The sequence below is a fragment of the Pseudonocardia oceani genome, from assembly GCF_019263585.2.
Lineage (GTDB): Bacteria > Actinomycetota > Actinomycetes > Mycobacteriales > Pseudonocardiaceae > Pseudonocardia > Pseudonocardia oceani.
The window spans coordinates 4637996-5093922 of sequence record NZ_JADQDF010000001.1; the positions used below are offsets into that span (position 1 = coordinate 4637996).

Genomic DNA, 455927 nt, shown 5'->3' on the forward strand with positions numbered 1-455927 from the left:
CACCGACCCCGAGGGCCACGACATGGCGGTGATGCTGCACGGGGTGAAGCTCGCGCGGCGCATCGCCGAGCAGCCCGCGCTCAAGGAGTGGATCACCCGCGAGCTGACGCCCGGGCCCGACGCCGTCACCGACGACGATCTGGTCGACTACGTCACCAAGACCCACAACACCGTCTACCACCCGGCGTGCACGGCGAAGATGGGTCCGGAGTCCGACCCGATGGCCGTGGTCGACCCGCAGCTGCGGGTGCGGGGCGTCGAGGGGCTGCGGGTCGCCGACGCGTCGATCCTGCCGTTCCTGCCGGCGATCAACCCCAACATCACCTGCATGATGGTGGGGGAGAAGGCCGCAGACCTGCTCCGTGGCCGCTGATCCGCGGGGGCGCGACCCCTGGGCCCGCCAGGACGCGCTCGCCCGCTCCACCACCGCGTGGGGCGCGGCGAGCGTCGTCGCCGGACTCGGCCTCGCCGCCGCCCGGCGGGGCCCGTTCGCCACGGCGTTCGGCACGCAGAACGCCGGGTGGGGCGCGGTCGACCTGGTGATCGTCGTGGTGGCCGGGCGGCTGAAGCGTCGCCGGATGGCGCGGCTGCCCGACCCGTACGCCGACGACGCCCTGGCCGCCGAGTCGCGGACGCTGCGCCGCGTGCTGTGGGCCAACGTCGTCCTCGACGCCGGGTACGTCGCCGGTGGGGCGGCGCTGTGGCGGTGGCGCCGCGACCGGCCGGGCGCGGCCGGGGCGAGCGCCGGCATCGTCGTGCAGGGCGCGTTCCTGCTGCTGCACGACGCCCACCACGCGTACTGGTCCGGCCGCCGGTGACGCGTCCCGGTGCTCAGAGCAGCTCTGCGCACCCCGACGCACCGGCGGCGGCCGCGCAGTTCCTCGGCGCCCACCCGCCCTTCGACGCCCTCGACGCCGGCGAGCTGGCCGCCCTCGCCGCCCTCGCCGAGGTCGAGGAGCACGCCGCGGGGGCGACCGTGCTCGCGGAGGGTGCGGCGCCGCCCGCGCACCTGCGGGTGGTCCGGACCGGCGCGGTCGAGATCGTCCACGACGGGCGGGTGCTCGACCTGCTCGGCCCGGGTGAGCTGCTCGGGCACGCCCCGATGCTGGCCGGGCTGCCGCTCGGTTTCACCGCCGTGGCCCGAGGCGCGACGACCTGCCTGCGGCTGCCCGGCCCCGCGGTCCGCGACCTGCTCGGGCGCCCCGCCGGGCTCCGCTACGTCACGCGCTCGCTGCTCGCCCCGCCGCGCGCCGACCTCGGCGCCCCGGACCCGGCGCAGCGCCCGGTCGGGGAGCTGCTGCGCGCGCCGCTGTGCACCGCGGAGGAGTCGACGAGCCTGCGGGAGGCGGTGCGGCGGATGACCGCGTGCGGGGCGTCGGCGGTGGTCGTGCCGATCGGTCACGGGCGCGTCGGCATCCTCACCGACCGCGACCTGCGGACCGTCGTCGCCGACGGGGTCGATGCCTCGGCCACCGCGCTGCGCGAGGCGATGACCGCGCCCGCGTGGACGGCGGCGGCCGACCGCCTCGGCGGTGAGGTCCTGCTCGACATGCTCGACCGCGGCGTGCGGCACGTCCCCGTCCTGGGCGCGGCCGGGGAGCTGCTCGGCGTGCTGGAGGACGTCGACGTCGTCGCGGCGACGACCCGCAGCAGCTTCGGGCTGCGGACGCGGATCGCGCGGGCCCGGGACGTCGACGAGGTCGTCGCCGCGGCGCGGGAGCTCACCCCGACCATCGTCGCGCTGCACGACGCCCGCGTGGCGCCCGCCGACATCGCCGGCATCACCGCGGTCGTCGCCGACGCCGTGACGCGCCGGCTCATCGAGCTCTCGACGCCCGACGCGCCGCCGCGCCCGCTGACCTGGCTGGCGCTGGGCAGCCTGGCGCGCCGCGAGGCGGTGCCGAGCTCCGACGTCGACAGCGCCCTGGTGTGGGTCGGCCCGGAGGACGACCCGGTGGCCGCCGGGCACGCCCGCGACCTCGCCGCGCGGGTGATGGCCGGTCTCGCCGCGGCCGGGTTCCGCGCCGACGCGAACGGCGCCGTCGCCACCAACCCGCTGTTCGCCCGCTCCTACGAGGCGTGGGCGGCGGCCGCGCGGAGCTGGCTGCACGACCCGACGCAGGAGAAGGCGCCGATCCTCGTCTCGCTCGTCGTCGACGCGCGGCCGGTGTGGGGGGCGCGTCAGGGGTGGGCGGGAAAGGGCTCCGTGCCCGACGTCTTCCGCGACGCTCGCCGCCACCCCGACCTGCTGCGCCTGCTCGGCCGCTACGCCCTCGCGCACCGCCCGCCGACGGGCTTCCTGCGCGACTTCGTCGTCGAGCACAGCGGGCGGCGCCGCGGGCGGCTCGACCTCAAGCGCGGCGGGCTCGTGCCGATCGTCGACCTCGCGCGCTGGGCGGGCATGGCGGCCGGGGTGACCGGGGCGTCGACGCCGGCCCGCCTGCGCGCCGCGGCCGCCGCGGGGACGCTGCCGCCGGCCGCCGCGGCCACGCTGGAGGAGGCGTTCCACCTGGTGCTGGGCCTGCGGCTGGCGCACCAGGTCGAGCAGCTGCGCGCCGGCGTCGAGCCCGACGACCTCGTGCGGCCCGCCGACCTCAGCGCGGTGACGCGGGCGTCGCTGCGCGAGGCCTTCCGGGCTGTGGCGTCGGTGCAACGGCGGATCTCCGCGGAGCTCGACCTCGGGATGCGCTGACCGCCGCCGCATCCTGCGCCTGCATCTCCTGCGCCACCTGGCACGGGTCGACCGGCGCCGCCCCGCGCGCGATGCGGGCCAGCATCTCGCGCAGGCTGGCGCGCTCCTCCTCGGCCAGCGGAGCGAGCACGGTCTCCTCGGCGCGGCGCAGCTCGCGCTCCAGCGCGCAGAGGCGGGCGCCGCCCTCGGGGGTGAGCCCGACGCGGCGGGCGCGGCGGTCGGCCGGGTCGGGCCGGCGCTCGACGAGCCCGGCGGACTCCAGGTCGTCGAGCAGGTAGGTCATGACGGTCCGGTCGACGCCGAGGTGCTGCGCCAGCGCGAGCTGGCTGGCCGCCTCGCCGCGGCCCGCGGCGGCCAGCACCTGGTAGCCGCGGGGCCCGCCCGGCACGCCGGCGACGACCTCGTCGATGCCGCGGAGGTACGTGCGCATCACGGTGCCGAGCGCCCAGCCGAGGTCCGACTCGGGGCGTTCGGGTGTGGTCACCATCCCAGTCTAGCCGGGACGCACCGCCGCAGATTGTCTGTTGTAGCGATCGTCTGCTAAACAGAACATCACACGTACCGCGCATCACAGGAGAGTCCCATGAGCATGTTCCGCCTCGACAGCAGCATCCGCACCGAGGGCTCCGTGAGCCGCGGGGTCGCCGACACCCTCGAGGGCGCCTACCTCGAGCAGCACCCGAACGCGACGGTCGAGCGCCGCGACCTCGTGGCCGACCCGCTGCCCGACGTCTGGCCGGTCGCCGCGTTCGCCGGGTTCACCCCCGAGGACCAGCGCTCCGACGAGCAGCGCGCCGCGCTCGACCTCACCCGCCGTCTGGCCGACGAGGTGCTCGGCGCCGACGTCGTGGTCATCGCCACGCCGCTCTACAACTTCGGCGTGCCGGCCCACCTCAAGGCGTGGATCGACCTGCTGATCACCGACCCCCGCTTCGGCCCGGGCACGTCCCCGCTGGCCGGGCGGCCGGTCACGCTGGTGATCGCCCGCGGCGGCGGCTACGGCGCCGGCACCCCGCGCGAGGGCTGGGACCACGCCACCCCGTACCTCGTCCGCATCCTCGCCGACGTGTGGGGTGCCGACCTCACCCTCGTCGAGGCCGAGCTGACCCTCGCCCCGGTCACCCCCGCGATGGCCGAGCTCGTGCCGCTGGCCGAGGCCTCGCAGGCGCAGGCCCACGAGCGCGCGTCCGAGGTCGGCAAGGCGCTGGCGGCGCGTACCGCCGCCTGAGGTCCTACTCCGGGTCGGTGAACACCGGCTCGCGCTCCTCGAACCGGGCCGTCACGGCCTCGGCCTGGTTCGGGCTGCCGATCAGGGCGCCGATCTCGTCCTGCTCGGCGGCGAAGCCGGTCTCCAGGTCGACGCGGCCCGCGGCGTCGAGCAGGCGCTTGGCCGCCCGCACGGCGTGCGGGCTGAGGGCGGCGATCGCCCGGGCCATGGCCAGGGCGGCGGCCAGCGGGTCGTCCTCGACGCGGGTGGCGAGCCCGAGCGCGACGGCCTCGGTGCCGCTCACCCGGCGCCCCGTCAGCGTCAGCTCCTTGGCGACGTCGCGGCCGACGAGCTCGGGCAGCACCTGCGTGCCGGTCATGTCCGGGACCAACCCCCACCGGATCTCGAGCACCGACAGCACGGCGTCGGGGTGGACCAGGCGGATGTCGGCGCCGAGCGCGATCTGCAGGCCGCCGCCCAGCGCGTTGCCCCGCACCGCGGCGATCACCGGCACCGGGATGCGCGCCCACGCGTGCGCCGCCCGCTGCCCGGTGGCCCGCGCCGGACCCTCGGCCGGGGGGAGGTCGACCGACGCCGACAGCCGCTCCCCGGAGCGCATCGCGCGGAACGCGCCGAAGTCCAGGCCGGCGCAGAAGTCCGGGCCCTCGCCCGACAGTACGACCGCCCGCACGCCGGGCGCGGTGCGCAGGGCCTCGCCGGTACGCACGATCGCGGAGAACATCGCGGGGTCCAGCGCGTTGCGCTTCTCCGGGCGGGCGAGCCGCACGTCGGCGACGCCGCCGGTGAGGGTGGTCGTGACCCGGGTGGGGTCGACGTCGGGGAAGGCCGTGCCGCTCATCGCGCTCCGTCCGTCGGGGTGGTGGCGCCCGCTGCAGGCTAACCCCGCGATACCCCGGCGACGCCCGGCCCGGGCTGAGCGATGATCGGGGCATGCATCCGCTCGACGACCCGGTGCGCTCCGCGCTCACCGGCACGCACGCCCCGTTCGCCCAGCGCCACGGCTGCGCCCTGCGCTACCCGCCGGAGATGTCGGTGTGGGGCGTGTTCCCCGACGACGCCGACGGCTGGCGCGACGCCGAGGAGTTCGGCGTCCTCTCCACCGCGGGCGACCCGCTCACGCCCCCGGCGGGCTGGGAGCGCACGATGCTGATCCCCGGCGTCCAGTACGACGGGTCCGCGATGGTCGTGACGCCCGACCCGGAGGCGGTCGTGCTCGGCCCGGACGACGTGCCCGAGATGCTCGACCTCGTCGAGCGCACCCGGCCCGGGCCGTTCGCCAAGCGCACCGTCGAGATGGGCGCCTATCTCGGCGTCCGGCACGAGGGCGTGCTGGTCGCGATGGCGGGGGAGCGGATGCGGCCGGCGGGCTGGTCGGAGATCAGTGGGGTCTGCACGGCGCCCGAGGCGCGCGGGCGGGGTCTGGGCTCGCGGCTGGTGCGGGCGGTCGGGGCGGTGATCCGCGGGCGCGGCGACGTCCCGTTCCTGCACGCCTCCGCGTCCAACACCACGGCCCTGCGCCTCTACGAGCACCTCGGCTTCACGCTGCGGCGCACCATCGAGTTCGCCGCCTACGAGCACGTCGCCGGGAGGGCTGTTTCACACCGCTGACGCCGCCCGCGCGACGTAGGGTCGATAGCGATGACAACGACTCTCGCCGCCCCCGTCGGCCACGAACGCGGAACGCCCGGCTACCGCCGCCTCGGGGCGGCGCTGTGGTGCGGTGGACTGGCGACGTTCGTGCTGGTCTACAGCGTGCAGGGCCTCCTGCCGACGCTGGCCGCGGAGTTCGGCGTGTCGTCGTCGACGTCGAGCCTGGTCCTCTCGGCCACCACCGGCACGCTGGCCCTGGCGATCGTGCCGCTGGCCGCCGTCGCCGAGTCGTGGGGCCGGGCGCGGGTGATGACGTGGGCGCTCGCCGCGGCGGCGGTGCTGGCGCTCCTCGCGCCGCTGTCGCCGACCTTCGCGGTCCTCGTCGGGATCCGGGCGCTGCAGGGCGTCGCGCTCGCCGCCCTCCCGGCCCTGCTCATGGCCCACGTGACGCGCGAGGTGGCGCCGCGCTGGCTCGGCGGCGCGGTCGGCCTGCTCATCGCGGGCAACACCATCGGCGGGCTGTCCGGGCGGCTGATCGCCGGGACCGTCGCGGAGTTCGGCGGGTGGCGCGCCGGGCTCGCGGCCGTCGGGCTCGTGTCGCTGGCGTGCACCGTCGCGTTCCGGCTGCTGCTGCCGCCGACCGTCGGCGGTCAGGCGCCGCGGGTCCGGCTGCGCGATCTGGGCGGCTCGGTGCGGCTGCACCTGCGCGACCCCGGCCTGCGCTGCCTGTTCGGCATCTCGTTCGCGCTGATGAGCACGTTCGTCACCGTCTACAACTTCCTGTCCTTCCGGCTGCTCGCCGCGCCGTTCGCGCTGCCGGGGGCGCTGGTCGGGCTGGTGTTCCTCGGCTACCTCGTCGGCACCGGCGCGTCGACGACGGCCGGGCGCCTGGGCGACCGCTTCGGCCGCCGCAAGGTGCTCTGGGGCACGGTGCTCGTCGCGCTGATCGGGGCGTGGGTGACGCTGCCCGACGTCCTGCCGCTGGTGCTGGCGGGCGTGCTGCTGGTGACGATCGGCTTCTTCGGCGCGCACTCCGTGGCCAGCAGCTGGGTGGGCCGCCGCTCGGTCCTGCTGCCCGGCGGCGACCCCGGCCAGGCCTCGTCGCTCTACCTGTTCGCCTACTACGCCGGGTCGAGCGTCGGCGGCCTGCTCGGCGGGGTCGCGTTCGACCTCGCCGGCTGGCCCGGGCTCGTCGGCTACATCAGCGCGCTGCTGGGCGCGGCGCTGGTGCTGGCGGTGCACCTGCGCCACGTCCCGGCACCCTGACGGCTCCTACATGTTGCGCCGGTACTGCCCGCCCACCTCGAAGAACGCCTCGGTGAGCTGACCCAGCGAGCAGACCCGGGCGGCGCGCATGAGCTCGTCGAACACGTTGCCGTCGCCGGTGGCCACGTCCTGGAGGCGGCGGATCGCCTCCTGGGCCTCGGTGCTGTGGCGCCCCTGGAAGTCGGCGAGCCGCTCGAGCTGGCTCTCCTTCTCCGCCTCCGTGGCCCGCATGAGCTCGATCTCGACAGGGCCGGCGTCCGGGTCGTCGGGCTTGAGGAACGTGTTGACGCCGATCAGCGGCAGCGTGCCGTCGTGCTTGCGGTGCTCGTAGAGCATCGACTCGTCCTGGATGCGGCCGCGCTGGTAGCCCGTCTCCATCGCGCCGAGCACGCCGCCGCGCTCGGAGATGCGGTCGAACTCGGCGAGCACGGCCTCCTCGACGAGGTCGGTGAGCTCGTCGACGATGGCGGAACCCTGGAGCGGGTTCTCGTTCATCGACAGGCCCCACTCGCGGTTGATGATCAGCTGGATGGCCATCGCGCGGCGCACCGACTCCTCGGTCGGCGTCGTCACGGCCTCGTCGTAGGCGTTGGTGTGCAGCGAGTTGGCGTTGTCGTAGAGCGCGCACAGCGCCTGCAGCGTGGTGCGGATGTCGTTGAAGTTCATCTCCTGCGCGTGCAGCGAGCGCCCGGAGGTCTGCACGTGGTACTTGAGCTTCTGGCTGCGCTCGTTGGCCCCGTACTTCTCCCGCATCGCCACGGCCCAGATCCGCCGCGCGACCCGGCCGATCACCGTGTACTCCGCGTCCATCCCGTTGGAGAAGAAGAACGAGAGGTTGGGGGCGAAGTCGTCGATCGACATACCTCGGGCGAGGTAGCTCTCGACGAAGGTGAAGCCGTTGGAGAGCGTGAACGCGAGCTGGCTGATGGGGTTCGCCCCGGCCTCGGCGATGTGGTAGCCCGAGATCGAGACCGAGTAGAAGTTGCGGACCTTGTGCTCGATGAACCAGGCCTGGATGTCGGCCATCATCCGCAGCGAGAACTCCGTGGAGAAGATGCAGGTGTTCTGGCCCTGGTCCTCCTTGAGGATGTCGGCCTGCACCGTGCCGCGGACGTTCGCGAGCGTGAAAGCGGTGAGCTCCTCGCGCTCGGCCTCGTCGGGCTCGCGGCCCTCCTCGTCGCGGAAGCGCGCCAGCGTCTGGTCGATCGCGGTGTTGAGGTAGAAGGCGAGGATCGACGGCGCCGGGCCGTTGATCGTCATCGACACCGACGTGGTGGGCGAGGTGAGGTCGAAGCCGCCGTAGAGGACCTTCATGTCCTCGAGCGTGGCGATCGAGACGCCCGACGTGCCGACCTTGCCGTAGACGTCGGGACGGGTGTCGGGGTCGCGGCCGTAGAGCGTGACCGAGTCGAACGCCGTGGACAGGCGCTTGGCGTCGGAGTCGGCGGAGAGGATCTTGAAGCGTCGGTTGGTGCGGAACGGGTCGCCCTCGCCGGCGAACATGCGCGCCGGGTCCTCGCCCTCGCGCTTGAACGGGAAGACGCCCGCGGTGAACGGGAAGCGGCCGGGCAGGTTCTCGCGGCGCAGGAAGCGCAGCAGGTCGGCGTCCTCGGTGAGGGTCGGCAGCGCGACGCGGCGGACCTTCGTTCCCGACAGCGTCTCGCGCGTGAGCTGCGTGCGGAGCTCCTTGTCGCGGATCTTCACGACCATCTCGTCGCCCGAGTAGTCCTCGACGACCTGCGGCCAGGTGTCGAGCAGCTCCGCGGCGTCGGCGGGCAGCGCCTTCTCGGCCTTGGCCAGCTCCTCGTCTATCTCGACCCGGGCGGCCTCGCCGACCAGCTCCCGCGCCGTGCGCAGGTGCTGGCGGACGCGGGCGGCCTCGACGGCCTTCTCGGTGTCGGCGTGGTAGCCGCGCACCGTCTCGGCGATCTCGGAGAGGTAGCGGGTGCGCTGCGGCGGGATCACCGCGGCGTGCTCGGCGGAGGTCTTGCGGTCGGTGCGCGGCAGCCGGCCCTGGACCTCCTCGCCCAGGAGCAGGTCGCGCAGGTGCTGGTAGAGCGCGGTGACGCCGTCGTCGTTGAACGTGGCCGCGGACGTGCCGTAGACCGGCATGTCCTCCCACGTCTTGCCGAACTCCTCGCGGTTGCGCACGAGCTGGCGGCCCACGTCGCGGCGGGCGTCCTCGGCGCCGCGGCGCTCGAACTTGTTGATCGCGACGACGTCGGCGAAGTCGAGCATGTCGATCTTCTCCAGCTGCGACGCGGCGCCGAACTCCGGCGTCATCACGTACAGGGAGCGGTCGACGAGCCCGGCGATCCCGGCGTCTCCCTGGCCGATGCCGGGGGTCTCGACGATGACCAGGTCGAACTCGGCCGCGCGGAGCACGGCGATGGCGTCGGTGAGGTTCTCGGGCAGGCTCGCGTCGGCACCGCGGGTGGCCATCGAGCGGAAGAAGACCTGCTCGCCGAGGCTGTTCATCCGGATGCGGTCGCCGAGCAGCGCGCCGCCGCCCTTGCGCCGCGTCGGGTCGACGGCGAGCACGGCGATGCGGAGCTTGTCCTCCTGGTCGAGGCGGAAGCGGCGCACGATCTCGTCGGTCAGGCTCGACTTGCCCGAGCCGCCGGTGCCGGTGATGCCCAGGACCGGGACGGGGCGGCGCGGCTCCAGGTCGAGGTCGGCGGGGAGCTTCCCGGCCTCGGCGAGGGTGAGGACGCGGGCGAGCGCGGTGTGGTCGCCGGTGCGGAGGCCGTCGAACGAGGCGGGGGGCGAGGCCGTGAGGTCGACGTCGCACTCGCGGATCATCATGTTGATCATTCCGGGCAGGCCGAGCTTCTGGCCGTCCTCGGGTGAGAAGATGCGGGCGACGCCGCGGCTGTGCAGCAGCTCGATCTCCGCGGGGACGATGACGCCGCCGCCCCCGCCGTAGACCTTCACGTGCCCGGCGCCGCGCTCGCGCAGCAGCTCGACGAGGTAGGTGAAGTACTCGACGTGCCCGCCCTGGTACGAGCTGATGGCGACGCCCTGGGCGTCCTCCTGGATGGCCGCGGCGACCACCTCGTCGACCGAGCGGTTGTGCCCGAGGTGCACGACCTCGGCCCCCTGGCGCTGCAGGATCCGGCGCATGATGTTGATCGCGGCGTCGTGGCCGTCGAACAGGCTGGCGGCGGTCACGAAGCGGACCGGGTTCACGGGCACGTGCAGGTCGGCCATCAGGGTTCCTCTCGGCGGGGCGCGTCGTGGCATTCGTACCGACGGCGCCGACGGATTTAGTCTGACATCCGACTATCGGACGTACAAGCGCCGCGGGAGTGACCCCGCCTGCACTCAAGCGGCCGGTTCGAGCTCCGATCGGTCGGAGGTGACCATCCCACCCTCGGAGGCGGCGCGCGTCAGACGCCCGGCCAGCAGACCCACCACCATCAGGGCCAACCCGGCGACCACGATCGACCCGACCGCGGCCTGGGGTGCGACGAGCACCAGCACGAAGGAGACGCCGGGCCACCAGAGCAGCGCGCGGAGAGGGGCGGGAACCGTCCAGTCGGGTGAATCAGGAGCCACGTCAGGTCTCTACCCCGTCGCCTCCGGATCCATGCGCACCCCGCGTTAGCGTCTCCTCATGAACCACTCCGCCGCACTCCTCGAGCAGAACGCGCAGCTCGCGTCGCAGGTCGCGGACGCCGACCCCGCCACGCCCGTGCCCGCCTGTCCGGGCTGGACGCTGCAGCAGCTCGTGCGCCACGTCGGCCGCGGTGACCGCTGGGCGGCCGCGATCGTCCGCACCGGCGAGTTCACCGACCCGCGCGAGGTGGCGGGCGGCAAGCCGGGCGACGATGTCGACGGCTGGCTGCGCGAGAGCCCGCGCACCCTCCTCGATGCGGTGGCCGAGGTCGGCCCGGACGTTCCCGTCTGGACGTTCCTCGGCCCGCGCCCGGCGTCGTGGTGGATCCGGCGGCGGCTGCACGAGTCGACCGTGCACGGCGCGGACGCGGCGCTGGCCCGCGGTGCCGGGGTCGCGCTGCCGCCCGAGGTGGCGGCCGACGGGGTGACGGAGTGGATCGAGCTGCTGGCCGCCCGGCCCGCGGGCGAGGACCCCGGCCCGCTCGACGCCGGAACGACGATGCACCTGCACGCCACCGACGACGAGCTGGGGGCGGCGGGGGAGTGGATGGTGGCGACCGACGACGGCCGCTCGCTCCGGTGGGAGCACGGGCACGGCAAGGGCTCGGTCGCGGTGCGGGGGGCGGCGGCCGACCTGCTGCTGGCGATCACCCGCCGGATCCCGGCCGACGACCCGCGGCTCGCGGTGCACGGTGATGCGGCGGTGCTGGGCACGTGGTTGGCGCGGACGCCGTTCTGAGGGGGTGGCAGGGGCCGCGCACGTGGCCCACCGGATGCAGGAAAGCCACGTTCCCGCCATCTGACGGCAGGAACGTGGCTTTCCTGAACCGGGCGGAGCATGCCAAGGTGAGCCTCACCTGACCTGAGGAGCGCCATGTCCGTGTGCCTGCCCGTCGACGACGCCACCCGCCGCGACTTCGTGTTCGGATCACTCGGGCTCGCCGCCCTGCTGGCCGGCTGCGGTGCTGCCCCCGCGACCTCCGCCGACGCCCCCGGCGCCTACCCCCGCACGGTCACCGACGCCACCGGCACCGACGTCGTCCTCGACGCCCGGCCGCGCCGGATCGCGTGCGCCCAGAACGTGTGGGACCTCGACGCCGTCCTGGCGCTGGGCGAGGTGCCGGTGCAGTTCGGCCTGCGCGACTTCGCCGAGTACACCGGCAGCACGACCACGTCCTGCCGTGGCACGAGCGAGCGCTCGACGGGGAGCGGCCCGAGCGGGTGGCCGTCGGCGAGGAGCTGAGCGTCGAGGCGATCGCGGCGGCCGCACCCGACCTCATCGTCGGGGACTCCGCGGTCGCCGACGTGCGCGACCGGCTCGGGTCGCTCGCGCCCGTCGTGCAGATCGCGAGCTTCGACTGGCGGCGGAACCTGCGGATCCTCGGCGAGGCCCTCGACCTGTCCGACGACGCCGAGGCGCTCGTCGCGCAGACCGACCAGCGCCTGGCCACCTCGCTCGACGGCTACGACCTCGCCGGGGCCCGGGTCGCGGTCCTGGGCGTCTACGACGCCACGGCCTTCTACCTCTTCGGGAACGACGCGATCCCGGTCGTCGACCTCCTGCGCCGGGCCGGCTTCGGCTTCCTCGACGAGCTCACCGCCGACGCGACGCCCGACGCGCCGCGCGTCGAGTACTCGGCCGAGCAGTTCGGCCTGCTCGACCCGGCCGACCTGGTGGTGGTGTTCAACTACGGAGACTCCGGCGTGCCCAGCCCGGTGGCCGCCGACCCGCTGTTCGCGCGGCTGCCGGCCGTGCAGGCCGGGCGGGTCGTCGTGGTCGAGCAGGGGGAGCGGGCGCAGGGGCTGAGCGTGTTCGGCCCGCTGAACCTGCAGCTCGGGCTGGACTTCGTGCGGGAGTGCGCGGAGCTGGTGACCTGAGGGCCGGCCCGGTCAGGCGAGGTCGTCGGGCAGCAGGTCCATCAGCAGCCCGTCGTGCCAGCTGCCGTCGAGGCGCCGCTCGTAGCTGCGCATGATCCCGATCGAGCGGAAGCCGACGCGGGTGTAGCTGCGGATGGCGCGCTCGTTGTGGGCGGCCGGGTCGATGACGATGCGGTGGTGGCCGCGGACGTCGAACAGGAAGCGCGCCATCGTGCGCATCGCGTCGGCGCCCAGGCCCTGGCCGTGGGCGTCGGGGTGCAGGGCGAGGTCGATGCCGGCGTGGCGGTGGTCGGCGTCGTCCTCCTCGTAGTAGATGATCAGTCCGACGACCTCGCCGTGCTGCTCCACGGCGTAGCCCTGCGGGCCGAGCAGCTCCCGGCGCACGCGCTCGAGGTCGTAGCCGCCCCACCACTTCGCGACCTCGGGGTGCGAGAGCACCTCCAGGAAGCGGGGGACGTGCGCGGCCGTGGTGGGCCGCAGCACGACCGTCTGGCCGGCGATGGCCGCGGGCGTCGTCACGGCGCGACCTCCACGGCGACGGGTGCGGTGAGCTCCAGGCGCGCGCGCTCGGCCAGCGCGGACGCCGACGTCGGCTGCTCGAAGAACACCTCGGCGTGGCGGCCGGAGATGTCGAGCGTGGCGATCGTGTTGCCGAACAGCGGCCCGGCCAGGCGCTCCCAGTCGACGGTCTTCGCGGGCGCGCCCGCCCGCTCCGACCAGCGCTCGGTGAGCCGGCGCGTGAACCGCGACCAGCCCAGCCGGAACCCCGGTTTCACGAACCACTCGACGTGGTTGTGCACCGGCGAGCAGGTGAGCTGGTGCACCGCTGCGGGCGGCTCCGCCTCGAGGTCGGCGCGGGCGGCGTAGCTGTGGTGGACGTCGCCGGAGAGCACGTTCACCGACGCCACCCCGCTACCCGCGGCGCGCTCGATCATCGCGGTGAGCCGGTCGAACGACTCGCGGAACGCGGCCCAGTGCTCCAGGTCGGCGCCCTGCCGGATCGCCTCCCCGACCTTGCCCCGCCACCCCGGCCTCGACGCCGCGATCTCGTTGACCGTCTGCAGCTCGCCGATCGCGTGCGGCAGCAGCCATGGCAGCGACGTGCCCAGCACGAGGTGGTCGACCGCGCCGGGCGCGTGCACCGCGCCCTCGATCCAGTCGAACTCGGAGTCGCCCAGCATGAGGTGCTGGCCGTCCTCGAGGATCCGGCCGTTGCGCGAGTCGATCATGACGAAGCGGCTGCGGCCCAGGTCCCAGCGGAAGCTGAAGCGCACGCCCTTGGCGCCGTCGGTCTCGGCGTCGGCGCGGTCGGCGAGCTCGACGAGCAGCGGCCACGCGTCGCCCTCGGCCGCGCGGATGCGCGCCCAGTCGCGGTCGGCCGCCAGCTCGTCGGGCGCCAGGTTGCCCAGGTGCTGGAACACCCAGTAGGACGCCAGGCCGCCGCGGATGCGGTCGCGCCACCACGACGTCGCGCGCATCTCGTCGCGCCAGGGCTTCGAGGTGTTCCAGTCGTCGCGGATGTCGTGGTCGTCGAAGATCATCGCCGTGGGCACGGTGGAGAGCAGCCAGCGGATCTCGGGGTCCGACCACGAGTCGCGGTAGAGGCCCACGTACTCGCCGAAGTCGACGATCTCGTCGTCGGGCCAGTCGGGGTGGCGGTCGCGGCGGCCGGCGATGCGGCGGCGGTTCATCGGCGTCAGCTCGTCGGCGTAGACCTGGTCGCCGAGCAGCAGCAGGGCGTCGGGCCACTCGCCGGGGTCGCGGCCCACCATGCGGGCGGCGTAGGCGTCGAGGGCGTCGATGCCGAGCTTCGCCGAGAGCTTCGGGTCGGCCACCTTCGCGTAGCGGCACGATCCGAAGATGATCCGGTTGGTGCCGTCGCACTCCGCCCCGCGCGTGCGGATGAGGCTGGCCGGGAACGGCGTGTTGGGCAGCGGCCAGACCTGCTCCCCGTCGACGTGCACCTCGTAGGGGGTGCGGCTGTCGGGTGACAGCCCGGTGACGCCGACGAGCGCGAAGTGGTGGCCCTGCACCTCGAAGGTGCGGGCCTCGCAGCCGAGGACGCGCACCGTCGCCGGGCCTTCGGTCTGCACCCAGATCTGTGCGGTGGTCTCGCCGACGTGGCGCAGTACGGGTCCCAGGACGAGCATGTGACCTAGCCTACGGGGATCCGGGCGTCCTCGAGGGCGAGCAGCGCGGCGCCGACCATCCCGGCGTCGCCGCCGAACACCGCCGGCAGGATCGGCGTGGCCTCGCGGGCCTGCGGGGCGTAGGCGAACTCGCGGGCGGCGCGGCGCGCGGGCTCCAGCAGCAGGTCGCCCGTGCTCACCAGACCGCCGCCGACGACCACCGCCTCCACCTCGAAGATGTTGGCGAGCGAGGCGATGCCGACGCCCAGCCAGCGCCCGAGCCGGCCGAACAGGTCGCGGGCCGTCGGGTCGCCCTGCAGGGCCGCCGCCGTGACGATCTTGCCGGTGACCTCGCCCTCCTGGGCCCCCAGCCGCGCGATGACGCCGTCGGGGTCGTCCTCCGCGGCATCCCGGCCCATCCGCGTGAGCGCGGTGCCCGATGCGTACGCCTCGAAGCAGCCGTGGTTGCCGCAGCCGCACTCGGGCCCGTCGGGGTCGAGGACGATGTGGCCCAGCTCGGCGCCGCGGCCGGTGGGGCCGCGGTAGATCTGTCCGCCCAGCACCAGCCCGCCGCCGATCCCGGTGCCGACGGTCACGAGCACCATCTCGCGGTAGGGGCGCTCGCCCAGGCGGGCCTCGGCCAGCGCGGCCACGTTGGCGTCGTTGTCGATGACGGCGGGCAGCCCCGTGGCCGCCTCGAGCTGCTCGCGCACCGGCCAGTCGCGGTAGGCGTTGTTCGGGGCCCAGATCATGCGGCCCTCCGGCCACTGCACGATGCCGGCCGCGCCGACGCCGACGGCCACGACGTCCGGGTGCTCGGCGCGCAGCCGCGCCACCAGGTCGAGCAGCACGGCGGACACCGCCTCCGCGTCGGAGTCCTCCGGCGTCGGCTCCACCAGCTCCGTCAACAGGCGGCCGTGCTCGTCCACCACCCCGCCCGCGATCTTCGTGCCGCCGACGTCCAACCCGATCGCAAGTCGTGTTCCCACACCGGAATGATGGCACCCCGGTGTTTCGCCCGACCCGAGATGGGGAACTGCTCGACATGCTGCTTCGACGAGTTGCTCGACCCATGCTCGCCGCCCTGTTCATCCAGGGCGGCATCAACGCGCTCAAGGCGCCCCAGGGGCACGTCCAGGTGGCCAAGCCGGTCCTCGACGCGGTCTCCCCGGCGGTCGACAAGGCCGTCGAGGTGGCACCGATCGACCAGCGCCCCGACGACGAGATGCTCATCAAGATCGACGCCGGCGTGAAGATCGTCGCCGGTTCCATGCTCGCGCTGGGCAAGTTCCCACGCCTGGCCTCCACCGCGCTCGCCGCGTCGCTCATCCCGACCACGCTGGCCGCGCACCGGTTCTGGGAGGAGGAGGACGAGCAGACCAAGGCCCAGCAGCAGATCCACTTCCTCAAGAACGTCGGCCTGCTGGGCGGGCTGCTCATCGCCGCCGCCGACACGGAGGGCAAGCCGTCGGTGGCCTGGCGCGGCAAGCGCGCCGCCCGGCGCGCCCAGGCCGCGGTCGCCGGCCTCACCGAGACCTCCGGCCCGGGCATCGGCGAGCGCGTCAGCGCCGTCGCGCACGACGCCTCGGGCGCGGTCGGTGGCGTCGCCGCCGGCCTCGTCGGCATGGCCCCGGGTGCGGGTGCCGCCGTCTCCTCGTTCGCGCAGAAGGCCGGCACGCAGCTCTCCGCCGCGGGCACCGAGGCCTCCGCCCGCGCGTCGGACCTGTCGCAGGACCTCTCCGTGCGCGCCGCCCGTGCCGCGAAGAAGGCCGAGAAGCGCGGTGCGGCGCTGCAGGTCATCGCCGAGAAGCGCGGCGCCGAGCTGCAGAAGGCCGGCGAGAAGCGCCGCGCCGAGCTGCTCAAGCGCACCGCCAAGCAGCGCAAGCAGCTGGCCAAGCAGGCGGCGAAGAAGCGCAAGGAGCTGGAGAAGCGTGGTCCCGTCGTGCTCGACCAGGTCGCCGCGCAGGCCAGCACGCTGGGCCACGACCTCGCCGCCCGCGCGTCCGCCGTCGGCGCCGAGATCGCCCACCAGGCCGAGGGTGCCGCGAAGGACGCGCGCAAGCGCGTGCACGCCCTGTCCGCCTGATCTGATCCACCGCGAGAGCCGGGCATCCCGACGGGTGCCCGGCTCTCGCGCGTCCGGGTCAGTCCACCCTCACAGTCAGTCCAGGCAGAACTCGTTGCCCTCGGGGTCGGCCATCACGATGAACCCCGCGCTCATCGGCGGCTCGGGCTCGTCGCGCCGGAGGCGGGTGGCGCCGAGCGCGACCAGCCGCTCGCACTCCGCCTCCAGCGCCGCCATCCGCTCGTCGCCGCGCAGCCCGGGCGCCGCGCGGACGTCGAGGTGCAGCCGGTTCTTCACCGTCTTGCCCTCGGGCACCTGCTGGAAGAAGATCCGCGGGCCGTGGCCGTCGGGGTCCTCGATGGCCGACTTCGCGCCGCGCTCGGCCTCCGGCACGCCGAGGCGGGCCAGGAAGTCGTCCCACGCGGCCAGCGGGTCGGCGCCCTCGGGCAGGTCGACGCCGGGCGGGCCGGGGTGGACGTAGCCCAGGACGTCGCGCCAGAACGTCGACAGGCCGCGGGGGTCGTGGGCGTCGAACGTGACCTGGACGTGGCGGCTCATCGGGCGGCTCCGGCGGTGGCGGTGCGGTGGGTGTGCAGGTGCAGGTCGCGCAGCAGGCAGACCTCGGACAGGTGGTGGATCAGCTCGCGGTGGATGTGCAGGACGAGGTCGCCCATCGGCAGCTCGGGGTAGGGCTCATTGTCCCCGACCGGCACCAGCAGTCCGTCCTCGCCGAGGGCGCGCACCCCCGCCGTCCAGGTGGCGAGCTGCGCGTGGAGCTGGTCGAGCGCCGTGGCGGCGTCGCCCGCGTACTCCCAGCCCTCGTACGACGCCGGCGGCGCGCCGAAGTGCGTGGCGTTGCGCATCGCGAGCACCCCGACGACGACGTGGCCCAGCCGCCACGCGATCGTCGTGAAGGGGGCGGGTTCCGGTGTGGGGTACGCGAAGTCGATGAGGAAGTCGCCCGCGCCGAACTGCGAGGGCGAGGCGCCGCGGGGGCGCACGCTCCAGGCGTCGGGCACGGGGGACCAGAGGTACTCGTCGTCGGTGAGGCCGGCGAGGCGGTCGCGCAGCTGGTGCTCCCAGTGGAACTCCCACTGGTCGCGCACCATCCGGTTCCAGTTCGGTTCGGCGTCCATGAGCACACCCTGGCACCCCGCGAGGACAGGATCGGTCCGCTATCGGGGGCAGGATGGCGCCGTGAACGTGGAACGGGGGACGACCGAGCGAGTGCTGACGCTGCTCGGGCTGCTGCAGCAGCGCGCGGTGTGGACCGGGCCGGAGCTGGCAGAGCGGCTCGGCGTCACGCCGCGGACGGTGCGCCGCGACGTCGGGCGGCTGCGGACGCTCGGCTACCCGGTGCACGCGGGGCAGGGCGTCGGCGGCGGTTACCGGCTCGGCGCGGGCCGCGACCTCCCACCCCTGCTGCTCGACGACGAGGAGGCGATCGCCACCGCGGTCTCGCTGCTGGCCGGGGCGGGCGGCGCCGTCGCCGGGGCGGGCGACGCGGCGCTGCGCGCGCTCACCAAGCTCGACCGCGTGCTGCCCACCCGGCTGCGCCACGAGGTGCGGGCGCTGGCGGGGTCGGTGGAGTCGTTCGACGGCGGACGCACGCCGGTCGATCCCGACGTGCTGATGACGCTCGCCCGCGCCTGCCGCGACCACGTCGAGACCGGCTTCGACTACCCCTCCGCCGACGGGCCGCACCGCCGGCGCACCGAGCCGCACCGGCTCGTCGCGTCGGACCGGCGCTGGTACCTCCTGGCCTTCGACCTCGACCGCGACGACTGGCGCAGCTTCCGCGTCGACCGCATGAGCGGAGTGGCCGCCCGGACCTGGCACTTCCGCCCCCGGGACGCCCCGGACGCGGCGGCCTACGTGCAGGAGGGCGTGGCCAGCCGCGTCTACGCCCGGCAGGCGCGGATCCTCGTCCACGCGTCGGCCGCGACGGTCCGGGCGCAGGTGCCCGCGTCGGCGGGCGTGGTGGTGGAGCGGGGGAGCGGGCGGTGCGAGCTGCGCACCGGTGCCGCCACGCTCGACCACGTGCTGGCGCACGTGGTGCTGCTCGGGCACGACTTCGAGGTGCTCGACCCGCCCGAGCTCACCGACCGCTGCCGGGAGTGGGCGCGGCGGCTGGGTGCGGCGAGCCACCCGTGAGCGGCAACCGCGGCCAGGGCCACGGTTGCCGCTCACGAGGGGGTCACCAGATGCGGACGCGCCGGCCCGGCGGCGTGAACAGCGCGTCGGTCTCCTGCACGTCGAACGCCTCGTGGAACGCGTCGAGGTTGGTGACGACGGCGTTGCACCGCAGGTCGGGCGGGGAGTGCGGGTCGAGCGCGAGGCGGCGGATCGCCTCTGCGTCGCGCGTGACGGCCCGCCACACCTGGGCCCACCCGAACAGCACGCGCTGCACGCCGGTGAGGCCGTCGATGACCGGCGGCTCCCGGTCGGCGGTGGCGATCGCGTAGGCCTTGAGCGCGATCGTCAGCCCGCCCAGGTCTCCGATGTTCTCCCCGACGGTGAGCGCGCCGTTGACCTTGTGGTCGGGTAGCCCGATCGGCGACAGCGCGTCGTACTGGGCGATCAGCGCCGACGAGCGGCGGTCGAACTCCGCGCGGTCCTCGGGGGTCCACCAGTCGACCATGTTGCCGTCGCCGTCGTACTTGCTGCCCTGGTCGTCGAACCCGTGCCCGATCTCGTGCCCGATGACCGCGCCGATGCCGCCGTAGTTGGCGGCGTCGTCGGCCTCGGGGTCGAAGAACGGCGGCTGCAGGATCGCGGCCGGGAACACGATCTCGTTCATGCGGGGGTGGTAGTAGGCGTTCACCGTCTGCGGCGTCATGAACCACTCGTCGTGGTCGACCGGCTGCCCGATCTTGGCGAGCTGGAAGTCGGTCGTCCACTCGCCGGCGCGGGCGACGTTGCCGAGCAGGTCGTCGGCGCGCACGACGAGGGAGGAGTAGTCCTTCCACGTGTCCGGGTAGCCGATCTTGGGCGTGAACCGCTCCAGCTTCTCGAGCGCGCGCTGCCGCGTCTCGGGGCTCATCCAGTCGAGCGTGGAGATCGACTGCCGGTAGGCCTCGACGAGGTTCGCGACGAGCTCGACCATCCGCTCCTTCGACGACGCCGGGAAGTGCCGCTCGACGTAGAGCTTGCCGAGGTCCTCACCCAGCGCGTCCTCCACCAGCGAGACGCCGCGCTTCCACCGCTCCCGCAGCGTCGGCGTGCCCGACAGCGTGCGGCCGTGGAAGGCGAAGCTCTCCTGCACCACGTCCTCGTTCAGGTAGCCCGCGCAGGCCGACGCGGTGTGCACCGCGAGCCAGGCCCGCCACTGCTCCAGCGGGCGCTCGGCCCACAGCCGGGCGGCGGCGGTGACGAAGCTCGGCTGGCGCACCACGACCTCGTCGAACGCGCCGTCGGGCGCCCCGAGCGCGGCCAGGAAGGGCTCCCAGTCGAACTCGGGCGCGGACGTGCGCAGCTCGCCCAACGTCATCAGGGTGTAGGTCTTCTCGGCGTCGCGGTTGGTGACGCGGTCCCACGACTCCGCGGCCAGCGCCGTCTCCAGCTCCATGACGGTGTCGGCGTGGTCGGGGAGCCCGACGAGCGCGCACAGCCGCCGCAGGTGGGCGACGTACTCCTGGCGGATCCCCGCCGAGGACTCCTCGCGGTAGTACGACTCGTCGGGCAGCCCGAGGCCGGACTGCGACAGGTGCACCAGGTAGCGCGTGGAGTCCTTCGCGTCGGTGGAGACGAACGCGCCGAACAGCGCCGCCCGCCCCTCCCGCTGCCGGCGGCCCAGCACCGCGGCCAGCGCGGTGCGGTCGGCGGCGCCGGCCGCCTCGTCGAGCAGGGGGGTGAGCGGGGCGACGCCCGCCGCCTCGATCCGCTCGACGTCCATGAACGACGCGTACAGGTCGGCGACGGGGCCGGGCCCCGCCTCCTCGACGATCGCGCGGACGTCGGCCTCCGCGTTGTCGCGCAGGACGCGGAAGGCGCCGTCCTGCGCGCGGTCGTCGGGGATCTCGTGCGTGGTGATCCAGCGGCCGTTGACGTGCGAGAACAGGTCGTCCTGCGGACGGGTGCCCGCGTCGACCCACTGCAGTTCCAGACCGCTGCGGGTCGACGAGGTCGTGGGGCTCGAAGTCATGCACCCATCGTGCCAGGAAGAACGGTGCTCCCGGCCTAGTGCTCGTGCGCCTGGTCGTAGCCGAAATCGCCGCCGTCGAGGTCGAGCTCGCGGCCCGCCATCCGACCGGAGACGGGGGCGCGCCGGCGGCTCGTCGGCAGGTTGAGGATCGCCTTCATCTCGTGGGCGAGGTCGTACCCGTAGTCACCGCTGGCATCATCGTTGACCGGCATGGTCGTCTCCTTGAACGTCGTGGCGTACTGACGCTCCGTGACCGATGTACTTCGGACGGTGCCCAGAAATGATCGCCCGATGCGGTACCCGGTGGCAAGAGCGTTCCACCGGTTGGAGTCGATCTGGACACCGATGCCCGAACGGGGCCGGAGGTCGCTGACGGTCGGGAGCGGCGTGGGCCGGTCGGTGGCGGCGTTCGGGACCGGCACTGGTGCGGAAGGGACCGCGGACGATCGGCTAGATTCGCGCCCCGAGGGGCGGTAGCTCAGCTGGTCAGAGCAGCGGACTCATAATCCGTCAGGTCGTGGGTTCGAGCCCCACCCGCCCCACAGCCTCTACCAGTACATACAGGGTTCGAGGCGAGTGAGCCGGGCGACCTTCTTGCGGTTCCAGGTCCGGCCGTGCTGGTCACGGTCGCGGATCTCGGCAGTCAACCGGCGGGCACCGTAGGTGCGGCGATGCTGCGACCACGCGTCGTGCAGCTTGTTCGCGGCGTGGGCGTCGTCGAGGTCGGTGTCGAAGACAGCGGGGCTGCCCCGACCGATCCAGTCGTAGAACGCTGAGGCGCTGACCTGCAGGACCCGGCACAGGAGACGGACGGGGTAGGTGGTCTTCTCCGCGGCGATGAACCCGTAGATCGCTTCTCGGGTCACCGGTCTGTCTCCCGGGCGAAGAAGACCGCGGCTTTTCGCAGGACCTCCTTCTCCAGCTCCAGCTCCGCGACCCGGCGGCGCAGCCGGGCCAGTTCGGCGCGTTCCTCGCCGCTGACCGCGGCCGGCCCGTCGCGGCGTTCCCGGCGCAACGCCTCGACCCAGTTCCGCAGGGTCTCGTGGTTCACCCCGAGCTCGCGGGCGACCTCTCGGATCGAGCGGCCACCGTCGAGTGCGAGCTTCGCGGCGTTGCGCCGGAACTCCTCGGCACCTCTCTGGTCAAGTTGATCTTCCAGGAGCGATAAGCTCGTCGGTGACGGGCCCGGGAAGTGACTTGTCCGAAGAGCCGGCGGTATGGGTTGAACCGGCCGCGCTGGACTTCGTAGTCGCCCCCGTATGTCCTCCCGGGCTCGTCGCGCTCCTGCGCCGGGCGTCGGCGAGGAGTTGGCGGTAGACCAGGTCCGACAACCGCCTCTTCAGGCAGCGCAGGGCCTCCTTGTGACCCTTGCCCTCAGCGCGTTTGCGCAGGTAGTAGCGGCGTCCCTCGCAATCGCGGCGGAGCTGGGTGATGGCCATGATGTGCAGGCAGCAGTTGAGCTGGCGGTCCCCGGCCCGGGAGAGTCGGTGCCGGACCGTGCTCCCGGAGGACACCTCGAGTGGCGCTGTACCGTTGAACGTGGCGAACGCCGCGGCCGAGCGGAAGCGGTGAACGTCGCCGACCCGGGACAGGATCTTGGCGGCCAGCTGCGTGCCGATGCCACGCAGCTCGGACAGCGTGCAGCCGGCCTCATCGACCGCTGAGGTGATGTCGTTGTCCCGGGCTGCGATGCGCCGGTCCAGATGACGGATCTCCGCGACCAGGTCGACCGCCAGTCGGCGCAGGGTCCGAGCGCCAGTGGCTCGGGGACGCACGCCGCGCAGCAACGTGGCTGCGGCATCGGCGGTGAGCCGCCCGGTCGCTCCGCCGGGCAGGAGCCGCGCGAGCAGAACGTGCAACCGGTTGATCATCTGGGTGCGGTTGCGCACGATGTCATCGCGATGCTCGATCAACGCCCGCAGCGCCACGATGGCGTCGTCGACCGCGGCGCTGCGCAGCCCGGACGCGGTCAGCGCAGCGACCCCGACCGAGATCGCGTCGGCGTTGTCGTTCTTGCGGCCGTGCCCGGTGGACAGCATCCGAACCCGGGCTGCGAGCTTGGCCGGCACGTCCACCGCCTCGATCCCGTCGCTGGCCAGCCGAGTGACCAACGGCCCGCCCGGTCCGCTGGCACCCTCGATCGCCCACATCACCGTGGACCAGCGGTCGGCGAACCGGCGCAGTTGCCGGTAGCCATGCGGACCGACCTGCACGGTGATCGTGGCCAGCGGGGCCAGCGCCGAACTCACTGCGGCAGCGGTCCACGAGGCCTTGTGTGGATCGACGCGATGACCACCACCAGCTCATCCAGCACGATCGTGCTCGACATGCACATCCTCCTCAACACCGAATCCAGTCCGTGGTTCGGCAAGGAGGGCAGTCCAACCTCGGGCAGCGCAGACCTCTCTTGAGCCACTCCCGCGGGCAGTCCCCACCATGAAGGTCGGCTTCCGCCTCGACGACGCGGACGCGTGAAACCGGCAGCCCAACGGCGGGAGGACGATCGGCCGCTGGAACACGTGTGCCGATGGCGATATCCCCGGATGGCCCGCCCTCCGGCGCCGCGCTGCCGTGGCCGATACTTCCCTCCCGCTGATCCGGAAGGGTCCGTATCCGGCGAGAACATCGGCGGTAGCAACCGACGGTGCCCGACGTGCGCCAAGAAGCAGGTCCTGGTCGGCCCGACCAGGACCACGATACCGTGGGCTGCGTCGCCCGTCCCGAGGTTGTCATCGTGACCCATTCCGGCGTCGCCGAGCCGTGGGGGGTACGCGTGCCCTCCGGGCTCGACTGGCAGATCACCATCGCGGATCGGTTCGTCGCAGGCGGCGTGGACGTCGCCGCCTTCGTGCCGGACTCGCGGATCGAGGGCGTTCTGGTCGGGCTCGCCGGACGCGGTGTCCTGCTGCGGTCGCTGGCTCGCGAGGAGGAGTGCGTTGCCTACGCGGCCGGGCAGCGGATCGCCGGGCGGTATCCGATGGTGCTGATGCAGAGTTCCGGCGTCGGCAACGCGCTGAACGCGCTGGGCTCGCTCGCCGTGCCCTACCGCCTCGGACTGCCGCTGGTCGTTTCCATGCGTGGGACGCTCGCGGAGGCTAACCCGGCGCAGGTGCCGATCGGCAGGGCGACCAGGTCGTTGCTCGGTGCGCTGGGGGTCCAGTGCTTCCCGCTGCACCGGGCCGAGGACGCCGCCACAGTGAGCGACGGTGTGCTCGAGCTCGCCTTCGGTGCCCAGGAGTGCGCGGCGATGCTCCTCGAGCCGGAGCTCGGTGGTGGCCGTGAACGTCGTTGAGGCGACGCGGACGGTCGCCGAGGTCTTCCCTGATGCGATCATCGTCCCGTCCCTGGGCACGGCCACGTCAGCCACCAGACTGGTCACCGAGGACGGCCCGCACTTCTACTTCGGTGCAGCCATGGGCTCCGCCCTGGCCGCTGCGCTCGGCCTGGCCGAGGCCGTCCCGGAGCGGCAGGTCGTCGCCCTCCTCGGCGACGGCGAGTGCCTGATGGGGGCCAGCACGCTCTGGTCGGTAGCGGCCTGCCGACCACCGAACCTGGTCGTCGTGGTGCTCGCCGACGGCGCGTACACGATCACCGGCGGTCAGCCGGTCGCGCCCGCGCTGCGGCTGGCCGAGGTCGGCGACGCACTCGACGGGCTGGCGGGCGCCTCGGCAGGCTCCGTCGAGGACTTGCGCACCGTGCTCAGTTCGATCACGCAGCCCGGGGTCGTGGAGGTGCGCATCACGGAGCGGGTCTGGCCGGGGCCGTCGCCGTTCGTCGACCCGACCGAGGTCGTCCGTCGTGTTCGGCAGAACGTCGGCGCGCCGTCGGGAGGCCTCGATTCGCGGGTCGCGCCGCCGAGCGCAGGTGTTGTCCGCCAGGCGCACGGACGGGCACCTGCTCCGCCAGACGCCACGTGAGCAGTGATCGACCTTTCGTCGAATCCCAGTCCGGCACCGGTTCCCCGGTCAGCATCATGGAGAACCGGGAGCTGGGGAGTGTGTCGAAGTGGCCAGCACGTCTCTCTTGACGCCCGCGCCCGCGCAGCTCTCCGAGGCCGCTGAACGGGTACACGTGGAGGTGCGCGAGTTCCTGGCTGCCGAGCTCGCCGCTGGAAGCTTCACGACCCGCGTCGACACATGGCGCTCCGGCTTGGACCCGGTGTTTTGCAGGATGCTCGGCGACCGCGGCTGACTGGGCATGACGTGCCCCGAGCAGTACGTGCCGGTTCACGCGGCCCACTGGGTCGCGGACCGGCAATCCGGTCCGAATCTGCTGCGATGTGGCACCGAGGAGCAACGCACGTCGATCCTGCCGCGCACCGCCTCGGGGGGAGTGCTTCTTCGTGATCGGGACGAGTGAGTCCGACTGCGGCTCCGATCCTGCCTCGATCCGTACCAGGGCCACCCGCAACGCCTCCGGTGACTGGGTGGTCGACGGGGCCGAGGTGTGGACGTCGAACGCACACATCAGCCACTACTCGATCACGCTGGTGCGTACCGACCCGCCGGGCGAGGTCTCGCGCGGCAGGCATCAGCGATTGACCCAGCTGCTTCTCGGTCTGTCGACACGAGGCATCACGATCAACCCGATCCGGATACTCGACGGCGGGCACAACGTCAACGAGGTGGTCTTCGACGACGTCGTCGTCCCCGGCGACGTGCTGCTCGATCCGGCACCGCATCGCGTGCGATTTCACGCACTCCACGAAAGGCCCGATTTTGGATCTCACAACCGGGGTCGCGGCGTCATCGGTCGGAGTGGGGACTGTCCGACGAACGGTGTAACTGGTCCGACACGCCGAGCGCAGCTCGGGGAAAGGACCAGCAATGACCGAGACGATCGGGGCTGTGCCGGATCGGATTGATCAGCAGCAGCTCGCCCAGCAGTTGGTGGAAGCGGCCCGGGCCGAGGGGGTGGAGCTCGTCGGCCCGGGCGGTCTGCTGACCGGGTTGACCAAGACGGTGCTCGAGACCGCCTTGGAGGCGGAGATGACCGAGCACCTGGGCTATGACCGCCACGACCCGACCGGTCGCGACAGCGGCAACTCCCGCAACGGGGCCCGGATCAAGACGGTGCTCACCGAGATCGGGCCGGTGCAGATCGAGGTTCCCCGGGATCGGGACGCCAGCTTCGACCCGGTCATCGTGCGCAAGCGCCAACGCCGCCTGGACGGCATCGACGAGATCGTGCTGTCGCTGACCGCGCGGGGGCTCACGACCGGCGAGGTGGCGGCGCATTTCGACGAGGTCTACGGCGCCAAGGTCTCCAAGGACACGATCTCGCGGATCACCGACAAGGTTCTCGACGAGATGGGCGAATGGGCGCAGCGCCCGCTGGACGCGGTCTACCCGGTGTTGTTCGTGGACGCTATCCACATCAAGGTCCGGGATGGTCAGGTCACCAACCGCCCGTTCTACGTGGTCATCGGGGTGACCGTGGACGGGCACCGTGACATCCTCGGGATCTGGGCCGGCGACGGCGGGGAAGGTGCGAAGTACTGGCTCCACGTCCTGACCGAGATCAAGAATCGCGGCGTGACCGACGCGTGCATCGTGGTCTGCGACGGGTTGAAAGGCCTCCCCGAGTCGATCACCACCGTGTGGCCCCAAGCCGTGGTCCAGGCCTGTGTGCTGCACCTGATCCGCAACACCTTCCGCTACGCCTCTCGCCGCTACTGGGAGCAGCTGGCGAAGGATCTGCGCCCGGTCTACACCGCGCCGACTGAACAGGCCGCCGAGGCGCGCTTCGCCGAGTTCGCGGCGACATGGGGTGGGCAGTATCCGGCGATCGTGGCGTTGTGGCGCTCAGCGTGGTCGGAGTTCGTGCCGTTCCTGGACTACGACGTCGAGATCCGGAAGGTCATCTGCTCCACGAATGCGATCGAGTCGCTCAACGCCCGCTACCGGCGCGCGGTCAAGGCCCGCGGGCACTTCCCGACCGAACAGGCGGCGCTCAAGTGCCTCTACTTGGTTACCCGCTCGCTCGACCCGACCGGGAAGGGTCGGGCACGGTGGGCGATGCGGTGGAAGCCGGCGCTGAACGCCTTCGCGATCACCTTCGCCGGACGTATCGTTCCCAGCAACGGAAGCTAGCCATCACGACCGGTTACACCGTTCTTCTGACACTCCCTCGGAGTGCGGTGCGCGGCCAGGTTGACGGGCTCTTCGATCTCGACGGGGCATCCTGGAGTTGGGTCGGTGCGGCGCGCCTGGGTCCCGGTCGTCATTGATTGATGGGAAGTCGATTCTTGTCGATCCCGAGCAGGCGCATCTTGCGGTACAGGGTCGAACGGGCGATGCCCAGCCGCTCTGCGGCGGCTTGCTTGTTGCCCCGTGCCTCGGCGAGTGCCTCGATCACGATGTCGCGTTCCGCTCTCTGCAACGACGTGCAACCGGAGCGGCTGCGGGGCGAACGGTACTCGGGCGGCAGGTGCTCGTGGGCGATGTCCGAGCCCAGTGAGCGGACCGCGGCCGTGGTGAGGACGGCCCTGAGCTCGCGCACGTTGCCCGGCCAGTCGAGCGATGTGAGCGTGCGTAGCGTGCCCGGCTGCAACCGCGGGGTGGGTCGGCCTGGGGCGTCGGGGGCGAGGAGCGCGGGGACGAGGTCGGCGATGTCCTCTGCGCGGTAGCGCAACGGCGCAACGGTGATCGAGATGGGGAAGTGGTCCAGCACCCGGCTCGCCTCGTCGTGCCCGCCCCGTGCGCGCCCCGTGGCGAGCAGACGAGTCGGGGCTGCTTGCTCGACAACCCCTGCCACGCGCGCGGCCAGACGGGGGACGAGTTCGTCGAGGTGCCGCAGGACGACCGTGGCGCCGCTGGTGACGCTGCTGGTGAGCCGCCCCATCCACGCGACGGGATCGTCGTGGGAGGCCCGGGCGTCGAGCACCGTGAGGGGTTCGCCATCGGCCCGTCGCCGATACAGGTGGGTGGCGACGAACAGCTTCCCGGTGCCCACCTCGCCGCAGACCAGCAACGGCCCGCCGGCCGCGATCGCGGCGTCGACGTCCTCGCGCAGGCGTGCGGTCGCGATGCTGCGCCCGGCGAGTTGCCCGTGCGCGTTGTCGCCCGGGTCGCGCCGGGTGCGCGGTCCCACAGCTGCAGGCGGGCTGGGGGCCCGGGGCCGGGGCCGCATCTCGACGACGACGCCGGCCGTGGCACCGGGTTCGCCGACCCGGGTCGCTCGTGCCAGGACGACGACGTCGTGCGCGAGTCGGACCTCACCGTTGCACTCGTCGCGATTGCCGAGGAGCCGGCAGGCCCACTCCCAGAGCATGGCCTGGTCGGACAGGTCAAGCAGACCGGACGCGGCGGTGTTCGCGATGACCACGTCCTCGTTGAGGGTCACCACCGCCGTGCTCGACCGGCGGCCGGCGCGCAGGAAGTGGTCGAGCAGCATCTGCTCGCGACGCGACGCGTCGGCGTAGATCCGGGACTCGATCTCCCGGACGGCGGCGAGCACCAGCGGCTTCAACAGCTCCTGGGTCTCGTCGACCCGACAGGTGACGTCGAGGACGCCTTCGGTCGACCCGGTGATGGGGTGCCGCAACGGGGAACCGATGCAGGTGAACTGCTGCAGGTTGTCCCGGAAGTGCTCCGGTCCGGACACGACGAAAGGTCGGCGCTCCTCCAGGGCGCTGCCAACCCCGTTGGTGCCGGTGTACTCCTCGGCGTAGTGAAATCCCGGTGCGACCATGGCCCTGTCCAGCGCCTGAGCAAGCTTCGGGCTGCCCGGGCGCCGGTCGATGATCTGGGCGTCGGAGTCGGCGAGCAGGATCGAGACCGGGCTGCCCAGGAGTTGTTCGGCCAGCCTGTCGATCACTGGACCCGCGGCCCGGAGCAGCCGGTTTGGCCGTTCGAAGTTCGGCTGGTAGGGGACGTCCTCTCCGGCGTGGGCGACGCCGACGAGCTTGCACCGGCGCCACGAGGAGACGATCTCGTCTCGGAACGACGCCGGACGGCCGTCCTCGCTCGTGAGGGGCCCGTCGAGCATGCGCTCGCGTTCGGCACACAGGTCGCGGTTCACAGAACCTCCTCACCGTTGACGAGGGCGACGACGTCGAGCGCTGACCGCGAAGTCAAGCAGGGCAAGTGTCTCGGCACTGTCCGACTTCGCTACACCGCCGCAAACCGTGTCAACGCGCTGTAGCGAATTCGGACATTGCCCACGGTCACGGTTCCGCAGACTCCACCCGTGTCCATTTCGAGGAAAGGGCGTCGACCGTGACCGACCGAAAACTCACCCCCGTCGTCGACGGGTACACCTACCTGGAAGGGCCGCGCTGGCACGACGGCCGGCTGTGGATGTCAGACTTCTACTCCCACCAGGTCGTCGCGGTCAGCCCGGACGGCAAGACCGAGCTCATCGCGACCGTGCCCCAGCAACCGTCCGGGCTCGGCTGGCTGCCGGACGGCACGCTGCTCGTGGTCTCCATGCGCGATCGCAAGCTCATGCGCCTGGAGAACGGCAACCTGGTCGAGCACGCCGACCTGTCCGCCACGACCGGCGGTCACATCAACGACATGGTCGTCGACTCCCAGGGACGCGCCTACGTGGGTGACTTCGGGTTCGACCTGATGGGCGGAGCACCGTTCCGGACCACGAACATCACCCGCGTCGACCCGGACGGCACCGTCACCGTCGCCGCCGAGGACCTGATGTTCCCCAACGGCACGGTCATCACGCCGGACGGCAGGACCATGATCGTCGATGAGACGTTCGGCAACCGGGTCTCGGCCTTCGACATCCACGACGACGGCACGCTCGGCCCACGCCGGGACTGGGCGAACTTCGGCCCGATGCCTGACACCGACAACGTCAACGACCTGGTGGCGGCCTCGTCCGTCGGCCCGGACGGCAACTGCCTCGACGCCGAGGGCGCGATCTGGATAGCCGACGCCATCTACCAGCGGTGCGTGCGGGTCGCTGAGGGCGGAGAGATCCTCGACGAGATCAGCACCGGCGACGAGGGCGTCTTCGCCTGCATGCTCGGCGGCGATGACGGCCGCGACCTCTACCTGTGCGTCGCGCCGAACTTCGACGAGACCGAACGCACGAGCACGCGGCTGGGACGCCTGGTCAAGACGACCGTGGACGTCCCACACGCCGGCACGCCCTGAACGGCCGATGCACCCATCTCAACGCATCTCCGGACCGTCCTCCGCCCACCATTGCGCCGCGTTCCGGTGAGTTCACGGCCACCTCGATGCAAGGGAGCACCTGCACCATGACCACCACAGCCGACACCGCCGTCGAGGAACTGGACGTTCTCGTGATCGGAGCCGGATTCGCCGGCATCTACCAGCTCGACCGACTGCGCGACCTCGGATACTCCGTGAAGATCTATGAGGCCGGCCAGGAGATGGGCGGCATCTGGTACTGGAACTGCTACCCCGGTGCCCGGGTGGACACCGAGGGACCGATCTACCAGCTTGCCTACAAGGATCTGTGGAAGGAGTGGGAGTACAACTCGCTGTACCCGGGTTGGAGCGAGGTCCGGGAGTACTTCCAGTACCTGGATCGCAAGCTCGGCCTCAGCAAGGACATCCGCTTCGACACCCGCGTCACCGGCGCGGACTTCGACACCGAGCGCAACCAGTGGGTCGTGCGCACCGCCGACGGCTCGACGACCCGCTGCAAATACCTCGTGCCCTGCCTGGGATTCGCCTCCAAGCCCTACATTCCTTCGCTGCCGGGCCTCGACTCGTTCCGCGGCATCTGCCACCACACCGCCCTGTGGCCGCAGGACGGCGTCGACTTCACCGGCAAGCGGGTCGCGGTGATCGGCACCGGCGCCAGCGGTGTGCAAGTCATCCAGGAGGCCGCCAGGGAATCGGTCGACCTGACCGTGTTCCAGCGGACACCGAACCTGGCGCTGCCGATGGGCCAGCGCCGGCTGGCACCGGACGACCAAGCGGAAATCAAGAGGGGCCTGCCGGACCGCTTCGACACCCGAGGCGACACCTTCGCCGGCTTCGACTACGACTTCATCCCGCAGAACGCCGTCGAGATCTCCGAAGAGGAGCGCAACGCGGGCTACGAGGAGCTCTGGCGAAAAGGCGGCTTCCGCTTCTGGCTCGCCACCTACCAGGACACGCTGTTCGTGCAAGAGTCGAACGACTACGCCTACGCGTTCTGGCGGGACAAGGTGCGTGCCCGGATCAACGACCCCGGACTGGCCGAGAAGCTCGCGCCGACCCAGCAGCTGCACCCGTTCGGGGTCAAGCGGCCGTCGCTGGAACAGAACTACTACGAGGCCTACAACCAGGACAACGTCCACCTCATCGAGATCAGCGCGAACCCGATCGATGCCATCACCGAGAAGGGCATCAAGACCCGCGACGGTGTCGAGCACGAGTTCGACATCATCGTGCTCGCGACGGGCTTCGACTCCGTCTCGGGCGGACTGACCCAGCTCGACCTCCGAGGCACCGACGGATCCCTGCTGCGCGACCAGTGGAGCAACGGTGTGGATGCCCACCTCGGAATCGCCACCGCGAACTTCCCGAACCTGCTGTTCATCTACGGCCCGCAGAGCCCGTCCGGTTTCTGCAACGGCCCGACCTGCGCCGAGATCCAGGGCGAGATGATCGTCGAAACACTCCACCACCTGCTCTCCGGCGGTGGCAAGCGGATCGAGTCGACGCCCGAGGCCGACAGGCAGTGGAGCGAGCACGTCTCCGGGCTGGTCGAGCCGACCCTGTTCCCCAAGGCCAAGTCCTGGTACATGGGGGCGAACATCCCAGGCAAGCCGCTGCAGAGTCTGAACTACCCGGGGGGCCTGCCGCAGTACCGGCAGAAGTTCGCCGAGTCGAAGGAGAACGACTTCGCCGGCTTCACCATCTCCTGACCGTGGCGGCTCCGGCCCGGGACCGGCTCCGGCCGGCCCGGGCCGACCGTGTGGGCGGACGACGACGTCAGCTCCTCGGCGACGGCCGCGATGACCTCGTTGTCCGCGGGTCCCACGCAGTTCGAGACCGCCGACACGCAGTACATGGGCGCCGACATCCTCGGCGAGCCGCGGGTGTGCATGCCCAACCTGAGCTTCACCTTCGACGCGAGCAGGCAGGAAGCGACAGCATGATCGACAACCCGTTCTACACCTCCGAGTTCCACGGCGACTACGACATCGTCAGCATCGGGCGGCTGGACCTCGAGGACGGCGGCTCGATCCCCGACTGTCGGCTGGCGGTCACCACCTGGGGCGAGCTGAACGAAGCCAAGGACAACGCAATCCTGATCACCACGTGGTACTCCGGCACGCACCAGATCTGGCGCGACGTCTACGTCGGGTCGAATCATGCGCTGAACCCGGAGCGGTACTTCATCGTGGCGATCAACCAGATCGGTAACGGCCTGTCGGTCGCGCCGCACAATGCCGACGGTCGGAACGCCGAGCTGGCGATGTCGAACTTCCCGAAGGTGCACATCGGCGACGATGTCGTGGCGCAGGAGCGGCTGCTGCGCGAGCACTTCGGAATCGAACTGCTGCAGCTCGTCGTCGGCGGGTCGATGGGCGCGCAGCAGACCTACGAGTGGGCGGTGCGGTTCCCCGACAAGGTGCTGCGCGCTGCGCCGATCGCCGGAACTGCGCAGAACACCCCGCACGATTTCCTCTACACGGAGGCGCTCAGCGAGCAGATCCGGTCCGATCCCGGCTGGGCGGGCGGCGAGTACGAGTCCAACGCCGACGTCGTCGACGGGCTCACTCGGCACGCGCACATCTGGGCGGTCATGGGCTTCTCCACGGAGTTCTGGAAGCAGGAGGTGTGGCGGGCGCTCGACTTCGACTCGAAGGAGGCATTCCTGCAGGGATTCCTCGAGCCGTACTTCACCGTGATGGACCCCAACGACCTGCTCTCCATGGCCTGGAAGTGGCAGCACGGCGACGTCAGCCGTCACACCGGCGGCGACCTGCCTGCCGCACTGCGCCGAATCACCGCCAGGACGTTCGTGATGCCGATCGACGAGGACATGTTCTTTCCGGTGCGCGACTGCAGAGCCGAGCAGGAGCAGATCGCGGGCAGCGAACTGCGCGTCATCGAGGACGTGCTGGGCCACCTCGGCCTCTTCGGGGTCGCACCGACCTACATGCCGCAGATCGATCGCAACCTCGGTGAACTGCTCGCCACCGAAGTCTGAGCCCGGAGCTACGCGCAGGTCAGGAGGGCCGGCTTTCGAGCAGCACTCGCGAACACGCGCTGCTCGCACGGTTCATGTCTGCCGAGACGGTGACGGCCATCCTCGGTGCTGCCGTGACCCGCGGTTGGCGCTGCAGTACGACGGTCACCTGCAGCGCCTCCGGAGGAGACCGTGCTGCCCGATCTCGAGACCGAGCAGGTCCGGCTGCTGCCGGGGTGCGGGGGGTTGCGCCGAGGTCGTGCAGCTGCTGATGCGGATGTCGTGATCCGGCAAGGTGCGCGAGCTCCGATCGGTCCTCCTGCGAAGGCCCGCCGCTGCGCCGAAGGGTACGACGCCAGGGATGGCGCAGGTGCGCCGGGCCGGCGCTCACCCTGTTCCGGTTCGAACGGGCCGAGGTGCACGCCATTCTCGACGCCCTCGCCGAGATCGCGGGCGACGAGAAGTATGCGGCCGCCCTGCTCGGCATCTCGCGCTCGACCCTGTACCGCGAGTTGCAGGCTGCCGGGATCGATCTGGGGACACGGTCTTCTGAGCGGGCGATAGGTGTCCGGAACTCGGACACTTGCGGCTCACACCGGCTCCTACCATCGAACGATGAGATATGACGAGGGTCTCGCCACCGGCCCCGACCGGTCGGCACAGGCGGTCGAGGCAGCTCTGGCGGAGCTGCGGCGCGGCCGGATGATCCTGGTCGTCGACGACGAGGACCGGGAGAACGAGGGCGACCTCATCATGGCGGCTGAGCTGGCCACGCCCGAGGCGATGGCCTTCATGATCCGGCACACCAGCGGGCTGTTGTGCGTGGGGATCACCGAGAAGCGCGCCGAACAGTTGCGGCTGCCGCTCATGGTGACCAACAGCGACGATCCTCGCGGCACCGCGTTCACGGTGTCGGTCGACTTGAGGGTGGGCACCAGCACCGGTGTCTCGGCCGCCGACCGGGCAGCGACCGTGCAGGCGCTGGCCGGGGACCGCACGCAGCCCGAGGACCTGACCCGGCCCGGGCACGTCTTCCCGCTGATCGCCCGTGAGGGTGGGGTGCTGCGCCGCGCGGGGCACACCGAGAGCGCCGTGGACCTCTGCCGGCTGGCCGGGCTCGATCCGGCCGGGGTGCTCGCGGAGGTCACCAACGACGACGGGACCATGGCCCGACGTCCCCAGTTGGCGCGGTTTGCCGCCGAGCACGGGCTGGTCACGATCGCGGTGGCCGACATCGTCCGCTACCGCCGCCGGACCGAGTCCCTGGTCCGCCGCGACGCCTCGGGGCGGGTGCCGAGCGAGCACGGTCCGTTCACCGCCATCACCTACCGATCGCCGGCCGACGACTGCGAGCACGTCGCGCTCGTGCTCGGCGAGGTGAACCAGGCCGGTGCCGAACCGGGCAGTGCGGAGTCCGCTCCGGTCCTGGTCAGGGTGCACTCCGAATGCCTGACCGGTGATGTGTTCGCCTCCCGGCGCTGCGATTGCGGCGAACAGCTCGCGGTGGCCATGACGAGGATCGGCGAGGCCGGCCGCGGCGTGGTCGTGTACCTGCGCGGGCACGAGGGCCGCGGGATCGGGCTGTCTCACAAGCTGCGCGCCTACAACCTGCAGGACGCGGGCCTGGACACCGTCGACGCAAACCTCGCCCAGGGACTGCCCGTGGACAGCCGCGAGTACGGCATCGGGGCCCAGATCCTGCGGGACCTCGGCGTTCGGGAGATCCGGCTGATGACCAACAACCCGGCCAAGTACCGCGGCCTGGCCGGGCACGGGGTGCGCGTCGCCACCCGCGAGTCCATCGTGATCACGCCGAACCCGGACAACATCTCCTACCTGACCGCCAAACGCATCCGGATGGACCACCAGCTCGGCGGGGCCCTCCAGCCCCCCGCGGGCGGGAGCGAGGTGTCGTGACCGCCGACGTGCATCTCCCCGCGGAGTCGGCGTCGTGACTGATCAGGCGCAGGCCTCCGACCAGGCCCAGCTGTTCCGCGACGCGATGGCCTCCTTCCCCAGCGGGGTCACCATCGTCACCACCACCGACGAGGACGGCCGCTGGTGGGGGTTCACGGCCACCTCGTTCTGCTCGGTGTCGATGGACCCGCCGCTGGTGCTGGTCTGCCTGGCCGGTGGTGCGGAGTGCCACCCCGTCTTCGGCCGCGCCCAGCGCTGGATCGTGCACGTCATCCATCCGGAGCACGCCGAACTCGCCCTCCGGTTCGCCACCCGCGGCGCCGACAAATTCGCCGACGCGGGCTTCGTCGCCGATGAGCGCGGTCTGCCGGTGCTGCCGCGCGCCTGCGTCACCCTCGACTGCACCACGTACGCCCGCCATCCCGGCGGCGACCACACCATCCTGCTCGGCAGGGTGGAGAACACCCGCGTCGGCGAGGAATTGCCGGCCGTGTACTTCCGTCGCCGGTTCCATCTGCTGGACAGCGCCCGGTAAACGGGTGCCACGCGAATGTCGACATCTACTCTTTATGTGCCAAACTGGCATTCTAGTAGGCCAGGAGAGTCTCGTGACCGTACGCACGAGTCGGGCGCGGTCCGCCCACGGTTCGGCTCGCTGCAGACGCTGCGGGTGCTGCTGGCCCAGCAGTACCCGAAGCTGGTGGAGGTGCTGCAGACCCTGGGTGCGGGCGGCCTGCTGATGATGCCGTCGGCGGCCGACTTCGGCGGTCCGATCGGCGCGGACGTGGCCAAGTACTGCCGCGGCGCGGACGGGCCCCGGTGGGTCCGGCGACCCGGCCCAGGCCTGACGGAGAGAAGGACGAGACATGTCCCTTGCTGTGGTGACCGCGTCGCACTCCCCGTTGATGGATCGTGCGAAGCCTGCGCAGGACGTGCTGGACCGGGTCGGCGATGCCCTGGACTCGGCTCGGGCGTTCGTCGGATCGCTCGACCCGGAGCTGGTGATCATCTTCGGGCCGGATCACTACAACGGCTTCTTCTACGACATGATGCCGCCGTTCTGCATCGGCGCTGCCGCCACCTCGGTGGGGGACTACGGGCTGCCAGCCGGTCCGCTCCTGGTGGATCGTGAGGCCGCTCGTGAGCTGGCCCGTGCCGTCCTCGGCGCCGGGCTGGACGTCGCCGTCTCCGAGCGGATGCACGTCGACCACGGCTTCTGCCAGCCGCTGCAACTGCTCTTCGGTGCAATCGACACCGTCCCGGTGGTGCCGGTGTTCGTCAACTGCGTCGCCGAGCCGCTCGGTCCGGCGAGCCGCGCCCGACTGCTGGGCGACGCGATCGGCCGGGCCGCCGCGACGTGGGACCGCAGGTCCTGCTCGTCGGCTCGGGCGGGCTGTCCCACGACCCTCCCGTCCCGCGGCTGGACGGGGCACCGCCCGAGGTCGCGGCCGGGCTCATCGCCGGGCGCAACCCCACCCGGAGGCCCGGTCGGCCCGCGAGTCCCGCGTGATCGCAGCCGCCGGCGCCTTCGTCGAGGGCACGTCCGGCCTGCGGCCGCTCAACCCTGACTGGGACGCCGAGTTCCTGCACATCATCAGCTCCGGCGAGCTCGAGCGGGTCGACGCGTGGACCAACGAGTGGTGCGTCGAGCAGGCCGGACACTCCTCGCATGAGGTGCGCACCTGGATCGCCGCGTACGCCGCACTCGCGGCGCAGGGCCTACACCGTCGAGTCCACCTTCTACGAGGCGATCCCCGAGTGGATTGCCGGTTTCGGCATCACGACTGCGCGAATGGAGACGAAATGAGTATCTGGCTGGACATGTCCGGGACCGAGTACTCGGTGCGCAACGTCGTGGTGGGGGACTGGCGCACCCGCGTGTTGGAGGCCGGTCGGGGCGAGCCGCTGGTGCTCATGGCCGGAACCAGCGGGCACCTGGAGGCCTACGCCCGCAACATCGCGGCGTTCGCCCAGCACTTTCGCGTGATCGCCTACGACTACCCGGGTCACGGCTGGACCACCTTGGCCGACGCCGACCTGGAGCTGCCCGACTACGTCGCACACCTGCGGGGGCTTCTCGACGCCCTCGGCGTCGAACGGGCGCACCTCTCGGGCGAGTCCCTGGGGGGTTGGGTCGCGGCGAAGTTCGCCGCCGAGTTCCCCGAGCGGACGGGCCGGGTCGTGTTGAACACGCCCGGCGGCACGATGGCGACCCCCGAGGTGATGGAGCGCATCCGCACCCTGAGCCAGACCGCCGCGGACGACCCGAGTCCGGAGCGGATCCGGACCAAGCTGGAGTGGTTGATGGCCGACCCCGCGTCGGTCACTGACGAGCTCGTCGACATCCGCCGCGCGATCTATGCCCAGCCCGGGTTCGCCACCTCGATGCGCGCCCTGCTGTGCCTGCAGGACCCCGAGATCCGCAGGCGCAACCTTCTCACCGACGCCGAGCTCGCGGCAGTCACCGGTCCGGTGCTCGTGATCTGGACCAGCGACGACCCGTCCGGTCCGGCCGCCGCCGGGCTGGCGATGGCCGAGCGGATGCCCGCAGCCCGTTTCGAGGTCATCAAGGACGCGGGCCACTGGCCGTAGTGGGAGCAGGCCGACACGTTCAACTCGATGGTGCTCGAGTTCCTCACCGAGGCACGCTGAGGGGTTGCCGCCGTGCTGCGGCGGCGCCACACCGGCGAGTGGAGTCTTGGGATCCGCGGGGGCCACGGGTGCGGGTACCGCGGATCAGTGCCGACCGGGGCCGGCGCTCCGGCGCAGCCACCCGTGCGCTTTGGCTCAGTCGCGGTCAGTGAGTAGTCGCTTCACCTGATGGTGTGCCGGCCGCTGCCCCCGACCACGACGATCGTGGGGGTGCGCGGGCTCGCTGCCACCCCTTGGGGCCGTGCCCCCTGGAGTCAGGATTCGGACCTCTGCTGCTCGAAATGGATCACCGAACCGACGATCTCGACGATGTGCTGCTCCATCTCGCGGCGCGCGGCCTGCTGGTCGCCGGCGTGCAGCGCGGCGCGGATGCGCTCGTGGTCGTCGTGCCGCTGCTCGAGCGCGCTGCTGAGCGGCTGCTGGCGGCCGGTGGTGTTGATCAGGAAGTCGCTCAGGTCCCACATCCGGGCACTGGTCTCGGCCATCACGCGCGAGTGCGCCATCGCGTGGATGGTGGTGTGGAAGCGTCGGTTGAGCACCCGGTAGCCGTGCGAGCGCTCCACCGGGTCGATCGCTTCGCACAGCCGGCCGATCTTCTCGGACGACCGGTCCAGCTCAGCGAGCTGGGCGTCGGTGCGGCGCAGCGCGGCGATGCCCGAGATGGTGCCCTCGAAGCCGCCGAACATCACGAAGAAGTCCTCGACCTCGCGCGGGCTGTAGGTCGTCACCTGGCAGCCGACTTGCGGGATGATGTCGACGAGGCCATCGCCTGACAGCCGTCGCAGCGCCTCCATCACCGGCTGCTTGCTGATGCCCCACTCCTTGCGGAGCGCCTCGACGGACAGCCGCTCGCCCCCGCTGTACCGGCCCTCGAGCAGCCGCTCCTTGATCTGGTCGTGCACCACCGAGCTGAGCCGGGACGACCCGCGCAGCGACAGCAGCGCAGGTGGAACGGTGCTCGGATGTGAAGTGCTCACGGCAAAAGGGTAGCGGCGACCCCCGCCGCAGGCCCGTCTTCTCTGCATCGCTGCAGCAGGTCGGGCGCCATGTCGCCCGCTCTGCGCGGCCGACAGCGGTGACTCAGACCCACCCCTGGACGTTCCGGGCCCTGGGTCAGAGGTGGATCACGATCCTCTCGCCGTCCGTAGTCACGGGGTAGCTGCGCACTCGCGTGCGGTCCGGGTCGACCCATGAGCGGCCGGTGCGCACCTCGAACTCCCACTGGTGCCACGGGCAGCGCAGGATCTCACCGCGTCGCTCGTAGGAGTACTGGCCCGGTGCAGGGGAGTCGACCGCACCGGAGAGCGTCCCCTCGCACAGCGGTGCGCCCTGGTGCGGGCAGGTGTTGCGAAGGGCGACGTAGCCGTCGTCGAGGTGGAACACCCCGATCGAGCGCTTCATCGACCTCGACGATCTTCCGGCCGCCCACTGGGATCTCACCGACCGTCGCGACCGCGACTCGCCGTCCGCGCTGTGCCGATGGTTCGCTCACGGCCCGAACCGGTACTGGGCGCTGGCGTTGTCGTGCATGATCCGCCGGTGCAGGTCCGCCGGAACCCGGGCGCGGAACGCACGGTGCGGGTCGTCGAAGTCGCAGTGCGGATAGTCGGTGGAGAACATGAGCACGTCGGCCCCGATGTCGCGAATGAGCGGGACGAGGTCGCCCGGTCGCTCAGGCTCCTCCATCGGCTGGGTGGTGATGCGGATCCGGTGCCGCAGGTAGTGCGAGGGCGGGTGCTGCAGATCGGGGACCTCTTCGCGCAACCGGTGGTGCAGCGCGTCGAGGCGGTGCATGAGCGCCGGCACCCAGGCGAACCCGCCCTCCATCAGCACGATCTGCAAGGCTGGGAAGCGGTCGAGGACGCCCTCGAAGATCAGGCTGATGATCTGCGCCTGGAAAGCGACGGACAGCGAGGTGTGGTCCTCGATGTAGTACGACGGCCAGCCCGCCGCCGTGATCGGCCCCGGGGTGGTGGACGCTGCATGGATCCCCACCGGCAGCCCGGCCCGCGCGGCCGTCTCGTGGGTCGCGCTCCAGCCAGTGCTCGACCTGCCAATCATTCACCGCGGCGGCCAGCGCCGCGCCGTAGGCGTCGTAGCGCTGCTCGGAGGCCCGGTACAGGCAGTTGAGCACTGCGACGTCGACGCCGTATGCATCCAGCAGCTGCGCGCGCATGAACTCCAGGTCCGACCCGGTGGTCCGCCCGAGGGCGGCCAGGCGTCGTGCCTGCTCGCGAACCTCGCGGCCTTCGGGTAGGCGTAGCCTTTCGCGAACGGCGAGTAGGTCCGCGACCCCACCAGCTCGAGGTGCCGGCGCCAGCGCGCCGGCAGGTAGGGCAGCAGCGCGGCGTCGGACGGCACCGCGTTGTGGACGTCGCAGTCGATCAGGCCGTGGGTGCGCACGGTGCCTCCTCGTCGAGCCCGTAGAGATCGGTCGCGTTACCGCTCAGCACCTGCGTGCGCTCGGCGGGGGACAGCTGCCCCAACAGGGCGGCAGGTCCATCGCCGTGGTGCCATTGCGGGTAGTCGCTGGCGTGCAGGAGCATCCCGGCGCCGCCCATCTGGGCCAGGAACCGCTCCGTCCACTCCAGGGTGGCCTCCGGTGGGGCGTCGAAGGGGGCGACGGTGAGCAGCCCATGCTCCCGGATGATCCGCGAGGGCGCCCGGTCCACCCACGGCACCTCCCCGGCGAAGCGCTTTCCAGTTCTTGTCGAGCCGCCATATGAGCGACGGCAGCCAGGTGACGCCGCTCTCGAGCAGCACCACCCGCAGCCCAGGGTGCGCGGCGAGGACGCCCTCGCACACGACGCTCGTCAGCTGCGACTGCAGGGTCAGTGCCGCGCCCGCGTAGTCCTCGACGTAGTGCGACGACCAGCCCACCGGTGAGAGCGGGTTGGCCCCGGCGACCCCGGGGTGGATCGCCACCGGCAGCCCGGCCGCCTCGGCGGCGGCGTAGATGGGCCAGTGCAACCGCTGACCGAGCGGCGCCTGGGACGAGCCGAGGAGCAGGACCTGGACGAACCCGGAGGTTGCGGCGCACCGCTCGACCTCGTCGGCTGCCGCGTGCGGATCGTGTGGGGACACCACGACCGAGGCCCGGAAGCGCCGGTCGGCGGCCAGCCAGCACGCTGCCTGCCAGTCGTTGAGCGCACCGGCCAGTGCGGTCGACCAGTCGGCGTTGTGCAGCGCCTGCACCGCGTAGAGACAGTTCAGGATCGCGTGACCAGCACCGGGCCCGTCGAGTACATGGGCGCGCACCGTGTCCGGGTCGGATCCGGGCGGGCCACTGCCGCCCCGGGCCTCTGGCCGGGCCGACAGCGGTATACCCACTGGATAGAACGCGGGATCGAAACCGTCGACGCCGCTCTCCACGCAGTAGTCCACCCAGCGGTCGGCCAGGAACGGGAACAGCGCCGAGAGATCCGGGACGGCGTGGTGCACGTCGCAGTCCACAGGTCGGATCATTACGCCTCCTTGGGTCGCTCTCGCCTCGGTGGCTGTCCTCAGGTGGTGGGGGTACTCGCCCGCCTGCGGAACGACCACATCTGTGGCCCGCGCTCGACCTCCAGTCCCACGTCCCACGACGTCGCGGGCGGGCCGGCCTCGCGGCGGAAGGATGCCGTCATCCGCCGGGACAGCGCCGGGTCCGCGCCGAGCCGGGCGGCGGTCCGGAGTGCCGTCGCCTCGACGTCGGTGTCGTCGACAGCCTGCCATGCCAGGCCGAGGGCGGCGGCCCGCTCGCCGTCGATCTCCTGTCCGAACAGCCCGACCCCCGCGGCGGCGTCCCTTCCGGCGGCCCGGCTCAGCAGCGTGAAGTGCCCGCCGCCGGGGTGCACGCCGATGCGTCCGAAACCTGAGATCAGCCGGGCGTCTCGCGCGACGATGCGCAGGTCGGTGGCCAACACCAGGTTGAGGCCTGCGCCGACGGCGGGCCCGCGCACCGCGGCGATCGACGCCGCCCGGCAACGGCCGACGCGCAGGAACGATCCGTAGAGGGCGTCGATGTGTCGCTGCGCGTCGTCGTCCAACGGGTCCTGGGCGGCGCCGGACAGCACCCCGAGGTCCGCCCCGGCGCAGAACGAGCCGCCCGAACCACGCAGCACCACCGCGCCGACGTCCTGCCTGGCATCGATCTCGTCGAAAACGGCCTCCAGCTCGGTGGCCATCTCCACCGTCAGCGCATTGCGGCGCTGCGGCGCGGCGAGGGTGACGACGGCGACGCCGGCACTGACCTCGCAAAGCACCTCGACCTGACGGCGCCCGTCGACCTCACCGCGCCCGTCGACCTCACCATGGACCTCTTTCACGTCTCCTCCTCGATGACGGCGCCCGCCGCGACGAGTCCGTCGATATCCTCCGGGCCGTACCCGAGCTCGGCGAGCACCTCGGCACCGTGCTCACCCAGCCGCGGGGCGGGGCGCGGCCGGTCGGGATGGGACCCGCCGAACGAGACAGGGAACCGGGCCAGCCGCAGGGGCCCCTCGCTGGGGTGCTCGACCCGCTCGAACAGTCCGGCGGCGACGAGGTGGTCGTCGGTGAAGAGATCGGGTACCGAGTGGATCGGCGCGGCCGGGATCTCCGCCCTGCTCAGCGCCGCGAGCCACTCGGCACTCGGCCGGGCCAGCAGCTCCTTCTCGACGAGCTGGTAGAGCTCGTCGATGTGCTGGGTGCGCTCGGTGATCGTGCGGTACCGGGGGTCGGCGGCCATGTCGGGGCGCCCGACCAGCGCGAAGAACGTTCGCCACTGGGTGTCGGTGTAGACCATGACGCTGAGGTAACCGTCGGCCGTGCGGTAGGGCTTGCGGAAGGGCGAGGCCGTGCGGGCGTAACCGGCGGCGCCGCGCGGCGGATCGAAGACGTATCCGCCCTGCTGGTCCAGAAGCGTGAAGGTCACCATCGACTCGAGCATCGGCACCTCAATCTCCTGACCACGGCCGGTGCGTTCCCTCGCGAAGAGCGCGGCGTTGATCGCGCTCAGTGCCAGCAGCCCGACCGCCTTGTCGGCCACCGGCGTGCGCACGTAGGCGGGTTCGTCGGCGGCGCCCTGGACCGAGGCCAGCCCGCAGCTCGCCTGGATCACGTCGTCGTAGGCAGCCCGGTCCCGGTACGGGCCCTCACGGCCGTAGCCGCGCAGCGCGCAGTAGACCGTGGCCGCGTTCACCGCGGCGACCTCGGCGTAGCCGATGCCCAGCCGGCGCGCCGCCTCGGGCCGGACGTTGTGCACGAAGACGTCGGCGGTGGTCACGAGCCGCTGCAGCACCCCGCGGCCCGCGGGGGTCTTGAGGTCCAGCGCGACGCTGCGCTTTCCCCGGTTGGCGTTGAGGAACACCGGGCCCATGCCCACGCCGCGGTCGTCGCCGATGTAGCGGACCACGTCCCCGGTCGGTGGCTCGACCTTGATCACCTCGGCGCCCATCTGGGCGAGCAGCAGGGTGCAGTACGGACCCATGAACGTGGATGTGAGGTCCACGACCCTGATCCCGGCGAGGGGACCTGCATGGTGCGTCGTCACGGTCCCCACGGTTCCCTCCCGGCCACCAGGTCGGCCAGCACCTGCTCGGTGTGTGCGCCCAGTTCGGGCGCCGTGCTGCGCACGGTGCCGTCGCGCAGCACGGGGAACACGACGTGCCGCCCTCGGTCGCTGTCCGCGACGATGCCGCGTGCCTGCACGTGTGCGGAGCGGCGCGCCTCACCGACGGACAGCACCTGGTGCGCGGGCACGTCGGCCGCCGCGAACGCGGCGAGCCAGTCTGCGGCGGGTCGAGTGCGCACCGCGCGCCGCAGCAGCGCGACGAGGTCGTCGCCGTGCGTGCGCCGCCCGTCCGCCGACCCGAAACGGGGATCGCCGAGCGCCGGGACCTCCTCGGCGAGCAGGGCGGCGAGCCGCTGCCAGAAGTGTTCCTCGACGGCGCCGATCGCGATCCGTACCCCGTCCGCGGCCTCGAACAGGTCGTTCGACGGGTGCAGGTGCTGGGTCGCCGTGGCGCGATCGTCCAGGCACCGGTCGGCCCTGGTGCTGGCGAAGGAGAGGGCCGCGTCGGTGATCGCCAGGTCCAAGTGGGCCCCGCCGCCGGTGTCCCGGCGCTGGTGCAGCGCGGCGAGGATGGCGATGGCCGCGTAGGTGGATGCCGCCAGGTCGCTGACCGGCACCCCGGGCCGGTGCGGTGGCGGGTCGTCCCAACCGCCCGCGACGGACAGCATGCCGCTGGCCGCGAGGTAGGTGACGTCATGACCGGGTGCCGCCCGCAGCGGGCCGGTCTGCCCGAACCCGGACACCGAGCAGTAGACGATCGACGGGTTGACCGCGCGCAACGCGGGGTAGGACATGCCGAGCCGGTCGACCACCCCGGGGCGGAACCCTTCGACCAACACGTCGGCCCCAGCGGCGAGGGCGCGACCCAGCACCTGCCCCTCGTCGGTCTTCAGATCGAGCACGACGCTGCGCTTGTTGCGGTTCGCTGCCTCGTGGAGGGCGCCGGGCAGTTGCCGCGCGGCATCTCCTCGCGGTCCCTCGACCTTGATGACCGTGGCGCCGAGGTCGGCCAGGATCTGGGTACAGAAGGGGCCGGGCAGGAAGGAGCTCAGGTCGAGCACCCGCACCCCGGTCAGGCACCCCGACAGCATCGGCGTACTTGTCACCGGCGGGCCTCTGCGGGGGGCGGAGTGGTCAGCAGGTTCCACAGCCCGCCCGGGCCGGCGTTCGCGACCCGCGCGCCCAGCTCCGCGGACCACTCGGACTCGTCGCCGTACTCGTCCCGCCACGACATCAGCCTGCGCGTGTGCAGGTGCAGCTCGTGTTCGGTGGTGAAGCCGATCGCACCGTGCACCTGGTGCCCGACGGTGATCGCGACCGAGGCGGCCTGCGCCGCACAGATCTTCGCCGCCATCACGGCCTCGCTGCCGGCGTCGCCTCTGTCGAGGACCGCCACGGCCAGCCCGGCCATGGCCGCCGCCTGCTCGACGGCGCCCGCGAGCGCGGCGATCTGCTGCTGGACGGCCTGGAACCGGTTGATCGGCCGGCCGAACTGCTCGCGCTCCCGCGCGTGGCGGACGGTGAGGTCGAGCACTCGCCGCAGCGAACCGACAATGAGCAGCGCCCGGCCCAGCGCCCCCCGCAGCGTGAGCGCGAACGGGTCCGGACCGCCGGCGGGCAGCCGCGCGCAGGCGACTCCGCCGGCGGGTAGCACGAGGGTGTCGCGTGGTTCACCGGCAAGGTTCGCGCCGTGCTCGACGACGCAGTCGCGCGGGTCGATCACTGCGAGCACGACCCCGTTCGGCTCTCCTGGTAGGGCAATGAGGAGCACGACATGCCGGGTAGCCCTGGCCCAGGGGACCGCGCACAGCTGGCCGTGGACGCGCAGGCCGGTCCCGTCGGGCACCAGCGCGGCGGTTGCGGTCGCGGTGGGCGGCGCGACGGTCAGCGGACCGACCGGCACCGTGAGCCCGGCCGCCGCCAATGCCCACCCGGCGAGCATCGTGGTCTCCACCAGCGGGACCGAGGCAGCGTGGTAGCCGCAGGTCTGCGCGAGCGCAGCGAAATCGCCCAGTTCGCCCCCGGATCCGCCCGCGGACTCCGGAACGGAGACGAGGGTCATCCCCGACTCCTCCAGCAGCGCCCACAGGTCCGCGGTCGATCCCGCCCGCTCCTCCGGGGCGTGGGCGGTGTGCCGGGTCAGCAGCGCCGCCATGGTCGTTCGGAGCAGCTCGCGCTCCTCACCGCCAGAGGTTCCGGACAATTCGGCGGTTGCGGACATCCTCAGGCCTCCAGTCCGCGCGCGATCAGCCCGCGCAGGATCTCGTTGGTCCCGCCGCGCAGGGTGAACGACGGCGCGGCGAGCTGAGCCGCGCCCAGCAGCTCGGACAGCGCGGCGCCACCAGTCCGGCCCGGCCTGCGGTGGGCCGCTCGTCGCGTGATGTCGATGATGTCGCCTTCCAGGCGTGTGCCGAGGTCCTTCACCAGCGCTGCCGCGGTGTCCGTCGGCTGGCCCCGTTCAAGGAGGTCCTGCACCTGCAGTGACAACGAGCGAAGAGCCCAGAGCCGCGCGGTCGCCGAGCCGACATCGGCCAGTGAGGTCTCGCCGTCGGTCGCGCCGCCGGACACCAGCTCGGTCAGCAGTGGGAACGTGCTGAGGTAGCGCTCGGGGCCGCTGCGCTCGTGCGCCAGCTCCGACACCACCCCGCGCCATCCGTCCCCGGCCCGGCCGACCACCTGCTCGGCCGGCACGTCGACGTCGTCGAGGGTGACCTCGGTGAAGTGGGACTCGCCGGTCATCGCCCCGATCGTCCGCACCGTCACGCCGGGGGAGTCGAGCCCGATCAGCAGCTGGCTGAGCCCGGCATGCCGGTCGTCGTCCCGCGCCTCGGTGCGGACGAGCGCGAGCAGGAAATGGCTCCGATGCGCGTGGCTGGTCCAGACCTTGCGCCCGTTGACCCGCCAGCCCGTCGCGGTCGGGACGGCGCGGGTCCGGACCGACGCGAGATCCGAACCGCTGTCCGGCTCGCTCATACCGGCGGCGATGAACAACCGTCCCTGCGCGATGAGGGGCAGGAACCGCTGTTTCTGCTGCTCGGTGCCCGAGCGCAGCAGCAGCGGCCCGGTCTGACGGTCCGCGATCCAGTGCGCGGCCACCGGCGCGCCCGCGGCGAGCAGCTCCTCGATCACCGTGAACCGCTCGAGCGCCGAACGCCCGCCGCCGCCGTAGCGCCGCGGCCAGGTCATCCCGAGCCAGCCCCGTTGGCCGAGCCTGCGGCTGAACTCCGCGGAGTGACCCTGGATCCAGGCGTCGCAGGACGGCCGGAACGACCCCGCGGCGAGTTCGTCGGCGAGGAACCGGCGCACCTCGCTACGGACCTCGGCGACGGTCGCCTGCGTTGTCGTCATCGTGCGGTCCCTCGCCTCGTGCTGCCGTCAGTGGAGCTCCTATAGCTGCTGATCATGCGCATCATATGGGCGGTGCTCGGGCCGCTGTCAAGGGTCGCCGACGACGCTGCGACGTCGGCGGGCGGCGTTCGTTCCGGTGTGGAGAACAGGCCTTGACAGGCGTTCTACCCGTCCTCCACATTGCTGTTCATCCCATCACTGACATGCAAGCATGCAGCTAGCTGATATGGGGGCACCTGCTGTCAAGTGCCCATGCGGGATCGGCCCTGACTGTTGCGGTTCGGGCTGGTCAGGGCGGTGGGAAGGCCGGCGAGAGCGGTGGCGGAGAGGCTGTCGTGGTCGACGCGCGGTCAGGCTGATATGCGCGGGTTGGTTACCGCATGACCGGATGTTCGTCGGGAGCGTTCCGCGTCTCTAGGGTCGAGCGTCGCCGCACCCGATGATCAGTTGCGGTCATCGAGCCCAGCTGCTCATAGCTGTGCCGCGGGTCGCTCCTCGCACTCGCCTGTCGACACAGCCCTCGCCGGCGGGGTCAGGGTGGTTCAGTCCATGACGGCGCTGTCCATGACCGCGCTGTCCATGACGGCGAGGCTCCAGGTCCAGCCGGCGAGCTCGCGGGCGACGGCGACGGCGCTGATCGTGGAGCGCTTCCCGCGGGCGTCCAGGCGTGTCCAGCGCCGGTGCAGCCGTCGGTTGCCGCGCTCGGCCCGGTCACGGACCGCGGCCGACTGGCCGGCGCGGCGGCGCAGCAGGTCGCGGCTGGGCCGGTAGGGCTTGCGGTGGTGCCAGGCCGCTTCGACCAGCAGCCGTCGGGCGTGGCTGTTGCCGGTCTTGGTGATCGAGCCCTGGGCGCGCCGGGCTCCGCTGGAGGATTCCGAGGGCACCAAGCCGAGGTAGGACCCGATCGTCGATCCGGTGAACCGGTGCCAGTCCCCGATCTCCACGGCCAGCCCGAACCCGGTCAACACCCCGATCCCACGCAGGCAACAGAGCCGGTCCACGATCGGGGCGAACGAGCTGGTGGCGGCCATCTCGGTGATCGCGGCGTCGAGCCGGTCCCGGCGGGCGTGCACCGACAGCACCGCGTCGAAGGCCTCGTCGAAGGCCAGCTGCACCCCGACCCGGTCGAACCGCTGCGACCGAAGCCACGCCTCGTGCGCGCCGGTCCAGGCCGACTGCTCCCAGACCAGGCCGTGACGCAGCAGCAGTTTCGACAACCGGTGCCGGGCCCGCATCAGATCCCCGCGGGCGTCCTCACGGGCCCGGACCAGGTCCCGCGCGGCCTCTTCGGCCTCGGTCGGCACCCGCACCGAGGGCAGCTCCCCGATCCGCAACAACCGGGCCAGCCGCTCCGCGTCGCGGCGGTCGGTCTTGACCCGGTCCCCGGGCGGGCGTTCCAGCTTCGCCGGCGCCACCACCTCACACCGCACCCCCACCGCGAGCAGCGCCCGGGCCAGCCCGAACCCCGTCGGACCCGCCTCATAGGCCACCGCGGCCGGTTCCGGCAGCGACCGGACCCAGTCCACGATCGCCTCGGTCCGCGGCGACAATCGCAACGTGGCGATCTCCCCGGCCTCGTTGTCGATCATGCATCCCACGACTGATCGGGCGTGAACATCCAGGCCCACGCACGTACGCTCTGCCAGCACCGGCGCCTCCCGTAAATGCGGCACCGCCACCCGCCGTGACGGTGACCCGCGCCAACTTACGAGCGAGGCGCCGGCCCCTCATACGGTCTAGCAGCGAGAGAGGGCGCGGGCGAGAGGGCAGCGCCCGGCTTGCGGCAATGCCGGCGCGCACCCCTCACATCGAGGTGACCGATCGTGACCCTTGCCTTCCAACCCGGTCCAGACCTGCGCGAACCGCCCGACCCTGGCCTGCCCCGACCCGAGATCGCGCGGTCCTGGGAGCGGTCGGTGCGCAGCGGGGTGGAGCGCGTCGGAGTCGAGATCCCGGGTGGCCCCGGCATCGATCGCCCGGTTCGCCTCCTGAGGTCGGCCGAGCCCGTGATCGAGAGGCTCGGGCGGCGGCTCGAAGGGCAGCCGCTGGTGATCATCCTGGCCGACGCGGAAGCGCGGGTCGTCGCCCTCAGGGCCTGCCGGGCGGACGTGCGCGACTGGTGCGACTGCCTGCACATCGTCCCCGGCTGCAGGCTGGCCGAGGAGACCATCGGGACCAACGCGATCGGGTGCGCCGTGGAGGAGCGGCGCCCGTTCGTGGTGGTCGGTCCCGAGCACTACCGGGTCAACCTCCAGGGGTTCAGCGCACGGGCGGTGCCGGTCAGGCATCCGGTGACCGGCGTACTCAAGGGGGTGCTCGCCCTGGCCTGCCGGACCGAGGACGACAGCGTCCTGATGCTGCCCCTCGTCGAGGACGCCGCGGCGCGGATCGAGACCGACCTCGGCGACGACGTCACCCGGCTGGAGCGGCGGTTGCTGGACCGTTTCCTGCAGATCACGCGCCGCTCCACAGCAGCGGTGGTCTGCCTGAACCGTGACCTGCTCATCAGCAGCACCCTTGCCGGGCCGCTGGTGAGCCCGGTGGACCAGCCGTTCCTCTGGGACTGGGCGTCGCGCAAGCTCGCCGACCGTGACGAGTACTGCGGCGAGCTGCGGCTGTCCGGCAGCGTCGTCGTGCAGGCCCGGTGCACCACCGTCCGGGAGGACGACCAGGAGGCCGGCATCTCATCGAGATGCGGCCGGGTCCGGCCCCCCTGACCGCCGTCGGCGCGCGGCGCCCCGTCACGAGCGGCACGACCGGCGAGGGCCCGGTGTCCGGGCGCAGTGCCGCGGCCGAGCGCGTCCGCCGCGAACTCACGGCCGTGGCACGGTCCCAGGGACCGATCCTGATCACCGGGGAGCCGGGCACGGGCAAGGCCTTTCTGGCCCGCCACCTCCACGACCGCACGGGCGTGCCCGGCACCGTGACTGTGCTCGAGACGGGGCAATGCATCGACGACCCGCTTGCGTGGTTCGAGCGGCTTCGGGCGGCTCTCGCCATCCCGGGCACACTGGTGCTGCGGCAGATCGACGAGTTGCCCGTCGAGTTCGCTCCGCGCGGTCGGCCTGGTCGAACGAGCCGACGGGCACCCGATCCAGGTCATTGCTACCGCCCGGCTGACCAACGGCGAGGACGCCATGACGCGGCTGCGCGACTGCTTCCCGGCGCGGCTGCAACTGCCCCCGCTGCGCAAGCGGGCCGAGGACGTCGCCGACATCGCGAGGGTGCTCGTTCGCGATCTCACCCGACGCTCGCCTGTGCCCCGGCTGGAGCCGGCCACGGTCCAGAACCTGATGGGCCAGGTTTGGCCGGGCAACATCCGCGAGCTTCGCGCGGTGCTGAGCAGCGCGCTGCTCCGGTCGGTCCGCCGCGACATCGCGATCGAGCACCTCCCGCCGGAGTACCGCTCGGCGCCGATCAGGCACCGGCTGACCTCACTCCAGCGGGTCGAGCGAGAGGCGCTGCTCAACGCGCTCGAGGACAGCGGCGGCAACAAGCAGGCTGCGGCCGAACTGCTCGGCATCGCCCGCTCCACGCTGTACCGCAAGATCAGGACCCTGGGGATCGACGGGCGATGCCTGAGTGGTTGAACACCGGAGGAAGCGACATGCTGTTCGAGCTGAGGGAGTACACGGTCGTGCCGGGCAGGCTGCCGACCCTGATCGCCCGGTTCAACGACCACACGCTGGGGCTGTTTGACAAGCACGGCTTCGACGTGAGGTTCCCCCGCTAGCTCGGAGACCGACGATCATGGCCGTAGGCCGTGAAGGGAGTCTCCGATGGCAGCACCGAAGAAGTACCCCGATGAGCTGCGTGAGCGCGCGGTCCGGCTCTACTTCGAGTCCGACCCACGCCCGGTGATCCGCCGGCTGGCCGAGCAGCTGGGCGTTCACCACGAGGCGTTGCGGACCTGGATCCGCCAGGCCCAGGCCGACCGCGGCCAGCGCAGCGACCTACCGACCAGCGCGGAGGTCGAGGAGCTGCGCCGGCTCCGGAAGGAAAACACCGAGCTGCGCCGGGCCAATGAGATCTTGAAGGCGGCGAGTGCTTTTTTCGCCCAGGAGATGGACCCGACAAAGAGGCGATATTGAAAGCCGTCGGCCATCTCCGTGACCGGTTCGGGGTCGACCCGGTCCTGCGGGTACTCGACGTCGCACCCTCGACGTTCTACGGCTGGCTCACCCAACAACGGCACCCGTCGACGCGACGCCGAACCGACGAGCAGTTGCTCGCCGAGATCGTCGAGATCCACGACCGCTCCGGTGGCACCTACGGTTCTCCGCGGATCCACGCCACCCTGCACCGCCGCGGCGTGCACATCTCCCGCAAACGGGTCGAGCGGCTGATGCGCGAGCACGGCCTGCAAGGCGCGTTCCTGCGCAAGAAGTGGCGCACCACCTCGACCAGGCAGAACCCAAACGCCGACCCGGCGCCGGACCTGGTCAACCGCGACTTCACCGCCCCCGCACCGAACCGGCTCTGGGTCGCTGACGCGACCCGCGTCCCGTGCGGACAGGGCGTGTTCTGGCTCGCCGCGGTCCGTGACGCGTTCTCCAACCGGATCGTCGGCTGGCGCTGCTCGGACCGCTGCGACACCGACCTCATCCTCGGTGCGCTCGAGTACGCGGCCTGGTCACGCGGTATCCGCAACGGCCAGGTGGTCCACCATTCCGACCGCGGCTCGAATTACACGTCGCTGCGATTCGGGCAGCGACTCGACGACCACGGCATTCTCGCGTCGATGGGTTCGGTTGGGGATTCCTACGATAATGCGCTGATGGAGAACTTCTTCTCCACCCTGAAAACCGAACTGGTCTACCGGAGGTCGTGGCGGACACGGGACGAGGCCGAGAACGCGCTGTTCGCCTACATCGACGGCTGGTACAACACCCAACGCATCCAAGCCCGGCTCGGGTGGCGCTCACCAGACGAGTACGAAGCGGCCTGGCATGCTCACACCGACGATCACCCAGCGGCTGCGGCCGCCGAACCCGACCCGGCCACCGCCAGGTAGCCGACACTCCGGGCTACCGGGGGAACCTCAACGTCGCGTTCATGTCACACACCGAGTTCGGCGAGAACAGCCTCGGCGAGGTCGTATACGCCGTGCGCTGGGAGTCCTACCAGCAGATGCAGGACGGCTGGTCGAAGTTCCTCGCCGACCCCGAGTGGCAGCGGGTCAAGGCCGACAGCGAGCGGGACGGGCCGCTGAACGGGGCCGTGCGCCGCAGGCTGCTCAACACCGCGCCGTTCGACGCCGGCCGGGAGGCGTAGGCGTCACCGGGCGGTTCAACGCCGCCACAGCACCGGGCGTGACACCAGGTCCCTGTGCTTCTTGTGCCAGTAGCCGTCGGCCTCGTCCAGGTGGTTGCGCATCAACTGCTCGGCGCAGTCCGCGTCGTTGGCCCGGAGGGCCTCGATGATGCGAGTGTGTGCGTGGGCCGCCGCGACGTAGCGCCGCGGCGAGTAGGTGACACCGCCCGCGATACCGTCGGCGACGCTGCCGAGACTCTCGACGAACACCTGAAGCACGACACTGCACGCGGCTCGCGACAGCGTCGAATGAAAGATCCGGTTCTGCTCCTGGAACACCTCGGGATCGGGGCTCTCCAGGACCACGCGGACGGTCCGCTCCATGAGGTCCAGGTCCGCTTCGGTGATCCGGGTGGCCGCCAGCCGGGCGATCGTGGGCTCGAGCGCGCGCCGCGCCTGCATCACGTCGTCGAGCGAGGCGTCCTCGAACTGCAGGATGAGGCTGAGGGCCTCGCTCAGGTCCTCCGGGCGGGGGCGGCGCACCACCGGCCCTCCGCCGGGCCCCGGACGCAGCGTGATGACGTTCCGGGTCTCCAGCAGTCGCAGCGCCTCCCGGATGGTGGAGCGTCCGACGTCAAAGCTCTCGATCATCTCCTTCTCGGTGGGCAGGACGCTGCCAGCCGGGAGCTTGGCGTCCACGATGTGGCTCGCCAGTTCGCGGGCGATGACCTCGGACATCTTCGGGCTCCGCCGGCCGCCGGTGTACGCGTCCGTCCCCATCTCGACACCCTCTCGCTCATGGCACCTCGGGCCGTTCCCGAATAGCTGCGCATGATGATGATAGGCAGCGCTGGCCCGCGGCGGGGACGCCCCTCGTGCCCTTCGAGCCTGCCGGTCCGGTATTCGCTGCTCACGGCCCTCGCCGTCGCCATCTTCGAGCGCGTCGGTACCCCTGATCGTGCCGCTCACAGGTCCGCTGTGTCGCAGATTCGGACAGGTACCAGCCGGATCGCGCGGCTAGCGTTCGCCCCGGCTCAAGCTTCGATCGGTCTTGCACGAAGACCGTCGCGGCCGCAGGGACACGGAGCGATCGGTAGTCCGGGGTCTGCTCCAAGGATGCCCTCACCGAACCCGATGGAGGAGTGAACACGTGAAGTTCATCTATTTCATGCTCCCGGCACTTCCGGCGACGGAGAGCGAACGGGAGGCACTGCGCCCGATCGGCCACCGGACCGAGAAGTGGCAGCAGATGCTCACCGAGGTGCGCGAGCTCGCCAAGATGGCCGACGACTACGGCTTCGAGGCGATCTGCTTCCCTGAGCACCACCTGCACACCGAGGGCATGGAGATGGGTGGGCCCAGCTCGCTCTACCTCGATGTCGCGCACCACACCAAGAACATCAAGGTCGGCCCGGTCGGTTACGTGCTGCCCAGCCACAACCCGGTCAAGCTGGCCATCGACACAGCGTGGCTGGACCAGATGACGCAGGGCCGGACCGTCGTCGGCATGGCGCGCGGCTATCAGGAGCGCTGGTTCAACGCCATGACGCAGCTGCTACCGGTTCAGACCGCGACCAGCGACGCGAGCGAGCGCGACAAGCTCAACCGCGAGCTGTTCGAGGAGGTCTACCGGATCCTCAAGCTGGCCTGGAAGGACGAGCCGTTCAACTACGACGGGAAGTTCTACAAGTTCCCGTTCCCGTACCCGGCCTCCCCCTGGAAGGCGGGCGACTACACCCGCCGGTTCGGTGCAGACGGCGAGATGGGTGAGGACGGCCTGCTGCACAACATCTCCGTCGTGCCCAAGCCGTACCAGAAGCCGCACCCCAAGCTGTTCCAGGCGTTCTCGATGAGCGAGAACACGATCCGTTGGACAGCCCGTGAGGGGATCAGCCCGGTCATCCTCACCTCGATCCCCGAGGACTACCGCAAGATGGTCGAGGCCTACCAGGACGAGGCGGGTCAGCACGGCCGTGACCTCGCACTCGGTGAGGACACCGGAGTACTGCGGTCCGTCCACTTCGGACGCAACAAGGACGAGGCGATGCGCCAGGCGCAGCGCGGGGTGTCGGGTACCGGCTGGCGAGAGTTCTGGGGCCACCACGGCTTCTACGAGGTCTTCCGGCGCGCCGGCGAGACTGGTGACGTCCCCCAGACGATCGAGCGCATGGAGGAGTCGCACTACCTCTACGCAGGCGAGCCGAACGCGGTGGCCGACAAGATCCACGAGCTGGCCGACAACGGCAACCCGGAGTACTTCGTCTGGTGGTCCGACCAGGGCATGTTGCCCTTCAACGAGGTCCGGCGGAACCTGCAGCTCTTCGGCGAGAAGATCATGCCCCAGTTCCCCGGCTGATCGCCGGCTGACCACGGCCCATGCTCCGTGATCGTCGCAAAATAGTCTCGGTCGACGCGGTGCCGCCGTCGTCAGCGTCGACGCTGTGCGACGGCCCAGGGCCGGGTCGGGGACGACTGGCCGCAGAGGCTCACGGCGATGCTCGCCTACGCGGGCACCAAGGGCCGGCTCACCGACGACGGTGGCGGAATTCCGGGCCCACACCGAGTGGGACTGATCAACCTATTGCAAGGAGACCGACATGGCGTTCTTCACCGTGGTGTGGCGCTACACCGACGACATCGCGCTGATCGACGAGGCGCGCGGCCCGCACGGGGCCTATCTCAAGGATCTGATCGCATCGGGTTCGTTGCGCATCGCCGGCCCGTTCGAGGACGGCACCGGAGGCATCCTCGTGTTCGAGGTCGCCGACCACGCGGAGTTGAAGCCGCTGCTCGACAACGATCCCTACGTCGCGCGGGGCGTGGTCGTCGACACGCAGATCTATCCGTTCAAGCCGGTCCTAGGCGCATTGGCGGCTTGAGGACGATGTCCGCGCGACATGCACCCGTGGGGTCCATCGAGGTCGGGGGCGGTGCCTCGGTCTCGGCGACCGCGATGTTCCCGGCGTCCAGCGAGGCGTTCCGGGTGGTGGTCGACGTCGGCTTCGGGGACATGACCATCAGGCACCGCTGGTGAACCGGATCGACGCGGTGCCGACGGTGCGCTCATCGCCGCCGGCGTCGACGTCCTCGTCCGCTAGCGATCCGCCCACTCACAACAGGAGGAGAGATCATGGCGTTCGACGCCAAGGTGGTCGTCACCGACCGGACCGGCGACGGCAGGTCGGTGTTCGCCAAGGAGGCTCGACTCGAGCCGTCGTCCGTGATGGTCATGCCCGGGTCGGAGCTCTACAACATCTGGGGCACGGGTGACGGCACCCCGATCGTCGGCGCGGGTGACAACCCCGCGACGGTGCCGTTCCCGTTCTTCCCCGGGCCGGGCGGCACGCGGTTCATCATCGTGCGGTTCGCGCCCGACTCGACTCCGCCCACCGATGCCGGGATGGACGAGGTCGTAGCGGAGGCCGAGCAGAAGCAGCCCGGCCTGATCGGGGTGTTCGAGCCGGATGCCCCGGGGATGCACACCACGGACAGCATCGACTACGGGATCTGCGTGGACGGTGAGATCTGGCTCGAGCTCGACGACGGCGCCGAGGTGCACGTCACGCCGGGCACCTGCGTCGTGCAGCAGGGGACCCGGCACGGGTGGCGCAACCGCAGCGACCGGCACTGCACGATGGTCTACGTACTGGTTGGAGCCGAGCGCAAATCCGGCTGAACCCCTGACGGCGACACCCGCCCGATTCACTGGGTCGGGCGGGTGTGGTCATGTCCGGGGATCTAGTCCCTGAGGTGGTCGAGCACCAGCGGCACGACCGTGTCGAGCTGCTCCCACTGCGGGACGTGTCCGGAACCCGGCACGATCTCGACGCGGGAGCCCGCGATGGCGACCTGGAAGTCGTGCGCGTAGGTCGACGAGATCAGCTTGTCGTCCTCGCCCCACAGGATCAGTGTTCGCGCGGTGATGCGGTGCAGCCGCTTCTTCAGGCCTTTGTCGGGTATGGGCCAGACGAACTTCCCGGTGGCCCCCAGCGCCCAGATGGAGTCGGCCATGGCGACGGCGATGTCCTTCGGGTCACTGGGCAGGGTGAGGAAATCCTGGACGGGCGCCGCGTCGAGGTTGCTGAACAGCGTCGCGACCAGGTCGGCCTGCGACATCATCATGTAGGGCGCGACCGGTTCGTCGTCGCGCCAGAGCCCGATGGGGTCGATGAGGACGAGGTCGCTGACCCGGTCTGGCCGCAGCGCGGCGAGCTCGCAGGCCATCATCCCGCCGAACGAGCTGCCGATGACCGGCACCGAGTCCAGCCCGAGCCCGTCGAGGAGTTCGTCGTAGATCAGGATGAGGTCCCACAGCGTGTCGACGTCGTGGATGGACTCCCGGCGGGTGTCGCCGGTACCGGGGTGGTCGGGCGCGTAGACGGTGTGATGCTCGGCGATCGCGTCCAGGAAGGCGTCCCAGCGTGGGCCGCCCGCGGTGTGCAGGTAGACGACGGGGCTACCGCTCCCCGCCACCTTCACGCTCGCCTCGAAGCTGCAGTGGCGCAGCGGGACGGTCTCGGTCGTCGGTGCGGTCATGGTGTGTGTCTCCGATCCGGGACGGTCAGGCCTGGGCCTGGACGGCGGGCTTCTTGGCGCACTTCTCGGGCCACCACGGGTTCTCCCAGCCCTCGGCCTGCCAGAGGTTCTGGAGGTGGGGCAGAACCCGGCGACCGAACAGCTCGATGTTCTGCATGGCCATGTCGTGGGGCATGGACCCGAACTGCAGCACCGTCATCAGATGTCCGACGTTGAGCGTCCGGCACATGTCCTCGAGCCGCTCCCGGACCGTGCTCGGGCTGCCCACGACCGCGAACCCCTTTTCGATCATGTCCTTGGCGGTGAGCGGCTTGAGGTCGACGGTGTAGTCGAGGTACTCGGGCATCCCGGAGCTGAAGAGGTTGACCATGCTCTTGTAGTCCGAGTAGCCCGGGGTCGCGATGTAGTGCGGGGGCAGGTGCAGGCCCTTGTGGTAAAAGTGCTCAAGGTGGGCGGCGAACTGCTCCTCGGCCTGGGTGCTGGAAGCAGGTCAGGGCGAGCCGCTGGTCCTCATGGCCGGCACCAGCGGGCACCTGGAGGCATACGCCCGCAACATCGCCGCGTTCGCCGAGCACTTCCGCGTCATCGCCTACGACTACCCCGGCCACGGCTACACCACGCCGGCCACCGCCGACCTCGAGCTGCCCGACTACGTCGCGCACCTGCGCGGGCTGCTCGACGTCCTCGGGGTGGACCGGGCGCACCTGTCGGGCGAGTCCCTGGGCGGCTGGGTCGCGGCGAAGTTCGCCGCCGAGTTCCCCGGGCGGGTCGGCCGGATCGTGCTGAACACGCCGGGCGGCACCATGGCCACCCCCGAGGTGATGGAGCGCATCCGCACCCTGAGCCAGGCCGCCGCGGACGACCCGAGCCCCGAGCGGATCCGGGCCCGGCTGGAGTGGCTGATGGCCGACCCGGCGTCGGTCACCGACGAGCTCGTCGACATCCGGCGCACGATCTACGCCCAGCCCGGTTTCGCCACCTCGATGCGGCACCTGCTGTGCCTGCAGGACCCGGAGATCCGCCGGCGCAACCTGCTCACCGGCGCCGAGCTCGCGGCGATCACCGGGCCGGCGCTGGTGATCTGGACCAGCGACGACCCGTCCGGTCCCGCCGCGGCCGGACAGGCGATGGCCGAGAGGATGCCCGACGCCCGCTTCGAGGTGATCAAGGACGCCGGGCACTGGCCGCAATGGGAACAGGCGCAGACGTTTAACGCCTTGGCGCTCGAGTTCCTCACCGGGACCCGGTGATGGCGCTGTTCGCGGTCGTGTGGCGCTACGCCGAGGACGTCGCGCTGGTCGACGAGACACCCGCAGCGCCCCCCGACGCGCCCGCCGCTCAGTCGAGGGTGAGGCTCTTCAACGCCGGAATGACCTCCTTGTCGTACAGCTCGTAGGACCGCAGCGTCTGTTCGCGGGTGAGCGTGCCGAACGACCCCCAGAAGATGATGTTCCCGCAGTGCATCGTCCTGGCCTGCTCCACGAGCTGGTCGCGCACCGTCTCCGGGGAACCGACGCAGATGATCCCGGCGTCGATGAGGTCCTGCCAGCTGATCGGCCCCGACACGAACGGCCGGAAGAACGACGAGTAGTACTCGTATCCGGCCGGCACGTTGTCCAGGTCGTCGAAGATGGCGTGTTCCTTGAACAGCGAGAACAGATGGCTCAAGGCGGGCTCGGCGATCTCCCTGGCCTCTTCGTCGGTGTCGGCGATCAAGACATTGCGCATCACCGCCACCTGGTCGGCGCTGGTGGAGTTCCCGGCCTCGGCGGCCGCGGCGCGGTAGCGGTCGAGCATGTCCTTGGTGTCCGCTGTCGGCAGGAAGGTGTTGCCCATCTTGTAGCCCTTGCGGCCCGCCCACTCGACGGTCGCCGGACTCAGTGCGGTGATCCACACCGGCGGGTTGGGCTGCTGCAGCGGACGTGGCCAGATCGTCACGTCGTCGTAGTTCCAGAACCGGCCGTGGTGGCTGAACACCGGGTTGTGCCAGGCGGTGTGGATGAGTTCCATGCCCTCTTCGAACCGCGGGCGGGTGTCCTCCATCGGAATGCCCTGGCGTAGGAACTCCTGCTCGTCGACGCCGCGACCCAACCCGACCTCGAGGCGCCCACCGGTGAGGTAGTCGAGCATGGCGGCTTCCTCGGCGAGCCGGCGCGGGTCGTGGAACGGGACGATGTTGGCCATGACGCCCAGGCGGATCCGTTTCGTCAGCCTGGCCACCGTCGCCACCAGGAGGTTGGGGGACGGGCTCACGTTGTAGGCGGTGAAGTGGTGCTCGCTGAAGAAGATGCCGTCGAACGCCTGCTCGTCGGCGCGCAGCCACGACTCGAGGTGCCAGTCGTACAACTCTGCGCACTTCGCCGGGTCGAACATCTCGGGCCGTGGGTCGTGCGGGTAGTTGAAGATGTCGAAGATCCACGTCTTGACCATTCGTGTCCTCCAGGGCGCGCCGGGTGGGCCGCCTGGCGGCCGACCCGAGGGTGGGGAGCGTCGATCAGGCGTGGACCGCGGCGGCGAAGGCCTCGAGCTCGTGCGGGATGTCCGGGCCTGCCGGCTGGTAGGCGATCTCGGTGCATCCGCCCGCCTCCAGCTTGGCGAGCTTGTCCCGCCACTGGGACGCCGACAGCGCCAGCCCGCCCTTGACCATCAGGTCGCCGGTGACGAACGGTCGGTCGCGCTCGTTCACCGCGACCAGGTGCCGGTCGTGCAGGGCCAGGTGGCGCTTCTCGGCAGGCACGTCGTCGTAGGCCGCAGCCCACTCGCGGCCCCGCTCCGGCATCAGCTCGTCGATCGCGCCGTGCTCGACCGCCCAGTGCAGTACGACGCTCAGGCCGTGGCCCGCGGCGTCGACCACCCGCTGCGACCCGGGGTCCTCGCCGTCGTCGAGCACCGTCCCGAAGTCGAGGATGACGCTCGAGGCGAAGTCCGGGTTCGGCACCAGGATGGTGAGCACCTCGGCGCCGAGATCGCGGGTGACCCCGTAGCCCTTCGGCCCATTGGCGGCGATCACCCAGGAGACCTCGATCGGCCGGGCCGGGGCGTAGCGGTCGTTCGGCGCCAGCATCGTCATGATGCCGCCGTCCCACTCCACCTCCTCACCGCGCAGCAGAGCCTGCACGATGAGCACGTACTCCTTGACCTTCGCCCAGGGGATGGGCCGCTTGCCCATGGAGAGCCGCCCGGTGAACCCGGAGCCGACGCCGACCATCGTCCGGTCCGGACCGGCCACCGAGGCCAGGGTCCCGATCGCCGAGGCCGTCACCATCGGGTGCCGCAGGCTCGGGATCAGCACGCCCGGCCCGAGCACGATCCGCTCCGTGCGATCCGCGGCCCGACAGAGCTGGACCCAGACGTCCGGATAGAGCGCGGGCGAGTCGTAGAAGAATGCCCGCTCGTAGCCCAACGTTTCTGCGATTCGGGCGTGCTCGTGGCTGTCCAGCGAGGTCGCGAACGCGCATGAGATCTTCACGCAGAGCCTCCAGATCGGCATCTCGGGTCATTCGGAGGACGAGGTCGAGCGCTCCGGAACCGGCACGGCCACGTGCCGCGGAGCGAGCTCGAAGTCCTTCGTGACGCTAACTCGATCCGACCCGAACGAGTGTCCGATCGCCGGACATCGGCGATCAGACGTGCACGACGACGAACTCGCCGTCCCTGGTCACCGGGTAGGTCTCGGCCGAGTACGGGCCCCGCCCCCGGCCGGCCGGTTCGGCGCCGCAGGCCAGTAGATCCGCGCCGGGCTCGACGCCCACCTGGTAGCTGCGCACGCGGGCCCGCACCGGGTCCACCCACGACCGCCCGGTGCGGATGTCGAACTCCCACTGGTGCCAGGGGCACCGGAGGAACTCGCCGCGCCGCTCGTAGGTGTACCGGCCCGGCGCGGGCGAGCTGACGAAGCCGGAGAGCACGCCCTCGCACAGCGGACCGCCGGCATGCGGGCAGGCGTTGCGCAGGGCGAAGTAGCTGCCGCCGACGTTGAACACCCCGACCGACCGGCCGGCGACGTCGACGATCTTGCGGCCGCCCGGTGGGATCTCCGTCGCGGTCGCCACCACGTACGCCCTGGCCGTCACGGGGTGAACCGGTACTGGGCGCTGGCGTTGTCGAACATGATCCGTTGGTGCAGGTCGGCCGGCACCCTGGTCTGGAACGCGCGGTGCGGGTTGTCGAAGTCCCAGTGCGGATAGTCGGTGGAGAACATCAGGACGTCCTGGCCGATGTCGCGGATCAGCGGGACGAGGTCGGCGGGACGCTCGGGCTCCTCCATCGGCTGGGTGGTGATCCGGATCCGATCGCGCAGGTAGTGCGAGGGCGGGTGTTCGAGGTCGGGCACCTCGTCGCGCAGCCGGTGGTGCAGCGCGTCGAGCCGGTGGCCCAGGGCCGGCACCCAGGCGAAGCCGCCCTCCATGAGTACGACGCGCAGGTCGGGGAACCGGTCGAAGACCCCCTCCATGATCAGGCTGATCACCTGGGCCTGGAACGCGACGGCCAGCGAGGTGTGGTCCTCGATGTAGTAGGACGGCCAGCCCGCCGCGGTGACGGGGCCAGGGGTGGTGGACGCCGCGTGGATCCCCACCGGCAACCCGGCCCGCGTGGCCGCCTCGTAGATCGGCCAGTAGTGCCGCTTGCCCAGCGGCTGCTGAGTGCGCGGGAACAGCAGCACCTGAACGAATCCGGGGTGCGTGGCGGCCCGGTCGATCTCCGCGGCGGCGAGGCCGGGGGACTCGAACGGCACCGTGATCGAGGCCCGCAGGCGGGCGTCGCGCTCCAGCCAGTGCTCGACCTGCCAGTCGTTGACCGCCGCGGCCAGCGCGGCCCCGTAGGCGTCGTAGCGCTGCTCGGACGCCCGGTAGAGGCAGTTCAATACCGCGTAGTCCACGCCGTAGGCGTCCAGCAGCTGCGCACGCATGAAGTCCAGGTCCGAGCCGGGCAGGCCGCCCGACGGTGGCCAGGCGTCGTGCCGGCTGGCGAACCGCGCGGCCTTGGGATAGGCGTAGCCCTTGGCGAACGGCGAGAACGTGCGCGATCCGACCAGCTCGAGGTGCCGGTGCCAGCGGGCCGGGAGGTAGGGGAGCAGCGCGGCGTCCGAGGACACCGCGTTGTGCACGTCGCAGTCGATCAACCCGTTGGTGCGCATGAGGTGGCCTCCTCGGGCAGCCCGTAGAGGCGGGCCGCGTTGCCGTGCAGCACCTGCGCCCGCTCGGCGGGGGACAGGTGCCCCAGCAGCGTGCCCGGCCCGTCGCCGTGATGCCAGTGCGGATAGTCGCTCGCGTGCAGGAGCATCTCGGCGGACCCGATCTGCGTCAGGAACCGGTCGATCCACTCCGGGGTCGGGTCGGGCGGGCCGTCGAAGGGAGCCACGGTGAGCAGCACGTGCTCCCGGATGAGCTGCGACGGCGGCCGGTCCACCCACGGCACCTCCCGGCGCAGCGCCTTCCAGTTCTTGTCGAAGCGCCACATCAGCGAGGGCAGCCACGTCACCCCGCTCTCGAGCAGCACCACCCGCAGCCCCTGGTGCGCCGCGAAGACGCCCTCGGACACCAGGCTGGTCAGCTGCGACTGCAGGGTCAGCGCCGCGCCGGCGTAGTCCTCGATGTAGTGCGAGGACCAGCCGACCGGCGAGAGCGCGTTCGCCCCGGCCACCCCAGGGTGGATCGCGACGGCCATCCCCGCCGCCTCGGCGGCGGCGTAGATCGGCCAGTGCGCCCGCTGACCGAGCGGTACCTGGGTCGAGGCGAGCAGCAGGACCTGGACGAAACCGGGGTTGTCCGCCCTCCGGCGGACCTCCTCCGCCGCCGTACGCGGATCGTGCGGCGAGACCACGACGGAGGCCCGGAAGCGCGGGTCGGCGGCCAGCCAGGTCGCGGCCTGCCAGTCGTTGAGGGCGCCGGCCAGCGCCGTCGACCAGTCGGCGTTGTGCAGGGCCTGCACCGCGTAGAGGCAGTTGAGGATCGCGTGCCCGGCACCGGGGCCGTCGAGGACGTGGGCGCGCACCGTGTCCGGATCGGACCCCGGCAGGCCGGCGCCACGCCGCGCCTCGGGCCGGGCCGACAGCGGCATCCCCGCCGGGTAGAACGCGGGATCGAAACCGTCGACGCCGCTCTCCACGCAGTAGTCCACCCAGCGGTCGGCGAGGAAGGGGAACAGCGCCGACAGGTCGGGGACCGCGTTGTGCACGTCGCAGTCCACGAATCCGGTCATGGTGCACCTCCGTGTCAGGTCGCGGACGCCTTCGCCCGCCTGCGGAACGACCACATCTGCGGGCCGCGCTCGATCTCGAGCCCCACGTCCCACGACGTCGCGGGCGGCCCGGCCTCGCGACGGAAGGAGGCGGTCATCCGCCGGGCCAGCGCCGGATCCTTGCCGAGGCGGGCGGCGACCTGCAGCGCCGTCGCCTCGACATCGGCGTCGTCGACCGCCTGCCACGCGAGCCCGAGGGCGGCCGCCCGCTCGCCGTCGATCTCGTGGCCGAACAGCCCGACCGCCGCGGCGGCGTCCCGTCCCGCCGCCCGGCTGAGCAGCGTGAAGTGCCCGCCGCCGGGATGCACCCCGATGCGCAGGAAGCCCGAGATCAGGCGCGCATCGCGGGCGACGATGCGCAGGTCGGTGGCCAGGGCGAGGTTGAGCCCCGCGCCGACCGCGGCCCCGCGCACCGCGGCGATCGTCGCCGTCCGGCACCGGCCGACGCGCAGGAACGAGCCGTAGAGGGCGTCGATGTCGCGTTGCGCCTCGTCGTCCAGCGGGTCGTGGGCGGCCTCGCCCAGCACCCCGAGGTGCGCGCCGGCGCAGAACGACCCACCGGAACCGCGCACCACGGCCGCACCGACGTCGTCACGGGCGTCGATCTCGTCGAAGGCCGCCTCCAGTTCGCCAGCCATCTCCACGGTCAGCGCGTTGCGGCGCTCCGGTGCGGCGAGGGTGACGACGGCGATCCCGTCGCTGATTCCCCAGCGGACCTCGGTCATGACCTGTTCTCCTTCTCGACGACGACGACGACGCCCGCCTCGGCGAGCGCGGCGATCTCCTCCGGGCCGTACCCGAGCTCGGCGAGCACCTCGCCGCCGTGCTGGCCCAGCCGTGGCGCCGGGCGCGGCCGGTCCGGATGCGACCCGTCGAACGAGATCGGGAACCGGGCCAGCCGCAGCCGGCCCTCGGAGGGATGCTCGACCTGCTCGAAGAGCCCGGCCGCAGCCAGGTGCTCGTCGGTGAAGAGGTCGGGCACCGAGTGCACCGGCGCCGCCGGGATCTCCGCCCCGCTCAGCACGGCGAGCCACTCGGCGCTCGGCCGGGCCAGCAGCTCCTTCTCGACCAGCTGGTAGAGCTCGTCGATGTTGCGGGTCCGCTCGGTGATCGTCCGGTACCGCGGTTCGGTCGCCAGGTCGGGCCGTCCGATCAACGCGAAGAACGTGCGCCACTGCGCGTCGGTGTAGACCATGACGCTCAGGTAGCCGTCGGCGGTCCGGTACGGCTTGCGGTACGGCGAGGCCGTCCGGGCGTACCCGGCCGCGCCGCGGGGCGGATCGAAGACGTAGCCGCCCTGCTGGTCCAGCAGCGTGAAGGTGACCATCGACTCGAGCATCGGGACTTCGATCTCCTGGCCACGGCCGGTGCGTCCCCTGGCGAAGAGCGCCGCGCTGATCGCGCTGACCGCGAGCAACCCCACCGCCTTGTCGGCCACCGGCGAACGCACGTACGCGGGCTCGTCCGCCGTGCCCTGCACTGCGGCCAGCCCGCAGCTCGCCTGGATCACGTCGTCGTAGGCGGCCCGGTCCCGGTACGGGCCCTCCTTGCCGTAGCCGCGCAGCGCGCAGTAGATCGCCGCGGGGTTCACCGCGGCGATCTCGTCGTAGCCGATGCCCAGCCGGCGTGCTGCCTCCGGGCGCACGTTGTGCACGACGACGTCGGCGGTGGCCACGAGGCGCAGCAGCACCTCACGGCCGGCCGGCGCCTTCAGGTCCAGCGCGACGCTGCGCTTGCCCTGGTTCGCGTTGAGGAACACCGGGCCCATCCCGGCGCCGCGATCGTCGCCGATGTAACGGACCACGTCCCCGGCGGGCGTCTCGACCTTGACCACCTCGGCACCCATCTGGGCCAGCAGCAACGTGCAGTACGGGCCCATGAACGTCGAGGTGAGGTCGACGACCGTGATCCCGTCGAGGGGACCTGCGTGCGGCGCCGTCACAGGATCCACGGTTCCTTCCCGGCTGCAACGTCGGCCAGCACCTGCTCGGTGTGAGCGCCCAGCGCGGGCGCCGGGCTGCGCATGGTGCCCATGACGGCGCCGTCGCGCAGCACGGGGAACAGGACGTGGCGCCCGCGGTCGCTGTCCGCGACGACCCCGCGCGCCCGCACGTGCGCGGAGCGGCTGGCCTCACCCACGGACAGCACCCGGTGTGCCGGGACGTCGGCCGCGGCGAACGCGGCCAGCCAGTCGGCGGCCGGGCGGGCGCGCACCGCGCGGCGCAGCAGCGCGACGAGGTCGTCGCCGTGCGCGCGCCGCCCCTCCGCGGAGCCGAAGCGGGGATCGGTGAGCGCCGGGACCTCCTCGGCGAGCAGCGCGGCGAGCCGCTCCCAGAAGTGCTCCTCGACGGCGCCGATCGCGATCCGCACGCCGTCGGCGGCTTCGAACAGGTCGTTCGACGGGTGCAGGTGCGTGCTGCTCGGGCCGCGGTCGTCCAGGCGCTGGTCGGCCCTGGTACTGGCGAAGGACAGGGCCGCGTCGGCGATCGCCAGGTCGAGGTGGGTACCTTCGCCCGTGCCCCGGCGCCGGTACAGCGCGGCCAGGATCGCGATGGCCGCGTAGGTGGACGCCGCCAGGTCGCTCACCGGTACCCCCGGCCGGGGCGGTGCGCTGTCACCCCAGCCGCCGGGGAAGGACAGCAGCCCGCTGGCCGCAAGGTAGGTGACGTCGTGGCCGGGGACATCGCGCAGCGGACCGGTCTGCCCGAACCCGGAGACCGAGCAGTAGACGATCGACGGGTTCACCGCGCGCAGCGCCGAGTAGGACATGCCGAGCCGGTCCGCCACGCCGGGGCGGAAGCCTTCCACCAGCACGTCGGCCCCGGCGGCGAGCCCGCGCCCCAGCGCCTGCCCCCGGTCGGTCTTCAGGTCGAGGACGACGCTGCGCTTGTTGCGGTTCGCCGCCTCGTGCAGGGCACCGGGCAGCTGCCGCCCCGCGTCCCCGCCCGGTCCCTCGATCTTGATCACCGTAGCGCCGAGGTCGGCCAGGATCTGGGTGCAGAAGGGACCGGGCAGGTACGCGCTCAGGTCGAGCACCCGCACCCCGGTCAGGAAGCCGGGAGGCGCGGGCGGCGGAACGGCCGTCATCGGGCGGCCACCGCGGCCGACCGGCCGGTCAGCAGGTCCCACAGCCCGTCGGGGCCGGCGCTCGTGACCCGCGCGCCCAGCTCGGCCGCCCATTCGGACTCGGCGCCGTACTCGTCGCGCCACGCCATGAGCCTGCGCGTGTGCAGGTGAAGCTCGTGCTCGGTGGTGAAGCCGAACGCGCCGTGTACCTGGTGCCCGACGGCGATCGCGACGGACGCGGCCTGCCCCGCACAGATCTTCGCCGCCATCACGGCCTCGGCTGCGCAGCCGCCATCGTCGAGGACGGCCACGGCCAGGTCGGTCATGGCCTGCGCCTGCTCGACGGCGCCCGCGAGCGCGGCGATCTGCTGCTGGACGGCCTGGAACCGGCCGATCGGACGGCCGAACTGCTCGCGCTCACGCGCGTACCCCACGGTCAGGTCGAGCACCCGGCGCAGCGACCCGACCATCAGCAGGGCCCGGCCCAGCGCCCCCCGCAGCACCGCCGCGGACGGGTCCGGGCCGTCGGCGGGCAGCGGCGTGCACGCGACGCCGCCGGCGGGCAGCACGAGGGTGTCGCGCGGCTCGGCGGCGAGGTTCGTGCCGGGTTCGACGGCACAGTCGCGCGGGTCGACCGCCGCGAGCACGACCCGGCCCGGATCCCCCGGCGCCGCGGTGAGGAGGAGGACCTGCCGGGCGGCCCGCGCCCACGGGACGCCGCAGAGCCGGCCGTGGACGCGGAGGCCGGGACCGTCGGGCGCCAGCGTGGCGGATGCGGCGGCGGCGGACGGCACGACGGTGAGCGGGCCGGGCGGCACCGCGAGCCCGGCCGCCGCGAGCGCCCAACCAGCCAGCAGCGCGGTCTCCACCAGCGGCACCGGGGCCGCCTGGTAGCCGCAGGCCTGGGCCACGACGGCGAGGTCGCTCACGTCGCCCCCGGAGCCGCCCGCCGATTCCGGAACGGAGACGAGGGTGAGCCCGGCCTCCTCCAGGAGCGCCCACAGGCCGGGGCTCCACCCCTGCCGGGCCGCATCGGCGCGGGCGGAGGGCGCCCGGTCGGTCAGCAGCCTCGCCACGGTCGCCCGGAGCAGATCCCGCTCGTCCCCCTCGACGGTTCCCGGCATCTCAGGCATCTCGGGCCCCCAGTCCGCGCGCGACCAGTCCGCGGAGGATCTCGTTCGTCCCGCCGCGCAGCGTGAACGACGGCGCGGCGAGCTGGGCCGCGCGCAACAGTCCGGGCAGCGCGCCATGGTCGGCGCGGCCCGGTCCGCGCTGGGACGCCGCCGGGTGATGTTGATGATGTCGCCCTCCAGGCGGGTGCCGAGGTCCTTCACCAGCGCGGCCGCGGTGTCGGTCGGGCTGCCCCGCTCGAGGAGATCCTGCACGCGCAGCGACAGGCTGCGCAGGGCCCAGAGCCGGGCGGTCGCCGAGCCGATGTCGGCCAGCTCGGTCTCGCCGTCCACCGTCCCGCCGGACACCAGCTCGGCGAGCAGCGGAAACGTGCTGAGGTAGCGCTCCGGGCCGCTGCGCTCATGCGCCAGCTCCGACATCACGCCACGCCACCCGTCCCCGACCCTGCCGACGACCATCTCGTTCGGCACGTCGACGTCGTCGAGGGTGACCTCGGTGAAATGCGACTCGCCGGTCATCACCTCGATCGGCCGCACCGCCACACCGGGGGAGTCGAGCTTGATCAGCATCTGGCTGAGCCTGGCGTGGCGGTCGCCGTCCGGTGCCGCGGTGCGGACGAGCGCGAGCAGGTAGTGGCTCCGGTGGGCGTGGCTGGTCCACACCTTGCGCCCGCTCACGCGCCAGCCGGACGCGGTGGGGACGGCGCGGGTCCGGACCGAGGCGAGGTCCGAACCGCTGTCGGGCTCGCTCATACCGGCGGCGATGAACAGCCTGCCCCGCGCGATGGCCGGCAGGAACGTCCGCTTCTGCTGCTCGGTGCCTGCGCGCAGCAGCAGCGGCCCGGTCTGGCGGTCGGCGATCCATTGCGCGGCGACCGGCGCTCCCGCGGCGAGCAGCTCCTCGATCACGGTGAACCGCTCGCGCGCCGAGTGCCCCCCGCCCCCGTAGCGCTGCGACCAGGTCATCCCGAGCCAGCCGCGGTCACCCAGCTTCCGGCTGAACGCCACCGATTGGCCCTGGATCCAGGAGTCGCACGTCGGTCGGAAGGAGGCCGCAGCCAGCTCCTCGGCCAGGAACCGTCGGACGTCCGTGCGAACCTCGGCGATCGTCGCCTCCGGTGTCGTCATCTGGAGCCCCTCATGTCGAGAGCCGATGGTCAGGCGAGAGGTATAACTGCTGATCATGCGCATCATATGAGTGGTGCTCGGACTGCTGTCAAGGTTCGCCGGGGAGATGCCGGGGTGGGAAGGGGTGACCGGAGGCGGATTTCGGCCAGGGTTCTGAACTGCGGGAACGTCGACTTCGCCGGCGTTTCGGGCGGCTCGCGGGCGGCGAACGGAGCACCCCGAGGCGGCGCGTTCCGGTAACGGGAACGCTTCTTGACAGACTTCGTCACACCCTGAGAGATTGCTGTTCATCAACCGCAGACATGCAAGCATGCAACGGGGAAGTACGGCCGTTTCCGGCTCCTGACCGGGCCGGAGCGGCGGCAGTGCGACAGGGCGCGGGCGGACGGCGCCCGGAAGGACACGGCCCGAGTCTCGACGACATCGGAACGGATTCCATCACAGCGAGGTGGCTGAACGTGAACCTTGCCCTCCAGCCCGGCCCGGATCTGCACGAGCCGCTCCACCCCGACCTGGTCGGTGCTCAGCGGCCCACCGGGCTCCGACCCGAGATCGCCTTGTCCTGGGAGCGGTCGGCCCGCAACGGGGTCGAGCGCGACGGTGTCGACGTTGCCCGTGGGCCCGGTAGCGATCGTCCCAGTCGGCTCCTGCGGGCGGCCGAGCCGGTGATCCAGCGGTTGGCGCAGCGGCTCGAGGGGGAGCCGTTGGTGATCATCCTGGCCGACGCCGAAGCGCGGGTCGTCGTGCGCCGGGCCGGCCGGGAGGACGTTCGGGACTGGTGCGACAGGCTGCTCATCGTCCCCGGTTCCCGGCTGGCGGAGGAGGTCATCGGCACGAACGCGGTCGGGTGCGCGGTCGAGGAGCGGCGCCCGTTCGTGGTGGCCGGCGGCGAGCACTACCGGGAGAACCTGCGGCTGTTCAGTGCACGCGCGGTCCCGGTGCGGCACCCGGTGAGCGGCGTGATCAAGGGCGCCCTCGCCCTCGCGTGCCGGACCGAGGACGGCAGCGTGTTGATGCTGCCCCTGGTCGAGGAGGCCGCGGCGCGGATCGAGGCCCGCCTCGGCGACGACACCACACGGCAGGAGCGGCTGCTGCTGGACCGATTCCTGCAGACCACCCGCCGCTCCGCGGCAGCCGTGGTCTGCCTCAATCGCGACCTGCTCATCAGCAACACCCTCGCCGGGCCGCTCGTCAGCCCGGCCGACCAGCCGTTCCTGTGGGACTGGGCCTCGCGGGTGCTCGCTGCCCGCGACGAGTACTGCGGCGAGCTGCGGCTGGCCGGTGACGTCGTCGTGCAGGCGCGGTGCACGACCGTGCGGGAGGAGGAGGTCGTGGCCGGGATCCTGATCGAGATGCGGCCGCACTCGGCCACCCTGCGCTGCGCCGGTCGTACCGTGCGGCCGCACCGCCCGGCCGGGCCGAGCGACGACAGCCCGGTCCCCGGCCGCAGCGCCGCGGCCGAGCGGGTCCGGCGCGAGCTCGCGGCCGTGGCGCAGGCCCGGCGGCCGATCCTGATCTCCGGCGAACCGGGCACCGGCAAGGCCTTCCTGGCCCGCCACCTGCACGAGCGGGACGGGGCGACCGGCTCCGTCACGGTTCTCGAGACCGGGCAGTGCCGGGACGATCCACGGGCCTGGTTCGAACGCCTGCGGGCGGGCCTGGCCGTCCAGGGGACGCTGGTGCTGCGCCAGATCGACGAGCTGCCCGTCGAGCTGGCCTCGCGCGCGGTCGGCCTGGTCGAGCGCGTCGACGGGCGGATGGTGCGGGTGATCGCCACTGCTCGCCTGGCGGACAGCGACGACGGGATGACCCGGTTGCGGGACTGCTTCCCGGCGCGGCTGCAGCTGCCGCCGTTGCGTCAGCGGGCCGAGGACGTCGCCGACATCGCGCGGGTGCTCGTCCGCGATCTCGCGGACCGCTCGCCGCCCCCCCGGCTGGAACCGGCCACGCTGCAGAACTTCATGGGCCAGGTGTGGCCGGGCAACGTGCGGGAGCTGCGCGCGGTGCTCAGCAGCGCGCTGCTGCGTTCGGCCCGGCGGGACATCGCGATCGAGCACCTGCCACCGGAGTACCGCGCCGCGCCGATCAAGCACCGGTTGACGTCGCTGCAGCGGGTCGAGCGGGAGGCGCTGCTCAACGCGCTCGACGACAGCGGCGGCAACAAGCAGGCCGCGGCCGAGCTGCTCGGCATCGCTCGCTCCACGCTCTACCGCAAGATCAGGATTTTGGGCATCGACGGCCGTTGTCTGAGCGGCTGACACCAGAGGGAGCCACGTGCTGTACGAGCTGAGGGAGTACACGGTCGTTCCGGGCAGGCTGCAGGCCCTGATCGCCCGGTTCACCGACCACACGCTGGGGCTGTTCGAGAAGCACGGCTTCGACATCGCGTTCATCTCGCACACCGAGTTCGGCGAGAACAGCATCGGTGAGGTCGTGTACGCCGTGCGCTGGGAGTCCTACCAGCAGATGCAGGACGGCTGGGCGGGCTTCATGGGCGATCCCGAGTGGCAACGGGTCAAGGCCGACAGCGAGCGGGAGGGCCCGCTCAACAGCGCCGTGCGCCGCAGGCTGCTCAACACCGCGCCGTTCGACGGCCGGTAGGGGCGGGCGATGGGTGAGTTCGAGTTCCTGCGCTGGTCCGCCGACGGGCACGTGGGGACGGTCTGGCTGGACCGGCCTCCGGTGAACGCGGTGAACCAGCAGATGTACGCCGAGATCCGCGAGTTCTTCGCGCACCTCGACGTGCACCTGCCCGCCGCCAGGGTCCTCGTCCTGACCGGGCAGGGCCGGCACTTCTGCGGGGGCAACGACCTCGAGGAGTTCCAGACCATGGACCCCGGCAACGCCCCCGACCGGATGCGGCTGGTCCGGGAGGCGTTCTGGGCCATCTACGACGCACCGCTGCCGGTGATCGCCGCGGTGCACGGCGTCGCGGTCGGCACCGGGCTCGCGCTCGCCGCGTCCTGCGACCTGATCGTCGCCGCCGAGGGTGCGAAGCTCGGCACCCCCGAGATCAACGTCGGGGTGATGGGCGGCGCCAAGCACCTGTCCCGGCTGCTCCCGCAGCCGCTGGTGCGGCTGCTGCACTTCACCGGCGAGCCGCTGGCCGCCGAGGAGTTCGTGCGGTACGGAGGCGTGCTCACGGTGGTGCCGCGGGAGCGGCTGCTCGACGAGGCCTACGCGCTGGCCGCCCGGATGACCCGGCACAGCCCGATCGCGCTGCGCTACGCCAAGCAGAGCCTCAACGCCATCGAGTACGCCGACCTCAAGGGCGGCTACGAGTACGAGCAGGGCCTGACCGGGGAGCTGTCCGCCCACGCCGACGCGAAGGAGGCCGTCAACGCCTTCTTCGAGCGCCGCCCACCGCAGTACACGGGGTCGTGAGGGTGGCCGTCGAGGAGGTCGCGGCGTTCCGGGAGAGGGCCAGAGCCTGGCTGGCCGAGGCGGAGGTCCCCGGCACCCCGCTGGCCCTCGACGAGCGGTTCGCGGTGCACCGTCGCTGGCAGCGCACCCTCTACGACGCGGGCTTCATGGGCATCGCCTGGCCGCGGCGGTTCGGCGGGCAGGGGCTCACCGCACAGCACCAGTTCGCCTTCGTCGACGAGCTGGTCCGCGCGCACGCCCCGGCCCCGATCGGGCTGATCGGCCTCGACGTGGTCGGCCCCTCGATCCACGCCTTCGGCACCGACGTGCAGCGCGAGCGGTTCCTGCCACGGCTGCTCTCCGGCGCGGACATCTGGTGCCAGGGCTTCTCCGAGCCGGGCGCGGGCTCGGACCTGGCGTCGCTCAGCACCAGGGCCGAGCCCGATGGGGACGAGTTCGTGGTGACGGGTGCGAAGGTGTGGACCAGCTGGGCGCACGAGGCGGCCTGGTGCGCTCTGCTGTGCCGCACGAACCCGACCGCGCGCAAGCACGAGGGGATCTCCTACCTGCTGGTCGACATGGCCTCGCCCGGCATCACAGTGCGGCCGATCACCCAGATGACCGGCGACGCGGAGTTCAACGAGGTCTTCCTCGACCACGTCCGGGTGCCGCGGGCGAACGTGCTCGGCGAGGTCGACGGCGGCTGGCGGATCGCGCTCGACACGCTCGGCCGGGAGCGCGGCAGCTACACGATGCGCCGCCGGGTGGAGCTCGAGGCCGGGCTGGCCGACGCCGTCGCGCAGCTGCGGACCGCGCCGCCGGCGCGGCGCTCCCATCCCCGCGTGCTGGAGGAGATCGGGCGGGCGCACGTCGCATTGCGCGTGCTGGAGGCGCAGACCCGCCGCACGCTGACCCGGATGCTCGACGAGTCCGGCGCCGGCCCGCTCGACTCGGTGGACAAGCTCGTGCTCAACGACGCCGAGCAGGTGGTCTGCCGCGCGATCGCCGAGCTGCTGGGTCCGTTCCGGGTGGTGCCGCAGTCCCGCCCGCTCGGTCTCGACGCGGGCCGCTGGGTGCACGACCACTACTACTCACGGGCCGCCTCCATCTACGGCGGCACCTCGCAGATCCAGCGCAACATCGTCGCCGAGCGACTGCTGGGGCTGCCCCGTGGCTGAGCGGCAGGGCGGGGACGACCTGGTGTCGTCGGTCGCCGCGTTCCTGGACAGGGCGCTGCCTCCCGAGCGGCACCGCGCGATCCTGGCCGCGGGCGGTTGGGACGAGGGCCTGCACGCCGAGCTGGCCGCGCTGGGCTGGGCCGAGCTGACCGCCGACCCCGACGACGGCGGCCTGGGCGTGTCGCCGGCGGAGCTGGGAGGTCTGGCCGGCCTGGTCGGGGAACGGCTGGTACCGGGGCCACTGGTCGAGCAGCTCGTGCTGCCCGCGCTGCTGCCGGGGGCGCTGGCCGGCGCGCGGCTGCCCGCGCTCGCCGACCCGGCTGTCACCGTCGACTGGGCCGCCGACGTGGGTGGCCTGCAGCTGTGCGGGGGCACCCTGTCCGGCGTGGTCGAGCTGGTCCGGTTCGGGGCGCAGGCCGACGTGATCGTCCTGGCCGCCGACGCCGGGCCCGGCGAGCCTGCGGTCGTGGTGCTCCCCGCCGGGGATCCGGAGCTGCGGGTCGACGAGCGGGCCGGCGCCGACCCCTGCGCCCGGTACGCGCGGGTCGCCGTGGCCGAGCGGCCGGTGGCCGCCGGCGAGGTCATGGCCACCGGACCGGCCGCGTTCGAGCTGCTGGCCGGGGTCCGGGCCTGGCTCCGGATCCTCACCGCCTGCGAGCTGGCCGGGATCGCCCGCCGGGTGCTGGCCGACTCCGTGGCCTACGCCGGACAGCGCGAACAGTTCGGCCGTCCGGTCGGCAGCTTCCAGGCGCTCAAGCACATCCTGGCCACGATGGCGCAGCTCTCGCTGTCCTTGGACGCGCTGTGCGAGGCGGCGACGGCCGATGCCGCCGGGCAGGATGCGGCGGCGCTCGAGCTCACCGGTCTCACGGTCAAGGCGTGCGCCGCGCAGAGCGCGCGGCAGGTCTGCGAGGACGGGCTCCAGGTGCACGGCGGCATCGGATTCACCACCGAGTACGACCTGCACTGGTACCTGCGCCGGGCGCTGGCCCTGCGCAGCTGGTACGGCGACGAGCGTGAGCTCGCCGGCCTGATCGGCGCCCGGCGCCTGGGGGTCGAGACCGCATGATCACCCCGGCCCGGCTCATCCCGGAGCTCGTCGCGCACTTCACCGACCGCGGGCTGTGGCGGGACACGCTCACCGACTCCCACCTCGCCGCGCACGCCCGCGCCGACGGCGCGCGCCTGGCGGTCGTCGATCGCGATCGCAGCGTCAGCTACGCCGAGCTGGACGCGCTGGTGAACCGGACCGCGTCCGCGCTGCGGGCCAGGGGCATCGACCGCGGCGACGTCGTGGCCTGGCAGCTGCCGAACTGGGTCGAGGCGTTCGCCGTGCACCACGGCGCGATCCGGATCGGCGCGGTCAGCAACCCGATCATCCCGATCTACCGGCACCGCGAGATGGAGTTCATCCTGCGCCAGTCGGGAGCGAAGATCGTCATCGGGCCGGGCGTGTTCCGCGGGTTCGACCACGCGGCGATGCTGGTCCAGCTCCGCGACGAGCTGCCCGCGCTGCGCGACGTCGTCGTGGTCGGCGGGCAGGCACCGGCGGGCGCGCTCCCGTTCGCGGAGCTGCTCGCCGCCGGGAGCGACGGACCACCCGCCGCCGAGCGCGGCGCCAACGACGTGACGGTGCTGCTCTACACCTCCGGGACGACGGCGGACCCGAAGGGCGCACTGCACACGCACAACACCCTGGACTACGAGAACCGCAGCATCATCGAGCTGTTCGGCCTCGGCGGCCACGACGTGGTGTTCATGCCGTCACCGGTCGCACACATCACCGGGGTGCTCTACGCGCTGCAGTTGCCGTTCATGCTCGGCACGCACGTCGTGCTGCAGGACGTCTGGGAGCCAGGGCGGGCGCTGGAGCTGCTGGAGCGGCACCGGTGCAGCTTCACGGTCGCCGCGACCCCGTTCCTGCACGGCATCCTGCACCACCCGGATCGCCCCCGATTCGACCTCGGCTCCTTCACCACGTTCGCGTGCGGCGGGGCGGACGTGCCCCCCGAGCTGATCCGGCACGCCACCAGGGAACTGGGGTGCATGGCCGCGCGCGCCTACGGGTCGACCGAGTTCCCCACGCTGTCCGCCGGCAACGCCGCCGACCCGGTGGAGAAGCGCGCCACCACGGACGGCAGGCGGATCGGGGCGGCCGAGGCGAAGGTGCTCGGCCTCGACGGGCGCCCGGTCGCCCCCGGTGTCGCCGGCGAACTGTTCGTCCGCGGGCCGGAGCTGTTCGTCGGGTACCTCGACGCGGGGCTCGACGAGGAGGCCTTCGACGCGGAGGGCTGGTTCGCCACGGGTGACCTGGCCGTGCTCGATGCGGAGGGCTACGTGCAGATCACCGGCCGCCGCAAGGACATCATCATCCGGGGCGGGGAGAACATCTCGGCGAAGGAGGTCGAGGACCTGCTCTTCGAGCATCCTGCGGTGCGCGAGGTCGCGGTCGTCGGAATGCCCGACCCGGTGCTCGTGGAGCGGATCTGCGCATACGTCGTCCCCGTGGACGACGCCGCCGTCGAACTGGCCGACCTGGTGGCGTTCCTGCGCGGGCGGCGCATCGCCAACCAGAAGCTGCCCGAGCGGCTGGAGGTCGTCACCGAGATGCCCCGGACGGCCAGCGGCAAGATCCAGAAGTTCCGGCTGCGGGAGGACGTCCGGCGACGGCTCACCGAGGGCGTCGCGTCCTGACCGGGCGGCTGCTCAGCGCCGCCACACCACCGGTCGCGACACCAGGTCCTTGTGCTTCTTGTGCCAGTAGTCGTCGGCCTCGTCGAGGTGGTCGCGCATCAACTGCTCGGCGCGGTCGGCGTCGTGGGCGCGCAGGGCCTCGATGATGCGGGCGTGGGCCTGCGCCGCCGCGATGTAGCGGCGCGACGAGTAGGTGACGCCGCCCGCGACGCCGTCGGCGACGCTGCCGAGGCTCTCGACGAACACCTGCAGCACGACGCTGCGCGCGGCCCTGGACAGCGTGGCGTGGAAGATCCGGTTCTGCTCCTGGAAGACCTCGGGGTTCGGGTTGTCGAGGATCAGGCAGACCGTCCGGTCCATGGCGTCCAGGTCCGCGTCGGAGATCCGGCTCGCGGCCAGCCGGGCGATCGTGGGCTCGAGCGCGCGCCGCGCCTCCATCACGTCGTCGAGCGAGGCGTCCTCGAACTGCAGGATGAGGGTGAGGGCCTCGCCCAGGTCCTCGGGACGAGGACGGCGCACGACCGGCCCCCCGCCCGGTCCGGGGCGCAGCGTGATGACGTTGCGGGTCTCCAGCAGCCGCAGTGCCTCACGAATGGTGGAGCGGCCGACGTCGAAGCTCTCGATCATCTCCCGTTCGGTGGGCAGGACGCTGCCGGCCGAGAGCTTGGCGTTCACGATATGACTGGCCAGTTCGCGGGCGATGACCTCGGACATCTTCGGACTCCGGCGATTGCTGCCCTGCGCACCGGTCCTCATTCCGCCACACCTCTCGCTCCGGGGCGCCGCGGGCCGGGCCTCGGCAATAGTTGCACATCATGATGATAGCCAGCGGCTGCCGCCGGGACCCTCCAGCCTCGTGGGCGGCACCGATCGGAACGGCATCGACGCTGTTCAGGGCCGTGTCGGGCGCGCTGCTGCCGCCTTCGTCGGCGCGTCATCCGCGGCTGCCGGACCGTCCGGAGTGTTGCACTTTCGGACAGGTTCGCGCCTGGTCGCCCGGCTAGGTTCGTGCCAGCGTGATCCACCCGAACGTCCTGAACCAACTCCGCCGCGCAACGGCCGGTGGCGGAGTGATCGGCAATTCGAGGCCCCGCTCGGACGGGCCCTCATCGACCCGTGGAGGAGTGAGCACGTGAAGTTCGTCTTTTCATGCTCCCGGCACTTCCGGCTTCTGAGCGCGAGCGGGAGGCGTTGCGTCCGATCGTCCACAAGACCGAGAAGTGGCAGCAGATGCTCACCGAGGTGCGTGAGCTGGCCAAGATGGCCGACGACTACGGCTTCGAGGCGATCTGCTTCCCCGAGCACCACCTGCACGCCGAGGGCATGGAGCAGGGTGGGCCGCACTCCCTCTACTTGGACGTCCCGCACCACACCAAGAACATCAAGGTCGGCCCGGTCGGGTACGTGCTGCCCAGCCACAACCCGGTCAAGCTTGCCATCGAGACGGCGTGGCTGGACCAGATGACGAAGGGCCGCACGGTCGTCGGGTTCGCCCGCGGCTACCAGGAGCGCTGGTTCAACGCCATGACGCAGCTGCTCCCGGTCCAGACCGCCACCAGTGACGCGAGCGAGCGCGACAAGCTCAACCGCGAGCTGTTCGAGGAGGTCTACCGGATCCTCAAGCTCGCCTGGAAGGAGGAGTCGTTCTCTTACGAAGGCAAGTTCTACTCGTTCCCGTACCCGCCGGGCGGGACGAACTGGCCGGCGGCCGACTACATCCGGCGGTTCGGCGCCGACGGTGAGATCGGCGACGACGGCCTGCTGCACAAGATCTCCGTTGTGCCGAAGCCGTACCAGAAGCCGCACCCGAAGCTGTTCCAGGCGTTCTCGATGAGCGAGAACACGATCCGCTGGACGGCCCGCGAGGGCATCACCCCGATCATCCTGACCTCGATCCCCGAGGACTACCACAAGATGGTCGAGGCCTACCAGGACGAGGCGAAGCAGCACCTCGGCCTCGATCTGGCACTCGGCAAGAACACCGGGGTGCTGCGGTCGGTCCACTTCGGACGTAACAAGGACGAGGCGATGCGCCAGGCGCAGCGCGGCGTGTCGGGCATGGGCTGGGAGAACTTCTGGGGCCACCACGGCTTCTACGAGGTCTTCCGCAAGGCCGGCGAGACCGGCCCCGTCCCGCAGACGGTCGAGCGGATGGAGGAGTCGCACTACCTCTACGCCGGCGACGTCGGGCACGTGACCGAGAAGATGCACGAGCTGTGGGAGAACGGCAGCCCGGAGTACTTCGTCTGGTGGTCCGACCAGGGCTCCTGCCCTTCAACGAGGTCCGGCGCAACCTTCAGCTGTTCGGCGAGAAGATCATGCCGCAGTTCCCCGGCTGATCCCGACACGCTCGGAATGGGTGGGTGGTCCCGCGCGAACGGGACCACCCACCTCCCCGTGCCGACCGAACGGGTCGTCGACGACCCGTCCCCCATGACGAAGGGATCTCCCGATGGCGTTGGATCCACAGACCCAGGGCCTGCTCGAGGCGATGCAGGACCAGGGCATGAAGTCGTTCGAGCAGATGAGCGTGTCCGAGGCGCGCGACGCGGCCATGGCGTTCCGCGGCCTGCAGGCCGAGCCGGCCGCCGTCGCGGCCGTGCACGACCGGACCATCCCCGGCGCGGACGGTGAGCTGCCGATCCGCATCTTCGTCCCCGGCGGCGAGGGGCCACTGCCGGTTCTGACCTACTTCCACGGCGGCGGCTGGGTGATCGGCAACCTCGAGGTCGCCGACAAGCCGTGCCGTGCCCTGGCCGCCGCGTCCGGCGCCATCGTGGTGGCCACCCAGTACCGGATGGCCCCGGAGACGAAGTTCCCCGGCGCGGTGGACGACTGCTACGCCGCGCTGCAGTGGGTGGCCGCGAACGCGGCCGAGTTCGGCGGTGACCCGAGCCGGCTGGGTGTGATCGGGGACAGCGCGGGCGCCAACCTCGCGGCGGTCGTGGCACTCAAGGCGCGCGACGAGGGCGGCCCGCGGATCCGGGCGCAGGTGCTGACCTACCCGGTCACCGACGCGACCTCCGACCTGCCCTCGCGCCGGGAGAACGCCGAGGGCTACCTGCTCACCGCGGGGTCGATGGACTGGTTCTGGCGGCACTACCTGCGCGAGCCCGGTGACGGCAAGAACCCCTACGCCTCGCCGCTGCTGGCCGCCGACCACTCGGGGCTGCCCCCCGCCTTGGTCCTCACCATGGAGTTCGACCCCTTGCGCGACGAGGGCGAGGCCTACGCCGAGAAGCTGAAGGCGGCCGGCGTCCCGGTGACCCTGCAGCGGTACGACGGGCTGATCCACGGGACCTACTGGATGACCGCCGCGATCGAGCGCTCCGGCGAGCTGTACAGAGCGATCGCGGAGTTCGTCCGGTCCGAGCTCGCCGTGCAGTGATCGTCTCGGTCGACACCACGGCGCGGCCAACGGTGGCCGCGCCGTCCGACCCCGGGCAGTGACCGATTCATCCAGAGGGAGTGGGCATGGCGTTCTTCACCGTGGTGTGGAAGTACACCGACGACACCGAGCTGATCGACAAGGCGCGCGGCCCGCACGGGGCCTACCTGAGAGAGCTGATCGGAGCCGGGTCCCTGCGCATCGCCGGCCCGTTCGAGGACGGCACCGGCGGAATCCTCGTGTTCGAGGTCGCCGGCCAGGAGGAGCTGAAGCCCCTGCTCGACGAGGACCCCTACGTCGCGCAGGGCGTGGTCGTCGACACGCAGATCTACCCGTTCAAGCCGGTGCTCGGAGCGTTGGCGGGCTGATCGCCCGCCGAGAGAGGACTACCTATGTCCGCACGGCACGCCCCTGTCGAGTCGATCGACGTCGGCGACATCAGGGTGACCTACCTGCCCGACGGCGACGCGTCGCTCTCGGCCAGCGCCATCTTCCCCGCGGCCAACGACGCGCTCTGGGAGGCGCACCGCGAGCTGTTCGACGACGACGGCAAGTTGCTCATGTCCCTCGGCGGCTTCCTCGTCGAGAGCGGCGGCAAGAAAATCATCGTCGACCTCGGCTTCGGGGACATGACCGTCCCGTTCCCTCCGGTGGACGGGGAGTTCCGCGGCGGCAAGCTGCTCACCAGCCTGCGCCAGGCCGGCGTCGAACCCGGCGACGTGGACGTCGTGTTCTACACCCACATGCACCTCGACCACGTGGGGTGGACCGCACAGAACGGTGAGCTGACCTTCCCCAACGCCCGCCACGTCGTGGGCGACGGCGAGTTCGACTTCTGGCAGGGGGTGACCGACGAGGGGCTCGCGGCGGTCGGGCCGCATCCCGAGGCGGTTCAGGCTCCGCTGGTGAACCGCATCGAGTCGGTGGCCGACGGTGCGCTCATCGCCACCGGGGTGAACGTGCTCGCGAGCCCAGGGCACACGCCGGGCCACTGCTCGGCGGTGATCTCCTCGGGGCAGGAGCGGGCGATCATCCTGGGCGACGTCGTGCACTGCCCGCTGCAGCTCGCCGACGGCGACCTGCGGATCATCTTCGACGTGGACCCGGACGTGGCGGCCCGGACCCGCGACCGGATCGCCGCCGAGCTCGAAGGCGACCCCACCACGATCGGAGCAGACGGCCACTTCAGCGGCTCCGCGTTCGGCCGGATCGTGCCGGCCTCCGGTCGTCGCTGGGTGGACCTGGCCGAGACCTCCGCCCGGTAGCGATCCGCGCAGTTCCCCGACAGAAGGAGAGATCGTGGCGTTCGACGTCAAGAAGGTCGTGACCGACCGCACCAGCGACGGCACGTCGGTGTTCGTGGACGAGACGCGGGTCGAGCCGTCGTCGGTGATGGCGATGCCGGGCTCGGAGCTGTTCAACATCTGGGGCACCGAGGACGGCACGCCGTTCGTGGGCGCAGGCGACAATCCCGCGACCGTTCCGTTCCCGTTCTTCCCCGGGCCGGGCGGCACTCGGTTCGTCATCGTGCGGTTCGCTCCCGAGTCGACCCCGCCCGCCGACGCCGGCCCGGAGGAGGTCGTGGCGGAGGCCGAGGAGAAGCAGCCCGGCCTGGTCCACGTGTTCGAGCCCGACACACCTGGCATGCACACCACGGACAGCATCGACTACGGGATCTGCGTGGACGGCGAGATCTGGCTCGAGCTCGACGACGGCGCCGAGGTGCACGTCACCCCTGGCACCTGCGTCGTGCAGCAGGGCACCCGGCACGCCTGGCACAACCGCAGTGATCGGCACTGCACGATGGTCTACGTGCTGGTCGGAGCCGAGCGCAAGTCCGGCTGAGACCGCGAACGGCCCGGTCCGGGGAGACCCGGACCGGGCCGTTCGCGCGTCCGCGGTTACTCCTTGAGGTAGTCGAGCACCAACGGTGCGACGATGTCGAGCTGCTCCCACTGCGGGACGTGGCCGGCGCCCTTCACGATCTCGATGCGGGAGTCGGCGATGGCGGCGGCGAAGTCGTCGGCGTAGACCGGTGAGATCAGCTTGTCCTCCGCGCCCCAGATGATGAGGGTGGGCGCGGTGACCCGGTGCAGCCGCTTCTTCAGACCCTTGTCCGGGATGGGCCAGACGAACTTCCCGGTGGTGCCCAGCGCCCACACGGAGTCGGCCATCGCAATGGCCATCTCCATCGGGTCGGTGGGCAGCGTGAGGAACTCCTGCACGGGCTTGGCGGCGAGGTTGCTGAACAGCGTCGCGACGAGGTCGGCCTGGGAGAGCATCATGTACGGCGCGACCGGGATGTCCTCACGCCACAGCCCGATCGGGTCGATGAGCACCATCTTGCTGACCCGCTCCGGGCGCAGCGCGGCCAGCTCGCAGGCCATCATCCCGCCGAAGGAGCTGCCGACGACGGGCACCGATGCCAGGCCGAGCCCGTCGAGGATCTCGTCGTAGATCAGGGAGAGGTCCCACAGCGAGTCGACCTGGTAGATGGAGTCCCTGGCGGTGGCGCCGGTTCCGGGGTGGTCGGGGGCGTAGACGGTGTGGTGTTCGGCCAGCGCGTCGAGGAAGGCGTCCCATCGGGGTCCGCCGGCGGTGTGCAGGTAGACGACGGGGCTTCCGCTCCCTGCCACCTTCACCTTCGCCTCGAAGTCGCAATGCCGCAGCTGAAGGGTCTCGGTCGTCGGTGCAGCCATTACCGTGTCCTCCGGTCCCGGATCAGGCCTGGGCCTGCAGAGCGGGCGTCTTGTTGCACTTCTTGGGCCACCACGCGTTCTCCCAGCCCTCGGACTGCCAGATCTTCTGGAGGTGGGGCAGGACCTCCCGCCCGAACAGCTCGATGTTCTGCATCGCCATGTCGTGGGGCATCGACCCGAACTGCAGGACGGTCATTAGATGGCCCACGTTGAGCTCGCGAACCATCGCCTCGAGCTTCTCGCGGACGGTACTCGGACTGCCGACGACGGCGAAGCCCTTCTCGATCATGTCCCGGCCGCTGAGCGGTTTGAGGTCCACGGTGTAGTCCATGTACTCGAGCATTCCGGAGCTGAACAGGTTGACCATGCTCTTGTAGTCGGACTGCCCCGGTGTGGCGAGGTAGTGCAGCGGCAGGTGCAGGGCCTTGTGGTAGAAGTGCTCGAGGTGCTCGGCGAACTGCTCCTCGGCCTGCGCGTCGGTCTCCGCGACGCCCACCAACTGGAGCATGGCGGCCCGGTAGGGATTGGCGTCCTTGTCCTTCGCGGCGGCGCGGTCCCAGAACCGGTTCATCACATTCTGCGCCGACTTGCCACCGAAGTAGCTCAGGTAGGCGTACGGCAGATCCCGGTCGTGGCAGTAGTCCCAGGTCGACGAACTGGCGGCGCCGGGAATGAGCAGCGGCGGGTGCGGGGTCTGCACCGGCCGCGGCCACAGGTTGACCTTCGGCAGCTGGAAGTACTTGCCGTTCCAGGCGAAGAACTCCTGCGCCGTCCAGGCCTTGACCATCAAGTCGATGGCCTCGCGCCAGCGCTCGCGCTGCTCCATCGGGGGAATGCCGTAGCTGATGTTCGCGTCGCAGCCCAGACCCAGCGGCAGACCGGCGACGAGCCGGCCACCGCTGATGCAGTCGATCACCGCATACTCCTCGGCGATCCTGATCGGGGGCGCGGTCGACGAGACGGTGGCGCCGAGCTGGACCAGTGCGACGTCGTCGATGCCGGCGTCCTTCGTCATCTTCGCGAGCGTCGCCCCGAACAGGTTCGGGTTGCACATGAACCCGTAGACGTTCTGGTGGTGCTCGTTGGTGCCGAGACCATCGAACCCCATCCTGGCCGCGTGCATCAGCTCGTCGATGGACTGGTTGTAGTACTCACCGACCTTTTCCGCGTCGCCGAGCTCCCACCACGGCGCGTCCACCCACGCGGAGGTGTACCGCTTGTCGAAGTCGTCGGGCAGGTCCCGGTAGGGCATGAAATGGAATGACGTGACCTTCACGGTTGTCCTCTCGTGATCATCCGGGATCGGGGCGCGACGGAACGACCCGCGTGATATCGGCACCGGAGACCCACCCCCGCCGTGCGCTTGATCGCCCGGAGTCGGACGGCGCCTGCGGTGCGATGGGAGCCACGACGGAGTGTCCCCGAATCGGGGACGGCCGGATCGAAACTGGCTCAAGATCGGACAGTGGGCGTTCGACGAGCAGGAGCCGCCGCGGAATCACACGAACGGTCGCCGGATGGAGTAAGAAGTCACCGGGCCTCGTCGAGGCGCCCCACCACGAACCAGGCGACGAACACGCTGGACAGCTCGCGCAGCACGAACAGCAGGTAGGACCGGCGGTGCACCCACCAGAACCGGGAGATCCGCGGCCGGTACGGCGCGCCCCGCGCCGGGGTCGCAGGCCGCACCGACGGTTCGCCCGCACGCTGGGTCACCGCGCCCCCCGTGGCAGCAGGAAGGACCGCAGCGTCCGCGTCGCCGCGGTGAGCTTGTAGCGCTGGATGGCACCGGCCGGGTCCACACCCTTGGGACAGGCGCTGGTGCACTCCCCGACGTAGGTGCAGGCCCACACCCCCTCGGCGGTGGCGAGAACGTCCAGCCGCTGGTGTGCCCCTCGTCTCAGGAGTCGAGGTTGTAGCGCTGGGCGAGCGCGATGGCCGCCGGGCCCAGGAAGTCCGGCTCTATGGCGTACACCGGACACGCCGCGTAGCAGAGCATGAGTTGATGCACATGCTGTACTGCCTGTACTCGTCCAGCTCGGCCGGCGTCTGTAGGAACTCGGCGTCGGCGACCCCCGGCTCGTCCTCCCGCACCAGCCACGGCTTCACCCGTGGCAGCTTGCGCATGAAGTCGTCGATCCCCACGACGAGGTCGCGGACGACGGGGAAGTTCGCCAGTGGCTCGACCCGGACGGGTCCCGGCGCGTAGTCGGACAGGAACCGGGCGCAGGTCAGCGCGGGTCGCCGTTGACCGTCATGCCGCAGCTGCCGCAGATGCCCATCCGGCACGACCAGCGGAACGACAGCGTCCCGTCGAGCTGGTCCTTGATGTAGTTCAAACCGTCCAGGACCGCCCACTCCTCGCGCAGCGGCACCACGTACTCCTGCATCGACGGAGCGCTGTCGCGGCCCGGCCGGTAGCGGGTGACCTGCATCCTGATCGTGTCGGGCATGCCGCCTACCTCCCGTAGACCCGCTCGCCGGGTGGCCAGCGGGTGATCGTCACCGGTAGGTACCCGACGCGCGGCGAACCGGTCGGGTCGCGGGAGACCAGTGAGTGCGCCAGGAACCGGGCGTCGTCCCGCTTCGGGAAGTCCGTGCGCTGGTGCGCGCCCCGCGACTCCTCGCGCCGCGCGCGCAGGCCACCATGGTCTCGGCCACGTCCAGCATGAACCCCAGCTCGAGGGCCGCGACCAGCTCGGTGTTGAAGGTCCGGCTGCCGTCCTCGATCGTCGCCTTGTCGAACCGTTCCCGCAGCTCGCGGAGCTTGTCCGCGCCCGCGGCCAGTGAGTCGGCGTCCCGGTAGATGCCGGCGCTGCCCTCCATCGTGTGCTGCATGTCGGTGCGGACGTCGGCGATCCGCTCCCGGCCGTCCCGACGGGCCAGCAGGTCGCGCTCCAGGCGCCGCCGCTCGTCGTCGGCCTGCGCCCGCACCGCAGGACCGGGGCCCGCACCGTCCGCGGCGGCGAACTCGGCGGCCGCGAGCCCCGCCCGGCGGCCGAACACCAGCAGCTCCGGGAGGGAGTTGGAGCCCAGCCGGTTGGCACCGTTGATGCTCACGCAGGCCACCTCGCCGGCCGCGTACAGGCCCTGCAGCCCGGTGGCGCCGTCGATGTCGGTGTGGACGCCGCCCATCATGTAGTGCTGCACCGGCCGCACCGGGATCAGCTCGTGCACCAGGTCGATGCGCTCGTACTGCCGGCACAGCTCGCGCACGAACGGCAGCTTGTCGTCGATCACCTGTGCCCCGAGGTGGCGCAGGTCGAGATACACGACCGGGCCGCACGGGGTGTCGACCGTGCGACCCTTCTCCTGCTCGTGGACGAACGCCTGCGACACCCGGTCGCGGGGACCGAGTTCCATGCTGCGCATGACCGGCGTGGGTGACGGCGTGCCCAGGTCGTAGTCCTGCAGGTATCGGTAGCCGTCCTTGTTCAGCAGCCAGCCGCCCTCCGCACGGGCCGCCTCGGTGATCAGGATGCCGGTGAAAGGCAGGCCGGTCGGGTGGTACTGGATGAACTCCATGTCCTTGAGCGGGGCGCCCGCCCGGTAGGCCAGCGCCATCCCGTCACCGGTCTTGATGTTGCCGTTGGTGGTGAACGGGAACACCCGGCCGCACCCGCCCGTGCACAGGACGACGGCCCGGCCGGTGATGGCCTCGATCCGACCGGTGGCCAGCTCGATGCCGACCACGCCGTGCACGCGGTTCCCGTCGACCAGCAGCGTGGTCACGTACCACTCGTCGTAGCGGGTGATCTGCTCGTACCGGAGCGAGGTCTGGAACAGCGTGTGCAACAGGTGGAAACCGGTCTTGTCCGCGGCGAACCAGGTGCGCATCTTCTTCATGCCGCCGAACGCGCGGACCGCGACCTGAACGTCGGGCATGCGGCTCCAGGGGCAGCCCCAGTGCTCCAGCTGCCAGAGCTCGCCCGGCGCCTCCGCGACGAACGCCTCGACCGCGTCCTGGTCGCACAACCAGTCGCTGCCCGACACCGTGTCGTACGCGTGCTCGCTCAGCGAGTCGTCCGGTGCGACGACCGCCGCGCGCCACCTTCCGCCGAGACCGTGTGGCTGCGCATCGGGTAAACCTTCGACACGATCGCCACGCTCAGCCGGGGGTGGGCCACCGCGATCGCGACGGCCGCGCGCAGCCCGGCCCCGCCGCCGCCCACCACCACCACGTCGTGGTCCGCCATGTCAGGGGCCCGTCCCGGCTCATTCGGCGTGTTCGGCGGACAGCTCGTTCAACAGCACCTTGCCGTCGTGCCGGATGATCCTGGTGCGGCAGTTGCCGTCGTGGAACTGGTGCACGAGCTCGCGGCAGCCGCAGGCGTAGTGGACGTCGTCGCACACCATCCCCGAGCCGTCGGCCTCGTGGTAGCGGCTGCCCACCACGCGCCTTCCGCACGGCGCCCGCTCTTTCGTGAAGCTCGTACTCGTGCCGACCACGACCCTCCTCCCGCGGTGGTGCCGATCGGCTCCATACGCGGCGCGAGGGTCGTGGTGGAGTGGACCGGCCTTGAGTGATGCGTGCCCCTCATGGCACAACGTCCGGGCGCCCGCGTCAATCACGAGTCTGGAGCAACCCGACTCCGCCGCCGGGGAGTGCCGGGACCGACGACCCCGTCCGGCCGGGGTGACCCCGCGCGGCGTGCGTGGGTCACCCCGGCTCGGACAGCCTCAGGCCCGGTTCAGGATCGACGAGCCGATGTCCGCGATGTCGCGCTCGGCGGTGAACGGGTTGGACAGGAAGACGCTCATCATGTCGACGCCGGCCTCGAGCATCCCCTGGGTCTTCTCCCAGATCTCGTCGGGGGAGCCGTAGAGGCACCAGTAGTCGCACAGCTGCTTGGTGATCAGCGGCCGGTGCGAGTCGTCGAGCCCCTTCTGGTACTTCGACCAGGTGTCGAGGTAGTGCGGTTGCTCGGCGGCGTTCGGGTCGCCCAGGTAGGCGGTGGCTGCGGCTGCGCTGGCCTCGACGATCGAGGGGTCGAGCTCGGCGGCGTGCTCGCGCATGAAGCCGATGTTGGTCAGGCACGAGCTGATCGGGCCGGAGGCGAAGCCGTGGTCGACGCCGTCCTCCCAGGTCTCGCCGTCGCGCAGCTGGTAGAACCAGCTCACCGCGACGAGCTTGACCGAACCGGGCGGACGGCCCGCGTCCGCGACGGCCTTGTCCAGCTCGCGGCGCACGAGCCGGATCATCTCGGGGTCCGGCCCGAGGCAGTAGGCCACGTAGTCGGCGTAGCGGGCGGCCACCTTGATGCCGCGCGGGCCCCCCGCCGCCATCCACACCGGGATCCGGTCCTCGAGGTTGTACCAGGTACCGCCCTTGTCGAGGAACTCCAGCTCGCGTTCCTTGCCCCGCCACGTCTCGGTGACCCGCTCGCCGTTCAGCAGCCCCGTGGTGACCCGCAACGCGTCGTCGAGCTGGGCGATCGACGCGGGACTCTGACCCATCGAGCGCAGCGCGTTGTTCGCCGTGCCGATGCCCAGGAAGGTGCGCCCGGGGGCGAGCGCGTTGAGGGTGGCGTGGGAGTTCGCGGTGACGGCGGGGATCCGGGTGAGCGGGTTGGTGACCCAGGTGCCCAGGTTGATCGTCGAGGTCTCCCTGGCGGCGAGGGCGAGGTACTGGTACGGGTCGCTGAACAGCAGCGGACCCTCGCCGACGCCGAAGTGCGTGACTCCGGCGTCCTCGGCCTGCCTGACGATGCCGACCTGGTCGATCTTGGCGCACGCGCCGACGAAGAACTCCATCACTGCTCCTTTGCCATGCGGGACCGGGGGAAGAGCGGGCGGCTCACCAGGGGGCGGAGAGCAGCCATTCGTGCGGGGCGGTGGCGGCGGCACGCTCCCAGTCCGGCCCCGGGAGGTCGAGGAACGCGCCCTGGGCGTAGAGCAGCGGGTCGCCGGTGTGCACCCGCAAGCCGTCGACGCGGCCGAGGACGATCACGTGGTCGCCCCCGTCCCGGATCTCGTGCACGGCGCAGTCGAGGTGGGCGAGCGCGCCGTCGAGGTGCGGTCCGTACCGGCCGGGGGAGTGCGCGACCCCGGCGAACCGGTCCGCGGGCCGGGCGAAGCCGCGGGCCAGCGCGCCCTGGTCCGAGGCCAGGATGCTGACGCCGAAGCCGGGGGCGGCGCTCAGCGTGTGGTGCATCGACCGGTCCCGGTTGAGGCAGACGAGCACCAGCGGGGGGTCGAGTGAGAGCGAGCAGAACGCGCTCACCGTGCAGCCGACCGGACCGTCCGCGGTCGTCGTCGTGATCACGGTGACGCCGGTGGCGAACTGGCCCAGGGCGTAGCGGAACCGCTCGGGTTCCACCCGGCCGGTCCGCGGTCCCGCCGCCATCAGGAGACCGGACCGTCCGGGTCCCCGGCGAGGGCGAGCGCGCGGTCCACCAGCCGGAAGCAGTCGGACTTGTCGTAGGACAGGTAGTTCATGGCCAGGATGCGGACCGGGTCGCCGGCGTAGTAGCGCTCGTACTGCAGCGCCCGTTGGCCGAACGCGTCCCCGCACAGGTCCCAGGCCAGCTTGTAGAGCCGGATGCGGTCCACGGCGGGCATGTCGGCGCCGCGGTAGTAGCGCGCGATGTCCTCCGCGATGGGCGAGCCGAAGTCCTCGGCCGAGGGCATCATCAGCAGGCCACCGGCGCCGAGGGTCTGCAGCACCTCCACCAGCTTCGGGTACTGGGTGGACAGCAGCACCCGCAGCGTCTGCAGCGCGTTGAACCGCGGCCGGACGGTGCCGGCGTCGGTCGTCTCGTACTCGGCCTCCGACGCCACGATCAGGGCGTGCGCCTGCTCCACGGCCGCGATGCACTCGCCCAGCTTCTGCTGCACGTGCAGGAAGCCGTCGATCTTCACCGACTGGCTGAGCTTCATCGCGAGCCCGGTCACGAACTGCAGCTTGACCAGGCCGCGCACGCCGGTCTGGTGCGCGGTGTGCTGGCGCAGGTTCGTCTCGGAGTAGAGGGCGTTGGCCAGCGCGACGTCACCGTGCAGGAACACCCGGTCCCAGGGCACGAGCACGTCGTCGAACACGACCAGGCAGTCCGCCTCCTCGAAGTGTGCGGACAGCGGGTGGTCGAAGGGGTGCCGGGTGCCGTCGTCGAACGGGGCGCGGGAGATCAGCCGCAGGCCGGGGGTGTCGATCGGGATGGCGAAGCAGGCCGCGTGCTTCTCGTCGCCGGGGCGCAGGCCGGGCAGGCTGTAGATGATCAGCTCGTCGGCCATCGGGGCGAGCGTGGCGAGCATCCGCGCACCGCGGACCACCAGCCCGTCCGGGCCCTCGGATACCACGCCCATGTGCAGGAACTGCTCCTGCTGCTCCGACGCCGTCTTCGACCGGTCGGTCTGCGGGGTGATCAGTGCGTGGGTGAGGAACAGGTCGTTGTCGCGGACGTACTCGTAGTAGCGCTGCACGTTGTCGGCGTAGCGCTGCCCGAGCTTGGCGAACACGCCCGGCGACTCGGTGAACGCCATCAGCGTGGTGTTGAGGAAGTCGGGGGAGCGGCCGAGCAGCCCGAGCGTGGGCTCGGCCCAGGCCCGGTAGGCGGCGCGCCGCGCGGCCAGGTCGTCCTGGGTGCGGCAGGGCAAGAAGGCGCGGCCCACGGCTGCTCCGTCGGGGCCCTCCCCGGTGAGCACCGGGGCGAGTTCGGGGTCGTGCTGCAGGTCGTAGAGCCGGGCGATCTGCTCGATCGGGCGGCGCAGGGCGGGGTGCGTGGTGACGTCGTCGACGCGCTCGCCCCGCAGCCACACCTCACGGGGGTGCTTCTGCAGGTTCTCGACGTACTGCGCACCGGTGCGGACGGGCATCGACGGTCCCTTCTCGAGCCGTGCGAACTGGAATGCTAGCGTGCCTCGCACGGTAACCGCCCTTACATCGGGGGGCAAGAGGCTCCTTGACAGTCGATCACGGCACGTGTTGCATGCCAGCATGCTAGGAGGCCAACGATGGCCTCCCCTGTGGCGAAGGGTGTCCGAGATGCGGTTGGGAACCTTCCTGCTGCCGAGTGCAGCGGCGACTCCCGAGCAGTACCGGCAGGGCTACGCGGGCGCGAACCCGAACTTCTACCAGCGGACACTGTTCGAGAACGCCGCGGTGCTGCGGCAGATCGACGAGCTGGGCTTCGACTTCGCGGCGTTCTCCGAGCACCACTTCCATCTCGAGGGCCTCGAGATGTCAAACAACCCGATCATGCTCGGCGCCTGGGCCGCGGGGATCACGAAGAAGCTGCGCGTGGGGCAGATGGCGACGGTGCTGCCCTCGCGCAACCCGATCCTGGTGGCCGAGGACCTGGCCATGCTCGACCACTTCAGCGGCGGCCGGATGCTGGCGGGCTTCGCCCGCGGCTACCAGACCCGCCACGTGACCACGATCGGCCAGAAGAACGGTGCGGTGGCGACGTACGCGACCGACCCGGAGTACGCCGCGCACGACGCGATCAACCGGGAGCTGTTCGAGGAGGCCTACCAGGTCGTGCGCGGCCTCTGGGAGAACCGCGAGTTCTCCTTCGAGGGCAAGCACTGGCAGGTGCCGCCGCGTGGGATCACCTGGGACCACCCTGGCACCCGCGCCATGGCGCCGTCGATGCTGGGCGCGGGCAACGAGCTGGAGAAGATCGGCATTGCCCCGAACACCCTGCAGGACCCGGCCACGATCGAGCTGATGGTGCCGTTCACGCTCAGCCCCAACACCATCCGGTGGGCGGCGCGCGAGGGCGGCTGGCCGATCATCTTCAGCCCGATCGAACAGACCGTGAAGGCCTGCCTCGACGCCTATCACGAGGAGGCGAAGAAGCGGGACCCGGCGATCGGCTGGGGGCAGAACGTCGGGCACTTCCGCGAGATCGTCGTGGCGGACACCGACGACGAGGCCCTGGCGATCGGCAGGGACGCGCTCGGCTTCATCTGGCCCGAGTGGCACGACCACTTCGGGTTCAACGAGGCGCTCCGCTACCCGGGGGAGGAGGGCCCGATCAAGAACGACTACCAGACCATGGTGGACCGCGGGTACTCGATCACCGGCTCGGTCGACACCGTGGCGCGCAACCTCGAGAAGGCGATCGAGATGTTCGGCATCGAGCTGCTCGTGCTCTGGATGGGGCTGGGTCCCGCGCCGATCGACAAGCTGTTGCGCAGCAACGAGCTGCTGGTCGAGCGCGTGCTGCCGAAGATCGGGATCAAGCTCGACCGCTTCGAGCCGACCCTGCGTCCCGAGTTCGACACCCCGAAGTGGACCGACGTCAGCTGACCCGTCCGTCGAGTACACAGGAGCGTTCCATGGTCAAGACCTGGATCTTCGACATCTTCAACTACCCGTACTCGCCGGACCCCGCCGACTTCGACCCACAGAAGTGCCAGGAGCTCTACGACTGGCACTTCGAGTCCTGGATCAAGGCCGACGACCAGGGCTTCGACGGGATCTTCTTCAGCGAGCACCACTTCACCGCCTACAACGTCAGCCCGTCACCGAACCTGCTGGTGGCCACTATCGCCAGGCTGACCCGGAACATGCGGCTGGGGGTGATGGCCAACATCATCCCGTTCCACGACCCGCGCCGCCTCGCCGAGGAGGCCGCGATGCTCGACTACCTCACCGGCGGGCGGCTCGAGGTGGGCATGGGCCGCGGCGTCGACGAGCAGGAGTTTCTCCGGCAGGGCGTGCCGATGGAGGAGACCCGCCCCCGCTTCGAGGAGGGCATGGAGCTCATCCACACCGCGTGGCGGAACCCGACCTTCACCCATCACGGCAAGTTCTGGAACTACGAGGACGTCAGCATCTGGCCGCGTCCGCTGCAGCAGCCCAACCCGCCGGTGTGGATCACGGCGCTGAGCCCGGCGACCGTGGAGTGGGCGGGGCGCAAGGGGTACAAGATGGGCCACACGTTCCTGTCCACCCCCGACACCAAGGACATGTTCGACCGGTACCGCAGTTCCGCGGCCGAGGCCGGCAACTCGACGAGCCCGGACCAGCTCGCGGTCATGCGCAACATCTTCGTCGCCGACTCCGACGAGGAGGCCCGCGAGATCGCCGAACCCGCCCTGGACTACCTGTTCGCGCTGTTCAAGGAGCACGCGATCTTCGACGACCTGGACAACGTGCCGGCCGGCTACGAGTACTACTCGTCGTTCTTCCGGCCGTTCACCTCCGGGCCGATCAGCTGGGAGGGGCTCATCCACGCCGGGGTCGTCTGCGTCGGTTCGCCGGAGACGGTGCGCGACCAGCTCGTGGCGCAGGCCGAGCAGCTGCAATGCGGCAACATCATCATGTGGGGCTCGTTCGGGACATTGACCAGGGAGCAGACACTGCGCTCCTACGAGCTCTACAGTCGCGACGTCATCCCGGCCCTGAAAGGTCTCAACCTTGGCTGACGCCACGTCGATGCAGGTCGGGGTCGGGCTTCCGGCAGCGGTGCCCGGAGCCCGGCCCGACCAGGTCGTCGAGTGGGCCCGGCGGGCGGAGTCCGCCGGGTTCTCCTCGCTGGCCGCGCTGGACCGGGTCGTCTACGACAACTACGACCCGCTCATCATCCTGGCGGCCGCCGCATCGGTCACCGAACGGATCGGGCTGTGCACCTCCGTCCTGCTCGCCCCCGCCCGCGGCTCGGCGACGATCCTCGCGAAGCAGGCCGCCACGATCGACCGGCTGTCCGGCGGCCGGCTCACCCTCGGCCTCGGGGTAGGGGCGCGTGAGGACGACTACGCCGCGACGGGCGCGGACTTCACCGACCGGGGGCGCCGGCTCGACGTGATGCTCGCCGAGCTGGTCGGGACGTGGGCGGCGGCAAGCGGCCCCGCGGGGATCGGTCCCGCGTCGCCACGCGGACGCCCCGGTGTCGTCCTGGGTGGCCGCTCGCCGCAGGCGCTGGACCGTGCCGCCCGGTTCGGCGACGGCTGGGTCGCGGGCAGCGCGGGGTTCTACGCCACCGGCGCGGCGGTGGTCCGCGAGGGCTGGCGGCGGCACGGCCGGGACGGCTCCCCGCGGACGCAGGCCGTCGCCTACGTGGCGCTCGGCGCCGACGGTCCAGCGCGGGCCGAGCGCTACCTGCCGGAGTACTACGCCTTTCTCGGTGACGCCGCGACCGGACTGGGCTCGACTGCGCTCACCAGCGCCGCGGCGGTCCGGGAGGTGGTCGCCCGCCTGGCAGGGGAGGGGTGCGACGAGTTGCTGCTCTTCCCGTGCAGCTCCGATCCCGACCAGGTCGACCTGATCGCCGATGCTCTCGCCTGACGGCCGACCGGCGCCTGTCAGCCGTTGTGCTCGACGATCGACGGCTGCGGCCAGATGATCCCGATCGTGCCGATGATGTGGGCCTCGGTCTCGAGCCGCGCGGTGGCCCCGTCGGCGGCGCGGAGGGCCCGAACGATGCGCTCGTGGTCGGCGTGCCGCTGCTCGAGGGCCTCGGACAGCGGCGCCGTGCTCCCCATGGTGTTGATCAGGAAGTCACTGAGGTCCCACATCCGCTGGCTGGTGGCCGCCATGATCGGCGACCTGGCCATCTCGTGCACCACGGCGTGGAACCGGCGGTTGTGCAGCCGGTAACCGCGGCTGCGGGCACCTGCATCGTCCCCGTGGCGCAGCGCGCCGATCTGGTCCTCCACCTGCTCGAGCAGCGCGATCTGCGCGTCGGTGCGCCGGGCCGCCGCAATCTCGGTGATCGTGCCCTCCATGCCACCGAAGAGCCTGAAGAAGTCCTCGACCTCCTGGTGCGGGTAGTCGCGCACCTGGCAGCCGACCTGGGGAATGATCTCGACCAGGCCTTCGCCGGAGAGCCGACGCAGCGCCTCCATGACCGGCTGCTTGCTCACCCGGAACTCGGCCTTGAGGGCCTCGACCTGCAGCCGCTGGCCCGCGGCGAGGACGCCGTCGAGGAGTCGCTCCTTGATCTGCTCGTACACGAGCGAGCCGAGCCCTTGGGCGGTCGGCCGCCTGCCGGTGAAACCGGCGGGGGAGACCGACCACGCGCTTGGATCACTGCTCATGGCCACCCATCCAGCCTATCGAGGCCGCCCGAGGACGGCGCCCCGACATCGCGAGGGAGCGCCGTCCGGGCCCTTGCCCATGGCGCAGCACACCTCTAGAGTCGGTTGAAACGCTAGAATGCTAGCAGGGAGTCAATGATGACGCTGGCGCTGTGTACGACCTCCCACACCCCGCTGATGGGCAAGGCCGATCCGGCCCCGGATGTCACGGGGAGGGTGGAGGACGCGTTCGACCGGGCCCGCGCGTTCATCCGCGACTACGACCCCGAACTCGTGGTGATCTTCGGTCCGGACCACTACAACGGCTTCTTCTACGAGGTCATGCCCCCCTTCTGCATCGCCGCCGCCGCGGAGTCGGTCGGGGACTACGGACTGCCGAAGGGGCCGCTCCCGGTCGATGCCGACGCGGCGCGCCACATCGCGGCGGAGGTGCTCGCGGAGGGAGTCGACGTCGCGGTCTCCGAGCGCATGCAGGTCGACCACGGGTTCTCCCAGCCGCTCGCGCTGCTGTTCGGGGCGATCGACGTCGTCCCCGTCGTTCCCGTCTTCATCAACTGCGTGGCCGAGCCGCTCGGGCCGGTTGCCAGGGCCCGCCATCTCGGAGCGGCCGTCGGACGCGCTGCGGCCGGCCTCGACAGGCGCGTGCTGCTCGTCGGCTCCGGAGGCCTCTCGCACGACCCGCCGGTGCCCCAGCTGAGGGGTGCCCCGCCGGAGGTCGCCGAGCGGCTGATCGCCGGCCGCAACCCGACCGCGCAGGAGCGGGCGGTGCGCGAGGCCAGGGTCGTCGGCGCGATCGCCGACTTCGCCGCGGGCACCTCCGACCTGATGCCGCTGAACCCCCACTGGGACGCGGACATGATGGCGCTGCTCGCCTCCGGCGAGATCGAGCGCATCGACGATCGGCCGAACACGTGGTTCGTCGAGCACGCAGGCCACTCCTCGCACGAGGTGCGCACCTGGATCGCGGCCTACGCCGCGCTCGGCGCCGCCGGCCGGTACGCGGTCGAGACCTCCTTCTACGAGGCGATCCCGGAGTGGATCGCCGGATTCGGGCTCACCACCGCCCGCACCGTCACCTCCTGAGACCCCGACCCCGAGAGGCAACCATGGAGCTCGAGCCCCGCCGGACCGCGTTCATCGCGGTGCACTACCAGAACGACGTGATCACCCGGGACGGTGCCTTCGGCGCCTTCTTCGCCGAGCAGGCCGCGGCGGCCGGTGTCGTCCCGACCACCAGGACGCTGCAGGAGGCGGCACGCGGCGCGGGCTCCCTCGTGGTGTACACCCGTGTGGCGTTCCAGCCCGGTTACGGCGACCTGGTGGGCAACTTCCCGTTGCTCGCGATGGTCGGGCAGCAGGGCTGCCTGGTCGACGGGACGTCCGCGGCCGCCATCGTCGACGAGCTCACCCCGCAGGACGGCGACATCGTCGTGACGCACCAGCGCGTGAGCGGGTTCGTCGGCAGCGAGCTCGACGCGGTGCTGCGCGGCCGGGGCGTCGACACCGTCGTGATCACCGGCGTCGCCACGAACATGTCGATCGAGAGCACGGCGCGCAGTGCGGGCGACCTCGGCTACCGCACGATCGTCGTCGCCGACGCGTGCAGCGCCGCTGCCCCGGAGGTCCACCAGGCGTCGCTGGACAGCCTCGGCATGCTCGGCGAGGTCGTGAGCAGCTCGGACGTGCTCGAGGCGCTGAAGGTCCCGGCGGTGAGCGCATGAGCCGCCCCTCGGTGTGGTCCGCGCTCGCGGGTGTCGAGCTGAGCATCCGGTACGTGCAGGTCGGGGAGTGGCGGACCAGGGTCCTGGAGGCGGGCGAGGGTGAGCCGCTGGTGCTCATGCACGGCACCGGCGGGCACCTGGAGGCCTACGCGCACAACATCGGCCCGCTCTCGCGTCGGTTCCGGGTGATCGCCTACGAGTACCCCGGCCACGGGTACACCACCCACACCACCCGCGACCTGGAGCTGCCGGACTACGTCGCGCACCTCGACGGCCTGCTCGACGCGCTCGGCATCGGACGCGCGCACCTGTCGGGGGAGTCCCTGGGCGGTTGGCTCGCGCTGAAGTACGCCGCCGCGCACCCGGACCGCACCGGCCGGGTGCTGCTCAACACGCCCGGCGGCACGATGGCCACGCCCGAGGTGATGGAGCGGATCCGCAGCCTGTCCCAGGCGGCCGCGGACGATCCGAGCGAGGAGCGGATCCGCGCCCGGCTCGAGTGGCTGATGGCGGACGCCTCGTCGGTCACCGACGAGCTGGTCGGCATCCGCCGCGCGATCTACGCGCGGCCCGGATTCGCCGAGTCGATGCGGCACCTGCTCTGCCTGCAGGACCCGGAGATCCGCGCCCGCAACCTGGTCAGCGACGACGAGCTCGCCGCGGTGGCCGGGCCGGCGCTCGTGGTGTGGACCAGCGACGACCCGTCCGGGCCTGCCGCGGCAGGTATGGCGATGGCCGACAAGATGCCGAACGCCGGCTTCGAGGTGATCAAGGACGCCGGGCACTGGCCGCAGTGGGAGCAGCACGAGGTCTTCAACGCCCTCGCGCTCGAGTTCCTGACCGGGGAGCGGGGCTGATGGCGCTCTTCGCGGTGGTGTGGCGCTACACCGACGACGTCGCGCTGCTCGACGAGGTTCGCCCGCGGCACCGTGAGTACCTGGGGGGCATGGTGGAGCGGGGGGTGGTGCGCCAAGCCGGACCGTTCGGCGACGGCTCGGGCGGTCTGCTCGTCTACGACGTCGAGGACGAGCACGAGCTGGCGACGTGGATCGCCGAGGACCCCTTCACCGTGAGCGGGGTGATCGTCGAGAGCCGGTGGTGGCCCTGGACCCCGGTCGTCGGGCCCCTGGCCGAGCCCCGCGGGTGAGCGCCAGGCCCGTCAGGCGCTCGACCGGGACGCGACGACCGTGGTCCGCAGGAACGCCTCGATGTGCCCGTTGAACTCGGCAGGCCGCTCCAGCCAGATCAGGTGACCCGCCCGCGGGACGCGCGCCACGACCGCCCCCCGGATCGCCGCTGCCACGGCTTCGTTGTAGCGGGGCAGCGTGATCCGGTCCTCCTCGCCGTAGACCACCATGGTCGGGCACGTGATCTGGGGCAGGCGGTCGGCCGTCTCGTGCACGAGGTCGGCGCGGAAGTGCGCCGCCGTGCCGTCGAGCCGCGTCGACATGTGCCGGCGGAGCTCGGCCTCGACGGCGGTCTGGAGATCGGGCTCGTCGTCGATCACGCTCGGGGACGACATCCAGAAGGCGAACTGCCCGTAGACGTCCAGGGGTCCGTTCTCCAGCGCGTACAGGCGCGAGGTGAAGTGCCGCTGCATGTGCTTCTCGCGGCCGGTGGAGGACCAGGTTGCGGCCAGCACGGCGCTGCGCACGCGGTCCGGGCGCAGCAGCGCGATCTCCTGGGCGACCGCGGACCCGAGACTGAGACCCACGACGTGCGCGGGCGGCAGGTCGAGCGCGTCCATCACGCCGATGACGTCGGTTGCGAGGTCGGCCACGGTCGGGGGCAGGTGGCCGCCGACGGTACGGCCGCTGCCGCGCAGGTCAACGGTCACGCAGCGGTGACGGTCCCGGAAGTGGGCGACCTGGTGGGTGTCCCACATGGATCCGGCCAGGCCGGTCCCCGGGATCCACACGATCGGGTCACCCGAACCCGCCTCGTCGTAGTGCATCTCGACGTCTCCGATGCGGACACTGGGCATCCGGCGCTCCTCGGTCGTGTGCGTGGGCAGCAGGGGTCGGCTGCCCGTGCCTCCGGCTCGGGCCGGCCATGTACCGTCGCAGGTCCCCGTGAGCGGCGCGTTAACCAGGTCACAGTCGCCTTGCCAACGTTTGTATGCTCTGTTGCATGCAATGTCCCCCTCCGATCGGTGGGGGAGCGACGAGTCGGCAGTCACAGCGGTCCGCTGCTCGGGGTGCTCCTCACGGCGGGCTCGGGCGCACAGAGTCGCCGAGAACGAGGCCGACGCGGCGTGGCCGGGTGGGGTGTGGAGCGATGCCCTGGTGTGAAGCGCCCTGCAGGATGCAGCGGGGCCCGGTCTGATGCGGGTCATCCAGCTCAAGATCACCCCGCCGCCGGTCGGCGGGACGACGGTGCGGCGGCCGCGCATCGAGTCCTTGCTGAGCCGCCTCATCGAGCAGCACCGGGTCGTGTGTGTCCTCGCGTCGGCGGGCGCGGGCAAGACGACGGCCGTCCTGCAGGCGGCCCAGCAGCTGAGCCGGCCGCTCGCCTGGCTCGCCATCGACGCGACCGACGCCGTCACCGGGCGGCTGCTCACCTACCTCGAGGCCGCGATCGCCCGCCAGATTCCGGCGGTGGAGGGGCTGGCGAGTGCGGCCCTGGCCTCGCAACTGCCGCACGCGGAGGTGGCGGGCCTGCTCGCGGAGGCCGTCGGCGACGCCAACCTGCTGCTGGTGCTCGACGACGCGGAGCGGCTGGCCGAGGAGCCGGAGGCACTGGCCGTCGTGTCGTCGTTCGCCCGCTACCTGCCGGCGACCGCGCGGCTCGTCATGATCAGCCGCTCCGTCCTGCCGTTCGCCGCCGCCGCCGGCGCCCCCTTCCTGACCTACGTCGCGGCGGTCGGCGAGGAGGATCTCGCCTTCACCGTGCAGGAGGCGACCGACGCGCTCGTGCTCTCGGGTCGGCCCGACGTGGACCCGGCCGAGGCGATCGTGGAGACCGGCGGCTGGGTGACCGGAGTGCTGTTCGAGGCCTGGCGCTCGGCGGACCACGTCATCGGGGTCGGCGGCGAGGCCGATCCGCTGCACGGTTACCTGGCCACCCAGATCCTGGCGCAGCTCCCCGCGGCCGACCGCGAGTTCCTCATCTCGGCGGCCCTGCTCAAGGAGGTGACGCCGGCCGCCGCCGAGTGCCTCGGCCTCCCGGATGCGGCGGTCCGGCTGCACAGCCTGCGCTCCCGGCGGCTCCCGGTGGCCTGGGACCGCGCCGGTAAGGCGATGCGCTGCCACCCCCGGTTCCGCGAGTACCTCCTCGAGCTGCTGCACCGGCGCAACGACGCCGAGGTGCGGGAGTTGCACGCGGCCTACGCGAGGCTGCTGGTCGAGCTGCAGCACGACGAGGAGGCCGTCGAGGAGTTCTTCGCCGCCGGCCGGCTCGACGACGCGCTGGAGGTCGTCGAGCGGATCGTCATCGGGGTCATCGAGCGCACCGACTTCGCGCTGGCCGAGCGCTGGCTGAACCGGTTGGAGCCGGTGGGCCACGACAAGCCGGCCGGTCTGGTCGTCGCCGAGCTCATGCTGGCGCTGGCGCGCGAGGACTACGCACGTGGCGTGCGGCTGGCCGACGAGCTGGCGGCGGCGGGCAGGCGCGACGAGCTGGCCGCGACGTCGAGCCGGGCGGCGAGCCTCATCGCCTGGTGCTACCTGCACGCGGGCCGGGTCACCGACATTCACGCGGTGCTGGAGGTCGGCCGGTCGGGCGAGGAGCTCGACGCCATGAGGTACGCGATGCACACCGTGGACGACGTCCCGGCCGCTCCGGACACCCCGGAGGGGTGGCTGACCGGGGGGCCGTTCGACGCGCTCGTCATGCGCACCCACTACGACCGCGGGCGGCTGAGCCTCCTGGCCGACCCGCCGTCCTCCCCGTGGGCGGCGAAGGCGGCGGAGCCGTGGCGGGTGGGGGCGCTGCTCGCCACCGGCCACACCGAGCAGGGGTTCGAGCTGTACCAGCGACTGGAAGGCCTCCACGAACAGGGTGTGTGGCTCTCCGCGGTGATGGGGCCGAAGCTGATGGCCGAGCTCGGCGAGCACGACGCAGCCTGGCGGCTCCTGCGTAGCGGCCGCGAGCGCATCGTCGCCAGCGGGTCCGAGCTGTTCCGCATGCTCAGCCTTCTCACCGAGGCGGAACTGCTGCTGCAGCTCAGCCGGGACGCGCGTGCCGCTCGGCAGGTCCTCGAGGAGGTGGCGCGGCACCCGATCGGTCGGCAGTACGCGAACATCCGCGAACACGCGAACACGCTTCTCGGCGCGGCTCTGCTGCTGGAGGGCGAGGACGTGCGCGCCAGGGACGGCCTCGCCGCGGCGGTCAGCAGCATGCAGCGGGGTCAACGCATCCTGTGGCTGCCAGAGGCGGCCGTCCACCTGGCCGAGGCGCAGTGGCGGCTGGGGGAGGAGCAGGCGGCCGACGACGCAGCCAACCTCGCGTTGTGGGCCGCCGAGCAGCAGGGGTCGAACCACCTGCTGCTGCGGGCACTGTCGGAGTTCCCGGCCGTGCTGTCCCGACGGCTGGACATCGAGCGCGGTGCCGACTCGCCGTGGCACGACCTCGGTCGCGCGCTGATGGTGCAGGGTGTCGCCCTCGGCGACGTGCTCGCGGCGTCGGTGCACGTGACGGAGTTCGGGCGGACGGCTGTCCTGGTGAACGGCGAGGACGCGGCGCTGCGGTTGAAGAAGAGCTACGAGCTGCTCGCGTACCTCGCCAACAGCGGACGCGATGCCGTACCGCGCCAGGAGCTCCTCGAGGTGCTGTTCGAGGGCCGAGCCGACGACGCCGCCGGCTCCTACCTCCGGCAGGCCGTGTTGCGGCTGCGGCGGGCTGTGCCGGACGTGTTGCGCACCGACGCCGTCGCCGGCCGGGTCGCCCTCGGCGCCGGCGTCCGCGTGACCACCGAGTCCGAGCGGCTCTCGGCGCTGCTCCGGCAGGCCGCGAGCCTGCGTGGCCAGGACCGGCTGCGGACGCTGCTGCAGGCACTGGAGATCTCCGACCGGGGCGAGTACCTGCCGGGGGTGCTGTCGGCGTGGGCAGAGGAGCGCCGCCAGCAATTGACCTCCGTGGTGCAGGAGGCCCGCCACGACGCCGCCGAGATCGCCTTCGCCACCGGGCACTACCGGCAGGCGGCCCGGCTGGTCGGTGACGTGCTGCACGCCGATTCGTTCCGGGAGTCGGCGTGGCGCCTGGAGATGCGGATCGCCGACGCGCTGGGCAACCAGGACCGCGTGATCGCGGCCTATCGGGCGTGCGAGCGCGCCCTGACCGAGCTCGGCACCCAGCCCACCGCCACCACCGTGCAACTGCTGCAGGACCTGCGCCGCTGACGGTTCCGGGCGGCCCGCGACATGCGGTCCGACCTGCGCCGTCACTCGTGAACCGCCGGTTTCGCCGCGATTCACGCCGCCCGTCCACCATTCGCCGCTACAGCGACACCGCCGCGCAGCACGACCGTGCCGGCGCCGAGCGGGAGATCCAGGAGGACGCACGCGATGCCCTCATCGTGGTTGCTCATCGAGAACGGCACCGTCGTCGACGGCACGGGCGCGGCGGCGTCGGCCGGGACGTCCGTCCTGGTCGAGGACGGACGGATCGTCCGTGTCGGCCCGGACGCCACGGCCGATGCGGTGCCGCGCGGCGAGCCGCTCACCCGGATCGACGCCACCGGCAAGACCGTCATGCCCGGCCTCATCGACGCGCACTGCCACATGACCTACGGCGAGAGCCGCAGCGAGGAGGAGATCGACCTCTACACGAGCCCGGAGCTGCGCACGCTCAAGGCCGCGTTCCACGCGCAGAAGGTGCTGAGGGCGGGCGTCACCGGGATCTCGCAGCCAGGGGGCAGCTACTTCATCGGCGTCGGGCTGCGCGAGGCGATCAAGGACGGCTTCGTGCAGGGGCCGCGGATGACCTCGGCCGGCCGCTACATCAGCACCAGCAACAGCCTCACCGACTGGTACCCGGACTCGGTGGGCGTGCCCGAGGGGTCCATCGGCATCCTCGCCAACACCGTCGACGGGATGAAGGACGAGGTGCGGCGCCAGGTCAAGGCGGGCGTGGACCTCATCAAGCTCGCCGACAGCCCGTACGGCGACTACCAGGCGTTCACCGACGACGAGATGAAGATCGTCGCCGATCTCGCCCATCAACTCGGCAAGAAGGTCACGATCCACGCCCGCGGGTCCGCCGAGGTCGATGCCGCTGTCCGGGCCGGCATCGACTGGATCATGCACGGCAACGTGATGACCGACGAGACGATCGGCAGGCTCGCGGAGTCGGGCACCCCCCTCGTCCCGACGCTGCTCCTGCTGGCCAACGTCGCCGACTTCGGCGCGCAGGTCGGGGCGCCCGTCGACCTGCGGGACGGCATGAAGCGCATGCTCGAGAAGACCGGGGACAGCCTGCACCGCGCCCACGAGGCCGGAGTGAAGATGGTGCTCGGCACCGATACCGGCTTCTCCGTCGCCCCGTACGGCGAATGGCACGCGCGTGAGCTCGAACTGCTCATGAACTACGCGGGTCTGTCGTCGCTGGAGGCGATCCAGGCGGGCACCCAGCACGGCGCGCTCATGCTCGGCCTCGACGGAGAGGTCGGCGTGATCGCGCCGGGGATGATCGCAGACATCATCGTGGTCGACGGTGACCCGGTGGAGGACATCACAGTCCTGCAGGACAAGCGACGCATCGAGACCGTCGTCCAGGACGGCCGTGTCGTCGTCTTCGACGAGGCCGCGCTCGAGCGGCGGTGGCCGCACGACCGCGCCCAGATCTATTCGGTCACCGACCTCACCTACGACCTGGTTCACGGTCAGGCGGGGGAGGCCGGCAACGGGGAGCTCGCGGAGCTCGACCAGAGCGACGCGAGGGACCTCGTGGCGGATCTCCAGCACCGGGAGACCTCCGCACGGATGTGCTGACGGCCCGCACCGGCCGTCGGACCTGCAGTTGCACTTCCCTCCCATCCGTTCCCATCACCGCGGAGCCCAGATGACAACCAGCAAGGAAGTCCCCGAAGGGCAGTACGAGGACGGCGACGACGTCGGTCTGGTCGACGAGAAGCCGCTGTCCTGGTTCGACGTGTCCGCCATGGGCACGGGCGAGATGCTGTTCACGGCCGGTTGGGCCTGGATCGTCTTCATCGCCAGTGCCTACGGCATCAAGTGGACGATGATCGGGTTCGTCGCGGGCGCACTGGTCATCAACATCGCCTGGTGGCTGTACCGCGAGATGATCACAGCGGTGCCGGAGCCGGGGTCGATCCAGTCCTACGGCCGCGAGGCCGGCCTCTTCTCGCTCGGCACCTCGTACTTCATCCTCTATGCCCCGGTCTACGGCGCGTTCATGTGGCTGGAGCTGCTGATCGCCGAGGGCCTGCTGTCGCTGCTCTTCCCGGACGTACCGGTGGCGATCTGGCCGTACGTGGTGATCGTGCCGGTGGTCGCGCTCAACCTGCTCGGGCACCAGATCACCGGCAAGGTGCAGGCCGCGCTCGTCGTCATCACGCTGGTCGGCGACATCGTGCTCGCGGTCGGCGTCTGGTGGCTGTTCGCCGACAGCGGCTTCTGGGCCGCGAACTGGGAGTCGCCGAGCCCGGTCAACTGGTTGACGCTCTTCACGGTCGGCGGGCTCTGGCTCGGGATCATGGCCGGCATCCTCGAGGTGCAGCAGGTCCTCGTCGACGAGTGGCAGAACTTCAGGCAGTCCCGCGACGTCGGCCTGCTCTCCGCAGCGTGGCAGCTGTGGATCCGGCAGATCCCGCTGGCGTTCGGGATCCTGGCCAGCGCCCCGCTGGCGGCGCTGCTGCTGCTGCCGGTGCCCACGGTGGGTATCGTCCAGGAACGGCTCGGTCAGGCGACCACGCACCCGCTGTTCTACCTGGCGTTGATCACCATGCTGATCGCCACGTACACCACCCTCAGCGTGTTCTTCATGGCGATGGGCAAGATCGTCGCCCTGTACGCGCAGCAGGGCGCACTGCCGCGGGCGTTCGGGCGCTACTCGTCCCGCTCGGTGCCGTGGGTCGCCATCCTGGTCCTCGCCGTGTTCGCGCTGATCGGCGTCTACTGGCGCGACTTCACGTTCATCGTCCACATGCTGTCGATGTGGTCGGCGACGCTGTACTTCCTGATGGCGCTGTTCTTCATCCGGATGCGGGCCCGCAAGAACCTCGACCGGCCGCTCACCGTCCGCTACGGCGTGCCGCTGGCGGTGTTCCTGCTCATCTACACGGGGCTCATCGCACTCGGCATCACCGTGCTCGACTGGCACGCCGCGGCGGCCTGGTTCGGACTGGTCCTCGTCATCGCGCTCTACGACAAGTTCGTGGTGCCGCGCACCAAGCGCGGTGGCTTCTACCGGGCGCAGGTCCTGCGCCAGCGCACCGACGCCACGCGCCTGTAGCGCGGGCTCAGGAGCGGCCGGGGATCCCCTCACCCGGTGGCGACTCCCCGCCGCGCCCGCGGCCGGACCCGTTCCGGCCGCGGCGCGCGGCACCACCTGAACGACTGATCGGAAGGACGTCGCAGTGACCAAGGCGAGGCATGCGGAGATCGCCGGGGCCGGGCTGGGTGGTCTGGCCGTCGGGATCGCGCTCGCCCAGCGCGGCTGGCGGGTCCGGATCCACGAGCGCTCGGACGAGCTGCGCATGTTCGGCGCCGGGATCTGGCTGTGGGAGAACGGTCTGCGTTCCCTCGCCGCACTCGGAGTCGAGCAGACCGCCACCCGGCGGGCCAAGCGGATCGAGACCCTGGTCGCCCGTGACCCCGAGGGCAAGGCCCTGATGCACCGGACGTTCGGCGAGGCCGACCGGCTGCTGCTGCCACCGCGTGCGGACCTGTACGACGCGCTCATCGCCCGTGCGCGCGACCTCGACATCGAGATCATCCCGGGCTCGGTCATCGTCGGTGGCCACCCGAGGGGCGAGCTGGAGGACGAGGACGGCAAGGTCTGGAAGGCCGACCTGGTGGTCGCCGCGGACGGCGTCTTCTCCCGCGTCCGGGAGTCGATGCTGCTCACCCAGCGGGTGGACTACCTCGACGAGGGCTACACCCGGCTGCTCATCCCGCGCCGGCCGGAGGACCCGCAGACCGAGATCACCGAGTACTGGAACGGCTCGCGCCGGCTGCTGTACGACCCGTGTACGGACGAGGTCAACTATGTATGCCTGTGCTGCAACGTCGACGACGAGGTCGGCCGACGGGTGCCGGTGGACAAGGACAGCTGGCTGGAGTCGTTCCCGCACCTCGGCGGGATCATCGAGCGGATCGGCGAGGTCGGCCGGTGGGACCGCGCGATGCGGGTGACCTGCCGCGCCTGGTCCCGCGGGCGGGCGGTCGTCGTCGGCGACGCCGCGCACGCGCAGCCCCCGAACCTGGGGCAGGGCGCCAACCTGACGTTCCAGAACGCCCTGTCGCTGGCCGTCTACCTGGACCGGGACGACGACGTCGCGTCGGCGTTGTGCAGCTGGGAACGCGGGGAGCGGCCGCTCACCGACCACGTGCAACGCTGGACCGACCGCTACGGGCGGGTGGCGAGCGCGTGGCCGGAGCGCTTCGCCTCAAGGCGGAGCCAGGTCCTCGAGTTCGCGACACGGGTGCCGTGGGTGGACAAGCAGCTCAACAAGGCGGCCCGGCACATCCCCGTCGGTGCCGTGTGACACGTCAGGAACCATCCGTCTGGAACGAGGTTGACGCATGACGCAGGAAGCCAAGGCGTCGGGGGGCTACGACTACCTCCCGCGGCCGGAGACCGTCACGAAGGAGTACCTGCGCGAGATCCTCGAGCAGTACTACTTCCACAAGTGGAACACCAACAAGGACACCCTCGCGGCCGTCAAGAAGTGGCGTGACTGGCCGCTGGTCGTCCGCATGCCGGACGTGAAGGAGGACTTCACCGTCCTCATCGACGAGGGCACCGTCCTGAGCGTGGCGAACGGTCTCCCGGAGCGCCCCCGCATCCTCGCCACGATGCTCTCCGACACGATGCAGCGGATCTACTACGACGAGACGACGGCCGCCATCGAGTCCATCGCCGGCCGGATCAAGATCCGCGGCAACGAGGTCGAGCGCCGCCGGATGCTCGCAGCCATCTCCTACCTGACGTGGTAGAGCGGCCTCCGCCGACCCGACACCACCTGACCTGACCGGGCACGACGAGAGGCGTGGAATGACTGAGACCCTGCCGACGGCCCCGCCGACGGGCCCACCGGCCGAGCGGCGCGCGCCCCAGCGACGGCCGACCGGTTCCGCGGGCAAACTCGTGGGCCGGTCGGTGCCGCGCACCGAGGACCTGGCCCTGCTCACCGGCACCGCTCGCTTCATCGACGACATCCGGCTGCCCGGAATGCTCTACGCCAAGATCCTGCGCAGCACCACCGCACACGCACGCCTCAACGACGTGGATCTGACGGCGGCCCTGCAGCAGCCCGGCGTCCGCGGTGCGATCTGCGGCCGGGACCTCCTCGGCAAGATCAAGCCGTGGGGCGACATGATGCAGGACCTGCTGGTCGGCGACCACTTCCCGTTCGCCACCGACAAGATCCTCTACGAGGGCCAGGAGGTTGCGGCCGTCGTCGCGGACAGCAAGTACGCCGCCCTCGACGCACTCGAGCTGATCCGGGTGGACTGCGACGAACTGCCGGTGGTGGTCGACCCCGAGTACGCGGTGGACCCCAGCTCGCCGTTGATCCAGGAGGGCATCAGCTACGAGTTCGGCGAGGGCAACATCTTCGACCGCTACCGGGTGCGGGTCGGGGACGCGGAGGCCGCCGCGGCCGACGCCGACGTCGTGGTGCGCCAGCGGTTCGTCAGCAACCGGCAGGCCGGCGCGGCGCTGGACCCGCACGGATGCGTGGCCAGCTACGACTCCTTCACCGGTGTGCTCACCATCTACTCGTCCACGCAGTCGATCTTCATGGTCCGCGACATCCTCGCCGACACGCTGCAGATCCCGCGCAACCGCGTCCGCGTGATCATCCCGGAGGTCGGGGCCGGCTTCGGCTCGAAGGCGCAGATGTTCGCCCACGAGGTGATCGCGTCGGTGCTCTCGATGCAGCTCGGCAAGCCGGTGCACCTCGTCCTGGGACGCGGCGAGATCTTCCGCGCCGGCACCGCACGGACGGGGCAGGTCCGGTACGCGGAGATGTCCCTCAAGCGGGACGGTGAGATCACCGGCTACCGCGACTACATCGTGCACGACTGCGGCGCGCAGTCCCTGTGGGGCAACCAGGTCGTCCATATCGGCACGAACGTCGGGATGCTGCCCTACCCGATCCCGAACATCCACATCGACGCGGACATCGTGCACACCAACACCGCGCCTGCCGGCCCGCTGCGGGGCTTCGGGATCCCCGAGACGATCTGGGCCAAGGAGCAGCTCGTCGACATGGCTGCCGAGCAGCTCGGCATGGACGCGCTGGAGCTGCGCGCCCGCAACGTCGTGCGCCCGGAGACCTTCCCCTACCGCACGCCGATGGGTCAGGTCATCGACTCGACGTCGATCCACGAGTGCCTGCAGACCTGCGCGGACGCGATCGGCTGGAAGCAGAAGAAGGCGCAGCCCACGCCGCACGAGGGTGTCGGGCTGGCCGTGTCCATGAAGTACACGAGCTGCCGGCACCCGTCCTTCGACACGGACCTCTCGGCGGTCCGGCTGCGGCTCGAGACCGACGGCACCGTCACGATCTACTCCAGCGACGTCTCGCACGGCCAGGGCCACGCCACGTTCCTCGCCCAGATCGTCGGCGACGTGCTCGGCGTCGGTTTCGAGAAGGTCGCGCTCGCCCCGCCGGACTCGGCGACCGCCCCGTTCGGGCTAGGGACCTACGCCAGCAGGGCCGCGGCCGTCCTCGGAACGGCCTGCCGGCAGGCGGCCGAGCGGCTGCGCGAGAAGGTCGTCGCCATCGCCGCCCACGTGCTGGAGGCCAACCCGGACGACCTGGAGACCGGCAGCGACCGGGTGCACGTCCGCGGCCTGCCCGACACCGGGCTGTACCTGGAGAACCTGGCCGGCTACGCCGCCTACCGCACCCACCAGCTCCCGCCCGGCTTCGAGCCGACGCTCGAGGCGGTGGCCACCTACGACACGCCGACCGAGCGGGAGGCACCCGACGGGACGGGCAACTTCAGCGTCACCTACTCGGGTGCCGCGCACGCCGCGCACGTGCGCGTCGACCCGGACACCGGCCGGATCACCGTCGTCGACTACGCGATGGCGCACGACACCGGGACGGTGATCAACCCGCTGATCGTCGAGGGGCAGCACCAGGGCGGGTTCCTGATGGGGATCGGCATGGCGCTGGGCGAGGACTACGTCTACGACGACCAGGGCCACATGCTCAACGCGAGCTTCAAGGACTACCGGGCGCCCTACGCCACCGAGCTGCCCGAGCTGACCAAGATGTTCGAGATCCCGGCGCCGTCCGTCGCGATCCCTGGCGGGCAGAAGGGTGCCGGCGAGTCCGGTACCGGCCCGGTGCCCGCCGCGATCGGCAACGCCGTGTACGACGCCACCGGCGTCCGGTTCACCCAGCTGCCGATCACCCCGGACCGGATGCTGCTCGCCCTGCGGGAGAAGGAGCGGCAGGGACTGCGCAGCTTCCGCTACCCCGACGACATGCCCGAGTTCACCGGACCGCGCACGCCTGACGAGTGGCCCGCACCGACCGGCTCGGACGAAGGAGACCTGCTGCTGTGAAGCCGTTCAGCTTCCACTCCCCGCGGGGGCTGGGGGAGGCCGTCGACCTGCTCGAGCGGCACGGCCCCGGTGCCCAGGTGATCGCGGGTGGGCAGACGCTGCTGCTCGCGCTCAAGGAGCGGCTGGCCCGCCCGTCGGCGCTGGTCTCGCTGGCCGAGGTCGCGGACCTGCGCGGCTGGCGCCACACCGACTCCGGTGCCCTGGAGATCGGCGCCGCGACCACCTACGCCGCGCTCGCCGAGGCGGACTTCCGTGGGTGGCACGCCGAGATCGCCGCCGTCGCCGGCGACCTGGCCGACCGCCCGGTGCGCACGATGGGCACGATCGGCGGCGCGCTGTGCGCCGCCGACCCTCGGTTCGACATGGTGACGCTGGCGGTCGCGCTCGACGCGGAGCTGGACGTCGTCGGCGCCGGGGGCGGGCGGACGATCGCCGCCGCTGCGTTCTTCGACCCGGCGGGCGGCACGGTGCTGCGCGCCGGCGAGATCCTCACGACCGTCCGGTTCGGGCCGCAGACCGCGTTCTCCGGGGTCGCGTTCCAGAAGTTCCGCTATCGGGTGTTCGACGCGGCGCTGGTCTCGGCGGTGTGCGCGCTGCGGCTGGGCGCGGACGGCGCCGTGGCGGGCGCCCGCGTCACGGTCGGCGCGGTCCACCCCGCTCCGGTACTGGCGTCCGCCGCCGCGGAGCGGCTCACCGGAGGCACGCCGACGGCGGTGGACACGGTCGAGGTCGGCCTCGTGGCGGCCGACGAGGTGCTGCCCGCCGAGCAGGCCACCACGGTGCCGCGCCGGTACCAGCGCGAACTCATCGGAGTGCTCGTCGGACGCGCGATCGCGCTGGCCGACGAGCGGGCCCACACGACGACTGCCCACACAACGACGGCGGGGAGCTGACCGTGCAGATCATGACCCTCACGATCAACGGGACCGACGTCACCGCCGAGGTGGACGAGCGGACTCTGCTGCTGGAGTTCATCCGCGACGTCGCGGGCTTCACCGGCACCCACAACGGCTGCCTCGAGGCCCGCTGCGGGTGCTGCTCGGTGGAGGTCGACGGCGACATCGTGAAGTCCTGCAACGTCCTGGCCCTGCAGGTCGCCGGGCGCAGCGTCACCACGGTCGAGGGGCTGGCGCCGCAGCGGGTGGCGCCGCTGGAGCACATCACCACGCAGAGCCTCGCCGGGATGTACCGGCCGTTGGACGCACTCGGCGCGCAGGACGAGGACCTGCACCCGCTGCAGGCCGCGTTCCACAAGTGCCACGCGCTGCAGTGCGGGTTCTGCACCCCGGGGATGTTGATGGTGCTGAAGGACTACCTGGAGGACAACCCGGAGCCGAGCCGTGACGACGTGCGGAAGGCGATCGCCGGGAACATCTGCCGGTGCACCGGCTACCAGCACATCGTGGACGCTGCGATGGAGGCGGCGCAGGTCATGCACCCGGTGACGGCGCCCGCCTCCGATGGCTGAGGGGACCGCCACCGCCGCACACGACGCCGCCCACGACGCCGAGGACGACCCGGTGCTCGAGCTCGGCGCCGCGCTGGCCGCGCAGCACTACGTCGTCGACCGTCCGCTCGCCACGGTGCTGCACCTGGCCGGGCGCCTCGAGCTCCCCGTGCTGCTGGAGGGGGAGCCCGGGGTGGGGAAGACGGCGGTGGCCGAGGCGCTGGCTGCCGCGCAGGGCGCCCGGCTGGTGCGGCTGCAGTGCTACGAGGGGCTGGCGGCGCACCACGCGCTCTACGAGTGGGACTACGCGCGGCAGCTGCTCGAGATCCGGATCGGCGAGGCCGAGGGAGTGTCCGGGACGGGCCTGCGGTCGCGGATCTTCTCGCCCGAGTTCCTGCTCCGCAGGCCGCTCCTCGAGGCGATCTGGCCGTCCGACGACCGGCCGGTGCTGCTGCTCATCGACGAGGTGGACCGGGCCGACGAGGAGTTCGAGGCGCTGCTGCTCGAGGTGCTCTCCCAGTTCCAGGTGACCATCCCCGAGATCGGCACGATCCGCGCGGAGCGCAAGCCCACGATCGTGCTCACCGCGAACCGGACGCGGGCGCTGTCCGACGCGCTGCGCCGCCGCTGCCTCTACCACTGGATCCCGTTCCCCAGCCTCGAGCGCGAGATCGAGATCGTCCGCACCCGGCTGCCCGAGGTGTCCGACCGGCTGGTGCAGCGCGGCTGCCTACTCGTGCAGCGCCTGCGCAACGGCTACTACCGCAAGGCACCCGGAGTGTCGGAGACGATCGACTGGCTCCGCGCGCTGACGCTCTTCGGTGCCACCGACATCGACCGCGGGCGGATCGAGGACACCATCGGCTGCCTGCTCAAGGACAGCGAGGACATCGCGGCGTTCCTGGGCCGGGACAGCGAGCAGGTGTACCGCGAGTTCGGCCTGCTGCCGGACGGTTGGACGGCCTGAGGTGGCCGGCAACCGGCGCGAGCGCCCCGGCGCCCTCGCGCCGCACCCCCTCGTGGCCGCGGCGCGCGACCGGCGCCGGCAGCGGACCGGCGACCTCACCCACGACGTCCCGCTCTTCGGTGCCCTGTTGCGCGACCTGGGCGTCCCGGCACCGCTGTCCGCGGTGCTGCGGGCGGTCCGGGCCGCCGACACTGTCCCGCTGGAGCGCCGCGCGGACCTGCAGGTCGCGCTGCGCAGCTGCCTGGCGGCGTCGGTCGAGGAGGCCGCCGTCGTCGACGTGGTGTTCGGCGTGTTCTGGTCGGTGGAGCCGCCCGAGGTGCTCGGACTGGCCGACGAGTCCGGCGGCGGGGATGACGGGGCGTCCGGGACGGGCGATCCTGGCGGGCTGGACGCGGCCGGCATCGGGAACGGCGCCCGGCGCGTCGACGGGTCTGCCCGGCGGGCCAGCTGGAGCAGCAGCGGGACCGGTCGCCGGGTGTCGGCGGCGGTCCCCGAGCGGGACCGCCGCGTCGAGGAGCTCGCCCGCCGGTGCGCGCGCGCGCTCGGCACCACGCGCAGCAGGCGGCGCCGCCCCGACCAGCGCGGCGACCTCGTCGACCTGCGGGAGAGCCTGCGGCACAACCTGCGCTACGCCGGCGAGGTCGCCGACCTGCGTCGCGCCCGGCAGCGCCGCGAGCGGGCCAGGCTCGTGGTGCTGTGCGACCTGAGTACCTCGATGCAGCCCTACACGCCGTTCTTCCTGGCGTTCGTCCACGCCCTGACGAAGGCTGCCCGCTCGGTGGAATGCGCGATCTTCAACGTCGAGGTCGCGATGGTCACCGACGTGTTCCGGCGCATGCCGCTGCGGCCGGCGCTGGCCTGGCTGGAGCACCGCTCGGTCTCACTGGCGGGTGGCACCCGCATCGGGCACTCCCTGCACGGCTTCACGGGGGCGCTCGAGGCGCGCGGCGCGCTCGCGCCCACCACGACCGCGATCGTGCTCAGCGACGGGTGGGACGTCGGCGACGGCGACCTGCTGGCGCGCGAGGCGACCCGGCTGCGGCGGCAGGTGGGCCGACTCGTCTGGCTGGACCCGCACGCGGCGGCGCTCGACTACCGGCCGCAGGTCGCCGGACTGCGCACGGTGTGGCCGTTCATCGACGACTACCTCGACTTCTCCAGCGTGGAGTCGCTGGTCGGAGTGGTCGCGCACCTGGAGGACGCGCGGATCCGGCCCCGGTCGGTCTGCGGCACGAACCGGAACGACGAGAGGAACACGGGATGAGCGGGACGCAACGCGAGGAGATGCGGGTGCCGGGGCTGCCGGCGCCGCTGAGCCACTACACGGACGCCGTTCGGTTCGGAGACCTGCTGTTCATCTCCGGGGCCGCACCGCTGGACGAGGACGACCGGCTCGTCGGCGAGGGCGACGTGGTCGCGCAGGCGCACCAGGTGCACGCGAACATCGGGAAGGTGCTCGCGCACGCCGGGGCGAGCTTCGCCGATGTGCTGAAGGTGACCGTCTTCCTCATCGACGTGGACGACCGGGCGAAGGTCAACAGCGTGCGCCGGGAGTACTTCGGGTCGGCGTTCCCGGCCAGCACGCTGGTCGAGGTGAGCGCGCTGGCCGTGCCAGGGATGCTGGTGGAGATCGAGGCGGTGGTCGGGCTCCCCGGATGAGGCCCCCCGGTGGGCGCAGCGGTGCACGAGCACCGCTGCGCTCACCGGAACCGCAGGTGCTCCGCGACCTCGAGGGCAGCGGCCGGGTCGCGCAGCCGGTCCTTCCCGCCGATCAGCGCGGCACCGCGCAGCTCGGCGGGAAGATCCGCAGGCACTGCCATGACCAGCACGTGGAAGTGCGGCAGCCGCTCACCGAAGGTCACGGCGTAGACCTTCTCGCAGGATGTCGCCGCGCGAACGGCCGCCGTCACGCTGCGGAGTGCGCCGCCCAGCTCCTCGGCCTCGGCGCCGGTGAGCGCATCGACGGACTCGACGTGCCGCCGTGGGAACACCGCGAGCCAGCCCGGTACCTCGTAGCCGCGCAGCACCCCGGCCGCCCATCCGCCGACGTCGACCGCAGGGCTCGCGAGCTCGGCCGGGGGAGCGTCGCCGTCCGGGCACAGGCCACAGGCTTGCGAGCCGCCACCGCTCACCCGACGACCGCCACGGCCTCCACCTCGACCAGTAGCTCCGGCTGCACCAGCCCCGCCACCCGCACGATGGTGCTGGCCGGCCCCGCCTCGGGGAACAGCGCCTCGCGCAGGGCGCTCAGCTCGTCGAACCAGCCGAAGTCGGTGACGAAGACGGTCACCTTGACCAGGTCCTGCCAGCTCGCCCCGTGCGCCGCGAGCACCTTGCCGAGGTTGCCGAACGCCTGCCGGGCCTGGGCGGCTCCGTCCCCGACACCCACGATCGCGCCCTCGTCGTCCCACGCGACCTGACCCGAGATGTAGAGCATGTCGCCGGCCGCCGCGCGGACGGCGTTGGAGTAGTACGGGCGAAACGGCGGCGGTGTGCCGGGCACGTCCCGGATCGACTTGCGCGGGTTCATCCCAGTGATCGGGGCCCCTCCGTCGCCGTTCACGACCGGTCCCCGACCGGGATGTGCCGGGCGGCGCGGTTGAGCTGACGGTCCACCCACGGGATGCCCGTGACGAGCTGGAGGAACTTCGACCGGCTGTCGGCCAGGTTCTCCGGCCACATGCTGACCATCCACCCGTAGCCGTGGCTCCACCGCTGGACGTGGTCGGTGAGCGCGCGCTCGCGCGCCTCCCAGGTGCGCAGCGCCGAGGGCACGTCCTGCGCACCGCTCACCGCTGCGGCGAGCGAGACCGCGTTGGTGAAGGTCATGTTGGCGCCCTGCGCCAGGTTCGGAGCCTGCGCGTGCGCCGCGTCGCCGACCAGCACGACCTTGCCCTCCGACCATGCCCGGCACCGCACCGTCATGCCCCGGTCCCACCGGCCGTCCCCGCCGATCCGGTCGATCACCCCCGTGAAGGTCGGGAACGTCTCGCGCCACGACTCCTTGTCGACGGGGACGGAGCGGCCGCGCCGGTCGTCCATCAGGCAGGAGAACGCGACGTAGTGCTGCTCGGCCGACGACGGGCAGTAGAGGAGCCGGCGCGAGCCGTGCCACGCCTCGGTGATCACCGCCTCCTCGTCGCCGGGGAGCTTCGGGACGAGCAGGCGGATGTAGCCCTCGCGGAGGTAGGAGATCTTGTCGGTGAGCTGCAGGGCCTCCCGGATCCGCGAGTGTGCCCCGTCGGCAGCGACGACGAGGTCCGCGGGCAGCCGCGACCCGTCGGCCAGGACGAGGACGCCGTCCGGCTCGGCCCCGGCCACGGCCGAGTCGGTGACGATCTCGACCCCGGCGCCACGGGCGGCGTCGATCAGCGCCTGGTAGAGGTCGGCGCGCACGGGCAGCATCATCTTGTCCTCGTCGGTGAAGCTGCGGCGGAACAGCTCGCTCCCGTGCTGGTCGACGACGGCCCACTCCTTGATGCGCTGGGCGCCCGCGACGGCCTGGTCCTCGGCGCCGATCAGGCGCAGCGACCGCAGACCGTTCTCCCACAGCCAGATGCCCGCGCCGAACATCCGGAGCTCGGACGCCCGCTCGTGGACCCGCACCCGCCATCCGTGCCTCGCGAGCGCGGTGGCCACGGCCAGCCCGCCCAGACCCGCACCGGCCACCTCGGCAACCCTCGGCACGTCGGTCTCCTCCTGCTCGCCGGACCTGCGGCGCACGGGCCCGGCGCCACCGTGGACGGTTCCAGACCGGCGTGAGCCGTCCGTTAACGTGATCTCCGCGGCGGTTGCATGCAATGTAGTGTGCAATCTGAGGGGGTCGGATGCGAAGGACGCAGGACGCGGGCGGGGCGGCCGAGCAGGTCGCCGCCGCGTTGCGCGAGGAGATCCTGGGCGGACACCTCCCCGGCGGGGCTCCCGTGCGCGAGCAGGAGGTGGCCGCGCGGCTGGGTGTCAGCCGCACACCGGTGCGCGAGGCCGTCGGCCGGCTCGTCGCCGAGGGGTTGCTGATCAAGGACGGGAACCGCACCGCCCACGTGTTCCGGCCCTCGCTCGCCGAGCTGTTGGAGATCTACGAGATCCGGACGCCGCTCGAGTCGCTCGCCGCCCGCCTGGCCTGCACCGCCGCGGACGAGGCGTTCCTCGACCGGCTGGAGGCCGCGGGTCGGGCGCTGACCGAGGCGCTGCCCGGCGTGGACTGGTCGGCCAAGCACGAGGCCTTCCACCTGTGCCTGGTCGCGGGCAGCGGACGGCCGCGGCTGGAAGCGCTGGTGCGCACGCTGCGGGCGCAGTCCGAGCCCTACGTGCGCTTCGCGGTCGCCTTCGACGCCGACCTCGGCGACCAGGCCCGGCGCGATCACGAGAACATCGTCGCGCTGGCGCGCGCCCGCGCCGCCGACGACATGGAGGCGCTCGTCCGCAGCCACCTGGCGGCGACGAGCAACCGTGTCTCGGCCCTGCTGGAGAGCCACCAGGTGCCGTCACCGACCCCCCGCTCCGGCGGGGTCCCGTGATCGACGACGAACGAGGGAGCACAGGGTGGAGCTGCTGAGGCTGGGGCCGCTGGGACACGAGCGTCCGGCGGTGCGCGACGGCGAGGGCGAGGTTCACGACCTGAGCCCGCTCACCGACGACATCGACGGCGCGTTCCTCGCGGGCGACGGGATCGAGCGGGCGCGCGACGCGCTCCACGCGAACCGGCTGCCGCGCCTGGACGCCGCCGGCCTGCGGATCGGTGCACCCATCGCCCGGCCCGCCGCGGTGATCTGCATCGGCATGAACTACGCCGCACACGCCGCCGAGACCGGCGCGGCGCCGCCGACCGCACCGGTGATCTTCTTCAAGCACCCGAACACGGTGGTCGGCCCTGACGACGACGTGCTCATGCCCCGCGGCGCCGCGAAGCTCGACTGGGAGGTCGAGCTCGCCGTCGTGATCGGCCGGCGGGCCGCCTACCTCGACTCGCCCACCGACGCCGCCGCTCACATCGCCGGCTACGCCGTGGCCAACGACGTGTCCGAGCGCGCCTTCCAGATCGAGCACTCCGGCGGGCAGTGGTCCAAGGGGAAGAGCTGCGCGACCTTCAACCCGCTCGGGCCCTGGCTCGTGCCGGGCGCCGACGTCGGCGACGCCGGGTCGCTGGGGCTCCGGTCGTGGGTGAACGGCAGCCCGCGGCAGGCGTCCAGCACCGCCGACATGATCTTCGACGTGGCGCGCATCGTGTGGGAGCTGTCCCGGTACATGGTCCTCGAGCCCGGCGACCTGATCAACACCGGAACGCCGGAGGGGGTCGCGCTGTCCGGGACGTTCCCGTACCTGGCCGCGGGCGACGTCGTGGAACTCGAGATCGACCGGCTGGGCCGACAGCGCCAGGTCGTCAAGGAAGGCTAGCCGGGTAGGGGTCCCCGTTGCTCGCGTAGCGTCAATCGCATGTCGCGGGAGCTGGTCGTGCTCGGCACGGCCAGCCAGGCACCCACGCGGCGGCGCAACCAGAACGGCTATCTCCTGCGGTGGGACGATCAGGGGTTCCTGTTCGACCCCGGCGAGGGCACCCAGCGGCAGTTGCTGTTCGCCGGTGTGAGGTTCCCCCGCTAGCTCGGAGACCGACGATCATGGCCGTAGGCCGTGAAGGGAGTCTCCGATGGCAGCACCGAAGAAGTACCCCAACGAGCTGCGTGAGCGCGCGGTCCGGCTCTACTTCGAGTCCGACCCACGCCCGGTGATCTGCCGGCTGGCCGAGCAGCTGGGCGTTCACCACGAGGCGTTGCGGACCTGGATCCGCCAGGCCCAGGCCGACCGCGGCCAGTGCAGCGACCTACCGACCAGCGCGGAGGTCGAGGAGCTGCGCCGGCTCCGGAAGGAAAACACCGAGCTGCGCCGGGCCAATGAGATCTTGAAGGCGGCGAGTGCTTTTTTCGCCCAGGAGATGGACCCGACAAAGAGGCGATATTGAAAGCCGTCGGCCATCTCCGTGACCGGTTCGGGGTCGACCCGGTCCTGCGGGTACTCGACGTCGCACCCTCGACGTTCTACGGCTGGCTCACCCAACAACGGCACCCGTCGACGCGACGCCGAACCGACGAGCAGTTGCTCGCCGAGATCGTCGAGATCCACGACCGCTCCGGTGGCACCTACGGTTCTCCGCGGATCCACGCCACCCTGCACCGCCGCGGCGTGCACATCTCCCGCAAACGGGTCGAGCGGCTGATGCGCGAGCACGGCCTGCAAGGCGCGTTCCTGCGCAAGAAGTGGCGCACCGCCTCGACCAGGCAGAACCCAAACGCCGACCCGGCGCCGGACCTGGTCAACCGCGACTTCACCGCCCCCGCACCGAACCGGCTCTGGGTCGCTGACGCGACCCGCGTCCCGTGCGGACAGGGCGTGTTCTGGCTCGCCGCGGTCCGTGACGCGTTCTCCAACCGGATCGTCGGCTGGCGCTGCTCGGACCGCTGCGACACCGACCTCATCCTCGGTGCGCTCGAGTACGCGGCCTGGTCACGCGGTATCCGCAACGGCCAGGTGGTCCACCATTCCGACCGCGGCTCGAATTACACGTCGCTGCGATTCGGGCAGCGACTCGACGACCACGGCATTCTCGCGTCGATGGGTTCGGTTGGGGATTCCTACGATAATGCGCTGATGGAGAACTTCTTCTCCACCCTGAAAACCGAACTGGTCTACCGGAGGTCGTGGCGGACACGGGACGAGGCCGAGAACGCGCTGTTCGCCTACATCGACGGCTGGTACAACACCCAACGCATCCAAGCCCGGCTCGGGTGGCGCTCACCAGACGAGTACGGAGCGGCCTGGCATGCTCACACCGACGATCACCCAGCGGCTGCGGCCGCCGAACCCGACCCGGCCACCGCCAGGTAGCCGACACTCCGGGCTACCGGGGGAACCTCAAGACGCCTGGTGCAGCCTCGCCTGTCGAGACCGGACACATGGTGCGTTTTGTGGTGCGAACCAGCGACACCTAGGGCCGGTAGTGACGCCCCTGGGTCAGGACCTGCAAGCAAAGACGCAGGTGAGAGCTGTAGGGCACGCAACCAAGTTCCCTCATAATCCGTCAGGTCGTGGGTTCGAGCCCCACCCGCCCCACTTTCGCAGGTCAGAGGCTTGTGTGATCGACTCGACTCGTAACCGTTGGACGATCTCGGGAAGTCTGTTCAATGGTCGTCGGTGGTGATCACGTGGTGCACGCGCGGGCGATCGAGTTCCTCGACGAGATCCCCATGGCGGTCACCGGCAAGTGGCTTCGCCGCGAGCTGCGCACCCGCACCTGACCCGCACGAACGGCACTTTCGCCCGACGTGGCCGGGCGAAAGTGCCGTTCGGTCATACCTCACCGGCCGCCGGGGAGATCAGGCCTCGCAACCGTTCGCGCCGGGGCTCGACGGGTTCGGGTTGTCGCAGTTGTCGGTCCCGTCGCCACCGCTGGTGGTGTTGGTGCCGGCGTTGCCGTCGACGTTGTCGTTGCCCGCGTCGCCGCGCAGGACGTCGTCACCGGCGCCGCCCTGCAGGGCGTCGTTGCCTTCGCCGCCGCTGATGGCGTCGTTGCCGTCACCGCCGCGCAGGAGGTCGTTCCCGGCGCCGCCGCAGATCGTGTCGTCACCGCCGCCGCCGTCGACCACATCGTTGCCGCCCAGCGCGAAGATGACGTCGTTGCCGGCCGTGGGCCGCGCTCCGCCGGCCGAGTTGAACGAGGGCGTGATGAGGTTGTTGGCGTTGGTGCCGACGATCGCACCGGAGGGCGGCGCCCCGGCACACACGGCGAGCGGGTCACCGCAGGGGGCCGAGGAGAAGGTGGCCGCCCCGGTCAGCGTGATCGTGTAAGCGCCACCGGCGGCGACGACGGGTCCGGTCCAGCCGGCCAAGGGGCCGGCACCCGGGTTGGGAGCCGCGAAGTTGAAGTTCGGACCAACGAAGCTGGGCCTCCCGTCGGCGTCGACCGGGTCGCTGTCGAATCTCGAGAGCGCCAGGTAGTACACCCCCGGCGGGTAGCTGAGGGTACTTCCGTCGTCCAGGGTCGCCCCGCCGGACGGCAGGGTCGACGCCAGGCCGGTGCCCGGAAGGTCGTCGTTGGCCACCTTGCCCGCGGCCATGCCCGTGCCGTCGTCGGCGAACAGGAACAGCTGGGTGTCGAACCCCGCGCTGCCGACGGTCGTCGCCGAGAAGCTGTCCCCGGTGACACAGATCCGGTACAGGTCCTCCCGATCGTCCCCACCCGTCTGCCCGCTGATCGAGGTGAGCGGCCCGCTGCCTGCCGGTGTCTGCCCGGGCGGCAACGAGGGGGCGTCCCCGATCTCGGTGACAGGCGCCGCCAGCGCCTGTGGCGCCCCCAGCCCGAGCAACAGCACAGCCGTCGCCCCGACGACACCGACCCTCCGCAACCGACGCACGGTCCGCGCACCGACAACCTTCGACATCACAGATCCTCCTCGTAGGACTTCGCCCCGCCCCTGGGTACCGCCGCGCGAATTGTGCAGCGCTGACGCGCGCAGATCGCGACTTCCGGCGAAGACCCGACCCAGGTCGGGTATGAGGGGTGGTGCGTCGTGGCCCGACTAGCCGTGTCCGGTGAATCCTGGCGGAGCCAGGGGACGATCGCGCCTATGAGGATCTCGGAGCGGTAGTAGGCGGCGCGTTTGGCTTATCAGGTGGCCAGGTCGCGGAACTGTCTGAGCCGGTGGAAGCACCGTTCGACCCGATGCGGTCGGCGTAGATCTCGGTGTCGAACGCTGGTGGACGGCCGCGAGGTGCACCCTTCGCGCGGCGGCGTTCGATCTGGTCGATCCGCTCCGGGCTGGTGAACGCGATCCCTCGCTCGCGCAGGTTGGAAAGGGCTCAATACTAGTCGTGCGCGTCACCTTTCCGCGGCTGCACATTCTGGTGATCGCGCGCGAAGACCCGACCCAGGTCGGGTACCGAGAGCGGTGGTTTGCCACATAGGGTCGCCAACGTACGTTTCTTGGGTCACCGCCGTCCCGGCAGCCACCTGGGTCAGCGAGCGCATATGCCGATCGCGCCCCCGCACACCAGGAGATGCCATGCACCGCTTCCTCAACGCGACCGCCGCCACCGCCGCAGCGATGTCATTGAGCCTGCTGCTGGCCCCAGCCGCCATCGCCAGCACCGGAGGTGACAACAGCGATGCTGCCAAGCTCTGCCAGGGGGGCGGCTACGCCGACTACCAGCGTAGCGACGGCACCCGCTTCGCCAACGAGGGCGCCTGCGTCAGCTACGCAGCTCGCGGTGGGCAGCTGGTGAACCTTCCGGTAGTGACCCGTTCAGTGGTCGTCAGCTTCGCCACGACGAGTAATTCTGACTTCTGCGGTGTGGTGCTGACGCTGACCGGCTTCGACCCGTTGACGTCGTACCCGGTGGACACCGTCCTCGACCGGGGCCTCCCCACTCTGGAGTATTACCCCAGGACGGTGGTTACCGATGCTGACGGGGCGTTCAGCGGCGTCCTATTCACCTACATCGATGGGCCCGGCATCTACTTTAGCTCCACGGTGGACGGCGTCACCTCCTCGAAGGAGCTCATCAACTGCTGACCTCGTCGCCGTCAGCTCCGGCAGTGGACCGTGCCCGCCTCGGCGATTTCGCGGGCCAGCTCCAACCGCTCGGTGAGTGCCGCGGGTGGGATGGCGAGGGCCAGGGTTCCGGCATAGTCGGTGGTGCACTTGCGGGGACGGCGACGACCGGATCTTCGGCCAGGCCGGCAGCGACGCCGTCCGGGGCGAGGGCGGCGATGACGCCCTCGTCGGTGGCGACGACAACGACGCCCTCGACGGTGGCTCCGGCACCAACACGGTCGACGGCGGCCCCGGGCGCGACGCCGACCTGGGTCGGGTCCTTCACCGGTTCACTGGTTTTGGTCACGGTGGGGGAGTCGAGGGGCCGGCGAGTCCAGCGCTCGTGCCGGCGTCTGTGGTGACCTCGCCCGCCAGGCCCACCAGGCCCACCGGTACGCGCCGAGGCGCGCATGCTCGACGGGCACGCGCGGCGGGGTTGGGTGCGTTGCTCGCGCTCGGGACGATCGTCGCGGTTCCCGGTGTCGCCTCCGCGCAGCTGCCGGCCGGATGCACCCAGACCGGGCAGACCGTCACGTGCACCTACGCCTCCACCGGTGCTGCGCAGACGTTCACCGTCCCGACCGGGGTGAGTACGGTGCGCGTCGTGGCCGTCGGCGGCCGGGGCGGCGGCGCTGCGGAGACCGCCGTTTTCACCCAGGTCGGACCCGGTGGTGACGCCGGTGCAGCCGGCGGGGGCACCCCGGGCGAGTGCACGGGCGGTGGAGGGCAGCCAGGCATGCAGACCGCCGGCGGCGCCGGCGGCGGAGGCGGTTCCGACCCCGGCGCGCCCGGGGCCTTGGGCCAGGGGGGCGCCGGCGACACCGGGCTTCCCTCGGCGGGTGGCGGTGGTGGCGGACTGTGGGGCGGCGGCGGCGGAGCCGGCGGGGAGCCCGGCCTCGGTGACTGCGACCCTGCGATCTCGGCTGCGGGCGGCGGGGGTGGCGGTTCGTCGCTGGTCCCGCCCGGCGGCACCCGCCGGTCTCAGCGACGCCGTGCCGTCGGTCACGATCAGCTACACCGCCGCCGTCGCCGGCTGTGCCGGCGCGCCGCCACCCGGGTCGATCGTGGGCACGGCGGGCAACAACCTCCTCACCGGCACCTCCGGTGACGACCTCATCTACGGGCTCGGCGGCAACGACCTGATCAACGGCCGTGGTGGCGACGACCTGATCTGCGGCGGCCCCGGCAACGACGCCCTGTTCGGCGGCGACGGCAACGACCGCATCTCCGGTGAGGCCGGCAACGACGCGGTCATCGGCCAGGGCGGGGACGACGCGCTGTCCGGCGGTGACGGCGACGACGCCCTCGACGGCGGCGCCGGAACCAACACAGTCGACGGCGGTACCGGCCGCGATGCACCGGGCCCGGCTGCCCCTGACCGACCGGACGCCCCGCCCTCGCCTCCGCGTGGGCGGGGCTCGTCGTGACACGCACCGCGAGGACCGGGGGATCGCTGCGGTGGGCTACCGCGACAGGTAGCGCAGGACGGCGAGGACGCGGCGGTGTTGGTGGCCGGTCTGGGGCAGTTGCAGCGCGTCGTAGATCTTGGACACGTGTTCGACCACGGACTTCTCGGTGATGACGAGAGACTCGGCGATGGCGGCGTTGTTGAGGCCTTGGGCGAGCAGGGACAGGACCTCCCGTTGGCGGCGGGTGAGCCGGGGGACCCGGTCGTCGACCTGCTCGGCGCGGGCGAGGGCCGTGGCGGCGATCTCGGGGTCCAGCACGGTGGCGCCGCCTGCGACGCGCCGGATGTCCGCGGCGAAGCGCCCGGCGTCGGCGATGCGCTGTTTGAGCAGGTAGCCGACACCGGATGCGTCTCCGGCGAGCAGGTCGATCGCGTACTGGCGCGACAGGTGCTGGGACAGCACCAGGATGCCGGTGCGCGGCAGCCGCGAGCGCAGCCGTAGCGCGGCGCGCAGGCCGTCGTCGGTGCGTCCGGGGGGCATCCGGATGTCGGTGACCACGACGTCGGGGCGGTGGCGCAGCGCCGCGGCCTCCAGACGCTCGGCGTCGTCCTCGGCGGCGACGACGTCGAACCCGGCGCGACCGAGGAGCAGCACCAGGCCCTCGCGCAGCAGCGCCTCGTCCTCCCCGATGACTACGCGCACGGCAGCGTCGCCCGCAGCCGGGTACCGGGTGCGCCGTCGGCGACGGTCAGCGTTCCGCCGAGGACGTCGAGACGGTCGCGCAGACCCCGGAGCCCCGAACCCGAGCCACCTTCCGAGGTGCCACCCCGACCGTCGTCGACCACCTCGATCACCAGTGCGCTGCCATCCGTGCGCAGAGACACCGCGACGTTGCGGGCACCGGCGTGCTTGATGACATTGGTGAGCGCCTCGGCCACCACGAAGTACGCCGTGCTCTCGACCGGCGCCGGCAGCCGGGCAGGTACGCCGTCGACGTCGAGCTGGATCCGGACCGGCAGGTTGTGCGCCAGCTCCTGCACCGCTGCGGCCAGGCCCCGCTCGACCAGTGGTGCCGGCATCACGCCGTTGACGAGGCCGCGCAGCGCCGCGGCCGCCTCGTCGACGTCGGCGGCCATCCGGGCCACCACGGCCGGGCTCTCCGCACCGAGTGGTTCCTGGGCGAGCTGGTGGGCCTGCATCGACAGCCGCACGAGGGAGACCTGCAGCCCGTCGTGCAGGTCCCGGGCGATCCGGCGCCGCTCCCGGTCAGCGGCGCTGAGCAGCCGCGACGATGCCTCGCGCAACGCCCGCCGGCTCTCCGACACCTCGTCCGCCAGGCGCTGCCGGTCCAGGGCGATCGCCGCGACCCGGCCCACCGCGGCCACCGCCTCGGAGTCGTCGTTGAGTCGCGAGTCGTAGACGACCGCGCCGACCGGGCGGTCCCCGACCGCGATGCTGACCGCCGCGCGGTCCTCGTCGAGCGCGGGCAGCGCGACGACCGTGCCGGTGGTGTCCAGGTAGCCGGAGTGGTCCGGGGACCGGTGCAGCAGCGTCGCGGACGGGTCGCCCAGTGTCGTGGCCACGGCCTGTTCGAGCTCGTCACGGGAGCCGGACGACGACGTCACCGACGTGACGAACGCGCTGAGCTCACGGGTGGGGGCGAACCCGCCGCGCAGGACCACGGCGGCGAAGACGACCGGCACCCCGGCGAGGAGGCCCAGCTGGATCCACACGGCGTCGTCGCCGAGCCCGAGCTGACGCAGCAGTCTTCCCCCGAGCGGGATCGCGAGCACCGCGAGCACGCCGTAGGCCAGCACCGGCGCCAGCACCCGGCGCTGCCCGAGGCCGTACTCGCTCAGCCGGCGCACCAGCAGCCCGACGGTCACCAGGACGACCACGGCCCCGCACACCTGCTGCACGTACGCGCCCGCCGCGGCGAGGTCCGGGCGGGGGCTGACCAGGACGACGTCGAACGGTGGGGGCTCCGGGGTGAACGCCCAGATCGGGATCTGCAGGACCAGCGCCACGACATAGATCGCGAGCACCGCCGCCGTCGAGGCGCGACCGCGCAGCCGGCCACCTGGGAAGGTGTGCAGCAGGTGTACCACGACGGCCACCGGCACGGTGGCGGTGACGGTGCCGACGGCGATCAGCGCGGGCACGTCGGTGTTCGCCAGGCTGACGCACAGGAACGCCGCACCCCCGACGACCAGCAGTGGCCCCAGCCGGTTGGCGGGCCGTCGCCACCAGGCCAGCAGCCCCGCACCGGCGTAGAGCGCCGCGACGAGGGGGAACCCGTAGGCGAGCGCGACGCCGCCGAGCGGGCCCTCCCGGACGAGGGCCACGACGATCGCGACCCCGGCGACCCAGACCGCCGCGAGCTGCGCCAGAGCCACCTGCAGCGGCGGGATCACGCCGGTACGAGGTCGTGGCACGCCACAGCCTTGCACAACGGCCGCCGGGCGCGAGCTGCGCCACACACACCTGACCAGGACGTGTGAACTGCTCGGACCGTGCCGGCGGCGCATGATCAGGCCGGCTTCCATCCGGGCGCGCAGCGACAACCTGGTGACGTTCGCTCCGGTGCTCGCGAAGGCTCTCGTAGAGGCGGCGGTGTCGGGCGGGAAACCATCGACGCAGGTGACAGCTCTAGGGCATCACCACGAGTTGCCTCGTGATCCGTCAGGTCGTGGGTTCGAGCCCCACCCGCCCCACGCAGGGCACGAGCGCTGGCAGGATGTGCCGATGCCGACCCACGTCGCCCTGCTGCGCGGGATCAACGTCGGCAAGGGGAACCGGGTGGCCATGGCCGACCTCCGGGCCGCGGTCGAGTCGCTGGGCCACACCGACGTGAGGACCTACATCAACAGCGGCAACGTCGTGTTCACCAGCGACGAGCCCGACTCGGTCGTCCTGGCGGAGGCCCTCGAGGGCAGGATCGCCGAGGCGGTCGGCCTGACCCTGACGGTGCTCGTGCTCAGCAGGGCCGAGTTCGCCGTGGCCGTCGGGAACAACCCCTACCCCGACGAGCCCGACCCGAAGAAGGTGCACGCGGTCTTCCGGTCGTCCGACATGGGCGACGGTGATGTCGCCGCCCTGGCCGCCGCGCAGGAGCGGGCCGCGGCCAAGGGCAGCAGGGACACCGGGACCGTCCGCGGCCGGGTGCTCTACCTGCACCTGCCCGACGGCATGGGCCGCTCCGAGCTGGCCGCGCAGCTCGGCAAGCTCCCCAAGGGGACCGACGGCGGCGGCACCGCCCGCAACTGGGCCACCGTGCGCAAGCTGGAGGCCATGCTCGACGCGTGAGTACGGCGCGATCGCGGAGACCGTCCGACGGCACCGTGCGTCAGCGCTGCTCCCCGTCCGGGTGGGCCTGGAACGGGTGGGCGTGGAAGAGGTGGGTGCCCTCGGGCTCCTCGACGGACAGCGCATTGGCCCGCTCCTCCCGCTCCCGGTCGGTGCCGGTGAGCCGGCCGGTGTGCTGGCGCAGGTGCTCCTCCCAGGTCGGGAACTGCGCGACCAGGACGAACGTCGACGGGGCGGCTCCGTCGCGGTAGAGCGTGCAGCTCGACGCGCCCGTGCGCAGGCGGCCCAGCCGCACCAGCTCCATGGCCTCGAAGAACTCCGCCTCGTGCTCGGGCGGCACGACGTAGCGGACGGTGACCAGGACCGGGCCCTCCTGCGGGTCCGGCTGGTAGGCGAGCTCGGGGTCGGGCCAGTAGACCATCGAGCTGCGGTCCCAGTCGGCGACGTCGGGAAGCGGCCAGAACCGCACCGTCGCGGCCCCCGCCGCCATCAGGACGGCCGCCGCGACGAACGTCGGGACCAGCCCGAACCACTGCGCGACCACCCCCCACAGCAGCGAACCGGCGGCCTGTGACCCGGCGAAGGCGACGTTGAACATCGACAGGCCGCGGGCGCGCACCCATCCGGGCAGGAACACCTGCAGCGACCCGGTGATGCCCATCAGGACGACCAGCCACGCCATTCCGGCGGGCACCAGCAGCGCGGCCAGGAGAAACAGGTCGGTCACCAGGACGCAGGCCAGCAGCGACGCGGCGAACAGGCCCCCGGCCACGACGAGCAGCTGGTTGGGCGACAGCCGCCCCGCCACCAGGGGCAGGAGCGCCGCGCCGAGGATCGCGCCGACACCGAGGGAGCCCAGCAGCAGGCCGTATCCGGTGGAGGAGGTCCGGAGCAGTTCGTCGGCCACCACGGGGAGCAGCGCCCAGATCGCCGCACCGGGCAGCACGAACAGCACGACCCGCAGCAGCATCCGCCGCACCACGGGCGAGTTGCGCACGTAGCGCCCGCCGGCGCGCATCGCGCTGGCGAAGCGCTCGGGTGGCAGCGCGGCGTCGCGCGGGGGCCTGCGGGTCACCGTCAGGGCCAGGACGAAGGCGAGTGCGGCCACGGCGGTGACCGCGAAGACCAGGGTCGGGCCGACCTGGGCGAGCAGCGCGCCGGCCAGTGCGGGTCCGACCGCGCGGGCCCCGTTCACCGCGACCCCGCCCAGCGAGGCCACCGCGCGCACCTGCTCGCGCGGCACCAGCTCCTGCACCATCACCTGGTAGGCGGGCAGGGTCGCGGCCACGCAGGAGCCGAGCAGGAACGTGAAGGTCAGCAGCAGCGCGGGCGGCACGAGGTCCAGCGCGGTGAGGACGGTGAGGCCGGTGCCGACCGCGAGCTGGAAGAGCTGGACCGCGATCAGGAGCGTGCGCCGGTCGACGATGTCGGCCAGCGCGCCGGCCGGCAGGGCGAGCAGCAGCATCGGCAGCGTCGTGGCCACCTGGACGAGCGCGACCAGCGCGGCCGAGTCGGGGGCCCCGACCAGGATCCACTGCGCGCCCACGGTCTGCATCCAGACGCCGAGCATGCTGCCCAGCTGCGCGAACCAGAGCACCCGGAACGCGCGGATCCGCAGCGGTGCCCACACCGAGGGCCCGGCGGTGCGGTCGGCGCTCAGTGCGGGGCCGGTCACCGTCGACGACCGGCGTCGGCGGCGTGCGGGTGCGACGGGGGTCGCGGGCCGCGGACGGTCACGGCCTGAGCACGCATGGAGCGGACTCTACGGCGCTGCCCCTGCGGGGAGGAACACGCGCGACCGGTCCGGACGGGGCGGCGCGCCGCCGACGGTCGTCGGAGCTCAGGAGCCGACTACGAGCCTGCCCCGCGGCACCGGCGGTGCTCCATGAGGGTGGTGGTCGCGGCCGGGCGCGACACTCCGTCGGGCTCGCGCGCAGCAGCACGACCGTCTCGTTGCGAGCGAGATCGGCGGTGAAGATCTTCAGGTCGACATCGGTGCTGCAGGGCGTGAACGGGTGCCGAAGCGCAGGTGGTCAGCTCGCGAGCAGCTCCCGGAGGACACCGTCGATCCACCTCCGGTCGACGGCGTTGTCGCCGCTTCCCGCGAAGTGCCCCCACACCCCCGGGATCACCCGCACCTCCCCGTCGGCGATGAACTGCGACGCGTACTCCTCGTCCTCCGGCGGGAAGTACAGGTCCTTGAGACCGGGCATGGCGATGAGCTTCGCCGTGATCGACCGCAGCGCCGCGACGTGGTCGCCGTCGAAGCCCGGCGTCCGGCCGACGTCGCCGTGCTGCCAGGTCCACAGCATCGACAGCAGGTCGTTGACGTCGCGGCGGTCGAGGAAGTGCCCCTCCCAGTACTGCACGAGGAAGTCCTCGAGCGTCGGGAACGCCAGGTCGGCGCCGAGCCGGTGGGAGTGGCCCATGTCGGTGTAGACGCGGTCCCAGAAGAAGGCCTGGGAGAAGCCCCAGCCGGCGTAGACGCGGCCGGTGCGGCGCAGGTTGTCCTCGGGCTTCGTGTCGTAGAACCCGCCCCGGAAGCCGTCACCGCCGGTCAGGGCGGCCTTCACGCCCTCCAGGAAGACGATGTTGTGCTCGCTGGTCTTCGACGACCCGCAGAACGGCGCGGCCCGCAGCACCATCCCGGGGTGGCTGACCGCCCACTGGTAGGTCTGTCCCGCGCCCATCGACCACCCGGTGACGAGCTGCAGCGTCTGGATCCCGAAGTGCCCCGCCACGAGCCGGTGCTGGGCCTCCACCTGGTCGTAGAAGGTGACCTTCGGGAAGTTCGCGCGGTCGTGCGGGGGCGGGGTGTTGCTCGGCGAGCTCGAGAGCCCGTTGCCGAGCATGTTCGGGACGACGATGAAGTACTTCCGCGGGTCGAGGGCCATGTCCTCGCCGATGAGCCACTCGTTGTCCCAGTGGAAGCCCGAGTACCAGGTCGGGTAGACGATCGCGTTGCTCTTGTCCGCGTTCAGCTCGCCGTAGGTCTTGTAGGCCAGGGTGGCGCCGGCGAGCGTCTCGCCGTGCTGGAGCGGGAAGTCGCCGAGGGCGAAGGTCTCGTAGTCCTGCACGAACTCTGCGGCCATCCGACACGCTCCTGGAGTTTCGCCGGAAACATTTTCCGAAGCACCGTATCGAGGCGCCGGGTGCCGCGTCCAGGTCGCCGGACGCCGTCGGCGACGATCCTCGGGTGGACGAGCTCAGGGACAAGGTCGTCGTCGTGACGGGCGGCAGCAGGGGCATGGGACGCGAGATGGTGCTCGCGTTCGCCGAGCGGGGTGCGCGCGTGGTGGTGGCCAGCCGCAAGCTGGACAACTGCGTGGCGGTCGCCGACGACGTCCGCAGTCGGTTCGGCGTCGAGGCGCTGCCGGTGGCGTTCAACGTCAGCGACTGGGGGGAGTGCGACCGGCTCGTCGAGACGGTCTACGCCGAGTTCGGGCGCGTCGACGTGCTCGTCAACAACGCCGGGCTCTCGCCGCTGTACCCCGCCCTGGAGGAGGTCAGCGAGGCGCTGTTCGACAAGGTGGTGGCCGTCAACCTGCGCGGCCCGTTCCGGCTGACCGCGGTGATCGGGTCGCGGATGGCCCGCGACGGCGGCGGGTCGATCGTCAACATCGGCTCGATCGAGGCGATCCGGCCGTCGCCGCAGGCGCTGCCCTACGCGGCGGCGAAGGCGGGCCTGCACGTGCTGGGCGAGGGGTTCGCGCAGGCGTTCGGTCCGACCGTGCGGGTGAACACCGTGCAGGCCGGCCCGTTCCTGACCGACATCGCCGAGCACTGGCCCGAGGGCGTGCGGGAGTCGATGGAGGAGCAGGTGGCGCTGGGCCGGTGCGGCGACCCGCAGGAGATCGTGGGGGCGGTGCTGTTCTTCGCCACGTCGGCGTCGTCGTACGCCACGGGGGCCGTGCTGCGGGTGGACGGCGGGTGGCGCTGACTCCGGAGGGAGCGCTGGTCAGGACCCGGCCGGACCGACGCCCAGCAGGTGCGCCGCCACGGCCCGGACCGCCGCCGGGAAGCCGGGGCGGCGGGCGAGGTGCGGCGTCTGCGCCCCGTCGTTGACGATCATCAGCACGGCCAGGACCCGGACCCGGGCCGCCGCGGCGTCGAGGTCGGGGCGCACGGCGCGCAGCAGCTCGGTCCACTCGGTGGCGTAGTCGTGCTGGGCCTGCAGCGCGCGCTGCCGACCGGCCTCGGGGAGCTGGCGGAGGTCGCCGAGCACGGTGTCGACCAGGTCGGGGCGGCGCGTGGCCAGCCGCACCCAGCTGTCGAGGAGCCCGCGCAGCGCGCCGGCCTCGTCGTCCGCCGTGGCGAGCGCGGAGTCGAGCTCCATCCAGAGCCACTCGTTGCCGCGGTCGAGCGCCGCGAGCAGGAGGTCCTGCTTGCCGGGGAAGTGGTGGTAGACGCTGGGGCCCGCGATGCCGGCGGCCCTCCCGATGTCGTCGACGGTGACGGCGGCGAACCCGCGTTCGGAGAAGAGCGCGCTCGCCTCGCGCAGCACCCGCTCCCGGCGCGTCCGCGGCACCAGGCCGGCGCCGCGGGGCACCTCCCCGGCGCCCGACGCGTCGGTGACGGGCGCACCGACGACCCGCGCCACGACGTCGGCGAGCACGGCCTCGAACCGGGCGGGTTGCAGCTGGTGGAACGACACGCTCGACAGCGCGGCGAGCGCCGACCAGGACAGCAGGTCGGCCTGCTCGGCCGTCACGTCCGGGCGGTCGCGGGCGATCCGGGCGGTGAGCAGGCGGGCGACCCCGCGCAGGTCGGCGCGTACCTCCCGGCGCAGGTCGACCGGCAGCAGCCGCGCCTCCCGCTGCCACAGGACCCCGGCCTCCCGGTGGGCGAGCGTGACGGCGGCCAGCTCCCGCGCGAGCTCGTCGGGCGACCACTCGTCCGAGGCGGCGAGGCACTCCGCGGTGGGGGCCAGCGCGGCGCGCGCCGCCGCCACGAACAGGTCGGTCTTGCCGGGGAAGTGCCGGTACAGCGCCGACGGCGCGACGTTCACCGCGGCGGCGATGTCGCTCATGGACACCCCGGCGTACCCGACGCGGTGGAACAGCTCGACGGCCGCAGCGACGATCAGTGCCCGCCGGTTGCGCGGGCGGGTGCCGCGGGCGGGGGTGGGCTGGGACACGGCCGTCAACCTAGCCACTCCTCACGCGCCGAACCCGCCGCCGCACACCAGCGTCTGCGCGCTGACGCAGTCGGACTCGGGCAGGCGCAGCAGGTACACCGCGCCCGCCGCCTCCGCGCCGACGACCCGGTGGAGCAGTTGTTGCCCACGTTGACGGCCGGGATCCCGGTCTGCCCGACGCGGTACAGCGCGGCTGCACGTTCGTCGAATCCTCCTACACATAGCCGACATGAGCCTGCTGCACGGCGGAGTGCTCGACGCCGGCGTCGGAGAGCGCGGCCCGCACGGCCCGCTCGCCCGTCACGTCGAAGGGCTCGCTCCTGCTCCGCGTCGCGACGGGGATCATCCCCACCCCGACCACCCGCGCGCGCTGGTCATCTCCGGACACCTTCCTCGAGCCGCGTCCGCCGGCGGCGCCGCCGGCCCGGCCGACGGTAGAGGCTGCGCGATCCATTGACTAGTGACGATTCACATACTAGCTTTCGTCCGCATCACCCCACCGGCGAGGAGATGGCATGCACATCACCCAGGCACTCCACCGAGCGGTGCAGCAGGCGCCGGACCTGCCGGCCACGGTCTTCGGGGAGCGCACGCGCACCTGGGCGGAGTGCGCCGACCGCGTCGCCCGCCTCGCCGCGGCGCTGCGCGGACTGGGGGTGGCCTCCGGCGACCGGGTCGGGATCCTCGCCCTGAACTCCGACCGCTACCACGAGTACCTGCTCGCCGTGCCGTGGGCCGACGCCGTCCTCAACCCGGCCAACGTCCGGTGGAGCGCCGCGGAGATCGCCTACTCGCTGGCCGACTCCGGCACCCGCGTGCTGCTGGTCGACGACGCGTTCGCCCCGATGCTCCCCGCGCTGCGCGCCGCTCACCCGGACCTGGGCACCGTGATCCACTGCGGCGAGGCCCCGGCACCCGACGGCATGCTCTCCTACGAGGAGCTCGTGGCCGCGCACGAGCCCGTCGAGGACGCCTTCCGCGGCGGGGAGGCGCTGGCCGGCATCTTCTACACCGGTGGCACGACCGGCTCGCCCAAGGGCGTGATGCTCAGCCACGACAACATGATCATCTCGGCGCTGGGCACCACCGCGAGCGGCAACTTCATGACGCCCGGTGGGCGCACGCTGCACGCCGCGCCGATGTTCCACCTCGCCGATCTCGCGGCCTGGACCGCCCGCTGCCTGGTCGGCGGCACCCACGTCATCGTCCCGGCGTTCGAGCCGGCCGCGGTGGCCGCCGCCGTCGAGACCCACCGCGCCGACGACGCCCTGCTGGTGCCGCTGATGATCCAGGTGCTGGCCGACAGCCCGGTCGTCCGGGCCGCCGACCTGTCGAGCATGCGCCGGGTGCTCTACGGCGCCTCGCCCATCTCCGAGGCCGTGCTCGACCGCGCGGCGAAGATCCTGCCGACCGCGGAGTTCACGCAGGCCTACGGCATGACCGAGCTGTCCCCGGTGGCCACGCTGCTCGACCCGGCCGACCACGCCCACCCCACCCGGCGGCGCTCCGCGGGCCGGGCGGCGCCGCACTCCCTGGTCCGGATCGTCGACGTCGACGACGTCGAGGTGCCGCGCGGCACCGTCGGCGAGGTCGTGGTCCGCGGCGGGCACGTCATGCTCGGCTACTGGAACCGCCCCGAGGAGACGGCCGCGGCGCTGCGCGGCGGCTGGATGCACACCGGCGACGGTGCCTACATGGACGAGGACGGCTACGTCTTCGTCGTCGACCGGCTCAAGGACATGATCGTCTCGGGCGGGGAGAACGTGTACTCGGCGGAGGTCGAGAACGCCCTCGCCCGCCACCCCGCCGTCGCGAGCTGTGCCGTGATCGGGGTGCCCGACGACGAGTGGGGCGAGCGGGTGCACGCCGTGGTCGTCCTGCAGCCGGGAGCGGGGTCGAGCGCCGCGGAGCTCCGCGAGCACGCCAAGACCCTCATCGCCGGGTACAAGGCTCCGCGCACCGTCGAGTTCGTCGACGCCCTGCCGGTGTCGGGGGCCGGGAAGATCCTCAAGCGCGAGCTGCGGGCGCGGTACTGGGCCGACGCCGACCGGCAGGTGCACTGACGCTGCGCCGTGACGCACGCTGCCACCAGCGTGGCTGACGCGCCCGGTGGGTGCGGCGTCCCTGGCCGGGTAGCCGGACCCGCACGGAGGGCTTGCACGCTCCGGCCGGCGTGTGACCGGGAGGAGGAGGGGTACGCGGCCGGGATGGACCGCGACCGCACGCTCGACCTCGTCCGCACCGGCTACCCCTGGGGGGAGCGCGTGCGCGGCGGTGCCTCCGTCGTCCGCACGCGGCTGCTGGGCCGCCGCGCCGTCGTCGTGGCCGGCCCCGAGGGGGTCCGCCGGTTCTACGACCCGCGCCTGCGCCGGCGCGGCGCGTTCCCCCTGCCGATCAAGCTCGTCCTGTTCGGGCCGGGGACGGTGCACGGGCTCGACGACGCCGAGCACCACCTCCGCAAGTCGCTGTTCCTCGGGGTGATCACCCCGGAGACGGTGGCCGCGCTCGGGACGCGCGCCGAGCAGGTGTGGGAGTCGACGATCCGGGACTGGGCGGGCCGCGACCGCGTGGTGCTGTTCGACGAGGCCGTGCAGGTCCTCGCCCGCTCCGTGCTGCCGTGGGCCGGCGTGCCGGTGGAACCCGACGAGCTGCCGCTCCGGGCCCGGCAGCTCGCCACCGTGCTGCAGGGCTTCGCCGCTCCGGGCCCCGACTACGTCCGCGCGGTCGCGGCGCGGCTGCAGGTCGGGCGCTGGGCGAAGCGGCTGGTCCGCCGCACCCGCGCGGGCGAGATCGACCCGCCCGCGGGCACCGCCCTGCGCGCGGCGGCGGAGGCGCGCGACACCCGGGGCCGGCTGCTGCCGCTGCGGGTCGCGGCGACGTCGCTGCTCAACGTCGTGCGCCCGACCGTCGCGGTGGCCTGGTTCGTCGCGTTCGCGGGGGCGGCGCTGCACGAGCACCCGCAGTGGCGCGAGCGCATCGCGGGCGGGGACGAGGCCGCGGTCGAGGCGTTCGCCCACGAGGTGCGGCGGTTCTACCCGTTCGTGCCGGTGCTGGCGGCGCGGGCGCGGAGCACGCAGGACGTCCTGGGGCAGCGGGTGCGCCGCGGCGGCCTGGTCGTCCTCGACGTGCACGGCACCGACCACGACCCGGCGCACTGGACCGACCCGGGGACCTTCGACCCCGGGCGGTTCCTGCAGGGCCCGGTGGACCCCGACACCCTGGTGCCCCAGGGCGGCGGCGACGTCCGGACCGGGCACCGCTGCCCGGGCGAGGGCGTCACGCTCACCATGATCGCCGTGGCGGTTCGGGCGCTGGCGCACCACGCGGGCGCGCTGCCCCCGCAGGACCTCGGCTACGACGTATCGCGGATCCCGACCCACCCCCGCAGCGGGGTGGTCCTCACCCCGTCGGGGTCGTGAGCGCCCGCACCGCGGACGCCGTGGTCGTCGGGGGCGGCCACCACGGGCTCGTGGCCGCCAACGTCCTCGCCGACGCCGGCTGGGACGTCTGCCTGCTGGAGGCGTCCGACGACGTCGGGGGCGCGGTCCGCTCCACGGAGCTGCACCCGGGGTTCACCGCGGACCTCTACAGCGCCTTCCACCCGCTCGCGCACGCGTCGCCGGTGCTGCGGGCGATGGAGCTGGAGCGCCACGGGCTGCGCTGGGCGCACGCCCCCGCCGTGCTGGCCCACCTGCTGGGCCCCGACGACGGGCGGGTCGCGGTGCTGCACCGCGACCGCGAGCGCACCGCGGCCGGGCTCGACGAGCACGCCGCCGGCGACGGCGAGGCGTGGCTCGCGCTGTGCCGGCAGTGGGACGTCATCGGTGAGCCGGTGCTGCGGAGCCTGTTCGCCGCGTTCCCGCCGGTGCGCGGCCCGGTCGACCTGCTGCGCCGGATCGGCACCGCCGAGGCGCTGCGCCTGGTGCGGTTCCTGCTCCTGCCGACCACGCGGATGGGCGAGGAGCTGTTCCGCGGCGAGCCCGCGCGCCTGCTGCTGGCCGGGAACGCGATGCACGCCGACGTCCCGCCCACCGCACCCGGCAGCGGCGTGCTCGGCTGGCTGCTGGCGATGCTCGGCCAGCAGCACGGCTTCCCGGCCCCGGTGGGCGGGGCGGGCGCGCTCGCGGCGGCGCTCGCCGCCCGGGCGACGGCGGCCGGCGCCGACATCCGCACCGGGCAGCGCGTCGAGCGCATCGACGTGCGGGGCGGGCGGGCGGTCGCCGTGCGCACCGCCGCCGGCCTGACCGTGCACGCGCGCCGCGCCGTGGTGGCCGACGTGTCCGCGCCCAGCCTCTACGGCGACCTCCTGCCCGCCGACGCCGTGCCGTCCCGGCTGCGCGCCGACCTGGAACGCTTCGCCTGGGACACCCCGGTGCTCAAGCTGAACTGGGCGCTGGACCGGCCGATCCCGTGGCGGGCGGGCGCCGCGGCCGGTGCCGGCACCGTGCACCTCGGCGCGGACGCGAACGGCCTGGTGCGCTGGGACGCCGACCTGGAGACGGGCACGCTGCCGGCGTCGCCGTTCCTGCTGCTCGGCCAGATGACGACGACCGACCCGACGCGGTCTCCGGCCGGCACCGAGAGCGCGTGGGCCTACACCCACCTGCCCCGCGGCGTCGCCGGCGACGCGGCCGCCGACGAGCTCGCGGGCCGCGTCGACGCGGTGCTGGAGGCGCACGCCCCGGGGTTCTCCGCCGCCGTCGTGTCGCGGACGGTGCAGCGCCCCGGCGACCTGGAGGCGGCCGACGCGAACCTGGTGCACGGCGCGGTCAACGGCGGCACCGCGCAGCTGTTCCAGCAGCTCGTGTTCCGGCCCGTCCCGGGCTTCGCGCGGGCGACGACGCCGGTGCAGGGCCTGTACCTCGGCAGCGCGTCGGCGCACCCCGGCGGCGGCGTGCACGGGATCTGCGGCTGGGTCGCCGCCCGCAGCGCCCTGGCCGACCACGGGGCGCTCGGACCGGTGCGGCGGCGGGTGCGCGCGGCCGCGACCGGACTGGTCTACGGGGAGCGCCGCTCGGCGAGGTAGGCGAGCCGGCGCAGCGACTCGACGTTGCGCGGAGCCATCAGCGCATACCGCACGGGCCGGATCAGCAGCCGTCCCGGACCCGCGGTGATCTCCTCGCGCATCGTGATCTCGCACCCGCCGTCGGGCGCCTGCTCCAGCAGCAGGTGCACCTGGACCTCGCCCGTCGGCCAGCCGCGGCCGCGCAGCCGCAGCTCGCTGCCGGGGCGGCTGTCCAGCACGTGGGTGGTGTCGTCGATCAGGGCCGGCCACAGGCCGAGCGAGTGGAGCAGCCGTGCGCCGGGCGCGGGCCAGTCCGTGCTCACCGCCCGCATCCGGGCGGCCCCGACGACCCACAGCGGGTAGGACCAGCCGTCCGCCAGCACCGCCCACACCGCCCCGACCGTCGCCCGCGTCCGCCGCCGCACCTCCACCATGTGCCCGGGGTGACCGGTCCGCAGCGGTCCAGTCGCGATCGCGGTGCCGGTGGCAGGACGTGCGTCACGATCGCGTCACGGTGGTGTGGCCGCGCCGGCAGCGGACACCCTCCATGCGCCCCGCCCGACGGGCGGGGGACGGACCGCGGCACACGGAGGAGGACGACATGTCCGCAGACCCAGGGAACGGCGCGACCAGGACGGACGTGCGCACCGACGGCGGCGCCACGCGCGCCGGGAGCGAGGGACGGCACACCCACGACCCCTTCACCCCACCGACAGGTGGGGACGTGCGGCACGACCGCATCCGCTGGGGTGCGGTGTGGACCGGCGTGCTCACGACGGTGTCGCTCTACGTCGTGCTCCAGCTCCTGTTCGTCGCTCTCGGCTGGCTCGACCTCGGGGTCGACGGGGAGGGCAGCGGCACGACCCGCGCGGTGGTGAGCGGCGTGCTCGGCCTCGTCGCCTTCCTGCTGGGCGGCATGGCCGCCGGGGCGTCGGCGCTGTGGCACCGCGCCAACGACGGCATGATCAACGGGGTGGTCAGCTGGGCGGCCACGGTGGTCGCCCTGCTCGTGCTGGCGCTCATCGGCGGCGGGGCCCTCGTGGGCTCGCTGGCCGACGTGGCTGTGCAGAACGCCGACGCGGCCTCCGCCGCGATCGACCCGGCCGCCGCCGCGCAGGCGGGCCGCGAGAGCGCGGGCTGGGCGGCGCTGGGGCTGGGGCTCTCGGTGGTCGCCGCCGCGCTCGGCGGCTCGCTGGGAGCCAAGCTGTGGCCCGGGCGCGGCGACCGCGACGCCGACCGCCGCTGATTCCGGCGCAGGTTCGACCGGTACCCGGTCGCGCGGTTCGGAGCCGCGCGACCGGGTACCACGCCGTCGTGGACCTGCGATTCCTCCGAGACGTCATCGAACCCACCGACACCGTCGCCACGGTGTACCTGGATGCCTCGCACGACAGCGAGAACGCGGCGACGGAGTCGGCGCTGCGCTGGGACGCTCTGCGCTCCTCGCTCGTCGAGCAGGGCGCCGACGACGCCACGCTGGCCGCGCTCGACGCCGCGGTCGTGGACGCGGACCCGCCGGTGGGGCCGGCGGGCCGGGTCGTCGTCGCGCGCGGCGGCGAGGTGGTGTTCGACCGCTACCTGCGGGAGCCGCCCGCCCAGCAGCGGGCGACGTGGCGCCCGCTGCCCGACCTCCTGCCTGCGCTGCTGGACCAGCCCGAGCCCGTCGCCGCGGTGGTGGTGCGCGTCGACAAGCAGGGCGGCGAGATCCTGGTGTCGGCCACCGGCGACGGCGAGCCCGAGCAGGTCGCCGAGGTGAGCGGCCGCGACCACCCGCTGCACAAGGTGCGCGGGGGCGGGTGGTCGCACCTGCGGATGCAGCACGCGGTCGAGGAGACCTGGCGCCAGAACGTCCGCGAGACCGCCGCCCGCGTCGACGAGGAGGTGCGCCGCACCGCGGCGCGGGTGCTGGTGATCGCGGGCGAGGAGCAGTCGCGCGCGCAGCTGCGCCGCGAGCTCGCCGAGCGCAGCGCCGAGATCGCCGTCGACCTCGAGTACTCCGGCGGCCGCCGGGGACCCGACGCCGAGGAGCTGGAGGCCTCGATCGACCACGAGGTCCTGCGCGTCGTCGCGGCCGACAAGGAGGCCGTCCTCGACCGCTACCAGCAGGCGTCCGGGCGACCCGACGGGCTCGCGGCCGACGGGATCGAGCCGGTGCTGGCGGCCCTGCGCGCCGAGGCCGTCGACACGCTGCTGCTCGACGGCGGCGTCAGCCGCGACGTCGACGTCTGGATCTCGGAGGTGCCGACGCAGCTGGCCACCGACGAGTCCGTGCTGCGCGGCCTGGGGGCCGAGCCGGTCGGGCACGTGCCCGTCGACGCGGCGCTCGTGCGGGCGGCCGCGGGCTCCGGTGCCGCGCTCGTGCTCGTCGGCGGCGGCCGGGCCGGGACGACCGGGGCGTCGATGGGCGACGGGGTCGCCGCCCTCCTGCGCTACCCGCTGCCGCCCGACGCCTGACCACCCCGCGCGCTCACACCAGTGGCGTGAGCGCCCGCAGGGCCGCGGAGCCCCGGACGGCGGTGGCGAGGTCGGCGAGCGCGAGGCCGTGCGCGGCGCTGAGGTCGGCGGCGTCGCCGGTGAGGGTGGTGCGGTCGGTGTAGGCGCCGTGGTCGAGGTAGAGGCCGGGGGAGAGGACCTGCACGGCGAAGAAGCCCGCGAGGACGCCGCGCAGGTCGTCGACCGCGAGGAAGTGGTGCGGGCTCGCGCCCGTCAGCACGGTGGCCGCGACCTTCCCCTGCAGCGGCGCGGTGGTCTCGCCCCACTTGCCGCGCTCGGTGCGTTCGAGCAGGTCCTTGAGCAGCGCGCTGTAGGTGGCGCGGTAGACCGGGCTGCCGAACACGACGGCGTCGGCGGCTCCGAGCGCGGCGACCACCTCGGTGACGGGCCGCTCCGACAGCTCCACCAGCGACGTCGCCGCCCCCACCCCCGCCGCTCCTGCCAGCACCCCGGCGACGGCCGTGGCCGTGCGCCCTCCCGCTTCGGGCCCGCCGACGACCCCGACGACCTGCAACGCGCTCATGGGGCCGATCCTGCCACGGCCGACGGGACCCGTGGTCACCCGAGAGCGGCGCCGAACAGGGCGCCGAGCAGGTAGGTGACGGCGGCCGCGCCGGCGCCGATGGCGAGCTGGCGCAGGGCGCGGCGCAGCGGCGGGCCGCCGGAGAGCACACCGGCGGCGGCGCCCGTCAGCATGAGGGCCAGCCCGACCAGCACCGCGGCGACGACCACGGCCGGCAGGCCCTGCAGCCCGAACAGGAACGGCAGCACCGGGACCGCGGCGCCGCTCGCGAAGAACACGAAGCTCGACGCCGCCGCGCGCAGGCCCGTGCCGACCACCTCGTCCGACTCCGACGGCCCGCCGCCCGGCGCGACGAAACCGGCCGGGTCGGCGCTCGCCAGGACGCGCCGCGCGCGCTCGGCGGCCTCGTCGGCGGGCACGCCGCGGGCGCGGTAGACCAGGGCGAGCTCGTTGGCGTCGACGTCGAGGTGGCGCAGGACGGTGTCGGCGTCGCGGACGTCCGGGGCCGACGCGGCCAGCAGCTCGCGCTGGGAGCGGACCGACACGAACTCGCCCGCCCCCATCGACAGGGCGCCGGCGAGCAGCCCGGCGAGGCCGGTGAGCACGACCGCGCTGCTGGACACCCCGCCGCCGATCACGCCCAGGACCAGCGACAGGTTGCTGACCAGGCCGTCGTTCGCGCCGAACACCGCCGCCCGGAACGTGCCCGAGACCTGCGCACGGCCGCGGGCGGCCAGGCCGCGCACGACCTCCTCGTGGACGCGCTCGTCGGCAGCCATGGCGGGGGTGGCGTCGGCGTCGGCGGGGTAGGGCGAGCGGGTCTCGGCCCGCTGGACGAGGGCGAGCACGAACACCGACCCGAACCGCCGCGCGAGCGCCGCCAGGAGCCGCAGCTGCGTGGACCCCCGCCCCACCGGCCGCGCGTCGTCGCCGAGCAGGGCGGCCCAGTGGGCGCGGTGGCGCTCCTCGGCCACGGCCAGTGCGAGCAGGATCTCGCGCTCCTCGCCGGTCCGGCGGCCGGCGAGGTCGCGGTAGACCCGAGCCTCCTCCTGCTCGTCGGCCAGCATCCGGCGCCAGCGGCGCCGGTCGGCGTCCGACGGCTCCGCGGCACCCGGGGTCTGCTCCATGCGGCGATTGTCGTCCGGGCGCGGTCCGGGGTGCGCGGCGAGTGCGGCGTCGGGGTCGTGGGTGGGGCGCTGGTGGTGCGGTTCCGGCGATCACCGGGCCCCGGCGGCAGCATGATCGTCGGCTGGGCAGCTCTTGCGTCGCCTACCGGCGTGGAGCCTGCCGAGACGGCGATCATGAGGCCCGGCCCCGCGTGGGCGGCGTGCGACGCAGCGGCGGGACCGGGGGATGTGCCGCCGTCTCGCACATCGCGGCCGCAGGTGGCGCTCGGCCGTGTGTGTGCGGCGGCGTGATCGTGGCGGGCGGTGGGGGCGGGGCGGTCCTACGCTCCTCCGATGCCCCACTACGACCTGGTGGTCATCGGGACCGGTTCCGGCAACAGCGTCATCGACGAGTCGTTCGCCCACCTCGACGTGGCGATGGTCGAGCACGGGGAGTTCGGGGGGACCTGCGTCAACGTGGGGTGCATCCCGACCAAGATGTTCGCTCACACCGCCGACGTGGCCGACGCCGTGCGCCGCGCCGGCCGCTTCGACCTCGACGCCCGGCTCGACGGGGTGAGCTGGGCGGACGTGCAGGCGCGGGTGCTGGGGAAGGTCGACGACCTGGGCGCGAGCGGGCGACGGTTCCGTGAGGAGGACAGCCCGAACGTCACCGTCCACGCCGGGCACGCGCGCTTCACCGGGCCCCGGGCGCTGCGGGTCGAGCGGACCGACGGGTCGGGCCACGACGACCTCACCGCCGACCGGATCGTCGTCGCGGCCGGGGGACGGCCGGTGGTGCCCGAGCCGGTCGCGTCCTCAGGCGCGCCCTACGAGACCTCCGACACCGTGCTGCGCCTGCCCGAGGTGCCGCGCCGGCTCGCCGTGCTGGGCGGCAGCTACATCGCCGTGGAGTTCGCGCACGTGTTCGGCGCGCTGGGCGCGGAGGTCACGATCATCGACCAGGCCGAGCGCCTGCTCGGGCCGCAGGACGAGACCGTCGCCGAGCGGTTCACCGAGCACGCCCGCACCCGCTACGACGTGCGCACCGGCCGGGAGGTCTCCGGGGCGGCCGCCACCGACGGCGGGGGCGTGCGCCTCACCCTCGACGACGGCGCCGTGGTCGAGGCCGACGTGCTCCTCGTGGCCGTCGGGCGGGTGCCCAACAGCGACCGGCTCGACGTCGAGAAGGCCGGCATCGACCTCCACGACGACGGCCGCATTGTCGTCGACGCCGCCCAGCGCACCAGCGCCGAGGGGGTGTGGGCGCTCGGGGACATCAGCACCGGGATCGCGCTGAAGCACGTGGCCAACCGCGAGGCGCAGACGGTGGCGCACAACCTGCTCCATCCCGACGACCCGCGCGAGACCGACCACACCGCCGTCCCGTCGGCGATCTTCACCGACCCGCAGATCGCGAGCGTCGGTGCCACCGAGCAGCAGTGCCGCGCCGACGGCCTCGACCACGTCGTCAGCACCGTGCCCTACTCCGACACCGCCTACGGGTGGGCGCTGCGCGACGAGCAGGGCTTCTGCAAGGTGGTCGCCGAGCGCGGCACCGGCACGCTGCTCGGGGCGCACGTCATGGGGCCCTCGGCGTCGCTGCTGGTGCAGCCGCTCGTGCTGGCGATGGCCCTCGGCGTCGACGCCACCACCGTCGCCACCCGCCCGTACTGGATCCACCCGGCGCTGTCGGAGGTCGTCGAGAGCGCGCTGCTGGGCCTCGACATCTAGACACTCAGGACGGCGACGGCGGTCCGTCCTCCTCGCGCGTCCCGGGGGGCTCGGGGTCGGGACCCATGTCGTGCGCCACCGCCATGTCGTGCTGCATCCGCTCCGTCCAGGCGGCGTGCTCCTCGTCGCCGTCCCCGTCCTTCCGGTCGCTGCGGTCCATGACCGTCCTCTCGTCGGTGAAGGGAGAGGGTTCCCGGCGCCGCAGGTGCGAAACCGTCAGGCCCGGGCCGTCGGCCACGTCCCGGCGTCGACGAGCCCGGCCGTGACCTCCACCAGCAGGTCGGCCACCGCCCGCACCGCGTCGGGCACCCGGCCCGCCCGCTGCAGCCCGAGCACCACCGTCCGCTCGACGGGCGGGTCCAGCGGCGCGCCGCCCAGCCGCTCCGCGGCGATGTCGGCCGCGACGCCCGCCGCCGGCAGCACCGTCCACCCGTGACCCGCGACGACGAGCTGCTTCTGCAGGCTTAGCGAGTTGGTCTGCACGGCGACGACCGGCTCCCGCGGCACCGCCGAGCGGGCGCGGTCGATGAGGACCCGCAGCCCGTGGCCGGCGACGGGCAGCACCAGCGGGTGCGCGAGCACCTCCGCCCAGCCGACGGGGGAGCCGGGGTCGAGCCCCGCGCCCGGCGGCCCGACCGCCCACAGCTGCTCGTGCAGCAGGTGCGTGACGGCCATCGAGGGGGTGTCGCTGAGGTTGTAGAGCAGCGACAGGTCGACCGTGCCGTCGTCGAGCCACCCCTGCAGGTGCCCGGAGTAGCCGGTGAGCAGGCGCAGCTCGACACCGGGCAACCGCCGCGCGACCTGCGCGCTCAGTGGCTGCGCGAGCAGGTCGTTGGTGCTCTCCAGCAGGCCGACGCTCACGATCCCCGCCGCCTGCGCCGGGTCGGGACGCAGCTCCGCGCGGGCGCGGTCGAGCTCGTGCAGGGCGCGGCGGGCGTGCCCGATCAGCACCTCGGCCGCGGCCGTGGGCACCATGCCGCGGTGCGTGCGCTCGAACAGCGCGACGCCGAGCTCCTCCTCCAGCGACCGGATCTGGCGCGTCACGGCGGGCTGGACGACGTGCAGCAGCTGCGCCGCCCGCGTGACGCTGCCCACCTCGGCCACCGTGACGAGCGCCGTCAGCTGCCGCAGCTCCACGTCGTCGCCCCTCATGCCGCCGTGCGATCCGGACATCAGCGATCGCTGTTTCACAGCCTGCCCGATGCCGCGCGATGATGCTCCGATGAGCAGCCTGAACGCCGAGGAGCAGGAGATCGTCGCGGTCGTGCGGGAGTTCGTCGACCGCGAGGTCCGGCCCGTCGTCCGCGACATGGAGCACGCGAACACCTATCCCGAGAAGCTCATCGAGCAGATGAAGGAGCTGGGGATCTACGGGCTGGCGGTGCCCGAGCCGTGGGGCGAGGTGGCGGTGTCGATGCCCTGCTACGCGCTGGTCACCGCGGAGCTCGCGCGTGGCTGGATGAGCCTCGCGGGCGCGATGGGCGGGCACACGGTCGTCGCGAAGCTGCTCGTCGCCTTCGGCACGCCGGAGCAGCAGGAGCGCTACCTGCCGCGGATGGCCACCGGCGAGGTCCGGGCGACGATGGCGTTGACCGAGCCCGGCGGCGGCTCGGACCTGCAGGCCATGACCACGACCGCGCGCCCCGACGGCGACGGCTACCTCGTCGACGGCTCGAAGACCTGGATCAGCAACGCCCGGCGCTCCCAGCTCATCGCGCTGCTGTGCAAGACCGATCCGTCGGCCGAGCCCAAGCACCGCGGCGTGTCGATCCTGCTGGTCGAGCACGGGCCCGGTCTGACCGTGTCGAAGGACCTGCCCAAGCTCGGCTACAAGGGCGTGGAGTCCTGCGAGCTGCTGTTCGACGGCTACCGCGCGCCCGCCGAGGCGCTGCTCGGCGGCGTCGAGGGCAAGGGCTTCGCCCAGATGATGAAGGGCCTGGAGACCGGGCGGATCCAGGTGGCGGCCCGCGCGCTCGGCGTCGCACAGGCGGCGTTCGACGACGCCCTGCGCTACTCCCAGGAGCGCGAGACGTTCGGCAAGCCGATCTGGCAGCACCAGTCGGTGGGCAACCACCTGGCGAACATGGGTACGAAGATCACCGCGGCGCGGCAGCTGATCCTGCACGCCGCCGACCGCTTCGACGCGGGGCAGCGGGCCGACATGGAGGCCGGGATGGCCAAGCTGTTCGCCTCGGAGATGGCCATGGAGGTCGCCCTGGACGCGGTGCGCATCCACGGCGGCTACGGCTACTCCACCGAGTACGACGTGGAGCGCTACTTCCGCGACGCCCCGCTGATGATCGTCGGCGAGGGCACCAACGAGATCCAGCGCAACGTCATCGCCGCCCAGCTCGTCAAGCGGGGCGGTCTCGGCGCGCCCTGACCCGTGCTCAGTGCTCGTGCACGATCAGCCCGCGCACGTTGCGGCCCGCGATCAGGTCGTCGTAGCCCTCGTTGACCTGCTCGAGGCTGTAGCGCGTGGTGATCAGCTCGTCGAGCTTGAGGTCGCCGGAGCGGTAGAGCCCGAGCAGGCGCGGGATGTCGGCGGTGGGGTTGCAGTCGCCGAACAGGCTGCCCTTCACCGTCTTCTTCCACAGCGTCGCGACCTGGCCGGGGAGCTGGATCGTCCGGTCGCGGAAGCCGCCGCCCATCGAGGTGAGCACCAGCGTGCCGGCCTTGCCGATCACGGAGAACGCGCGGTCGACGACCTCGGAGTCGGTGCGCCCCACCGTGACGATCGACGTGTCGGCGCCCACGCCCCACGTGAGCTCCTGCACGAGCCGGTGGGCCTCCTCGGCGTCGCCGGTGGCGTGGGTCGCGCCCAGGGTCAGGGCGGTCTCCCGCTTGAACGCCACCGGGTCGACGGCGACGACGTAGCGCGCGCCCGCCGCCCGCGCCCCCTGCACGGCGTTGATCCCGATGCCGCCGACGCCGTAGACGACGACGGTCTGCCCGGGCCGCACGTCGGCGGCGTTGACCGCGGAGCCCCAGCCGGTCGGGACGCCGCAGCCGACGAGCGCGGCGACGTCGAGGGGCAGGTCGGGGAGGATCTTCACCGCCGAGTACTGGTGGATCACGCCGTACTGGCTGAACGTGCCGAGCATGCACATGGCGCCGTAGCGCCCCGACGGCCCGGACAGCGGCCAGTGCTCGCCGGGCAGGTGCCCGCGCATGGTGTTGGCGCCCCAGTCGCAGATGGCCTGCTGCCCGGTGGCGCACCAGTGGCACGAGCCGCAGCTGGGGATGAAGGAGCAGACGACGTGGTCGCCGGGCGCGACCCGCGTGACGCCGGGACCCACGTCCTCGACGACGCCCGCGCCCTCGTGCCCCAGCACCATCGGCAGCCACCCGGCGATCTCGCCCTGCATGACGTGCAGGTCGGAGTGGCACAGCCCGGCGTGGGTGAACCGGACGAGGACCTCGCCCTCGCGCGGGCCGTCGAGGTCGAGCTCCTCGATCTCGAGCGGGCGGCCGGCCTCGTGGACGACGGCGGCGGTGGTCTTCACGGTTCTCCTCGGGGGTGCGGGATGCAGGGGTCAGGCGCCGAGCACGGCGCGCGCGCCGACCGGCCCGTTGTCGGCGACGACCCCGCGGATCCTCTTGTCGTACTTGCCGACGCTGGTCTCGGGGACGAAGGCGTTCTCCAGGTCGATCGTGGAGATCCACTCGCCGCCGGACCTGAGGAGGTCCTCGGAGCGGTCCTCGAGCAGGACGTAGCCCCGGGGTCGATGCAGCCGACGTCGCCGGTCCTGCGCCGGCCGTCGATCCTCGAGTCCTGGGGTGCGCTCGTCGCGGTAGTACTCGCCGGCGGTGAACGGCGAGCGGACGAAGAAGGCGCCGATGCTCGTGACGCCCAGGTCCTCGATGATGTCGACGTAGTCGGCCGGCGTCGGGTGCGCGCCGGGCAGCACCACGAGCCAGATCTGGCGCTCGGCCATGTCGAGCTTGTCGTGCATGGCCAGGACCATGGCCGGCAGGACCATCGCGCGGTGGCTGTAGACGACGCCCTTCGGGTCGCCGGTGGTCGCGCTCGTGAAGCGCATGGCCGCCGCGGCCTTCTCGTCGAACTCCGCGAACGGCGCGTTTCCGTCGGCGGCGGCGAGCAGGTCCTCGCAGGAGTCGACGGGCTGCGCGATGCGGTGCATCGTGAACTCCTGCTGCGCCGGCGACAGGCGCAGGTTGATCGTGTGCAGCACCGGCTGGATCCCGGGCACGCCGAAGTACGTCTCGAGGTGGCGGTGGTTGTTCCGGGCCAGCGTGCCGACGCGGTCGCCCGGCCGCAGGCCGAGCGTGCGCAGGCCTCGTGACGATCTGCTTCTCGGCGAAGAGCCGCTCGGTCCGCGACAGCGACGAGTGCAGCAACAGCCGGCTGTCGAACATCAGACCCTGCATCGACCTTCCGCGGTGAGTAGTCCTCGATCGGCCGACTCTCGCTTGATCTGTGGAGTCTGGCAAGAGTGCGGTGAGCGGGACCCCGGGGGCGCCGGGCCTGGACCCGGGGGGAGCGGCCCAGCCCGCAGATCGCCCGGCTGATCCGCGAGCTGATCATGACCGGCGAGGCCACCGAGCACCTCGCCGCGCGGTTCGGCGTCAGCGCCACCCCGGTGCGCGAGGCGCTGATGTCGCTGCACGGCGAGGCGGGAACGCGTCACACCCCGGTTGACGGCTCCTGGGACAGGTGTCACAGTCAATCCTGACTGTTACACCCTGCCGCAGCGGTGCGGCGGAACGAGGAGACCTCATGCGGGACGCAGTGATCGTCGAGGCCGTGCGCACGCCGGTGGGCAAGCGCAACGGGGGCCTGTCCGGGGTGCACCCCGCCGACCTGTCCGCGCACGTGCTGCGCAGCCTGGCCGGGCGCACGGGCATCGACCCGTCGGTCGTCGACGACGTCATCTGGGGCTGCGTGTCCCAGATCGGCGAGCAGACCTTCGACATCGCCCGCACCGCGGTCCTCGCGGCCGGCTGGCCCGAGACCGTCACGGGCGTCACCGTCGACCGGCAGTGCGGGTCGAGCCAGCAGTCGGTGCACTTCGCCGCGGCCGGCCTCGTCGCGGGGCAGTACGACGTGGTCGTCGCCGGCGGCGTCGAGTCGATGAGCCGCGTGCCGATGGGCTCCTCGCTCGCCGGTGCCGACCCCTACGGCGCCGACTTCGCCGCCCGCTACGACGGCGTGCGCCCCAACCAGGGCGTCGGCGCCGAGATGATCGCCGAGCGCTGGGGCTTCTCCCGCACCCAGCTCGACGAGTACTCCGTGGCCAGCCACGAGAAGGCCGCGGCCGCGCAGGACGAGGGGCGCTTCGACGGCCAGATCGCCCCGGTCACGCTGCCCGACGGCACCGTCGTGAGCCGCGACGAGGGCATCCGCCGCGGCTCGTCGGTGGAGTCGCTCGGCGGGCTCAAGACCGTCTTCAAGCCCGAGGGCGGCGTGATCACCGCGGGCAACGCCTCGCAGATCTCCGACGGCTCCGCCGCGCTGCTGATGATGACCGGCGAGAAGGCCCGCGAGCTGGGCCTCACGCCGATCGCGCGCGTGCACACGGCCGTCCTCGCCGGGGCCGACCCGGTGATCATGCTGACCGCGCCCATCCCGGCCACGCAGAAGGCCCTGGCGAAGTCGGGCCTGAGCCTCGACGAGATCGGCGCGTTCGAGGTCAACGAGGCGTTCGCGCCGGTGCCGCTGGCCTGGCTGGCCGACCTCGGCGCCGACGCCAAGGGCCTCAACCCGAACGGCGGCGCGATCGCGCTGGGGCACCCGCTGGGCGGCTCGGGCGCGCGGTTGATGACCACGCTCGTGCACCACATGCGCGACCAGGGCGTCCGCTACGGCCTGCAGACCATGTGCGAGGGCGGCGGCCAGGCCAACGCCACCATCCTCGAGCTGCTCTGACCCGCCCGGGCACCGGAGGAGGAGGGGCGCCGCGATGAAGCGCACGCTCTACGAGTCGGACCACGAGGACTTCCGGGAGGCGTTCCGGCGCTTCCTGGAGGTCGAGGTCGTGCCCCACCACCTCGACTGGGAGCGCGAGGGCATCGTGCCGCGCTCGCTGTTCACCACGGCGGGCACGTCCGGGTTCCTCGGCATGGACGTGCCCGAGGAGTACGGCGGCGGCGGGGTGGCCGACTTCCGGTTCAACGCCGTCGTCGCCGAGGAGATCGCGCGCAGCGGGGCGGCCGCGGCCGGTCTCGGCCTCACGCTGCACAACGACATCTGCCTGCCCTACTTCCTGTCCTACTGCTCGCCCGAGCAGCGCGAGCGCTGGCTACCGGGCATCGTCTCGGGCGAGCTGATCACCGCGATCGCGATGACGGAGCCGGGCATCGGCTCCGACCTCGCGTCGATGACGACCACGGCCGTCCGCCAGGGCGACCACTACGTCGTCGACGGGGCGAAGACGTTCATCACCAACGGCATCAACGCCGACCTGGTGATCACCGCGGTGAAGACCGACCCCACCCAGAAGCACCGCGGCATGTCGCTGGTCGTCCTGGAGCGCGGCATGGAGGGCTTCGAGCGCGGGCGCAACCTCGACAAGCTCGGCCAGCACGCCCAGGACACCGCCGAGCTGTCGTTCACGGACGTGCAGGTGCCGGTCACCAACCTGCTCGGGTCGGAGGAGGGTCAGGGCTTCACCCAGCTCGTCACCAACCTGCCCCAGGAGCGGCTGTCCATCGCCATCTCGGCGGTGGCCGCCGCGCGCACCGCGCTGGAGCAGACGCTGGAGTACGTGAAGGAGCGGAAGGCGTTCGGGCAGCCGATCGGGTCGTTCCAGAACTCGCGGTTCGTGCTGGCCGAGATCGCCACCGAGGTCGACGTCGCCGAGCACTACGTCGACGACTGCGTGCGCGCGCTCAACGCCGGCGAGCTGACGGCCGTCGACGCGTCGAAGGCGAAGTGGTGGTGCACCGAGCTGCAGGGCCGGGCGGTCGACCGGTGCCTGCAGCTGCACGGCGGCTACGGGTACATGAACGAGTACCCGATCGCCCGCGCCTACGCCGACGCCCGCATCACCCGGATCTACGGCGGGACCACCGAGATCATGAAGGAGGTCATCGGCAAGTCGATGGGCCTGTGACCCGACGACCGACCGGAGACCCCCGATGACGACCCCCGCCGTGACCCGCCGCGCCCAGCGCACCGTGGACAGCCGCGCCCGGATCCTGGAGGCCGCCGTCGGCTGCCTGGTCGAGGAGGGGTTCAGTGCGGCGACGACGCTGCGGATCCAGGCGCGCGCGGGCGTGTCGCGGGGGCGGCTGCTGCACCACTTCCCGTCGCGGGAGGCGCTGCTCGTGGCCGCGGCGGGGCACATCGCGTCCGTGCGCGTGCGCGAGCACGCCGACGACGTCGAGCGGACGCTGCCCGAGGGGCTGACGGCCGGCGAGCGCGCGGCGTGGGTGGTCGAGCGCATGTGGGAGTCGTTCCGCGAGCCGTACTTCTGGGCGGCCGTGGAGATGTGGACGGCCGCGCGCACCAACGACGGCATCGCCGAGGCGCTGCTGCCGGGGGAGCGGCGCCTGGGCGGGGTGATCCGCGAGGGCGTCGACCGGATGTGGGGCCCCGAGCTCGCCGGCCACCCGCGCTACCCGCAGCTGCGCGAGCTGCTGCTCACCAGCATGCGCGGCGTCGCGATGGCCTATGCCTTCGACCGCCGCGACCCGGCGGGCGACCCGCACCTGGCGCAGTGGGCCGACACCGCGCGCGTGCTGCTCGAGGTCTGAGCGCGCCCGGGCGGGGCGGTCAGCGCGCCCCGACCAGGCGCAGCGCGAACTCCGCGTGCTGCCAGGCCACCTCGTCCTCGGTGGGCCCGGAGTCGGAGCGGAACCAGACCGCCACGCCCATGCCCAGGTCGAGCAGGGCGAACGCGGTGAGCTGCGGCGACTCGACGGTGAACACCCCGGCGGCGACGCCCGCGGCCACGACCTCCTCGAAGCGGCGCGCGTAGGCCGCGCGCAGCGCGAGCACCGTCGACCGGTGGGGCTCGACGAGGCTGCGCAGCTCCCGGTTGCCGACGAAGGCCTCGCGGCGGTGGCGGGCGTGGTAGCGGACGTGGGCGTCGACGGCGCGGCGCAGGCGCTCCACGGGGTCGGCGACGCCGGTGACCGCCCGGTCGTGCAGCGCGACCAGGTTCTGCATCGTCTCGACGACGAGCGCCGCGAACAGCTCCTGCTTCGAGCTGACGTGCTTGTAGAGGCTCGGGCCGCGGATGCCCACGGCCGCGCCGATGTCGGCCATCGTCGTGGCCTCGTATCCGCGGCGCACGAACAGGTCGAGCGCGGCGTCGCGGATGCCCGCCATGCGGTCCTCGCCCATCGGCCACCTCCTCCGGCCAACGGAGGGTAGCCCGGATGTGACGTTCCCAGCAGCGGGCTTGCCCGATGCCACCATCTCGTGTCCCATGGTGGCTAACACTCATTAGCCTGGAGGCGCGACAATGGCCGTCGATCTCGCTCCGGAGCCGGCTGTCGCCGAGCTCGTCACCCGCACCGCGCAGTTCGTCCGGGACGTCGTCGTCCCGGTGGAGGTCGCGAACGACGGCGTCGTGCCCTCGGAGTCCGTCCGCCGGGAGCTGCAGGCCGCGGCGAAGGCGGCGGGCGTGTTCGCCCCGCACGTCTCGCCCGAGTACGGCGGCCACGGCCTGGACATGTGCGCGCGGGCCGCGGTGTTCGAGGAGGCGGGCTACTCCCTGCTCGGGCCGGTCGCGCTGAACATCGCCGCCCCCGACGAGGGCAACATGCACATGCTGGAGGCCATCGCGACCGAGGACCAGAAGGCGCGCTATCTCGCGCCGCTGGCCGCGGGCGACGTCCGCTCCTGCTTCGCGATGACCGAGCCCGCGCCCGGCGCCGGCTCCGACCCCGACGCGCTCGCCACCCGCGCGGAGCGGGTGCCCGGCGGCTGGCGGATCGACGGCCGCAAGTGGTTCATCACCGGGGCCGACGGCGCCGCGTTCGCGATCTGCATGGCGCGCACCGCGGGCGAGCCCGGCGACCGCGGCGGCGCCACGATGTTCCTCGTCGACGCCGACAACCCCGGCATGAAGGTCGGGCGCCACGTCCCCACGCTCGACGAGAGCCTGTTCGGCGGGCACCTCGAGGTCGACTTCGACGGCTGCGTCGTCCCCGACGAGGCCGTCATCGGCGAGGTCGACCAGGGCTACCGCTACGCGCAGGTGCGCCTGGGCCCGGCCCGGATGACGCACTGCATGCGCTGGCTGGGCATCGCCCGCCGTTCGCAGGACATCGCCGTCGCCCACGCCGCGCAGCGCGAGCTGTTCGGCGCGCGGCTGGCCGACCTCGGCATGGCGCAGCAGATGATCGCCGACAACGAGATCGACGTGGCGGCCGCGCGCGGGCTGATCCTGCGCGCCTGCTGGGAGCTCGACCAGGGCCGGTCGGCGGGGCTGGAGGTGTCGATGGCGAAGACGTTCACCGCCGAGGCCGTGTGGCGGGTCGTCGACCGCTCGCTGCAGCTGTGCGGCTCGCTCGGCGTGTCCGGCGACCTGCTGCTGGGCCGGTTCCTGCGCGAGGTCCGCCCCTTCCGCATCTACGACGGCCCGTCCGAGACGCACCGCTGGTCCATCGCGCGCCGGGTCGTCGGCCGCCACACCGCGGCGGCGCGGGCGTGACCGCCCCCGTCGTGGAGGGCCTCGACCTCGACGTCCTCGACCGCTTCCTCGCCGACCGCGTCCCGGACTACGCGGGCGGGCTGCGCGCCGAGCTCGTCTCCGGGGGCCGGTCCAACCTCACCTACACGCTCACCGACGGCGTCTCGACGTGGATCCTGCGGCGGCCGCCGCTGGGTGTGCTGACGCCCTCGGCGCACGACATGGCCCGCGAGTTCCGCGTGGTCGAGGCGCTGCACGGGCACGGCGTGCCGGTGGCGCCGCCCGTCGCGCTGGCCGACGCCGACGTGCTCGGCGTGCCGTTCGCCGTGGTCGGGTTCGTCGACGGCGTCGTGATCCGCAGCGAGGAGGACCTCGACCCGCTGTCGGACGCCGACGTCCGCCGCTGCGCCGACGGGCTCGTCGACACCCTCGCCGCGCTGCACGCCGTCGACCCGGCGGCGGTCGGGCTGGCGGACTTCGGGCGCCCCGAGGGCTACCTCGGCCGCCAGGTCCGCCGCTGGTACGGGCAGTGGGAGCGCGTCCGCACCCGCGACCTGCCCGACGTCGAGGCCCTGCACGCCCGGCTGGAGGCGGCCTGCCCCGCGGAGAGCGGCGCGGCGATCGTGCACGGCGACTTCCGCATCGACAACACGATCCTCGACCCCGCCGACCCGGCCCGCGTGCGCGCCGTCGTCGACTGGGAGATGGCGACGCTGGGCGACCCGCTGGCCGACCTCGCCCTGCACGTCGTGTACGGCGACCGCGAGTTCGGGGCGGTGCTCGGCGGCTCCGCCGCGTCGACCAGCCCGCGGATTCCCGGTGCCGACGCCCTCGTGGAGCGCTACGCGCGCGCCTCCGGGCGCGAGATCACCGACCTCGGGTTCCATCTCGGGCTCGCGTACTTCAAGATCGCGGTGATCGCCGAGGGGATCCACGAGCGGCACCTGCGCGGCGACACCCGCGGCGACGGGTTCTCGACCGTCGGCGCCGCCACCGCCCCGCTCGCCGCGGCGGGCCTGACCACCCTCGGAGGTACCCGGTGAACCCCGTCCTCGACCTGTTCCGCCTCGACGGCCGCGTCGCCGTCGTCACCGGCGCGAGCTCCGGCCTCGGCGCCGGGTTCGCGCTCGCGCTCGCCCACGCCGGCGCCGACGTCGTGCTGGGCGCGCGTCGCACGGAGAAGCTCGCCGACACCGCGAAGGCCGTCGAGGCCATCGGGCGCCGCGCGCTGGCGGTGGCCACCGACGTCACCGACCCCGACGACTGCACCGCGCTCGCCGCGGCCGCCGTCGAGCAGCTCGGGCGGCTCGACGTGCTGGTCAACAACGCGGGCCTGGGCACGGCGACGCCCGCGCTGAAGGAGGCGCCCGAGGAGTTCCGCCGCGTCGTCGACGTCAACCTGGAGGGCGCCTACTGGATGGCGCAGGCCGCCGCGCGCGTGATGGAGCCGGGGTCGAGCATCGTCAACATCGCGAGCGCGCTGGGGTTCATGGCCTCCTACGCGCCGCAGGCGTCCTACGCCGCCACGAAGGCGGGGCTGATCGGGCTCACGCGCGACCTGTCGAGCCAGTGGGCGGGCCGGCGCGGCATCCGCGTCAACGCGCTCGCGCCGGGCTACTTCGCCAGCGAGATGACCGCGCAGATCCCGCCGGAGAAGCTGGAGGCGTTCGTCAAGGAGCGCAGCCCGCTCGGGCGCCTCGGGCTGCAGCACGAGCTCGACTCGGCCGTGGTGTTCCTGGCGAGCCCCGCGTCGTCCTACATCACCGGCAGCACCCTGGCCGTCGACGGGGGGATGACGGGGCACTGAGCCCCGCCCGCCCTCCCGCTGCCAGTCCTCAGCGCCGCTCGACGTCGCCCGCGCCGCTCACGTCCTGGGTGACCTGCGGGTCGCCGATGTACTCGACCGACCCGGCGCCGCCGACGGTGACGTCGAGGCGGTCGCTGACCCGGACCACGGCGTCGCCCGCGCCGTCGACGGTGAGCGTCGCGGTGGCGGTCTGCAGGTCCTGTGCGTCGTAGTCGCCGCTGCCCCCGATCGTCACGACCTGGGAGTCGGCGGTGCCACCCAGCGTCACGTCGCCCGCGCCGGTGATGTCGACGGTGAGCGCGCCGGTGCGCAGGGCGGCGGCGGTGGCGTCGCCCGCGCCGGAGACGGTGAGCGCGTCGAGGGCGTCGACCGTGAGGCGGTACACGATCGGCTGGTCCGTGCGGAAGTCCGCGCCGGGCACGACGCCCAGGCGCAGGACGCCGCCGGAGACCTCGCTGGTGAGCAGCGGGAGGACGTCGGGGGCGGCCTCGATCGTCAGCGACTCGGTGCCGGTCTGCTCGATCCGCAGGTCGCCGACCGACGACAGCTCGACCGCGGAGAAGCCGCTGACCTGCCGGGTCTCGCCGGCGCCCGAGGACGTGACGGTGGCGGTCGCGGCGGGCGGCGGGGCGTCGGCCGGGACGGGGGGCACCCCGTTCCCGCAGCCCGCGAGGACGACGGCCAGCGCGGCCAGGGCGAGGGGGGTGCTTCGGCGCATGGCACACGGTAGGACCGGCGCCCGCGCCGCCACACGGGGGTGAACCCCCGTCCCCCGGCCGATGAGTACGGGGGTCCCCCGTCGTCCTACCCCCATGTCCACCACCTCGGTCCCCGACCTGGCCCCCGCCGCCGACCGCGTCGCCGGGCTGCTCGACGGCGTCCGCGACGAGCAGCTCGAGGCCCCGACACCGTGCGCGGGCACGTCCGTCGGCGCGCTGCTGAGCCACCTGCAGATGCTGTGCGGAGCGTTCCGCACCGGCGCGGAGAAGGGCGCCGACCCGGGCCCGCCGCCGCCGGAGCCGCCGCCGCTCGACCCGCGGTGGCGCACCGCGCTGCCCGTGGAGCTCGACGCGCTGGTCCGGGCCTGGCGCGCGCCGGGGGCGCTGGAGGGGAGCACCTCGGTCGGCGGCGTCGCGATGCCGGCCGGCGACGTCGCCGTCGTCGCGCTGGACGAGCTCGTGCTGCACGGCTGGGACCTCGCCCGCGCCCTCGGGCGCCCCTACGAGGCCGACCCGGAGAGCGTGCGGGCGTGCCTGGGGTTCGTGTCGGCGGTGAGCGTGCCGGAGGGGGTCCCGGGGCTGTTCGGCCCGCCGGTGCCGGTGCCGGAAGACGCCCCGGAGCTCGACCGCCTCCTCGCGCTGAGCGGGCGCGACCCGGCGTGGACGCCCGTCGGCGCGTCGCGGTGAGCGACGTCGACGACCACCTCGCCGCGCTCGACCACCCGCTGCGCGACGCCGTCGCCCGGCTGCGGACCGCGGTCCTCGGGGCCGACCCCGGGATCACCGAGCACGTGAAGTGGAGGTCGCCGAGCTTCTGCCACGGCGGCGTCGACCGCGTGACGTTCCGGCTGCGCCCGCATCAGCTCGACCTGGTGCTGCACCGCGGGGCGAAGGTCCGTGCCGACGCGGCGTCGTTCGTGTTCGACGATCCCACCGGCCGGCTGCGCCGGCCCGGCCCGGACCGGGCGGTGCTCACGCTCGAGGGCGCCGAGATCGACGCCCGGACGCCGGAGGTGGTCGACCTCGTCAGGCGGTGGGTCCGGGCGTGACCGCGCCGGGGAGCAGGTCGAGCAGGCGCGCGAGGGCGGCGGAGGGGTCGCCCGGGCGCCAGACCGCGGCCACCTCGACGGGGTGCGCCGCCTCCCGGACCGGCCGGACGACGACCCCGCGGTGCCCCGGCGCCGCCACCGACGACGGCACGACGGCGAGCCCGACCCCGGCCGCGACCAGCCCGAGCACGGTCTGCACCAGCCACACCCCGCGCTGCGCGACGCGCGGCGCCACCCCGGCGTCGGCGAACAGCGCGGTGACGGCGGCGTGCAGGCCGGGCACGTCGTGCTGCTCGGGGAGCACGAACGGCTCGCCCGCTACGTCGGCCAGCGACACGGTCGCCGACTCCGCCGCGGGATGGCCGACGGGCAGGGCGAGCACGAGGTCCTCCGAGGAGATCCGGCGCTGGGCGAGGTCCGGCTCGCGCAGCGGGAGGTAGAGCACGGCGACGTCGAGGCGCCCGTCGTGGACCGCGCGCAGCAGCGCGTCGGGCGGACGCTCGGTGAGCACGAGCTCGACGCCGGGGTGCGCGGTGCCGTAGGCGCGCAGCAGCGGGGCGAGGGCACCGTGGATCGCCGACGGGACGAACCCGACGGCCAGCCGCCCGACGGCGCCCTCGGCGACGCGGCGCACCCTCCGCGCGGTCTCCTCGTAGTCGGTGAGCAGGCGGCGGGCCTCGGGGAGCAGGGCCGCGCCGGCGGCTGTGAGCCGGACTGCGCGGCGCGAGCGGTCGAACAGCACGGCGCCGAGGTCCTTCTCCAGCGCGGCGATCTGCTGGGAGAGCGGGGGCTGCGCCATGTGCAGGCGCTGCGCGGCGCGGGTGAAGCTGAGCTCCTCCGCGACCGCGACGAAGTAGCCGAGCCGGCGGTAGCGCATCCGCGCATCCTAGACGTCGGACGTCTACTAGGCGATGAATCAGATGTTGGACGTCTGCGTCGGCGGGTGGTCAGCTGGGGGCATGACCCCCTCCTCCCTGACCGGGCGCGGCACGCCGGTCCTCGACCCCGCCGCCGCGGTGGCGCGCATCCCGGACGGCGCCACCGTCATGGTCGGCGGGTTCGGCCTGGTCGGCGCGCCCCTGACGCTGATCGACGCCCTGCTCACCGCCACCGCCACCCGCGACCTCACGATCGTCAGCAACAACCTGGGCGAGCCCGGGCGCGGGCTGGGGAAGCTGCTCCTGGAGGGCCGGGTCCGCAAGGCCGTCGGCTCCTACTTCACGAGCAACCCCGACGTCGTCGCCGCCTACCAGGAGGGCCGCCTGGAGATCGACCTCGTGCCGCAGGGCACGCTCGCCGAGGCGATCCGGGCCGGGGGAGCGGGCATCGGCGGCTTCTACACGCGCACCGGCTGGGGCACCGACCTCGGCGAGGGCCGCGAGGAGCGCGTGATCCGCGGCGAGCCGCACCTCTACCAGGAGAGCCTGCGCGCCGACGTCGCGCTGGTCCGCGCCCGCGCCGCCGACGCGCTGGGCAACCTCGTCTACGCCAGGACCGCCCGCAACTTCAACCCCGACATGGCCACGGCCGCCGACCTCGTGATCGCCGAGGTCGACGAGGTCGTGCCGGTCGGCGCGCTCGACCCGGAGGAGATCGTGACCCCGCACCTGTTCGTCGACGCCCTGGTGCTGTCCGGGGGTGCGCGATGAACGCTCAGGAGATCATCGCCACCCGCGTCGTGCCGCACATCCCGCCCGGCGCGGTGGTGAACCTCGGCATCGGCATCCCGACGCTGGTCGCCGACCACCTGCCCGAACACGCGGCTCATCTGCAGACCGAGAACGGCCTGCTCGGCGTCGGCCCCACCCCGCTGCCCGGCGAGGCCGACCCCGATCTCGTCCACGCGGGCAAGAAGCCCGTCACCGCCCGGCCCGGCGCCTCGTTCTTCGCGAGCTCGGACTCGTTCGGGATGATCCGCGGCGGGCACGTGGAGGTCGCCGTGCTCGGCGCCCTGCAGATCGACGCCCGTGGCCGCATCGCCAACTGGTCGGTGCCCGGCAAGCCGGTGCTCGGCGTCGGTGGGGCGATGGATCTGCTGGTCGGCGCGGGGACGGTCGTCGTGGCCACCACGCACACGGCCAAGGACGGCAGCCCGAAGATCGTCGAGGAGTGCTCGTACCCGCTGACGGCGCAGCGCGCGGTCGATGTCGTCGTCACCGAGCTGGCGACGTTCCGCGTGGTGGACGGCGGGCTCGTGCTCGTCGACCTGGCCGAGGGCGTCACCCTCGACGAGGTGCGGGCGCAGACCGCGGCCCCGTTCCGCGTCGGGATCCCGGAGGCCGTCGATGCGTGAGGTCGTGATCTGCGAGCCGCTGCGGACGCCCGTCGGCGGGTTCGGGGGCGCCCTGCGCACCGTGCCCGCGCACGTCCTCGGGGCCACTGTCGTCCGGGCGCTGCTGGAGCGCACCGGGCTCGACCCCGCCGCCGTCGACGAGCTCGTCCTCGGGCAGAGCTACCCGACGATGGACGCCCCGGCGGTCGGGCGGGTCGTCGCGCTCGACGCGGGGCTGCCCGTCACCGTCACCGGGCAGCAGGTCGACCGCCGCTGCGGCTCGGGTCTGCAGGCCGTGCTCACCGCCGCGATGCAGGTGCAGACCGGCGTGAGCGACGTGGTGCTGGCGGGCGGCGTCGAGTCGATGTCGCGCGCCCCGCACTACTCGTCCGACATGCGCTGGGGCGCCGGAGCGGGGCCGGGGGTCCTGCTGCACGACGCGCTGGCCCGCGGCCGCGTCACCGCCGGCGGGGAGCACTTCCCGGTGCCCGGCGGGATGCTGGAGACCGCGGAGAACCTGCGCCGCGAGTACGGCATCGGGCGCGCCGAGCAGGACGCGTGGGCCGTGCGCTCGCACCGGCGGGCCGCGGCCGCGCAGGAGGCGGGCGTGTTCGCCGAGGAGATCGTGCCGGTCACGGTGCCGGGGCGGCGCGGCGACACCGTCGTCGAGCGGGACGAGCACATCCGGCCCGACTCGACCGTCGAGGTCCTGGCCAAGCTCAAGCCCGTGCTGCGCGCGGGCGACCCGGACGCGACGGTCACGGCGGGCAACGCATCGGGCCAGAACGACGGGGCCGCGATCGCCGTCGTCACCACGCCGGAGCGGGCGGCCGAGCTGGGCCTGCGCCCGCTCGTGCGGCTCGTCTCGTGGGCCGTGGCCGGGGTGCCGCCCGCGACGATGGGCATCGGCCCGGTGCCCGCCACGGCGCTGGCGCTGCAGCGCGCCGGGCTGGCGCTGGCCGACGTCGACCTGATCGAGCTGAACGAGGCCTTCGCGGCGCAGGTCCTGGCCGTGACGCGGGAGTGGGAGCTGACCGACGGCGACCTGGAGCGTGTGAACGTCCACGGCTCGGGCATCTCGCTGGGCCACCCCGTGGGCGCCACCGGGGCCCGCATCCTCACGACCCTGTCGCGGGAGATGGTGCGGCGCGGGGCGCGGTACGGGCTGGAGACCATGTGCATCGGCGGGGGCCAGGGGCTGGCGGCGGTGCTGGAGCGGGTCTGACGGAGGTTCAGGAAAGCCACGTTCCCGCCATCTGGTGGCGGGAACGTGGCTTTCCTGAACCCGGGGGCGGGGAGTCAGCGCGCCCGCGCCACCACCGGCTCGTCCGCGACGACGGCCGGGGCCGGGGCGCTCCGGGCGCGCGCCGGCACCACCAGCGCTAGTGCCGCACCCAGCACCGACACCGCCACGAGCACGTAGAAGATCGTGTTCAGCTCCAGCCCGGCCGCGATGAGCAGGCCGCCCACCACCGGGCCGCCGATGCCGCCCAGGCGCCCGAACCCGGCGCACCAGGCGACGCCCGCGCTGCGCACGTTCGTCCGGTAGTAGGTGGCGACGAAGCCGTAGATGAGGATCTGGGTGCCGCTGGTGCCCAGCCCGACGACGGCGACGAACGCGAGCAGCACGCCGAGCGGGAACCCGGCCGTCAGCAGGGCCATGGCGACGCCCCCGAGCAGGAACGACGCCGCGACGACCCGCTTGGGTCCGAAGCGGTCGGCGATCCGCGACGCCCCCAGGGCGCCCAGTACCGCGCCGCCGTTGAGGACGAGCAGGAACGCCAGCGAGCCGTTGGTGGAGAACCCGGCGCGGCCCATCAGCTCGGGGAGCCACGTGTTGAGGGCGTAGACCAGCAGCAGGCCGAGCGCACTGAGCAGGCCGAGCGCGATCGTCGGCAGCAGGTAGGGGGCCCGGAACAGCCCGGCGAACCCGGCCCGGCCGGAGGGCTGCGGCGCCGTGCCGGGCGCGGCCGGCTCCTCGACGCTGACGCCGGTGCGGGCGCCGACCGCCCTGGCCTCCTCCATCCGGCCCCGCGACGCCAGCCACGCGGGCGACTCCGGCATCTTCAGGTAGGCCAGCGGCAACAGCGTGACCAGCGGCAGCGCGCCGATGAGGAACATCCCGCGCCAGCCGATGGGGCCCAGCAGCAGGATCGCGAGCAGCGCGGCGAGCAGGCTGCCCAGCGGCACCCCGGAGTAGGCGATCGCGTTGAGCAGGTTCCTGCGGCCCGGCGGCGCGAACTCGGCGACGAGTGCCCCGGTGGTGGCCACGAGCGCCCCCACCCCGATGCCGGTGGCGAAGCGCAGCAGGCCGAAGGCGGTGGTGGTCGTCGCGAGCGCGGTGAGCGCCATGCCGACCGAGAACCAGGCGTAGGCGGTGAGCATGACCGTGCGGCGGCCGATCAGGTCGCCGACGCTGCCGGCGAGCAGCGCCCCGACCAGCACGCCGATCAGGGCGTAGCTGCCGAGCGCCCCGGCCAGCGCCGGGGTCACCTCGCCGATCTCGCCGGGGCTGCGCAGGAACAGCGGGACCAGCGTCCCGTAGACCACGAGGTCGTAGCCGTCGAAGACCAGCCCGGTCGTCGCGAGCGCGACGATCCAGGTCACGGAGCTGCGGCGGAGCACGTCGGGTGGAGCGTTCATGTCGTCTCCTGGGTGCCGCCGCAGGGCAGACCTATGGCGGGGAAGGGTGTGGGAGGGGGGCCCTCACGGGGCGGGAGCGTCCAGGGCGATGTCCGACGGGTGTGCCGCCAGCGGCGTGATCGTCATCGTCATGTACGGGAAGAGCGGGAGGCCCCAGAGGATCTCGTGGAGCTGGGCGTTGCTCTCCACCGCGAAGACGGAGAGGTTGGCGTACTCGCCCACGCAGCGCCAGATGTGGGGCCAGTGGCCGGAGCGCTGCCACTGCTGCGAGTAGGCCTTCTCGCGGGCGAGCAGGGCGGCGCGCTCCGCCGGGTCCATGTCCGGCGGGAGCGCGACGTCCATGCGGACGGCGAAGTGCTGGCTCATGCCACGGGGTCCAGCGCGAAGTCGTAGGTCACCTCGTTGCCGGTGCCGGACGCGGCGGGGGTCGGACGGAGCACGAGCTCGGGCTTCACGGCCTGCGCGACGTCGTCGGCCACGTACTCGCCGCCGTCGAAGTAGAGCTGGGTGGTCACGAGCTGCCGGCCCGGTGCCGACACCTTGAGGTGCAGGTGCGCGGGGCGCCACGGGTGCCAGCCGGCGGCCTCGACGAACGCGCCGGTCGAGCCGTCGGTCGGGATCTGGTACGGCGCGGGCTGGATGGTGCGGAAGGCGAAGCGGCCGTCGGCCGCGGTGCGGATCTGTCCGCGCAGGTTCCACTCCGGGATGCCGGGGGTGAACTGGGAGTAGAAGCCGTCGTCGTCGGCGTGCCACAGCTCGACCAGCGCGCCGTCGAGCGGGGCGCCGTCGAGGTCGGTGACCGTGCCCCGGAACAGGAACGGCGTGCCGGCCTCGTCCTCGCGCATCGGCAGGATGGCCTCGCTGACCGACGCCGGGGCGCCCGGCTTGTAGTACGGGCCCTCGATGGTGCCGATGGCGCCTTGGCGGTCGGCGTTCGCGACCTCCTCGACGACGTGCTCGACGAACACGTCCAGGAACAGCGGCCACTCGCCGTCCTCGCCCACGCGGATCAGCCACGCCTTGAGGGCGTCGTACTCGGCGTAGGTGACCTGGTGCCTGCGCACGACCTCGTGCAGTGCGGCGAGGGCGTCGGTGGAGATCGCGCCCACGCGGGCGTGGTCGACGGGGCCGGCTGCACGCTCCTTCTGCGTGAAGGCGGCGGTGGCGTTGCGGCCGGAGTCGGCGGCGGTGGCCCGCGCTTCCGTGGTGGTCATGGTGGTCTCCTGAGCGTCAGCGGTGCAGGGTTCAGACGTCGGTGCGGTAGTGCGCGAGCTTGTCCGGATCGATCTCGATACCGAGGCCGGGACCGGTCCGGACGGCCAGCTCGCCGCCGCTGATCTGCAGCGGCACGGTGAGCAGGTCGTCGCGCATGTCGAGGAAGTTGGAGAGCTCGCCCGCGCGCCGCGCGGTGAGCCGGTGCGCGGCGCCGAAGGCGACGGCGCAGGCGGTGCCGAGCTGGCCGTCGATCTGGTTGCCCAGGACGACCTCGGCGCCCATGCCCGCGCACTGGTGCAGGATCTGCTGCGAGGTGGTGAAGCCGGTTCGCGCCGTCTTGATGCTGATCATGGTGGCCGAGCCGCCGAGCAGCTCGCGGGTCACCTCGGCGGGCGTGGTGGCGCTCTCGTCGGCCACGGTCGGCACCCCGGTGCGCCCGACGAGCCAGCGGCGGCCGAGCACGTCGTCGGCAGGACAGAGCTCCTCGGCGAGGGTGAGGTCGAGGTCGGCCATGGCGTCCAGCGAGCGGGCCGCCTCCGAGGGGGTCCAGCCGCGGTTGCCATCGACGTAGAGCTCCACGTCGGGGCCGAGCGCGGCGCGCAGGGCCCGGCACGCGCCGACGTCGAGCGACACCGGCCGGCGTCCGACCTTCACCTTGAACGTGGTGATGCCGTAGGTGTCGCGGACGCGCTGCGCCTCGGCGACCATCACGTCGTCGGGGGCGAAGCCGACCATGTGCGACACGCGCATCCGGTCGGTGAACCCGCCGAGCAGCGCCGAGACTCCGACGTCGAGGGTGCGGCCGAGCACGTCCCACAGGGCCATGTCGATCGCGGCCTTCGCGGCCGGGTTGCCGACGGTGCGGTCCATCCGGGCGTGCACGGTCTCGCGCTCGAGCAGGGAGAGCCCGACGAGCTCCGGCGCGAGGATCTTCCCGATCACCGCGATGATCGACTCCTGCGTCTCGCCGTAGGTGTAGGGCCGCGGCGGGGCCTCCGCGACGCCGACCAGGCCGTCGTCGCTGTGGACGCGGACCAGCACGTGGTCGGCGGTGTGCACCTCGCCGCTGGCGAAGCGCAGGGGCTTGCGGTAGGGGATGGCGAACGGGATCGCCTCGATGCGAGCGATCTTCATCGGGTGCCTCCGGGTGCGGGGACGGGCGCGGGCGGCACGAAGCCGTTGGCCTCCAGCGCGCCGAGCAGGTGGGCGAGTGCGGGGGAGTGGTCGTCGGTGCGCCAGGCCAGGGCCAGGTCGATGTGCACGTCGTCGGCGACCGGGACGTAGCGGACGCCCTCGACGCGCAGTGCGTGCACCGACTCCGGCAGCAGCGCGACGCCGAGGCCGGCGGCCACGAGGGTGAGCATGATCGAGGTCTCGGCGACCTCGTGGGCGCGCGTCGGGAGGAACCCGGCGGCCAGGCAGGCCTGCGTGACGGCGGCGTCGACGACGGACCCGCGCGCGGAGTAGACGACGAAGTCCTCGTCGCGCAGCTCCGCGAGCGCCACCGGCTCGTCGCCGACGAGGTGGTGGCTCTGCGGGACCGCGAGCACCAGGCGCTCGCGGTCGATCGTGCGGGAGCGCAGGCCCGAGCGGCGCATCGGCGGCCTCAGCACGGCGAGGTCGATCCGGTCCTCGGCCAGCGCGAGCTCCTGGGCCGGGGTGAGCAGGTCGGGCACGTAGCGCAGGACCAGCCCGGGGGCCTCCCGCGCGGCGATCCGGGCGAGCTGGGGCAGGTGGCGGTGGGCGGCGAGCCCGGTGCAGCCGACGCGCAGCAGCCCGGTGCTGCCCTCGCCGATCACGCGGACGCGGTCCTGCGCGGCGTCGACGGACTCCAGGATGCGCACGGCGTCGTGCAGGAACGCCTCGCCCGCCGGTGTCAGGTCGACGCGGCGGGTGGTGCGGTCGAACAGTGTGGCGCCCACCTGCGACTCGAGCTGGCGGATCGCCTGCGAGAGCGGCGACTGCGCCATGTGCAGGCGCTCGGCGGCCTGCCCGAAGTGCCGGGTGCGCGCCACCTCGACGAAGTAGCGGAGCTGGCGGATCTCCATGCGTCCTCCTCCGTCGGCTGTGGGCCGTTCCGAAGGTAGGTCCGCCGACACGGATGCGCAAAGACGCAGTCAAGCCCGACTGAGACGTACAGCATCTGGAAAAGACCTGGGTCGCTGCTCGGGTTTCACCTGACGCGGTCCCTGCGGCGGGGCGTCAGAGTCGGGGGAACCGAACCCGCCCCACCGCCGACCCGCTGGAGCCCGCCTGTGACCACCACCGATGTGTCCCACGTCCGCGAGGTCCTCGCCGACGCCGTCGTCGACGACCGCGACGCGGGCACCTACCGCGCCAACCGCCGCATCTTCACCGACGAGGAGACCTTCGAGCTGGAGATGCGGCACATCTTCGAGGGCAACTGGATCTACCTCGCCCACGAGAGCCAGGTCGCGAACCCGGGCGACTACTTCACCACCCACATCGGCCGCCAGCCCGTCGTGATCACCCGCGGCAGGGACGGCGAGCTGCACTGCCTCATCAACGCCTGCGCGCACCGCGGCGCGATGCTGTGCCGCCGCAAGACCGACAACCGGCCCACGCTGACCTGCCCCTTCCACGGGTGGACGTTCCGCAACGACGGCCGGCTGCTCAAGGTCAAGGACCCCGAGGGTGCGGGCTATCCGGACACCTTCGACAAGGACGGCTCGCACGACCTCACGAAGGTCGCGCGCTTCGACTCCTACCGCGGGTTCCTGTTCGGCAGCCTCAACGCCGACGTCAGCTCGCTCGAGGAGCACCTCGGCGACGCGACGAAGGTGATCGACATGCTCGTCGACCAGTCGCCCGACGGGCTGGAGGTGCTGCGCGGCTCGTCGACCTACACCTTCGACGGCAACTGGAAGGTGCAGGCCGAGAACGGCGCCGACGGCTACCACGTCAGCGCGACGCACTGGAACTACGCCGCCACCACCTCCCGCCGCGGAACCGGGGAGTCCACGAACTCCACCAAGGCGCTCGACGCCGGCGGCTGGGGCAAGTCCGGCGGCGGCTACTGGTCCTACCCGAACGGCCACCTGTGCCTGTGGACCTGGGCCGCGAACCCGCAGGACCGCCCGCTGTGGGACCGCATGGACGAGCTCAAGGAGCAGTTCGGCGACGCCAAGGGCGAGTTCATGGTCAAGGGCAGCCGCAACCTGTGCCTCTACCCGAACGTCTACCTGATGGACCAGTTCTCCACGCAGATCCGGCACTTCCGGCCGATCGCGCCCGATCGGACCGAGGTCACGATCTACTGCATCGCCCCCAAGGGCGAGAGCGACGCGGCCCGCGCGCACCGCATCCGCCAGTACGAGGACTTCTTCAACGCCTCGGGCATGGCCACCCCCGACGACCTGGAGGAGTTCCGCTCCTGCCAGATCACGTTCCGGGCGACCGCGGCCCCGTGGAACGACATGAGCCGCGGCGCCGAGCACTGGCTGACCGGTCCCGACGAGGTCGCGCAGTCCCTCGACATGCACGGCGTCGTCTCCGCGGGCGTGCGCAACGAGGACGAGGGGCTCTACCCCGTCCAGCACGGCTACTGGCGGCAGACCCTGCTCGCCGCGATCGGCGAGGAGGACCAGGCATGACCACCACGGAGTCCCGCACCGGCACGCTCATCACCCAGAACGCCATCGAGCAGTTCCTCTACCGCGAGGCCCGCTACCTCGACGACCGCGAGTTCGAGAAGTGGCTCGAGTGCTACGCCGACGACGTCGTCTACTGGATGCCCTGCTGGACCGACGACGACCGCCTCGTCGAGGACCCGCAGCGCGACATCTCGCTGATCTTCTACGACAACAAGGGCGGGCTGGAGGACCGCGTCTTCCGCATCCGGACCGAGCGCTCCAGCGCCACGTCGCTTCCCGAGCCGCGGACCAGCCACAACATCAGCAACGTCGAGGTGATCGAGCGCCGCGGCGACCTGGTCGATGTCCGGTTCAACTGGCACACCATGTACTTCCGCTACAAGACCGTGGACCCCTACTACGGCACCTCGTTCTGCACGATCGACTTCTCCGGGGAGGCCCCGCTGATCCGCCGCAAGACCGTGGTGCTCAAGAACGACTACATCCACCACGTCGTCGACGTCTACCACTTCTGAGGGGGCTGCCATGTCGCACCAGGTCGCCCTCGCCTTCGAGGACGGGGTCACGCGCTTCATCACCTGCGGCGAGGACCAGACGGTCGCCGACGCGTCGTACCGGGCGCGCATCAACATCCCGATGGACTGCCGCGACGGGGTCTGCGGCACGTGCAAGGCGCTGTGCGAGTCCGGTGAGTTCGACGGCGGCTCCTACCTGCAGGACGCGCTCTCCCCCGACGAGGAGAGCGCCGGCTACGTCCTCACCTGCCAGATGAAGCCGCGCTCGGAGCTGGTGCTGCAGATCGCGAGCACCTCGGCCGTCGCGAAGACCGCCGCGGCGACGCACCGCGGCACGGTCACCGCGCTCGACCGGCTCTCGCCGAGCACCGTCGCGCTGACGGTCGAGATCACCGACCGGGCGGAGCTCGCGTTCCTGCCCGGGCAGTACGTCAACATCGCCGTGCCGGGCACCGACGAGTCGCGGTCCTACTCGTTCAGCAACGGGCCCGCCGACGAGGCGCTGACGTTCCTCGTCAAGATCACGCCGGGCGGTGTCATGTCGACGTGGCTCACCGAGCGCGCCGCCGTCGGCGACGAGATCGCCCTCACCGGCCCGCACGGAAGCTTCTTCCTGCGCGAGTCCGACGACCCGCTGCTCCTGCTCGCCGGCGGCACCGGGCTCGCCCCGATCCTGTCGATCCTGCGCACCCTCGACGCCGGCGGCAGCACCCGCCCGGTGCACCTGCTCTACGGCGCCACGACCGACGCCGACGTCGTCGAGCGGGAGACGATCGAGTTGCTCGCCGGCTCGATCCAGAACATGACCTGGGACCACTGCGTCGCCGACAAGGCCACGACGGCGCAGCACCAGGGCTACGTGACCTCGCTGATCGAGCCGGGGCACCTGCACGACGGCGCCACCGCCGTCTACCTCTGCGGGCCCCCGCCGATGGTCGACGCGGTGCGCGGGCACTTCTCCGACGAGGGCATCACCCCGGGCGGCTTCTACTACGAGAAGTTCGCGCTGGCGGCGTCCCGCGACGCCGACGTATCCGACGCCGTCGAGGAGCCCGAGGTGGAGGGCGAGGACCAGGAGGTCGAGGTCCCCGCCGAAGCCCGCACGCTGACCGAGCCGGCGGAGGAGGACCTGCTCGTCCTCACCGGCGAGGGCCGGGACCTGGCCGGGCAGACCGTGCTGCCCGCCGCGGAGCTCGCGGCGCTGGGCGTCACCGTCTCCCGGACCGCCGACGACGCCCGCGGCATCTGCGGCCAGTCGCTGTTCGGCGCGGTCTCCGGCGACGGTTCCGTCGCGCTCGATCCCGGGGGGGACCTGCTCGTCGCCGGCGGCCGGACCGTCGCCGGCCAGGACCTCTTCCCGGCGGCGGACACCGCGCCCCTCGTGGCGCCGGTACCCGATCGGCCGGCCAGCGCCGTCGGCACCGGCGGTTACCAGATCGGCGAGGAGCACCCGTCGGTCCACGAGTCCGACGCGATCTTCGACGCCCGCCGCGCGCTGGAGCTGGGCGCGCTGGAGCTCGTCGTCGGGCGCCTGACCTCGCAGCAGGTGCACGGCTACCGCCTCCTCGCCGAGGCCACCGTGCCCTACGTCGACGGCGACCGGTTCGTCGACGCCGCCGGCTACACCGAGACCAACGCGGCGTTCCACGACTACCTGTTCACCCTCACCGGCAACGAGCACCTGTCGCAGGCCTACCGGGCGCTCGGGGTGAAGGGGCACATGGAGCAGTCGCTGCGCACCGCGACCTGGTGCCACCCGAGCTGCACCCGGGACCACCTCGACATCGTCGACGCGATGGAGGCGGGCGACCGCGAGGAGGCGCGCCGGCTCGTCGGCGAGCACGCCGACCGGTCGAAGGAGACCACCCGCCGCGCGATGGCCGACAACACCGCCGCCCGGCGCCCGCGGTTCGTCACGCCGGGCCGCTTCGACGGCCGCGTCGTGGCCGTCACCGGGGCGGCGCAGGGCATCGGCCGCCGGGTCGCGGAGCGCGCGGCCGCAGAGGGTGCGCAGCTGGTGCTGGTCGACCGCTCCCCGCTCGTGCACGAGGTCGCCGGCGGCCTGTCCGCCGACGGCGCGAAGACGCTCGCCGTCGAGGCCGACCTGGAGAGCTGGGACGGCGCCGAGGCGGCGCTGCGCGAGGCCGCGGGCTGGCAGGGGCGCGTCGACGTGCTGGTCAACAATGTGGGCGGCGCGATCCACTTCAAGCCGTTCGTCGAGTTCACCGCCGAGGAGATCTCCGCGGAGATCACCCGCTCGCTGATGCCCACGCTCTGGTGCTGCCGGGCCGTCCTGCCCGGGATGGTCGGCCAGGGAAGCGGGGTGATCGTCAACGTCTCGTCGGCGGCCACCCGCGGCATCCACCGGATCCCGTACTCGGCCGCGAAGGGCGGTATCAACGCGATCACGGCGTCGCTGGCGCTGGAGTACGCCGACGCGGGGATCCGCGTGGTCGCGACGGCCCCCGGCGGCACGGAGGCGCCGCCGCGGCGGATCTCCCGGGGCACGCCGGAGGCCCGCACGGAGCAGGAGCGCGAGTGGTTCCAGGCGCACATCGACCAGACGCTCGGGTCGTCGCTGCTGGGGCGCTACGGCACGCTCGACGAGCAGGCCGCCGCGATCCTGTTCCTGGCCTCGGACGAGGCGTCGTACGTGACGGGCACGGTGCTGCCCGTCGCCGGTGGCGATCCCGGCTGACCGGCCTACGGTGAGCGGCGTGCAGCCGGCCGACGAGGACGTCCACCTGGTCGGCCGGTCCGCGCAGCTCGACCGGCTCGCCGCGCTGGCCGACCGGGCGCGGGCGGGCTCGCCGGTCGTCGCCGTGGTCGAGGGGCCGGCGGGGGTGGGGAAGTCGGCGCTGCTGCACCGGTTCCGGCGCGGGCGCCCGGGCGTCACGTGGGTGGCGGGGCTGTCCTGGGAGCGCGACCGCCCGGGCGAGCTGGCGCGGCGGCTGCTCGACGCGCCCGACGCCGGCACCGACCCGGTCGCGCTCGGCACCGCGCTCGTGCGCGCGTGGGGTGCGGCGCCGCACGTCGTGGTCGTCGACGACGCGCTGGACGCCGACCCGATGTCGCTGCAGGCGCTGGCGTCGGCGGCCGCCCGGCTCGACGACGCTCCGCTCCTGCTGCTGCTCGTGCGCTCGGGCGCCGCGGGGGCCGAGGCCGTCGACCTGCTCGACCGGCTGCCCGCCGTCCGGCTGCCGGTGCCGCCGCTGACCCCCGAGCAGACCCGCCTGCTCGCCGCCCGGGCCACCGGCGTCGACCTCCCGCTGCCCGTCGCCCGCCGCCTGTCCGACCACGTCGGTGGCATCCCGCGCCACCTGCTGGAGGTCCTGCGCGACGCCCCGCCGGTGCGGTGGTCGGACTGGCAGACCCGGCTCCCCGCGCCCACCACGGTGCAGCGCCGCGTGGAGGCCGCCCTGCTCGCGTGCTCCCCGCCCGCGCGGGCGCTGGTCCAGGCAGCGGCGGTGCTCGGGGCCGAACCGGTGCTCGCCGACGCCGTCGTGCTCGGGGAGGTCGACGAACCGATCGCCGCGCTCGACGAGGCCTGCGCCGCCGGGCTGCTCGCCCTGCAGGCCGGGCACGGGCTCGACGCGCTCGCGTTCCCCGGGCGCTTCGTCCGCGGGGCGGTGCACGCGACTCTCGCCCCCGCGCGGCGCCACGACCTGCACCTGCGCGCGGCCGAGGTGGTCACCGACGAGACCGACCGGCTGCGCCACCGCGTCGAGGCGGCGCCGCTGCCCGACCCGACGCTGGCCGACGAGCTCGTCGCGCTGGCCGAGCGCAAGGCGGCCGAGGGGGCGTGGGCCGTCGTCGCCGGGGCGCTCATCGACGCCGCGCGGATCAGCCCGAGCCGCGCCGACCGCGAGGACCGCCTACTCCGCGCCGTCGACGCGCTCGCCGGTGCCGGGCTGCTGGGGCAGGCGGTGGACGCGCTGGCGGAGGTCGAGGCGCTGCCGTCGGGCCCGCACCGCGACGCCGTGCTGGCCTACGTCGCCGTGCAGCGTGGGCGCCGGGCCGAGGCCGAGTCCTACCTCGACGCGGCGTGGGAGCGGCGGGGGACCGACCGCGCTGCCGCGGCTGTCGTGTGCCAGCGGCGGGTGCTGCACGCGCTCGCGGAGTGGGACGGCGACGGGCTCGTGCGGTGGGCGGGCCGGGCCGTCGAGCACGCGCAGCCGGACGCGCCCGCGGCCGTCGAGTCGCGGGCGATCGTGGGGCTGGGGCACGCGGCGCGCGGCGAGGTCGCCGAGGCGTTCACGGCGTACCGGGCGGCGATCGCGGAGAGCCCGAGCGGCCCGCAGCACCAGCGCGCGCGGATGGGTCTGGGCTGGCTGCACCTCGCCCAGGACGACCCCGACGCCGCGCGGCGCGAGCTGGAGTACGCGGTGCCGCCGGTGTCGGCCACGGCGTCCGCGGCCGGGCGCACCGGCTCGAACCGGATCTCGCTGTGGGCGCTGGCCTGGCTCGCGCGCACCCGGTTCGCGCTGGGCGACTGGTCCGGTGCGCTGGAGGCCGTCGACCGGGCGGAGCTGCTCGTCGTCGCCACCGGGCTGGAGCTGCTGCGCCCGCTCGTGCACGGCACCGGGGCGCAGGTGCGAGCACTGCGCGGCGAGCCGGACGCGGCCGAGCGGCACCTGCGCCTGGGCGGCGCTGCCGCGCTCGACTACACCGTGATGGCCGTGCCCGCCCTGCTCGCGCGCGCCCACGTCGCGGAGGCGGCGGCCGACTACGGCGCGGTGGTCCGCCACCTCACCCCGCTCGCCGTCCGCAGCCCGCGCGGCGGCATCGACGAGCCCGGCTTCTGGCCCTGGCACGACGTCTACGCGAACGCGCTGGTCCGCACCGACCGCCTCGCCGAGGCCGACGCCTTCCTCGCCCCGCTGGAGGCGGCCGCCGCCCGCCGTCGCCACCGCTCGACCGGCGCCCGCCTCGGTGTCGTCCGCGGCCGGCTGCTCGGGGCCCGCGGCGACGTGGCGGGCGCCGAGGCCGCGTTCGCCCGCGCCCGCGACCTCCTCGCCCCCCTGCCCCTGCCCTACGACCGCGCCCGCACCGACTTCGCCCACGGCCTGACCCTGCGCCGCGCCGGCCGCCGCCGCGACGCCGCCGAGCTCCTGACCACCGCCCGCCAGGAGTTCGCGGCGCTGGGCGCGCAGGTCCACGTCGACCGCTGCGACCGCGAGCTCAAGACCGCCCGCCCGTCGGCCGGCACCCCCGACGGCCTGACCGAGCAGGAGCGCACAGTCTCCGCCCTGGTCGCGACGGGGATGAGCAACAAGGAGGTGGCGGCGGAGATGGTGCTGTCGGTGAAGACGGTCCAGTTCCACCTCACCCGGGTCTACGCGAAGCTCGGGGTCCGGTCGCGGGCGGAGCTGGCGGCGCGGAGGGCGGGGGGCTGACGCCCGCCCCGCCGGGTCGGCGGTCCGGTGTCCGGGACCGACCGCACCGCCGTCGCGGTGGCCGCACCGCCGTCGCGGCAGGGGTGCGGCCTGCGGAACGGCGGTGCGGTGGCCCGGGGTGCTGCACGGTGGGGCGGCCGGCGCAGGCACGGGGCTGCCCCGGACCGCCCGGTCCGCACCGACGATCACCGAGCCGTGATCACCAGGAGTGCGCCGCCACGGTCCCCGCCACGACCGCACGGTCACACTCCCGGCGATCACCCCCGCTACGCGCCGGTCCCACGCTCGGCCCGCACCCCAACCGGCTCACGAGCACCGTGGCCGCCGCCCACGAGAACGCGCGAGACCCCGAACGCTCCGCAATGAGACACCACCACCCCACCCCGGTGCGGTACTCCTGACGCACACCGACGCAGGGGAGACACCGTGATCTTCATCGTGATCAGGATCGACGTCCGTCCGGACAAGCGGGAGGACTTCCTCGCCGGCATCACCCGCTACTCCGCCCAGGTCCGCGAGGAGCCGGGCAACCTCGTCTTCAGCTGCTTCGCGAGCGTCGAGCGGCCCGACGAGTACGCGGTCCTCGCCAACTACGTCGACCAGGCCGCCGGCGAGGCCCACGTCACCTCCGAGCACGCGCAGTGGTTCTTCGGCTGGCTGCCCTCGGTCGTGGCGTCGGTGCCGAGGATCGTCTACCAGGAGCTGCCGGGTGACCCGTGGTCGGAGATGGGCGAGGTGAAGCTCGAGAGCTAGTCGGCGGGGTTCGTCAGCACGCGCGCGGCGCCGTCGGTGATCGCGATCGTGTGCTCCGAGTGTGCGGTGCGGGAGCCGTCGGCGGAGCGGATGGTCCAGCCGTCGGCGTCGTAGGTGATCTCGTCGGTGCCGGCGGCGAACCAGGGCTCCAGGGCGAGGGTGAGGCCGGGCTGCAGTCGCAGTCCCCGCCCGGCCTTGCCCTTGTTCGGGACGTGCGGGTCCTCGTGCATCGTGCGGCCGAGCCCGTGGCCGCCGAACTCGGTGTTGACCGGGTAACCGGCGGCCTTCGCCACGGCGCCGATCGCCGCGGAGATGTCGCCGAGGCGGTTGCCCGGCACCGCGGCGGCGATCGCGGCGGCCAGCGCCCGTTCGGTGGCCGCGACCAGGTGCTGGTCCTCGGGCCGCGGCGTCCCCACGATGACGCTGCGGGCCGAGTCGGCCACCCAGCCGTCGACGGACACCGCGATGTCCATGCTCAGCAGGTCCCCGTCGCGCAGCACGTAGTCGTGCGGCAGCCCGTGCAGCACGGCGTCGTTGACCGACAGGCACACCACGTTGCGGAACGGCCCCCGCCCGAACGACGGCGCGTAGTCCCAGTAGCAGGACTGCGCCCCGCGCTCCTCGATCATCGTGCGCGCGCGCAGCTCCAGGTCGAGCAGGTTCACCCCCACCTCGGCCCGCCCGGCCAGGTCGGCGAGCAGCTCCGCGACGAACGCGCCCGTCACCCGCATCGCGTCGATCTCCCGGGGCGTCTTGAGCTCCAGCACCGATGTCCTCCACGCCTCGTCCCGTTGTCGGTATACAAATACCACCTACGGGCCGATCCGACGCAGTCGGCCACTCGCTCCCGCCCAGGGTCGGGGCGTAGAAGTAGCCGCTCCCGCCCGCCTTCTCCCCGCCCGACACCTCCCGCGCGTGCGACGGCGCCCGCTCCACCAGCCCGGACACGTGCGCGAGCTGGGTGGGGTTGTTGACCGGCGGGATGTGGAGGTCCTCGCTGCCGCGCACCTCGTCACGGGAGAGGCGGACGGCCGCGGCCTGCTCGGCGAGCGCCTCGACCAGCTCGCCGCGGATCGACTCGTCGACGATCACGCGGGTGGCGGCCGTGATGCCGGGCGGCAGGATGTCGGAGAACAGCTCGGCCATCAGCACGGCGCTGGCCGGGGTGGTGTCGCTGGGCTCGAGGACGATGGTGTTGCCCGCGGCCAGCGCGGGGGCGCACTTCCAGACCGCCATCATCATCGGGTAGTTCCACGGCGCCACCGACCCGACGACGCCCACGGGCTCGCGCCGGATCGTCGACTGGAACCCGCGCATGTACTCCGCGCTCGCCCTGCCCTCCAGCATCCGGGCGGCCCCCGCGACGAACCGGATCTGGTCGACCATCGGCGGGATCTCCTCCGACGCCGTCGGCCCGAGCGGCTTGCCGGTGTTGCGGGCCTCCGCCTCGATCAGCCGCGACGCCCCCTGCTCGACGGCGAACGCGGCGTCGACATCGGGCCCGGTCGAGAGCGGCGCGGTGGCGTAGACCTCGCCGGTGGCCGGGTTGACGACGTCGGTCCAGCCCCCTTCGGCGGGGGCCGGAACTCGCCGTCGATGTGGTTGAGGAGCCGGCTCTTGTCGGGCACCGGGTCAGTCTCGTGACGACCCGGTGCCGCGAGGAGGGCCGGTCGGCGTCAGTGGTTCCCGAAGACGACCGTGTAGTGCGCCCGGTCGATCGTCGGGTAGCCGTTGTAGGCCTGGCCGACGGCGAACGTGGTGGCGTTGGGGTCGAGCAGCCGGGCGTTGTGGCCGGGGGAGTTCTTCCACCAGTCCAGCGCGCCCTGCGGGGTCACGCCGTGGCCCGCGCCCCACGCCCAGTAGTTGATCTCGCCGAGGTAGCCCGTGTAGCCCGAGCAGAACTCGACGCGCTGGGCGACGCCCATGCCGCGGGTGTCGACGTGGTTGCCGGGGGAGAAGCCGCGGTTGAAGCTGTCGAGGCTCGCCCACATCGCGGGGCGGGCCAGGGTGCGCGAGTACGTCAGCGGGCGCAGGCCGTGCTGGGCGCGGTAGGCGTTGATGGCGTCGGCGAGCACGACCTCGTCGTCGCGGTGGTCGAGCGCGAGGCCGTCGACGTAGCTGCCGTAGCCCATGTAGTTGCAGTCCCGCGGGGCGGCCGAGGCCGGCGTGGCGAGACCGGCCATGAGGCCGGCGGCCAGGACGGTGCCGGCGGTCAGCTGGGCGATCCTCTTGATGCTGGTCGAGATCGACATCGTGTGCTCCTCGGGTGTGTCTGCCTGGGGTTACTGCCTTCGTCGGCCGTTCGTTGCCGTCACAGGGAGGACGCCGGGAAGTGCGGCCGGGTTACACCTGGGAGGTACGGGAAGGGAGCCTGATCCCGCCCGCGCCGCGCTGGATATCGTGGAGCGATGACGACCGAGACGATCGAGTTCCAGGCGGAGGCCCGTCAGCTGATGCAGCTGATGATCCACTCGATCTATTCGAACAAGGACGTCTTCCTCCGGGAGCTGGTCTCGAACGCCTCCGACGCGCTCGACAAGCTGCGCCTGGCCTCGTACCAGGACAAAGAACTCGAGGTCGACGTCACCGACCTGCACGTCACCGTGCGGACCGACCCGCAGGCGCGCACCCTCACCGTCGCCGACAACGGCATCGGCATGAGCCGCGACGACGTCGTGGGCCTGATCGGCACGATCGCCCGCTCCGGCAGCGCCGAGGTGCTCGCGCAGCTGCGGAAGGCGAAGGAGGCGGGCGGCTCCTCGGAGGAGGCGTCGGCGGAGCTGATCGGCCAGTTCGGCGTCGGCTTCTACTCCAGCTTCATGGTGGCCGACCGCGTCGAGATGGTGACGCGGCGGGCCGGCGAGGCCGCGGGCGTGCACTGGGAGTCGGCGGGGGAGGGCACGTACACGATCGCCGAGGCCCCGGACGCCGAGCAGGGCACCACGATCACGCTGCACCTCAAGCCCGTCGACGTCGAGGACGGCCTGCACGACTACGCCGACGACGCCGTCGTCCGCCGGCTGATCACCCGCTACTCCGACTTCATCACCTGGCCCATCCGCATGGCCGCCGGTGAGGGGGGCGACGAGGTCGTCAACTCCCGCAAGGCGCTGTGGTCGCGCCCGCAGAGCGACGTGAGCGAGGAGGAGTACACCGAGTTCTACCGGCACGTCAGCCACGACTGGCAGGACCCGCTGGAGACGATCCGGCTCTCCGCGGAGGGCACGTTCGAGTACCAGGCGCTGCTGTTCCTGCCCTCGCACGCGCCGATGGACCTCTTCATGCGCGACGCCCGCCGCGGCGTGCAGCTCTACGTCAAGCGCGTCTTCATCATGGACGACTGCGAGGCGCTCGTCCCGGAGTACCTGCGGTTCGTCAAGGGCGTCGTCGACGCGGCCGACCTCTCGCTCAACGTCTCCCGCGAGATCCTGCAGCAGGACCGCCAGATCCAGCTGATCCGCAAGCGCCTGGTCAAGAAGGTCCTCTCGACGGTGCGCACGATGCTCGACACCGCGCCGGAGAAGTACGCGACCTTCTGGTCCGAGCTCGGTCGCGCCGTCAAGGAAGGGCTGATCTCCGACCACGACAACCGGCAGGCGATCCTCGAGATCTGCTCCTTCCCGACCACGCACGACACCGAGAAGCCCACGACGCTGCGCGACTACGTCGCCCGGATGCCCGAGGGCCAGGACGCGGTCTACTACATGACCGGCGACTCGCGGGCCGCGCTCGAGGGCTCCCCGCACATGGAGGCCTTCCGCGCCAAGGGCTACGAGGTCCTCCTGCTGACCGACCCCGTCGACGAGGTGTGGGTCGAGGCGGTGCCGGAGTTCGACGGCACGCCGCTCGCCTCGATCGCGAAGGGCGACGTCGACCTCGGCGGCGACGAGATCGACGAGGAGACGAAGCAGGGCTTCGCGGGGCTGCTGACGTGGCTCGGGGAGGCGCTGGCCGAGGACGTCAAGGAGGTGCGGCTCTCGCACCGGCTCACGACGTCGGCGGCCTGCCTGGTCGGCGACCCGGGCGACCTCACCCCGACGCTGGAGAAGATGTACCGCGCGATGGGGCAGGAGCCGCCGAAGGTCAAGCGGATCCTGGAGCTCAACCCGCAGAGCCCGCTGGTCACCGGGCTGGCCCGGTCCCACGAGCAGCGCGGCGACGACGAGGAGCTGCGCGGCATCGCCCGCCTGCTGCACGGCACGGCGCTGCTGGCCGAGGGCGGAGAGCTGCCCGAGCCCGCCGCCTTCGCCGCCGCCCTGTCGGCGCAGCTGGAGAAGGCGCTGCAGGCGCAGGGCTGAACGACCCGGGTCCTAGCGGCCCCCGCGGGTCCCGCCGTCCTGCTCGGGCGGCGGGACCTGGTCGGCCCGCGTCATGACCGTCGGCGGGTCGACCTGCGCGCGGGCGCTGTCGATCGGCTCGGTCTGGCGGCGCGGCGCCGGGGGCCGGGGCGGGGCGGGCGGCACCTGGCGGGCACGGCGGCGCCGGGCGTCGAGCACCAGCGCGACCACGGCCACGGCCAGCACCACCAGCACGCCGATCACCAGGACCAGCACCGCCGCGGGGCCGATCACGACGCGGCCGGGGGTGTGGCCGGGACGCAGAGCACCGGGCGCGCCGAGATCTGCAGCAGCTTGTGCGACACCGAGCCCAGCAGCGCGCCGCGCAGCGGGCTCTCGTTCCAGGTGCCGACCACGATGACGAGCGCGTCGTGCTCCTCGGCGGCGGCGATCAGGGCCGGCGCGGGGCGGGAGTCGACGACCTCCACCAGCACCCGCACCCCGGCGGCCTCCGCGGCCGCGACGGCCGGTGCGGCGACCCGCTCGTCCATGTCGTCGAGGGCCTCCCGGGCCTCGCTCGCCTCCTCGCCGACCACGTTCGGCGGCGCGATGCCGTGCACCAGCACCAGCGGCACGTCGACGCTGCCGGCCAGCTCGATCGCGATGTCGAGGGCCCGCCTCGCCCCGGGGGACCGGTCGTAGCCCAGGACGATGCTCTTCCCACTCGCCACGTGTTCAGCCCTTCTCGAGGTCCGGCGCCACGCCGGGCCGTTCCTGCCAGAACCGTGCGTCGTGCAGGCGCCAGCCGATCATGAAGACGATACCGACCAGGAAGATCGCGACCCCGATCACCAGGGGCGGGCCGAAGCCGAACCAGGACGTGCCCGACGAGCTCGCCTCCGGGTCGTTGAGGTCGGTGACCGACAGGACGAGCAGGTAGATCAGCAGTGCCGAGCCCACGAGCGGCCCGATGCCGATGAGGATCAGGTCGGACGCGCTGCGCAGCAGCTGCTTGCGGTAGTAGACCGCGCACGCGATGCCGGTGAGCGAGTAGTAGAACGCGATGAGCAGCGACAGCGCGGTGAGCGAGTCGAACAGGGCGTTCTCGCTGATCAGGTAGATGAGGACGTACCAGCCGATGGCGATGGCCGCGACCGTCCACGTCGACACGTCCGGCGTGCGGAACCGGGGGTGGATGTGCGCGAGCCGCCGGGGCAGCGCCGCCCGCCGCGCCATCGACAGCCCCGTGCGCGAGGCCGGGATGATCGTGGTCTGGGTGGAGGCGAGCGCGGCGGTGGCCACCGAGAGCAGCAGCACCCAGTCCCAGCCGCCGAGGACCTGCTCGCCCAGCAGCGCGAAGATCAGCTCGGCCTGGTCCTGGTTCTCGGCGAGGAACCCGGTGCCCGCGAACGCCACCACGGCGTAGGCGACGGCGAGGTAGGTGGCCAGCAGCACGACGGTGGAGGCGATCGCGGCGCGGCCCGGCGTGGACGCGGAGTCGGTGGTCTCCTCGGTGAGGTTCACCGCCGACTCCCAGCCCCAGTAGGCGAACACGCCGAGCAGCAGGCCCGCCGTCAGCGCCGCACCGCCCTCGGCGAAGGGGTTGAGCCACGCGAACGAGGGCGTCTCGGCGTCGAAGGGGGTGTCGCCGGTGGACGCGCGCACGAGCGCCACCACCGCGAACACCAGCAGCGAGACCACCTGCACCAGGATCAGCACGTTCTGGAACCGCGCGGAGATCTCGGTGCCGAGCACGCACAGCGCCGTCATCGCCAGCACGACGACCACGACGATCGGGATGACGACGGCGTTGTCGCCCGCCAGGTCGTCGAGGTTGAGCGTGAGCAGCGAGAAGCGGACGGCCGTGTCGGCGAGCGAGCCGGTGACCAGCACGCCCGTCATCGCGATCGACCAGCCGCCGATCCAGCCGAGCGAGGGCCCCATCGCCCGGGTGACCCAGGAGAACGTCGTGCCGCAGTCCTGGTCGACCTTGTTGAGGTAGTAGAACGCCGACGCGATGAGCAGCATCGGCACGAACGACGCCAGCAGCACGCCGGGGGCGTACACCCCGACGAGCGCGACGACCGGCCCGATGATCGCCGCCAGCGAGTACGCCGGTGAGGTCGACGCCAGGCCGATCACCAAGGCGTCGACGAAGGAGATCGCGCCCGGTTCGAGCTGCGCCTCGCCGGCCGTCGGCGTGCCGGCCCCGTGTTCGCGCGCCTCGCTGGTCATGCGCAATTATCCGCAGGCCACGGCATTCAGCCACAAGGGTCGGACGGCTACGTTGTCGTATGCGGATCCTCCTGGTGGGTGCCGGCGGCGTCGGCGGGTCGACGCCTCCGACGAGGCGGCCGTCGCGGCGCTGATCGCCGAGCACGGCGTCACCGCGCTGCTCAACGCCACCGACCCCCGGCTCGTCATGCCGCTGTTCCGGGCGTGCCTGGCCGCCGGGGTCACCTACCTGGACATGGCGATGTCGATGTCGCTTCCGCACGCGACGGCGCCGTACACGCAGCCCGGGGTGAAGCTGGGCGACGAGCAGTTCGCGCTCGACGACGCGTTCCGCGAGGCGGGGGTCCTCGCGCTCGTGGGGATGGGCGTCGAGCCCGGCCTGTCCGACGTCTTCGCGCGCTTCGCCGCCGACCACCTGTTCTCCGTGATCGACGAGCTCGGCGTGCGCGACGGCTCGGACCTGCGCGTGGAGGGCCGCGGGTTCGCGCCGCCGTTCTCGATCCGGACGCTGATCGAGGAGTGCCTCAACCCGCCCGTCGTGTGGGAGCGCGAGCGCGGCTGGTTCACCACCGAGCCGTTCAGCGAGCCCGAGGTGTTCGACTTCCCCGAGGGCATCGGGCCGCTGGAGTGCGTGAACGTCGAGCACGAGGAGGTGCTCCTCATGCCGCGCTGGGTCGACGCGAAGCGCGTCACGTTCACGTACGGCCTGGGGGAGCAGGTCATCGCCGTGCTGCGCACGCTGCACGAGCTCGGCCTGTCGTCGACGGTGCCGGTGCGGGTGGGCGACGTGGCGGTCTCGCCGCGCGAGGTCGTGGCCGCGTGCCTGCCCGACCCGGCCGGCCTCGGCCACACGATGACCGGGCGGACCTGCGCGGGCCTGTGGGTCAGCGGGGTGGGCGTCGACGGCGAGCCGCGGGAGGTCTACCTGTACCACGTGGTCGACAACGCCTGGTCGATGCGCGAGTACGGGTGCCAGGCGGTGGTGTGGCAGACGGCGGTGAACCCCGTCGTCGCGCTGGAGCTGCTGGCCACGGGGGTGTGGTCGGGGCGGGGGGTGCCGGGGCCGGAGGCGTTCGACGCGGTCCCGTTCCTCGACCTCCTCACCGCCTACGGCTCGCCCTGGGGGATGCGCGAGGGCGGCTGACGCCGGAACCGGGGTGGTGCTGGCACCACCGCGATCCGCCCGGTGGCGTCCTGGGGCCGGCACCGCCGCCGCGGAGATCCTGGTCCCCGATCAGGACCCCCTACCGAGGAGACACCCGGTGACCACGCAGACCGCCGCCCCCGTCGTCGACACGATCCCCGCCCGCCGCACCCCGTGGCCCTACGCCGGGATCGCCTCCGGCCTCGCCGCCGGCGCCTCCACGTTCTTCCTCGCCCAGGCGCCCGAGACGTTCAGCGGCCCGCCGGAGCCCACGACCGGGTTCCTGCTCGAGAACCTGGCCGCGCCCGCCACCGTGCAGCTCGGCGGCACGCTGGCCCTGGTCGGGCTGGCGGCGTCGCTGGTGTTCCTGCTCGGCCTCACCCGCTTCCACGCCCGGCACTCCCGGCGCGAGGGGCTGGTCGAGGCGCTGCGCTGGACCTCGGTCGCGTTCCTCGCCGCCGGCGCGGTCGGCGTCCTGCTGCGCTACGTCGCCGCGAGCGGGGTGCCCGGCGGCACCGACTCCGCGTTCTACACGCCCGAGGCCGCCGTCACGCTCGGGGTGCTCGCCGACCAGGCCGGCTTCGGGGCGTTCCTGCCGGGGCTGGCCGTGATGGCGGTCGTCGGGATCCTCGCCGTCCGCGACCGCGTGCTGCCCCTGGGCGTCGGCATCGCCGCGCTGGTGCTCGCCGGCGCCTCGACGGCCGCCACCGTCGTGCTCGGCCTGCCCTACAGCGCCGGCCTGGTCTGGCCGCTGTTCGCGCTGGTCGTCGGCGTCGCCGGGCTGGCGTCGCGCCGGGCGGGGTGATCCGGGGCGGAGAGCCGGGCGGGGTCGAGTGGCGCTCGGCCCCGTCCGGTCGCACCCTGGGGACATGAACAACCTCTGGCGCGATTCGACCCGGCGTCTGGACGTGGTGCACCGCATCGGCGCCGTCGTGTTCGGCCTCGGTCTCTGGGTGTTCGGGGGCCTCGGTCTCGCGGACGGCCTCCCGCTGTTCTCCACCGCCGGCCAGTCCGTGCTGGGGCTCTCGTCGAACGGCCTGCTGTCGTGGGTGTCGCTCGTGGTCGGCGCGGTGCTCATCGCCGGGGGGATCCACGGCGGACGTACGGCGTCGACCGTCCTCACCGTGGTCGGCGCCGCGTTCCTGCTCTCCGGCGTCGTCAACGTGCTGGTGCTCGACGGGCCGCTCAACCTGCTGGCGTTCCGGATGTCGAACGTCGTGTTCAGCCTGGTCTCGGGGGGCCTGCTGCTGATCCTCGGCTCCTACGGCCGGTTCACCGGGCGGCTGCCCGAGGACAACCCCTACGCCGACGGCAGCCGGACCACCGACGCCGACGGCGTGCCCGAGCCGGTCCGGATCGAGGACCTCGCCACCTCCCGCGCGGCCGTCGAGATGGCCGAGGCCGAGCGCGCCGACGCCCGCCACGCGGCCGGCCCGGAGCAGCGCTCGGCGCTCGACGCGGTGCGCGGCTCCCGCCGCCCCGAGGACCGGCTGCGCGGCTGGCGCGAGGAGCACGCCGACTGAGCGGGCCGCGCCCTGCTCAGTGCGAGGGCGCCACGTCCAGCGCGGGGTTGGCGTCGAAGAAGCCGGTCGGCTTGAGCCAGAAGCTCACGGTGTCGGCGGGCATCACCGGCCAGTCCTCGACGCGCGGCACGTGGTGGATGCCGAAGACGTACCAGAGCACGACGTCGGCATCGGTTACCGGACGGCCGGCGGCCGTCCACACCGGCAGCCCCTCGTCGACCTCGGACTGGTTGACGAACTCCCCGCTCGGCCACCGCTCGTCGGGCGCGTACGGCGTGACCCACAGCGTGTGCGCGAGCACCCCGGCGCGGCGCAGCAGCGGGGCGGCCGGGTCGAGCATCGGCGGGATCGCGGCACCCGGCACCAGCTTGTAGGCCGTCGGGGCGCCGTGGGCGTTGCGCCGCCGCGGGTTGGTGACCTTCCAGGCGCGCTGGCTCGCCCAGTCGTGGTCGAGGCCGCCCTCGACGGTGACCGGCGTGGAGCGCTGCACGAGCGCCAGCCCGTCGGGGTTGTCCGGCCCGATGGGCGGCGCCTCGGTCTGCGACTGCACCACCGTGTTCGTCGGCCCGTCGACGTCCATGTCCAGGCGCGCGACGATGAAGTGCTGGTGGATCGGCGCGTAGGTGTCGCGGTCGACGACCACCCCGTACGGCGGCGCCTCGCCCGTGAACGGTGTCGTCACCATGATCCCGGTGGCGCGCACCTCGCACTCGATCGAGCCGTCCTCGTAGAGGCGCCAGTAGACGAGGTACTCGTAGTTGGCGACGGTGACGTGCGTCGACACCACCATGCGGCGCATGCGCCGGACCTGCGCGCCCGCCTGCCCGTCGACGTGCTTCCAGAGGATCCCGTTGTCCTCCTCGTGCAGGCAGATCGCGTGCGGGATCTCCACCGGCTCGCCCGCGGTGTCGTGCAGGACGGCGTCGAGGTAGCGGATCTCGCCGAGGCAGTCGCAGCCCAGCTCGAGCGAGGTCGTCATGAAGCCGAGGCCCCACTCGCCGATGTCGAAGGCGGTGCGGTCGGCGTGCTGCGGGGTGGGGTCGCGGTAGGGCACGACCATCTCGGCGAACGACAGGCGGTGCGCGATCGGCCGGAGCTCGTCGCCGTCCTGCCAGCCGACCTCGTGCAGCACCAGCCCCTCGCGGTGGGTGAACCCGATGCGCAGGCGCCAGTTCTGCCAGCTCAGCGCGTGGCCGTCGAGGGTGAAGGAGACGCCATCGCGCTGGGTGATCTCCAGCGGCTTCCGGTCGGTGCGGGGCGCGTAGCCGGGGACGTGCGCCGGGTCGTACTCGCCCTGGACCTCGGGGAACCCGGGCCGTGCGGTGTCCTGGACCTCCAGGAGCGCCATCGTGTTGAGGTCGACGACGAGCTTGAGACCGGCCACCGGGTGGGCGTAGGGGTTGGCGCCCGGCGCCGCGCGCAGCCACACGTCGCACCAGCCGATGCGGCGGCCGCGGTGGGCGTCGGGGATGCGGTGACCGCCGTAGGTCCAGACGTCGATCAGCGTCAGCGACGGGTCGGTGATGCCGCGCCCGGCCAGCGCCGCGACGACGTCGGGGTGCGCGCGCATGGCCTCGTCGCACTCGTGCCACTCGTCGACGGTGGCGTGGGGCTGCTGACCCGGCCGGGCCTCCCAGCTCGTGAGGGTGTCGGCGGTGAGGTCGAGCAGGGCGACGTGGGCGGTGCCCCCGACGGTGTCCCAGACGACGGCGCGGGCCTCGCGGGGTCCGGGCGCCGCCCCCTTCACGGGCTCGCGCAGCTCGATGCCCGCGATCCGCCACCCCGGGCGCTCGACGCCCTTCTCCCGGCGCAGCAGTGCGGTGACCTGGCGGAACTCGTTGGCGGTGAGGGGATCGAGGGGGTGCGTCACGGGGGCAGTCTGCCCTCCCGCGACGGCGGTGGCGCTCCTCTGCTCAGAGCTGGGCCGGGAGTGATCAGCGGCTCGCGCCCCGGGATCTAGGGTGCGGCACCATGCAGCCGCTCCCCGAAGGTGTCTACGAGTCGCTGCGCACCGCGGCCCTGGACGCCGAGCTCGCCCGGTCCGACGAGCTGACGCCGCACTTCGCGGCCATCGACCCCGCCGACGAGCCGCACGTGCTCGCCCGGCACGTGGGAGCGGTGGTGCAGCGGGCGCTCGCCGGGGAGCGGGACCCGGCGCGCCGGCTCGCTCTGGTCAACGACCTGCTCGGGCGGGTCGCGGCCGAGGACGAGCGCGTCGACGGCAGCGCCGAGCACCTCGTCACGATGAGCCGCCGGGCCGCGCCCGGGGTGCACCGGCTGGAGCGCCCGCTGACGCCGCTGTCGTCGGCCGCGCTGCTCACGAACGCGCGCGGCGAGCCGTCGCTGATTACGGAGCTGCGCGCCGAGCTGGCGTCGGCCGACCGCGTCGACCTGCTCTGCGCGTTCGTCCGGTGGGCCGGCATCCGCGTGCTGGAGGAGCAGCTCGACGACCTGCACCGTCGGGGTGTCCCGTTCCGCGTCATCACCACGACCTACGTCGGTGCCACCGAGCAGCGGGCCGTCGACGCGCTGGTGCGCCGCTTCGGCGGGCACGTCAAGGTCAGCTACGAGACCACGACCACGCGGCTGCACGCCAAGGCGTGGCTGTTCCGGCGGAACTCCGGTTTCGACACGGCCTTCGTCGGCAGCAGCAACCTGTCGCGGTCGGCGCTGGTGGACGGGCTGGAGTGGAACGTCCGGCTGTCGTCGATCGCCACGCCCGATCTCGTCCGCAAGTTCGCGGGCACGTTCGACAGCTACTGGGCCGACCCGTCGTTCGTCGACTACGACCCGGACCGCGACGCGGTCCGCCTCCGCGAGGCCCTGGGCCGCGACCGCATCGAGGTCTCGGCGGTGTCCGGGCTGGAGGTGCGCCCGCACCCGCACCAGTCGACGATCCTCGACGCGCTCGACGCCGAGCGGACCCTGCACGACCGGCACCGCAACCTCGTCGTGGCCGCGACCGGCACGGGCAAGACGGTGGCGGCGGCTCTCGACTACGCCCGGCTGCGTACCACCCTGCCCCGCGCGCGCCTCCTGTTCGTGGCGCACCGCAGGGAGATCCTGGAGCAGTCGCGGCGGATGTACCGCGAGGTGCTGGCCGACGGGACGTTCGGGGAGGTCCACGTCGGGGGCGAGCGGCCGGAGCGGTGGGAGCACGTGTTCGCGAGCGTGCAGTCGCTCGCGGCGTACGGGGTGGAGCGCCTGCCCGCCGACCACTTCGACGTCGTCGTGGTCGACGAGTTCCACCACGCCGAGGCGCCCACGTACCGCCGGCTGCTCGACCACCTCGCACCCCGGGAGCTGCTCGGCCTCACCGCGACGCCCGAGCGCACCGACGGCACGGACGTCCGCGAGCGGTTCGGCGGCCGCACCGCCTACGAGCTGCGGCTGTGGGACGCGCTGAGCGCCGACCTGCTCGTGCCGTTCCACTACTTCGGCGTCGCCGACGACGTGGACCTGCAGGGCATCGAGTGGAAGCGCGGCTCCTACGACGTCGCCTCGCTCGACGCGGTCTACACCGGCAACGACGCGCGGGCGGCGAAGGTCCTGCGCGAGACCGTCGACAAGGTCACCGACGTGCACCGGATGCGGGCGCTCGGGTTCTGCGTCTCGGTCGCCCACGCCCGCTACATGGCGGAGGTGTTCAACCGGAAGGGGATCGCCAGCCTGGCCGTCGACGGCTCCACGCGGGCGGCGGAGCGGGCGGAGGCGCTGCGGAAGCTGCGGAGCCTGGAGGCCAACTGCCTGTTCGCGGCCGACCTGTTCAACGAGGGCCTCGACCTCCCCGAGATCGACACCGTCCTGTTCCTGCGCCCCACGCAGAGCGCCACGGTGTTCCTGCAGCAGCTCGGGCGCGGGTTGCGACGGGCCCGCGGGAAGGCCGTGCTCACCGCGCTCGACTTCATCGGGCAGCACCGCAGGGAGTTCCGCTTCGACGTCCGCTACCGGGCGCTCACCGGCAGCACCCGCAAGGGGCTCGTCGAGGACGTCGAGCGCGGCTTCCCGTTCCTGCCGTCCGGGTCGCAGCTGGTGCTGGACCGGGTCGCCGAGAAGATCGTGCTCGACAACGTCGAGCAGCAGTTGCGGGTCACGCGCCGCGCACTCGTCGCGGACGTGCGCTCGCACGGCGACCTGTCGCTGCAGCGCTACCTGGAGGAGTCGGGTCGGGAGCTCGCCGACGTCTACCGGGCGGGTTCCTGGACCGGCCTCCGGCGCGAGGCGGGGCTGCCCGCGCCGCCCGCCGGCCCCGACGAGGACGCGCTGCTGCGCAAGGCCGTCGCGTTCGCCCACGTCGACGACCGGGAACGGGCCGAGGTCTACGCCGCGCTGGCCCGTCCCGACGGCCCCGCCTACGACGCGCTGACCGACCGGGAGCGGTGCCTGGCCCGGATGCTGTTCTTCCTCCTGTGGCCCGACCGCGGCGGCCACGCCTCCTACCAGGAGGGGCTCGAGCACCTGCGCCGCCACCCGGCGGTGTGCGCCGAGATCGGCGAGCTGGTGGCGCTGCGGTTCGACCGCGCCCGGCAGGTGCCGCGCCCACTGGGGGAGGGGTTGCTGCACGTCCCGCTGCTCAGCCACGCGCACTACCGGCGCGAGGAGGTGCTCGCCGCGCTCGGGTGGGCGTCGATGACGCGCAAGGCCCACGGGCACGCGCAGGGCGTGGCGTGGGCGCCGGAGACCGCGACCGACGCACTGCTGGTCAACCTGCGCAAGACCGAGCGCGACTTCTCGCCCACCACGATGTACCGGGACTTCGCGCTGAGCCCGGACCGGTTCCACTGGGAGTCGCCCAACGCGACGACGGTCGCCTCAGTACCCGGGCAGCGGTATCTCACCGGGGCGTCCCACGTCGCACTGTTCGTGCGGGAGTCGCCGACCGACGAGCTCGGCCCGGCGCCGTTCCTGTGCCTGGGGCTGTGCCGCTACGTCGAGCACACCGGGGAGCGGCCCATCGCGATCACGTGGGAGCTGGCGCGGCCGATGCCGGGCGAGGTCTTCCGGACGGCGTCGGTGGTGGCGTCGTAGCCCACCTTGACGCAACTCCCTGGTTGCCATACTGTCGCAATCGTTCAGTTGCTACTCAAGGAGGCAGACATGGGGTTCCCCGACCGCATCGAGCGGACCGTCGAGATCGCCCGCCCACCCGCCGACGTGTGGGCCGCGCTCACCACCGCCGACGGCCTCGCCGCGTGGTTCGGCGAGACGGTCACGATCGACCTGCGCCCGGGCGGCGCGGCCGAGATGTCGTGGAGCAGCGGCGACGTCGCGCGGATGCGGGTCGAGCGCGTCGAGGAGCCGTCGGTGTTCGCCTTCACCTGGCACATCAACGGCCTGCCCGAGGACGACCCGCGCCGCACCTACGTCGAGTTCACCCTGGAGGAGTTGACGCTGGAGGAGGCCGGGCCGGGCACGCGCCTGACGGTGGTCGAGTCCGGGTTCGGGCAGCTGCCCGACGACGCGCACGCGAAGGCGTTCGGCGGCAACACCGAGGGCTGGGCGAGCGAGCTGGGCGAGCTGGTCGCCCACCTCGATGCCGCCTGACCCCGCGCCGGGCGAGGACGTCGAGGCCGTCGCCGAGCAGGTGTTCGTCGCCCTCGCCGACCCGACCCGCCGCGCGGTGCTCGCGTCGCTCGCGTCCGGCGGCCCCGCCACGGCCACCGACCTGGCCGGCCGCCTGCCCATCACCCGGCAGGCGATCGCCAAGCACCTGGCCCTGCTCGCGGACGCGGGGCTCGTCACCGCCGAGCCGGGGGAGCGGCGCCGCGTGCGCTACCGGCTCCGCTCGGCACCGATGCAGGTGGCGCAGCAGTTCCTCGCCGCGCTGGCCCGCGACTGGGACGGCCCGCTCGACCGCCTCACCCACCACCTCGGAGGACCCCGTGACTGAGACCCTGCCCGCCCACCCGGTCGTCGACGCCGACGAGTGGGACGCCGCCCGCCGCGCGCTGCTCGTGCAGGAGAAGGAGCTCACCCGCGCCCGCGACGCCATGGCCGCGCGCCGGCGCCGGATGCCCTGGACGTCCGTCGAGCGGGAGTACGCGTTCGACGGCCCCGACGGCCGGGTGACCCTGCCCGACCTGTTCGACGGCCGCCGCCAGCTCATCGTGTACCGCGCCTTCCTGGAGGAGGGCGTGCACGGCTGGCCCGACCACGCCTGCCGCGGCTGCTCGCTGGTGGCCGACCAGGTCGCCCACGTCGCCCACCTGCACGCCCGCGACACGACCCTGGTCTTCGCCTCCCGCGCCCCGCAGCCCGACATCGCCCGGGTGAAGGAGCGGATGGGCTGGACGATGCCGTGGTTCACGATGCTCGACGGCTTCGACACCGACTTCGGCGTCGACCAGTGGCACGGCACCAACGCGTTCCTGCGCGACGGCGACCGCGTCTACCGCACGTACTTCGTCGACAACCGCGGCGACGAGGCGATGGGCGGGACGTGGAGCTACCTCGACATCACCGCCCTGGGCCGGCAGGAGTCGTGGGAGGACTCGCCCGAGGCCTACCCCCAGTCCCCGCCGTACGCGTGGTGGAACTGGCACGACACCTACTAGCCGACCAGGCCCGCCTCGTTGACCAGGGCCGCGGCGTGGCCTGCCTTCACCGCGGCGTCGCGGTTGACGGTGTCCATCGCCTCGCCCGGCGCGACGTCGCAGCCCATCGCGGCGTCGTTCATCACCCGGACCATGCCGACGAGGTGCGCGAGCCGCACCTCGTCGCGGTCGACGGGCAGCTGATCGCCGACGGCGAGGTGGATGATCCGGTCGACCCACAGCGCCTCGCCGTGCATCCCGGCGTCCTCCAGGACCGTGCGCAGCCGCTCGGCCAGCCGCCGCGGCGGCAGCTCCTGCCAGGTCGCCAGGGTGGCGGCGTCGGCGGGGAAGAGGCGGCCGCGGTCGCGGAAGTAGATCAGCTCCAGCGCGTGGGCGTGCCCGTAGGCGCAGTAGGTGCAGCCGTTGAGCAGGGAGTACGCGACGCACGCCAGGTGCGTGCGCACCGGCCCGAGCACCCGCAGGGTCACCAGGTAGCGGGGCATGTTCGCGGCGAACCACCGCAGCGCCCCGGCCGCCCCCCGCTCCCGCACGATGGCCGGGATCATGCGCGGGGAGCAGTCCCACATCCACCGGCACAGTCCCTGGAGCGCACCGGTCACGAGGTCGTTCGCTGACATCCGAGCTCCTCACGCCGTGTAACGACGTTATCACTCCACCGGGGCGGACGTCACGGTTCGGTGTCGAGGTCATCGGCGGGATCGTCAACAGCGGCATCGGCGACCAGATTCGGGCCTGGGAGTGGATGGACGACGGCATGCCGCCGAGCTGACCTCCCTGTGGGCGCTACCAGGACACGCCCACTAACGTCCGGTGCTCGGCGAGGACGGGGGACCGGGTGCAGCAGGCGTTTGCCGCGGGTGGCGTGGTGGTCGTCCGCGACGAGGAGTGGGTCGTCTCCGCCAGCGACCGGGTCGGTGACGGGTGGCGCGTCCGCTGCCTGGGCAGCTCCGAGCTGGTGCGCGGGATGTCGGCCACGTTCTACGGTGCTCTCGACGACATCGCGCCCCTCGATCCCGCTGACGCCCTGCTGGTGCGTGACGACTCCCCGCAGTTCCGGCGCAGCCGGCTGTGGGTGGAGGCGGTGCTGCGCAAGACTCCGGTGCCGCTGCACGAGCCAGGACTGACGGTGAGCCGCGACATGCTGCTCGACCCCCTGGACTTCCAGCGTCAGGCCGTCGCCGAGGCGCTCGATCCGGCTCGGTTGCGGCCGCGGCTGTTGATCGCCGACGCGGTGGGGCTGGGGAAGACCCTGGAGATCGGGATGATCCTGGCCGAGCTGGCCCGCCGGGGCCGCGCGGAGCGGGTGCTGGTGGTCACGCCGCGGCACGTGCTCGAGCAGATGCAGTACGAGCTGTGGACGCGGTTCGGGATCCCGCTGGTGCGGCTCGACTCCGAGGGGATCGCCCAGGTCCGCCGCAGGCTCCCGGCCAGTCGCAACCCGTTCACCTACTTCCCGAAGGTGATCGTCTCGATCGACACGCTCAAGTCGGCGCGCTACCGCTCGCACCTGGAGAAGCACCTGTGGGACGTCGTCGTGATCGACGAGTCGCACAACCTCACCAACCCCGGCACGCAGAACAACAAGCTGGCCCGGATCCTGGCGCAGAAGACCGAGGCGCTCATCCTGGCTTCGGCGACCCCGCACAACGGGAAGGCGGAGTCGTTCGCCGAGCTGATCGGCCTGCTCGACCCCACCGCGATCGTCGACCCCGAGCACTACGAGATGCGCGACATCGCCCACCTGTTCATCCGTCGGCACCGGCACTCCCCGGACGTCGACCGCGAGGTCGGCCACAAGTGGGCGAAGCGCCCCGAGCCGCAGGTCCTGCCCGTGTCCGCGAGCGCTGCCGAGGACGCGGTGGCCACCGAGCTGTCGCGGGTGTGGCTGCATCCCGAGGGTGAGTCGCCCGTGACCGGCGCCGGTCGCCGGTTGTTCCCCTGGACGCTCGCGAAGGCCTTCCTGTCCTCGCCCGAGGCGCTGGCGGAGACGGTGGCGAACCGGACGAAGACGCTCGCGTCGAGCGGTGAGCTCCACACCGCGGAGGGCACGGCACTGACCCGGCTGGCGGAGCTGGTCGAGGGTGCGCTCGGCGGCGGCTCCGCGAAGCTCGACGCGCTGGTGGAGCATCTCGGCTCGATCGGCGTCGGGCGCGGGAAGGAGACGCGGGTGGTGCTGTTCAGCGAGCGCGTCGCCACCCTGAAGTGGCTGCGCCGGGAGCTGCCTTCCCGGCTGAAGATGCCGGACGATGCCTTCGCGGTGCTGCACGGTGGCCTCGTCGACAAGGAACAGCACGCGGTCGTCGACGCCTTCCAGCGCTCGGCCACCCCGGTGCGCGTGCTGATCACCGGTGACGTCGCCAGCGAGGGCGTCAACCTGCACAAGCAGTGCAGCCGCCTCGTGCACGTCGACATCCCGTGGAGCCTGATCCGGATCGAGCAGCGCAACGGCCGCATCGACCGCTACGGACAGCTCGAGGAACCGCAGATCACCGCGCTCGCGCTGACGACGTCCGACGAACGGTTCTCCGGCGACGTCCGCGTGCTCGCCCGCCTGCTCGCCAAGGAGCACACCGCGCACACCGCGCTCGGCGATGCCGCGTCACTGATGCGGCTGCACGACGTGGGCGCCGAGGAGGAGGCCGTGCGCCGGGCACTGGCCGAGGGCCGCTCGATCGACGAGATCGCACCCGATCCCGCACCCGACGGCCCCACGGTGGACGGCGACGTCGCCGAGAGCTTCGACGCCTTCTTCGACGCTCTCGGTGAGGACGTGGTGGACGCGCCGGCGGAGGCGGCGCAGCTCGGGCTGTTCGACCGGCAGGTCGACTTCCTGCGCGAGGCCCTGTACGAGGCGTGCCCGGACCCGGCCGCGAGCGTCCGGGGCGGGGGAGTGGGGTGGACCGAGCACCCGGCGGAACAGCTGGTGGAGCTCGTGCCGCCGCCCGACCTGATGGCCCGGCTCAAGGTGCTGCCGCAGAGCTACCTCACCCAGCGCCAGGTCCGGGAGAAGCTGCTGCTGGCGGTCACCCCGGAGGCCGGCACCGAGTCGCTGCGCCGCGCGACGCAGGGCACGGCCGCCGGTGACCAGACCACGCAGTGGCCGCTCGCGCACTTCCTGTCCCCGCTGCATCCCGTGCTCGACTGGGCGGTCGACCGCGCGCTGAGCCGGCTCGGCCGCAACCAGGTGCCGGTGGCCACCGGCACCGTCGACGCCCCGACCGCGCTGGTGCTCGGCACGCTGACCAACGGCCGCGGGCAGGTGGTGCTGCGCGCGCTGGTCGGTATGGAGTTCTTCGCGCCGGCGGTGGCGCCGATGGTGCACCCGGACGCCGTCGACGTGCTGGCGCGCGCCGGGTTCCGCACGGGTGCGGTGAACGCGAACGCCCCGCTCGATCTCGAGGTCCACCAGCCGCTGGTGCCCGCCGCGGTCGCGCAGATGCGCCAGTACATGTCGTTGCTCGCCACCGAGCGCGCGTCGACGATGGGGGAGCCGTTGCAGGCCGCCGCGCAGCGGATCGACGCGTGGCGCCGCGCGTCGCAGGCCCGGGCCGACGGGATGAGCGCCCAGCGGGCCGCGGCGCTGCGCCGGCGGATCGACCGCCACGGTGACGCCTCGACCGAGCTCGTGGCGTCCCTGAGCGCCCGGGCCGAACCGATGGTGCGGGTCCTGCTCCTTCTCGTCCCGGAGGGATCGTGACGCGGTTCGACTCGATCGTGGTCGGCAACGACCTCGTCTCCGAGCACTGGCTGGCCGAGCAGTTCCCGGCCACGGTGCGCGCGTTGCGCGCGGACTGGAAGGACCGCGAGGAGCACACCAAGGCCACCCCGCGGTCCGGGCTGACCGGGCTGGGGGCGAAGTTCGGCTCGCTGCTGGTCCAGGCGCGGGAGCAGAGGTCGGAGACGCTGCTCAGGACGCTGCACGACGCCGTCCGGCAGGCGCTGCTGCTCGACGGTCCCGAGGTCGAGGTCGGGGAGCTCGCGGTGCCGGCGGTGGTCCGCGGTGAGGGGCTGCTGGTGCTCCAGGCCCGCGACGCGGCGACCGTCGAGGACGTGCTGGACGGCGACGGCGCCGGGCACCTGCTCGGCCCGGCCACGGTCGACGGCAAGCCGGAGACGGCCACGTCCCGGGTCGTCTCGGAGATCTTCGGTGCGGAGAACCCGCCTGCGCTGGTGCTGGTGACGGCCGGAGCGTGGGTGCTGCTGGCCGAGCGGGCGAGCTGGCCGGAGGGCCGGTGGCTCGCCGTCGACCTCGCCACCGCGCTGGAACGGCACGACACCCGGGCGTCGGGGGAGCTGGAGACGATCGCGGCGCTCGTGTCGGCCGACGCGCTGCTGCCCCGCGACGACGGTTCCGTCCTGCTGCCGACCCTGCTCGAGGAGTCGGTCAAGCACGCCGTCGGTGTCTCCAAGGACCTCCGCGGCGGGGTGCGGGAGTCGATCGAACTGCTGGCCACCGAGGTGCTGCGCCGCCGCGTCGAGCGGGGGCTGCCGTCCGACGTGGACGGGCTCGCGCCCGACCTCACCCGTCAGTCGCTGCGTTTCCTCTACCGCATCCTGTTCCTGCTCTACGCCGAGGCGCGCCCCGAGCTGGGCGTGCTGCCCGTCGGCACCAGCGAGTACGCCGAGGGCTACGGCCTCGACCGGCTCCGCGAGCTGGTACTCACCGACCTCACGAGCGACGCCGCCGAGCGCGGCACCCACCTCTACGACTCCCTGCGCATCCTGTTCCGGCTGGTCAACGACGGCTACCCGCCGGAGACGCTGGGCGCCGGCGGGGTGATCCGCCCTGCCGGCGGCCCGGTCGATGCGCGGTCAGCCGAGGCGGACGACGGTGCCGATGCGCCGCTGGCCGGGGCGGACGATGGTGGCGAGCTGCGCTTCGAGGCCCTGCGCGCCGACCTGTTCGCCGCCGACGCCACCGCACTGATCGACGAGGTGGGCCTCGGCAACCGCTGCCTGCAGCAGGTGCTGGCCCGGCTGCTGCTCTCCCCGGAGCGCCGCGGCCGCGACCGCGGCTTCGTCTCCTACGCCCAGCTCGGCATCAACCAGCTCGGCGCGGTGTACGAGGGCCTCATGTCCTACACCGGCTCGATCGCCACCCGCCACCTGGTCGAGGTCGCCCGCGACGGCGACCCGTCCAAGGGCAGCTGGGTGGTGCCGGAGGAGGACACCCGCGAGTTCGACCCGCGGTGGTTCGTGGAACGGATCGACCCGGAGACCGACGTGTCGGCTCGCGTCCGCTACGCCCCCGGTGACTTCGTCTACCGGCTCTCGGGCCGTGACCGCCAGCGCAGCGCCTCCTACTACACCCCCGAGGTCCTCACCCGCTGCGTCGTCACCCACTCGCTCGCCGAGTTGTTCACCGACGACACCCCGGCCGCCGACGTCCTCGACGTCCGCGTCTGTGAGCCCGCCCTGGGTTCCGGCGCTTTCCTCGTGGAGGCGGTCGACCAGCTCGCCGACCAGTACCTGACGCGGCGCCAGCGCGAGCTGGGGGATCGCATCGACCCCGAGGACGTGCCGGCCCAGAAGCAGCGGGTGAAGGCCTACATCGCGCTGCACAACTGCTACGGCGTCGACCTGAACTCCACCGCCGTGGAGCTGGCGGAGATCACCCTGTGGCTCGACGCCATGCACCCCGGCCTGCGCGCCCCCTGGTTCGGGCTGCACCTGCGCCGCGGCAACTCGCTGATCGGCGCCCGCCGCGAGACCTGGACCCCCGCCGACATCACCAAGGGCGGCTGGCTCACCACCGTGCCGACGCCGCGCCCGCTCGGCTCCGCGGTGTCGCCCTACGAGGTGCACCACTTCCTGCTCCCCGCCGCCGGGTGGGGAGCGGTGGCCGACACCAAGGAGGCGAAGGAGGGCCGCCCCGCGACTACCGACACGCTGAAGAAGTGGCGCCGCTCGAACAAGGCGGCGCTGAGCAAGACCGAGCTGGCCCGGCTGCAGGCGCTCGGGCAGCGGGTGGAGACCCTGTGGACGCTCGCGCTGCGCCGCCTGGAGGTGGCCGAGCGGGAGATCCGCCGCGACATCCCGATCTGGGGCGCTCCCGACCTGCCCTCGGGCACCGGTGCCGTGCAACGCGAGCAGATCGAGGCCAGCCTCACCGACCCTGCGAGCGCCTACCGCCGGCTGCGCCGGGTGATGGACGCGTGGGCGGCGCTGTGGTTCTGGCCGGTCACCACCTCCGTCGCCCTGCCGACGCGGGCGCAGTGGATCGAGGCCTGCGAGATGCTGCTCGGGGTGCGCAGCAAGGCCGAGGCCAAGCTCGGCCGGGGCCTGTTCGCCGACGCCGCCACCTGGCCGGAGCTCGACGACGCCGAGCAGTCCGAGATCAGCTTCACGAACATGCGCCCGGCCGACGAGGTGCTTGCCGCGCATCCGTGGCTCGACGTGTGCGCCACGATCGCGGAGCGGGAGGGGTTCTTCCACTGGGAGCTCGACTTCGCCCCCGTCTTCGCCGCGCGCGGGGGATTCGACCTGCAGCTCGGTAACCCGCCGTGGGTGCGGCCGGACTGGGACGACAACCTGGTCCTCGCCGAGGACGACGCCTGGTTCGGGCTGGCCGACAAGCCGGGCGTCACCGAGGTGCGGGAGCGGCGCGAGCAGGTGCTCGACGACGGGGACGGGCGGTACCTCGACGAGCGCGCATCGCTCGCGGGTACGAGCGCGCACCTGGGCTCCAACGTGGACCGGCCGCTGCTGCGCGGGACCCAACCCGACCTCTACCGCTGCTTCATGGACCGCACCTGGCGGAGCATGGGCGGCGGCGGGATCGTCGGGCTGATCCATCCGGAGTCGCACTTCACCGAGGCCCGGGCGGGTGGCGTGCGGCGGGAGACCTACACGCGGCTGCGGCGTCGCTGGCAGTTCCGCAACGTGTTGAAGCTGTTCGAGGACGTCGACAACGGCGGCGAGTTCTCGGTGTCGGTGTACGGCAGGCCCGGCGCGGTCCGGTTCCTCAGTGCCTCATCGCTGTACCGGCCTGACGTGGTCGACCGGTCGCTGCGGCACGACGGGTCAGGAGCCGAGCCGGGCCTGCGCGGCGAGGACGACAAGTGGGACTTCACCCCGCACCGCGCCCGCATCGTGGAGGTCGATGAGTCGGTGCTCGCCGACTGGGCCGCCCTGGTCGATGACCCGGGCACGTCGCCGCTGGAGGCGCGGCTGATGCGGCCGGTCAACCGATCGAGCCAGCAGGTGCTCGACAAGGTCGCTGCCGCACCTCGATTCGGGGCGGTGCGCTTCGAATGGACCTCGGGATGGCACGAGTCCGCGGACAAGTCGGCCGGCTTCTTCGTCGGGCGGTCGGCGGTGCCCGAGACACTGGACGACGTCATCCTCCAGGGGCCGCACCTCACCGTTGGCACACCGCTCGCCAAGCAGCCGAACGCCACGATGCGCAGCAACAAGGACTACACGGCCTGGGAGCTGGAGGAGCTGGCGGAGCGGGTCATCCCGCGCACCAACTACCAGCGCGGCAAGCCGACACCGGACTACGTCGCCGGCTACCCGCGGTGGGGTGGTGTCCCGGCGAACCGGTTCTTGCGCCTGGCCTGGCGCAACATGGTCGACTCCTCGACCGTCCGCAGCCTGCACGCTGCGCTCATCCCGCCCGGCCCGATGCACGTGCACGTCGTGCACACCCTGACCGCGCCGTCCCGAGACCTCGCGCTGGCGGCGGGCCTGTGGGCGTCGCTGCCGCTCGACTTCTTCGTCAAGGTCAGCGGCATGTCGAAGGTGCAGGCGGAGTCGGCCGCCCGCTTCCCCCACCCCCGCGACCACGTCCTGGTCCCCGACCTGATCCTCCGGGCCCTGCGTCTGAACTGCCTGACCGCCGACTACGCCCCGCTGTGGGAGGAGCTGTTCGACCCGGCCTGGCGACTGGACCGGTGGACCCGGGAACTGCCGGCCGTCGAGATGGGCGCCGTGGAGCCGCGCTGGACCATGCAGACCCCGCTGCGCCGCGACGCGGAACGCCGCCAGGCGCTCGTGGAGATCGACGCGCTGGCCGCGGTGATGCTGGGGATCACCGCGGAGGAGCTGTGCGCGATCTACCGCACCCAGTTCGGGGTGTTGCGCAAGTACGAGCGGGTGATGCAGCACGACCGCAACGGCCGCCAGGTGCCCAAGGACATCCTGAAGGTCGCGAATCAGCGTGGGGCCGACCTGGGCCGCTACGAGCTCCCGTTCACCCCGGTCGACCGGGAGGCGGAGATGACCGCCGCCCACGAGCACTTCACCGCCCGTCGGCGGATGCGCGAGGGCTTCGCCGCCGGTGACGCCGACTCCACTGCCCGCTCCCGGCATCGCAGCAGCGACGGCGAGGGGTCCACCTGATGGAGCCGCCGTCGGGCGACTGACCGAGAGCGACGGCGGCACCGCGTGTCGAGGGCGCCGACAACCGGCGCGCGTCCGTCGTCCGGCAGGCAGCGTGGCGGATGACCGCCGAACGAGCAGACCGACCGAGGTCCGGCACCGATGCTTCCCACCACCGACTGACCAGGAGTACGACGTGAGCAACTTCCTGCCGCCGACCACGGTCGCGAGGACCCTCACCGCCATCCAGCAGCGCCGCTACGTCCTGCCCGCCATCCAACGGGAGTTCGTGTGGGACGCGGAGCAGATCTGCCTGCTGTTCGACAGCCTGCTGCGCGGGTACCCGATCGGCTCGTTCCTGTTCTGGGCCGTCGACGGTGAACAGGCCCAGTCCTTCCGGTTCTACGAGTTCATCACCGACTACCACGAGTTGAACCACCCCTACGCGCCGATCGCGCACATCCCGGTGGGCAGCGCCGTCACCGCGGTGCTCGACGGGCAGCAGCGACTCACCGCGCTGAACATCGGGCTCTACGGCAGCCTGGCCGAACGGCTCCCGCGCAAGTGGGCGAACAACCCCGATGCGTACCCGGTGAAGCGCCTGCACCTCGACCTCCTGCACGGCGGCGACAACGAGACCCTCGACACCCGCTTCCGCTTCCGTTTCCTGACCACCGAGGAGGCCACACCGGCCGAGGGTGAGCCGACCGGCTGGTACCTCGTCTCGCAGATCCTGAAACTGGCCAACAGCGGGCCCGCGATGGTCGGTTGGCTCCGCCAGAACGGACTGATCGATCACGAACGCGCCTACGAGCGCCTGCACGCGCTCTACCACGCGGTGTGCGAGCGGGAGGCGATGAACGCATACCAGGAGGACGGGCAGGACCCGAACACCGTCCTGGACATCTTCGTACGCGTGAACAGCGGCGGCACCCAGCTGTCGTACTCCGACCTGCTGCTGTCGATGGCGACCAACCAGTGGGCCGAGCTCGACGCCCGGCAGGAGGTGCGCAACCTCGTCGACGATCTCAACGGGAGCGCCCGCGAGATGAGCTTCAGCCGCGACAACGTGCTCAAGACCGCACTCGTGCTGATCGACGTGCCCGACGTCCGGTTCAACGTCGCCAACTTCACCAGCGCCAACATGGCCGAGCTGGAGAAGCAGTGGAGCGGGGTGCGCAACGCGATGTTGCTGGCGGCCCGGCTGCTCGCGAACTTCGGGTTCACGGCCCGCACCCTCACCGCGAACAGCGTGATCATCCCGTTGGCCTACTACCTCTACCGGCGTGGTGCCACGGAGACCTACCTGACGGGTGGCTCCCACTCCGCCGACCGGGCCGCGATCCGGACCTGGGTGCTGCGCAGCCTGGTCAAGCGGGGGATCTGGGGTAGCGGGCTGGACGGGGTGCTCACCCGGCAGCGGGAGGCCATCCGCTCGGCCCCGGCGTCGGCGGGCTGGCCCACCGACGCCCTGGAGGCCGCAATGGCGCCGATCGGCAAGTCGTTGAGCTTCTCGCCGGCCGAGATCGGTGAGCTGACCCAGCTGCAGTACAACTCTCCCCGGACCTTCGCGGTCCTCGCCCTGCTCTACCCGGGCCTGGATCTGTCGGAACAGTTCCATGAGGACCACGTGTTCCCGCGGGCCCGGTTCTCGGCATCCCAGCTCCGACGCCATGGCGTGCCGGAGGAGAAGCGGGTGGACTACGGCGTGGCTGTCAACGGTCTGGCCAACCTCCAACTGCTGCGCGGACCGGTGAACATCGCGAAGAAGGACTCCTGGCCGTGGGAGTGGTTGGGCTCCGATGCGTTCCACTCCGCTGCAGCTCGTGAGCAGTACGTGGTGCAGAACGACCTCGACCTGCTGCCGGAGTCGTTCGACGGCTTCCTGGAGTTCTGTGTGGCCCGGCGTGATCGGCTGGAGCGACGGCTTCGTGTGCTGCTCGGGGTCCCCGAGTCGGATGAGGCAGAGTCGGATGGGCACGCAGGGACTCCGGCCGGGTAAGGGGCACCACCGCGCCGATCTCAGAACGGCGGGTCGTCGGGGAGTTCGGGGCGGGGCGCTGGTGGCGGGCGGGATGGCTCGACCCGGCGGCGGGGTTGCAGGATCGGGCCCTCGACGCGGCGGGTGGGCTGGTCGAACCCGGGCCCGAGGTCGACCGGGTGGGGCTCGGGTAGCCCGGGGAGCAGGAACCCGCCGCCGGTGCGGTACTCCCCGCCCAGCGGGCTGCGCCAGACGAACACGCCGGGCTCGGGCTGGTCGAGCCGCCAGCCGCCGCCGTGCTTGACGTCGTGGTCGTGTGCGCACGCCGGGCCGGTGTTGGCGGCGACGGTGGCGCCCCCGCGGGCGTGGTCGCGGGTGTGGTCGGACTGGCTGGCGTGGGCGCGGCGGCGGCAGCCGGGGAAGACGCAGGTGCGGTCGCGGATCTCGGTGTGGCGGCGCAACGCGGCGGTGGGGAAGCGGCGGGCGGGGTGGGCGTCGAGGTCGGCGAGGTGGTCGTCGCGGCGGGCGTGCCGGGCGGCGATGTCGGCGACGACCCCGGCCCACTCGCCGGCCCCGTCGCCCAGCAGCCGGTGGAGCAGCGAGGCCGGGACGTGGATCTCCACGATGCCGCCGGCCGGTCCGTCGCGGCGGACCGAGTGCCCGCCGACGGACCCGGGGCGGCGGCGGGTGACGCCCTCCGACAGCAGCCGGCCCGCGGTGTCGGTGACGGCGAAGCGCCACTGCGCCCGGCGCTGCTGCGCGACCCGGGCGCGGGTGGCGGCGGCGGTGAGCAGGCCGAGGCCGGGGATCTCGCCGGGGTGCTCGTCGCGCCCCAGAAGCGTGGACAGCGACACCCGGATCTCGATGCCGGCCGGTGCACCGGTGGGCCTGGCCGCGGCGGCTTCGCCGGGACGGGTCGTCGCCGATGCGGCAGTCGGCGACCCGGCAGGCGCCGGTCCGGTGGGGATGAGCCTCGTGCCCGGTTCCGGTGTCGTGATGCCGCTCGGGGCCGCCGGGACAACGGCGAAGTCCGCCAGGGACGGATCGGTGGACGGGGCGCCGTTGGCCGTCTGTGCTGCGGCGGTCCGTGCCACCGCGGCGGTGCCGGGGCCGTCGGGGCAGTACTGCGCGATCAGGGTGGCGATGAGCCGATCGGCGCCCATGCCGTGGAACCGGCCGTCGAGCATGCCGAGGTACAGGTCGCACCGGATCTGGCCGATCAGTCCGGGGTGTCCGGCCCGCTTGGCGGCGTCGGCGAGGTCCTGCAGCCGCCCGCAGGCGGCCTCGGCCTCGTCGGCCGGCAGCCCGTTGCCGCTCAGGGTGACGGTGCCGTCGGGGTCCATCACGGCGACGACGTTGCGTTCGCGCACGCCCTTGCGGTACCAGCGCTCGGCCGCGGCGGGATCGACGGCCAGGACCATGCGGCGCAACAGCACCGCGAGTTGCCCGGTGGTGAGCCTCGGTGCCCGGGGTACGGCGGTGCGGCAGATCGCGGCGACCTGCTCGGCTGCGAGGCCGGTGAGGTAGCGGTGGAAGACCAGGACGCGGGGGCGGTCGAGCGCACCGTCGAGCCAGGCGGCGAACAGCGCGGGCATGGCGTGCACGACGGCGTCGGCGAGGTCGTGCTCGAACTCGGCGGCGGTGCGGGTCCAGCGCAGGGCGGCGCGGGTCTCGTCCGGGGCGTAGCGGTCGGTCGCGCCGAGCCGGGAGACCTGGCCGGGCTGCGCGCCGCCCGCGCAGCGGCCCAGCTCGGCGAGCGTGGCCGCCATCCGGGCCTGGTCGTGGCACAACTGGCGGTGCTGGGCGGTGAGGACCTCGAGCATCCGGTCGTTCGGCACGGACGACAGCCCCACGGCGCCGAGAACGGCGGCCAGCTCCGGACCGGGCGGCACCGCCGCCAAGTCGTCGGGGAGGTCCACCACTGCCTGCATTGCTCGATCATACGTTCGACCACCGACGATTTCTGCTGTTCAGCGGCAAGAGGATCGGCGCTGCGACGAGCGGTCAGTGGCGTCAGCTCACCCAGGGCACGGCCTCGACGTCACCTTCCCAGCCTCCCGGTCGGAGGATCTTCTGCACGCTGCCGCGGTAGCCCAGGTCGTGCAGCACGAGCAGGACGAGGTAATGGTGCGCGAGCAGCCAGGCCTCGGTGACGAGCCCGTCGAAGCGCTCGTAGAGTGCGTGCCCGTCCGACGTCGGGTGCACGATCATGTTCCGCACCTTGTGCAGGATCCTGGGGCCGGAGCGCTCGCCGGCGGGCTGCTCGTGCGCGAAAGCAGCGAGGTTCGGACAGGCCGAGGAGTCCAGCGTGCCGTCGATCGACGCGGCGTCGAGCAGGCGAGCGAGTCGTTCGGAGGTGGGTTCGAGTTTCTCGTACGCCGACTTCGATATCGAGCCGCGCTTCACGAGAGTCGTCCAGGTGAGATGTTCCAGAGCCGCGACCGCCGTCATGATCCGCTGCTCGCAGAACCCGCCGGCGGCCGACAGCACCGCACCGGCCATCAGGAAACGGGCGGTGAAGCGCAGTTCGGGCTCGTCGACCCGGATCACCAGCAGATCCAGGAGTTCGGCCGGCTCCCACTCGTGCTGGTGGAACCACCATCGAGGAGCGCCCGGCGCACCCGGATCGCACCGCCGGGCGGCCCACTGTTCCCAGACCCGGGCACCGTTCCGGTCGAATCCGACCGGAAGGACCGGCGCGACCCAGCGTCCGAGCGCGAACGACATTCCGAGGTGCAGGGCGTCGAGGACGGGATCGACGTCGCGTGGTGTGAAGGTGAGCCCGTCACGCCTGCGGATCTCCATCACGTGGGTCACCGCGATCGAGCCCGCCGCCGTGATCTCCCGGTACACCTCCCGGTGGTCGACGCCACGGTCGAGGACCACCGCCCAGGCGCCCAGGTCGGCGGTCCACCGGCCCGAGTACTCGGCCGCCCCGTCGTCGATCCGGTGCGGGCTGCGGAACGCCGGCACGTTCAGCCAGTGCACCAGCATGTGATTTAGCGCGGCGTCCGCGGGACCGACGTCGGCGTGGTGGATCCGACCGTCGGCGCTCCCGCCGCGCCGCGCGGCCACCCGTACCGCCCGGACTCGTGCTCCAGGTGCAGCTCGACGTCACTGACGTCCGAGCCGGACGGATACTCCGGCTCGGAGGTCCAGCGCACATCGGGTCGCGGAGCGAGCGCAGCTGCACACGGCCGGGCGCGGGCCGGCCCGCCCACGTCACCTCACCGTCGTACAGCGGGATCCACGCCCCGGGAGTCCCGAAGCCATGGGGCGGCACCAGAGCCGATGCGGCGGTCACCCGGCGGCTTCGACGTAGGCGGCGAACACCTCATCGAGCAGCGCCTGGTCGACGACGGGGGCGAGCGTCCCTCGTCCGATCTCGGTCCCACCGGCCGCGCCCACAGCACTGATGCTGCCCGGGGCGTGCTTCTCGAACACCGACCGCCACCACTGCAGCGCCGGTCGGCCGTCGGCGCGCACGTACAGCGACACCAACCCGCCCTGGCCCGGCCGCAGACGGGGCAGGAGCACGGCGTCGCCGTTCTTGCCGAAGAAGGTCCGGATGTCCGCGAGCCGCGCGTCCGACAACCGCACCGCCCAGGCGGCGAACAGGTCGAGGACGGGGCGGTGCCGGGCCGGCGCGGTGGCGATCCGCTCCAGGAACAGTTCGTGCCCGTCGACCAGCTCCCCGCTCCGCGTGGCGGGAGCCGGCGTCCCGCCCGGCTCGATCGCCTCCCGCACGATCCGTTCCGGCTCCACCCGCTGCGGCACGACGAACCGCCCCCCGCCCAGCTCGTAGGACGCGACCGTGATCAGGTCGATCACCAGGCCGTGCGTGACGGCCTCCAGGTACCCGACCAGCCGGATCAGGTCCTGCGGCGCCCGGTCCAACACCAGCACGATCCGCATGGCGCCGTCCGCCAGTGCGGAGTCGAGGGTCGTGTGGAACGCGGTCGCGTCCGGGACCCCGGCCTGCGCCGCCTCCCGCACCACATCGTGCAAGCTGCGCCCGGCGAGCTGCACGGCGAGCACGACCGCGGACAGGAGCGCCACGACCGGGTGTCCCGAGGACTGGTGTGGGGCCGACCCACTACGGTGAGTCGCCTACCCGGGGGAGGGTCTGCCTGTGCTGCCGTCACTGGTCGCGGAGGACCTCCGCGCGTCGCTGACCAGCTTCCTCGGCACCACCTTCGCCCTGGGCGACGACGACGTGCGCGCCGAGCTGGAGCGCTTCGTCGCCGACCCGGAGAACGGCGTGTTCCGCGGCCCCTACGTCCGGCTGCGGCTGCCGTTCCGCCCCGCCGACGAGTCGTGGCGCGGGTATCTCGACTGGTCACCCGCCGGCTTCCGACCGCATCGCCACCAGGCGCAGGCGTGGATGCGGCTGGCGTCGCGCGACCGGCAACCGCTGCCGACACTCGTCACGACCGGCACCGGGTCGGGCAAGACCGAGAGCTTCCTCGTGCCGCTGCTCGACCACTGCCGCCGCAACCGCGGGCAGCGCGGGATCAAGGCGATCGTGCTCTACCCGATGAATGCGCTGGCCAACGACCAGGCACGGCGCATCGCGGGGATGGTGCACCGGGAGCTGTCGGGCGTCCGGGTCGGCCTCTACACCGGCGACTCCACCGGTGGCGAGCAGATGACCGACACCGCAGTGATCGGCGACCGGTACGCCATGCGGGCCGATCCCCCGGACATCCTGCTCACCAACTACAAGATGCTCGACATGCTGCTGCTGCGCAGCGAGGACGTGCCGCTGTTCGCCGGCGCGGAGGAGTCGCTGCGCTACCTCGTGCTCGACGAGTTCCACACCTACGACGGCGCGCAGGGCACCGATGTGGCGATGCTGCTGCGGCGGCTCGGCGCGGCGCTCGGGGTCACCACCGACGACCGGCCGCTCGGGGCGATCACCCCCGTGGCGACCTCGGCCACGCTCGGCGGGGGAGCCGACGGTGCGCCCGCACTGCGACGGTTCGCCGAGACGGTGTTCGGTCTCCCGTTCGACGAGGACGCTCTGGTGGGGGAGGACCGGCTCACCGTCGACGAATGGGTCGGGACGGACACGTACGGGCCGGTCCCGCTGCTCGACGAGGTCACCTCCGCCCTGCGGGAGTGTTCGTCGCACGCCGAGCAGCTCGCCGTGGGGCGCCGGCTGTTCCTCGGGGCACCCGCGGCGAACCCACAACGCGCGGGTGAGCTGCTGCGGGCCCACCCGCTCACCCGCACCCTGCTCGGGCTCACCGCCACGCCCCGTCCGCTCGGTGAGCTGGCGGCCGACCTCGAACCCAGCTGGGGAGCCACCTCCGGGCCGCGGGCGGAGGCGGGGCGGCACGCCGTGGCACTGTTCCTCGCCCTGCTCTCCCAGGCGCGCGACGGGGACCGGCCACTGCTCGGCGTCGACGTGCAGCTGTGGATCCGGGAGGTCAGCAGGCTGCTGCGGCGACTCGGCGGGGTGCCGCAGTTCCGCTGGCACGAGGGGGCCGAGCCGGAGGACGGGACCAGGCACCTGCCGTCGGTGTTCTGCCGGCACTGCGGCCGTTCGGGCTGGGGCGTCGTGGTCACCGCCGGCGGTGGCCACGACACGGGAGCCGTCGCGGTGTGGGGCAAGTCGGTGGTCGACCCCGGCTCCTCGCGGGCGTGGATCTACGCGCCGGGCGAGGCGGGGGAGGGCTCCACCGATGTGGTGTGGGTCGACCCGGACAGCGCGGACGTGGTGCCCACCCCGACCAGCCGGCACGGCAGCGAGGTGCCGGTTCTCGTCACCCCGGACGCCCAGGCGGCCCGCGACGGCCAGTGCCCGTCCTGCGGCCGCCCCGACGGCATCCGCTTCCTGGGCTCGCGCGTGGCGACCCTCGCATCGGCCACGCTGGGCCAGTTGTTCGGCAGCCCGGATATCGCCGCAGGCGAGAAGAAGACGCTGGTGTTCACCGACAGCGTGCAGGACGCGTCGCACCGGGCCGCATTCGTCGAGAGCCGGGCCTACGCGCTGAACCTGCGCGCACTGCTGCACCGGGCGATCGGGCACCGCGGCTGCTCGCTCGACACGCTCGGCGCAGCGGTCACCGCGGGGGCCCGTACTCCTGCCGAGCGCTACGCGGTACTGCCGCCGGACCTGCGCGAGCACGAGGTGTTCCGGGCGTTCTGGGCCGACGACGGGAAGCACGAGCGCTACATCACCGACTTCGTGGCCCGACGGATGGCCTTCTCCGCAACGCTCGAGTTCGGGCTGTCCTCGCGCACCGGACGCACGAGCGAGCTGACCGGCGCGGTCACCGCGCACGTGCACGTCGAGGACCTGGCCGCCGTCGTCGACGCGGCGCTGACCGCCGTGGCTCGCCACGATCTGCAGCCGACGCTCGACGGGGCCGGGCCGCAGCGGACCGTCGCTTGGGCCCGTGGTGTCCTCGAACGCGTCCGCGTCCAGGGCGGCATCGCGCACGAGTGGCTCACCCGGTTCGCGGAGACGGACGACCGGCACAGGATCTGGGGCGGTCGCCCGCGTCGCGAGGGCATGCCGGCGTTCCCGGCGCCACGACCGGGGCAGACCGGGCGGCCCGCGCCGCGCTTCCCCACCGCGGCCCGGCACACCGAGAACCTGGACCTCGTCGTCGGGTCGCGGAGCTGGTACTCGACCTGGACGGCTCGCGCACTCGGCGTCCCGGCGGCCGATGCCTCGCGCTACGTGCTCGCCCTCTTCGACGCGCTGGTCGCCGACGGTGCACTGGTCCGGCTGTCCGGGGCCCGCGATCCCGTCTGGCAGATCCCGGCCGGCCGGGTTCTGCTCGCCCGCACCTCCGGTGCACCACCGACGTTGCGCTGCACGGTGTGCGCGACCCGGTTCCCCGGCCCGGAGCTCGTGCTCGACGAGCTCGACGGCGGACCGTGCCAGCGCGACCGCTGCCCGGGGGTGTACGGCATCGAGCGGTCCGGTCACGACTACTACCGGGAGCTGTACCGCGGCGGTGAGGTCCGCCGCATCGTCGCCCGCGAGCACACCTCGTTGTTGCCTGCGGCGGAACGGGTCGCGCTCGAGGAGACCTTCAAGTCCGCGAAGGGGGCCGACGCCCCCAACGTGCTGACCTGTACGCCCACCCTGGAGCTCGGCATCGACATCGGCGACCTGTCGACGGTGGCGCTCACCTCGTTGCCGCGGTCGACGGCGTCCTACCTGCAGCGCGTCGGACGGGCGGGCCGCCTCACGGGCAACGCGCTGGTGGTGTCGCTGCTGCCGGCCCGCCCGCTGGAGCTGCAGCGGCTGACCGACCCGCTCACGATGATCGCCGGTGATGTGGTGCCGCCGGCCTGCTACCTCGACGCCACCGAGATCCTGCGCCGCCAGTACCTCGCGTCGTTGTTCGACAGGCACGCCCGCTCGCCGCATCCGGGCCGGACCCGGCTGGCCAAGGACGTGTTCGCCGGTGGTTTGACGTCCACGTCGTGGCTCGGGCGGATCGTCGCCGACGCGCGGGCGAACGCCGAGCCCTATGTTGAGAGCTTCCTGCGCGGTTTCGGTGATGCCGTCACGAAGGACACCGCCGCCGAGCTGGGTGTGTGGGCCGGTGTCGGCGCCGAGGGGGTCCCCGGGTTCGAACGTGACGTCGAAGCGGCCGTCACCGCGTGGGTGGCCGAGGGTGCCGAGCTCGACGACCGGCGCAAGGCGGTCGACGCCGAGATCGCGCGCATGCGGGCCCTGCCCTCGCTCGACGAGGCGGGTGAGCGCGATCTGCGCCGCCTGTTCGGTGAGCTCGGCGCCGTGCGGAGCACACGGGCCCAGCGCGATCGCACCTACTGGATCTCCGCGCTGGAGGCGGCCGGTCTGCTGCCCAACTACGCGCTGCTCGACGACACCACCCGTCTCGACGTCGGCTTGTGGTGGACCGACGAGGAGTCCGGGGCGCACGAGTCCAGCGACGAGCAGTACGTCCGCGGCAGCCGCACCGCGTTGTCCGAACTCGCACCCGGTGCCACGTTCTACGTGCGGGGGACGTCGGTCGAGATCGACGGGATCGACCTGGGCACCAGCCGCAACCCGGCCACCGTCGTGCGTCGCTTCTGCCCCGCCTGCGGCTGGTCCGGTCCCGGCGGATCGGCGTCCGGGTGCCCCCGGTGCGGAGCGCTCGGCGCGGCCGACGCGGGTCAGGTGCTGACCACCCTGCCCTTCCGTCGGGCGTCGGCGTACGCATCGCGTGAGCTGGCCATGCGCGACGACGACACGGAGGACCGACGGCGCACCCGCTTCACGGTCGTCACCACCGTGGATGCCGACCCCGACGACATCACCGCGGCCTGGGAGCTGGCCGACTACCCCTTCGGCGCGGAGGTCCTCCGCTCCGCGGACATCGGTTGGATCAACGTCGGCCCCTCCGATCGCGGTGGCCCGACCCGGACGATCGGCGGCCAGGAGGTCGCCGCGCCGCTGTTCGACGCCTGCACCCACTGCGGGGTGGTGCCCGCGGCCCAACGCGGGGTGCGCGACCGCTCGGACGCCCGGCACCGCGGCTGGTGCCGTCAGCGCCGCGAGCCGTCCAAGACGGGGTGGGCCTCCGTGGCGCTCACCCACCGGCTGCGCACGCAGGCCGTACGGCTGCTCGTCCCGCCGATCGTCGTGGCCGACCGCACGGTCCGCACCTCGTTGCGCGCCGCACTGCTGCTCGGTCTGCGTGAAGTCCTGGGCGGGGACCCCGACCACCTCGACGTCGTGGAAGCCGCCGACCCGGTACCCGGCAGCAGCGAGCGGTGGGTGATGGTGCTGCACGACCTGGTGCCCGGCGGCACCGGATACCTCGGCCGGTTCAGCGACCCCGACCGGGTGCGTGACCTGCTGGCCGCCGCGCTCCGGGTGCTGCAGGCCTGCCCGTGCCGCTCGGAAGCCGTCACCGCGTGCCACCGGTGCCTGCTGCCCCACGTCGCACCGCACCTGGCGCCGGAGGCGCGACGCGACGCGGCCGTGGACCTGCTGGAGAAGATCCTCGGTCAGTGGGAACCGCGGCCGATCGACACCATCCGCCGCATCGTCGTCGGCTCCCACGACACGCCCATCGAGAAGCGCTTCCGTGCGTTGCTGCTGCGCTGGGCCAGAACCCGCGGTGCGGCCGTCACCACCCAGGCCACCACCCACGGCGACCGGGCCACGGTGCAGTTCCCCCAGGCCCACGGCAGCGCCGTGTGGCAGCTCGCACCACAGGTCCGGCTCGGCGAGGTGCAGCCCGATTTCCTGCTGACCAGCGCCGACACCGAGGTACCGCGGATCGCCGTGTTCTGCGACAGCGTCCGCTGGCACAGCAGCCCGCAGACCAACCGCCTCGCCGACGACGCGACCAAGCGCGCAGGCCTGCGCGACCAGGACCTCCTCGTGTGGGCGGTCACGCACGACGACCTCGACGCGTTCGCGGCCGTCCTCGACGGGGCCCCGCCGGCCCCGCCGGCGTGGTGCGACGAGGCGCTCCGGGCCACCTACGGGCAGGCGGCCCGGAGCCGGGCCGCGCCGGGGAGCGTGGCGCCCGAGTCGCTGCTCGTCGACCCGATCTCGATGCTCACCGCGTTCGTGCTGCGGCCGGAACGCGCGGCGTGGGAGAGCCCGGCGCACGCCCTGGCACTGACCCTCGCCCGTGGGGGCCGGCGTCGGAAGGTGGACGACGTCGGGCGGCTCCTCCGGTCCGAGCTCACGGGTGAGCCCGCTCCCGGCCCGGGGGACCGGACCGTTGCCGTCCGGCGGAGCACGCGCGGCGCCGTCGTGGGGGTCGACCTGCGGTCGCTGGACGACGCCCGCGTCTGGCTCGGGATCGACGACCGGGACGAGCGCGTCGGCACTTCGGGTCAGGTGGAGGCCTGGAAGGACTGGCTCGCGCTGAGCGACGCACTGCAGTTCGTGGCCCCGGGCCGGTTCCACGCCCACACCGCGGGCACCACGCCGCAGGGGGGCTCTGGTCTCGCCGTCCTGCCGTTCTCCTGGCAGCAGGTCGTCGACGTCTCCGAGGAGGTGATCGCTGCGCTGGTTCGTACGTTGGCCGGCGTGGGAGTGCCGCTGCCCGAGGCGGGGTTCGAGGTCGACGACGGTGAGTACCAGATCGACCTGGCCTGGCCGGATGCCCGGATCGCCGTGGTCGCCGGACCGGACGGCACCCGCGACGCCTGGCTGGATGACCATGGCTGGACCATCGTCCCCCCCGATGCCGCGGCGGTACGCGCGGTCCTCACCTCGGCTGGAGGCCGCTGATGGGCGTCATCATGTCCAAGGAGTTCCACCGCGCCGTCGACGTCGACGGATCGCTCAAAACGCGGGCCTGGGACTTCCTCACCAAGCTCAGCCGTGACGCCGACCTCACCGGTCTCGATCTGAAGCTGCCGCGCAATGCCGCCGACCGTCGGGTACGGACTGCGAGGGTCGACCTCAACCACCGTGCAGTCGTCTTCGCTGTCGGGGACGAGCGCGAGCCGATGTGGCTGCTCGCCGCGATCACACCGCACGACGAGGCCTACGCGTACGCCGAGACCCTCACGCTGGAGGTGAACCCGGCCAACGGCGCGATGGAGGTGCTGCGGACGGAGGCGGTGCGGCGCACCGTCGAGGAGTTCCGGGCCCGACCGGTCGCCGAGGACCTTCCGCAGGTGCTCCCCTTCACCGCTGAGGAGCTCGCCGGTCTCGGCATCGACGCGGGTGTGGCCTCCGAGGCGATCCGGTTGACCAGTGAGGAGGACGTGCTCGATCTCGCTGCCGATCTGCCCGAGTGGCAGCAGCGGGCACTGCTCGAGCTGGCCACCGGCACCTCGATCGAGGAGGTGCGCAGCACCTACGAGCTGGACCAGGGGCCCGCGGGGGACGACCCGCTGGCCGCTGTCGACCGGCCCACCAGCAGGATGCAGTTCGTCTACCTCGACAGCGACGACGAACTGCGCCGCATGATGGAGGGTGACTTCGCCGCCTGGCGGACGTATCTCCATCCACAGCAGCGAGCGGTGGCGTACCGACCGTCGTACAACGGCCCGTTCCGGCTCGCCGGGGGCGCCGGTACGGGCAAGACCGTCGTGGCGCTGCATCGCGTGGCTCATCTCGCGCGCCGCGCGGGTGCTCGGGTGCTGCTCTGCACGTTCACCCGCAACCTGGCCGCGAATCTCGACGTGGACGTTCGCGGGCTCGTCACGACCGAACAGCTGGCCCGGGTGGACGTCCGCGGTGTCGATCAGGTGGTTCGCGCGATCGTGACGGCCGTCGACGGAGCGCCCGGCCAGCTGCTCGGCGACCGCGAGCAGGAGACCCTGTGGGAGGAGGCGATCCGAGCGGCAGGAGCCCCTGAGCTGACGCCGGGTTTCCTCGCGGGGGAGTTCCGATCGGTCGTGCTCGCGCTGCCTCGACGGAACAGAGCGGCGTACCTGGCCGTCAAGCGGCCCGGCCGAGGTGTCCGGCTGAACCGGGTGCAGCGCGCGGCGGTCTGGAACGCCGTCGAATCGTTCGAACGGGCCACATCGATGCAGGGTCGAACCACGTTCGAGCTGCTCGCGGCCCGGGCCGCCGACATCCTCGCCGATCCTGCGCTCCGTGTCCGTGCGCCTGCCTACGACCACGTCGTCGTCGACGAGGCGCAGGACCTGCACGCCGGCCACTGGCGGGTGCTGCGCGGACTGGTTCCCCCCGGCCCCGACGATCTGTTCCTCTGCGAGGACGGCCACCAGCGCATCTACGGTGAGCGCACCGTGCTGTCCCGGTTCGGCATCGAGACCCGTGGCCGGTCCCGCCGTCTGACGCTGAACTACCGCACATCCCGGCAGAACCTGGCGTTCGCGCTCGGGGTCATCGGTGATGCCCCGGTGCAGGACCTCGACGGCGAGCAGGAGAGCGTGGCCGGGTACCACTCCACGTTCACCGGGCCCGTCCCCGCTCTGCGAGGTTTCCGGTCTCCGACCGAGGAGATGGCGTCTCTGGTGGAGACGGTGCGTGAGTGGCTCGCCCGGCCGGTCGAACCAGCGGCCATCGCGGTGCTCTCCCGACGCGAACCCGAACAGGGACGGGCTCGGCAGGCGCTCCAGGAAGCCGGGATCCCGGTGGAGCTGCTCACTCGCGACGGCCCGGGCAACCCGGGCTCGGTGAAGATCGCGTCGATGCACCGCGCGAAGGGCACCGAGTTCTCCTGCGTCGCGATCATCGGAGCGGAGGCGGGCGTGGTGCCGCTGAGCTGGCTGGTCGACGAGCTCCCTGAGCCGGAGCGACCCGCCGCGCTGGGCAGGGAGCGCTCACTGTTCTACGTCGCGAGCAGCCGAGCCCGTGATGAACTGGTCGTCAGCTGGTCAGGGTCGCGCAGTCCGCTGCTGCCGGAGCCTCGCTCGACCTGATCGACCACTGCTCGGCATCGCAGACATCTCAACCCTGCGGGTCTCAGCGCGGTGGCCGGCCCATCGAGGTGCGCGCGGTACAGGTCCTGGGAGCTGACGAACGTTCGAGGCCCGGACCGGCGCCGGGAATCGAGCCCGACGACGATCCGATCGCGGTGGCGGCCGGGTCCGAGATCGCATCCCGGGGGTCGCACCTGGCGCTCGTCCCGGGGGTCCGGCCGGCCGATGCCGTGGCGGTGCTGCGCTGGCGGGGCACCCGCAACCGGCACGACGACGTGGCCGGTCTCTCGGCGGTGCTGGGCAGCTGGGAGGAGCGGTTCGGGGCGTTGCCGGTGCAGATCGACTTCAAGGCGCTCCGGCTGTCGATGGCTGCGCCGCCGCGCCCACCGAAGGAGTGCCGCTCGGTGGCCGCCGAGCACGTCGTGCGTTCTGCCCCCGATGTCGACGGTGAGGACCCGCGGGCACTCCGGGACTACGCCGCGACGCTCGCCGGTCGGGGCTGGTGGCGGTTCTGGTGGGACCGAGCGCTCGTCAGGCGTCGCGCAGCCAGTTCGCGGCGGTCTGGCGGGAGATGCCCAGGGCGCGGGCCATCGCCAGCACCTCCAGCCCCTCCCGCTTCCCGGTGGCCAGCAGCTCGCGCTGGCGGGTGCGCAGCTCCTCGATCCCCGCGGCGACCTCGGCCATCTCCGCCAGAAGCTCCTCCGCGCGGGGCGTGGCCCCGGCGCGGGAGCGGCCGGCGCCGGGGCGGGGGAAGGTGCGGACGGCGTCGGCGTCCCAGGTCCGCCCGTCGACCAGCGGGGCGGGCGCCTGGCCGCGGGAGACGTAGCCGTACCAGGTCGCGAGCTTGACGCCCCACGCGTCGGCGCACTCCTGCGCGGTCCAGGCCTCGCTCACCACAGCTCCACCTGCGCGAGGCCGGGGTGGGTCGGGTCCTCGGCGCGGACCTGCCCCAGGTCGCGGCGGGCGCCGTCGCGGTCGCCGTGGGCCAGGCCGACCTGCGCGCGCTCCAGCAGCGCCCGGTGCCGCACCGACGACGCCCGGCCGGGCACCCGCAGCGCGGCGTCCAGCGCCTCGCGCGCGTCGTCGGGGTAGCCCAGCTCGCCGAACGCGCGGCCGCGGAACACGAGCAGCAGGGCGGAGGCGTCGTCGAGGTTGGTGGTGGCGCCGGTCGTCTCGATCACCTCGGCGTGGCGGCCCGCTTCGCTGTAGAGCTCGGTGAGCGAAAGGGCAGCGGGGACGGTCGGCTCGGCCTGCTCGACCGTCCAGATCGCGGTGTCCAGGTCGCCAGCCGCCTGGTGCAGCTCGGCGACGGCGAGCAGGACGACGTCGGTGGTGATCCCGAGGTGGGCGACGGCGCCGCGGGCGATCTCGACCGGCCAGGTGCGGTCGGCGAGGTGGCGCACGGTGAACGGGTGCGTCCGCAGCGCCGAGGTGCCCTCGGAGACGACCCACGCCAGCAGCTCCCGGGCGCGCTGCGGGTCGCGCTCGTCGAGGCCGTCGAGGGCGGCGGCGAGCAGGCGCAGCACGGGATCGGCGCGGCCGTGGGTGCGCGCGACGTCGGCGTAGCGACCGGTGCGCAGGGCGTCGAGGAGGTCGCGCTCCCAGGGCGGGAGGACCGGGGCCGGGGGATCGGCGGGCCAGGGCGGGCTCGGCACCGGGGACGGCGCGGGCGGCGGCGGCGGGGACGGATCCGGCGGCGCGGGCCGGTTGGCGCGCGCCTCGCGCAGCGTCGTCGAGTGGACCAGCCCCATGCGCGCCAGCCCGACCGTGCTGCTGATCCGCCCACCCGGGTGCCGGGTGAGGCGCGCGTTGCGCGAGCCGACCGAGTAGCTGACGCCGCCGTTGCTCAGCGTCACGTGCACCCCGGGGAGGACCTTGATGCTCTTGTGCAGCCAGAAGCCCACGGTGCTCCTACAGCTCGTAGCCGGCGGGGACGGGCGGGCGGCGCCAGTCGACGCCCTGGGGCGGGGGCGGCGGCTCGTCGTCGATGTCGACGCCGAAGTCGCGGGCCAGCCCGGCGAGGCCGTCGTGGTAGCCCTGCCCGACCGCGCGCACCTTCCACCGCGCGTCGCGGCGGTAGAGCTCGACCGCGACGGCCGCGGTCTCGGCGGCCAGCCCGTCCATGACGAACGACGCCAGCTCCGCGCCGCCGTCGCCCGTCACGGCGACGCGGAACGGGGCGAGGTCGGCGAGCGTCCGCCCGGGAGCGGCGTCGAGGCCGACGGCGAAGGCGAGGGTCTGCACGGCGGGGTCGACGCCGTCGAGCTCGACGGCGACCCGGTCGGTCACCTGCGCCCCCGCCCGCTTCCCGGCGTGGACGACGCGGCGGTCGGCGGAGGCGGGCTGGTTGTAGAAGACGAAGTCGGCGTCGCCGCGGACCTTCCCGTCGACCAGGAGGAGCGCGGAGAGGTCGGCCTCGAGCTCGGGGCGGGGGGTCCAGGTGCAGGTGACGGTGACCGATCGGGTCGGCGGGAGCGCGGTGTTGGCGCCCTTCGTCAGCTGCACGGCGGTCAGGCTACGGGCCGGGCCGATCACGCCGGCACCAGTTCTCCCGAACGGCCACGGGGTCGGTGTCCGGCCCGGCATCCTCCCGCCATGACGACCTACGCCTACGACTCGTCCACCACCCACCTGCTCGCCGTCTGGGGTGCCGGAGTGGGGTCGGCGGCGCACTCCGTCGCCCGCCTCCATGCGCGGACCCCGGTCGCGGTGGGCCGGCGGCTCGCCCACGGGCTGACCCAGCTCTCCACCACGGCGTGGCTGAGCTATGAGGAGTCCGACATCGCCGGTCCGGTGCCGGTGTCGCCGGCGCTCCGCGCGATCGTCGACCCGAACGTGGTGCGGGCGGGGCGGCTGCGGGTCGATCCCGACTGGGTGGTCGAGGCGGGGCACGACGTGGGGCGCACGCTGCGCGAGGCGGGCAGCGCGGGAGTGCGCCGGGCCGTGGTCGCCGACGTGGAGGCCGAGTTCGACGCCATCGAGCGCGCCCTGCTCGGCGACCTTGCGGGACGCGCCGGGCAGGCGGTCATGATGAGCCGTCTCGACGCGTCGCCGGTGCAGATCGCCGCGGCCGACCGCCTGCTGCACGAGGTGCCCACCGGCGGCCAGCCGCTGACCACCGACGTCGAACCCACGGCGGCGTGCGTCGCCGCGGCGCACTGGCTGCGCGCGGCCGTCGACGTCACGCGGGATGCCATCGGTGGCGACGACGACGGCGACGTGCTGGCGACGGAGGAGGCCGCGCAACCGTGGGACGTGGTCGCTCCGCGGCTCGTCCTGGCCCGCATGGACGACGGACTGTCCCCGCTCGCGGCGGTGCTGAGCCTCGTCCTGTCGGCCAAGCGCGTCGCGCGCGGGTTCGTGCCCGCTCCGGACGAGTGCGACGTGCGCGGGCACGTCGTACTGGACCCGGGCCGGCCGTCGCGCCAGCTGCTCGACCAGCTGATGCTGGCGCTGCGGACCTGCGGGCAGCTGCACCTCGAGGTCTGCGGTCCGGGCGCGCCCGACCCGTTCGACGCCTTCGACGCGGCGGTGCGCGCGGAGGCGGGGCGGGCGTCCGACCGGCTCCTGGCTCCGGTGCGCTGAGCCCAGCGTCGGAACCGTGGGAATGGCCCGTCGGATCAGCGCGCCACGTAGTGGCTCAGCAGCGCCTGCACCTCGTAGACGTCGACGCCCTTGCCGAACTGCTTGGCGATGGGCACCGCGCTGCCCGAGAGCCAGATCTTGAGCTCCGCGTCGAGGTCGAACGTGCCGGCGGTCTCGACGCTGAAGTGCGTGATCGACCGGTACGGGACGGTGTGGTACTCGATCTTCTTGCCGGTGAGGCCCTGCTTGTCGACGAGGATCAGTCGCCGGTCGGTGAACAGGAACGCGTCGCGCACCAGGAGGTAGGCGGCGTGCACCTGCTCGCCCTGACCGAGCAGCCGTCCGTACTCGTGCGCCGCCGCAGCAGGGTCCATGCGCGACGCGTTGCCGATGATGCCGCCGAGGAAGCTCATCGCTGCTCCAGGTGTGATCGGGGGGAGATCCGTAACGCCCGATTCTTCCGGGCCGATGCCGGAGGGGTGGCGTCACCCCAACGGATGGCGCCATCAGCGGTCCGGACTCGTCCGGATACGGTGAGTCGCAACCGCAGCCAGGTGATCGGGGTCACCCGTTCGCCTGAGCAGCTTCGGCTGTGGCATCGGTGTGAACGGGGGGACGACTTGGCACGCCTGCATGTTCTCGGTGACTGGCACGGTCCCGGCGAGGAGAAGACGGCGCGGCGGCTGCGCGACGAACTGCCGGACACCTGGGACATCGTGGCCGGGCGCGATGTCCCGGACGGCATGGGCACCGTCGACCTTGACCTGGTCGTCGTCGGGCCGCGGGCGGTGTACGTCTGCGAGGAGAAGTCCTGGGGCCCGCACATCGTCGCGGGGGACGTCGCCTGGTTCGTCAACGGCGAACGCCGGCACAGCCCCAACAGCCAGGTGCAGCACGCGACCCGGGTGCTCGCCGGCAACATCAAGAAGCGCGTGACGGGGTGGCGCGAGGCGGAGAGCCGGTTCGCGCGGGGCCACCGGATCGTGCGCGGTCACGTCGTGCTCTCGCACGACCACCTGCGTCTGGACGGCGCCGAGGACCTGGGCGACGACGTCGTCCTGCGCCTCGCCGACGCGGCCCAGGCGCTGCAGCGGCTCGACGCGACGTGCCCGGAGTCGATGGCGCCGCTGCGCCGGAACCTGATGGACCACCTGCTCGGACTGCGGGCCCGGCCGGCCGGAGAGCCGCCGTCGCAGATCTTCCAGTACCGGGTCGAGGGCCGGCCGATGAGCCGGGGTGACGCGGTGGTCTACCGCACCCGCAACCCGGCGAACGAACTCGTCGACCTCATCTGCGTGCCGGTCGCCGCGGCGTCGGACCCCGTGCGGGCGCACCTGCTCGCCACCCGGGAGCACGACGCGCTGGCGGCTCTCGCCTCGGTCGACCGGGCGTGGCGGGTGCAGGGCTGGTTCGAGTGGAACGGGTACGTGGTCACGCCCGTGGTCGTGCCCACCGACGGCACCAGCCTGCGCAAGCTCGTGGCGTCGCGGCGCTCGCCGGTGGACGACCGCGGACGCGTCACGCCCGACATCGGTGTCGCCGTCGTCCACGACGCATTCCGTGCGCTCGCCGAGGTCCACCGGCTCGGCATCACCCACCGCGCGCTGCGACTGCTCAGCGTCGAGGTGACCGACGCCGACCGCGTGCGGTTCCGCGACTTCGGCCGCGCCCACCTGCCGTCGGCGGCGACCGTCGCACCCGACCTCGACGACGACCACCCCTCGGCCGCGTTCCGCGCTCCCGGCGCGACCCTGGAGATGTTCACCCCGGCCGACGACCTGTACAGCCTGGCCCTGTGCCTCGTGCAGTGGCTCCACGGCGACGTCACCGACCAGCCCGACCACCGGCAGGCGCTCGAGCGGGCCCGCGAGTACCCGACGGTCGGGTCCGTCCTCGTGCGGTGCCTGACGCGGGAGCCGGGTGCGGCGTACACCGCTGCGGAGGCGGCTGAGGCCACGGCACCGCGCAGGCCCGTGCCCGCGCCGCCGCCGCGACGCGAGGAGGTCATCGCGCCCGGCGCGCTCCTGGGTGGGCGCTACCGCCTGGTGCGCCAGCTCGGGGAGGGTGCCTGGGCCGTGACGTGGCTGGCCTACGACGAGAACCTCGACGAGCACCGCACGGTGAAGCACCTGCGTCCCGGCCGCGTCGCCCCGGAGCAGGTCAAGGCCGAGTACGACCACGCCAACATGCTGCGGAGCTTCTTCTGCGCCCGCATGCACGACCGGCTCGCCCTGCCCGAGCCCGGCGTGCTGGTGCAGGAGTACGTGCCGGGGGAGACCCTGCACGAGCTGACGACCGGGCGTCCCGAGCTCGACCGGGAGCAGGCCCGGCGCATCGCGGTCGACGTGCTGCGCGGGCTCGCGGACGCCCACGACCGCTCCATCTACCACCGCGACGTCAGCCCGAACAACATCATCGTCCGCGACGACGGGCACGCCGTGCTGATCGACTTCGGCCTCGCCTCACGGGCCGAGGCCGCGCAGTCGGCCGTCGGCTCGCCGCCCTTCACGGCCCCGGAGGTGTGGTCGCGGCGCCAGTGGTCGCCGTCGGCGGACATCTACAGCGCCGCCGCATCGGTGCTGCACGCGATGCTCGGCCGGCTCCCGTACGCCGGGCCCGGCATCGACGAGCGGCGGACGCTCGTGCCGCCGACGGCCGCTCAGGTCGAGCGCTACGGCCGGGCCCTGCTGGACTCCCTGTACCGCGCGGTCGAGGCGAATCCGGTGGCCCGGCCCGGCGACGCGCGGAGCTTCGCCGACGAGCTGCAGCGCGTCAGTGACATCGTGGTGGCGCCCGGGCGCCGCGTGGTCAACCCGACGGTCGCCGCCCTGCGGGGGCTGTACCGGCACAGCGGCATCGGCAACGCCGGCAACCGCGGTCTCGACGACGACTTCGCGCACGACACCTACGTGGCGACGCGACTCGACAGCGAGCTGCTTCCGGCGATCCTCGCGGGGAGGCTCGACGTCGTTGTCCTGTCGGGCAATCCCGGCGACGGCAAGACCTCGTTCCTCGTCAAGGTCGGGGCCGCGCTCGACAAGGCCGGCGCCGTCGTGGTGCACGCCGACGCGGCAGGCTGGCGTCGACGCCTGGACGGCCGGACGTACGCAGCGGTGTACGACGCCTCCGAGTCGCACGGGGAGCTGACCTCCGACGACCTGATGTGCCAGGCCCTCGACCCCGGCGAGGGCGATGACCCCGCGCTGCGGACGGTCCTGCTCGCCGCCAACGACGGACGCATCGCGCAGTTCTGCCTCGACCACGCCGACCGGTACCCGGAGATCACGGCGGCCCTCGACCGGCAGCGCCTCGGAGGCGAGGTGGAGACCGGCGCCCGGATCGTCCTCGTGGACCTCAAGCGCCGTGCGCTCGCCCTGCCCGACCTCAACGGCCCCGCGCTGGGCGCCAACGTGCTGTCCTCCCTCACCGTCCTGCACCGCTGGGAGGTGTGCGAGGGCTGCGAGGCGCGGAAGGTCTGCCCGATCCGGCGCAACGCCGAGCTGCTGCGCGCCGGGCAGGCGCGTCGGGCGGTCTCGGAGCTCCTGCTCACCAGCCACCTGCGCAGGCGTCGCCGGGCCACCGTGCGCGACGTCCGCTCGGCGTTCGGCTGGCTGGTCACCGGCGACCTCTCCTGCGACGACGTCCACGACGAGGTGGAGCAGGGCCTCGACCCCGGGATCGGGCGCCAGGCGTTCGATCTCGCCTTCGACGCGAGCAGCGGCGACTACCTGGTCCAGGAGTGGTCGGAGCTGGATCCCGCGCAGCTGCCGGCACCGGCGGTGGCGCGCGCCGCCCGCGACCGGCGTGACCTCGTGCCGGATCTCGCGAGCCTGGACACCGAGACGATGACCCACCTCAAGCGCGCGCTGTTCTTCGGTTCGTGGAGCGTGCCGACCGCGCGTCACGAGGTGCGCAGCTACCGGCACCTCGAGCTGTTCCTCGACACGCTGCAGGACCCGGACGCGGGGCTGTCGCGGATCCTGCTAGGCGTGTCGCGCGTACTCGCGTTCGTCGGGTACCGCGACGAAGGCCACCTCGCGCTGCGTGACAGGGTCTTCGACGATCCCGCCGTGCGGTCGATCGTCGTGGTGAAGGAGCTGCCCGCGACCGAGTTCCGGCTCGTCAGCGCGACCACCGCCGCGCCGTACGTCGAGTCCTTCCCCGATCGGCTCGAGCTGCACCACGCACCGTCGGGAGCGCGCTTGCGGATCACCCTCGACACCGCGGAGCTGCTGCTGCGCTCGGCCGACGGCGAGGTCATGGGGGACAGCGCCTCGGCCGCCCTCCGGCAGGAGATCCAGGGCTTCGGGGACCGCCTGCGCCTGCAACCCGCACGCACGGTCCGCATCGTCGACGGAGCGGGCTCCTGGGTCACGGCGACCGCGACCGACGCCGGCCACATCGTGGCGGGAGCGCACCGATGACGATCACGCTGCCCACCCCCCTGCGGACCTACCAGTACCGGCCGCTGACGGTGTTCTCCCTGCTCGACACCGACACCGACCGCGTGCTCCCGCAGCTGTTCGAGATGTGTGTGAAGGGGGGCCGGTCGAGTAGGTCACGCACCGACGCGCGCGACTACGAGGGCTACAAGCGAGCTCTCCTGGAGAGCGGCACGGTGACGGGTTTCGACGACGCGCGCTCCGAGGCGCTGCTCGACGGGTGGCTCCGTTCCTGCGTGGTCGACATGGGCGCGGTCGGCCGGGCGAAGACCGGTGAGCAGATGCTGGCCGTCGCACCCCTGACGCTGGCGGCGTACCGCGCGGGCCTGCCGAAGGAGCGAACGCGCCACCGGGGTATCGACGACGTCGTCTACCGGCTGCTGCTCGGGGCCATCGGCTCGGAGTCGTCGGCGAACGCCACCGCGGAGCTGCGCGCGCTCGTCACGCGCACCATCGGCCGGGGACTGGCCATCGGACCGGGCCCGACGTGGGAGCCGCGCCTGGAGGACGCCTCCCGGCTCGACATCGGGGCCCTGCTGGCGTTCCGGTTCGTCGAGGGCTTCGGCATGGGTGACGCCCGGGAGGTGGACGCGGTCGCACCGGACAGCCCGCTGCCGGGGGTGTCCGGCGACCTCGGCGCGATACTGCTCGCGCACCTGCGCACCTACGGCGAGCGGCTGCCCGTCCCTGCCCTGATGTCCAGCTTCGCGGCCCTCATGGCGCTGGGCCTGTTCACGTTCAGCCTGCGCGCCGACGCGGCGGCCAGGGAACTGCTCCGCAACGGCCGCCCGCCCGCCGATCTGGTGGACGGGCCGGCACCGGCGTCTCCTCTGGAGCTGTACTGCGACTTCACCGGAGACCTCGGCTCGGAGTCCGACCGCCTGTCGCGGCGCTGTGTCGAGCGCGACCTCGACCGCGTCCGGCTGGCCTTCCGCGACCGCATGACGCTGGTCGTGGTCGAGCAGGCGCTGCCGCGGATCCCCGGTGAGCAGGAGCGGCGCGAGGCGCTGTCGCGCCCGGGGCGCCTGGTGCAGCTGGCGATGCTGCGGGAGCACAGACGTGTCGAGTCCTACGCCGAGGGCCGGATCGATGACCTGATCGCCGACGCCGAGGGCTCCGGCGACGCTTCGGACACGGAGCTGGAGTTCCTCCGGCGGGTCCAGGCGTCCGACGAGCCCGAGCTCGACAAGCTGCTCGACGTCCTGGAGCACGTGAACCAGGCGAAGGCCGTCCGGAACGCCGTGGCGTGGTTCTGGTCGGTCGGCGGCCTCGAGAAGCCGTACGGGCTCCTGCGGGGAACGGTCCGTAGTCGGCGGTCGTGGCGCTACGCCCCGGGCGACGAACTGCTCACCGCCCTGCTGCTCGCCGTCTTCGTGCGGCCCGACGGGAAGACCAGCCGCGCGACGATGTCGCTGCGCGAGGTCCTCGACGCGCTCGCGCACCGCTTCGGGATCCTCATCGACCGGCCGCCCTCGTTCCTCGATGGTGCGGAGGCCCGCGAGGCCGCCACCGCCAACCGGGAGGCGTTCACCCAGCGGCTGCAGCTGCTCGGCTGCTTCGACAGCCTGTCCGACGACTTCTCCGTGCAGATCGTCCGCCACCCCCTCGGAGACGCCTGATGCCCGACACGCTTACCGCCGCCCTGCCCGACCTGGTCCTCGACGCCATCGCGAGCCGGGTGGGCGACGCGTTGCGCGACCACGGAGCGGGCCACTGCGTGCGGATCGACAGCATCCGCCGGGGCGACGCCGCCCGTCTCGCGCAGACGCTGCGCAACCTGCTTCCCGACGGGGTCGCGGACGTCCACGTCCTCGTCGAGCAACCCGGCGCCGACGACGGCGCGGTGTCGATCCCCGCCGAGCGGGCCGTCGAGCTGCGCAACCGCAAGGAGCGCCAGCTCGTCCTGATGGTGCCCGTGGGCAGCGGCTCGGCCGCCAGCTCGCTCGACAACAGCTTCGCCCGGATCGACGTCACGCACCTGCTGTCCGCGGCCGCCGACCAGCTCGTCCTGACCCTCGCCGACGCCGACGTGCAGGCCGGGGTGCGCCAGGTCGCGCGGGAGCTCGGGCGGACTCGACCGGTGGAGGCGTGGGCGCGGTACGTGGCCGCGGTCGTCGCCGACCCGACCTGGGAGGGCGTCGGCGCGTCGCTGTGGATGGTCGGGCTGGTGCCCGACCTCGGCGGCTCCGACCTGCTCACGCGCCTGTCCCGCAACGCCGCCTGCGCCCGGGCGGTCTCACGCCCGAGCCGCGCGGTCGCCTCCGTCGGCGACCGGCTGACGGTCGCGGAGCTGCAGGAGGGCGACATCCGCGACCGCATCGCGCGCTACCTCTCGCGCCCGGACGTCGACCTCTCCGACCCGCCCTCGTGGGCGGCTCCGCTGGCCGAGCCCCCGCACGACCTGACGTTCGACCGGTGGCCCCTCACCGACCGGGTGATCGCCGACATCGGCAGCGTGCGGATCGACCCGTTCCTGAAGGAGGACGGCACGCTGCGCACCGGGACGCGGCTGAACCAGGAGAACCCCGGTGATCTGCCGTTCGTCGAGACCGGGCCGCAGGCGCCGGGCACGGTCACGGTGGTGTGGCGCACCGACCCGCCGAAGACCGCAGCGGTCGATCGGTGGCTGCTGGAGGCGCTGCCCCCCGCGGACCTCCGCGACGGCGACGACGAGCCGGTGGCCCGCCAGACGGTCAAGGGCGACAAGCGCCGCGCGACCGTCCGGCTCGACCTGTCCGAGGAGGACCTCGTCGACGGCGCCCTCCTGGTGGTGCGGCTGACCCCGATCGGCGAGCACGGGCAGCCCGTGCTGCTGCGCGACCGCAGCGAGGCCGTCGACGAGAGCCAGCAGTTCGGCGTGCGGTGGGAGGAGGACCCGATCGGCGGTCCGACCCGCCGGGCGTCGACGCCGTCGCTCGCGCAGGCCCGCCTCGACGCCGCCCTGGAAGGCCAGGACGACCTGCGCGAGGACGCCCCCGGCTGGAGCGGCGGCGCGTTCTCGCTGCGGCTGGGCGGGCGCCGCACCGCGCTGCTCGCGCTCAGCCCGGCGCTGGTCAGCCTGCAGGACAAGCTGCTCCAGAGTCGCGGGCGGGCCGTCGCCTGGGAGGCCGACGGACGGCTCGGCGAGGTGCTGGAGCCGGACGCGCTGGAGCCCCTGCCCGGTCCGCTCCCGCCCGCCTTCGCCGAGCGCCGCCGACGCCTGTTCGAGCGCCTCGACGCCCGCCGGCCCCGGCACGCGGTGGAGACCCTGGTCTGGGACGACGAGCTGCGCCAGGAGGTGCTCGCCTACTGCCAGGCCTATCGGCGGGCGCTCGACTCGGCTCCGGACGAGGCCACCCGGGGAGCGCTGCTCACTCTCGACACGGTCCGGCTCAGCGTCGACACCGTCGGGCACGACCCCATCGCCGCGATGATCGCGCTGCCCCTGCAGCCGCTACGGCTGGCGTGGACCGCGGAGTACGACGCCACCCTGACGCGCTGGGCGGGGGAGCTGTCGACGCTCGGGCGTTCCCGCGCGAAGCGCCGGCAGTCGGTCGATCCGCGGCTCACCCGTCGGGTCACCCCGGCGAACCTGCCCTTCGCGATGTACGGCGTCGACGGCTCCCCGTTCGTCTACGTGCGGGAGGCCACGCTCGGTACCGGCGTCTACCTGCACCCGGCCGAGGCCGAACCGGGTGCGGCGGTGCAGGCGGTGTTCGAGGTGCTCGGGCTCGACCGCCGCGACGTCCCGCCGGACCTGCCTCCCTCGACCGTCGCCGAGCGCATCGCCGCGTACCGCGCGGCCAACCCCGGCCAGGACGCTCTCCGGATCCTCGCCTACAACGTCGGGTCGGGGGAGCTCCTGGCGCGGGCGCTCGACGAGTCGGTCCTGCGTGAGCCCGAGGGCGACGACGAGCCGGCCGCGGCACCCGCCCGCCTGGAGCTCACGGCCTACAGCCGCCGCCCCTCCTTCACCGATCCGGTCCCCGCGCTCACCGACCTGCAGCAGGCGGTGTCCGCCCAGCAGGTGCGGGGTGCCCGCTCGCACCTCACCCCGCCGCTCGGGCTGACCGTCCGCTCCCACGACCGCCTGGCCGCCGATCACGCCGCGGCGCACGTGGGAGTCGTCGCCGACCTGGCCCTCACCCAGGCCGAGGACGCGGCCGGGGTCGCCGCCGTGGCGGTCCCGGACGCGGCCGCGTCCTTCCGCAACCTGCTGACGCCGGCCCAGACCCAGCGCGTGGCGAGCGCGACACCCGTCTGGCGCACCGCGCCCGCGGTGCGCTCTCGCAACCGCGACGGTGCCGCCGACGCCGTCGACGCCCATCGGAGCTACCAAGCCGCTCTGGCCGTGGCACTCGGCTACCCGGGCGGTCCGCTGGCCCTGACGGCGCGGCTCGGCGCCGAGGAGCTCGCGACGCTGCGGGCGGCGCACGAGCGGGCCGACTGGGTGATCACTCTGGACCGCAACCTGGGGATCGACCTGTTCGCGTCCGCCGCGGGGGATGGGGCGCCCTACATCCTCGACTACGCGCCCGACTTTCTGGAGGGGTTGGGACCGCGCCTCACGGTCACGACGACGCACCGCGGGGACGTCCAGCGACTGCTCGCCGACGCGATGACGGGGCTCGACCTGTCGGCCGTCGACGGCTCGGTGCGCACCGTGCTCGACCACCTGCAGGTCGTCTCCGGTCGCCTCGCGCTGCGCCTGGTCGGGCGCTCCAGCCTGGCGACCGAGGCCGTCAGCCTCGCAGCGCTGATCGCCCACCTGCGTCGTCGGGGTGAGCTGGACGGTTGTCTCGTGGTACCGGTCGACGCCCACCAGGAGGTCTTCGGCGACACCCGCGGCGACGCCGGGGTGCGGCGCTGCGACGTGATACTGGTCCGCACCACCGCCCGCACGATGCGGATGGAGTGCGTCGAGGTGAAGTCGCGGCGCGCGGCCGCACTGCCGGCGGCGCTGGTCGACGACATCGTCGACCAGCTCGACTCGACCGTCACGATGCTGCACGACACGTTCTTCCGCGCCGACCCGCCGCGCATCGACGCGGAGCTCCAGCGCGCCCGGCTCGGCGGCATCCTGCGCCACCACGCCGACCGAGCCCTCGCCATGGGCCTGCTCGACGACCGCAGGCGCGGCGAGGTGGAGCGCATGATCGAGAAGGTCGAGGACGGCGCGCTCGTCCCGGAGATCGGGCGTCGCGGCTACGTCGTCAGCCTGGGCGGCAAGGCGGGGTTCCCTGCCGAGCACCGCGGCGTCCGGATCGACGTGCTGACCGCGGGCGACCTCGGCGACGCCGGGTTCGTCTCGCGGCGGGCTGCCGCAGCGCCCCAGCCGACGTGGGCACCGGAGGCCCCGCCCGCTCCGCTGGTCGAGGAGCCCAGGCCGCCGAGGCCCTCACCCCGCCCGCGTCCGTCCCCGCGGCCACGCCCGGCCGCGGCACCGGTCGAGCCGGCAGCCGCCGCGGACGACGGGCCGACCGTCGTCGAGCCGACCGTGGTCGAGCCGGTGCGACCGGTCCCGATCGTCGCATCCGCTTCGGTCGGCCCGCCCGCCGTCGCGGAGTCGACGGCGGAGCTCACCGCGGTTCAGACCCACCCGGCGGAGCCGGCGCCGCCCGCAGCCCCTGAGCTCGCGGCACCACGCGAGCTGCCGCAGGTCGTCGAGGTCTCGCTCGGTCAGGACGCGCACGCGGCCGATGTGCCGTGGCGCATCAGCACGTCGGGAAGCCCGCACCTGTTCGTCCTGGGGATCCCGGGCCAGGGCAAGTCGGTGACGACCCGTCGGATCCTCAACTCCTTCGCCGAACAGGGGCTGCCGGCTCTGGTCATCGACTTCCACGGCGACATGGCCGCCGCTCCCGCCGGCGGTGCCGCGGTGCTCGACGCCTCCGAGGGCCTGCCGATATCGCCGTTCGAGATCGACGAGCCCGGCCGCTACCGGGAGGCGGCCTGGGAGCTGGCGGAGGTGATCGGGTACGTCTGCGGCCTCGGGGAGATCCAGCGCAACACCGTCTACGAGGGCGTGCGCGGCATCTTCGAGCAGCACGGCTTCCCGCGCCCGTCCCGACCCGACGACTGGCCGACGATGGACGAGCTCGCCGCCGCCGTCAGCTCGGCCGAGGCGACGGGTCGCAGCCGCAACGTCGCCGCGCGGCTACGGCCCCTGAGCGACTTCGGGCTGTTCGTCGATCCGGCCACCGGCAGCGGCTTCGGCGACCTGCTCCGGCAGGGTGTCGTGCTCGACGTCCACGGGCTGATGGAGCAGGTCCAACGGGCGGCCGGCGCGTTCGTACTGCGCAAGGTCTACCGCGAGATGTTCCGGTGGGGGCAGACCTCGCAGCTGCGGCTCGCGGTGGTGCTCGACGAGGCCCACCGCCTCGCCCGTGACGTGACCCTTCCGAAGATCATGAAGGAGGGTCGCAAGTACGGCGTGGCCGTGGTGGTGGCGAGCCAGGGCGTCGACGACTTCCACAAGGACGTCCTGGGCAACGCCGGCACCAAGGTGGCGTTCCGCTGCAACTACCCCCAGAGCCGGACGGTGGCCGGATTCCTGCGCGGCAGGACCGGGCAGGACGTCGCAGAGGCCCTCGAACAGCTCTCGGTCGGCCAGGCCTACGTCTCGACGCCCGAGCACGCGGCCGCGCGGAAGGTGTTCATGGCGCGGGACTGAGCGGGGGCGGGTCGGGCAGCGCGGCATGGTGACGGAGAGGCTCTGCAGTGGGTATGAAGGATGTGAACGCAGCCGGTGAGCGGTTGGTCGACCGCCTCATCGAGTTCGGGATCAGTGGCGGCGGCCCGATGAAGGGCGCCGTCGAGGTGGCTGACGAGCACCTGATCGCGGCGGGCGGCGACCGCGAGGAGGCGGTCCGGCGCCTGATCGCGACGCACGTGCGGTTAGCGGCCGGGTCCGGGTTCGTCACCGGGCTCGGGGGGATCGCGACGCTGCCGGTGAGCGTTCCGGCCGCCATGGCGGGCCTCTACGTCGTCGCCACCCGCATGTCCGCCGGCATCGCGCACCTGCGGGGCTACGACGTCCGGACCGAGGAGGTGCACAGCGCCATCCTCATCTCCCTGCTCGGCAGCGCCGGTGCGGCGACGCTCAAGAAGGCGGGCGTCGAGATCGGCAAGAAGTCGACCGCGGCCGCGCTGAACAGGCTGCCCGGGAAGGTGCTGATCGAGCTCAACAAGAAGGTCGGGTACCGCCTCGTGACGAAGGCGGGGGAGAAGGGCGTCGTCAACCTGTCCAAGCTCGTCCCGCTGGTGGGCGGCCCGATCGGGGCGACGATCGACGGCCTGGGCTGCCGGACGATCGCGACCTACGCCATGTCGGTGTTCCCGGTGCTCGGCAGCAACGTCTTCGTGGTGCCCGGGACCGTCGTGTCGGAGGAGCCGAAGTCGTAGAGACGGGTTGACGTACAACCAATCAGTTGTATATTGGTGGTATGACCGAGGACGACGAGGACCGGGCCGACGCCCTGTTCCACGCCCTCGCCGACCGGACGAGGCGCGACATCATGCGCCGCGTGCTGGCCGGGGAGCACTCGGTCTCCGCGCTCGCGGCGCGCTACGACATGAGCTTCGCCGCGGTGCAGAAGCACGTCGCCGTGCTCGAGAAGGCGGGTCTGCTCACCAAGCGGCGCAACGGCCGCGAGCAGCTGGCCAGCGGTGACGTGGCGGCCGTGCGGTCGGTGGGCTCGATGCTCACCGAGCTGGAGCAGGTCTGGCGCGGCCGCATCGCCCGCATCGACGAACTGATCGCCACCGACAACGCCCAGGAGAGCTGACATGCCCGTCACCGACGTCTCGCACGACATGGACACCCTGACCCTGACGATCGTCGCGGAGTTCGCGGCACCGGTCGAGCGCGTCTGGCAGGTCTACGCCGACCCGCGGCAGCTCGAGCGGGTGTGGGGGCCGCCGACCTACCCGGCCACGTTCGTCGACCACGACCTGCGCCCCGGCGGTCGGGTCACCTACTTCATGACCAGCCCGGAGGGGGAGAAGTTCGCCGGGTACTGGAACATCGTCTCCGTCGACGAGCCGACCGGTTTCGCCTTCGAGGACGGGTTCGCCCACGAGGACTTCTCACCCAACACGGCCATGCCCGTGTCGCGCAACGAGTACCGCTTCGTGCCGGCCGACGGCGGCACCCGCGCCACCTACACCGCCACCTACGCCTCCGCCGAGGGGCTGCAGCAGGTGCTCGACATGGGCGTCGTCGAGGGCTCGACGTCCGCGATCAACCAGATCGACGAGCTCCTCGCGCGGTAGTGCGCCGCCGCGGCGGGTATGCGGACGCGTGGACCGACCCCGCCTCGTCGCCCTGCGCGCGCTGAACCTGGGCGACCTGCTCGTCGTCGTGCCGGCCCTGCGGGCGCTGCGCCGCGAGTTCAGCGGACACGAGATCGTCCTCGCCACGCACGGCTGGCTCGCGCCCGTCGTCGCGCTGACCGGCGCGGTCGACCGCCTGCACGCCGTTCGCGGGCTCACGTCCCTCGACGAGCCGCCGGGGCCGAACGTGGTGGTCAACCTCCACGGGGTGGCGGCCGAGAGCAACCCGGTCCTCGACGCGCTGCGGCCGCACCGGCGGATCGGGCACGCCGCGCCGGGCTGGGACGGTCCCGAGTGGCGGCCGGGCGGGCACGAGCGGGAGCGCTGGTGCGACCTCCTCGTCGCGCACGGCATCCCCGCCGACCCGGGCGACCTGCTGCTGGCCCCGCCGGACGGCCCGTCGCCCGCGCCGGGGGCGACCGTCCTGCACGTGGGGGCGGGCTACGGGGCCAAGGAGTGGCCGGTGGAGCGGTTCGCCGCCGTCGCGGCCGCACTGCGCCGGGCCGGGCACGAGGTCGTCGTCACCGGGTCGGGAGCCGAGCGCGACCGGGCCGCGGCGGTCGCGACCGGCGCCCGGCTGCCGTCCGGCGCGGTGCTGGCGGGACGCACGAGCCTCGCGGAGCTGGTCGCGCTGGTGGCCGGCGCGCGGCTGGTCGTCAGCGGCGACACCGGCGCCGCGCACCTCGCCTCGGCCTACCGGACGCCGTCGGTGGTGCTGTTCGGGCCGGCGCCGGTGGAGGAGTGGGGACCGCCCGCGGACGGCCCGCACCGCGCGCTGACGGCGGCGGACCGGCGCCGCGGCGACGCCTTCGCCGCCGACCCCGATCCGGCGCTGCTCGCCGTGACCGTGCCCGACGTGCTCGCCGCGGTGGACGAGGTGCTGGTGCCGGCGGCGCGGTGAGGTCGGCGCGGTGAGGGTCGGCGCGGTGACGGTCAGGTGTTCCTGCGCCCGCGCCATCCGCCCGGGGTCGTGCCGTGCTCGCGGCGGAAGACGCGCGCGAAGTACCCGGCAGCGGTGCTGCGGGCCGAGGTGGCCTGACCGTCACAGGGCCAGGCGGTCGGCCACGTACCGGCGGAAGGTGTCGGCCGCGGCGGCGGTGAGCGGACCGGGGGCGGCGGGGAGGTCGCGGGCGTCGATCGCGGCGACCGGCTGGACCTCGCGCGTGGTCGAGGCGAGGAAGGCCTCGTCGAGGGCGCCCAGCTCGTCGCGGCGCAGACGGCGCTCGGTGGCGCCGGAGACGGCGAGGACGTGACGACGGGTGATCGAGTCGAGGACGTGGTCGGTGAGCGGCGGGGTGTGCAGGCGGCCGCCCCGGACGTAGAAGAACGCCGACGTCGACCCCTCCAGGACGATCCCGTCGGGCGTCACGAGCAGCGCCTCGCCCGCTCCCGCCTCCCGCGCCAGCCGCGACGCGTGCATGTTGGCGGCGTAGGACAGCGACTTGACGGCATCGAGCACCCGGGACGGCGCGTACTCGACGGTGCCGAGCGTGATCGTCGGGGCGATCACGGGCGGTGGCGCGAGCACGACGACGCGCCGCCCGGCCCGGGTGACCAGCAGACGGACCGTCCCGTCGACGGCCCCGGCGCGCTCCAGGAGCGCCGCGACCTCGGCCTGCGCGGCGCCGAGGTCGAACTCCAGCCGCAGGTTCGCCGCCGACCGCTGCAGCCGCTCGACGTGCTCGTCCCACGCGAAGGGCCGCCCGCCGTACAGCCGGGCGACCTCGAACACCCCGTCGCCGCGCAGCAGTCCCTCGTCGGTGACCGGGACCGTCATGGCCCCCGCGGGGCCGATCACACCGTCGACCGAGGCCAGTTCGTCCACGGCCGGGACCCTACGTTCCCTGGGCGGGGCTCCCCTGGGCGAGGCGGGCGGCGAGGCCGTCGAGGATGAGCTCCAGGCCGTAGCCGAACTCGTCGCCGTAGGCGTAGCCGGTGCCGCGGACCTGCTCGGCGACCATCTCGGCGAGGTGCGGGTAGGTGTCGACGGCGAGGTCGAGCGTGTCGACGAACTGCTCGGTGCTCTCGCCCGGCTCGAACGGCAGGGTGATCTCGGTCAGCACGAAGCCGAAGACGTAGGCGTCGAGCACGGAGAACGCGTGCGACGCGAGCGCGACGGAGAAGCCGTTGCCGCGCAGGCAGCCGAGCACGGCGTCGTGGTGCCCGAGCAGCGCCGGACCGGGGTTGCGGCGCGACTCGATCAGCGTGAGCGCCCACGGGTGGGCCGCGAGGACCTCGCGCGCCGACGCGGCCCGGGCGGCCATGGCCGCGCGCCACGGCGCGTCCGGCGCGGGGAGCGCGATGCCGGTGAAGACCCGGTCGGCTAGGGCGTCGAGCAGGTCGTCCTTGCCCGACAGGTGGTGGTAGAGCGACATCGCCTCGACGCCGAGCTCGCGGCCGACGGTGCGCATGCTCACGCCGACGAGCCCGCCGCGGTCGGCGACGCGCACGGCGGCGTCGACGATGCGGCCGCGCGTCAGCGGTGGGCGCTTCACCACGGTCACCTCCCTTGTGTTCTTACGAATGTAAGGCTAGCGTCCGGCAGCAACTTACATGTGTAAAGGAGCGCCATGAGAGCCGCCGTAGTCGACAGGTACGGGCCGCCGAGCGTCGTGCGGATCGCCGAGGTGCCGACGCCGGTGCCGCGGGCCGGGGAGGTGCTGGTGCGGGTGGTGGCCGCGGCCGTCACCTCGGGCGACGCGCGCATCCGGGGCGCCCGGTTCCCGCGCGGCTTCGGCGTGCTGGCGCGGCCGGCGCTCGGCTGGTCCGGGCCGCGGCGGCCGGTGCTGGGCGGCACCTTCTCGGGCACCGTCGACGCCGTCGGGCCGGGCGTCGAAGGGCTCGTCGTCGGCGACGACGTCTGCGGGATGACGGGCGTGCGGATGGGCACGCACGCCGAGTTCGTGGCGGTGCCGGCGAAGCGCCTGGTGCGCAAGCCGGCGGAGGTGAGCCACGAGGACGCGGCGGGCGTGCTGTTCGGCGGGGCCACGGCGCTGCACTTCCTGCGCGGGCGGGTCAGGCGCGGCGCGTCCGTGCTCGTCGTCGGCGCGTCGGGGGCGATCGGCACCACCGCCGTGCAGCTCGCGGCGCAGGACGGCGCGACGGTCGTCGGCGTCACGAGCGCGGCGAACGCGGCGCTGGTGCGCGATCTCGGCGCCGCCCGGGTCGTCGACCACACCCGGACGGGCCTGGACGAGCTGACCGAGCGGTTCGACGTCGTGCTCGACACGGTCGGCCGGCTCTCGACCGCGGCCGGGCGCCGCCTGCTCACCGACGACGGGGTGCTGCTGCTCCCCGCCGCGACGCTGGGGCAGATGCTGCTGGCGCGGGGCCGGGTCCGGGCCGGGACCTCGCCGGAGGACCCCGCCGACTTCACCCTGCTGCTGGAGCGGGTGGCGAAGGGGGAGCTGACCGTCGTCCTGGACCGGGTGATGGGGCTCGACGACATCGTGGCGGCGTACGAGCGGGTGGACTCGGGGCGGAAGGTCGGCAACATCGTCGTCCGGCCCTGACGATCGGGACGAACAGGGTGACTCACGCCACGACTGCGGCGTGGGACACCCGCTGCCCGAGGGCGTGTACGAGGAGCTGCGGGCCGACGGGCTGGAGGCGGGCGCGCGGATGGTGGCGTCGTAGCGGCGACGATCGGAGCTGCGGTGCCGGCGCCGGCGTCGTGGACGTGCCGGGCCGACACCCGGCCTGGTGCGGCACGGATCCGGCATATCGGTACTTTCGGACGGTGTCGGCCTTCCGCTTCACCCATGTCCTGCGTGGCGTCGCCATCGGCTCCGTCGAGGTCGTGCCCGGCGTCAGCGGCGGCACCGTCGCCCTCGTCGTCGGGGTCTACGAGCGCCTGATCGCCGCCGCGTCGCACCTGGTGTCCGCGGCCCGGGCGACCGCCGACGTCCCGCGTGGTCTCGGGTGGTCCCGCGCCCGCGCGGAGGTGGGACGCGTGGAGTGGGGGCTGGTGCTGGCCGTGCTGTCGGGGATGGTCCTGGCGGTGCTGGTGGCCGCACGGTTCCTGCCGCCGCTGATCGAGAGGTTCCCGGTCGGCACCTCCGCCTTGTTCTTCGGGATGGTCGCCGCGTCGGTCGCCGTACCGCTGCTGGACCTGGGCGGCCTGCGCGGGGCGCGCGAGTGGGCGCTGGTCGTGGCGGGCGCGGTGGCGACGGCGCTGATCACGGGTCTGCCGGCGGGAGACCTCGACGACCCGCCGTTGTGGCTGGTCGCACCGGCGGCCGCGGTGGCGGTCTGCGCACTGGTGCTACCGGGTCTGTCGGGATCGTTCCTGCTGCTCGCGATGGGCCTCTACGAGCCGACCCTCCGGGCGGTCGACGACCGGGACCTCGCCTACGTCGGCACGTTCGTGCTCGGGGCCGTCCTCGGGCTCGCGTTCTTCGTCAAGGGGCTGGAGTGGCTGCTGGAGCGCCATCGCCGCACCGTGCTGGCGCTCATGGCCGGGATCCTCGTCGGCGCGTTGCGCGCACTGTGGCCGTGGCAGGACCCCGGCCGGGCGCTGCTCCCTCCCGACGCCGGCTGGCTCGCGATGCTCGGCCTCGCGGTGCTGGGAGCCGCGGCGGTGGCCGTGCTGGTGGTCGTGCAGCTGCGGACGCAGCCGCCGGTGCGAGCACGCCACCGAGCTCCGTGACGGTGGCGACGACCGGGTGTCGGCCCGTCGTCGTCCTAGTCGGGCACGCGCAGGAGGTAGTCGCCGGTGTCCTCGTCCCAGTCCATCGCGAGCAGGTCGCGGGCGCGGGCGGCCTTCGCGAACGACAGGAACGTGTTGAAGCCGTAGCGCTTCTCGCTGAACCCCGGCTCGCGCTTGCGGAGCTGGTCCTTGAGGCCGGAGAGCTGCGGCCGGAAGCGCGGGCCCTGCAGCCCGCGGACGACGTCGACGAGCAGCCGGAACGCGTCGTCGTCGGCGGAGGCGTCCTGCGGGAACGTCACCTCGGGGTCGCCCTGCGCCGAGCCCTTGCGCAGCTCGACGACCCCGGCGGCCTCCAGGTGCCGCATGAGCTCGCCGAAGCTGCGGAAGCCGTGGTCGGCCTCGTCGAAGGTCGGGTCCTTGCGCAGGATCGCGCGCTTGAGCCGGGAGGCGAGCACGACCCCGTCGGCGTGGCGCTGCAGCCCCGCGAGGGTGGTGGTGACGATCGGACCGACCTCGCGCTCCTCGACCGGCGCCGCCGGCTCGTCGACGACGGGCTCCTCGGCGACCACCACGGGCGCGGCGACGTCGGTGGCGGGCACGGCCTCCACCGGCACCGGCACCGGCGCGGCCGTGTGCCCGCGGCCCCGGCGCGCGGGCCGGCGCGGCGCCTGCGACGGCTCGACGCCGGGCAGGCGGTCGTAGAACAGGAACTCGTCGCACGAGGGCGGCAGCAGCGCCGACGTCGACGACTCCACGCCGATGCCGATCACGCGCTTGTCGAGCTCACGGAGCTTGTTGACCAGCGGCGTGAAGTCGGAGTCGCCGGTGCAGATCGCGAACGTCGTGACGAAGCTGCGCTCGAAGGCCATCTCGATCGCGTCGACGACCATCTTGATGTCGGCCGCGTTCTTGCGCGACGCTCCCAGCCGCTGCGGGATCTCGATCAGCTCGACCTGTGCACGCGTGAGCAGGCGGCGGTCCTCGTCGAAGGCCGACCAGTCGGCGTACGCCCGCCGCGCGACGACCCGCCCGCGCTCGGCCAGCGCGTCGGCGATGGGGCCGAAGTCGAACGGCGTGACGCCGAGGCCGTCGCGCGCGCCGATGGCCAGGTTCTCGTAGTCGAGGAACAGCGCGATGCGCTCGTCGTCGTTGATCATGCGTACTCCCGTGGTGCGCGGCGGAAGACCCGGGCCGGTTTGCCGACCGATCCACGGCTCAGTGTGCCGGTGTCGATCAGGTGCTCCTGCACCCGGCGTCGGAACGTGTCCTTGGGTAGGGGCCTGCCGATCACCGCCTCGTGCACGCGCTGCAGCTCCAGCAGGGTGAAGTCGGGGCCGACGAGGCCGCGGGGGTCGGGGAGCGCGGCGTACGCGTCGCGGGCCCAGGCGACGGCGGCGTCGACGATCGCGGTGTGGTCGAACGCCAGCGGCGGCAGGTCGTCGACCGGGGTCAGCGGGCCGTCGAGGCGCTCGGCGGGCACGAGGTCGACGTGGGCGACGGACAGGACGCGGCCGCGGTCGTCGCGCTCGGGGTCGTCGAACACGGCGAGCTGCCGCGGCTCCTCACCCGTGACGCCGGCCTTGTCGCGCAGCACGCGCAGGGCGGCGGCGCGCAGGGTCTCGTCGATGCGCAGGAACGTGCCCGGCAGCGCGCGGCCCTCGTGCAGCAGGACGCAGAGGCGGTCGTCGGCGACGGTGAGCAGGGCGACGTCGACGGCCACCGAGGGGTGCGGGTAGTCGGCCAGCGAGCGGCCGGAGGGGTCGCGCCAGGTCATGCTGGACAAGTTAGCGCACTCATGCTCTTATTGGTTATCGCAGTCTTGCGCTAATGAGGGAGTGGTCGGGATGGACGTGCACGTGGGCAACCCGGTGGTGCGGGGAGCGCTGACGGTGTTCCCCGTGTTCAACGGCGCCGCAGTCGCTGACACCGGCTACGCGCTGGGCGGCGTGGTCGTGGCCGAGCGGAGCGACGCCGCGGTGGGGGAGCTGCTCGTCACCAACACCGGCGAGCGGCCCGCGCTCGTGCTGGAGGGCGAGCTGCTGGCGGGGGGCCGGCAGGACCGGGTGGCGGCGCGGTCGGTGGTGGTCGAGCCGGGGGCGGCGGCGGTGCTGCCGGTGCGGTGCGTCGAGCAGGCCCGCTGGGCGGGGGCGGGGGTGCACGCACGGGACGGCCGGCGGGCGCCGCTCGCGGTGCGCACGGCGTCGGGGCAGCGGGAGGTGTGGGAGCGGGTGGCGCGCTACGGCCAGGGGGAGTCGCTGTTCGACACCGTCCGCCACCTCGACGCGGCCGCGTCCGCGCTGGTCGCGGGCCTGTCGCCGCTGCCGTTCCAGAGCGGGGTGCTGGTGGGGATCGCGGGGCGGCCGGTCCTGCTGGAGGTGTTCGACGCCCCGTCGACGCTCGCCGCCGTGTGGGACGGGCTGCTGCACGCCGCCGCGCTCGACGCCCTCGGTCGCCGCCCGGTGGCCACGCTCGGACGGCACGCGCGGCGGTTCGTCGGGGACCTGGGGCCGCGGGTGTCGGTGCTGCGGTGGCACGGTCGGGACGTGCACACGGTGGCGGTCAACGATCGGGCGGCGGCGTGAGCACGGTCGACCGCAGGGCGGGGGTGCTGCTCGGGGCGGCGTGCGGCGACGCGCTCGGCGTCCCGTACGAGCTGGGCAGCCGGGCGCTGGGGGAGCGCGCGGAGATGCTCGGCGGCGGCCTGGGCGGCTACGCGCCGGGGCAGTGGAGCGACGACACCGAGATGGCGTGCGTGATCGCGCGGGTGCCGGGCGACCTGCGCACGCCCGAGGCGCTCGACGACGTCGCCGCCGGGTTCCTGGACTGGTTCGCCGCCGGCCCGGCCGACGTCGGCACCCAGACCGCGGCGGTGCTCGGCGCGCTGCGCGGCACGCCGCGGGCCGGGGCCGCGGCGCGGATGCGGGAGCGGGCGGCGGCCGTGCACGCCGCGACCGGGCGCAGCGCGGGCAACGGCTCGTTGATGCGCACGGCGCCGGTGGCGCTGCGCGGCACCGGGGTGGTGGAGGCGGCGCGGGCCGTGTCGGCGCTGACCCACCACGACCCCGTCGCCGGCGACGCGTGCGCGCTGTGGTGCCTGGCGATCGACCACGCCGTGCGCGCCGGCGAGCTCGACGTCCGGGTGGGGCTCCCGCACGTCGACCCGGCGTGGGAAGGGTGGATCGCCGAGGCCGAGCGCAGCGACCCGTCGGCCTTCGCGTCCACCAACGGCTGGGTGGTGGCGGCGCTGCAGGGGGCGTGGTCGGCCGTGGTGGGTGCGACGGGCCTGGTCGACGGCCTGCAGGCCGCGGTGCGCGGGGGCGGCGACACCGACACGGTCGCGGCGATCGCCGGCGCGCTGCTGGGGGCGCGGTTCGGTGCATCGGCGGTGCTGGGGGAGTGGCGGCGGGTGGTGCACGGGTGGCCGGGGTGGACGGGAGAGGACCTGGTGGGGTGGGCCGGGAACGCGTGAGAGGAACACCACGGTGGTCCGGGCCCACCGGAACAACGCTGACGTTCCTCTCACGCGTCGGCGATCAGCACGGGTGCCAGACGAGGCCTCCCGGCTCGTAGCAGCGCGGGCCGGTGTAGCCGGGGTACGAGCCGCCGCCGCTGCTGCTCCCACCGTCGCCGCCACCGCCGCCGCCGCCGCTCGGCGGGGAGGGTCGAGGAGCCGGGGCGCGGTCGCGTTCCCGCTCCTCGGTGCGCCGCCGTCGCTCCTCGGCTTCGCGGGCCTCCGCGGCCTCGGCCTCGACCCGGGCCTGCTCCGCCTGCCGGGCCTCCTCGGCGACCCGCGCGGCCTCGATGCGCTCGGCCTCCTGCTTGCGGCTCGCGGTGGTCTGCAGGGTGGAGCGCTGAGTCCTCGCCGGGGCGCGGACGGCCTCCACGCGCTGCGTGAAGCGTTCGCGGTCGCGCTGGTCGAAGACGGCGAGCGCGGGCCGGGCGGCATCCGTGATCGAATGATCGAGCCGGTCCGCTGCGTCGATGAACGCGGTGACCTCGGCTGCGGCGACCGTGAAGTCGATCGACCGCGCATCCTCGGCCGGGTCGACGACGGCCGGTACCGCCTCCAGCGCCGCCACCTGCGCGGGGATGGTGCACTCCACGTCCGCCGAGTACAGCCCGACGCCCGCCGCCTCGGCCTGCGCCTGAGCCTCCTCGACCGGAGGCAGGAAGCGGACGTTGTCGTCGAAGACCACGACGGAGGCGAGCCCCGCGCGGGCGATCTCGGCGTTCACCAGTGCCCCCGCGGCGGTGAACACGCCGGCGAGCGTCCGGTCGTAGCGGTCGGTCCGCACCTCGTCGTACTCGAGCCGCACCGGCGTCCCGCTCGGCAGCAGCTCCTCCAGGAACGCCGTCGCCTCCGGGGCCAGGCACTCGACGGGCCGGTCCGGGTCGACGGACTCCGGGGTGTCGATGTTGAGCAGGCGCACCCGCTGCTCGCTGCCCCCGACGGTCACGTCGATCGTGTCGCCGTCGACGACCCGCGTCACGATCGCCTCGTCCGGCCCGTCCGAGGACGCGACGACGACCACCGCCGTCGTCACCCCGGCGACCGCGACCAGGCCGACCACGGCCTTGACCAGTGCTCCAGTGAGAACCATGAACCCCCCGAACCTCGTGAACCGGACATCGTCGTGGCTCCGGTGCCCGTTAGCCGCGGGCATGCGCTACAACTGATCGGGTGATCGCCTACGTCGTCGGCACCCTGGACACCAAGGCCGCGGAACTCGCGTACGCGGCCGACCTGCTGCGGGCGGCGGGGGTGGAGACGCGGCTCGTCGACGTCTCCACCGGCCCGTCGAGCGGGGGTGACGTGCCGGCCGCGGAGGTCGCCGCGGCCCACCCCGACGGCGCCGACGCGGTGTTCACCGGCGACCGCGGCACGGCCGTGAGCGCCATGTCGGTGGCGCTGGAGCACTGGATCCGCGCCCGTGACGACGTCGGCGGGGTCCTCGGGCTCGGCGGGTCCGGCGGCACCGCGGTGGTGGCGCCGGCGATGCGGGCGCTGCCCGTGGGCGTCCCCAAGATCATGGTGTCGACGGTGGCGTCCGGCGACGTCGCGCCCTACGTCGGGGCGTCGGACATCGCGATGCTGCACTCGGTCACCGACGTCGCCGGGCTCAACCGCATCTCCCGGCGCGTGCTCGCCAACGCCGCGCACGCGCTGGCCGGGATGCTCACCCACGCGGTGCCCGCCGCCGACGACCGCCCGGCCGTCGGGCTCACCATGTTCGGCGTGACGACGACGTGCGTCACCCACGTCCGCGAGCGCCTGGGCGACGACGTCGACGCGCTGGTCTTCCACGCCACCGGCACCGGCGGGCGCGCGATGGAGAAGCTCGTCGACGACGGCCTGATCGGCGGCGTCCTCGACCTCACCACCACAGAGATCGCCGACCTGCTCGTCGGCGGCGTCATGGCCGCGGGGGAGGACCGGCTCGACGCCGTCGCGCGTACCGGCGTGCCGTACGTGGGATCGTGCGGGGCGCTGGACATGGTCAACTTCGGGGCGGACGTGCCCGGACGCTTCGACGGGAGGCTGCTCTACGTGCACAACGCGCAGGTCACGCTCATGCGGACCACCGCGGCGGAGAACGTCGCCATCGGGGAGTTCCTGGCGCGCAAGCTCAACGCGATGACGGGGCCGGCCCTGTTCCTGCTGCCGACGGGCGGGGTCTCCGCGCTCGACGCGCCCGGCCGGCCCTTCCACGACCCCGAGGCCGACGAGGCGCTGTTCTCCGCGGTCGAGAAGGACGCCCGGTCGGGGATCGTGCGCCGGGTGCCGCACCACGTCAACGATCCGGAGTTCGCCGACGCCGTGCTCGACGCGTGGCGGGAGGTGTCGGAATGAGGTTCCGGCGCGCCGAGCTCGTCGAGCGCTTCACCGACATGGCCGCCCGCGGCGAGCCCATCGTCGGCGGCGGCGCGGGCACGGGCCTCTCGGCCAAGTGCGAGGAGGCCGGCGGGATCGACCTCATCGTCATCTACAACTCCGGCCGCTACCGCATGGCCGGCCGCGGCTCGCTGGCCGGGCTGCTCGCCTACGGCAACGCCAACGAGATCGTCGTCGAGATGGCCGCGGAGGTGCTGCCGGTCGTCGAGCGCACCCCGGTGCTCGCGGGCGTCAACGGCACCGATCCCTTCCTGCTCACCGACCGCTTCCTGCGCGAGCTCGCCGACCTCGGCTTCGCCGGCGTGCAGAACTTCCCGACCGTCGGCCTGATCGACGGCGTCTTCCGCGCGAACCTGGAGGAGACCGGGATGGGGTTCGGGCTGGAGGTCGACATGATCGCCGCCGCCCATGCCGCCGACCTGCTCACCACGCCCTACGTCTTCTCCGCCGACGACGCGCGCGTGATGGCGCGTGCCGGCGCCGACCTCGTCGTCTGCCACATGGGCCTGACCACCGGCGGCGCGATCGGGGCGGGCACCGCCAAGACCCTCGACGACTGCGTCGCGCTGATCGACGAGTGGTCGGCGGCCGCGCGGGAGGTGCGCGACGACGTCCTCGTGCTCTGCCACGGCGGGCCCATCTCCTCGCCCGACGACGCCGCGCACGTCCTGGAGCGCACCCGCTGGTGCCACGGCTTCTACGGGGCGTCGTCCATGGAGCGCCTGCCCACCGAGATCGCGCTGACCGAGCAGACCCGAGCCTTCAAGAACCGTCTCCGACCGAGAGGAACCACCTGATGCCCCGCGCCTACGCCAGTGCCGTGATCGCCGCCCCCGCCGACGAGGTCTGGGGGATCATCCGCGACTTCAACGGCCTCGCGTCCTGGATGCCGGCGATCGCCGCCAGCTCGCTGGACACCGACGGGAGCGCCGCGGAGGTCGGTGCGGTGCGCCGGCTGACCCTCGGCGACGGCGGCACGGTCGTCGAGCGCCTGCTCGCCCTCGACGACCACGTGCGCAGCCAGACCTACGAGATCCTCGAGAGCCCGTTCCCGGTGCGCCGCTACGTCGCGACGGTCCGGGTGGCGCCGGTGACCGACACGGGGCGCTCGTTCGTGGAGTGGTGGACCGACTTCGACGCCGACGCCGCCGACGAGCCCGAGTTGACGACGCTCTTCGCGGACGGGGTCTTCGGCGCCGGCATGGCCGCCATCCAGCAGCGCTACTCGGCCTGATCCTCGGCGGGGCGGACGGGGCGCCAGGGGAGGGCGTACCCGCCGCGCAGCACGCCGTCCCAGCCGACGAACGACTCCACGACCCCGTCCATGACGACCGGGTCGTGCTCGGTGCGGGTGCCCAGCGCGAGCGCGTAGAGCAGGTAGACGAAGACGCCGTGGGCCTGCTTCGCGCGCTCGCCCGAGTTGCCGCTCAGCTCGCCCAGCACCGCGGGCATCGCGCGCGACACCAGGATCGAGATGCCCTCCGGGCCCTGCGCCGACAGCTCGTGCGCGCCCTCGACCATCCGGGCCCGCGCCGCGGAGATCGCGTCGGTGACGGCGGGCTCCTGCTTGGGCAGGAACGTGCGGGAGGTGTCGACGGCGGTGAACATCGTGGAGACCAGCGTGCCCGCGTGCGACTCGTCGTACTCGGCCTGCGGGTCGGCGGTCTGCGGGTTCTGCGGCGAGAACAGCCAGTCGACCACCGCGTCGAGCAGGGTGATCTCCAGTGCGGGGACCTGGTCCGAGGTGAGCGCGTGCAACCCCCGGATCACGTCGTCCATCCAGCCGAGATCGAACCTGGGCTCGGTCATCGTCGTCCTCTCCCCGTCGTGGAGGTCGACAGTAGGCGGCGGCGGGGCGGGGGTCGAGGGTCACTAGGCTCGCCGCGTGTCGTCCCCGCCCGTCCCGTCGCCCGTCGGACTCGTCGTCGGGACCGAGGACTCCACGCCGCTCCAGTTCTGCGTGGCGCTGGCGCCGGGGGAGTACCTGCAGCTCGACGACGTGGTCGTCACGCAGCGGTCGGTGCCCGGGCACGGCGGCGTGACGACGTCCGGGGTCGTCACCGAGGTGCGGGCGCGGCACGAGGGCGCGTCCTTCGGCTCCGACGTCTTCCTCATCGCCGACGGCGTGCTGCCCGCGCAGGTGCAGGAGGTCGCGGAGATCACGACCACGCGCGTCGAGCCCGAGGTCTACGTGCCGCCGACGCCCGGCTCGCCCGTGCGCCGCGCCACCGGCCACGAGCGCGCGCAGGCCCTGTACTTCGACAAGATGGACCTCAAGGTGCCGGTCGGCCTCGGCCGTGACGGCGAGCCGATCTTCGTCAACCTGGAGTTCCTCGACGGCACCCGCGGCGGCCACGTCTCCATCAGCGGCATCTCCGGCGTCGCCACGAAGACGAGCTTCGCGCTGTTCCTGCTCTACTCGATCTTCCGCTCGGGCGTGCTCGGGCGGCGGGCGGTGAACGCGAAGGCGCTCGTGTTCAGCGTCAAGGGCGAGGACCTGCTGTTCCTCGACCACGCCAACGCCCGCCTCGACGACGAGCAGCGCGCCCGCTACGCCCGGCTGAACCTGCCGGCCTCGCCGTTCTCCTCGGCCGGCTTCTTCGCCCCGCCCACGCCCGACGACCCCACCGGCCGCCCGTACGTGAGCGGGCGCACGAGTGGCGTGGCGGCGTTCTGGTGGACGCTCGCCGAGTTCTGCTCCGGTGAGCTGCTGCCGTTCGTGTTCGCCGACGCGGAGGACGAGCGCAACCAGTACACGATGGTCATCCACCAGGTCGCGGCCCGGTTGAAGCGGACGGCCGTGCCCGTCGCGGACGGCGCCGTCGTCGTGGAGGGGCAGACGCTGCGCAGCTACGACGCGCTCGTCGAGTTCGTCGCCGACCGGCTCGCCGACGAGGACGCCCGCCGCGACTGGGCCGGCCCCGTCACCGGCATCGGCACCGTCAACGCGTTCCTGCGCCGCTTGCGCTCCTCGCTCAAGCCGCTGCGCTCGATCGTCCGCGGCGACCTCGCCGACGCGCCGGGGCGGCGGGTGAGCACGGAGAACCAGCAGGTCACGGTCGTCGACCTGCACAACCTCCCCGAGCGCGCCCAGCGCTTCGTCGTCGGCGTGGTGCTCGCCGCGGAGACCGCGCGGAAGGAGCAGGCCGGGGCGGCCGGGCTGCTGTTCACGATGATCGACGAGCTGAACAAGTACGCCCCGCGCGAGGGCTCCTCCCCGATCAAGGAGGTGCTGCTCGACATCGCCGAGCGCGGCCGCTCGCTCGGCATCATCCTCATCGGCGCGCAGCAGACGGCGTCGGAGGTGGAGCGGCGGATCGTCTCGAACTCCTCGATCAAGGTGGTCGGGCGGCTCGACCCCGCCGAGGCCGGGCGTCCCGAGTACGGCTTCCTCCCGCCCTCGCAGCGGGCGCGGGCGGTGCTGGCCAAGCCGGGCACGATGTTCGTCTCGCAGCCCGAGATCCCGGTGCCGCTGGCCGTGGAGTTCCCGTTCCCGGCGTGGGCGACGCGGCTCTCGGAGAGTGCGGGCGCGCCGGCGTCGACGAACGGGCACGGGGCGACGGCGCGCGACCCCTTCGCCCGGCTCCCGGCCGGGGCGGACGACGACGACGCGCCGTTCTAGGTCGTGGGTGGCAACGAGTGCCGGAGCACTCGTTGCCACCCACGGGTCTAGCCCGGCGGCATCCCCCCGTGCAGGGCGAACGTCGTTCCGAAGGGGTCGGCCGCGATGCCCATGCGGCCGAACGGGGTGTCGACGGCCTCCGACACCACCGTGCCGCCACCGGAGCCGACCGCGGCCATCGCGGCGTCGACGTCGGACACCATGAAGTAGGGCAGCCAGTGGCTCGGCGTGCCGTCGGGGGCGCCCATCATGCCGCCGATGCCGCCCGCGATCTCCCCGCCGACGGAGAAGGTGGCGTAGTCGTCGGGGGCGCCGGGGACGGCGCCGTAGGTCCAGCCGAACACCGACGCGTAGAACTCCTGGCCGGCGGCGGCGTCGGTGAGCCGGGCGTCCTCCCAGATCAGCGACCCGGGCTCGTTGTAGATCTCGGCCCCGATCATGCCGCCCGCCTGCCAGATGCCGAACGCGCCGCCCGCGGCGTCGAACGCGACGCCCATCCGCCCCGTACCGGGGACGTCGAACGGCGCGACGGCGACCGTGCCGCCGTGCTCGGCCACCAGCTTCGCGGTGACGTCGACGTCGTCGCTGGCCAGGTAGAGCGTGGACCCCGGCGGCTGGCCGGGCTGGACGGGGGCGATCGCGGCGGCGCTGCGGCCGCCGATCTGGGCGAGCGTGTAGTGACCGAACTCCTCCCCGGTGTCGACGAACTCCCACCCCAGCACCGCGCCGTAGAAGGCGGTGGCGGCGGGAAGGTCGGGGACGGCCAGGTCGACCCAGCACGGCGTTCCTGCGGGCCAGGGGGTGTCTCGGGTGGGCATGGCCGACAGAGTGGCACCGACCCCCGACAGAACACAGGGCCCGCCTACGATCGGCGCCCTATGCGCTTCCTGCACACCGCCGACTGGCACGTCGGCAAGACGCTCAAGGGTCACTCGCGGCTGGAGGAGCAGGAGCGGGTGCTGCGCGAGATCGTGGCGATCGCGCGGGAGCAGGAGGTCGACGCCGTGCTGGTCGCGGGCGACCTCTACGACACCGCCGCCCCCTCCGCCGACGCCCAGAAGCTCGTCATCCGCACGCTGATGGGGCTGGCGAAGGACGGCACGCAGGTCATCGCGATCGCGGGCAACCACGACCACGCCCGCGCGCTCGACGCCTACCGCCCGCTCGCGAGCGCCGCCGGGATCACGCTGGTCGGCGAGGTGCGGACGGCGGACAAGGGCGGGGTCGTCCGCTTCACCGCGCGCTCGACCGGCGAGGAGGTGACGGTCGCCGTGCTGCCGTTCCTCTCCCAGCGCTACGCCGTGCGCGCGGCCGACCTCGTCGCGCAGACCCCCGGCGAGAACACCAGCGCCTACGACCAGAACCTGCGCGACGTCCTGGGCACGCTCACCGCCGGCTTCCGCGACGACGGCGTCAACCTCGTCATGGCCCACCTGACCGTGCTGAACGGGACGTTCGGCGGCGGCGAGCGCGCCGCGCAGTCGATCTTCGAGTACGCGGTGCCGGCGAGCATCTTCCCGATCGAGGCGCACTACGTCGCCCTGGGCCACCTGCACCGCCGCCAGCGGATGGAGGCGCCGTGCCCCGTCCACTACTCCGGGGCGCCGCTGGCCGTCGACTTCGGCGAGCAGCAGAACCAGCCCGTCGTCTGCCTGGTCGAGGCCACCCCGTCGACGCCCGCGCGGATCACCGACATCCCGGTCACGTCGGGGCGCCGGTTGCGGACCGTGCGCGGCACCGTCGCGGAACTGTCGGTGCTGTCTGGCACGGTCGGCGACGACTGGTTGCGCGTGTGGGTCACCGAGCCCGCCCGCGCCGGGCTGCGGGAGGAGGTGACGGCGGTGCTGCCGAACGCGCTCGAGGTGCGCATCGACCCAGACTTCGCCGCCGTGCCGGAGGCGTCGCGGCCATCGGGGGGCGGGGCCGAGCGCAGCCCGTCGGAGCTGTTCACCGAGTACCTGGGCACGAAGGGCGTGGCCGACCCGCGCGTGGAGGCGCTGTTCCGCACCCTGCACGACAAGGTATCCGGGCACGACACGGTGTCCGGGCACGACACGGTGACCGGGCACGACACGGTGACCGGATGAGGCCCGTCCGCCTGGTGCTCGACGGCTTCGCGTCCTTCCGCGAGCGCACGGTCGTCGACTTCACCGGCGCCGAGTACTTCGCGCTCGTCGGGCCCACGGGCTCGGGCAAGTCCACGGTGATCGACGCGATCACGTTCGCGCTCTACGGGTCGGTGCCGCGGTGGGACAACCAGCGGACGGTGTCGCTGGCGCTCGCGCCGACGGCCGGGCGGGGCACCGTCACGCTCGTGTTCGACGTCGGCGGCGCGCGGTACGTCGCCGCCCGCGAGCTGCGGCGGGCGGCGTCGGGGGCGGTGTCGGTGCGCTCGGCGCGGCTGGAGCGGCTGCGCGACCCGTCGGCCGTGGGCGGCGTCGACGACGAGACCGAGCCGCTGGCCGACGGCGCCGGCGGCGTCACCGCGGCCGTGGAGGAGCTGCTCGGCCTGCCCTTCGGCGATTTCACGACCTGCGTCGTGCTGCCGCAGGGCGACTTCGCGGAGTTCCTGCACACCGAGCCGCGCAAGCGCCAGGAGAAGCTGGTCCGGATCCTCGGGCTCGGGCTCTACGACCAGATCGCGCGCGAGGCCAACAGCGAGGCCTCCGCCGCCCGGCAGCGCGCCGACGTGCTGGGCGAGCAGCTCGCGGGCTACGCCGACGCCACCGCCGAGGCCGAGGTCGATGCGCAGGAGCGGGTGGACGCGCTGGTGGCGCTGGCGGGGCGGGTCGACGCGCTCGTGCCGCAGGTGGAGGCGGCCGCCGCCGAGCAGGCCGCCGCCGAGGCCGACGCCACCCGGATCCGCGCCGAGGGCACCGTGCTCGCGGCGCTCGGCGCGCCCGACGACCTGGCGGGCCTCGACGCCCGGCGCGCCGGGGCCGCCGCCGCGCTCACCGCCGCCGGCACCGCCCACGCCGAGGCGGAGGAGGCCGACACCGCCGCCCGCGACGCGCTCGCCGCCGCCCCCGAGCGCGGCCCGCTGGAGCTGGTGCGCGCGCGGCACGCCGAGCTCGCGTCGCTCACCGCCGACCTCCCCGGCCTGCGCGACCGGCACGCCAAGTCCCTCGCCGCCTACGACACCGCCGCGCGCGATGCCGCCGACGCCCGCACGGCGCTCGACGCCGCCCGCGCGGCCCGCGACGCCGCCGCCAGCGCCGCGGCCACGGCGGCGGAGGCGGTCCGTCGGCTGGTCGGGGAGCGCGACGGCCTGCGCGCGCTCGCCGTCCCCGCGGGCCTCGACGCGCTGGGCCGCCGCCGCAGTGCCGCGGTCGCCGCGCTGGCCGCCGCCGACGCCGCGCTGGCCGCCGCCGAGGCCGCCGACACCCGTGCCCGCGACGCGCTCGACGCCGCCCCGGCCCGCGCCCCGCTGGAGCAGGCGCGGCGCGAGCACGCCGAGCGCAGGACCCTCCTGCGGGAGCAGGAGGCGGCGGCCGCGTCGCTCGCCGCGGCCGAGCAGGCCGCCGCCGAGGCGGCCGGACGCACGCGCGCGGCCCGGCACGCGCTCGAGCACGCCGAGGCCCGGCGGGCGGAGGTCCAGCGCGCCGACGTCGCCGCGACGCTGCGGCCCGCGCTGGCCGTGGGGGAGCCGTGCCCGGTGTGCGCGCAGGCGGTCGCCACGCTGCCGCCGCCCGGGGCGCCCACCGACCCGGGCGCGGAGCAGGCCGTCGCCGACGCGGCGACCGCGCACGACGCCGCCCGCGCGCAGGAGGCCGCGGCCGCCGCCGCGCTGGCCCGCGCCACCGCCGAGCACGAGCGGCTCGACGCCGCGCTGGCCCGGCTGCGCCCCGAGCCCGACGCCGCCACCGCCGAGCGGGAGCTCGCCCGGCTCGACGAGGCCGAGCGCGCGGTGCGCGAGGCCGACACCGCCGTCCGCGCGGCGCGGCGCGAGCGGGAGGCCGAGGCGCGGGAGGTCGACACCGTGCGGGCCGACGCGGCGGGGGCGGCGGCCGCGCTGCGCACCGCGCGCGACCCGCTCGTCCCGTTCGGGGCGCCCGCCGTCCCCGACGACGACGTGCTCGCCGGCTGGACCGCGCTCGTCGCGTGGGCGGCGGAGCAGGCCGAGGCCCGGGACGCCGCGCTGGCGTCGGCGCGGGCCGCGGTGGCCGCCGCCGACGGCGAGTCCGACGCGGCGGGGCGGGCGCTGCACGCGGCCGACCGCGCCGCCACCGAGCGGCGCGCCGAGGAGACGGCCGCCGCGCGCGCCGAGCAGGAGGCCCGCGGGGCCGTCGACGGGGTGCAGGTGCGGCTGGCCGAGCTGCGCACCGCGCTCGACGGCGCCCCGTCCGACGCCGACGCCGCCCGCGACCTGGCCCGCCGCAGCGTCCTGGAGGACGCCGCCCGCACCTCCGACGCCGCGCTGCGCACCGCCCGCGCCGCCCAGCGCGCGGCCGAGCGCGACGCCGCGCAGGTGGCCGACGAGGTCGCCGCGGCCTGGGCGGCGCTGCGCACGGCCCGCGACCCGCTCGTCCCGCTCGGGGCCCCGGCCGTCACCGGCGACGACCTCGGCGCCGCCTGGGCGGCGCTGGTCGGCTGGGCGTCCGACGCGGTCGCCGACCGGCGCACCCGCTGGACCGCGGCCGACGCCGCCGCCCGCGCCGCGCGGGAGGCCCGCGACGCAGCGGTCGGCGAGCTGGTGGACGACCTCGCCGCCCACGGCCTCGCCGCCCACCACCTCGCCCTCCCGCGCGCCGAACCGGCTCCCGCGGGGCCCCGGGGGGCCGCGGGAGCCGGGAACGCGCGCGGGAGCGAGTCCGACCCGGCGGCCGCGCGCAGCGTGGTGGCCGCGGCCGTCGAGCGGGCGCGGGGGGCGCACGCGCGCCTGGCCGAGCGCCGCGCCACCGCGGAGCGGATCGCGGCCGACCGCGACGCCGCCGAGGAGTCCCAGCAGGTCGCGAAGATGCTGGGCGGGCTGCTGCGCTCCGACGGCTTCCCGCGCTGGCTGGTGGCCTCCGCGCTCGACGCGCTGGTGGCCGACGCGTCCACGAGCCTCGCCGAGCTGTCGGGCGGGCAGTTCGCGCTCACCCACGACCACGGCGAGTTCCTGGTGATCGACCACGCCGACGCCGACGCGCGGCGGCCGGTCAAGACCCTGTCCGGTGGGGAGACGTTCCAGGCCAGCCTCGCGCTGGCCCTGGCCCTGTCGGCGCAGATGTCCGGGCTCGCCGCCCGCGGCGCCGCACGGCTGGAGTCGATCTTCCTGGACGAGGGGTTCGGCACGCTCGACGAGGCCAACCTCGAGGTCGTCGCCAGCACGCTGGAGAACCTGGCGGCCCGCGGCGACCGGATGGTCGGGGTCGTCACCCACGTCCCGGCCTTGGCCGAGCGGGTGCCGGTGCGGTTCCGGGTGGGGCGCGACCAGCGCACGTCGTCGGTCACGCGGGAGGACCTGTGAGGTGCGTGCCATGAAGTTCTCCGTCGATCCGTGGGACCCGTCCTACGGCACGAGCGTCGGCACCGACCTGGAGCCCTCGCGCGTCGAGGCCGTGGTCGGGCTGGAGCGGCCCGTCGAGGAGTGGGGGCCGCTCGACCCGACGCCCGGCGTGCTCCCGCCCTCGCGCGTGCTGTTCGTCGACGGCGTGCGGCGCACCGACGCGCAGGTCTGGGTCGACGAGAGCGACGGCACCGCCTCCCCGGCGCTGTGCGCCTCCTACGCCGCGGGCGTCGTGTGCTGCTGCACCGACGACGGCGCGCACCTGGTGCGGGCCGAGGTGCGGCGCGGCCTGGTCACCAGCTCGCCCGGCGGCGTCGACGTCACCACCCCGGCGGGCACCTACGCCTGCACCCGCGTCGAGCCCGGGCGGGCGGGGGAGGACCCGGGCAAGGCGCTGAGCGTCGCGGTGCAGACGCGGATGCAGGAGACGGAGCTGCTCGTCGCCGCGGGCGCCCGCGACGAGCACGGCGCCGAGGACGACCTGATCGTCGTCGACGGCGCGCTCGGGCGCCTGCACCTTCCCCGCGCGCTCGGTCTGGTCAAGACCCACGCCCGCACCTACCTCCCGCCCGCGCTCAACGCGGTCGTCGCGCAGCTGGGGCCGGCGCAGCGCACCCCGGTGTTCCGCCTCGAGCAGCCCGAGAGCGACCGCGCCCTGCACCGCCACACCTGGTACCTGCGCCTGCCCTGCCCGCCCGGCGCCCCGTGGGCCGGGGTGGTGCGGGTGGAGTGCGGTGGCGAGCTGCCCCCGGAGCTGGTGGTCGCGCTCGCCGACGTCAGCCAGGCGACGATCCCGCGCTTCGCGTCCTCGCCCTACAAGGACTCGCGCGCGCCGCAGAACCTCTACCCGATCGCCGGGCTGGAGCGCGCCCTGCGCCGCCGCCTCGGCGACCCCGCCCTGATGTACCGGGCGCTGCGACGGGCGGCGTTCGCGGCGGCCTGACCGGCCCGTCCCGGACGGGTGTTCCGGAAGCGCCACGCGGCGGGAGGCCGGCCTGCCACGCGGTGGCCCCGTGCGACCTGCTCACCTCCGCGCAGCTCGCCGCGGCCGGGCTCGGAGCCGGCCGGGCCGCGGACACGGGTCCGGCGCGGTCCTGCACCTGGAGCCGACAGCAGGCCAGCAATGCCGTTCCGGTGGTGCTCCTCGTGATGCCCGGTGCGGACCTCGACGGGCTTCGCTCCGCGCCGACGCCCGTCTCCGGCGGGTATGTCGAGGCCGAGGTCGGGGGCCTTGCCGCGCTGCGGACCTCGGGTCCCGGCTGCACCACCGCCGTCGATGTCGGCAGCGGGCTGCACTCGATGGTCGAGCCGGCCGGCTGCGCCGACCGCGGGACCATGATCGAGCTCGCGGTGGCGAACCTCCTGGCGTGACGCGGGGTGGCGACGCCGGTGGGGCGCAGCGCTCAGGAGTCGAGCCGGTGCCGCAGCCCGCTCGCCCGGGCCACCGGGCGCTCCACCGCCGCCCGCACGGCGTCGGCCGTGCCCACCACCCGCACGAACTCCTTGGCCCGGGTGACCGCGGTGTAGAGGAGCTCGCGCGTGAGCAGGGGCGACTCGGCGGGCGGCAGGACCACGGTGACGCGCGTGAACTGGCTGCCCTGCCCGCGGTGCACGGTCATCGCGTGCACGCCGGTGACCTCCGACAGCCGCGACGGCGCGAACAGCGTGGGCGGGCCGCCGCGGGCGAAGGCCACGCGCAGGCCGTCGGGGGTGTCGACGGCGACGCCGGTGTCGCCGTTGAACAGGCCGGCGTCGTAGTCGTTGGTGGTGACCAGCACCGCACGCCCGGGCCACCACGGCTCGCGGGCAGAGCCGCCGTGGGCGAGCCAGCGGTCGACGTCGAGGGTCCAGCGCGCCACGCCGTAGGGGCCGCGGCGGTGCGCGCACAGCACGCGGTGGGTGTCGAGCCCGGCGACCGCGGCGTCGACGTCACCGGCGCGGGCCGCGTCGGCGAGGGCCCGCCCGGCCGCGACGACGTCGGCCCGCGCCCCCTCGGCGGCCGCGGGGCCGTCGTCGTCGGTGAAGGCGAGCGCCGGGTCTCCGCGGCGCAGGACGGCCAGCGCGCGCTCGGCGTCGCCCGCCTGCACCGCGCGGGCGAGCTCGGCGATGGCGCCGTCGAAGCGCCAGACGTGGTCGAGGGTGACGACGCCGTGCACGACGCCGGTGGGGACGGCGAGCGCGGCGAGCGCGGAGTCGAGGGCGGGCTCGGGGCGGCCCGCGGCGCGCGCGAGGTCACCCAGCACCGCACCGGCCTCGACGGAGGCCAGCTGGTCGGGGTCGCCGACGAGCACGAGCCGGGCGTCGGGCCGCACGGCGTCGAGCAGCCGCGCCATCATCGTCAGCGAGACCATCGACGTCTCGTCGACGACGATCACGTCGTAGGGCAGCCGGTGCGTGCGGTCGTGCCGGAACACCCCGGAGCCGCCGCCGGGCCGCCAGCCCAGCAGCCGGTGCAGCGTGGACGCCTCGGCGACGCGCTCGCGGTGCGCGGGGGACAGGCGCTCGGCGACCGCCTCCTGCAGCCGGGCCGCGGCCTTGCCGGTGGGCGCGGCCAGCGCGATGCGCGGCGACGGGCCGGGCTGGTCGAGCAGCAGCGTGAGCAGGGCGGCGACGGTGGTGGTCTTGCCGGTGCCGGGGCCGCCGGCGAGCACGGTGACCCGGCGCAGCGACGCCACGGCGGCGGCCTGGCGCTGGCGCAGCGCGAGCGGGTCGGGGAACAGCACGTCGAGCCCGGCGCGCAGCGCGGCGAGGTCGTGCGCGGGCGGCGCGGCGGCGGCCCGCTCGCGCAGGGAGAGCCGGACCAGCTCCTCCTCGCGCCAGTAGCGCTCCAGGTAGAGCTGCCCGGCCACCATCCGCAGCGGCCGCCCGGGCGGGGCGCCGGCGCCGTCGGCCACGAGCGGCCCGGCCAGGCACGCGGCGTGCCAGGCGCCGGGCTCGGGCCAGGGCAGCGCCGAGACGTCGAGGAGCTCGTCGCCCTCGCCCAGGACGGTGCGGTCGGCCGCGGCGAGGTCGACGCACACCGACCCCAGCCGCACCGCCCGCACGGCCAGTGCGACGGCGAGCAGCACCGACTCGTCGCACTCCCCGCCGAGCCGCCCGACCCGCTCCGCGGTGTGCACGTCGGCGGCGTCGAGCACCCCCGCGGCGTTGAACTGCGCGAGCAGGCCCGAGGCCCCGAGCACGAGGCGGGCGTCGTGCGGGTCGGCCTCCGCGGGCACGGGAGCGGGGGCGACGGCGGCGGGCACGGACACGGCGGCGGGCACGGACACGGCGGCGGGAACCGTCACGGCGCACCCCTCTCCAGCAGCGCGGACAGCTCGGTGACCAGGGTGGGCGGCGGGGCCCAGCTGAACACCCCGCACGGCACGTCGTCGACGACCGGGGTGCCGGGCCCGCACATCCCGCGCACGAACAGGTACAGCACGCCGCCGAGGTGGCGGGCCGGGTCGTAGGCGGGCAGCCGCCAGCGCAGGTAGCGGTGCAGCGCCACGCCGTAGAGCAGGGCCTGCAGCGGGTAGTGGGCGCCGCGCATCGCCTCGGCCAGGCGCCCCGGCGTGTAGTGGGCGGCGACCAGCGGCTCGACGCCACCGGGCGGGCCGAGCCAGTTGGTCTTGTAGTCGACGATCGCGAACCCGCCCGAGGGCAGGCGCAGCACCGCGTCGATGCTGCCGGTGAGGTACCCGCGCAGCGGCGACGGCCCGAGCGCGGCGAGGTCGTCGGCGTAGGCGTGCAGCGGGTCCGCCGGCCCGAGGTGCGCGCGCAGGAGCGGCACCAGCGCGTCGAGCGTGAGCGGCGGGCCGGACGCGTCGTCGCCCCCGGCCAGCGGCAGCTCGAAGTCGAGCTCGGCGAGGCGGTCGCGCGGGGCGACGTCGGCCAGGCGCAGCCCTTCCGCGAGCGGCCCCAGCGGCGTGCGGACCGACGGCAGCAGCGCCGCGGCCAGCGTCGGGGCGTCGAGCCCGGCCACCGGGCGGAACGCCAGCTGCTCGGCCGCGTGCGCGGTGAGCTCGCCGGCGAGGTCGGGCGCGGTGAGGTCGGCCGACTCGAACACCGCGTGCACGAGCGTGCCGAACGCCGCCCCGAGCGGCAGCGCGCCCATCGGCGACGGCACCGCGAGCGCATCGGGCATCGCCGGGTCGGCGGGGGAGCCGGGGTCGGCCGGGTCGGGCGCCGGCTCGTCGTCGATGCGCGGCTCGTCGGGCTCGGTGAGCGCGGCCGGGGCGTGGTGCCCGGCCGTGGCCGTGAGCGCGGTGTAGGAGGTGCGGCGCCAGTCGGTGTCGAGCACCCGGTCGAACGACGCGACCGCCGGCGCGACGACCGCGGGCTCGCGCGGGGTGAACACCGGCTCGGCGGGCGGACCCACGGGCTCGACCGCCGTGGTCGACGAGGCCAGCCCGCGCAGCACGTCGAGCGCCGCGGGGTCGGCGGGCACCTTGTACGACTCGGCGAGCGCGCCGCCCGAGCCGCGCCCGAACAGCACCCGGTGCAGCGGCGAGGACCCGACGGTGGTGGCCGGCACCCACCACGTGACGACCTGGCTGCGCGCGCGGGTGAGCGCGACGTAGAGCAGCCGCAGGTCCTCCCCGGCCTCCTCGGCGCGGTGGCGGTCGCAGTGCTCGGCCCACGACTCGCCGGTGGGGCCGCCGACGTCGAGCACCCGCCCGCCGCGCGCGTCGTGCAGCAGCGGGAACGCCGGGTCGCCGACGTAGCGGTCCCACGCGAACGGCACGTGCACGACCGGGAACTCCAGGCCCTTGCTGCGGTGCACGGTGATGATCTGCACCGCGGCGGCGTCGGACTCCAGCCGCCTGCTGCGCTCGCTGCCCACGTCGGTGGCGGCGTCGGCGATGCGATGGCGCAGCCAGTCGACCAGCGCGGACGGCCCGAGGTGCTGCGTGGTGGCCGCATGGTGCAGGGACTGGGCGACGTGGCGAAGATCGGTGAGCGTGCGCTCGCCCTCGGCGGTGCGCAGGATCCGCTCGGGCAGCCCCGCGCCGTCGGACGAGGGACCGGTGACGGCCTCCAGCAGCGCCGCCACCCCGCGCCCGTGCAGCACCGCGGCCCAGTCGCGCAGGGTGCCGCCGAGGTGGTCGAGCAGGGCGTCGGCCCCCTCCGAGCACAGCTGCTCCGCCGTGACCCCGACGAAGCAGGTGAGCGCCGCCGCCCGCACCCGGAACGCCCGCGGCTGCTCGAGTGCCTCCAGCAGCGTGAGCCACTCCCGCGCCACCGGCGTGCCGAACACGCTGGCCGTGCCCGACGACACCGCAGGGACCCCGACGGCCGACAGCGCGGCCCGCACCACCGAGGCCTGCTCGTTGGTGCGCACCAGGACCGCGACGTCGCCCGGCTGCACCGGGCGCCCGTCGAGCTGCGCCGGGCTCGCGAGCAGCGCCGCGACCTCCGCCGCGCAGTCGCGCGCGACCCGCGCCCGCGCCGGTGGGGCGAGCGCGAGCTTGCGCCCGGACAGCGGCAGTCCGTCGCGCCCCAGCACCCGGATCCGCACCGGCGTGTCGACGGGCGCCCCGGACAGGCGCGGCACGGGGTGCGCGGCCTCGACGCGGTGCACGCGGATGCGCTCGTCGCCCAGCGCGGCGCCGTCGAACAGGACGTCGAGGGCGTCGAGCAGCGGGGCGTCGCTGCGCCAGTTGCGGGCCAGCGTGGCGTGCCGGTCGGCCGTGGTGGTGGCGTCGAGGTAGCTGACGACGTCGGCCCCGCGGAACGCGTAGATCGCCTGCTTGGGGTCGCCGATCAGGACCAGCGTCGTGTGCCCGTGGAACGCGGTGCGCAGGATGTGCCACTGCACCGGGTCGGTGTCCTGGAACTCGTCGACGAGCACGACCCGGTAGCGGCCGCGCAGCCGCCGCGCCGCGGTGCCGTCGGGGTCCTGCAGCGCCGAGGACAGGCGCGTGAGCATGTCGTCGTAGGTGTAGAGCCGCCGCTCGCGCTTGCGCCGCGCGACCTCGCCGCGCACCGCGCTCGCGAACCGGTGCCGCACCTGCGCGGGGGAGCCGTCGGGCGCGTGCGCCGGTTCGAGCCGGGCCTGCCCGTCGAGCACCGCGGCGCGGGCCAGCCTGCCCGCCTCGACCCGCCCGAACGCCGGCGTGCCCGCCCCGCGCGCGCCGTATTTGCGCACGTAGAAGTCGTCGACGACCTCGGAGATCAGGTCGTCGATCGACTCGACGAACTCCGCGCCGGGATCGGTGTCGCCCGCCACCCCGAGCCCGGCGAGCATCTGCTGGCAGAACTGGTGGGTGGTGGCGATCGTGGCGGCGTCGAAGCCGGCCAGCGCGCGGATGAGCCGCTCGCGCCGCGCGGAGATCTCGGCGTCGGGCGCGTCGGCCAGCAGGGCCAGGACGTCGTCGGACCCGGCGCGGGCGCCGACCGGGTCGGCCAGCCCGTCGGCCGCCGTGACCAGGCGCTCCCGCACCCGCTCGCGCAGCTCCGTGGTGGCCTCGCGGCCGAACGTGACCAGCATCAGCTCGGGCAGCGCGGCCCGGCCCTCGGCGACGTAGCGCGCGGCGAGCGCGGCGATGGTGAACGTCTTGCCGGTGCCCGCGCTGGCCTCCAGGACCGTGGTGCCGGTGGGCAGGGCGCCGCAGACGTCGAAGGCGGCAGGGGCCAGTACAGCACTCACGGGAAGTCCACCTGTTCCTGCGCGAGCAGCGGCAGCCACAGCCGCATCGCCAGCTCGCCGAACCGGGTGGGCTCGCCCCCGGGTGGCCCGGGCTCGGCGGCCAGCTCGGCCCCGGCCCCCCACACGCGGATGTGGGCGTCGTCGGCCCCCTCGCCGATGGCGCCGGTCCAGTCGCGCAGGGCGTCGGTGAGCGCGATGTCGGGCGACGCCCCGCCGAGGCGGCGGTTGGCGTAGCCCGCGCCCGTCTGCGTGGCCAGCGGCAGCGGCGCGCACAGCCCCTCGCGGCGCAGGGCGACGAGGTCGGCCAGCACCTCCCGCGCCCGCTCCGGCGCGACCGGCGCCAGCGTGGCCCGCGCGATCCCGTGCCGCGCGGCCCGCCCGAGGCTGACTGCGCGCCAGCTCTCCCCGGTGCCGGCCAGCAGCGCGAGCAGCCGCACCCAGGCCCGCACCCGCTGCCCGGCCTTGAGTCGCGAGTACTCGACCCGCAGCAGCGTGCCGTCGTGCAGGCCGTCGAGCGTGCCGACCACGCGGGTGCCGTCGGCGAGCTCCACGTCGACGTCGCGCGAGCCCGGCTCGCCCGTCGCGAGCCGCGCCGCCGCCTCGGCCAGCGGCTCCACCCCGTCGACGACGCGCGCGAGCAGCGCATCGCCCAGCGGGCCCGGCGGCAGGTCGCCGCGGCGCCACTCGGCGGCCCGGCAGTGCGCGAGGTCGAGCCCGGCGAGCCGGTCGGCCAGCATCCGCTTCCCGATCGCGTACTGGGCGAGGCCGTCGAGCTCCACGGGCAGCGCGTCGTCGGGGTCGTCGTCGCGGGTGAACAGCGACAGCCCGACCCGCTGCTTGAGGAACGCCCGCACCGGGTGCTCGCAGAACGCGACCAGGTCGTCGAGCGCGACCACCGGCTCGTCGCGCCCGGGCAGCGGCCCGGCCAGGAACGGCGCGGGCGGCGCCTTCGTGCCGACCGCGGCGCGGGCGCCGTCGAGCTCGGCGCGGTCGAAGCTGAACGGGCGGGCGACGCCGAGGGCGCCCGCGGCGAAGTTGCGCGCGTCGAAGGGCTGCAGGGGGTGGCGCACGACGACCCCCTCGGGCCACGGGCGCGCGCCGACGACGTCGAGCAGCTCCCCGAGCGGGACCGCCGGCGGGCGGCGCGCGCCGGTGCGCTCGTCGGCGCCGGAATGCACGACGACGAGGTGCTCGGTGGCCGCGCACACGGCGTCGAGCAGGAGCTGGCGGTCCTCGCTGCGGGCGTCGCGCTCGCCGGCCAGCGGGGCGCGGGCGAGCACGTCGTCGCCGTCGGGGACGCCGGCGCGCGGGAACACGCCGTCGTCGAGCCCGAGCAGGCACACCACGCGGTGCGGCACCGAGCGCATGGGCACGAGCGTGGCGACCGTGAGCGTGCCCGTGCGGAAGTTGGCCCGGCTCGGGCGCCCGCGCAGCCGCTCGTCGAGCAGCCCGCGGACGTCGGCGGGACCCAGCTCGGTGACCGCGCCGTGCGGGCCCGCCGTGCGCAGCGCCTCGGCCAGCTCGCCGCGCGCCTGCCCGGCCTGCCACTCGTCGGCCGTGGTGGTGGCGGTGAGCGCGTCGAGCCCGGCCGTGAGCGCGCCGACCCACTCCGCCAGCGGCTGCGGGCGCCGCAGCCGGCCCAGCACCGCGCTGAGCCGGTGCACGAACTCGGCGAGGCGCCCGACGCGCTCCACGTCGCCGGACTCCACGTCCAGGGGCAGCGCCGTGCCCAGCCAGTCGCCCGACATCGTGACGCCGAGCAGCAGCCGGTCGAGCCCGGCCGCCCAGGTGTTCTGGCCGAACCCGTCGAGGTGGAACGGGGCGCGGTGCGCGGCGTCGAGCCCCCACCGCACCCCCGACGCGACGACGAGCTCGCGGATCCGCACGACGTCGTCGTCGTCGAGCCGGAAGCGCATCCGGACCGGCTCGGAGGCCAGCAGATCGAGCAGCTGCGACGCCGTGAGCCGGGCCGAGGCCAGCTCCAGCAGCGCGCCGACCGTGTCGAGCAGCGGGTTGACCTGCCGCAGCGCGCGGTCGGCGAGCCGCACGCGCAGGTGCTGCCCGGGGTGCACGGCCGTGCCCAGCTCGCCCAGCCCGAAGGCCGCGGAGATCAGCGGGGCGAAGGTCTCGATGTCGGGGCACATGACGAGGACGTCGCGCGGCTCCAACGTGGGGTCGGCGGCGAGCAGGCCGACGACGACCTCGCGCAGCACCTCGACCTGCCGGTGGCCGCCGTGGCAGGCGTGGACCTGCACCGACCCGTCGGCCGGCCCGACGTCGGCGACGCGGTCGTCACGCAGTGCGCGCTGCAAGCGGCCGAGCTGCGTGTCGGGCGGCTCCGGCGCGGGGTGGTGGTGGTCGGCGAAGCCGGGCGCCGTGCCGGTGAGCCGGACCTGCAGCTCCCGGACGTCGCGCCCGAGCGAGGACAGCAGGGGATGGGCGACGGCCGCGGCCGTGGGGTCGGCCGCGCGCTCGGGCACCTCCGACGGCGCCCGCCGCGCGACGGCGGCCCACAGCGCGGGGGAGGGGTGGGGCAGCCAGAGGTGCACGTCGCGGTGCGCGGCCAGCGCGTCGAGCAGGAGCAGGTGCTCGGTGCTGAGCCGGGTGGGCCCGAACAGCGAGAGGCGCTCGGGGAGCTCGGCCAGCGAGGGGTCGGCCCGCAGCGCGGCGGCCGCGGTGCGCAGCCGCTCGGCCGGGCCGGGCGCGCCGATCCGCTCCCGCACGCGGCGCCACAGCTCCGACTGCCACGACAGGTCGCCCGGTGCATCGGCCCCGGCGCGCCACGCGTCGAGCATGCCGGGGCGGTGCGCGGCGTAGGTGGCGAACAGCTCGGCGATCCGGCGGGCCGTGGCCCAGCGCGGGTGCGCCCGCAGGTCGGGGCACCACGGCTCGCCCGCGGCGGCGTCGAGCACCTCCAGCAAGGGCCACACCACCCGTTCCGGGCGCCAGGGGTCGTCCGACGGGTCGACGCCCGACGCCGCGTGCACGGCCGCGCCGAGCACCCGCCCGGGCGACGGGAACGCGACGCCCGCGCACACCCCGCCGCCGGTGGCGGTGCCGAGCCGGTGGGAGAGGCGCTGGGCCAGCCAGCGCTCGATCCCCCTGGCCGGCACCGCGACGACCTCGGTGGCGAACGGATCGGGCAGCGGCGCGGCCAGGACGTCGGCCAGGGCCTCCGCGAGTGCGTCGGCGCGCTCGGCGCGGTGGACGTGCAACACGGTGGCCCCCCTCCGGTCGGTAGGGGCCACACGCTAGAGCGGCGGTCCGACAGTTCTCGACGCGGCTCCGGTGCGACCACCGAGCGTGACCGTTCGCCAGGATCGACACGATCGAGCGATCCCGCCGCCGGGCGGATAACGGCAGAGTGTCCCCAACGCGATCTGGTGGACGACGCACCACGACTTCGAGGAGGGCCGAGATGCACGCCGACATCCCCGGACGGACCGCGATCCCCGCCCAGCGCGGCCCCCGCTCCGTTCCGAGCCCCCGTGACATCCCCGCCCAGCGCGCTCCGCTGACGCCCGTCCGGCACACCCCGGTGCCGTTCGCGATCGTCGAGCCGACCACCGCGCAGGGCATCCGCGACGCTGCGCGCAGCGAGGTCCTGCACCGCCACGCGCGCCTGACGAAGGCCGGGCGCCCGGTGTTCTGCACGCCGAGCCAGGCCGAGATCGCCGGCGTCGTCACGCTGCGCCAGGGTCGCGGCACCGACGGCAAGGTCATCTACTCCACCCGCGAGGACGCCGAGAACGCCGCCCGCGAGCTCGAGGCGCTCGGCGCCCGCTCGCTGCGCTCCTACCTGTGCGGACGCTCGCGCAGCGGCCACTTCCACCTGGCCACCGACACGAGCCGCGCCCTCACCCCGGCCGAGGTCCACGCCCGCATCCCGCGCCAGCAGGGCTCGCTCTCCGCCTGAGGCCGCGCGACGGCCGAGGCGGCCTCCCACAACACGCACGCCCGCCCCACCCGCAGCCCGCGCCGCGCGCACCCCGCCCGTCGTAGGCCCGCTCTCGTGACAGTGGAGTGGCTTCACTGGCACCCAGTGGCAGTAAAGCCACTCCACTGTCATTGGGACGGGTGCCGAGCGCCGACGGCCCGCCCGCCCCCGCCGCCCCCGCTCTCGTGACAGTGGAGTGGCTCTACTGGCGCCCAGTGGCAGTAAAGCCACTCCACTGTCACGCGCGGGGGAGGCGGGAGGCCGGGCTGGGCGGGCGGCGCGTGTCCCGCGCAGGAGGGCGGGCGTGGGGGCGGGCTCGCCGCGGGGCGGCGGGAGGCGCGGGGCGGGCTCGCCGCGGGGGAGGCGCGGGTGGGCGGGGGCGGTGTGAGTGGCGGGTGGGGGCAGCGCTCCGGCCCCGGACACGGCAGGCTGGGCCCGACACCCGCCGCCCACCCGAGGAGAGCCCCGATGTCGACCCACCCCCGCGCCGGCACCCCCGCCACGCCCGAGGACCTCGTCGACGTCCCCGCCCTCCTCGCCGCCTACGCCGACCGCCGCCCCGACCCCGACGACCCCGCCCAGCGCGTGGCGTTCGGGACGTCCGGCCACCGGGGGTCGTCGCTGCTCACGACGTTCAACGACGACCACATCGCCGCCACCAGCCAGGCCATCTGCGAGTACCGCGCGGGCCAGGGCGTCGACGGGCCGCTGTTCATCGGGCGCGACACCCACGCGCTGTCGGAGCCCGCGTGGGTCACCGCGATCGAGGTGTTCGCGGCCAACGACGTCCACGTCCTCGCCGACGGCGACGACGCCTTCACCCCCACGCCGTCGGTCTCGCACGCGATCCTCACCCACAACCGCGGGAAGGTGAGCGGGCTGGCCGACGGCGTCGTCGTCACGCCCTCGCACAACCCGCCCGCCGACGGCGGCTTCAAGTACAACCCCCCGCACGGCGGCCCGGCCGACTCCGACGCCACCCGCTGGATCGCCGACCGCGCCAACGCGCTGCTCGCCGAGAAGCTCAGGGGCGTCCGGCGGTCGCCGCTGGACCGCGGCGCGATCGGGCGCTACGACTTCCTCGGCGCCTACGTCGAGGACCTCCCGCAGGTCCTCGACCTCGACGCGATCCGCTCCGCGGGCGTCCGCATCGGCGCCGACCCGCTGGGCGGCGCGAGCGTCGCCTACTGGGGCGCGATCGCCGAGCGCCACGGCCTGGACCTGACCGTCGTCAACCCCGACGTCGACCCGCGGTTCGGGTTCATGACGCTGGACCGGGACGGCAAGATCCGGATGGACTGCTCGTCGCCGTACGCGATGGCCTCGCTCGTGGCCCAGCGCGACCGGTTCCAGATCTCCACCGGCAACGACGCCGACGCCGACCGCCACGGCATCGTCACCGCCGACGGCCTCATGAACCCCAACCACTTCCTGGCCGTCGCCATCGGCTACCTCTACGCCAACCGCCCCGGCTGGCCCGCCGACGCCGGGATCGGGAAGACGGCCGTCAGCTCGTCGATGATCGACCGCGTGGCCGCCGACCTCGGGCGGACGCTCGTCGAGACCCCCGTCGGCTTCAAGTGGTTCGTGCCCGGCCTGATCGACGGCTCGTTCGGCTTCGGCGGCGAGGAGAGCGCGGGCGCCTCGTTCCTGCGCCGCGACGGCGGCACCTGGACCACCGACAAGGACGGGATCATCCTCGCCCTGCTGGCCTCGGAGATCCTCGCCGTCACCGGGCAGACGCCCAGCGAGCGCTACCGCGACCTCACCGACCGCTTCGGCGCCCCCGAGTACGCCCGCATCGACGTCGCCACCACGCCCGAGGCCAAGGCGGAGCTGGGGAAGCTGTCGGCGTCGGACGTCAGCGCGACCGAGCTCGCGGGCGAGCCCATCACCGCGCGGCTCACCGAGGCGCCCGGCAACGGGGCCCCGCTGGGCGGGCTCAAGGTCGTCACCGAGGGCGGCTGGTTCGCCGCGCGCCCGTCGGGCACCGAGGACGTCTACAAGATCTACGCCGAGAGCTTCCGCGGCGCGGAGCACCTGGCGGCGATCCAGGGCGAGGCCCAGGACGTGGTGGCCGCAGCACTAGGGTGAGCCCGTGGCGCAGGAGATGTTCGGGCCGTACCGGCTCGACGGGCTGCTGGGCCAGGGCGGGATGGGCCGGGTCTACCGCGCGTTCGACACCGACCAGGACCGTCCGGTCGCGCTGAAGGTCCTGCCCGCCGCGCTGTCGGCCGACCCCGGCTACCGGCAGCGCTTCCGGCGCGAGGCCAAGGTCGCCTCGCAGCTCACCGACCCGCACGTGGTCCCGATCCACCGCCACGGCGAGATCGACGGGCAGCTGTTCCTCGACATGCGCCTGGTCGACGGCGACGACCTGTCGAAGGTGCTGCGCCGCGACGGGCCGCTCGACCCGGAGTCGGCCGTCCGCGTCGTCGAGCAGGTGGCCAGCGCCCTCGACGCCGCGCACGAGGCCGGGCTGGTGCACCGCGACGTCAAGCCCGCCAACGTCTTCCTCACCCGCGGGCGCTCCGGCGGCGCCCGCTTCGCCTACCTCGGCGACTTCGGGATCGCCCGCGACGCCTCCTCGTCGACGCTCACCGCCACCGGCACGACGCTGGGCACGCTCGACTACATGGCCCCCGAGCGGTTCCTGGGCCGCGAGGTCGACGCCCGCGCCGACGTCTACGCCCTTGCCTGCCTGCTGCACGAGGCGCTGACGGCCCGCAAGCCCTTCCCCGGCGACGAGCTCCCGTCGCTCATGCACGCCCACCTCAACCTCGCGCCGCCGCGGCCCTCGGACCTGCGCCCGCTGCCGCACGGGCTCGACGCCGTCGTGGCGAGGGGAATGGCCAAGGACCCGTCGCAGCGGTTCGCGACCGCCGGGGCGCTGGCGCAGGCCGCGCGGGCGGCGCTGGCCGGAGCCGCGCACGCCGGCAGCGCCCCGCCGCCCGTCCGCCTGGACAAGCCCCCGCAGGGCGACGGCACCGAGCCGCTGCGCCTGGACGTGCCCGAGGGCGTCGGGCAGGTGGAGCGCTGGCTGGTCGCGCCCGGGCAGGCCCACGCGGCCGGCGCCCCCCTGCTCGTCGTCCGCCTGCGCGACGGCCGCAGCGCCCCGGTCGTCGACCCCCGTGCCGGGCTGCTCGTCGGCGCCGCCGTCGCGCCCGGCACGGTGGTCCGCACCGGTGATGTCCTGGGCACCGTGTTCCGCGTCGACGACGCGCCCGCCGGGCTCTCGCGCCCCCTGGCCCGCGCTCAGCCCGGCCCCCGCCGCCCCCCGTCGGCGGCCGCGATCATCGGGATCGGGGTCGGCGCGCTGCTGCACCTGCTCGTGCTGGCCTTCGTCGAGCTCGACGGGATCCTCGTGCTGACCTGGCTCTCGGGCATCGTCTTCGGCACGCTCGGCGTGTGGAACCGGCGCCCGGCCGCGTGGGGGCAGGGGCAGCGGATCGCGCTGGTGCTCGTCACGGTGCCCGTCGTGACGGCGTTGGTGTTCCTCGCGCTCGTCCTCGCCGCGCTGCCGACGGGCTACTCCAGCGACACCCCGGACAACCCCGCGGCCGGCATCGCGTTCACGGTCGTGGCCCTGGTGGTCTACGGGCTGTGGGCGGCGTCGCTGTGGTGGCGCCGGGCGGGCACCGGCTGAGCGGCCGCGCGCGAGCGGCACCGGGCCGACCTGCGGCTGCGCAGGTAGGGTCCCGACGGGGCACGGTTCAGGGATGGAGGCCGCGTGGCGCCGGAGATGTTCGGGCCCTACCGGCTCGACGGCCTGCTGGGCCAGGGCGGCATGGGCCGCGTGTTCCGCGCCTTCGACACCGACCTCGCCCGCCCCGTCGCGCTCAAGGTCCTCACCGCGGAGCTGTCGGCCGACCCGGAGTACCGGCAGCGGTTCCGCCGGGAGGCGATGGTCGCCGCGCAGCTGTCCGATCCGCACGTCGTCCCGATCCACAAGCACGGCGAGATCGGCGGGCAGCTGTTCCTCGACATGCGCTTCGTCGACGGCGAGGACCTCGCCGCCGTCCTGTCCGGCGGCGGCCCGCTCGACCCCGGCGACGCCGTCGCGGTGATCGAGCAGGTGGCGAGTGCGCTCGACGCCGCGCACGAGGCGGGGCTCGTGCACCGCGACGTCAAGCCCGCCAACGTGTTCCTCACCCGCGACCGCCCGGGCACCGCCCGCTTCGCCTACCTCGGCGACTTCGGCATCGCCCGTGCCACGTCGGGCGGCTCGCTCACCGCCAGCGGCATGACGGTCGGCACGCTCGACTACATGGCGCCCGAGCGCTTCCGGGGCCTCGACGTCGACGGCCGCGCCGACGTCTACGCCCTGGGCTGCCTGCTCCACGAGTCGCTCACCGGCCGCAAGCCCTACACCGGCGAGCCCGCCGCGCTGATGAACGCCCACGTGCACGCCGACCCGCCCCGGCCCTCGGAGCACGGCGCCCCCGCCGCGCTCGACGCCGTCGTGGCGCGGGCGATGGCCAAGGACCCGGCTGACCGGTTCGCCACGGCGGGGGAGCTCGCAGCGGCGGCCCGCGCGGCGCTGGAGCCGGCCGCCGGCCCCGATTCCGAGCCGGCCACGACCGACCGCCTGCGGGTGCCCGGCGGCCGCGCCCCGGTGGCCACGCCGTCACGATCCGCGCCCCCGGCGGCGGCCCCGGCCCCCGCACCTCCGGCCCCCGCACCTCCGGCCCCCGCACCTCCGGCCCCCGCACCCTCGGTCCCCGCACCCCGGACCCCGCCACCCCCGGCCGACGCGAGTGAGCAGCCGCTGCGCTGGGACGTGCCCGGCGGGTCGGCGCAGGTCGTCGAGTGGCTGGTGGCGCCGGGGGAGAGCTACGCCGCGGGCGCCGGCCTCGTCGCGCTGCGTTTGGCCGACGGCAGGCCGTGGCACCTCGCCGACGACGTCGCGGGCACCCTCGCCGCCGCCCACGTCCGGCCCGGCGCGACGGTCGGCTCGGGCGACGTCCTCGGCACGGCCCGCCGGGACGCCGCCCCCGGTGCCGGGCCCGCACCCGCGCGCACCGGGGTGGGCCTCGCGGCGGCGCTGGTGCTCGGCGCGGTCGCGCACCTGCTCGTACTGGAGAACGTCGAGATGGAGGCGGGGCTGCTGTTCTGGACGCTGAGCGGCACCCTGTTCGGCACGCTCGCCGCCGGCTCCCTGCGCCCCCGCACGTGGGGCTCGGGCCGCACCACGACGCTCGTCGTCGTCACCCTGCCCGTGGTGTTCGTGACGGTGCTGCTCGTGGCGCTCGGGCTGGGCCTTGCCGGATCGGGGATCGCGGTGGTGGTGGCCACGCTGGGCGTCTACGCCCTCTGGGCGCTCACGTTCTGGCGGCGCCGGACCCGACGGCCTACCTAGTACGTCCGATCAGCGCCCGCGCGCCCGCGCGTCGCACTCCACCCGGGGCTGCGCCCCGCTCGACACCGGCCGGTGCGCGCGCCTGCTCCGCTCCCGGGCCGGGCCGCCGGTGCGGGCCAGCGCCCGCAGGGCCAGCTCCCGGTGCCGCCCCTCCACGGGGTCGTGCGCCTCCAGGCGCTCCAGGAAGCGCATCAGCTCCTGCGCGGCGACGCGGCCGGGCCGGGCGGCGACCCAGGCGGCCAGCTCGGCGTCGGCCACCTCGGGCCGCACGCGGGCCATCCGCACGCACACGTACTCGACGTCCTCGTCGGCCAGCTCGCCGACCAGCGGCGCGTGCACCCCGTCGTCGACGAGCACCTCGTGCACCGCCCACAGCCCGATCGGCGTGAGCGCCACCCAGGTCGGGTCGGGGTCGTCGCGGCCCGCGAGCGCGGCCAGCTCCTCGTGGTCGTCGGTGTCGAGGCTCTCGGAGAGGTGCACGGCGCCGAGCAGCTCCAGGGCGTCGAGCAGCGCGGTGACGTCGCGGCGCCACAGCCGCTGCTCGACGTCGCCCGCGAGGTCGTCGACGACGCAGCCCATCCGCCGGTTGACGGTGTCGCGCACGGCCCGGTGGAAGCGCTCCAGCGGGATCGCGTCGCCGCCCGCGGCGTAGAGCTGCTGCAACAGGATCGGGAGGGCCTCGCCCAGGCTCATCCCGAACAGCGACGGCGCGCCGAACACGTTGCTGCCGCCGAAGCCCTCGCCGATCCGGCCGACGGCCTCGAACGCGCGGCGCCACATCTCGATCGGGCGGCTCAGCAGCGGGGCCGCGCTCTTCACCTGCACCAGCCGCCCGTTGACGACGCGGACGAACCGCGCCTCGCGCGCCCAGGTCATCAGCAGCGCGACCTCGGGCAGGTCGTCGCCGGCGCGGGCGCGGCCGCGGGAGAAGTGGTCGAGGTCGAGCGCCTCGGCGACGGCGCGGGCGTCGCCGAGCCCCAGGCGCCCCTCGCGGGTGACCGCGCGCCCGGCGCGGACCCAGCGGGTGAACGCGCGCAGCCGGGCCAGCGCGGGCGACGAGTCGGCCGCGGCCAGCAGCTGCGCCGCCCCGGGCAGCAGCACCGGCGGCAGCGGGGGCGGGGCGGCCTCGGCGGGCTCCTGCTGGCGGCTGGTGATCTCGGCCAGGGCGGCCCGGTCGATCTCCAGCTCCCCGCGCTCGACCTGCTCCAGGAACCGCAGGACGGCCAGCGGATCGCCGGTGCGCACGCCGTGGCGCAGCATCTGCACGGCCCAGAACGTGCCGAGGTCGCGGTTGCGCTCGTCGTCCAGGGCGTCGTGCAGGGCGGGCGTGGAACCGTCGACCTGGGCGTGCAGCTCGGCGGCGGGGGCCGAGCGCGGGTCGAGCCAGTCGTGCTCGTCGAGGAAGCCGATCAGGGCGTGCAGCGCGGCCGGGACGCCGTCGCGGTCCTCGTCGCGCAGCGCCACCGTGCGGGGGAACCAGACGGCCAGCGCGTCGGCGACGTGGGCGCGGGTCCAGTGCCCGAGCCGGCCGTCGACGCCGTGCTTGTGGTCCAGCGCGGCCGCCACGAGCGCGGGCTCCACCTCGACGCCCCGGCGCCGGGCCCAGGCGACGATGTGCAGCCGCAGCCGGTCGCGGGCAGCGGCGTAGACCTCCATGTCCTCCGGGCCGAATACGAGACGCACTCGGCCCACCCTGGCAGCCCCCCGCCGGGCCTCCGGAACGGGGGGTGGGGTGCTCACGCCCGGCGCGGCGTGCGTGCCCGGTGGACCACGGCGGGCGGCAGGTTCCACCAGACGACCGGTGTCGTGGACACCTCGGCGAAGCGTTCGCGCAGCCCCGCGAGCTGACGGCGGGCGGGCGGCGCCCAGCGCGTCGCGGAGTAGGCGAACTGGGTCAGGACACCGGCGGGCGACAGGGCGTCGGCGACGACGGGCAGCAGCGCGCCGTCGGCCCACGCGACCCACGGCAGCCCGCTGACGACGGCGTCGACGCGGGTGATCCCGCGCTCGGCGAGCAGAGCCGGCAGCGCGCGGGCGTCGGCCACGGCGACCTCCACGTCGGGGTGGCGCTCCGCGAGCAGCGCCGCCCACCGGGGGTTGAGCTCGACGGCCAGGTGCCGCGCGGGGCAGCACCCCCGCAGCGCGCGGGTGAACGCGCCGGTCCCGGGGCCGAGCTCCACGACCACGCCGCCCGGTGCGACCGGCGCGGTCATCGCCGCGGCCAGCGCGGGCGAGCTGGGGGCCACGGCGGCGGTGCGCAGCGGATCGCGGGCGAACTCGCGCAGGAACAGGGCGGTCTCGGTCAGGGGACCAGCGACGGGCACGTCCGCGGACGGTAGGGGCCTTCCGTGAACAGCCGGGGCGATCTAGCGTCTGCTGTGTCCACGATCACAGCAGGGGGAAGTCCGTGCACCCACACCGCCTCGAGCAGCTCGTCGCCTCGGTCCCGGCCGGCATCAGCGACGACCAGCGCTCCCGCCTCGACGCCCACGTCGAGACCGCCGACGGCTGCCGCGCCCGCATCGAGCGGGTGCGCGGCGACCTGCGCCGCGCCCTCGACGGCCGGGGCGGCGACGCCCTCGACCTGGCCTGCGAGCTCGACGGCCTCGAGCGCGTCCAGCAGCGCGTCGACGGCTGGCTCACCGCGCTCGTCGACGAGCTGAGCCGCGCCCGCCAGTCCGCGCACTACGACGACGGCGTCCCCGTCTGACCGGCGCGCTCCGACCCGGCGCGCGGCGCGCGCCCGTCCCGCGGGGCAGGATGGCCCCACCCGAGGACGAGGAGGACGCGCGTGCGCGCAGTGCAGGTGGTGCGGCTGGAGGGCCCGGCGGCGGTCGAGGTGCGGGACGTCCCCGAGCCCGACCGCGGGGCCGACCAGGTCCTGATCGACGTGCGGGCGGCGGGCGTCAACTTCCCCGACGTCCTGCAGAGCAAGGGCCTCTACCAGTACAAGCCCGACCTCCCGTTCACGCTCGGCTCCGAGATCGCCGGCGTGGTGCGCGAGGCGCCCGAGGGCGCCGCGGTGCGCTCGGGCGACCGGGTGGCCGCGTTCACCACCGTCGGCGCGTTCGCCGAGGTCGTGGCGGCGCCGGCCGGGTACGTGTTCCCGCTGCCCGACGAGGTGTCCTTCGCCGCGGGCGCCTGCCTTCCGATGAACTACCTCACCGCCCAGTTCGCGCTGCGCCGCCGCGGGCACCTGGAGGCCGGGCAGCGCGTGCTCGTGCAGGGCGCGGCGGGCGGGGTCGGCACGGCCTGCGTGCAGCTCGCCGCGGCGCTGGGCGCCGAGGTGGTCGCCGTCGTGTCCACCGAGGAGAAGGCCGAGGTCGCGCGCCGGGCCGGGGCGGCGCACGCCGTGCTGGTCGAGGGCTTCCGCGACGCGGTCAAGGAGCTCGGCGGCGTCGACCTCGTCGTCGACCCGGTGGGCGGCGACCGGTTCACCGACTCGCTGCGCTGCCTGCGCCCCGAGGGCCGGCTGCTGGTGATCGGCTTCACCGCGGGCGACATCCCGACGGTGAAGGTCAACCGCCTGCTGCTCAACAACATCGACGTCGTCGGCGTCGGGTGGGGTGCGTTCGCGATGCCCCGCGACGGGTTCGTCGCCGAGCAGTGGGACGACCTGCTGCCGCACCTGCGCTCCGGCGCGCTCGACCCGGTCGTCGGCGCCACCTACCCGCTGGCGGACGCGGCCGCGGCGCTCGCCGAGATCGACGAGCGCCGCGTCACGGGCAAGATCGTGCTGGAGCCCTGAGGCCCGGGCCCGGGACTAGTCCTTGACCTGCTTGACCGACAGGTGGAAGTCGTCACCGTAGGTCCTGGTGCCGTACTCCACGGCCTGCTCCACGGCCTCCTGCGAGCGCACGTCGCGCCGCATCAGGGGGTCGTGGCGCAGGTCCTTGGTCAGGGCGACGCACAGCGCGACCATCACGAGCGCGAACGGCGCGGCCATGATGATCGTGATGTTCTGGATGCCGGTGAGCGCCTCGCTGCCCGGACTGACCAGCAGCATGATGATCGCGATCGCGCCCATCACGACGCCCCAGAAGATCACCACCCAGCGCGAGGGCTCGATCGAGCCCCGCGAGGACAGCGTGCCCATGACCACCGACGCGGCGTCGGCGCCCGACACGAAGAAGATCGCGATGAGGACCATCGCCAGCACGCTGAGGATCGCGCCGCCGGGCATCGACCCGAGCAGGCCGAACAGCTGGCCCTCGGTCGACTGCGACGCGAGGCCGGTCGCGCCGGTCGGGTCGACCGTGCGCTGCTGGTCGATCGCCGCGCCGCCGAAGATCGCGAACCAGACCAGCGAGACGGCGCTCGGGATGAGGATGACGCCGGTGATGAACTGGCGGATGGATCGCCCGCGGCTGATGCGCGCGATGAACATGCCGACGAACGGCGTCCAGGAGATCCACCAGGCCCAGTAGAAGACCGTCCAGCCGGCCAGCCACTCGGCGGTGGCGTCGCCGCCGTTGGCCGCGGTGCGCGAGGCCATCTCCGAGAGGTTGCCGGCGTAGTCGCCGATCGCGGTGGGCAGCAGGTTGAGGATGAGGATGGTCGGCCCGCCGATGAACACGACGACGGCGAGCACACCCGCCAGCACCATGTTGATGTTCGACAGCCACTGGATGCCCTTGGCGACGCCGGTGACCGCCGAGCAGACGAAGGCGAGGGTCAGGATGCCGATGATGAGGACCAGCAGCAGCTTGCCCTCGACCGGGACGCCGTTGAGCTGCAGGCCCGCACCGATCTGCAGGGCGCCGAGCCCGAGCGACGCGGCCGATCCGAACAGGGTGGCGAAGATCGCGAGGATGTCGATGGCCTTGCCCAGGGGGCCGTCGGTGCGGCGCTCGCCGAGCAGCGGCGCGAACGCCGAGCTGATCAGCTGGCGGCGCCCGCGGCGGAAGGTCGAGTAGGCGATGGCCAGGCCGACGACGGCGTAGATGGCCCACGGGTGCAGCGTCCAGTGGAACAGCGTGGTGGCCATCGCGACGTCGAGCGCGGCCGGGTCGCCCACCGCGACGGTGCCCGGTGGCGGGGAGGTGAAGTGCGACAGCGGCTCGGAGACGCCGTAGAACATCAGGCCGATGCCCATGCCGGCGCTGAACATCATCGCGATCCACGAGACGGTCCGGAACTCCGGGCCCTCGTCGTCGCGGCCGAGGGGGATCTTGCCGAAGCGGCTGAACGCGAGGTAGAGCGCGAACACCACGAAGCCGCTCGCGGCGAGCACGAAGGCCCACCCGCCGGCGTTCATGATGCCGTCGAGGACCGAGGACGCGACCGCGCTCAGCGTCTCCGTGGAGGCCGCGCCCCACACGATGAAGGCGAGCATGAGCACGGCGGCGACGCCGAAGACCACGCGGTCGACGGGGTGGCGCTGGTCGGCGGCGGCGGTGGCCGGGATCTCGGGTACGGGCCCGTCGGAGACGGGTTCCTCGTTCCGCGGACTCTCCTGGATGGTCATGTCGGCGGCCCCTCCCAGGGCCTCCCCCCTCACGATCGGTCCTGCGCGCCGGCCGATGTCACCCGGCCGGTCGTGCCGACACCTTGCGTCGGCGCCGCGCCCCCGTCAACTCCGGGAACGCGATCGCCGTACGGTCGCAACACGGCGTGCACGCGCCTCATCCACCGGTGACGATCCGCTCCAGCAGCGGGGCGACGCGGTGCTCGACGAGGCGACGCATGACCAGCGACGTCGTCGTCCGCACGACGCCGTCGGTGGCCAGGAGCTGCCCGGCGATGCGGTAGAGGTCGTCGGCGTCGCGGGCGACGACCTGGCACAGCAGGTCGGCCTCGCCCGACATCCCCAGCACCTCGACGACCTCGGGCACCAGCGCCAGCGCCTGCGACACCTCCGCGAGGCGGCGCTGCACGAGCTGCACCGAGACGAACGCGGTGAGCGGGTAGCCCAGCGCGGCCGGGTCGATCCGTCGCTCGAAGGTGCCCAGCGCCCCGCGCGCCTCCAGCCCGGCCAGGCGCGCCTGCACGGTGTTGCGGGAGATGCCGAGGCGCTCGGCGAGCGCGAGCACCGGCGCGCGCGGGCTCTCGGCGAGGGCCTGCAGCAGTCGGGCGTCGGTCGCGTCCACGCCGGGCATCCTGCACGAAGAACGGCCTCTGCGCAGCAGTCTGCACGGAGGAAGCGGTCGCGGTTGTGCAGACGGCCCGACGGTGGTGCAGTGGGCGGGCGACCTGGGAGGTACGAACCGTGAACGACGACGTCCTGCGCACCATCGAGCAGCGGGTGCTGTGGCTGGCCACCGCGATCGTGCACCACGCCAACCGCGTGCGCCCCAACCCCGGCGGGCTCAAGGTGGGCGGGCACCAGGCGTCGAGCGCGTCGATGGTGACGATCATGACCGCGCTCTGGTTCGAGCACCTGCGCCGCGAGGACCGCGTCTCGGTGAAGCCGCACGCCTCGCCCGTCCTGCACGCGATCAACCACCTCCTGGGCGAGCTCGACGCGCGCTACCTCACGACGCTGCGCGAGTTCGGCGGCCTGCAGAGCTACCCGAGCCGCTCGAAGGACCCCGATCCCGTCGACTACTCCACGGGCTCGGTCGGCATCGGCGCCACCGCCCCGATCTGGGGCGCGCTCGCCCGCCGCTACGTCCAGGCGGACGGCGCTGATGCGCGTTCCGCTGACGCTCCACGCTGGGGCCGCCAGTACTCCCTGGTCGGCGACGCGGAGCTCGACGAGGGCGCCTGCTGGGAGGCCGTCCTCGACCCGATGGTCTCCGAGCTGGGGGAGGTCGTCTGGATCGTCGACCTCAACCGGCAGAGCCTCGACCGCGTCGTCCCCAACATCGGCGCCACGCGCCTGCAGGGCATGTTCGACGCCGCGGGCTGGCAGGTCCTCACCGTCAAGTACGGGGCCCTGCTGGAGGAGCTGTTCACCCGCCCCGGCGGCGACGCGCTGCGCACCCGCATCGACGAGATGCCCAACCCGGAGTACCAGCGGCTGCTGCGCTGCACCCCCGACCAGCTGCGCGAGCGGGTCCCCGACGGCGACGAGAAGCTCGCCGCGCTGATCGCGGACCTCGACGACGCCACGCTGCACGCGGCCATCCGCAACCTCGGCGGGCACGACCTCTCCGCGCTGCGCACCGCGTTCGCCACCATCGACGACACGCGCCCGACCGTCGTCTTCGCCTACACGGTCAAGGGGCACGGGCTCGCCAGCGAGGGGCACCCGCAGAACCACTCCTCGCTGCTCACCGCCGAGCAGTTCGCCGAGCTGGCCGCGGCCGTCGGCACCGACCCGGACGCCCCGTGGGAGCCGCTGCCCGCGGGCCCGGCCGCCGAGCTGTGCGCGGAGGTCGCGCAGCGGCTGCACCGCGAGCCGGTGGAGGTTGCAGCGGTGCCCGAGCTGCCCGCCGACATCGGGCGCACGCCATCGGGCACGGCCACCACGCAGGCCGCGCTGGGCCGCGCGCTGCTCGACCTCACCCGCGCCGCCCCCGCGGCGGCCAAGCGGGTCGTCACGCTGTGCCCGGACGTCTCGAGCTCCACCAACCTCGGCGGCTGGGTCAACAAGGTCGGCGTGTGGGCCGCGCGCGAGCAGGTCGACTGGTTCGCCGACGACCCCGAGACGATCCTGCACTGGCGCGAGCGCCCCGACGGCCAGCACCTGGAGCTGGGCATCGCCGAGACCAACCTGGTCGGGCTGCTCGGTGAGCTGGGCGCCACGTGGAGCCGGTGGGGCGAGCCGCTGCTGCCCATCGGGGTGCTCTACGACCCGTTCGTCGAGCGCGCGCTGGAGCCGTGGTCGTTCGGGATGTACGCGGGCGGGCAGTCGATCCTGGTCGGCACGCCGTCGGGAGTCGCGCTGGCCCCCGAGGGCGGCGCGCACCAGTCGATCACCACGCCGTCGGTCGGGCTGGAGCAGCCGGGCTGCACCAGCTACGAGCCGGCGTTCGCGATCGACGTGGAGTGGTCGCTGCTGGCGTCGCTGGCGCAGCTCGGGCGCCCCGGCGGGCGGTCGGCGTACCTGCGCCTGTCCACGCGCCCGGTCGACCAGTCGCTGGCCGCGGTCCCGGCCGACCCGGCGGCCCGCGAGCGCCGGCGCCGCCAGGTCGTCGCGGGCGCGTACCCGCTGCGCCGCGCGGCCGGGTCGCCCGCCGTCACGATCGCCGTGATGGGGGCCGTCGTGCCCGAGGCGCTGGCCGCGGCGGAGCGGCTGGAGGCGCAGGGGCACGCGTGCGACGTCGTCTGCGTGACGAGCGCCGGGCTGCTGTTCGACGCGGTGCAGGCGCGCGCGGGGCGGGGGGAGGCCGACACCTGGGTCCTCGACGCCGCCTTCCCGGCGCGCCGCGCGGCGCCGCTGGTCACCGTGCTCGACGGGCACCCGCACACGCTGGCGTTCCTGGCCGGGATCAACCGGGTCCCGGCCGCCCACCTGGGCGTGTCGCGGTTCGGGCAGTCCGGCGACCTGGAGTCGGTGTTCCGCCACCACGGCCTCGACGCCGACAGCATCGTCGGCGCCGCGCTCGACGTCGTGGAGTAGCCGGGAGTCAAGCTGCTCCATGCGGCCGAGTGAACCGTGGCGAACGGCGCTAACGCGCCGTGGCGGGCGCCCGAATCCCGGGGACAGGTCACCCACGCCTCGTCACCAGGAGCAGCGCCATGAAGCCGTCCCTCACCCGCACCGGACTCGTCGCCGCGTCCGTCGCGGTGTCCGCCGTAGCCCTCGCCCTCGTCCCCGCCACCGCGTCCGCCGCCCAGCCGGGCGGCGCGAGCACGGTCGTCGTCACCCCCGACGACCTGCAGGGCTGGGCGATCTCGCCCGCGCCGAACAGCACGACGACGGAGTTCCGGGCGGGGCCCTCGACCCTCGGGACGGGCGCCCTGCGGTTCGGGCCGATCGCCGTGACGCCCGCGGCGAGCAAGTTCATCATCGGCCGGGCGACGAGCCTGCCCACGGCCACCGCCGGGGTGGCGGTCGACTACTACATCGACCCGGCGGCGACGAACAAGGCGCCCGAGCAGTACTACCTCAACGTCTACGCCGACAGCGCCGCCGACGGCACCCCGCCGGCGAGCTTCTACGAGTGCCGCTACGACTACGTGGCCTCGGTGAGTGGCGACGGCTGGCACACCCTCACCGCCACCGCGGCGACGACGGCCACCGACGTGAGCGTTCGGGAGAACACGGCCTGCGGCGACTCGCTGGACGACCTCCCGGCGGGCAGCACGGTGTTCCTGGTGGCGCTCAACGCGGGCGACACGTCGTCGAACGACGCGGGCATCGCCGGCGGCTTCGACCGGGCCCGGCTCAGCACCGGCGCCACGACGACGACCTACGACTTCGAGCCGCTGACGCCGCCGGCGTGCGAGAGCGCGCCGCGCCCGGGCCGCACCGGCACGGCGCGCGCCGACGTGGTCCGCGGCACGGCGGCGGGCGACCGCGTCGACCTGCTCGCCGGTGACGACGTCGCCGACCTGCTCGGCGGCGACGACTGCGTGCTGGGCGGCGCCGGCCGCGACACGCTGCGCACCGGCGACGGGGCCGACCAGGTCTCCGGCGGCGCCGACGCCGACACGATCGACAGCGGCGCGGGCGACGACCTCGTCGACCCGGGCGCCGGGCGCGACGTCGTCTCCACCGGCTCCGGCGACGACGATGTGTCGGCCGCCGACGGCGAGGTCGACGTCGTCGACTGCGGTGCGGGCGTCGACACGGTGCGCGCCGACCGCACCGACGTCCTGCGCCACTGCGAGACGCGCCTCTGACTCCCCGGACGACCAGGGCGGTCCACCGGGGGCGGTGCGGGTGCGCCGCCCCCGGCGGGAGCGTCAGCCGGGGGAGCCGGGCGTGCCGGGGCCGAGGTCGCCCGGGTCGCCCTTGTCGCCCTTCTCGTCGTCGCGGTCGGCGAGGAACTTCTCCACCTCGGCCGCGAGCTCGTCGGCGCTGGGCAGCTCGCCGGACAGGCCCAGCCCGCCGCGGTCACCGCGTCCCGACGAGACCGTGTCGTACTGGCGCTCCAGGGCCTGCACGACCTGCGCGACCTCCTCCGAGCCCGCGACCTGCTCGGCGATCTCGGCCTCGGCGCGCTCGGCGGCCTGCGACAGCGACTCGGTGGGCAGGTAGAGCCCGGCGGCCAGGCCGACGTGGTCGAGCAACACGCGCGCGGCCTGCGGGTACTCCGAGCGGGCGAGGTAGTGCGGCACGTGGACCGCGAAGCCCATGGCGTCGTGCCCGGCCTCGCCGAGGCGGAACTCCATCAGCGCGATCGCGCTGCCGGGGACCTCGGCCGTGGCGAACCAGGCCTCGTGGCCCTCGGTCAGCTCCGGGCGCGTGCCGTGCACCGTGACCCCGATGGGGCGGGTGTGCGGCACGGCCATCGGGATGGCCGTGAGGTTGATGACCAGGCGGACGCCGAGGCGCTGCACGAGCTGCTCGACGGCCGCGGCGAAGCGCTCCCACTGCGTGTCCGGCTCCGGGCCCGACAGCAGCAGGTACTGCGTGTCGCCGGTGTCCGACAGCGCGACGATGTCCAGCTCGGGGCCGTGGTAGGCCGCCCAGCGGTCGGACTCGAAGCGCAGCGGGGGCCGCCGCGAGCGGTAGTCGACGAGCTGGTCGACGTCGAAGCGCACCACCGTCGTCGACTCGCTGCCGCTGGTCTCCAACGCCTCCAGGGCCAGCCGCGAGGCGTTCCCGGCGTCGACGAAGCCGTCGAGCGCCACGATCATCACGGGCTCCTCGAGCGCCGGAGCGTCGTCCACGATCTCGTACAGCTCGGCCGGTTCCTGCACCGCGCACCTCTTCCCATTCGACGGTCGTCCCGTCCGCACAACGTGAACCTGCCCGCACAGCATCCCGTTCCGCACCGGGATCGCGCACCATGGGTCTGTCATGGATGCCGCAGCCCTCTCCCCGACGACGCCGTCGACCACCTCCACCCGCCGGATCTGGGCGGTCTGGGCGGTGGCTCTCGCGGCCTACCTCGTCGGCGTCATGCACCGCACCTCGTTCGGTGTCGCCGGTCTGGAGGCGGCCGAGCGCTTCGGCGCCGCGCCCGCCGTGCTCTCCGGCTTCGTCGTGCTCCAGCTCCTGGTCTACGCCAGCCTGCAGATCCCCGTCGGCGTGCTGCTCGACCGGTACGGGGCGCAGCGGCTCGTCGTCGCCGGGGCGCTGACGATGGCCGCGGGTCAGGTGGTCCTGGCGCTCGCCACGTCGCTGCCGCTGGCCATCGCCGCGCGCCTGCTGGTGGGCACCGGTGACGCGCTGACGTTCATCAGCGTGCTCGCCGTCGTCAACGCCTGGTTCCCGGCGCGGCGCGTGCCGCTGATGACCCAGCTGACGGGCCTGCTCGGGCAGCTCGGGCAGGTGCTCTCGGCCCTGCCGCTCGCGGCGCTGCTCTACGGGCCGGGGTGGACGCCCGCGTTCCTGTCGGCCGCCGGGCTCGGGGTGTTCGTCGCGATCGCCGTGCTCGTCGTCGTCCGCAACCGGCCGCCGGGGGCCGCGCCGCCGCCCGCCGCGCCGTCGCCGCGGGAGATCGTCGACGGGCTGAAGAAGTCGTGGCGCGAGCCCGGCACGCGCCTGGGCCTGTGGACCCACATGGGCACGCAGTTCTCCGGCACGGTGTTCGCGCTGCTGTGGGGCGTGCCCTACCTCGTCGCGGGGCAGGGGTTCAGCTCCGGGCAGGCGAGTGCGCTGCTCACGCTGTTCGTCGGCGTCGGGATCCTCGCGGGGCCGCTGTTCGGGGAGTTCACCGCACGGCACCCGCTGCGGCGCTCGTGGCTGGTGCTCACCGTCATCGGGCTGACGGCGGCCGCCTGGACGGTGGTGCTGCTCGTCCCGCCGCCCGCACCGGGCTGGCTGCTCGTCGTCCTCGTGGTGGTGCTGGCGCTGGGCGGGCCCGGTTCGATGATCGGCTTCGACTACGCACGCACGTTCAACCCTGGCCACCGGCAGGGCACCGCGGTCGGCATCGTCAACATCGGCGGGTTCCTGGCGTCGCTGCTGGTGGCGCAGGCGGTCGGGGTGGTGCTGGGTCTGGCGGCCGGCGGCTACTCGCCCGAGGCGTTCCGGCTGGCCTGGACGGTGCAGTACGTCGTGTGGGCGTTCGCGACCGCGGGGATCCTCGTCGCCCGCCGCCGTGCGCGGCGCAAGCTCGCCGCGGACGGCGTCGTGGTGCCGCCGCTGCGCGAGGTGCTGGCCCGCCGTCGCCGATGATCGTCTTCCCGGGGCCCCGGGTCGTCACCCGATAGTGACAACGCTTATCGTTTGCGCTTCCACAGGCGGATGAGGGGAGTCCGGGTGCGCATCGCGTTCGTCGGCAAGGGCGGCAGCGGGAAGACGACGGCGGCGGCGGTGTTCAGCCGCCACCTCGCCGAGCGGGGGCACCCGGTGCTCGCGGTCGACGCCGACATCAACCAGCACCTGGGCCAGGCGCTCGGGCACGACGGGCCGCCGCCGCGCGCGCTCGGCTCCGACCTCACCTGGCTCAAGGACCACCTGCGCGGCACCAACCCGCGCATCGCCTCGGCTGCGACCATGATCAAGACGACGCCGCCCGGGCCCGGCTCGCGGCTGCTCGACCTCGACCCCGCCGGCGAGCTGCTCGCCCGGTACTCGATCGACGTCGGCGGCGTGCGGCACCTCGTCACCGGCGAGTTCGAGGAGGCCGACATCGGCGTCTCCTGCTACCACTCCAAGACCGGCGCGGTGGAGCTGTACCTCAACCACCTCCTCGACGGCCCCGGCGAGTACGTCGTCGTCGACATGACCGCTGGTGCCGACGCCTTCGCCTCCGGCCTGTTCACCCGCTTCGACCTGACGGTGCTGGTCAGCGAGCCGACCCGGCGCGGGGTCGGGGTGTTCCGGCAGTACGCCGACCACGCCGCCGGACACGGTGTCGCGCTCGGGGTGCTGGGCAACAAGGTCGCGGACGACGCGGACGTCGCGTACCTGCGTGAGCAGGTCGGCGACGCGCTGCTCGGGCGCTTCGGGCAGTCGGCGTGGGTGCGGGCCGCCGAGCGCGGCGCCGCCCGGCCCGTCGCGGAGCTGGAGCCGGAGAACCTCGCCGCGCTCGACGCCGTCGCGGCCGCGCTGGACGCCCGCGAGCGCGACTGGGCGGCCTACCACCGCGGCACCGTCGAGTTCCACCTGCGCAACGCCCGCGCGTGGGGCGACCGCGCCGTCGGCGTCGACCTCGCCGCCCAGATCGACCCGGACTTCGTGCCCGGGGCCCCCGTTCCGACCCGCTAGTTCCCTTAGGAGAGCCATGTCCCTCGACGTCCCCACTCCCGTCCTCGACGCCGCCGCGCGCGGCGAGATGGACGACGCGCAGTTCGTCGCCGTGGTGCGCGACTCGCTGCCCTACGCCTGGACGACGATCTCGTCGGCCGTCGACGACCAGGCCCCCGGCAAGCCGTTCGGCGAGCACGAGGTGCCGCCGCCGAGCGAGCGCGAGCGCGGCGAGCTGCTGCGCGCGCTGGCCAGCAACGCCATCCGCGGGGCGCTGGAGCGGCATTTCGGCGTGGTGCTGGCCTTCCAGAACTGCCACCGGGTGGCGGCCTTCGCGCCGGCGGACGTGGACTCGACGGTGTACCGGGAGTTCATCAGCCCGCGCGGCCAGGTGCTGAACCAGAGCCCGGAGCTGCGGGACTGCTGAGCGCCACCCCCCGCCCCCCACATTGCAGGAAAGCCACGTCCATGCAGCTCGGCTGCGTGAACGTGGCTTTCCTGCAACTCGGGAGGGCGGGCTCTACTCGGCCAGCAGCCGGTAGATCGTCTTGCGGGCCTCGGTCAGGGCCGCGGTCGCCGCGGTCACCTGCTCGGGCGACCCCGCCGCCATGACCTGCTGGGCGGCCGCGTGGAGCTGACCGAGCTGTTCCCACAGCTCACCGGCCTCGGTGTCGGCCTCGGCGTCGACCTGCTCCCAGACCGCGTCGAGCTCGGCGCGGTGCTCGGCGACCCAGGCCGTGCCGGCCTCGGTCAGCGAGACGACGCGCCGCCCGTCGGTCTTCTCGACCAGGGCCAGGCCCTCGTCCTCGAGCTGGGAGATGGTCGGGTAGACCGAGCCGGGGCTGGGACGCCACGCGCCACCGGACCGCTCGGCGATCTCCTGGATGATCTCGTAGCCGTGCCGCGGCTGCGCGGCGAGCAGGGCGAGGACGGCGGCGCGGATGTCGCCGCGCGAGGTGCGTCGCCCGCGGCGTCCGCGGGGGCCGCCGGGGAAGGGGCCGCCGCGCATGCCGCCGCGGGGGCCGCCCGGGCCGAAGCCCGGACCGAACCGTGGGCCGCCGGGGCGCCGCCCGAAGCGGGGGCCGTCGGGCCGCTCGCCGGAGAAGGGGTGGGCGCCGAAGCGGGGGTGGGGTGTGTCGAAAGGCGGGTTCATCGGGTGTCTCCTGGACGTGGCGAGCCTCCTGCTCCGATAGCATCGAGTAGCTCGTGTGCCATCACGATATATCGTGAAAGCTCACACGACACCGTGCTCTGCGTCACAGATCGTGCTACTCGTTCCAGCGGGGCGACGTGGTGCGCGGCGGGGTCAGCCGCGCGGGCACCCGCACCAGGTGCGGGGCCCCGGACGCGACGGCCGCAACCAGGGCCGGGGCCAGCGCGTCGACCGAGCCGACGTCGGTCGCGGCGAGCCCGAAGGAGGCGGCCAGCGCGGTGAAGTCGGGCGTCACGAGGTCGACGCCGCGCTCGGGGTGTCCGGCGCGCTGCTGGTCGTAGCGCAGCATCCCGTAACCGCCGTCGTCGACGACGAGCACGGTGACGGGCAGCCGCTCCTGCACCAGCGTCGCGAGCTCGCCCAGCGCCATCATCAGCCCGCCGTCGCCGCACACGGCCAGCACCGGCATCCCGGACACCGCGGCGCCCAGCGCGGCGGGCAGCCCGAAGCCCAGCGTGCCCCAGCCGACGGGGTAGGCGAGCCGGCGTGGCGCGCGCACCGCCGCGTAGCCGCCGACCCAGTAGCCCGCCACGGCCATGTCGCAGACCAGCACCGCGTCCCCGGCGCCCTCGACGGCCCCGTCGACGGCGTCCAGCAGCGTGAGCGCGTCGGCCGTGGCCGGGTCGGCGCGCAGCCGGTCGAGCACCGTCCCGCGCAGCCCGGGCGGCGCCCAGGCCGGCGTGGGCGGGAGCAGCGCGCGCAGCCCGTCGAGGACGGCGCCGAGCGGGCCGGTCGCGGTGGCGTCGGCACTCCACTCCGGCGGGTCGGCGGGCACCGCGGCGTCGACGACGACGAGGTGCGGCGGGCGCGGCATCGTCCAGTTGCGGGTGTTCATGCCGTCGAGGTCGCCGCCGACGGCGAGCAGCACGTCGGCCGACGCGAGCAGCGCGGCGGCCTCCGGCTCGTGCGGCGGCAGCCCGAGCGCGGACGGATGCCCGGTCGGCACGGCGCCGCGCCCCCGGAAGCTCGTGACGACCGGCGCGCCGAGGTGCCCGGCCAGCGCGGCGAGGGCGTCGGCGTCGTCGAGGACCTCACCGCCCGCCCACACGACGACCCGTCGACCGCTGAGGACGGCGGCGGCCTCACCGAGCCCGGTCGGGGCGTCGACGACGGGTGCGGCGGCCGGCGGCAGGGCAGCGGCGGGCTGCCCCAGCACGTCGGCCGGTACGTCGACGTACACCGGCCCGCGCGGGTGCCGCAGCGCCGTGGCCACCGCGTCCCGCACGACGTCGGCGACCTCGGCCGGCGTGCGCGGCGTGAACACCGCCTTCGCCAGCGGGGCGAACAGCCCGGCCTGGTCGCGCGACTCGTGCAGCACCCCGCGCACCCGACCTTCGCGGCGCAGGGCCTGCGGGATCTCCGAGGCCACCAGCAGCACGGGGGAGTGCGCCGCGGCGGCCTCGCCGAACGCGGCCACGGCGTTCGCCGCGCCCGGCCCGGTGGTGACGACGGCCGCGCCCAGGCGCCCGGTCGTGCGGGCCCAGCCGTCGGCGGCGTACACGGCGGCCTGCTCGTGGCGGACCACCACCGGCGCCGCGCCGGCGTTCCAGAACGCGAGGTTGTGCACGCCGGGGAGCCCGAACACGGGCCCGGCGCCGCCGCGCCGGGCGACGTCGAGGATCTGACCGGCCACCGAGGAGTCGTCCACGGGGCCAGGGTCTCAGCCCGCGGCGCCCGCCACGCAGTTCCGGGCGACGTAGTCGCGCACGCGCTGGTTGGCCGCGGCGTTCTCGGTGGTGTTGACCTGCGCGGTGAACTCCGGGTCGCGCGCCAGCGCCGCGCCGTCGCCGCCGTTGGCCACGAGCGCGTCGAGCTGCAGGTCGACGACCCGCACGTAGCGCTCGACGTCGCCGCGGATCTCCTCGGGCGCGGTGTTGAGCAGCTGGGCGGTGCCCGCGCGGACGGCGTCGGCGGTGTTGGTCAGCTGCTCGGCCGGCACGGCCTGCGAGGTCGTGGAGCTCAGCGGCGCGAGCGCGGTGTTGGTGGCCTGCACCGCGGCGCAGAACGGGCTGGCCGGGGCGGCGCGCTCGCGCATCGGGTCGGGACGGTCGCGGTCGGCCACCGACCCGCCGCAGCCGGCCACGGCGAGGAGCAGCAGGGCGGCGACGAAGACCTCGGTCGGCAGCAGTCGTGCGCGCTTCATGATGCGCGCAGCGTAGAGCGCGCGCCGTCAGGGGAACGTGTGGGTGTCCTGCAGCGTTGTGTCCGGTGTGCCCACTCTCGGACCACGCCGCGTCGCCGCGTTCCGCGCGCTCTGGAACGCCGTCTCCTCGAGCCGCCGCCCCGGCGCGCCCGGCCTCGGCGACCGCCTCCGCGCGCTGCCCCGCCTGGTCACCGCAGCCGCGTCCGGGCGGTTCCCCGAGGCGCGCGGGCGGCTCGTGCTGCTGCTGCTCGCGCTGGCCTACCTCGTCTCGCCGATCGACCTCGTGCCCGAGGCGTTCCTCGGGCTGCTCGGTCTGGGTGACGACGCCGTCGTCGCCCTGTGGATCGGCGGCACGTTCCTCGCGGAGACCGACCGCTTCCTCTCGTGGGAGCGCACGGCGCCTCCGGGGCGCAGCCGACCGACCGTGATCGACCAGCCACCGCCGAAGTGAGCTGATTGCGCCCATCCCACCGGCGCCGGGCGGTCCGTCCTGGTAGGAACCGGCCGTGGAGACGATGCGCGCGATCACCCAGCACACGTTCGGGGGTCCGGAGGTCCTCGTGCTCGGCACCGCCCCGGTGCCCGAGCCGCTGCCGACCGAGATCCGGGTGCGGGTGGCGGCGGCCGGGGTCAACCCGGTCGACTGGAAGACCCGCGCCGGGTCGGGTGCGGCCGCCGTCCTAGGGGCACCACCGTTCACCGTGGGCTGGGACGTCGCGGGCACCGTCGACGCCGTCGGCCCCGGCGTCACCCGCTTCGCTGTCGGCGACACCGTCTTCGGGATGCCCTGGTTCCCGCGCCAGGCCGCGGCGTACGCCGACTTCGTGACGGCGCCCTCGCGGCACTTCGCGCACCGCCCGGCCGGGCTGGGCGAGGTCGCCGCCGCCGCGCTGCCGCTGGCCGGGCTCACCGCGTGGCAGAGCCTCGTCGACATCGCCGCGGTCCAGCCGGGGCAGCGCGTGCTGGTGCACGCCGCCGCGGGCGGGGTCGGGCACCTCGCGGTGCAGATCGCGAAGTCGCGCGGCGCGTACGTGCTGGGCACGGCGTCGTCGGGCAAGCACGACCTGCTGCACGACCTCGGCATCGACGAGGCGATCGACTACCGGCGCGAGGCGTTCGAGAAGGTCGTCGAGCCCGTCGACGTCGTCTACGACCTCATCGGCGGCGACGTCTCCCTGCGCTCGCTCGACGTCCTGCACCCCGACGGCCTGATGATCTGCCTGCCCTCGGCGGCCGCGGCCGACGCGCTGGCCGCCGCCCGGGAGCGGGGCCTGCGCGCCACCGGGATGATGGTCGAGCCCGACGGTGACGGCCTCGACGACCTCGCCGCCCTGGTCGACGAGCGGCGCCTGCGCGTCATCGTGGCCGAGACGTTCCCGCTGGAGCGCGCCTCGCACGCCCACCGCGCGGGGGAGCTGGGCCGGACCAGCGGCAAGCTCGTCCTGACGACCTGACCGGAAAGCCCGCGAGTCGGGCTCTCGTTGCGGGTGAGTCGCGACCCCGACACGGTCGCAACCAGACCCCGACTCGCGGGGTTCTAGCGCCCCGCCCCGGCGCGCACCCGCTCGACGACCTGGCGCACGCGGTCGCGGATGCCGCGCAGCTCCGTGAGGTAGAACCAGTAGTCGGGGTGCACGCCGTCGAGGCGGTCGACGGCGTTCTGCAACCGCACCGACTGGGCGTCGAGGACGGGCCCGAACTCCGCCACCAGGCCCCGGTCGACCACGAGCCGCTGGGCGTCGCGCACGACGAAGCGGGTGTCGGCGGCCTGGCGGGCGGGGTCGGCGCGCACCTCGCGCAGCTCGGTGAGCCGGTCGGTGACGGCGTCGGCCCGCTCCTCGGCCCGGCCCAGCTCGGCGCGCGCGGCGGCGATGCGGTCGGCGGCGTCGTCCCAGTCGCCCGCGACCGCCAGGCGCTCGGCGTCGGCCACCGCGGCGTCGGCGGCCGACAGGGCGGCGCGGGCACGCGGCTCGGCGTCGTCGAGGTCGCGGGAGCACTTCTCGGAGAACTCCCGGCGCAGCGACGACAGCGCGGGCGGGATCCGCTCGGTGCGGGTCTGCGCGGCGGCGCGCCGGGTGGCCACGCTCGACAGCGCGGTGCGCACCTGCGCGGCCGTGCGCGGGGCGTCGGCGGCCAGCGCCAGCGCCTCGCGGGCCAGCTCCAGGGTGCGGGCGACGGCGTCGCGGCGCTCCCGCAGGCCGGGCGAGTCGAGGCGGGCGGCGGCGCGCTCGGCGTCGGCCAGGCGCTCCTCGGCCCGCCGTGAGCGAACGTGCTCGCCCCCCGACGAGCCGGCAGCCGGGGGTCCCGCGACGGCCGCACGCGCCTCGACCAACGCCACCCGCGCCTCGTGCACGGCCCGCGGCAGGCCCGTGACCAGGTGCGCCGCCTCGTCGAGCACCCGCGCGTGCGACGCCCGGAACCGCCGGATCGCCTCGCGCGCCCGCTCGATCTCGGCGGTCGCGCGCTCGTCGGCGGTCGCGGTGCCGCGCCCGGGCGGGGTGTCGGTGGTGGCGCCGAGGTAGGCCTCGGTGGCGTGGTCGCCCAGGTCGGCGACCTGCCGCCACGCGTCGACGAGCCGCCGCCCCGCCGCCCGGTCGGCCGACCCCAGCTCCTCGGCGGCGTCCACGGCCGTGGCCGCGGCGCGCTGCTCGTCGTCGAGGGCCAGGAAGGCCTGCGTGGCGGCGTTGCGGGCGGCGAGGGCGCGGTCGTCCGGTGCCGCATCGGGGGCGCCCCGGTCGGACCATCGGAACAACCGCGGCCTCCCTCACCTGCCCGTGCTCGGTACCCGGTTCACGCTACCCGTCGGTCCGGCGTCACTGCTCGAAGATCGGCGTGACCGTGGCCCGGGCGAGCGTGTGGCCGAACAGGTTGAACCCGAGGAACGCGGGGCTGGCGTCGGCCGGGACCTCGAGGCTCTCGACGTCGAGCGCGTGCACCACCGTGAAGTAGCGGTGCGGCCCGTGGCCCGCGGGCGGCGCGGCGCCGATGTAGCCGGCGAAACCGCCGTCGTTGCGCAGCTGCACGGCGCCCTCGGGCAGGTTCGCGCCGCCCTCGGCGCCCGCACCGGCGTCCAGCGAGGTCACCGACGCGGGCAGGTTGAACACCGCCCAGTGCCAGAACCCGCTCGCGGTGGGGGCGTCGGGGTCGTAGACGGTGACGGCGAAGCTCTTCGTCCCCTCGGGGAACCCCGACCAGCTCAGCTGGGGGGAGCGGTCCTCGCCGCCGGGCACGCCGAACGCGCCGCTGGTGTGCGGTGCGGGAAGCGTCTTCCCGTCCTCGACGTCGGTGCTGGTGACGGTGAACGCGGGGACCTCGGGCAGGAAGCCGTAGGGGTCGGGGGGCGTGGCCATCGGGTGCTCCTTCTCGTTCCGGAACGGACGGGGCCCAAGCTAGTTCCGTCCCCAACGGGCCGCAGCCCGGCCGGCGTTCCGTCCACCGGAACGTGACGGTTCCCTCCGGGCGCCGCGCCGGACACCCTCGACGTCATGAGCTCCGGACCAGTCCCCGCCGCGATCGTCGGGCCGGGCAACATCGGCACCGACCTGCTGGCCAAACTGCAGCGCAGCGACGTCCTCGACGTCCGGTACGTGGTGGGGGTCGTCGAGTCCGACGGCCTCGCCCGAGCGCGCGAGCAGGGCATCGACGCGAGCGCCGAGGGGGTCGACTGGCTGCTGCGCCAGGACCCGCTGCCGGCGATCGTCTTCGAGGCCACCTCCGCCGCGGCCCACGTCGCCAACGCCCCGCGCTACGCCGAGGCCGGCATCCAGGCCGTCGACCTCACGCCCGCGCACCTGGGCCCGATGGTCTGCCCGCCGGTGAACCTGCGCGACCACATCGCCGCCCCGAACGTCTCCATGATCACCTGCGGTGGCCAGGCGACGATCCCGATGGTGCACGCGGTCTCCCGCGTCACGCCCGTGCCCTACGCCGAGATCGTGGCCTCGGTGTCGTCGCGCTCGGCCGGCCCCGGCACCCGCGCCAACATCGACGAGTTCACGCACACGACCTCCGGCGCGGTCAGCGAGGTCGGCGGCGCCGAGCGCGGCAAGGCGATCATCATCCTCAACCCCGTCGAGCCGCCGATGATCATGCGCGACACCGTCTTCTGCATGATCGGCCCCGACGCCGACCACGCCGCGATCACCCGCTCGGTCCACGAGATGGTGGCCGAGGTGCAGGAGTACGTGCCCGGCTACACGCTGCGTGCTGAGCCGCAGTTCGACGACCCCCGCGCCACCTGGGGAGGCAACGGCCGCGTCGCGGTCTTCCTCGAGGTCAAGGGCAACGGCGACTACCTGCCGGAGTACGCCGGCAACCTCGACATCATGACGGCCGCCGCGGCCCGCGTCGGCGAGCTCATGGCCCGCGCGAAGCAGGGAGAGAACGCATGAGCCGCCCCGAACTCCGCCACGACGTCCGCCTCGTCGACACGACGCTGCGCGACGGCTCGCACGCCATGGCGCACCAGTTCACCGAGACGCAGGTCCGCGACACCGTCCGCGCGCTCGACCGCGCGGGCGTCGAGGTCATCGAGGTGACCCACGGCGACGGCCTCGGCGGCTCGAGCTTCAACTACGGCTTCTCCCGCACCGACGAGATGACGCTCATCGCGGCGGCCCGCGAGGAGGCGAAGCAGGCCAAGATCGCGGTGCTGCTGGTGCCCGGCATCGGCACCGTCGACGACCTCAAGCGCGCCCGCGACGCCGGCGCCGACATGGTGCGGGTGGCCACGCACTGCACCGAGGCCGATGTGTCGCCGCAGCACTTCCGGGCCGCGCGCGACCTCGGCATGGAGACCGCCGGGTTCCTCATGATGGCCCACCGCACACCGCCGGAGGACCTGGCGAAGCAGGCGCGGATCATGGTCGACTCCGGCTGCCAGGCCCCGTACTGCACCGACTCGGCGGGCGCGCTGCTCATGCACGAGGCGCGGGCGCGGTTCGAGGCGCTGCTCGCGGAGGTCGGCGACGAGGCCTGGGTCGGCTACCACGGCCACCAGAACCTCAGCTTCGGCATCGCCAACTCCGTCATCGCGCAGGAGGTCGGGGTCCGCTACATCGACGGCTCGCTGTGCGCGCTGGGCGCGGGCTCGGGCAACAGCCCGACCGAGGTCCTCGCCGCGGTGTTCGACCGGCTCGGCGTCTCCACCGGCGTCGACGTGATGGGTTTGCTCGACGCGGCCGAGGACGTCGTGCGCCCCTACCTCGACCGCTGGCCCAAGATGGACCGCAACGCGATCGTGCAGGGCTGGGCCGGGGTCTACTCCTCGTTCCTGCTGCACGCCGAGGCCGCGGCCGAGCGCTACAAGGTGCCCGCGCACGCGATCCTGCGCCGCTGCGGCGAGATCGGCCTGGTCGGCGGCCAGGAGGACATGATCATCGACGTGGCGCTGCAGCTGGCGGCAGAGGGCGAGCAGGGCTGATGGAGACCTTCGGGCACGTCATCGACGGCGAGGAGGGCCCCTCGCTCGACGGCGCCACGTTCGACTCGGTCGACCCGTGGACGCAGGAGCCGTGGGCGCGGGTCGCGCTGGGCGGGGCGCCGGAGGCCGACCTGGCCGTCACCGCCGCGCGGCGCGCGTTCGACGAGGGGCCGTGGCCGCGGATGGGCTTCGCCGAGCGCGGCGCGCTGATCCACCGCCTCGCCGACCTCGTCGGCGTGCACGCCGAGGAGCTGGCGATGGCCGACTCCCGCGACATGGGCAAGCCGATCGCCGACGCCCGCGGCAAGGACGTGCCGCGCACCGCGCAGAACTTCCGGTTCTTCGCCGACCACGCCCGGCTGGCGATGGCCGAGGCGCTGCCGATGGACACCGGCCACCACGCCTACACCCGCTACGAGCCGGCCGGCGTCGTCGCCGCGGTGGCGCCGTGGAACTTCCCGCTGATGCTGGAGTCCTGGAAGGTCGCGCCCGCGCTGGCCTGGGGCAACACCGTGGTCCTCAAGCCAGCAGAGGACACCCCGGCCTCGGCGACGATCCTCGCCCGGCTCGCGCTGGAGGCCGGGATCCCGCCGGGCGTGCTCAACGTCCTGCACGGCTACGGCCCCGACTCGGCGGGCTCCGCGCTCACCGAGGACCCCCGCGTCGACCGGATCACCTTCACCGGCGAGTCCGGCACCGGCCGGACCATCACCGGCGCCGCGGCGCGCAACCTCACCCCCGTCAGCCTGGAGCTGGGCGGCAAGGGCGCCAACCTGGTGTTCGCCGACGCCGACCTCGACAACGCGGTCGACTGGTCGATCAAGGCGATCTTCACCAACGCCGGGCAGGTCTGCCTCGCCGGCTCGCGGCTCTACGTGCAGCGCCCCGTCCTCGACGAGTTCCTGGCGCGGTTCGTCGCGGCCGCGGAGGCGCTGGTGATCGGCGACCCCCGCGACCCGGCCACGCAGATCGGCCCGCTGGCCTCGCGGACGCACTACGAGAAGGTGCGCGGCTACGTCGAGAACAGTGCGGGCAAGATCCTCACCGGGGGCCTGGGCGAGGGGTGGGTCGTGAAGCCGACGGTCGTCGTCGACGCGCCGGCCGACTCGGCGATCATGTGCGAGGAGGTGTTCGGGCCGGTCGTCACGGTGACGCCGTTCGACACCGAGGCCGAGGCCGTCGGCGCCGCCAACGACTCGCCCTACGGCCTCAACGCCATGGTGTTCACCGAGGACCTCTCGCGCGCGCACCGCGTCTCGGCGCAGCTGCGGGCGGGCACGATCTGGACGAACTGCTTCTTCGTCCGGGACCTGCGGGCGCCGTTCGGCGGGTTCGCCGACTCCGGCTGGGGCCGGGAGGGCGGCAACTTCAGCCGGGAGTTCTTCACGGAGCCGAAGGCCGTGGTGATGGCCATCCGCCAGTAGACCGTACGGCTCAGCACGGCTACGGCATGTGGCGGACCAACTCCGGCTGGTGACATGATCACCGGCATGGACGAGCGGCCCGTTCACCGCGACCCGCTCGCGCTGGACCGGGCCGTCTTCGTCGGCCGCGACCGCGAGCTGGCGGTGCTGGGCGGGCACCTCGCGCAGGCCTGCGCGGGGCGCTCGCAGGTCGTCGTCGTCGAGGGGGAGCCCGGCACCGGCAAGACCGCGCTGGTCCAGGCGTTCCTCGACGGGCTGGAACCGGGCGCCGCCGTGCTGCGGGCGAGCGGCGAGCAGGCCGAGGAGGCGGTCTCCTACGGCATCGTCGAGCAGTTGCTGCGGGCCGTCGAGAGGGTCGGCGGCGGTCCCGGCACCGAGGTCCGCCCCGCCGACGAGCCGCCCGTCGCCGGGGCGGCGCTGGTCGCTCTGCTCGACCGGCTGCGCGGGCACGGCGGGCCGGTCGTGATCGCCGTCGACGACGGTCACTGGGCGGACGTGCCGTCGCTGCAGGCGCTGGTGTTCGCGCTGCGCCGACTCGGGTCCGACCGGGTGCTGACCGTCGTCGCCGTCCGCCCGCACGACGGCGGCCGCACCGACCGGCTGCGCGCGCTCGCCACGGGCGACCGGGGGCGGGCGCTGCGCCTGGGCGGGCTGGGCGTCGACGAGCTGGTGGCGCTGGGACGGGCGCTCGGGTCGGGCGAGCTGCCGCCGCAGGCCGCCCGGCGCCTGCACGCGCACACCGGCGGCGTCCCGCTGCACGCGCGGGCGCTGTTCGAGGAGGTCGAGCCCGCCGCCCTCCGGTCGTCCGACGGGCCGCTGCCCTCGCCCGTCTCCTACTCCGTGCTGGTCCTGGGGCGCCTGTCCCAGTGCCCTCCCGGGGCGCGGGCGGTGGTGGCCGCCGCCGCCGTGCTCGGCGAGCACTGCCGGCTCGCCGACGCCGTCGAGCTCGCGGGGCAGGCCGGGGCGGAGGCCGTGGCGCCGGCGGTCACGGCGAAGCTGCTGACGACGTCCGCGGCCCCGGGCGGGCCCGAGCTGCGCTTCCCGCACGCGCTGGTCCGCGCGGCGGTCTACCACGACATGGACCTCGGGCTCCGGATGCGGCTGCACGCCCGGGCCGCGCAGGTCGTCGGCACGCCCGACGACGTGCTGCGCCACCGCGTGGCCGCAGCGGGCGGCAGCGACCCCGGGCTCGCGGAGGAGCTGCGCGACCTGGCCGCAGCGCAGGTCGAGCGGGGCGAGCGGTCCCGCGCCGCCGCCACCCTGGTGTCGGCGGCCGGCCTGTTCCCGGACGCGGCCGACCGCTCCCGCTGCCTGCTCGACGCGGTCGAGCTGCTCGTGCTGGCGGGGGAGCCGGCCCGGGCCGCGGAGCTGGTGCGGGCCGTGCCGGGCGGGGGATCGGCGCACGAGAGCTTCGTGCGCGCGCTGCTGGCGTTCACCGCCGGGCGGACGGCCGAGGCCGAGCAGCTCCTGCTCGCCGCCTGGGACGCCGCCGCCGACGCCGAGCCGGGCTTCCGCGCCGGGATCTGCGACGCGCTGTGCCACCTGTACTACCTGCAGCTCCGCGCCGCGGAGTCCGTCGAGTGGGGCAACCGGGCGCTGGCGGTCCACCCGGACCAGTCGGTCTCGCTCGTCACCAGCCTCGCCCTCGCCGGACGCTCGGCGGCCCCGGCCGCGCAGCTGTCGACGGCGGTCGCGCGCGGCGCCCGGCTGCTCTGGACCGAGGACCACGCGGGCGCGGTCGCGGAGCTGGCGGCGGCGGTCACGGCGCTGCGCGCGGGCGGGATGTTCGTGGCGAGCCTGCACGCCCAGGGCTACCTCGCGCTGGCCCGGCACCGCACGGGCGCCTTCGACGGGGCCGTCGCCGACGCGGAGGAGGCCGTCGCGCTCGCCGAGGACTCCGGCCAGGACTGGATGCTGGCCCGCCTGCACTCCTACGCCGCGATGCCGCACGCGGCGCGCGGCGACCGGGAGCGCGCCGACGCCCACGTGGCGGCGGCGGTCGCGGCGGCCGGGGCCACCGGTCTGCCGCTCGACCGCGTCGGCGCCACGGTGGCCGCCGCGAACGTCGCCGACGCCCGCGGGGCGCACGCCCGGGTCGTCGAGCTGCTGGGTCCGCTGGCCGCGCAGGCCTCGGGCCGTGCCGGGGAGCCCGGGGTGTCGAACTGGCCGTGCGTGCTCGCCGACGCGCTGGTGCACCTCGGGCGCCCCGAGGAGGCGGAGCGGGTGCTCGCGCCCTTCGAGCGCCGGGCCGAGGAGCTCGGCCGCCACGTCGCGCTGGCCGCGGCGTGCCGGGCCCGCGGACGGTTGCAGGCCGCCCGCGGTGACGTCGCGGGGGCCGAGCAGGCGCTGCGGCGGGCGGCGGAGCACGCACGCTCCGGCAGCGACGTCGACACCGCCCTCACCGACCTGGCCCGCGGTGAGCTGCTGCGCCGGTCCGGGCGCCGTCGCGCCGCGGCCGACGCCCTCGGGTCGGCGCGCGCGGTGCTCGCCCGGCTCGGCGCCGCCCCCGCGGTGCTGCGCTGCGACGAGGAGCTGGCCGCGTGCGGGCTCACCCCGGGCCGCGCCGCCGACCGGGCGCCCGGCGCGCTCACACCGCGGGAGCTGCGCGTGGCCCGCCTCGCGGCGTCCGGGATGAGCAACCCGCAGGTCGCGGCGGAGCTGATCGTCAGCCTCAACACCGTCGAGTTCCACCTGCGCAACGTCTACGCGAAGCTCGGGATCCGCTCCCGCGCCGGGCTCGCGGACCGCCTCGACGCCCCGCTCCGTGGGGCGCTCCGGGGGGCCGACGGCCGCTGAGCCGCCCCGCCCCACGGACCACCGTGGCGCGCGGGTGCGCCCCAGCCGCCAGGCTCGGCCCCCGGACGGGTCGTCCGGCGACCGAGGGGGCGGAGCGTGGCGATGCACCGGGGCTCGGCCGGGTCGCCGGACCCCGGCCACCCACCCGACGCCGGCGGTCGCCTGCGCCGCCGACGCGGCGGGCTCGCCATGGCCACCGGGCGCGAACCCGACACCGCCGCCGAGTTCGAGACGCTCGCGACCGCCGAGCTTGCCCGCCTGGTCCGCGCCGAGCGCGCGATGCTGCGGATCCGCTGGGGCGGCTTCGTGTTCGGCCTCGCCCAGGTCCTCACCTACTACCTGCCCTACCCGCCGGGGATGCTCGAGCTCGCGGTCGGGCTGCTGGCCCTGCTGGCCGTGGGCAACCTGGTGATCTGGCCGCTGATCCCGCGGATGACGACGGTGCGCCGCGCCCGCCGCGTCGGCGTCGCCGCTCTCGTCCTCAACGGGACGGTGTTCCTCGGGCTGGTCTTCGTCTTCACCTTCGACACCGAGACCGCGATCTGGGCGGTCCTCTACGTGCTGCCGATGGAGGCCGCTGTCCGGTTCCAGCTGCGCGGGGCGATGGTGGCCATCGGGCTCCTCACCGTTGCCTACACGCTGCGCGAGGTGTTCGGCACGCTCGTCTACGGCCACCCGTTCCTGGTCGTGTCGATCACCTTCCGGATGGGCATCGGCCTGATCATCGCCGCGGTCGCGGGCGTGATCGCGCAGAGCCTGACCCGCGACCGCGAGCAGCTCGCCGCGCTCAGCGCGATCACCCGCACGGTCGCGACGGCGGTGTCCCTGCAGGAGGTCCTCGACGGGGCGGCGCGGCGGCTCGCGGCGCTGTTCCGGGTGCGGTGGGTCGCCGTCGCGCTCGTCGACGACGCCGGGCCGCTCGTGGTCCGCGCCGACCACGACGCCGGCGGGCCGGCCGCGCCCGCGCCGGACGCCGGCCGGGCCGGGACGGAGCTGTCGACGACCGACGGCAGCCCCGTGGAGCGGGCGGTCGTGCTGCGCCGCGCGGTGGCCGTCGGCGACCTCGACGCCGTGACCCTGGCGCCCGCGGTCCGCGCGCAGCTCGAGCGCCGCGGGGTGCGCGCGTTCATGGCAGCCCCGCTCGTCGGCCGCGGCGGCCACGTCATCGGGGTGGTGCTGGCGGAGTCCGCCGGGCGCCGCCGGGTGTTCTCCCCGGCCGAGCTGGCGCTCGCCGAGACCGTCGGCGGGCAGCTCGCCGGGGCGATCGAGAGCGTCCGGCTGCACGAGCAGGCGCAGGAGGCCCGGGCCGCCGCCGACGCCGCGAACGCGGCCAAGAGCGCGTTCCTGGCCAACATGAGCCACGAGATCCGGACCCCGATGAACGCCGTCATCGGGATGACCGAGCTGCTGCTCACCACCGAGCTCGACGGGGAGCAGCGCGAGCTGGCCCGCGTCATCGAGCAGAGCGGCGACGGCCTGCTGACGATCATCGACGACATCCTCGACTTCTCCAAGATCGAGGCGGGCCGCCTGGAGCTGGAGGCGGTGCCGCTCGACGTCCGCGACTGCGTCGAAGGCGCGCTGGACCTGCTGGCCACCCGGGCGGCGGAGAAGGGCCTCGAGCTCGTCTGCGCGGTCGACCCGGACGTGCCCGCCGGCGTGCTCGGCGACCCGACGCGGCTGCGCCAGGTCCTGGTCAACCTCGTCGGGAACGCGGTGAAGTTCACCGCGCGCGGCGAGGTGGTGGTCGCGGTGCGCGCGGGCCCCGGGGAGCTGTCGGTGGAGGTCACCGACACCGGACCGGGGATCCCGGCCGACCGGCTCGACCGGCTGTTCCGCTCGTTCAGCCAGGTCGACGTGTCCACCACCCGCCGCCACGGCGGCACCGGCCTGGGGCTCGCGATCTCGCGGCGGCTCGCCGAGCTGATGGGCGGGCGGGTGTGGGTGCGCAGCGAGGTCGGCACCGGCACGACGTTCGGGTTCGCCGTGGCGGCGCCCCCGGCCGACGTGCCGGAGCGGGCGGCGCCGGTGGCCCTGGCCGGGCGGCGCGCCCTGGTCGTCGACGACAACGCGACGAACCGCCGCATCCTCGTGGCGCACTGCGCGTCGTGGGGGATGGCCGTCGACGACACCGGCTCGCCGCTCGACGCGCTGGAGCGGGTGGCGCGCGGCGAGGTCTACGACGTCGCCCTGCTCGACCACGTCATGCCGGAGATGGACGGCGCCGCCCTCGCCGCGAGGCTGCGGGAGCGCGGCGGCCCGCCGGCGGCCTGCCTGTCGTCACTGGGCGGCACCCGCGAGGGCACCGCGGTGCGGGCCTGGCTGACGAAGCCCGTCAAGCGGGCCCGGCTCGCCGAGGTGCTGTCGGAGCTGCTCGGGGCGCCGGTCGAGCCGGAGGACGCCCCGGTCCACGCCCCCGCACCCGCGCCGGGCCTGCGGCTGCTCCTCGCCGAGGACAACCCGGTCAACCGGATGCTCGCGCTGGCGATGCTCGCGAAGCTCGGGCACCGGGCCGACGTCGCGACCACCGGGCAGGAGGTGCTCGACGCCGTCTCCGCCCGCCCCTACGACGCCGTGCTGCTCGACGTCCAGATGCCGGTGCTCGACGGCCTGGAGGTCACCCGGCGGATCCGCGCGGGCGCGACGCGCGGGCCGTGGCTCGTCGCCGTCACCGCGAACGCGATGGACGGCGACCGCGAGATGTGCCTGGCCGCGGGCATGGACGACTACCTGGCCAAGCCGATCCGGCTCGGCGGGCTGGCCGCGGCGCTGCGGCGCGTACCGGTCCCTCCCGCGACCGGCGACGGGCCCGAGGTCGACCCCGGCGTGCTCGCCGAGCTGGCCCGCTCGTTCGGCCCGGACGGGGACGAGGTGGTCGCTGAGCTGGTGGCGACCGCGACCGCGCACCTGCCCGGGCTGGTGGCCCGCATGCGGTCCGCGCTCGACACCGGCGACGCCGCCGAGCTGCGGATGGCCGCGCACACCCTGCGCTCCAACGCCGCGACGCTCGGCGCGGCCCGTCTCGCCGCCGCCTGCCGGGAGCTGGAGGACGGCGGCCCGGACGGGGCCGCGGCGCTGGTCGAGGAGATCGGCACCCGGGTCCCCGCGGTGCTGGGCGAGCTGCCGGCCGCCGAGCCGGTCGTCTGAGGAGGCGGAACACGGGTGGACGCGGCGATGGAGGTGGATGCGGTGGGCGAGCGGTTCGTCGTCGAGATCCGGCCGACCCCGGACGGGCGCGTGGTCGGGACGGTCGGGCGGCCCGGCTCGGCGGACCGGGTGCCCTTCTCGGGCTGGATGGACCTGCTGCGGCTGCTGGAGCCCCGCGCGCCGGAGGCGGTGACCCGATGACCGAGCGGACGGAGGCGTTGCGCGGGCGGGTGCTCGTCGTCGACGACGACCCGGTGAACCGCCTCCTGCTGCGCCGCGCGCTGGAGCGGGAGGGCCTCGACGTGGAGCTCGCCGTCGACGGCGGGCAGGGCTGGGAGCTCGTCTCCGGCGGCGGGTTCGACCTGGTGCTGCTCGACATCGTCATGCCCGTCCTCGACGGGTACGCGGTGCTCGCGCGGATGCGGGCGCAGGAGGCGACGGCGGCGCTGCCGGTCGTCGTCATCTCCGGGTCCGACGACCGCGACGGCGTGGTGCGCTGCATCGAGCTCGGGGCCGACGACTTCCTGCCCAAGCCGTTCGACCCCGCCGTCCTGCGCGCCCGGCTCGGCGCGGGGCTGGCCCGCAAGCGCCTCGCGGACCTGGAGCGGGAGTACCGCGAGCAGGTCGGGCACGTCGTCGACGCGGCCGCGGCCGTGGAGCGCGGCGAGTTCCACCCCGGCCGGCTCGACGCCGTGGCCGCCCGCGACGACGCGCTGGGTCTGCTCGCCCGCGTGTTCGGACGGATGGCGCACGAGGTGGCGCAGCGCGAGCAGCGGCTGCGTGCGCAGGTCGGGGCGCTGCGCATCGAGATCGACGAGGCCCGGGCGGCGCGGACCGTCGCCGCCATCACCGAGACCGACTACTTCGCCGACCTGCAACGCCGAGCCGCGGACCTGCGCTCGGGGACGGGCCGGCAGGACAGGGGAGACCGATGACGTCCATCGTGTCCGTGCACTCCTTCCGGGGCGGCACCGGCAAGTCGAACACCACGGCGAACGTCGCGGCGGTGCTCGCCGGGCGCGGCCTGCGGGTGGGGGTCGTCGACCTCGACATCCTCTCGCCGGGCATCCACGTGCTGTTCGGCGTCGACCGCCCCGAGCGCCACCTCGACGGGTTCCTGTGGGGCCGCTACCCGCTGCGCGACGCCGCCCGCGAGGTGACACCGCCGGGCACCGCGGGCCGGATCTGGCTCGTCCCCTCCAGCGTCGACCCGCACGACATCGCCCGGATCATGGCCGAGGGCTACGACGTCGGGCTGCTCGGCGAGGGGGTCCGGTCGCTGGCCGCCGGGCTGGAGCTCGACGTGCTGCTCCTGGACACCCACCCCGGGCTGAACGAGGAGACGCTGCTGTCGATCGCGATGTCCGACGCGCTCGCGATCGTGCTGCGGCCCGACCACCAGGACTACGAGGGCACCCACGTCACGGTCAGCGTGGCGCGCAAGCTCGCGGTGCCGCGCACGGTGCTGGTGGTGAACAAGTGCCCCGAGGCGTTCGACCCGGCGGACGTCGCGCAGCGGGTGGCGGAGGCCTACGGCACGCCGGTCGCCGCGGTCGTGCCGCACTCCGAGGAGCTGATGGTCCTGTCCAGCGGCGGGATCTTCGTCCTGCACCACCCGGACCACCCCGTGGCCGCCCTCTACGGGCAGCTGGCCGACCAGCTCGTGGGCACCGGGGTCCGGACGTGAGCAGCACCCAGGTCCCGGAGTTCTTCGACCGCGACCGGATCGCGGCCGGGCTCGGCTCCACGCGGCGCCGGCGCCCGCTGCTGCTGCTGGCGGAGAGCTGGTCGGGCACCGAGCCGGGCAGCGAGGTGCTGGACTTCCTCGCCGGGACCGAGGTGTTCGGCGGGCTCGACCGCGCGGCGCTGCGGGAGCTGTTCGTCGCGCTCGACCCGGTGCACGTCAGCGCGGGGGAGGTGGTGCTCGACGCCGACCGGGCGCCGGACGCGCTGCACCTGCTCGCCTACGGCCGCCTCGCCGTCCGCTCGGAGACGGGGACGCGCGAGATCGGGCCGGGGCAGGTCGTCGGGGCCGCGGCGCTGCTCGGAGCCGATCCCGCGGACGCGACCCACGTGCACGCCGTGCGCGACTCGCTGGTGCTGCGGCTGGGTGTGGCGGGGTTCGAGCGGTTCGCCGCGGCGCACCCGGCGTCGCTGCTCGGGCTGTGCCGGGCGCTGGTGCGGACCGGGAGCGGCCCCGTCACGGGGGTGCCGGCGCCCACGGCCCCGGCCGTCACGGTCGCGCTGCTGCCGGCCGGGTCGGGACCCGTGCCCGATGAGCTCGCCGCCGCGCTGGTCGCGGCGCTGGGCAGGGCGCTGGAGGTGACGTCCGCGAGCGTGGACGCGGCACTGGGCGCCGGCGCGTCGGGCACCGAACCCGCCGACCCGCGCAACGGCCGGCTGCTGGCCTGGCTGCAGCGCGTCGAGGCGGCGCACCGGTTCGTCGTCTACCGCGCCGACGACGGCGACACCGAGTGGACCCGCCGTTGCCTGCGCCAGGCCGACCGCGTGGTGCTCGTCGCCCCCGCCGGGGACGACCCGGAGCCGGGTCCGGCCGAGCGGGCGCTCGCGCGGGTCCCCGGGGAGCAGCGGCGCGATCTCGTGCTGCTCCACCCCGCGGGCACGGCCGCCCCGTCGGGCACCGCGGCCTGGCTGGCCGGGCGCGGCATCACCCGCCACCACCACCTGCGGGCCGGCGACACAGGCCACGTGGAGCGGGTGGCCCGGTACCTGTCCGGCACGGCGCGCGGGCTGGTGCTGGCCGGCGGGGGCGTGCGCGGATTCGCCCACCTCGGGGTGATGCGGGCGCTGGACGAGGCGGGCATCCCGGTCGACGCCGTCGGGGGAGCCAGCATCGGGTCGCTCATGGCCGGCTTCTACGCCGACGGCCTCGACCACGACCAGCGGGTGCGCCAGGCCCGGGCGGCGATGGTGGAGAAGGGATCGATGGTCGGGTTCACGCCGCCGTTCGTGGCGGTGTCGTCGGGCCGCAAGGTGACGAGGCTGCTGCGCGAGGAGCCCTCGTTCGCCGGGATGATCGAGGACCTGTGGCTGCCCTACTTCGCCGTGTCGGCGTCGCTGAGCCAGGCCCGGGAGATCGTGCACGAGACCGGTCCGACCTGGCGGGCGATCCGGGCCAGCATCGCGATCCCCGGCGTCTACCCGCCGGTGCACGACGGGACCCAGCTCCTCGTCGACGGCGGGGTGATGAACAACCTGCCTGTCGACGTCATGGCGGGGGTGGTCGGCGACGGCCCGATCGTGGCGGTCAACCTGCAGCCCACCGGCAGCGGGCGGCGGACGCCGGCGGAGTTCGACCTCGCGGTGTCGGGCTGGCGGGTGCTGGCGTCCCGGCTCAACCCGTTCACCCCGCGCATGCGGGTGCCGCGGCTGGGTGACGTGCTGGTCCGCAGCATGTCGCTGTCCACCGCCCGGCTGCAGCGCGACCGCCTGGCGAGCCGGTCGATCGAGCTGCTGACCCCGCCGGTCGGCCGCTCGGGCCTGCTGGACTTCCGGGCGGGGCCGGCGCTGGTCGACCCCGCCTACCGGTACGCGGTCGAGGCGCTGGCGCAGAACCGGGCGGCCGTCGGCACCTGACCGGCGGTTCGCCCTGGCGAACGCACCCCTCGACGGGCGCCCCGGGCGTCCCTAGCGTGCGCGCCATGCCGATCCTCGAGGTGCACCTGGTCGAGGGGTGCCACACCGACACCCAGCACGCGGAGCTGCTCGCGGCCCTGTCACGCTGCTACGCCGAGGTGCTGGAGTCGCCGCTGTCGCGGGTGCGGGCGTTCCTCGTGCTGCACCCGCCCGCGCGGTGGGTGACGGCGGGGGAGCCGGGCGTCGAGGCACCGTACTTCACGGCGCTGGCCCTGCGCGGGCGGCCGGTGGAGCAGCGCCACCGCCTGCTCGGCGCGTGCACCGACGTGATCGTGGACGTGCTCGGCGTCGACCGGCAGCTCGTCCGCGGGCGGGTGGTGCAGGTCGATCCCGACGACTGGGGCATCGCCGGGGTGCCGGCCAGCGCGGCGCGGCGGACGGAGATCGAGGCGCGAGCGACCTCAGACGCCCGTCCCGCCCTGTGACAGTGGAGTGGCTTCACTGGCGCCCAGTGGCAGTAAAGCCACTCCACTGTCACGAGAGGGGGGTGTGCGGGGGGGGCTGCGGGGGGGGGCTAGAAGATGCCGCGCCTCGCGCCCATGTCCAGGCCCAGGGTCGAGCCGTGCAGGGCGTCGGCCTCGGGTGCCAGCAGGGTCGCCACCGCCCACGCCACCTCCGACGGCGTGACGAGCCGGCCCAGCGGCGACTCCGCGGCCCGCTCGGCCAGCACCTGCTCCACCGGCACCCCGCGCTTCTGCGCCGCCTGCTCGGACAACCCGCGCAGGCGGGGGGTGTCGGCCGGGCCGGGGGCGACCAGGTGCGCGGTGACCCCGCGCGGGCCGTAGGACACCGCGAGCTGGCGCACCAGGTTGGCCAGCGCCGCGTTCGTGACGCCCGCCGCGCACGCGTAGGGGGCGGGCTCGATGCCGTAGTGGCCGCCGAGGGCGACGATCCGCGAACCGCGCTCCAGCCGGTCGTCGACGGCCCGGACCAGGCGCAGCAGCCCGCCGCACTTGAGCGCGACGGCGTGCCCGAGGGCGTCGGGGACGATCGTCTCCAGCGGTCCGGCCGCCGGCAGCCCCGCGGCCTGCACGACCATCCGCACCGGCCCGTCCAGCGCCGCGACGGCCCCGGCGATGGTGGCCACGGCGTCGTCGGAGCCGATGTCGGCCGCGCACGGGCCACCCCGCGCCACCGCGACGACGTCGAGCCCCTCGCCGCGCAGCCGCTCGGCGATCGCGCCGCCCAGCGCCCCCGACGCCCCGACGACGACGGCGGTCCCGCCGGTCGGGCCGCTCACGCCGCCGCCTCCGCACCCAGGCCGAGCTCCGCGCGCGCCACGGCGAACGCCGCGGACGGGTCGGTCAGGTCCAGCTCCACCGCGATCATCCCGGCGCGCTGCGCCCCCGCGATGTTCCACGGCATGTCGTCGACGAACACGATGTCGCCCGGCGCCGTGCCCAGCTCCTCGGCCGCCAGGGCGTAGGCCCTCGGGTCGGGCTTGAGGATGCCGGTGACCGAGGCGTCCACCAGCACGTCCACCTGCTGCAGCACCGGGTGCGAGGCCATCGCCGTGTCGCCGTGGAAGGCGCGCAGGTCGTTGGTCAGCACGCCGATCCGGTGGCCCGCGGCCCGGGCGTCGGCGACGAGCGCGGCGGCGGGCGGCCGGATGACGTCGTCGCCGGCCAGGGCGTAGAGCGTGTGCATGAACTCCTGGATCGGCCAGTCCCGCCCCAGCGCCGCGCCGATCTCCTCGCTGCGCATCCGCCAGTACTCCCGCTCGCTGATCTCCTCGCGGATCATCGCGTCCCACTCCGGGTCGGGCTCGGTGCCCAGCGGGCCGCGCCGCGCGACCGCGGCCCGCACCCGCGGCTCGACCGCCCCGTACTCACCCAGCAGTTCGCTTCCGGAGCGGAAGACCGTGCCGCCCAGGTCCAGCAGCAGTGCGCGCCTCGGTGGCTGCGTCATCAGTGTTCGGGTTCCGTTCCGACGAGCGCGGCGGCGAGCACCACCGTGCACATGAGCGAGCAGGACGGGCACCAGCACACCACGTGCCGGTCGCGCGCCACCCAGTACTCCTGGACGAACGCGGCGTCACCGAGCGCGGCCCCGCAGCCCGGGCAGAACCTGATCACCGGGCCCTCACCACGTCGGCACCGGGTCGCCGAACAGCTCGAGGACCTCCTCCTTGATGGGGGAGTAGCGCACCGAGCTCTCGCGCGTCCACAGCTGCCGGAACGCCATCGCCGACCCGAACTTGTCCTTCTCCATCGGCAGGTCGATGACGTCGTGCGGCTCGCGGTAGGTGCACAGTGGGTCCTCGCCGCGCGCGACGGCGTCCATCTGCTCGGCGTAGAGCTTGCGCAGCAGGATCACACCGAGGTCGGAGCGGCCCAGGTGCTCCTTCGTGCGGTCGGAGATCCGGCCCTGCGTGATCCAGGCGACGATGTCCTGCCCGTCGACGTAGTCGCGCAGGTACTCGCCCTGCTCGTCGAACAGCGGCACCTCGTATGTCGGGATCGTCTCCTGCGCCGGGGCGCCGCCCTCGGGCCGGTAGGTCTGGTACCAGACGTGCCAGGTGTTCTCGTCGTCGATCGGCACCCGGATCTGGAACGTCGCGAGCCCCGCCGCGCCGACGCGCAGCATGTGCGGGAACACCAGCGGGTGCCCCACCTTCCAGTCCTCGTCCTCCTCGGTGTGCCCCTCCAGGACGCGGCGCTTGAGGATGCCGTGCTCGAAGACCTCGAACGCGACCTTCACGTGCTTCTTGCTGACGACGGGCAGCGGCGCGGCCTTCCCGCCGATCTCGCGCAGGAAGTTGCCGTAGCGCCCGTGCAGCCACTCGACGTGGTACGGGTCGACGGAGTTCTCCATGATCTGCACGAAGTTGCAGGGGAGCTCGGCGTGGCCGATGTCGCGCCAGGCGTCCTCCCACACGAACAGGTCGTAGCGGGGCAGCTCCGGCGCGGGCAGCGGGCCGAGGTAGGCGAACACCAGCCCGCCCAGCTCCTGCACGGGGTAGGCGGTGGCGCGGATGCGGTCCTTGAACGTCGAGTCGGCGGGCTCGCCGGGCTGCTCGAGGCAGCGGCCGTCCGCGTCGAAGCGCCAGCCGTGGTACCCGCAGCGCAGGCCCTCCTCCTCGGTGCAGCCCAGCCACAGGGCGGCGCGCCGGTGCGGGCACTGCTCGGCGAGCAGGCCCACGGTGCCGCTGCCGTCGCGGTAGAGGACGAGGTCCTCCCCGAGCAGGCGGCGCTTCACCGGGATGCGCGTCGCCATGTCGTGGGTGGCGACCGGCCACCAGTAGCGGCGCAGCAGCTCACCCATGGGGGTGCCCGGCCCGACCCGCGTCAGGCGCTCGTTCTTCTCGGCGCTCAGCATGGGGCGGACGGTAGGAAACGGCGCGACCTGCGGGAAGAGCGCTGTTCGCCGTCGCCGAACGGGCCCGTCAGGGCGGGGGTGTTCGGCAGGGGAGAACGGTCCGCTTGCCGGGGGCCTTTGCCCACTGACACGGTCCGACGAACGTCGCACCGGACCTAGGAGTTCGCATGGCCACTGTCGTCCCTGTGGAGCCGTACACCGGCGAGTGGTACCCGGGCTTCAAGCCCGAGCACCTCGAGTCGCCCTACATCATCGACGGGACCGGCCCCTTCACGAAGGAGGACGAGGACAAGTTCTGGTTCCTCGACTTCCACTGGTCCCGGGGGATGACCCCGCTCGCGGCCTTCGCCTGGGGTCAGGACGGGTACTGCTGGGGCACCCAGCACGCGGCCGAGGCCCTCCCGCTCCCCCCCGGCCGCGGCATCACCTCGCGCTTCGCCGGCACGCACCTCTACGGCTCGGCGATCCCCGAGTCCGACCCCCGCGAGATCGGCGCCCGCGCCAACCGCCTCGGGACCAACCTGCCGCGCTTCCTGCAGAACTACCGGTCGACGTGGGAGCAGGGCCGCGACGAGCTCGAGGCCACCTGGGACCACTTCCACAACCTGGACCTGACGGCGGTGCCGACGGGTGAGCTGCCGACCCTGCTCACCGCGGCGCGGCGCTACCACCAGCGCTCCATGGAGATCCACTTCAACGTGATGTACCCGCTGCTGGTGAACTTCCTCGGCTTCTACGGGGCCTGCGCCGAGATGGGCATCAACACCGCCGACATCGGCAAGTTCCTCCAGGGCGAGGACACCAAGATCATGGAGACCGACCGCGGGCTCGCCGAGCTCGCCCGGAAGGCCAAGGCGGCCGGTCTGCGCCAGGCGTTCGAGGAGAACTCCGGCACCGGCATCCGCACCGCGCTCTCCGCGCAGGGCGGCTCGGCGTCGCAGTGGCTCACCGACTTCGACGACTTCCTGCAGGTCTACGGCCACCGCCAGGAGGCCACCTGCGACGTCGGCGTCCCCAGCTGGATCGAGGACAACACGATCCCGCTCGACATGATCAAGAGCTTCGTCCTCAAGGACGAGGACCACGACTTCGAGGCCGCCGCCCGCAACGCGATGGCCGAGCGCGAGGGCGCGATCGAGACCGCGCGGTCGGGCCTGACGAGGGAGGAGCAGGCCGTGTTCGACGCCGGCCTGCAGTCCAACCTCGAGGCCAACTTCCCGTGGTGGCAGGACGACCACAACTACTACATCGACCTCAAGGTCATGATCCCGCTGCGCCGGGTCTGCCAGGAGCTGGCCGACCGCGTCGGGGCCGACCACAGGGACGACATGCTCTACCTGTTCTGGCCCGAGCTGCAGCAGGTGGCCGGCGGCTCCACCTACGACGGCGGGCTCAAGAGCCTGGTCAAGGACCGTCGCCAGTACTTCGACCACTGGGGCGCACTGCGCGGCGAGATGCCGAAGGTGCTCGGCACGGTCCCGGAGACCGTCGAGGACCCGGTGCTCATCGAGATCTTCGGCCTCAACCCGACCTCGATCCGCGCGGTGCAGAACCCGAACGCGGCCGAGGAGACGGTGCTGCCCGGCGTCGCCGCGGCGAAGGGCGTCGCCAGGGGCATCGCGCGCGTCCTGCAGAGCAGCGACGACATGCACCGCCTCGAGCCCGGCTCGATCCTGGTGTGCGAGTCGACCTCGCCCAGCTGGACCGCGGCCTTCGGCAAGATCGCCGGTGCGGCCTGCGACGGCGGTGGCATGCTCAGCCACGCCGCGATCGTCGGGCGGGAGTACGGCGTGCCGACCGTGACCGCGATCGGCATCGCGACCGTCGCCATCAAGGACGGCGACGAGATCGAGGTGGACGGCACCAACGGCCGGGTCACCATCCTCAAGCGCGCGGCGGATCTGGCGGGCGCATGACATCGGGGGTTCTGATGGTCGACACCGCATCGGTGGTCTGGGTCGACGAGGTCGACCCGGCGGAGGCGGTGGCACTGGCCGGCTCCAAGATGGGGCGGCTCACCGAGCTGCACCGCGCCGGGGTGGAGGTGCCGCAGGGGTTCGCCGTCACCGTCGGGGCCTACCGGCGCCACTGCGCCGAGTCGGGCCTCGACGGGCGGATCGAGGAGGTCGTCGAGTGGCTGGGCACCGACCCGTCCGACGCCGCCGTCGAGGACGCGTCGGCGCGGATCCGGACGCTGTTCGAGCAGACCCCGATGTCCGACGCCCTGGCCGCCGAGATCACCGAGGCCTACGAGGAGCTGTGCCTGCGCGCCGTCGACGTCAACGTCCCGACGGCGGTGCGCAGCTCGGCCACCGGTGAGGACGCCGCCGACGCGTCCTTCGCCGGGATCTTCGACACCTACCTCGGCGTCTCGGGTCCGCAGCGCGTGATCGACGCGGTGCGGCAGTGCTGGGGCTCGCTGTTCACCGGGCGGGCGCTGGCCTACCGGCTGCGCAAGGGCATCTCCCACCACGCGATGCCGATCGCGGTGGGCGTGATCGAGCTGATCCACGCCCGCGCGTCGGGCGTGGCGTTCTCGGTGCACCCGGTCACCGGCAAGCCCGACCGGATCGTCATCGAGACGAGCTGGGGGTGGGGCGAGGCGATCGTGCAGGGCCTGGTCAACCCCGACCACATCGAGGTCGGGAAGGCCGACGGGCGGCTGCTCAAGTACGACGTCGCGCACAAGACGGTGGTGTCGGCGTTCGACTTCGCCGACGGGCGCGTCACCGAGATCGAGATGCCGGCGAAGCTGGCCGACCGCAAGGTCCTCGACGACGAGCAGATCGCCGCGATCGCCGCGGCCGTCACGTCGATCGAGGAGCACTACGGCTACCCCGTCGACGTGGAGTGGGTCATCTCCCGGCACCGCCGCGCGGGCGACCCGGTGTGCATCGTGCAGTCACGGCCGGTCACCGTCACCGCTCCGGTGGCGGCGCCCGCCGCCTACGACCCGGTGGCGCTGGCGCAGAAGTTCGTGTTCAGCGGGAAGCCGATCCCGGGGCGGTAGCTCCCGGCCCTGCGCGAACGGCACTCTCACCCGATCCAGTTGAGCGAGAGTGCCGTTCGCGCGTTCAGGGAACGTGCCCCAACCGCCGGCTGATCACCGCCGCCGCCTCGACGACGCCGGTCCGGATGCGCCTCAGCGCCGGTGCTGCGGCGCGGTCGGTCGGGGCGGCCACCGACAGCGCCGCGATCACCGCCCCGTCGGCCCCGCGCACCGGCGCCCCCACCGACACGACGCCGACGCGGCTCTCCTCCCGGTTCTCGGCCCACCCGCGCTCGGCGACCTCGCGCAGCCGCGTGCGCAGCACCGCCTCGTCGACGATCGTGAACGGGGTGTGGCGCCGCGGCACCCAGTGCGCCAGGCGCAGGTCCAGCTCCTCGGGCTCCAGCGCGGCGAGCAGCGACTTGCCGGTGCTCGTCGTCGTCGCGGGGAGCCGGGTGCCGACGCGGGAGAAGATGCGGACGGTGTGCGGGCTCTCCAGGCGGTCGATGTAGACCGACTCCATGCCGTCGAGCACGGCGAGCTGCACGGTCTCGCCCGTGGTGTGGCGCAGCGTCGCCATGACGGGCATCGCGGCCTCGTGCAGGTCCAGGTGCGAGCCGACGCTGGCGCCGAGCTCGAACAGGGCGATGCCGAGCCGGTAGCCGCCCGGGGCGCGCTCGACGAACCGCTCGGCGGCCAGCGTGGCCAGCATCCGGTGCACCGTCGACGTGGCCAGGCCCAGGCGCCGCGACAGCTCCGAGACGCCGAGCTCGCGGTCGGTGCGGGAGAACTCCTTGAGCAGCCGCGCGGCGTTGCGCACCGATCCGAGCTCCCACGACGGCCTGCGGTTTCCCTCCATGCGGGAAGGATCCCTTGTCGGGCAGGGACGCGCTACCTACCGTCGGGCTCACCACCACGAGGGAGTGCGCATGCTGACCGCCGAGCAGAACGAGCAGCTGACCCAGGTCGAGGCCGGGACGCCGATGGGGGAGGTGCTGCGCCGCTACTGGTACCCGGTGGCGTTCACGCGCGAGCTCGAGGAGTTCCCCGTCAAGCGCGTCGAGCTGCTGGGGGAGTTCTTCGCGCTGTGGAAGAGCCCCTCGGGGCGCTACGGCATCGTCCCGGAGGCGTGCCCGCACCGGAAGGCGTCGCTGGCCTACGGCGTCGTCGAGGCCGACGGCATCCGCTGCCCGTACCACGGCTGGGTCTTCGACGCCGACGGCGCGTGCACCTCGCAGCCCGCCGAGCGCGACAACACCCAGTTCCAGGACCGGGTGAAGGCCCACGCCGGCAAGGTCGAGGAGATGGGCGGCCTGATCTGGGCCTACGTCGGCCCGCACTCCGCCGACGAGCCCGCGCCGCTGCTGCCGCGCTTCGACACCTTCGTCATGGACGGCTTCCGCGACATCGGCTGGGTCGACCTGCCCTGCAACTACGTGCAGATCATGGAGAACGCGGTCGACCCGCACCACGTCGAGTTCCTGCACGGGCGCTACTTCGAGTTCGTCGGGCGCCACGAGGGCTTCACCGCGCCGGCGTCGTTCGGCAAGGAGCACGTGAAGATCGGCTTCACCGCGTTCGAGTGGGGCATCATCAAGCGCCGCGTGCTCAAGGGCGCCACGGAGGAGGACGACGACTGGAAGGTCGGCCACCCGCTGGTGTTCCCCTACAACATGCGCGTGGGCGGCGGCGGCATCCACCAGATGCAGATCCGGGTGCCGGTCAACCGGACCACCACCCGCTTCATGCTCTACACGGTGCACAGCCCCGACGGCTACGAGCACGTCGACCAGCCGCAGGTGCCCGACTACGAGCTGCCGCTCTTCGACGACAAGGGCCGCCACGTCACCAACTACGTCGAGGGCCAGGACATGATGGCCTGGGTGACGCAGGGCCCGATCACCGACCGCACCACCGAGCACCTGGGCCGCAGCGACATCGGCGTGGCGATGCTGCGCAAGATGTTCCGCGAGCAGATGGACGTGGTCGCGCGCGGCGAGGACCCGCTGGGCACGATCCGCGAGGAGCACGAGCGGATCGACCTGCCGTGCGAGAAGGACAAGTTCCACGCGGGCGGCGGCGCGCAGTTCGCGCTCGACTTCTGCGACATGGGCTCCACCCGCTTCTCCCCGGTCCTCGACACCATCAAGAAGATCCACATCTCGGCGGCCGACTCGATCGCGGCGGAGAAGGCGGCGGCCCGGGACGCTGCGCAGGCCGGATGAGCACCCCGCTGGACCGGCGGTTCGTCGCCGACGCGGCGGCGCACCGCCGGGACGCGCCCCGCTTCTGCCCGGCCTGCGCGGCCGGGCTGGGGATCGCCACGGAGTTCTGGGAGGCCGACGAGCGGCGCTTCTACTGCTCCTGCACCGGCTGCGGATGGACCGGGGAGATCACGCCGACCGGCGACGTCGCCTCGGGCCACGAGCCGGACCACTGAGGGCGCTGGTCCGGTCGTCCCGGTAGCAGCCGGTCCAGCGCGTAGAGCCACGGCAGCGTGAGGAGCAGGCTGCCCAGCACGTCGCTCAGGTGGTGGGCGCCGCGGTAGAGCCGGGCCGCGGCGACCAGCACGATGATCACCACCGCCGTCGCGAGGACGAGCCAGCGCCACCACTCCCGGGTCGCGGCCAGCACGATCACGGCGATTCCGCCGTAGAGCGCGACGGCCGCGGCGGTGTGCCCGGACGGGAAGCTCGACGTCGGCGGGAGCTGGGCGTCCAGCGGCTGCACCTGCGGGCGGGTGCGGCCGGTGATCGAGGCGACGACCATGAACATCAGCGTCTCGCCCGCCACCGCCGCGACGAGCAGAACGGCCGGGCGCAGCCGACGCAGCACGGCCACGCCGAGCACCGCGGCCACGGCCGCCCCGGCGACCACCACCAGCGTGTTACCCATCTCCGCGGCGGGCACCGACAGGGCGTCGAGCAGCGGGACCCGCAGGGTGGCGACGGTCTGGACCAGGCCGACGTCGGCGTCCGCGACGGGCGTACCGGCGGCGACCACGGTCAGCAGGTGGCCGACGCCCAGCAACACCCCGACGATCAGCACCGCGACGACCAGCAGCCGCGCGACGACGGCCCACGGGTGCGCGGGCGGGTCATGGGCGGGGGCGGGGCGCAGGTCGGGCGCGGCCGCGGGATCGAGACCGGCTCCGGGTGCGGGCACGAGCGCGCCGCGGAAGGCGACGGCGGTGACCCCGAGCCACGCCGCCCCGAGCAGCCACGCGGCGACGACGTCGGTCAGGTAGTGCACGCCCAGCCCGATCCGGGTGAGCCCGACGGCCACGACCACCGCGACCGCGAGCGCGACGGCGGCCCGGCGCGCCCGGGGCGGCACGGCGGGCAGCAGCACGAGCAGCACGATCCCGACCCAGACGGTGGCGGTGAGCGTGTGGCCGCTCGGGAAGCTCGACCCCGGCGCCACCGCCACCGGCACGTCGACGACCGGGCGCAGCCGGCCCACCAGCCCCTTGACCGCCGGGGCGAGGACCGCGCCGCCCGCCCCCGCGACGACGACGTAGAGCGCGAGCGCCCGCTGCCGGCGCACGAGCAGGGCGGCGGCCAGCGTCGCGAGCACCAGCGCGGCGGTGAGCCCGGTGCCCAGCGTCGTCACCGCCGTCAGCCCGGCGACGGACCAGGGGCGCGGCGCGACGAGGTCGTTGGCGGCGCGGGCCACCGCGACGTCCAGCGCCACCAGTGGGCCGGACAGGAACCACAGCGCCGCGACCAGCCCGACCCCCGCCCCGACCAGCGCCAGCAGGCCCGTCGCACTGCCTGCGGCGAACCGCCCGGCGGCGCGGGCGTCGTCCTCGGTGACGGTCATCGGCGCACTATGGCGGGGCCGGTGGGCGGGCGCCCGGTGTACTGCCCCGAACGGCCCAGGGTTCGCGCACAGCCTGTGGGGCCGGCACACAGGTCCGGCACTGTGTGCGACCCCCGCGGCCTGTGTGCGAGCCGCCTACTCGCCGCGGGCGTGCGCGCGCAGGCGCTCGGCCCACGACAGCGTCGCCGCCGGCTCGCCGACGTCGGCGAAGCGCGCCCCGTCGCGCTCGACCACCGGGTAGGTGGCGAGGTGGTGCTGCGGGGCGGTCTCGCACTCGCCGGTGTCGAGGTCGAAGCGGTACCAGTGCCACGGGCAGACGACCACGCGCCCGTCGCGCAGCCAGCCCTGGTCGAGCGGGCCCTTGTTGTGCGGACACACGGCGTCGGTGACGCGGAGCCCGTCGCCGACGCGGAAGACCGCGAAGCCACGCCCGTCCTCGGAGCGGACGGTCCACGCGTCGCGGCCGTCCACCCCGTCGAGCGGGACCAGGCTCACCGCTGCCCGGACGCCCGCAGCGCCGTCAGCGACTCCCCGCCCACGAACCACAGGTCGGGCTCGCACTCGGTGACGACCACGCGCACGTTCCCCGTCGGCGCGCCGATCGACTCGTGCACGGCGGCCGTGACGGCCTCGCCGAGCGCGGCGAGCTGCTCGGGGGTGCGGCCCTTGGCGAGCGTGATCTGGACGAGCGGCACGGTGGCCCTCCTTCGTCGGTCGTGAGTGGCAACCGTGGCCCTGGCCACGGTCGCCACTCACGGGTCATGAGCAGCCGAGCTCGAGCGTCCCGAGCCGGTCGATCGAGGCGACCACCACGTCGCCGGGCGCCACCGGCACCGCCGCCGTCAGCCCGCCGGAGAGCACGACGTCGCCGGCCGAGAGGCCCTCGCCGTCGGCGGCCATCGTTCGCACCATCCACGCGACGGCCGCCGCCGGGTGCCCGAGCGACGCGGCGCCCGAGGCCGTGGACATGAGCTCCCCGTTCTTCTCCAGGACCACGCCGACCAGCCGCAGGTCGATCCCCGCGGCCGGCACCGGCGTGCCGACGACGAACCGTCCGGCGGAGGTGTTGTCGGCGACGACGTCGGCCATCGTGAACTCGTAGTCGCGGTAGCGGGAGTCGAGCACCTCGATGCCGACGGCCACCCCCGACGACGCGGCGATCACGTCGGCCGCGGTGACGTGCGGGCCCGCGAGGTCGCGCCCGAGGACGAACACGATCTCGGGCTCGCAGCGCGGCTGGATGAGCTCGGAGGTCGCCAGCGGCTCGCCGATGTCGAGCGCGTTGGCCCCGGCGAGGAAGCCGAACACCGGGCTCGACACGCCCACCTGGGCCTGCTTCGCGCGGCTGGTGACGCCGAGCTTCCAGCCCACGAGCGGCCCGGCGGCGTCGCGCAGCTCGCGCTGCACGGCGTAGGCGGTGGGGAGGTCGGGGACGCCCAGGGCGTCGATGGCCGTGCGGTCGGCGACGGCCTTCTGCAGCTGTACGGCGTACTCGGTCATGCGCCCACCCTCACCGTGATCGGGCCGAGCCGGTCGAACTCGGCGCGGAAGACGTCACCCGCGGCCATCGGGACCGCGGCGTGCAGCGCCCCGGTCATGATGAGGTGCCCGGGCTCCAGCGCGACGCCGTTCTCCCCGAGCACGTTGGCCAGCCAGGCGACGACGGCCACCGGGTCGCCCAGCGCGGCCGCGCCGGCGCCGGTGTCGATGAGCTCGCCGTTGCGGGTGAGCGTCATGCCGATCAGCCGGGAGTCGATCCCGTCGAGCGGGACGATCCGGCTCGACGTGGCCATCGCGCCGTTGGAGGCCAGGTCGGCGACGGTGTCGGCCAGCTTGATCCGCCAGTCGGCGATCCGGGAGTCGACGATCTCCATCGCGGCGACGGCGCCCGCGATGGCCGCGTGCGCCTGCGTGACCGTGACGCCGGGCCCCTGCAGCCGCGAGCCGAGCACGAACACGATCTCGGCCTCGATCTTCGGGGCGATGAAGCGGTCGAGCGGGATCGTGTCGCCGTCGCGGAAGACGGTGGAGGCGAGCACGGGGCCGTGGTCGGGGGAGTCGACGCCGACCATCTTCTGCATCGGCTTGCTCGTCAGCCCGACCTTGTGGCCGATGATGCGGTCGCCGTCGGCCAGCAGCAGCGCGATGAGCTCGCGCTGCACCGCGTAGCCGTCGGCCATCCCGAGCGTCGGGTCCTCGTCGGTGAAGGGCGCGATGGGTACGCGGGTGCGCCGGGCGTCGTAGAGCGCCCGGGCCTTCGCCGGTGCGTCGGTCACGGGCATGTAGTGCTCCCAGTAGTAGGTGTGCTGCAGGGCTGATCGTGTCGGGCCGCGGCGCCCGGGTCACGACCGACGTTCCGCTGGCCGGAACGCCTCACGCCTCCCGCCCCCGCTGCGCCAGCTCCGGGTTCCAGCCCAGGCGCCTGCCGACGGCCTCGCCCGCCTCCACCAGGTCGCGGGCGAACCGGCGGCGCGGGACGGTGTCGAAGCGGGCCGCCGGCGCCCCGATGCTGACGGCCGCGACGACGTCGCCGTGGATGTCGCGGATCGGCGCGGCGATGCTCGCGACGCCGATCTCGCGCTCGTCGACCGCCTCGGCCCAGCCGCGGGCGCGCACCGAGGCGAGCTCGGCGCGCAGCACCGCGGCGTCGACGACGGTGTGCGGGGTGAGCCGGGCCAGGGGACGGGCGAGGAAGGCCTCGCGCTCAGGCTCGGGCAGGTGCGCGAGCAGGACCTTGCCGCTGGAGGTGCAGTGCGCGGGGACCCTGCGCCCGGTCTCGGTGAACAGCCGCAGCGAGTGGGCGCTCTCCAGCCGGTCGACGTAGACGACCTCGTCGCCGTCGAGCACCCCGATCTGCGACGACTCGCCGGTCTGGTCGCGCAGGTGCGCGAGCACGGGACCGGCCGCGGCGTGCAGGTCCATGTGCACCTTGACGGCCTCGCCGAGCTCGAACACGACGATGCCGAGCCGGTAGCCGCCGGTGCGGGGGTCCTGCTCGACCAGGCCCTCGGCGACCAGCGTGGCGAGGAGGCGGTGGACGCCGGACTTTCCGAGGTCGAGCCGGCGCGCCAGCTCCGACACCCCGATCGACTCCTCGCGGGTGAGGAACGCCTTGAGCAGCCGGGCGGCGTTGCGGACGGTGGACAGCGTCGCGTCGGTCATGCGGGCGGGACCTTCGGCGTCCAGTCCCGGCGCCCGCCGACCGACTCCAGCAGCGCGCGGCGCACCGCGTCGGGATCGGGGGCGGCGACGTCCGCCGCCGCCGCGACGCCGGCGTTGTGCGGCGCGATCGCCTTCGCCAGCAGCGCCTGGGCGCGGGGGAGCCCGGCTGCGGCGGCGCCCACCAGCTCGTCGACGAGGTGCTCGCGGCCGCGAACCCGCGCCCGGATCGCCTCGAAGTCGCGCGCCGCGTTCGAGTGCCCGCTGGCCAGCCCCGAGCCCACGTGCCCGGCGTGGTGCGCGGTGAGCCCGGATCCCGGCTGCGCCACCACGTGGTAGACGACGGTCGTGAGCCCCAGCGCGTGCTTGACCTCGGCGTACGCCGGCTCCTCGCGCTCGTCGACCAGCCCGAGCGCGGGCGTGACGACCGGGTCGTAGAACCGCAGCGACCACTCGAGGCCGGGCAGTTCGCCGGGCAGCGCGACCTCCTGGCCGCGCAGCGGGCCCAGGCCCTCGCGGGTGGCGAGCAGGTGCAGGTTGCGCGCCCCGACGGCGGCGACGGTGAGCGGGGCGCCGCCGGCCAGCAGGGGCATCCGCCCGCGCACGGCGGGCGGGAACGTGTCGGCCTGCGCCAGGTAGGCGCGGTGCAGCGCGGTGACGTAGCCGGCCACGGCGGTGCGCATGTCGAGCGGATCGGTCATGCCCCGCCCCCGTCCTGATGTCCGAGCGTTCTGATATCCGGAACGCGCTGTCTTCCTTCCGGAACGCTAAGCGGGTTAGCGTCGCCTCGTCAAGCAGGCCGCCAACCCCGGGAGCCGCAGCCGTGGGGATCCTCCGCCTCGCCCACATCGACGTCCGCACGCCGGACCTCGATCTCGCGACCGCCTACTACACCGAGGTCATGGGCCTCCAGCAGGTCCAGCGCACGAACGACCCCGAGCTGGGCGACACCGTGTACTTCAAGTGCTGGGACGAGGAGGACCACCACTCGCTGCGCATGCGCTACAACCCGCGCACCGGGATGGACTCCTTCACCTTCCGCGTCGAGCACGAGGACGACCTGCACGTCTACGAGAAGAAGCTCGCCGACTACGGCGCCCAGGTCTCGCGCGTCAGCAAGGGCGAGGCGGTCGGGCAGGGCGAGTCGATCCGGTTCGAGGTGCCCTCGGGCCAGATCATGGAGCTGGTCTGGGACGTCGAGAAGACCGGCAACATCCTCGGCAAGTCCAACCCGTCGCCGGTGCCGCCGCCGGACCTGCCGGGCATCGCCCCGCCCCGGATGGACCACATGCTCGTCAACGCCGAGGAGGTGGGCGAGGCCGCGCGGTTCTTCCAGGACGTGCTGGGCCTGCGCCTCACCGAGCAGGTGCTCGACGGCAACGGCCACCAGCTCGGCGTCTGGCTCGCCGGCCGCACGAACTCCCCGCACGACATCGCGATCGTCAACGGCCCGAACGGCGCGCTGCACCACTGGGCGTACTGGCTCGACGACTGGGACCACATCCGCAAGGCCGCCGACACGCTCGCCTACAACGGTGTGCAGATCGACCAGGGTCCGACGCGCCACGGCGTCACGCGCGGCAACACCATCTACTTCTTCGACCCGCTGGGCATCCGCAACGAGGTGTTCACCGGCGGCTACTGGGTCGACCCCGACCAGGAGATCATCACCTGGACCGAGCAGGAGTTCGGCAAGGGGTTGTTCTACTACGAGAACATCGTCAGCCAGCGATTCCTGAGGATGCACACATGAGCGATCGGATCCTGCGCCTCCAGCACGTCGAGATCCGGGTCCCCGATCTCGAGCTGTGCACCGCCTACTACACCGAGGTCCTCGGCCTCATCGAGACCGCGCGCGACGTCAAGGACGGCGTCGACCGCGTGTTCCTCAAGTGCTGGGACGAGCACGAGCACCACTCGGTGGTCCTGCGCCAGGCACCGACCTACGGGCTCGACCACATGGCGTTCAAGGTGGCCGAGCAGGGCGACCTCGACTACTTCACCGACAAGCTGCAGGCCGTGAGCGTGCCGGTGAAGCGCTACGCCGCCCGCGAGCTGGGCCCGGGCTGGGGCGAGGCGATCCGCTTCGAGTCGCCCTCGGGGCACCTCGTGGAGCTCGTGCACGGCATGGAGCGCCTGGGCAACATGCTGCCGATGACGAACCCGCCGCCCAAGCCGCAGGACCTCGTCGGGATCGCGCCGCCGCGGCTGGACCACGTGTTCGTGATGGCCGAGGACGTCGAGGCGTTCTCCGCGTTCTTCACCGACGTGCTGGAGTTCCGGCTCACCGAGCAGATCGTGGCCAACGACGGCCACCAGCTCGCCGCGTTCCTCGAGCGCAGCCACACCCCGCACGACATCGCCGTCATCACCGGCCCGAACGGGGCGCTGCACCACTTCGCGTTCTGGATGGACGACTGGAACGGCATCCGCGACGCCGCCGACACGCTGGCGTACCACGGCGTGACGATCGACGTGGCCCCCACGCGCCACGGCGTCACCCGCGGCTACACCACCTACTTCTTCGACCCCGTGGGCAACCGCAACGAGCTGTTCACCGGCGGCTACTGGGTCGACCCCGACTTCGAGCCGATCACGTGGACGGAGGAGGAGATGGGGCGCGCCATCTTCTACTACCACCGCCAGGTCAACGAGCGCTTCTTCACGGTGCACTCGTGAGCGAGCTTGCGAGCTCACCATCAGACGCAGCAGCCCCGCGAATGCGGCCGACGAGTGCCAGCGAGGAGGACTCGTGAGCAGCCCCCACGACCCGCGCAAGCTCGACCGGTACGAGGCGCCGAACTACCTCGCGAAGTACCGGGAGCGCCAGGGCGCCGCTCCGGTCGCGAACGGCAGCAACGGCCGCGGCGGCAACAGCAGCGGCACCGCCAACAAGGCCGGGGCCGGCACCGCGACCGTCGACGACACCCCGCTCTACCTGCGCCGCTTCCGCGAGCGGGGCGCGAGCACGGCGCCTGCGTCGACCGTCGAGTTCGACGGGGCCACGTTCACACCCGCACTGGCCGAGGCCACCCGCGGCAAGGAGGTCGTGGCGCCGGTCGAGCGGCGGGCGAGCGAGAAGTTCGTCTGCGAGATCTCGATCATCCGCCACGGCATCACGCAGGGGTACTCCACCGACGCCGGCCTGACGCCGATGGGCGGCTGGCAGGCCCACCGCCGCGGCCACGAGCTGGCCCGGCGCTGGGACGCCGGTGACACGGTCCGCCTGGTCCACGCCGACACCAACCGCGCCCGCCAGACCGCCGTGCAGCTCTACAACGGCGCGCAGGACGGCATGGCGATGTGGGGCAAGGACATCACGCTCACCGAGCCGGTGCCGATCCCCGAGCTGCGCAACTTCGGGGTGTGGACCCCCGACGGCCTGCGCGACGTCACCTCGGCGTTCCGGCAGTACCAGTCGACGATGGAGAAGCTGGAGCGGATGGCCGTCGGTGACCGCCCGCGCTGGCTCGTCGAGATCGACCGCTTCTACCGCGTGCAGCTGGGCGGGGGGGACCCGATCCAGACCTGGCTGACGATCCCGCTCATGTACTTCGAGCCGCCCGCGCTGTGCGTGCGCCGGTTCTGGCGGGGCTTCCACCGGCTCATCGCGGAGAACCCCGGCGACCAGCGCATCCTCGCCGCCACGCACTCCGGCCCGATGCGCGCGTTCGCCACCTGGGCCCACGGCTACGACCCCGGCGAACCCCTCAACACCGAGGAGATCCGGGTCAAGCTGCGCGAGGGCGGCCAGACGGCCTTCGTCTCCTACCGCAACCGCGTCACCGAGGTGAACGTGCCGCCGCCGGACGAGTTCCCGGCCTGGGAATCATGACCCCGCGGGAGAGCTGATGACCATCACGGATCTCGATGAAGCGGTCCTGGATCCGGCGTCGCTGGCCCCGGACGTCCCGCTGCTGGTGCCCGATGCGTCAGCTCCCGAGCCCGAGCCGGACGGTGCCGGCGACGGCCCGCTCCGCTCGGTCTCCATCGCGATGGCGGTGCTCGGCTGCTTCGAGCGGGAGCCCGAGCTCGGGGCCACCCGCGTCGCGGCGGAGCTGGGCGTCGCGAAGAGCACGGCCTGCCGGATGCTGGCCGCGCTGGCGGCGTCGGGGATGCTGGAGCGCTCGCGCAGCGGCCGCTACCGGCTGGGCCTGCGGCTGTTCGAGATCGGCCAGCTCGCCGTCGACCGGCTGATGCTGCGCGAGCTGTCGCTGCCCGTGCTCGGCGAGCTGCGCGAGGTGCTGCGCGAGACCGCGCAGCTCGCGGTGCCCGTCGGTGCCGATGTGCTCTACGTCGACCGCCTGGAGGGCAACGGCGCCGGCACCATGTTCCACACCGAGCTCTACCGGCGCGGCCCGGGGCACTCCTCCAGCGCGGCGAAGGTCATCGCGGCCTACAACCCGTCGATGGCGCGGGCGATCCTGGACCGCGGTTTCGAGCGGCGCACGCCGTTCACGATCGTCGACCCGCAGCGCTACGCCCAGGTGCTGCGCCAGGTCCGCGTCGACGGCTTCGCGGCCTCCCGCGAGGAGCACACCATGGGGATGTCGTCGGTCGCCGCGCCGATCCTGCTGCGCCGCGGCGAGCGCACGGTGGCCGTCGCGGCGATCTCGGTGGTCGGCGGGACCTCCCGCGTGCTGGGCGCGCGGAAGGTCGCGGTCGTGCAGAGTGTCCGCAGGGCGGCGAAGTCGGTGTCGGCGGCGCTGGAGCGTTCCCAGGAGTAGAAGAGGTTCCCGATGACCCTGCAGGATTCCCGGCCGGTCGACTTCGAGCTCGCCTCGCGCTACCGCGCGGGGGCCGGGCCGGTGCTGCTCACCGGGGTGCAGGCGATCGCGCGGATGCTCGTGGAGCAGCACGCCGCCGACGCCGCGGCCGGGCTGCGCACGGCGTCGTTCGTGTCCGGGTACCAGGGCAGCCCGCTCGGCGGTCTCGACCAGACCCTCGCCAAGGCCTCCGAGCTGGAGGAGAACGCCGGGCTGCGGCTGGTGCCCGGCGTCAACGAGGAGCTGGCGGCCACCGCCGTCTGGGGGAGCCAGGTCGAGGTGCCCGGCCACGCCCGGACCGTCGACGGGGCCGTGGGCGTCTGGTACGGCAAGGCGCCCGGCGTCGACCGGGCGGGCGACCCGCTGCGCCACGGCAACATGTGCGGCGCGCACCCCCGGGGCGGTGTACTGGTCCTCGCCGGCGACGACCCGAGCTGCAAGTCCTCCACCATCCCCTGCATCAGCGAGCGCACCCTCGCGGGATACGGCCTGCCCGTGCTCTACCCCGGCACGGCCGAGGAGATCGTGCGGCTGGGCCGCTACGGCGTCGCGATGTCGCGGGCGTCGGGCATGTGGGTGGGCATGAAGATCACCGCCGACGTCGCCGACGGCCTGTTCACCGTCGACGGCTCGTGCGGCGACGTCGACATCACCGTTCCGGAGATCGAGTGGGAGGGACGGCCCTGGGAGTACCGGCAGATCCCGATGCTCGCCCCGCCCGCCTCGCTGGAGGCCGAGGCGCAGATGTACGGGCCGCGCTGGGCGATGCTGCGCGCGTTCCTGGCGGCGAACCCGATCAACGTCGTCGAGGTGGCCGGGGGTGGGCGGGACGACGGCGCTGCGACGATCGGCGTGGTCGCGGGCGGCAAGGCGTTCACCGACGTCCGGCAGGCGCTCGCCGACCTCGGCCTCGACGACGACGGCTGCCGCCGCGCGGGCATCTCGCTGCTGCGCCTGGGCATGGTCCACCCGATGGAGCGGGGCCTGCTGCGCGACTTCGCGCGCGGCCTCGACACCGTGCTCGTCGTGGAGGAGAAGAGCTCCTTCGTCGAGGCCGCGGTCCGCGACGTCCTCTACGGCCTGCCCGATGCGCCCGCCGTGCTCGGCTCGACCGACGCCGACGGCGCGCCGCTGGTGCCCGAGGCGGGGGAGCTGACGGCCGGTGCGCTGGTCGGGCCGCTGCGCCGGGTGCTGGCCGGGCGCGTCGAGCTCGAGCCCGAGCGGCGCGAGCCCCCGAAGCTGGAGCTGCTGCCCGTCGCGCGCACCCCGTACTTCTGCTCGGGCTGCCCGCACAACCGCTCCACGGTGGTGCCCGAGGGCGCCGTCGCGGGCGGCGGCATCGGCTGCCACGCGATGGTGGCGCTCACCCACCGGCCCTCCAGCGAGGTCACCTCGATCACGCAGATGGGCGGCGAGGGCGCGCAGTGGATCGGGCAGTCGCCGTTCACCGAGGCCGGGCACATGTACCAGAACATGGGCGACGGCACGTTCGCCCACTCCGGGCAGCTCGCGGTGCAGGCGTGCGTGGCGGCCGGGGTGTCGATCACCTACAAGCTGCTCTACAACCGCGCCGTCGCGATGACGGGCGGGCAGGACGCCGAGGGCGGGCTCGAGGTCCCGGCGATGGCCGCCAAGCTGCTCGCCGAGGGCGTCTCGAAGATCATCGTGTGCGCCGACGAGCCGGAGCGCTACCGCGACCTGGCTCCGCTGCCCGCGGGCGTCGACCTGTGGCACCGCGACCGCTTCGACGAGGCCCAGCGCGTACTCGCCGACGTCACCGGGGTGAGCGTGCTGGTCTACGACCAGCGCTGCGCCGCGGAGTCCCGGCGGCTGCGCAAGCGCGGCGCGCTGGCGGTCCGGCCCACGCGCGTCGTCATCAACGAGGCGGTCTGCGAGGGCTGCGGCGACTGCGGTGTGAAGAGCAACTGCCTGTCCGTGCAGCCCGTCGACACCGAGTTCGGGCGCAAGACCCGCATCGACCAGACCTCCTGCAACACCGACTACTCCTGCCTCGACGGCGACTGCCCCTCCTTCGTCACGGTCGAGCTGCCCGCCGGGAGCGCCGCCGCGCGTCCCGATCGCCGGGAGCCGCCGGCCGCGCCGGACGTCACCGTGCCCGACCACGGCGACGTGTTCCTCGCGGGCATCGGCGGCACCGGCATCGTCACGGTCAACCAGGTGCTGGCATCGGCCGCGGTGCGCGACGGGCGTGCCGTGCACGGCGTCGACCAGACGGGGCTGTCGCAGAAGGCCGGCCCGGTCACCTCCCACCTGCGCATCGCCGCCGACGCCGCCGCGCTCGGCCCGGCCAACCGCGTCGGCACCGGCACGGCCGCCTGCTACCTGGCCTTCGACGCCCTCGTCGGCGCCGACGCCCGCTACCTCGCCTACGCCTCGGCCGACCGCACGCTCGCCGTCGTCTCCACCAGCCCGGTACCCACGGGCGCGATGGTCCGTGACGCCTCGGTGGCAGCGCCCGACGTCGCCGCGCTGGTCGAGCGGATCGCCGGCACCACCCGTGCGGTCGTGCCGTTCGACGCGCAGGCCGCCGCCAACGCCCTGTTCGGCGACGCCATGCCGGCCAACCTGCTGGTCGTCGGCGCGGCCTACCAGTCCGGCGCGCTGCCGGTCACGGCCGCGGCGATCGAGTGGGCGATCGAGCTCAACGGCGTCGCGGTCGCGGTCAACACGGCCGCGTTCCGCTGGGGCCGGGCGGCGGTCGCCGACCCGGTGGCCTTCGCGGCCGCCACCGGCACCACCGCGGCCCCCGCGCCTCCCACCTGGGACGACCTGGGCGAGCTCGAGGGGGAGACCCGCCGCCTCACCGGCATCCGGGCCGCCCAGCTCGTCGCCTACCAGGGGGAGCGCACCGCGCGCGCCTACGTCCGCGAGGTGCAGGCGGCGTGGCGGGCGGAGCGGGCGCTGGGCGCCTCGGACACGGGCTTCAGCGAGGCCGTCTCCCGCGGGCTGCACAAGCTCACCGCCTACAAGGACGAGTACGAGGTGGCGCGGCTGCTCACCGACCCGGCCTTCGACGCGGTCCTCGCGGCCGAGGTCCCCGGGGCGTCGAAGCGGCGCTACCGGCTGCACCCGCCCGTCCTCAAGGCGCTGGGGCGGAACAAGAAGATCGCGTTCGGGCCGTGGATGCGCCCGGTGCTGAGCACCCTGGCCCGCGGGAAGGCGCTGCGCGGCACGCCGCTCGACCCCTTCGGCCGCACCGAGGTCCGGCGCCTGGAGCGCGCGCTGCGCGACGAGTACCGGGCCATGGTCCGCGGCCTCGCCGCCGGCCTCACCGCGGAGAACCACGCCACGGCCGTGGCCGCCGCGCAGGCCGCCGACCTGGTGCGGGGGTACGAGGACGTGAAGCTGGCCAACGTCGAGCGGTACCGCGCGAGGATCTCCGAACTCGGGCTGTGACCCACGCCCGCGGCGGGCCCCATCCGGGGTCCGCCGCCGGCGTCGTGCGCGCGGTCACGGGGGGCGGCCCTTGACGCGCGCACCGGCGGCGGTCCCGATCATCGTCCCCGTCCCGCCGGGCGCCCCCTCCCGCGACGGGCGGCACGGGCCGCTGCTCCGTTCGGCCCACAGTGGCGTCCCCCGTGCCGCCGCGGTCCCGGTCGGCGGCGAGGCACCGGCGGGGGACGGGTCGCGTCGCTGCGGTGAACGGACGGCTGCCGACGCGGCGTGTCGCGCCGGACACGCCGTTCCTGCCGTTCGGCGCCCGCCGCGGCCCGACGGCCTCAGCCGGCGACCGGACAGGTTCCGCGCCGGGCGGGTTCGGTTAGCGTCGCTCCCGGATCGATAACGGCCCGGTCACAGAACCGGACGACGGACCGCCCTCCCCAGCGGCCCGCCCGCCCCCCGACGGGAACGTCCCCGGGCCGTGTGATCCGGAAGGAAAAGGTTGTGTCACGGCACCGCTCCCCCCAGGGCCGGCGCACACGCCTCGCGCTCCCGCTGCCGACGTCCCCGGCGGCAGCGGGAGCCGGCGTGGCCCGGTCGGCGTCCCGCTCGTTCGCCGCACCGGCGTTCGCCTCGTCGGCGCTCTCGTCCGTCGGCTCCGCCACCCCGACCCGCCTGGTCGCGGTCGCCGTCGCGGGCAGCGCGCTCGCCGCGGCCGGCCAGCTCGCGCTGTCGCAGGCCCTGCCCGCCGCCGCGGAGGGCGCCAACGTCCTGCGCCTGGGCCTCGACGAGCTCCTGACGCCCGGTGTGCCGGTCGAGCAGGTCGTCGCCGCCCCACTCGTCGCCGAGCCGCTGGCCGCGGTCGCGCCGGTGGCGCCCGAGCCGCAGGTGGTCGGCGCGGCCGACCTGGTCAAGGCCGCCGAGGTGCAGCGCGTGGCCGCCGAGCAGGCCGCCCGCGCCGCCGAGGAGGCCCGCCTCGCGGAGGAGGCGCGCGTCGCCGCCGAGGCCGCCGCCGCGCAGTCCGCCGCCTCGTCGGTCGTCGCGTCGGCCGCGGGCGGGGTGCAGATGCTCGTCGGCCGGATCACCTCCGGCTTCGGTGCCCGCTGGGGCAGCTCCCACCAGGGCCTCGACATCGCCGCCCCGATCGGCACCCCGATCCACGTGCCGCTCGCCGGCACCGTGATCAGCTCCGGCCCGGCCGGCGGCTTCGGACAGTGGGTCCGCGTCGAGCACGCCGACGGCACGGTCACCGTCTACGGCCACATCAGCCGCTCGCACGTCCGCGTCGGGCAGAGCGTGGCCGCGGGCGACGTCATCGCCGACGTGGGCAACGAGGGCCAGTCCACCGGCCCGCACCTGCACTTCGAGGTCGTCGCGCCGGGCGGCAGCAAGGTCAACCCGCGCCCGTGGCTCGACGAGCGCGGGATCGGCCTCACCTGAGTCAGCCGGTGAACGCCTCCAGCGCCCGGATCTTGTTGGTGACGTCGAGCGCGGCGACCTTGTAGGCCTCCGACAGCGTCGGGTAGTTCAGGACGGTGTCGACGAGGTAGTCGACGGTGCCGCCGCAGCCCATGATCGCCTGGCCGATGTGCACCAGGTCGGTGGCGTTGGTGCCGAAGACGTGCACGCCCAGCAGCGTCCCGTCCTCGGTGGAGACGAGCAGCTTGAGCATCCCGTAGGAGTCGCCGACGATGGCGCCGCGGGCGAGCTCGCGGTAGCGCGACATCCCCACCTCGTAGGGCACCGACGACGACGTCAGCTCGGCCTCGGTCTTCCCGCAGTAGGAGATCTCGGGCACCGTGTAGATGCCGATGGGCTGCAGCTCCTGCAGCTCGCGGACCGGTTCGCCGAACGCGTGGCAGGCCGCGAGGCGGCCCTGGTCCATGCTCGTGGCGGCCAGCGCGGGGAAGCCGATGACGTCGCCGACGGCGAAGATGTGCGGCACCGACGTGCGGTACTGCGCGTCGACGCCGATCCGCCCCCGCTTGTCGGCCTCCAGCCCGGCGGCGGCGAGGTCGAGCTCGTCGGTGACGCCCTGGCGGCCCGCGGAGTACATCACCATGTCGGCGGCGATCCGCTTGCCGCTGGCCAGGCTCGTGACCGTGCCCTTCGCGGTGATCTCCACCTTCTCCACCTCCTCGCCGAAGCGGAAGGTGACGGCCTGGTCGCGCAGGTGGAACTTGAGCGACTCGACGACCTCGGGGTCGCAGAACTCCAGCATCTGCGGGCGCTTCTCGACGACGGTGACGCGGGTGCCGAGCGCGGCGAACATCGACGCGTACTCGATGCCGATGACGCCCGCCCCGACCACGACCAGCGAGCCGGGGACGCGCTTCATGTCCAGCACGCCGTCGGAGTCCATGACGTGGCCGTCGTCGAACTCCACCTCCGGGGGCCGCGCGGGGCGGGTGCCCGTGGCGATCACGATGTTCTCGGCGGTGACCGTGTTGTGGTCGCCGCGGGCCTCGCCCTGCACGGTCACGGTGTGCGCGTCGACGAACCGGGCCGTGCCGCCGAGCAGGTCGACGTGGTTGCGCAGCAGCTGGTTGCGGATCACCTCGACCTCGCGTCCGACGACGTGCGCGGTGCGCGCGAGCAGGTCGCAGATCGTGATCTCGGACTTCAGGCGGTAGCTCGCGCCGTACATGTCGCGCTGCGCGAACCCGGTCAGGTACAGCACGGCCTCGCGCAGCGTCTTGGACGGGATGGTGCCCGTGTTGACGCAGACACCACCCATCATGTGCCGCCGCTCGGCGACGCACACGCGCTTGCCCAGCTTGGCGGCGGCGATCGCGGCCTTCTGACCACCCGGGCCGGAGCCGATCACCATCAGGTCGTAGTCGTACACGGGGGTCTCCTCGGTCACGCGCCCAGCGTCACGGGCGGGGGCCCGGCGGGCAAGCGGGGGAGGTTAACAGTGCACGACGACAGTTCCGCGGAACCCGTCCACAGGCCGCCCCGGAACGGCCCCCGCAGGCCCGCGGGACCCGACCGTCCACAGGATGTCGATCATGCTCTGGCCCGGCGACCGGCCCCGCCGCACGCTGGCGCCATGACCTCCGTCGCGGACCCCGCACCCACCCTCCTGCGCCTGGGCAGGCCGGCCGACCTCGTCGCCGCCGTGCCCGTCGTCCTCGGCTTCCGACCCCGCGAGTCCCTGGTGCTGGTGGCCACGGGCGGCCCGTCGGGCCGGCGCGTCGGGTTGACGCTGCGGGTCGATCTCCCACCTCCGCCCCAGGTCCGCGACGTCGTCGCGCACGCCGCCGAGGCGCTGGGCTCCGACTCGCCCGTCGGCGCGGCGGTGATCGTCGTCGGCGCGCGGGCGCGGGAGCGCACCGACGTCGTCGACGCGGCGGTCGACGCGCTGCACGAGCGCGAGGTCGCGGTGCACACGGCCGTCTGGGCCGAGCACACCGGCGGCGGCGCCCGGTGGGGCTGCTACGGGGCGTGCGGGTGCACCGGGGTGCTGCCCGAGCCGGGCGGCACCGAGCTCGACGCGGCCGCGGTGCTGGCCGGGGCGGTGGTGCGGGCCGACCGGGAGGAGCTCGAGCAGCTCGTGGTGCCGGTCGACCCGGTCCGGATCCGGCGGCGGGAGCGGCTACTGGTCGCCGCCACCGACCCCGGCGACCCCGACGCCGGCGTCCACGACGGCACCGACGCCGAGCACCGCGCGGTGCTCGACGCCGCGCTCGCCGACGCCGCCGCCGGCCGCTGCGTGATCGACGATCGGCGCGCGCTGGCGCTCACGGCCGCACTGACCCGCCCGACCGTCCGCGATGCCGTGCTGGTGCGGTGCGCGGAGGCGTCCGGCCCGGGCGGGGGGCCGGGCCTGCCCGGCGCCGAGACGCTGTGGGCCGCCCTGTGCCGGGAGCTGCCCGATCCCGAGGCGGCCGAGCCCGCGGCGCTGCTGGCCGCCGTCGCGCTGCTGCGCGGCGACGGCGCCCTGGCCAACGTGGCGCTCGACCGCGCCGAGCGGAGCTGGCCCGGCCACCGGCTCACCCGGCTGCTGCGCTCGGTCGCGGCGGTGCCGCTGCGGCCCGCGCAGATCCGGGAGTGCCTGCTCGGCGGCGGGGCGGGGGAGCGGTGAGCGCCGCTGCGGGTTCCCGCCGCTCAGGCGGGGCGGTGCTCCTGGGCGAAGCGCCAGGCGTCGGCCACGATGGAGTGCACGCCGGTGTGCGCGCGCTGCCAGCCCGTGGCGGCGGTGATCGCGTCGCTGGAGGCCACGAGCACCGCCGGGTCGCCGGCGCGGCGCGGCGCGGTCACGGCGGGGATCGGGTGCCCGGTCACCTCGCGGCAGGCGTCGATCACCCCGCGCACCGAGAAGCCCGTGCCGCTGCCCAGGTTGTAGATCGCGTGCGTCCCCGGCGCGGCGTGGTCGAGCGCGAGCAGGTGGGCCGCGGCCAGGTCGTCGACGTGCACGTAGTCGCGGATGCAGGTGCCGTCGGGGGTGGGCCAGTCGTCGCCGAACACCTGCACCGACCCGCGCTGCCCGGACGCCACCTGCAGCACGATCGGGATGAGGTGGGTCTCGGTGCCGTGCCGCTCGCCGAACCGGCCGTGCGCGCCGCCCACGTTGAAGTACCGCAGGCTCACCGCGGCCAGCCCGTGGGCGCCGGCGTAGGAGGTGATGGCGTGGTCGATGGCCAGCTTGCTCGCGCCGTAGGGGTTGGTCGGGCGGGCCGGCGCGTCCTCGCGGATCGGCACCTGCTCCGGCTCGCCGTACGTGGCGGCCGTGGAGGAGAACACCAGGCGCGGCGTGCCGTGGGCCCGCACGGCCTCCAGCAGTCGCAGCGACGTCACGACGTTGCCCGACCAGTACCGCTCGGGGCTCACCACCGACTCGCCGACCAGGGAGCGCGCCGCGAAGTGCAGCACACCGTCGAAGCCCGCGGCGAGCACGTCGCCCGCGGCCTCGCCGACGTCGCCCTCCACGAACGCCACCCCGTCGGGTACGGCGTCGCGGTGCCCGGTCGAGAGGTCGTCGAGCACCGTCACGTCGTGGCCGTGCTCGACCAGGTGGGCGGAGCACACGCTGCCGATGTATCCGGCGCCACCGGTGACGAGCAGCTTCACGGGACTCCTCCTGGGACGGCTTCGGGGCGGCCACACCGTCCCACGCCGCCCCGGGCGCCCGTGCACCAGATCCCGGCGCCCGCGCAGCGGCTCCTAGCGGGCGCGCACCAGCACCGCGTGCGCGATGAGCGGCGCCACGGAGGATCCCTCGCCCTCCGACGTCACCGGCACGGCGTCGCCGAAGCGGGAGATGGAGTGCACCTCGACGTCGTGCCCGGGGACGATCCCCGAGCCCTTCAGCTCCGCCATCAGCGTGGCGTCCATCTGCACGTGCTCGGCGATCCGGCGCACCTCGACGGTGCCGCCGCCGCGCCGCGCGAACTCGTCGAGCCGCTGCAGCCCCACCTCGAGGGTGGGCGGGCCGCCGGGTGCCGACTGGTGCTGCGCCAGCTCGTCGAGGCCCGGGATCGGGTTGCCGTAGGGGGAGATCGTGGGGTTGTCCAGCAGGGCCACGAGCTTGCGCTCCACGGCGTCGCTCATCACGTGCTCCCAGCGGCACGCCTCGGCGTGCACCAGCTCCCACTCCAGGCCGATCACGTCGGTGAGCAGGCGCTCGGCCAGGCGGTGCTTGCGCATCACGGCCACGGCGCGGGAGCGGCCCGCGTCGGTGAGCTCCAGGTGGCGGTCACCCGCCACCACCACCAGCCCGTCGCGCTCCATGCGCGCCACGGTCTGGCTCACGGTCGGGCCGCTCTGGCCCAGCCTCTCGGCGATCCGCGCCCGCAGGGGCACGACGCCTTCCTCCTCCAGCTCGTAGATCGTGCGGAGGTACATCTCGGTGGTATCGATGAGCTCGTTCACGCACTCGGCCCCTTCGTCGTCCGCCATCCTATCCGGGCAACGCCCCCGAGGTCGTCCCGCATCCCGGACCGCCCGGCGGGCAGGATGTGCCCCGTGCCTGCAGCAACGAGCCCGCTGATCCGTCCCGCCGAGCTGTCCGCCCTCCTCGAGGGTGCCCCCGACGCCCCGCGACCGGTCGTGATCGACGTGCGCCGGCCGCCGGTGGCCGGTCCGGGCGGTCCGCCGGGGCGCGAGGAGTACGCGGCCTCGCACGTCCCGGGCTCGGTGTACCTCGACCTCGACACCGACCTCGCGTCCCCTCCGGGACCGGAGGGCCGCCACCCGCTGCCCGAGCCCGGGCGCCTGCAGGACGCGCTGCGCGCGGCCGGGGTGCGCGGCTCCTCGCACGTCGTGGTGCTCGACCACGGCGACGCCACGATGGCCGGGCGCGCGTGGTGGCTGCTGCGCTGGGCCGGGCTGCCCGCGGAGCGCGTGCAGGTGCTCGACGGAGGCTGGGCGGCGTGGACCGCCGCGGGCCTCCCCGTCACCGGGGAGCCGACGCCGCCGGTGGCGGGTGACGTCGTGGTCGAGCCCGGGTCGGTCCCCGTGCTCGACGCCGACGGTGCGGCGGGCGTCGTCGACGCGGGCGGCGCACTGGTCGACGCCCGGTCGGGCCCGCGGTTCCGCGGCGAGACCGAGCCGCTCGACCCGGTGGCGGGCCACGTGCCCGGCGCGGTCAACCTGCCCGCCGCCGAGCTGCTCGGGCCCGACGGCTTCTGGCCGGAGCCGGAGGTGCTCGCGGAGCGACTGCGCGCCCTGGGCGTGCGCGACGGCGACCCGGCCGCCGCCTACTGCGGTTCGGGCGTCACGGCGGCGGCGCTGGTGCTCGCGGCCGAGCACGCCGGGGTGCGGCGGGCAGACGACCCGCTCGCGCTCTACGTCGGCTCCTGGTCGAACTGGTGCGCGCTCGGGCGGCCCGTGGCGACGGGCGGCGCGTGAGGGTGCCGCACAACGCCCCCGATCGCCTACGGTCGCGGTCATGAGTCCCCGCACCTCGGTGGTCTGGACGCCGGAGTTCCTGAGCTACCAGCTCTCCGACGACCACCCGCTCAACCCCGTGCGCCTCGACCTCACGATGCGCCTGGCCGCCGGGCTCGGCGTGCTCGACGGCGTCGAGGTCCTGGCCCCGGAGCAGGCGAGCGACGAGGACCTCCTGCGGGTCCACGTGCCCTCCTACCTCACGGCGGTCCGCAGCGCGCCGCACGAGCCCTTCGGCGTCGGCCACGGGCTCGGCACCGAGGACAACCCGATCTTCCTCGACATGCACGAGGCCAGCGCCCTGATCGCGGGCGGTTCGCTGCTCGCGGCGCGGGAAATCGCCGAGGACCGCGCCGACCGCGCGGTCAACCTCGCGGGCGGGCTGCACCACGCGATGGCCGACCGCGCCGCCGGGTTCTGCGTCTACAACGACTGCTCGGTCGCGATCGCATGGCTGCTGGAGCAGGGCTACGAGCGCATCGCCTACGTCGACGTCGACGTCCACCACGGCGACGGCGTGCAGGCCGCGTTCTACGACGACCCGCGCGTCATGACGATCTCGATGCACCAGCACCCGCTGACGCTGTGGCCGGGCACGGGCTGGCCGGGGGAGTACGGCAAGGGCGACGGCGCGGGCTACGCGGTGAACGTGCCGCTGCCCCCCGGCACCGGCGACGCCGGCTGGCTGCGCGCCTTCCACGCCGTGGTGCCGTCGCTGCTGGAGTCGTTCCGGCCGCAGGTGCTGGTCACCGAGTGCGGCGCCGACACCCACTCCGACGACCCGCTGGCGAACCTGGAGCTCTCGATCGACGGGCAGCGGGCGATCTACCGCTCGCTGCGCGACCTGGCCGAGCGCACCGCGGGCGGCAAGTGGTTGGTGCTGGGGGGCGGCGGGTACTCGCTCTTCCGGGTGGTGCCCCGCTCCTGGACGCACCTGCTGGCGACGGTGCTGGACCGCGACGTCGACCCGGCGCGGCCGCTGCCGGCCGACTGGGTCGCGCACACCGCGGGCCTGACCCGGGAGGCCCTGCCCACGTCGATGACCGACGGGAAGGACCCCTCGTTCGCCCCGTGGGGTGATGTCGCGGAGCGGGTCGACACCGCGATCCTGGAGACCCGCCGCGCGGTCTTCCCGCTGCACGGCCTCGACCCCGACGACCCCCGCGACTGACTCCCCGCACCCCCGCGCCCACCGGACAGGACCCGCGATGACCCGCTCCCCGCACGCCGACCGCGACACGGCCGAGGACGGTGCGGCCGGAGGGAGCGCGGCCGGAGAGAGCGCGAGCGGCGCGGCCGGGGTGGGCGGAACCGGCGCGAACGGCGCGGCCGCCGCCGGGGCAGCGGGCACTGCCGGGCCGGCCGGCGCCGACGGACAGGCCGCCTCTCCGCCGACCGACCCGCCCGCCGCCAGCCCCGGCTACCCCCGCCACTGGGAGGCCGACGTCGTGGCCTCCGACGGCGGCATCGTGCACCTGCGCCCGATCCTGCCCTCGGACGGCGAGGCGCTGCTGCGCTTCCACGAGAGCCTGTCCGAGCGCACCCGCTACCTGCGGTTCTTCGGTCCCTACCCGCGCATCCCCCCGCGCGACCTGGAGCGCTTCACCGTCGTCGACCACCGCTCCCGCGTGGCGTTCATCTGCCTGCTCGGCGACGAGATCATCGCCGTCGGCCGCTACGAGGGGCTGCCGGGCGACGGCGGCCCGGGCGGCACCGAGGGCACGGCGGGGATCGACTCGGCCGAGGTGGCCTTCGTCGCCCGCGACACCCACCAGGGCCGCGGTCTCGGCTCGATCCTGCTCGAGCACCTCGCCGCCGCGGCGCGGGAGAACGGGCTGCGCCGGTTCGAGGCCGAGGTGCTCGTCGAGAACCACGCGATGGTGCGGGTGTTCCGGCAGGCGGGCTACCAGGTGAGCCGGGAGTTCGCCGACGGCGTGCTGCACCTGGAGTTCGACATCGACCCCACGGAGAAGTCGCTCGCGGTGCGCGACTCCCGCGAGCAGCGCGCCGAGGCCCGCAGCGTGCACAACGCGCTGCACCCGACGTCGGTCGCGGTGATCGGGGCGTCCACGGACCCGTCCAAGATCGGCCACGCGGTCTTCGCCAACCTGCTGCGCGGCAACTTCACCGGGCCCGTCTACCCGGTCAACTCCGAGGCGCGGTCCGTGCGCGGTGTGCGCGCCTACCCCTCGGTCACCGACATCCCCGACGACGTCGACCTCGCCGTGGTCGCCGTGCCCGCGGCGGGCGTCGACGAGGTCATGGACTCGTGCCTGGCCAAGGGCGTGAAGGCGCTCGTCGTCGTCAGCTCCGGGTTCGCCGACTCCGGCGCCGACGGGTCGGGGGCGCAGCGCCGCCTGGTGGAGGAGGCCCGCGCGCACGGCATGCGCGTGATCGGCCCCAACGCGCTGGGCGTCGCCAACACCGACCCCGAGGTCCGGCTCAACGCGACCCTGGCGCCGACGCTGCCCGGGCGCGGGCGGGTCGGGTTCTTCTCGCAGTCCGGTGCGCTGGGCATCGCGATCCTCGCGGCGGCGCGGGGGCGTGGTCTGGGGCTGTCGACGTTCGTCTCGGCGGGCAACCGCGCCGACCTCTCCGGCAACGACCTGCTGCAGTACTGGCAGACCGACCCGGCCACCGACGTCGTGCTGCTGTACCTGGAGACGTTCGGCAACCCGCGCAAGTTCGGCCGGCTCGCGCGGCGCCTGGCCCGCACCAAGCCGATCGTGGCGGTCAAGAGCGGGCGGCACTCCGCGCCGATCCCGGCGCACGCCGAGGTCTCCACCCCGATCGACGACGCCAGCGTCAAGGTGCTGTTCGAGCAGGCCGGCGTGATCCGCGTCGAGACGCTCTCGGAGCTGTTCGACACCGCACTGCTGCTGGCCTACCAGCCGCTGCCCGACGGGCCGCGGACCGCGGTCGTCGGCAACTCCACCGCGCTGGGCCTGCTGGTCACCGACGGCCTGCTCGACTCCGGGCTCGACCCGGCCGGCCCGGCCGTCGACGTCGGCACGGCGGCCTCGCCCGGCGAGTTCGCCGCGGCGGTGTCGGCGGCGGTGCACAGCGACGAGTGCGACGCGCTGGTCGCGGTGTTCGTCCCGCCGATCGCCATCCCCGGCGCCGAGTACGCCCGCGCGCTGCGCGAGGCGGTGGCGGGGTCGGGCAAGCCGGTGGTCGCGGTGTTCCTGGCCGTGGAGGGTGTGCCCGCCGAGCTGGCGCTGCCCGGTCCCGACGGCTCGCCCGGGCCGGGCTCGGTGCCCAGCTTCCCCAGCCCGGAGCGCGCGGTCGCGGCGCTGGCGCGCGTCTCGCGCTACGCCCGCTGGCGCTCGCGCCCGGTGGGGGAGTTCGTCACCCCCGCGGGCATCGACCTCGACCGGGCCCGCGCGCTGGTGGCCACGCTCCCCGAGGGCCGGCTCGACGACGAGTCCGCCGTGGCGCTGCTCGACTGCTTCGGCATCCCGCTGACCGCCTTCCGCCGCGTCCGGGGCGCCGACGCCGCGGCGGCCGCGGCCGACGAGCTGGGGTATCCGGTGGCGATCAAGGCCGTCGGCGACCGCTGGCGCCACCGCACCGACCTCGTCGGCGTGCGCCTGGACATCGGCACCGCCCCCGGCGTCCGCCGGGCGGTCGAGGACCTCGTCGCGCTCACCGGCGACGACGAGGTGTACGTCCAGCGGATGGCGCCGAAGGGCCTGTCGTGCGTGCTGGAGGTCGTCGAGGACCCGTCGTTCGGGTCGCTGCTGTCGTTCGGCCTGTCCGGGGTGGCCACCGAACTGCTCGGCGACCGCGCGTTCCGGGTGGTACCGGTCTCCGACCAGGACGCCGCCGCACTGGTCCGCGGCCCGCGCGCCGCGCCGCTGCTCGCCGGCTACCGCGGCAGCGAGCCCACCGACCTCGACGCGCTGGAGCAGATCGTCCTGCGCGTCGGCAAGATCGCGGAGGAGCTGCCGGAGGTGCGCTCGCTCGCGCTCGACCCGGTGCTGGCCTCGGCGCAGGGCGTGTTCGTCACCGGCGCCCGGGTCGTGCTCGGTCCCGCCCCCAGCCGCGACGACGGCGGCCCCCGCCGCCTGGGCTGAGCGGGGAGGGCCCGCTCAGGCCGGCGGCACCAGCACCGCGAGCAGGGCGTCCGCCATCTCCCGCCCCAGCTCCGCGGGGGTGCGGGGGCCGGTCGGGCGGTACCACTTGTACGTCCAGTTGACCGCGCCCAGGCACATGTTGACGAACACCTTCGGCGCCATCGCCAGCCGCACGTCGGGGTGCTCGTCGAGGTGGCGGCGCAGCGTCGAGACCGCGACGTCCTCGAACAGGCGCCGGCGCACGATCAGCTCCTCGGCGAGGTCGGGCCGCAGCTCGTCCTCCTCCTCGAAGCAGATCTTGAGCAGCTCCCGGTTCTCGCAGGTGTGCACGACGCGCGAGACGAGCAGGTCGTGCAGCCCGTCGAACGGGGTGGCCGCGGCCGCGACCGTCTCCTGCGCCATCCGCAGGCTCTCGTCGAGCACGTCGGAGTAGATCCGGACGAGGAGCTCCTCCTTGTTGCGGAAGTAGTGGTAGAGCGTCGGCTTCGACAGCCCGACGCCCGCGGCGATCTCGTTCATCGACGTGGCCCGGTACCCGCGCGTCCCGAAGATCTCGACGGACGCCGCGAGGACGCGGGCGCGCTGCGCGTCGGCGCGGGCGGAGGTGGGAGGCATCGCGGTGACCGTATCCCGGGTCGGGGCGGGACACGGACCCGTGTTGACAGGGATGGCGGCAGCCACTCTACTGGGTTCGACCGACCGGGCGGTCGAACGATGGAGGGGTACTGCATGAACTGGGAGCTCGACGCCGAGCACGACGCGTTCCGCGACACCTGCCGCACGTTCGTCGACCGGGAGGTGCGCCCACTGGTCGACGCCGCGGAGTCCGCGGGCACGTTCCCCGACGAGCTGTGGAAGCGACTCGGCGCGGCCGGGCTGCTCGGCCTCGTGACGCCCGAGGAGCACGGCGGCGGGGGCGGCGACAGCGTCACGGTCGCGCTGCTCGCCGAGGAGCTGGCCCGGGCGAGCGGCGGCATCGCGGTGACGGCGCTGGTCAGCGCGTACATGGCGGCCCCGCACGTGGTCCGCCACGGCACCGCGGCGCAGCAGGAGCGCTGGCTGGGTCCGTTGGCCTCGGGGGAGGCGGTCGCGTCGATCGCGGTCACCGAGCCCGGCACCGGGTCGGACGTCGCGGGCGTCACCAGCACCGCCCGCCGCACCGACGACGGGTGGGTGCTCAACGCCCGGAAGATGTACATCACGAACGCCGGGCTGGCCGACCTGCTGGTCGTCGCCGCCCGCACCGGCGACGCGGGCCGCGGCGGCGTCACCCTGTTCCTGGTCGAGGCCGACGCACCGGGGGTGTCGACGGGCACCCCGCTGGTCAAGATGGGCTGGCACTCCTCGGACACGCGCGAGGTGGTGCTCGACGACGTCGTCGTCGGCGCCGACGACGTGCTCGGCGAGGAGAACCGCGGCTTCTACCAGATCATGGAGGCCTTCCAGCTCGAGCGCATCGCGCTGGCCGGGATGGGCCTCGGGCACGCCGCGGAGTGCCTGGACCTGGCGCTGCAGTACACCCGCGAGCGCGAGGCCTTCGGGGCGCCGCTGACGCACCTGCAGACGATCCGGCACAAGCTCGCCACGATGGAGATCGAGCTGGAGTCGGCGCGGCTGGTCACCTACCAGGCCGCCGCGCGCCTCGACGCGGGCCACCCGGAGGCGGGGAGGTCGGTGGCGCGGGCCAAATACGTGGCCGCGATCGCGGCGAACCGCATCGTCGACGACGCCGTGCAGCTCTTCGGCGGCGCGGGCTTCGTGGAGGAGTCGCCGGTCGCGCGGCACTACCGCGACGCCCGGATCCTGCGCATCGGCGGCGGCACCGACGAGATCCAGCTGGAGATCCTGACGCGCGGCATGGCGTCGTGACCCGCACCGTCGACGGCGCGGCGCCGGCCGGGGAGGTGCACGCGGTGGCCCAGGGAGGACCGGACCCGGCCGGCGAGATCCGGGTCGACGAGGTCGTCGACGCCACCACCGTCGCGCTCGCCGGCGGCGACCCCGCCCGCTGGCCCGACAAGCTCCCGGTCCGCGACCGGATCGCGGTGCTCGTCGACCCGGGCTCGTTCGTCGAGGACGGGCTGCTCGCCACCGCCGCCCGCGACGGGGCGCTGCCGGCCGACGGCGTCATCACCGGCGTCGGGCGCGTCGAGGGCCGCCCGGTGGCGGTGATCGCGCACGATTTCACCGTCAAGGCCGGATCGTGGGGCGAGCTGACCTGCGAGAAGCAGATCCGCATCCTGGAGCGCGCCGACCGCGACCTGCTGCCGGTGGTCTACCTCGTCGACTCCGCCGGCGGGCGACTCACCGACCAGATGGGCTTCTTCCCCGGCCGCCGCGGCGCCAGCGCGATCTTCCAACTGCAGGTGAAGCTGTCCGGGCGGGTGCCGCAGCTGTGCTGCCTGCACGGCCCGAGCGCGGCCGGCGGGGCGTACATGCCCGCGTTCTGCGACTGGGTCGGCATGGTCGAGGGCAACGCCTCGATGTACCTGGCCAGCCCGCGGGTCGCCGAGAAGGTCACCGGCGAGCGCACGACGCTGGAGGAGATGGGCGGCGCGATGATGCACGCCGAGGTCTCCGGCTGCGGCGACGAGGTGTTCGACGAGGACTGGCAGGCCGTCGCCGCGGCCCGGCTGCTGCTGTCCTACCTCCCCGACGACTTCCGCTCCGCCCCGGCGCGCGCGGAGTCCCGCGGGCCCGAGCGCGACGACTGGGACGGCCTGGTCCCCGTCGACCCGAACACCGCCTACGACGTGCGCGACGTCGTCGACCGCCTCGTCGACGCCGGCACGTTCTTCGAGATCAAGGCGCGCTGGGCGCAGGAGATGGTCACCGGTCTCGCGCGCCTGGACGGGCGGGTGGTCGGGATCGTGGCCAACCAGCCGATGGTCCGCAGCGGTGCGATCTTCGTCGACTCCGCCGACAAGGCCGCCCGCTTCATGAGCCTGTGCGACGCGTTCAACATGCCGCTGGTGTTCCTGCAGGACGTGCCCGGCTTCATGGTCGGCGTCGAGGTCGAGCGCGCGGGCATCATCCGCCACGGCGCGAAGATGATCACTGCGATGGCGAGCGCCGAGGTCCCCAAGTACTCGGTGGTGCTGCGCAAGGCCTACGCCGCCGGCTTCTACGCGATGTGCGCGCCGGGCTTCGAGCCCCGCGCCACGCTCGCGCTGCCCACGGCGACGATCGGCCCGATGGGCGCGCAGGCCTCGGTCAACGCGGTGTACGCCAACAAGATCGCCGCGATCGGGGACGAGGACGAGCGCGCCGCGTTCGTCACCGCCCGCACCGCCGAGCAGCAGGCCGACATCAACCTGCTCCGCATGGCGTCCGAGCTGGTCGTCGACGCCGTCGTGGAGCCCGCGCGGCTGCGCGCGGAGCTCGTCGCGCGGATGGTCGACGCCGACCGCTGGACGCGCTCGACCGGCCGCCGCCACCACCCCATCAGCCCCGTGTGACCTGGAGGACGACGATGTCCGAGAACAGCGCAGACAGCCTCACGCACTTGCTGGACAGCCCGATCGTCCCGCTCCGCCCCGAGTGGACGGTGCCCGAGCGCGTCGAGCAGCTCGCCGCCGCCCGCGCGCTGGACGGGCCGGACGCCTACTGGGAGTGGGTGGCGCGCCAGCAGCGCTGGTCGACGCCGTGGACGAGCGTCCGCACCGGGGAGATCGACGCCTTCCGCTACTTCGAGGGCGGCCGGCTCAACGTGGCCGACAACTGCGTCGACCGCTGGGCCGAGGACCCCGCGACGGCCGACCGCGCCGCCGTGGTGTGGGAGGGCGAGCCCGGCGACACCCGCACCGTCACCTACGCCGAGCTGGCCGGCGAGGTCTCCCGGCTCGCGGCCGGGTTGCTGGGCCTGGGCGTGCGCAAGGGCGATGTCGTCGCGATCTACATGCCCAACCTCGTCGAGGCCTTCACCACGATCCACGCCTGCAACCGCATCGGCGCGATCTACACCGTGCTGTTCTCCGGGTTCGGCGAGGAGGCGGTCGCGTCGCGGCTGCAGGCGGCGCGCGCGACGGTCGTGGTCGTCGCCGACGCGATCTACCGGCGCACGAAGCCGGTGCCGCTGCTGGAGACGCTGCGCGCGGCCCGCACGCGGACGCCGTCGGTCCGGGCGACGGTCGTGGTCGACCGCACCGGGGAGGACGTGCCGCTGGGCGAGGGTGAGCACGCCTACGCCGACGTGCTGGAGTCGGGCGCGGCGGGCACCCCGGCCGTGCCGCTGGACCCGAACGAGCCCTCGTTCCTCATCTTCACCTCCGGCACCGAGTCGAAGCCCAAGGGCGTGGTGCACAGCGTCGGCGGCTTCCTGCTCGGGACCTGGGCCAACGCGCACTGGCAGGCCGGGTACGAGCCGGGCGACGTCTACTGGGTGGCGGCCGACGTCGGCTGGCTGACGTTCCCGATCCAGGCCGTCGTCGGCGGGCTGGCCTGCGGCATGACGATCGCCTGCTACGAGGGCGCACTGGACACGCCGACCACCTCCCGGTTCTACGAGGTCTGCGAGCGGCACGCGGTCACCAAGGTGCTGTGCGCGCCGACGCTGGTCCGGATGCTGCGCAAGTTCGGCGACGACCTCGCGGCCGCGCACCCGCTGCCCGGGCTCAAGCTCGTCACGGTCCAGGGCGAGCCCCTGGACGGCGACACGTTCGGCTGGGCCACCGCGACGCTCGGCGTGCCCGTCGTCAACGCCTACGGGCAGACCGAGACCGGCTCGACCTGGACCTATCCGGTGTACGGCGCCGAGGACCTCAAGGCGGGCTCGGTGGGCACTCCGGTGCCCGGGCACTCCTTCGAGATCCTCGACGACGACGGCGCGCCGGTCGCGCCGGGCGTCAAGGGCAACCTGGTGCTGACCAGCCCGTTCCCGACGCTCGCCCGCACGGTCTGGGACGACCACGACCGGTACCTGAGCACCTACTTCTCCCGGTTCCCCGGAAAGTACGCCACCAACGACGAGGCCGTCCTCGACCACGACGGGCACCTGTGGGTGCTCGGCCGCGCCGACGACGTCATCAACGTGGCCGCGCACCGCATCTCGACGATGGAGATCGAGGCGGTCGTGACGGCGCACCCCGACGTGGTGGAGGCCGCGGTCGTCGGCGTCCCGGACGACACGAAGGGCACCGTCCCGATCGCGTTCGTGACCCTGCGCGAGGGCGCGGGGGAGGGCGCGGCCGAGCAGATCCGGGCCCGGGTCGTGGGGGAGATGGGCGGCTACGCGCGGCTCGACCGGATCTTCGTGACCCCGGCGATGCCCAAGACGCGCACGGGGAAGACGATGCGCAGGCTGCTGCGCGACGTGGTGGTGCACGGCGGGGCCACCGGCGACACGTCGGCGATGGACGACCCGGCCGCGCTGGACGCGGTGGCGGCCGTCGTGGCCGCGCAGGGGGTGCGTGCGTGAGCGAGCCCGCGAGCTCACCATCAGACGCAGCAGCGCCGCGAACGCGGCCGACGAGCGCCGGCGAGGAGGACACATGAGCGGGATGTGGTTCGAGGACCTCACGGTCGGCACGGTGGTGGAGGCGGCCACGCGCCGCACGGTCACCGAGACCGACAACGTCCTGTTCACGACGATGACCATGAACCCACAGCCGCTGCACCTCGACGCCGAGTTCGCGGCCGGCACGGAGTTCGGGAAGCCCCTGGTGAACTCGATGTTCACCGTCGCGCTCGTCGTCGGGCTGGCGGTGCCGGAGCTGACGCTGGGCACCACGATCGCCAACCTCGGCTTCTCCGGCATCGAGTTCCCGAAGCCGGTGTTCGCGGGCGACACGATCCGCGTCGTCACCGAGGTGATGGAGGCGCGGAGGAGCTCGTCGCGGCCGGACGCGGGCATCGTGACGTTCCGCCACGACGCGTCCAACCAGCGAGGCGAGGTCGTCTGCCGGGCCACGCGGGCGGCGTTCATGCGGTGCAGGCCGGCGTGAGGTCGCTGCTGTTCGTCCCCGGCGGGCGCGCCGACATGATCGCCAAGGTGGGTCGCTCGCGGCCCGACGGCGTGGTCCTCGACCTGGAGGACGCCGTCGCGGCCGGGGACAAGGACACCGCGCGGGCCACCGTCGTCGCGGCGCTGGCGGTGCTCGACGTCGACGCCGTCGTGCTCGTGCGCGTCAACCCGCCCGGCAGCCCCTGGTTCGCCGACGACCTCGCCGCGGTGGCGGGAACGCGCGCCGACGGCGTGGTGCTGCCCAAGCTGGAGCATCCGGGGCAGGTGGAGCAGGTGCGCACGGGGCTCGGGCCGGACGCGGTCGTCGTCGGGGGACTGGAGACCGCGCTCGGCGTGGCCGACAGCCGCGCCCTGCTCGAGGGCAGCGGGCTCGCGGCGGCCTACTTCGGCGCCGAGGACTACGTCGCCGACCTGGGTGGGCGCCGCACCGCCGGCGGGCACGAGGTGCTCTACGCCCGCAGCCGCGTCGCCCTGGCCGGGCGCCTGTCGGGCGTGCCGGTCCTCGACCAGGTCGTGGTCGCGGTCCGCGACGACGACGCGTTCCGCCGCGAGGCCGCGCAGGCCCGCGACCTCGGCTACGCGGGCAAGCTCTGCATCCACCCGGCGCAGGTGGCGCTGGCGCACGAGGCGTTCACGCCGTCGGAGGCCGAGGTGGCGCACGCCCGCGCCGTCGTCGAGGCGTCCGCGCAGGGCGTCGGCCTCGTCGACGGGCAGATGGTCGACGACGTGCACGTGCGCATGGCCCGCGCCGTCCTGGACCGCGCCGGCCCCTGACCGCCCGCCGCAGAGCAGGGGTCAGGACCGGCGGAAGCCGATCTGCAGCGTCGGGGCGCTGACCTCGGAGAAGAAGTCGTTGCCCTTGTCGTCGACCACCACGAACGCCGGGAAGTCCTCGACCTCGATCTTCCAGACCGCCTCCATGCCCAGCTCGGCGTACTCCAGCACGTCGACCTTGCGGATGCAGTCCTGCGCCAGCCGTGCGGCGGGGCCGCCGATGGAGCCGAGGTAGAACCCGCCGTGGGCGGCGCAGGAGTCGGTGACCTGCCGGCTGCGGTTGCCCTTGGCCAGCATCACCAGCGAACCGCCCGCGGCCTGGAACTGGGCGACGTAGGAGTCCATGCGCCCCGCGGTGGTCGGCCCGAACGAGCCCGACGCGTAGCCCTCGGGGGTCTTGGCCGGCCCGGCGTAGTAGACGGGGTGGTCGCGCAGGTAGGCCGGCATCTCCTCGCCCGCGTCGAGCCGCTCGGCGATCTTGGCGTGGGCGATGTCGCGGGCGACGACGAGCGGGCCGGACAGCGACAGCCGCGTCTTCACCGGCAGCGCGGAGAGCTGCTCGCGGATCTCGCTCATCGGGCGGTTGAGGTCGACGCGCACCACGTCGGTGGAGAGCCCGTCGTCGGTGACCTCGGGCAGGAACCGCGCCGGGTCGCGCTCGAGCTGCTCCAGGAACACGCCGTCGGGCGTGATCTTGGCCTTGGCCTGGCGGTCGGCGGAGCAGGAGACGGCGATGCCGACGGGCAGCGAGGCGCCGTGGCGGGGGAGCCGGACCACGCGCACGTCGTGGCAGAAGTACTTGCCGCCGAACTGCGCGCCGATGCCGAACTGCGCGGTGAGCTCGAGGACCTGCTTCTCCAGGTCGTGGTCGCGGAAGGCGTGGCCGAGCTCGGAGCCCGCGGCCGGCAGGTTGTCGAGGTAGCGCGCCGAGGCGAGCTTCGCGACCTTGAGCGTGTACTCCGCCGACATGCCGCCGACGACGACCGCGAGGTGGTAGGGCGGGCAGGCCGCGGTGCCCAGCGAGCGCAGCTTCTCGTCGAGGAACGAGGCCAGCTTCTTCGGGTTCAGCAGCGCCTTCGTCTCCTGGTAGAGGAAGGTCTTGTTGGCGCTGCCGCCGCCCTTGGCCATCGTCAGGAACTCGTACTTGGGGGTCTGCCCGGGCACCGAGTACAGCTCGACCTGGGCGGGCAGGTTGGTGCCGGTGTTGCGCTCGTCCCAGAACGACGTGGGCGCCATCTGCGAGTAGCGCAGGTTGAGCTGGTCGTAGGCCTCGAAGATGCCGCGTGAGACGGCCTCCTCGTCGGTGCCGCCGGTGAGCACCGTCTCCGTGCGCTTGCCGATGACGATGGCGGTGCCGGTGTCCTGGCACATCGGCAGCACGCCGCCCGCCGACACGCACGCGTTGCGCAGCAGGTCGGTGGCCACGAAGCGGTCGTTGGGCGAGGCCTCCGGGTCGTCGATGATCGACCGGAGCTGCGCGAGGTGCGAGGCGCGCAGGTAGTGCTGGATGTCGTGGACCGACTCCCGCACGAGCGCGGTGATCGTGGAGGGGGCGATCTCGAGGAAGGTGCGCCCCGCGGCCTCCACCACCTCTCCGGCGGGGAGGTCCAGGCGCCGGTACTCGGTGGAGTCGGGGCCCAGCGGAAGGACGTCGGTGTGGCGGAACTCGGTCACGCGCCCACCTTACGTACGGGTCGGGAGGCCGGACCGGCCCCCGACCAGTCCGACCCCCCGGGGAACGCGCAGCGGGACCGTGAGGTCCCTCGACGCGGGGTCTCCGGGTGGAGACCCTCCCCGTTCGGAGAGGTTCCGTCAACCGCAAGCAACCGCTGACATGACCCGATAGCGTGTCCGGCATGGCTGGATCGATTCTCGGCACGTCCGTCCGTCGGGTCGAGGACCGCGACCTCATCACCGGCGCGAGCACCTACGTCGGCAACCACCCCGTCGACGGCGTGCTGCACCTCGCCTTCGTCCGATCGCCCCTGGCGCACGGCCGCGTCACGGGCATCGACACCGCGGCCGCGGCGGCCGCGCCGGGCGTCGTCGCCGTGTTCACCGCCGACGACCTCGAGCTGCCCGCGCACCACGGGCTGATGGTGCTCAACCCCGCGCTGCCGCGCCCGCCGCTGGCCACCGGCACCGTGCGGTTCGTCGGCGAGGCGGTCGCGGTGGTCGTGGCCGCGTCGCCCGCGGAGGCCGTCGACGCCGCGGAGCTGGTGGAGGTCGACTACGACCCGCTGCCCGCCGTCGTCGACCCCGAGGCCGCGCTGGCCCCGGACGCCGTGCCGCAGTACGCCGGGCAGGACACCAACCTCGCGGGCGGCGTGCGCAGCGACGGTGATGCGAGCGGCGGGGACGTCCTCGACGACGCCGAGGTCGTCGTCCGGGCGCGGATGGTCAACCAGCGGCTCGCCGTGCTGCCGATGGAGGGCAACGCGATCCTCGTGGAGCCCGGCGACGAGGGCCTGACGATCCGGGTCTCCACGCAGATGCCGCACGGGTTCCGCGCGCAGGCCGCGGGGCTGTTCGGGCTGGAGCCCGAGCAGGTGCGGGTGATCACCCCGCACGTCGGCGGCGGCTTCGGCGGCAAGGCCGGCGTGCTCGCCGAGCACACGGTGGCGATCGGCGCGGCCCGTGCGCTGGGCCGCCCGGTCCGCTGGGGCGAGACCCGCTCGGAGAACCTCGTCTCCATGCCGCACGGACGCGGCCAGATCGCCTACTACGAGCTGGGGCTCACCCGCGAGGGCCGGATCACCGGCCTGCGCGCGCGGGTGGTGGCCGACTCCGGCGCCTACGCCGGGTTCGGCGGGGCGCTCGCCCTGGGCCCGACCTACACGATGAGCCAGGGCGTCTACGCGATCCCGCGGCTGGGCTACGACGCCGCCGTCGCGCTGACGACGACCACGCCGATGGGCGCTTTCCGCGGCGCCGGGCGCCCCGAGGCCACCGCCCACCTCGAGCGGATCATGGACATGGCCGCCGACGAGCTGGGTCTGGACCCGGCCGAGCTGCGCCGCCGCAACTTCCTCGACCCCGCGGGCTTCCCGCACACCACGCTGCCCGGCGCCCGCTACGACGTCGGCGACTACGACCTGCCGCTGCGCGAGGCCCTGCGCCTGGCCGACGTCGACAAGCTGCGGGAGGAGCAGGCCGCGCGCCGCGAGAGCGGCGACCCGGTGCAGCTGGGCATCGGGATCTGCGTCTACGTCGAGATCACCGCGGGCGGCGGGGGCTCGGAGTTCGGCTCGGTCACCGTCCACGCCGACGGCAGCGCGACGATCTCGGCCGGCACGTCCGGCCACGGCCAGGGCCACCCGACGGCCTTCGCGATGCTCGCGAGCGACCGCCTCGGCATCCCGATGGACCGCTTCACCTTCGTCCAGTCCGACACCGCGCTCGTGCCGCGCGGCAGCGGCACCGGCGGGTCCCGGTCGCTGCAGCTGGGCGGCAACGCCGTGCTGGTCGCCGCCGACGACGTGCTGGAGCAGGCGAAGCGGCAGGCCGCTGCGCTGCTGGAGGCGGCCGAGGGCGACGTGGAGCTCACCCGGAACGACGAGACCGGCGACGGGGAGTTCGGCGTCGCCGGGGTCCCGTCGGTGACGGTCACCTGGGCGCAGGTCGCCGCGGCCGCGGCGGCCGACTCGGGGGAGCAGCTGCACGCGGGGCTCGACTTCCGCCAGGAGGGCGCCACCTTCCCGTTCGGCGCGCACGTGTCGGTCGTGGAGGTCGACACCGAGACCGGGAAGGTCACGCCGCGCCGGCACGTCGCCGTCGACGACTGCGGCCGGATCCTCAACCCGCTGCTCGTCACCGGGCAGCAGCACGGCGGTCTGGCGCAGGGCATCGCGCAGGCGCTGTACGAGGAGGTCCTCTTCGACGAGGAGGGCCAGCCGCTGACCGCCACGCTCGCCGACTACCGGATGCCGACCGCGGCCGACCTGTTCACGTTCGAGACGGCCAACACCGAGACCCCGACGCCGCTCAACCCGCTGGGGGCGAAGGGCATCGGGGAGTCCGCGACGGTCGGGGCGACGCCCGCCGTGCAGAACGCCGTGGTCGACGCGCTGCGCCCGTTCGGCGTGCGGCACGTCGACCTGCCCTGCACGCCCGAGCGGGTGTGGCGGGCGGTCCAGCAGGGCCGCGCCGGCACGCTGCCCGACCCGTGGCGTGAGCCGCCGGAGGTCTTCGCGACCCTGCCGGTGCGCGGCGCGGCCGCCGCGGCGCCCGAGGGCGGCGAGATCTGAGAGCGGGCGGGCGGTCGGACGCGTCGACGGCCATTGACGCTCGGCACGGGCCGGGCAAGGGTGTGACCCGATACACACGCCCCACCGCCACACGCCCCATCGCCGAGGAGTGCGCCACGTGAGCTCGTCCACCGACAGATCAGCCATCGACCAGGTGCTGCAGGCCGCCGTCGACGCCGGGGCCGTCCCGAGCGTCGCGGCCATCGCGGCCGACCGCAACGGCGTCATCTACGAGGGGGCGGCCGGGCCGCGCGCCGCCGGCTCGGACGACCCGCTGACCGTCGACACCCACTTCCGGATCATGTCGATGACGAAGATGGTGGCCACGACGGCCGCCCTGCAGCAGGTCGAGAAGGGTGCGCTGGACCTCGACGCGCCGATCGCCGACTACTGCCCCGAGTTCGCCGACGTCCAGGTCCTCGACGGCTGGGACGGCGACACGCCGCGGCTGCGTGCCCCGAAGAGCCAGGCCACCGTCAAGCAGCTCGTCACGCACACCTCGGGCCTGGGCTACTGGTTCTGGAGCGAGGACCTCGTGAGGTGGGAGGCCGCCACCAGCACGCCCAACGTGCTGTCGGGGGCCAACGTCATCTTCACCGCGCCGCTGCTCGCCGACCCGGGCACCTCCTACGTCTACGGCATCAACACCGACTGGCTGGGCAAGGTCGTCGAGGCCGCCGCCGGCACCACGCTCGACGTCGCGATCAAGGACGGCATCACCGGTCCGCTCGGGATGACCGAGACCGCGTTCCAGCTGAACGAGGGCTGGAAGGACTCGCTGACGCCGGTCCACATCAAGGGTGAGGACGGCTGGGTCGACTCCGGCATCGAGCTCAACCAGACCCCGGAGTACTTCGCAGGCGGCCACGGCCTCTACTCCACGCCGCGCGACTACATCAAGTTCCAGCAGGCACTGCTGGGCGGCGGCGAGTTCGGCGGCGTGCGGATCCTGCAGCAGGCCACCGTCGACCAGGCGTTCACCAACCAGATCGGCGACCTCGACTTCCCGCCGGCGATCCCGACGGCCGACCCGACCGCCACCCACGAGTTCAACGCCGGCCCCGGCTACAAGTGGGGCCTCGGGCTGCTGCTCAACACCCAGGACGTCCCGGGGATGCGCCGTGCCTACAGCGGGGCGTGGGCCGGGCTCGCCAACACCCACTTCTGGGTCGACCCCACGACCGGGGTCTGCGGGTCGATCTACTCCAACTTCCTGCCGTTCGTGCCGCCGGAGGCGCTGGAGCTGTACGCGAACTACGAGAAGGCGCTCTACGCCTCGCTGTAGACCCGTCCGGATCCGCCCCCGGGTGCGTCCCGGGGGCGGGCTGGGTGAGACTTCCCTCCGAACGGAACGGCCCCCACCGGGCCGACGACGGAGGAGACGCGATGAGGCTGGCCACGATCCGGACCGCCACGGGGAACCGTGCGGTGCGGGTGGACGACGCGGGAGCCGTGGAGACCGGCGACGCCGACGTCCGCGCGCTGCTGGAGCGCCCGGACTGGGCCGCGCACGCCGCGGCGGCGGCCGGGCCGTCCCACGAGGTGGCAGGGCTCGACTACGCGCCGCTCGTCCCGTCGCCGGAGAAGATCATCTGCGTCGGGCTGAACTACCGCGACCACGTGCTGGAGATGGGCAACGAGCTGCCCGAGTACCCCACGCTGTTCGGCAAGTACGCGCCGTCGCTGGTCGGGGCGCACGACGACATCGTGCTGCCCGCCGTCTCCGACAAGGTCGACTGGGAGGCCGAGCTGACCGTCGTCATCGGCAGCCCGGTGCGCCACGCCTCGCGCGAGCAGGCCGCGGACGCCATCGCCGGCTACACCGTCCTCAACGACGTCAGCGTGCGCGACTACCAGCGCCGCACCGGCCAGTTCCTGCAGGGCAAGACGTTCGAGCACTCCACGCCGATCGGCCCCTGGCTGGTCACGCCCGACGAGCTGCCCGGTGGCGGCCCGGAGAGCGGCTGGGCCATCTCCACCGTCCTCGACGGCGAGACGGTGCAGAGCTCCACGACCGCCGAGCTCGTGTTCGGCGCGGTCGACCTGGTCGTCTACCTGTCGGAGATCCTCACCCTCAACCCCGGCGACGTCATCGCGACGGGCACGCCCGGCGGCGTCGGCCACGCCCGCAAGCCCCCGCGCTACCTCAGCGACGGCGCCGTGCTCGTCACCTCGGTCGCCGGGCTCGGGGAGCTGCGCAACACCTGCCGCAAGGAGAAGCGGTGACTCGTTCCCTCGCGGAGACGCTGGCGTGGGCCGGTGACGGGGCGGCGCACCTGCGGGGGCTCATGTCCCGCATGGGCGACGACGCGTTCCGGGCCCCGTCGGGCCTGCCCGGCTGGAGCCGCGCGCACGTCCTGACGCACATCGCGCGCAACGCCGACGGCATGGTCAACCTGCTGACCTGGGCCCGCACCGGCGTGGAGACCCCCGCGTACGCCAGCGCCGAGGCCCGCGACGCCGCCATCGAGGAGGGGGCCACGCGCGCGCCTGCCGCGATCCGCGACGACGTCATCGCCTCGTCCGACCGGCTCGCGGTGGCCGTGCGCGAGATGACCGAGCAGGCGTGGACGGCGCACGTGCGGAACGTGCAGGGCGTCGAGATCCCGGCCGCCGACATCCCGTGGATCCGGGCGCGGGAGATGTGGATCCACGCCGTCGACCTCGACGTCGGCGCCTCGCTGTCGGACCTGCCGGTGCCGATGCTGGTGGAGGTCGTCACCGACGTCGTGCGCGTCGTCGGCGCGAAGCCCGACTGCCCGCCGCTGCGCCTGGCCACCACCGACGCCGACCGCAGCTGGGTGCTCGGCGACGGCAGCGGTCCCGAGGTGCACGGCCCGGCGGCCTCGCTGGCGGGCTGGGCGCTCGGGCGCTCGCGGGGCAGGGACCTGCGCACGTCGGAGGGGAAGAAGCCGCCGGTGCTGCCGCGCTGGCTCTGAGCGGCGCCGCACGCGGGGGGCGTGGGAGGCTGCGACCGTGCCCGCTCCCGCGCGTCCCGACTTCGCCGCGATCCGCGCCGAGTTCGACCTCCCCGACGGGTTCCCGCCCGAGGTGCTCGGCGAGGCGGCGCGCGCCGCGTCGCGCCCGCCGTCGCCGGGCCGGCTCGACGCCACCGACCTCGCGCTGGTGACGATCGACCCGCCCGGCGCCGAGGACCTCGACCAGGCCGTCGGCGTCGCCCGGGTCGGCGACGGCTTCCGCGTCCACTACGCGATCGCCGACCTGGGCGCCGTCGTGGAGCCCGGCGGCGCGCTCGACACCGAGGTCCGCCGCCGCGGCCAGACCTACTACCTGCCCGACGGCTCGGTGCCGCTGCACCCGCCGGTGCTGTCGGAGCCCATGACGTCGGGATCAGGGGCGTCGCTGCTGCCCGACGGCCCGCGCGCCGCGGTGCTGTGGACGATCGGGCTCGACGCCGCGGGCGAGGTCACCGACGTCGACGTGCGGCGCGCGGTCGTCCGCTCGTCGGCGCGGCTGGACTACGCGGGCGTGCAGGCCGACGTCGACGGCGGCGGGCCGCTGCACCCCGCGATCGGCGCGTTGCCCGAGCTCGGGCGCCTGCGCCGCGCGCTGGCCGTGGCCCGCGGCGCGCTCGAGCTGGAGCTGCCCGAGCAGGAGGTGCTGCCCGACGGCGCCGGCGGCTGGACGGTGCGGGTGCGCGCCCGCCTCGACGTCGAGTCCTGGAACGCCGAGATCTCGCTGCTCACGGGTATGGCGGCCGGCGCGCTGATGCTGCGGGGCGGGGTCGGGCTGCTGCGCACGCTGCCCGCGCCCGACGCCGGGGCGCTCGCCTCGTTCGCCCGCACCGCGGCCGGGCTGGGTTTCCGCACCGAGCCGACGGTGCACGCCGTCGCGGCCCTGCTCGCCGGGCTCCCGCCGGACGACGCGCCCGCGCTCGCGCTGCGCCGCGCGGCCACCACCCTGCTGCGTGGGGCCGGGTACACGGCGTTCGACGTCGCCGGGGGCGTCCCGGTGCCCCAGGACCCGGGCCACGGCGGGATCGGTGAGCCCTACGCGCACGTCACCGCGCCGCTGCGGCGCCTCGTCGACCGGTTCGGCACCGAGGTGTGCCTCGCGCTGCAGGCGGGGGAGGAGCTGCCCGGCCGGCTGCGCACGGCCCTGCCGGTGCTGCCCGAGCTGATGGCCGCGTCGGACTCCACGGCCGCCAAGGTCGACCGTGCGTGCGTCGACCGCACCGAGGCCGCGCTGCTGGCCGGGCGGATCGGCGAGGAGTTCCGCGTGATCGTGCTGCGCCCGTCGGAGGCCGACGGCGGCGCCGGCGAGGTGTTCCTGGCCGACCCGCCGGTGCTCGCGCGCTGCGACGGGCCGCTCGAGGCGGGCGTCACGACGACCGTCCGGCTCGTGGAGGCCGATCCCGCCACCGGGCGCATCGCCTTCTCCGCCACGGGTGCCTGAGCGGTCGCTGAGGGTAGCCTTCCCCGCGGCGCGCAGGGGGCGCGCCGCGAGCCCGGAGGTCTGCACGTGTTCCGCTACGGCATCGAGCACGAGGTGGCGCTGGTGCGCACCGACGGACGCTTCGCCGACTTCACCGACGTCGCCTTCGAGGAGCTGCAGGGCGTCGTCGACGCCCTGCCCGAGGACGCCGCCGACTACCCGGGCCTGCGCATCGGCGACCAGGGGATCAAGCGCAAGCGCTGGTACGTCGAGGGGTACGAGCGCTTCGACGACGGCGGCGGGCTGGTCCGCTGCGACCCCAAGGGCCTGGAGATCCGCACGCGGATCCACGACTCGGTGGAGGAGGCGGTCGCGGCGCTGCGCGAGGACCAGGACCTGCTCGACGGCGCGCTGGCCGCCGGTGACCTGCGCACCTGCGTCGTCGCGTTCAACCCGGTGCGCTCGGACTACGCGATCGAGCCCCCGCTCAACGCCTGGGAGGAGGCCCACCGGCAGGGCTCGCCGGAGGAGCGCACCGCGCACCTGCACATGCTCACCTACGGCCCGGACCTCAACCTCTCGGCCGCCGACCTCGCCGACCCCGTCGACGTCGCCCGCAAGCTCACCCACTACAGCCCCTGGCTGGTGCCGCTGTCGTTCTCCTCGCCGTTCCGCGACGGCGTCCCGTGGGGCGGGCTGTCGGCGCGCACGACCCTGCGCACCGGGGCGCGCCCGGCGGCGCTGGTGTTCCTCGCGACCGAGGAGGGGCACGTGCCCAGCGACCCGTCGCTGACGCAGGTGGCGCGGCTGCCCGCGGAGATCGGGCGCATCGAGTTCAAGGCGTTCGACGCCTGCCCCGACCCCGACCTCTACGGCGAGCTGCTCAGCCTGCTCACCGGCCTCGCGCTCGACGACACGCTGCCCGGGCGCTCGACGGTGCCCGACGCCGCCGCGCACCGGTACGTGGCCCAGGACGGCCTGGCCGAGGACGGCGTGCACCGGCGCACCGGCGACCTCATCGACGTGGCCGCCCGCGCGCTGGCCGGGCGCCCGGCCGACCTCGAACGGATCGAGGCCCTGCGCGGGCGCTGGGAGCGGCGCTGGTGCCCGGCGGTCGACCTGCTCGCGCGCTACGAGGCGGGCGAGGTGGTGGCGGGGCTGCGTCGCCCCTGACGCGGGACCGCGCTGGAGACGGGCCTCCTCTGACGCGGGCCGCCGCGCCGGGCCCGGGTCGGGTCGGGACGGCGGCGCGTGCCCCGGGACCGCCCGCGGTGAGGCAGGATCAGGGCCGTGACGCGCACCGGGACCTCGCTCGCACGGCTCGGGCTCACCGAGCCCTGGGCCGAGGCCACGCTCACCGAGCTCGGCTGGTGGGCGGGCGACCGGCCCGTCGAGGGCGCGGAGCCGGTGATGTGGTCGCTGGCGCGCAGCCCCGACCCGGACCTCGCCCTGCGCAGCGCCGAGCGCCTCGTCGCCGAGCTGCCCGACCGGCCCGCGTTCGACGCCGCGCTGCGCGCCGACTCCGGGTTCCGGGGGCGGCTGTTCGGCCTGCTCGGCAGCTCGACGGCGCTCGCCGACCACCTCGTCACCCACCCCGACCGCTGGCACCGCCTCGCCGGTGACTGCGCGCCCGACCCGGCGTCCTACCCGCGGGCGCTGCTCGCGGCCGTCGGCGCCGACCCCGACGCCCCGCCCGCCGGCAGCCCCGAGGGCGGGCGGGCCGCGCTCACCGGACCCGCCGGGATCGAGGCCCTGCGCACCGCCTACCGCGACGAGCTGCTCGTCCTCGCCGCCGCCGACCTGGCCGCGGTGGGGGAGCCGGAGCTGGCGGTGCTGGAGGTCGACGAGGTCGCGGCGCACCTGGCCGACCTGGCCGCCGCCGCGCTGCAGGCCGCGATCGCGGTGGCCGCCGCGGAGGCGTTCCCGCAGCGCGCCGACGCGGGCGACGGGCGCCTGGCCGTCATCGCGATGGGCAAGTGCGGCGGGCGCGAGCTGAACTACGTCAGCGACGTCGACGTCGTGTTCGTCGCCGAGCCCGCCGACCCGGCCGCCGCCAAGCTCGCCGCCCGGATGATGCGGGTGGCGGGGGAGGCGTGCTTCGAGGTCGACGCGAACCTGCGGCCGGAGGGCCGCCAGGGCGAGCTGGTCCGCACGCTCGACGGCCACGTGTCCTACTACCGGCGCTGGGCCAAGACGTGGGAGTTCCAGGCGCTGCTCAAGGCCCGCCCGATCGCGGGCGACCCGGAGCTGGGCGCGGCCTACCTCGAGGCCGTCGCGCCGATGGTGTGGAACGCCGCCGAGCGCGACGGGTTCGTCGCCGACGTGCAGGCCATGCGCCGGCGCGTCGAGGAGCACGTCAAACCCGAGATCGCCGAGCGCGAGCTGAAGCTGGGGCGCGGCGGGCTGCGCGACGTCGAGTTCGCCGTGCAGCTCCTGCAGCTCGTGCACGGGCGCACCGACGAGGCGCTGCGCTCGCCGACGACGCTGGAGGCCCTCGCCGCGCTGTCCGACGGCGGCTACGTCGCCCGCGACGACGGCGCCAACCTCGCGGCGTCCTACCGCTTCCTGCGGCTGCTCGAGCACCGCCTGCAGCTGCAGAAGCTGCGCCGCACCCACCTGCTGCCCGCCGCCGAGGACACCGCCGCGCTGCGCTGGCTGGCCCGCGCCGCGCGGCTGCGGCCCGACGGGCGCCACGACGTCGTCGGCGTGCTGCTGGCGGAGTGGACGCGCAACGCCCGCCGCGTGCGTCGGCTGCACGAGAAGCTGTTCTACCGGCCGCTGCTCAGCGCGGTCTCGCGGCTGCCCGCCGACACCGCGCGGCTGTCCGAGCCCGCCGCGGCCGCCCGCCTCGCGGCGCTGGGCTGGGCGTCGCCGGAGGGTGCGCTGGGGCACCTGCGGGCGCTCACGGCCGGCGTCTCGCGCGCCGCCGCGATCCAGCACACCCTGCTGCCGGTGCTGCTCGACGAGCTGTCGGCGAGCCCCGACCCCGACCGCGGCCTGCTCGCCTACCGCCGCGTCTCCGAGGCGCTGGCCGCGACGCCCTGGTACCTGCGCCTGCTGCGCGACGAGGGCCTCGTCGTCTCGCGCCTGATGCGGCTGCTGGGCACGTCCGCGCTGGTCCCGGACCTGCTCGTGCGCGCCCCGGAGGTGCTGCGGCTGCTCGCCGCACCCTCGGGCGGTCGCCCCGACGAGCTGACCCGCGACCCGGCCGAGTTCGCCGCGTCCCTGCGCACCACCGTCGCCCGCCAGAACGACCCGGACACCGCCGCGGCCACGGCCCGCTCGATGCGCCGCCACGAGATGCTGCGCGTCGCGTGCGCCGACCTGCTGGGCGAGCTCGACACCGAGCAGGTCTGCGCGGCGCTGTCGAGCGTGTGGGTCGCGGTGCTGGAGGCCACGCTGGCGTCGGTGCAGCGGGCACTGGGGCTCGCCGACCGCCCCGCCCGGATCGCCGTGATCGGCATGGGCCGCCTCGGCGGCGCCGAGCTGGGCTACAGCAGCGACGCCGACGTGCTGTTCGTCTGCGAGCCCGTCGACGGGGCGAGCGACCAGGAGGCCGTCAAGTACGCGACGACCGTCGCCGAGACCGTGCGGCGGCGCCTGGGCTCACCGAGCCCGGACCCCGCGCTCGTCGTCGACGCCGACCTGCGCCCCGAGGGCCGCTCCGGGCCGCTCGTGCGCACGCTCGAGTCCTACCGCAACTACTACGCGCGCTGGTCGGAGACGTGGGAGGCGCAGGCGCTGCTGCGGGCCCGGCCCGTGGCGGGCGACGCCGACCTCGGCCGCCGGTTCGTCGCACTCATCGACCCCATCCGCTACCCGGCCGACGGGCTGCCCGACGCCGCCGTCACCGAGATCCGCCGGATCAAGGCCCGCGTCGACGCCGAGCGGCTGCCCCGCGGCGCCGACCGCGGCCTGCACACCAAGCTCGGGCTGGGCGGGCTCGCCGACGTCGAGTGGACGGTGCAGCTGCTCCAGCTCCAGCACGCCGGCGACCTGCCCGAGCTGCGCACCACCTCCACCCTCGACGGCCTGCGCGAGGCGGGGGAGGCCGGGCTGCTCGCCGCGGAGGACGTGGCCGAGCTCGCGGCGGGCTGGACGACGGCCACCCGCGCCCGCAACGCCGTGATGCTGGTGCGCGGCAAGCCCGGCGACCAGCTGCCGCGGTCGGGCCGGGAGCTCGCCGCCGTGGCCGCCGCGCTCGGGTACCCGCCCGACGGGGACTCCGGGGTCTTCCTCGACGACTACCGCCGCGTCACCCGCCGCTCCCGCGCGGTCGTGGAGCGGGTGTTCTACGGCTGGTGAGCCCGGCCGCCCGGCCGTCTCCCGCCGGCCCCGGCCCCGCCGTCCCGCCGCCGCCCGCCCGCCCGCCACCCCCCACCCGTCGTTGCAGGAAAGCCACTTTCCTGCAACGACGTCGCAGGAAAGTGGCTTTCCTGCAACCGGGGCGTGGGGTTGAGTCACCCGCATGCCCTCCGTCGAGACGCTCGTGACGTTCGCGCTGGCCGGGATCGTGCTCGTCGTCGTCCCCGGGCCCAGCGTGCTGTTCATCGTCGGCCGCGCCCTGGCCCACGGCCGCCGCGCCGCCCTGACCAGCGTCGCCGGCAACACGACGGGCGCCGCGCTCGTCGTCGTGGTCGTGGCGCTGGGGTTCGGGGCGATCGCCGCGCAGTCGGTGGCGGTGTTCACCGTGCTCAAGCTCGTCGGCGCCGCCTACCTCGTGTACCTCGGCGTGCAGACCGTCCGCCACCGCGGCGACCTGGCCGCCGCGCTCGGCGCCGCCCCGGGCGTTCTCGACCGGCGGCTGTACTGGCAGGGCGTGGTCGTCGGCGCCACCAACCCCAAGGTGCTGATCTTCTTCGCCGCGGTGCTGCCGCAGTTCGTCGACACCGGCGCGGGCAGCGCGACCGGCCAGATGCTGGTGCTGGGCCTGCTGTTCGCGGTGCTCGCGGCGGTGCTCGACTCGGCGTGGGGGCTGGCGGCGGGTGCGGCCCGCGACTGGTTCGCCACCTCCCCGGCGCGGCTGCGCCGGGTCGGCGGCCTCGGCGGGCTCACCATGATCGCGATGGGCGCCGGACTGGCGGTCAGCGGCCGCCGCGACTGACCGCTGCCCCGCCGGGGCTAGTCGGCGGGGTGCGCCCGCAGCGCCTCGGCGAACCACTCGAACGCCGGGACGGTCGGCGGGAACGGGTCCCAGCCGTTGAGGACCCCGAGCAGCGCCCAGTAGCGCTCGACCCGCCGGTCGGCGAAGACCGTGATCGCGGTCGCCAGCTCCGTCCGGTCGACGCCGGGCGCGGCGATCCGCTCGACGACCTCCCGCGCCTGCTCCGACGCCGGGTCGACCCCGGCCGCCAGCGCCGCGCCCGCGTGCTCGGCGACCGCACCGGGGTCGGCGGCGGGCGGGCGCCCGGCGGCCGACCCGGCCACCGCCATCTCGCGCACCCGGGCGCGGAACGCGGGGTCCGACACGAGCTCGGCCAGCTCGACCCAGGCCTCCACCTGCTCGGTGGTCGGGTCGTCGGGCAGCTCGGCGGGCAGCGAGCGCATCGACGTGGCGATCCCGGCGCCGGGGGCGGCGGGGTCGGTGCCGGCGAACGCGGCGTCGATGAACTCGTCGATCATCTCCTGGCGGCTCGCGGCCGAGAGGCGGGCGAGATCGTTCATCAGTGCGGCCTTCCTGGGGGAGTGGGGCCCGCGGGCGAGCAGCGTGCACACGGCGCGCTGGGTCCGCAGGGTGCGGATGCGGTCGTCGATGGCGCGCACGTGGGACGCGGCCACCTCCTCGACGCTGCGCCGGCGCTCCAGCACCAGGCGCACGTCGTCGAGGCCCAGGCCCAGCTCGCGCAGGGTCCGGACCAGGTCGAGGCGGGCGGCGGCCGCGGCGTCGTAGCGCCGGTAGCCGCCGCGCGAGCGGTCGGTCTCGGGCAGCAGCCCCTCGTCGGACCAGAACCGGATGGTCCGCACCGGCACGCCGGTGCGGGCGGCGAGCTGCCCGATCGTCAGCATCATGGGCGCCATCCTGGAGTCTCCAGCCGCTGGAAGGTCAATGGACTACTGACAGACTGGCCCGGTGGGTGATCTCGGCGAGCTGCTCGGCACGATGGTCGACCAGCGCCCCGTCGTCCTCCTCGCGCTGGGCCTGGCCCTGGTCGCGGTGCTGTGGTCGACGTCGTGGCGCTGGACCCGGACGGTCGTGACGATCGCCCACGAGGGCGGTCACGCGATCGTCGCCGTCCTGGCCGGGCGCGGGCTGACCGGCATCCGGCTGCACGCCGACACCTCAGGGCTCACCGTGTCCACCGGCGCCGCGGCCGGCCCGGGCCTCGTGCTCACCTTCCTGGCCGGCTACCCGGCGCCGTCGCTGCTCGGGCTCGGCGGCGCGGCGCTCGTGGCCGCCGACCACGCCGACTGGGCGCTGTGGACCGCGCTGGTCCTGCTGGCGGCCACGCTGGTGCACGTCCGCAACCTCTTCGGTGTGGTCTCGGTGGTGGCCACCGGGGCGCTCGTCGCGGCCGTGTCCTTCTACGGATCTCCCCGGCTGCAGGACGGGTTCGCCGCCGCGCTGTGCTGGTTCCTGCTGCTCGGGGGCCTGCGGGCGGTGCGCGAGCTGCAGCGCGGGCGCCGCCGCGGCCGCCACGGCAGCTCCGACGCCGACATGCTCGCCCGGCTGACGGGCGTCGTGGGCGGAATGTGGGCCGCGCTGTTCTGGTTGATCGCGGGCGTGGCCGTGGTCACGGCCGCCTGGATCCTGCTGCTGCGAGGAGCGACATGACCGACTGGAACGCGAAGATCATCGAGGAGTTCCGGGCCAACGAGGGACGGGTCGGCGGCCCCTTCGAGGGCGCCGACATGATCCTGGTGCACCACATCGGGGCGAAGAGCGGCACCGAGCGCGTGACGCCGCTCGTGCACTTCCCGCAGGGCGAGGGCCGCACGGTCATCGTGGCCTCGAAGGCCGGCGCGCCGACCAACCCCGACTGGTACCACAACGTCAGGGCCAACCCGCGGTTCGCCGTGGAGGTGGGCGTCGAGACCTTCACCGTCGAGGCCTCCGAGCTCGTCGGCGACGAGCGCGACGAGCTCTGGGAGAAGATCAAGGCCGCCAGCCCCGGCTTCGCCGAGTACGAGCGCAAGACCGACCGCACGATCCCCCTCATCGCGCTCGCCCGCCTAGACTCCGCCGCGTGACGATCACCCTCGAACAGGCCCGGACCATCGTCGACGCCGCGCTCGCGCACGGCACCGAGGCGGGGTTCAAGCCGCTGACGGTGGCGGTGCTCGACCCGGGCGGTGCGCTCGTCGCGCTCGCCCGCCAGGACGGCTCCGGCTTCCTGCGCCCCGACCTGGCCACGGCCAAGGCGTACGGGGTGCTGGCGCTGGGCATGACCAACCGCGCCATCAGCGCCCGGGTGGCCGACGACTCCGACTTCTTCACCACGCTCGCGGCGCTGACCGGCGGCAGGATGGTCTCCGCGCCCGGCGGCGTGGTCGTGCACGACGAGGGCGGCACGCTGGTGGGCGCCGTCGGCGTCACCGGCGACGCCTCGCCGAACGACGAGGCGGCCGCGCTGGCCGGGATCGCGGCGGCCGGGCTCGTCGGGCGCACCGGGGCGGAGGACTGACCGGACCGGCCACCCCCGTCACGGCCTCGACGGCCGGCGCGGGCCTCGGGCTCGCGCTGGCCTCGGCGCTGTCCTTCGGCCTGTCCGGGCCGTTCGCCGGCGCGCTGACCGCCGCGGGGTGGTCGGCGTCGGGCGCGGTGCTGGTGCGCCTGGGCGGGGCGGCGGCGATCCTGCTGGTGCTGCTGGCCGTCACGCGTCCCGGGGTCCTCCGCGCCCTGCGCGCCGACGGGCCCGCCCTGCTGCTCTACGGCGTGCTCGCGATGGCGGGCGTGCAGCTCGCGTTCTTCAGTGCGCTGCAGTACCTGCCGGTCGCGATCGCGCTGCTGCTGGAGTACCTCGGGCCGATCCTGGTGATCGCCTGGGTGTGGGTGGTGCGCCGTTCCCCGCCCGGGCCGCGGACGGTGCTCGGGGCGGGCGTCGCGCTCGTCGGGCTCGCGCTGGTCGTGGAGGTCTGGTCGGGCTCCGCGCTGCGCGTCGAGGGCCTGGTGTGGGGGCTCGTCGCCGCCGTCTGCCAGGCCGCGTACTTCCTCATCGCCGACCGCGCGAGCAGCGCCACGCCGCCGCTCGTGCTCGCCGGCGTCGGTATGACCGTCGGTGCGGTGCTGATCGGGCTGCTCGGCCTGGTCGGGGTGCTGCCGGTCGTCGTCGACCCGTCGGTGACGGGCGTCGTCCTGGCCGGGGTCGACGTCGGGTGGCCGGTGGCCGCGGGGCTGCTCGTCGTCGTCTCGACGGTGATCGCCTACCTCACCGGTGTGGCCGCGCTGCGCCGGATCGGGGCCACCCGCGGCTCGCTCGTGGCGCTGCTGGAGGTCGTCGTGTCGGCCGTGGCGTCGTGGCTGCTGCTCGGGCAGCTCCTCACGCCGGTGCAGGCGCTGGGCGGGGCGCTGATCCTCGCCGGGGTGGCGCTGACGAACACCGCGCGCCCGGCGGCCCTGGCCGAACCGCTCTAGGAACGGCGGCGCCACCACCGCCGCCACGTGCGCCGGCGAGGGATCTGCGCCGGACGCTCGGGTTCGGGTGCCGTGGGCGGGGGCAGCAGCGCCGCCCGCGCCGACCGCCACTGCTCCACCGCCCGCTCGACGTCGACGAGCCGCACCGGGATCCGCGGCCCGCTCGGGTGGCGCAGGTGCTCGGCGATGCGGCGGTTGAGCTCGGCGACGGCGTCGCGGACGTCGGCCTCCCGGCGCAGCGTGGTGAGCGTCTGCGGCAGCCGGTCGATCTCCTTGCGCAGCTGCACCGGCGTCGGCAGCAGCATCTCCGGCGACACGCCCTCGCGGTCGAGCCAGCGCCGCACCCAGCCGAGCTCGTCCTCGTCGAGCTGGGGCAGCGGCTTGCCCTTGCCGGGGAGGTCGTCGAACGCGCCGCGCTCGGCGGCCTCCCGGATCGCGCGGTCGACCGCCGACTCGTAGGGCGGGGGCTCGTGCCACACGCCCTCCGACGGTAGTGCGCGGACCGGTGTCCCGCAGGACGTCCGGCTGGCAGGATCGCGACCCATGGGCGACTCCGCGTTCTGGCACCCGTTCGCCGCGATGGGGGCCGTCCGCGGCGCCGAGTTCGTGCTCACCCGCGGGGAGGACGTCTGGGTGTTCGACGACGCCGGCTCCCGCTACCTCGACGCGACGGCGAGCCTGTGGTGCGTCAACGTCGGGCACGGCCGCCGCGAGATCGCCGACGCCGTGCACGCCCAGATGACGGGGCTGGCGAGCTACCAGACCTTCGGGGACTTCACGAACGAGCCGGCCCGCGCGCTGACCGACCGGCTCGCCGCGCTGGCCCCGGTGCCGGGCGCGAAGGTGTTCCTGGGCAGCGGCGGCGGCGACGGCATCGACACCGCCGCGAAGCTGGCCCGCGAGTACTGGGCGCGCACCGGCTCGCCCGGGCGGACCGTGCTGATCAGCCGCGAGCACGGCTACCACGGCACGCACGGGTTCGGCACCGCGCTCGCGGGGATGCCGGCCAACCGGTTCGCCGGGCCGTTCGTGCCCGACGTCGTGCAGGTCCCGCACGACGACGCCGCGGCGCTCGACGCCGAGATCACCCGCCTGGGCGCCGACCGCGTCGCCGCGTTCGTCGTCGAGCCGGTGATCGGCGCGGGCGGGGTGCTGCCGCCGCCGGAGGGGTACGTGCAGGCGGTCGCACAGGTGTGCGCGCGGCACGGCGTGCTGCTCGTCGTCGACGCCGTCATCTGCGGCTTCGGGCGGCTGGGCTCCTGGTTCGGGATCGAGCGCTACGGCGTCGAGCCCGACCTCGTGGTGTTCGCGAAGGGCGTCACGAGCGGGTACGTGCCGCTGGGCGGGGTGGTCGTCCATGAGCGCGTCGCCGAGCCGTTCTGGGCCGACGGGGCCGCCCCGTTCCGCCACGGCGCCACCTACGGCGGGCACCCGACGGCGTGCGCCGCGGCGCTCGCCAACATCGACGTCCTCGAGCGCGAGGACCTGCTCGCCCGCGCCATCGTGCTGGAGGGGGAGCTGGCCGCGGCGCTCGGCACGTTCGGCGACCACCCGCTGGTCACACAGGTGCGCGCGGGCACCGGGGTGCTGGGCGCGCTGGAGCTCGACCCGTCCGTCGCCCCGGCCGCGGTGTCGCGCGCGGCCCGCGAGCGCGGCGTGCTGATCCGGCCGATGACCAGCGCGCTCGGCTTCTCCCCGCCGCTCACGGCCACCCCCGCGCACCTGGACGTGCTCGTCGACGGGGTGCGCGGAGCCCTCGATTCGATCTCCCGCTGATCGGACTGTTCCGGCAGAGCCCGCGTGCACTAGCGTTCTCGATCACCCCGCGCCGACTCGTCCCGAGGGAGCACCACGTGACCACCACCACAGAGAAGTACGTCGGGCAGAGCATCCTGCGTCGCGAGGACGCCGCGCTGATCACCGGGCAGGGCACCTTCGTCGACGGCATCGCCATGCCCGGCGCCCTGCACCTCACCGTCCTGCGCAGCCCGCTGGCGCACGCCCGCATCACCTCGGTCGACCTCTCCGCGGCGCTCGCGCTCCCCGGCGTCGTCGCGGCCTTCACCGGCGCCGACCTGGCGTCGGAGTTCGCGATCGGGCTGCCCTGCGGCTGGCCCGTCACCGAGGACATCAAGATCCCGGAGCACCCGCCGCTGGCGGTCGACGAGGTCAACCACGTCGGTGACGGCGTGGCCGTGGTGCTGGCCGTCGACGCGGCCACCGCGGAGGACGCGCTCGGGCTGATCGAGGTCGAGTACGAGGCGCTGCCCGCGGTGTTCGACGTCGAGGCGGCGCTGGAGCCGGGCGCCCCGCTCGTGCACGAGGGCCTGGGCACCAACCACTGCTACACCTGGCCGCTGGCCACCGGCGACGTCGACGCGGCGTTCGCCGAGGCCGACGTCGTGGTGGAGGGCCGCTACCTGCAGCAGCGCGTGCTGCCCTCGCCGATGGAGCCGCGCGCGGTGCTCGTCAGCCCCGACCCGGTCGGCGGCGGGTTCACCATCTACTCCTCCACGCAGGTGCCGCACTTCCTGCGCGACATCGGCGCCATGGTCGTCGGCATGCCCGACTCGAAGCTGCGCGTGATCGCGCCCGACGTGGGCGGCGGCTTCGGGGCCAAGCTCAACGTCTACGCCGAGGAGGCGCTGGCGCTCGCGCTCGCCCGCCGGATGAAGAAGCCGGTTCGCTGGACCGAGACCCGCTCGGACCACCACGTGGCCACCACCCACGGCCGCGGCCAGGTGCAGCGCATGGCCGTCGCCGCCACCCGCGAGGGGAAGATCCTCGGGATGAAGGTGGACCTGCTCGCCGACATGGGCGCCTACCTGCAGCTGCTCACCCCGGGCATCGCGGTGTTCGGCGCGTTCACCTACTGCGGGCTCTACGACTTCGGGTCCTACTCGTTCACCTGCCGCGGCGTGTTCACCAACCTCACCCCGACCGACGCCTACCGCGGCGCCGGGCGCTCGGAGGCCGCCTACGCCCACGAGCGGATCATGGACGACCTCGCGCGCGAGCTCGGGATGGACGCCGCAGAGGTGCGGCTGATCAACCTGCACCCGAAGTTCCTGGAGAACCGCACCGTCCCGTCGGGCGTCATGTACGACTCGGGCGACTACGAGCCCTGCATGCGCGAGGCGATGCGCCTGGTCGACTACGACGCCGTGCGCGCGGAGCAGAAGCAGCGCCGTGAGGCCGGCGACGCGGTGCAGATCGGCATCGGCATCGGCAACTTCACCGAGAGCGGTGGGCTGTCGCCGTCGAAGGTCGCCGCGGGCGTGCGCCTGCAGAGCGGCGGCTGGGAGGCCGCGACGGTGCGGATGCTGGTCAGCGGCAAGGTCGAGGTCGTCACGGGCACCTCGCCGCACGGCCAGGGTCACGAGACGGCGTGGTCGCAGATCGCGGCCGACGCGCTGGGCGTGCACCCCGACGACGTCGAGGTGCTGCACGGCGACACCGCCGTCGCCCCGTTCGGCCGCGACACCTACGGCTCGCGCAGCCTCCCCGTCGGCGGGGTCTCGGTGCACATGGCCGCGCACAAGGTCGTCGACAAGGCCCGGACGATCGCCGCGCACCTGCTCGAGGCCTCGGAGGACGACCTGTCGTTCGACAACGGCCGGTTCACCGTGGGCGGCACCGACGCGGGCATCACGATCCAGGAGGTGGCGATGGCCGCCTACCTAGCCGACAACCTGCCCGAGGGCATGGAGCCGCTGCTCACCGCGGAGAACGCGTTCGACCCGCCCAACTTCACCTGGCCGTTCGGCACCCACATCTGCGTGATGGAGGTCGACACCGAGACCGGGTTCTCGAAGATCCGCCGGTTCGTCGCCGTCGACGACTGCGGCCACGTCGTCAACCCCGAGATCGTCGCCGGGCAGCTGCACGGCGGCATCGCCCAGGGCATCGGCCAGGCGATGTTCGAGGAGGCCACGTTCGACGCCGACGGCAACCCGACCACGGCCACCCTCGCCGACTACCAGTTCGCGGCCGCCTCCGACCTGCCGCACATCGAGCTCGGCAGTACCGTCACCCCGTCGCCGACGAACCCGATGGGCGTCAAGGGCATCGGGGAGTCGGGGGCGATCGGGTCGTCCCCCGCGGTCGTGAACGCCGTGATCGACGCGGTGGCGCACCTGGGCGTGACGCACGTCGACATGCCGGCCACACCGCAGCGCGTGTGGCGGTCGATCCAGGAGGCCAGGGGATAGCGATGGTCGACATCAACTGCGACATGGGCGAGGCGTTCTCGATCTACCGCTGCGGCGACGACGAGGGCCTCATGCCGCTCATCACGCTGGCCAACGTGGCCTGCGGCTTCCACGCGTCGGACCCGTCGGTGATGGCGTCCACGGTGAAGCTCGCCAAGGCCAACGGCGTGAAGGTCGGAGCCCACCCGTCGCTGCCCGACCGCGAGGGCTTCGGCCGCCGCGAGATGAAGATGGACCGCTCCGAGCTCACCGCCGCCGTGCTCTACCAGGTGGCGGCGCTCGTCGGGTTCCTGCGGGCCGAGGGCATGGAGCTCCACCACGTCAAGGCCCACGGCTCGCTCTACGGCATGGCCGCGCGCGACGAGGAGGTCGCCGGCGCGATCGCCGACGCCGCCGACGTGTTCGGCGTCCCGCTGATGGGCATGGCCGGCACGGTCCACGAGCAGGTCTGGGGGGAGCGCGAGGCGGGGTTCATCTCCGAGTACTACGCCGACCTCGACTACCGGCCCGACGGCTCGCTGATCATCACGCGCAAGCACGACGCGTTCGACCCGGAGCGCTCGGCCGAGCGCGCGGTGCGGGCGGTCACCGACGGCGTCGCCACGGCCGTCGACGGCACGGAGATCCCGGTCCGCGCCGACTGCGTCTGCGTCCACTCCGACACCCCCAACGCCGTCGAGCTGGCCACCGCGGTCCGCTCCGCCCTGTCACCGCATCTGGCTGCCCCCCACCTCTCCTAGGAGTTCCCCGATGGCCCGACACGAGGTCGTGTCCCCGATCCCCGGCGTCTTCTACCGCCGTCCCGACCCGGACAGCCCGCTGTTCACCGACGCCGGCGCGACCGTCGGCGCCGACGACACGATCTGCCTGGTCGAGGTGATGAAGTCCTTCCACGAGGTCCAGGCCGGCGCGGCGGGCACCGTCGTCGAGTTCCTGGTCGAGAACGAGGACGAGGTCGACGCCGGGCAGGTCGTCGCGGTGATCGAGGCGGAGGGGACCGACTCCGCATGAGGCGGCTGCTCGTCGCCAACCGCGGGGAGATCGCGGTCCGGATCGTCCGCGCCGCTCGCGACCTCGGGATCGAGTCCGTGGCCGTGTACAGCGACGCCGACGCCGAGGCGCCGCACGTGCGCCTGGCCGACCACACGGTCCACATCGGCCCGTCGTCGGCGGCGAAGAGCTACCTCGTCGTCGACGCGCTGGTGGCGGCGGCGAAGGACGCCGGCGCCGACGCCGTGCACCCCGGCTACGGGTTCCTGTCCGAGCGCGCGTCGTTCGCCGCGGCCGTCGCCGACGCCGGGCTGACGTTCGTCGGTCCCGACGCCGCGACGATCGAGCGGATGGGCGACAAGGTGGCGGCGCGGGAGGTCGCGCGGGCCGCCGGTGTGCCGACGGTGCCCGGCACGCCCGGCGGCGTCGAGGACGTCGAGGACGCCGTACGCGCGGCGTCCGAGGTCGGCTACCCGGTGATGCTCAAGGCCGCGGCGGGCGGCGGCGGGCGCGGGATCCGCGTCGTCGACGACGAGGCGGCGCTGCGCAAGGGCTTCCCGCAGGCGTCGCGCGAGGCGGCCACCGCGTTCGGTGACGGCCGGATGTACCTGGAGCGGTTCGTCCGCCGGGCCCGGCACGTCGAGGTGCAGGTGCTGGGCGACGGCGAGTCGGCCGTGCACCTGTTCGAGCGCGAGTGCTCGCTGCAGCGGCGGCGGCAGAAGGTCGTCGAGGAGGCCACGGCGCCCGGCATCGACTCCGGGGTCCGGGCGGCGATGACCGAGTCGGCGGTCCGGCTGGCGTCGGAGTGCGGCTACCGCAGCGCCGGCACCGTCGAGTTCCTCGTCGACGACGAGAGCGGCGAGTACTTCTTCATCGAGATGAACACGCGCATCCAGGTCGAGCACCCGACGACCGAGCTGGTCACGGGCGTCGACCTGGTGGCCGAGCAGTTGCGGATCGCCGCGGGGGAGCCGCTGCGCCTGGCCCAGGACGACATCGCCGTGCGCGGGCACGCCCTGGAGTTCCGGATCTGCGCCGAGGACCCGGACAAGGGGTTCCTGCCCCAGCCCGGGAAGGTCGGCCGGGTGCACCTGCCGGCCGGGCCGTGGGTGCGCAGCGACACGTGGCTGGAGTCCGACTCGGCCGTGTCGCCGTACTACGACTCCCTGCTCGCCAAGGTGGTCGTGTGGGGCGCCGACCGCGAGGAGGCGATCCGCCGCTCGCGCCGGGCGCTGGCCGAGCTGGAGGTGGAGGGCGTGAAGACGACGACGCCGATGCACCGAGCACTGCTGGACGAGCCGTGGTTCGCCGCGGGGGAGTTCCACACCGGGACGTTGGAGGAGTGGTTATGACGGCGACGACCGAGACCGGGGCCCGCTACAGCTGGGGAGGCGACGAGTTCATCTTCGTCGAGCTCGCCGAGGAGATGAGCCTGCAGGCCAACTTCCGGGCCATGGCGATCACCGGCGCGCTGCGCGAGCAGCGGCCCGACGGGCTCGTCGACATCTGCCCGGCCAACGCGTCCTACCAGGTGCGCTACGACCCGGACGTGCTCGACCCGCACGCGCTGATGAAGCAGCTCAAGGACCTCGAGCAGCAGGTGGGCGACGCGTCCGACGTCGCGCTGCCGACGCGCGTCCTGGAGATCCCGGTGCTCTACCGCGACCCGTGGACCACCGAGACGCTCATGCGGTTCCGCGACCGCCACCAGGACCCCGACGCCACCGACATCGCCTACGCGGCACGCATCAACGGGTACGCCGACGAGGACGAGTTCATCGCCGCGCACTCCGGCTCGCCGTGGTTCACCTCGATGGTCGGGTTCGTCGCGGGGCTGCCGTTCAAGTACCAGATGGTGCCCCGGGACCGGCAGATCGTGGTGCCGAAGTACCTGCGCCCGCGCACCGACACCCCGAAGCAGACGGTCGGCTACGGCGGCTGCTTCTCCTGCATCTACTCCGTGCGCGGCGCCGGCGGCTATCAGATGTTCGGCATCACGCCGGCCCCGATCTACGACCCGACGCAGTCGATGCCCGACTTCACCGACTTCATGGTGTTCTTCCGCCCCGGCGACATCGTGAAGTTCCGGCCCGTCGACCGCGACGAGTACGACTCCCTGCTCGCCTCGGTCGAGGCGAAGGAGTTCCGGATCAAGCAGGCCCCGGTGGAGTTCGCCCTGGCCCCGTTCCTCGACGACCCCGACGGCTACAACGCGACGCTGCTGGAGGCCCTGCGATGAGCATCGAGGTGCGCAAGCCCGGACTCTCGACCACGGTGCAGGACGCCGGCCGCACCGGCTACTACGACCTGGGCATCCCGCCGTCGGGCGCGCTCGACCAGTACTCGCTGCGCGCGGCCAACCTGCTCGTCGGCAACGACGCGGGCGACGCCGTGCTCGAGGTCGTCTACATGGGACCGGAGCTGGTGTTCTCCGAGGCCGCCGTCGTCGCGGTGACCGGTGCGGTGATGGTGCCGAAGGTCAACGGGGAGGAGCGCCCGCAGTGGGAGTCGTTCGCGGTCGACGCCGGTGACGTCCTCTCGTTCGGTTACCTCGCCGGGGGCGCGCGGGCCTACGTCGCGGTGTCGGGTGGCGTCGACGTGCCGGTGGTGCTGGGCAGCCGCTCGACCTACGGGCTCGGTGCGCTCGGCGGCTTCTCCGGGCGTCCGCTGGCGGCGGGGGACGTGCTGCCGGTCGGCTCGGCCCCCGGCACCGGTGCCGGGTCCGTCGGCCGCTCGGTGCCCGAGGATCTGCGTCCGACGTGGAGCAAGGACGTCGAGGTGCGGGTGATGATGGGCCTCTACGACCACCGCCTGTCCAAGGACGGGCGCGCGACCTTCCTCGACACCACCTGGAAGCTCACGCCGGTCGCCGACCGCATCGGCTTCCGCTACTCCGGCGCGCAGCTCGAGACGGTCGACCGGGAGCCGCCGTTCGGGGCCGGCCAGGACCCCTCGAACATCGTCGACGCCCCGTACCCGATCGGCTCCATCCAGGTGCCGGGCAGTGTGGAGCCGATCGTGCTGCACCGGGACGCGGTGTCGGGCGGGGGCTACATGATGGTGGCGACGGTGCTGTCGGGCGACCTCGACCTGGTCGCCCAGTCGGCCCCCGGCACCCGCACCCGGTTCGTGGAGGTCGACCTCGACGGTGCACTGGCCCTGCGGGCGGAGCGGCGGGGTCGGGACGAGCGGCTGAGGGAGGCGTTGGGCGGGTAGCTTTCCCCCCTCGCGCCCGTTCCTGGGTTCAGGAAAGCCACGTTCAGGCCCTCTGGGGGCAGGAACGTGGCTTTCCTGGTTGCGGGGATCTGTCGGGCGGCTGCTCAGGGGAGTGCCGCAACCGATCAGAGCTCGGTCCGGGCCGGGCGGCGAGGACACGGGACGCGGCGGGACCGGGGCGGGCAGCGACGACACCGGTGAGCTGCCGCCGTACCGGGGCTCCGCCGCAGCACCTGTCACGGCCCGCGCGGCGCTGCAGCTCGCGATCGTCCGGCGAGGAGTGCCGGCGAGCACGCTGACCGATGGCGGCAGACCTGGCCGACGCCATCGCCCGAGTGGGGCTGAACCACGCCCCCGCCTGCTCGCTCCCGTCCGCCGCACAGGCCACCGGCGCAACGGGGCAGGAGCGCCCGCGGTGCCGCTCATCCCGGTCAGAAGGGCGGCGGGTCCTGCGGGTCGCCACGCGAGGTCCAGTCGAGATCGACGTGGCGGTAGGGGACCGGCGCCGGTCTGGCCTGTCGCGACGGGCGGGGTGGGAGGTCGGGCTCGGGGCGGTAGTCGAAGGGGTCGCTGGTGTAGCGGTGGCCCGTCGGGGTGGTCCAGGTGAGCCGACCGTCGGGGTGTTGGACCACGCTCCACCCCGGCGAGTGCTTCTCGTGGTGGTGCAGGGTGCAGCCGTCGGTGAGGTTGTGCGCGGCGGTGGGGCCGAGCGGGTACGGGACGGTGTGGTCGAGTTCGGAGTCGAGCGCGCGGCGTCGGCACAGGGGCGAGCGGCAGTGGACGTCGCGGGCCCGGACGAAGTCGGTGAGCGCGGCGGGCGGGCGGTAGGTGGTGCGGCCGTGGTCGAGCAGGGCCCCGGACAGCGGGTCGGTGACCAGGCGCTTCCACACCGCGTCGGCGGCGATCTGCCGGGCCAGGTCGGCGGGGATCGGGCCGTAGCCGACCAGGTCGCACGGCTGCTCGTCGGCGCCGATCAAGGCGGAGTGCGGCACCACGACCTGCACCAGCGGCTTGCCCGGGTCGACCGGCCGCGGCGGCGCAGCCTCGCCAGTGCCAGTGCCAGTGCCAGTGCCAGTGCCAGTGCCAGTGCCAGTGCCGGTGCCGGCGGTGTCGGCGTCGGCAGAGCCGGTGTCGGCAGAGCCGGGGTCGGCACAGTCGAGGTCAGTGGTCGCGGCGCGGCTCGTGACCCGGCCGGTGAGGAGGTCGGCGAGGAGGTCTGCGCGCCGCGCGTCCATGCCGCGCGGGTCCTCGGCGCCGAGACCGCGGGCGAGGCGGGTGAGCCACTGGTGGGCGGCGAGCGCGTCGGGCGCGGCGAGCAGCGCCCACAGCGAGGCCATGCCCTCGGTCTCCTCGCCGACGACCACGCGCCGGTCGAGGCGGGCCTTCGCGTGCCGGTCGTTCGCGCCGTCGGGGTCGACAGCGATCACGGCGCGGCGCAGGGCGGCGACCAGCTGCGCGCGACTCTGCCGCTCGGCGGCGGGCAGCACCCGGTCCTGCACGCGGGCGGCCTGCTCGTCGGGGAGGTGCTGGGTGGCGTCGCAGATCGCGCGGACCTTGGTCGCATCGATCCGCCCGGCCTCGTGGGCGTCGAGCGTGGCGGGCAGAGTCTCGGTGAGCCGGCGGGCCTGGGCCAGCCGCTGCCCCGCCGTGAGCCGCGAGACCGACAGTGCCAAGGCGATCTCGTCCGGCGCCCACCGGCTGACGGCGCCGGGTCCCTGCGCGGCCACGTCCCGGGGATCGGCCGGACGTCGGCGGGCGAACTCGGCGAGCAGCCGGGACTGGCGCGCGGCGGCCCAGGAGGCGACGCGGTCGAGGTCGGCCACGGCGTCGACGAGCTCCGCGTCGGCGAGCTCACCGGGGTCGGCGGACGCGAGGTCGAGCTCGAGCGCGAGCCACCCCGATGGTGCGGGGCGTCCGGCGGCGACGAGGGCATCGAACACTTCGTCGAGCGGGGGCCAGTCGGGAGCGTCCGCGAGCATCCGGGAGACCTCGTCGGTCTCCTCCGGCGGCACGGCATCGAACATGTGTTCGATTCTAGCGGGAGCCTTCTCGCTGGTCAACCGCGTGGGAAGCACCGTTCGCTGCTGTGAACGATGCTCCTGGGTCGGCGCGTGACCCACGGCGGACCCAGGCCTGTGGCGTCACACCGAGCCGGCGCGCGAGGCGGTCGGAGCGCCGAGTCGCGGACCGTGGCAGATGGCGGCGACCGACTTGCGCCGTGCGTGAGAGGCGAACCCGCCGGACCCCGTCCCGCCGGACCCCGACCCGCCGCCCCGGCCGAGCTGCGCACCTGATCGCCGCCTGCGCACGGCGGGACGTGTGCGGGCGGCTGCTGGGTGCGCAGTTCGCGTTGATCGGGATGGCGACGCACACGGCCGGCCGGGCCCGCAGACGGCCGATCATTGGTCCGAACGGCCCGTCCGAGTGCCACGTGTAACGCATCCGGCGCATCCTGCGAATCACTCCACGGCAACTCACTTCGCGCGTCGCTGGGGAGCGGACGCGCCACCCGCCACGACCCCGGGTCACTCTGTGACCCGGGGTCGTCGCACGTCCGGGTCCTCGCGCCCGCGCCCGTCGCGCGGTACAACGGAGGCGGGCACGTGATCACGTGCCGGTGCCACGACCGGGGAGTGCAGGACACATGGGCGTCATCGGGACCATCATCGGCTGGGTCGTCTTCGGCCTCATCGCCGGATTCATCGCGCGCGCCATCGTGCCCGGCAAGGACCACATCGGCATCGCGCGCACCATCGCGGTCGGCGTCGTCGGCTCCGTGCTGGGCGGCCTCATCTTCGGCCTGCTGACGGGCGGTTTCCGCGGCTTCCAGCCCGCCGGCTGGATCGGCTCGATCATCGGCGCCGTGATCGTCCTGCTGGTCTACAACCGCGTCACCGGCCGCAAGCAGAACCGCCTGTAGCCAGCGCGCGCTCCGTCATCGGGGCGTGACCCGAGCGCCCGGTCCGACCACCTCCGCCAGCAGCGCGCGGAGCGGGACCACCGGGCGCCCGAGCACGTCGGCCGGCGCGGACGCGGTGTCGGCGAAGCCGCACTCGCGGGACGCGCGGAACACCCCGAGCAGCATCTCCGCCGGGCCGGTCGGCGCGCCGCGGTCGACGAGGCCGGCCGCCCACTCGTCGTCGGCGACGTCCTCGCGACCTACGTGGCGCACGAGACGCCGGCGTTCCGGACGGTCGTGCCCGACCTCCCGGGGCTGACCGCCGCCGAGCGCGTCCTGCTGGTCGAGTGGCTCGACCGGGAGACCGGGCGACCCGACGGGCAGGTCTAGGAAGCAGTACCGCCGTGCGTGCCCGCACTGCGGTAGTCGGTGTAGGTGTAGGGGTTGTCCAGCACCTTCGTCTCCGGCACGTCGGGGTTCATGCCCTGCTGCCACGCCTCCTCGCCCATCGCCCCGCGCAGGTGCTCGACCGTCGCGTCCACCGTGCGCCGCACCGACGCCAGGTCGACGTCGACGAGCCGCCCGTCGCGCTTCACCACGCGGCCCCCGACGAGCACGGTGTGCACGTCGGCGCGCTGCGCCTGGAACGCGACGTGCCCGTGCGGGTTGAGCACCGGGAACGAGACGGGGGAGTGGTCGTTGCGCAGCAGCACGACGTCGGCCTTCTTGCCGACCTCGATGCTGCCCAGCTCGGACTCCCGGCCCAGCGCCGCCGCGCCGCCGCGGGTGGCCCACTCGACGACCTGGTCGGCGCGCAGGGAGGCGTGCGTGACGGTGTCGCCCTGCGCGTGCGCCTCCATGTGCTCGCGCGAGCGGTCGGCGCCCAGCGTGGTGCGCATGGCGGAGAACAGGTCGCCGCTCCACCAGACCGAGGTGTCCATCGACAGCGACACCGGGATCCCGTGCGAGCGCAGCGCCCACGTGGGCGGGTAGCCCTGGCCCGCGCTCTGCTCGCTCTCGGTGGACACCGAGACGGAGCCGCCGGTGGCCGCGATGCGGTGGTAGGAGTCGGCCGACAGCGTGGCCGCGTGGACGTAGACCGTCTCCGGCGTCATGAAGCCGTGGTCGTGCATGAGCTTGATGCCGTCGTCGTTGGTGGCGCCCCAGACGCCGGCATGCGTCGTGACCGGCACGCCCATCTCGCGCGCGACCTCGAAGGCGGGCTTCTCGGGGAACGCCGGGTCGCCGGTGACGTCGAACGCGAGCTGGAAGCCGAGGTTCTCCTTGCCGGTGACGCGGCGGGAGACGAAGTCGCGGAACTCGGGCGTGGCCGTCCAGTTCGCGGGGGCGTCCTGGATGTTGCCGTAGGCGAGGACGAACCGGCCCGGCACCGCCTCGAGCGCGTCGACGGCGGCGTCGGCGTGCGCGACGGTCTGCAGCCCGTGCGACCAGTCGACGGTCGTGGTGACGCCGGCGTCGAGCGCCTCCCAGGCGCCGAGCAGGTTGCCCGCGTGGACGTCCTCGGGGCGGAAGGCCTTGCCCCACTCCAGGTAGTACCAGACGAAGTACTGCGTGAGCGTCCAGTCGGCGCCGTAGCCGCGCATCGCGGTCTGCCACATGTGCCGGTGGGTGTCGATCATGCCCGGCATCACGACGCCGCCGGTCGCGTCGATCTCCTCGGTGCCCGCCGGCACCTCCAGACCGGGGCCGACGGCGGCGATCACGCCGTCGACGACCAGCACGTCGTGGCCGGGCAGCACGCTGCGCCCGGCGTCGACGGTCAGGACCGTGCCACCCCGCAGGACGACCGGACGCTCGCTCATCTGTGAACCCTCCGTTGCGTACACCCGTCCGCGTACAACCGTCCGCGTGACGGACACTCGCGGTCAGGGTGACTGTGGCGCAGGTCGGCCCGGCTGTCAATGCGGTCGGCTACCCTGCGCTGACGCGAGGGAGAGGGGATCGAGCGGTGCCACGCGAGGGAGCCGGTCCCGACTTCATCGAGGCGCTGGCGCGCGGCCTGGAGGTGATCGCGGCCTTCGGGCCCGAGCGCCCGGCGATGACGCTCGCCGAGGTCGCGGGCGCCACCGGCCTGGCGCGGCCCACCGCGCGCCGGATCCTGCTGACGCTCGAGGAGCTCGGCTACGTCCGCGCCGAGGGCCGCGGCTACTCGCTGACGCCGCGGGTGCTCGAGCTCGGCGTCGCCTACGTGCGCTCGCAGGGGCTGTGGGACGTCGCGCGCCCGCACATGGAGAAGCTCGGCGCGCGCACGAACGAGTCCGTCTCGATCGCCCAGCTCGACGGCTCCGACATCGTCTACGTCGCGCGCGTGTCCGTCCCCAAGATCGTCTCGCTCGCGGTGCAGATCGGGACGCGCTTTCCCGCTCTGCCGACGTCGCTGGGCAAGGTGCAGCTCGCCGCGCTCGACGCCGAGGAGCTCGAGGCGGTGCTCGCACAGCCCACCCGCTCCGGCCTCGTGGCGCGCTGGTGCCCCGACCGCGCCGAGCGCGACGCGGCCCTGCGCGAGGTGCGTGCCCGCGGCTGGGCTCTCACCGACGAGCAGCTCACGCTGGGCATCCGCTCGGTGGCCGCGCCCCTGCGCGACGGCTCCGGGAAGGTGATCGCCGGCCTCAACGTCAACTGCCACGCCGCCGAGACGCCGGTCGAGCGCCTGCTCGAGCACCACCTGCCGCTGCTGCTGCAGGCCGCGGGCGACATCAGCGCCGACTTCGCGCGCGTGCAGGACGTGCCGCACGTCGCCGTCTCCTGAGGTGCCCCCGGAGTCGCCCCGGCTTGACCGCTCGGGCGGTACGGCGGAGACTCGGCTTTGGCGGACGACTGTCCGCCAGTCGGACGAGGAGGGTGCATGCCGGGACCGCTGTCAGGGGTGCTGGTCGCCGACCTCTCCCGCGTCCTCGCCGGGCCGTACGCCACGATGCTGCTGGCGGACATGGGGGCCGAGGTCGTCAAGGTCGAGAGCCCCCAGGGCGACGAGACGCGCACCTGGACGCCGCCCGTGCGGGGTGAGACGTCCACCTACTACCTGGGCGTCAACCGCGGGAAGCGGTCGATCGCGCTGGACCTGCGCGACGACGCCGACGCCGCCGTCGCCCGCGAACTGGTGCGCCGCGCCGACGTCGTCGTCGAGAACTTCAAGCCCGGCGGCCTGGCCCGCTTCGGGCTCGACCACGACACCGTCCGCGCCGCCAACCCCCGCGCCGTCTACGCCTCGATCAGCGGCTTCGGCTCCGGTGCGGGCGCGCACGTCCCCGGCTACGACCTCATGGTGCAGGCGATCTCCGGCCTGATGAGCCTGACGGGCGACGCCGACGGGCCGCCCTACCGCGCCGGCATCTCCGTGTTCGACGTCATGGCCGGCAACCACGCCGTCATCGGCATCCTCGCCGCCCTGCGCCACCGCGACGCCACCGGCGAGGGCCAGCACGTCGAGGTCAACCTGCTGTCCTCCGCGCTGACCGGGCTGGTCAACCACAGCTCCGCCTACGTCGCGGGCGGCGTCGTGCCCACCCGCATGGGCAACGCGCACCCCAGCGTCTTCCCCTACGAGCCGCTGCCCACCGCCGACGACGACCTCATCGTCGCCGCGGCCAACGACGGGCAGTTCCGCAAGCTGTGCGACGTGCTCGGCATCCCCGGGGTGCCCGACGACCCGCGCTTCGCCCGCAACGCCGACCGCACCGCGCACCGCGAGGAGCTGCGCCCGATCCTCACCGATCGGCTCGCCACCCGCGGCGCCGTCGAGTGGTTCGAGGAGCTGACGAAGGTGGGCGTGCCGTGCGGGCCCATCGGCACCATCGACGGTGGGTTCGCGATGGCCGAGCGGTTCGGGCTCGACCCCGTCGTCGAGGTGGGGGAGGGCGAACGCGCGGTGCCCACGACCCGGCACCCGATCCGCTTCTCCGCGACGCCCGCGGCCTACCGGCTGCCCCCGCCCGAGCTCGACGAGCACGGCGCCGAGCTGCGCACGTGGCTGGAGGAGACCGGTGCCTGAGTACCCCACCGCGCTGGGCGCCTCGTCCCGCGAGACGATCACGCTGCTCGGCCACGACCTCGCCGAGGACGTCATGGGGAAGGTCGGGTTCGGCGAGCTCGCGTTCTGGCTCGCCACCCAGCGCCGCCCCAGCTCCGGCGAGACCCGCGTGTTCGAGGCCGTGCTCGCCGCGCTGGCCGACCACGGCTTCACCCCGACCGCGATCGTCACGCGCCTCACCTACCTGTCCGCGCCCGACTCCGTGCAGGGCGCGCTCGCGGCCGGCCTGCTCGGCGGCGGGTCGCGCTTCCTGGGCGTCACCGAGGACTGCGGCCGGTTCCTGCACGCGCACCTGCCCGACGAGCTCCCCGTCGACGACGCCGGCTGGGACGCGCTCGCCCTCGACGTCGTGCGCGCGCAGCGGGAGGCCAAGCGGTTCGTGCCGGGCCTGGGCCACCACGTGCACAAGGACGGCGACCCGCGCACCCCGCGGCTGTTCGCCGTCGCCACCGAGGAGGGCCTCTACGGCCCGCACCTCTCGCTGTTCGCCGCCATCGGCCGGGTCCACCCGCGGGTGCTGGGGAAGACGCTGCCGCTCAACGGCGCCGGCGTCTGCGGCGCCGCGCTGGCCGACCTCGGCCTGCCGCTGGAGCTGCTGCGCGGCTTCGCGCTGCTCGCCCGCACCGCCGGCCTGATCGGGCAGCTGGCGGAGGAGTTGCGCCACCCCGTCGGCAACGACATCTTCCTGTCCGTGGACCTGAACAACCGGTCGGTCGAGCCCGACCCGTACCCGACCGAGGGGATCTGAGATGGACGCCGTCACCGCCGACACCATCACCGACGCCGCCACCGCCCGCTGGGGCACCGCGCACGACCCGCGCACCGGCGAGGTCCTCACGGCGCTGGTCCGCCACCTGCACGACTTCGCCCGCGAGGTGCGCCTCACCGAGGCCGAGTGGATGGCGGCGATCCGCTGGCTGACCGCCACCGGGCAGATCAGCGACGAGAAGCGCGAGGAGTTCATCCTCGCCTCCGACGTGCTCGGCCTGTCGATGCTCGTCGTGCAGATGAACCACGAGCTGGACCCGGCGGCCACCCCGGCCACCGTGCTCGGCCCCTTCCACATCGACGGCTCGCCCGAGCTGGGCTTCGGCGAGGACATGAGCCAGGGCCTGCCCGGCGCGCCGCTCTACCTCACCGGGACCGTCCGCGGGCTCGACGGCACGCCCGTCGGCGGCGCGGTGCTCGACGTGTGGCAGGCCGACGAGGACGGCGCCTACGAGGCCCAGCTCCCCGTCGACGAGGCCCGGCTGCGCGCGAAGTACGCCACCCGCGCCGACGGCACCTACTGCGTGCGGACCATCGCGCCCAGGGGCTACGCGATCCCGATGGACGGCCCGGTCGGCGAGCTGATCTCCCGCACCGACATCAGCCACCACCGCCCCGCGCACGTGCACGTCCTGCTCGACGTCCCCGGCTTCCACCCGCTGATCACCCACCTGTTCCAGGAGGGTGCGCAGTACCTCGACAGCGACGTCGTGTTCGGCACCAAGCCCGAGCTCGTCGTCGCGTTCGAGCCGCGGGAGCCCGGCCCCACGCCCGACGGCGGCACGTCGGACGTGCCGTGGCTCGAGGCGCGCTACGACTTCGTCCTGCAGGCCGCGGGCTGATGCGGGCCGCGGAGATCCGCACGGCGGGCCACCCGCCCGAGGTGGGGGAGCGGGCCGAGCCCGCAGGCGTACTGGTCGACGTCCTCGCCGCCCCGATCACGCCGCTCGACGTCCTCTGCGCCTCGGGCACCTCCTACTTCGGTGCGCCCGCCACGCCCTACGTCCCGGGCGTGCAGGGCGTCGGCACCCTCGCCTCGCCGCTGGGCGACCTCACCGCGGGCACCCCCGTCTGGTTCGCCACGAGCGCGGGCATGGCGCCGGGCGACGGCAGCATGGCCCAGCGCGCCGCCGTCACCGCCGACGACGTCGTCGCGCTCCCACCGGGCGTCGACCCGGTGCTGGCCGGGGCGCTCGGCCTGTCCGCCGTCGCCGCGTGGATGTGCCTGACCTGGCGCGGCCGGCTCGCGCCGGGGGAGACCGTGCTCGTGCTCGGCGCGGGCGGGGCCGTCGGCGAGACGGCCGTGCAGCTCGCGCGCCTGGCCGGGGCCGGGCGGGTCGTCGCCTGCGCGCGGTCGGCGTCCGCGCTCGACCGGGCGCGCCGGCACGGGGCCGACGCCACCGTCCTGCTCGACGGGGACGACTGGACCGCCCGGATGACCGCGGCCACCGACGGCGGGCCCGACCTCGTCATCGACCCCCTGTCCGGCCCTCCCGCCGCCGCCGCGCTCGCCTCGCTGCGCACCGGCGGCCGGCTGGTGAACCTCGGCGGCGCGGCCGCCCCCGCCTGCAGCGTCGACTCGGCGACGCTGCGCAGCCGCTCGCTCGACGTCCTGGGCTACACCAACAACGCCCTGGACCCCGCCCGCCGCCGCGACGCCGTGCAGGCCGTCGCCCGCTTCGCCGCGGCCGGCGAGCTGACCGTGCTCCACGAGCGCGTCCCGCTCGACGACGCCGCCGACGCCTGGACCCGCCAGCGCGACGGTGCCGCCCGCGGCCGCGTCGTCCTCGTCCCCTGACCGCCCGGAGGCCCCTCATGTCCCTGCCGCTGCTGCCGACGTCGCTGGTGGGGTCCTACGCCCAGCCCGACTGGCTGATCGACCGCGCCAAGCTCGCCGGGCGCTTCCCGCCGCGGGTGCGTGCGAAGGAGCTGTGGCGCCCGGCGCCCGAGCACCTCGCGCAGGCCCAGGACGACGCCACGCTGCTCGCGATCCGCGCGCAGGAGGAGGCCGGGCTCGACATCCTCACCGACGGGGAGATCCGCCGGGAGTCCTACTCCAACCACTTCGCCACCGCGCTCGACGGCGTCGACGTCGACAACCCCGGCACGGCGCTGGACCGCAGCGGCCACCCCAACCCGGTCCCGCGCATCACCGGCCCGATCCGCCGGACGCGGCCCGTCGAGGTCGACGACGTGCGCTTCCTGCGCGCCCACACCGACCGCACGATCAAGATGACGGTGCCCGGGCCGTTCACGATGAGCCAGCAGGCGCAGAACGACCACTACCCCGACGCGGAGGCCGCCGCGATGGACTACGCGGCCGCCGTCAACGCCGAGATCCGCGACCTGCACGCCGCCGGCGCCGACGTCGTGCAGATCGACGAGCCGTACATGCAGGCCCGCCCGGACGCCGCCCGCGCCTACGGCCTCGCCGCGCTCAACGCCGCACTCGAGGGCGTCACCGGCACGACCGCGGTGCACATCTGCTTCGGCTACGCCGCGATCATCCACGAGCGGCCCGAGGGCTACTCGTTCCTGCCCGAGCTGGCCGGGTGCTCCGTCGACCAGGTGTCGATCGAGACCGCGCAGTCCGGGCTCGACCTGGGCGTGCTCGCCGACCTCTCGGGCAAGACGGTGCTGCTCGGGGTCGTCGACCTGTCCGACCCGGCCGTCGAGACGCCCGAGGTCGTGGCGGGCCGCGTGCGTCGCGCGTTCGCCCACACCGCGCCGGAGAACCTGGTCATCAGCACCGACTGCGGCATGAAGTACCTGCCGCGGGAGAGCGCCGAGGGCAAGATGCGGGCGATGGCCGGGGCGGCGGCGCTGCTGCGGGCGGAGCTGGCCTGAGGGGCCCGCTCAGGACCCGGGGCGGAGGCCCCGCCCCGCCGCGGCCTGCGACTGCTCGACGGCGAGGACGTCGACGAGGTCGTTCATCTCGTCGCCGGAGTGGCCCTTCACCCAGCGGAAGGACACGTCGCCGCGCCCGTTGACCAGCGTGATCAGCGGCTCCCACAGGTCGCGGCTGACCACGGGCTTCTTCGCGCTGGTGACCCAGCCGCGGTCGATCCAGCCCTTCCACCAGCGGTCGCGGAAGCAGTTGACGACGTAGGTCGAGTCGCTGACGACGACCAGCGGCCCCTCCAGCGCCCGCACGGCCTCCAGCGCGGCGCGGATCTCCATGCGCTGGTTGGTGGTCGGCGACTCGCCCCCGCTGTCCTGGCGCCCGTCGCGCGTGGCCCAGGCCCAGCCGCCGGGGCCGGGGTTGCCCGAGCAGGCGCCGTCGGTCCAGACCTCCAGGGCGCCGTCGGGGGCGGGCATGTCGGGGCGGGCGGGCTTGGCGGCGGCCTTGCGAGCAGGCGACTTCTTCGCCGGCGCCGCCGCGGGGGCGGCGCCGGGCGCCGCGGCGCAGGCCGTGTGCGCCCACACGTTCCCGGAGCGGGCGATCTCCTCGCCGGGCGAGATGGCGGAGGCGCAGACGCCGCAGGTGGTGGCGTACTTGGCGGTCATCGGCACCCGGCAACCGTAGTGCTCGCCCCTGTCGGTGCCGCGCCCTAGGCTGCCGTCCGTGCGGGACCGCGATGGCTGACGCCGACGACGTCCGCCGGCTCGCCCTCGCCCTCGACGGCGCCGTGGAGAACGAGTCCGACGGCTTCGACTTCCGCGTCGGCGGGCGCGGGTTCGTGTGGTCCTACCCCGAGCGCGAGCCCGGGCGCCGCCGCGTCCTGCGCACCGACGTCGCCGTGCTCTACGTCGGCGACGAGGCCGAGAAGCAGGCCCTGGTGCTCGGCGAGCCCGAGCTCTTCTTCACCGTCCCCGGCTACGACGGCCTGCCGCTGGTGATGGTGCGCCTGCCGCGCGTCACCGTCGACCGCCTCGCCGAGCTCGTCACCGACGCCTGGCGGATGCGCGTCGAGTAGCGGTCCCTCCTCCCACCCGGTGTCAGGATGGGGCGATGACCGCACCGACCCCGTCCTCGACGGACTCGACCTCCCCCGTCCGGATCGAGCGCGACGGCGACCTCGCGGTCGTCGTCCTCGACGCCCCTCCGCTGAACCTGTTCGACGAGGCGGTGTTCGCCGCGTGGGAGCAGGTCGTCGGCGAGCTCACCGCGCTCTGCGACCCGGCGCGCGAGGACCGCGCGCGGGCGGTGCTCGTCGAGGCGCGGGGCAAGGTCGTGTCCGGCGGCGTCGACGTCACGCTGTTCGCCGGCATCGCCGACGGCCCCGACCCGGCCGCGCGCGGGGCCGAGCTGTGGGAGCGGCTGCTGCCGGTCGCGCAGGGGCTCGAGGACCTGCCGGTGCCCACGGTGTTCGCCGCGCACGGCCTCACCCTCACGGCCGCGTTCGAGCTGGCCCTGGCGTGCGACCTGCTGCTGGCGGCCGAGAAGGCCACCTTCGGGCTGGTGGAGATCGTCGTCGGGCTGACGCCGTCGATGGGCGGGCCGCAACGCCTCGCCGAGCGCGCGGGCCCGGCGCGGGCCAAGGAGCTGATCTACACCGGCGGGCGCTTCCCGGCGGCGGAGCTGGCGCAGTGGGGTGTGGTCAACCGGGTGCTGCCCGACGAGGGCTTCGCCGACGCGGCGCGCCGGTTCGCCCGGCGCCTCGCCGCCGGTCCGACGGTGGCCCACGCGGCGACGAAGGAGCTGGTCACGACGGCGGTGCGCGAGGGCGTCCGCGCGGCCGACGACGCCGTGCCCGCCGTCTCGGGTGCGCTGTTCGACACCGACGACCTGCGGGGCGCGGTCGCGTCGTTCCTCAGCGAGGGGCCCGGCAAGGCGCAGTACCGGGGACGCTGATCCGACCGTACGGGTGCGCAGGCCTACGAGCCCGACGCGCATCACCCGTACGGACCTACTGCGGTGTGACCTGGGGCACCGAATTGCGGCGTTTGGGAATGCGTCGCCGCTGGTCGTCCCGGCAACTGAGGCCGGACTGATCATCGGTGAGGTCAGGCTGACTCCGGTGGCGGGAGCTTGTCCGGTTCCTCATCCTCATCCCATGACCTCGACCCAGAACATGCCCCAGGTGCAGGACTGCTCCGTGACCGCCTGCTCCTACAACGAGAGCAGCAGCTGCCACGCCGGCGCCATCACCATCGGCGGCGACCACGCCCACTGCGGCACCTTCGTCGAGATCTCGTTCCGCGGCGGTAGCGCCGACAACGGCCTCGTCGGTGCCTGCCACCGCTCGGAGTGCCGCTACAACGAGAAGCTCGAGTGCACCGCCGCGTCGGTGAGCGTCGGTGCCGGCGCCGACAACGCCGACTGCCTCACCTACGAGGCCAGGTAGGCCAGCTGCTCCACCCGGATGTCGCCGCTCCGGTCGACGCGCAGTGCGCCGTCGGCCACGGCCATCCCGGCCACCGGGTCGGCGTCGTCGACGAGGACGGCCACCCCCGACGCCGCCAGGGCGGGCAGCCGGGCCAGCACGGCCCTGCGTTGCGCGGCGGCGAGACCGTCGGTGAAGCGGTCGACCAGCAGGATCGCCACCCGGCCGGGCTCGACCGCGTCGAGCGCCACCAGCCGGTCGGCCAGCGGGTCGACCGGTCGGGCGCCGAGCCGGCGCACCCCCGCGTCGTGCCCGTCGGCACAGCGACCGGTGGCGTCGTCGAGCCGGTTCATCATCCGGCGCCGGGCCACGCTCGGGCCCAGCAGCACGGTCACCTCGCCCACGGGCAGTCGCAGCGACACGAGCCCCTCCTCCTCCGAACTGAGGACAGGCTAACCAGTGCGACGCGCGGACGGAAGACGTCTCGCGCGTCCCGTCCGCGGGAGGTTCTGCGGCAGGTGCCCCCTGCCCCACGTCCCATCCCCGCCAGCACCGGGCCGAGCTCCACGCCCGCGGCCGTGAGGGTGGTACTCCTGGCGCCGCCGCGACCCGGGTTCGCGGTGGTCGACGCGCTCCACCGCCCCGACCGCGACCAGCTCGGCCAGGCGCCCGGCCAGCACCGTGCGCGAGATCCCGAGGTGCGCGACGAGGTCGTCGACGCGGTGCACGCCGTCGCCGAGGTCGCGCACGACAGATCGCCGGGGTCGGCTACGACCGGATCGACCTACGACCGGATCGACGCCGCCGGGCTGCACCTGACCGTCGACGGCGACGACGGGCCGGGCGCGCGGGTGCTGGCCGTGGACACGGGACACGGTCGTGGTGTGCGGGCCAGGAGCCCGTGCGCGACCTCCTCGACGCGCCGCGGGACGGCGGGGCCTCGGTGCACGTCATCGGCGGGGCCGACGAGGCCGCCGGGCACGACGCGACAGGGCCATCGACCAGGGCACGCGCGTCGCGGCCGCGCTGCGATTCCCGGCTGTGCGACCCGCGACCGTGGAGCTGGCTGAGCTGCTCAGTCTCGAATCTCTACCCGCTATCATCGCGCCATGAGGCGAACATCCTTCGCGAACTGGCCCTGCTCCATCGCCCGCGCGATGGACCTGCTGGGGGACTGGTGGACCCCGCTGGTCCTGCGCGAGGCGTTCTACGGCATCCAGCGGTTCGACGACTTCCACAAGGGTCTGAACATCGCGCGCAACACCCTCGCCGACCGGCTCAAGACGCTGGTCGCCGAGGGCCTGATGGAGAAGCGGGCCTACCAGTCCGACCCGGTGCGCTACGACTACGTGCTCACCCGCAAGGGCCGGGAGTTCTTCCCGGTGCTGATGGCCCTGCAGAAGTGGGGCGACGAGTGGCTGTCGGAGGAGGCGGGCCCGCCCATCCTCCTGCGCCACGAGCGGTGCGGGCACGACGCCGTCGCCGAGGTGGTCTGCAGCAGCTGCCACGAGCCGATGACCTCGGCCGACACCACGCTGCACATCGGGCCGGGCTACCCCGAGCGGCTCACCCACCGCGAGGACGTCAAGCAGCGCTTCGGTCTCTGAGGTCGTCCGGGCACCGGCCGGGCGGGGGGTCCCCGTCCGGCCGGTGCTCTGCGTTGACAGGTCAGTTCAAATGAGCAACTCTATCGGCGAGCGGGCAGCCGAACCCAGGAGGCGACGTCATGGAGTGGACCGGTGCGACCTACGCGGACATCCCCACGGTCGAGGTGGACACGTGGGTCGCCGCGGCCCCCGAGGCGGTGTGGGCGACCGTCGCGGACCCGACGCTGATGCCGTCGATGAGCGAGGAGCTCCAGACGGTCGAGTGGCTCGACGGGCGCGCGCGGCCCGAGGTCGGCGCGAGGTTCCGCGGCTCCAGCAAGCACCCCGCGCTCGGCGAGTGGTCGACGGTCTCCGAGATCGTCGAGTGCGCCGAGCCGGAGGTGTTCGCCTGGGCGGTCGAGGACGTCGAGAACCCGACGGCGGTGTGGCGCTACACCCTCGAGCCCGAGGGCGACGGCACGCGGCTGCGGCAGTGGATGCAGATGGGCCCGGGCCGCTCGGGCCTCAGCCTCGCCATCGACGAGATGCCCGACAAGGAGCAGAAGATCGTCTTCGTGCGGATGCGCGAGTTCGAGAAGAACATGTCCGCCTCGCTCGCCGGTATCAAGGCCCGCGTCGAGGCCGCCTCCGCTCCTGCGGGCTCCACTCCTGCGGCCGGAGCCTGAGGTGCGCACCGCTACCACCGTCGAGGCGTCCCAGCGCGGTACCTGGCAGGAGACGCTCGACTTCGTGGTCGAGGCCGAGAAGCTCGGTCTCGACATCTGCTGGGTCGCCGAGGCCTGGGGTTCCGACGCCCCGTCGACGCTGGGCTTCCTCGCCGGCCGCACGCAGAGCATGCTGCTGGGCTCGGGGATCATGCAGGTCGGCGTCCGCACCGCGGTCGCCGTCGCGCAGGCGGCGGCCACGCTCAACGAGATGTCCGACGGCCGCTTCCTGCTCGGCCTCGGCCCGTCGGGCCCCCAGGTCATCGAGGGCCTGCACGGCGTGCCGTTCGCCCGGCCGATGACCCGCACCCGCGAGACGATCGAGGTCGTCCGGCAGGCGCTGCGCGGGGAGAAGGTGAGCTTCTCCGGGCGGACGATCGCGATCCCGCTGCCCGACGGCGAGGGCCGGCCGATGCGGCTGTCGAGCGCGCCGCAGCCCGACCTCCCGATCTTCCTGGCCACGATGTCGCCGAAGATGCTGGAGCTCACCGGGGAGCTGGCCGACGGCTGGCTCGGCACCAGCTTCGTCCCCGAGGGCTCCGACGCCTACTTCACCCACCTCGACGCCGGGCTCGCGAAGGCCGGCCGCACGCGCAAGGACCTCGACGTGTGCCAGGGCGCGGAGGTCGCGTTCGCCGCCGACGAGGAGGCGCTGACCGCGATGGTGGCCACCCGCAAGAAGGAGCTCGCCTTCAGCCTCGGCGGCATGGGCTCGGCCACCACCAACTACTACAACGACGCCTACAGCCGCCAGGGCTGGGCCGACGTCGCCGCGGCCGTGCGCGAGCGCTGGCAGGGCGGCGACCGCGACGGCGCCGCCGGGCTCGTCACCGACGAGATGGTGCTGGGCACCACGCTGATCGGCACCGAGGACATGGTCCGCACCCGGCTGGGGGTGTGGCGCGACGCGGGCGTCGACATCGTGCGGCTCTACCCGGCGGGGGAGACCCTCGACGAGCGCCTGACCACGCTCGGCCGGGCCCTGGATCTCGTCCGCGAGGTGGGCTGACCGACGGCCGAGTGGCCGGCTCCGAGAGCTGCCACACCGCGGAGGGCGTCGAGGACTGCGACCTGCTGGTGGCCATCGGCTGCAACCCGTGGACTGCGCACGGGTTCCCCAACGCCCGCACCGTGCTCGACACGCTGCGCAACGACCCCGACCGCCGCATGATCGTGATCGACCCGCGGCGCACCGAGACCGCCGACGCTGGAGGTGGTGGACCTGACCGGCTCCTGACCGCCCCCCTACGCGGCGGTCAGCGCGTCGGTCAGCAGCGCGACGAGCGCGGCGTGCTGCACGTCGGTCGACGAGCCGACCTCCTCCTCGGAGCCGTCGAGGGCCTGGGCGGCGAGCCCCGCCTTGCTGTCGATCAGCTCGGCGATCCGGGCGTCGATCGTCTGCGCGGCGATGATCCGCCACGCGGTGACCGGCTCGGCCTGGCCGATCCGGTGGCTGCGGTCGATGGCCTGGGTCTGCTCGGCGGCGGTCCAGGACAGCTCCGCGAGGACGATGTTGGACGCCACCTGTAGGTTGATGCCGACGCCGGCAGCGGTGAGCGAGCAGACCGCGACGGCGACGCCCGGGTCCTCGACGAACGCGTCGATGTTGCGCTGGCGCACGGTCGGGGTCTGGTCGCCCCGGATCGAGGAGTACCGGATGCCGCGCTCGGCGAACAGCTCCTCGGCGGCGTCCATCACGTCGACGTGCTTGGCGAAGAAGACGACCTTGCCCGCGCTGTGCGCGAGCTGCGCCGCGTAGTCGGCGGCGAGCCCGGCTTTCGCCTGGCCGATCCGGCGCATCATGCCGAACACGTTGTCGCCCGACCCCGCCTCGGCGGCGTCCTTCTGCTCCCAGCGGGCCACCCGGCGGACGAGCTCGTGGTCGATGCCCTCGACCACGGGCCCGGAGCGCCGGTTGGCGATGGCGTCGGAGTAGCGGGCCACCATGCGGCGGGCGAGGTCGCGCTCGGCCGCGCGGATCGAGCGGCCGGCGGCGCCGTCGAGCTCGACGGGGAGGTCGGCCACGCGGCGCGCCGGGATGTCGGCGGCCACGTCGACCTTGCGGCGCCGGACGATGCCGAGGTCGACCACCGACGTGCGGGCGGCGGTGTAGAAGCCCGGGTCGGCCGGGTTCAGGCCGGTGGCGGCGAGGGAGTCCATCAGCTCGGCGCGGGGCTTGGTGGCGTCGATCCAGCCGAGGAACTGCCAGATCGCGAGGAAGTCCTCGATGCCGTTGATCAGCGGCGTGCCGGTGAGCGCCATGAGCAGCGGGCGCGCGGTGAACGACCGGATCCGCTCGGACAGGTCCAGCACGTGCTTGGACCGCTGCGAGGTCTTGTTCTTGATGAAGTGCGCCTCGTCGACGACCATCCCGCGGAAGCCGAATTCGCCGAGCCAGCCGACGTGGCGGTCGAGCACCTCGTAGTTGACGACGACGATGTCGGCGAACCCGTCGACGGCGTCGCCGTTGCCGTGGATCGCGGTGGCCCGGCGGTGCGGCGTCCACAGCCCGGCCTCGCGCACCCAGTTGGTCTTGACCACGTTGGGCACGACGACGAGCAGCGGGTAGGCGTTCGCGGCCTCGGCGGCGAGCAGCGCCTGGGCCGTCTTGCCCAGCCCGGGCTCGTCGGCGAGCAGGAACGTGCGGTGCCCCTGCGCGGCCGCGGAGACCAGCCGGGCCTGGTGGGGCATGAGCTCGCGGCCACCGGGGACGGTGCGGCGCGTCGGCTCGGGCAGCGTCATGGAGGTCGACGCCGAGGGCGCGGCGCGCTCGAAGGAGCGCAGCAGCGGCCCCAGCAGCTCCCAGCCGGCCAGCGGCGTCGCGCGCGGGGCGCTGGGCCGGGCGGCGGCGAAGTCGGGGGCGAGGAAGGGGTTGGCGAGCTGGCGCGAGACGACCGACTGCGGCACCACCCGCGGCTTGGCGGGGGCGGCGGGGGCCTCCTCCACCGGCGGGGCCTCGGCGGTGCCGGTCTCGAAGGCCGGCTCGATGCCCGCGGTCCGCAGCACGTCGCGCCGCAGCGACCGGGCCTCGTCGGAGACCACGGCGTCCTCGGCGAGCAGGGCCAGCAGCCCGGGGTCGCGGACGGCGGCCATCGCGAGGCTCGTCGCGATCGCGTCGAGGCGCTTGAGCTGCTCGGCCCGCTGCGCGGCCGTGCCGCTCCCGTCGGACTGCACGCGGGAGCGCTCGTCGCGCAGCAGCAGCGCGACCGCCTGGAACTTGGTGCGCGTCGCGGCCGTCGTGCGGCCCCCGCGCAGCGCGGCCTCGATCTCGCGCACGGCGCGCGCGAGCGCCGACATGACGTCGTCGCCGCCGTCGCGGGGCCGTCGTCGGTCGCGCGGGGCGCTGCGGCGAACCCCGTTCCGGGGCTGGCCTCGTCGAGCCACGAACTCGTCCTCCTCGGTGCCGGCGGGGCCCGGTCGGGCCGCCACCGCGCGCAGTGCCGCCGCGGGGGTGCCGCCGGAGGAGCGGGATCGGCTCCTGCGCGACGGGACCCGGCCACGGATCGTCGGAGACCACCGCCGCGGAGGGCCCGGCGCCGCCTGTGTGGAGAGGAAGGGCGGGCCACCGGCCGCGACACCCACCGGGGTGGGCCGGCCGCGCCGGGAGGAACAGGGCCCGGCGGGGTGGTTCTCGTGACCATCCTACCCGGCCGAGTGCCCGTCGCGGGCCCGCGCCGCGCCGCGCCCGTGACGGACGGCACTCAGGCCGGGTCGGGGAACATCCGCGTGGCCGTCCCCGCGTCGCCGCCGGGCACCCGGTCGACGCCGACCATGCGGTCGACGACCATGTTCTGGAAGCGGTGCAGCGGCTCCTCGAAGCGGTAGCACATGCGGCCGCCGCGGTAGGCGGGGTTCGCGATGCCCTCCTGGACGCGCTCCACGATCTCCAGGTCCTGCCGGTTCACCAGGTCCCAGAACTCCGTGAGCCGGTCGAGCCCCTCCTGCGCGCCGGGCGCCTCCAGCGCGGCGGGGTGGGTGAGCAGGACCGCGGTCTCCACGGTGCGGTCCGCCGCGACGGGGCGGTTGAGCAGCACGAACGCGTGGTTGGGCAGGACCACCAGCGCGCAGCTGGGGAACAGCCAGACGAAGCGGCCGCTGTCGGCGTCGTCGGGGCCCAGGGTGTCGAGCGCGACCAGGCCGTCCCAGCCGCCGGCGTCGGTGTTGCGCGACACCGGCGTCGTGCACATCCCCGTGTACATGCCGGGCCCCTGCCAGCGGTAGTGGTCGGAGAACTTCGAGACCCTGCTCAGCTCCGGGTGCACCCAGGGCAGGTGGTAGTACTCCATGAAGTTCTCGGCGATCAGCTTGTGGTTGGCGGCGACGTCGTAGGTGCGGCGGCGCTGCGGGATCCAGCGGTGCAGCCCGTGGTCGGCGAAGCGCTGCGGCAGGTCGCCCAGGTGCTCGGCCAGCGGCGCGGGGTCCGGCACGAGGTTCACGAAGAGCAGGAAGCCCCAGGTGTCGACGGCGACGGGGAGCAGGCCGTGGTCGGCGCGGTCGAACGCGGTGGCGCCGGAGGTGTCGAAGACCGGCTGCTGCCCGTCAGGGACGTCGGAGCCCTCGAACAGCGGCGTGCCCAGGCACGAGCCGTCGGAGTCGTAGGTCCAGCTGTGGTACGGGCACCGGATGCGCCCGCGCCTGCCGAGCTCGCGCGCGCCGGCGTCGAGCAGGCGGGCGGCGCGGTGGCGGCAGACGTTGTGGAAGGCGCGCAGCCCGCCGCTGCGGTCGCGCGTCACGATCACCGAGCGGCCCGCGACGTCGACGACGACGCACGCCCCCGGCCGGTCGACGTCGGCGGTGAACCCGACCGGCACCCACCCGGCGGCGAACACCCGCTCCCGCTCGAGGGCGAAGAACTCGGGGGAGGTGTAGGCGTCGGGCAGCAGCGTCGACGCCCGGTCCACCGGCAGCCGCGTGTGGCGGTAGGTGGACTCCTCGGTGAACAGCGCCGCGGGGACCGGGCGGGCGGGGAGGTCGTGGTAGGTCGTCCGGGTCGTCTCGGCGGTCATCGGGGATCGGTCCTCCGGGCTCAGGTGTGGAAGCTGCGCGGGAACGCCGGGTCGGTCAGCGCCGGGCGGTCGATCGCGAACGCCCCGATCGGCAGGTCCGGGGTGCGGTCCAGGGCCAGGTCGGTGAGCAGCCGCCCGATCAGCGCGGCGAACTTGTAGGCGTGCCCGGCCCCGATCGCGACGACGACCTGCGGGGCCCCGGGCAGCGTGTCGAGCACGAAGTCCTGGTCCGGGGGCACCGTGTAGAGGCACGTCCTCGAGTACAGCTCGGGACCGCGGAAGCGCGGGACGTGGCGGGCGAGGAACTCGTCGTAGCGCGCGCGGCGGACGGGGTCGGGCTCGAACGAGCGGTCGTCGGCGGTGGTCTCGTCGCCGCCCATGTGCTGCCCGAGCTTCGTGGCGACCTCGCCGTACACGGGGAAGCCGTAGAAGTTGTGGCGGCCGTGCCACATGAACACCGGGAACCGCGATGGCGAGAACTCCGCGAGGTGCGGCGTCGCGTAGTAGGTGACCTGCTCGCGCAGCACGGTCAGCGGCAGCCGCACGCCGGTCGCGGCGAGGACCTGGTTGGTCCAGGCGTCGGCGGTGACGACGACCCGGTCGGCGCGCAGCACCCCCGCGTCGGTGACGACCGCGACGCCGCCGCCGTCGGGCCGGACCTCGCGCACCGGCGTGTGCGTGCGGACCTCCGCTCCGTGCGCGCGGGCCAGCGCGATGTGCACCGCGTTCGCGCGCCCGGCGTCGACGATGCCGGAGTCCTCCTGGTAGAGGGCCTGCTCGCCGCCGTCGACGCGGAACTGGGGCCAGCGCGCGACCAGCTCGTCGGCGTCGAGCAGCTCGTAGCCGACGCCGAAGCGGTCGAACAGCGCGGTGTAGCCCTCGATGTTGCGGGTACCGGTGGCGGTGCCGCGCCGGGCGACCCGGTCCTCGACCACCAGCCCGCCGGTGCGGGTGAGCAGCCGCTGCCCGGACTCCTCCTCGACCTCCGCCCACGCCGCGTAGGCCGGCGCGGCCAGCGCCGCGTACTGCTCCTGGTGCTGGGCGAGCCGGATGATCCGCGAGTGGTCCTGGGAGGCGCCGCGGTGGTGGCCGAGCTCGAACTGCTCGATCCCCAGGACGCCCGACCCCTGCTGGCCGGACCCCTGCACACCGGACCCCTGCTCGGCGGCGAGGCGGTGCAGCGCCGCCGACCCCAGGCCGCCGAGGCCGACGACGATGGTGCGGTAGGCCATGGGGCCAGTGTCGGCACCCGCGACGGTCCGCGTCCATCGAAGAATCCCGTCCCTGACCGTGTACGTTCCTCGGATGATCGACCGGCGTCTCCGCGTGCTGCAGGCGATCGCCCGCCACGGCACGGTCACCGCGGCGGCGCAGGTCTGCCGGATGACGCCGTCCTCGGCGTCGCACCAGGTGCAGCAGCTCGCCCGGGAGCTCGGTGTCGTCCTGCTCGAACCCGACGGGCGGCGCGTGCGGCTCACCCCGGCCGCCCGGATCGTGCTGGCGCACGGGGAGGTCCTGACGGCCCAGTGGGAGCGGGCGCGGGCCGAGCTGGGCGCGCACCGGCCGGACGGTGTCACCGGGGCGCTGCGGTTCTGCGCGTTCTCCACCGCGGCCGCCGCGGTCGTGCCCGCGGCGCTCGCGCTGCTGCGGGACTCGCACCCGACCCTGCGGCTGCACCTGCGCGAGGCCGAGCCCGCCCGCGCGTTCGACCTGCTCGCCGCGGGCGACACCGACATCGTCGTGGTCGTCGCGACGGCGGCCATCCCGCCGGTCACCGACCCGGCGTTCGACCAGCGCATCCTCTACGACGAGCCGCTCGACGTGCTCGTCGGCCCGGACCACCCGCTCGTCGGGCGCGCCGACGTCGCCCTGGCCGACCTCGCCGCCGACCCCTGGATCTGCGGCGGCCCCGGCACCGCCTACCACCAGCTCGTGACGCTGGCCTGCTCCGGCGCCGGCTTCGCCCCCGACGTCGCCCACCACGCCGACGAGTGGGACACCGGCGCCGCGCTGGTGGCCCTCGGTTTCGGCGTGGCGCTGGTGCCGCGCCTGGCCGACCTCCCCGCCCGCCACGACACCCGCCGCCTGCGCATCGCGGCCCCGCCGGTGCGCCGCGTCGTCGCCGCGGTGCGGGCGGGGGCGCAGGACCAGCCGGTGCTCAGCGCGGGGCTGGCGGCGCTGCGCAGCGCGGGCGACGCGCTGGCGCCGCGGCTGGGGGTGGCCTGACCCGGCCCGTGCCGGGTGCCGGGGGAGCCGGCGTCAGCCGCGCAGACGGTGGAACTGCAGCACCATCTGCATCTCCAGCGCGCCGCGGGGCTCGCGCCAGCAGCGCCCGCCCAGCACCTGGTCGATCCGGTCGAGGCGCTGGTAGACGGTGTTGATGTGGACCCCGAGCTCGCGGGCGGTGTCGGGCGGGCTCTGGCCCGCGGCGAAGTAGCGGTCGAGCGTCGGGACCAGCACGGTGCCGTGCCGCTGGTCGTAGGCCAGCAGCGGGCCCAGCGTGCGGTCGAGCAGGCGCTGCACCTGCGCGGGGGTGGTGTCCTCCAGGACCCTCCCGACGACCCCCAGCTCGGCGAGGTCGGAGCCCTCGCCCTCACGGCCGAGCGCGAGGAGCAGGCGGTGGCAGCGGGCGGCGCCGCGGTGCAGGGACCGCAGCCCGTCGACGCTGTCGGCGGCGCCCGCGGCACCGGCCGTGGCCGGGCTGCCGGTGGCGCCGCGCACGTGGTCGACCGCGGCGCGGGCGAGCGCACCCGCGTCCGGGTCGGGGACCAGTGCCACCACCTGCCCGGCGTGCTCGCCGACCACGCCCCCGCGGGCCGTCGCGAACTCGACGGCGTACGCGAGCAGGCGGCGGCGGGGCAGCGCCGCGGCGGTGAGCACGACGACCGAGTGCGGCCGGTCCAGGTCCAGCACGCCCAGGCGGCGCGCCCGGCGCCGGAACGCGGCGGGATCGGCGGCGCGGTCCGCGAGGAGGTCCTCCACCAGCTCGGCGTGCAGCTCCTGCGCGACGATCGAGCTCTGGCGCTCCATGAGCAGCAGCAGTGCCGCGGTCTGGGCCGAGCGCTCCAGGGCGCGCACGTCGGCGTCCGGGATCGGGGTGCTGCGGGCGAGCAGCAGCCGGCCGAACGAGTCCTTGCCCGCGCGCACCGGGACCACGCGGATCTGCGCCCCGGCCGGCCGGGTGCCCCCGACCGGTCCGGGGAACCGCGGCGCCCCGGGGGCCGCGCCGTGGGCGAGCACGCCCCCGGCGGGGTCGAGCAGGACGACGGTGCCCTCGAGCAGCTCCGCCAGCGTGTCGACCAGGTGCGGCAGGTCGACGCGGGTGAGCGCCATGGGCATCAGCTGCTCGTGGACCCGCGCGGCCCGCTCCAGGACCTCGCGCTGGGCGTGCAGCCGGGCGTTCGCCTCGCGCAGCTCGGCCGACGCCTCCTGCGCCCGCTCGTAGAGCCGCGCGTTCTCGATGACGACGGACGCGTGCGCGGCGAGCGAGGACAGCAGCGCGATCTCGCTCTGCCCGAAGGCGCGCTCGTGCCGCTCGGCGGCGAACAGGGCGCCGAACACCCGGGTGCCGATCGTGATCGGCACACCTGCGATGGCGACGAGCCCCTCCAGCTCCACGGCGGACGCGACGGGCCGCTCGCGCCGCAGGCGGGGGTCGGTGCAGTAGTTCGAGGTGGCGATCGGCTGCCCGGTCTCGATCACGTAGCCGCCGACGCCCGACCCGGGCCGCTGCCGGATCGACCGGATCGCCGCCGTGCGGGTACCGGCGGTGACCCGCATGAGCGCGTCGCCGCTGGCCGGCTCGACCAGCGCGAGGTAGCTGCATGCGCAGCCCAGCAGCCGCCGGACGCGGTCGACGATCGCGCTGAGGACGTCGTCGGTGCCGCGCAGCGAGGTGAGGTCGCGCGCGGTCTCGTAGAGCCCCTGCATCTCCTGCTCGCGGCGGGCGCGGCGGTCCAGCAGCGCCCGGATGCGCTGCGCGTCCTGCAGCGCGGTGCGCAGGAGCGGGGAGGCCCCGGCGCTCCCGTCCCCGGAGGCCTCGTCCCCGGTGTCCTCGTCCCCGGTGCCCCCTTCCCCGGAGGTGGCATCCCGCACCGCCTCGGCGAGCGTGCTCTCCGGCACGTCGTCGGCGAGCAGGTGCAGGATCCGCGACAGCGCGCCGCCGGCCCCGTCGATCCGGCCCGGCGTGTCGGTGGACAGCGACATCGGTGCCCCCCTCCTGTGCACGACCGGCGGCGCTCGCGGCGAACGGTGGTTAGCCGACTGTAGGTTCGTGCCCGAGAAGGGGTCAAGACGCAGGAGATGCCCGGCGAGCGGTCGCTAGCCGCCGGGGGCCGGCAGGAGCTCCTCGACCGGCACCTGGTCGAGCACCCGGCGCAGCTGCAGCGCCACGTGCATCGTCAGCGCGCCGTCGGGCTCACGCCGGCGGCGGTGGCCGAGCACGCTGTCGATGCGCTCCAGCCGCTGGTAGACGGTGTTCGGGTGCACCTGCAGCAGGCGCGCCGCCGCCCGCGGGTTCTGGCCGGTGGCGAACCACCCCTCGAGCGTGGGCAGCAGCAGCGTGCGGTGCTCCTCGTCGTAGCGCTCCAGGGGCGCGACGGACTCGGCGAGCAGCATCCGCAGCTGCTTGGGGGAGGTGCCGTCGAGGACGAGCCCGAGCACGCCGAGGTCCTCGGTCCCGGCGCCCTCCCCGGCGCGGCCCAGCGCCAGCAGCAGCCGCAGGCAGCGCTGCGCCTCGCGGTGGCGGTCGCGGACCTCGCGCGCCGATCTCGCGACGCCGGCCACCCCCGCGGTCACCGGGACCCCGGTGGACCGGCCGAGCTCGCCCGGGAGCTGCCGGGCGAGCTCGGCCGGGTCGGTGTCGGGAAGCAGCAGCACGACGCGGGCCGCGTGCTCCGTGGCGAGGCCGCCGTGCCGGGCGGCGAGCTCGGCCGCGGCGTGCAGCAGCGCACGCCGGCCCACCCCGTCGGCCGCGACCACGGCGACGGTGTGCGGCGTGCGCAGGTCGATGCCGCCCGACCGCCGGACGCGCCGCTCGAACGCGCGCCAGTCGGGCTCGCGGTCGGCCAGCAGGTCGTCGACCAGCTCGCCGCGCACCTGCTGCTCGGCCATCGACACCTGGCGGTCCATGAGCAGCAGCAGCGCGGCGGTCTGGGCCGCCCGCTCCAGCGTGCGCACGTCGGGCCCGGCGAGCCGGGGTGCCGGGGGCTCACCGGTGACGAGCACGAGGTGCCCGAACGACTCGGTACCCGCCCGCACGGGGACCGTCCACGTGCCGGGCCGGGCCTCGTGCGCGCCGACGGCCCCGGGCCCGGGTGCGGGCAGGTCGCCCGGCAGCGGGCCCCCGCCCGCGGAGGCGAGCACCCGCCCGTCGACGCCCACGGCCGCGACCACGGCCCCGAGCATCCCGGCGACGGTCTCGACCAGCTCGCCGACGTCGGCGCGCCGCAGGGCCAGCGGCATCAGCTGCTCGTGCGCGGCCCCGGCGCGCTCCAGCGCCCGCCCCTGGTGGGCGAGCACCTCGTTGGCGTCGCGCAGCCGCTGCGCCGTCGTCTCGGCGTGCTCGAACAGCCGCGAGTTCTCGATCACGACCGACGCGTGGTCGGCCAGCGAGGACAGCAGCGCCACCTCCGACCGGTCGAACGCGCGCTCGTAGCGGTTGGCGACGAACAGCGCCCCCATCACCTGGTCGCCGATGCGCAGCGGGACGCCGACCATGCTCACGATGCCGTCCTCGACGACCGCGTCGGTGACGGCGCGGTCGCGCTGCAGCCGGGGGTCGTTGACGTAGTCCGCGGTCGCGAACGGCTCGCCCGTCGCGATGATCCGGCCGCCGACCCCGCTGCCCAGCGGCTGGCGCACCGACTCGATCGCCCGGGTCACCGTGCCGAGCGTGGTGCGCATGTAGACGTCGCCCGCACCGGGGTCGCGCAGCGCCAGGTAGGTGGCGTCGGTGCCCAGCAGCTGGCGGGCCCGGCGGACGATCGCCTCGAGCACCTCGTCGACGTCGCGCAGCGATGCCAGGTCGCGGGCGGTCTCGAACAGCGCGTGGGTCTCCTTCTCGCGCCGCTTGCGGTGGTCGAGCAGCTCACGCACGCGGCCGGCCCGGCCCACGGCCACGAGCAGCTCGTCGCGCTCGGCCGTGGGCGGCCCGCTCTCGACGGCCTCGGCCAGCCGGTCGAACGCCTCGCCGGGGGCCTCGGTCGCGAGCAGGTGGAGCAGCCGGGCGACGACCTCCTCGGCCGCCCCGTCGCTCCCGCCGCGCTCCGCCATGCCCCCGGTCCCGCCCCCGCCCGCCTGTCCACTCGTCCGCCTGGTCGGCGTGTCCGCCCCGTGCCCGTCCGTCACGCTAGAGGACGGAGGCCCGTTCCGGACACGGTCACGCGACCGCGGTGGGACCGCTGCACCGGTCCCGCCGCGGTCGCCGTCCCGCTCACCCGGTCAGGGCGCCGTCGCCGAACTTCGCCGCGACCCGCTCCTGGCTGACCTTCGGCGTCCAGCGGTCCTCCTCCTCGCCCCAGACGTCGCGCAGCTTCGGGATCACCTGGGTGCCGAAGAGCTGGTTGTTCTGCGCGGCCACCTCCTCGGGCAGGTCGCCCACGTGCATGCACGTGATGAGCTGGCCGATCCGGAGGTCGGTGGCGAGCTCGCGGACGCGCTGCTCCACCCGCTCCGGGGTGCCGGCGATGATGTAGCCCAGCTCGTCGTACTCCCAGAACGACAGCTCGCCGCGGGTCGCCTTGAGCCGCTCCTCGGCCGACTGCGTCCTCGCCCGGGTCAGGTTCGCCCGCACCGACGCCGGGGTGTTGTAGCCCGGCGGCGTCGCGAACTCGATGCCCGTGGGGTTCTGCCGGTAGAAGTACTTCACCGCGTCGCCGTAGAGCCGCTCGGCCTCGGCGTCGGAGTCGGCCGTGCAGATGATCTGTGTGAACGCCATCCGGTTGGGGTTCATGTTCGCGCCCTGGTCGGCGGTGTACTCCCAGAACCCGTTGACGATCGGCGCCGCGCTCTGCTTGCCCGAGAACGACAGGTAGCCGTAGCAGTAGTCCAGCGCGTTGACGACGTCCCAGGTCTCGGGGCTGCCGCTGCCCGGGATCCACACGGGGATCTCGTCCTGCACCGGCCGCGGCCACGGGTTGACGTAGCGCAGCTTGGTGTACTGCCCGTTGAACGCGAACGGCTCCTCGGCCTTCCACGCCCGCGTGATGAGGTCGCGGGCCTCGTGGAAGCGGTCGCGCAGCTCGATCGGCGGCACCCCGTAGGCGAACGCGGTGTCCATCGGCGTGCCGAACACGATGCCCGCGATGATCCGCCCGCCCGACAGGCAGTCGAGCATCGCGATCTCCTCGGCCACCCGGACCGGCGGGTTGTAGAGCGCCAGGGAGTTGCCGCACAGCGCGATCGCGGCGTTCTCCGTGGTGGCGGCCAGGATCGAGGCGATGAGGTTGGGCGAGGGCGTCATCGCGAGCGAGGTCTGGTGGTGCTCGTTGAGCAGCAGCGAGTCCCAGCCGAGGCCGTCCGCCTGCTGCATCAGGCGGATGTAGGTGTGGTAGTCCTCGCCCACCTGCGTGGGGTCGGCGACCGAGGCGGGCGGCGTGACCCAGGAGCTGTGCACGGTGTCGCCGTAGTCGGCCGGGAGCTTGGTGTAGTACTGCTGGGCGAACCAGTGGAACTTCACGGGAGTCCTTCCGTGGGCTGCGGGTGCCGGTCAGGCGACGGTGCCGACCAGGTGGGTGGCGGTCGTGCCGCCGAGGTTCGCCACGTCGGCGCCGAGCTCCTTGCCCTCGGGCGTGGCCAGGGCGGCGCCCATCGCGTCGGCGTCGGCGAAGTACAGCTCGGCCATGATGTGGAAGCGGGGCGCGGAGCCGTCCGGGCCGGGCAGGAAGCGGGTCACCTCCACCTTCTCGATGCCGGGCACCGCCTGCGCGAGCGGGACGTGGGTGCCGAGGTAGTGGGCGTCGAACGCCTCGACGTCGGCGGGGGTGTCGTACAGGACGGTCAGCTTGATCATCGGTCTCTCCTCGGAGGGCGGGGCGGGTGTCGGAGGGTCAGCGGGCGCCGGCGGTCATCGCCCCGCCGTCGACGCGGTAGACCTCGCCGTTGACGAAGGCCGACTCGTCCGAGGCGAGGAACAGCACCATGTTGGCGATGTCGGTGGGCTCGCCGACCCGCGGCGAGGCGACGCCGGCCAGCGCCGCGGCCGGCAGGTCGGGCACGGCGTCGAGCAGCTGCTGGGTGCGGATCACGCCGGGGGCGATCGCGTTGCAGCGCACGCCCTGCTTGCCGTGCTGCGCCGCGACGAACCGGGTGAACCCGATGACGGCGGCCTTGGTCGTGCCGTAGGCGGTCAGCGCCGAGCTGCCGCGCATGCCGCCGACCGAGGCCATGTTGACGATCGATCCGCCGCCGCCCTCGACCATGTGCGGCAGCGCGTTCTTGCAGATCAGGAAGATGCTGCGGACGTTGGTCGCGAACGCGCGGTCCCACATCTCGACCGTCGTGTCGATCACCGAGCCGTCGGTGGACCAGGCGTCCGGCCCGACCAGGGCCGCGTTGTTGTGGACGACGTCGATCCGCCCGTGCTGCGCGACCACGCCCGCGACCAGCGCCTCGATCGAGGCCTGGTCGGTGGCGTCGAAGTGCACGGCGGTGGCCGCGTCCCCGATCGACTCGGCGGTCCGCTTCGCCCCGTCGAGGTTGATGTCGGCGATCACGACCTGCGCACCCTCGCGCGCCAGGGTCTCCGCCGTGGCGGCGCCGATGCCGGCCGCACCGCCGGTGACCAGCGCGATCTTGCCCGCTACCCGTCCCATCGTGGTCTCCTCGTCAGCTGTTCAGGAAGGTGGTCACGGCGGACACGAACGCGTCCTCCTGCTCGACCATGGGGTAGTGGCCCGCCGCCTCGATCGGGGCGAGCGAGGCCTGCGGGATGAGCCGCACGAACTCCTCGGCGTAGGACAGCGGCAGCAGCCCGTCCGACGTCCCGTGGACGACGAGCGTCGGGGCGTCGATCAGCGGCAGGCGCCGCCGCAGGCCGCGGTCGGCGATGGGCCACATGAACTTGGTGGCCGAGCCGAGGTTCTGCGCGGCGAACAGGATCGCGGCGTGCGGGTCGCCCTCGACGGGCACGAAGTTCGTCGGCTCCGCCTTCGGCGGGGTGCCGTGCCACTTCGCCGCCTTCACCTGGTCGGCCGCGCCGAACGGGTCGAGGGTGGGCTCGTCGTCGAGCCACAGCCCGTAGGCGTTGACCAGCACCAGCCGGTTCACCAGCTGCGGGGCGATCGCGGCCAGCTCGGCGGCGAACATCCCGCCCAGCGAGTGGCCGACGACGTCGATGCGGTCGATGCCCCACGACTCGACGAGCTCGCGGTAGAACAGGGCGACGTCGAGGACGTCGGTGAACGACTCGAACCCGGTCGAGCTGCCGTACCCGGGCTGCTCGGGGGCGAGCACGCGGCGGTCGGCGGCCAGGCGCTGCAGGAACCCGGCCCCGCCGGGGTGGCGCTCGTAGCCGTGCAGGTACAGCAGCGGGTCGCCGCTGCCCTGCTCCCACACCTGCACGTCGAACCGGCCGACGTGCGGGATCTCCAAGGTGGTCATGATCGTCCTCTCTGGGTGTGTCGGTCAGAAGTCCGGGCCGAGGCCGCCGATGGGCGGCATCCCGGAGTGGGCCCACAGCCCGCCGTCGGCGACGACGTGGGTGCCGGTGACGAAGGCCGCCTCGTCGGAGGCGAGGAACAGCACGACGTTCGCGATCTCCTCCGCGCGGCCGTAGCGGCCCATCGGGATCGCGTCGCGGATGTCCTCCCAGATCGCCGGCGCGGCGTCGTGCAGCCGGTCGATGGGCGGTGTCCCGATGGGGCCGGGGCACACCGCGTTGCAGCGGATCCCCTTGCGGGCGTACTCGATGCCGGTGACGCGGGACAGGTTGACGACCCCGGCCTTGAGGACGTTGTAGGCGCCCAGCCCGTAGTCGCCCGCCAGGCCCGACACCGAGGCGGTGTTGACGATCGAGCCGCGCCCGGCCGCCAGCATCGGCACCAGCGCGAGCTTGATCGCGTACCAGTAGGAGACGAGCCCGACGTCGAGCGAGCGCCGGAAGCCGTCGAGGGTGAGGTCGCCGACCCGGCCGGCCTCGTAGGCGACGTGGTTGTTGTGCAGCACGTCGAGCGTGCCGTGGGTGTCGACCGCGAAACCGATCACCCGCTCGATCGCGGCCGGGTCGGCGGCGTCGGCGTGCAGGAAGTCGGCGACGCCGCCGCCGTCGCGCAGCTCGCCGGCCACGGCGGCGCCCGCCGCCTCGTCGATGTCGGCGAGCACCACGCGGGCGCCCTCGCGGACGAACGCGCGGGCCGTGGCGGCGCCGATGCCCGAGCCGCCTCCGGTGATCACGGCGACCTTGCCGTCCAGGCGCATGGCTGTCCTCTCGCAGGTGGGGATCGGGTGCGGATCAGGTGCTGCCGGAGTGCTCCGGCGGACCGGCGGTGCGTCACGCCCGGTCGGAGGGCTCGCCCTCCCCGTCCAGTGTGGGGAGGGGCGCCCGCCGCGACAACGGACGGCCGCCCACCCCTGCGCGCCGCATCGTGTGCAGCGCTCCACACCTAGCCGGTGACGCCCACGCCGCGGAACGTCGGCGCGTACGCGGGCTGGTAGCCCTCCGGGAACACGGCCCGGTCGGTCCACGCGCTGGGCGGGACGTGCGCGTGCAGCGGGAACGACTTGAGGATGCGCTTCTCCTCCTCGACCATCCGGTGCATCGCGGGCAGGCGCGCCTCCCGCGTCGAGCCGGCGAGCGCCTCCAGCCACGCCTCCTGGAACTGCGGCGTCGAGGTGTTCCACGGGTTGGCGTACTGGCCGGGCAGGCTGGCCTGGTACACCGTGGTGGGGTCCTGGAACGGCGCGCCCATGCCGGGGAACGCGTCGCCCTCCTGCCGCCCGTAGAAGGTGACGGCGGTGGTGGGCGACTCCACGACGCGGGTCTTCGCGCGCAGGCCCGCCTCGGCGAGCATGGGCACGAGCGCCTCGGCCACGGCGCGGTGGTCGTCGAGCCCGGGCACGATCATCTCGAACTCGAGGCCGTCGGGGTGCCCCGCCTCGGCCAGCAGCCGCCGGGCCAGCGCGGGGTCGTAGCCGTTCTCGCCCTCGGGCGTGACGGCCGGGTCGAACGCCCAGTAGTCGGGCGGCATGTACTGCGCCACGGGCTGCCCGATGCCGAAGAAGACGCCGTCGACGATCGCCTGCCGGTCCACCGCGTGCTGCATCGCCTGCCGCACGCGGATGTCGTCGAACGGCGGACGGCCGGTGTTCATGTACATCGACATGATCGACAGGCTCTTGGACGGGGCGGTGTTGAGCCCGGCCGCGGCGGCCTGGTCGGCCTGCGACGGGTCGAGGTAGGTCAGCTCCGCCTGCCCGGTCTGGAGCATGTTCATCCGCGTCGGCGCGGAGGTCTGCACGTAGATCTCGTAGTGCGCGGCCTTCGCGGCGTCCGGGTCCCAGTAGCCCGGGTTGCGGTCGTAGCGCGTGATCTGCCCGGGGATGTACTCGGCCAGCGTCGCCATCCCGGAGCCGACCGGGTTCTGGTCGAGGTCGGGGTTGGCGAACGCGGCCGGGCTGATCATCGAGCCGAGCGTGCCGCTGAACAGTGCGGGCAGGTTGCCGCCCGGTCCGCTCAGGTTCACGCGCGCGGTGAACTCGTCGACCACCTCGACGCCGGACACGCGGGCGAGCGCGCCCTTCTGCGTGCTGCCCTCCATCGTCATGGCCCGCTCGATGTTGGCCCGCACCGCCTCCGCGTCGAACGGCGTGCCGTCGGTGAAGCTGACGTCGTCGCGCAGGCTGAGCACGATCGCGGTGTCGTCGTCGACGAACTCCCACGAGGTGGCCAGCTGAGGGACGAGCTCACCCGACTCGTCCTCCATGATCAGCTGGTCGTAGACGAGGCGGAAGAAGATCATGTCCCACGGGTTGGCGGACTTGTGGGGGTCGAACGTCGACGGGTTCTGCACGAACACGTAGCGGAACGTGCCCTCGGGGTCGATCTCGCCCGTGCCCGCCGAGCGCGCCGTCCCGCCGCAGGCGGACAGGACCAGCGCGAGCACGGCGAACAGGACGATCGACCATCGGGGGCGCCATCGCAGCGTCGTTGCTGAGCTCACTTGCGATCTCCTGACAGGGGGAGGGGAGACGGGGTCAGCGGCTGATCGCCACGCCCCGGAACGTCGCCGCGTAGGCGGGGCGGTAGCCGTCCGGGAACAGGACGGCGTCGGTCCACACGCTGGGCGGCTGGGCGGCGAAGATGCCGAACTGCCGCAGCAGCCCCTTCTCCGCCTCGATCATGCGGTGCACGGCGGGCAGCCGGGCCTCGCGGGTGTCGCCGCGCAGGGAGTCGTCCCAGGCCTGCGTGAACTCCGGCGACGTGGTGTTCCACGGGTTGGTGAACTGCCCCGTCAGGTTCGACTCGTACTGGTTGGACGGGTCGGTGAACGGGGCCTGGGCCCCGATGTAGGCGTCGCCCTCCTGGCGGCCGAAGAACGTGGCCGGCGTGGTGGCGGGCTCGACCACCTGGGTGCGGGCCCGGATGCCGACCTCGGCCAGCATCGGGAGCACCGCCTCGGCCACCGTGCGGTGGTCGTCGAGGGCGGGGATGAGCATGTCGAAGTCGAGCCCGTCCGGGTAGCCGGCCTCGGCGAGCAGGGCGCGGGCCCGGGCGGGGTCGTAGCCGTGCTCGGGGGAGTCCGCCGCCACCGCCGGGTCGTAGGCCCAGTGGCCGGGCGGGATCAGCTGCGCGACCGGCTCGCCGATGCCGAAGAAGACCCCGTCGACGATCGCCTGGCGGTCGACGGCGTGCTCCATCGCCTGCCGCACGCGGATGTCGTCGAACGGCGGGGACCCCGTGTTCATCGTCATCCGGAAGATCGTCGTGCTCACCGAGGGCTCCACGTTGAGCCCGGCCGCCACCGCCTGGTCCTGCGTGGACGGGTCCAGGTAGGTCATGTCGACCTGCCCGCTGAGCAGCATGTTGAGCCGCGTCGGCGACGAGGTCTGCACGAGGACGTCGACGCCGGCCACGCGCACCGCGTCCGGGTCCCAGTAGCCCTCGGCGCGGCTGTAGCGCGAGACCTGGCCCGGGATGTGCTCGACGAGGGTGAACATGCCGGAGCCGACGGGGTTCTGGTCGAGGTCGGGGTTGTCGAAGGCCGCCGGGCTGATCATGGAGCCGTGGCGCTCGGTGAACAGCGCGGGCAGGTTGCCGCCGGGCGCGTTCAGCGTGATGCGCACGCTGGTCGGATCCGGCGCCTCGACGCTCTCGATCGCCCGGAGCGCGCCGGCGAGCGTGCCGCCCTCCAGGGTGCGGGCGCGGTCGAGGTTGGCCACGACCGCCGCGGAGTCGAACGGTGTGCCGTCGTGGAAGACGACGTCGTCGCGCAGGGTCAGTGCCAGGACGCGGCCCTCGTCGAGGAACTCGTAGCCCGTGGCGAGCATCGGGACGATGTCCCCGTCGGCGTCCTCCTGCAGGAGCTGGTCGTAGACCAGCCGGAGGTTGACCATGTCCCAGGCGTTGCCGGAGCGGTGCGGGTCGAAGGTGGATGTCGACTGCACGAACGCGTAGCGCAGGACGGCCTCGGGATCGGGCTCGCCACCGGCGGCGCGCCCGGCACCCGCACCGCCGCAGGCGGTGAGGGCGAGCGCGAGGACGGCGACGAGGCCGGTGAGCAGGCGGCGGGGCGCGGACACCGGCTCAGCCCGTGAACTGTCCACCGGCCGGGAGCAGCAGCTGCCCGGTCGTGAACGAGGACTCGTCGGAGGCGAGGAACAGGCAGGTCGCCGCGATCTCCTCGGGGCGGCCCAGCCGGTTCATCGGCGTGATGGACATGGCGAGGTCGTAGGCGGTGGTGTTGTCCTCGATCCCGGCGATCATCGGGGTGGCGGTGTAGCCCGGCCCGACGGCGTTGACGCGGATGCCGGTGGCGGCCAGCTCCAGCGCGAGGACCTTGGTGAGCATGTGCACGCCGGCCTTGGACACGCAGTAGGGCGCCGCCCCGGCCAGCGGGATCTTCGCCGCGCTGGACGCGATCGTGACGATCGAGCCGCCGGTGCCCTGCTCGAGCATCTGCCGAGCCAGTGCCCGGCAGGTGAGCATCACGCCGGTGATGTTGATGTCGAGCACGCGGGTGAACGCCTCCGTGGCCAGGTTGACCAGGTGCGTGGAGCGCTCGCCCGCGGCGCGGGTCTGCACGTTGCTGGGGCCCGCGGCGGTCGCGATCCCCGCGGACGCGACGCCGACGTCGACCTTCCCGAACTCGGCGACGGCCGCGGCGACGAGCGCGTCGCACTGCTCCTCGCTGGTGGTGTCGGTGCGGACGTAGAGGGCGCGCCGGCCCGCCTTCTCGACCAGGCGGACCGTGTCGTCGGCGGGGGCGAGGTCGCCGACGACGACGTCGGCGCCCTCCTCGGCGAACCGGGCCGCGGTGGCCTGGCCGATGCCGCTGGCGCCGCCGGTGATCACGGCGACCTTGCCCTCGAGCGCTGCGCTCATGGGGGTCCTTCCCTTCGGTGGATGGCCTGCTGTGGGTGCTGCTCGGGGGTGGGTCAGAACGTGAGGACGAGCCGGCCGCGGACGCCGCCGGCCTCCAGGCGCTCGTGGGCCGACGCCGCCTCGGCGGCGGGGACCGTGCCGGCCAGGCGCAGCGTCAGCCGCCCCCGGACGACGAGGTCGGCGAGCCGGGCGATGCCCGCGCCGTCGTGCAGGTGGTCGCGCACCCGGACCGGGTGCACGCGGATGCCGCGCTCGGCCGGCCCGTCCCAGAAGCGGACGGTGGCCAGGGCGCCGCCGTCGCGCACGATGCCCAGCGCTCCCGCGTCGAGGACGGCGGCGTCGAGCAGCCCGTCGACGCCGCCGGGCACCGCGGCCCGGAACGCCGCGACCTCCTCGCGCGGGTCGCGCGACGAGCGCACCACGACGTCGGCGCCCAGGGAGGCGACCAGCTCCTCGTCGGCGGCGCTCGCGTCGGCGACCACGGTGAGCCCGGCCGCCCGGCCGAGCTCGATCGCGTAGCCGCCGACCGCGCCCGCCGCCCCGGTCACCCCGAGCACGGCACCGGGCGGCAGCGCCAGGTGCGCGAGCGCCGAGACGACGGTGAGGCCGTTCATCGGCAGGGTCGACGCCTCGGCGTCGCCGATGCCGTCGGGGATCGCGGCCGCCGCGTCGGCGGGGACCACGACCTGCTCCGCGTAGGCCCCGCCGTGGCGACGTCGCGGCATGACGATCGCCATGACGCGGTCGCCGACGCTCCAGGGGGCGGTACCCGCGACGGAGGTGTCCCCGACGGCGTCCACGGTGCCCGCGAGCTCCATCCCGGGGATCCACGGCGGGTCCAGGCCCTCCTCGGGCGCCGGGCCGAGCTGGCGGTAGACGGTGTCGGTCGGGTTCACCGCGGCCGCGCGCACGCGGATGCGGATCTCCCCGGGGCCGGGCTCGGGCACGGGCAGCTCGACCAGCCGCAGCGCCGCGGGGCCGCCGGGCTCGCGCACGCCTACCGCACGCATGGTGGGGCCGTTCACCGGTCACGCACCACGACGACCTTGACCGAGCCGTCCACCGCGTGCTGCGTCGCGAACGCCTCCTCGACGCGCGACAGGGGCACGCGGTGCGACACCAGCGGTGCGACCTGCACGGCGCCCGTCGCCAGCAGCCGCAGCGCCTCCGCGGCGTCGTCGGCGGTGTAGGCGAAGCTGCCCAGCAGGCGCAGCTCCTTCTGCACCACGGTGTTGAGGTCCACGGCGGGCGTCGAGCTGGTGAGCCCGGCGAGCGCGACGGTGCCGGCGGCCCGGGTCACCGCGGTGGCCAGCTCCAGCATCGGCAGGGCGCCCGAGCACTCGACGAACGCGGCGACGTTCCCGCTGCCCGCCTGGTACGGCGACGTCGAGGTGCCCCAGCGGTCGAGCACGTGCGCGCGGACGTCCTCGGTGCGCGGGTCGAGGACCGGGGCGCCGGTGAGTGCCGCGGCCGCGAGCCGCGGCGCCGACACGTCGATCCCCAGCACCTCGGTGCAGCCCAGGGCGAGCAGGACGCGCAGCACGCACTGCCCGATCGACCCGAGCCCGGAGACGACGACGGGCTGCGCCGGGTCGACGGCGGCGTGCCGCACGACCCGCACCGCCACCGAGAGCGGTTCGAGGAACGCGCCCTCCTCGAAGCTCAGCGCGTCGGGCAGCCGGTGCAGCTTGGCGTCGTCGGCGCGCGGGACGAGCACCTGGTCGGCCAGCCCGCCGCGGGCGCTGCTGCCCGGGGCCGCGCACAGGTTGGTGCGCCCGGCGCGGCACTGCGCGCAGGTGCCGCACGGGCCCATCGGGATCACGGCCACGCGGTCCCCGACCGTCCACGACGCCACGGCGTCGCCGACGCGGCTCACGGTGCCGGAGAACTCGTGGCCCATGGCGGCGCCCTCGGTGATCCAGGCGCCCTCCGCGAACGCGTGGACGTCGGAGCCGCAGATGCCGCAGGCCTCGACGTCGAGCACCACGGCGTCGGGACCGGGTTCGGGGTCGGGCTCGTCGACGAGGGCGACCGAGCCGATGCCCTGCCAGCGCGTGGTCCTCATGCCGGCACCCCCGCGCGGCCGCGGCCCAGCGTCCGGACCGACGCGCCCGCCAGGCCGGGGCCCGACGTGTGCAGGTGGCACGACACCGAGCCGGAGCCCAGCGCCCGCGTCGGCACCGGCACCTCGGTGCGGCAGACGTCCATGACGTAGGGGCAGCGGGTGTGGAACCGGCAGCCCGGCGGCACGCGCGACGGGTCGGGCGGGTCGCCGGCCAGCACGATCCGCTCGCGTTCGCGCTGCGCGCGCGGCGAGGGCACCGGCACGGCCGAGAGCAGCGCCTCGGTGTAGGGGTGCGCCGGGGAGTCGAAGACGCGGGCGGCGTCGCCGTGCTCGACGATCTGCCCCAGGTACATCACCGCGACCCGGTCGGAGATGTGGCGGACGACCGACAGGTCGTGGGCGATGAACAGGTAGGTGAGCCCGATGGCCGCCGACAGCTCCTCCAGCAGCCCGATCACCTGGTTCTGGGTGGAGACGTCCAGCGCGCTGACGGCCTCGTCGAGCACCAGGATCCTCGGGTCGGCGGCGATGGCCCGGGCGATGGTCAGGCGCTGGCGCTGCCCGCCGGAGAACTCGTGCGGGTAGCGCATCATGTACTCGGGCGGCAGCCCGACCCGGTGCAGCAGCTCGGCCACCCGCTCGGCCTTCTCCCGGCGCGACAGGTCGAGGTGCACGTCCAGCGGCTCGCCCACCGACTCCCGGATCAGCATCGACGGGTCCAGCGACGAGTACGGGTCCTGGAAGACCATCTGGATGTCGCGCCGGGCCGCGCGCAGCTGCCGCGGCGGCAGGCCGAGCAGCTCGCGCCCGTCCAGGCGCACCGACCCGGAGGTGGGCTCGACGAGCCGCATCAGCCCGCGCGCGGTCGTCGACTTCCCGCAGCCGCTCTCCCCGACGAGCCCGACCGTCTCTCCCGCGTGCAGCTGGAAGCTGACGCCGTCGACGGCCCGCACGGGCGGGGGAGCGGGCCGGAACAGCCTCCGGCGGGAGGGGAACCCGACGACGAGGTCCTCGACGTCGAGCAGCGGAACGGTCGGCGACGCGGTCACGCGGTACCTCGCAGGGTCAGCTCGCGGTGCCGCAGGCACCGCACGGGGCGGTCGGGGTCGGGGCGTTCGAGGACCGGTGAGCCGCCGGTGCGGCACTCCGCCTGCGCGTACCGGCAGCGCGGGTGGAACCGGCAGCCCTCGGGCATGCCGCCGACGCGGGGCGGCGAGCCGGGGATGCTCTCCAGCGCCGCCGCCGGCTGGTCCATCCGCGGCATCGCGGCCAGCAGCCCCTCCATGTAGGGATGGCGGGGGTGCTCGAACAGGTCGTCGACCGGGGCGCCCTCCACGATCTGCCCGGCGTACATGACGAGCACGCGGTCGCAGACGTCGGCGACGACGCCCAGGTCGTGGGTGATGACGATGACCGACATGCCGTGCTCGCGCTGGATCTCCCGCAGCAGCTCGAGGATCTGGGCCTGCACGGTGACGTCGAGCGCGGTCGTCGGCTCGTCGGCGATGATCACGTCGGGGTTGCAGGCGAGCGCGATCGCGATCATCACGCGCTGCCGCATCCCGCCCGAGAACTCGAAGGGGTACTGGCGGGCCCGCCGGCCCGGGTCGGGCACCCCGACCCGCTCGAGCAGCGCGACCGCGCGGGCCCAGGACGCCTTCCGCGACAGGCCCTCGTGCCGGCGCAGCACCTCGGCGATCTGGTCGCCGACCGTGAACGCCGGGTTCAGGCTCGTCATCGGCTCCTGGAAGATCATCGCGATGTTCGGCCCGCGGACGTCGGACATCTGCTTCGGGGTGAGCCCGGTGAGGTCGTGGTCGAGCACCCGGAGCGTGGTGGCGCGGACGCGGGTCTGCCGCGGCGGCATCAGGCCGGCGATCGACAGGCAGGTCACACTCTTGCCCGAGCCGGACTCGCCGACGATGCCGAGCGTCTCGCCGCGGGCGACGGCGAAGCTCACGCCGTCGACGACGGTGGCCCAGCCGTGCTCGGTGAGCACCTCGACGACGAGGTCCTCGACCTCCAGGGTGACCGGGGGGATGAGCGTCGACGTCATGGGAGCCTCCTGGGCCGTCACGACTCGGTCCGTTCCTCGCGGCCCAGCGCGTCGCGCAGGCCGTCGCCGAGGGTCACGAAGGTGAACACGGTCAGCGCGATGAGCACCCCGGGGAAGATCCCCAGCCACGGCGAGCGGCCGTAGTAGAGGAAGCCCTCGCGGATCATGGAGCCCCAGCTCGCGTCGGGCGGCTGGACGCCGAGCCCGAGGAAGCTCAGGCCGGCCTCAGAGAGCATCGCGTAGCCCGCCGTGACGGCGATCGCGACGGTCAGCGGGGACAGCGTGTTGGGCAGGATGTGCCGGACGATGATCATTAAGGTCGGCGTGCCGATGCTGCGCGAGGCCTCGACGTAGGTCTCCTCCTTGAGCCCGATCACGACCCCGCGCACCAGGCGCAGGAACCGCGGGGCCATCAGCAGGCCGACGGCGAGCATCGCGTTGCGCAGGCTCGGGCCGAGCACCGCGACCAGCGCGATCGCGAGCAGCAGCGGCGGGAAGCTCATCGCGGCGTCGTTGAGGCGCATGACGAACCCGTCGAACCGGCCGCCGACGTAGCCGGTGAGGAAGCCCAGCGGCACGCCGATGGCCATGGCCACGGCCAGCGCCAGGCAGATCGCCAGCAGCGAGACGCGGGTGCCGACGATCAGGCGCGAGAGGATGTCGCGGCCGAGCTGGTCGGTGCCCAGCAGGTGCCCCGGCGAGAACGGGTCGAGCAGCACCCCGCGCAGGTTCTGCGCGTTCGGGTCGGCGGGGGTGATGAAGGGGCCGAACAGGGCGACGAGCGCGAGGAGCGCGAGCACGCCCAGCGCGGTCATGGCCGCGCGGTTGCGGCCGACGCGGCGGCGGAAGTCCGCCCAGACGCCGCCGCCGTGGGCGACCATCTCCGGGGTCGGGCCGGAGGTCGTGAGGGGGGTCCGGGGATCGGTCATCGGGGCCGCACCTTCGGGTTCAGGTAGCCGTACGCGAGGTCGACGAGCAGGTTGGAGACCACCGCCACCAGCACGGCGACGAGCACGATCCCCTGGATCACCGGGACGTCCCGGGTGGTCACGGCGTTGATCGCCACCTGGCCGAGGCCCGGGACGCCGAACACCTGCTCGACGAGCACGGCGCCGCCGAGCAGGGCGGTGATCTGCAGGCCGAGCACGGTCACCAGCGGCACGCTCGCGTTCTTCAGCACGTGCTTGCCGATGACCATCCGGCTGCGCAGGCCCTTGGCGCGGGCCGTGCGCACGTAGTCCTGCTGCAGCACCCCGATGATCGAGCCGCGCAGCTGGCGGGTGCTCTCGGCGGCGCCGGCGATGCCCAGTGTCAGCGCCGGCAGCAGGATGTGCGCCAGCCACAGCCCCGGGTCCTCCGAGATCGGCACGTACCCGGTGGCGGGCAGCCAGCCCAGCGCCAGGCTGAACACGAGCACGAACACCAGGCCGAGCCAGAACGACGGGAGCGCGATCCCCAGCGACGAGCCGGCGGTCGCCACCCGGTCGATCCACGTCCCGCGGCGCAGGGCCGAGAGGATGGCGACGGGCACCGCGATCGCCAGCGAGATCAGCAGCGCCGTCGACGCCAGCGCGATCGTGACGGGCAGCCCGTCGGCGATGGAGGTGGCCACCGGGCGGCTGGTGAACAGCGACGTGCCCAGGTCACCGGACAGGGCGCCGGTGACCCAGTCCCAGTACTGCACGATCGTGGGCCGGTCCAGGCCGAGGCGCTCGCGCACCGCGGCCACCTGCTCGACCGTGGCGTCCGGGCCGGCGATCGTCACCGCCGGGTCGCCCGGGATGAGCAGCACGAGCCCGAACACGACGAACGTGACCAGGACCAGTACCGGGACCGTGGTCAGCACGCGGAGGGCGAAGAACTTCAGCACCGTGGGTCAACCTCCTCGTCGGCGTCGACGGGTGTTTTTCGACAGGCGACCGCAGACCGCGCGTGGCAGTCTGGGAATCGGTCGGGAATGGTGGTCGCCGGCATTTCTCGGCGGGGGGCGCGGTGGCGCCGGACACGGACGCTAAGCCGAGAGTGGTGCACGTCGCAATGGCCCGGATGCGAATTCCCGGCGAGACTGCCCCGGTGTGTGGAGACGTCCACACCGGCGTTCCGTGAAGTGTGCGCCGTCCCGTTGTCGGGGCTCGACGGACCGGCTGACGATTGCTGCGTCGACGGTGTGGACGACGCCCGACACCGGGAGTCCACCGGTTCCGAGGATGGTGCAGCGATGAAGTTCCACTGGTTCGCGGAGGTCACCTACGACGGCCTGCCGGACGCGTTCCCGGCTCCGGGCCAGGGCGCCTGGGTGGACAGCCCGATCGGGCTGGCCGACCCGCGCCGCGTGGGGGAGAACTACCGCATGTTCGTGCGGCTGATGCAGCAGGCCGATCGCGACGGCTTCGACGGGCTCGCCGTGAACGAGCACCACCAGACGCCGTTCGCGATGACGCCGTCACCGAACCTGCTGGCCGCGAGCGTGGCCGGCTCCACCGAGCACGCCGCGATCCTGGTGATCGGCGACTCGCTCGCCCTCTACAACCCGCCGACGCGCGTGGCAGAGGAGCTCGCCTACCTCGACTGCCTGTCCGACGGCCGGGTCATCGCGGGCTTCGTCTTCGGCACGCCGATGGACTCCGCCTTCGCCTACGCCCGGCCCCCGATCGAGCTGCGGGAGCGCTTCCACGAGGCGCGCGAACTGGTGCTGCGGGCGTGGCGGGAACCGGAGCCGTTCGCGTTCAACGGCAAGTACAACCAGCTCCGCTACGTCAACGTGTGGCCGCGCCCGGTGCAGGAGCGGCCGCCGATCTGGGTCCCCGGATCGGGCAGCGTGGAGACCTGGGAACTGGTCACCCGCGAGAACTACTGCTATGGCCACCTCTCTTTCTCCGGATTGAAGGCCGCGAAACCGTTGGTGGACCGCTACTGGGACTACGTCGCTGCGAACGACGGCGACATGAATCCGCACCGGATGGCGTTCACGCAGCTGATCTGCGTCGCCGATTCCGACACCGAGGCGGAACGGCGCTACTCCGACGCGGTGAAGTACTTCCAGCGCGTCAAGGACCCGTCGATGCGGTTCGCGACGCCACCGGGCTACACCTCGCCCGCGTCGATGCGCGGGATGCTGGGCCGCACGGCGACGCCCGAGGCGCTGGAGGACAAGCGCCGGGCCGTGTCGGGCGAGATGAGCTTCTGGGAGTACGACGAGAAGGGCTACATCATCGCCGGCACGCCCGACCGGGTCGCGCAGCGCGTGCGGGAGCTCGCCACCGAGCTGCGCGTCGGCCAGCTGATCGCCTCGCTGCACATGGGCGACCTGCCCGAGGAGACGGCCGCGGAGAACACGCACCTGTTCGGCTCGAAGGTCATGCCGCAGCTGCGCGACCTGTGGGCCGACGAGCCCGACCACTGGACGCCGGCGGCGAGCCAGCGCCGTCCCGTGACCCCGACGACCGTGGGCGCCTCGGCGCTCGTGGGAGGCAGCTGAGAATGGCCACCGCAACCGTCAACGGCACCGCGCTGCACCACGACGTCCGGGGCGAGGGCCCGCCGCTGCTTCTCGTGTCCGGGCTCGGGGCGAGCTCCTCGGCGTGGGCCGCCGTGGTGCCCCGGCTCGTCGCCGACCACACGGTGATCACCGTGGACAACCGCGGCACCGGCCGCAGCGCGGTGCCGTCCGGCCCGTACGCGATCGACGACCTCGCCGACGACACGGCCGCCCTGCTCGAGCACCTCGGCCTCGGCCCGGTCGCGGCCGTCGGGTGGTCGCTGGGCGGATCGGTCCTGCAGTCGATGCTGATCCGCCACGGGCACCACCTGCGCCGTGCGGTCCTGCTCAACGCGTTCCCGTCGTACACGCCCGTGCAGGACGCCTGGCTCGACTGCGGCCTCGCGCTGCGCCGGGCCGGGGTCGACCCGGTGGCGATCGCGCTGACCGGCATGCCCTGGGGCTTCACCGGCCGGATGCTCGCCGACCACGACGCCGCCGCGGCGCAGGCCGAGCTCCTGCGGCAGGATCCGCACCCGACCACCCTGGCCGGGTTCGAGGCCCAGGCCGCGGGCCTGCGGGTGTACGACTCGCGCCCCGGGCTCCCGGGCGCCACCACGCCGACGCTGGTGCTCGCCGGCGCCGAGGACGTGCTCACCCCGGTGGCGCAGTCGGTCGAGATGGCCGCGCTGCTCCCGAACGCCGTGCTGCAGGTGCTGCCGCGCGGCGGGCACGGGATGGTCGTCGAGTACCCCGACGACACGCTCGCCGCGATCACGGCGTTCCTCGACCGGCCCGAGCAGGCCGACGCGGTCGGCCCGTTCGCCGCGGTGGCGGGAGCGGGGTCGTGAACCGCCCGCTGCACGTCGTCGGCATCGGCGGCACCGTGCGCACCGGCTCGTCGAGCGAGCAGGCCCTGCGGATCGCGCTGGCCCGCGCCGAGGCGGCGGGGGCCACCACGCGCCTGTTCGCCGGCGCCGAGCTGGCCCGGCTGCCGATGTACGCCCCGGAGGCGGGCGACGGCGGGCCGGTGGCCGCGGACCTGGTGGAGCACCTGCGCCGGGCCGACGGCGTCATCGTCGCCTCGCCGGGCTACCACGGCTCCATCTCCGGCCTGGTGAAGAACGCACTGGACTACACCGAGGACATGCGCGGGGACGGCCTGCCCTACCTGGCCGACCGGTCCGTCGGGCTGATCGTCACCGCCTACGGCTGGCAGGCCGCGGTCACCACGCTGACCGCGCTGCGGGCGATCGTGCACGCGCTGCGCGGGTGGGTCACGCCCTACGGGGCGGCGGTGAACTCGCTGCAGACGCGCTTCGTCGACGGGGCGTGCGCCGAGCAGCAGGTGCTCGACCAGCTCCACACCGTCGCCGACGAGGTCGTCCGCTTCGCCGACCTGGTCACCGAGCGGCGCCGCGGCGTGCTGTCGGGCGCGCAGCCGGGGGAGGGGTCGTGAGCGGCGGGCCCGACGCCGCCGCGGCCGCGCTCGCCGCGGCGCGCCCGGTCGTGCTGGTCGACGACCTGGCGCCCGACGCGCCCGTGACCGGTGCGCTCGTCGTGCCCGGCGCGGACGTCGACGCCACCACGATGGCGCTGCTCGTCCGGGAGACCAGCGGCGTCGTCGTCGTCGCGGTCACCGCCGAGCGGCTCGACCTGCTGCGCATCCCGGCGCAGGCGGGCGGGCGCCCCGACCCCGGGCGCCCGGCGTTCGCGGTGTCGGTGGACCTGCGCGCCGGCGTCACCACCGGCATCTCGGCGCACGACCGCGCCGCCACGGTCCGCGCGCTCGCCGACCCGGCGACCCGTGCGCAGGACCTCACCCTGCCCGGGCACGTGCTGCCCGTGCGGGTCCGCGACGGCGGCGTGCTGTCGCGCCCGCGCGTCGAGGAGGCCGCGGTGGACCTGTGCCGGGCCGCGGGCCTGTCCCCGGTCGCCGCGCTGGCCACCGTCGTCGACGAGCACGGCGAGCCGAGGGGCCCGGACGCGCTGGAGCGGTTCGCCGACCATCACGGCCTGGTGCTCGTGTGCGTGTCGGAGGTCCTCGCGCGGCGCCGCGCGGAGCTCGCTCACGTCCTGCACGACCTCGGCATGGGCCGGGCGGTCCTCGTCACCGACGCGCTGGCCGGCTGAGCGGTGCCCGCACCCGTCCCCGTTCCCGCGTCGGTGAACGCCGCCGACCCGGCCCCGCCCGCCGTCCGCGGCACGGGCCTGTTCCTCGCGCTGGTCTGCAGCACGCAGTTCGTGCTGCTGGTCGGCGGCACCGTCGTCACCGTCTCGCTCCCGGCGATCGGGGCCGAGCTCGCGCTCACCCCGGGCCAGGCGCAGGGGGTGCTGACGGCCTTCATGCTGACGTTCGGCTGCCTGCTGCTCCTGGGCGGCCGCGCCGCGGACGTGCTGGGCCGCAGGCGGCTGTTCCTCGTGGGGCTCGCCGTGTTCGCGGTGGGCTCCCTGCTCTGCGCGGTGGCCACCTCGGCGGGCCTGCTCATCGCGGCGCGGGTGCTCGCCGGCACCGGCGCCGCGATGGCCTCGCCCGCGGCGATGTCGCTGCTCACCACCGTGTTCGTGACGCCCCGCGAGCGCAGCCGCGCCCTGGGGATGTGGGCCGCGGTCGGCGCGATCGGAGCGACGCTGGGCAACGTCATCGGCGGCCTGCTGACCTCGGTCGGCGGCTGGCGGTGGATCTTCCTCGTCAACGTGCCGGTGTGCGTCCTGGCCTTCGTCGCCGCGTTCTCCCTGGTGCCCGCCGTCCCGCGGGTGCGGGGGCAGCGCCTGGCCCTGCCCGACGGCCTGCTGGCGACGGGCGCGGTGGCCGCGCTGATCCTCGGGCTCACCCAGGTCCAGTCCGGGGCCGTGCCGCTCGGCGCCGCGCTGGTGGCGGTGGCCGTCGTGCTCGGCGGGCTGTTCGCCCTGCTGCAGGCGCGCGCGGACGACCCGCTGCTGCCCCTGTCGCTGTTCCGCACCCGCACCGCGACCGCGTTCCTGTTCGTCCTCATCACCGCGGGGACCTCGATCGGCTCGTACTTCACGAGCTCGCTCTACATGCAGGACACGCTGGGCTGGTCGGCGCTGCAGGCCGGGCTCGCCTTCGTGCCGTGGGCCGCGCTCATCGCCGTGGTCGCGCAGATCGTGTCCCGGAACCTGCACCGGGTCGGGCCGCGGCTGCTCGTGCCGCTCGCGCTGACCTCGGTCGCGGCCGGCGGGACGCTGCTTGCGCTGTCGCTGCGGCCCGGGGCGACGTACCTGACGGGCCTGCTGCCGGCGTTCCTGCTGCTCGGGCTGGGCACCGGCGCGGCGGGCGTCGCGTGCACCGTCACGGCGATGTCGGGCATCCCCCGGCGGCGCCACGGCGTCGGCGCGGGGGCGCTCAACAGCACCCAGGCCGTGGGCAGTGCGCTGGCGATCGCCCTGGTCGCGCTGCTGGCGCAGCTCGGCACCGCGTTCGGGCCGGCCGGGGACGCCGTCGCGGCGACGCTGGCGGGCCAGCGGTTCGCGCTGCTGGTCGCGTCCGCCGTGGCCCTGCTGGGCGCGGTGCTCGCCGCCGTCGTCCTGCCCCGCAGGGTCCCGGCCCCGGCCGGGCCCGAGGCCGACGTGGCGCTGTCGCCGCCCGCGGCCACCCCGCTCACCTGACCCGTCCGCACCCAGGAGGACCACCGTGGCACCGGAGCCGCTCTCCGCGCTCGACGCGCTGCACAGCACGCCCTCGCGGCGCTACCTCGCGCCCGACCCGATCCCCGACGACGTGCTGTGGGCCGTCCTCGACGCCGCGGTCCGCGGCCCGTCGGGCGGCAACCAGCAGGGCTGGGGCTGGGTCGTGGTGACGGATCGGGGCGTCAAGCGGACCGTCGCGGGCTGGTACCGGGAGAACTGGGAGCGCGTCTACGGCAGCCGGCGCGAGCAGATCCTCGGCGCGGGGCCCGGCGCGGGCGGCCTCACACCCGCCGGGTTCCGGGGCGCCGAGCACCTGGCCCACCACCTCGAGGACGCGCCGGTGTGGGTCTTCCCGGTGCTGCGCGACGCCGCCGGCTCGACCAACCCGCGGCTGGGCTCGTCGATCTACGGAGCCGTGCAGCACCTGTGCCTGGCCGCCCGCGCGCACGGCATCGGCACCTCGCTCACGACGCTGTACGGCGGCCACGACGACGAGCTGCGGGAGCTGCTCGGTCTGCCCGCCGACGCGCTGACGATGGCGCTCGTGCCGATGGGCTACCCGGCCCGGGGGCGGTGGGCCCAGCCCGTGCGGCTGCCGGTCGAGCAGGTCGTCCACCTCGACCGGTGGGGCGCCACCCGGGCCCGCGTCACGGGTGCGCCGTGAGCAGCTCCGCGGCGTCGGTGAAAGGCAGGCCGTGGGCCTCGGCGACCGGCTCGTTCGTCAGCTTCCCGTCGAGCGTGCTCAGCCCCAGCCGCAGGGCGGGGTCGGCCCCCGCCGCCCCGACGACGCCGTGGTGCGCGACCTTCACCAGGTAGGGCAGCGTGGCGGAGGTCAGGGCCAGGGTCGAGGTGCGGGCGACCGCGCCGGGGATGTTGGCCACGCAGTAGTGCGTGACGCCCTCCTCGACGTAGGTGGGGTCGGAGTGCGTCGTGGGGCGGCTGGTCTCGAAGCAGCCGCCCTGGTCGATGGCGATGTCGACGACCACGCTGCCGGGCCGCATCGCCGCGATCATCTCCCGGCTGACCAGCGTGGGCGCCTTCGCGCCGGGCACCAGCACCGCCCCGATGACGACGTCGGCCTCGGCGACGTAGGCCGCGGTGCGGGCGCGGTTGGGCGTGATGAGGTCGAGCCGGCCGCCGAAGATGTCGGACAGGTAGGCGAGCCGGTTCGGGTTGGTGTCGAGCACCCGGACCATCGCCCGCATCCCCAGCGCGATCTTCGCCGCCTCGGTGCCCGACACACCGCCGCCGATGATGAGGACCTTCCCCGCGGGGGTGCCCGGCACGCCGCCGAGCAGGATCCCCGACCCGCCGCTGGGGCTCTCCAGGTGGTGCGCCGCGGCCTGCACGGCCATCCGGCCGGCGACCTCGCTCATCGGGGTCAGCAGCGGCAGCTTCCCGTCGCCGGTCTGCACCGTCTCGTAGGCGATGGAGCCGATGCGACGCTCGAGCAGGAACTCGGTGAGTCCGCGGTCGGCGGCGAGGTGCAGGTAGGTGAACAGCTGCTGGCCCTCGCGGAAGCGGTGGTACTCCGCGGGCACCGGCTCCTTCACCTTGACGACGAGGTCGGCCGCGGCGAACACCGCGTCGGCGTCGGCCAGGAGCTCGGCGCCCGCCGCGGTGTACTCGTCGTCGGTGAACCGGGATCCCGCGCCCGCCCCCGCCTGCACCACGACCCGGTGGCCGGCGTGCACCAGCTCCACGACGCCGTCGGGGGTCATCGCGACCCGGTTCTCGTTGTCCTTGATCTCGCTCGGTACTCCGACGACGAGCGTGCTCATGCGGTCTCCTCGGTGGCAGGGGGCTCGTGCGGTCCGGTGCTGATCCTGGCCCTCCGCGGCCCGGATCGTCAGCCCGGGCGGTTAGCCTCGGGACGTCCTCCCGCGGCCGAGCGGGCGGCGCACCGAGAAGGGGTCGAGCATGACGACGACGAGCCTCCCGGTCCTCGACATGGCCCTGCTCGACCGGGGCGGGGCGGGCGCGGCGGAGTTCCGCGCCGCCCTGCGCACGGCCACGCACGAGGTCGGGTTCTTCTACCTGGTCGGCCACGGGATCGGCGACGACGTCACGGCGCGCGCGTTCGCCGAGGCCGAGCGGTTCTTCGCGCTGCCCGACGAGGACAAGCGCCGCGTCGAGATGCTGCGCAGCCCGCAGTTCCGGGGCTACACCCGCACCGGCGGCGAGCTCACGCAGGGCCGGGTCGACTGGCGCGAGCAGATCGACATCGGCGCCGAGCGCGCCGCCTGCGACGACCCCTCGGCGCCCGAGTACATGCGCCTGGAGGGGCCCAACCTGTGGCCCGAGGCGCAGCCGGGCCTGCGCGAGGTGTTCACCGACTGGGAGCGGCGCTGCACCGCGGTCGCGCGCCGGCTCGTGCAGAGCTGGGCCGTCGCGCTGGGCGGGGAGCCGGAGCTGTTCGACAGCGCCTTCGGCGACCGCCCGTCGACGCTGATCAAGCTGGTGCGCTACCCCGGGCGCGAGGACCGCGGTCAGGGAGTCGGCGCGCACAAGGACCCCGGCGTGATGACGCTGCTGCTGGTCGAGCCGGGCAAGGGCGGCCTGCAGATCGGCACGGCCGACGGCTGGATCGAGGCGCCCGCGCTGCCGGGGGCGTTCGTCGTCAACATCGGGGAGCTGCTGGAGTTCGCCACCGACGGCTACCTGCGGGCCACCGTGCACCGCGTCGTGTCGCCGCCGCCGGGGGAGACCCGCCTGTCCATCCCGTTCTTCTTCAACCCCGCGCTCGACTCGTCCGTGCCGCGGGTCGCGCTGCCGCCCGAGCTCGCGGCGCAGGCCGCCGGGGTCACCCGCGACCCCGACAACGTCATCTCCGGCACGTTCGGGGAGAACCTGCTCAAGGCGCGCCTGCGGGCGCACCCCGACGTCGCGGCCGCGCACCACGCCGACCTGCTGGCGGCGCGCGCCGGCTCGTGAGGCGCGCCCGCCGCGGCGCGCCGCGTCAGGCCAGGCAGGTGAGCGCCCGCCCGCCGTTGTAGGCGACCATGTCGCCCAGCGCCGCCATGACGTCGACGGGCGCGCCGCGCTCCAGCCCGCCGAGCTCGGCGTAGGCGCGGTGCAGGTTGCCGACGATCCGCTCCGCGTCGGGCCAGTCGGCGAAGGCGCCCAGGTCCGTGTCGCGGGCGGCCTGCAGCGGCGTGACCCCGGCGGCCCGGCCGCGCGCGGCGAGGTCCAGGACGAAGCGCAGGTAGTCCAGGGTGGCGTCGAGCGGGGCGCGGTCGTGGAACACCGGGCCGTGGCCGGGCACGGTGGTCGTCGCGCCCAGCGGCGCGACCACCTCCTCCAGCACCTCGACCGCCCCGGCCACCGAGCCCATGAGCAGGAACGGCGTCCCGCCGTGGAAGACGAGGTCGCCGCAGAACAGGGTCGACCGCTCGGGGAACCACACCAGCGAGTCGTTGGTGGTGTGCGCGGCGGTGCCGACGTGGCGCACCTCGGCGCGCAGGTCGCCGACGTGCAGGGAGACGCCCTCGGTGAAGGTGAGGAACGGCGGGTCCAGGGGCAGCGAACCCCAGTCCGGGTTCTCCCAGAACGGCAGCTCGCGGGGCGGGCCGAACGCGATCATCTCCTCGCGGGCGCGCTCGTGGGCGACGATCGTCGCGGTGCCGAACAGCGCGTTGCCGAAGGTGTGGTCGCCGTGGTGGTGGGTGTTCACCAGCGTCCGGACCGGCGCGGTGGTGACCGAGGTGATGGCGTCGACGAAGGCGCGGGTGCGGCGCTCGGTCGAGCAGGAGTCGACCGCGACCACCCCCTGCGGGCCCACGGCGAAGCCGGTGTTGTTGATCCACCACGTCCCGTCCGGCTGGACGTAGGCGAAGATCCCGTCCGACACCTCCTCGAGCCGGGGCGGTCCGGGGACGGTGATGTCGTGGCTGTGCGCGCTCACGCGAGCTCCTCCCGGAGCGGGCGCACGGCGGCCCCCGCGACGACCGGGGCGTCGACGGCGCCCAGGCCCTCGACCTCCAGGTGGACGCGGTCGCCCGGCCGCAGCCAGGGGTAGGCCTCGGCGCCGTGCACGCGGGAGAGCTCGAGGATGCAGCCGGTGCCGACGGTCCCGCTGCCGATCAGGTCGCCGGGCACGACCCGGGTGCCGCGCGAGGCGTAGGCGACCATCTCCCCGAAGCTCCAGTGCAGCGCGTCGAGCCGGCCGGCGCTGCAGGGCCGCCCGTTGACCGACGCCGTCATCGCGGCGGCCACGGGCAGCTCGTCGGGGGTGAGCATCCACGGCCCGCAGCTCGTCGCCGAGTCCTTGCCCTTCGCCGGGCCGAGGTTGAGCTTCATCTCCTCGGCCTGCAGGTCCCGGGCGCTCCAGTCGCACAGCACCAGGTAGCCCGCGATGTGGTCCACCGCCTCCTCGGGGGTCAGGTCGGAGCCCTCCCGCCCGATGACGGCCGCCACCTCCAGCTCGTAGTCGAAGGCCGCGCTGCCGGGCGAGATCGCGACCGGCTCGTGCGGGCCGAGCAGCGCCGCGGGGTTGGTGAAGTAGAAGACCGGCTGCCGGTACCACAGCGGGTCCACCGTCAGGCCGATCGCGGCGCTCGCGGTGACGACGTGCTCCTCGAACGCCATGAAGTCCCGGACCGAGGGCGGACGGGGCACCGGCGGCAGCAGCGTCACCGACGCCGGGTCGACGGACGGGCCCGCGAGCGCGGCGTCGGCGGCGGCGCGCAGCCGCGCGCCGTCGTCACCCAGCAGGTCGACCAGCCCCGTGCCGGCCGGCACCGGGTGCAGGCGGTCCTCCCGCCAGACCGCCGCGCGGACGGTCCCGTCCTCCTCGGCGTAGCTGCTCCAGCGCATCGCGCCCCCCTTCGTCGTCGGCCGCCCCGGCCTGCCCCCCAGCCTGCCCCGGGCGGCGCCGCCGATCATGGCCCGGATCGGTTCCGGTCGGGCAGGTCGACCGCGGCGGCCGCGCGCGCCGCGGCCCGGAACACCGCGACGGCCTCGCGCCCGTCGCCCCGGCGGCTCGCGACCGACACCGAGGCGCCCGGTCCCTCCATCGGCACGTACCGCACGGCGGGGTGCGGGAAGAACCGGCGCGCGGGCTCGCCGTGCAGGCCCAGCCGGCCGCTGGTGGCCACGGCGGTCGGGACGCCGGACGGCGAGCGGACGTCGACGCTGTCGCGGCGACCGCGCCGGTCGCCCCACTCCGACAGCCCGGGCGCGTCGCCGACCGGGCAGATCCAGCGCCGCCCGTCGACGTCGGCCGCGGTGAGCCGCTCGGCCGCGGCGAGGTCGGACGCCACCGGCACCACGGCGTAGCGGTCCATGTGCAGCACGCGGTCGAGCACCAGGTCGTCGGCCCCGCCGACGTCGTGGGTGAGCGCGAGGTCGACCTCGCCGCTGCGCACGGCGTCGTACTGGCCCTCCCAGTCGAGCTCGACCGTGGTCACGACCAGCTCCGGGAGCCGCTCCGCGACCAGCTCGCGCACGCGCGGCCACAGGTCGGCGAGCCCGAAGCCGAGCACCCCGATCCGCAGGACGCCCGGGTCGTCGTGGCGGCCGCCGGCCTGCTCCAGCAACGCGTCGAGCCGGGCCAGGACCTGCCGGGCGCGGGGGAGGAAGCGCTCGCCGGCCGGGGTGAGCGCGACCCGGCGGCTGGTGCGGGCGAACAGCGGTTCGCCGACCTCGCGCTCCAGGGCCTGGATGCGGCGGCCGAAGGGCTGGGCGGCGATGTAGTGCACCTGCGCCGCGCGTCCGAAGTGGAGCGTGTCGGCGAGCGTCACCGCGTACCGGAGCGAACGGACGTCCATGTCCCACCACCTCGCGCGCGCCTGCCGGGCCCGGGCGATGCTACGTCGCCCGGGCCCCCGCGATCGCAACCTCTTCGGCACATGCACCCCGCCGTCGGCGTCGCCACGCTGGCGCCATGACACGCACCCTCATCCGGGGCGGCCACGTCCTGACGATGGACCCCGCCCTCGGCGACCTCCCCACCGGCGACGTCCTCGTCGAGGACGGGGTGATCGCCGCCGTGGCCCCGTCGCTGCCCGTCACCGACGCGGAGGTGATCGACGCGACCGGCCACCTCGTGCTGCCCGGCCTCGTCGACACCCACCGCCACACCTGGCAGTCGCTCGTCCGCGGCATCTGCGGCGACTGGACGCTGGGCGACTACTACTTCGGCATCCGGCTCGCGATCTCCCCGGCCTACACCGCCGACGACGTGCGCCTGGGCAACCGGCTCGGCGCCCTCGACGCGCTCAACGCCGGGGTGACGACGCTGCTCGACTTCTCCCACTGCAACAACACCCCCGACCACGGCGACGGCGCCGTCCTGGGCCTGCGCGACGCCGGGATCCGCGCGGCCTTCTGCTACGGGTTCTTCGAGAGCTCGCCCGAGGCCAGCCGGTTCGGCGAGCACGCCGCGCGGCTCGCGGACTTCCACCGCATCGCCGACACCCACTTCGCCTCCGACGGCCTGCTGACCCTGGGCGTCTCGCTCTCGGAGTTGTACGGGCTGCCGTGGGACCGCACGGTCGCGGAGCTGGCCGCGGCCCGCGAGCGCCGCGCGCTGGTCGTCAACCACACCGGGTGCGTGTGGGGCAGCGTGCTGACCGGCGGCATCGGCGAGCTCGACGCCCACGGCCTGCTCGGGCCCGACATCGTCCACGTGCACTGCAACACCCTCGACGACGCCGAGTGGGAGGCGGTCGCCCGCAGCGGCGGCAAGGTCTCGATCTCGGTGGAGACCGAGCTCAACATGGGCATGGGGCGGCCGGTGTTCGCGCGCTGCCACCGGCACGGCATCGCCCCGACCCTGTCCGCCGACGTCATCTCGCTCAACTCCGGCGACCTCTGGCACGAGATGCGGTTCGGGCTCGGGCTCACGCGCTGGGAGGCCACCGAGGCGACGAACCTCGCGGGCGCGATGCCCGAGGCGGTCACCACCACCGCGAAGGAGGCGCTGGCCTGGACGACGGTGAACGGCGCCGACGCCCTCGGGCTGGGCAACCGGATCGGCTCCCTGACGCCGGGCAAGCGCGCCGACCTGCAGCTCGTCGGCGGGGGAGCGGTCGAGCAGCACCCCCGGATCGACCCCTACGCCACGCTGGTCTTCCAGACCACCGCCGCCGACGTCCGGACCGTGCTGGTCGACGGCCGGGTCGTCAAGCGCGACGGCGTGCTCACCGGCGTCGACCTGCCCCGGCTCACCGCCGAGGCCGACACCGCCGCGGACGCGATCCTCGGCCGGGTCCGGGACGCCGGGCGCGCCCTCCCGGGCACCCCGCCCGGCGCCTTCGAGGCGCTGGAGCCGGTGGCCCGCGGCTTCCGGGACGAGGCGGCGGGGGTGGGGCGGTAGGCGCGAGACCCGGCGGCGCCGGGGCTCACGGCGGCGGTGCGCACCCGGCGTCGGTCTCGCCGGCGGGCCGCCGCACCGCCACCGCGGTCCCGGCGCCGAACCGCGCCGACAGCGCGTGCCCGGCCCGCAGCGGCACCGCGGCGGTGAGCCCGCCGGTGATGACCAGCTCGCCCGCGCGCAGACCCCGCCCGCGCGCGGCGAGCTCACCGGCCAGCCAGGCCACGCCGAGCAGGGGGTGCCCGCCGGCGGCGGCGGACGTCGCGGTGGCGAGGACGGCGCCGTCGTCCCCGACGAGCTCCACGGGGATCGCGTGGCACTCCGCGGGATCGACGTCGAGCACGGGGCCGACCACGACGCCGGACGCCGACGAGCCGTCGGCGGTGTTCTGCGCGGCGGTGAAGCGGTAGTCGAGCCAGATCGAGTCGACGACCTCCAGGCAGGCCCGCACCTCCGCGACGGCCGCGGCGACGTCGGCGACCCCGAGGTCGGTGCCCGCCAGGTCGTGGGCGAGGACGATCCCGATCTCCGGCTCGACGCGCGGGTGCAGGTGGCCGGCGGCCTCGGCGCCGTCCGGCGTCGTCCCGTCCCGGAGCATGTCGTCCAGCAGCGCGCCGTGGTTCGGGGCGTCCACGCCCATCTGCTCCCGCATCACCGCCGAGGTGTAGCCCAGCTTCCACCCGACGGGGCGGCGGCCCTCGCCGAGCCGCAGCGCCGTCAGCCGGTCCTGGACGGCGTAGGCCTCGTCGAGGGACAGGCCCGTCGCCTCCCGCGTCCCGTCGAGCAGCGTGCGCTCGCTGCGGGCGCGGTGCAGGAGGACGGCGAGGGCGGCGAGTGTCGGTTCCACGGAGGGAGTCTCGGTCACGGAGCCGCCGCGGGCGAGCCCCACGATCGTCCATGTGTGGCGCGCGACCGTTTCGGGTTACCGGGCGGACACGGCGCAACCGCGCGCCCCCACCGGACGACCCCCCACCGAGACGACCCCCACCGAGACGACGAGGTCCGCATGTTCCTGCACGTGCAACGCATGATCAACGAGATCGTCCCCGACGAGCCCGACCCCGCCGCGGCGAACGCGCTGCAGGAGGGTCTGGGCGGCCAGTTCGGCGAGATGCGCACGATGATGCAGTACCTGTTCCAGGCCTTCAACTTCCGCGGGGCGACGGGCAAGCCGTACCGCGACCTGCTCTACGGGGTGGGCACCGAGGAGATCGGCCACGTCGAGCTGATCGCCACCACCATCGCGCGGCTCACCGACGGCGCCCCCGGCTACGGCGGCGACCCGACCGAGCCGCTCGACGTCCCCGGCGCCGACGGCGCCACCCCTTTGGCGATGGCGCTCGGCGCGGGCAACATCCACCACTACCTGGTGGGGGCGCAGGGCGCCCTGCCCGTCGACGCGGCCGGCAACCCGTGGTCGGGCTCCTACGTCTACAACAGCGGCAACCTCGTGCTCGACCTGCTCTACAACCTGATGCTCGAGTCGACCGGGCGCCTGCAGAAGTGCCGGCTCTACGAGATGACCGACAACAAGACCGCCCGCGCCACGATCTCCTACCTGATCGTCCGCGACCAGGCCCACGAGAACGCCTACGCGAAGGCGCTGGAGTCGCTCGGGATCGACTGGGGGAAGACCCTGCCGATCCCGAAGACCAACGCCGAGCGGTTCCCGGAGGTCAAGAAGCTGCTCGACCAGGGCCTGCACCTCAAGCAGTTCACCTTCAGCGCCGACGACCTGTCCGAGGCCGGGAAGATCTACCGCGGTGAGGCGCCGGCCAGCATCGGCGGCGGGCGGCTGACGACGGAGGTCATGCCCGAGGGCTTCCCGATGGACATCGCGGCCGAGCGGCCCGAGGAGTTCGGGCCCGGCCTCGACCCCGACCTGCTCGCGCTCGTGCAGGCCACCGCCGAGCTGGAGCTGGCCGACGCCGAGGAGCCGGTGAAGCCGAAGAAGGCCGCGGCGAAGAAGGCCGCGGCGAAGAAGGCCGCGGCGAAGAAGGCCCCGGCGAAGAAGAAGCCGAAGGCCAGGGCCGAGAAGTGATCGCCGCGGCCGGGTAGCGGCTACTGGCGGAGCTTGAAGCCCACCTTCAGGTAGACCTGGAAGTGGGCCACCTCGCCGTTCTCGATGTGGCCGCGGGTCTGGGTGACCTCGAACCAGTCGAGCTCGTCGAGCGTCGACGCGGCGCGGGCGATGCCGTTCCGGATCGCCTCGCTGACGTCGTTCGACGAGGTGCCGACGATCTCGATGACGCGGTAGGTGTTGTCCGACACGATCTGCTCCGATCGATCTCCGGGGACGCGGGGTTCCGCGGCGTCCAGTCGACCACGTCGGCGCGCGCGGCGCGGGTTCTGGCGCGGGTCCGGTGCGACGGTCAGGACGCGGTGGTCGCGGCGATCGCCCGCCCGGCCTGGCGCCCGGAGAAGAGGCAGCCGCCGAGGAAGGTGCCCTCCAGCGAGCGGTAGCCGTGCACGCCGCCGCCGCCGAACCCGGCGACCTCCCCGGCCGCGTACAGGCCGGGGACCGGCGTGCCGTCGGCCGACAGGACCCGCCCGGACAGGTCGGTCTGCAGCCCGCCGAGGGTCTTGCGGGTGAGGATGTTCAGGCGCACCGCGATCAGCGGCCCGGCCTTCGGGTCGAGGATCTTGTGCGGCGCGGCGGTGCGGGCCAGGCGCTCGGTGAGCGAGCGCCGCGAGTTGTGGATCGCCATGACCTGCAGGTCCTTGGTGAACGGGTTGTCCATCTCGCGGTCGCGGGCCACGATCTGGCGCTCGAGGTCGGCGAGGTCGAGCAGCGGCTCGTCGGTGAGCGCGTTCATCCCGGTGACGAGCTCGGGCAGGGTGTCGGCCACCACGAAGTCGGCGCCGTGGCGCTTGAACGCCTCCACCGGCGCGGCCGCCCCCGGCCGCACCCGGCTCAGCGTGAGCCTGACGTCCCTGCCGGTCAGGTCGGGGTTCTGCTCCGACCCCGACAGCGCGAACTCCTTCTCGATGATCTTCTGGTCGAGCACGAACCAGGAGTGGTCGTAGCCGGTGGCGGTGATCGCGGCGAGCGTGCCGAGGGTGTCGAACCCGGGGAAGTTCGGGGCGCCGAACCGGCGGCCGCGGGCGTCGAACCACAGCGACGACGGCCCGGGCAGGATCCGGATGCCGTGCCGGGCCCAGACCGGGTCCCAGTTGGCGATGCCCTCGGTGTAGTGCCACATGCGGTCGCGGTTGACGACCCGCCCGCCGGCCTCCTCGGTGATCGCGAGCATGCGCCCGTCGACGTGCTCGGGCACCCCGGAGATCATCCGCTCCGGCGGCGTCCCCAGCCGGGCGGGCCAGTTCGCGCGCACCAGGTCGTGGTCGGCGCCGATCCCGCCGGAGGTGACGAGCACGACCGGGGCCCGCAGCTCGAACGCGGAGACCTCGGTGCGCGAGCTGCGCTCCCCGCGCGCCACCGACGTCGGCTCCAGCACCGCCCCGCCGACGCCGTCGACCGCGCCGCCGGTGGTGAGCAGCGCGTCGACGCGGTGGCGGAACCGGAACCCGACGCGCCCGGCCGCCGCGGCCTCGCGGACGCGGCGCTCGAACGGCGCCATCACGCCGGGCCCGGTGCCCCACGTGGTGTGGAAGCGGGGCACGGAGTTGCCGTGGCCGTCGGCGAGGTGCCCGCCCCGCTCCGCCCAGCCGACCAGCGGGATCCAGCGCATCCCCTGCGCGTGCAGCCAGGACCGCTTCTCCCCGGCGGCGAACTCGACGTACGCGCTCGCCCACCGGCGGCCCCAGTGGTCCTCGCCCGCCGGGTCGTCGACGCCGCGGTCGAAGGTCGCGGTGCCGAGCCAGTCCTGCATCGCCAGCTCGGCGGAGTCCCTGATCCCCAGCCGCCGCTGCTCCGGGGAGTCGACGAGGAACAGCCCGCCCAGCGACCAGAACGCCTGCCCACCCAGGTTCTGCTCGCCCTCCTGGTCCAGCAGCAGCACCCGCCGGCCCGCGTCGGCCAGCTCGGCGGCCGCCACCAGCCCGGCCAGCCCGGCCCCCACCACGATCACGTCCGCGTCCACGCCCACGACCTCCCGCCTCCGGTACGCCGCGAGCCTGGCACCGATCCGGCGCCGACGACAACGTGAGCTGGCAGGCCCGCACCAGCCTGCGTCGAACTATGATGATGATATGGCGGAGAATCGGGTGGCGGGCGGCGCGGTGCCGATCGTCGGCATGCACCACGTCGGGGTCCAGGTGGCCGACCTGGAGCGGTCGCTGGCGTTCTACCGTGACCTCCTCGGCTTCGAGGAGGTCCTGCGCACCACCCGCGACGACCCCTCCGTCGGCGCGATCACGGGCCACCCCGGCGCCGTCGTGGACGTGGCGCACCTGCGGCCCCCGTCGTCCGCGGTGCTGCTCGAGCTGACGGAGTACCGCGGTGTCGAGCGGCGGGCGGTCGACACCGCCACCGCCAACCCCGGCACCGCGCACACCTGCTACGTGGTGCAGGACCTCGACGCGGTGCACGCCGCGCTGGTGGCGCGGGGGGTCCGGACGGTGTCGCCGCACGTGGTCGCCCCGCCCGCCGGGCCGATGCGGGGCGGGCGGGTCGTGTACGTGCAGGACCCGGACGGGGTGCGGGGCGAGCTGGTCCAGCTCCCGCCCGCCGTGATGCCGGACCCCGGCCGGTGATCACGCGCTTCGGCCTCGCGCCGCGCCGCGAGGGCTGGACGGTCGAGCGGTTCCAGGAGCACTGGAGGCAGCGCCACGGCCCGATCATCGGCGGTCTTCCCGGCCTGGTGCGGTACTGGCAGAACCACGCCCTCGCCGCGCCGCTGCCGTGGCCCGGCTTCGATGCCTGCTCGCAGCTGGACGCGCCCGACGCGGCGACCTTCGACGCGGTCTTCGCCCACCCGACCTACCTGGCCGGCGGGCGCGCCGACGAGCGGCGGTTCGTCGACCGCTCCGTCGGCGGGCACCTGATGACCGAGCGCGTGGTGGCCGAGGGCCGCACGGACCCGGTCGGCGTGCGGTTGCTGGCGTTCCTGCGGGCCGCGCCCCGGTGCGGGCCCGACGACCTGGCGGCCGTGCTGACCGCTCCCGGCCGGGGTGGCGACGCGGTCGGCCGCGAGGCGTTCGCCCGGGTCCCGGACGCCTCCGGCGACGCGTTCGACGCCGTGGAGTCGCTCTGGTTCGACGACGCCGGCGCGGCCGTGGCGCACCTGCGCTCGGCGGCCGCGGAGCGCGACCGCCGGACGCTGGCCGGGGTGGTCCGCGGCACCGAGCACCTGCTCGCCGCGGTGCACGTCGTCCTCTGACGGGCGGAGGTCAGCGGCGGGTGTCAGCCGGCGGAGCCCCGCGACGCCGCGTAGGCCTGCCAGCTCGGCAGCGGCTCGGGCAGGTCGGCCGGGGCGGGCTCGGTGCCGGGCCACCGCTTGCGCAGCGTGGTCTGCAGGACGGTGGACAGCTCGCTCAGCGGCGCGGCGTAGAGCTGCTGGGCGCGGCGCTCGTGGAACTTCCACCGGCCGTCCTCGCGGCGGTAGGAGTCGAGGTAGCGCAGCGCCACGACGAACGGGGTGTCACCGATGGCCAGCTCGGCGTGCGCGGACACGACGCCGGTGGCGGTGTCGGGCCCGGTGAACTCGACCGTGTGGCTGTGCGGGTAGTGGTAGGTCATCCCGTAGCGGTCGAGCTGGCCCCGGTAGTAGTCGAGCACGGCGTCGCGCCCCGAGACCGGCCCGGCCGTGCTGTCGAACACCGCGTCGGCCGTGTAGATCGCCCCGATGCCCTCGACGTCGCGGTCGTCGATGAGCCGGCCGTACACGGCCACGAGCTCGTGGAGCTCGGCTCGGTCCTCCAGCAGCGCGATCCGCCGCGCCAGGTCGCCGTCGGTGGGGGGCATCGGGACTCCGTTCCTCGCAGGGGCGCCACAAGAGACGGTGGCGCTCGTCATTCATGTATATAATAATCCTTGAAGGCGGGAAGCGGACGGGCACCGCACCAGGGATCCGGGGAGTGGACGTGGACGACGCGCTGATCATCGATGCGGTCCGGTCGCCGATGGGCCGGGGCCGGGCGGGCGGTGCGCTCTCCTCGGTGCACGCGGTCGAGCTGCTGGCGCAGACCGTGTCGGCGCTGCTGGAGCGCACCGGTGTCGACCCCGGTGCGGTCGACGACGTCATCACCGGCTGCGTGAGCCAGGCGGGGGAGCAGGCGGGCGGCGTCGGACGGATGGCGTGGCTGGCCGCGGGTCTGCCCGAGCACGTGCCGGCGGTGACCGTCGAGCGCAAGTGCGGGTCGAGCCAGCAGGCCGTGCACTTCGGCGCCCAGGGGATCATGTCCGGCGCCTACGACCTGGTCGTCGTGTGCGGGGTCGAGTCGATGAGCCGCGTCCCGATGGGCTCGGCCCGTCTGGGTGCCGACCCCCACGGCCCCGGCGTCCGGCGGCGCTACGAGCCCGGCCTGGTGTCGCAGGGCGTCTCCGCCGAGCTGGTGGCCGCCCGCTGGAAGCTCACGCGCGAGCAGCAGGACGAGTACGCCGCGCGCTCGCACGCGCTCGCGGCCGAGGTCGCCGACACCGGTCGGTCCGCCGGGGAGCTCGTGCCGATCACCACGCCCGACGGCGCGGTCGTCGACGCGGACGAGACGATCCGCCGCGGCACCAGCGCCGAGCGGCTCGGCGGGCTCTCGCCCGCGTTCGCCGACGACGACGCGGCCCGGCGGTTCCCGCAGATCTCCTGGTCGGTCACCGCGGGCAACTCCTCGCAGATCACCGACGGCGCGGCGGCGCTCCTGCTGGCCTCGCCCGCCGCCGCGGAGCGGCTGGGCCTGCGCCCGCGCGCCCGGTTCGCCGGGTTCTCGGTGGTGGGCGACGACCCGCTGCTCATGCTCACCGCGCCCATCCCGGCCACCCGCAGGGTGCTCGCGCGCAGCGGGCTGCGGCTCGACGAGATCGACCACTACGAGGTCAACGAGGCGTTCGCCTCCGTCCCGCTCGCCTGGCAGGCCGAGCTCGACGCCGACCCCGCCCGGCTCAACCCGCGCGGCGGGGCGATCGCCCTCGGGCACCCGCTGGGGGCGTCCGGGGCCCGCCTGATGACGACGATGCTCGCCTCGCTGGAGAGCACGGGCGGGCGCTACGGGCTGCAGACCATGTGCGAGGCGGGCGGCATGGCCAACGCGACGATCGTCGAGCGGCTCTGACCCCTTCTCCGACACCCGACGGCCGGCCGCACGCGGAACGCCGTCGTTCCGCATCACGGGAGGAACCACGTGGACATCGCAGGAATCTCGGCCGTCGTCACCGGCGGCGCGTCCGGGCTGGGCCTGGCGACGGCGCACCGGCTGGCGAAGGGCGGTGCGCACGTCGTCCTGCTCGACCTGCCCGGGTCGCGGGGCGCCGAGGCGGCCGCCGAGCTCGGGGGCGCGGCGTCGTTCGTCGCCGGGGACGTCACCACCGAGGACGGCGTGGTCCCGGCGCTCGACGCCGCGCAGGAGCGGGGCCCGCTGCGGGCCGTCGTGCACTGCGCGGGCCGCGGGCACGCGATGCGCGTGCTGCGCAAGGACGGCAGCCCCGGCTCGCTGGAGGACTACGCCGCGATCGTGCAGCTCAACCTCATCGGGTCGTTCAACGTCCTGCGGCTGGCGGCCTCGCGGATCGCGACCACCGAGCCGGTCGACGGCGAGCGCGGGGCCGTCGTCCTCACCGCGTCGGTGGCGGCGTGGGAGGGCCAGATCGGCCAGATCCCCTACGCCTCGTCGAAGGCCGGCGTCGTGGGCATGACCCTCGTGGCCGCCCGGGACCTCGCCACCCACCTCATCCGCGTGGCCACCATCGCGCCCGGCATCTTCGACACGCCGCTGCTGGGCCGGCTGCCCCAGGAGGTGCGCGACTCGCTCGGCGAGATGGTGCCGCACCCCAGGCGGCTCGGCGTGCCCGACGAGTTCGGCGCGCTGGCCGTGCACGTCCTCGAGAACCCCATGATCAACGGCGAGACCATCCGGCTCGACGGGGCCATCCGGATGGCCCCGCGATGACCAGCACGGCCGACCGGCGGACGGGCGTCGGGCACGGGCTGCGCGTCGAGCACCGGGACGGCGTCGCCGTGCTGACGATCGACCGCCCCGCGCGGCGCAACGCGATCGACCTCCCGACCGCGCAGGCGATCAGCGACGCCCTCGACGAGCTCGACGCCGACCCCGCGCTGCGGGTCGCGGTGCTGTGCGGCACCGGGAGCGTGTTCTCCGCCGGGATGGACCTCAAGGCGTTCGCCGAGACCGGGGAGCGGCCGGTGGTCGAGGGCCGCGGGGGCTTCGGGATCGTCGCCCGGCCGCCGATGAAGCCGGTGATCGCGGCCGTCGAGGGGGCCGCGCTGGGTGGCGGGTTCGAGATCGTGCTCGCCTGCGACCTCGTGGTCGCCGCGGCGGGCGCCACGTTCGGCCTGCCCGAGGTGCGCCGCGGGCTCACGGCGTCGGGCGGCGGCCTGATCCGGCTGCCCCGGCGGCTACCGCGCAACCTCGCGATGGAGGCCGCGCTCACCGGGACGGCGCTGACCGCGGCCCGGTGCGCCGAGCTCGGCCTGGTCAACCGCGTGGTTCCCGACGGCACGGCCCGCGAGGCCGCGCTGGAGCTGGCCGCGGAGATCGCGCGGAACGCGCCGCTGGCGGTGCGGGTCTCCAAGGAGGTCGTCCTGCGCAGCGCGCAGTGGTCCGAGGACGAGGCGTTCGCCCGGCAGGAGCCGCTGGTGGACCCGGTGCGCCGCTCCGCGGACGCCCGCGAGGGCGCGCGGGCGTTCGCCGAGAAGCGCACCCCGCGCTGGGAGGGCCGCTGACCCGGCGGCGCCCGTGACCGACGTCCCGGGACCGAGGGGCCCCGGGCGAGCCGAGAGGACGTGGTGGAGTGCAGGTCGACGAGGTCGTGACACCGGGCGGTCGACGGGTGGCGGCGTGGCTGCCCGAGGGGTCCGGGCTGCCGGGCCTGGAGCGGCGCTCGGCGAAGTTCGTGGAGGGCCTCGCGCGGGTCGGGGACGTGCTCGACGCCGACGGGGCCCTGCCCCGGGCCACGAAGCTGCTGTTCGCCGCCGCGGTCTGCGCGGTGAAGCGGGACGTCGAGCTCGTCGGGCACCACGTCGCCGCGGCCGCCGCCGCCGGGCTGCCGCGCGAACACGCCGAGGGCGCGGTCGTCGGGCTGCTGATCTCCCGCGGGGTCGAGCCGCACCGGCTGCTGGCCGAGGCGGTCGAGCGGACCTACGGCCCGCCCGGGGGGGAGCCGGGCGCGCCCGGCGACGCGGACGTGCCGGGGGCCTACGCCTACTTCGAGAGCTACTTCGGCTTCGTCCCGGACTACGTCGAGCTGCTGGGCGAGCGGGCGGGCCCGGCGTTGGAGGGCTACTTCCTCATGCGGCAGGCGGCGCTCGCCGAGACGCCGCTGCCCCCGCGCGACATGGAGCTGCTGCTCTGCGCGGTCAACGCGGGGGAGTACCAGGCGCGGTTCGTGACCATCCACGCCCGGGGCGCCCGCACCGCGGGCGCCACCGAGGAGCAGCTGGTGGAGGCCGCGCTCACCGCGATGCCGTTCGCCGGCGTCGCGTCCTGGCTGCCCGCGGCCCAGGGGATCCTGGAGTCCCGCGAACCGGCTTGACACCCGCTCCGCCGCCCGCCCCCCGAGGGCGGGCGGCGGAGCTGGTTCAGCGCCGGAGCGCGGTGAGCACGACCGGCATGCTCGAGTAGTTGTCGTGGGTGCTCGAGGGGTTCCGGACGGGCGGGCGGTCCGGGTCCAGCTCCACGCCGGTCCGCAGCAGCGCGCGCAGGATCCGCAGCATGGTGCCCTCGGTCGGCTGCTCGCCGTCGCGCTTCGCGAGCCCGGTCACCAGCGGGCGCCCGACGCACACGTGGGGACCGCTGCCGAAGGTCAGCCCCCACGGGCGGATCCCCGGCGGCGTCGTGCGGTGCGGGTCGAACTCGTCGGCGTCGGCCCCGAACAGCCCGGGATCGCGGTTGGCCGGGGTGAACAGCAGTGCCACGCGCTCGCCCTCGGCGATGTGGCGCCCGGAGGCGAGGGTGACCGCGCTCGTGGCGTAGCGCAGCAGCGTCGGGGCCGGCTGGTGCAGCCGCAGCGACTCGTCGACGACCCGGCGGAGGAAGGCGGGGTCACTCGCCCCGATCCGGTCCCCGGGGTGGTCACGCATCCAGTCCAGCAGGTGCAGCAGCGCGTGCGGCAGCGTGTGCGTCGTCGTCTGGGTGGCGGCGACGAGGAACAGCGTCGCCTCGCGCAGCGGCAGCTCGTCGTCCCAGTCGTCGTCCCAGTGCAGGTGCAGCAGCGTCAGCAGGTCGACCGGCAGGTCCGCGCGGTCGACGCGCCCGGCCCGGAACCCCACGACGAGGTCCTTGCGCCGCTGCTCCGACGGCCCGAAGAACTCCTCGACGAACTCCGCGCGCAGGCGCAGGCCCTCGGCGAGCACCTCGTCGTGGTCCTCGGTCGACCACTCGACGGTGGCCGCGGCGCCGAGGCGGTCGACGAAGAAGCGGAAGCGCTCGGTCCGGGCGGGCGTGTCGACGCCGTCGATCCCGGTGGTAGCGGCGGAGATGCGGTGCAGCATGGTGCGCACCAGCGGGACCAGGTCGACGCGCACGCGGCCGTCGCCGTCGTCCAGCGCGCGGCACTCGTCGATCACCTGCTCGATCACCGGGCCCAGCGCCTCGTGGTCGTAGGACATCAGGGCGGCCCGGTCGAACAGCGGGTTCTCGAGACGGCGCCGCTCCCGGTGCTCGGGGCCGTCGAGCAGGAGCAGCGATCCCCCGAACAGCGGACGGCTCTCGGTGTGCGAGCCCTGGCGGAAGTCCTTCGACCGCAGGATCTCGTCGATCTCCCGGTAGTCCGCGACCTTGGTCATCGTCGCGATGTGCGGGGGTTCCGTCCACTCCCTCATCGGTTCTCCTCGGTCTGGGGCGGTAACATGAGTACTATATCCATGGATCGACCGATTCACGAGGTCGTCCGCGGAGAGGAGGGCGCGGTGCGCGTCGAGGTGGACCGGATGGCCTGTGCCGGGCACGGGCAGTGCAGCGCGACCGCCCCCGCCGTCTACGAGCTCGACGACGACGGCTTCTGCCTGCCCGTCGCGGCCGTGCCGCCGGGCGCCGAGGACGACGCGGAGGCGGGTGCGGCGGCGTGCCCGGAGCAGGCCATCGAGGTGGCCCCGTGAGCGGACCGGTCGCGCCGCGGCCCGCCCGCCCGACGACCGACCAGGAGGAGTGCCCGTGGCCCGCATCCGGATGCTGAGCGCCGAGGAGTTCCCCGCGGGCCTGCGGGCGCTCGTCGGAGCCGACACGAAGACACCACTCGAGCTGGGCAACATCCGCTTCTACGCCCACCGCCCCGAGCTGGCCGAGGCCTACGTGCGCTTCATGGCCGAGCTGCGGCGCCCGGGGCTGCTGCCGCGGCGCCTCGTGGAGCTGGTGCGGCTGCGGGTCGCGTTCCACAACCAGTGCCGCAGCTGCATGGCGGTGCGCTACGCCGACGGCGCGGCCGACGGGGTGGACGAGGGGCTGGTCTGCCAGCTCGCCCGCCCGGACGAGTCGCCCGACCTCACCCCCGCCGAGCGCTCGGCGCTGCGCTTCGCCGACCGGCTGGCCACCGACCACCTCTCCATCGACGACGCGACCGTCGCCGACCTGCGCGAGCACTTCGGCGAGGCCGAGGTCGTGGAACTGGGCATGAACGTCGCGGCCTTCGTCGGCTACGGCCGGCTGTCGATGGCGCTGGACATGGTCGACGAGCTGCCCGACCGCTACCGGGCGCCCAGCGGCGCGCTGGTCACCCCGTGGAACGACGGAGGCGCCGACGACGCCGTGCTGCTCGGCGGCGCGGGGGAGCAGGGCTGAGCACCTGCTGCCTCACCGTCCGTCGGGCCCGATGCCCTCGGCGACCAGCAGACCCAGGGTGAGGGCCCGGCTGAGCGAGAAACCGCTGTTGTAGCCGGTGCCCGAGGAGTGGAATGCCGCGACCGCCCCTGCCGCGTACAGGCCGGGGACGGGGACACCCGCGTCGTCGAGCACGCGCCCGTCCGGGTCGACGGTGACACCGCTCAGCCCGATGCCGGTGCTCACCATCCGCAACCGCATCCCGTGGAACGGCGGTGTGTCGACCTCGCCGAGGTTGGGGTTGCCCGGCTGCTCCGGATCGCCCTGGAACTTCTGCCACGTGAGGTTCGTCCCGCGGCCGAAGTCCGGGTCCGCGCCCTCGGCGACGTGCGCGTTGAACCTCTCCGCGGTCCGGGTCAGTGCGTCGCCGTCCATGCCCAGGCGCTCGCCGAGCTCGGTGAGCGTCGGTGCCGAGGTGACCAGGCCGTCGGGGTACTCGCCGCCCGGCGGGGTGGTGCCGAGGCCGTACGCGGCGTGGTGGCGGGAGTCCCAGATCATCCAGCACGGCATCGCCGTGCTGCCCGGGACGAGTGCGGCCTTCACGACCTCCCAGTAGACCGCGTCGTCGGCGAAGCGCCGTCCCGCACCGTTCACGATGAAGGTGTGCGGCAGGGAGTGCTCCCGCGCCACGGCGAAGCCGGGGTAGCCCTCGGTCGGGTAGCCGAGCTGGATCGGCACCCGGTTCGCCGGGACCGCGGTCACCGTCCCGCCCGCCTGGCGGGCGAGTCGGATCCCGTCGCCGGTGAGTGTCGTCGGGGCGACGCTGCCCCGGTCCCCGGGCTGCAGGCCCAGGTGCTCGGCGGCGAGCTCGTCGTCCCAGTCGTAGCCGCTCGTGGCGAGCACGACCGCTCCGTCGAACCGGTGGACCAGCCCGTCGGGGGTGCAGGCCTCGACGCCGACGACGCGCCCGCCCTCCACGACCAGCTCGACGGCCTCGTGCTCGGGCAGGACCCGCGTCCCGCGGTCCAGCGCGGCCCGGTAGAACCCCGCCACGACGCCCGTCCCGAACGACAGCAGGTCGCCGCGCGGCACCGCGGTACCGGACGCGCCCGCGCCGAACGCGGACGCGCGCAGCCCGGCGGCGAGCAGCTCGTCGTAGGTGGTGCCTACCGGGAAGTGCGGGGAGACCCGCAGTTCCCGACGGTGCTCCCCGAGTCGCCGGGCGTCGTAGACCGCCGTGAGGTACCGCCCGGCGAGCTTGGCACCCGGCGCGTCCTGGTAGTAGTCGGGGTAGCCGGGGATGATCGACCACCGGACGGCGCCGACGGCCTCGAAGTACCGCACGGCCCGAGGTGCCTCGGTGAGCCAGCGGTGCATCGCGGTCTCGTCGAGCAGTTGCGGGTGGGAGCGGGCGAGGTGGCGCACGTAGCGCTCGCCGTCGGCGAGGCTGTCGTCGATGCCCGCACGGTCCTCGAGGTGGTTGGCCGCGACCCAGACCTGGCCGCCCGAGTACGACGCCGCCCCGCCCACCTGTGCGCTCTTCTCGAGCACGGTGACGGGATGGCCCAGCTCGCGGGCGGCGACCGCGGTCGCCAGCCCGCCGAGCCCGGCACCCACCACGACCACCGGTCGGGGTGCTGCTGTCACCGTTGCTGCAGTCCTTCCGTTCGTGCGCGCGTCGTCAGACCGACGCCAGGTTCGGCAGCCACAGCGTGATGATCGGGAAGGCGAACAGGATCGCCGTCGTGACCATGTCCATGGCGACGAACGGGGCCACGCCCCGGAAGGCGTCCTCCGCCCGGACCCCCGGGGACGAGCCCGCCACGACGTAGCAGTTGATCCCCACCGGCGGGGTGACCAGCCCGATCTCGATCAGCTTCACCACGAGGATGCCGAACCAGATCCCGTCGAAGCCGAGCTCGGTGACGACGGGGTAGGTCAGCGGCACCGTGATGAGCAGGATCGACATGCCGTCGAGGATCATCCCGAGCGGGATGAGCGCGAGCAGGATGATCACGACGACGAGGTGGGGACTCACCGGTAGCTCGGTGACCCACTGGGCGAAGTCCCGGGCGTAGCCGCCCGCCACCATGAAGAAGGTGAAGACGCCGCCGCCGATCAGCAGCATGAAGATCATGGTGCTGACGGCGGTGGTCTCCTCGAAGGCCTGCTTGAGCAGCGGCCAGAGGCGGACCTCGCGGCGCCGCACCGAGGTCCACACCAGCATGAGCAGGGCGGCGAAGGCGGCGATCGCGCCGGACTCGGTGGCCGTGAACAGCCCGCTGTAGATGCCGACCACGACGATGAGGAAGAGCGTGGCGACCTTGGCGAAGGCCGCCAGGCCCTGGCGCGTCGACACCTCGACGTCCACCGCGGTCCCACCGCCGGTGCCGGTGCCGCCCCCGGTGTCGGCAGCGGCACCGTGGTCCTCCGGCAGCACGACGAACTGGGGCCCGATCTCCTTGCGCGCCCGGACGAAGACCACCACGGAGTACATGACCGCGGTGAAGACGCCGGGGATGACGCCGGCGAGCAGCAGCTTCTCGATCGACTCGCCGGTGAGCGTGCCGTAGATGACCAGGATGAGGCTGGGCGGGATGAGGATGCCCAGCGTCCCGCTGGCCCCGACGATGCCGGCGGCGAACGAGGTGCGGTAGCCGTGCTGGCGCATCTCGGCGATCGAGATCCGGCCGATGGTGGCCACCGTGGCCGCGCTGGACCCGGTGACGGCGGCGAAGCCCGCACAGGCCGCGACCGTGGCGATGCCCAGCCCGCCCGGCAGCCGCCGGAAGGTCCGGGCGGCGACGGCGTAGACGTCCTGGGCGATGCCCGCCGAGACGACGAACATCCCCATGATCACGAACATGGGGACCAGGACGAGACTGAACGCCGCGGTGGTGGCGAAGGGTTGGTTCGCCAGGGTGTTCGTGGCGTAGCCCGAGCTCTTGAGCAGGATCAGGCCGATGGCGCCCGAGGCCAGCAGCGAGAACGCGACGGGCACCTCGGCCGCGATCAGCAGGATCAGGAGCGCGACCACCAGGCCGAGCAGGAGCTCAGGAGACATCGACCGGCTCCCTGCCCGACAGCGTGCCCGGTCCGGCCGGTGGCGCGTCCGCGGTGCGGCGGCGCCACGCGTCGAGCGCGGTGAACAGGCACTGCACCGCGAGCAGGGCGAGCCCGAGCGGCAGCACGAGCCGCGCGGGCCAGACCGGCACCGAGGTGATGCCGAACCGGGACTCCCCGGAGGCGAAGGCCTCCAGGCCCCGCTCCCAGCACGCCCACGCCGTCCAGAACAGGAACCCCGCGGCCACCACCATGCCGCTCACGCGGATCACGGCGGCGGGGGTCGGGGCGAACCGCGAGGTGGCGAGGTCGGTGCTGACGTGCGCACCGGCCTTCTGCGCGTAGGCGGCGCCGAGGGCGACGATGAACACGAGGAGCACCTCGCTCAGCTCGATCGTGCCCAGCAGCGAGCGCCCGACGACCTCGCGCACGGCGACCTCGGCCACCAGCATCACCAGCAGGACGAGCGTGAGCGCTCCCGAGACCCAGGAGGACCAGCGGGACAGGAGGTCGACCGCAGCGCGGAGACCCGCGCCGCGGTCGGTCGGAGCTACCTGCTCGCGCATCGCTCGATGCCAGACCGGTAGTCGGCGTACTCGCCCGTCTCGGCCTCCTGGTAGAGGCTGCGGAACTGCTCGTAGAGCGCGGCGGGGTCGGCGACACCCGCGGCGGCGGCCTTGTCCATCCACGCCCGCATCGGCGCGTCGCCGATCGCGTCGCGCCAGATCTGGGTCTGCTCCGCGCTGAAGATGGTGGCGGACCCGCCGGCCTCCAGGATCGTGGTGCAGGCCTCGTCCTCGGTGCGCTCCGCGGCGATCAGGAGCTGCTCGGGGAACTCGGCGTTGAGCTCCTCGACGATCGCCTGCAGCTCGGGGCTCAGCGACTCCCAGGAGTCCATCGACATCGTCCACGTCGAGTTGGCGTAGTGCCCCAGGCCCGGGTCGTGGATCTGCCCGCCGACCTCGTGCAGGCTCAGAGGGGTGATCACGTCGAGGATCAGCCCGCCGTAGGCCTCGATCGTGCCGGTGCGCATGGCCTCGTAGGTCTCGGGCACCGGGATCGCGGCGGGGTTGCCCCCGACGGCCTCGAGGGCGCGGACGAAGAAGCCGCTGGCGCGGACGGTCCTGCCGCGGTACCAGTCGACCGTGGTGACGGGCTCCTTGGCGCCGGTGAGCGCCGGTGGGATGCCGATGAAGGACAGAACCTTGATGCCCTGCTTCTCCTCCCACTCCCCGCGGAAGGCCTCGTCGCTCTGGTACAGCGAGTTGAGGGCGCGGATCTGCGCCCCGATGTTGTCGCCGAGGAACGGCACCTCGACCATCGAGGTGATCGGGAAGTCGCTCGGGGTGTACGCGTAGGTCATGTTGCCGAGCTCGACCCGGCCGTCGCGGACGCCGTCGCGGACCTCCTCGGCCCCCAGCAGCGACGCGTCCCAGAACGGGTCGACGGTGACCCGGCCCCCGGTGCGCTCCTCCAGCTGCTCCATCCACCAGGTGATGGCCTGGCCCTGGGCGGTGGTCGGGCTGAGGAAGCTGGCCATCTGCAGCTCGAGCTCCTCGACGCCCCCGGCCTCCTGGCCGCCGCCGGCCGCGCCACCGCCGGCCGCGCCACCGCAGGCGGCGGCGCCGAGCGCGACGGCGGCGAGCGCCGCCGCGGCGCGGATCCTGGGGGCCCGTCGGCCGGCGCGGTCGGTCCGGGCGGACCGCTCATCCATCGTGCGCATCGTCATCGACGCTCACCTCTCCGTGGGGATGATGTATATAGTTATCACGTTAGCAGGGTCACTTTCGCACGGACAAGGTCTCGTGCAGGCCGATGAGTGCTGCGTCGTCAGGGCCCTAACCACGTAGTGTCACGGTGAGGTCGCGCTCCGGTCGCGGAGTCGTTGACCAGCAAAATCCAGGCTGATAGTAATCAGTGACGGCGAGGAGGCGCGGATGAGTGACGTCGAGGTCGAGCAGCGCGGCGAGGTCGCGTGGATCCGCCTGAACCGGCCGGACCGGATGAACGCCTACGACCGGGCGATGGGGGCGGAGCTCACCCGCGCGGTGCGCGACGCCTCGGCGTCCGGGGTCGTCGTCATCACCGGGACGGGCCGGGCCTTCTGCGCGGGCGGCTACCTGGCCGAGCTCGCCGACCCGGACCCCGAGGAGCTGCGCGGCATGTTCTTCGCGTCGCTGGAGCTCTTCGACGCCATCCGCCTCTCGCCCCGCCCCGTGATCGCCGCCGTCAACGGCGCCGCGGCCGGCGGCGGCAACGAGCTGGTCGTCGCCTGCGACCTCGCGATCGCCGCCCGCAGCGCGAAGCTGGGGCAGACCGGCCCGCGCGTCGGCAGCGCCCCCGTGCTCGGCGGCACCAACCTGCTGGCCGTGTCGGTGGGCGAGAAGCGCGCCAAGGAGATCTCGATGATGTGCCGCCGCTACACCGCTGAGCAGGCGCTCGACCTGGGCTGGGTCAACGCCGTGGTCGACGACGACGAGCTCGAGGCCGAGGTCACGCGCTGGGCCGACGAGCTTCTGGCGCTGAGCCCCCGGTACCTGGAGATCTCCAAGACCTCGTCGAACATGTGGTGGAACGCCTGCCGCGACAACTTCGTCTCCGGCCTCGGGATGCTCGTGCAGGCCATCGGGTCGCCGGACATGCGCGAGGGCGCCGCGGCCTTCATGGAGAAGCGGCCCCCGCGGTTCCCGGGGCGGGCGCCGGAATGAGGTACTACCGCGACCTGACCCCCACCTTCGCCGACCGCTCCGCGTGGACGCTGCCCGCCGTGCTCCGGCACCGGGGCGTCACGCACGCCGACCGCGTCTTCCTCGACGTCCCCGGGCAGGACGTGCGCCTGACCCACGCCGAGGTGCTCGACGTTGCCGAGCGCATCGGGGGCGCCCTGCTCGACGGCGGCTGCGCGCCCGGCGACCGGGTGCTGCTGATGGCGGCCAACTCGGCCGAGTACATCACCGGCTGGTTCGGGGCGGCGGTCGCCGGGCTGGTCGAGGTGCCGATCAACACCGCCTACCGCGGGGCGTTCCTCGAGCACCAGGTGCGGACCGTCGACCCGCGGGCGGCGGTGCTGGACCCGGAGTTCGCCGCGCACCTGCTCGACGTCCCGGGCGCGGAGGCGATCCGGACGTTCTACGTGACCGGGCGCGGCACCGACTCCGCCGCGGCGCTGGCGCTGCTGCGGGCGGCGGGCCGCACGGCCGAGCCCTTCGACGTCCTCACCTCGGCCCCGCGGCCGGCGGTGCTGCCCGAGGTCGGGGCTCGGGACCTCGCGGCCATCCTGTTCACCTCGGGCACGACGGGCCTGTCCAAGGGCGTGATGATGCCGCACGCCCACATGCACTTCTTCGCCGACGAGTGCGTGTCGCTCACCCGGCTCACCGACGACGACGTCTACATGTCGGTCGGGCCGCTGTTCCACGGCAACGCCCAGTTCCTCGCGGCCTACCCGGCGCTGATCGTGGGCGCCCGTTTCGTGCTCCAGCGCCGCTTCAGCGCGAGCCGGTGGGTCGAGCAGCTGCGCGCGTGCGGGGCGACGGTCACCAACTTCGTCGGCGTGATGATGGACTGGGTCCACAAGCAGCCGCGCCGCCCCGACGACGCCGACAACGCGCTGCGCTGCCTCTACGCGGTCCCGCTCGCCACCTCGGTCGCCGACGACTTCGCCGAGCGGTTCGGCATCGAGGCCTTCGTCGAGAACTTCGGGCTGACCGAGATCGCCATGCCGATCCTGACGCCCTACGGCGAGCCGCGCCCGCCCGGTGCGGCCGGGCTGCTCGTCGACGAGTACTTCGAGGTGCGCCTCGTCGATCCCGAGACCGACGAGGAGGTGCCCGTCGGCGAGGTCGGCGAGCTCGTCGTGCGGGCGGCGCTGCCGTGGACGATGTGCTCGGGCTACTACGGGATGCCCGAGCGCACCGCGGAGGCGCAGCGCAACCTGTGGTTCCACACCGGCGACGGCCTGCGCCGCGACGCCGAGGGCTGGTACTACTTCGTCGACCGGCTCAAGGACGCCCTGCGCCGGCGCGGGGAGAACATCAGCTCCTACGAGGTCGAGCAGCCGATCCTCGCCCACCCCGGGGTCGCCGAGTGCGCCGTGGTCGGGGTCCCGGCCGATGCGGAGGCGGGCGAGGACGAGCTGCTGCTCGTCGTGGTGCCCGAGCCCGGTGCCGGGCTCACCGCCGAGGAGCTCTGGCGGTGGTGCGAGGAGCGGCTGCCCGCCTTCGCGGTGCCGCGCTACGTGCGGTTCGCCGACGAGCTGCCGCTGACGCCGTCGGGGAAGGTCCGCAAGGCGCCGCTGCGCGAGACCGGGGTCGATGCCGGCACCGCCGACCGCGAGCGGGCGCGCAGGTCCTGAGGGGTCCACCGATCGAGGAGTCGTCATGCGGGTGTGGTGCGGGGACGTCGCTGCGGCGGCGGACGTGGTCGTCGTGGGATCGGGGGCCATCGGCCTCACGGCGGCGCTGGCCGCCGCCGACGGCGGGGCCCGGGTCGCGGTGCTGGAGAAGGCGCCCTACCTCGGGGGCACGGCGGCGGTGTCCGGCGGGATGCTGTGGGTGCCGCTGAACCGGCGGATGGCGGAGCTGGGCATCGCGGACGACCGGGACGCCGCGCTGCGCTACCTCGCCGCCGTCACCGCGGGGCGCACGGACCCCGACGTCCTGGCGGCACTGGTCGACCGCGGCCCGGAGATGCTCGAGTTCCTCGAGCGGCGCACCGGCCTGCGGATGGTGCCGATGGCCGCGTTCCCCGACTATCACCCGGAGTGGGACGGCGCGCACCCCGGCGGCCGCTCGCTCGACCCGGAGCTCTACGACGCCACGCAGCTCGGCGAGCTCGCCGCGAGCCTGCGCCCCGACGCGCGCCTGCCGTTCACCATGCGCGAGTACGAGGAGTGGCGGATCTTCACCCGCTTCCCCGAGGAGGAGCTGCGGGCGCGGGCGGAGCGGGGCCTGGTCGCCCGGGGCCGCGCGCTGGTCGCCCCGCTGGTCAAGGCCTGCGCCGACGCCGCCGTGACGCTCGTGACCGGGTGCGCGGCCGAGCGGCTGCTAGTGTCCGACGGCGCCGTCGTCGGCGTCACCGCGGCCGGGGGCGTGCGGTTCGAGGGGGCCGAGGTGGTGCTGGCCTGCGGCGGGTTCGAGTGGGCCCCGGACATGGTCGCCGACTTCCTGTCCGGACCGGTGCACGGCAGCTGCAGCCCCCCGCACAACACCGGCGACGGCATCCGGATGGCGGCCAAGGCCGGCGCCGGCCTGGGGTCGATGCGCGAGGCGTGGTGGGGCCCGATGGTCCTGGTGCCCGGCGACAAGACCGACGGCGCGCAGACCGCGACGTTGCTGCGGTTCGAGCGCACCGGCCCGCACACCGTCATCGTCAACCGGGCCGGGCGCCGGTTCGTCAACGAGGCGCACAACTACAACGACATGACCAAGGCCTTCCACCTGTTCGACCCCCGCGCCTACGACTACGCCAACCTGCCGGCGTGGCTGGTGTTCGACCAGCGCCACCTGAGCGAGTACGGCTTCCTCAGCCACCGGACGGGGCGGGAGACGCCGTCGTGGATCCGGTCGGCCCCGACGCTCGCCGGGCTCGCCGACGCGATCGGTGTCGACGCACCCGGGCTCGCGGCGACCCTGGAGCGGTTCAACGCCGGGGCCCGCGCGGGCCTCGACCCGGAGTTCCACCGCGGGGAGAGCGCCTACGACCGGTACTGGGGCGACCAGCACGCGCCGCACCCCGCGCTCGGGCCGGTCGAGACGCCGCCCTTCTACGCCGTCCAGGTCGTGTCGGGCGTCATCGGGACCAAGGGCGGCGTGGTGACCGACGGCGACGGGCGCGCGCTCGACAGCTTCGGCGACCCGGTGCCCGGGCTCTACGCCGCCGGCAACACCACGGCCCACCCGATGGGCCCCGGCTACCCGGGCGCCGGCGCGACGCTGGGACCCGGTTCCACGATGGCCTACGCCGCGGGGCTCGCCGCCGCCGCGCGCCTGCGCGCCCCCGCCTGAGCGGTGTCCATCCGAGCTGCACCTCCCCCCGAGGTCCGCACGCCATGACCGAGGCGGAGATCGAGGAGCTGCTCGACGGGTACGGGGCGACCGCCGCCGTGGTCGCCCGCTCGCGCGTGGACGGCGTCGAGGTGCACTCGGCCGCGTCCGCGGCCGGCTCACCGTCGAGCTCGCGCGCCGCGGGGTGCAGGTCGTCGCCGCGGGGGACTGCGTGGCGCCGGCGCACGATCACCGAGGCCGTCCGCGAGGGGCAGCGGGCCGGTCGCGAGCTGTAGGGATCAGCCGTCGTGGGGGGCGCGATGGGGGGTGCGGTGGGCGGGCTCGCGGTCGCGGCCCGGGTCGAGGGCGAGGTCGCCGTGGTCGCGCCTGCCCTGCACGAACGCGTCGACGGGCAGGCCGAGCGCGGGCGGCAGGACCTGCGGGGTGCAGCTCCAGTCGTGGACGACCGTGCGCCGCGCGATCCGCCACCGGCCGTCGCGGCGCTCGAAGCGGTCGACGTAGCGGCCGGCGAAGAGGTCGAGGGACTCGCCGCCGCCCCCGTCGCCGCCGCCCCCGTCGCCGCCGTCGACGGCCTTCCAGAGGTAGGCGAAGACGTAGGTCTCGACGTGGGCGGAGTCGCCGTCGAGCTCGATCAGCTCGTTCGCGACGGCGTGCGTGGTCCGGAGCGTGGCCCCGGTCAGCCGGGCGACGATGAACTCGCCGAACTCCTCGCCGGGTCCCGTCCAGTAGCCGTGGTCGTCCCAGGACCCCTCGTGGTAGGCGGAGCGGACCAGGTCCGCGTCGCCGCGGTCGACGCCGCGGCAGTACCGCATCAGGACGTCGTGGATCTCGGCGCGGTCCACCAGGCGGCGCGGTCCGGCGTCGTCGACGGTCACGGGAACCTCCTCCTGCGAGGGTTGACACCTCCCTCTGCGCTGATAACCATATATATGGATAGGCGGCAACGGGGCCGCCGGCGAGGAGTCGACGTGGACCGCATCGCACTGCCGGCCGGGGACGGCCGCGCCCCCCTGTGGGAGCTCGTCCCGGAGCTGGGCCCGGCGACCGACGGGTTCAGCCGGGCGGTGCAGGAGTGCGCCGTGCTCCCGGTCCGCGTGGCCGAGGCGGCACGGATGCGCATCGCGGAGCTCAACGGCTGCGTCGTCTGCCGGGAGACCCGCGTGGACGACATGGCGGCGCACGGGATGGACGAGGACTTCTACGCCGGCGTCGGCGACCCGGCGCAGCGGCACCGGTACTCCGCGCGGGAGGTGCTCGCGATCGAGTTCGCCGAGCGGTTCGTCGCGGGTGCCGACGCCTTCGACGACGCCTTCTGGGCGCGGGTGCGGGCCGGGCTCACGCCGGAGGAGGTCGTCGCGCTGACGGTCTCGGCGGCGAAGTGGCTCGCGCTGGGCCGGATCAACGCCGTGCTCGACCTCTCGACGTCCTGCCCGGTGCGCCTCGCGCCGCCGACGCCCGTCGCCCCCTGAGCGGCACCGATCCACCCCGCACCGACCCGAGGAGCACGGAATGGCACAGCAGGACCCGAGCGGCACACCCCTGGTCACGCTCGAGGGGCGGGTCGTCGTCGTCACCGGGGCGGGGCAGGGCCTCGGGGAGAGCGCCGCGCACGTGCTGTCCGGGCTCGGTGCGTCGGTCGTGGTGCTCGACGTCGACGCCGCGGCGGCGAAGCGCGTCGCCACCGAGGTCGCCGATGCGGGCGGGCGCGCGCTGGCCGTCGAGGCCGACGTCGCCGAGGAGGGGTCGGTCGCGGCCGCGGCCGCGCAGACCGTGGAGCACTTCGGCACGGTCGACGGCCTGGTCAACAACGCCGGCGTGATCAGCTGGGCGCGCCTGGAGGACCTCGACGTCGCCGAGTGGGACCGGGTCATGGCGGTCAACGCCCGCGGGCTGTTCCTGTGCACCAAGCACTTCGGGGCCCCGATGCTCGCCCAGCGCAGCGGCAGCATCGTCACGATCTCGTCGGTGGCCGGCACCGTGCCCGAGGCACGCGCCGGCTCCTACTCGCCGAGCAAGGCCGCGGCGATCATGTTCGCCCGGCAGATGGCGGTGGAGTGGGGGCCCCGCGGCATCCGCAGCAACGCGGTGAGCCCCGGCATCATGCGCACCCCGATGGCCGAGCGGTTCAACTCCGACCCCGACGCGCTGCGGCGCAGGCTCGAGATGGTCGCCAGCCGGCGCATCGGCGACCCCGCCGAGGTGGCCGGCGTGATCGCCTTCCTGCTCAGCGACGCCGCGGGCTTCGTGAACGGCCAGAACCTCGAGGCCGACGGCGGCATGATGCAGATGATGATCGACATCCTGCCCCGTCCGGGGGTGCCGCGCGTCGCCGAGTGACCGGGCGCCCGGGTGCCGTCGCGACGAGGTCCCCGGCGGGCGAAGCAGGTGCCCGTGACGCTTGACACATACCTCTCGGACCCGAGATTCTAGGTTCATCGTTATCAAGCATTCCACCCCTCGGAAGGGGGAGCGATGAAGCCGGCGCCTTTCGAGTACTGGGCCCCGACCTCGGTCGACGAGGCCGTGAAGATCCTCTCGGGACTCGACGACCCGGGTGACGCCAAGGTCATGGCGGGCGGTCAGAGCCTGATGCCCCTGCTCAACCTGAGGCTGAGCCAGCCGTTGCACGTCGTGGACCTCAACGCGGTCGGCGGCATCTCCGACGTCTCGCGCGAGGGCTCCACGCTCACCATCGGCGCCCTGTGCCGCCAGCGGACGGCGGAGCGGTCGGCCGAGGTGGCCGCCGCGGTGCCGCTCGTCGTCGAGGCGCTGGGCCTGGTCGGGCACCCCGCCATCCGCAACCGCGGGACGATCGGCGGGAGCATCGCGCACGCCGACCCGGCGGCCGAGATGCCCGCCGTGGCGCTGTGCCTCGACGCCGAGATGGTGGCCCAGGGCCCGGGGGGCGAGCGCACCGTCGCCGCCTCCGACTTCTTCGACGGCTTCCTGTCCACCGCCCTGGCGGAGGACGAGGTGCTCACCGCGGTCCGGTTCCCCGTCGACGGGCCCGGCTGCGGAGCGGCGTTCGTCGAGGTCGCGCGGCGGCACGGCGACTTCGCGATGGCCGGCGTCGCCGTCCACGTGCGCCTCGAGGGCGACGTGATCGCCGAGGCGCGGATCGCGGTCTCCGGCGTCGGGCTGACGCCCGTGCGGGCCACCGAGGCCGAGGCCGGGCTGCGCGGGGCGGCACCGGGCGACGACGCCTTCGCCGCGGCCGCGGCGGCCACGTCCGCGGCGCTCCACCCGGCGACGGACGTCCACGCGTCCGGCGCCTACCGCAAGCACGTCGCCGGCGTGCTCGTCCGGCGGGCCCTCGGGACCGCCACCGACCGAGCGAGGGGGAACCGGTGAGCCACCGGGAGATCACGGTCACCGTCAACGGGGCGGTCCGCACGGCCACGGTCGAGCCGCGGCGCACGCTGGCCGACTTCCTGCGCCAGGACCTCGGCCTGACGGCCACGCACCTCGGGTGCGAGCACGGCGTCTGCGGGGCGTGCACCGTCCTGCTCGACGGCGACACCGTCCGCTCGTGCCTGGCGCTGGCCGTGCACGCCGACGGCCACGAGGTCACCACGGTGGAGGGCATCGCCGAGCCGGGGGAGATGCACCCCGTCCAGTCGGCGCTGTGGGAGAGCGGCGCCTTCCAGTGCGGCTTCTGCACCCCCGGGTTCGTGATGACGATCTACGGCCTGGAGCAGGACGCGCGGGCCGGTCGGCCCTGCCCCCGCTCGCGGACCGAGATCCGCGAGGAGCTCTCGGGCAACATCTGCCGCTGCTCGGGCTACCAGGCGATCGTCGACGGGGCCGAGGCCGCGCTGACCGCCGCCACCGCCGGCGCCACCGGCACGGCCGCCACCACGGAGGACGCACGATGAGCTCGAGTGTCATGGGCGGGTTCGTCGGAGCCCGGATCAAGCGCCGCGAGGACGTCCGCATCCTCACCGGGACCGGGCGCTACATCGACGACGTGCAGGAGCGCGGCACCCTCACCTGCCACTTCGTCCGCAGCACCGTCGCGCACGCGAACCTCGTCGGGCTCGACGTCGCCGCGGCCCGCGAGGTCGAGGGCGTCGTCGCGGTCATCACCGGCGAGGAGATGGCGGCCCTGACCAACCCGATCAACCTCGGCGCCCCGATCCCGAACCTGCTCAGTCCCTCCTACACCGCCCTGGCCACCGGGAAGGTCCGCTACGTCGGGGAGCCGGTGGCGCTCGTGGTCGCGAGCGACCGGTACGTCGCCGAGGACGCCGCCGGGCTCATCGAGGTCGAGTACGAGACGCTGCCGCCGGTCGTGACGTCCGAGCAGGCGCTGGCCGAGGGCGCGCCGCAGCTGTTCGACGACGTGCCGGGCAACGTCATCCACACCGGCGAGATCGCGCACGGCGACATCGATGCGGCGTTCGCCGAGGCCGACCACGTGCTCACCGACCGCATCGACCAGCACCGGTGGGGCTGCGCCCCGATGGAGGGCCGCGGCGGCGTGGCCACCTTCGACCGGTCCACCGGGATGCTGACCTACGAGGCGTCCACGCAGACCACGCACCTGCTGCGGCTGCTGCTGTCGGGCTTCATCAACCAGCCGATCAACCTCATGCGGGTCGTCACCAGCGACATCGGCGGCAGCTTCGGCCTGAAGTTCTCGATCTACCGCGAGGACGTCGCCCTGTGCGCGGCGGCCAAGCACCTGGGCGCCTCGCTCAAGTGGGTCGAGGACCGCAACGAGAACCTCACCGCGGCGGGCGCGGCGCGCGACGAGTCGGTCACCATCGAGGCCGCCGTCAAGGCCGACGGCACCCTGCTCGGCTTCCGCGTCGGCATGGTCATGAACAACGGGGCCTACCCGATCATGCCGCCGGCCCCGGTCGTCACCAACATCGCCGGCTACATGCTCCCCGGCCCCTACCGGCTGCCGGCCTACCGCTTCTCCTCGACGGTGGCGTGCACCAACAAGGCCTCCTACATCTCGCTGCGCGGGCCGTGGGCGGTCGAGACGCTGATCCGCGAGCGGATGATGGACATGATCGCCCGGGAGGTCGGGATCTCGGCGGTCGAGGTGCGCACGCGTAACCTCGTCCCGGTCACCGAGCAGCCGGTCACCAGCGGCGCGGGCTTCGTCATGGAGGGCGTCACCGCCTCCGAGACGTTCGACCGGCTCGTCGAGATGATCGACCTCGACGAGATCCGGGCCGAGCAGGAGCAGGCGCGGTCCGAGGGCAGGCTGCTCGGCTTCGGCATGGGTACCTTCTACGAGCCCGCCCCCGGCACCCCGGAGTTCTGGGGCCTGATCGGCTTCCCGTTCAGCCACGAGCCGGTGCGCCTGCGGATCGAGCCCGACGGCAAGGTCACGGCCTTCACCACCCAGATCCCGCACGGCCAGGGCCACGAGACGACGCTGGCCCAGGTCATCGCCGACGAGATGGGCGTGGCCTACGACGACGTCCGGATCGTCTTCGGCGACACCGACGCCACGGTGTTCACCATGATCGGCACCGGCGGCAGCAAGGCCGGGATGATGGCCACCGGCGGGGCGATGGTCGCGGCGCGCGAGGTCCGGCGCCGGGTCCTCGACATCGCCGCCCACATGCTCGAGGCGAACCCGGACGACCTGCAGATCCAGGACTCCACGATCTCGGTCAAGGGCGCGCCCGCGTCGAAGGTCGCGCTCGCGGAGCTGGCGATGGGCTGCTACATGGCGCCCGGGATGATGCCGCAGGGCGTCGACCTCGACCTCGAGGCGACCGTCAAGTACGACGGCGAGAACGGCGGCTGGGGGCAGGGCAGCCACGCCTGCTGGATCGAGGTCGACCAGGAGACCGGGCGGATCGCGGTCACCCGCTACCTCGTCGTCGAGGACTGCGGGCGGATCATCAACCCCTCGGTCGTCGACGGCCAGGTGATCGGCGGCGTCGCGATGGGCCTGGGCGGGATGCTGCTGGAGCACTCCGCCTACGGCGACGACGGGCAGTACCTCGCCGGGACGTTCATGGACTACCTCATGCCGTCGGCGCCGGAGGTGCCCGAGATCGAGATCGTGCACCTGGAGTACGAGACCACGACGATGGTCGGGTCCCGGGGTGTCGGCGAGGGCGGCACCGTGCTCGCCCCGGCCGCGCTGCTCAACGCCGTCGACGACGCCTTCGCCCAGGTCGGCGGGAAGCGGATCACCGCGACCCCGCTGACGCCGACGAAGGTCCTCGGCGCGCTCGGGGTCATCGAGGGCTGAGGCCCGCCCGCACGGCACCCGTCCAGCACCCGCCCGTCCAGCACCCGTCCGGCCCCGCGCCGGGCGGGTGCTGCGCGTCCTGCGCCCGCCGACCGCCGGCCGGCGCCACGAGAACGGAGCACGCAGAGATGCGCACCGACCCGCTGATGATCGAGGTCCGCTGCAACGAGTCGACGATGCGGGGGGCCAACCCGCACCTGCCGTACTCGTCGGAGGAGATCGTGCGGGAGGCCGTGCGCAGCCACGACGCCGGCGCGGCGATCATCCACTGGCACGGCCGCGACGCCGTGACGGGCGCACCGGACAACTCCGTGGAGCTCTACTGCGAGGCCGAGGAGGGCATCCGGGGCGCCACCGACCTGATCACCAAGCCGACGCTGGGCTACATCAGCCAGAGCGGGGTGGAGGACCGGGTCAAGCACGTGCGCGCGCTGGCCGACGACCCGCGGCTGCGCTTCGACGCCGTGCCGGTCGACTTCGGCTCGATGAACATCGACACCTGGGACGAGGCGGGGAAGCAGTTCGTCCCCGGTGACGGCGTCTACGTCAACAGCCGCCGCGACATCGCCTCGGTGCTGGGCGTGTTCGGCGACCTGTCGTCGTTCGTCACCACGGTGTGCTGGGACGTGGGCCAGATCCGCACCGCGCTGCGCTACCGCGAGATGGGCCTCGCCCCCTCGACCACGCTGTGGGAGTTCGTCTTCACCGGGGCCAGCAGGCCGTCGAGCGCGGGCACCAACGTGCACGCGCTCAACGCCATGATCGCCGAGATCCCGCCGGGCGAGCCGTGGCAGCTGATGTGCTACGGCGGTGACGTCCTGCCGCTCGCGGCGCTGGCGATCGTCCTCGGCGGCCACGTCTCCATCGGCCTGGGCGACCACGACTACGCCCGCTTCGGCACGCCGCACAACGGCGAGCTCGTGGCGAAGGTGGCCCAGCTGGCCGAGACGCTCGGGCGCCCGGTCGCCGGGCCGGCCCGCGCCCGGGAGCTGCTGGGCATGGCGCCGCTGCCGCCCGCCTGAGCGGTGCTACCGGGGGCGCGCCAGCAGGACCGGGTAGCTGTCGTGGCGCACCTGGGCGCTGGCGGCCAGGACCGGCGGGCGGTCCGGGTCGGGCCGCACGCCCAGGGCGAGCAGCGCGCGCAGCACCTGCACGTGGACGCCGGGCGCGGCCGTGCTCCCGGTGACGACGGCGCGGCCCAGGCACAGGTGCGGTCCGCTGCCGAACGCCAGGCCCCACGGCCGGACCCGGTCGGGCAGCGGGCGGCCCGGCCGGAACGCCTCGGCGTCCGCCCCGAACACCGCGGGGTCGCGGTTGGCCGCGACGAGGTCGACGGCCACGTGCTCGCCCTCCCGGATCAGCCGGCCGTCGCGCAGCGTCACGTCGGTCAGTGCGCGGCGCACCAGCGCGACCGTCGGGGGGCGCAGCCGAAGGGTCTCGAACACGGCGTCGCGGAGAGCGTCGTCGGTCGGGTCGCCGTCGGTCGGGTCGCCGGTGGCCCCGCCCAGCGCGTGGGCGGTGTGCACCAGCAGCGCGGCGTTGTTCAGCGTCGAGGCCGCCAGGAACAGCACCACCTCCCGCACCGCGGCGTCGTCGTCCCACTCGCCGCCGTGTGCGGCGAGCAGGGAGAGCAGGTCGGTGGGCGCGTCGCCGCGCTCGACCAGCCCGGCGCGGTGCCGGGCGGCCGGGGTGTGGAAGCGGTCGACCAGCGCGTCGCGGGCGGCCTCGCCCTCGGCGATCACGGTGGCGTGGTCGCGGGTGGACCACTCGACGGTGACGGCCTCCAGCAGCGGGCCGAGGTGGTGCAGGAGCTCGGCGGTCGCGTCGGGGTCGGTGACGTCGTCGAACCCGATGAGCGCGGCGGCGAACTGCAGGAACACCGCGCGCCCGAACGGGACCAGGTCCGCGGCCCAGCGGTCGCCCTCGGGGCGGACGGCGTCGGCGAGGCACCGGTCGAGCGTCCGGGCGACCACGTCGTGGTAGCCGGCCAGCGCGCCGCGCGCGACGAGCGGGCTGAGCAGCCGGCGCCGGTGCAGGTGCCCGGGCCCGTCGAGGACGAGGACCGTGCCCCCGATCAGCGGAGCGCTCTCGTGCTTGGACTCCTGGGCGAACCGGCGCGACCCCAGGATCTCGTCGGCCTCGGCGAAGCCCTCGACGCGGGCGAGCTCCTGGTCGTCCATCCGGCTCCGATCGACGGTCTTGACACTGCATACTATGTTACTGGTTAGGCCCACGACGAGGAGGCGGTCGGCGTGACGAGCGCGAGCAAGGGTGCGCTGGCCGCGCTGGAGGCGCACGCGACCGGTGCGGCGCCGTGCGACCCCTACCCCGTCTACGCCCGCCTGCGCGCCGAGACCCCGGTCGCTCGGAGCGAGGTGCTGCAGGCGTGGCTGGTGTCGCGGTCGGCCGACGTCGGGCGATGCTTCAAGGACGCCGCCACCTTCGGCCCGCTCGCCTCGGGCACGGGCAGCAGCGCCATCTACGGCCGGACGATCCTGCACATGAGCGGTGACGAGCACCGCCGCAAGGCGGCGATCGTCGCGCGGCGCCTCCGCAACCGCCGTGTCCTGCGCGGCGGCCTGGGGGAGCGGGTGCGCGACCTGGTCGCCGGGCTCGTCGCCGACCTGCCCCGGGCCCCGGACGTGGCCGACCTGCGCGCCGGGCTGACCACCCCGCTGCCGCTCACCGTGATCGCCGAGCTCATGGCGATGCACGAGGCCGCGCGGTTCCCGCAGTGGTACCACGACCTCGCCGCGGCCAGCGTCTCCAACGTCGGCCGCGACGCCTGCGTGCACGCCCGCGGGGTGCGGGCCAAGGAGGAGATCGACGCGTTCCTCACGCCCGCGATCGCGCAGAAGCGCGCGCAGCCGACCGACGACCTGCTCTCCGACCTGTGCACCGTGGAGTACGAGGGCGAACGGCTCTCCGACGCCGAGGTGCGCAGCAACTCGGCGTTCTTCCTCTCCGCGGGCATCGAGACCACCGACCGGGCGATGGTGAACCTGCTCGGTGCGCTGGCCTCGGATCCGGACCAGTGGGAGCGGCTGCGGGCCGACCGCTCGCTCGTGCCGTCCGCGGTGGCCGAGATCCTGCGCCACCGCGCGCCGGTGCAGGGCTCCGTGCGCCAGGCGCTCGTCGACGTGGAGCTGGGCGGGCAGCCGGTCCGGGCGGGCGACAAGCTGATCCTGCTGCTCGGGTCGGCCAACCACGACGAGGCGGTCTTCGCCGAGCCCGAGCGGTTCGACGTCGCCCGGTTCGCCGACGGCCCCGACCCGCAGTTCACCCCGGCCGCGTCGCTGCGCGCCTTCGGCGGCGGCGCCCACACCTGCACGGGCTCGCTGCTGGCCAAGCTCGAGATCGAGCAGGTGCTCACCCACCTGCTCGACACCGTCCGCGAGCTCCGCCACGCCGGGGAGCCGGCCCCCGACACCGGCTTCATGCTGCGGTCGGCCCCGGAGCTGCGGCTCCTCCTGACCTGAACGGCGCCCGGGCACCCGAGACGCACGACGACGAACGACGACGAACGGGAGCGGCATGCGACGGTTGGCCGGCAAGCGGACCCTGATCACCGGGGCCGGATCGGGACTCGGGCGCGCCTCGGCGCTGCGCTTCGGGCAGGAGGGTGCCGCCGTGCTCTGCGTGGACCGCGACGCCGCGAGCGCGGAGGCCGCGGCCGCCGCGGTCCGCGAGGCGGGCGGCGCCGCGGTCGCGTGCGCGGCGGACGTCGCCTCGGAGCCCGACACCGAGCGCATGGTCGCCGAGGCCGTCGAGGCGTTCGGCGGTCTCGACGTGCTGTTCGCCAACGCGGGCATCGCGGGGGTCGGCACCGGGGCCGACTGCACCCTGGCCGACTGGGAGCGCGTCCTCTCCGTGAACCTGACCGGGGTCTTCCTCAGCTCCAAGCACGCCCTGCGCCGGATGATCGCCCAGGGCACCGGGGGCTCGATCGTCCACCAGGCCAGCGTCGGGGGGCTGGTCGGCGTCGCCGGCATCGCCCCGTACGCCGCGGCGAAGGCCGGCGTCATCGGGCTCACCCGCCAGCTCGCCGCGGAGTACGGGCCCGCCCGGATCCGCGTCAACGCGCTGTGCCCGGGCACCGTCCCGACGCCGCTGGTCCGCGAGACCTACCGCGACCGCGGCGGCTTCGGCACCGGCACGGGGGAGACCCCGGACGAGACGCTGGAGCTCCAGCGCCTGCGCCGCTTCCCGCTGGGCCGCCTCGGCGAGGAGGACGACATCGCCCACGCCGCGCTGTTCCTGGCCTCCGACGAGTCGTCGTGGGTGACCGGGCAGGCGTGGGCGGTCGACGGCGGCATGACCGCGGTCTGAGCGGGGGCGACGATGGAGCACAGCGCGAAAGAGGGCCCGGACCTGCAGACGGTCGTGCACGCCGAGGAGCGCGGGAGCGTGGTGGCGATCGACTCGGCCTACCACGTCGACGCGCGCAACACCGGGCGCGACGTCGTCGTCAGCGCCTCCTACTCCGGCGTGCTGCCGGCCCGGTTCGTCGCCGAGCACCGGCCCCGCGCGGCCATCGGGCTGGACTGCGGCATCGGGCCCGACGGGGCCGGGATCGCGGGGCTGTGGTTCTACGAGGCGCTCGGCATCCCCGCCGCCACGGCCGACGTCGCCGGTGTCCTGCTCGGTGACGGCGTCGACGTCCACCGCCACGGCGTGGTCAGCCGGGTCAACGCGCCCGCGCAGCAGTGCGGGGTAGAGCCCGGCACGAGCGTCCGCGAGGCCGCGCTGCTGCTGCTGCGCGGCGAGCCGCGCCCGCAGGCGCCGGGGGAGATCACGCACCGGACGGTCGTGGAGACCGCACCCGACGGCAGGCAGGTCGTGTGCGCCGACTCGATCGCGTTCGGCACGGCGGCCGACACCGGGCGCACGGTCCTCGTCACGGCGGGCCACACCGGCCGCAGCGCCGTGCCCTACCTGCGCGACGTCCGGCCGTGGGGGTTCATCTGCTCCGACGGCGGTCGCGGCCGCGACGACTCGGGGATGGCGGGGCTGCTCGTCGTCGAGGCCGACGGCCTGGCCGGCGCCACGGTCGACGCCCGCACCGCCCGGATGGGCGACGGCCTGTCCAGCTACCACGACGGCGTCATCAGCGCGGCGAACGCCCCGGCGCGCGCCCGCGGCGTGGAGATCGGCATGGCCGCGGCGACCGCCGCGCACCTGCTCCTCGTCGGCGGCTGAGCGGCGGCGCCGGTCCGGCCCGCCGACGGCCATCGCGAGCGGGCAGGGGTGAGCGGGGGACGGCGCGCCCTGGATGGAAAGGCGTTCGCAAGGTGTGCGCCGCGTATCCGGGACGTCATGGCGGGGATCCTGGTGGGGAGCGCGGTGGGTCGCAGCCGGTGTCCCGGGCGAGCACCGCGACCAGGGAGGCCGATGACATGAACGGGAACCCGACCACGGTGCACCGGCGCGCGGGCCCGCGGGGCCGCTCCCGCGCGGACGGTGTGGTGCCGGCGGCGACGCTGATCGCTTCGGTGCTGCTTGCCGTGTTCCTCGCGTGGATCCACCCGGCGTTGCTCGTCCTGGTGGCGGTCGTCTGCGGGATCGGGTGGCTGCGCCGTAGCGACGCCGACCCCGTCCACTGGGGGCCCGTTCCCCGGAGCGCCGCTGCGGCCGGGCCGGTCGCGCCGCCCCCGGCCGGCCCTCGTGCGGAGGCGACCGGGGACACGGCGGAGGAGCCGCACACCCGGACCCCCTCCGCGCCGTCGCCGACCCCGGGCCGGGTCGTCACAACCGGCCGGAGCGGGCAGCGCCCGCCGTCCGGCCCGGTCCGCCGGTCCGCCGGCACCGCGCGCCACGACGGTGCCACCGCCCGGCGTCGCGCGGCGCGCCGGTCGCCGAGTGCGGCGTCGCGCTAGCCCCCCGGTTCCTCGCCCCGCCACCGTTCCGGCTGCCGCTCGGACCCCGCTCACCCGCGCCCGGGCACCCGGAAGGCGCCGGCGGCGTGATCGGCGCGGAAGTGCCCGTGGTCGCCCCGCACCCGCTCGGCCGCCTCCACGGCGAACCGCAGGACGTCGTCGACGAACAGGCCCGGCGGGTCGATCGCCTCGACGATCCGCGGCTCGACGTCGCCGGCGATGTCGCCGCTCTCGTCGGAGAGCGCGTGGACGTGGGCGAGGGCCCGGCCGCAGATGTGGGCGTAGGCCTTCCACTGCGGGTAGGACAGGTCGTCCAGGTCGATGTCGTCGCGGAACGGCGCCCGCTCCCGGGACATGTAGCTGCGTCCCTCGAAGTCGATCCCGCCGTAGAACACGTCGCCGTTGACCAGCTGCACGCTCTGCGCGTGCGCGATGCGCCCGCCGCGCCCGTCGACCTGGTGCTCCGACGGCGGCACGAGCCCGGCGAGGGCGGACCGGCGGGCCTGCTTGAACTCGAGGACGAGATCGTCGCTCCCGTCGCCGCGCTGCCCCTCGATCAGCACGTAGTAGCGGGCGAGGCCGAGCGAGGCCGTTCCCTGGCCCTTGCGCACCGCGACGTCCTTGACGCGCATCGCGCCGGCCCGGGGCGGCACGGCGATGTCCTGCTCGGCGACGAGCCGGTGGACGAGCTCCTGGAACTCCTGCCGGCGGCTGGTGATCGGGACGAGCTCGTCGTCGGCGCGGAAGCCGCGACCGTACTCGTCGTGGTAGTCGTCCTCCAGCCACTCCCGCCGGCCCTCGTCCGCCTGGTCGAACAGGTCGCGGATCAGCTCCGGCGCGTTGTCGCGGCGCAGCTGGTGGTCCGACTCCGTGGCGTGGCGGGCGAACTCGGAGATGGCCCCGACGTACCCCCGCACGAAGCGCCGCGCGATCTTCCGGCGGCGTGTGCTCCCGTGGCCGCCCTCCACCTCGGCGGCCAGGAGGAACCCGACCGCGCCGCGCTTGAGGTCGAAGGTGAACGGGGCGTAGTAGGCCTCGTCGAAGTCGTTCACGCCGAAGATCGGGACGTTGTCGGCGTTGGGCATCACCCCGAAGTTCTCCGGGTGCACGTCGCCGAGCGCGAGGACGGTCGGCATCGTCGCGTCCTCGCCGGCCAGGTCGCGGTAGAACAGCAGGCACGTGCCGCGGAAGAACGAGTACAGCGACCCGGCGAGCTCGTCGAACTTGACCTCGGTGTCCTCGCACCGCCGGGTGATGCGGGTGTGGTGGTCCTCGCGGAGGGTCTCCCGCACGTGCAGCCGCCGGTCGTTGCCGGTCAGCAGCCGCGGCAGCAGCACCAGCCCGCCGCGGGCCCGTTCCTGCGCCATGGCGCGGAACGCCTCGAACCGCGACGCCGCCGGCTCTGCTGCCGGATCGCGGGACCCGGCGTCGCCGTCCAGCGCCTCGAGCAGCTCCTGGCGGTTCATGCCGGACCGGCCGGGGAGCCGCCGCCGCTGCGCGAGGTCGTAGAGCTCCCGCCGCGTGGCCTGGTCGAGTCGTCGTCTCTCCATCCAGGAGTCTCTCCGCCCCCGGCGTGCGGCATACGCCCGCCACCTTGCGACCTCCTGACGATCGGTCCGGCACCGACATCGATCGCACCGCCGGACCCTCTCCGCCGCTCCCACCCGGCTCCGCAGAGGTGCCGTGTGCTGAGGAACCCGACGTCGCTCCGTGCCGCCGGCAGGGGTGCGGTCAGCGCACGCCGAGCGCGCCCAGCAGGCCGAGCACCACGCGGTGCGCCGGGGCGGGGACGCCGTGGCGCTCGGCCAGCCCGTGCACCGCTCCCGCCATCACCGCGAGCTCGGTGCGGCGCCCGGCCAGCACGTCGGAGCACAGCGACGTGAAGTGCTCGCCCGTGCCCTCGAAGACGCCGGTCGCGTGGGCCCACGCCCGCTCCCGGTCGAGCGCGACGCCCTCCGCCGCGGCCACGGCGACGGTCTCGTCGAACATCTCCCCGACCAGCGCGCGGCCCTCGGCGCTCGCCCACACGGCCCCCACCGTGGCCCGCAGCACGGCGCTGACCGGGCTCATCACCGCGAGCGCGAGCTTCGACCACACCTGCTCGCCCACGTGGGCGTGCTGCACGGCGGGCAGCCCGGCGGCCGTCAGCGCGGCGGCGACCTCCGCTCCGCGCGACCCGCCGGCGGCAACGCCCATCTCCCCGAAGTGGTTCTGCGCGCCGCCCGCGGCCGTGACCGGGGTGATCGTGATGCGGCCGGGCTCCTGGCGGGTCGCGCCGACGGTGGTCGTGCCGACCAGCGCCCGGTCCGCGCCCACCGCCTCCGCGAGCAGCGCATCGAGGCCCAGGCCGTTCTGCAGGCTCACCGCGACCCCGTCCGGGGCCAGGGCGGGCGCGGCGGCGCGCACCGCGTCGGCGGCGTCGAAGGCCTTGGTGAGGACGACGAGCACCGCGAGCGAGGCGGTCTCCAGGTCGGCGGCGCGCGCCGCCACCGGGACCGCGACGCGCCACGGCTCGCCGTCCTGCGGGTGCACGAGCAGGCCCTCGCGCGCGACCGCGTCGACGTGCGGCCCGCCCCGCCCGACCAGCACGACGTCCTGCCCGGACCGGGCGAGGAAGGCCGCGAACGCCGACCCCATCCCGCCCGCGCCGAGCACCCCGATCCGCCGCTGCACGACCACCTCCAGGACCGCCGGGGGCGAGCGTATCTAGGCCTCTAGCGCCGTTTCCACCGTCACGTTAGCCTCGGTCGGGGCGGTGACGCCGGCGCGCGATCGGCGGCCGTCAGGAGGAGCCCGATGAGCGTCACGGAGATCAGGAACGCGCCCGCCCGCGTGGTCGACGAGAGCGATCCGCGGTTCCGGATCGCGGCCGCGCGTCGGATCCTGCACCGCGAGGGCCTCGACAGCCAGGTCGGCGGGCACGTCAGCCTGCGGGTGCCGGGGGAGGAGGCGTTCCTCGTCACGCCGTTCCAGTACTTCGACGAGACCCTGCCCGAGCACGTCAGCAAGGTCGGGTTCGACATGGCCGTCCTCGAGCAGGGCACGCTGCCCGCGTCCGTCGGGATCACCTTCCACGCCTCCCTCTACCGCGCCCGCCCCGACGTGCAGTGCGTGATCCACACCCACGCCCGCAACATGTCGGTGCTGAGCACGACCGACGTCCCGTTCGACGTGTACTACGACTACGCCGCGCTGCTGCTCGACGAGGTCGTGCCGTGGGTGGACGACCCGGACCTCGTGCCCTCCGAGGAGGGCGAGCTGATGGTCGAGGTGCTCGGCGACCGCAAGGCGCTGCTCATGGGCCACCACGGGTCCCTGCACGTGGGCGACTCCCTGGAGCACGTCACCACGGAGGCGCTGATCATGGAGCTGTGCGCGGGCTACCAGCTCGCCGCGATGGCCGTGGGCGGCAGGCCCCTGGACCGCACCCGGGCCGAGAGCTACCGGGCGGCCTACCTCAAGTACGGGTTCCGCGAGCAGATGTGGACGGCGAACTACCGCCGGCTGCTGCGCAGCGACCCGGACCTGTTCGCCGTCCTGCGCGCGGGCTGACGGGCCGGTGCGCAGGGGAGCGGCACGGGCGCGCACGATCGAGGACCTGCGCCGCGCGGCGCGGCGCCGGCTGCCGCGCATGGTCTTCGACTTCGTCGACGGCGGCGCCGAGGACGAGTTCACGCTCGCCGAGAACCGGCGGGCCTTCTCCGACCTGGCCTTCCGGGCCCGCGTTCTGGTCGACGTCGCCGAGCGACCGCAGGCCACCACGCTGCTCGGGCGCCCGCTCGCCCTGCCCGTGGTCCTCGGCCCGGCCGGGCTCGTGCGGATGGCCGGGCGGGCCGGGGAGGCCGCGGCCGCGGTGGCCGCGCAGCGCTGCGGCACCGTGTCGGTCGTCAGCTCCGGGTCGAGCGTGTCGCTGGCCGACGTGGCCTCGGCGGTGGGCGAGCCGAGTGGTTCCAGCTCTACCCGTGGGGCGACCGGCGCACCGTGCGGGCGCTCATGGGCAAGGCGCGCGACGCCGGCTACGAGGCGATGGTCGTGACGGTCGACGTGCCCGTGGTGGGCTCGCGCGAGCGCGACCTGCGCAACGGGCTGGCCGTGCCGCCCCGGGTCAACCCCCGGACCGGCGCCGACGTGCTGAGCCGCCCGCGGTGGCTCGCCGAGCTGCTCACCGGGCCGGGGGTGACGTTCGCGAACTTCACCGACCTGGTGCCGCGCACCGGCACCAGCGGGCTGGCCGCGATGACCGCCGGGCTGCTCAACCCCGGCCACACCTGGGCCGACCTGGAGTGGATGGTCGCGGAGTGGGGCGGTCCGGTGATGCTCAAGGGCGTCATGACCGGCGAGGACGCCCGCCGCGCGGCGGACCTCGGCTGCGCCGCCGTGGCGGTGTCCAACCACGGCGGGCGCCAGGCCGACGGCCTGCCCGGTGCGCTCGACGTGCTGGAGGAGGTCGTCGACGAGGTCGGTCGGGACGTCGAGGTCGTGCTCGACGGCGGCGTGCGCCGCGGCACCGACGTCGTGAAGGCGCTGGCGCTGGGGGCGCGGGCGTGCCTGGTCGGGCGCCCGTGGGTGTTCGGGCTCGCGGCCGGGGGCGTCGAGGGCTCGGTCCGGGCCGTGGAGATCCTGCGCGAGGAGATCGACCGGACGCTCGCGCTGATCGGCCGTCCGGGCGTGGGGTCGCTCGACAGGTCGGCCCTGTCGGCCCGCTCGACGAGGGGCTGGCGGCCCCTCGCGGAGCCCGCCGGGTGCGCCTGCGGCAGCACCGATCCGCATCGGCGTAGTTAGAGCATTGACGACGTACCCGGCGGCCTCTAGATTCGGCGCCGGGTCGGCTGCGTCACACCCGCGATGGTGCGGGTCGCCGGTGGGGGTCCGCGCCCGTGCACGTCCCAGATCGGTCGATCGAACACAGTTCGGGTCCAACGGAGGAACCGCATGACGACCAGGCGCCTGCTCCTCGCCACCGCCCTCTCCACGGCACTGCTGCTGTCCGGGTGCGGCAGCATCGCCGACGACGGGGGCGGCGCCGCCGCGGGCGAGGCACCGCCCGGGGTGACCGACACGGCCATCACGATCGGCGCGACGCTGCCGCTCACCGGCACGGCCGCCGTCGCGGGACAGGGGCTGGAGGCGGGCCTGCGCATCGCCGCCGACGAGATCAACGCGGCGGGCGGGATCAACGGCCGCCAGGTCGAGCTCGTGCTCCTCGACGACGCCTTCGCCCCCGACCGCGTGGTCACCAACGTCCGGCGCCTGGTGTCCCAGGAGGGCGTGTACGCCCTGGTCGCACCGGCCGGGTCGCAGGGCCTGCCGGGCACGTGGTCCTTCATCGCCGAGAACGGCACGCCGGTGTGGGGCCCGGTGTCCCCGGGCGACCCCGAGCTCGACGAGGTCTACCTGCTCAGCGCCACGCGCAAGAGCCAGATCCAGGTCGCGATCGACTACTACGCGGCCCAGGGGTTCACCGACATCGGCGTGATCCGCCAGAACAACGACCTCGGCGTGTCGATGACGGCGGCGCTGACCGACCAGATGCCCGAGCACCCGGAGATGCGGATCGTCGCCGAGCAGGAGACTCAGACCGGCTCGACCGACGTCAGCTCCGCGGTCAACAACATCATCGCCGCGAACCCGCAGGCCGTCCTGCTGGCCACGGACAACACCCAGGTCGGTCTGATCCTGCAGGGCCTGCGCAACCGCGGCGTCACGGTGCCGGTGTTCGCCGACCAGGGCGGGGCCGGCACGGGCGGACCCAGCGCGATCGGGCCGGCCGGCGCGGCGGCGGAGGGTCTGATCGGCGGCATGCAGGTCGACACGGTGTCGACCGACAACCCCGACGTCGAGCACTGGCGCGGGCTGGCCCAGCAGTACTCGGGCGAGCAGGGCACCAGCGGGTTCTCGCTGCAGACCTACAGCTCGCTGCGCGCGTTCGCGGAGCTCGTGCAGCGCATGGGCGACGACATGGGCTACGCCAACTTCCAGGCCGTCGCCGAGGGCCTGCGCGAGGACCCGATCTCCCTCGGCGCGATCCCCGACATCGAGTGCGGGCCGCTGCCCGGCGGCCACACCTGCGTGAACCAGGCCGGCCTCGCGATCGTGCGCGGCGGGCAGTGGCAGATCCTGCAGGCGTTCCAGGCGCCCAGCTGACGGGCGAGCCGACCCACGACGACCGAGAACGGACCGGAGCGGAGAGCCCGATGGTGCAGACAGCGCTGAGCGGCCTGGAGGCGGGCAGCTGGTTCGCCCTCCTCGGGCTGGCCATCGTCGTCGTGATGAAGGCGGCCGACGTGCCGAACTTCGCGATGGCGGAGATCGGGCTGGTGGCCACCTACGTCGGCACGGTGGTGAACGCCGGCGCCGCGAACTTCTGGGTGGCGGTGGTCGTGACCCTGCTCGGCGGGGCGGTCCTGGCCGTGGCGATCGACCTGCTGCTCATGCGCAGGCTCGCCAAGCACGGGCACTTCCCGCTCCTGCTCATGACGATCGGGCTCTCCCTGGCGCTCAACGCGCTGATCGGGCTGATCTGGGGCCACGACCCCCGCAGCTTCACGGCGCCGTGGTCGGGCAGCTACTTCACGGTCGCGGGCTTCGAGATCAGCTGGGCCCAGGTCGTCACGATCGCGGTCGGCGCCGCGGGCGCCATCGGGATCACCTGGTTCTTCCGCACCTCCACCGGCGCGCAGATGCGGGCGGTGGCCGAGAACCGCGCCACGGCGCGCCTGGTGGGGGTCAACGCCGGGCGGCTGTCGGCGATCGCCTGGGGCGTGGGCGGGCTGATCGCGGCGATGGCGGTGATGCTGCAGGCGCAGTCGACGCTGGTGTCCACGCACTCCGCCGCGTCGCTGATCATCTACGGCTTCGTCGCCGCGACGATGGGCGGCTTCGTCTCGCTGATCGGCACGTTCGCGGGCGGCCTGGCGCTGGGGGTCATCCAGCAGACCGTCGGTGCCTACGTGTCCGGCACCGCGCAGTTCGCGGTGGCCCTGCTGGCCGTGGTGATCGTGCTGCTCGTCCGGCCGGACGGGTTCACGAGAGGCGTGAGGCTGCGCGATGTCTGAGTCCGGAGGAGCAGTGGTGACCACGGTCGACGATCCCGCGCAGACGGGCGCCCCGGTGCCGCGCACGCGCGGGGGGGCGGCCCCGGCCCGGGGTCGCGGAGCGCTGAAGGCGGTGGCGGCCGTCGTCGCCGTCGCCGTCCTGTTCGCCGCCCCGTTCGGGGTGAACACCTACATGCTGTTCGTGCTGAACCTGACGCTCGTCTACGTGATCAGCACGCTCGGGTTCAACCTGCTCGTCGGCTGGTCCGGGCAGATCGGGCTGGCCCACGCGGCGCTGTTCGCGATCGGGGCCTACGGCAGCGCCATCGCCGTCGAGGGGGGCGTGCCCTTCCTCGTGACGATCCCGCTGGTCGCGCTGGCCGCGGCCACGCTCGCCGTCGTCATCGGCTTCCCCGCGATCCGCCTCACCGGCTTCTTCCTGGCCATCGCCACGCTCGCGCTGGGCATGGCGATCATCGAGGTGCTCACCGTGGCCGCCCCGATCACCGGCGGCGGCGGCGGGATGGACGTGGTGGTGTGGAAGATCCCGGGAATCACCGGGAGCGCCTCCACCTACTTCGTCACGCTGGTCGTGGCGGTGCTCGCCTACTTCCTGGTGCGCCGGGCCCTGGTCGGGCGCTTCGGGCGGACGCTGCAGACGGTGCGCCACCTCGGCACGCTCTCGGGCTCGCTGGGCGTGTCGGTGCTGCGCTACCGGCTCACCGCGTTCGCCCTGTCGGGCTTCCTCGCCGCGATCGCCGGTGCGCTCTACGCGCAGCTGCAGACGTTCATCTTCCCGGCCATGTTCGGGATGAACCTGCTGGTGCCGATGCTGGTGATGGTGTTCGTCGGCGGGGCCGGGTCGCTGTGGGGGCCGGTGGTGGGCGCGGCGTTCGCCGTGGTGCTCATCGAGTTCTTCCAGGACCTCGGCGACCTGCAGGCCATCGCCTACGGGATCGTGCTCATGCTCGCGATCGCGGTGCTGCCCGGCGGGCTGGTGTCGCTGGGCCGGACCGCGCGGGAGTCCCGGTGGGTCGGTCGCCTGACCTCTCGGGGCCGGGCGGCGACGGGGGAGGAGACGGGCCGTGCCGGCTGACCGCGCGCTCATCGAGCTGACCGACGTCCGCAAGGCGTTCGGCGGCAACCTGGTCCTCGACGGCGTCAGCTTCGCCGCGCGCCCGGGCTTCACCGGGCTGATCGGCCCCAACGGCGCCGGCAAGACCACCTGCCTCAACGTCATCTCCGGCTACCTGCAGCCCGGCGCGGGCACGGTCCGCATCGGCGACCAGGAGGTCGTGGGGCTCGCCCCGCACGCCGTCGCGCGGATGGGGGTGTCGCGCACGTTCCAGACGCCGCGGCTCATCCCCGACCTCTCCGTGGTCGACAACGTGCTCGTCGGCGGCACCCGGCACCACCGCGCCGGCCACGTCGCCGAGCTGCTCGGCCTGCGCACCGCCCGCGAGGACGAGGCGCGCGTGCGCGAGCGGGCCGCGGCCCTGCTCGACGCGTTCGGGCTCGCCGACGTCGGCGGGCGGCAGGCCGGCCGGTTCCCGATCGGGACCCAGAAGATCATCGAGGTGGTCCGGGCGCTGCTCAACGAGCCGGCCGTGCTGCTGCTCGACGAGCCCGCGGCCGGGCTGGGCGCCGAGGACGTCGACCGGCTGGTCGAGGGCCTGCGCGCCTGGACGGGCGAGACGGGCACGGCGATCGTGATCATCGAGCACGACCTCGAGCTCATCAGCCGGCTGTGCCCCGTGGCCGCCGTGCTGCACTTCGGACGGATCATCCAGTTCGGCGCACCGGAGGAGGTCCTGCGGGACCCGGTCGTCGTCGAGGCGTACCTGGGAGCTGGCTTTGCTGCTGGACGTTGAGCGGGTGCGCACCGGCTACGGGCGGCTGGAGGTCCTCCACGACATCAGCCTGCACGTCGAGCAGGGCGAGATCGTGACGGTGCTCGGGCCCAACGGCACCGGGAAGACGACGCTGATGCGATTGCTCTCGGGCGTGCTGCCGGTGTGGGCGGGGCAGGTGTCCTTCGACGGCGCCGACCTCGGCCGGACGACGCCGGAGAAGCGCGCGGCGCTGGGGCTGTGCCAGCTCCCGGAGGGCCGGGGGATCTTCCAGACCCTCACCGTCGGGGAGAACCTCGACCTCGGCGCGGTGAGCAGCAGGCGGTCCGGGGCGGACCTGCGGGCCGACCGCGACCGCGTCCTGGGCGTCTTCCCGGAGCTGGCCGGGCGGCTGGCCGCGTCGGCGTCGTCGCTGTCGGGCGGGCAGCAGCAGATGCTGGCGCTGGCCCGCGCGCTGATGGGGCGTCCCCGGCTGCTGCTGATCGACGAGCTGTCGTTCGGCCTCGCCCCGCGGATCGTCGGCGACCTGTTCACGGTGGTGCGCGACCTGCGCGAGGACGGGGTCACGTTCCTCATCGTGGAGCAGCAGGCGTCGGCCCTGCGGGTGTCGGACCGCACCTACATCCTGCGCAACGGCCGCAACGAGCTCGACCGCCCGTCCGCCGAGCTGCTCGACTCCGACGAGCTCGTCGCGTCCTACCTCCGGTGAGCCCGTCGTGAGCGGGGAGGAGCCGCACCTCGTGCCGCTGCCCGAGCAGCTGCGCCGCCTCGGCGCGTCCGAGGAGGTGCTGGCGCTCGTGACCGCGGAGCACGGCACCTGGCGGGAGCTGCACGATCGCCTGATCGGGCTCATCGCCGCGCTGCTCGACCTCGCCTGCCGCGACCGCCCCGTCGCCGACGTCATCGACGACCTGATCGGCTCGGCGGCCGTGCCGCTCGACCGGCTCGTCGGGTCCGGCGTCGACGCGGGGGAGGTGGCCGCGCTGCTGCGCGCCCACGGCTCGGTCGGCACGGCGACGACCGACCCCGCCACGGGCGACGTCGAGTTCCGCCACGCCTGCGGCACGGGCCAGCGCTACTGGCGCGACGTCCCCGACGCGGCCACCGTCGTCGAGGGCGAGGTGCCGGGCGTGCCCGGCGGCCGCCCGCGCTACTGCGCCCGGTGCGTCCGGGCCATCGCGGCGCACGGCGGCGGCGCGTGGACGGTGTCCCCACCCGCCGACACCGTGGAGCCCTGCGTGTGGCGGGTGCGCGGATAGCTCACCGGCGGGCCCGCCAGCGCGCGGCGCGCACCAGGGGCAGCGTGCGGCGCGGGATGCGCTGGGTGAGCGCGATCTGCGAGCGCGTCCGCACGACCCCGTCCACCGCGATGAGCGTCTGGACCAGGCCCTCCAGCTCGGCGGTGTCGCGCGCGACCAGCTGGCAGAGCAGGTCGCCGTCGCCGGTGACGGTGTGCGCCTCCACGACCTCGGGCACCTCGGCCAGCCGCGCGACGACCGAGTCGAGCCGGCCCTGGGCCAGGTCCAGGTGCACGAAGGCGTGGATGGCGTAGCCGAACGCGCGCGGCGCCACCTGCGGCGCGAGACTCGCGATCGCCCCGGACTCCTGCAGCCGCAGGAACCGGCTCGCGACCGTGCCGCGGGCGATCCCGAGGTTCCGGGCGTACTCGCGCAGCCCGGCCCGCGGCCGCTCCAGCAGCAGCACCAGCAGGGCCCGGTCGAGCTCGTCGAGGATCATGGTCCGGGTGCCTCCTGGAAGCGTCGTCGTGATGGTGACGACTATGCTACTGGCCCATCTCCGCAGGACAGGGCCTGGACGGTGGACCGGCTGCTTCCTAGCGTCGTCACCCCATGGCCAACGGTGCTCGGAGGTACCCCTTGCCCACCGACGTGCTCCCGCTGCGGTCCTATGCCCTCACCGACCGCTACACCGCCGAGTCCGGGCTCGTGCACCTCACCGGGCTGCAGGCGCTCGTGCGGGTGCTGCTCGACCAGCACCGGCACGACCGGGCCCGCGGGCTCGACACCCGCACCTTCGTGTCCGGCTACGAGGGGTCGCCGCTGGCCGGGCTCGACCTCGAGCTGGGCCGGCACCGCCGGCTGCTCGACGAGCACGGCGTCGTGTTCACCCCGGGCCTCAACGAGGAGGCCGCGGCGACGGCCGTGCAGGGCACCCAGCTGGCCGCCGTGACGGGCGGTCTGCGCCACGACGGCGTGGTCGGCGTCTGGTACGGCAAGGCGCCCGGCCTGGACCGGGCCTCGGACGCGATCCGGCACGCGAACCTCATGGGCACCCACCGCACCGGCGGCGTGCTCGCGCTGGTCGGGGACGACCCGGGCGCCAAGTCGTCGAGCGTGCCGTGCGCCTCGGAGTTCGCGCTCGCCGACCTGGCGGTGCCGGTGCTGTACCCGGCCGACCCGCAGGAGGTGGTCCGCCTCGGGCTGCACGGGATCGCGCTGTCGCGGGCCAGCGGCCTGTGGGCCGGGCTGAAGGTCGTCACCGCCGTCGCCGACGGGTCGGCGACCGTCCGCGCCGGGCTCGACGGCTTCGACCCCGTGCTCCCCGAGCTGGAGGTCGACGGGCGGCCCTACCGGCACGCCGTCACCGGTCACCTGCTGCAGCCGGCGCTCGGGCCCCTGGAGCGCGACCTGCACCGGGCCCGCCTGGAGCTGGCCCGCCGCTACGCCGCGGCCAACGGGCTCGACCGGATCACCGTCCGCACCGGCGACGACCGGATCGGCCTGGTCGCCGCGGGCAAGACCTACCTCGACCTGCGCCAGGCGCTCGACGCCCTCGGCCTCGACGACGACGAGCTGCGCCGCCGCGGCGTGCGGCTGCTGAAGCTCGGGATGGTGCACCCCGTCGAGCCCGGGATCGTCCGGGAGTTCGCCGCGGGCCTGCGCGAGGTCGTCGTGGTGGAGGAGAAGCGCTCGTTCGTCGAGGCCGCGGTCAAGGACCTGCTCTACGGGCGTCCCGGCGCCCCCGCGGTGCTCGGCAAGACCGGCCGC

General features: G+C 73.8%; 413 protein-coding genes, 1 tRNA gene and 10 pseudogenes (2 of these 424 running past the window's edge). 250 read left to right on the forward strand and 174 right to left on the reverse strand.

What is annotated here, in order from left to right; translation table 11 throughout:
- The 3 genes in view from I4I82_RS23260 to I4I82_RS23270 are tightly spaced (each overlapping or abutting the next) and all read left to right on the forward strand, a layout consistent with a single transcriptional unit that may run on beyond the window.
- Window positions 1-373, forward strand: the end of a protein-coding gene (locus I4I82_RS23260; RefSeq protein WP_218593755.1) for a GMC family oxidoreductase. It extends 1178 nt beyond the left edge of the window; 373 of the gene's 1551 nt are visible here — the last part of the coding sequence; its start codon lies beyond the left edge, outside the window; it ends in the stop codon at window positions 371-373.
- On the forward strand, window positions 363-818 hold the full coding sequence (locus I4I82_RS23265) for a DUF6992 family protein (RefSeq protein WP_218593754.1): 456 nt from the start codon (window positions 363-365) through the stop codon (window positions 816-818). The genes I4I82_RS23260 and I4I82_RS23265 overlap by 11 nt, the downstream gene beginning before the upstream one ends.
- On the forward strand, window positions 815-2692 hold the full coding sequence (locus tag I4I82_RS23270; RefSeq protein WP_218596012.1) for a putative nucleotidyltransferase substrate binding domain-containing protein: 1878 nt from the start codon (window positions 815-817) through the stop codon (window positions 2690-2692). Before I4I82_RS23265 ends, I4I82_RS23270 begins: the two co-directional genes overlap by 4 nt.
- Here the strand turns inward: I4I82_RS23270 and I4I82_RS23275 are convergent.
- On the reverse strand, window positions 2595-3176 hold the full coding sequence (locus tag I4I82_RS23275) for a MarR family winged helix-turn-helix transcriptional regulator (protein WP_226370210.1): 582 nt from the start codon (window positions 3174-3176) through the stop codon (window positions 2595-2597). The genes I4I82_RS23270 and I4I82_RS23275 overlap by 98 nt on opposite strands.
- Before the next feature lie 99 nt (window positions 3177-3275).
- On the opposite strand from I4I82_RS23275, the gene I4I82_RS23280 reads away from it, so the two are divergent.
- On the forward strand, window positions 3276-3920 hold the full coding sequence (locus I4I82_RS23280) for an FMN-dependent NADH-azoreductase (RefSeq protein WP_218589167.1): 645 nt from the start codon (window positions 3276-3278) through the stop codon (window positions 3918-3920).
- A 4-nt stretch (window positions 3921-3924) separates the two neighbouring features.
- On the opposite strand, the gene I4I82_RS23285 is transcribed toward I4I82_RS23280, so the two are convergent.
- Window positions 3925-4758: a crotonase/enoyl-CoA hydratase family protein gene (locus tag I4I82_RS23285; RefSeq protein ID WP_218589166.1), complete on the reverse strand. Its 834-nt coding sequence runs from the start codon at window positions 4756-4758 to the stop codon at window positions 3925-3927.
- A gap of 92 nt (window positions 4759-4850) precedes the next feature.
- Between I4I82_RS23285 and I4I82_RS23290 the strand changes: the two genes are divergently transcribed.
- Complete coding sequence (locus tag I4I82_RS23290) at window positions 4851-5528, forward strand: GNAT family N-acetyltransferase (RefSeq protein WP_218589165.1); 678 nt, start codon at window positions 4851-4853, stop codon at window positions 5526-5528.
- A 30-nt stretch (window positions 5529-5558) separates the two neighbouring features.
- The gene (locus I4I82_RS23295) at window positions 5559-6776 is read left to right on the forward strand and encodes an MFS transporter (protein WP_218589164.1); all 1218 of its coding nucleotides are present in this window, start codon (window positions 5559-5561) and stop codon (window positions 6774-6776) included.
- Between the two features lie 6 nt (window positions 6777-6782).
- On the opposite strand, the gene icmF is transcribed toward I4I82_RS23295, so the two are convergent.
- Window positions 6783-9986: a fused isobutyryl-CoA mutase/GTPase IcmF gene (gene icmF / locus I4I82_RS23300; RefSeq protein WP_372451459.1), complete on the reverse strand. Its 3204-nt coding sequence runs from the start codon at window positions 9984-9986 to the stop codon at window positions 6783-6785.
- Between the two features lie 114 nt (window positions 9987-10100).
- Entirely contained in the window at window positions 10101-10334 is a 234-nt protein-coding gene (locus I4I82_RS23305) for a hypothetical protein (RefSeq protein WP_218589163.1), read from the reverse strand.
- A 58-nt stretch (window positions 10335-10392) separates the two neighbouring features.
- Here I4I82_RS23305 and I4I82_RS23310 point away from each other — a divergent pair, with 58 nt between their 5' ends.
- From I4I82_RS23310 to I4I82_RS23320, 3 genes are all read left to right on the forward strand, one after another.
- A complete protein-coding gene (locus tag I4I82_RS23310; protein WP_218589162.1) occupies window positions 10393-11133 on the forward strand; it encodes a maleylpyruvate isomerase family mycothiol-dependent enzyme in 741 nt (246 codons plus the stop codon).
- Between the two features lie 135 nt (window positions 11134-11268).
- Complete coding sequence (locus I4I82_RS23315; protein ID WP_218589161.1) at window positions 11269-11637, forward strand: hypothetical protein; 369 nt, start codon at window positions 11269-11271, stop codon at window positions 11635-11637.
- A complete protein-coding gene (locus I4I82_RS23320) occupies window positions 11616-12272 on the forward strand; it encodes an ABC transporter substrate-binding protein (protein WP_218589160.1) in 657 nt (218 codons plus the stop codon). The genes I4I82_RS23315 and I4I82_RS23320 overlap by 22 nt, the downstream gene beginning before the upstream one ends.
- 12 nt (window positions 12273-12284) lie before the next feature.
- Here the strand turns inward: I4I82_RS23320 and I4I82_RS23325 are convergent, their stop codons facing one another.
- From I4I82_RS23325 to I4I82_RS23335, 3 genes are read right to left on the reverse strand one after another with little or no spacing between them, the layout of a single operon-like run.
- Window positions 12285-12773: a GNAT family N-acetyltransferase gene (locus I4I82_RS23325; protein ID WP_218589173.1), complete on the reverse strand. Its 489-nt coding sequence runs from the start codon at window positions 12771-12773 to the stop codon at window positions 12285-12287.
- 14 nt (window positions 12774-12787) lie between these two features.
- Window positions 12788-14422 (reverse strand): alkaline phosphatase D family protein, encoded by a 1635-nt coding sequence (locus tag I4I82_RS23330; RefSeq protein ID WP_218589159.1) that lies wholly within the window; start codon window positions 14420-14422, stop codon window positions 12788-12790.
- 5 nt (window positions 14423-14427) lie between these two features.
- Window positions 14428-15390, reverse strand: coding sequence for an ROK family protein (locus I4I82_RS23335; RefSeq protein ID WP_218589158.1), 963 nt, complete (start codon window positions 15388-15390; stop codon window positions 14428-14430).
- An 83-nt stretch (window positions 15391-15473) separates the two neighbouring features.
- Between I4I82_RS23335 and I4I82_RS23340 the strand changes: the two genes are divergently transcribed.
- Entirely contained in the window at window positions 15474-16487 is a 1014-nt protein-coding gene (locus I4I82_RS23340) for a DoxX family protein (RefSeq protein WP_225920656.1), read from the forward strand.
- A 75-nt stretch (window positions 16488-16562) separates the two neighbouring features.
- On the opposite strand, the gene I4I82_RS23345 is transcribed toward I4I82_RS23340, so the two are convergent.
- Both I4I82_RS23345 and I4I82_RS23350 read right to left on the reverse strand, forming a co-directional pair.
- Entirely contained in the window at window positions 16563-17024 is a 462-nt protein-coding gene (locus tag I4I82_RS23345; protein WP_218589156.1) for a VOC family protein, read from the reverse strand.
- A complete protein-coding gene (locus tag I4I82_RS23350) occupies window positions 17021-17602 on the reverse strand; it encodes a DinB family protein (RefSeq protein ID WP_218589155.1) in 582 nt (193 codons plus the stop codon). The genes I4I82_RS23345 and I4I82_RS23350 overlap by 4 nt, the downstream gene beginning before the upstream one ends.
- Window positions 17603-17663: 61 nt before the next feature.
- On the opposite strand from I4I82_RS23350, the gene I4I82_RS23355 reads away from it, so the two are divergent.
- Window positions 17664-18620, forward strand: a complete 957-nt coding sequence (locus I4I82_RS23355) for a helix-turn-helix transcriptional regulator (protein ID WP_218589154.1) — start codon at window positions 17664-17666, stop codon at window positions 18618-18620.
- A 43-nt stretch (window positions 18621-18663) separates the two neighbouring features.
- On the opposite strand, the gene I4I82_RS23360 is transcribed toward I4I82_RS23355, so the two are convergent.
- Window positions 18664-20610, reverse strand: a complete 1947-nt coding sequence (locus I4I82_RS23360; protein WP_218589153.1) for a M13 family metallopeptidase — start codon at window positions 20608-20610, stop codon at window positions 18664-18666.
- Window positions 20611-20645: 35 nt separating this feature from the next.
- Window positions 20646-21032 carry a hypothetical protein gene (locus I4I82_RS23365; RefSeq protein WP_226370212.1) on the reverse strand — a complete coding sequence of 129 codons (387 nt, stop codon included), beginning with the start codon at window positions 21030-21032 and terminating at the stop codon, window positions 20646-20648.
- Between the two features lie 45 nt (window positions 21033-21077).
- On the opposite strand from I4I82_RS23365, the gene I4I82_RS23370 reads away from it, so the two are divergent.
- Window positions 21078-21152 (forward strand) — tRNA-Ile (locus I4I82_RS23370).
- A 6-nt stretch (window positions 21153-21158) separates the two neighbouring features.
- On the opposite strand, the gene I4I82_RS23375 is transcribed toward I4I82_RS23370, so the two are convergent.
- Genes I4I82_RS23375 through I4I82_RS23385 form a run of 3 tightly spaced genes read right to left on the reverse strand, consistent with a single transcriptional unit; the run spans window position 21159 to window position 22859 of the window.
- Complete coding sequence (locus tag I4I82_RS23375; protein WP_218589152.1) at window positions 21159-21476, reverse strand: IS3 family transposase; 318 nt, start codon at window positions 21474-21476, stop codon at window positions 21159-21161.
- Entirely contained in the window at window positions 21473-21871 is a 399-nt protein-coding gene (locus I4I82_RS23380; RefSeq protein ID WP_218589172.1) for a transposase, read from the reverse strand. The genes I4I82_RS23375 and I4I82_RS23380 overlap by 4 nt, the downstream gene beginning before the upstream one ends.
- Complete coding sequence (locus tag I4I82_RS23385) at window positions 21753-22859, reverse strand: IS110 family RNA-guided transposase (protein WP_218589151.1); 1107 nt, start codon at window positions 22857-22859, stop codon at window positions 21753-21755. Before I4I82_RS23385 ends, I4I82_RS23380 begins: the two co-directional genes overlap by 119 nt.
- 24 nt (window positions 22860-22883) lie before the next feature.
- Here I4I82_RS23385 and I4I82_RS23390 point away from each other — a divergent pair, with 24 nt between their 5' ends.
- From I4I82_RS23390 to I4I82_RS23410, 5 genes are all read left to right on the forward strand, one after another.
- Window positions 22884-23021: a hypothetical protein gene (locus tag I4I82_RS23390; protein ID WP_226370213.1), complete on the forward strand. Its 138-nt coding sequence runs from the start codon at window positions 22884-22886 to the stop codon at window positions 23019-23021.
- 233 nt (window positions 23022-23254) lie between these two features.
- Window positions 23255-23902, forward strand: coding sequence for a thiamine pyrophosphate-binding protein (locus tag I4I82_RS23395; protein ID WP_218589150.1), 648 nt, complete (start codon window positions 23255-23257; stop codon window positions 23900-23902).
- The gene (locus tag I4I82_RS23400; RefSeq protein WP_218589149.1) at window positions 23889-24527 is read left to right on the forward strand and encodes a thiamine pyrophosphate-dependent enzyme; all 639 of its coding nucleotides are present in this window, start codon (window positions 23889-23891) and stop codon (window positions 24525-24527) included. Before I4I82_RS23395 ends, I4I82_RS23400 begins: the two co-directional genes overlap by 14 nt.
- Window positions 24528-24952: 425 nt before the next feature.
- Window positions 24953-25474, forward strand: coding sequence for an acyl-CoA dehydrogenase family protein (locus tag I4I82_RS23405; protein WP_218596013.1), 522 nt, complete (start codon window positions 24953-24955; stop codon window positions 25472-25474).
- Window positions 25437-26702, forward strand: a complete 1266-nt coding sequence (locus tag I4I82_RS23410) for an IS256 family transposase (protein WP_218592822.1) — start codon at window positions 25437-25439, stop codon at window positions 26700-26702. The genes I4I82_RS23405 and I4I82_RS23410 overlap by 38 nt, the downstream gene beginning before the upstream one ends.
- 130 nt (window positions 26703-26832) lie before the next feature.
- Here the strand turns inward: I4I82_RS23410 and I4I82_RS23415 are convergent, their stop codons facing one another.
- On the reverse strand, window positions 26833-28632 hold the full coding sequence (locus I4I82_RS23415) for a sigma-54-dependent Fis family transcriptional regulator (RefSeq protein ID WP_218589147.1): 1800 nt from the start codon (window positions 28630-28632) through the stop codon (window positions 26833-26835).
- Between the two features lie 197 nt (window positions 28633-28829).
- Here I4I82_RS23415 and I4I82_RS23420 point away from each other — a divergent pair, with 197 nt between their 5' ends.
- The 9 genes and pseudogenes from I4I82_RS23420 (at window position 28830) to I4I82_RS23460 (ending at window position 37236) form a co-directional block, all read left to right on the forward strand.
- On the forward strand, window positions 28830-29726 hold the full coding sequence (locus tag I4I82_RS23420; protein WP_226370214.1) for an SMP-30/gluconolactonase/LRE family protein: 897 nt from the start codon (window positions 28830-28832) through the stop codon (window positions 29724-29726).
- Between the two features lie 107 nt (window positions 29727-29833).
- On the forward strand, window positions 29834-31456 hold the full coding sequence (locus I4I82_RS23425; protein WP_218589146.1) for a flavin-containing monooxygenase: 1623 nt from the start codon (window positions 29834-29836) through the stop codon (window positions 31454-31456).
- Between the two features lie 2 nt (window positions 31457-31458).
- Window positions 31459-32748, forward strand: coding sequence for an alpha/beta fold hydrolase (locus I4I82_RS23430; protein WP_226370215.1), 1290 nt, complete (start codon window positions 31459-31461; stop codon window positions 32746-32748).
- 395 nt (window positions 32749-33143) lie between these two features.
- A complete protein-coding gene (locus I4I82_RS35055; protein ID WP_218589145.1) occupies window positions 33144-33353 on the forward strand; it encodes a helix-turn-helix domain-containing protein in 210 nt (69 codons plus the stop codon).
- Complete coding sequence (locus I4I82_RS23440) at window positions 33343-34644, forward strand: bifunctional 3,4-dihydroxy-2-butanone-4-phosphate synthase/GTP cyclohydrolase II (RefSeq protein ID WP_218589144.1); 1302 nt, start codon at window positions 33343-33345, stop codon at window positions 34642-34644. Before I4I82_RS35055 ends, I4I82_RS23440 begins: the two co-directional genes overlap by 11 nt.
- Before the next feature lie 34 nt (window positions 34645-34678).
- Window positions 34679-35179, forward strand: a complete 501-nt coding sequence (locus I4I82_RS23445) for a flavin reductase family protein (RefSeq protein WP_226370216.1) — start codon at window positions 34679-34681, stop codon at window positions 35177-35179.
- A 15-nt stretch (window positions 35180-35194) separates the two neighbouring features.
- Window positions 35195-35443: pseudogene (locus I4I82_RS23450) on the forward strand (4-hydroxyphenylacetate 3-hydroxylase C-terminal domain-containing protein); the annotation flags it as partial.
- Window positions 35444-35510: 67 nt separating this feature from the next.
- Window positions 35511-36212 carry a DODA-type extradiol aromatic ring-opening family dioxygenase gene (locus I4I82_RS23455; RefSeq protein WP_225920658.1) on the forward strand — a complete coding sequence of 234 codons (702 nt, stop codon included), beginning with the start codon at window positions 35511-35513 and terminating at the stop codon, window positions 36210-36212.
- A 235-nt stretch (window positions 36213-36447) separates the two neighbouring features.
- Complete coding sequence (locus I4I82_RS23460; protein ID WP_218589143.1) at window positions 36448-37236, forward strand: alpha/beta fold hydrolase; 789 nt, start codon at window positions 36448-36450, stop codon at window positions 37234-37236.
- Window positions 37237-37550: 314 nt separating this feature from the next.
- Here I4I82_RS23460 and I4I82_RS23465 read toward each other — a convergent pair whose 3' ends face one another.
- The 11 genes and pseudogenes from I4I82_RS23465 to I4I82_RS23510 all read right to left on the reverse strand — a co-directional run bounded on the left by I4I82_RS23465 (window position 37551) and on the right by I4I82_RS23510 (window position 47856).
- Window positions 37551-38321, reverse strand: a complete 771-nt coding sequence (locus I4I82_RS23465; protein WP_225920659.1) for a GntR family transcriptional regulator — start codon at window positions 38319-38321, stop codon at window positions 37551-37553.
- An 88-nt stretch (window positions 38322-38409) separates the two neighbouring features.
- Window positions 38410-38697 carry a Rieske (2Fe-2S) protein gene (locus tag I4I82_RS23470; RefSeq protein ID WP_218589141.1) on the reverse strand — a complete coding sequence of 96 codons (288 nt, stop codon included), beginning with the start codon at window positions 38695-38697 and terminating at the stop codon, window positions 38410-38412.
- Window positions 38698-38784: 87 nt separating this feature from the next.
- Complete coding sequence (locus I4I82_RS23475; RefSeq protein WP_225920660.1) at window positions 38785-39357, reverse strand: amidohydrolase family protein; 573 nt, start codon at window positions 39355-39357, stop codon at window positions 38785-38787.
- 323 nt (window positions 39358-39680) lie between these two features.
- Window positions 39681-39968 carry an amidohydrolase family protein gene (locus tag I4I82_RS34510; RefSeq protein WP_372451401.1) on the reverse strand — a complete coding sequence of 96 codons (288 nt, stop codon included), beginning with the start codon at window positions 39966-39968 and terminating at the stop codon, window positions 39681-39683.
- 40 nt (window positions 39969-40008) lie between these two features.
- A pseudogene (locus I4I82_RS35060) lies at window positions 40009-40761 on the reverse strand (amidohydrolase family protein); the annotation flags it as partial.
- A 38-nt stretch (window positions 40762-40799) separates the two neighbouring features.
- Complete coding sequence (locus I4I82_RS23485; protein WP_226370218.1) at window positions 40800-41603, reverse strand: enoyl-CoA hydratase-related protein; 804 nt, start codon at window positions 41601-41603, stop codon at window positions 40800-40802.
- Window positions 41600-42817, reverse strand: a complete 1218-nt coding sequence (locus tag I4I82_RS23490; protein WP_308112822.1) for a CaiB/BaiF CoA transferase family protein — start codon at window positions 42815-42817, stop codon at window positions 41600-41602. Before I4I82_RS23490 ends, I4I82_RS23485 begins: the two co-directional genes overlap by 4 nt.
- Entirely contained in the window at window positions 42805-43896 is a 1092-nt protein-coding gene (locus tag I4I82_RS23495; RefSeq protein ID WP_267461581.1) for a CaiB/BaiF CoA transferase family protein, read from the reverse strand. The genes I4I82_RS23490 and I4I82_RS23495 overlap by 13 nt, the downstream gene beginning before the upstream one ends.
- A gap of 35 nt (window positions 43897-43931) precedes the next feature.
- Window positions 43932-45050 (reverse strand): acyl-CoA dehydrogenase family protein, encoded by a 1119-nt coding sequence (locus I4I82_RS23500; protein ID WP_218589136.1) that lies wholly within the window; start codon window positions 45048-45050, stop codon window positions 43932-43934.
- Between the two features lie 2 nt (window positions 45051-45052).
- Window positions 45053-46177, reverse strand: a complete 1125-nt coding sequence (locus I4I82_RS23505) for an acyl-CoA dehydrogenase family protein (RefSeq protein WP_172167092.1) — start codon at window positions 46175-46177, stop codon at window positions 45053-45055.
- A 542-nt stretch (window positions 46178-46719) separates the two neighbouring features.
- Window positions 46720-47856: an IS110 family RNA-guided transposase gene (locus I4I82_RS23510; RefSeq protein ID WP_308112823.1), complete on the reverse strand. Its 1137-nt coding sequence runs from the start codon at window positions 47854-47856 to the stop codon at window positions 46720-46722.
- Between the two features lie 144 nt (window positions 47857-48000).
- Between I4I82_RS23510 and I4I82_RS23515 the strand changes: the two genes are divergently transcribed.
- The 7 genes and pseudogenes from I4I82_RS23515 (at window position 48001) to I4I82_RS23545 (ending at window position 51451) form a co-directional block, all read left to right on the forward strand.
- Window positions 48001-48894: a hypothetical protein gene (locus tag I4I82_RS23515; protein WP_504739262.1), complete on the forward strand. Its 894-nt coding sequence runs from the start codon at window positions 48001-48003 to the stop codon at window positions 48892-48894.
- Window positions 48870-49205 (forward strand): annotated as a pseudogene (locus I4I82_RS35065) (sigma 54-interacting transcriptional regulator); the annotation flags it as partial. The gene I4I82_RS23515 and the pseudogene I4I82_RS35065, both read left to right, overlap by 25 nt.
- Window positions 49206-49314: 109 nt before the next feature.
- A complete protein-coding gene (locus I4I82_RS23525; protein ID WP_218589133.1) occupies window positions 49315-49767 on the forward strand; it encodes a helix-turn-helix domain-containing protein in 453 nt (150 codons plus the stop codon).
- 17 nt (window positions 49768-49784) lie between these two features.
- Window positions 49785-49910: an NIPSNAP family protein gene (locus I4I82_RS23530; protein WP_218596574.1), complete on the forward strand. Its 126-nt coding sequence runs from the start codon at window positions 49785-49787 to the stop codon at window positions 49908-49910.
- 46 nt (window positions 49911-49956) lie between these two features.
- Window positions 49957-50268, forward strand: a complete 312-nt coding sequence (locus tag I4I82_RS23535; protein WP_218596014.1) for a transposase — start codon at window positions 49957-49959, stop codon at window positions 50266-50268.
- Window positions 50265-51191 (forward strand): IS3 family transposase, encoded by a 927-nt coding sequence (locus I4I82_RS23540; protein ID WP_218596015.1) that lies wholly within the window; start codon window positions 50265-50267, stop codon window positions 51189-51191. Before I4I82_RS23535 ends, I4I82_RS23540 begins: the two co-directional genes overlap by 4 nt.
- Window positions 51092-51451 carry an NIPSNAP family protein gene (locus I4I82_RS23545; protein ID WP_226370221.1) on the forward strand — a complete coding sequence of 120 codons (360 nt, stop codon included), beginning with the start codon at window positions 51092-51094 and terminating at the stop codon, window positions 51449-51451. Before I4I82_RS23540 ends, I4I82_RS23545 begins: the two co-directional genes overlap by 100 nt.
- Before the next feature lie 15 nt (window positions 51452-51466).
- Here the strand turns inward: I4I82_RS23545 and I4I82_RS23550 are convergent, their stop codons facing one another.
- The gene (locus I4I82_RS23550; RefSeq protein WP_218592879.1) at window positions 51467-52210 is read right to left on the reverse strand and encodes a FadR/GntR family transcriptional regulator; all 744 of its coding nucleotides are present in this window, start codon (window positions 52208-52210) and stop codon (window positions 51467-51469) included.
- A 370-nt stretch (window positions 52211-52580) separates the two neighbouring features.
- On the opposite strand from I4I82_RS23550, the gene I4I82_RS23555 reads away from it, so the two are divergent.
- From I4I82_RS23555 to I4I82_RS23565, 4 genes are all read left to right on the forward strand, one after another.
- On the forward strand, window positions 52581-53786 hold the full coding sequence (locus tag I4I82_RS23555; RefSeq protein WP_218592880.1) for an LLM class flavin-dependent oxidoreductase: 1206 nt from the start codon (window positions 52581-52583) through the stop codon (window positions 53784-53786).
- Between the two features lie 241 nt (window positions 53787-54027).
- On the forward strand, window positions 54028-54309 hold the full coding sequence (locus I4I82_RS23560; protein WP_218592881.1) for a YciI family protein: 282 nt from the start codon (window positions 54028-54030) through the stop codon (window positions 54307-54309).
- Between the two features lie 26 nt (window positions 54310-54335).
- Complete coding sequence (locus tag I4I82_RS34515) at window positions 54336-54464, forward strand: hypothetical protein (RefSeq protein ID WP_267460504.1); 129 nt, start codon at window positions 54336-54338, stop codon at window positions 54462-54464.
- Between the two features lie 96 nt (window positions 54465-54560).
- Entirely contained in the window at window positions 54561-55106 is a 546-nt protein-coding gene (locus I4I82_RS23565; RefSeq protein WP_172167079.1) for a cupin domain-containing protein, read from the forward strand.
- 62 nt (window positions 55107-55168) lie between these two features.
- Here the strand turns inward: I4I82_RS23565 and I4I82_RS23570 are convergent, their stop codons facing one another.
- Window positions 55169-55966, reverse strand: coding sequence for an alpha/beta fold hydrolase (locus I4I82_RS23570; RefSeq protein WP_218592882.1), 798 nt, complete (start codon window positions 55964-55966; stop codon window positions 55169-55171).
- A 25-nt stretch (window positions 55967-55991) separates the two neighbouring features.
- Entirely contained in the window at window positions 55992-56336 is a 345-nt protein-coding gene (locus tag I4I82_RS23575) for a hypothetical protein (protein WP_218592883.1), read from the reverse strand.
- A gap of 106 nt (window positions 56337-56442) precedes the next feature.
- On the opposite strand from I4I82_RS23575, the gene I4I82_RS23580 reads away from it, so the two are divergent.
- On the forward strand, window positions 56443-57216 hold the full coding sequence (locus I4I82_RS23580; RefSeq protein ID WP_226370222.1) for an alpha/beta fold hydrolase: 774 nt from the start codon (window positions 56443-56445) through the stop codon (window positions 57214-57216).
- Between the two features lie 88 nt (window positions 57217-57304).
- Here the strand turns inward: I4I82_RS23580 and I4I82_RS23585 are convergent, their stop codons facing one another.
- The 9 genes from I4I82_RS23585 to I4I82_RS23625 all read right to left on the reverse strand — a co-directional run bounded on the left by I4I82_RS23585 (window position 57305) and on the right by I4I82_RS23625 (window position 67530).
- Window positions 57305-58396: an LLM class flavin-dependent oxidoreductase gene (locus I4I82_RS23585; protein WP_218592884.1), complete on the reverse strand. Its 1092-nt coding sequence runs from the start codon at window positions 58394-58396 to the stop codon at window positions 57305-57307.
- Between the two features lie 64 nt (window positions 58397-58460).
- Window positions 58461-59435, reverse strand: coding sequence for an LLM class flavin-dependent oxidoreductase (locus tag I4I82_RS23590; protein ID WP_218592885.1), 975 nt, complete (start codon window positions 59433-59435; stop codon window positions 58461-58463).
- Window positions 59436-59589: 154 nt separating this feature from the next.
- Window positions 59590-60039: a Rieske (2Fe-2S) protein gene (locus I4I82_RS23595; RefSeq protein ID WP_218592886.1), complete on the reverse strand. Its 450-nt coding sequence runs from the start codon at window positions 60037-60039 to the stop codon at window positions 59590-59592.
- A complete protein-coding gene (locus tag I4I82_RS23600) occupies window positions 60036-61103 on the reverse strand; it encodes an amidohydrolase family protein (RefSeq protein ID WP_218592887.1) in 1068 nt (355 codons plus the stop codon). The genes I4I82_RS23595 and I4I82_RS23600 overlap by 4 nt, the downstream gene beginning before the upstream one ends.
- The gene (locus I4I82_RS23605; protein ID WP_218596017.1) at window positions 61085-62167 is read right to left on the reverse strand and encodes an amidohydrolase family protein; all 1083 of its coding nucleotides are present in this window, start codon (window positions 62165-62167) and stop codon (window positions 61085-61087) included. The genes I4I82_RS23600 and I4I82_RS23605 overlap by 19 nt, the downstream gene beginning before the upstream one ends.
- 14 nt (window positions 62168-62181) lie before the next feature.
- Window positions 62182-62931: an enoyl-CoA hydratase-related protein gene (locus I4I82_RS23610; protein ID WP_218588992.1), complete on the reverse strand. Its 750-nt coding sequence runs from the start codon at window positions 62929-62931 to the stop codon at window positions 62182-62184.
- Window positions 62928-64157 (reverse strand): CaiB/BaiF CoA transferase family protein, encoded by a 1230-nt coding sequence (locus tag I4I82_RS23615; RefSeq protein ID WP_218588993.1) that lies wholly within the window; start codon window positions 64155-64157, stop codon window positions 62928-62930. Before I4I82_RS23615 ends, I4I82_RS23610 begins: the two co-directional genes overlap by 4 nt.
- Entirely contained in the window at window positions 64145-65293 is a 1149-nt protein-coding gene (locus I4I82_RS23620) for a CaiB/BaiF CoA transferase family protein (RefSeq protein ID WP_218588994.1), read from the reverse strand. The genes I4I82_RS23615 and I4I82_RS23620 overlap by 13 nt, the downstream gene beginning before the upstream one ends.
- Window positions 65290-67530: an acyl-CoA dehydrogenase family protein gene (locus I4I82_RS23625; RefSeq protein WP_225920662.1), complete on the reverse strand. Its 2241-nt coding sequence runs from the start codon at window positions 67528-67530 to the stop codon at window positions 65290-65292. Before I4I82_RS23625 ends, I4I82_RS23620 begins: the two co-directional genes overlap by 4 nt.
- A 458-nt stretch (window positions 67531-67988) precedes the next feature.
- Between I4I82_RS23625 and I4I82_RS23630 the strand changes: the two genes are divergently transcribed.
- The 6 genes from I4I82_RS23630 to I4I82_RS23655 are packed head-to-tail and all read left to right on the forward strand — an operon-like array spanning window position 67989 to window position 74765.
- Window positions 67989-69788 (forward strand): sigma-54-dependent Fis family transcriptional regulator, encoded by a 1800-nt coding sequence (locus I4I82_RS23630; protein ID WP_218588996.1) that lies wholly within the window; start codon window positions 67989-67991, stop codon window positions 69786-69788.
- Window positions 69789-69804: 16 nt separating this feature from the next.
- A complete protein-coding gene (locus I4I82_RS23635; protein ID WP_172167054.1) occupies window positions 69805-70131 on the forward strand; it encodes an NIPSNAP family protein in 327 nt (108 codons plus the stop codon).
- 9 nt (window positions 70132-70140) lie between these two features.
- Window positions 70141-70914: an enoyl-CoA hydratase-related protein gene (locus I4I82_RS23640; RefSeq protein WP_172167051.1), complete on the forward strand. Its 774-nt coding sequence runs from the start codon at window positions 70141-70143 to the stop codon at window positions 70912-70914.
- 2 nt (window positions 70915-70916) lie between these two features.
- Complete coding sequence (locus tag I4I82_RS23645) at window positions 70917-72071, forward strand: acyl-CoA dehydrogenase family protein (RefSeq protein ID WP_218588997.1); 1155 nt, start codon at window positions 70917-70919, stop codon at window positions 72069-72071.
- Entirely contained in the window at window positions 72064-73140 is a 1077-nt protein-coding gene (locus I4I82_RS23650; RefSeq protein WP_172167047.1) for an acyl-CoA dehydrogenase family protein, read from the forward strand. The genes I4I82_RS23645 and I4I82_RS23650 overlap by 8 nt, the downstream gene beginning before the upstream one ends.
- Window positions 73137-74765 carry an AMP-binding protein gene (locus I4I82_RS23655; RefSeq protein ID WP_218588998.1) on the forward strand — a complete coding sequence of 543 codons (1629 nt, stop codon included), beginning with the start codon at window positions 73137-73139 and terminating at the stop codon, window positions 74763-74765. Before I4I82_RS23650 ends, I4I82_RS23655 begins: the two co-directional genes overlap by 4 nt.
- 12 nt (window positions 74766-74777) lie before the next feature.
- Here the strand turns inward: I4I82_RS23655 and I4I82_RS23660 are convergent, their stop codons facing one another.
- Entirely contained in the window at window positions 74778-75479 is a 702-nt protein-coding gene (locus tag I4I82_RS23660; RefSeq protein ID WP_172167043.1) for a FadR/GntR family transcriptional regulator, read from the reverse strand.
- Window positions 75480-75914: 435 nt separating this feature from the next.
- On the opposite strand from I4I82_RS23660, the gene I4I82_RS23665 reads away from it, so the two are divergent.
- The 5 genes from I4I82_RS23665 (at window position 75915) to I4I82_RS23685 (ending at window position 79998) form a co-directional block, all read left to right on the forward strand.
- A complete protein-coding gene (locus I4I82_RS23665; protein ID WP_225920663.1) occupies window positions 75915-77399 on the forward strand; it encodes an LLM class flavin-dependent oxidoreductase in 1485 nt (494 codons plus the stop codon).
- The gene (lipP1, locus tag I4I82_RS23670; RefSeq protein WP_226380869.1) at window positions 77290-78153 is read left to right on the forward strand and encodes a LipP1 family hormone-sensitive lipase; all 864 of its coding nucleotides are present in this window, start codon (window positions 77290-77292) and stop codon (window positions 78151-78153) included. The genes I4I82_RS23665 and lipP1 overlap by 110 nt, the downstream gene beginning before the upstream one ends.
- Before the next feature lie 86 nt (window positions 78154-78239).
- Window positions 78240-78521, forward strand: a complete 282-nt coding sequence (locus I4I82_RS23675) for a YciI family protein (protein ID WP_218589000.1) — start codon at window positions 78240-78242, stop codon at window positions 78519-78521.
- 24 nt (window positions 78522-78545) lie between these two features.
- Window positions 78546-79418: an MBL fold metallo-hydrolase gene (locus I4I82_RS23680; protein ID WP_218589001.1), complete on the forward strand. Its 873-nt coding sequence runs from the start codon at window positions 78546-78548 to the stop codon at window positions 79416-79418.
- A gap of 34 nt (window positions 79419-79452) precedes the next feature.
- Window positions 79453-79998 (forward strand): cupin domain-containing protein, encoded by a 546-nt coding sequence (locus I4I82_RS23685; protein ID WP_218589002.1) that lies wholly within the window; start codon window positions 79453-79455, stop codon window positions 79996-79998.
- A gap of 56 nt (window positions 79999-80054) precedes the next feature.
- Here the strand turns inward: I4I82_RS23685 and I4I82_RS23690 are convergent, their stop codons facing one another.
- The 11 genes and pseudogenes from I4I82_RS23690 to hpaB form a co-directional block, all read right to left on the reverse strand.
- Complete coding sequence (locus I4I82_RS23690) at window positions 80055-80852, reverse strand: alpha/beta fold hydrolase (RefSeq protein ID WP_218589003.1); 798 nt, start codon at window positions 80850-80852, stop codon at window positions 80055-80057.
- A 22-nt stretch (window positions 80853-80874) separates the two neighbouring features.
- A complete protein-coding gene (locus tag I4I82_RS23695) occupies window positions 80875-82128 on the reverse strand; it encodes an LLM class flavin-dependent oxidoreductase (protein ID WP_172167028.1) in 1254 nt (417 codons plus the stop codon).
- 254 nt (window positions 82129-82382) lie between these two features.
- Entirely contained in the window at window positions 82383-82541 is a 159-nt protein-coding gene (locus I4I82_RS23700) for a succinate dehydrogenase/fumarate reductase transmembrane subunit (RefSeq protein ID WP_226370223.1), read from the reverse strand.
- A 273-nt stretch (window positions 82542-82814) separates the two neighbouring features.
- Window positions 82815-83305: pseudogene (locus I4I82_RS35070) on the reverse strand (2Fe-2S iron-sulfur cluster-binding protein).
- A 5-nt stretch (window positions 83306-83310) separates the two neighbouring features.
- The gene (locus I4I82_RS35075) at window positions 83311-83493 is read right to left on the reverse strand and encodes a hypothetical protein (RefSeq protein WP_372451316.1); all 183 of its coding nucleotides are present in this window, start codon (window positions 83491-83493) and stop codon (window positions 83311-83313) included.
- Window positions 83475-84845: pseudogene (locus I4I82_RS23710) on the reverse strand (FAD-binding protein); the annotation flags it as partial. The pseudogene I4I82_RS23710 and the gene I4I82_RS35075, both read right to left, overlap by 19 nt.
- Before the next feature lie 20 nt (window positions 84846-84865).
- On the reverse strand, window positions 84866-85048 hold the full coding sequence (locus I4I82_RS34520) for an FAD-binding protein (protein WP_218589005.1): 183 nt from the start codon (window positions 85046-85048) through the stop codon (window positions 84866-84868).
- A gap of 19 nt (window positions 85049-85067) precedes the next feature.
- Window positions 85068-85301 carry a hypothetical protein gene (locus I4I82_RS23715; RefSeq protein ID WP_218589006.1) on the reverse strand — a complete coding sequence of 78 codons (234 nt, stop codon included), beginning with the start codon at window positions 85299-85301 and terminating at the stop codon, window positions 85068-85070.
- 231 nt (window positions 85302-85532) lie between these two features.
- Window positions 85533-86606 (reverse strand): LLM class flavin-dependent oxidoreductase, encoded by a 1074-nt coding sequence (locus I4I82_RS23720; RefSeq protein ID WP_172167026.1) that lies wholly within the window; start codon window positions 86604-86606, stop codon window positions 85533-85535.
- Window positions 86607-86649: 43 nt separating this feature from the next.
- A complete protein-coding gene (locus I4I82_RS23725; RefSeq protein WP_218589007.1) occupies window positions 86650-87198 on the reverse strand; it encodes a flavin reductase family protein in 549 nt (182 codons plus the stop codon).
- Window positions 87198-88664, reverse strand: a complete 1467-nt coding sequence (hpaB, locus tag I4I82_RS23730) for a 4-hydroxyphenylacetate 3-monooxygenase, oxygenase component (protein WP_218589008.1) — start codon at window positions 88662-88664, stop codon at window positions 87198-87200. The genes I4I82_RS23725 and hpaB overlap by 1 nt, the downstream gene beginning before the upstream one ends.
- Before the next feature lie 169 nt (window positions 88665-88833).
- Here hpaB and I4I82_RS23735 point away from each other — a divergent pair, with 169 nt between their 5' ends.
- From I4I82_RS23735 to I4I82_RS23745, 3 genes are read left to right on the forward strand one after another with little or no spacing between them, the layout of a single operon-like run.
- Window positions 88834-90102 (forward strand): LLM class flavin-dependent oxidoreductase, encoded by a 1269-nt coding sequence (locus I4I82_RS23735; RefSeq protein WP_218589009.1) that lies wholly within the window; start codon window positions 88834-88836, stop codon window positions 90100-90102.
- A 29-nt stretch (window positions 90103-90131) separates the two neighbouring features.
- Window positions 90132-91223: an LLM class flavin-dependent oxidoreductase gene (locus tag I4I82_RS23740; RefSeq protein ID WP_218589010.1), complete on the forward strand. Its 1092-nt coding sequence runs from the start codon at window positions 90132-90134 to the stop codon at window positions 91221-91223.
- Window positions 91216-92082, forward strand: a complete 867-nt coding sequence (locus I4I82_RS23745; RefSeq protein WP_225920665.1) for an LLM class flavin-dependent oxidoreductase — start codon at window positions 91216-91218, stop codon at window positions 92080-92082. The genes I4I82_RS23740 and I4I82_RS23745 overlap by 8 nt, the downstream gene beginning before the upstream one ends.
- A 17-nt stretch (window positions 92083-92099) precedes the next feature.
- On the opposite strand, the gene I4I82_RS23750 is transcribed toward I4I82_RS23745, so the two are convergent.
- Entirely contained in the window at window positions 92100-92834 is a 735-nt protein-coding gene (locus I4I82_RS23750; RefSeq protein ID WP_218589011.1) for a GntR family transcriptional regulator, read from the reverse strand.
- Window positions 92835-92972: 138 nt separating this feature from the next.
- Here I4I82_RS23750 and I4I82_RS23755 point away from each other — a divergent pair, with 138 nt between their 5' ends.
- From I4I82_RS23755 to I4I82_RS23770, 4 genes are read left to right on the forward strand one after another with little or no spacing between them, the layout of a single operon-like run.
- A complete protein-coding gene (locus tag I4I82_RS23755; RefSeq protein WP_172167014.1) occupies window positions 92973-93917 on the forward strand; it encodes a 3-carboxyethylcatechol 2,3-dioxygenase in 945 nt (314 codons plus the stop codon).
- Between the two features lie 23 nt (window positions 93918-93940).
- Complete coding sequence (locus I4I82_RS23760; RefSeq protein ID WP_218589012.1) at window positions 93941-94555, forward strand: cysteine hydrolase family protein; 615 nt, start codon at window positions 93941-93943, stop codon at window positions 94553-94555.
- Window positions 94552-95412: an alpha/beta fold hydrolase gene (locus tag I4I82_RS23765; RefSeq protein ID WP_172167010.1), complete on the forward strand. Its 861-nt coding sequence runs from the start codon at window positions 94552-94554 to the stop codon at window positions 95410-95412. The genes I4I82_RS23760 and I4I82_RS23765 overlap by 4 nt, the downstream gene beginning before the upstream one ends.
- A complete protein-coding gene (locus tag I4I82_RS23770; protein ID WP_218589013.1) occupies window positions 95412-95702 on the forward strand; it encodes a YciI family protein in 291 nt (96 codons plus the stop codon). The genes I4I82_RS23765 and I4I82_RS23770 overlap by 1 nt, the downstream gene beginning before the upstream one ends.
- Window positions 95703-95714: 12 nt before the next feature.
- Here the strand turns inward: I4I82_RS23770 and I4I82_RS23775 are convergent, their stop codons facing one another.
- On the reverse strand, window positions 95715-96539 hold the full coding sequence (locus I4I82_RS23775; RefSeq protein WP_218589014.1) for an alpha/beta fold hydrolase: 825 nt from the start codon (window positions 96537-96539) through the stop codon (window positions 95715-95717).
- A gap of 340 nt (window positions 96540-96879) precedes the next feature.
- Between I4I82_RS23775 and I4I82_RS23780 the strand changes: the two genes are divergently transcribed.
- The 11 genes from I4I82_RS23780 to I4I82_RS23830 all read left to right on the forward strand — a co-directional run bounded on the left by I4I82_RS23780 (window position 96880) and on the right by I4I82_RS23830 (window position 111333).
- Window positions 96880-99894 carry an AfsR/SARP family transcriptional regulator gene (locus I4I82_RS23780; protein WP_218589015.1) on the forward strand — a complete coding sequence of 1005 codons (3015 nt, stop codon included), beginning with the start codon at window positions 96880-96882 and terminating at the stop codon, window positions 99892-99894.
- A gap of 165 nt (window positions 99895-100059) precedes the next feature.
- Window positions 100060-101484 (forward strand): metal-dependent hydrolase family protein, encoded by a 1425-nt coding sequence (locus I4I82_RS23785; RefSeq protein WP_218589016.1) that lies wholly within the window; start codon window positions 100060-100062, stop codon window positions 101482-101484.
- Window positions 101485-101554: 70 nt separating this feature from the next.
- Window positions 101555-102967, forward strand: coding sequence for an APC family permease (locus tag I4I82_RS23790; RefSeq protein WP_218589017.1), 1413 nt, complete (start codon window positions 101555-101557; stop codon window positions 102965-102967).
- A 124-nt stretch (window positions 102968-103091) separates the two neighbouring features.
- Window positions 103092-104222, forward strand: a complete 1131-nt coding sequence (locus I4I82_RS23795) for an FAD-dependent oxidoreductase (RefSeq protein ID WP_218589018.1) — start codon at window positions 103092-103094, stop codon at window positions 104220-104222.
- 37 nt (window positions 104223-104259) lie between these two features.
- A complete protein-coding gene (locus tag I4I82_RS23800) occupies window positions 104260-104673 on the forward strand; it encodes a hypothetical protein (RefSeq protein WP_218589019.1) in 414 nt (137 codons plus the stop codon).
- 58 nt (window positions 104674-104731) lie between these two features.
- Window positions 104732-107260, forward strand: coding sequence for a xanthine dehydrogenase family protein molybdopterin-binding subunit (locus I4I82_RS23805; protein ID WP_218589020.1), 2529 nt, complete (start codon window positions 104732-104734; stop codon window positions 107258-107260).
- Window positions 107257-108153 (forward strand): FAD binding domain-containing protein, encoded by an 897-nt coding sequence (locus tag I4I82_RS23810; RefSeq protein ID WP_218589021.1) that lies wholly within the window; start codon window positions 107257-107259, stop codon window positions 108151-108153. Before I4I82_RS23805 ends, I4I82_RS23810 begins: the two co-directional genes overlap by 4 nt.
- A gap of 11 nt (window positions 108154-108164) precedes the next feature.
- Window positions 108165-108728 carry a (2Fe-2S)-binding protein gene (locus tag I4I82_RS23815; RefSeq protein ID WP_218589022.1) on the forward strand — a complete coding sequence of 188 codons (564 nt, stop codon included), beginning with the start codon at window positions 108165-108167 and terminating at the stop codon, window positions 108726-108728.
- On the forward strand, window positions 108721-109674 hold the full coding sequence (locus I4I82_RS23820) for an AAA family ATPase (RefSeq protein ID WP_218589023.1): 954 nt from the start codon (window positions 108721-108723) through the stop codon (window positions 109672-109674). The genes I4I82_RS23815 and I4I82_RS23820 overlap by 8 nt, the downstream gene beginning before the upstream one ends.
- A gap of 1 nt (window position 109675) precedes the next feature.
- On the forward strand, window positions 109676-110938 hold the full coding sequence (locus tag I4I82_RS23825; RefSeq protein WP_218589024.1) for a VWA domain-containing protein: 1263 nt from the start codon (window positions 109676-109678) through the stop codon (window positions 110936-110938).
- The gene (locus I4I82_RS23830; RefSeq protein ID WP_218589025.1) at window positions 110935-111333 is read left to right on the forward strand and encodes a RidA family protein; all 399 of its coding nucleotides are present in this window, start codon (window positions 110935-110937) and stop codon (window positions 111331-111333) included. Before I4I82_RS23825 ends, I4I82_RS23830 begins: the two co-directional genes overlap by 4 nt.
- Before the next feature lie 41 nt (window positions 111334-111374).
- Here I4I82_RS23830 and I4I82_RS23835 read toward each other — a convergent pair whose 3' ends face one another.
- Genes I4I82_RS23835 through I4I82_RS23845 form a run of 3 tightly spaced genes read right to left on the reverse strand, consistent with a single transcriptional unit; the run spans window position 111375 to window position 113361 of the window.
- Window positions 111375-111806 (reverse strand): HIT family protein, encoded by a 432-nt coding sequence (locus tag I4I82_RS23835; protein ID WP_218589026.1) that lies wholly within the window; start codon window positions 111804-111806, stop codon window positions 111375-111377.
- Window positions 111803-112237, reverse strand: coding sequence for a RidA family protein (locus I4I82_RS23840; protein ID WP_218589027.1), 435 nt, complete (start codon window positions 112235-112237; stop codon window positions 111803-111805). Before I4I82_RS23840 ends, I4I82_RS23835 begins: the two co-directional genes overlap by 4 nt.
- Complete coding sequence (locus tag I4I82_RS23845; RefSeq protein ID WP_218596018.1) at window positions 112234-113361, reverse strand: FAD-dependent oxidoreductase; 1128 nt, start codon at window positions 113359-113361, stop codon at window positions 112234-112236. Before I4I82_RS23845 ends, I4I82_RS23840 begins: the two co-directional genes overlap by 4 nt.
- Window positions 113362-113501: 140 nt before the next feature.
- Here I4I82_RS23845 and I4I82_RS23850 point away from each other — a divergent pair, with 140 nt between their 5' ends.
- From I4I82_RS23850 to I4I82_RS23870, 5 genes and pseudogenes are all read left to right on the forward strand, one after another.
- The gene (locus I4I82_RS23850; protein ID WP_218589029.1) at window positions 113502-114191 is read left to right on the forward strand and encodes a GntR family transcriptional regulator; all 690 of its coding nucleotides are present in this window, start codon (window positions 113502-113504) and stop codon (window positions 114189-114191) included.
- A gap of 25 nt (window positions 114192-114216) precedes the next feature.
- Entirely contained in the window at window positions 114217-115068 is an 852-nt protein-coding gene (locus I4I82_RS23855) for a fumarylacetoacetate hydrolase family protein (protein ID WP_218589030.1), read from the forward strand.
- A gap of 39 nt (window positions 115069-115107) precedes the next feature.
- A pseudogene (locus tag I4I82_RS23860) lies at window positions 115108-115257 on the forward strand (ribonuclease Z); the annotation flags it as partial.
- 61 nt (window positions 115258-115318) lie between these two features.
- The gene (locus tag I4I82_RS23865; protein ID WP_218595852.1) at window positions 115319-115630 is read left to right on the forward strand and encodes a transposase; all 312 of its coding nucleotides are present in this window, start codon (window positions 115319-115321) and stop codon (window positions 115628-115630) included.
- Entirely contained in the window at window positions 115627-116553 is a 927-nt protein-coding gene (locus I4I82_RS23870) for an IS3 family transposase (RefSeq protein ID WP_218596019.1), read from the forward strand. The genes I4I82_RS23865 and I4I82_RS23870 overlap by 4 nt, the downstream gene beginning before the upstream one ends.
- Before the next feature lie 488 nt (window positions 116554-117041).
- On the opposite strand, the gene I4I82_RS23875 is transcribed toward I4I82_RS23870, so the two are convergent.
- Complete coding sequence (locus I4I82_RS23875) at window positions 117042-118070, reverse strand: DVUA0089 family protein (RefSeq protein ID WP_218596020.1); 1029 nt, start codon at window positions 118068-118070, stop codon at window positions 117042-117044.
- A 657-nt stretch (window positions 118071-118727) separates the two neighbouring features.
- Between I4I82_RS23875 and I4I82_RS23880 the strand changes: the two genes are divergently transcribed.
- The 3 genes and pseudogenes from I4I82_RS23880 to I4I82_RS23890 all read left to right on the forward strand — a co-directional run bounded on the left by I4I82_RS23880 (window position 118728) and on the right by I4I82_RS23890 (window position 120685).
- Window positions 118728-119237 carry a hypothetical protein gene (locus tag I4I82_RS23880; RefSeq protein ID WP_218594483.1) on the forward strand — a complete coding sequence of 170 codons (510 nt, stop codon included), beginning with the start codon at window positions 118728-118730 and terminating at the stop codon, window positions 119235-119237.
- 85 nt (window positions 119238-119322) lie between these two features.
- Window positions 119323-119508, forward strand: a pseudogene (locus I4I82_RS35080) (calcium-binding protein); the annotation flags it as partial.
- Between the two features lie 649 nt (window positions 119509-120157).
- Window positions 120158-120685, forward strand: a complete 528-nt coding sequence (locus tag I4I82_RS23890) for a calcium-binding protein (protein WP_226370224.1) — start codon at window positions 120158-120160, stop codon at window positions 120683-120685.
- A 36-nt stretch (window positions 120686-120721) separates the two neighbouring features.
- On the opposite strand, the gene I4I82_RS23895 is transcribed toward I4I82_RS23890, so the two are convergent.
- Both I4I82_RS23895 and I4I82_RS23900 read right to left on the reverse strand, forming a co-directional pair.
- Window positions 120722-121369, reverse strand: coding sequence for a response regulator (locus tag I4I82_RS23895; RefSeq protein WP_218593151.1), 648 nt, complete (start codon window positions 121367-121369; stop codon window positions 120722-120724).
- On the reverse strand, window positions 121360-123081 hold the full coding sequence (locus I4I82_RS23900; protein WP_218593150.1) for a sensor histidine kinase: 1722 nt from the start codon (window positions 123079-123081) through the stop codon (window positions 121360-121362). The genes I4I82_RS23895 and I4I82_RS23900 overlap by 10 nt, the downstream gene beginning before the upstream one ends.
- A 331-nt stretch (window positions 123082-123412) precedes the next feature.
- Here I4I82_RS23900 and I4I82_RS23905 point away from each other — a divergent pair, with 331 nt between their 5' ends.
- Window positions 123413-123973 carry a DUF1697 domain-containing protein gene (locus I4I82_RS23905; RefSeq protein ID WP_218593149.1) on the forward strand — a complete coding sequence of 187 codons (561 nt, stop codon included), beginning with the start codon at window positions 123413-123415 and terminating at the stop codon, window positions 123971-123973.
- Between the two features lie 40 nt (window positions 123974-124013).
- On the opposite strand, the gene I4I82_RS23910 is transcribed toward I4I82_RS23905, so the two are convergent.
- A complete protein-coding gene (locus tag I4I82_RS23910; RefSeq protein ID WP_218593148.1) occupies window positions 124014-125648 on the reverse strand; it encodes an MFS transporter in 1635 nt (544 codons plus the stop codon).
- 358 nt (window positions 125649-126006) lie between these two features.
- A complete protein-coding gene (locus tag I4I82_RS23915; RefSeq protein ID WP_218593147.1) occupies window positions 126007-127065 on the reverse strand; it encodes an alpha/beta fold hydrolase in 1059 nt (352 codons plus the stop codon).
- Between the two features lie 104 nt (window positions 127066-127169).
- Between I4I82_RS23915 and I4I82_RS23920 the strand changes: the two genes are divergently transcribed.
- A complete protein-coding gene (locus I4I82_RS23920) occupies window positions 127170-127913 on the forward strand; it encodes an SDR family NAD(P)-dependent oxidoreductase (protein ID WP_226370225.1) in 744 nt (247 codons plus the stop codon).
- Window positions 127914-127931: 18 nt separating this feature from the next.
- Here I4I82_RS23920 and I4I82_RS23925 read toward each other — a convergent pair whose 3' ends face one another.
- Both I4I82_RS23925 and I4I82_RS23930 read right to left on the reverse strand, forming a co-directional pair.
- Window positions 127932-129110 carry a TetR/AcrR family transcriptional regulator gene (locus I4I82_RS23925; protein ID WP_218596023.1) on the reverse strand — a complete coding sequence of 393 codons (1179 nt, stop codon included), beginning with the start codon at window positions 129108-129110 and terminating at the stop codon, window positions 127932-127934.
- 214 nt (window positions 129111-129324) lie between these two features.
- Complete coding sequence (locus I4I82_RS23930; RefSeq protein ID WP_218594381.1) at window positions 129325-129498, reverse strand: hypothetical protein; 174 nt, start codon at window positions 129496-129498, stop codon at window positions 129325-129327.
- Between the two features lie 127 nt (window positions 129499-129625).
- Between I4I82_RS23930 and I4I82_RS23935 the strand changes: the two genes are divergently transcribed.
- From I4I82_RS23935 to I4I82_RS23945, 3 genes are all read left to right on the forward strand, one after another.
- Window positions 129626-131173 (forward strand): acyl-CoA synthetase, encoded by a 1548-nt coding sequence (locus I4I82_RS23935; RefSeq protein WP_218594380.1) that lies wholly within the window; start codon window positions 129626-129628, stop codon window positions 131171-131173.
- Window positions 131174-131317: 144 nt separating this feature from the next.
- Complete coding sequence (locus tag I4I82_RS23940) at window positions 131318-132529, forward strand: cytochrome P450 (protein WP_218594379.1); 1212 nt, start codon at window positions 131318-131320, stop codon at window positions 132527-132529.
- Entirely contained in the window at window positions 132526-134136 is a 1611-nt protein-coding gene (locus I4I82_RS23945) for a phytoene desaturase family protein (protein WP_218596024.1), read from the forward strand. The genes I4I82_RS23940 and I4I82_RS23945 overlap by 4 nt, the downstream gene beginning before the upstream one ends.
- Here I4I82_RS23945 and I4I82_RS23950 read toward each other — a convergent pair.
- Window positions 134109-134549: an SRPBCC family protein gene (locus tag I4I82_RS23950; RefSeq protein ID WP_218594487.1), complete on the reverse strand. Its 441-nt coding sequence runs from the start codon at window positions 134547-134549 to the stop codon at window positions 134109-134111. The two genes, I4I82_RS23945 and I4I82_RS23950, sit on opposite strands and share 28 nt — an antisense overlap.
- 167 nt (window positions 134550-134716) lie before the next feature.
- Here I4I82_RS23950 and I4I82_RS23955 point away from each other — a divergent pair, with 167 nt between their 5' ends.
- Together I4I82_RS23955 and I4I82_RS23960 are read left to right on the forward strand one after the other, a co-directional pair.
- Window positions 134717-135361 carry a cytochrome b family protein gene (locus I4I82_RS23955; RefSeq protein ID WP_218594486.1) on the forward strand — a complete coding sequence of 215 codons (645 nt, stop codon included), beginning with the start codon at window positions 134717-134719 and terminating at the stop codon, window positions 135359-135361.
- A 68-nt stretch (window positions 135362-135429) separates the two neighbouring features.
- Complete coding sequence (locus I4I82_RS23960) at window positions 135430-136569, forward strand: baeRF2 domain-containing protein (RefSeq protein WP_218594485.1); 1140 nt, start codon at window positions 135430-135432, stop codon at window positions 136567-136569.
- Window positions 136570-136582: 13 nt separating this feature from the next.
- Here the strand turns inward: I4I82_RS23960 and I4I82_RS23965 are convergent, their stop codons facing one another.
- Window positions 136583-137131, reverse strand: coding sequence for an NAD(P)H-dependent oxidoreductase (locus tag I4I82_RS23965; RefSeq protein WP_218596025.1), 549 nt, complete (start codon window positions 137129-137131; stop codon window positions 136583-136585).
- 35 nt (window positions 137132-137166) lie between these two features.
- Window positions 137167-138258: a VIT1/CCC1 transporter family protein gene (locus I4I82_RS23970; protein WP_218596026.1), complete on the reverse strand. Its 1092-nt coding sequence runs from the start codon at window positions 138256-138258 to the stop codon at window positions 137167-137169.
- Window positions 138259-138591: 333 nt separating this feature from the next.
- On the opposite strand from I4I82_RS23970, the gene I4I82_RS23975 reads away from it, so the two are divergent.
- Entirely contained in the window at window positions 138592-139971 is a 1380-nt protein-coding gene (locus I4I82_RS23975; RefSeq protein WP_218596027.1) for a mycothione reductase, read from the forward strand.
- A 4-nt stretch (window positions 139972-139975) separates the two neighbouring features.
- Here I4I82_RS23975 and I4I82_RS23980 read toward each other — a convergent pair whose 3' ends face one another.
- Together I4I82_RS23980 and I4I82_RS23985 are read right to left on the reverse strand one after the other, a co-directional pair.
- Window positions 139976-140131: a hypothetical protein gene (locus tag I4I82_RS23980; RefSeq protein WP_218592272.1), complete on the reverse strand. Its 156-nt coding sequence runs from the start codon at window positions 140129-140131 to the stop codon at window positions 139976-139978.
- Window positions 140132-140187: 56 nt separating this feature from the next.
- Window positions 140188-141144, reverse strand: a complete 957-nt coding sequence (locus I4I82_RS23985; protein WP_225920668.1) for a LysR family transcriptional regulator — start codon at window positions 141142-141144, stop codon at window positions 140188-140190.
- A 49-nt stretch (window positions 141145-141193) separates the two neighbouring features.
- Here I4I82_RS23985 and I4I82_RS23990 point away from each other — a divergent pair, with 49 nt between their 5' ends.
- Window positions 141194-142354, forward strand: a complete 1161-nt coding sequence (locus tag I4I82_RS23990; protein WP_218592273.1) for an acyl-CoA dehydrogenase family protein — start codon at window positions 141194-141196, stop codon at window positions 142352-142354.
- A gap of 7 nt (window positions 142355-142361) precedes the next feature.
- Here the strand turns inward: I4I82_RS23990 and I4I82_RS23995 are convergent, their stop codons facing one another.
- Both I4I82_RS23995 and I4I82_RS24000 read right to left on the reverse strand, forming a co-directional pair.
- Window positions 142362-143477: a Zn-dependent alcohol dehydrogenase gene (locus I4I82_RS23995; RefSeq protein WP_218592274.1), complete on the reverse strand. Its 1116-nt coding sequence runs from the start codon at window positions 143475-143477 to the stop codon at window positions 142362-142364.
- A gap of 30 nt (window positions 143478-143507) precedes the next feature.
- A complete protein-coding gene (locus I4I82_RS24000) occupies window positions 143508-144185 on the reverse strand; it encodes an AMP-binding protein (RefSeq protein ID WP_218592275.1) in 678 nt (225 codons plus the stop codon).
- 333 nt (window positions 144186-144518) lie between these two features.
- On the opposite strand from I4I82_RS24000, the gene I4I82_RS24005 reads away from it, so the two are divergent.
- The 4 genes from I4I82_RS24005 to I4I82_RS24020 are packed head-to-tail and all read left to right on the forward strand — an operon-like array spanning window position 144519 to window position 147690.
- Window positions 144519-144668 carry a GntR family transcriptional regulator gene (locus tag I4I82_RS24005; protein ID WP_218592276.1) on the forward strand — a complete coding sequence of 50 codons (150 nt, stop codon included), beginning with the start codon at window positions 144519-144521 and terminating at the stop codon, window positions 144666-144668.
- A gap of 44 nt (window positions 144669-144712) precedes the next feature.
- A complete protein-coding gene (locus I4I82_RS24010) occupies window positions 144713-145861 on the forward strand; it encodes a thiolase family protein (protein ID WP_218592277.1) in 1149 nt (382 codons plus the stop codon).
- Window positions 145862-145895: 34 nt separating this feature from the next.
- On the forward strand, window positions 145896-147047 hold the full coding sequence (locus I4I82_RS24015; protein ID WP_218592278.1) for an acyl-CoA dehydrogenase family protein: 1152 nt from the start codon (window positions 145896-145898) through the stop codon (window positions 147045-147047).
- 25 nt (window positions 147048-147072) lie between these two features.
- Entirely contained in the window at window positions 147073-147690 is a 618-nt protein-coding gene (locus I4I82_RS24020; RefSeq protein WP_218592279.1) for a TetR/AcrR family transcriptional regulator, read from the forward strand.
- A gap of 19 nt (window positions 147691-147709) precedes the next feature.
- Here the strand turns inward: I4I82_RS24020 and I4I82_RS24025 are convergent, their stop codons facing one another.
- Window positions 147710-148282: a TetR/AcrR family transcriptional regulator gene (locus tag I4I82_RS24025; RefSeq protein WP_218592280.1), complete on the reverse strand. Its 573-nt coding sequence runs from the start codon at window positions 148280-148282 to the stop codon at window positions 147710-147712.
- 121 nt (window positions 148283-148403) lie between these two features.
- Between I4I82_RS24025 and I4I82_RS24030 the strand changes: the two genes are divergently transcribed.
- The 3 genes from I4I82_RS24030 to I4I82_RS24040 are packed head-to-tail and all read left to right on the forward strand — an operon-like array spanning window position 148404 to window position 151383.
- Entirely contained in the window at window positions 148404-149597 is a 1194-nt protein-coding gene (locus tag I4I82_RS24030) for an acyl-CoA dehydrogenase family protein (protein ID WP_218592281.1), read from the forward strand.
- Window positions 149594-150619: a phosphotransferase family protein gene (locus tag I4I82_RS24035; RefSeq protein WP_226370226.1), complete on the forward strand. Its 1026-nt coding sequence runs from the start codon at window positions 149594-149596 to the stop codon at window positions 150617-150619. Before I4I82_RS24030 ends, I4I82_RS24035 begins: the two co-directional genes overlap by 4 nt.
- On the forward strand, window positions 150616-151383 hold the full coding sequence (locus I4I82_RS24040; RefSeq protein ID WP_218596028.1) for an SDR family NAD(P)-dependent oxidoreductase: 768 nt from the start codon (window positions 150616-150618) through the stop codon (window positions 151381-151383). Before I4I82_RS24035 ends, I4I82_RS24040 begins: the two co-directional genes overlap by 4 nt.
- Window positions 151384-151411: 28 nt before the next feature.
- Here I4I82_RS24040 and I4I82_RS24045 read toward each other — a convergent pair whose 3' ends face one another.
- The gene (locus I4I82_RS24045; RefSeq protein ID WP_218596029.1) at window positions 151412-152101 is read right to left on the reverse strand and encodes a GIN domain-containing protein; all 690 of its coding nucleotides are present in this window, start codon (window positions 152099-152101) and stop codon (window positions 151412-151414) included.
- 94 nt (window positions 152102-152195) lie between these two features.
- Here I4I82_RS24045 and I4I82_RS24050 point away from each other — a divergent pair, with 94 nt between their 5' ends.
- Both I4I82_RS24050 and I4I82_RS24055 read left to right on the forward strand, forming a co-directional pair.
- Window positions 152196-152789, forward strand: a complete 594-nt coding sequence (locus tag I4I82_RS24050; protein ID WP_218596030.1) for a TIGR03086 family metal-binding protein — start codon at window positions 152196-152198, stop codon at window positions 152787-152789.
- Window positions 152762-153151 carry a DUF1801 domain-containing protein gene (locus tag I4I82_RS24055; RefSeq protein WP_218596031.1) on the forward strand — a complete coding sequence of 130 codons (390 nt, stop codon included), beginning with the start codon at window positions 152762-152764 and terminating at the stop codon, window positions 153149-153151. Before I4I82_RS24050 ends, I4I82_RS24055 begins: the two co-directional genes overlap by 28 nt.
- Here I4I82_RS24055 and I4I82_RS24060 read toward each other — a convergent pair.
- Window positions 153129-154028, reverse strand: coding sequence for a LysR family transcriptional regulator (locus I4I82_RS24060; protein WP_218593964.1), 900 nt, complete (start codon window positions 154026-154028; stop codon window positions 153129-153131). The genes I4I82_RS24055 and I4I82_RS24060 overlap by 23 nt on opposite strands.
- Window positions 154029-154110: 82 nt before the next feature.
- Between I4I82_RS24060 and I4I82_RS24065 the strand changes: the two genes are divergently transcribed.
- From I4I82_RS24065 to I4I82_RS24075, 3 genes are read left to right on the forward strand one after another with little or no spacing between them, the layout of a single operon-like run.
- The gene (locus I4I82_RS24065; protein ID WP_218593965.1) at window positions 154111-154800 is read left to right on the forward strand and encodes a CoA transferase subunit A; all 690 of its coding nucleotides are present in this window, start codon (window positions 154111-154113) and stop codon (window positions 154798-154800) included.
- Window positions 154797-155444 carry a 3-oxoacid CoA-transferase subunit B gene (locus I4I82_RS24070; protein WP_218593966.1) on the forward strand — a complete coding sequence of 216 codons (648 nt, stop codon included), beginning with the start codon at window positions 154797-154799 and terminating at the stop codon, window positions 155442-155444. The genes I4I82_RS24065 and I4I82_RS24070 overlap by 4 nt, the downstream gene beginning before the upstream one ends.
- Complete coding sequence (locus I4I82_RS24075; protein ID WP_218593967.1) at window positions 155437-156648, forward strand: acetyl-CoA C-acetyltransferase; 1212 nt, start codon at window positions 155437-155439, stop codon at window positions 156646-156648. Before I4I82_RS24070 ends, I4I82_RS24075 begins: the two co-directional genes overlap by 8 nt.
- A 74-nt stretch (window positions 156649-156722) precedes the next feature.
- Here I4I82_RS24075 and I4I82_RS24080 read toward each other — a convergent pair whose 3' ends face one another.
- The 5 genes from I4I82_RS24080 to I4I82_RS24100 form a co-directional block, all read right to left on the reverse strand.
- Window positions 156723-158066, reverse strand: a complete 1344-nt coding sequence (locus tag I4I82_RS24080) for an MFS transporter (protein ID WP_218596032.1) — start codon at window positions 158064-158066, stop codon at window positions 156723-156725.
- A gap of 63 nt (window positions 158067-158129) precedes the next feature.
- Entirely contained in the window at window positions 158130-158432 is a 303-nt protein-coding gene (catC, locus tag I4I82_RS24085; RefSeq protein ID WP_218596033.1) for a muconolactone Delta-isomerase, read from the reverse strand.
- Window positions 158429-159280: a catechol 1,2-dioxygenase gene (gene catA / locus I4I82_RS24090; RefSeq protein WP_218592402.1), complete on the reverse strand. Its 852-nt coding sequence runs from the start codon at window positions 159278-159280 to the stop codon at window positions 158429-158431. The genes catC and catA overlap by 4 nt, the downstream gene beginning before the upstream one ends.
- Window positions 159281-159311: 31 nt before the next feature.
- Complete coding sequence (locus I4I82_RS24095) at window positions 159312-160415, reverse strand: mandelate racemase/muconate lactonizing enzyme family protein (protein ID WP_218592401.1); 1104 nt, start codon at window positions 160413-160415, stop codon at window positions 159312-159314.
- Window positions 160412-161329, reverse strand: coding sequence for a LysR substrate-binding domain-containing protein (locus tag I4I82_RS24100; RefSeq protein ID WP_218592400.1), 918 nt, complete (start codon window positions 161327-161329; stop codon window positions 160412-160414). Before I4I82_RS24100 ends, I4I82_RS24095 begins: the two co-directional genes overlap by 4 nt.
- A 207-nt stretch (window positions 161330-161536) precedes the next feature.
- Between I4I82_RS24100 and benA the strand changes: the two genes are divergently transcribed.
- The 5 genes from benA (at window position 161537) to I4I82_RS24130 (ending at window position 169559) form a co-directional block, all read left to right on the forward strand.
- A complete protein-coding gene (benA, locus tag I4I82_RS24105) occupies window positions 161537-162895 on the forward strand; it encodes a benzoate 1,2-dioxygenase large subunit (protein ID WP_218592399.1) in 1359 nt (452 codons plus the stop codon).
- The gene (gene benB, locus I4I82_RS24110; protein WP_218592398.1) at window positions 162892-163410 is read left to right on the forward strand and encodes a benzoate 1,2-dioxygenase small subunit; all 519 of its coding nucleotides are present in this window, start codon (window positions 162892-162894) and stop codon (window positions 163408-163410) included. Before benA ends, benB begins: the two co-directional genes overlap by 4 nt.
- 10 nt (window positions 163411-163420) lie before the next feature.
- Entirely contained in the window at window positions 163421-166108 is a 2688-nt protein-coding gene (gene benC / locus I4I82_RS24115; RefSeq protein ID WP_218592397.1) for a benzoate 1,2-dioxygenase electron transfer component BenC, read from the forward strand.
- A 19-nt stretch (window positions 166109-166127) separates the two neighbouring features.
- Window positions 166128-168806 carry a helix-turn-helix transcriptional regulator gene (locus tag I4I82_RS24125; protein WP_226370227.1) on the forward strand — a complete coding sequence of 893 codons (2679 nt, stop codon included), beginning with the start codon at window positions 166128-166130 and terminating at the stop codon, window positions 168804-168806.
- 426 nt (window positions 168807-169232) lie between these two features.
- On the forward strand, window positions 169233-169559 hold the full coding sequence (locus I4I82_RS24130) for a putative quinol monooxygenase (protein WP_218592396.1): 327 nt from the start codon (window positions 169233-169235) through the stop codon (window positions 169557-169559).
- On the opposite strand, the gene map is transcribed toward I4I82_RS24130, so the two are convergent.
- From map to I4I82_RS24145, 3 genes and pseudogenes are all read right to left on the reverse strand, one after another.
- Window positions 169556-170326: a type I methionyl aminopeptidase gene (gene map, locus I4I82_RS24135; RefSeq protein WP_218592395.1), complete on the reverse strand. Its 771-nt coding sequence runs from the start codon at window positions 170324-170326 to the stop codon at window positions 169556-169558. The two genes, I4I82_RS24130 and map, sit on opposite strands and share 4 nt — an antisense overlap.
- A 145-nt stretch (window positions 170327-170471) precedes the next feature.
- Window positions 170472-171014, reverse strand: a pseudogene (locus tag I4I82_RS35085) (aldehyde dehydrogenase family protein); the annotation flags it as partial.
- Window positions 171015-171235: 221 nt separating this feature from the next.
- The gene (locus tag I4I82_RS24145) at window positions 171236-171811 is read right to left on the reverse strand and encodes a CAP domain-containing protein (protein WP_218593840.1); all 576 of its coding nucleotides are present in this window, start codon (window positions 171809-171811) and stop codon (window positions 171236-171238) included.
- A gap of 156 nt (window positions 171812-171967) precedes the next feature.
- On the opposite strand from I4I82_RS24145, the gene htpG reads away from it, so the two are divergent.
- Window positions 171968-173857 (forward strand): molecular chaperone HtpG, encoded by a 1890-nt coding sequence (htpG, locus tag I4I82_RS24150; RefSeq protein ID WP_218593839.1) that lies wholly within the window; start codon window positions 171968-171970, stop codon window positions 173855-173857.
- Window positions 173858-173869: 12 nt separating this feature from the next.
- On the opposite strand, the gene I4I82_RS24155 is transcribed toward htpG, so the two are convergent.
- From I4I82_RS24155 to I4I82_RS24165, 3 genes are read right to left on the reverse strand one after another with little or no spacing between them, the layout of a single operon-like run.
- Window positions 173870-174130, reverse strand: a complete 261-nt coding sequence (locus tag I4I82_RS24155) for a hypothetical protein (protein WP_218596036.1) — start codon at window positions 174128-174130, stop codon at window positions 173870-173872.
- Entirely contained in the window at window positions 174127-174567 is a 441-nt protein-coding gene (locus tag I4I82_RS24160) for a universal stress protein (RefSeq protein WP_218593837.1), read from the reverse strand. The genes I4I82_RS24155 and I4I82_RS24160 overlap by 4 nt, the downstream gene beginning before the upstream one ends.
- Before the next feature lie 4 nt (window positions 174568-174571).
- Window positions 174572-176071, reverse strand: a complete 1500-nt coding sequence (locus tag I4I82_RS24165; RefSeq protein WP_218593836.1) for an APC family permease — start codon at window positions 176069-176071, stop codon at window positions 174572-174574.
- Window positions 176072-176123: 52 nt separating this feature from the next.
- Between I4I82_RS24165 and I4I82_RS24170 the strand changes: the two genes are divergently transcribed.
- The 3 genes from I4I82_RS24170 (at window position 176124) to I4I82_RS24180 (ending at window position 178738) form a co-directional block, all read left to right on the forward strand.
- Entirely contained in the window at window positions 176124-177215 is a 1092-nt protein-coding gene (locus I4I82_RS24170; RefSeq protein ID WP_218596037.1) for a saccharopine dehydrogenase family protein, read from the forward strand.
- 118 nt (window positions 177216-177333) lie between these two features.
- Window positions 177334-178020 carry a hypothetical protein gene (locus tag I4I82_RS24175; protein ID WP_218596038.1) on the forward strand — a complete coding sequence of 229 codons (687 nt, stop codon included), beginning with the start codon at window positions 177334-177336 and terminating at the stop codon, window positions 178018-178020.
- Window positions 178021-178084: 64 nt separating this feature from the next.
- Entirely contained in the window at window positions 178085-178738 is a 654-nt protein-coding gene (locus I4I82_RS24180; RefSeq protein ID WP_218593663.1) for a DUF4383 domain-containing protein, read from the forward strand.
- A 16-nt stretch (window positions 178739-178754) separates the two neighbouring features.
- Here the strand turns inward: I4I82_RS24180 and I4I82_RS24185 are convergent, their stop codons facing one another.
- On the reverse strand, window positions 178755-180608 hold the full coding sequence (locus I4I82_RS24185; protein WP_218593664.1) for a primary-amine oxidase: 1854 nt from the start codon (window positions 180606-180608) through the stop codon (window positions 178755-178757).
- A 101-nt stretch (window positions 180609-180709) separates the two neighbouring features.
- On the opposite strand from I4I82_RS24185, the gene I4I82_RS24190 reads away from it, so the two are divergent.
- The 4 genes from I4I82_RS24190 to I4I82_RS24205 all read left to right on the forward strand — a co-directional run bounded on the left by I4I82_RS24190 (window position 180710) and on the right by I4I82_RS24205 (window position 185292).
- Entirely contained in the window at window positions 180710-183766 is a 3057-nt protein-coding gene (locus tag I4I82_RS24190; protein WP_218593665.1) for a DEAD/DEAH box helicase, read from the forward strand.
- A gap of 69 nt (window positions 183767-183835) precedes the next feature.
- The gene (locus tag I4I82_RS24195) at window positions 183836-184282 is read left to right on the forward strand and encodes an SRPBCC domain-containing protein (protein ID WP_218593666.1); all 447 of its coding nucleotides are present in this window, start codon (window positions 183836-183838) and stop codon (window positions 184280-184282) included.
- Entirely contained in the window at window positions 184272-184628 is a 357-nt protein-coding gene (locus tag I4I82_RS24200; protein ID WP_218596039.1) for an ArsR/SmtB family transcription factor, read from the forward strand. The genes I4I82_RS24195 and I4I82_RS24200 overlap by 11 nt, the downstream gene beginning before the upstream one ends.
- Window positions 184621-185292: a DUF899 domain-containing protein gene (locus I4I82_RS24205; RefSeq protein ID WP_226370228.1), complete on the forward strand. Its 672-nt coding sequence runs from the start codon at window positions 184621-184623 to the stop codon at window positions 185290-185292. Before I4I82_RS24200 ends, I4I82_RS24205 begins: the two co-directional genes overlap by 8 nt.
- Here the strand turns inward: I4I82_RS24205 and I4I82_RS24210 are convergent.
- Window positions 185289-185909, reverse strand: coding sequence for a hypothetical protein (locus tag I4I82_RS24210; protein WP_218592695.1), 621 nt, complete (start codon window positions 185907-185909; stop codon window positions 185289-185291). The genes I4I82_RS24205 and I4I82_RS24210 overlap by 4 nt on opposite strands.
- Before the next feature lie 218 nt (window positions 185910-186127).
- Between I4I82_RS24210 and I4I82_RS24215 the strand changes: the two genes are divergently transcribed.
- From I4I82_RS24215 to I4I82_RS24225, 3 genes are all read left to right on the forward strand, one after another.
- A complete protein-coding gene (locus I4I82_RS24215; protein ID WP_226370229.1) occupies window positions 186128-188989 on the forward strand; it encodes a helicase-related protein in 2862 nt (953 codons plus the stop codon).
- Window positions 188986-193635, forward strand: coding sequence for an Eco57I restriction-modification methylase domain-containing protein (locus tag I4I82_RS24220; protein WP_218592694.1), 4650 nt, complete (start codon window positions 188986-188988; stop codon window positions 193633-193635). Before I4I82_RS24215 ends, I4I82_RS24220 begins: the two co-directional genes overlap by 4 nt.
- Window positions 193636-193810: 175 nt before the next feature.
- A complete protein-coding gene (locus I4I82_RS24225; RefSeq protein ID WP_218592693.1) occupies window positions 193811-195616 on the forward strand; it encodes a GmrSD restriction endonuclease domain-containing protein in 1806 nt (601 codons plus the stop codon).
- A 20-nt stretch (window positions 195617-195636) separates the two neighbouring features.
- On the opposite strand, the gene I4I82_RS24230 is transcribed toward I4I82_RS24225, so the two are convergent.
- From I4I82_RS24230 to I4I82_RS24240, 3 genes are all read right to left on the reverse strand, one after another.
- Complete coding sequence (locus tag I4I82_RS24230; RefSeq protein ID WP_218596040.1) at window positions 195637-197526, reverse strand: HNH endonuclease signature motif containing protein; 1890 nt, start codon at window positions 197524-197526, stop codon at window positions 195637-195639.
- An 82-nt stretch (window positions 197527-197608) separates the two neighbouring features.
- Entirely contained in the window at window positions 197609-198670 is a 1062-nt protein-coding gene (locus I4I82_RS24235; RefSeq protein WP_218615517.1) for a YopA family protein, read from the reverse strand.
- 225 nt (window positions 198671-198895) lie between these two features.
- On the reverse strand, window positions 198896-199654 hold the full coding sequence (locus I4I82_RS24240) for a hypothetical protein (protein WP_218592054.1): 759 nt from the start codon (window positions 199652-199654) through the stop codon (window positions 198896-198898).
- Between the two features lie 73 nt (window positions 199655-199727).
- Here I4I82_RS24240 and I4I82_RS24245 point away from each other — a divergent pair, with 73 nt between their 5' ends.
- From I4I82_RS24245 to I4I82_RS35090, 3 genes and pseudogenes are all read left to right on the forward strand, one after another.
- Window positions 199728-205820: a DEAD/DEAH box helicase gene (locus I4I82_RS24245; protein WP_218592055.1), complete on the forward strand. Its 6093-nt coding sequence runs from the start codon at window positions 199728-199730 to the stop codon at window positions 205818-205820.
- Window positions 205820-207931: a UvrD-helicase domain-containing protein gene (locus tag I4I82_RS24250; RefSeq protein WP_218592056.1), complete on the forward strand. Its 2112-nt coding sequence runs from the start codon at window positions 205820-205822 to the stop codon at window positions 207929-207931. The genes I4I82_RS24245 and I4I82_RS24250 overlap by 1 nt, the downstream gene beginning before the upstream one ends.
- 155 nt (window positions 207932-208086) lie before the next feature.
- A pseudogene (locus I4I82_RS35090) lies at window positions 208087-208440 on the forward strand (DUF4253 domain-containing protein); the annotation flags it as partial.
- 22 nt (window positions 208441-208462) lie between these two features.
- Here the strand turns inward: I4I82_RS35090 and I4I82_RS24260 are convergent.
- From I4I82_RS24260 to I4I82_RS24270, 3 genes are read right to left on the reverse strand one after another with little or no spacing between them, the layout of a single operon-like run.
- On the reverse strand, window positions 208463-208825 hold the full coding sequence (locus tag I4I82_RS24260) for a hypothetical protein (RefSeq protein ID WP_226370230.1): 363 nt from the start codon (window positions 208823-208825) through the stop codon (window positions 208463-208465).
- Window positions 208822-209835: a DUF4236 domain-containing protein gene (locus I4I82_RS24265; protein WP_218596041.1), complete on the reverse strand. Its 1014-nt coding sequence runs from the start codon at window positions 209833-209835 to the stop codon at window positions 208822-208824. Before I4I82_RS24265 ends, I4I82_RS24260 begins: the two co-directional genes overlap by 4 nt.
- Before the next feature lie 7 nt (window positions 209836-209842).
- Entirely contained in the window at window positions 209843-210436 is a 594-nt protein-coding gene (locus I4I82_RS24270; protein ID WP_218596042.1) for a TerD family protein, read from the reverse strand.
- A 90-nt stretch (window positions 210437-210526) separates the two neighbouring features.
- Here I4I82_RS24270 and I4I82_RS24275 point away from each other — a divergent pair, with 90 nt between their 5' ends.
- A complete protein-coding gene (locus I4I82_RS24275; protein WP_218590834.1) occupies window positions 210527-211516 on the forward strand; it encodes a hypothetical protein in 990 nt (329 codons plus the stop codon).
- Between the two features lie 35 nt (window positions 211517-211551).
- Here the strand turns inward: I4I82_RS24275 and I4I82_RS24280 are convergent, their stop codons facing one another.
- The gene (locus tag I4I82_RS24280) at window positions 211552-211929 is read right to left on the reverse strand and encodes a PH domain-containing protein (RefSeq protein WP_218590835.1); all 378 of its coding nucleotides are present in this window, start codon (window positions 211927-211929) and stop codon (window positions 211552-211554) included.
- A gap of 207 nt (window positions 211930-212136) precedes the next feature.
- Between I4I82_RS24280 and I4I82_RS24285 the strand changes: the two genes are divergently transcribed.
- From I4I82_RS24285 to I4I82_RS24315, 7 genes are read left to right on the forward strand one after another with little or no spacing between them, the layout of a single operon-like run.
- Window positions 212137-215940: a protein kinase domain-containing protein gene (locus tag I4I82_RS24285; protein WP_218590836.1), complete on the forward strand. Its 3804-nt coding sequence runs from the start codon at window positions 212137-212139 to the stop codon at window positions 215938-215940.
- Window positions 215937-217577: a methylation-associated defense system protein MAD7 gene (gene mads7 / locus I4I82_RS24290; RefSeq protein ID WP_218590837.1), complete on the forward strand. Its 1641-nt coding sequence runs from the start codon at window positions 215937-215939 to the stop codon at window positions 217575-217577. Before I4I82_RS24285 ends, mads7 begins: the two co-directional genes overlap by 4 nt.
- Complete coding sequence (locus I4I82_RS24295) at window positions 217577-222610, forward strand: helicase HerA domain-containing protein (RefSeq protein ID WP_218590838.1); 5034 nt, start codon at window positions 217577-217579, stop codon at window positions 222608-222610. The genes mads7 and I4I82_RS24295 overlap by 1 nt, the downstream gene beginning before the upstream one ends.
- A 53-nt stretch (window positions 222611-222663) precedes the next feature.
- Window positions 222664-223341, forward strand: coding sequence for an EcsC family protein (locus tag I4I82_RS24300; protein ID WP_218590839.1), 678 nt, complete (start codon window positions 222664-222666; stop codon window positions 223339-223341).
- Window positions 223342-223382: 41 nt separating this feature from the next.
- Window positions 223383-223724 (forward strand): ArsR/SmtB family transcription factor, encoded by a 342-nt coding sequence (locus I4I82_RS24305; protein ID WP_218590840.1) that lies wholly within the window; start codon window positions 223383-223385, stop codon window positions 223722-223724.
- A 1-nt stretch (window position 223725) separates the two neighbouring features.
- Window positions 223726-224211: an SRPBCC family protein gene (locus I4I82_RS24310; protein WP_218590841.1), complete on the forward strand. Its 486-nt coding sequence runs from the start codon at window positions 223726-223728 to the stop codon at window positions 224209-224211.
- Between the two features lie 28 nt (window positions 224212-224239).
- On the forward strand, window positions 224240-225172 hold the full coding sequence (locus I4I82_RS24315; RefSeq protein WP_218590842.1) for a glycosyltransferase family 9 protein: 933 nt from the start codon (window positions 224240-224242) through the stop codon (window positions 225170-225172).
- 141 nt (window positions 225173-225313) lie between these two features.
- On the opposite strand, the gene I4I82_RS24320 is transcribed toward I4I82_RS24315, so the two are convergent.
- Window positions 225314-226096 (reverse strand): aminotransferase class IV, encoded by a 783-nt coding sequence (locus I4I82_RS24320; protein ID WP_218590843.1) that lies wholly within the window; start codon window positions 226094-226096, stop codon window positions 225314-225316.
- A gap of 10 nt (window positions 226097-226106) precedes the next feature.
- A complete protein-coding gene (locus I4I82_RS24325) occupies window positions 226107-226766 on the reverse strand; it encodes a TetR/AcrR family transcriptional regulator (RefSeq protein ID WP_226370231.1) in 660 nt (219 codons plus the stop codon).
- A 75-nt stretch (window positions 226767-226841) separates the two neighbouring features.
- Between I4I82_RS24325 and I4I82_RS24330 the strand changes: the two genes are divergently transcribed.
- Entirely contained in the window at window positions 226842-227783 is a 942-nt protein-coding gene (locus tag I4I82_RS24330; RefSeq protein ID WP_218590844.1) for an NAD(P)-dependent alcohol dehydrogenase, read from the forward strand.
- A 227-nt stretch (window positions 227784-228010) separates the two neighbouring features.
- Window positions 228011-228919 carry a DUF368 domain-containing protein gene (locus I4I82_RS24335; protein WP_218590845.1) on the forward strand — a complete coding sequence of 303 codons (909 nt, stop codon included), beginning with the start codon at window positions 228011-228013 and terminating at the stop codon, window positions 228917-228919.
- A 35-nt stretch (window positions 228920-228954) separates the two neighbouring features.
- Here the strand turns inward: I4I82_RS24335 and I4I82_RS24340 are convergent, their stop codons facing one another.
- Window positions 228955-230076, reverse strand: a complete 1122-nt coding sequence (locus I4I82_RS24340; RefSeq protein ID WP_218590846.1) for an NYN domain-containing protein — start codon at window positions 230074-230076, stop codon at window positions 228955-228957.
- The gene (locus I4I82_RS24345; RefSeq protein WP_218590847.1) at window positions 230073-230693 is read right to left on the reverse strand and encodes an NUDIX hydrolase; all 621 of its coding nucleotides are present in this window, start codon (window positions 230691-230693) and stop codon (window positions 230073-230075) included. Before I4I82_RS24345 ends, I4I82_RS24340 begins: the two co-directional genes overlap by 4 nt.
- A gap of 70 nt (window positions 230694-230763) precedes the next feature.
- On the opposite strand from I4I82_RS24345, the gene I4I82_RS24350 reads away from it, so the two are divergent.
- Together I4I82_RS24350 and I4I82_RS24355 are read left to right on the forward strand one after the other, a co-directional pair.
- A complete protein-coding gene (locus I4I82_RS24350; RefSeq protein ID WP_218596043.1) occupies window positions 230764-231501 on the forward strand; it encodes an ARPP-1 family domain-containing protein in 738 nt (245 codons plus the stop codon).
- On the forward strand, window positions 231498-232388 hold the full coding sequence (locus tag I4I82_RS24355; protein ID WP_218596044.1) for an ADP-ribosylglycohydrolase family protein: 891 nt from the start codon (window positions 231498-231500) through the stop codon (window positions 232386-232388). Before I4I82_RS24350 ends, I4I82_RS24355 begins: the two co-directional genes overlap by 4 nt.
- Before the next feature lie 64 nt (window positions 232389-232452).
- On the opposite strand, the gene I4I82_RS24360 is transcribed toward I4I82_RS24355, so the two are convergent.
- Window positions 232453-233520, reverse strand: a complete 1068-nt coding sequence (locus I4I82_RS24360; RefSeq protein WP_218590666.1) for a thermonuclease family protein — start codon at window positions 233518-233520, stop codon at window positions 232453-232455.
- 80 nt (window positions 233521-233600) lie between these two features.
- On the opposite strand from I4I82_RS24360, the gene I4I82_RS24365 reads away from it, so the two are divergent.
- The 3 genes from I4I82_RS24365 to I4I82_RS24375 are packed head-to-tail and all read left to right on the forward strand — an operon-like array spanning window position 233601 to window position 236046.
- Entirely contained in the window at window positions 233601-234770 is a 1170-nt protein-coding gene (locus tag I4I82_RS24365) for a Tm-1-like ATP-binding domain-containing protein (protein WP_218590665.1), read from the forward strand.
- The gene (locus tag I4I82_RS24370; RefSeq protein ID WP_218590664.1) at window positions 234767-235609 is read left to right on the forward strand and encodes a phosphoenolpyruvate hydrolase family protein; all 843 of its coding nucleotides are present in this window, start codon (window positions 234767-234769) and stop codon (window positions 235607-235609) included. The genes I4I82_RS24365 and I4I82_RS24370 overlap by 4 nt, the downstream gene beginning before the upstream one ends.
- A complete protein-coding gene (locus I4I82_RS24375; protein ID WP_218590663.1) occupies window positions 235609-236046 on the forward strand; it encodes an SRPBCC family protein in 438 nt (145 codons plus the stop codon). Before I4I82_RS24370 ends, I4I82_RS24375 begins: the two co-directional genes overlap by 1 nt.
- On the opposite strand, the gene I4I82_RS24380 is transcribed toward I4I82_RS24375, so the two are convergent.
- Window positions 236034-236621 (reverse strand): hypothetical protein, encoded by a 588-nt coding sequence (locus I4I82_RS24380; protein ID WP_218590662.1) that lies wholly within the window; start codon window positions 236619-236621, stop codon window positions 236034-236036. The two genes, I4I82_RS24375 and I4I82_RS24380, sit on opposite strands and share 13 nt — an antisense overlap.
- Window positions 236622-236697: 76 nt before the next feature.
- Here I4I82_RS24380 and I4I82_RS24385 point away from each other — a divergent pair, with 76 nt between their 5' ends.
- On the forward strand, window positions 236698-238434 hold the full coding sequence (locus I4I82_RS24385) for an ATP-binding protein (RefSeq protein WP_218590661.1): 1737 nt from the start codon (window positions 236698-236700) through the stop codon (window positions 238432-238434).
- A gap of 47 nt (window positions 238435-238481) precedes the next feature.
- Here I4I82_RS24385 and I4I82_RS34525 read toward each other — a convergent pair whose 3' ends face one another.
- Window positions 238482-239252, reverse strand: a complete 771-nt coding sequence (locus I4I82_RS34525; protein WP_218590660.1) for a VOC family protein — start codon at window positions 239250-239252, stop codon at window positions 238482-238484.
- Between the two features lie 60 nt (window positions 239253-239312).
- Here I4I82_RS34525 and I4I82_RS24400 point away from each other — a divergent pair, with 60 nt between their 5' ends.
- Genes I4I82_RS24400 through I4I82_RS24420 form a run of 4 tightly spaced genes read left to right on the forward strand, consistent with a single transcriptional unit; the run spans window position 239313 to window position 245296 of the window.
- Window positions 239313-240521, forward strand: a complete 1209-nt coding sequence (locus I4I82_RS24400) for an exonuclease SbcCD subunit D (protein WP_218590659.1) — start codon at window positions 239313-239315, stop codon at window positions 240519-240521.
- A complete protein-coding gene (locus I4I82_RS34530) occupies window positions 240518-243886 on the forward strand; it encodes an AAA family ATPase (RefSeq protein WP_218590658.1) in 3369 nt (1122 codons plus the stop codon). Before I4I82_RS24400 ends, I4I82_RS34530 begins: the two co-directional genes overlap by 4 nt.
- 10 nt (window positions 243887-243896) lie before the next feature.
- Entirely contained in the window at window positions 243897-244868 is a 972-nt protein-coding gene (locus tag I4I82_RS24415) for a hypothetical protein (RefSeq protein WP_218590657.1), read from the forward strand.
- Window positions 244865-245296, forward strand: coding sequence for a DUF3558 family protein (locus tag I4I82_RS24420; RefSeq protein WP_225922206.1), 432 nt, complete (start codon window positions 244865-244867; stop codon window positions 245294-245296). Before I4I82_RS24415 ends, I4I82_RS24420 begins: the two co-directional genes overlap by 4 nt.
- A 32-nt stretch (window positions 245297-245328) precedes the next feature.
- Here I4I82_RS24420 and recD read toward each other — a convergent pair whose 3' ends face one another.
- Genes recD through recC form a run of 3 tightly spaced genes read right to left on the reverse strand, consistent with a single transcriptional unit; the run spans window position 245329 to window position 253774 of the window.
- A complete protein-coding gene (gene recD / locus I4I82_RS24425) occupies window positions 245329-247212 on the reverse strand; it encodes an exodeoxyribonuclease V subunit alpha (RefSeq protein WP_218590656.1) in 1884 nt (627 codons plus the stop codon).
- Entirely contained in the window at window positions 247209-250556 is a 3348-nt protein-coding gene (locus tag I4I82_RS24430; RefSeq protein WP_218590655.1) for a UvrD-helicase domain-containing protein, read from the reverse strand. The genes recD and I4I82_RS24430 overlap by 4 nt, the downstream gene beginning before the upstream one ends.
- The gene (recC, locus tag I4I82_RS24435; protein WP_218590654.1) at window positions 250553-253774 is read right to left on the reverse strand and encodes an exodeoxyribonuclease V subunit gamma; all 3222 of its coding nucleotides are present in this window, start codon (window positions 253772-253774) and stop codon (window positions 250553-250555) included. Before recC ends, I4I82_RS24430 begins: the two co-directional genes overlap by 4 nt.
- Before the next feature lie 200 nt (window positions 253775-253974).
- On the opposite strand from recC, the gene I4I82_RS24440 reads away from it, so the two are divergent.
- From I4I82_RS24440 to I4I82_RS24455, 4 genes are all read left to right on the forward strand, one after another.
- Window positions 253975-254472 (forward strand): hypothetical protein, encoded by a 498-nt coding sequence (locus I4I82_RS24440; RefSeq protein ID WP_172166559.1) that lies wholly within the window; start codon window positions 253975-253977, stop codon window positions 254470-254472.
- 489 nt (window positions 254473-254961) lie between these two features.
- A complete protein-coding gene (gene pgm / locus I4I82_RS24445) occupies window positions 254962-256587 on the forward strand; it encodes a phosphoglucomutase (alpha-D-glucose-1,6-bisphosphate-dependent) (RefSeq protein WP_218596045.1) in 1626 nt (541 codons plus the stop codon).
- Window positions 256588-256591: 4 nt separating this feature from the next.
- Window positions 256592-258139: a protein kinase domain-containing protein gene (locus I4I82_RS24450; protein WP_226370232.1), complete on the forward strand. Its 1548-nt coding sequence runs from the start codon at window positions 256592-256594 to the stop codon at window positions 258137-258139.
- Window positions 258140-258223: 84 nt separating this feature from the next.
- The gene (locus tag I4I82_RS24455) at window positions 258224-259852 is read left to right on the forward strand and encodes a serine/threonine-protein kinase (protein WP_218596046.1); all 1629 of its coding nucleotides are present in this window, start codon (window positions 258224-258226) and stop codon (window positions 259850-259852) included.
- A 9-nt stretch (window positions 259853-259861) separates the two neighbouring features.
- On the opposite strand, the gene I4I82_RS24460 is transcribed toward I4I82_RS24455, so the two are convergent.
- Window positions 259862-261535, reverse strand: coding sequence for a hypothetical protein (locus I4I82_RS24460; protein ID WP_218591811.1), 1674 nt, complete (start codon window positions 261533-261535; stop codon window positions 259862-259864).
- A gap of 53 nt (window positions 261536-261588) precedes the next feature.
- Window positions 261589-262176 carry a class I SAM-dependent methyltransferase gene (locus I4I82_RS24465; protein ID WP_226370233.1) on the reverse strand — a complete coding sequence of 196 codons (588 nt, stop codon included), beginning with the start codon at window positions 262174-262176 and terminating at the stop codon, window positions 261589-261591.
- An 83-nt stretch (window positions 262177-262259) separates the two neighbouring features.
- Between I4I82_RS24465 and I4I82_RS24470 the strand changes: the two genes are divergently transcribed.
- Window positions 262260-262562, forward strand: coding sequence for a hypothetical protein (locus I4I82_RS24470; protein WP_218591810.1), 303 nt, complete (start codon window positions 262260-262262; stop codon window positions 262560-262562).
- 81 nt (window positions 262563-262643) lie between these two features.
- Window positions 262644-263600: an NADPH:quinone oxidoreductase family protein gene (locus tag I4I82_RS24475; protein ID WP_218591809.1), complete on the forward strand. Its 957-nt coding sequence runs from the start codon at window positions 262644-262646 to the stop codon at window positions 263598-263600.
- 15 nt (window positions 263601-263615) lie between these two features.
- Here I4I82_RS24475 and I4I82_RS24480 read toward each other — a convergent pair whose 3' ends face one another.
- Together I4I82_RS24480 and I4I82_RS24485 are read right to left on the reverse strand one after the other, a co-directional pair.
- Window positions 263616-265319, reverse strand: coding sequence for a BCCT family transporter (locus I4I82_RS24480; RefSeq protein ID WP_218591815.1), 1704 nt, complete (start codon window positions 265317-265319; stop codon window positions 263616-263618).
- Window positions 265320-265476: 157 nt separating this feature from the next.
- The gene (locus I4I82_RS24485) at window positions 265477-265950 is read right to left on the reverse strand and encodes an Lrp/AsnC family transcriptional regulator (RefSeq protein ID WP_218591808.1); all 474 of its coding nucleotides are present in this window, start codon (window positions 265948-265950) and stop codon (window positions 265477-265479) included.
- 110 nt (window positions 265951-266060) lie between these two features.
- Here I4I82_RS24485 and I4I82_RS24490 point away from each other — a divergent pair, with 110 nt between their 5' ends.
- Together I4I82_RS24490 and I4I82_RS34660 are read left to right on the forward strand one after the other, a co-directional pair.
- Window positions 266061-268358: a thiamine pyrophosphate-binding protein gene (locus I4I82_RS24490; protein WP_218591807.1), complete on the forward strand. Its 2298-nt coding sequence runs from the start codon at window positions 266061-266063 to the stop codon at window positions 268356-268358.
- 119 nt (window positions 268359-268477) lie between these two features.
- A complete protein-coding gene (locus tag I4I82_RS34660; RefSeq protein ID WP_218591806.1) occupies window positions 268478-269584 on the forward strand; it encodes a calcium-binding protein in 1107 nt (368 codons plus the stop codon).
- A 63-nt stretch (window positions 269585-269647) separates the two neighbouring features.
- Here I4I82_RS34660 and I4I82_RS24500 read toward each other — a convergent pair whose 3' ends face one another.
- Window positions 269648-270607, reverse strand: a complete 960-nt coding sequence (locus I4I82_RS24500; RefSeq protein ID WP_226370234.1) for a proteasome assembly chaperone family protein — start codon at window positions 270605-270607, stop codon at window positions 269648-269650.
- Between the two features lie 100 nt (window positions 270608-270707).
- Here I4I82_RS24500 and I4I82_RS24505 point away from each other — a divergent pair, with 100 nt between their 5' ends.
- From I4I82_RS24505 to I4I82_RS24515, 3 genes are all read left to right on the forward strand, one after another.
- Window positions 270708-272030 carry an MFS transporter gene (locus I4I82_RS24505; RefSeq protein ID WP_218591805.1) on the forward strand — a complete coding sequence of 441 codons (1323 nt, stop codon included), beginning with the start codon at window positions 270708-270710 and terminating at the stop codon, window positions 272028-272030.
- An 84-nt stretch (window positions 272031-272114) separates the two neighbouring features.
- Window positions 272115-273065 carry an ATP-binding protein gene (locus I4I82_RS24510; protein WP_218591804.1) on the forward strand — a complete coding sequence of 317 codons (951 nt, stop codon included), beginning with the start codon at window positions 272115-272117 and terminating at the stop codon, window positions 273063-273065.
- 16 nt (window positions 273066-273081) lie between these two features.
- Complete coding sequence (locus tag I4I82_RS24515) at window positions 273082-273471, forward strand: SCO5389 family protein (RefSeq protein WP_218591803.1); 390 nt, start codon at window positions 273082-273084, stop codon at window positions 273469-273471.
- A 93-nt stretch (window positions 273472-273564) separates the two neighbouring features.
- Here I4I82_RS24515 and I4I82_RS24520 read toward each other — a convergent pair whose 3' ends face one another.
- The 3 genes from I4I82_RS24520 to I4I82_RS24530 all read right to left on the reverse strand — a co-directional run bounded on the left by I4I82_RS24520 (window position 273565) and on the right by I4I82_RS24530 (window position 276400).
- On the reverse strand, window positions 273565-274197 hold the full coding sequence (locus I4I82_RS24520; RefSeq protein WP_225920671.1) for a PadR family transcriptional regulator: 633 nt from the start codon (window positions 274195-274197) through the stop codon (window positions 273565-273567).
- 115 nt (window positions 274198-274312) lie between these two features.
- The gene (locus I4I82_RS24525; RefSeq protein ID WP_226370235.1) at window positions 274313-275905 is read right to left on the reverse strand and encodes a thiamine pyrophosphate-binding protein; all 1593 of its coding nucleotides are present in this window, start codon (window positions 275903-275905) and stop codon (window positions 274313-274315) included.
- Between the two features lie 12 nt (window positions 275906-275917).
- A complete protein-coding gene (locus I4I82_RS24530) occupies window positions 275918-276400 on the reverse strand; it encodes a hypothetical protein (protein WP_218591270.1) in 483 nt (160 codons plus the stop codon).
- Window positions 276401-276467: 67 nt separating this feature from the next.
- On the opposite strand from I4I82_RS24530, the gene I4I82_RS24535 reads away from it, so the two are divergent.
- Together I4I82_RS24535 and I4I82_RS24540 are read left to right on the forward strand one after the other, a co-directional pair.
- Window positions 276468-276851 carry a DUF1232 domain-containing protein gene (locus I4I82_RS24535; protein ID WP_218591269.1) on the forward strand — a complete coding sequence of 128 codons (384 nt, stop codon included), beginning with the start codon at window positions 276468-276470 and terminating at the stop codon, window positions 276849-276851.
- 64 nt (window positions 276852-276915) lie between these two features.
- Entirely contained in the window at window positions 276916-277854 is a 939-nt protein-coding gene (locus I4I82_RS24540) for an NADP-dependent oxidoreductase (RefSeq protein ID WP_218591271.1), read from the forward strand.
- Between the two features lie 83 nt (window positions 277855-277937).
- On the opposite strand, the gene I4I82_RS24545 is transcribed toward I4I82_RS24540, so the two are convergent.
- Entirely contained in the window at window positions 277938-279152 is a 1215-nt protein-coding gene (locus tag I4I82_RS24545; RefSeq protein ID WP_218591268.1) for a hypothetical protein, read from the reverse strand.
- Between the two features lie 61 nt (window positions 279153-279213).
- Complete coding sequence (locus I4I82_RS24550) at window positions 279214-279750, reverse strand: YbhB/YbcL family Raf kinase inhibitor-like protein (RefSeq protein WP_218591267.1); 537 nt, start codon at window positions 279748-279750, stop codon at window positions 279214-279216.
- Between the two features lie 135 nt (window positions 279751-279885).
- On the opposite strand from I4I82_RS24550, the gene I4I82_RS24555 reads away from it, so the two are divergent.
- The 10 genes from I4I82_RS24555 (at window position 279886) to I4I82_RS24600 (ending at window position 293271) form a co-directional block, all read left to right on the forward strand.
- The gene (locus tag I4I82_RS24555) at window positions 279886-280791 is read left to right on the forward strand and encodes an acetaldehyde dehydrogenase (acetylating) (protein WP_218591266.1); all 906 of its coding nucleotides are present in this window, start codon (window positions 279886-279888) and stop codon (window positions 280789-280791) included.
- On the forward strand, window positions 280788-281822 hold the full coding sequence (dmpG, locus tag I4I82_RS24560) for a 4-hydroxy-2-oxovalerate aldolase (protein ID WP_218591265.1): 1035 nt from the start codon (window positions 280788-280790) through the stop codon (window positions 281820-281822). The genes I4I82_RS24555 and dmpG overlap by 4 nt, the downstream gene beginning before the upstream one ends.
- Window positions 281822-283246, forward strand: a complete 1425-nt coding sequence (locus I4I82_RS24565; RefSeq protein WP_218591264.1) for an aldehyde dehydrogenase — start codon at window positions 281822-281824, stop codon at window positions 283244-283246. Before dmpG ends, I4I82_RS24565 begins: the two co-directional genes overlap by 1 nt.
- Before the next feature lie 66 nt (window positions 283247-283312).
- Complete coding sequence (locus I4I82_RS24570) at window positions 283313-286042, forward strand: ATP-binding protein (RefSeq protein ID WP_218591263.1); 2730 nt, start codon at window positions 283313-283315, stop codon at window positions 286040-286042.
- A gap of 102 nt (window positions 286043-286144) precedes the next feature.
- Window positions 286145-289189 (forward strand): hybrid sensor histidine kinase/response regulator, encoded by a 3045-nt coding sequence (locus I4I82_RS24575; protein WP_225922216.1) that lies wholly within the window; start codon window positions 286145-286147, stop codon window positions 289187-289189.
- 15 nt (window positions 289190-289204) lie between these two features.
- Window positions 289205-289390 (forward strand): hypothetical protein, encoded by a 186-nt coding sequence (locus I4I82_RS24580; RefSeq protein ID WP_218596048.1) that lies wholly within the window; start codon window positions 289205-289207, stop codon window positions 289388-289390.
- A complete protein-coding gene (locus tag I4I82_RS24585; RefSeq protein WP_218591261.1) occupies window positions 289387-290124 on the forward strand; it encodes a response regulator in 738 nt (245 codons plus the stop codon). The genes I4I82_RS24580 and I4I82_RS24585 overlap by 4 nt, the downstream gene beginning before the upstream one ends.
- A complete protein-coding gene (locus tag I4I82_RS24590) occupies window positions 290121-290876 on the forward strand; it encodes a MinD/ParA family ATP-binding protein (protein WP_218591260.1) in 756 nt (251 codons plus the stop codon). Before I4I82_RS24585 ends, I4I82_RS24590 begins: the two co-directional genes overlap by 4 nt.
- Window positions 290873-292786: a cyclic nucleotide-binding and patatin-like phospholipase domain-containing protein gene (locus I4I82_RS24595; protein ID WP_218591259.1), complete on the forward strand. Its 1914-nt coding sequence runs from the start codon at window positions 290873-290875 to the stop codon at window positions 292784-292786. Before I4I82_RS24590 ends, I4I82_RS24595 begins: the two co-directional genes overlap by 4 nt.
- A 65-nt stretch (window positions 292787-292851) precedes the next feature.
- Window positions 292852-293271, forward strand: coding sequence for a tautomerase family protein (locus I4I82_RS24600; protein ID WP_218591258.1), 420 nt, complete (start codon window positions 292852-292854; stop codon window positions 293269-293271).
- An 89-nt stretch (window positions 293272-293360) separates the two neighbouring features.
- On the opposite strand, the gene I4I82_RS24605 is transcribed toward I4I82_RS24600, so the two are convergent.
- From I4I82_RS24605 to I4I82_RS24620, 4 genes are read right to left on the reverse strand one after another with little or no spacing between them, the layout of a single operon-like run.
- The gene (locus tag I4I82_RS24605; RefSeq protein ID WP_218596049.1) at window positions 293361-294086 is read right to left on the reverse strand and encodes an SDR family oxidoreductase; all 726 of its coding nucleotides are present in this window, start codon (window positions 294084-294086) and stop codon (window positions 293361-293363) included.
- Window positions 294083-294754, reverse strand: a complete 672-nt coding sequence (locus I4I82_RS24610; RefSeq protein WP_225920672.1) for an HAD family hydrolase — start codon at window positions 294752-294754, stop codon at window positions 294083-294085. The genes I4I82_RS24605 and I4I82_RS24610 overlap by 4 nt, the downstream gene beginning before the upstream one ends.
- A complete protein-coding gene (locus tag I4I82_RS24615; protein ID WP_218593177.1) occupies window positions 294754-294921 on the reverse strand; it encodes a hypothetical protein in 168 nt (55 codons plus the stop codon). The genes I4I82_RS24610 and I4I82_RS24615 overlap by 1 nt, the downstream gene beginning before the upstream one ends.
- Window positions 294922-294928: 7 nt before the next feature.
- Entirely contained in the window at window positions 294929-296164 is a 1236-nt protein-coding gene (locus I4I82_RS24620; RefSeq protein WP_218593176.1) for a Rieske 2Fe-2S domain-containing protein, read from the reverse strand.
- Between the two features lie 167 nt (window positions 296165-296331).
- Here I4I82_RS24620 and I4I82_RS24625 point away from each other — a divergent pair, with 167 nt between their 5' ends.
- On the forward strand, window positions 296332-298080 hold the full coding sequence (locus tag I4I82_RS24625; RefSeq protein WP_218593175.1) for a PEP-utilizing enzyme: 1749 nt from the start codon (window positions 296332-296334) through the stop codon (window positions 298078-298080).
- Window positions 298081-298094: 14 nt separating this feature from the next.
- Complete coding sequence (locus tag I4I82_RS24630) at window positions 298095-299174, forward strand: PEP/pyruvate-binding domain-containing protein (RefSeq protein WP_225920673.1); 1080 nt, start codon at window positions 298095-298097, stop codon at window positions 299172-299174.
- A gap of 64 nt (window positions 299175-299238) precedes the next feature.
- On the opposite strand, the gene I4I82_RS24635 is transcribed toward I4I82_RS24630, so the two are convergent.
- A complete protein-coding gene (locus tag I4I82_RS24635; RefSeq protein ID WP_218593174.1) occupies window positions 299239-300012 on the reverse strand; it encodes an IclR family transcriptional regulator in 774 nt (257 codons plus the stop codon).
- 70 nt (window positions 300013-300082) lie between these two features.
- Here I4I82_RS24635 and I4I82_RS24640 point away from each other — a divergent pair, with 70 nt between their 5' ends.
- Both I4I82_RS24640 and I4I82_RS24645 read left to right on the forward strand, forming a co-directional pair.
- Complete coding sequence (locus I4I82_RS24640) at window positions 300083-301378, forward strand: Rieske 2Fe-2S domain-containing protein (RefSeq protein ID WP_218593173.1); 1296 nt, start codon at window positions 300083-300085, stop codon at window positions 301376-301378.
- Entirely contained in the window at window positions 301375-301593 is a 219-nt protein-coding gene (locus I4I82_RS24645; protein ID WP_218593172.1) for a hypothetical protein, read from the forward strand. Before I4I82_RS24640 ends, I4I82_RS24645 begins: the two co-directional genes overlap by 4 nt.
- On the opposite strand, the gene I4I82_RS24650 is transcribed toward I4I82_RS24645, so the two are convergent.
- The 7 genes from I4I82_RS24650 to I4I82_RS24680 all read right to left on the reverse strand — a co-directional run bounded on the left by I4I82_RS24650 (window position 301509) and on the right by I4I82_RS24680 (window position 306835).
- The gene (locus tag I4I82_RS24650) at window positions 301509-302975 is read right to left on the reverse strand and encodes a phosphatase PAP2 family protein (protein WP_218596050.1); all 1467 of its coding nucleotides are present in this window, start codon (window positions 302973-302975) and stop codon (window positions 301509-301511) included. The genes I4I82_RS24645 and I4I82_RS24650 overlap by 85 nt on opposite strands.
- A gap of 135 nt (window positions 302976-303110) precedes the next feature.
- The gene (locus I4I82_RS24655; RefSeq protein ID WP_218592335.1) at window positions 303111-303470 is read right to left on the reverse strand and encodes a Rieske (2Fe-2S) protein; all 360 of its coding nucleotides are present in this window, start codon (window positions 303468-303470) and stop codon (window positions 303111-303113) included.
- Entirely contained in the window at window positions 303467-303727 is a 261-nt protein-coding gene (thmT, locus tag I4I82_RS24660; protein WP_308112825.1) for a 2-hydroxymuconate tautomerase, read from the reverse strand. The genes I4I82_RS24655 and thmT overlap by 4 nt, the downstream gene beginning before the upstream one ends.
- 7 nt (window positions 303728-303734) lie before the next feature.
- Window positions 303735-304475, reverse strand: a complete 741-nt coding sequence (locus tag I4I82_RS24665; RefSeq protein WP_218592334.1) for a 2-keto-4-pentenoate hydratase — start codon at window positions 304473-304475, stop codon at window positions 303735-303737.
- Window positions 304472-305257 carry a 2-keto-4-pentenoate hydratase gene (locus I4I82_RS24670; protein WP_218592333.1) on the reverse strand — a complete coding sequence of 262 codons (786 nt, stop codon included), beginning with the start codon at window positions 305255-305257 and terminating at the stop codon, window positions 304472-304474. Before I4I82_RS24670 ends, I4I82_RS24665 begins: the two co-directional genes overlap by 4 nt.
- Before the next feature lie 91 nt (window positions 305258-305348).
- Window positions 305349-306137 (reverse strand): IclR family transcriptional regulator, encoded by a 789-nt coding sequence (locus I4I82_RS24675; RefSeq protein ID WP_218592332.1) that lies wholly within the window; start codon window positions 306135-306137, stop codon window positions 305349-305351.
- The gene (locus I4I82_RS24680) at window positions 306134-306835 is read right to left on the reverse strand and encodes a hypothetical protein (RefSeq protein ID WP_218592331.1); all 702 of its coding nucleotides are present in this window, start codon (window positions 306833-306835) and stop codon (window positions 306134-306136) included. Before I4I82_RS24680 ends, I4I82_RS24675 begins: the two co-directional genes overlap by 4 nt.
- A 122-nt stretch (window positions 306836-306957) precedes the next feature.
- Between I4I82_RS24680 and I4I82_RS24685 the strand changes: the two genes are divergently transcribed.
- The 6 genes from I4I82_RS24685 to I4I82_RS24710 all read left to right on the forward strand — a co-directional run bounded on the left by I4I82_RS24685 (window position 306958) and on the right by I4I82_RS24710 (window position 315742).
- Window positions 306958-307887 carry a catechol 2,3-dioxygenase gene (locus I4I82_RS24685; RefSeq protein ID WP_218592330.1) on the forward strand — a complete coding sequence of 310 codons (930 nt, stop codon included), beginning with the start codon at window positions 306958-306960 and terminating at the stop codon, window positions 307885-307887.
- Window positions 307884-308813 (forward strand): catechol 2,3-dioxygenase, encoded by a 930-nt coding sequence (locus tag I4I82_RS24690; protein ID WP_218592329.1) that lies wholly within the window; start codon window positions 307884-307886, stop codon window positions 308811-308813. Before I4I82_RS24685 ends, I4I82_RS24690 begins: the two co-directional genes overlap by 4 nt.
- Window positions 308814-308886: 73 nt before the next feature.
- Window positions 308887-309969 carry a histidine phosphatase family protein gene (locus tag I4I82_RS24695; protein ID WP_218592328.1) on the forward strand — a complete coding sequence of 361 codons (1083 nt, stop codon included), beginning with the start codon at window positions 308887-308889 and terminating at the stop codon, window positions 309967-309969.
- Between the two features lie 16 nt (window positions 309970-309985).
- A complete protein-coding gene (locus I4I82_RS24700; protein WP_218592327.1) occupies window positions 309986-310861 on the forward strand; it encodes an IclR family transcriptional regulator in 876 nt (291 codons plus the stop codon).
- Window positions 310862-310873: 12 nt separating this feature from the next.
- Entirely contained in the window at window positions 310874-314317 is a 3444-nt protein-coding gene (locus tag I4I82_RS24705) for an indolepyruvate ferredoxin oxidoreductase family protein (RefSeq protein WP_218592326.1), read from the forward strand.
- 573 nt (window positions 314318-314890) lie between these two features.
- Window positions 314891-315742, forward strand: coding sequence for a M23 family metallopeptidase (locus I4I82_RS24710; RefSeq protein ID WP_226370236.1), 852 nt, complete (start codon window positions 314891-314893; stop codon window positions 315740-315742).
- 1 nt (window position 315743) lies between these two features.
- Here I4I82_RS24710 and sthA read toward each other — a convergent pair whose 3' ends face one another.
- Window positions 315744-317168 carry a Si-specific NAD(P)(+) transhydrogenase gene (gene sthA, locus I4I82_RS24715; protein ID WP_226370237.1) on the reverse strand — a complete coding sequence of 475 codons (1425 nt, stop codon included), beginning with the start codon at window positions 317166-317168 and terminating at the stop codon, window positions 315744-315746.
- A gap of 186 nt (window positions 317169-317354) precedes the next feature.
- Here sthA and I4I82_RS24720 point away from each other — a divergent pair, with 186 nt between their 5' ends.
- Window positions 317355-318389, forward strand: coding sequence for a DUF4192 domain-containing protein (locus tag I4I82_RS24720; RefSeq protein WP_218594213.1), 1035 nt, complete (start codon window positions 317355-317357; stop codon window positions 318387-318389).
- Window positions 318390-318412: 23 nt separating this feature from the next.
- On the opposite strand, the gene galE is transcribed toward I4I82_RS24720, so the two are convergent.
- A complete protein-coding gene (gene galE, locus I4I82_RS24725) occupies window positions 318413-319375 on the reverse strand; it encodes a UDP-glucose 4-epimerase GalE (RefSeq protein ID WP_218596051.1) in 963 nt (320 codons plus the stop codon).
- Between the two features lie 93 nt (window positions 319376-319468).
- Window positions 319469-320176 (reverse strand): iron-dependent transcriptional repressor DtxR, encoded by a 708-nt coding sequence (locus I4I82_RS24730; protein ID WP_172166336.1) that lies wholly within the window; start codon window positions 320174-320176, stop codon window positions 319469-319471.
- Between the two features lie 84 nt (window positions 320177-320260).
- Between I4I82_RS24730 and I4I82_RS24735 the strand changes: the two genes are divergently transcribed.
- From I4I82_RS24735 to I4I82_RS24745, 3 genes are read left to right on the forward strand one after another with little or no spacing between them, the layout of a single operon-like run.
- Window positions 320261-321154, forward strand: a complete 894-nt coding sequence (locus I4I82_RS24735; protein ID WP_218594739.1) for a sulfurtransferase — start codon at window positions 320261-320263, stop codon at window positions 321152-321154.
- A gap of 40 nt (window positions 321155-321194) precedes the next feature.
- Window positions 321195-322364, forward strand: coding sequence for an acetoin utilization protein AcuC (locus tag I4I82_RS24740; RefSeq protein ID WP_218596052.1), 1170 nt, complete (start codon window positions 321195-321197; stop codon window positions 322362-322364).
- Between the two features lie 37 nt (window positions 322365-322401).
- Window positions 322402-325269 carry a bifunctional acetate--CoA ligase family protein/GNAT family N-acetyltransferase gene (locus tag I4I82_RS24745; RefSeq protein ID WP_218596053.1) on the forward strand — a complete coding sequence of 956 codons (2868 nt, stop codon included), beginning with the start codon at window positions 322402-322404 and terminating at the stop codon, window positions 325267-325269.
- Window positions 325270-325284: 15 nt separating this feature from the next.
- On the opposite strand, the gene I4I82_RS24750 is transcribed toward I4I82_RS24745, so the two are convergent.
- A complete protein-coding gene (locus I4I82_RS24750; RefSeq protein WP_218590601.1) occupies window positions 325285-325884 on the reverse strand; it encodes a TetR/AcrR family transcriptional regulator in 600 nt (199 codons plus the stop codon).
- Between the two features lie 99 nt (window positions 325885-325983).
- Here I4I82_RS24750 and I4I82_RS24755 point away from each other — a divergent pair, with 99 nt between their 5' ends.
- The 5 genes from I4I82_RS24755 (at window position 325984) to I4I82_RS24775 (ending at window position 332005) form a co-directional block, all read left to right on the forward strand.
- Complete coding sequence (locus tag I4I82_RS24755; RefSeq protein ID WP_225920676.1) at window positions 325984-327138, forward strand: acyl-CoA dehydrogenase family protein; 1155 nt, start codon at window positions 325984-325986, stop codon at window positions 327136-327138.
- Window positions 327135-328727, forward strand: coding sequence for an acyl-CoA carboxylase subunit beta (locus I4I82_RS24760; protein WP_226370238.1), 1593 nt, complete (start codon window positions 327135-327137; stop codon window positions 328725-328727). The genes I4I82_RS24755 and I4I82_RS24760 overlap by 4 nt, the downstream gene beginning before the upstream one ends.
- A 47-nt stretch (window positions 328728-328774) precedes the next feature.
- Window positions 328775-330685, forward strand: coding sequence for an AMP-binding protein (locus I4I82_RS24765; RefSeq protein WP_225920677.1), 1911 nt, complete (start codon window positions 328775-328777; stop codon window positions 330683-330685).
- Window positions 330686-330758: 73 nt separating this feature from the next.
- Window positions 330759-331211, forward strand: a complete 453-nt coding sequence (locus I4I82_RS24770) for a MaoC family dehydratase (RefSeq protein ID WP_218590599.1) — start codon at window positions 330759-330761, stop codon at window positions 331209-331211.
- A complete protein-coding gene (locus I4I82_RS24775; protein WP_226370239.1) occupies window positions 331208-332005 on the forward strand; it encodes an HpcH/HpaI aldolase/citrate lyase family protein in 798 nt (265 codons plus the stop codon). The genes I4I82_RS24770 and I4I82_RS24775 overlap by 4 nt, the downstream gene beginning before the upstream one ends.
- Window positions 332006-332026: 21 nt before the next feature.
- Here the strand turns inward: I4I82_RS24775 and I4I82_RS24780 are convergent, their stop codons facing one another.
- Window positions 332027-333679, reverse strand: coding sequence for a fumarate hydratase (locus I4I82_RS24780; RefSeq protein WP_218590598.1), 1653 nt, complete (start codon window positions 333677-333679; stop codon window positions 332027-332029).
- Window positions 333680-333861: 182 nt separating this feature from the next.
- Here I4I82_RS24780 and I4I82_RS24785 point away from each other — a divergent pair, with 182 nt between their 5' ends.
- From I4I82_RS24785 to I4I82_RS24820, 8 genes are all read left to right on the forward strand, one after another.
- On the forward strand, window positions 333862-336252 hold the full coding sequence (locus I4I82_RS24785; RefSeq protein ID WP_218590597.1) for a xanthine dehydrogenase family protein molybdopterin-binding subunit: 2391 nt from the start codon (window positions 333862-333864) through the stop codon (window positions 336250-336252).
- 118 nt (window positions 336253-336370) lie between these two features.
- A complete protein-coding gene (locus I4I82_RS24790; RefSeq protein ID WP_218590596.1) occupies window positions 336371-337537 on the forward strand; it encodes a serine hydrolase domain-containing protein in 1167 nt (388 codons plus the stop codon).
- Between the two features lie 101 nt (window positions 337538-337638).
- Window positions 337639-338478, forward strand: coding sequence for a fumarylacetoacetate hydrolase family protein (locus I4I82_RS24795; protein ID WP_218590595.1), 840 nt, complete (start codon window positions 337639-337641; stop codon window positions 338476-338478).
- Window positions 338475-339191, forward strand: coding sequence for a maleylpyruvate isomerase family mycothiol-dependent enzyme (locus I4I82_RS24800; protein WP_226370240.1), 717 nt, complete (start codon window positions 338475-338477; stop codon window positions 339189-339191). Before I4I82_RS24795 ends, I4I82_RS24800 begins: the two co-directional genes overlap by 4 nt.
- A gap of 37 nt (window positions 339192-339228) precedes the next feature.
- Window positions 339229-340668, forward strand: coding sequence for an RNB domain-containing ribonuclease (locus I4I82_RS24805; RefSeq protein WP_218590594.1), 1440 nt, complete (start codon window positions 339229-339231; stop codon window positions 340666-340668).
- 66 nt (window positions 340669-340734) lie between these two features.
- Window positions 340735-341820, forward strand: a complete 1086-nt coding sequence (locus I4I82_RS24810; RefSeq protein WP_226370241.1) for a glutamate-cysteine ligase family protein — start codon at window positions 340735-340737, stop codon at window positions 341818-341820.
- 117 nt (window positions 341821-341937) lie between these two features.
- A complete protein-coding gene (locus I4I82_RS24815) occupies window positions 341938-344952 on the forward strand; it encodes a bifunctional [glutamine synthetase] adenylyltransferase/[glutamine synthetase]-adenylyl-L-tyrosine phosphorylase (protein ID WP_226370242.1) in 3015 nt (1004 codons plus the stop codon).
- Window positions 344953-345115: 163 nt separating this feature from the next.
- The gene (locus I4I82_RS24820) at window positions 345116-345751 is read left to right on the forward strand and encodes a LysE family translocator (RefSeq protein ID WP_218591865.1); all 636 of its coding nucleotides are present in this window, start codon (window positions 345116-345118) and stop codon (window positions 345749-345751) included.
- A 17-nt stretch (window positions 345752-345768) separates the two neighbouring features.
- Here I4I82_RS24820 and I4I82_RS24825 read toward each other — a convergent pair whose 3' ends face one another.
- Complete coding sequence (locus tag I4I82_RS24825; protein WP_218591864.1) at window positions 345769-346656, reverse strand: helix-turn-helix domain-containing protein; 888 nt, start codon at window positions 346654-346656, stop codon at window positions 345769-345771.
- Window positions 346657-346717: 61 nt separating this feature from the next.
- On the opposite strand from I4I82_RS24825, the gene I4I82_RS24830 reads away from it, so the two are divergent.
- Genes I4I82_RS24830 through I4I82_RS24845 form a run of 4 tightly spaced genes read left to right on the forward strand, consistent with a single transcriptional unit; the run spans window position 346718 to window position 349219 of the window.
- Window positions 346718-347419, forward strand: a complete 702-nt coding sequence (locus I4I82_RS24830; protein WP_226370243.1) for a M50 family metallopeptidase — start codon at window positions 346718-346720, stop codon at window positions 347417-347419.
- Window positions 347416-347835: a nitroreductase family deazaflavin-dependent oxidoreductase gene (locus tag I4I82_RS24835; protein WP_218591863.1), complete on the forward strand. Its 420-nt coding sequence runs from the start codon at window positions 347416-347418 to the stop codon at window positions 347833-347835. The genes I4I82_RS24830 and I4I82_RS24835 overlap by 4 nt, the downstream gene beginning before the upstream one ends.
- Complete coding sequence (locus tag I4I82_RS24840) at window positions 347832-348269, forward strand: GlcG/HbpS family heme-binding protein (RefSeq protein ID WP_218591862.1); 438 nt, start codon at window positions 347832-347834, stop codon at window positions 348267-348269. The genes I4I82_RS24835 and I4I82_RS24840 overlap by 4 nt, the downstream gene beginning before the upstream one ends.
- On the forward strand, window positions 348266-349219 hold the full coding sequence (locus tag I4I82_RS24845; protein ID WP_218591868.1) for an EamA family transporter: 954 nt from the start codon (window positions 348266-348268) through the stop codon (window positions 349217-349219). Before I4I82_RS24840 ends, I4I82_RS24845 begins: the two co-directional genes overlap by 4 nt.
- On the opposite strand, the gene I4I82_RS24850 is transcribed toward I4I82_RS24845, so the two are convergent.
- Window positions 349216-349698, reverse strand: a complete 483-nt coding sequence (locus I4I82_RS24850) for a DnaJ family domain-containing protein (protein ID WP_226370244.1) — start codon at window positions 349696-349698, stop codon at window positions 349216-349218. The two genes, I4I82_RS24845 and I4I82_RS24850, sit on opposite strands and share 4 nt — an antisense overlap.
- A 64-nt stretch (window positions 349699-349762) precedes the next feature.
- Between I4I82_RS24850 and I4I82_RS24855 the strand changes: the two genes are divergently transcribed.
- From I4I82_RS24855 to I4I82_RS24885, 7 genes are all read left to right on the forward strand, one after another.
- On the forward strand, window positions 349763-350995 hold the full coding sequence (locus tag I4I82_RS24855) for an aminotransferase family protein (RefSeq protein WP_225920678.1): 1233 nt from the start codon (window positions 349763-349765) through the stop codon (window positions 350993-350995).
- 77 nt (window positions 350996-351072) lie between these two features.
- Window positions 351073-353430: a xanthine dehydrogenase family protein molybdopterin-binding subunit gene (locus I4I82_RS24860; protein WP_226370245.1), complete on the forward strand. Its 2358-nt coding sequence runs from the start codon at window positions 351073-351075 to the stop codon at window positions 353428-353430.
- A 2-nt stretch (window positions 353431-353432) separates the two neighbouring features.
- Window positions 353433-354170 carry a LamB/YcsF family protein gene (locus I4I82_RS24865; protein WP_218591860.1) on the forward strand — a complete coding sequence of 246 codons (738 nt, stop codon included), beginning with the start codon at window positions 353433-353435 and terminating at the stop codon, window positions 354168-354170.
- A gap of 10 nt (window positions 354171-354180) precedes the next feature.
- On the forward strand, window positions 354181-354441 hold the full coding sequence (locus tag I4I82_RS24870) for an acetyl-CoA carboxylase (RefSeq protein WP_218591859.1): 261 nt from the start codon (window positions 354181-354183) through the stop codon (window positions 354439-354441).
- Window positions 354438-355772 (forward strand): acetyl-CoA carboxylase biotin carboxylase subunit, encoded by a 1335-nt coding sequence (locus I4I82_RS24875; RefSeq protein ID WP_218591858.1) that lies wholly within the window; start codon window positions 354438-354440, stop codon window positions 355770-355772. The genes I4I82_RS24870 and I4I82_RS24875 overlap by 4 nt, the downstream gene beginning before the upstream one ends.
- Complete coding sequence (locus I4I82_RS24880) at window positions 355769-356659, forward strand: 5-oxoprolinase subunit B family protein (protein ID WP_218591857.1); 891 nt, start codon at window positions 355769-355771, stop codon at window positions 356657-356659. Before I4I82_RS24875 ends, I4I82_RS24880 begins: the two co-directional genes overlap by 4 nt.
- Window positions 356656-357636: a 5-oxoprolinase subunit C family protein gene (locus tag I4I82_RS24885; protein WP_218596054.1), complete on the forward strand. Its 981-nt coding sequence runs from the start codon at window positions 356656-356658 to the stop codon at window positions 357634-357636. Before I4I82_RS24880 ends, I4I82_RS24885 begins: the two co-directional genes overlap by 4 nt.
- 431 nt (window positions 357637-358067) lie before the next feature.
- Here the strand turns inward: I4I82_RS24885 and I4I82_RS24890 are convergent, their stop codons facing one another.
- Window positions 358068-359660: an HNH endonuclease signature motif containing protein gene (locus I4I82_RS24890; RefSeq protein ID WP_218596055.1), complete on the reverse strand. Its 1593-nt coding sequence runs from the start codon at window positions 359658-359660 to the stop codon at window positions 358068-358070.
- A 620-nt stretch (window positions 359661-360280) separates the two neighbouring features.
- Here I4I82_RS24890 and I4I82_RS24895 point away from each other — a divergent pair.
- Window positions 360281-360556, forward strand: coding sequence for a GlsB/YeaQ/YmgE family stress response membrane protein (locus tag I4I82_RS24895; protein WP_218592834.1), 276 nt, complete (start codon window positions 360281-360283; stop codon window positions 360554-360556).
- A 15-nt stretch (window positions 360557-360571) separates the two neighbouring features.
- Here the strand turns inward: I4I82_RS24895 and I4I82_RS24900 are convergent, their stop codons facing one another.
- Window positions 360572-360808 carry a Rossmann-fold NAD(P)-binding domain-containing protein gene (locus I4I82_RS24900; RefSeq protein ID WP_218592833.1) on the reverse strand — a complete coding sequence of 79 codons (237 nt, stop codon included), beginning with the start codon at window positions 360806-360808 and terminating at the stop codon, window positions 360572-360574.
- Between I4I82_RS24900 and I4I82_RS34540 the strand changes: the two genes are divergently transcribed.
- On the forward strand, window positions 360800-360925 hold the full coding sequence (locus tag I4I82_RS34540) for a hypothetical protein (RefSeq protein ID WP_267460604.1): 126 nt from the start codon (window positions 360800-360802) through the stop codon (window positions 360923-360925). The genes I4I82_RS24900 and I4I82_RS34540 overlap by 9 nt on opposite strands.
- Here the strand turns inward: I4I82_RS34540 and I4I82_RS24905 are convergent.
- The gene (locus I4I82_RS24905) at window positions 360922-362358 is read right to left on the reverse strand and encodes an amidohydrolase family protein (protein ID WP_218592832.1); all 1437 of its coding nucleotides are present in this window, start codon (window positions 362356-362358) and stop codon (window positions 360922-360924) included. The genes I4I82_RS34540 and I4I82_RS24905 overlap by 4 nt on opposite strands.
- A gap of 146 nt (window positions 362359-362504) precedes the next feature.
- Between I4I82_RS24905 and I4I82_RS24910 the strand changes: the two genes are divergently transcribed.
- The 6 genes from I4I82_RS24910 (at window position 362505) to I4I82_RS24935 (ending at window position 368201) form a co-directional block, all read left to right on the forward strand.
- Window positions 362505-363305, forward strand: coding sequence for an IclR family transcriptional regulator domain-containing protein (locus tag I4I82_RS24910; protein ID WP_218592831.1), 801 nt, complete (start codon window positions 362505-362507; stop codon window positions 363303-363305).
- Window positions 363306-363401: 96 nt separating this feature from the next.
- Window positions 363402-364547, forward strand: a complete 1146-nt coding sequence (locus tag I4I82_RS24915; protein ID WP_218592830.1) for a CaiB/BaiF CoA transferase family protein — start codon at window positions 363402-363404, stop codon at window positions 364545-364547.
- Window positions 364540-365334: a citryl-CoA lyase gene (locus I4I82_RS24920; RefSeq protein WP_218592829.1), complete on the forward strand. Its 795-nt coding sequence runs from the start codon at window positions 364540-364542 to the stop codon at window positions 365332-365334. The genes I4I82_RS24915 and I4I82_RS24920 overlap by 8 nt, the downstream gene beginning before the upstream one ends.
- Window position 365335: 1 nt before the next feature.
- Window positions 365336-366196, forward strand: coding sequence for a dioxygenase family protein (locus I4I82_RS24925; protein WP_218592828.1), 861 nt, complete (start codon window positions 365336-365338; stop codon window positions 366194-366196).
- Window positions 366196-367152: a quinone oxidoreductase family protein gene (locus I4I82_RS24930; protein WP_218592827.1), complete on the forward strand. Its 957-nt coding sequence runs from the start codon at window positions 366196-366198 to the stop codon at window positions 367150-367152. Before I4I82_RS24925 ends, I4I82_RS24930 begins: the two co-directional genes overlap by 1 nt.
- A gap of 17 nt (window positions 367153-367169) precedes the next feature.
- Window positions 367170-368201, forward strand: coding sequence for a uroporphyrinogen decarboxylase family protein (locus I4I82_RS24935; RefSeq protein ID WP_218592826.1), 1032 nt, complete (start codon window positions 367170-367172; stop codon window positions 368199-368201).
- 9 nt (window positions 368202-368210) lie between these two features.
- Here the strand turns inward: I4I82_RS24935 and I4I82_RS24940 are convergent, their stop codons facing one another.
- Complete coding sequence (locus tag I4I82_RS24940) at window positions 368211-368861, reverse strand: ribonuclease H family protein (protein WP_218596526.1); 651 nt, start codon at window positions 368859-368861, stop codon at window positions 368211-368213.
- Window positions 368862-368932: 71 nt separating this feature from the next.
- On the opposite strand from I4I82_RS24940, the gene I4I82_RS24945 reads away from it, so the two are divergent.
- The 3 genes from I4I82_RS24945 (at window position 368933) to I4I82_RS24955 (ending at window position 370642) form a co-directional block, all read left to right on the forward strand.
- Window positions 368933-369271, forward strand: a complete 339-nt coding sequence (locus I4I82_RS24945; protein WP_218593702.1) for an MmcQ/YjbR family DNA-binding protein — start codon at window positions 368933-368935, stop codon at window positions 369269-369271.
- A gap of 35 nt (window positions 369272-369306) precedes the next feature.
- Window positions 369307-370149, forward strand: a complete 843-nt coding sequence (locus tag I4I82_RS24950; protein WP_218593701.1) for an enoyl-CoA hydratase/isomerase family protein — start codon at window positions 369307-369309, stop codon at window positions 370147-370149.
- A 202-nt stretch (window positions 370150-370351) separates the two neighbouring features.
- On the forward strand, window positions 370352-370642 hold the full coding sequence (locus tag I4I82_RS24955) for a DUF1540 domain-containing protein (RefSeq protein WP_218593700.1): 291 nt from the start codon (window positions 370352-370354) through the stop codon (window positions 370640-370642).
- On the opposite strand, the gene I4I82_RS24960 is transcribed toward I4I82_RS24955, so the two are convergent.
- Both I4I82_RS24960 and I4I82_RS24965 read right to left on the reverse strand, forming a co-directional pair.
- A complete protein-coding gene (locus I4I82_RS24960; RefSeq protein ID WP_218593699.1) occupies window positions 370627-371043 on the reverse strand; it encodes a hypothetical protein in 417 nt (138 codons plus the stop codon). The two genes, I4I82_RS24955 and I4I82_RS24960, sit on opposite strands and share 16 nt — an antisense overlap.
- A 30-nt stretch (window positions 371044-371073) precedes the next feature.
- On the reverse strand, window positions 371074-371496 hold the full coding sequence (locus I4I82_RS24965) for a winged helix-turn-helix transcriptional regulator (RefSeq protein WP_308112826.1): 423 nt from the start codon (window positions 371494-371496) through the stop codon (window positions 371074-371076).
- Window positions 371497-371730: 234 nt separating this feature from the next.
- On the opposite strand from I4I82_RS24965, the gene I4I82_RS24970 reads away from it, so the two are divergent.
- The 3 genes from I4I82_RS24970 to I4I82_RS24980 all read left to right on the forward strand — a co-directional run bounded on the left by I4I82_RS24970 (window position 371731) and on the right by I4I82_RS24980 (window position 373941).
- Window positions 371731-372228: a winged helix-turn-helix transcriptional regulator gene (locus I4I82_RS24970; protein ID WP_218593698.1), complete on the forward strand. Its 498-nt coding sequence runs from the start codon at window positions 371731-371733 to the stop codon at window positions 372226-372228.
- A gap of 119 nt (window positions 372229-372347) precedes the next feature.
- Window positions 372348-372893, forward strand: a complete 546-nt coding sequence (locus I4I82_RS24975; RefSeq protein WP_218593697.1) for an SRPBCC family protein — start codon at window positions 372348-372350, stop codon at window positions 372891-372893.
- Between the two features lies 1 nt (window position 372894).
- Window positions 372895-373941, forward strand: a complete 1047-nt coding sequence (locus tag I4I82_RS24980) for an LLM class flavin-dependent oxidoreductase (protein ID WP_218593696.1) — start codon at window positions 372895-372897, stop codon at window positions 373939-373941.
- Between the two features lie 236 nt (window positions 373942-374177).
- Here the strand turns inward: I4I82_RS24980 and I4I82_RS24985 are convergent, their stop codons facing one another.
- The 3 genes from I4I82_RS24985 to solA all read right to left on the reverse strand — a co-directional run bounded on the left by I4I82_RS24985 (window position 374178) and on the right by solA (window position 379170).
- Window positions 374178-376229, reverse strand: coding sequence for a DEAD/DEAH box helicase (locus I4I82_RS24985; RefSeq protein WP_218596056.1), 2052 nt, complete (start codon window positions 376227-376229; stop codon window positions 374178-374180).
- 404 nt (window positions 376230-376633) lie between these two features.
- Complete coding sequence (locus I4I82_RS24990) at window positions 376634-377938, reverse strand: aromatic ring-hydroxylating oxygenase subunit alpha (protein WP_218596057.1); 1305 nt, start codon at window positions 377936-377938, stop codon at window positions 376634-376636.
- Window positions 377939-377958: 20 nt separating this feature from the next.
- Window positions 377959-379170, reverse strand: coding sequence for an N-methyl-L-tryptophan oxidase (gene solA, locus I4I82_RS24995; protein ID WP_218596058.1), 1212 nt, complete (start codon window positions 379168-379170; stop codon window positions 377959-377961).
- 73 nt (window positions 379171-379243) lie between these two features.
- Here solA and I4I82_RS25000 point away from each other — a divergent pair, with 73 nt between their 5' ends.
- The gene (locus I4I82_RS25000) at window positions 379244-380164 is read left to right on the forward strand and encodes a LysR family transcriptional regulator (protein WP_218591087.1); all 921 of its coding nucleotides are present in this window, start codon (window positions 379244-379246) and stop codon (window positions 380162-380164) included.
- 33 nt (window positions 380165-380197) lie between these two features.
- Here the strand turns inward: I4I82_RS25000 and I4I82_RS25005 are convergent, their stop codons facing one another.
- The 16 genes from I4I82_RS25005 to I4I82_RS25080 form a co-directional block, all read right to left on the reverse strand.
- Complete coding sequence (locus I4I82_RS25005; RefSeq protein WP_218591086.1) at window positions 380198-382144, reverse strand: helix-turn-helix domain-containing protein; 1947 nt, start codon at window positions 382142-382144, stop codon at window positions 380198-380200.
- Between the two features lie 114 nt (window positions 382145-382258).
- Window positions 382259-384211, reverse strand: coding sequence for a helix-turn-helix domain-containing protein (locus tag I4I82_RS25010; protein ID WP_218596059.1), 1953 nt, complete (start codon window positions 384209-384211; stop codon window positions 382259-382261).
- A 160-nt stretch (window positions 384212-384371) separates the two neighbouring features.
- On the reverse strand, window positions 384372-385616 hold the full coding sequence (locus I4I82_RS25015; protein WP_218591084.1) for an LLM class flavin-dependent oxidoreductase: 1245 nt from the start codon (window positions 385614-385616) through the stop codon (window positions 384372-384374).
- A gap of 30 nt (window positions 385617-385646) precedes the next feature.
- On the reverse strand, window positions 385647-385949 hold the full coding sequence (locus tag I4I82_RS25020; RefSeq protein ID WP_218591083.1) for an EthD family reductase: 303 nt from the start codon (window positions 385947-385949) through the stop codon (window positions 385647-385649).
- 37 nt (window positions 385950-385986) lie between these two features.
- A complete protein-coding gene (locus I4I82_RS25025) occupies window positions 385987-386751 on the reverse strand; it encodes an SDR family NAD(P)-dependent oxidoreductase (RefSeq protein ID WP_218591082.1) in 765 nt (254 codons plus the stop codon).
- Between the two features lie 13 nt (window positions 386752-386764).
- Window positions 386765-387538, reverse strand: coding sequence for an alpha/beta fold hydrolase (locus I4I82_RS25030; RefSeq protein WP_218591081.1), 774 nt, complete (start codon window positions 387536-387538; stop codon window positions 386765-386767).
- 24 nt (window positions 387539-387562) lie between these two features.
- Window positions 387563-388354, reverse strand: coding sequence for an SDR family NAD(P)-dependent oxidoreductase (locus I4I82_RS25035; RefSeq protein WP_218591080.1), 792 nt, complete (start codon window positions 388352-388354; stop codon window positions 387563-387565).
- Window positions 388355-388539: 185 nt separating this feature from the next.
- Window positions 388540-390096 carry an ABC transporter substrate-binding protein gene (locus I4I82_RS25040; protein ID WP_218591079.1) on the reverse strand — a complete coding sequence of 519 codons (1557 nt, stop codon included), beginning with the start codon at window positions 390094-390096 and terminating at the stop codon, window positions 388540-388542.
- Window positions 390097-390130: 34 nt separating this feature from the next.
- Entirely contained in the window at window positions 390131-391675 is a 1545-nt protein-coding gene (locus I4I82_RS25045; RefSeq protein ID WP_218591078.1) for an ABC transporter substrate-binding protein, read from the reverse strand.
- Between the two features lie 4 nt (window positions 391676-391679).
- Window positions 391680-392477 carry an SDR family NAD(P)-dependent oxidoreductase gene (locus tag I4I82_RS25050; protein WP_218591077.1) on the reverse strand — a complete coding sequence of 266 codons (798 nt, stop codon included), beginning with the start codon at window positions 392475-392477 and terminating at the stop codon, window positions 391680-391682.
- A 53-nt stretch (window positions 392478-392530) separates the two neighbouring features.
- Window positions 392531-393502 (reverse strand): NADP-dependent oxidoreductase, encoded by a 972-nt coding sequence (locus tag I4I82_RS25055; RefSeq protein ID WP_308112827.1) that lies wholly within the window; start codon window positions 393500-393502, stop codon window positions 392531-392533.
- Entirely contained in the window at window positions 393499-394542 is a 1044-nt protein-coding gene (locus I4I82_RS25060; protein ID WP_218591076.1) for a zinc-dependent alcohol dehydrogenase, read from the reverse strand. Before I4I82_RS25060 ends, I4I82_RS25055 begins: the two co-directional genes overlap by 4 nt.
- Window positions 394539-395591 carry an ABC transporter ATP-binding protein gene (locus I4I82_RS25065; RefSeq protein ID WP_218591075.1) on the reverse strand — a complete coding sequence of 351 codons (1053 nt, stop codon included), beginning with the start codon at window positions 395589-395591 and terminating at the stop codon, window positions 394539-394541. Before I4I82_RS25065 ends, I4I82_RS25060 begins: the two co-directional genes overlap by 4 nt.
- Window positions 395588-396598, reverse strand: coding sequence for an ABC transporter ATP-binding protein (locus I4I82_RS25070; protein WP_218591074.1), 1011 nt, complete (start codon window positions 396596-396598; stop codon window positions 395588-395590). The genes I4I82_RS25065 and I4I82_RS25070 overlap by 4 nt, the downstream gene beginning before the upstream one ends.
- Before the next feature lie 17 nt (window positions 396599-396615).
- On the reverse strand, window positions 396616-397527 hold the full coding sequence (locus I4I82_RS25075) for an ABC transporter permease (protein WP_218596060.1): 912 nt from the start codon (window positions 397525-397527) through the stop codon (window positions 396616-396618).
- Window positions 397524-398468, reverse strand: a complete 945-nt coding sequence (locus I4I82_RS25080; protein WP_218596061.1) for an ABC transporter permease — start codon at window positions 398466-398468, stop codon at window positions 397524-397526. Before I4I82_RS25080 ends, I4I82_RS25075 begins: the two co-directional genes overlap by 4 nt.
- Before the next feature lie 348 nt (window positions 398469-398816).
- Here I4I82_RS25080 and I4I82_RS25085 point away from each other — a divergent pair, with 348 nt between their 5' ends.
- Genes I4I82_RS25085 through I4I82_RS25110 form a run of 6 tightly spaced genes read left to right on the forward strand, consistent with a single transcriptional unit; the run spans window position 398817 to window position 404391 of the window.
- Window positions 398817-400076, forward strand: coding sequence for an LLM class flavin-dependent oxidoreductase (locus I4I82_RS25085; RefSeq protein WP_218592691.1), 1260 nt, complete (start codon window positions 398817-398819; stop codon window positions 400074-400076).
- Between the two features lie 2 nt (window positions 400077-400078).
- Window positions 400079-400927, forward strand: a complete 849-nt coding sequence (locus I4I82_RS25090) for an alpha/beta fold hydrolase (RefSeq protein WP_218592690.1) — start codon at window positions 400079-400081, stop codon at window positions 400925-400927.
- Window positions 400924-401535, forward strand: coding sequence for an NADPH-dependent FMN reductase (locus I4I82_RS25095; RefSeq protein WP_172166104.1), 612 nt, complete (start codon window positions 400924-400926; stop codon window positions 401533-401535). The genes I4I82_RS25090 and I4I82_RS25095 overlap by 4 nt, the downstream gene beginning before the upstream one ends.
- Window positions 401532-402209, forward strand: a complete 678-nt coding sequence (locus tag I4I82_RS25100) for a 3,4-dihydroxy-2-butanone-4-phosphate synthase (protein WP_218592689.1) — start codon at window positions 401532-401534, stop codon at window positions 402207-402209. The genes I4I82_RS25095 and I4I82_RS25100 overlap by 4 nt, the downstream gene beginning before the upstream one ends.
- Window positions 402210-402212: 3 nt before the next feature.
- Window positions 402213-403706: an MFS transporter gene (locus I4I82_RS25105; protein WP_218592688.1), complete on the forward strand. Its 1494-nt coding sequence runs from the start codon at window positions 402213-402215 to the stop codon at window positions 403704-403706.
- A gap of 25 nt (window positions 403707-403731) precedes the next feature.
- The gene (locus I4I82_RS25110; RefSeq protein ID WP_218592687.1) at window positions 403732-404391 is read left to right on the forward strand and encodes a nitroreductase family protein; all 660 of its coding nucleotides are present in this window, start codon (window positions 403732-403734) and stop codon (window positions 404389-404391) included.
- Here I4I82_RS25110 and ald read toward each other — a convergent pair.
- Window positions 404375-405508, reverse strand: coding sequence for an alanine dehydrogenase (ald, locus tag I4I82_RS25115; protein ID WP_218592686.1), 1134 nt, complete (start codon window positions 405506-405508; stop codon window positions 404375-404377). The two genes, I4I82_RS25110 and ald, sit on opposite strands and share 17 nt — an antisense overlap.
- A 139-nt stretch (window positions 405509-405647) precedes the next feature.
- Here ald and I4I82_RS25120 point away from each other — a divergent pair, with 139 nt between their 5' ends.
- The gene (locus tag I4I82_RS25120) at window positions 405648-406661 is read left to right on the forward strand and encodes an isopenicillin N synthase family dioxygenase (protein WP_218592685.1); all 1014 of its coding nucleotides are present in this window, start codon (window positions 405648-405650) and stop codon (window positions 406659-406661) included.
- A gap of 25 nt (window positions 406662-406686) precedes the next feature.
- Here I4I82_RS25120 and I4I82_RS25125 read toward each other — a convergent pair whose 3' ends face one another.
- The 3 genes from I4I82_RS25125 to I4I82_RS25135 all read right to left on the reverse strand — a co-directional run bounded on the left by I4I82_RS25125 (window position 406687) and on the right by I4I82_RS25135 (window position 409495).
- Entirely contained in the window at window positions 406687-407631 is a 945-nt protein-coding gene (locus tag I4I82_RS25125) for an MBL fold metallo-hydrolase (RefSeq protein WP_218592684.1), read from the reverse strand.
- Window positions 407628-408542, reverse strand: a complete 915-nt coding sequence (locus I4I82_RS25130) for a fumarylacetoacetate hydrolase family protein (protein WP_218596062.1) — start codon at window positions 408540-408542, stop codon at window positions 407628-407630. The genes I4I82_RS25125 and I4I82_RS25130 overlap by 4 nt, the downstream gene beginning before the upstream one ends.
- A 65-nt stretch (window positions 408543-408607) precedes the next feature.
- Window positions 408608-409495, reverse strand: a complete 888-nt coding sequence (locus tag I4I82_RS25135) for a LysR family transcriptional regulator (RefSeq protein WP_218596063.1) — start codon at window positions 409493-409495, stop codon at window positions 408608-408610.
- 116 nt (window positions 409496-409611) lie between these two features.
- Here I4I82_RS25135 and I4I82_RS25140 point away from each other — a divergent pair, with 116 nt between their 5' ends.
- A complete protein-coding gene (locus I4I82_RS25140) occupies window positions 409612-411045 on the forward strand; it encodes an amidohydrolase family protein (RefSeq protein WP_218596064.1) in 1434 nt (477 codons plus the stop codon).
- Between the two features lie 25 nt (window positions 411046-411070).
- Here I4I82_RS25140 and I4I82_RS25145 read toward each other — a convergent pair whose 3' ends face one another.
- On the reverse strand, window positions 411071-411889 hold the full coding sequence (locus I4I82_RS25145; protein WP_218596065.1) for a 2-keto-4-pentenoate hydratase: 819 nt from the start codon (window positions 411887-411889) through the stop codon (window positions 411071-411073).
- 159 nt (window positions 411890-412048) lie between these two features.
- Here I4I82_RS25145 and I4I82_RS25150 point away from each other — a divergent pair, with 159 nt between their 5' ends.
- A complete protein-coding gene (locus I4I82_RS25150; protein WP_218596066.1) occupies window positions 412049-413083 on the forward strand; it encodes a manganese catalase family protein in 1035 nt (344 codons plus the stop codon).
- A gap of 20 nt (window positions 413084-413103) precedes the next feature.
- On the opposite strand, the gene I4I82_RS25155 is transcribed toward I4I82_RS25150, so the two are convergent.
- The gene (locus I4I82_RS25155) at window positions 413104-413313 is read right to left on the reverse strand and encodes a dodecin (RefSeq protein WP_218594699.1); all 210 of its coding nucleotides are present in this window, start codon (window positions 413311-413313) and stop codon (window positions 413104-413106) included.
- Between the two features lie 101 nt (window positions 413314-413414).
- A complete protein-coding gene (locus tag I4I82_RS25160) occupies window positions 413415-415085 on the reverse strand; it encodes an FAD-binding dehydrogenase (RefSeq protein ID WP_372452446.1) in 1671 nt (556 codons plus the stop codon).
- 109 nt (window positions 415086-415194) lie between these two features.
- On the opposite strand from I4I82_RS25160, the gene I4I82_RS25165 reads away from it, so the two are divergent.
- Both I4I82_RS25165 and I4I82_RS25170 read left to right on the forward strand, forming a co-directional pair.
- Complete coding sequence (locus I4I82_RS25165) at window positions 415195-415698, forward strand: VOC family protein (RefSeq protein ID WP_218596068.1); 504 nt, start codon at window positions 415195-415197, stop codon at window positions 415696-415698.
- Window positions 415695-416324: an EthD domain-containing protein gene (locus I4I82_RS25170; RefSeq protein ID WP_218591429.1), complete on the forward strand. Its 630-nt coding sequence runs from the start codon at window positions 415695-415697 to the stop codon at window positions 416322-416324. Before I4I82_RS25165 ends, I4I82_RS25170 begins: the two co-directional genes overlap by 4 nt.
- A 23-nt stretch (window positions 416325-416347) precedes the next feature.
- Here the strand turns inward: I4I82_RS25170 and I4I82_RS25175 are convergent, their stop codons facing one another.
- Window positions 416348-416908 carry a nuclear transport factor 2 family protein gene (locus I4I82_RS25175; protein ID WP_218591430.1) on the reverse strand — a complete coding sequence of 187 codons (561 nt, stop codon included), beginning with the start codon at window positions 416906-416908 and terminating at the stop codon, window positions 416348-416350.
- Between the two features lie 119 nt (window positions 416909-417027).
- Between I4I82_RS25175 and I4I82_RS25180 the strand changes: the two genes are divergently transcribed.
- From I4I82_RS25180 to I4I82_RS25195, 4 genes are all read left to right on the forward strand, one after another.
- Entirely contained in the window at window positions 417028-418209 is a 1182-nt protein-coding gene (locus tag I4I82_RS25180; RefSeq protein WP_218591431.1) for a thiolase family protein, read from the forward strand.
- A 69-nt stretch (window positions 418210-418278) separates the two neighbouring features.
- On the forward strand, window positions 418279-419043 hold the full coding sequence (locus I4I82_RS25185) for an SDR family NAD(P)-dependent oxidoreductase (RefSeq protein WP_218591432.1): 765 nt from the start codon (window positions 418279-418281) through the stop codon (window positions 419041-419043).
- Complete coding sequence (locus tag I4I82_RS25190) at window positions 419040-419837, forward strand: crotonase/enoyl-CoA hydratase family protein (RefSeq protein WP_218591433.1); 798 nt, start codon at window positions 419040-419042, stop codon at window positions 419835-419837. Before I4I82_RS25185 ends, I4I82_RS25190 begins: the two co-directional genes overlap by 4 nt.
- A 68-nt stretch (window positions 419838-419905) precedes the next feature.
- The gene (locus tag I4I82_RS25195; protein ID WP_218591434.1) at window positions 419906-420646 is read left to right on the forward strand and encodes a carboxymuconolactone decarboxylase family protein; all 741 of its coding nucleotides are present in this window, start codon (window positions 419906-419908) and stop codon (window positions 420644-420646) included.
- Between the two features lie 46 nt (window positions 420647-420692).
- Here I4I82_RS25195 and I4I82_RS25200 read toward each other — a convergent pair whose 3' ends face one another.
- Window positions 420693-421934: a cytochrome P450 gene (locus I4I82_RS25200; RefSeq protein ID WP_218591435.1), complete on the reverse strand. Its 1242-nt coding sequence runs from the start codon at window positions 421932-421934 to the stop codon at window positions 420693-420695.
- Window positions 421935-421976: 42 nt separating this feature from the next.
- Here I4I82_RS25200 and I4I82_RS25205 point away from each other — a divergent pair, with 42 nt between their 5' ends.
- A complete protein-coding gene (locus tag I4I82_RS25205; protein ID WP_225920679.1) occupies window positions 421977-422210 on the forward strand; it encodes a ferredoxin in 234 nt (77 codons plus the stop codon).
- Window positions 422211-422265: 55 nt separating this feature from the next.
- Window positions 422266-422889 (forward strand): carboxymuconolactone decarboxylase family protein, encoded by a 624-nt coding sequence (locus tag I4I82_RS25210; protein WP_218591436.1) that lies wholly within the window; start codon window positions 422266-422268, stop codon window positions 422887-422889.
- 12 nt (window positions 422890-422901) lie between these two features.
- Here I4I82_RS25210 and I4I82_RS25215 read toward each other — a convergent pair whose 3' ends face one another.
- The 4 genes from I4I82_RS25215 to dctP are packed head-to-tail and all read right to left on the reverse strand — an operon-like array spanning window position 422902 to window position 427645.
- Window positions 422902-424515 carry an FAD-dependent oxidoreductase gene (locus tag I4I82_RS25215; RefSeq protein WP_218591437.1) on the reverse strand — a complete coding sequence of 538 codons (1614 nt, stop codon included), beginning with the start codon at window positions 424513-424515 and terminating at the stop codon, window positions 422902-422904.
- Window positions 424516-424549: 34 nt separating this feature from the next.
- Window positions 424550-425932 carry a TRAP transporter large permease gene (locus I4I82_RS25220; RefSeq protein WP_218591438.1) on the reverse strand — a complete coding sequence of 461 codons (1383 nt, stop codon included), beginning with the start codon at window positions 425930-425932 and terminating at the stop codon, window positions 424550-424552.
- A complete protein-coding gene (locus tag I4I82_RS25225; RefSeq protein ID WP_218591439.1) occupies window positions 425922-426497 on the reverse strand; it encodes a TRAP transporter small permease subunit in 576 nt (191 codons plus the stop codon). Before I4I82_RS25225 ends, I4I82_RS25220 begins: the two co-directional genes overlap by 11 nt.
- Window positions 426482-427645 carry a TRAP transporter substrate-binding protein DctP gene (gene dctP, locus I4I82_RS25230; RefSeq protein ID WP_218591440.1) on the reverse strand — a complete coding sequence of 388 codons (1164 nt, stop codon included), beginning with the start codon at window positions 427643-427645 and terminating at the stop codon, window positions 426482-426484. Before dctP ends, I4I82_RS25225 begins: the two co-directional genes overlap by 16 nt.
- 223 nt (window positions 427646-427868) lie before the next feature.
- On the opposite strand from dctP, the gene I4I82_RS25235 reads away from it, so the two are divergent.
- From I4I82_RS25235 to I4I82_RS25250, 4 genes are read left to right on the forward strand one after another with little or no spacing between them, the layout of a single operon-like run.
- Window positions 427869-428639: an enoyl-CoA hydratase/isomerase family protein gene (locus I4I82_RS25235; RefSeq protein WP_218591441.1), complete on the forward strand. Its 771-nt coding sequence runs from the start codon at window positions 427869-427871 to the stop codon at window positions 428637-428639.
- A complete protein-coding gene (locus I4I82_RS25240; protein ID WP_218591442.1) occupies window positions 428636-430285 on the forward strand; it encodes an AMP-binding protein in 1650 nt (549 codons plus the stop codon). The genes I4I82_RS25235 and I4I82_RS25240 overlap by 4 nt, the downstream gene beginning before the upstream one ends.
- A 25-nt stretch (window positions 430286-430310) precedes the next feature.
- Entirely contained in the window at window positions 430311-431936 is a 1626-nt protein-coding gene (locus I4I82_RS25245) for an FAD-dependent oxidoreductase (RefSeq protein WP_218591443.1), read from the forward strand.
- A gap of 44 nt (window positions 431937-431980) precedes the next feature.
- Complete coding sequence (locus I4I82_RS25250; protein ID WP_218596069.1) at window positions 431981-432211, forward strand: hypothetical protein; 231 nt, start codon at window positions 431981-431983, stop codon at window positions 432209-432211.
- A gap of 3 nt (window positions 432212-432214) precedes the next feature.
- On the opposite strand, the gene I4I82_RS25255 is transcribed toward I4I82_RS25250, so the two are convergent.
- Window positions 432215-432811 (reverse strand): nuclear transport factor 2 family protein, encoded by a 597-nt coding sequence (locus tag I4I82_RS25255; RefSeq protein ID WP_218596070.1) that lies wholly within the window; start codon window positions 432809-432811, stop codon window positions 432215-432217.
- Window positions 432812-432904: 93 nt separating this feature from the next.
- On the opposite strand from I4I82_RS25255, the gene I4I82_RS25260 reads away from it, so the two are divergent.
- From I4I82_RS25260 to I4I82_RS25285, 6 genes are all read left to right on the forward strand, one after another.
- Window positions 432905-433405: a carboxymuconolactone decarboxylase family protein gene (locus I4I82_RS25260; protein ID WP_218591022.1), complete on the forward strand. Its 501-nt coding sequence runs from the start codon at window positions 432905-432907 to the stop codon at window positions 433403-433405.
- Between the two features lie 40 nt (window positions 433406-433445).
- On the forward strand, window positions 433446-434273 hold the full coding sequence (locus I4I82_RS25265; protein ID WP_218591023.1) for an SDR family NAD(P)-dependent oxidoreductase: 828 nt from the start codon (window positions 433446-433448) through the stop codon (window positions 434271-434273).
- 135 nt (window positions 434274-434408) lie between these two features.
- Window positions 434409-435287 (forward strand): FAD binding domain-containing protein, encoded by an 879-nt coding sequence (locus tag I4I82_RS25270; RefSeq protein WP_218591024.1) that lies wholly within the window; start codon window positions 434409-434411, stop codon window positions 435285-435287.
- Entirely contained in the window at window positions 435284-435811 is a 528-nt protein-coding gene (locus I4I82_RS25275; protein WP_218591025.1) for a (2Fe-2S)-binding protein, read from the forward strand. The genes I4I82_RS25270 and I4I82_RS25275 overlap by 4 nt, the downstream gene beginning before the upstream one ends.
- Window positions 435808-438159, forward strand: coding sequence for a xanthine dehydrogenase family protein molybdopterin-binding subunit (locus I4I82_RS25280; RefSeq protein ID WP_218591026.1), 2352 nt, complete (start codon window positions 435808-435810; stop codon window positions 438157-438159). The genes I4I82_RS25275 and I4I82_RS25280 overlap by 4 nt, the downstream gene beginning before the upstream one ends.
- 128 nt (window positions 438160-438287) lie before the next feature.
- Window positions 438288-439181 (forward strand): beta-keto acid cleavage family enzyme, encoded by an 894-nt coding sequence (locus I4I82_RS25285; RefSeq protein ID WP_218591027.1) that lies wholly within the window; start codon window positions 438288-438290, stop codon window positions 439179-439181.
- A 6-nt stretch (window positions 439182-439187) separates the two neighbouring features.
- Here I4I82_RS25285 and I4I82_RS25290 read toward each other — a convergent pair whose 3' ends face one another.
- Window positions 439188-440339: a cytochrome P450 gene (locus tag I4I82_RS25290; protein WP_218591028.1), complete on the reverse strand. Its 1152-nt coding sequence runs from the start codon at window positions 440337-440339 to the stop codon at window positions 439188-439190.
- A 72-nt stretch (window positions 440340-440411) separates the two neighbouring features.
- Here I4I82_RS25290 and I4I82_RS25295 point away from each other — a divergent pair, with 72 nt between their 5' ends.
- The 3 genes from I4I82_RS25295 to I4I82_RS25305 are packed head-to-tail and all read left to right on the forward strand — an operon-like array spanning window position 440412 to window position 443358.
- On the forward strand, window positions 440412-441638 hold the full coding sequence (locus I4I82_RS25295; RefSeq protein WP_218591029.1) for a cytochrome P450: 1227 nt from the start codon (window positions 440412-440414) through the stop codon (window positions 441636-441638).
- Between the two features lie 55 nt (window positions 441639-441693).
- A complete protein-coding gene (locus I4I82_RS25300) occupies window positions 441694-442488 on the forward strand; it encodes an SDR family NAD(P)-dependent oxidoreductase (protein WP_218591030.1) in 795 nt (264 codons plus the stop codon).
- A 12-nt stretch (window positions 442489-442500) separates the two neighbouring features.
- Window positions 442501-443358, forward strand: coding sequence for a hypothetical protein (locus I4I82_RS25305; protein ID WP_218591031.1), 858 nt, complete (start codon window positions 442501-442503; stop codon window positions 443356-443358).
- Between the two features lie 727 nt (window positions 443359-444085).
- Here I4I82_RS25305 and I4I82_RS25310 read toward each other — a convergent pair.
- Both I4I82_RS25310 and I4I82_RS25315 read right to left on the reverse strand, forming a co-directional pair.
- Window positions 444086-445585: a DUF2252 domain-containing protein gene (locus I4I82_RS25310; RefSeq protein ID WP_218591032.1), complete on the reverse strand. Its 1500-nt coding sequence runs from the start codon at window positions 445583-445585 to the stop codon at window positions 444086-444088.
- A gap of 181 nt (window positions 445586-445766) precedes the next feature.
- Window positions 445767-446708 carry a ketopantoate reductase family protein gene (locus I4I82_RS25315; RefSeq protein WP_218591033.1) on the reverse strand — a complete coding sequence of 314 codons (942 nt, stop codon included), beginning with the start codon at window positions 446706-446708 and terminating at the stop codon, window positions 445767-445769.
- 123 nt (window positions 446709-446831) lie between these two features.
- Here I4I82_RS25315 and I4I82_RS25320 point away from each other — a divergent pair, with 123 nt between their 5' ends.
- The 8 genes and pseudogenes from I4I82_RS25320 (at window position 446832) to I4I82_RS25355 (ending at window position 454178) form a co-directional block, all read left to right on the forward strand.
- Window positions 446832-447587: a class II aldolase/adducin family protein gene (locus I4I82_RS25320; RefSeq protein WP_218591034.1), complete on the forward strand. Its 756-nt coding sequence runs from the start codon at window positions 446832-446834 to the stop codon at window positions 447585-447587.
- 79 nt (window positions 447588-447666) lie between these two features.
- A pseudogene (locus tag I4I82_RS25325) lies at window positions 447667-448817 on the forward strand (alpha-hydroxy acid oxidase).
- 150 nt (window positions 448818-448967) lie between these two features.
- On the forward strand, window positions 448968-450179 hold the full coding sequence (locus I4I82_RS25330) for an ABC transporter substrate-binding protein (RefSeq protein WP_218591037.1): 1212 nt from the start codon (window positions 448968-448970) through the stop codon (window positions 450177-450179).
- A 50-nt stretch (window positions 450180-450229) separates the two neighbouring features.
- Window positions 450230-451090: a branched-chain amino acid ABC transporter permease gene (locus tag I4I82_RS25335; protein WP_218591038.1), complete on the forward strand. Its 861-nt coding sequence runs from the start codon at window positions 450230-450232 to the stop codon at window positions 451088-451090.
- Between the two features lie 16 nt (window positions 451091-451106).
- A complete protein-coding gene (locus I4I82_RS25340) occupies window positions 451107-452165 on the forward strand; it encodes a branched-chain amino acid ABC transporter permease (protein ID WP_218596071.1) in 1059 nt (352 codons plus the stop codon).
- Window positions 452155-452940 (forward strand): ABC transporter ATP-binding protein, encoded by a 786-nt coding sequence (locus I4I82_RS25345; protein WP_218593657.1) that lies wholly within the window; start codon window positions 452155-452157, stop codon window positions 452938-452940. The genes I4I82_RS25340 and I4I82_RS25345 overlap by 11 nt, the downstream gene beginning before the upstream one ends.
- Window positions 452924-453628 carry an ABC transporter ATP-binding protein gene (locus I4I82_RS25350; protein ID WP_218593658.1) on the forward strand — a complete coding sequence of 235 codons (705 nt, stop codon included), beginning with the start codon at window positions 452924-452926 and terminating at the stop codon, window positions 453626-453628. The genes I4I82_RS25345 and I4I82_RS25350 overlap by 17 nt, the downstream gene beginning before the upstream one ends.
- A gap of 7 nt (window positions 453629-453635) precedes the next feature.
- Window positions 453636-454178 carry a hypothetical protein gene (locus I4I82_RS25355; protein WP_218593659.1) on the forward strand — a complete coding sequence of 181 codons (543 nt, stop codon included), beginning with the start codon at window positions 453636-453638 and terminating at the stop codon, window positions 454176-454178.
- Between the two features lies 1 nt (window position 454179).
- On the opposite strand, the gene I4I82_RS25360 is transcribed toward I4I82_RS25355, so the two are convergent.
- A complete protein-coding gene (locus I4I82_RS25360) occupies window positions 454180-454656 on the reverse strand; it encodes an Lrp/AsnC family transcriptional regulator (RefSeq protein WP_218593660.1) in 477 nt (158 codons plus the stop codon).
- Window positions 454657-454817: 161 nt separating this feature from the next.
- Between I4I82_RS25360 and I4I82_RS25365 the strand changes: the two genes are divergently transcribed.
- On the forward strand, window positions 454818-455927 hold the start of the coding sequence (locus tag I4I82_RS25365) for an indolepyruvate ferredoxin oxidoreductase family protein (RefSeq protein ID WP_218596527.1). It continues 2358 nt past the right edge of the window; the window shows 1110 of its 3468 coding nt (coding positions 1-1110); it begins with the start codon at window positions 454818-454820; the stop codon falls past the right edge of the window.

What these genes read in the sequence shown, in the direction of transcription:
- I4I82_RS23280 (WP_218589167.1), top strand. Translation starts at nt 3,276, where the DNA reads ATGAGCATGTTCCGCCTCGACAGCAGCATCCGCACCGAGGGCTCCGTG.
- I4I82_RS23285 (WP_218589166.1), bottom strand. Translation starts at nt 4,758, where the DNA reads ATGAGCGGCACGGCCTTCCCCGACGTCGACCCCACCCGGGTCACGACC.
- I4I82_RS23290 (WP_218589165.1), top strand. Translation starts at nt 4,851, where the DNA reads ATGCATCCGCTCGACGACCCGGTGCGCTCCGCGCTCACCGGCACGCAC.
- I4I82_RS23295 (WP_218589164.1), top strand. Translation starts at nt 5,559, where the DNA reads ATGACAACGACTCTCGCCGCCCCCGTCGGCCACGAACGCGGAACGCCC.
- icmF (WP_372451459.1), bottom strand. Translation starts at nt 9,986, where the DNA reads ATGGCCGACCTGCACGTGCCCGTGAACCCGGTCCGCTTCGTGACCGCC.
- I4I82_RS23310 (WP_218589162.1), top strand. Translation starts at nt 10,393, where the DNA reads ATGAACCACTCCGCCGCACTCCTCGAGCAGAACGCGCAGCTCGCGTCG.
- I4I82_RS23315 (WP_218589161.1), top strand. Translation starts at nt 11,269, where the DNA reads ATGTCCGTGTGCCTGCCCGTCGACGACGCCACCCGCCGCGACTTCGTG.
- I4I82_RS23330 (WP_218589159.1), bottom strand. Translation starts at nt 14,422, where the DNA reads ATGCTCGTCCTGGGACCCGTACTGCGCCACGTCGGCGAGACCACCGCA.
- I4I82_RS23340 (WP_225920656.1), top strand. Translation starts at nt 15,474, where the DNA reads ATGCTCGCCGCCCTGTTCATCCAGGGCGGCATCAACGCGCTCAAGGCG.
- I4I82_RS23345 (WP_218589156.1), bottom strand. Translation starts at nt 17,024, where the DNA reads ATGAGCCGCCACGTCCAGGTCACGTTCGACGCCCACGACCCCCGCGGC.
- I4I82_RS23350 (WP_218589155.1), bottom strand. Translation starts at nt 17,602, where the DNA reads ATGGACGCCGAACCGAACTGGAACCGGATGGTGCGCGACCAGTGGGAG.
- I4I82_RS23360 (WP_218589153.1), bottom strand. Translation starts at nt 20,610, where the DNA reads ATGACTTCGAGCCCCACGACCTCGTCGACCCGCAGCGGTCTGGAACTG.
- I4I82_RS23410 (WP_218592822.1), top strand. Translation starts at nt 25,437, where the DNA reads ATGACCGAGACGATCGGGGCTGTGCCGGATCGGATTGATCAGCAGCAG.
- I4I82_RS23425 (WP_218589146.1), top strand. Translation starts at nt 29,834, where the DNA reads ATGACCACCACAGCCGACACCGCCGTCGAGGAACTGGACGTTCTCGTG.
- I4I82_RS23440 (WP_218589144.1), top strand. Translation starts at nt 33,343, where the DNA reads ATGAGATATGACGAGGGTCTCGCCACCGGCCCCGACCGGTCGGCACAG.
- I4I82_RS23455 (WP_225920658.1), top strand. Translation starts at nt 35,511, where the DNA reads ATGTCCCTTGCTGTGGTGACCGCGTCGCACTCCCCGTTGATGGATCGT.
- I4I82_RS23460 (WP_218589143.1), top strand. Translation starts at nt 36,448, where the DNA reads ATGAGTATCTGGCTGGACATGTCCGGGACCGAGTACTCGGTGCGCAAC.
- I4I82_RS23465 (WP_225920659.1), bottom strand. Translation starts at nt 38,321, where the DNA reads ATGCAGAGAAGACGGGCCTGCGGCGGGGGTCGCCGCTACCCTTTTGCC.
- I4I82_RS23470 (WP_218589141.1), bottom strand. Translation starts at nt 38,697, where the DNA reads ATGAAGCGCTCGATCGGGGTGTTCCACCTCGACGACGGCTACGTCGCC.
- I4I82_RS23475 (WP_225920660.1), bottom strand. Translation starts at nt 39,357, where the DNA reads ATGATTGGCAGGTCGAGCACTGGCTGGAGCGCGACCCACGAGACGGCC.
- I4I82_RS23500 (WP_218589136.1), bottom strand. Translation starts at nt 45,050, where the DNA reads ATGTCCGCAACCGCCGAATTGTCCGGAACCTCTGGCGGTGAGGAGCGC.
- I4I82_RS23505 (WP_172167092.1), bottom strand. Translation starts at nt 46,177, where the DNA reads ATGACGACAACGCAGGCGACCGTCGCCGAGGTCCGTAGCGAGGTGCGC.
- I4I82_RS23525 (WP_218589133.1), top strand. Translation starts at nt 49,315, where the DNA reads ATGACGCGGCTGCGCGACTGCTTCCCGGCGCGGCTGCAACTGCCCCCG.
- I4I82_RS23530 (WP_218596574.1), top strand. Translation starts at nt 49,785, where the DNA reads ATGCTGTTCGAGCTGAGGGAGTACACGGTCGTGCCGGGCAGGCTGCCG.
- I4I82_RS23535 (WP_218596014.1), top strand. Translation starts at nt 49,957, where the DNA reads ATGGCAGCACCGAAGAAGTACCCCGATGAGCTGCGTGAGCGCGCGGTC.
- I4I82_RS23550 (WP_218592879.1), bottom strand. Translation starts at nt 52,210, where the DNA reads ATGGGGACGGACGCGTACACCGGCGGCCGGCGGAGCCCGAAGATGTCC.
- I4I82_RS23560 (WP_218592881.1), top strand. Translation starts at nt 54,028, where the DNA reads ATGGCGTTCTTCACCGTGGTGTGGCGCTACACCGACGACATCGCGCTG.
- I4I82_RS23565 (WP_172167079.1), top strand. Translation starts at nt 54,561, where the DNA reads ATGGCGTTCGACGCCAAGGTGGTCGTCACCGACCGGACCGGCGACGGC.
- I4I82_RS23570 (WP_218592882.1), bottom strand. Translation starts at nt 55,966, where the DNA reads ATGACCGCACCGACGACCGAGACCGTCCCGCTGCGCCACTGCAGCTTC.
- I4I82_RS23575 (WP_218592883.1), bottom strand. Translation starts at nt 56,336, where the DNA reads ATGGTCAACCTCTTCAGCTCCGGGATGCCCGAGTACCTCGACTACACC.
- I4I82_RS23585 (WP_218592884.1), bottom strand. Translation starts at nt 58,396, where the DNA reads ATGGTCAAGACGTGGATCTTCGACATCTTCAACTACCCGCACGACCCA.
- I4I82_RS23600 (WP_218592887.1), bottom strand. Translation starts at nt 61,103, where the DNA reads ATGCGCACCAACGGGTTGATCGACTGCGACGTGCACAACGCGGTGTCC.
- I4I82_RS23605 (WP_218596017.1), bottom strand. Translation starts at nt 62,167, where the DNA reads ATGACCGGATTCGTGGACTGCGACGTGCACAACGCGGTCCCCGACCTG.
- I4I82_RS23610 (WP_218588992.1), bottom strand. Translation starts at nt 62,931, where the DNA reads ATGACCGAGGTCCGCTGGGGAATCAGCGACGGGATCGCCGTCGTCACC.
- I4I82_RS23620 (WP_218588994.1), bottom strand. Translation starts at nt 65,293, where the DNA reads ATGACGGCCGTTCCGCCGCCCGCGCCTCCCGGCTTCCTGACCGGGGTG.
- I4I82_RS23625 (WP_225920662.1), bottom strand. Translation starts at nt 67,530, where the DNA reads ATGACGACACCGGAGGCGACGATCGCCGAGGTTCGCACGGACGTCCGA.
- I4I82_RS23640 (WP_172167051.1), top strand. Translation starts at nt 70,141, where the DNA reads ATGGGTGAGTTCGAGTTCCTGCGCTGGTCCGCCGACGGGCACGTGGGG.
- I4I82_RS23655 (WP_218588998.1), top strand. Translation starts at nt 73,137, where the DNA reads ATGATCACCCCGGCCCGGCTCATCCCGGAGCTCGTCGCGCACTTCACC.
- I4I82_RS23660 (WP_172167043.1), bottom strand. Translation starts at nt 75,479, where the DNA reads ATGTCCGAGGTCATCGCCCGCGAACTGGCCAGTCATATCGTGAACGCC.
- I4I82_RS23665 (WP_225920663.1), top strand. Translation starts at nt 75,915, where the DNA reads ATGCTCCCGGCACTTCCGGCTTCTGAGCGCGAGCGGGAGGCGTTGCGT.
- lipP1 (WP_226380869.1), top strand. Translation starts at nt 77,290, where the DNA reads ATGAGCGTGTCCGAGGCGCGCGACGCGGCCATGGCGTTCCGCGGCCTG.
- I4I82_RS23675 (WP_218589000.1), top strand. Translation starts at nt 78,240, where the DNA reads ATGGCGTTCTTCACCGTGGTGTGGAAGTACACCGACGACACCGAGCTG.
- I4I82_RS23680 (WP_218589001.1), top strand. Translation starts at nt 78,546, where the DNA reads ATGTCCGCACGGCACGCCCCTGTCGAGTCGATCGACGTCGGCGACATC.
- I4I82_RS23690 (WP_218589003.1), bottom strand. Translation starts at nt 80,852, where the DNA reads ATGGCTGCACCGACGACCGAGACCCTTCAGCTGCGGCATTGCGACTTC.
- I4I82_RS34520 (WP_218589005.1), bottom strand. Translation starts at nt 85,048, where the DNA reads ATGGCGGACCACGACGTGGTGGTGGTGGGCGGCGGCGGGGCCGGGCTG.
- I4I82_RS23720 (WP_172167026.1), bottom strand. Translation starts at nt 86,606, where the DNA reads ATGGAGTTCTTCGTCGGCGCGTGCGCCAAGATCGACCAGGTCGGCATC.
- I4I82_RS23725 (WP_218589007.1), bottom strand. Translation starts at nt 87,198, where the DNA reads ATGGCGGCGGGACCGCGGACCGGCCGGGTGGAACCCGAGCGGTTCCGC.
- hpaB (WP_218589008.1), bottom strand. Translation starts at nt 88,664, where the DNA reads ATGCCCGTCCGCACCGGTGCGCAGTACGTCGAGAACCTGCAGAAGCAC.
- I4I82_RS23735 (WP_218589009.1), top strand. Translation starts at nt 88,834, where the DNA reads ATGCGGTTGGGAACCTTCCTGCTGCCGAGTGCAGCGGCGACTCCCGAG.
- I4I82_RS23740 (WP_218589010.1), top strand. Translation starts at nt 90,132, where the DNA reads ATGGTCAAGACCTGGATCTTCGACATCTTCAACTACCCGTACTCGCCG.
- I4I82_RS23750 (WP_218589011.1), bottom strand. Translation starts at nt 92,834, where the DNA reads ATGAGCAGTGATCCAAGCGCGTGGTCGGTCTCCCCCGCCGGTTTCACC.
- I4I82_RS23755 (WP_172167014.1), top strand. Translation starts at nt 92,973, where the DNA reads ATGACGCTGGCGCTGTGTACGACCTCCCACACCCCGCTGATGGGCAAG.
- I4I82_RS23760 (WP_218589012.1), top strand. Translation starts at nt 93,941, where the DNA reads ATGGAGCTCGAGCCCCGCCGGACCGCGTTCATCGCGGTGCACTACCAG.
- I4I82_RS23765 (WP_172167010.1), top strand. Translation starts at nt 94,552, where the DNA reads ATGAGCCGCCCCTCGGTGTGGTCCGCGCTCGCGGGTGTCGAGCTGAGC.
- I4I82_RS23770 (WP_218589013.1), top strand. Translation starts at nt 95,412, where the DNA reads ATGGCGCTCTTCGCGGTGGTGTGGCGCTACACCGACGACGTCGCGCTG.
- I4I82_RS23775 (WP_218589014.1), bottom strand. Translation starts at nt 96,539, where the DNA reads ATGCCCAGTGTCCGCATCGGAGACGTCGAGATGCACTACGACGAGGCG.
- I4I82_RS23780 (WP_218589015.1), top strand. Translation starts at nt 96,880, where the DNA reads ATGCGGGTCATCCAGCTCAAGATCACCCCGCCGCCGGTCGGCGGGACG.
- I4I82_RS23785 (WP_218589016.1), top strand. Translation starts at nt 100,060, where the DNA reads ATGCCCTCATCGTGGTTGCTCATCGAGAACGGCACCGTCGTCGACGGC.
- I4I82_RS23790 (WP_218589017.1), top strand. Translation starts at nt 101,555, where the DNA reads ATGACAACCAGCAAGGAAGTCCCCGAAGGGCAGTACGAGGACGGCGAC.
- I4I82_RS23800 (WP_218589019.1), top strand. Translation starts at nt 104,260, where the DNA reads ATGACGCAGGAAGCCAAGGCGTCGGGGGGCTACGACTACCTCCCGCGG.
- I4I82_RS23805 (WP_218589020.1), top strand. Translation starts at nt 104,732, where the DNA reads ATGACTGAGACCCTGCCGACGGCCCCGCCGACGGGCCCACCGGCCGAG.
- I4I82_RS23815 (WP_218589022.1), top strand. Translation starts at nt 108,165, where the DNA reads ATGACCCTCACGATCAACGGGACCGACGTCACCGCCGAGGTGGACGAG.
- I4I82_RS23820 (WP_218589023.1), top strand. Translation starts at nt 108,721, where the DNA reads ATGGCTGAGGGGACCGCCACCGCCGCACACGACGCCGCCCACGACGCC.
- I4I82_RS23830 (WP_218589025.1), top strand. Translation starts at nt 110,935, where the DNA reads ATGAGCGGGACGCAACGCGAGGAGATGCGGGTGCCGGGGCTGCCGGCG.
- I4I82_RS23850 (WP_218589029.1), top strand. Translation starts at nt 113,502, where the DNA reads ATGCGAAGGACGCAGGACGCGGGCGGGGCGGCCGAGCAGGTCGCCGCC.
- I4I82_RS23865 (WP_218595852.1), top strand. Translation starts at nt 115,319, where the DNA reads ATGGCAGCACCGAAGAAGTACCCCAACGAGCTGCGTGAGCGCGCGGTC.
- I4I82_RS23880 (WP_218594483.1), top strand. Translation starts at nt 118,728, where the DNA reads ATGCACCGCTTCCTCAACGCGACCGCCGCCACCGCCGCAGCGATGTCA.
- I4I82_RS23905 (WP_218593149.1), top strand. Translation starts at nt 123,413, where the DNA reads ATGCCGACCCACGTCGCCCTGCTGCGCGGGATCAACGTCGGCAAGGGG.
- I4I82_RS23915 (WP_218593147.1), bottom strand. Translation starts at nt 127,065, where the DNA reads ATGGCCGCAGAGTTCGTGCAGGACTACGAGACCTTCGCCCTCGGCGAC.
- I4I82_RS23935 (WP_218594380.1), top strand. Translation starts at nt 129,626, where the DNA reads ATGCACATCACCCAGGCACTCCACCGAGCGGTGCAGCAGGCGCCGGAC.
- I4I82_RS23940 (WP_218594379.1), top strand. Translation starts at nt 131,318, where the DNA reads ATGGACCGCGACCGCACGCTCGACCTCGTCCGCACCGGCTACCCCTGG.
- I4I82_RS23950 (WP_218594487.1), bottom strand. Translation starts at nt 134,549, where the DNA reads ATGGTGGAGGTGCGGCGGCGGACGCGGGCGACGGTCGGGGCGGTGTGG.
- I4I82_RS23955 (WP_218594486.1), top strand. Translation starts at nt 134,717, where the DNA reads ATGTCCGCAGACCCAGGGAACGGCGCGACCAGGACGGACGTGCGCACC.
- I4I82_RS23965 (WP_218596025.1), bottom strand. Translation starts at nt 137,131, where the DNA reads ATGAGCGCGTTGCAGGTCGTCGGGGTCGTCGGCGGGCCCGAAGCGGGA.
- I4I82_RS23970 (WP_218596026.1), bottom strand. Translation starts at nt 138,258, where the DNA reads ATGGAGCAGACCCCGGGTGCCGCGGAGCCGTCGGACGCCGACCGGCGC.
- I4I82_RS23975 (WP_218596027.1), top strand. Translation starts at nt 138,592, where the DNA reads ATGCCCCACTACGACCTGGTGGTCATCGGGACCGGTTCCGGCAACAGC.
- I4I82_RS23980 (WP_218592272.1), bottom strand. Translation starts at nt 140,131, where the DNA reads ATGGACCGCAGCGACCGGAAGGACGGGGACGGCGACGAGGAGCACGCC.
- I4I82_RS23985 (WP_225920668.1), bottom strand. Translation starts at nt 141,144, where the DNA reads ATGTCCGGATCGCACGGCGGCATGAGGGGCGACGACGTGGAGCTGCGG.
- I4I82_RS23990 (WP_218592273.1), top strand. Translation starts at nt 141,194, where the DNA reads ATGAGCAGCCTGAACGCCGAGGAGCAGGAGATCGTCGCGGTCGTGCGG.
- I4I82_RS24005 (WP_218592276.1), top strand. Translation starts at nt 144,519, where the DNA reads ATGACCGGCGAGGCCACCGAGCACCTCGCCGCGCGGTTCGGCGTCAGC.
- I4I82_RS24010 (WP_218592277.1), top strand. Translation starts at nt 144,713, where the DNA reads ATGCGGGACGCAGTGATCGTCGAGGCCGTGCGCACGCCGGTGGGCAAG.
- I4I82_RS24015 (WP_218592278.1), top strand. Translation starts at nt 145,896, where the DNA reads ATGAAGCGCACGCTCTACGAGTCGGACCACGAGGACTTCCGGGAGGCG.
- I4I82_RS24020 (WP_218592279.1), top strand. Translation starts at nt 147,073, where the DNA reads ATGACGACCCCCGCCGTGACCCGCCGCGCCCAGCGCACCGTGGACAGC.
- I4I82_RS24025 (WP_218592280.1), bottom strand. Translation starts at nt 148,282, where the DNA reads ATGGGCGAGGACCGCATGGCGGGCATCCGCGACGCCGCGCTCGACCTG.
- I4I82_RS24030 (WP_218592281.1), top strand. Translation starts at nt 148,404, where the DNA reads ATGGCCGTCGATCTCGCTCCGGAGCCGGCTGTCGCCGAGCTCGTCACC.
- I4I82_RS24045 (WP_218596029.1), bottom strand. Translation starts at nt 152,101, where the DNA reads ATGCGCCGAAGCACCCCCCTCGCCCTGGCCGCGCTGGCCGTCGTCCTC.
- I4I82_RS24050 (WP_218596030.1), top strand. Translation starts at nt 152,196, where the DNA reads ATGTCCACCACCTCGGTCCCCGACCTGGCCCCCGCCGCCGACCGCGTC.
- I4I82_RS24060 (WP_218593964.1), bottom strand. Translation starts at nt 154,028, where the DNA reads ATGCGCTACCGCCGGCTCGGCTACTTCGTCGCGGTCGCGGAGGAGCTC.
- I4I82_RS24065 (WP_218593965.1), top strand. Translation starts at nt 154,111, where the DNA reads ATGACCCCCTCCTCCCTGACCGGGCGCGGCACGCCGGTCCTCGACCCC.
- I4I82_RS24070 (WP_218593966.1), top strand. Translation starts at nt 154,797, where the DNA reads ATGAACGCTCAGGAGATCATCGCCACCCGCGTCGTGCCGCACATCCCG.
- I4I82_RS24075 (WP_218593967.1), top strand. Translation starts at nt 155,437, where the DNA reads ATGCGTGAGGTCGTGATCTGCGAGCCGCTGCGGACGCCCGTCGGCGGG.
- I4I82_RS24080 (WP_218596032.1), bottom strand. Translation starts at nt 158,066, where the DNA reads ATGAACGCTCCACCCGACGTGCTCCGCCGCAGCTCCGTGACCTGGATC.
- catC (WP_218596033.1), bottom strand. Translation starts at nt 158,432, where the DNA reads ATGAGCCAGCACTTCGCCGTCCGCATGGACGTCGCGCTCCCGCCGGAC.
- catA (WP_218592402.1), bottom strand. Translation starts at nt 159,280, where the DNA reads ATGACCACCACGGAAGCGCGGGCCACCGCCGCCGACTCCGGCCGCAAC.
- I4I82_RS24095 (WP_218592401.1), bottom strand. Translation starts at nt 160,415, where the DNA reads ATGAAGATCGCTCGCATCGAGGCGATCCCGTTCGCCATCCCCTACCGC.
- I4I82_RS24100 (WP_218592400.1), bottom strand. Translation starts at nt 161,329, where the DNA reads ATGGAGATCCGCCAGCTCCGCTACTTCGTCGAGGTGGCGCGCACCCGG.
- benB (WP_218592398.1), top strand. Translation starts at nt 162,892, where the DNA reads ATGACCACCACGGAGTCCCGCACCGGCACGCTCATCACCCAGAACGCC.
- benC (WP_218592397.1), top strand. Translation starts at nt 163,421, where the DNA reads ATGTCGCACCAGGTCGCCCTCGCCTTCGAGGACGGGGTCACGCGCTTC.
- I4I82_RS24145 (WP_218593840.1), bottom strand. Translation starts at nt 171,811, where the DNA reads ATGTCGATCTCGACCAGCATCAAGAGGATCGCCCAGCTGACCGCCGGC.
- htpG (WP_218593839.1), top strand. Translation starts at nt 171,968, where the DNA reads ATGACGACCGAGACGATCGAGTTCCAGGCGGAGGCCCGTCAGCTGATG.
- I4I82_RS24165 (WP_218593836.1), bottom strand. Translation starts at nt 176,071, where the DNA reads ATGACCAGCGAGGCGCGCGAACACGGGGCCGGCACGCCGACGGCCGGC.
- I4I82_RS24180 (WP_218593663.1), top strand. Translation starts at nt 178,085, where the DNA reads ATGAACAACCTCTGGCGCGATTCGACCCGGCGTCTGGACGTGGTGCAC.
- I4I82_RS24190 (WP_218593665.1), top strand. Translation starts at nt 180,710, where the DNA reads ATGCAGCCGCTCCCCGAAGGTGTCTACGAGTCGCTGCGCACCGCGGCC.
- I4I82_RS24195 (WP_218593666.1), top strand. Translation starts at nt 183,836, where the DNA reads ATGGGGTTCCCCGACCGCATCGAGCGGACCGTCGAGATCGCCCGCCCA.
- I4I82_RS24200 (WP_218596039.1), top strand. Translation starts at nt 184,272, where the DNA reads ATGCCGCCTGACCCCGCGCCGGGCGAGGACGTCGAGGCCGTCGCCGAG.
- I4I82_RS24210 (WP_218592695.1), bottom strand. Translation starts at nt 185,909, where the DNA reads ATGTCAGCGAACGACCTCGTGACCGGTGCGCTCCAGGGACTGTGCCGG.
- I4I82_RS24230 (WP_218596040.1), bottom strand. Translation starts at nt 197,526, where the DNA reads ATGCAGGCAGTGGTGGACCTCCCCGACGACTTGGCGGCGGTGCCGCCC.
- I4I82_RS24250 (WP_218592056.1), top strand. Translation starts at nt 205,820, where the DNA reads ATGGGCGTCATCATGTCCAAGGAGTTCCACCGCGCCGTCGACGTCGAC.
- I4I82_RS24275 (WP_218590834.1), top strand. Translation starts at nt 210,527, where the DNA reads ATGACGACCTACGCCTACGACTCGTCCACCACCCACCTGCTCGCCGTC.
- I4I82_RS24280 (WP_218590835.1), bottom strand. Translation starts at nt 211,929, where the DNA reads ATGAGCTTCCTCGGCGGCATCATCGGCAACGCGTCGCGCATGGACCCT.
- mads7 (WP_218590837.1), top strand. Translation starts at nt 215,937, where the DNA reads ATGACGATCACGCTGCCCACCCCCCTGCGGACCTACCAGTACCGGCCG.
- I4I82_RS24295 (WP_218590838.1), top strand. Translation starts at nt 217,577, where the DNA reads ATGCCCGACACGCTTACCGCCGCCCTGCCCGACCTGGTCCTCGACGCC.
- I4I82_RS24300 (WP_218590839.1), top strand. Translation starts at nt 222,664, where the DNA reads ATGAAGGATGTGAACGCAGCCGGTGAGCGGTTGGTCGACCGCCTCATC.
- I4I82_RS24305 (WP_218590840.1), top strand. Translation starts at nt 223,383, where the DNA reads ATGACCGAGGACGACGAGGACCGGGCCGACGCCCTGTTCCACGCCCTC.
- I4I82_RS24310 (WP_218590841.1), top strand. Translation starts at nt 223,726, where the DNA reads ATGCCCGTCACCGACGTCTCGCACGACATGGACACCCTGACCCTGACG.
- I4I82_RS24330 (WP_218590844.1), top strand. Translation starts at nt 226,842, where the DNA reads ATGAGAGCCGCCGTAGTCGACAGGTACGGGCCGCCGAGCGTCGTGCGG.
- I4I82_RS24340 (WP_218590846.1), bottom strand. Translation starts at nt 230,076, where the DNA reads ATGATCAACGACGACGAGCGCATCGCGCTGTTCCTCGACTACGAGAAC.
- I4I82_RS24345 (WP_218590847.1), bottom strand. Translation starts at nt 230,693, where the DNA reads ATGACCTGGCGCGACCCCTCCGGCCGCTCGCTGGCCGACTACCCGCAC.
- I4I82_RS24350 (WP_218596043.1), top strand. Translation starts at nt 230,764, where the DNA reads ATGGACGTGCACGTGGGCAACCCGGTGGTGCGGGGAGCGCTGACGGTG.
- I4I82_RS24360 (WP_218590666.1), bottom strand. Translation starts at nt 233,520, where the DNA reads ATGGTTCTCACTGGAGCACTGGTCAAGGCCGTGGTCGGCCTGGTCGCG.
- I4I82_RS24370 (WP_218590664.1), top strand. Translation starts at nt 234,767, where the DNA reads ATGAGGTTCCGGCGCGCCGAGCTCGTCGAGCGCTTCACCGACATGGCC.
- I4I82_RS24375 (WP_218590663.1), top strand. Translation starts at nt 235,609, where the DNA reads ATGCCCCGCGCCTACGCCAGTGCCGTGATCGCCGCCCCCGCCGACGAG.
- I4I82_RS24380 (WP_218590662.1), bottom strand. Translation starts at nt 236,621, where the DNA reads ATGACCGAGCCCAGGTTCGATCTCGGCTGGATGGACGACGTGATCCGG.
- I4I82_RS34525 (WP_218590660.1), bottom strand. Translation starts at nt 239,252, where the DNA reads ATGCCCACCCGAGACACCCCCTGGCCCGCAGGAACGCCGTGCTGGGTC.
- I4I82_RS24400 (WP_218590659.1), top strand. Translation starts at nt 239,313, where the DNA reads ATGCGCTTCCTGCACACCGCCGACTGGCACGTCGGCAAGACGCTCAAG.
- I4I82_RS34530 (WP_218590658.1), top strand. Translation starts at nt 240,518, where the DNA reads ATGAGGCCCGTCCGCCTGGTGCTCGACGGCTTCGCGTCCTTCCGCGAG.
- I4I82_RS24415 (WP_218590657.1), top strand. Translation starts at nt 243,897, where the DNA reads ATGAAGTTCTCCGTCGATCCGTGGGACCCGTCCTACGGCACGAGCGTC.
- I4I82_RS24440 (WP_172166559.1), top strand. Translation starts at nt 253,975, where the DNA reads ATGCACGCCGACATCCCCGGACGGACCGCGATCCCCGCCCAGCGCGGC.
- pgm (WP_218596045.1), top strand. Translation starts at nt 254,962, where the DNA reads ATGTCGACCCACCCCCGCGCCGGCACCCCCGCCACGCCCGAGGACCTC.
- I4I82_RS24480 (WP_218591815.1), bottom strand. Translation starts at nt 265,319, where the DNA reads ATGACCATCCAGGAGAGTCCGCGGAACGAGGAACCCGTCTCCGACGGG.
- I4I82_RS24485 (WP_218591808.1), bottom strand. Translation starts at nt 265,950, where the DNA reads ATGCCCGGCGTGGACGCGACCGACGCCCGACTGCTGCAGGCCCTCGCC.
- I4I82_RS34660 (WP_218591806.1), top strand. Translation starts at nt 268,478, where the DNA reads ATGAAGCCGTCCCTCACCCGCACCGGACTCGTCGCCGCGTCCGTCGCG.
- I4I82_RS24505 (WP_218591805.1), top strand. Translation starts at nt 270,708, where the DNA reads ATGGATGCCGCAGCCCTCTCCCCGACGACGCCGTCGACCACCTCCACC.
- I4I82_RS24515 (WP_218591803.1), top strand. Translation starts at nt 273,082, where the DNA reads ATGTCCCTCGACGTCCCCACTCCCGTCCTCGACGCCGCCGCGCGCGGC.
- I4I82_RS24520 (WP_225920671.1), bottom strand. Translation starts at nt 274,197, where the DNA reads ATGAACCCGCCTTTCGACACACCCCACCCCCGCTTCGGCGCCCACCCC.
- I4I82_RS24530 (WP_218591270.1), bottom strand. Translation starts at nt 276,400, where the DNA reads ATGAAGCGCGCACGACTGCTGCCGACCGAGGTCTTCGTCGCCGCCCTG.
- I4I82_RS24540 (WP_218591271.1), top strand. Translation starts at nt 276,916, where the DNA reads ATGCGCGCGATCACCCAGCACACGTTCGGGGGTCCGGAGGTCCTCGTG.
- I4I82_RS24550 (WP_218591267.1), bottom strand. Translation starts at nt 279,750, where the DNA reads ATGGCCACGCCCCCCGACCCCTACGGCTTCCTGCCCGAGGTCCCCGCG.
- I4I82_RS24555 (WP_218591266.1), top strand. Translation starts at nt 279,886, where the DNA reads ATGAGCTCCGGACCAGTCCCCGCCGCGATCGTCGGGCCGGGCAACATC.
- dmpG (WP_218591265.1), top strand. Translation starts at nt 280,788, where the DNA reads ATGAGCCGCCCCGAACTCCGCCACGACGTCCGCCTCGTCGACACGACG.
- I4I82_RS24565 (WP_218591264.1), top strand. Translation starts at nt 281,822, where the DNA reads ATGGAGACCTTCGGGCACGTCATCGACGGCGAGGAGGGCCCCTCGCTC.
- I4I82_RS24570 (WP_218591263.1), top strand. Translation starts at nt 283,313, where the DNA reads ATGGACGAGCGGCCCGTTCACCGCGACCCGCTCGCGCTGGACCGGGCC.
- I4I82_RS24575 (WP_225922216.1), top strand. Translation starts at nt 286,145, where the DNA reads ATGCACCGGGGCTCGGCCGGGTCGCCGGACCCCGGCCACCCACCCGAC.
- I4I82_RS24585 (WP_218591261.1), top strand. Translation starts at nt 289,387, where the DNA reads ATGACCGAGCGGACGGAGGCGTTGCGCGGGCGGGTGCTCGTCGTCGAC.
- I4I82_RS24590 (WP_218591260.1), top strand. Translation starts at nt 290,121, where the DNA reads ATGACGTCCATCGTGTCCGTGCACTCCTTCCGGGGCGGCACCGGCAAG.
- I4I82_RS24600 (WP_218591258.1), top strand. Translation starts at nt 292,852, where the DNA reads ATGCCGATCCTCGAGGTGCACCTGGTCGAGGGGTGCCACACCGACACC.
- I4I82_RS24610 (WP_225920672.1), bottom strand. Translation starts at nt 294,754, where the DNA reads ATGACGCAGCCACCGAGGCGCGCACTGCTGCTGGACCTGGGCGGCACG.
- I4I82_RS24620 (WP_218593176.1), bottom strand. Translation starts at nt 296,164, where the DNA reads ATGCTGAGCGCCGAGAAGAACGAGCGCCTGACGCGGGTCGGGCCGGGC.
- I4I82_RS24625 (WP_218593175.1), top strand. Translation starts at nt 296,332, where the DNA reads ATGGCCACTGTCGTCCCTGTGGAGCCGTACACCGGCGAGTGGTACCCG.
- I4I82_RS24630 (WP_225920673.1), top strand. Translation starts at nt 298,095, where the DNA reads ATGGTCGACACCGCATCGGTGGTCTGGGTCGACGAGGTCGACCCGGCG.
- I4I82_RS24635 (WP_218593174.1), bottom strand. Translation starts at nt 300,012, where the DNA reads ATGGAGGGAAACCGCAGGCCGTCGTGGGAGCTCGGATCGGTGCGCAAC.
- I4I82_RS24640 (WP_218593173.1), top strand. Translation starts at nt 300,083, where the DNA reads ATGCTGACCGCCGAGCAGAACGAGCAGCTGACCCAGGTCGAGGCCGGG.
- I4I82_RS24645 (WP_218593172.1), top strand. Translation starts at nt 301,375, where the DNA reads ATGAGCACCCCGCTGGACCGGCGGTTCGTCGCCGACGCGGCGGCGCAC.
- I4I82_RS24650 (WP_218596050.1), bottom strand. Translation starts at nt 302,975, where the DNA reads ATGACCGTCACCGAGGACGACGCCCGCGCCGCCGGGCGGTTCGCCGCA.
- I4I82_RS24665 (WP_218592334.1), bottom strand. Translation starts at nt 304,475, where the DNA reads ATGACCGAGTACGCCGTACAGCTGCAGAAGGCCGTCGCCGACCGCACG.
- I4I82_RS24670 (WP_218592333.1), bottom strand. Translation starts at nt 305,257, where the DNA reads ATGCCCGTGACCGACGCACCGGCGAAGGCCCGGGCGCTCTACGACGCC.
- I4I82_RS24675 (WP_218592332.1), bottom strand. Translation starts at nt 306,137, where the DNA reads ATGACCGACGCGACGCTGTCCACCGTCCGCAACGCCGCCCGGCTGCTC.
- I4I82_RS24680 (WP_218592331.1), bottom strand. Translation starts at nt 306,835, where the DNA reads ATGACCGATCCGCTCGACATGCGCACCGCCGTGGCCGGCTACGTCACC.
- I4I82_RS24690 (WP_218592329.1), top strand. Translation starts at nt 307,884, where the DNA reads ATGAGCGATCGGATCCTGCGCCTCCAGCACGTCGAGATCCGGGTCCCC.
- I4I82_RS24700 (WP_218592327.1), top strand. Translation starts at nt 309,986, where the DNA reads ATGACCATCACGGATCTCGATGAAGCGGTCCTGGATCCGGCGTCGCTG.
- I4I82_RS24705 (WP_218592326.1), top strand. Translation starts at nt 310,874, where the DNA reads ATGACCCTGCAGGATTCCCGGCCGGTCGACTTCGAGCTCGCCTCGCGC.
- I4I82_RS24720 (WP_218594213.1), top strand. Translation starts at nt 317,355, where the DNA reads ATGACCTCCGTCGCGGACCCCGCACCCACCCTCCTGCGCCTGGGCAGG.
- I4I82_RS24735 (WP_218594739.1), top strand. Translation starts at nt 320,261, where the DNA reads ATGTGCCCCGTGCCTGCAGCAACGAGCCCGCTGATCCGTCCCGCCGAG.
- I4I82_RS24740 (WP_218596052.1), top strand. Translation starts at nt 321,195, where the DNA reads ATGAGTCCCCGCACCTCGGTGGTCTGGACGCCGGAGTTCCTGAGCTAC.
- I4I82_RS24745 (WP_218596053.1), top strand. Translation starts at nt 322,402, where the DNA reads ATGACCCGCTCCCCGCACGCCGACCGCGACACGGCCGAGGACGGTGCG.
- I4I82_RS24750 (WP_218590601.1), bottom strand. Translation starts at nt 325,884, where the DNA reads ATGCCTCCCACCTCCGCCCGCGCCGACGCGCAGCGCGCCCGCGTCCTC.
- I4I82_RS24755 (WP_225920676.1), top strand. Translation starts at nt 325,984, where the DNA reads ATGGAGGGGTACTGCATGAACTGGGAGCTCGACGCCGAGCACGACGCG.
- I4I82_RS24770 (WP_218590599.1), top strand. Translation starts at nt 330,759, where the DNA reads ATGAGCGGGATGTGGTTCGAGGACCTCACGGTCGGCACGGTGGTGGAG.
- I4I82_RS24785 (WP_218590597.1), top strand. Translation starts at nt 333,862, where the DNA reads ATGGCTGGATCGATTCTCGGCACGTCCGTCCGTCGGGTCGAGGACCGC.
- I4I82_RS24795 (WP_218590595.1), top strand. Translation starts at nt 337,639, where the DNA reads ATGAGGCTGGCCACGATCCGGACCGCCACGGGGAACCGTGCGGTGCGG.
- I4I82_RS24820 (WP_218591865.1), top strand. Translation starts at nt 345,116, where the DNA reads ATGCCCTCCGTCGAGACGCTCGTGACGTTCGCGCTGGCCGGGATCGTG.
- I4I82_RS24825 (WP_218591864.1), bottom strand. Translation starts at nt 346,656, where the DNA reads ATGATGCTGACGATCGGGCAGCTCGCCGCCCGCACCGGCGTGCCGGTG.
- I4I82_RS24835 (WP_218591863.1), top strand. Translation starts at nt 347,416, where the DNA reads ATGACCGACTGGAACGCGAAGATCATCGAGGAGTTCCGGGCCAACGAG.
- I4I82_RS24855 (WP_225920678.1), top strand. Translation starts at nt 349,763, where the DNA reads ATGGGCGACTCCGCGTTCTGGCACCCGTTCGCCGCGATGGGGGCCGTC.
- I4I82_RS24865 (WP_218591860.1), top strand. Translation starts at nt 353,433, where the DNA reads ATGGTCGACATCAACTGCGACATGGGCGAGGCGTTCTCGATCTACCGC.
- I4I82_RS24870 (WP_218591859.1), top strand. Translation starts at nt 354,181, where the DNA reads ATGGCCCGACACGAGGTCGTGTCCCCGATCCCCGGCGTCTTCTACCGC.
- I4I82_RS24875 (WP_218591858.1), top strand. Translation starts at nt 354,438, where the DNA reads ATGAGGCGGCTGCTCGTCGCCAACCGCGGGGAGATCGCGGTCCGGATC.
- I4I82_RS24880 (WP_218591857.1), top strand. Translation starts at nt 355,769, where the DNA reads ATGACGGCGACGACCGAGACCGGGGCCCGCTACAGCTGGGGAGGCGAC.
- I4I82_RS24885 (WP_218596054.1), top strand. Translation starts at nt 356,656, where the DNA reads ATGAGCATCGAGGTGCGCAAGCCCGGACTCTCGACCACGGTGCAGGAC.
- I4I82_RS24890 (WP_218596055.1), bottom strand. Translation starts at nt 359,660, where the DNA reads ATGTTCGATGCCGTGCCGCCGGAGGAGACCGACGAGGTCTCCCGGATG.
- I4I82_RS24895 (WP_218592834.1), top strand. Translation starts at nt 360,281, where the DNA reads ATGGGCGTCATCGGGACCATCATCGGCTGGGTCGTCTTCGGCCTCATC.
- I4I82_RS24905 (WP_218592832.1), bottom strand. Translation starts at nt 362,358, where the DNA reads ATGAGCGAGCGTCCGGTCGTCCTGCGGGGTGGCACGGTCCTGACCGTC.
- I4I82_RS24915 (WP_218592830.1), top strand. Translation starts at nt 363,402, where the DNA reads ATGCCGGGACCGCTGTCAGGGGTGCTGGTCGCCGACCTCTCCCGCGTC.
- I4I82_RS24925 (WP_218592828.1), top strand. Translation starts at nt 365,336, where the DNA reads ATGGACGCCGTCACCGCCGACACCATCACCGACGCCGCCACCGCCCGC.
- I4I82_RS24930 (WP_218592827.1), top strand. Translation starts at nt 366,196, where the DNA reads ATGCGGGCCGCGGAGATCCGCACGGCGGGCCACCCGCCCGAGGTGGGG.
- I4I82_RS24935 (WP_218592826.1), top strand. Translation starts at nt 367,170, where the DNA reads ATGTCCCTGCCGCTGCTGCCGACGTCGCTGGTGGGGTCCTACGCCCAG.
- I4I82_RS24940 (WP_218596526.1), bottom strand. Translation starts at nt 368,861, where the DNA reads ATGACCGCCAAGTACGCCACCACCTGCGGCGTCTGCGCCTCCGCCATC.
- I4I82_RS24945 (WP_218593702.1), top strand. Translation starts at nt 368,933, where the DNA reads ATGGCTGACGCCGACGACGTCCGCCGGCTCGCCCTCGCCCTCGACGGC.
- I4I82_RS24950 (WP_218593701.1), top strand. Translation starts at nt 369,307, where the DNA reads ATGACCGCACCGACCCCGTCCTCGACGGACTCGACCTCCCCCGTCCGG.
- I4I82_RS24955 (WP_218593700.1), top strand. Translation starts at nt 370,352, where the DNA reads ATGACCTCGACCCAGAACATGCCCCAGGTGCAGGACTGCTCCGTGACC.
- I4I82_RS24970 (WP_218593698.1), top strand. Translation starts at nt 371,731, where the DNA reads ATGAGGCGAACATCCTTCGCGAACTGGCCCTGCTCCATCGCCCGCGCG.
- I4I82_RS24975 (WP_218593697.1), top strand. Translation starts at nt 372,348, where the DNA reads ATGGAGTGGACCGGTGCGACCTACGCGGACATCCCCACGGTCGAGGTG.
- I4I82_RS24985 (WP_218596056.1), bottom strand. Translation starts at nt 376,229, where the DNA reads ATGTCGGCGCTCGCGCGCGCCGTGCGCGAGATCGAGGCCGCGCTGCGC.
- I4I82_RS24990 (WP_218596057.1), bottom strand. Translation starts at nt 377,938, where the DNA reads ATGACCGCCGAGACGACCCGGACGACCTACCACGACCTCCCCGCCCGC.
- solA (WP_218596058.1), bottom strand. Translation starts at nt 379,170, where the DNA reads ATGGCCTACCGCACCATCGTCGTCGGCCTCGGCGGCCTGGGGTCGGCG.
- I4I82_RS25000 (WP_218591087.1), top strand. Translation starts at nt 379,244, where the DNA reads ATGATCGACCGGCGTCTCCGCGTGCTGCAGGCGATCGCCCGCCACGGC.
- I4I82_RS25005 (WP_218591086.1), bottom strand. Translation starts at nt 382,144, where the DNA reads ATGTCGCTGTCCACCGACACGCCGGGCCGGATCGACGGGGCCGGCGGC.
- I4I82_RS25010 (WP_218596059.1), bottom strand. Translation starts at nt 384,211, where the DNA reads ATGGCGGAGCGCGGCGGGAGCGACGGGGCGGCCGAGGAGGTCGTCGCC.
- I4I82_RS25020 (WP_218591083.1), bottom strand. Translation starts at nt 385,949, where the DNA reads ATGATCAAGCTGACCGTCCTGTACGACACCCCCGCCGACGTCGAGGCG.
- I4I82_RS25025 (WP_218591082.1), bottom strand. Translation starts at nt 386,751, where the DNA reads ATGGGACGGGTAGCGGGCAAGATCGCGCTGGTCACCGGCGGTGCGGCC.
- I4I82_RS25030 (WP_218591081.1), bottom strand. Translation starts at nt 387,538, where the DNA reads ATGACCACCTTGGAGATCCCGCACGTCGGCCGGTTCGACGTGCAGGTG.
- I4I82_RS25035 (WP_218591080.1), bottom strand. Translation starts at nt 388,354, where the DNA reads ATGCGCCTGGACGGCAAGGTCGCCGTGATCACCGGAGGCGGCTCGGGC.
- I4I82_RS25050 (WP_218591077.1), bottom strand. Translation starts at nt 392,477, where the DNA reads ATGAGCGCAGCGCTCGAGGGCAAGGTCGCCGTGATCACCGGCGGCGCC.
- I4I82_RS25060 (WP_218591076.1), bottom strand. Translation starts at nt 394,542, where the DNA reads ATGAGGACCACGCGCTGGCAGGGCATCGGCTCGGTCGCCCTCGTCGAC.
- I4I82_RS25070 (WP_218591074.1), bottom strand. Translation starts at nt 396,598, where the DNA reads ATGACGTCGACGCTCATCCCCCCGGTCACCCTGGAGGTCGAGGACCTC.
- I4I82_RS25075 (WP_218596060.1), bottom strand. Translation starts at nt 397,527, where the DNA reads ATGACCGATCCCCGGACCCCCCTCACGACCTCCGGCCCGACCCCGGAG.
- I4I82_RS25085 (WP_218592691.1), top strand. Translation starts at nt 398,817, where the DNA reads ATGAAGTTCCACTGGTTCGCGGAGGTCACCTACGACGGCCTGCCGGAC.
- I4I82_RS25090 (WP_218592690.1), top strand. Translation starts at nt 400,079, where the DNA reads ATGGCCACCGCAACCGTCAACGGCACCGCGCTGCACCACGACGTCCGG.
- ald (WP_218592686.1), bottom strand. Translation starts at nt 405,508, where the DNA reads ATGAGCACGCTCGTCGTCGGAGTACCGAGCGAGATCAAGGACAACGAG.
- I4I82_RS25120 (WP_218592685.1), top strand. Translation starts at nt 405,648, where the DNA reads ATGACGACGACGAGCCTCCCGGTCCTCGACATGGCCCTGCTCGACCGG.
- I4I82_RS25130 (WP_218596062.1), bottom strand. Translation starts at nt 408,542, where the DNA reads ATGCGCTGGAGCAGCTACGCCGAGGAGGACGGGACCGTCCGCGCGGCG.
- I4I82_RS25135 (WP_218596063.1), bottom strand. Translation starts at nt 409,495, where the DNA reads ATGGACGTCCGTTCGCTCCGGTACGCGGTGACGCTCGCCGACACGCTC.
- I4I82_RS25140 (WP_218596064.1), top strand. Translation starts at nt 409,612, where the DNA reads ATGACACGCACCCTCATCCGGGGCGGCCACGTCCTGACGATGGACCCC.
- I4I82_RS25150 (WP_218596066.1), top strand. Translation starts at nt 412,049, where the DNA reads ATGTTCCTGCACGTGCAACGCATGATCAACGAGATCGTCCCCGACGAG.
- I4I82_RS25165 (WP_218596068.1), top strand. Translation starts at nt 415,195, where the DNA reads ATGGCGGAGAATCGGGTGGCGGGCGGCGCGGTGCCGATCGTCGGCATG.
- I4I82_RS25175 (WP_218591430.1), bottom strand. Translation starts at nt 416,908, where the DNA reads ATGCCCCCCACCGACGGCGACCTGGCGCGGCGGATCGCGCTGCTGGAG.
- I4I82_RS25190 (WP_218591433.1), top strand. Translation starts at nt 419,040, where the DNA reads ATGACCAGCACGGCCGACCGGCGGACGGGCGTCGGGCACGGGCTGCGC.
- I4I82_RS25200 (WP_218591435.1), bottom strand. Translation starts at nt 421,934, where the DNA reads ATGAGGGAGTGGACGGAACCCCCGCACATCGCGACGATGACCAAGGTC.
- I4I82_RS25205 (WP_225920679.1), top strand. Translation starts at nt 421,977, where the DNA reads ATGGATCGACCGATTCACGAGGTCGTCCGCGGAGAGGAGGGCGCGGTG.
- I4I82_RS25220 (WP_218591438.1), bottom strand. Translation starts at nt 425,932, where the DNA reads ATGTCTCCTGAGCTCCTGCTCGGCCTGGTGGTCGCGCTCCTGATCCTG.
- I4I82_RS25225 (WP_218591439.1), bottom strand. Translation starts at nt 426,497, where the DNA reads ATGCGCGAGCAGGTAGCTCCGACCGACCGCGGCGCGGGTCTCCGCGCT.
- dctP (WP_218591440.1), bottom strand. Translation starts at nt 427,645, where the DNA reads ATGGATGAGCGGTCCGCCCGGACCGACCGCGCCGGCCGACGGGCCCCC.
- I4I82_RS25235 (WP_218591441.1), top strand. Translation starts at nt 427,869, where the DNA reads ATGAGTGACGTCGAGGTCGAGCAGCGCGGCGAGGTCGCGTGGATCCGC.
- I4I82_RS25240 (WP_218591442.1), top strand. Translation starts at nt 428,636, where the DNA reads ATGAGGTACTACCGCGACCTGACCCCCACCTTCGCCGACCGCTCCGCG.
- I4I82_RS25245 (WP_218591443.1), top strand. Translation starts at nt 430,311, where the DNA reads ATGCGGGTGTGGTGCGGGGACGTCGCTGCGGCGGCGGACGTGGTCGTC.
- I4I82_RS25250 (WP_218596069.1), top strand. Translation starts at nt 431,981, where the DNA reads ATGACCGAGGCGGAGATCGAGGAGCTGCTCGACGGGTACGGGGCGACC.
- I4I82_RS25265 (WP_218591023.1), top strand. Translation starts at nt 433,446, where the DNA reads ATGGCACAGCAGGACCCGAGCGGCACACCCCTGGTCACGCTCGAGGGG.
- I4I82_RS25270 (WP_218591024.1), top strand. Translation starts at nt 434,409, where the DNA reads ATGAAGCCGGCGCCTTTCGAGTACTGGGCCCCGACCTCGGTCGACGAG.
- I4I82_RS25280 (WP_218591026.1), top strand. Translation starts at nt 435,808, where the DNA reads ATGAGCTCGAGTGTCATGGGCGGGTTCGTCGGAGCCCGGATCAAGCGC.
- I4I82_RS25285 (WP_218591027.1), top strand. Translation starts at nt 438,288, where the DNA reads ATGCGCACCGACCCGCTGATGATCGAGGTCCGCTGCAACGAGTCGACG.
- I4I82_RS25290 (WP_218591028.1), bottom strand. Translation starts at nt 440,339, where the DNA reads ATGGACGACCAGGAGCTCGCCCGCGTCGAGGGCTTCGCCGAGGCCGAC.
- I4I82_RS25300 (WP_218591030.1), top strand. Translation starts at nt 441,694, where the DNA reads ATGCGACGGTTGGCCGGCAAGCGGACCCTGATCACCGGGGCCGGATCG.
- I4I82_RS25305 (WP_218591031.1), top strand. Translation starts at nt 442,501, where the DNA reads ATGGAGCACAGCGCGAAAGAGGGCCCGGACCTGCAGACGGTCGTGCAC.
- I4I82_RS25310 (WP_218591032.1), bottom strand. Translation starts at nt 445,585, where the DNA reads ATGGAGAGACGACGACTCGACCAGGCCACGCGGCGGGAGCTCTACGAC.
- I4I82_RS25320 (WP_218591034.1), top strand. Translation starts at nt 446,832, where the DNA reads ATGAGCGTCACGGAGATCAGGAACGCGCCCGCCCGCGTGGTCGACGAG.
- I4I82_RS25330 (WP_218591037.1), top strand. Translation starts at nt 448,968, where the DNA reads ATGACGACCAGGCGCCTGCTCCTCGCCACCGCCCTCTCCACGGCACTG.
- I4I82_RS25335 (WP_218591038.1), top strand. Translation starts at nt 450,230, where the DNA reads ATGGTGCAGACAGCGCTGAGCGGCCTGGAGGCGGGCAGCTGGTTCGCC.
- I4I82_RS25360 (WP_218593660.1), bottom strand. Translation starts at nt 454,656, where the DNA reads ATGATCCTCGACGAGCTCGACCGGGCCCTGCTGGTGCTGCTGCTGGAG.